General features: G+C 63.1%; 416 protein-coding genes, 3 tRNA genes, 10 pseudogenes and 2 riboswitches (2 of these 431 only partly in view). Of the genes and pseudogenes, 201 read left to right on the top strand and 228 right to left on the bottom strand.

Annotated features, from left to right (window positions below):
* The 11 genes from ACYU03_RS11095 to ACYU03_RS11045 all read left to right on the top strand — a co-directional run.
* A protein-coding gene (locus ACYU03_RS11095) for a flavin reductase family protein (protein ID WP_461890638.1) crosses the window boundary here: on the top strand, nucleotides 1-54 show its 3' portion. It extends 432 nt beyond the left edge of the window; the window shows 54 of its 486 coding nt (coding positions 433-486); its start codon lies beyond the left edge, outside the window; its stop codon occupies nucleotides 52-54.
* Nucleotides 55-145: 91 nt separating this feature from the next.
* Nucleotides 146-1189 (top strand): LLM class flavin-dependent oxidoreductase, encoded by a 1044-nt coding sequence (locus ACYU03_RS11090; RefSeq protein ID WP_461890636.1) that lies wholly within the window; start codon nucleotides 146-148, stop codon nucleotides 1187-1189.
* Nucleotides 1190-1372: 183 nt separating this feature from the next.
* Nucleotides 1373-1963, top strand: a complete 591-nt coding sequence (locus ACYU03_RS11085) for an amino acid synthesis family protein (RefSeq protein ID WP_461890635.1) — start codon at nucleotides 1373-1375, stop codon at nucleotides 1961-1963.
* A gap of 70 nt (nucleotides 1964-2033) precedes the next feature.
* The gene (locus ACYU03_RS11080; RefSeq protein WP_461890633.1) at nucleotides 2034-2867 is read left to right on the top strand and encodes an alpha/beta fold hydrolase; all 834 of its coding nucleotides are present in this window, start codon (nucleotides 2034-2036) and stop codon (nucleotides 2865-2867) included.
* Nucleotides 2864-4345, top strand: coding sequence for an aldehyde dehydrogenase (locus ACYU03_RS11075; RefSeq protein ID WP_461890631.1), 1482 nt, complete (start codon nucleotides 2864-2866; stop codon nucleotides 4343-4345). The genes ACYU03_RS11080 and ACYU03_RS11075 overlap by 4 nt, the downstream gene beginning before the upstream one ends.
* Before the next feature lie 13 nt (nucleotides 4346-4358).
* The gene (locus ACYU03_RS11070) at nucleotides 4359-4844 is read left to right on the top strand and encodes a flavin reductase family protein (protein ID WP_461890629.1); all 486 of its coding nucleotides are present in this window, start codon (nucleotides 4359-4361) and stop codon (nucleotides 4842-4844) included.
* Between the two features lie 125 nt (nucleotides 4845-4969).
* Nucleotides 4970-5359 (top strand): carboxymuconolactone decarboxylase family protein, encoded by a 390-nt coding sequence (locus tag ACYU03_RS11065; RefSeq protein WP_461890628.1) that lies wholly within the window; start codon nucleotides 4970-4972, stop codon nucleotides 5357-5359.
* Nucleotides 5360-5449: 90 nt separating this feature from the next.
* The gene (locus ACYU03_RS11060) at nucleotides 5450-6202 is read left to right on the top strand and encodes a GntR family transcriptional regulator (protein WP_461890626.1); all 753 of its coding nucleotides are present in this window, start codon (nucleotides 5450-5452) and stop codon (nucleotides 6200-6202) included.
* Nucleotides 6203-6204: 2 nt separating this feature from the next.
* Complete coding sequence (locus ACYU03_RS11055; RefSeq protein WP_461890624.1) at nucleotides 6205-6768, top strand: NUDIX hydrolase; 564 nt, start codon at nucleotides 6205-6207, stop codon at nucleotides 6766-6768.
* Nucleotides 6769-6889: 121 nt separating this feature from the next.
* On the top strand, nucleotides 6890-7867 hold the full coding sequence (locus ACYU03_RS11050; RefSeq protein ID WP_461890622.1) for a threonine/serine dehydratase: 978 nt from the start codon (nucleotides 6890-6892) through the stop codon (nucleotides 7865-7867).
* Nucleotides 7864-8808 carry an ornithine cyclodeaminase family protein gene (locus ACYU03_RS11045; RefSeq protein WP_461890620.1) on the top strand — a complete coding sequence of 315 codons (945 nt, stop codon included), beginning with the start codon at nucleotides 7864-7866 and terminating at the stop codon, nucleotides 8806-8808. The genes ACYU03_RS11050 and ACYU03_RS11045 overlap by 4 nt, the downstream gene beginning before the upstream one ends.
* Here the strand turns inward: ACYU03_RS11045 and ACYU03_RS11040 are convergent.
* Nucleotides 8805-9686 (bottom strand): LysR substrate-binding domain-containing protein, encoded by an 882-nt coding sequence (locus ACYU03_RS11040; protein ID WP_461890618.1) that lies wholly within the window; start codon nucleotides 9684-9686, stop codon nucleotides 8805-8807. The genes ACYU03_RS11045 and ACYU03_RS11040 overlap by 4 nt on opposite strands.
* 177 nt (nucleotides 9687-9863) lie before the next feature.
* On the opposite strand from ACYU03_RS11040, the gene ACYU03_RS11035 reads away from it, so the two are divergent.
* Nucleotides 9864-10520: an ankyrin repeat domain-containing protein gene (locus ACYU03_RS11035; RefSeq protein ID WP_461890616.1), complete on the top strand. Its 657-nt coding sequence runs from the start codon at nucleotides 9864-9866 to the stop codon at nucleotides 10518-10520.
* Between the two features lie 6 nt (nucleotides 10521-10526).
* On the opposite strand, the gene pobA is transcribed toward ACYU03_RS11035, so the two are convergent.
* The gene (gene pobA / locus ACYU03_RS11030) at nucleotides 10527-11714 is read right to left on the bottom strand and encodes a 4-hydroxybenzoate 3-monooxygenase (protein WP_461890614.1); all 1188 of its coding nucleotides are present in this window, start codon (nucleotides 11712-11714) and stop codon (nucleotides 10527-10529) included.
* Between the two features lie 171 nt (nucleotides 11715-11885).
* Here pobA and ACYU03_RS11025 point away from each other — a divergent pair, with 171 nt between their 5' ends.
* The 3 genes from ACYU03_RS11025 to ACYU03_RS11015 all read left to right on the top strand — a co-directional run bounded on the left by ACYU03_RS11025 (nucleotide 11886) and on the right by ACYU03_RS11015 (nucleotide 14205).
* Entirely contained in the window at nucleotides 11886-12767 is an 882-nt protein-coding gene (locus ACYU03_RS11025; protein ID WP_461890612.1) for a helix-turn-helix domain-containing protein, read from the top strand.
* 116 nt (nucleotides 12768-12883) lie between these two features.
* Nucleotides 12884-13285, top strand: a complete 402-nt coding sequence (locus ACYU03_RS11020) for a MerR family transcriptional regulator (protein ID WP_461890610.1) — start codon at nucleotides 12884-12886, stop codon at nucleotides 13283-13285.
* Nucleotides 13286-13305: 20 nt separating this feature from the next.
* The gene (locus ACYU03_RS11015) at nucleotides 13306-14205 is read left to right on the top strand and encodes a hydroxymethylglutaryl-CoA lyase (RefSeq protein WP_461890608.1); all 900 of its coding nucleotides are present in this window, start codon (nucleotides 13306-13308) and stop codon (nucleotides 14203-14205) included.
* Nucleotides 14206-14735: 530 nt separating this feature from the next.
* On the opposite strand, the gene ACYU03_RS11010 is transcribed toward ACYU03_RS11015, so the two are convergent.
* Nucleotides 14736-15263, bottom strand: coding sequence for an MgtC/SapB family protein (locus ACYU03_RS11010; protein WP_461890606.1), 528 nt, complete (start codon nucleotides 15261-15263; stop codon nucleotides 14736-14738).
* A 145-nt stretch (nucleotides 15264-15408) separates the two neighbouring features.
* Here ACYU03_RS11010 and ACYU03_RS11005 point away from each other — a divergent pair, with 145 nt between their 5' ends.
* From ACYU03_RS11005 to mapR, 3 genes are all read left to right on the top strand, one after another.
* Complete coding sequence (locus ACYU03_RS11005; protein WP_461890605.1) at nucleotides 15409-15648, top strand: DUF3203 family protein; 240 nt, start codon at nucleotides 15409-15411, stop codon at nucleotides 15646-15648.
* Between the two features lie 121 nt (nucleotides 15649-15769).
* Nucleotides 15770-16039 (top strand): hypothetical protein, encoded by a 270-nt coding sequence (locus tag ACYU03_RS11000; protein WP_461890603.1) that lies wholly within the window; start codon nucleotides 15770-15772, stop codon nucleotides 16037-16039.
* The gene (mapR, locus tag ACYU03_RS10995; protein ID WP_461890601.1) at nucleotides 16039-17448 is read left to right on the top strand and encodes a GntR family transcriptional regulator MpaR; all 1410 of its coding nucleotides are present in this window, start codon (nucleotides 16039-16041) and stop codon (nucleotides 17446-17448) included. The genes ACYU03_RS11000 and mapR overlap by 1 nt, the downstream gene beginning before the upstream one ends.
* Nucleotides 17449-17460: 12 nt before the next feature.
* Here the strand turns inward: mapR and ACYU03_RS10990 are convergent, their stop codons facing one another.
* The 4 genes from ACYU03_RS10990 to ACYU03_RS10975 are packed head-to-tail and all read right to left on the bottom strand — an operon-like array spanning nucleotide 17461 to nucleotide 21491.
* On the bottom strand, nucleotides 17461-18207 hold the full coding sequence (locus ACYU03_RS10990; RefSeq protein WP_461890599.1) for an SDR family oxidoreductase: 747 nt from the start codon (nucleotides 18205-18207) through the stop codon (nucleotides 17461-17463).
* 57 nt (nucleotides 18208-18264) lie between these two features.
* Nucleotides 18265-19794 carry a DHA2 family efflux MFS transporter permease subunit gene (locus tag ACYU03_RS10985; protein WP_461890597.1) on the bottom strand — a complete coding sequence of 510 codons (1530 nt, stop codon included), beginning with the start codon at nucleotides 19792-19794 and terminating at the stop codon, nucleotides 18265-18267.
* On the bottom strand, nucleotides 19791-20987 hold the full coding sequence (locus tag ACYU03_RS10980; RefSeq protein ID WP_461890595.1) for an HlyD family secretion protein: 1197 nt from the start codon (nucleotides 20985-20987) through the stop codon (nucleotides 19791-19793). Before ACYU03_RS10980 ends, ACYU03_RS10985 begins: the two co-directional genes overlap by 4 nt.
* Nucleotides 20988-21017: 30 nt before the next feature.
* Nucleotides 21018-21491, bottom strand: coding sequence for a MarR family winged helix-turn-helix transcriptional regulator (locus ACYU03_RS10975; protein ID WP_461890593.1), 474 nt, complete (start codon nucleotides 21489-21491; stop codon nucleotides 21018-21020).
* A gap of 271 nt (nucleotides 21492-21762) precedes the next feature.
* Between ACYU03_RS10975 and ACYU03_RS10970 the strand changes: the two genes are divergently transcribed.
* Nucleotides 21763-23082, top strand: coding sequence for a glycosyltransferase (locus ACYU03_RS10970; RefSeq protein ID WP_461890591.1), 1320 nt, complete (start codon nucleotides 21763-21765; stop codon nucleotides 23080-23082).
* On the opposite strand, the gene cobF is transcribed toward ACYU03_RS10970, so the two are convergent.
* Entirely contained in the window at nucleotides 23048-23797 is a 750-nt protein-coding gene (cobF, locus tag ACYU03_RS10965) for a precorrin-6A synthase (deacetylating) (RefSeq protein ID WP_461890589.1), read from the bottom strand. The two genes, ACYU03_RS10970 and cobF, sit on opposite strands and share 35 nt — an antisense overlap.
* 68 nt (nucleotides 23798-23865) lie before the next feature.
* A complete protein-coding gene (locus ACYU03_RS10960; RefSeq protein WP_461890587.1) occupies nucleotides 23866-25155 on the bottom strand; it encodes an OprD family porin in 1290 nt (429 codons plus the stop codon).
* Nucleotides 25156-25507: 352 nt separating this feature from the next.
* On the opposite strand from ACYU03_RS10960, the gene ACYU03_RS10955 reads away from it, so the two are divergent.
* The 3 genes from ACYU03_RS10955 (at nucleotide 25508) to ACYU03_RS10945 (ending at nucleotide 26958) form a co-directional block, all read left to right on the top strand.
* Entirely contained in the window at nucleotides 25508-25867 is a 360-nt protein-coding gene (locus ACYU03_RS10955; protein WP_461891443.1) for a histone-like nucleoid-structuring protein, MvaT/MvaU family, read from the top strand.
* A 220-nt stretch (nucleotides 25868-26087) separates the two neighbouring features.
* Nucleotides 26088-26609, top strand: coding sequence for a lactoylglutathione lyase (gene gloA, locus ACYU03_RS10950; protein WP_461890585.1), 522 nt, complete (start codon nucleotides 26088-26090; stop codon nucleotides 26607-26609).
* 100 nt (nucleotides 26610-26709) lie between these two features.
* On the top strand, nucleotides 26710-26958 hold the full coding sequence (locus tag ACYU03_RS10945; RefSeq protein ID WP_461890583.1) for a hypothetical protein: 249 nt from the start codon (nucleotides 26710-26712) through the stop codon (nucleotides 26956-26958).
* A 96-nt stretch (nucleotides 26959-27054) separates the two neighbouring features.
* On the opposite strand, the gene ACYU03_RS10940 is transcribed toward ACYU03_RS10945, so the two are convergent.
* Nucleotides 27055-27873 carry a shikimate 5-dehydrogenase gene (locus ACYU03_RS10940; RefSeq protein WP_461890581.1) on the bottom strand — a complete coding sequence of 273 codons (819 nt, stop codon included), beginning with the start codon at nucleotides 27871-27873 and terminating at the stop codon, nucleotides 27055-27057.
* A 172-nt stretch (nucleotides 27874-28045) separates the two neighbouring features.
* Here ACYU03_RS10940 and ACYU03_RS10935 point away from each other — a divergent pair, with 172 nt between their 5' ends.
* Together ACYU03_RS10935 and pbpG are read left to right on the top strand one after the other, a co-directional pair.
* The gene (locus tag ACYU03_RS10935) at nucleotides 28046-28228 is read left to right on the top strand and encodes a hypothetical protein (RefSeq protein WP_461890579.1); all 183 of its coding nucleotides are present in this window, start codon (nucleotides 28046-28048) and stop codon (nucleotides 28226-28228) included.
* Between the two features lie 362 nt (nucleotides 28229-28590).
* Nucleotides 28591-29517 (top strand): D-alanyl-D-alanine endopeptidase, encoded by a 927-nt coding sequence (pbpG, locus tag ACYU03_RS10930; protein ID WP_461890578.1) that lies wholly within the window; start codon nucleotides 28591-28593, stop codon nucleotides 29515-29517.
* Nucleotides 29518-29551: 34 nt separating this feature from the next.
* Here pbpG and ACYU03_RS10925 read toward each other — a convergent pair whose 3' ends face one another.
* On the bottom strand, nucleotides 29552-29980 hold the full coding sequence (locus ACYU03_RS10925) for a hypothetical protein (RefSeq protein WP_461890577.1): 429 nt from the start codon (nucleotides 29978-29980) through the stop codon (nucleotides 29552-29554).
* A gap of 421 nt (nucleotides 29981-30401) precedes the next feature.
* On the opposite strand from ACYU03_RS10925, the gene ACYU03_RS10920 reads away from it, so the two are divergent.
* From ACYU03_RS10920 to ACYU03_RS10880, 9 genes are all read left to right on the top strand, one after another.
* On the top strand, nucleotides 30402-31736 hold the full coding sequence (locus ACYU03_RS10920; protein ID WP_461890575.1) for a lysine N(6)-hydroxylase/L-ornithine N(5)-oxygenase family protein: 1335 nt from the start codon (nucleotides 30402-30404) through the stop codon (nucleotides 31734-31736).
* A gap of 183 nt (nucleotides 31737-31919) precedes the next feature.
* Nucleotides 31920-33119: a PepSY-associated TM helix domain-containing protein gene (locus ACYU03_RS10915; protein ID WP_461890573.1), complete on the top strand. Its 1200-nt coding sequence runs from the start codon at nucleotides 31920-31922 to the stop codon at nucleotides 33117-33119.
* Nucleotides 33116-33655 (top strand): thiamine pyrophosphate-binding protein, encoded by a 540-nt coding sequence (locus ACYU03_RS10910; RefSeq protein ID WP_461890571.1) that lies wholly within the window; start codon nucleotides 33116-33118, stop codon nucleotides 33653-33655. The genes ACYU03_RS10915 and ACYU03_RS10910 overlap by 4 nt, the downstream gene beginning before the upstream one ends.
* Nucleotides 33652-33972 (top strand): hypothetical protein, encoded by a 321-nt coding sequence (locus tag ACYU03_RS10905; protein WP_461890569.1) that lies wholly within the window; start codon nucleotides 33652-33654, stop codon nucleotides 33970-33972. Before ACYU03_RS10910 ends, ACYU03_RS10905 begins: the two co-directional genes overlap by 4 nt.
* A complete protein-coding gene (locus ACYU03_RS10900) occupies nucleotides 33969-34538 on the top strand; it encodes a DUF6162 family protein (RefSeq protein WP_461890567.1) in 570 nt (189 codons plus the stop codon). The genes ACYU03_RS10905 and ACYU03_RS10900 overlap by 4 nt, the downstream gene beginning before the upstream one ends.
* A 12-nt stretch (nucleotides 34539-34550) precedes the next feature.
* Nucleotides 34551-35468: a metal ABC transporter substrate-binding protein gene (locus ACYU03_RS10895; RefSeq protein WP_461890565.1), complete on the top strand. Its 918-nt coding sequence runs from the start codon at nucleotides 34551-34553 to the stop codon at nucleotides 35466-35468.
* Nucleotides 35465-36211: a metal ABC transporter ATP-binding protein gene (locus ACYU03_RS10890; protein ID WP_461890563.1), complete on the top strand. Its 747-nt coding sequence runs from the start codon at nucleotides 35465-35467 to the stop codon at nucleotides 36209-36211. The genes ACYU03_RS10895 and ACYU03_RS10890 overlap by 4 nt, the downstream gene beginning before the upstream one ends.
* Nucleotides 36211-37110 (top strand): metal ABC transporter permease, encoded by a 900-nt coding sequence (locus ACYU03_RS10885; RefSeq protein ID WP_461890562.1) that lies wholly within the window; start codon nucleotides 36211-36213, stop codon nucleotides 37108-37110. The genes ACYU03_RS10890 and ACYU03_RS10885 overlap by 1 nt, the downstream gene beginning before the upstream one ends.
* 2 nt (nucleotides 37111-37112) lie before the next feature.
* The gene (locus ACYU03_RS10880) at nucleotides 37113-38018 is read left to right on the top strand and encodes a metal ABC transporter substrate-binding protein (protein ID WP_461891442.1); all 906 of its coding nucleotides are present in this window, start codon (nucleotides 37113-37115) and stop codon (nucleotides 38016-38018) included.
* A 21-nt stretch (nucleotides 38019-38039) separates the two neighbouring features.
* Here ACYU03_RS10880 and ACYU03_RS10875 read toward each other — a convergent pair whose 3' ends face one another.
* The 4 genes from ACYU03_RS10875 to ACYU03_RS10860 form a co-directional block, all read right to left on the bottom strand.
* Nucleotides 38040-39119: a DUF1615 domain-containing protein gene (locus ACYU03_RS10875; RefSeq protein ID WP_461890560.1), complete on the bottom strand. Its 1080-nt coding sequence runs from the start codon at nucleotides 39117-39119 to the stop codon at nucleotides 38040-38042.
* An 89-nt stretch (nucleotides 39120-39208) separates the two neighbouring features.
* On the bottom strand, nucleotides 39209-39760 hold the full coding sequence (locus tag ACYU03_RS10870) for a hydrolase (protein WP_461890558.1): 552 nt from the start codon (nucleotides 39758-39760) through the stop codon (nucleotides 39209-39211).
* A 57-nt stretch (nucleotides 39761-39817) separates the two neighbouring features.
* Nucleotides 39818-40537 carry a thioesterase II family protein gene (locus ACYU03_RS10865; RefSeq protein ID WP_461890556.1) on the bottom strand — a complete coding sequence of 240 codons (720 nt, stop codon included), beginning with the start codon at nucleotides 40535-40537 and terminating at the stop codon, nucleotides 39818-39820.
* Between the two features lie 10 nt (nucleotides 40538-40547).
* The gene (locus ACYU03_RS10860; RefSeq protein ID WP_158458391.1) at nucleotides 40548-40772 is read right to left on the bottom strand and encodes an MbtH family protein; all 225 of its coding nucleotides are present in this window, start codon (nucleotides 40770-40772) and stop codon (nucleotides 40548-40550) included.
* A 181-nt stretch (nucleotides 40773-40953) separates the two neighbouring features.
* Here ACYU03_RS10860 and ACYU03_RS10855 point away from each other — a divergent pair, with 181 nt between their 5' ends.
* The gene (locus ACYU03_RS10855; RefSeq protein WP_461890554.1) at nucleotides 40954-41571 is read left to right on the top strand and encodes a LysE family translocator; all 618 of its coding nucleotides are present in this window, start codon (nucleotides 40954-40956) and stop codon (nucleotides 41569-41571) included.
* Here the strand turns inward: ACYU03_RS10855 and ACYU03_RS10850 are convergent.
* Together ACYU03_RS10850 and ACYU03_RS10845 are read right to left on the bottom strand one after the other, a co-directional pair.
* Nucleotides 41568-41969: a hypothetical protein gene (locus tag ACYU03_RS10850; protein ID WP_461890552.1), complete on the bottom strand. Its 402-nt coding sequence runs from the start codon at nucleotides 41967-41969 to the stop codon at nucleotides 41568-41570. The two genes, ACYU03_RS10855 and ACYU03_RS10850, sit on opposite strands and share 4 nt — an antisense overlap.
* 70 nt (nucleotides 41970-42039) lie before the next feature.
* Nucleotides 42040-42747, bottom strand: a complete 708-nt coding sequence (locus ACYU03_RS10845; RefSeq protein WP_461890550.1) for an NrtR DNA-binding winged helix domain-containing protein — start codon at nucleotides 42745-42747, stop codon at nucleotides 42040-42042.
* Nucleotides 42748-42890: 143 nt separating this feature from the next.
* On the opposite strand from ACYU03_RS10845, the gene ACYU03_RS10840 reads away from it, so the two are divergent.
* Both ACYU03_RS10840 and pncB read left to right on the top strand, forming a co-directional pair.
* Nucleotides 42891-43532, top strand: a complete 642-nt coding sequence (locus ACYU03_RS10840; RefSeq protein ID WP_461890548.1) for a nicotinamidase — start codon at nucleotides 42891-42893, stop codon at nucleotides 43530-43532.
* Complete coding sequence (gene pncB / locus ACYU03_RS10835) at nucleotides 43529-44731, top strand: nicotinate phosphoribosyltransferase (RefSeq protein WP_461890546.1); 1203 nt, start codon at nucleotides 43529-43531, stop codon at nucleotides 44729-44731. Before ACYU03_RS10840 ends, pncB begins: the two co-directional genes overlap by 4 nt.
* A gap of 106 nt (nucleotides 44732-44837) precedes the next feature.
* Here the strand turns inward: pncB and ACYU03_RS10830 are convergent, their stop codons facing one another.
* The 5 genes from ACYU03_RS10830 to ACYU03_RS10810 all read right to left on the bottom strand — a co-directional run bounded on the left by ACYU03_RS10830 (nucleotide 44838) and on the right by ACYU03_RS10810 (nucleotide 50999).
* On the bottom strand, nucleotides 44838-46253 hold the full coding sequence (locus tag ACYU03_RS10830; RefSeq protein ID WP_461890544.1) for a DOPA decarboxylase: 1416 nt from the start codon (nucleotides 46251-46253) through the stop codon (nucleotides 44838-44840).
* 81 nt (nucleotides 46254-46334) lie between these two features.
* Entirely contained in the window at nucleotides 46335-47279 is a 945-nt protein-coding gene (locus ACYU03_RS10825; RefSeq protein ID WP_461890542.1) for a LysR family transcriptional regulator, read from the bottom strand.
* 191 nt (nucleotides 47280-47470) lie between these two features.
* Nucleotides 47471-48184, bottom strand: a complete 714-nt coding sequence (locus ACYU03_RS10820; RefSeq protein ID WP_461890540.1) for a YebC/PmpR family DNA-binding transcriptional regulator — start codon at nucleotides 48182-48184, stop codon at nucleotides 47471-47473.
* Between the two features lie 96 nt (nucleotides 48185-48280).
* Nucleotides 48281-49672, bottom strand: a complete 1392-nt coding sequence (locus tag ACYU03_RS10815) for an FAD-dependent oxidoreductase (RefSeq protein ID WP_461890538.1) — start codon at nucleotides 49670-49672, stop codon at nucleotides 48281-48283.
* 10 nt (nucleotides 49673-49682) lie between these two features.
* Nucleotides 49683-50999 carry an MFS transporter gene (locus tag ACYU03_RS10810; RefSeq protein WP_461890536.1) on the bottom strand — a complete coding sequence of 439 codons (1317 nt, stop codon included), beginning with the start codon at nucleotides 50997-50999 and terminating at the stop codon, nucleotides 49683-49685.
* Between the two features lie 264 nt (nucleotides 51000-51263).
* Here ACYU03_RS10810 and ACYU03_RS10805 point away from each other — a divergent pair, with 264 nt between their 5' ends.
* Both ACYU03_RS10805 and ACYU03_RS10800 read left to right on the top strand, forming a co-directional pair.
* On the top strand, nucleotides 51264-52133 hold the full coding sequence (locus tag ACYU03_RS10805) for a LysR substrate-binding domain-containing protein (protein WP_461890534.1): 870 nt from the start codon (nucleotides 51264-51266) through the stop codon (nucleotides 52131-52133).
* Between the two features lie 47 nt (nucleotides 52134-52180).
* Complete coding sequence (locus ACYU03_RS10800; RefSeq protein ID WP_461890532.1) at nucleotides 52181-52543, top strand: DUF2784 domain-containing protein; 363 nt, start codon at nucleotides 52181-52183, stop codon at nucleotides 52541-52543.
* On the opposite strand, the gene tam is transcribed toward ACYU03_RS10800, so the two are convergent.
* Together tam and ACYU03_RS10790 are read right to left on the bottom strand one after the other, a co-directional pair.
* A complete protein-coding gene (gene tam / locus ACYU03_RS10795) occupies nucleotides 52540-53304 on the bottom strand; it encodes a trans-aconitate 2-methyltransferase (protein WP_461890530.1) in 765 nt (254 codons plus the stop codon). The two genes, ACYU03_RS10800 and tam, sit on opposite strands and share 4 nt — an antisense overlap.
* A gap of 111 nt (nucleotides 53305-53415) precedes the next feature.
* Nucleotides 53416-54609 carry a sugar transporter gene (locus ACYU03_RS10790; protein ID WP_461890528.1) on the bottom strand — a complete coding sequence of 398 codons (1194 nt, stop codon included), beginning with the start codon at nucleotides 54607-54609 and terminating at the stop codon, nucleotides 53416-53418.
* A gap of 201 nt (nucleotides 54610-54810) precedes the next feature.
* On the opposite strand from ACYU03_RS10790, the gene ACYU03_RS10785 reads away from it, so the two are divergent.
* Nucleotides 54811-56127, top strand: coding sequence for a hypothetical protein (locus ACYU03_RS10785; RefSeq protein WP_461891441.1), 1317 nt, complete (start codon nucleotides 54811-54813; stop codon nucleotides 56125-56127).
* Nucleotides 56128-56188: 61 nt separating this feature from the next.
* Here ACYU03_RS10785 and ACYU03_RS10780 read toward each other — a convergent pair whose 3' ends face one another.
* Complete coding sequence (locus ACYU03_RS10780; RefSeq protein ID WP_461890526.1) at nucleotides 56189-57241, bottom strand: NAD(P)-dependent alcohol dehydrogenase; 1053 nt, start codon at nucleotides 57239-57241, stop codon at nucleotides 56189-56191.
* A gap of 178 nt (nucleotides 57242-57419) precedes the next feature.
* On the opposite strand from ACYU03_RS10780, the gene ACYU03_RS10775 reads away from it, so the two are divergent.
* Nucleotides 57420-58325, top strand: a complete 906-nt coding sequence (locus ACYU03_RS10775) for an AraC family transcriptional regulator (RefSeq protein ID WP_461890524.1) — start codon at nucleotides 57420-57422, stop codon at nucleotides 58323-58325.
* Nucleotides 58326-58421: 96 nt separating this feature from the next.
* Here ACYU03_RS10775 and ACYU03_RS10770 read toward each other — a convergent pair whose 3' ends face one another.
* On the bottom strand, nucleotides 58422-59018 hold the full coding sequence (locus ACYU03_RS10770; protein ID WP_461890523.1) for a TetR/AcrR family transcriptional regulator: 597 nt from the start codon (nucleotides 59016-59018) through the stop codon (nucleotides 58422-58424).
* An 84-nt stretch (nucleotides 59019-59102) separates the two neighbouring features.
* On the opposite strand from ACYU03_RS10770, the gene ACYU03_RS10765 reads away from it, so the two are divergent.
* Entirely contained in the window at nucleotides 59103-59750 is a 648-nt protein-coding gene (locus tag ACYU03_RS10765) for an NAD(P)H-dependent oxidoreductase (RefSeq protein ID WP_461890521.1), read from the top strand.
* On the opposite strand, the gene thpR is transcribed toward ACYU03_RS10765, so the two are convergent.
* The gene (gene thpR, locus ACYU03_RS10760; RefSeq protein WP_461890519.1) at nucleotides 59686-60231 is read right to left on the bottom strand and encodes an RNA 2',3'-cyclic phosphodiesterase; all 546 of its coding nucleotides are present in this window, start codon (nucleotides 60229-60231) and stop codon (nucleotides 59686-59688) included. The genes ACYU03_RS10765 and thpR overlap by 65 nt on opposite strands.
* 209 nt (nucleotides 60232-60440) lie before the next feature.
* Here thpR and lpxO point away from each other — a divergent pair, with 209 nt between their 5' ends.
* Nucleotides 60441-61340, top strand: coding sequence for a lipid A hydroxylase LpxO (lpxO, locus tag ACYU03_RS10755; RefSeq protein ID WP_461890517.1), 900 nt, complete (start codon nucleotides 60441-60443; stop codon nucleotides 61338-61340).
* A gap of 135 nt (nucleotides 61341-61475) precedes the next feature.
* Nucleotides 61476-61814: a carboxymuconolactone decarboxylase family protein gene (locus ACYU03_RS10750; RefSeq protein WP_461890515.1), complete on the top strand. Its 339-nt coding sequence runs from the start codon at nucleotides 61476-61478 to the stop codon at nucleotides 61812-61814.
* 30 nt (nucleotides 61815-61844) lie between these two features.
* Here the strand turns inward: ACYU03_RS10750 and ureG are convergent, their stop codons facing one another.
* The 8 genes from ureG to ACYU03_RS10710 are packed head-to-tail and all read right to left on the bottom strand — an operon-like array spanning nucleotide 61845 to nucleotide 67408.
* Nucleotides 61845-62468, bottom strand: coding sequence for an urease accessory protein UreG (gene ureG, locus ACYU03_RS10745; protein WP_461890513.1), 624 nt, complete (start codon nucleotides 62466-62468; stop codon nucleotides 61845-61847).
* 11 nt (nucleotides 62469-62479) lie between these two features.
* Nucleotides 62480-63154 carry an urease accessory protein UreF gene (locus ACYU03_RS10740; protein WP_461890511.1) on the bottom strand — a complete coding sequence of 225 codons (675 nt, stop codon included), beginning with the start codon at nucleotides 63152-63154 and terminating at the stop codon, nucleotides 62480-62482.
* Nucleotides 63154-63699 carry a HupE/UreJ family protein gene (locus ACYU03_RS10735; protein ID WP_461890509.1) on the bottom strand — a complete coding sequence of 182 codons (546 nt, stop codon included), beginning with the start codon at nucleotides 63697-63699 and terminating at the stop codon, nucleotides 63154-63156. Before ACYU03_RS10735 ends, ACYU03_RS10740 begins: the two co-directional genes overlap by 1 nt.
* Nucleotides 63700-63717: 18 nt before the next feature.
* Entirely contained in the window at nucleotides 63718-64215 is a 498-nt protein-coding gene (gene ureE / locus ACYU03_RS10730) for an urease accessory protein UreE (RefSeq protein ID WP_461890507.1), read from the bottom strand.
* A gap of 10 nt (nucleotides 64216-64225) precedes the next feature.
* The gene (ureC, locus tag ACYU03_RS10725; RefSeq protein WP_461890505.1) at nucleotides 64226-65929 is read right to left on the bottom strand and encodes an urease subunit alpha; all 1704 of its coding nucleotides are present in this window, start codon (nucleotides 65927-65929) and stop codon (nucleotides 64226-64228) included.
* Nucleotides 65926-66243 (bottom strand): urease subunit beta, encoded by a 318-nt coding sequence (locus ACYU03_RS10720; RefSeq protein WP_461890503.1) that lies wholly within the window; start codon nucleotides 66241-66243, stop codon nucleotides 65926-65928. The genes ureC and ACYU03_RS10720 overlap by 4 nt, the downstream gene beginning before the upstream one ends.
* Before the next feature lie 18 nt (nucleotides 66244-66261).
* Nucleotides 66262-66564, bottom strand: a complete 303-nt coding sequence (locus ACYU03_RS10715; RefSeq protein ID WP_461890501.1) for an urease subunit gamma — start codon at nucleotides 66562-66564, stop codon at nucleotides 66262-66264.
* Nucleotides 66565-66574: 10 nt separating this feature from the next.
* Nucleotides 66575-67408: an urease accessory protein UreD gene (locus ACYU03_RS10710; RefSeq protein WP_461890500.1), complete on the bottom strand. Its 834-nt coding sequence runs from the start codon at nucleotides 67406-67408 to the stop codon at nucleotides 66575-66577.
* Nucleotides 67409-67718: 310 nt separating this feature from the next.
* Between ACYU03_RS10710 and ACYU03_RS10705 the strand changes: the two genes are divergently transcribed.
* The 8 genes from ACYU03_RS10705 (at nucleotide 67719) to ACYU03_RS10670 (ending at nucleotide 77682) form a co-directional block, all read left to right on the top strand.
* Nucleotides 67719-68738, top strand: a complete 1020-nt coding sequence (locus ACYU03_RS10705) for a branched-chain amino acid aminotransferase (RefSeq protein ID WP_461890498.1) — start codon at nucleotides 67719-67721, stop codon at nucleotides 68736-68738.
* A 149-nt stretch (nucleotides 68739-68887) separates the two neighbouring features.
* Nucleotides 68888-69146, top strand: a riboswitch (cobalamin riboswitch).
* A gap of 110 nt (nucleotides 69147-69256) precedes the next feature.
* The gene (locus ACYU03_RS10700; protein WP_461890497.1) at nucleotides 69257-71383 is read left to right on the top strand and encodes a TonB-dependent receptor; all 2127 of its coding nucleotides are present in this window, start codon (nucleotides 69257-69259) and stop codon (nucleotides 71381-71383) included.
* A gap of 172 nt (nucleotides 71384-71555) precedes the next feature.
* Nucleotides 71556-72722, top strand: a complete 1167-nt coding sequence (locus tag ACYU03_RS10695) for a DUF1624 domain-containing protein (RefSeq protein WP_461890495.1) — start codon at nucleotides 71556-71558, stop codon at nucleotides 72720-72722.
* Nucleotides 72723-72754: 32 nt separating this feature from the next.
* Nucleotides 72755-72951: riboswitch (cobalamin riboswitch) on the top strand.
* 112 nt (nucleotides 72952-73063) lie between these two features.
* A complete protein-coding gene (locus ACYU03_RS10690) occupies nucleotides 73064-74077 on the top strand; it encodes an ABC transporter substrate-binding protein (RefSeq protein ID WP_461890493.1) in 1014 nt (337 codons plus the stop codon).
* Complete coding sequence (locus ACYU03_RS10685) at nucleotides 74074-75090, top strand: FecCD family ABC transporter permease (RefSeq protein WP_461890492.1); 1017 nt, start codon at nucleotides 74074-74076, stop codon at nucleotides 75088-75090. The genes ACYU03_RS10690 and ACYU03_RS10685 overlap by 4 nt, the downstream gene beginning before the upstream one ends.
* The gene (locus ACYU03_RS10680; RefSeq protein WP_461890490.1) at nucleotides 75087-75878 is read left to right on the top strand and encodes an ABC transporter ATP-binding protein; all 792 of its coding nucleotides are present in this window, start codon (nucleotides 75087-75089) and stop codon (nucleotides 75876-75878) included. The genes ACYU03_RS10685 and ACYU03_RS10680 overlap by 4 nt, the downstream gene beginning before the upstream one ends.
* A 17-nt stretch (nucleotides 75879-75895) precedes the next feature.
* A complete protein-coding gene (locus ACYU03_RS10675) occupies nucleotides 75896-76336 on the top strand; it encodes a pseudoazurin (RefSeq protein WP_461890488.1) in 441 nt (146 codons plus the stop codon).
* A complete protein-coding gene (locus ACYU03_RS10670; protein WP_461890486.1) occupies nucleotides 76333-77682 on the top strand; it encodes an OprD family porin in 1350 nt (449 codons plus the stop codon). Before ACYU03_RS10675 ends, ACYU03_RS10670 begins: the two co-directional genes overlap by 4 nt.
* On the opposite strand, the gene ACYU03_RS10665 is transcribed toward ACYU03_RS10670, so the two are convergent.
* From ACYU03_RS10665 to ACYU03_RS10640, 6 genes are all read right to left on the bottom strand, one after another.
* Nucleotides 77679-78182 carry a GNAT family N-acetyltransferase gene (locus ACYU03_RS10665; protein ID WP_461890484.1) on the bottom strand — a complete coding sequence of 168 codons (504 nt, stop codon included), beginning with the start codon at nucleotides 78180-78182 and terminating at the stop codon, nucleotides 77679-77681. The genes ACYU03_RS10670 and ACYU03_RS10665 overlap by 4 nt on opposite strands.
* Nucleotides 78183-78308: 126 nt before the next feature.
* A complete protein-coding gene (locus ACYU03_RS10660; protein ID WP_461890482.1) occupies nucleotides 78309-79076 on the bottom strand; it encodes a PAS domain-containing protein in 768 nt (255 codons plus the stop codon).
* 6 nt (nucleotides 79077-79082) lie between these two features.
* Nucleotides 79083-80345, bottom strand: coding sequence for an FAD-dependent oxidoreductase (locus tag ACYU03_RS10655; protein WP_461890481.1), 1263 nt, complete (start codon nucleotides 80343-80345; stop codon nucleotides 79083-79085).
* Nucleotides 80342-80575: a (2Fe-2S)-binding protein gene (locus ACYU03_RS10650; RefSeq protein WP_461890479.1), complete on the bottom strand. Its 234-nt coding sequence runs from the start codon at nucleotides 80573-80575 to the stop codon at nucleotides 80342-80344. Before ACYU03_RS10650 ends, ACYU03_RS10655 begins: the two co-directional genes overlap by 4 nt.
* Complete coding sequence (locus ACYU03_RS10645) at nucleotides 80572-81675, bottom strand: NAD(P)/FAD-dependent oxidoreductase (RefSeq protein ID WP_461890477.1); 1104 nt, start codon at nucleotides 81673-81675, stop codon at nucleotides 80572-80574. The genes ACYU03_RS10650 and ACYU03_RS10645 overlap by 4 nt, the downstream gene beginning before the upstream one ends.
* A complete protein-coding gene (locus tag ACYU03_RS10640) occupies nucleotides 81672-82604 on the bottom strand; it encodes a 4-hydroxyproline epimerase (RefSeq protein ID WP_461890475.1) in 933 nt (310 codons plus the stop codon). Before ACYU03_RS10640 ends, ACYU03_RS10645 begins: the two co-directional genes overlap by 4 nt.
* Before the next feature lie 307 nt (nucleotides 82605-82911).
* Between ACYU03_RS10640 and ACYU03_RS10635 the strand changes: the two genes are divergently transcribed.
* From ACYU03_RS10635 to ACYU03_RS10620, 4 genes are all read left to right on the top strand, one after another.
* The gene (locus ACYU03_RS10635; RefSeq protein ID WP_461890473.1) at nucleotides 82912-83832 is read left to right on the top strand and encodes a dihydrodipicolinate synthase family protein; all 921 of its coding nucleotides are present in this window, start codon (nucleotides 82912-82914) and stop codon (nucleotides 83830-83832) included.
* A 177-nt stretch (nucleotides 83833-84009) separates the two neighbouring features.
* Nucleotides 84010-85635, top strand: a complete 1626-nt coding sequence (locus ACYU03_RS10630; protein WP_461890471.1) for an APC family permease — start codon at nucleotides 84010-84012, stop codon at nucleotides 85633-85635.
* A gap of 11 nt (nucleotides 85636-85646) precedes the next feature.
* Complete coding sequence (locus ACYU03_RS10625) at nucleotides 85647-87221, top strand: aldehyde dehydrogenase (NADP(+)) (protein WP_461890469.1); 1575 nt, start codon at nucleotides 85647-85649, stop codon at nucleotides 87219-87221.
* Nucleotides 87218-88231, top strand: a complete 1014-nt coding sequence (locus ACYU03_RS10620) for an Ldh family oxidoreductase (protein WP_461890467.1) — start codon at nucleotides 87218-87220, stop codon at nucleotides 88229-88231. The genes ACYU03_RS10625 and ACYU03_RS10620 overlap by 4 nt, the downstream gene beginning before the upstream one ends.
* Nucleotides 88232-88298: 67 nt before the next feature.
* Here the strand turns inward: ACYU03_RS10620 and ACYU03_RS10615 are convergent, their stop codons facing one another.
* On the bottom strand, nucleotides 88299-89108 hold the full coding sequence (locus tag ACYU03_RS10615; RefSeq protein WP_461891440.1) for an alpha/beta fold hydrolase: 810 nt from the start codon (nucleotides 89106-89108) through the stop codon (nucleotides 88299-88301).
* 236 nt (nucleotides 89109-89344) lie between these two features.
* On the opposite strand from ACYU03_RS10615, the gene ACYU03_RS10610 reads away from it, so the two are divergent.
* Both ACYU03_RS10610 and ACYU03_RS10605 read left to right on the top strand, forming a co-directional pair.
* Nucleotides 89345-89845 (top strand): GNAT family N-acetyltransferase, encoded by a 501-nt coding sequence (locus ACYU03_RS10610; protein ID WP_461890465.1) that lies wholly within the window; start codon nucleotides 89345-89347, stop codon nucleotides 89843-89845.
* An 86-nt stretch (nucleotides 89846-89931) separates the two neighbouring features.
* Nucleotides 89932-90411, top strand: a complete 480-nt coding sequence (locus ACYU03_RS10605) for a hypothetical protein (RefSeq protein WP_461890463.1) — start codon at nucleotides 89932-89934, stop codon at nucleotides 90409-90411.
* A gap of 94 nt (nucleotides 90412-90505) precedes the next feature.
* Here ACYU03_RS10605 and ACYU03_RS10600 read toward each other — a convergent pair whose 3' ends face one another.
* From ACYU03_RS10600 to ACYU03_RS10590, 3 genes are all read right to left on the bottom strand, one after another.
* A complete protein-coding gene (locus ACYU03_RS10600; RefSeq protein WP_461890461.1) occupies nucleotides 90506-90895 on the bottom strand; it encodes a formylglycine-generating enzyme family protein in 390 nt (129 codons plus the stop codon).
* A complete protein-coding gene (locus ACYU03_RS10595; protein ID WP_461891555.1) occupies nucleotides 90867-91085 on the bottom strand; it encodes a hypothetical protein in 219 nt (72 codons plus the stop codon). Before ACYU03_RS10595 ends, ACYU03_RS10600 begins: the two co-directional genes overlap by 29 nt.
* 444 nt (nucleotides 91086-91529) lie before the next feature.
* Entirely contained in the window at nucleotides 91530-92417 is an 888-nt protein-coding gene (locus ACYU03_RS10590; protein WP_461890459.1) for a LysR family transcriptional regulator, read from the bottom strand.
* 92 nt (nucleotides 92418-92509) lie between these two features.
* On the opposite strand from ACYU03_RS10590, the gene ACYU03_RS10585 reads away from it, so the two are divergent.
* From ACYU03_RS10585 to ACYU03_RS10560, 6 genes are read left to right on the top strand one after another with little or no spacing between them, the layout of a single operon-like run.
* On the top strand, nucleotides 92510-93952 hold the full coding sequence (locus ACYU03_RS10585; RefSeq protein WP_461890457.1) for an aldehyde dehydrogenase family protein: 1443 nt from the start codon (nucleotides 92510-92512) through the stop codon (nucleotides 93950-93952).
* 13 nt (nucleotides 93953-93965) lie between these two features.
* Nucleotides 93966-94952 (top strand): dipeptidase, encoded by a 987-nt coding sequence (locus ACYU03_RS10580; RefSeq protein ID WP_461890455.1) that lies wholly within the window; start codon nucleotides 93966-93968, stop codon nucleotides 94950-94952.
* Between the two features lie 58 nt (nucleotides 94953-95010).
* Nucleotides 95011-96561 (top strand): BCCT family transporter, encoded by a 1551-nt coding sequence (locus ACYU03_RS10575; RefSeq protein ID WP_461890453.1) that lies wholly within the window; start codon nucleotides 95011-95013, stop codon nucleotides 96559-96561.
* 26 nt (nucleotides 96562-96587) lie between these two features.
* Nucleotides 96588-98282 carry a hypothetical protein gene (locus tag ACYU03_RS10570; protein WP_461890451.1) on the top strand — a complete coding sequence of 565 codons (1695 nt, stop codon included), beginning with the start codon at nucleotides 96588-96590 and terminating at the stop codon, nucleotides 98280-98282.
* Nucleotides 98283-98284: 2 nt separating this feature from the next.
* The gene (locus ACYU03_RS10565) at nucleotides 98285-98980 is read left to right on the top strand and encodes a DUF3726 domain-containing protein (RefSeq protein ID WP_461890449.1); all 696 of its coding nucleotides are present in this window, start codon (nucleotides 98285-98287) and stop codon (nucleotides 98978-98980) included.
* A 33-nt stretch (nucleotides 98981-99013) separates the two neighbouring features.
* Entirely contained in the window at nucleotides 99014-99397 is a 384-nt protein-coding gene (locus ACYU03_RS10560) for a RidA family protein (RefSeq protein ID WP_461890447.1), read from the top strand.
* A gap of 98 nt (nucleotides 99398-99495) precedes the next feature.
* Here the strand turns inward: ACYU03_RS10560 and ACYU03_RS10555 are convergent, their stop codons facing one another.
* From ACYU03_RS10555 to ACYU03_RS10545, 3 genes are read right to left on the bottom strand one after another with little or no spacing between them, the layout of a single operon-like run.
* Nucleotides 99496-100614: a CaiB/BaiF CoA transferase family protein gene (locus ACYU03_RS10555; RefSeq protein WP_461890445.1), complete on the bottom strand. Its 1119-nt coding sequence runs from the start codon at nucleotides 100612-100614 to the stop codon at nucleotides 99496-99498.
* Nucleotides 100615-100651: 37 nt separating this feature from the next.
* Complete coding sequence (locus tag ACYU03_RS10550; protein ID WP_461890443.1) at nucleotides 100652-100963, bottom strand: DUF202 domain-containing protein; 312 nt, start codon at nucleotides 100961-100963, stop codon at nucleotides 100652-100654.
* Nucleotides 100960-101340 (bottom strand): YidH family protein, encoded by a 381-nt coding sequence (locus ACYU03_RS10545; protein ID WP_461890441.1) that lies wholly within the window; start codon nucleotides 101338-101340, stop codon nucleotides 100960-100962. The genes ACYU03_RS10550 and ACYU03_RS10545 overlap by 4 nt, the downstream gene beginning before the upstream one ends.
* 178 nt (nucleotides 101341-101518) lie before the next feature.
* Here ACYU03_RS10545 and ACYU03_RS10540 point away from each other — a divergent pair, with 178 nt between their 5' ends.
* Nucleotides 101519-102460, top strand: a complete 942-nt coding sequence (locus ACYU03_RS10540; RefSeq protein WP_461890439.1) for a LysR family transcriptional regulator — start codon at nucleotides 101519-101521, stop codon at nucleotides 102458-102460.
* A 5-nt stretch (nucleotides 102461-102465) separates the two neighbouring features.
* Here ACYU03_RS10540 and ACYU03_RS10535 read toward each other — a convergent pair whose 3' ends face one another.
* From ACYU03_RS10535 to ACYU03_RS10520, 4 genes are all read right to left on the bottom strand, one after another.
* Nucleotides 102466-103767 carry an MFS transporter gene (locus tag ACYU03_RS10535; protein ID WP_461890438.1) on the bottom strand — a complete coding sequence of 434 codons (1302 nt, stop codon included), beginning with the start codon at nucleotides 103765-103767 and terminating at the stop codon, nucleotides 102466-102468.
* A 67-nt stretch (nucleotides 103768-103834) separates the two neighbouring features.
* Nucleotides 103835-104998 (bottom strand): acyl-CoA dehydrogenase family protein, encoded by a 1164-nt coding sequence (locus ACYU03_RS10530; RefSeq protein WP_461890436.1) that lies wholly within the window; start codon nucleotides 104996-104998, stop codon nucleotides 103835-103837.
* A gap of 20 nt (nucleotides 104999-105018) precedes the next feature.
* Entirely contained in the window at nucleotides 105019-106566 is a 1548-nt protein-coding gene (locus ACYU03_RS10525; RefSeq protein WP_461890434.1) for an AMP-binding protein, read from the bottom strand.
* Nucleotides 106567-106675: 109 nt separating this feature from the next.
* The gene (locus ACYU03_RS10520; protein ID WP_461890432.1) at nucleotides 106676-107587 is read right to left on the bottom strand and encodes a LysR family transcriptional regulator; all 912 of its coding nucleotides are present in this window, start codon (nucleotides 107585-107587) and stop codon (nucleotides 106676-106678) included.
* Between the two features lie 151 nt (nucleotides 107588-107738).
* On the opposite strand from ACYU03_RS10520, the gene ACYU03_RS10515 reads away from it, so the two are divergent.
* The 6 genes from ACYU03_RS10515 to ACYU03_RS10490 all read left to right on the top strand — a co-directional run bounded on the left by ACYU03_RS10515 (nucleotide 107739) and on the right by ACYU03_RS10490 (nucleotide 117048).
* Nucleotides 107739-109079, top strand: coding sequence for a serine hydrolase domain-containing protein (locus tag ACYU03_RS10515; protein ID WP_461890430.1), 1341 nt, complete (start codon nucleotides 107739-107741; stop codon nucleotides 109077-109079).
* A 124-nt stretch (nucleotides 109080-109203) separates the two neighbouring features.
* Nucleotides 109204-111075 (top strand): DUF1302 domain-containing protein, encoded by a 1872-nt coding sequence (locus tag ACYU03_RS10510; RefSeq protein WP_461890428.1) that lies wholly within the window; start codon nucleotides 109204-109206, stop codon nucleotides 111073-111075.
* 14 nt (nucleotides 111076-111089) lie between these two features.
* Nucleotides 111090-112439: a DUF1329 domain-containing protein gene (locus ACYU03_RS10505; protein WP_461890426.1), complete on the top strand. Its 1350-nt coding sequence runs from the start codon at nucleotides 111090-111092 to the stop codon at nucleotides 112437-112439.
* 62 nt (nucleotides 112440-112501) lie between these two features.
* Nucleotides 112502-113611 (top strand): WD40/YVTN/BNR-like repeat-containing protein, encoded by a 1110-nt coding sequence (locus tag ACYU03_RS10500; protein ID WP_461890424.1) that lies wholly within the window; start codon nucleotides 112502-112504, stop codon nucleotides 113609-113611.
* Nucleotides 113608-115989, top strand: a complete 2382-nt coding sequence (locus ACYU03_RS10495) for an efflux RND transporter permease subunit (RefSeq protein WP_461890422.1) — start codon at nucleotides 113608-113610, stop codon at nucleotides 115987-115989. Before ACYU03_RS10500 ends, ACYU03_RS10495 begins: the two co-directional genes overlap by 4 nt.
* Nucleotides 115990-116193: 204 nt before the next feature.
* Nucleotides 116194-117048, top strand: coding sequence for an AraC family transcriptional regulator (locus tag ACYU03_RS10490; protein WP_461890420.1), 855 nt, complete (start codon nucleotides 116194-116196; stop codon nucleotides 117046-117048).
* A gap of 3 nt (nucleotides 117049-117051) precedes the next feature.
* Here ACYU03_RS10490 and ACYU03_RS10485 read toward each other — a convergent pair whose 3' ends face one another.
* Nucleotides 117052-117531, bottom strand: coding sequence for a VOC family protein (locus ACYU03_RS10485; RefSeq protein WP_461890418.1), 480 nt, complete (start codon nucleotides 117529-117531; stop codon nucleotides 117052-117054).
* Nucleotides 117532-117655: 124 nt separating this feature from the next.
* Nucleotides 117656-120079, bottom strand: a complete 2424-nt coding sequence (locus ACYU03_RS10480; RefSeq protein WP_461890416.1) for a TonB-dependent siderophore receptor — start codon at nucleotides 120077-120079, stop codon at nucleotides 117656-117658.
* Nucleotides 120080-120352: 273 nt separating this feature from the next.
* Between ACYU03_RS10480 and ACYU03_RS10475 the strand changes: the two genes are divergently transcribed.
* Entirely contained in the window at nucleotides 120353-120811 is a 459-nt protein-coding gene (locus tag ACYU03_RS10475) for a metallophosphoesterase family protein (protein WP_461890414.1), read from the top strand.
* Nucleotides 120812-120883: 72 nt separating this feature from the next.
* Here the strand turns inward: ACYU03_RS10475 and ACYU03_RS10470 are convergent, their stop codons facing one another.
* From ACYU03_RS10470 to nac, 12 genes are all read right to left on the bottom strand, one after another.
* On the bottom strand, nucleotides 120884-121717 hold the full coding sequence (locus ACYU03_RS10470) for an ABC transporter substrate-binding protein (protein WP_461890412.1): 834 nt from the start codon (nucleotides 121715-121717) through the stop codon (nucleotides 120884-120886).
* 47 nt (nucleotides 121718-121764) lie between these two features.
* Complete coding sequence (locus ACYU03_RS10465; RefSeq protein ID WP_461891439.1) at nucleotides 121765-122493, bottom strand: amino acid ABC transporter ATP-binding protein; 729 nt, start codon at nucleotides 122491-122493, stop codon at nucleotides 121765-121767.
* A gap of 19 nt (nucleotides 122494-122512) precedes the next feature.
* A complete protein-coding gene (locus ACYU03_RS10460; protein ID WP_461890410.1) occupies nucleotides 122513-123256 on the bottom strand; it encodes an amino acid ABC transporter permease in 744 nt (247 codons plus the stop codon).
* Between the two features lie 6 nt (nucleotides 123257-123262).
* Nucleotides 123263-123964 (bottom strand): amino acid ABC transporter permease, encoded by a 702-nt coding sequence (locus tag ACYU03_RS10455; RefSeq protein WP_461890408.1) that lies wholly within the window; start codon nucleotides 123962-123964, stop codon nucleotides 123263-123265.
* Between the two features lie 117 nt (nucleotides 123965-124081).
* Nucleotides 124082-124828, bottom strand: a complete 747-nt coding sequence (locus ACYU03_RS10450; protein ID WP_461890406.1) for an SDR family oxidoreductase — start codon at nucleotides 124826-124828, stop codon at nucleotides 124082-124084.
* Nucleotides 124829-124952: 124 nt separating this feature from the next.
* Complete coding sequence (locus ACYU03_RS10445; protein WP_461890404.1) at nucleotides 124953-125723, bottom strand: LamB/YcsF family protein; 771 nt, start codon at nucleotides 125721-125723, stop codon at nucleotides 124953-124955.
* Complete coding sequence (locus ACYU03_RS10440; RefSeq protein WP_461890402.1) at nucleotides 125713-126138, bottom strand: acetyl-CoA carboxylase biotin carboxyl carrier protein; 426 nt, start codon at nucleotides 126136-126138, stop codon at nucleotides 125713-125715. The genes ACYU03_RS10445 and ACYU03_RS10440 overlap by 11 nt, the downstream gene beginning before the upstream one ends.
* An 11-nt stretch (nucleotides 126139-126149) precedes the next feature.
* Nucleotides 126150-127106 (bottom strand): 5-oxoprolinase subunit C family protein, encoded by a 957-nt coding sequence (locus ACYU03_RS10435; RefSeq protein ID WP_461890400.1) that lies wholly within the window; start codon nucleotides 127104-127106, stop codon nucleotides 126150-126152.
* A complete protein-coding gene (gene pxpB, locus ACYU03_RS10430; protein WP_461890398.1) occupies nucleotides 127103-127753 on the bottom strand; it encodes a 5-oxoprolinase subunit PxpB in 651 nt (216 codons plus the stop codon). Before pxpB ends, ACYU03_RS10435 begins: the two co-directional genes overlap by 4 nt.
* Nucleotides 127750-129102 (bottom strand): acetyl-CoA carboxylase biotin carboxylase subunit, encoded by a 1353-nt coding sequence (gene accC, locus ACYU03_RS10425; RefSeq protein WP_461890396.1) that lies wholly within the window; start codon nucleotides 129100-129102, stop codon nucleotides 127750-127752. Before accC ends, pxpB begins: the two co-directional genes overlap by 4 nt.
* 42 nt (nucleotides 129103-129144) lie before the next feature.
* Complete coding sequence (locus ACYU03_RS10420) at nucleotides 129145-129576, bottom strand: acetyl-CoA carboxylase biotin carboxyl carrier protein (RefSeq protein ID WP_461890394.1); 432 nt, start codon at nucleotides 129574-129576, stop codon at nucleotides 129145-129147.
* Between the two features lie 99 nt (nucleotides 129577-129675).
* Nucleotides 129676-130602 (bottom strand): nitrogen assimilation transcriptional regulator NAC, encoded by a 927-nt coding sequence (gene nac, locus ACYU03_RS10415; RefSeq protein WP_461890392.1) that lies wholly within the window; start codon nucleotides 130600-130602, stop codon nucleotides 129676-129678.
* Between the two features lie 285 nt (nucleotides 130603-130887).
* Here nac and ACYU03_RS10410 point away from each other — a divergent pair, with 285 nt between their 5' ends.
* From ACYU03_RS10410 to ACYU03_RS10380, 7 genes are all read left to right on the top strand, one after another.
* Entirely contained in the window at nucleotides 130888-132096 is a 1209-nt protein-coding gene (locus ACYU03_RS10410; protein WP_461890390.1) for an aspartate transaminase, read from the top strand.
* A gap of 16 nt (nucleotides 132097-132112) precedes the next feature.
* The gene (locus ACYU03_RS10405) at nucleotides 132113-133654 is read left to right on the top strand and encodes an MFS transporter (protein ID WP_461890388.1); all 1542 of its coding nucleotides are present in this window, start codon (nucleotides 132113-132115) and stop codon (nucleotides 133652-133654) included.
* A 52-nt stretch (nucleotides 133655-133706) separates the two neighbouring features.
* Complete coding sequence (locus ACYU03_RS10400; RefSeq protein WP_461890386.1) at nucleotides 133707-135038, top strand: OprD family porin; 1332 nt, start codon at nucleotides 133707-133709, stop codon at nucleotides 135036-135038.
* A gap of 391 nt (nucleotides 135039-135429) precedes the next feature.
* Nucleotides 135430-135942 (top strand): formaldehyde-activating enzyme, encoded by a 513-nt coding sequence (gene fae / locus ACYU03_RS10395; protein ID WP_461890384.1) that lies wholly within the window; start codon nucleotides 135430-135432, stop codon nucleotides 135940-135942.
* A gap of 10 nt (nucleotides 135943-135952) precedes the next feature.
* Nucleotides 135953-136987, top strand: coding sequence for an aldo/keto reductase (locus ACYU03_RS10390; RefSeq protein WP_461890382.1), 1035 nt, complete (start codon nucleotides 135953-135955; stop codon nucleotides 136985-136987).
* Nucleotides 136984-138423, top strand: coding sequence for an NAD-dependent succinate-semialdehyde dehydrogenase (locus ACYU03_RS10385; protein ID WP_461890380.1), 1440 nt, complete (start codon nucleotides 136984-136986; stop codon nucleotides 138421-138423). The genes ACYU03_RS10390 and ACYU03_RS10385 overlap by 4 nt, the downstream gene beginning before the upstream one ends.
* 88 nt (nucleotides 138424-138511) lie before the next feature.
* Complete coding sequence (locus ACYU03_RS10380; RefSeq protein WP_461890378.1) at nucleotides 138512-139870, top strand: MFS transporter; 1359 nt, start codon at nucleotides 138512-138514, stop codon at nucleotides 139868-139870.
* A gap of 40 nt (nucleotides 139871-139910) precedes the next feature.
* Here ACYU03_RS10380 and ACYU03_RS10375 read toward each other — a convergent pair whose 3' ends face one another.
* Entirely contained in the window at nucleotides 139911-140786 is an 876-nt protein-coding gene (locus ACYU03_RS10375) for a LysR substrate-binding domain-containing protein (RefSeq protein WP_461890376.1), read from the bottom strand.
* A 219-nt stretch (nucleotides 140787-141005) separates the two neighbouring features.
* Here ACYU03_RS10375 and ACYU03_RS10370 point away from each other — a divergent pair, with 219 nt between their 5' ends.
* The 9 genes from ACYU03_RS10370 to ACYU03_RS10330 all read left to right on the top strand — a co-directional run bounded on the left by ACYU03_RS10370 (nucleotide 141006) and on the right by ACYU03_RS10330 (nucleotide 153666).
* Entirely contained in the window at nucleotides 141006-142181 is a 1176-nt protein-coding gene (locus tag ACYU03_RS10370) for a porin family protein (protein ID WP_461890374.1), read from the top strand.
* Between the two features lie 37 nt (nucleotides 142182-142218).
* Nucleotides 142219-143157, top strand: coding sequence for a LysR substrate-binding domain-containing protein (locus ACYU03_RS10365; RefSeq protein WP_461890372.1), 939 nt, complete (start codon nucleotides 142219-142221; stop codon nucleotides 143155-143157).
* A gap of 188 nt (nucleotides 143158-143345) precedes the next feature.
* Entirely contained in the window at nucleotides 143346-144770 is a 1425-nt protein-coding gene (aldA, locus tag ACYU03_RS10360; RefSeq protein WP_461890370.1) for an aldehyde dehydrogenase, read from the top strand.
* Between the two features lie 69 nt (nucleotides 144771-144839).
* On the top strand, nucleotides 144840-146138 hold the full coding sequence (locus ACYU03_RS10355; RefSeq protein ID WP_461890368.1) for an MFS transporter: 1299 nt from the start codon (nucleotides 144840-144842) through the stop codon (nucleotides 146136-146138).
* Nucleotides 146135-147352 carry a mandelate racemase/muconate lactonizing enzyme family protein gene (locus tag ACYU03_RS10350; RefSeq protein WP_461890366.1) on the top strand — a complete coding sequence of 406 codons (1218 nt, stop codon included), beginning with the start codon at nucleotides 146135-146137 and terminating at the stop codon, nucleotides 147350-147352. Before ACYU03_RS10355 ends, ACYU03_RS10350 begins: the two co-directional genes overlap by 4 nt.
* 54 nt (nucleotides 147353-147406) lie before the next feature.
* Nucleotides 147407-149077, top strand: a complete 1671-nt coding sequence (locus tag ACYU03_RS10345; RefSeq protein ID WP_461890365.1) for a GMC family oxidoreductase — start codon at nucleotides 147407-147409, stop codon at nucleotides 149075-149077.
* A 236-nt stretch (nucleotides 149078-149313) separates the two neighbouring features.
* Nucleotides 149314-150867, top strand: a complete 1554-nt coding sequence (locus tag ACYU03_RS10340) for a CHASE2 domain-containing protein (protein WP_461890363.1) — start codon at nucleotides 149314-149316, stop codon at nucleotides 150865-150867.
* A gap of 22 nt (nucleotides 150868-150889) precedes the next feature.
* Nucleotides 150890-151822 carry a hypothetical protein gene (locus tag ACYU03_RS10335; RefSeq protein ID WP_461890361.1) on the top strand — a complete coding sequence of 311 codons (933 nt, stop codon included), beginning with the start codon at nucleotides 150890-150892 and terminating at the stop codon, nucleotides 151820-151822.
* A 113-nt stretch (nucleotides 151823-151935) separates the two neighbouring features.
* Nucleotides 151936-153666 (top strand): caspase family protein, encoded by a 1731-nt coding sequence (locus tag ACYU03_RS10330; RefSeq protein ID WP_461890359.1) that lies wholly within the window; start codon nucleotides 151936-151938, stop codon nucleotides 153664-153666.
* 330 nt (nucleotides 153667-153996) lie between these two features.
* On the opposite strand, the gene katG is transcribed toward ACYU03_RS10330, so the two are convergent.
* Nucleotides 153997-156249 (bottom strand): catalase/peroxidase HPI, encoded by a 2253-nt coding sequence (katG, locus tag ACYU03_RS10325; protein ID WP_461890357.1) that lies wholly within the window; start codon nucleotides 156247-156249, stop codon nucleotides 153997-153999.
* Between the two features lie 555 nt (nucleotides 156250-156804).
* Between katG and ACYU03_RS10320 the strand changes: the two genes are divergently transcribed.
* The 3 genes from ACYU03_RS10320 (at nucleotide 156805) to ACYU03_RS10310 (ending at nucleotide 160004) form a co-directional block, all read left to right on the top strand.
* The gene (locus tag ACYU03_RS10320; protein ID WP_461890355.1) at nucleotides 156805-158238 is read left to right on the top strand and encodes a catalase; all 1434 of its coding nucleotides are present in this window, start codon (nucleotides 156805-156807) and stop codon (nucleotides 158236-158238) included.
* A gap of 28 nt (nucleotides 158239-158266) precedes the next feature.
* Complete coding sequence (locus ACYU03_RS10315; protein ID WP_461890353.1) at nucleotides 158267-158794, top strand: hypothetical protein; 528 nt, start codon at nucleotides 158267-158269, stop codon at nucleotides 158792-158794.
* A gap of 142 nt (nucleotides 158795-158936) precedes the next feature.
* Complete coding sequence (locus tag ACYU03_RS10310; RefSeq protein WP_461890351.1) at nucleotides 158937-160004, top strand: GlxA family transcriptional regulator; 1068 nt, start codon at nucleotides 158937-158939, stop codon at nucleotides 160002-160004.
* On the opposite strand, the gene ACYU03_RS10305 is transcribed toward ACYU03_RS10310, so the two are convergent.
* Nucleotides 159964-161406 carry a mechanosensitive ion channel domain-containing protein gene (locus ACYU03_RS10305; protein ID WP_461890349.1) on the bottom strand — a complete coding sequence of 481 codons (1443 nt, stop codon included), beginning with the start codon at nucleotides 161404-161406 and terminating at the stop codon, nucleotides 159964-159966. The two genes, ACYU03_RS10310 and ACYU03_RS10305, sit on opposite strands and share 41 nt — an antisense overlap.
* 532 nt (nucleotides 161407-161938) lie before the next feature.
* On the opposite strand from ACYU03_RS10305, the gene ACYU03_RS10300 reads away from it, so the two are divergent.
* From ACYU03_RS10300 to ACYU03_RS10285, 4 genes are all read left to right on the top strand, one after another.
* Nucleotides 161939-163480, top strand: coding sequence for a sensor histidine kinase (locus tag ACYU03_RS10300; RefSeq protein ID WP_461890347.1), 1542 nt, complete (start codon nucleotides 161939-161941; stop codon nucleotides 163478-163480).
* 64 nt (nucleotides 163481-163544) lie between these two features.
* Nucleotides 163545-164189, top strand: a complete 645-nt coding sequence (locus ACYU03_RS10295) for a response regulator transcription factor (protein WP_461890346.1) — start codon at nucleotides 163545-163547, stop codon at nucleotides 164187-164189.
* A gap of 90 nt (nucleotides 164190-164279) precedes the next feature.
* Nucleotides 164280-164678, top strand: coding sequence for a response regulator (locus ACYU03_RS10290; RefSeq protein WP_461890344.1), 399 nt, complete (start codon nucleotides 164280-164282; stop codon nucleotides 164676-164678).
* A 242-nt stretch (nucleotides 164679-164920) separates the two neighbouring features.
* Complete coding sequence (locus ACYU03_RS10285; RefSeq protein ID WP_461890342.1) at nucleotides 164921-166123, top strand: NAD(P)/FAD-dependent oxidoreductase; 1203 nt, start codon at nucleotides 164921-164923, stop codon at nucleotides 166121-166123.
* Between the two features lie 576 nt (nucleotides 166124-166699).
* On the opposite strand, the gene betT is transcribed toward ACYU03_RS10285, so the two are convergent.
* Nucleotides 166700-168670: a choline BCCT transporter BetT gene (gene betT / locus ACYU03_RS10280; RefSeq protein ID WP_461890340.1), complete on the bottom strand. Its 1971-nt coding sequence runs from the start codon at nucleotides 168668-168670 to the stop codon at nucleotides 166700-166702.
* 231 nt (nucleotides 168671-168901) lie between these two features.
* Between betT and nspC the strand changes: the two genes are divergently transcribed.
* The 3 genes from nspC (at nucleotide 168902) to ACYU03_RS10265 (ending at nucleotide 173292) form a co-directional block, all read left to right on the top strand.
* Complete coding sequence (gene nspC / locus ACYU03_RS10275) at nucleotides 168902-169999, top strand: carboxynorspermidine decarboxylase (RefSeq protein ID WP_461890338.1); 1098 nt, start codon at nucleotides 168902-168904, stop codon at nucleotides 169997-169999.
* A gap of 27 nt (nucleotides 170000-170026) precedes the next feature.
* A complete protein-coding gene (locus ACYU03_RS10270) occupies nucleotides 170027-171271 on the top strand; it encodes a saccharopine dehydrogenase family protein (protein ID WP_461890336.1) in 1245 nt (414 codons plus the stop codon).
* A 311-nt stretch (nucleotides 171272-171582) separates the two neighbouring features.
* Complete coding sequence (locus ACYU03_RS10265; protein WP_461890334.1) at nucleotides 171583-173292, top strand: amidase; 1710 nt, start codon at nucleotides 171583-171585, stop codon at nucleotides 173290-173292.
* 74 nt (nucleotides 173293-173366) lie between these two features.
* Here the strand turns inward: ACYU03_RS10265 and ACYU03_RS10260 are convergent, their stop codons facing one another.
* The 6 genes from ACYU03_RS10260 to ACYU03_RS10235 all read right to left on the bottom strand — a co-directional run bounded on the left by ACYU03_RS10260 (nucleotide 173367) and on the right by ACYU03_RS10235 (nucleotide 179283).
* Nucleotides 173367-174176 carry a LuxR C-terminal-related transcriptional regulator gene (locus ACYU03_RS10260; protein WP_461890332.1) on the bottom strand — a complete coding sequence of 270 codons (810 nt, stop codon included), beginning with the start codon at nucleotides 174174-174176 and terminating at the stop codon, nucleotides 173367-173369.
* A gap of 45 nt (nucleotides 174177-174221) precedes the next feature.
* The gene (locus tag ACYU03_RS10255) at nucleotides 174222-175568 is read right to left on the bottom strand and encodes an MFS transporter (RefSeq protein ID WP_461890330.1); all 1347 of its coding nucleotides are present in this window, start codon (nucleotides 175566-175568) and stop codon (nucleotides 174222-174224) included.
* A gap of 89 nt (nucleotides 175569-175657) precedes the next feature.
* A complete protein-coding gene (locus ACYU03_RS10250; protein WP_461890329.1) occupies nucleotides 175658-175843 on the bottom strand; it encodes a DUF2783 domain-containing protein in 186 nt (61 codons plus the stop codon).
* A gap of 10 nt (nucleotides 175844-175853) precedes the next feature.
* Nucleotides 175854-177551 carry an FAD-dependent monooxygenase gene (locus ACYU03_RS10245; protein WP_461890327.1) on the bottom strand — a complete coding sequence of 566 codons (1698 nt, stop codon included), beginning with the start codon at nucleotides 177549-177551 and terminating at the stop codon, nucleotides 175854-175856.
* Between the two features lie 108 nt (nucleotides 177552-177659).
* A complete protein-coding gene (locus ACYU03_RS10240) occupies nucleotides 177660-178409 on the bottom strand; it encodes a cache domain-containing protein (protein WP_461890324.1) in 750 nt (249 codons plus the stop codon).
* 121 nt (nucleotides 178410-178530) lie between these two features.
* Complete coding sequence (locus ACYU03_RS10235) at nucleotides 178531-179283, bottom strand: FadR/GntR family transcriptional regulator (RefSeq protein ID WP_461890322.1); 753 nt, start codon at nucleotides 179281-179283, stop codon at nucleotides 178531-178533.
* A gap of 263 nt (nucleotides 179284-179546) precedes the next feature.
* Between ACYU03_RS10235 and ACYU03_RS10230 the strand changes: the two genes are divergently transcribed.
* The 5 genes from ACYU03_RS10230 to ACYU03_RS10210 all read left to right on the top strand — a co-directional run bounded on the left by ACYU03_RS10230 (nucleotide 179547) and on the right by ACYU03_RS10210 (nucleotide 185113).
* Nucleotides 179547-180971, top strand: a complete 1425-nt coding sequence (locus ACYU03_RS10230; protein ID WP_461890320.1) for a gamma-aminobutyraldehyde dehydrogenase — start codon at nucleotides 179547-179549, stop codon at nucleotides 180969-180971.
* A gap of 234 nt (nucleotides 180972-181205) precedes the next feature.
* Nucleotides 181206-181811 carry a dimethylamine monooxygenase subunit DmmA family protein gene (locus tag ACYU03_RS10225; protein WP_461890318.1) on the top strand — a complete coding sequence of 202 codons (606 nt, stop codon included), beginning with the start codon at nucleotides 181206-181208 and terminating at the stop codon, nucleotides 181809-181811.
* Nucleotides 181808-182776 carry a PDR/VanB family oxidoreductase gene (locus ACYU03_RS10220; protein ID WP_461890316.1) on the top strand — a complete coding sequence of 323 codons (969 nt, stop codon included), beginning with the start codon at nucleotides 181808-181810 and terminating at the stop codon, nucleotides 182774-182776. Before ACYU03_RS10225 ends, ACYU03_RS10220 begins: the two co-directional genes overlap by 4 nt.
* 17 nt (nucleotides 182777-182793) lie before the next feature.
* Complete coding sequence (locus ACYU03_RS10215) at nucleotides 182794-183840, top strand: heme-dependent oxidative N-demethylase family protein (protein ID WP_461890314.1); 1047 nt, start codon at nucleotides 182794-182796, stop codon at nucleotides 183838-183840.
* A gap of 70 nt (nucleotides 183841-183910) precedes the next feature.
* Nucleotides 183911-185113, top strand: coding sequence for an MFS transporter (locus tag ACYU03_RS10210; RefSeq protein WP_461890312.1), 1203 nt, complete (start codon nucleotides 183911-183913; stop codon nucleotides 185111-185113).
* 275 nt (nucleotides 185114-185388) lie between these two features.
* Here ACYU03_RS10210 and ACYU03_RS10205 read toward each other — a convergent pair whose 3' ends face one another.
* Nucleotides 185389-185661 carry a hypothetical protein gene (locus tag ACYU03_RS10205; protein WP_461890310.1) on the bottom strand — a complete coding sequence of 91 codons (273 nt, stop codon included), beginning with the start codon at nucleotides 185659-185661 and terminating at the stop codon, nucleotides 185389-185391.
* 462 nt (nucleotides 185662-186123) lie between these two features.
* On the opposite strand from ACYU03_RS10205, the gene ACYU03_RS10200 reads away from it, so the two are divergent.
* The gene (locus ACYU03_RS10200) at nucleotides 186124-187356 is read left to right on the top strand and encodes a M20/M25/M40 family metallo-hydrolase (protein WP_461890308.1); all 1233 of its coding nucleotides are present in this window, start codon (nucleotides 186124-186126) and stop codon (nucleotides 187354-187356) included.
* Nucleotides 187357-187577: 221 nt separating this feature from the next.
* Here the strand turns inward: ACYU03_RS10200 and ACYU03_RS10195 are convergent, their stop codons facing one another.
* From ACYU03_RS10195 to ACYU03_RS10175, 5 genes and pseudogenes are all read right to left on the bottom strand, one after another.
* Nucleotides 187578-188123 (bottom strand): arsinothricin resistance N-acetyltransferase ArsN1 family B, encoded by a 546-nt coding sequence (locus ACYU03_RS10195; protein ID WP_461890306.1) that lies wholly within the window; start codon nucleotides 188121-188123, stop codon nucleotides 187578-187580.
* A 7-nt stretch (nucleotides 188124-188130) separates the two neighbouring features.
* A pseudogene (locus ACYU03_RS10190) lies at nucleotides 188131-188396 on the bottom strand (arsenical resistance protein ArsH); the annotation flags it as partial.
* A gap of 178 nt (nucleotides 188397-188574) precedes the next feature.
* Entirely contained in the window at nucleotides 188575-188925 is a 351-nt protein-coding gene (locus ACYU03_RS10185; protein WP_461890304.1) for an antibiotic biosynthesis monooxygenase family protein, read from the bottom strand.
* 29 nt (nucleotides 188926-188954) lie between these two features.
* A complete protein-coding gene (locus tag ACYU03_RS10180) occupies nucleotides 188955-189944 on the bottom strand; it encodes a zinc-dependent alcohol dehydrogenase family protein (RefSeq protein ID WP_461890302.1) in 990 nt (329 codons plus the stop codon).
* 154 nt (nucleotides 189945-190098) lie between these two features.
* Entirely contained in the window at nucleotides 190099-190401 is a 303-nt protein-coding gene (locus tag ACYU03_RS10175) for an ArsR/SmtB family transcription factor (RefSeq protein WP_461891438.1), read from the bottom strand.
* Nucleotides 190402-190999: 598 nt separating this feature from the next.
* Between ACYU03_RS10175 and ACYU03_RS10170 the strand changes: the two genes are divergently transcribed.
* Nucleotides 191000-192226 carry an MFS transporter gene (locus ACYU03_RS10170; RefSeq protein ID WP_461890301.1) on the top strand — a complete coding sequence of 409 codons (1227 nt, stop codon included), beginning with the start codon at nucleotides 191000-191002 and terminating at the stop codon, nucleotides 192224-192226.
* Nucleotides 192227-192320: 94 nt separating this feature from the next.
* On the opposite strand, the gene ACYU03_RS10165 is transcribed toward ACYU03_RS10170, so the two are convergent.
* The 3 genes from ACYU03_RS10165 to ACYU03_RS10155 all read right to left on the bottom strand — a co-directional run bounded on the left by ACYU03_RS10165 (nucleotide 192321) and on the right by ACYU03_RS10155 (nucleotide 196347).
* Nucleotides 192321-194732 carry a TonB-dependent siderophore receptor gene (locus ACYU03_RS10165; protein WP_461890299.1) on the bottom strand — a complete coding sequence of 804 codons (2412 nt, stop codon included), beginning with the start codon at nucleotides 194730-194732 and terminating at the stop codon, nucleotides 192321-192323.
* 182 nt (nucleotides 194733-194914) lie between these two features.
* Complete coding sequence (locus ACYU03_RS10160) at nucleotides 194915-195835, bottom strand: FecR domain-containing protein (protein ID WP_461890297.1); 921 nt, start codon at nucleotides 195833-195835, stop codon at nucleotides 194915-194917.
* The gene (locus ACYU03_RS10155) at nucleotides 195832-196347 is read right to left on the bottom strand and encodes a sigma-70 family RNA polymerase sigma factor (RefSeq protein WP_461890295.1); all 516 of its coding nucleotides are present in this window, start codon (nucleotides 196345-196347) and stop codon (nucleotides 195832-195834) included. Before ACYU03_RS10155 ends, ACYU03_RS10160 begins: the two co-directional genes overlap by 4 nt.
* 230 nt (nucleotides 196348-196577) lie before the next feature.
* Between ACYU03_RS10155 and ACYU03_RS10150 the strand changes: the two genes are divergently transcribed.
* Nucleotides 196578-197075 carry an HIT family protein gene (locus tag ACYU03_RS10150; protein ID WP_461890293.1) on the top strand — a complete coding sequence of 166 codons (498 nt, stop codon included), beginning with the start codon at nucleotides 196578-196580 and terminating at the stop codon, nucleotides 197073-197075.
* Between the two features lie 138 nt (nucleotides 197076-197213).
* A complete protein-coding gene (locus ACYU03_RS10145) occupies nucleotides 197214-198194 on the top strand; it encodes a GlxA family transcriptional regulator (protein ID WP_461890291.1) in 981 nt (326 codons plus the stop codon).
* 13 nt (nucleotides 198195-198207) lie between these two features.
* On the opposite strand, the gene ACYU03_RS10140 is transcribed toward ACYU03_RS10145, so the two are convergent.
* Both ACYU03_RS10140 and ACYU03_RS10135 read right to left on the bottom strand, forming a co-directional pair.
* Nucleotides 198208-199680: a catalase gene (locus ACYU03_RS10140; RefSeq protein ID WP_461890290.1), complete on the bottom strand. Its 1473-nt coding sequence runs from the start codon at nucleotides 199678-199680 to the stop codon at nucleotides 198208-198210.
* Between the two features lie 42 nt (nucleotides 199681-199722).
* A complete protein-coding gene (locus ACYU03_RS10135; protein WP_461890288.1) occupies nucleotides 199723-200364 on the bottom strand; it encodes an HD domain-containing protein in 642 nt (213 codons plus the stop codon).
* A gap of 280 nt (nucleotides 200365-200644) precedes the next feature.
* Here ACYU03_RS10135 and ACYU03_RS10130 point away from each other — a divergent pair, with 280 nt between their 5' ends.
* Complete coding sequence (locus ACYU03_RS10130; protein WP_461890286.1) at nucleotides 200645-201475, top strand: LysR family transcriptional regulator; 831 nt, start codon at nucleotides 200645-200647, stop codon at nucleotides 201473-201475.
* Nucleotides 201476-201518: 43 nt separating this feature from the next.
* On the opposite strand, the pseudogene ACYU03_RS10125 reads toward ACYU03_RS10130, so the two are convergent.
* The 3 genes and pseudogenes from ACYU03_RS10125 to ACYU03_RS10115 form a co-directional block, all read right to left on the bottom strand.
* Nucleotides 201519-201665, bottom strand: a pseudogene (locus ACYU03_RS10125) (IS5/IS1182 family transposase); the annotation flags it as partial.
* Between the two features lie 104 nt (nucleotides 201666-201769).
* Nucleotides 201770-202687 (bottom strand): CDF family Co(II)/Ni(II) efflux transporter DmeF, encoded by a 918-nt coding sequence (dmeF, locus tag ACYU03_RS10120; RefSeq protein ID WP_461890284.1) that lies wholly within the window; start codon nucleotides 202685-202687, stop codon nucleotides 201770-201772.
* A gap of 20 nt (nucleotides 202688-202707) precedes the next feature.
* Nucleotides 202708-202983 (bottom strand): metal/formaldehyde-sensitive transcriptional repressor, encoded by a 276-nt coding sequence (locus ACYU03_RS10115; protein WP_004575538.1) that lies wholly within the window; start codon nucleotides 202981-202983, stop codon nucleotides 202708-202710.
* Between the two features lie 255 nt (nucleotides 202984-203238).
* On the opposite strand from ACYU03_RS10115, the pseudogene ACYU03_RS10110 reads away from it, so the two are divergent.
* The 6 genes and pseudogenes from ACYU03_RS10110 (at nucleotide 203239) to ACYU03_RS10085 (ending at nucleotide 210457) form a co-directional block, all read left to right on the top strand.
* Nucleotides 203239-204674, top strand: a pseudogene (locus ACYU03_RS10110) (IS1182 family transposase).
* 995 nt (nucleotides 204675-205669) lie between these two features.
* Nucleotides 205670-206899 carry an MFS transporter gene (locus tag ACYU03_RS10105; protein ID WP_461890282.1) on the top strand — a complete coding sequence of 410 codons (1230 nt, stop codon included), beginning with the start codon at nucleotides 205670-205672 and terminating at the stop codon, nucleotides 206897-206899.
* Nucleotides 206900-206903: 4 nt separating this feature from the next.
* Nucleotides 206904-208541, top strand: coding sequence for a ThiF family adenylyltransferase (locus tag ACYU03_RS10100; RefSeq protein WP_461890280.1), 1638 nt, complete (start codon nucleotides 206904-206906; stop codon nucleotides 208539-208541).
* 9 nt (nucleotides 208542-208550) lie between these two features.
* Nucleotides 208551-209282, top strand: coding sequence for a methyltransferase (locus tag ACYU03_RS10095; protein WP_461890278.1), 732 nt, complete (start codon nucleotides 208551-208553; stop codon nucleotides 209280-209282).
* Nucleotides 209275-209835, top strand: a complete 561-nt coding sequence (locus ACYU03_RS10090; RefSeq protein WP_461890276.1) for a GNAT family N-acetyltransferase — start codon at nucleotides 209275-209277, stop codon at nucleotides 209833-209835. Before ACYU03_RS10095 ends, ACYU03_RS10090 begins: the two co-directional genes overlap by 8 nt.
* The gene (locus tag ACYU03_RS10085) at nucleotides 209822-210457 is read left to right on the top strand and encodes a YqcI/YcgG family protein (RefSeq protein ID WP_461890274.1); all 636 of its coding nucleotides are present in this window, start codon (nucleotides 209822-209824) and stop codon (nucleotides 210455-210457) included. Before ACYU03_RS10090 ends, ACYU03_RS10085 begins: the two co-directional genes overlap by 14 nt.
* Before the next feature lie 518 nt (nucleotides 210458-210975).
* On the opposite strand, the gene ACYU03_RS10080 is transcribed toward ACYU03_RS10085, so the two are convergent.
* The 4 genes and pseudogenes from ACYU03_RS10080 to ACYU03_RS10065 form a co-directional block, all read right to left on the bottom strand.
* A complete protein-coding gene (locus ACYU03_RS10080) occupies nucleotides 210976-211266 on the bottom strand; it encodes a histidine phosphatase family protein (protein WP_461890272.1) in 291 nt (96 codons plus the stop codon).
* 368 nt (nucleotides 211267-211634) lie between these two features.
* Nucleotides 211635-213070: pseudogene (locus ACYU03_RS10075) on the bottom strand (IS1182 family transposase).
* A 110-nt stretch (nucleotides 213071-213180) separates the two neighbouring features.
* Nucleotides 213181-214359: a cystathionine gamma-synthase gene (locus ACYU03_RS10070; protein ID WP_461890270.1), complete on the bottom strand. Its 1179-nt coding sequence runs from the start codon at nucleotides 214357-214359 to the stop codon at nucleotides 213181-213183.
* On the bottom strand, nucleotides 214356-215732 hold the full coding sequence (locus tag ACYU03_RS10065) for a pyridoxal-phosphate dependent enzyme (protein WP_461890268.1): 1377 nt from the start codon (nucleotides 215730-215732) through the stop codon (nucleotides 214356-214358). The genes ACYU03_RS10070 and ACYU03_RS10065 overlap by 4 nt, the downstream gene beginning before the upstream one ends.
* 234 nt (nucleotides 215733-215966) lie before the next feature.
* Between ACYU03_RS10065 and ACYU03_RS10060 the strand changes: the two genes are divergently transcribed.
* From ACYU03_RS10060 to ACYU03_RS10040, 5 genes are all read left to right on the top strand, one after another.
* Nucleotides 215967-216773 carry a reprolysin-like metallopeptidase gene (locus ACYU03_RS10060; protein WP_461890266.1) on the top strand — a complete coding sequence of 269 codons (807 nt, stop codon included), beginning with the start codon at nucleotides 215967-215969 and terminating at the stop codon, nucleotides 216771-216773.
* 458 nt (nucleotides 216774-217231) lie between these two features.
* Nucleotides 217232-219274 carry a TonB-dependent receptor plug domain-containing protein gene (locus ACYU03_RS10055; RefSeq protein WP_461890264.1) on the top strand — a complete coding sequence of 681 codons (2043 nt, stop codon included), beginning with the start codon at nucleotides 217232-217234 and terminating at the stop codon, nucleotides 219272-219274.
* Nucleotides 219261-220559, top strand: coding sequence for an ABC transporter substrate-binding protein (locus ACYU03_RS10050; RefSeq protein WP_461890262.1), 1299 nt, complete (start codon nucleotides 219261-219263; stop codon nucleotides 220557-220559). The genes ACYU03_RS10055 and ACYU03_RS10050 overlap by 14 nt, the downstream gene beginning before the upstream one ends.
* Nucleotides 220556-221887, top strand: coding sequence for a di-heme oxidoreductase family protein (locus ACYU03_RS10045; protein WP_461890260.1), 1332 nt, complete (start codon nucleotides 220556-220558; stop codon nucleotides 221885-221887). Before ACYU03_RS10050 ends, ACYU03_RS10045 begins: the two co-directional genes overlap by 4 nt.
* A gap of 182 nt (nucleotides 221888-222069) precedes the next feature.
* On the top strand, nucleotides 222070-222504 hold the full coding sequence (locus ACYU03_RS10040; protein ID WP_461890258.1) for a hypothetical protein: 435 nt from the start codon (nucleotides 222070-222072) through the stop codon (nucleotides 222502-222504).
* A 141-nt stretch (nucleotides 222505-222645) separates the two neighbouring features.
* Here the strand turns inward: ACYU03_RS10040 and ACYU03_RS10035 are convergent, their stop codons facing one another.
* From ACYU03_RS10035 to ACYU03_RS10000, 8 genes are all read right to left on the bottom strand, one after another.
* Complete coding sequence (locus tag ACYU03_RS10035) at nucleotides 222646-223281, bottom strand: RraA family protein (protein WP_461890256.1); 636 nt, start codon at nucleotides 223279-223281, stop codon at nucleotides 222646-222648.
* On the bottom strand, nucleotides 223281-223667 hold the full coding sequence (locus ACYU03_RS10030) for a RidA family protein (RefSeq protein WP_461890254.1): 387 nt from the start codon (nucleotides 223665-223667) through the stop codon (nucleotides 223281-223283). Before ACYU03_RS10030 ends, ACYU03_RS10035 begins: the two co-directional genes overlap by 1 nt.
* A 63-nt stretch (nucleotides 223668-223730) precedes the next feature.
* A complete protein-coding gene (locus ACYU03_RS10025) occupies nucleotides 223731-225056 on the bottom strand; it encodes an OprD family porin (protein WP_461890252.1) in 1326 nt (441 codons plus the stop codon).
* A gap of 70 nt (nucleotides 225057-225126) precedes the next feature.
* Nucleotides 225127-226470, bottom strand: a complete 1344-nt coding sequence (locus ACYU03_RS10020) for an MFS transporter (RefSeq protein ID WP_461890250.1) — start codon at nucleotides 226468-226470, stop codon at nucleotides 225127-225129.
* A gap of 153 nt (nucleotides 226471-226623) precedes the next feature.
* On the bottom strand, nucleotides 226624-227850 hold the full coding sequence (locus ACYU03_RS10015) for a Zn-dependent hydrolase (protein ID WP_461890248.1): 1227 nt from the start codon (nucleotides 227848-227850) through the stop codon (nucleotides 226624-226626).
* A gap of 26 nt (nucleotides 227851-227876) precedes the next feature.
* Nucleotides 227877-228806 carry a 2-hydroxyacid dehydrogenase gene (locus ACYU03_RS10010; protein WP_461890246.1) on the bottom strand — a complete coding sequence of 310 codons (930 nt, stop codon included), beginning with the start codon at nucleotides 228804-228806 and terminating at the stop codon, nucleotides 227877-227879.
* Nucleotides 228803-229558, bottom strand: coding sequence for a class II aldolase/adducin family protein (locus ACYU03_RS10005; protein WP_461890245.1), 756 nt, complete (start codon nucleotides 229556-229558; stop codon nucleotides 228803-228805). Before ACYU03_RS10005 ends, ACYU03_RS10010 begins: the two co-directional genes overlap by 4 nt.
* Before the next feature lie 12 nt (nucleotides 229559-229570).
* Nucleotides 229571-230863, bottom strand: a complete 1293-nt coding sequence (locus ACYU03_RS10000; protein WP_461890243.1) for an MFS transporter — start codon at nucleotides 230861-230863, stop codon at nucleotides 229571-229573.
* Between the two features lie 161 nt (nucleotides 230864-231024).
* Between ACYU03_RS10000 and ACYU03_RS09995 the strand changes: the two genes are divergently transcribed.
* Entirely contained in the window at nucleotides 231025-231999 is a 975-nt protein-coding gene (locus ACYU03_RS09995; protein WP_461890241.1) for a LysR family transcriptional regulator, read from the top strand.
* Between the two features lie 145 nt (nucleotides 232000-232144).
* On the opposite strand, the gene ACYU03_RS09990 is transcribed toward ACYU03_RS09995, so the two are convergent.
* A complete protein-coding gene (locus tag ACYU03_RS09990) occupies nucleotides 232145-232597 on the bottom strand; it encodes an Lrp/AsnC family transcriptional regulator (RefSeq protein ID WP_461890239.1) in 453 nt (150 codons plus the stop codon).
* A 117-nt stretch (nucleotides 232598-232714) separates the two neighbouring features.
* On the opposite strand from ACYU03_RS09990, the gene ACYU03_RS09985 reads away from it, so the two are divergent.
* Together ACYU03_RS09985 and ACYU03_RS09980 are read left to right on the top strand one after the other, a co-directional pair.
* The gene (locus tag ACYU03_RS09985) at nucleotides 232715-233332 is read left to right on the top strand and encodes a LysE family translocator (protein ID WP_461890237.1); all 618 of its coding nucleotides are present in this window, start codon (nucleotides 232715-232717) and stop codon (nucleotides 233330-233332) included.
* 30 nt (nucleotides 233333-233362) lie between these two features.
* Nucleotides 233363-233854 (top strand): MaoC family dehydratase, encoded by a 492-nt coding sequence (locus tag ACYU03_RS09980; protein ID WP_461890235.1) that lies wholly within the window; start codon nucleotides 233363-233365, stop codon nucleotides 233852-233854.
* 28 nt (nucleotides 233855-233882) lie between these two features.
* Here the strand turns inward: ACYU03_RS09980 and ACYU03_RS09975 are convergent, their stop codons facing one another.
* Nucleotides 233883-234761: a LysR substrate-binding domain-containing protein gene (locus ACYU03_RS09975; protein ID WP_461891437.1), complete on the bottom strand. Its 879-nt coding sequence runs from the start codon at nucleotides 234759-234761 to the stop codon at nucleotides 233883-233885.
* Here ACYU03_RS09975 and ACYU03_RS09970 point away from each other — a divergent pair.
* Both ACYU03_RS09970 and ACYU03_RS09965 read left to right on the top strand, forming a co-directional pair.
* Nucleotides 234705-234989, top strand: a pseudogene (locus tag ACYU03_RS09970) (FAD-dependent oxidoreductase); the annotation flags it as partial. The gene ACYU03_RS09975 and the pseudogene ACYU03_RS09970 sit on opposite strands and share 57 nt — an antisense overlap.
* Nucleotide 234990: 1 nt before the next feature.
* Nucleotides 234991-235116, top strand: a pseudogene (locus ACYU03_RS09965) (spermidine/putrescine ABC transporter substrate-binding protein PotF); the annotation flags it as partial.
* A gap of 227 nt (nucleotides 235117-235343) precedes the next feature.
* Here the strand turns inward: ACYU03_RS09965 and ACYU03_RS09960 are convergent.
* Entirely contained in the window at nucleotides 235344-236312 is a 969-nt protein-coding gene (locus ACYU03_RS09960; protein WP_461890233.1) for a bile acid:sodium symporter, read from the bottom strand.
* Between the two features lie 180 nt (nucleotides 236313-236492).
* Between ACYU03_RS09960 and ACYU03_RS09955 the strand changes: the two genes are divergently transcribed.
* On the top strand, nucleotides 236493-236657 hold the full coding sequence (locus ACYU03_RS09955) for a hypothetical protein (protein ID WP_461890231.1): 165 nt from the start codon (nucleotides 236493-236495) through the stop codon (nucleotides 236655-236657).
* A 4-nt stretch (nucleotides 236658-236661) separates the two neighbouring features.
* Entirely contained in the window at nucleotides 236662-237306 is a 645-nt protein-coding gene (locus ACYU03_RS09950; RefSeq protein ID WP_461890229.1) for a helix-turn-helix domain-containing protein, read from the top strand.
* An 18-nt stretch (nucleotides 237307-237324) separates the two neighbouring features.
* On the opposite strand, the gene ACYU03_RS09945 is transcribed toward ACYU03_RS09950, so the two are convergent.
* The 3 genes and pseudogenes from ACYU03_RS09945 to ACYU03_RS09935 all read right to left on the bottom strand — a co-directional run.
* Nucleotides 237325-237834, bottom strand: a complete 510-nt coding sequence (locus tag ACYU03_RS09945; RefSeq protein WP_461890227.1) for a hypothetical protein — start codon at nucleotides 237832-237834, stop codon at nucleotides 237325-237327.
* A 319-nt stretch (nucleotides 237835-238153) separates the two neighbouring features.
* Nucleotides 238154-239059, bottom strand: coding sequence for a DMT family transporter (locus ACYU03_RS09940; protein WP_461890225.1), 906 nt, complete (start codon nucleotides 239057-239059; stop codon nucleotides 238154-238156).
* A gap of 143 nt (nucleotides 239060-239202) precedes the next feature.
* Nucleotides 239203-239403, bottom strand: a pseudogene (locus ACYU03_RS09935) (aldehyde dehydrogenase family protein); the annotation flags it as partial.
* 495 nt (nucleotides 239404-239898) lie between these two features.
* Between ACYU03_RS09935 and ACYU03_RS09930 the strand changes: the two are divergent.
* The 4 genes from ACYU03_RS09930 (at nucleotide 239899) to nfsB (ending at nucleotide 243677) form a co-directional block, all read left to right on the top strand.
* Complete coding sequence (locus ACYU03_RS09930; protein ID WP_461890223.1) at nucleotides 239899-240687, top strand: DUF6216 family protein; 789 nt, start codon at nucleotides 239899-239901, stop codon at nucleotides 240685-240687.
* A 218-nt stretch (nucleotides 240688-240905) separates the two neighbouring features.
* Nucleotides 240906-241748 carry a glutathione-dependent disulfide-bond oxidoreductase gene (yghU, locus tag ACYU03_RS09925; RefSeq protein WP_461890221.1) on the top strand — a complete coding sequence of 281 codons (843 nt, stop codon included), beginning with the start codon at nucleotides 240906-240908 and terminating at the stop codon, nucleotides 241746-241748.
* Between the two features lie 221 nt (nucleotides 241749-241969).
* On the top strand, nucleotides 241970-242980 hold the full coding sequence (locus tag ACYU03_RS09920) for a zinc-binding alcohol dehydrogenase family protein (protein WP_461890219.1): 1011 nt from the start codon (nucleotides 241970-241972) through the stop codon (nucleotides 242978-242980).
* Nucleotides 242981-243023: 43 nt separating this feature from the next.
* Nucleotides 243024-243677 (top strand): oxygen-insensitive NAD(P)H nitroreductase, encoded by a 654-nt coding sequence (nfsB, locus tag ACYU03_RS09915; RefSeq protein ID WP_461890217.1) that lies wholly within the window; start codon nucleotides 243024-243026, stop codon nucleotides 243675-243677.
* A gap of 25 nt (nucleotides 243678-243702) precedes the next feature.
* On the opposite strand, the gene ACYU03_RS09910 is transcribed toward nfsB, so the two are convergent.
* The gene (locus ACYU03_RS09910) at nucleotides 243703-244608 is read right to left on the bottom strand and encodes a LysR family transcriptional regulator (protein ID WP_461891436.1); all 906 of its coding nucleotides are present in this window, start codon (nucleotides 244606-244608) and stop codon (nucleotides 243703-243705) included.
* A gap of 169 nt (nucleotides 244609-244777) precedes the next feature.
* On the opposite strand from ACYU03_RS09910, the gene aroQ reads away from it, so the two are divergent.
* Both aroQ and ACYU03_RS09900 read left to right on the top strand, forming a co-directional pair.
* A complete protein-coding gene (gene aroQ / locus ACYU03_RS09905; protein ID WP_461890215.1) occupies nucleotides 244778-245227 on the top strand; it encodes a type II 3-dehydroquinate dehydratase in 450 nt (149 codons plus the stop codon).
* The gene (locus ACYU03_RS09900) at nucleotides 245224-246078 is read left to right on the top strand and encodes a shikimate dehydrogenase (RefSeq protein WP_461890213.1); all 855 of its coding nucleotides are present in this window, start codon (nucleotides 245224-245226) and stop codon (nucleotides 246076-246078) included. Before aroQ ends, ACYU03_RS09900 begins: the two co-directional genes overlap by 4 nt.
* Before the next feature lie 114 nt (nucleotides 246079-246192).
* Here ACYU03_RS09900 and ACYU03_RS09895 read toward each other — a convergent pair whose 3' ends face one another.
* Both ACYU03_RS09895 and quiC read right to left on the bottom strand, forming a co-directional pair.
* A complete protein-coding gene (locus ACYU03_RS09895; RefSeq protein ID WP_461890211.1) occupies nucleotides 246193-246864 on the bottom strand; it encodes a TetR/AcrR family transcriptional regulator in 672 nt (223 codons plus the stop codon).
* Between the two features lie 82 nt (nucleotides 246865-246946).
* Nucleotides 246947-248854, bottom strand: a complete 1908-nt coding sequence (quiC, locus tag ACYU03_RS09890; RefSeq protein ID WP_461890209.1) for a 3-dehydroshikimate dehydratase QuiC — start codon at nucleotides 248852-248854, stop codon at nucleotides 246947-246949.
* Between the two features lie 517 nt (nucleotides 248855-249371).
* On the opposite strand from quiC, the gene ACYU03_RS09885 reads away from it, so the two are divergent.
* Nucleotides 249372-250745 carry an MFS transporter gene (locus ACYU03_RS09885; RefSeq protein ID WP_461890207.1) on the top strand — a complete coding sequence of 458 codons (1374 nt, stop codon included), beginning with the start codon at nucleotides 249372-249374 and terminating at the stop codon, nucleotides 250743-250745.
* Between the two features lie 168 nt (nucleotides 250746-250913).
* Here the strand turns inward: ACYU03_RS09885 and ACYU03_RS09880 are convergent, their stop codons facing one another.
* The 3 genes from ACYU03_RS09880 to ACYU03_RS09870 form a co-directional block, all read right to left on the bottom strand.
* Nucleotides 250914-251792 (bottom strand): DMT family transporter, encoded by an 879-nt coding sequence (locus ACYU03_RS09880; RefSeq protein ID WP_461890205.1) that lies wholly within the window; start codon nucleotides 251790-251792, stop codon nucleotides 250914-250916.
* Between the two features lie 48 nt (nucleotides 251793-251840).
* A complete protein-coding gene (locus ACYU03_RS09875; RefSeq protein ID WP_461890203.1) occupies nucleotides 251841-252656 on the bottom strand; it encodes a sugar phosphate isomerase/epimerase family protein in 816 nt (271 codons plus the stop codon).
* An 89-nt stretch (nucleotides 252657-252745) separates the two neighbouring features.
* Nucleotides 252746-253522 (bottom strand): IclR family transcriptional regulator, encoded by a 777-nt coding sequence (locus ACYU03_RS09870; RefSeq protein ID WP_461890201.1) that lies wholly within the window; start codon nucleotides 253520-253522, stop codon nucleotides 252746-252748.
* 183 nt (nucleotides 253523-253705) lie between these two features.
* Here ACYU03_RS09870 and ACYU03_RS09865 point away from each other — a divergent pair, with 183 nt between their 5' ends.
* Together ACYU03_RS09865 and ACYU03_RS09860 are read left to right on the top strand one after the other, a co-directional pair.
* Nucleotides 253706-255436, top strand: a complete 1731-nt coding sequence (locus ACYU03_RS09865; protein WP_461890199.1) for an FAD-dependent oxidoreductase — start codon at nucleotides 253706-253708, stop codon at nucleotides 255434-255436.
* Entirely contained in the window at nucleotides 255429-256253 is an 825-nt protein-coding gene (locus tag ACYU03_RS09860) for an aldo/keto reductase (RefSeq protein WP_461890197.1), read from the top strand. Before ACYU03_RS09865 ends, ACYU03_RS09860 begins: the two co-directional genes overlap by 8 nt.
* Nucleotides 256254-256265: 12 nt before the next feature.
* Here the strand turns inward: ACYU03_RS09860 and ACYU03_RS09855 are convergent, their stop codons facing one another.
* The 3 genes from ACYU03_RS09855 to ACYU03_RS09845 all read right to left on the bottom strand — a co-directional run bounded on the left by ACYU03_RS09855 (nucleotide 256266) and on the right by ACYU03_RS09845 (nucleotide 257566).
* Entirely contained in the window at nucleotides 256266-256769 is a 504-nt protein-coding gene (locus ACYU03_RS09855; RefSeq protein ID WP_461890195.1) for a GNAT family N-acetyltransferase, read from the bottom strand.
* Between the two features lie 40 nt (nucleotides 256770-256809).
* Nucleotides 256810-257256 carry a RidA family protein gene (locus tag ACYU03_RS09850; protein ID WP_461890193.1) on the bottom strand — a complete coding sequence of 149 codons (447 nt, stop codon included), beginning with the start codon at nucleotides 257254-257256 and terminating at the stop codon, nucleotides 256810-256812.
* Between the two features lie 97 nt (nucleotides 257257-257353).
* Nucleotides 257354-257566, bottom strand: coding sequence for a PLD nuclease N-terminal domain-containing protein (locus ACYU03_RS09845; protein ID WP_461890192.1), 213 nt, complete (start codon nucleotides 257564-257566; stop codon nucleotides 257354-257356).
* A 167-nt stretch (nucleotides 257567-257733) separates the two neighbouring features.
* On the opposite strand from ACYU03_RS09845, the gene ACYU03_RS09840 reads away from it, so the two are divergent.
* The gene (locus ACYU03_RS09840) at nucleotides 257734-258741 is read left to right on the top strand and encodes a GlxA family transcriptional regulator (protein ID WP_461890190.1); all 1008 of its coding nucleotides are present in this window, start codon (nucleotides 257734-257736) and stop codon (nucleotides 258739-258741) included.
* Between the two features lie 99 nt (nucleotides 258742-258840).
* On the opposite strand, the gene ACYU03_RS09835 is transcribed toward ACYU03_RS09840, so the two are convergent.
* Together ACYU03_RS09835 and ACYU03_RS09830 are read right to left on the bottom strand one after the other, a co-directional pair.
* Nucleotides 258841-259425, bottom strand: coding sequence for a thioredoxin family protein (locus ACYU03_RS09835; protein WP_461890188.1), 585 nt, complete (start codon nucleotides 259423-259425; stop codon nucleotides 258841-258843).
* Between the two features lie 26 nt (nucleotides 259426-259451).
* On the bottom strand, nucleotides 259452-259715 hold the full coding sequence (locus ACYU03_RS09830; protein ID WP_461890186.1) for a DUF2790 domain-containing protein: 264 nt from the start codon (nucleotides 259713-259715) through the stop codon (nucleotides 259452-259454).
* Nucleotides 259716-259935: 220 nt separating this feature from the next.
* Here ACYU03_RS09830 and ACYU03_RS09825 point away from each other — a divergent pair, with 220 nt between their 5' ends.
* The 3 genes from ACYU03_RS09825 (at nucleotide 259936) to ACYU03_RS09815 (ending at nucleotide 262746) form a co-directional block, all read left to right on the top strand.
* Nucleotides 259936-260676 carry a response regulator gene (locus ACYU03_RS09825; protein WP_461890184.1) on the top strand — a complete coding sequence of 247 codons (741 nt, stop codon included), beginning with the start codon at nucleotides 259936-259938 and terminating at the stop codon, nucleotides 260674-260676.
* Nucleotides 260677-260684: 8 nt separating this feature from the next.
* Nucleotides 260685-261974, top strand: coding sequence for a sensor histidine kinase (locus ACYU03_RS09820; protein ID WP_461891435.1), 1290 nt, complete (start codon nucleotides 260685-260687; stop codon nucleotides 261972-261974).
* A 289-nt stretch (nucleotides 261975-262263) separates the two neighbouring features.
* Nucleotides 262264-262746: an HvfX family Cu-binding RiPP maturation protein gene (locus tag ACYU03_RS09815; protein ID WP_461890182.1), complete on the top strand. Its 483-nt coding sequence runs from the start codon at nucleotides 262264-262266 to the stop codon at nucleotides 262744-262746.
* 386 nt (nucleotides 262747-263132) lie between these two features.
* Here ACYU03_RS09815 and ACYU03_RS09810 read toward each other — a convergent pair whose 3' ends face one another.
* The 9 genes from ACYU03_RS09810 to ACYU03_RS09770 form a co-directional block, all read right to left on the bottom strand.
* Nucleotides 263133-263843, bottom strand: coding sequence for an HvfC family RiPP maturation protein (locus tag ACYU03_RS09810; protein ID WP_461890180.1), 711 nt, complete (start codon nucleotides 263841-263843; stop codon nucleotides 263133-263135).
* Entirely contained in the window at nucleotides 263836-264669 is an 834-nt protein-coding gene (locus ACYU03_RS09805; RefSeq protein WP_461891434.1) for an HvfB family MNIO-type RiPP peptide maturase, read from the bottom strand. The genes ACYU03_RS09810 and ACYU03_RS09805 overlap by 8 nt, the downstream gene beginning before the upstream one ends.
* Before the next feature lie 71 nt (nucleotides 264670-264740).
* Nucleotides 264741-265235 (bottom strand): HvfA family oxazolone/thioamide-modified RiPP metallophore, encoded by a 495-nt coding sequence (locus ACYU03_RS09800; RefSeq protein WP_461890178.1) that lies wholly within the window; start codon nucleotides 265233-265235, stop codon nucleotides 264741-264743.
* A gap of 173 nt (nucleotides 265236-265408) precedes the next feature.
* A complete protein-coding gene (locus tag ACYU03_RS09795) occupies nucleotides 265409-267805 on the bottom strand; it encodes a TonB-dependent siderophore receptor (RefSeq protein ID WP_461890176.1) in 2397 nt (798 codons plus the stop codon).
* 94 nt (nucleotides 267806-267899) lie between these two features.
* Nucleotides 267900-268862 carry a FecR domain-containing protein gene (locus ACYU03_RS09790; protein WP_461890174.1) on the bottom strand — a complete coding sequence of 321 codons (963 nt, stop codon included), beginning with the start codon at nucleotides 268860-268862 and terminating at the stop codon, nucleotides 267900-267902.
* Nucleotides 268859-269395: a sigma-70 family RNA polymerase sigma factor gene (locus tag ACYU03_RS09785; RefSeq protein WP_461890172.1), complete on the bottom strand. Its 537-nt coding sequence runs from the start codon at nucleotides 269393-269395 to the stop codon at nucleotides 268859-268861. The genes ACYU03_RS09790 and ACYU03_RS09785 overlap by 4 nt, the downstream gene beginning before the upstream one ends.
* Before the next feature lie 158 nt (nucleotides 269396-269553).
* A complete protein-coding gene (locus ACYU03_RS09780; RefSeq protein WP_461890171.1) occupies nucleotides 269554-270099 on the bottom strand; it encodes a DUF4174 domain-containing protein in 546 nt (181 codons plus the stop codon).
* Between the two features lie 287 nt (nucleotides 270100-270386).
* Nucleotides 270387-272747 (bottom strand): DNA polymerase II, encoded by a 2361-nt coding sequence (locus ACYU03_RS09775; RefSeq protein ID WP_461890169.1) that lies wholly within the window; start codon nucleotides 272745-272747, stop codon nucleotides 270387-270389.
* 131 nt (nucleotides 272748-272878) lie between these two features.
* On the bottom strand, nucleotides 272879-273799 hold the full coding sequence (locus ACYU03_RS09770) for a LysR substrate-binding domain-containing protein (protein WP_461890167.1): 921 nt from the start codon (nucleotides 273797-273799) through the stop codon (nucleotides 272879-272881).
* A gap of 156 nt (nucleotides 273800-273955) precedes the next feature.
* Between ACYU03_RS09770 and ACYU03_RS09765 the strand changes: the two genes are divergently transcribed.
* The 8 genes from ACYU03_RS09765 to ACYU03_RS09730 all read left to right on the top strand — a co-directional run bounded on the left by ACYU03_RS09765 (nucleotide 273956) and on the right by ACYU03_RS09730 (nucleotide 279682).
* Nucleotides 273956-274720, top strand: coding sequence for a YqcI/YcgG family protein (locus ACYU03_RS09765; RefSeq protein ID WP_461890165.1), 765 nt, complete (start codon nucleotides 273956-273958; stop codon nucleotides 274718-274720).
* A gap of 13 nt (nucleotides 274721-274733) precedes the next feature.
* On the top strand, nucleotides 274734-275363 hold the full coding sequence (locus tag ACYU03_RS09760) for a LysE family translocator (RefSeq protein ID WP_461890163.1): 630 nt from the start codon (nucleotides 274734-274736) through the stop codon (nucleotides 275361-275363).
* A 53-nt stretch (nucleotides 275364-275416) separates the two neighbouring features.
* On the top strand, nucleotides 275417-276517 hold the full coding sequence (locus ACYU03_RS09755; RefSeq protein ID WP_461890161.1) for a hypothetical protein: 1101 nt from the start codon (nucleotides 275417-275419) through the stop codon (nucleotides 276515-276517).
* Between the two features lie 193 nt (nucleotides 276518-276710).
* On the top strand, nucleotides 276711-277367 hold the full coding sequence (locus tag ACYU03_RS09750) for a sel1 repeat family protein (RefSeq protein WP_461891433.1): 657 nt from the start codon (nucleotides 276711-276713) through the stop codon (nucleotides 277365-277367).
* An 87-nt stretch (nucleotides 277368-277454) separates the two neighbouring features.
* Nucleotides 277455-278153 carry an AzlC family ABC transporter permease gene (locus tag ACYU03_RS09745; RefSeq protein WP_461890159.1) on the top strand — a complete coding sequence of 233 codons (699 nt, stop codon included), beginning with the start codon at nucleotides 277455-277457 and terminating at the stop codon, nucleotides 278151-278153.
* Nucleotides 278150-278473, top strand: coding sequence for an AzlD domain-containing protein (locus ACYU03_RS09740; protein ID WP_461890157.1), 324 nt, complete (start codon nucleotides 278150-278152; stop codon nucleotides 278471-278473). The genes ACYU03_RS09745 and ACYU03_RS09740 overlap by 4 nt, the downstream gene beginning before the upstream one ends.
* Nucleotides 278470-279312: an AraC family transcriptional regulator gene (locus tag ACYU03_RS09735; RefSeq protein WP_461890156.1), complete on the top strand. Its 843-nt coding sequence runs from the start codon at nucleotides 278470-278472 to the stop codon at nucleotides 279310-279312. Before ACYU03_RS09740 ends, ACYU03_RS09735 begins: the two co-directional genes overlap by 4 nt.
* Nucleotides 279313-279457: 145 nt before the next feature.
* Nucleotides 279458-279682, top strand: coding sequence for a hypothetical protein (locus tag ACYU03_RS09730; protein WP_461890154.1), 225 nt, complete (start codon nucleotides 279458-279460; stop codon nucleotides 279680-279682).
* 131 nt (nucleotides 279683-279813) lie between these two features.
* Here ACYU03_RS09730 and ACYU03_RS09725 read toward each other — a convergent pair whose 3' ends face one another.
* Both ACYU03_RS09725 and ACYU03_RS09720 read right to left on the bottom strand, forming a co-directional pair.
* The gene (locus ACYU03_RS09725; RefSeq protein WP_461890152.1) at nucleotides 279814-280293 is read right to left on the bottom strand and encodes a copper chaperone PCu(A)C; all 480 of its coding nucleotides are present in this window, start codon (nucleotides 280291-280293) and stop codon (nucleotides 279814-279816) included.
* Nucleotides 280293-280898 carry an SCO family protein gene (locus ACYU03_RS09720; RefSeq protein ID WP_461890150.1) on the bottom strand — a complete coding sequence of 202 codons (606 nt, stop codon included), beginning with the start codon at nucleotides 280896-280898 and terminating at the stop codon, nucleotides 280293-280295. Before ACYU03_RS09720 ends, ACYU03_RS09725 begins: the two co-directional genes overlap by 1 nt.
* Nucleotides 280899-281164: 266 nt before the next feature.
* Between ACYU03_RS09720 and ACYU03_RS09715 the strand changes: the two genes are divergently transcribed.
* Nucleotides 281165-283108, top strand: a complete 1944-nt coding sequence (locus ACYU03_RS09715) for an autotransporter outer membrane beta-barrel domain-containing protein (protein WP_461890149.1) — start codon at nucleotides 281165-281167, stop codon at nucleotides 283106-283108.
* Nucleotides 283109-283189: 81 nt separating this feature from the next.
* Here the strand turns inward: ACYU03_RS09715 and nfuA are convergent, their stop codons facing one another.
* The 3 genes from nfuA to ACYU03_RS09700 form a co-directional block, all read right to left on the bottom strand.
* Nucleotides 283190-283774 carry a Fe-S biogenesis protein NfuA gene (nfuA, locus tag ACYU03_RS09710; protein WP_461890148.1) on the bottom strand — a complete coding sequence of 195 codons (585 nt, stop codon included), beginning with the start codon at nucleotides 283772-283774 and terminating at the stop codon, nucleotides 283190-283192.
* Between the two features lie 58 nt (nucleotides 283775-283832).
* Complete coding sequence (locus ACYU03_RS09705; protein WP_461890146.1) at nucleotides 283833-284867, bottom strand: acyltransferase family protein; 1035 nt, start codon at nucleotides 284865-284867, stop codon at nucleotides 283833-283835.
* A 249-nt stretch (nucleotides 284868-285116) separates the two neighbouring features.
* Nucleotides 285117-287417: a fatty acid cis/trans isomerase gene (locus ACYU03_RS09700; RefSeq protein ID WP_461890144.1), complete on the bottom strand. Its 2301-nt coding sequence runs from the start codon at nucleotides 287415-287417 to the stop codon at nucleotides 285117-285119.
* A gap of 161 nt (nucleotides 287418-287578) precedes the next feature.
* Here ACYU03_RS09700 and metH point away from each other — a divergent pair, with 161 nt between their 5' ends.
* Both metH and ACYU03_RS09690 read left to right on the top strand, forming a co-directional pair.
* Nucleotides 287579-291286 carry a methionine synthase gene (gene metH / locus ACYU03_RS09695; RefSeq protein ID WP_461890142.1) on the top strand — a complete coding sequence of 1236 codons (3708 nt, stop codon included), beginning with the start codon at nucleotides 287579-287581 and terminating at the stop codon, nucleotides 291284-291286.
* A gap of 91 nt (nucleotides 291287-291377) precedes the next feature.
* Entirely contained in the window at nucleotides 291378-291596 is a 219-nt protein-coding gene (locus tag ACYU03_RS09690) for a DUF2970 domain-containing protein (protein WP_461890140.1), read from the top strand.
* A 268-nt stretch (nucleotides 291597-291864) separates the two neighbouring features.
* Here ACYU03_RS09690 and ACYU03_RS09685 read toward each other — a convergent pair whose 3' ends face one another.
* Entirely contained in the window at nucleotides 291865-292941 is a 1077-nt protein-coding gene (locus ACYU03_RS09685) for an ABC transporter substrate-binding protein (protein WP_461890138.1), read from the bottom strand.
* Nucleotides 292942-293157: 216 nt separating this feature from the next.
* Between ACYU03_RS09685 and ACYU03_RS09680 the strand changes: the two genes are divergently transcribed.
* Both ACYU03_RS09680 and ACYU03_RS09675 read left to right on the top strand, forming a co-directional pair.
* Entirely contained in the window at nucleotides 293158-294810 is a 1653-nt protein-coding gene (locus ACYU03_RS09680; protein WP_461890136.1) for a nitrite/sulfite reductase, read from the top strand.
* Nucleotides 294794-295288, top strand: coding sequence for a DUF934 domain-containing protein (locus ACYU03_RS09675; protein WP_461890134.1), 495 nt, complete (start codon nucleotides 294794-294796; stop codon nucleotides 295286-295288). The genes ACYU03_RS09680 and ACYU03_RS09675 overlap by 17 nt, the downstream gene beginning before the upstream one ends.
* Nucleotides 295289-295348: 60 nt before the next feature.
* Here ACYU03_RS09675 and ACYU03_RS09670 read toward each other — a convergent pair whose 3' ends face one another.
* The 8 genes from ACYU03_RS09670 to ACYU03_RS09635 form a co-directional block, all read right to left on the bottom strand.
* The gene (locus ACYU03_RS09670) at nucleotides 295349-295741 is read right to left on the bottom strand and encodes a GFA family protein (RefSeq protein ID WP_461890132.1); all 393 of its coding nucleotides are present in this window, start codon (nucleotides 295739-295741) and stop codon (nucleotides 295349-295351) included.
* 183 nt (nucleotides 295742-295924) lie between these two features.
* Nucleotides 295925-296989: a lipocalin-like domain-containing protein gene (locus ACYU03_RS09665; protein WP_461890130.1), complete on the bottom strand. Its 1065-nt coding sequence runs from the start codon at nucleotides 296987-296989 to the stop codon at nucleotides 295925-295927.
* Nucleotides 296979-299441: an FtsX-like permease family protein gene (locus ACYU03_RS09660; protein ID WP_461890128.1), complete on the bottom strand. Its 2463-nt coding sequence runs from the start codon at nucleotides 299439-299441 to the stop codon at nucleotides 296979-296981. Before ACYU03_RS09660 ends, ACYU03_RS09665 begins: the two co-directional genes overlap by 11 nt.
* Nucleotides 299441-300106 (bottom strand): ABC transporter ATP-binding protein, encoded by a 666-nt coding sequence (locus tag ACYU03_RS09655; protein WP_461890126.1) that lies wholly within the window; start codon nucleotides 300104-300106, stop codon nucleotides 299441-299443. The genes ACYU03_RS09660 and ACYU03_RS09655 overlap by 1 nt, the downstream gene beginning before the upstream one ends.
* A gap of 440 nt (nucleotides 300107-300546) precedes the next feature.
* On the bottom strand, nucleotides 300547-302751 hold the full coding sequence (locus ACYU03_RS09650; protein WP_461890124.1) for an OsmC domain/YcaO domain-containing protein: 2205 nt from the start codon (nucleotides 302749-302751) through the stop codon (nucleotides 300547-300549).
* A gap of 333 nt (nucleotides 302752-303084) precedes the next feature.
* Nucleotides 303085-306162 (bottom strand): efflux RND transporter permease subunit, encoded by a 3078-nt coding sequence (locus ACYU03_RS09645; protein ID WP_461890122.1) that lies wholly within the window; start codon nucleotides 306160-306162, stop codon nucleotides 303085-303087.
* The gene (locus ACYU03_RS09640; RefSeq protein WP_461890120.1) at nucleotides 306159-307250 is read right to left on the bottom strand and encodes an efflux RND transporter periplasmic adaptor subunit; all 1092 of its coding nucleotides are present in this window, start codon (nucleotides 307248-307250) and stop codon (nucleotides 306159-306161) included. Before ACYU03_RS09640 ends, ACYU03_RS09645 begins: the two co-directional genes overlap by 4 nt.
* Before the next feature lie 66 nt (nucleotides 307251-307316).
* Nucleotides 307317-307955 (bottom strand): TetR/AcrR family transcriptional regulator, encoded by a 639-nt coding sequence (locus ACYU03_RS09635; RefSeq protein WP_461890117.1) that lies wholly within the window; start codon nucleotides 307953-307955, stop codon nucleotides 307317-307319.
* Nucleotides 307956-308032: 77 nt separating this feature from the next.
* On the opposite strand from ACYU03_RS09635, the gene ACYU03_RS09630 reads away from it, so the two are divergent.
* Both ACYU03_RS09630 and fabF read left to right on the top strand, forming a co-directional pair.
* On the top strand, nucleotides 308033-309508 hold the full coding sequence (locus tag ACYU03_RS09630) for an efflux transporter outer membrane subunit (protein WP_461890115.1): 1476 nt from the start codon (nucleotides 308033-308035) through the stop codon (nucleotides 309506-309508).
* A 69-nt stretch (nucleotides 309509-309577) separates the two neighbouring features.
* Nucleotides 309578-310867 carry a beta-ketoacyl-ACP synthase II gene (fabF, locus tag ACYU03_RS09625; RefSeq protein ID WP_461890113.1) on the top strand — a complete coding sequence of 430 codons (1290 nt, stop codon included), beginning with the start codon at nucleotides 309578-309580 and terminating at the stop codon, nucleotides 310865-310867.
* A 45-nt stretch (nucleotides 310868-310912) separates the two neighbouring features.
* Here the strand turns inward: fabF and ACYU03_RS09620 are convergent, their stop codons facing one another.
* Nucleotides 310913-311812, bottom strand: coding sequence for a LysR substrate-binding domain-containing protein (locus ACYU03_RS09620; protein ID WP_461890111.1), 900 nt, complete (start codon nucleotides 311810-311812; stop codon nucleotides 310913-310915).
* Nucleotides 311813-311927: 115 nt separating this feature from the next.
* Between ACYU03_RS09620 and ACYU03_RS09615 the strand changes: the two genes are divergently transcribed.
* Nucleotides 311928-312626 (top strand): FMN-dependent NADH-azoreductase, encoded by a 699-nt coding sequence (locus ACYU03_RS09615; RefSeq protein ID WP_461890109.1) that lies wholly within the window; start codon nucleotides 311928-311930, stop codon nucleotides 312624-312626.
* A gap of 293 nt (nucleotides 312627-312919) precedes the next feature.
* Entirely contained in the window at nucleotides 312920-313594 is a 675-nt protein-coding gene (locus ACYU03_RS09610; protein ID WP_461890107.1) for an NADPH-dependent F420 reductase, read from the top strand.
* Nucleotides 313595-313689: 95 nt separating this feature from the next.
* Here ACYU03_RS09610 and ACYU03_RS09605 read toward each other — a convergent pair whose 3' ends face one another.
* Both ACYU03_RS09605 and ACYU03_RS09600 read right to left on the bottom strand, forming a co-directional pair.
* Nucleotides 313690-314652: an aliphatic sulfonate ABC transporter substrate-binding protein gene (locus ACYU03_RS09605; protein WP_461890105.1), complete on the bottom strand. Its 963-nt coding sequence runs from the start codon at nucleotides 314650-314652 to the stop codon at nucleotides 313690-313692.
* A gap of 15 nt (nucleotides 314653-314667) precedes the next feature.
* A complete protein-coding gene (locus ACYU03_RS09600) occupies nucleotides 314668-315633 on the bottom strand; it encodes an ABC transporter substrate-binding protein (RefSeq protein ID WP_461890103.1) in 966 nt (321 codons plus the stop codon).
* Nucleotides 315634-316125: 492 nt separating this feature from the next.
* Between ACYU03_RS09600 and zapE the strand changes: the two genes are divergently transcribed.
* Entirely contained in the window at nucleotides 316126-317214 is a 1089-nt protein-coding gene (gene zapE, locus ACYU03_RS09595; protein WP_461890101.1) for a cell division protein ZapE, read from the top strand.
* Between the two features lie 39 nt (nucleotides 317215-317253).
* Here zapE and ACYU03_RS09590 read toward each other — a convergent pair whose 3' ends face one another.
* The gene (locus ACYU03_RS09590; RefSeq protein ID WP_461890099.1) at nucleotides 317254-319143 is read right to left on the bottom strand and encodes a propionyl-CoA synthetase; all 1890 of its coding nucleotides are present in this window, start codon (nucleotides 319141-319143) and stop codon (nucleotides 317254-317256) included.
* Nucleotides 319144-319349: 206 nt separating this feature from the next.
* Here ACYU03_RS09590 and ACYU03_RS09585 point away from each other — a divergent pair, with 206 nt between their 5' ends.
* The gene (locus tag ACYU03_RS09585) at nucleotides 319350-320216 is read left to right on the top strand and encodes a LysR family transcriptional regulator (RefSeq protein ID WP_461890097.1); all 867 of its coding nucleotides are present in this window, start codon (nucleotides 319350-319352) and stop codon (nucleotides 320214-320216) included.
* Here ACYU03_RS09585 and ACYU03_RS09580 read toward each other — a convergent pair.
* From ACYU03_RS09580 to ACYU03_RS09560, 5 genes are all read right to left on the bottom strand, one after another.
* Nucleotides 320190-321344 (bottom strand): HPP family protein, encoded by a 1155-nt coding sequence (locus ACYU03_RS09580; protein ID WP_461890095.1) that lies wholly within the window; start codon nucleotides 321342-321344, stop codon nucleotides 320190-320192. The two genes, ACYU03_RS09585 and ACYU03_RS09580, sit on opposite strands and share 27 nt — an antisense overlap.
* Before the next feature lie 205 nt (nucleotides 321345-321549).
* The gene (locus ACYU03_RS09575; protein WP_461890093.1) at nucleotides 321550-322869 is read right to left on the bottom strand and encodes a sensor histidine kinase; all 1320 of its coding nucleotides are present in this window, start codon (nucleotides 322867-322869) and stop codon (nucleotides 321550-321552) included.
* Nucleotides 322866-323534: a response regulator transcription factor gene (locus ACYU03_RS09570; RefSeq protein WP_461890091.1), complete on the bottom strand. Its 669-nt coding sequence runs from the start codon at nucleotides 323532-323534 to the stop codon at nucleotides 322866-322868. The genes ACYU03_RS09575 and ACYU03_RS09570 overlap by 4 nt, the downstream gene beginning before the upstream one ends.
* Nucleotides 323535-323849 (bottom strand): PepSY domain-containing protein, encoded by a 315-nt coding sequence (locus ACYU03_RS09565; RefSeq protein ID WP_461890089.1) that lies wholly within the window; start codon nucleotides 323847-323849, stop codon nucleotides 323535-323537. It abuts the gene before it with no gap.
* Entirely contained in the window at nucleotides 323849-324157 is a 309-nt protein-coding gene (locus ACYU03_RS09560; protein ID WP_461890087.1) for a PepSY domain-containing protein, read from the bottom strand. The genes ACYU03_RS09565 and ACYU03_RS09560 overlap by 1 nt, the downstream gene beginning before the upstream one ends.
* Nucleotides 324158-324308: 151 nt before the next feature.
* On the opposite strand from ACYU03_RS09560, the gene ACYU03_RS09555 reads away from it, so the two are divergent.
* Nucleotides 324309-325388, top strand: coding sequence for a patatin-like phospholipase domain-containing protein (locus ACYU03_RS09555; protein WP_461890085.1), 1080 nt, complete (start codon nucleotides 324309-324311; stop codon nucleotides 325386-325388).
* Nucleotides 325389-325431: 43 nt separating this feature from the next.
* On the opposite strand, the gene ACYU03_RS09550 is transcribed toward ACYU03_RS09555, so the two are convergent.
* The 3 genes from ACYU03_RS09550 to ACYU03_RS09540 all read right to left on the bottom strand — a co-directional run bounded on the left by ACYU03_RS09550 (nucleotide 325432) and on the right by ACYU03_RS09540 (nucleotide 327612).
* Nucleotides 325432-326103 carry an NrsF family protein gene (locus ACYU03_RS09550; RefSeq protein ID WP_461890083.1) on the bottom strand — a complete coding sequence of 224 codons (672 nt, stop codon included), beginning with the start codon at nucleotides 326101-326103 and terminating at the stop codon, nucleotides 325432-325434.
* Between the two features lie 5 nt (nucleotides 326104-326108).
* On the bottom strand, nucleotides 326109-326669 hold the full coding sequence (locus ACYU03_RS09545) for a sigma-70 family RNA polymerase sigma factor (RefSeq protein WP_461890081.1): 561 nt from the start codon (nucleotides 326667-326669) through the stop codon (nucleotides 326109-326111).
* Nucleotides 326670-326835: 166 nt separating this feature from the next.
* Nucleotides 326836-327612, bottom strand: a complete 777-nt coding sequence (locus ACYU03_RS09540) for an alpha/beta fold hydrolase (RefSeq protein WP_461890079.1) — start codon at nucleotides 327610-327612, stop codon at nucleotides 326836-326838.
* 128 nt (nucleotides 327613-327740) lie between these two features.
* On the opposite strand from ACYU03_RS09540, the gene ACYU03_RS09535 reads away from it, so the two are divergent.
* The 3 genes from ACYU03_RS09535 (at nucleotide 327741) to queD (ending at nucleotide 328625) form a co-directional block, all read left to right on the top strand.
* Complete coding sequence (locus tag ACYU03_RS09535; RefSeq protein ID WP_461890077.1) at nucleotides 327741-327959, top strand: hypothetical protein; 219 nt, start codon at nucleotides 327741-327743, stop codon at nucleotides 327957-327959.
* Nucleotides 327960-328020: 61 nt separating this feature from the next.
* Nucleotides 328021-328383 carry a helix-turn-helix transcriptional regulator gene (locus ACYU03_RS09530; RefSeq protein ID WP_461891432.1) on the top strand — a complete coding sequence of 121 codons (363 nt, stop codon included), beginning with the start codon at nucleotides 328021-328023 and terminating at the stop codon, nucleotides 328381-328383.
* Nucleotides 328269-328625 carry a 6-carboxytetrahydropterin synthase QueD gene (queD, locus tag ACYU03_RS09525; protein WP_213660417.1) on the top strand — a complete coding sequence of 119 codons (357 nt, stop codon included), beginning with the start codon at nucleotides 328269-328271 and terminating at the stop codon, nucleotides 328623-328625. Before ACYU03_RS09530 ends, queD begins: the two co-directional genes overlap by 115 nt.
* A gap of 44 nt (nucleotides 328626-328669) precedes the next feature.
* Here the strand turns inward: queD and ACYU03_RS09520 are convergent, their stop codons facing one another.
* Both ACYU03_RS09520 and ACYU03_RS09515 read right to left on the bottom strand, forming a co-directional pair.
* The gene (locus ACYU03_RS09520) at nucleotides 328670-329449 is read right to left on the bottom strand and encodes a hypothetical protein (protein WP_461890074.1); all 780 of its coding nucleotides are present in this window, start codon (nucleotides 329447-329449) and stop codon (nucleotides 328670-328672) included.
* A 72-nt stretch (nucleotides 329450-329521) separates the two neighbouring features.
* Nucleotides 329522-329989: a DUF1289 domain-containing protein gene (locus tag ACYU03_RS09515; protein ID WP_461890072.1), complete on the bottom strand. Its 468-nt coding sequence runs from the start codon at nucleotides 329987-329989 to the stop codon at nucleotides 329522-329524.
* A gap of 405 nt (nucleotides 329990-330394) precedes the next feature.
* Between ACYU03_RS09515 and acnB the strand changes: the two genes are divergently transcribed.
* Nucleotides 330395-333004 carry a bifunctional aconitate hydratase 2/2-methylisocitrate dehydratase gene (gene acnB / locus ACYU03_RS09510; protein WP_461891431.1) on the top strand — a complete coding sequence of 870 codons (2610 nt, stop codon included), beginning with the start codon at nucleotides 330395-330397 and terminating at the stop codon, nucleotides 333002-333004.
* A gap of 99 nt (nucleotides 333005-333103) precedes the next feature.
* On the opposite strand, the gene prpD is transcribed toward acnB, so the two are convergent.
* The 6 genes from prpD to ACYU03_RS09480 form a co-directional block, all read right to left on the bottom strand.
* Nucleotides 333104-334588, bottom strand: a complete 1485-nt coding sequence (gene prpD / locus ACYU03_RS09505) for a 2-methylcitrate dehydratase (protein WP_461890070.1) — start codon at nucleotides 334586-334588, stop codon at nucleotides 333104-333106.
* A gap of 52 nt (nucleotides 334589-334640) precedes the next feature.
* Nucleotides 334641-335831, bottom strand: a complete 1191-nt coding sequence (gene prpF / locus ACYU03_RS09500; protein ID WP_461890068.1) for a 2-methylaconitate cis-trans isomerase PrpF — start codon at nucleotides 335829-335831, stop codon at nucleotides 334641-334643.
* A gap of 132 nt (nucleotides 335832-335963) precedes the next feature.
* Nucleotides 335964-338549, bottom strand: a complete 2586-nt coding sequence (acnD, locus tag ACYU03_RS09495; RefSeq protein WP_461890066.1) for a Fe/S-dependent 2-methylisocitrate dehydratase AcnD — start codon at nucleotides 338547-338549, stop codon at nucleotides 335964-335966.
* Between the two features lie 155 nt (nucleotides 338550-338704).
* Entirely contained in the window at nucleotides 338705-339832 is a 1128-nt protein-coding gene (prpC, locus tag ACYU03_RS09490; protein ID WP_461890064.1) for a bifunctional 2-methylcitrate synthase/citrate synthase, read from the bottom strand.
* A 63-nt stretch (nucleotides 339833-339895) separates the two neighbouring features.
* Nucleotides 339896-340786 carry a methylisocitrate lyase gene (gene prpB / locus ACYU03_RS09485; protein WP_461890062.1) on the bottom strand — a complete coding sequence of 297 codons (891 nt, stop codon included), beginning with the start codon at nucleotides 340784-340786 and terminating at the stop codon, nucleotides 339896-339898.
* Nucleotides 340783-341499, bottom strand: coding sequence for a GntR family transcriptional regulator (locus tag ACYU03_RS09480; protein WP_461890060.1), 717 nt, complete (start codon nucleotides 341497-341499; stop codon nucleotides 340783-340785). Before ACYU03_RS09480 ends, prpB begins: the two co-directional genes overlap by 4 nt.
* A 295-nt stretch (nucleotides 341500-341794) precedes the next feature.
* Between ACYU03_RS09480 and rloA the strand changes: the two genes are divergently transcribed.
* From rloA to ACYU03_RS09455, 5 genes are all read left to right on the top strand, one after another.
* Complete coding sequence (rloA, locus tag ACYU03_RS09475) at nucleotides 341795-342331, top strand: retropepsin-like aspartic peptidase RloA (protein ID WP_461890058.1); 537 nt, start codon at nucleotides 341795-341797, stop codon at nucleotides 342329-342331.
* Nucleotides 342332-342336: 5 nt separating this feature from the next.
* Nucleotides 342337-343869: an osmotic stress tolerance membrane protein RloB gene (gene rloB / locus ACYU03_RS09470; protein ID WP_461890056.1), complete on the top strand. Its 1533-nt coding sequence runs from the start codon at nucleotides 342337-342339 to the stop codon at nucleotides 343867-343869.
* Entirely contained in the window at nucleotides 343869-344849 is a 981-nt protein-coding gene (locus ACYU03_RS09465; protein WP_461890054.1) for an alpha-L-glutamate ligase-like protein, read from the top strand. Before rloB ends, ACYU03_RS09465 begins: the two co-directional genes overlap by 1 nt.
* A gap of 129 nt (nucleotides 344850-344978) precedes the next feature.
* On the top strand, nucleotides 344979-346322 hold the full coding sequence (pabB, locus tag ACYU03_RS09460) for an aminodeoxychorismate synthase component I (protein WP_461890052.1): 1344 nt from the start codon (nucleotides 344979-344981) through the stop codon (nucleotides 346320-346322).
* A 138-nt stretch (nucleotides 346323-346460) separates the two neighbouring features.
* Nucleotides 346461-347195, top strand: a complete 735-nt coding sequence (locus ACYU03_RS09455; protein WP_461890050.1) for a phosphoadenylyl-sulfate reductase — start codon at nucleotides 346461-346463, stop codon at nucleotides 347193-347195.
* Between the two features lie 81 nt (nucleotides 347196-347276).
* On the opposite strand, the gene cysB is transcribed toward ACYU03_RS09455, so the two are convergent.
* The 3 genes from cysB to ACYU03_RS09440 form a co-directional block, all read right to left on the bottom strand.
* Entirely contained in the window at nucleotides 347277-348251 is a 975-nt protein-coding gene (gene cysB, locus ACYU03_RS09450; RefSeq protein ID WP_461890048.1) for an HTH-type transcriptional regulator CysB, read from the bottom strand.
* A 122-nt stretch (nucleotides 348252-348373) separates the two neighbouring features.
* A complete protein-coding gene (locus ACYU03_RS09445) occupies nucleotides 348374-348871 on the bottom strand; it encodes a universal stress protein (protein WP_461890046.1) in 498 nt (165 codons plus the stop codon).
* 106 nt (nucleotides 348872-348977) lie between these two features.
* Nucleotides 348978-349925 (bottom strand): putative 2-dehydropantoate 2-reductase, encoded by a 948-nt coding sequence (locus ACYU03_RS09440; protein ID WP_461890044.1) that lies wholly within the window; start codon nucleotides 349923-349925, stop codon nucleotides 348978-348980.
* A 118-nt stretch (nucleotides 349926-350043) separates the two neighbouring features.
* On the opposite strand from ACYU03_RS09440, the gene ACYU03_RS09435 reads away from it, so the two are divergent.
* Together ACYU03_RS09435 and ACYU03_RS09430 are read left to right on the top strand one after the other, a co-directional pair.
* Complete coding sequence (locus ACYU03_RS09435; protein ID WP_461890042.1) at nucleotides 350044-350475, top strand: PilZ domain-containing protein; 432 nt, start codon at nucleotides 350044-350046, stop codon at nucleotides 350473-350475.
* 163 nt (nucleotides 350476-350638) lie between these two features.
* On the top strand, nucleotides 350639-351715 hold the full coding sequence (locus ACYU03_RS09430; RefSeq protein ID WP_461890040.1) for a 3-deoxy-7-phosphoheptulonate synthase: 1077 nt from the start codon (nucleotides 350639-350641) through the stop codon (nucleotides 351713-351715).
* Between the two features lie 86 nt (nucleotides 351716-351801).
* Here ACYU03_RS09430 and ACYU03_RS09425 read toward each other — a convergent pair whose 3' ends face one another.
* Nucleotides 351802-352083 carry a GNAT family N-acetyltransferase gene (locus ACYU03_RS09425; RefSeq protein WP_461890038.1) on the bottom strand — a complete coding sequence of 94 codons (282 nt, stop codon included), beginning with the start codon at nucleotides 352081-352083 and terminating at the stop codon, nucleotides 351802-351804.
* Nucleotides 352084-352582: 499 nt separating this feature from the next.
* Here ACYU03_RS09425 and oprI point away from each other — a divergent pair, with 499 nt between their 5' ends.
* On the top strand, nucleotides 352583-352834 hold the full coding sequence (gene oprI / locus ACYU03_RS09420; protein ID WP_003259780.1) for an outer membrane lipoprotei OprI: 252 nt from the start codon (nucleotides 352583-352585) through the stop codon (nucleotides 352832-352834).
* Between the two features lie 126 nt (nucleotides 352835-352960).
* On the opposite strand, the gene ACYU03_RS09415 is transcribed toward oprI, so the two are convergent.
* The 3 genes from ACYU03_RS09415 to ACYU03_RS09405 form a co-directional block, all read right to left on the bottom strand.
* Nucleotides 352961-353938, bottom strand: coding sequence for a L,D-transpeptidase family protein (locus ACYU03_RS09415; protein WP_461890035.1), 978 nt, complete (start codon nucleotides 353936-353938; stop codon nucleotides 352961-352963).
* Nucleotides 353939-354049: 111 nt separating this feature from the next.
* The gene (locus ACYU03_RS09410) at nucleotides 354050-354331 is read right to left on the bottom strand and encodes a hypothetical protein (RefSeq protein ID WP_461890033.1); all 282 of its coding nucleotides are present in this window, start codon (nucleotides 354329-354331) and stop codon (nucleotides 354050-354052) included.
* A 56-nt stretch (nucleotides 354332-354387) separates the two neighbouring features.
* Nucleotides 354388-354993: an arylesterase gene (locus tag ACYU03_RS09405; protein ID WP_461890031.1), complete on the bottom strand. Its 606-nt coding sequence runs from the start codon at nucleotides 354991-354993 to the stop codon at nucleotides 354388-354390.
* A 10-nt stretch (nucleotides 354994-355003) separates the two neighbouring features.
* On the opposite strand from ACYU03_RS09405, the gene ACYU03_RS09400 reads away from it, so the two are divergent.
* Nucleotides 355004-355687: an ABC transporter ATP-binding protein gene (locus ACYU03_RS09400; protein ID WP_461890029.1), complete on the top strand. Its 684-nt coding sequence runs from the start codon at nucleotides 355004-355006 to the stop codon at nucleotides 355685-355687.
* Complete coding sequence (locus ACYU03_RS09395; protein ID WP_461890027.1) at nucleotides 355687-358194, top strand: ABC transporter permease; 2508 nt, start codon at nucleotides 355687-355689, stop codon at nucleotides 358192-358194. Before ACYU03_RS09400 ends, ACYU03_RS09395 begins: the two co-directional genes overlap by 1 nt.
* A 58-nt stretch (nucleotides 358195-358252) precedes the next feature.
* Here the strand turns inward: ACYU03_RS09395 and greB are convergent, their stop codons facing one another.
* The 3 genes from greB to ACYU03_RS09380 all read right to left on the bottom strand — a co-directional run bounded on the left by greB (nucleotide 358253) and on the right by ACYU03_RS09380 (nucleotide 360776).
* The gene (greB, locus tag ACYU03_RS09390; RefSeq protein ID WP_461890025.1) at nucleotides 358253-358726 is read right to left on the bottom strand and encodes a transcription elongation factor GreB; all 474 of its coding nucleotides are present in this window, start codon (nucleotides 358724-358726) and stop codon (nucleotides 358253-358255) included.
* An 86-nt stretch (nucleotides 358727-358812) separates the two neighbouring features.
* Nucleotides 358813-359121 (bottom strand): hypothetical protein, encoded by a 309-nt coding sequence (locus ACYU03_RS09385; protein WP_461890023.1) that lies wholly within the window; start codon nucleotides 359119-359121, stop codon nucleotides 358813-358815.
* Nucleotides 359122-359330: 209 nt separating this feature from the next.
* Complete coding sequence (locus tag ACYU03_RS09380) at nucleotides 359331-360776, bottom strand: MltF family protein (RefSeq protein ID WP_461890021.1); 1446 nt, start codon at nucleotides 360774-360776, stop codon at nucleotides 359331-359333.
* A gap of 120 nt (nucleotides 360777-360896) precedes the next feature.
* Here ACYU03_RS09380 and ACYU03_RS09375 point away from each other — a divergent pair, with 120 nt between their 5' ends.
* The 3 genes from ACYU03_RS09375 (at nucleotide 360897) to ACYU03_RS09365 (ending at nucleotide 363713) form a co-directional block, all read left to right on the top strand.
* Nucleotides 360897-361703, top strand: coding sequence for a TatD family hydrolase (locus tag ACYU03_RS09375; protein ID WP_461890019.1), 807 nt, complete (start codon nucleotides 360897-360899; stop codon nucleotides 361701-361703).
* An 87-nt stretch (nucleotides 361704-361790) separates the two neighbouring features.
* Nucleotides 361791-363269, top strand: a complete 1479-nt coding sequence (locus ACYU03_RS09370) for a methyl-accepting chemotaxis protein (RefSeq protein WP_461890017.1) — start codon at nucleotides 361791-361793, stop codon at nucleotides 363267-363269.
* Nucleotides 363270-363344: 75 nt separating this feature from the next.
* Nucleotides 363345-363713 carry an Mpo1-like protein gene (locus ACYU03_RS09365; protein WP_461890015.1) on the top strand — a complete coding sequence of 123 codons (369 nt, stop codon included), beginning with the start codon at nucleotides 363345-363347 and terminating at the stop codon, nucleotides 363711-363713.
* Here the strand turns inward: ACYU03_RS09365 and ACYU03_RS09360 are convergent.
* The 3 genes from ACYU03_RS09360 to ACYU03_RS09350 form a co-directional block, all read right to left on the bottom strand.
* Nucleotides 363710-364507, bottom strand: coding sequence for an acyl-CoA thioesterase (locus ACYU03_RS09360; RefSeq protein ID WP_461890013.1), 798 nt, complete (start codon nucleotides 364505-364507; stop codon nucleotides 363710-363712). The two genes, ACYU03_RS09365 and ACYU03_RS09360, sit on opposite strands and share 4 nt — an antisense overlap.
* An 84-nt stretch (nucleotides 364508-364591) precedes the next feature.
* Nucleotides 364592-365359 carry a CHAD domain-containing protein gene (locus tag ACYU03_RS09355; RefSeq protein ID WP_461890011.1) on the bottom strand — a complete coding sequence of 256 codons (768 nt, stop codon included), beginning with the start codon at nucleotides 365357-365359 and terminating at the stop codon, nucleotides 364592-364594.
* A gap of 14 nt (nucleotides 365360-365373) precedes the next feature.
* Complete coding sequence (locus tag ACYU03_RS09350; protein ID WP_461890009.1) at nucleotides 365374-365652, bottom strand: hypothetical protein; 279 nt, start codon at nucleotides 365650-365652, stop codon at nucleotides 365374-365376.
* A gap of 153 nt (nucleotides 365653-365805) precedes the next feature.
* Between ACYU03_RS09350 and ACYU03_RS09345 the strand changes: the two genes are divergently transcribed.
* The gene (locus tag ACYU03_RS09345) at nucleotides 365806-366852 is read left to right on the top strand and encodes a patatin-like phospholipase family protein (RefSeq protein ID WP_461890007.1); all 1047 of its coding nucleotides are present in this window, start codon (nucleotides 365806-365808) and stop codon (nucleotides 366850-366852) included.
* A 54-nt stretch (nucleotides 366853-366906) separates the two neighbouring features.
* Here ACYU03_RS09345 and ACYU03_RS09340 read toward each other — a convergent pair whose 3' ends face one another.
* The 7 genes from ACYU03_RS09340 to ACYU03_RS09310 all read right to left on the bottom strand — a co-directional run bounded on the left by ACYU03_RS09340 (nucleotide 366907) and on the right by ACYU03_RS09310 (nucleotide 375983).
* Nucleotides 366907-368778, bottom strand: a complete 1872-nt coding sequence (locus ACYU03_RS09340) for a SurA N-terminal domain-containing protein (protein WP_461890005.1) — start codon at nucleotides 368776-368778, stop codon at nucleotides 366907-366909.
* 184 nt (nucleotides 368779-368962) lie between these two features.
* Complete coding sequence (gene hupB, locus ACYU03_RS09335) at nucleotides 368963-369235, bottom strand: nucleoid-associated protein HU-beta (RefSeq protein WP_011533117.1); 273 nt, start codon at nucleotides 369233-369235, stop codon at nucleotides 368963-368965.
* A gap of 151 nt (nucleotides 369236-369386) precedes the next feature.
* Nucleotides 369387-371783 carry an endopeptidase La gene (lon, locus tag ACYU03_RS09330; protein WP_461890002.1) on the bottom strand — a complete coding sequence of 799 codons (2397 nt, stop codon included), beginning with the start codon at nucleotides 371781-371783 and terminating at the stop codon, nucleotides 369387-369389.
* A gap of 191 nt (nucleotides 371784-371974) precedes the next feature.
* A complete protein-coding gene (gene clpX, locus ACYU03_RS09325; protein ID WP_461890000.1) occupies nucleotides 371975-373258 on the bottom strand; it encodes an ATP-dependent Clp protease ATP-binding subunit ClpX in 1284 nt (427 codons plus the stop codon).
* A gap of 108 nt (nucleotides 373259-373366) precedes the next feature.
* Entirely contained in the window at nucleotides 373367-374008 is a 642-nt protein-coding gene (gene clpP, locus ACYU03_RS09320) for an ATP-dependent Clp endopeptidase proteolytic subunit ClpP (RefSeq protein ID WP_461889998.1), read from the bottom strand.
* 91 nt (nucleotides 374009-374099) lie between these two features.
* Nucleotides 374100-375410 carry a trigger factor gene (gene tig / locus ACYU03_RS09315; protein ID WP_461889997.1) on the bottom strand — a complete coding sequence of 437 codons (1311 nt, stop codon included), beginning with the start codon at nucleotides 375408-375410 and terminating at the stop codon, nucleotides 374100-374102.
* Between the two features lie 267 nt (nucleotides 375411-375677).
* Nucleotides 375678-375983, bottom strand: a complete 306-nt coding sequence (locus tag ACYU03_RS09310; protein ID WP_461889995.1) for a DUF6388 family protein — start codon at nucleotides 375981-375983, stop codon at nucleotides 375678-375680.
* A gap of 245 nt (nucleotides 375984-376228) precedes the next feature.
* Between ACYU03_RS09310 and ACYU03_RS09305 the strand changes: the two genes are divergently transcribed.
* Both ACYU03_RS09305 and ACYU03_RS09300 read left to right on the top strand, forming a co-directional pair.
* On the top strand, nucleotides 376229-376741 hold the full coding sequence (locus ACYU03_RS09305) for a sigma-70 family RNA polymerase sigma factor (protein WP_461889993.1): 513 nt from the start codon (nucleotides 376229-376231) through the stop codon (nucleotides 376739-376741).
* The gene (locus tag ACYU03_RS09300; RefSeq protein ID WP_461889991.1) at nucleotides 376738-377694 is read left to right on the top strand and encodes a FecR domain-containing protein; all 957 of its coding nucleotides are present in this window, start codon (nucleotides 376738-376740) and stop codon (nucleotides 377692-377694) included. The genes ACYU03_RS09305 and ACYU03_RS09300 overlap by 4 nt, the downstream gene beginning before the upstream one ends.
* Here ACYU03_RS09300 and ACYU03_RS09295 read toward each other — a convergent pair.
* The 7 genes from ACYU03_RS09295 to ACYU03_RS09265 all read right to left on the bottom strand — a co-directional run bounded on the left by ACYU03_RS09295 (nucleotide 377691) and on the right by ACYU03_RS09265 (nucleotide 385637).
* Complete coding sequence (locus ACYU03_RS09295; RefSeq protein ID WP_461889989.1) at nucleotides 377691-378458, bottom strand: ATP-binding cassette domain-containing protein; 768 nt, start codon at nucleotides 378456-378458, stop codon at nucleotides 377691-377693. The genes ACYU03_RS09300 and ACYU03_RS09295 overlap by 4 nt on opposite strands.
* A gap of 1 nt (nucleotide 378459) precedes the next feature.
* Nucleotides 378460-379470: a FecCD family ABC transporter permease gene (locus tag ACYU03_RS09290; protein WP_461889986.1), complete on the bottom strand. Its 1011-nt coding sequence runs from the start codon at nucleotides 379468-379470 to the stop codon at nucleotides 378460-378462.
* Nucleotides 379467-380306, bottom strand: coding sequence for a heme/hemin ABC transporter substrate-binding protein (locus ACYU03_RS09285; RefSeq protein WP_461889985.1), 840 nt, complete (start codon nucleotides 380304-380306; stop codon nucleotides 379467-379469). The genes ACYU03_RS09290 and ACYU03_RS09285 overlap by 4 nt, the downstream gene beginning before the upstream one ends.
* Nucleotides 380303-381235: a ChuX/HutX family heme-like substrate-binding protein gene (locus ACYU03_RS09280; RefSeq protein WP_461889983.1), complete on the bottom strand. Its 933-nt coding sequence runs from the start codon at nucleotides 381233-381235 to the stop codon at nucleotides 380303-380305. Before ACYU03_RS09280 ends, ACYU03_RS09285 begins: the two co-directional genes overlap by 4 nt.
* Nucleotides 381236-381261: 26 nt before the next feature.
* Complete coding sequence (locus tag ACYU03_RS09275) at nucleotides 381262-382182, bottom strand: ChaN family lipoprotein (protein WP_461889981.1); 921 nt, start codon at nucleotides 382180-382182, stop codon at nucleotides 381262-381264.
* 13 nt (nucleotides 382183-382195) lie between these two features.
* Nucleotides 382196-384604 (bottom strand): TonB-dependent receptor, encoded by a 2409-nt coding sequence (locus ACYU03_RS09270; protein ID WP_461889979.1) that lies wholly within the window; start codon nucleotides 384602-384604, stop codon nucleotides 382196-382198.
* 97 nt (nucleotides 384605-384701) lie between these two features.
* Nucleotides 384702-385637 (bottom strand): AraC family transcriptional regulator, encoded by a 936-nt coding sequence (locus tag ACYU03_RS09265; RefSeq protein ID WP_461889977.1) that lies wholly within the window; start codon nucleotides 385635-385637, stop codon nucleotides 384702-384704.
* 128 nt (nucleotides 385638-385765) lie between these two features.
* On the opposite strand from ACYU03_RS09265, the gene ACYU03_RS09260 reads away from it, so the two are divergent.
* Entirely contained in the window at nucleotides 385766-386788 is a 1023-nt protein-coding gene (locus ACYU03_RS09260) for an aldo/keto reductase (RefSeq protein ID WP_461889975.1), read from the top strand.
* A gap of 339 nt (nucleotides 386789-387127) precedes the next feature.
* Here ACYU03_RS09260 and ACYU03_RS09255 read toward each other — a convergent pair.
* From ACYU03_RS09255 to ACYU03_RS09245, 3 genes are all read right to left on the bottom strand, one after another.
* Nucleotides 387128-387212, bottom strand: a tRNA-Leu gene (locus ACYU03_RS09255).
* Nucleotides 387213-387268: 56 nt separating this feature from the next.
* Nucleotides 387269-387344 (bottom strand) — tRNA-His (locus tag ACYU03_RS09250).
* Nucleotides 387345-387384: 40 nt separating this feature from the next.
* Nucleotides 387385-387461, bottom strand: a tRNA-Arg gene (locus ACYU03_RS09245).
* Between the two features lie 287 nt (nucleotides 387462-387748).
* On the opposite strand from ACYU03_RS09245, the gene folD reads away from it, so the two are divergent.
* The gene (gene folD, locus ACYU03_RS09240) at nucleotides 387749-388603 is read left to right on the top strand and encodes a bifunctional methylenetetrahydrofolate dehydrogenase/methenyltetrahydrofolate cyclohydrolase FolD (RefSeq protein WP_461889973.1); all 855 of its coding nucleotides are present in this window, start codon (nucleotides 387749-387751) and stop codon (nucleotides 388601-388603) included.
* Between the two features lie 124 nt (nucleotides 388604-388727).
* Here the strand turns inward: folD and ACYU03_RS09235 are convergent, their stop codons facing one another.
* Genes ACYU03_RS09235 through ACYU03_RS09210 form a run of 6 tightly spaced genes read right to left on the bottom strand, consistent with a single transcriptional unit; the run spans nucleotide 388728 to nucleotide 394662 of the window.
* Nucleotides 388728-390470 (bottom strand): ABC transporter substrate-binding protein, encoded by a 1743-nt coding sequence (locus ACYU03_RS09235; RefSeq protein WP_461889971.1) that lies wholly within the window; start codon nucleotides 390468-390470, stop codon nucleotides 388728-388730.
* 50 nt (nucleotides 390471-390520) lie between these two features.
* Nucleotides 390521-390793 (bottom strand): DUF2160 domain-containing protein, encoded by a 273-nt coding sequence (locus tag ACYU03_RS09230; protein WP_461889969.1) that lies wholly within the window; start codon nucleotides 390791-390793, stop codon nucleotides 390521-390523.
* A 13-nt stretch (nucleotides 390794-390806) separates the two neighbouring features.
* Nucleotides 390807-391607: a carbohydrate ABC transporter permease gene (locus ACYU03_RS09225; protein ID WP_461889967.1), complete on the bottom strand. Its 801-nt coding sequence runs from the start codon at nucleotides 391605-391607 to the stop codon at nucleotides 390807-390809.
* 3 nt (nucleotides 391608-391610) lie between these two features.
* Entirely contained in the window at nucleotides 391611-392474 is an 864-nt protein-coding gene (locus tag ACYU03_RS09220; RefSeq protein ID WP_461889965.1) for a carbohydrate ABC transporter permease, read from the bottom strand.
* A complete protein-coding gene (locus ACYU03_RS09215; RefSeq protein ID WP_461889963.1) occupies nucleotides 392471-393568 on the bottom strand; it encodes an ABC transporter ATP-binding protein in 1098 nt (365 codons plus the stop codon). The genes ACYU03_RS09220 and ACYU03_RS09215 overlap by 4 nt, the downstream gene beginning before the upstream one ends.
* Nucleotides 393568-394662 carry an ABC transporter ATP-binding protein gene (locus tag ACYU03_RS09210; RefSeq protein ID WP_461889961.1) on the bottom strand — a complete coding sequence of 365 codons (1095 nt, stop codon included), beginning with the start codon at nucleotides 394660-394662 and terminating at the stop codon, nucleotides 393568-393570. Before ACYU03_RS09210 ends, ACYU03_RS09215 begins: the two co-directional genes overlap by 1 nt.
* A gap of 270 nt (nucleotides 394663-394932) precedes the next feature.
* On the opposite strand from ACYU03_RS09210, the gene ACYU03_RS09205 reads away from it, so the two are divergent.
* The 5 genes from ACYU03_RS09205 to ACYU03_RS09185 all read left to right on the top strand — a co-directional run bounded on the left by ACYU03_RS09205 (nucleotide 394933) and on the right by ACYU03_RS09185 (nucleotide 401245).
* On the top strand, nucleotides 394933-396744 hold the full coding sequence (locus ACYU03_RS09205) for a sigma-54-dependent Fis family transcriptional regulator (protein ID WP_461889959.1): 1812 nt from the start codon (nucleotides 394933-394935) through the stop codon (nucleotides 396742-396744).
* Nucleotides 396745-397259: 515 nt separating this feature from the next.
* Entirely contained in the window at nucleotides 397260-398573 is a 1314-nt protein-coding gene (locus ACYU03_RS09200) for a C4-dicarboxylate transporter DctA (RefSeq protein WP_461889957.1), read from the top strand.
* A 70-nt stretch (nucleotides 398574-398643) separates the two neighbouring features.
* The gene (locus ACYU03_RS09195; protein ID WP_461889955.1) at nucleotides 398644-399351 is read left to right on the top strand and encodes a FadR/GntR family transcriptional regulator; all 708 of its coding nucleotides are present in this window, start codon (nucleotides 398644-398646) and stop codon (nucleotides 399349-399351) included.
* A gap of 16 nt (nucleotides 399352-399367) precedes the next feature.
* A complete protein-coding gene (locus ACYU03_RS09190) occupies nucleotides 399368-400063 on the top strand; it encodes a GntR family transcriptional regulator (RefSeq protein ID WP_461889953.1) in 696 nt (231 codons plus the stop codon).
* Nucleotides 400064-400201: 138 nt separating this feature from the next.
* Nucleotides 400202-401245: a hypothetical protein gene (locus ACYU03_RS09185; protein ID WP_461889951.1), complete on the top strand. Its 1044-nt coding sequence runs from the start codon at nucleotides 400202-400204 to the stop codon at nucleotides 401243-401245.
* Between the two features lie 6 nt (nucleotides 401246-401251).
* Here the strand turns inward: ACYU03_RS09185 and ACYU03_RS09180 are convergent, their stop codons facing one another.
* Nucleotides 401252-401680 carry a PACE efflux transporter gene (locus tag ACYU03_RS09180; protein ID WP_461889949.1) on the bottom strand — a complete coding sequence of 143 codons (429 nt, stop codon included), beginning with the start codon at nucleotides 401678-401680 and terminating at the stop codon, nucleotides 401252-401254.
* Between the two features lie 102 nt (nucleotides 401681-401782).
* On the opposite strand from ACYU03_RS09180, the gene ACYU03_RS09175 reads away from it, so the two are divergent.
* The 3 genes and pseudogenes from ACYU03_RS09175 (at nucleotide 401783) to ACYU03_RS09165 (ending at nucleotide 404694) form a co-directional block, all read left to right on the top strand.
* On the top strand, nucleotides 401783-402661 hold the full coding sequence (locus tag ACYU03_RS09175; RefSeq protein WP_461889947.1) for a LysR family transcriptional regulator: 879 nt from the start codon (nucleotides 401783-401785) through the stop codon (nucleotides 402659-402661).
* Between the two features lie 146 nt (nucleotides 402662-402807).
* A pseudogene (locus ACYU03_RS09170) lies at nucleotides 402808-403839 on the top strand (HAMP domain-containing protein); the annotation flags it as partial.
* Nucleotides 403840-403908: 69 nt separating this feature from the next.
* Nucleotides 403909-404694, top strand: a complete 786-nt coding sequence (locus ACYU03_RS09165) for a methyl-accepting chemotaxis protein (protein ID WP_461891430.1) — start codon at nucleotides 403909-403911, stop codon at nucleotides 404692-404694.
* Between the two features lie 41 nt (nucleotides 404695-404735).
* Here the strand turns inward: ACYU03_RS09165 and ACYU03_RS09160 are convergent, their stop codons facing one another.
* The 3 genes from ACYU03_RS09160 to ACYU03_RS09150 form a co-directional block, all read right to left on the bottom strand.
* Nucleotides 404736-405800 carry a YkvI family membrane protein gene (locus tag ACYU03_RS09160; RefSeq protein ID WP_461889945.1) on the bottom strand — a complete coding sequence of 355 codons (1065 nt, stop codon included), beginning with the start codon at nucleotides 405798-405800 and terminating at the stop codon, nucleotides 404736-404738.
* 76 nt (nucleotides 405801-405876) lie between these two features.
* Nucleotides 405877-406254: a RidA family protein gene (locus ACYU03_RS09155; protein WP_461889943.1), complete on the bottom strand. Its 378-nt coding sequence runs from the start codon at nucleotides 406252-406254 to the stop codon at nucleotides 405877-405879.
* A 12-nt stretch (nucleotides 406255-406266) separates the two neighbouring features.
* Entirely contained in the window at nucleotides 406267-407403 is a 1137-nt protein-coding gene (locus ACYU03_RS09150) for an NAD(P)/FAD-dependent oxidoreductase (protein WP_461889941.1), read from the bottom strand.
* Nucleotides 407404-407518: 115 nt separating this feature from the next.
* Here ACYU03_RS09150 and ACYU03_RS09145 point away from each other — a divergent pair, with 115 nt between their 5' ends.
* Nucleotides 407519-408142 (top strand): helix-turn-helix domain-containing protein, encoded by a 624-nt coding sequence (locus tag ACYU03_RS09145; RefSeq protein ID WP_461889940.1) that lies wholly within the window; start codon nucleotides 407519-407521, stop codon nucleotides 408140-408142.
* Nucleotides 408143-408274: 132 nt separating this feature from the next.
* Entirely contained in the window at nucleotides 408275-409060 is a 786-nt protein-coding gene (locus ACYU03_RS09140) for a sulfite exporter TauE/SafE family protein (RefSeq protein WP_461889938.1), read from the top strand.
* A gap of 53 nt (nucleotides 409061-409113) precedes the next feature.
* Here the strand turns inward: ACYU03_RS09140 and ACYU03_RS09135 are convergent, their stop codons facing one another.
* From ACYU03_RS09135 to ACYU03_RS09080, 12 genes are all read right to left on the bottom strand, one after another.
* On the bottom strand, nucleotides 409114-409650 hold the full coding sequence (locus ACYU03_RS09135; protein WP_461889936.1) for a histidine phosphatase family protein: 537 nt from the start codon (nucleotides 409648-409650) through the stop codon (nucleotides 409114-409116).
* A gap of 134 nt (nucleotides 409651-409784) precedes the next feature.
* Nucleotides 409785-410114, bottom strand: a complete 330-nt coding sequence (locus ACYU03_RS09130; protein WP_461889934.1) for a DUF3325 domain-containing protein — start codon at nucleotides 410112-410114, stop codon at nucleotides 409785-409787.
* A complete protein-coding gene (locus tag ACYU03_RS09125) occupies nucleotides 410114-411643 on the bottom strand; it encodes a PepSY-associated TM helix domain-containing protein (protein WP_461889932.1) in 1530 nt (509 codons plus the stop codon). The genes ACYU03_RS09130 and ACYU03_RS09125 overlap by 1 nt, the downstream gene beginning before the upstream one ends.
* A gap of 1 nt (nucleotide 411644) precedes the next feature.
* A complete protein-coding gene (locus tag ACYU03_RS09120) occupies nucleotides 411645-411929 on the bottom strand; it encodes an iron transporter (RefSeq protein WP_461889930.1) in 285 nt (94 codons plus the stop codon).
* 20 nt (nucleotides 411930-411949) lie between these two features.
* A complete protein-coding gene (locus tag ACYU03_RS09115) occupies nucleotides 411950-413290 on the bottom strand; it encodes a histidine kinase sensor domain-containing protein (protein WP_461889928.1) in 1341 nt (446 codons plus the stop codon).
* Nucleotides 413287-413997 (bottom strand): response regulator transcription factor, encoded by a 711-nt coding sequence (locus ACYU03_RS09110; RefSeq protein WP_461889926.1) that lies wholly within the window; start codon nucleotides 413995-413997, stop codon nucleotides 413287-413289. Before ACYU03_RS09110 ends, ACYU03_RS09115 begins: the two co-directional genes overlap by 4 nt.
* Nucleotides 413998-414143: 146 nt before the next feature.
* Nucleotides 414144-416384, bottom strand: coding sequence for a TonB-dependent siderophore receptor (locus tag ACYU03_RS09105; protein ID WP_461889924.1), 2241 nt, complete (start codon nucleotides 416382-416384; stop codon nucleotides 414144-414146).
* Between the two features lie 288 nt (nucleotides 416385-416672).
* Complete coding sequence (chrA, locus tag ACYU03_RS09100) at nucleotides 416673-417881, bottom strand: chromate efflux transporter (protein ID WP_461889922.1); 1209 nt, start codon at nucleotides 417879-417881, stop codon at nucleotides 416673-416675.
* 72 nt (nucleotides 417882-417953) lie between these two features.
* The gene (locus tag ACYU03_RS09095) at nucleotides 417954-418862 is read right to left on the bottom strand and encodes a 2-hydroxyacid dehydrogenase (RefSeq protein ID WP_461889920.1); all 909 of its coding nucleotides are present in this window, start codon (nucleotides 418860-418862) and stop codon (nucleotides 417954-417956) included.
* Between the two features lie 39 nt (nucleotides 418863-418901).
* Nucleotides 418902-420266: an MFS transporter gene (locus ACYU03_RS09090; protein WP_461889918.1), complete on the bottom strand. Its 1365-nt coding sequence runs from the start codon at nucleotides 420264-420266 to the stop codon at nucleotides 418902-418904.
* An 84-nt stretch (nucleotides 420267-420350) separates the two neighbouring features.
* The gene (locus tag ACYU03_RS09085) at nucleotides 420351-421934 is read right to left on the bottom strand and encodes an aldehyde dehydrogenase (NADP(+)) (RefSeq protein ID WP_461889916.1); all 1584 of its coding nucleotides are present in this window, start codon (nucleotides 421932-421934) and stop codon (nucleotides 420351-420353) included.
* A gap of 96 nt (nucleotides 421935-422030) precedes the next feature.
* Complete coding sequence (locus ACYU03_RS09080) at nucleotides 422031-422990, bottom strand: LysR family transcriptional regulator (RefSeq protein WP_461889914.1); 960 nt, start codon at nucleotides 422988-422990, stop codon at nucleotides 422031-422033.
* 114 nt (nucleotides 422991-423104) lie between these two features.
* Between ACYU03_RS09080 and ACYU03_RS09075 the strand changes: the two genes are divergently transcribed.
* Genes ACYU03_RS09075 through ACYU03_RS09065 form a run of 3 tightly spaced genes read left to right on the top strand, consistent with a single transcriptional unit; the run spans nucleotide 423105 to nucleotide 427555 of the window.
* Nucleotides 423105-424286 carry a fumarylacetoacetate hydrolase family protein gene (locus tag ACYU03_RS09075; RefSeq protein WP_461889912.1) on the top strand — a complete coding sequence of 394 codons (1182 nt, stop codon included), beginning with the start codon at nucleotides 423105-423107 and terminating at the stop codon, nucleotides 424284-424286.
* A gap of 53 nt (nucleotides 424287-424339) precedes the next feature.
* Entirely contained in the window at nucleotides 424340-425725 is a 1386-nt protein-coding gene (locus ACYU03_RS09070) for an MFS transporter (protein ID WP_461889910.1), read from the top strand.
* Nucleotides 425726-425767: 42 nt separating this feature from the next.
* Entirely contained in the window at nucleotides 425768-427555 is a 1788-nt protein-coding gene (locus ACYU03_RS09065) for an IlvD/Edd family dehydratase (RefSeq protein ID WP_461889908.1), read from the top strand.
* 114 nt (nucleotides 427556-427669) lie between these two features.
* On the opposite strand, the gene ACYU03_RS09060 is transcribed toward ACYU03_RS09065, so the two are convergent.
* The 7 genes and pseudogenes from ACYU03_RS09060 to ACYU03_RS09030 all read right to left on the bottom strand — a co-directional run bounded on the left by ACYU03_RS09060 (nucleotide 427670) and on the right by ACYU03_RS09030 (nucleotide 437388).
* The gene (locus ACYU03_RS09060; RefSeq protein WP_461889906.1) at nucleotides 427670-429346 is read right to left on the bottom strand and encodes an MFS transporter; all 1677 of its coding nucleotides are present in this window, start codon (nucleotides 429344-429346) and stop codon (nucleotides 427670-427672) included.
* A gap of 320 nt (nucleotides 429347-429666) precedes the next feature.
* A complete protein-coding gene (locus tag ACYU03_RS09055; RefSeq protein WP_461889904.1) occupies nucleotides 429667-432819 on the bottom strand; it encodes an efflux RND transporter permease subunit in 3153 nt (1050 codons plus the stop codon).
* On the bottom strand, nucleotides 432816-434009 hold the full coding sequence (locus tag ACYU03_RS09050) for an efflux RND transporter periplasmic adaptor subunit (protein WP_461889902.1): 1194 nt from the start codon (nucleotides 434007-434009) through the stop codon (nucleotides 432816-432818). Before ACYU03_RS09050 ends, ACYU03_RS09055 begins: the two co-directional genes overlap by 4 nt.
* Before the next feature lie 49 nt (nucleotides 434010-434058).
* A complete protein-coding gene (locus ACYU03_RS09045) occupies nucleotides 434059-434337 on the bottom strand; it encodes a DUF2790 domain-containing protein (RefSeq protein ID WP_461889900.1) in 279 nt (92 codons plus the stop codon).
* Nucleotides 434338-434564: 227 nt separating this feature from the next.
* Nucleotides 434565-435818, bottom strand: coding sequence for a Na+/H+ antiporter NhaA (nhaA, locus tag ACYU03_RS09040; RefSeq protein ID WP_461889898.1), 1254 nt, complete (start codon nucleotides 435816-435818; stop codon nucleotides 434565-434567).
* A gap of 476 nt (nucleotides 435819-436294) precedes the next feature.
* Nucleotides 436295-436924: pseudogene (locus ACYU03_RS09035) on the bottom strand (LLM class flavin-dependent oxidoreductase); the annotation flags it as partial.
* 234 nt (nucleotides 436925-437158) lie between these two features.
* A pseudogene (locus ACYU03_RS09030) lies at nucleotides 437159-437388 on the bottom strand (DUF3077 domain-containing protein).
* A 300-nt stretch (nucleotides 437389-437688) separates the two neighbouring features.
* On the opposite strand from ACYU03_RS09030, the gene ACYU03_RS09025 reads away from it, so the two are divergent.
* The 4 genes from ACYU03_RS09025 (at nucleotide 437689) to tal (ending at nucleotide 442957) form a co-directional block, all read left to right on the top strand.
* Complete coding sequence (locus ACYU03_RS09025; RefSeq protein ID WP_461891429.1) at nucleotides 437689-439968, top strand: TonB-dependent receptor; 2280 nt, start codon at nucleotides 437689-437691, stop codon at nucleotides 439966-439968.
* Nucleotides 439968-440648: a Fe2+-dependent dioxygenase gene (locus ACYU03_RS09020; protein ID WP_461889896.1), complete on the top strand. Its 681-nt coding sequence runs from the start codon at nucleotides 439968-439970 to the stop codon at nucleotides 440646-440648. The genes ACYU03_RS09025 and ACYU03_RS09020 overlap by 1 nt, the downstream gene beginning before the upstream one ends.
* Before the next feature lie 246 nt (nucleotides 440649-440894).
* Entirely contained in the window at nucleotides 440895-441905 is a 1011-nt protein-coding gene (gene dusA / locus ACYU03_RS09015) for a tRNA dihydrouridine(20/20a) synthase DusA (RefSeq protein ID WP_461889894.1), read from the top strand.
* 125 nt (nucleotides 441906-442030) lie between these two features.
* Nucleotides 442031-442957, top strand: coding sequence for a transaldolase (tal, locus tag ACYU03_RS09010; RefSeq protein ID WP_461889893.1), 927 nt, complete (start codon nucleotides 442031-442033; stop codon nucleotides 442955-442957).
* Between the two features lie 119 nt (nucleotides 442958-443076).
* Here tal and rssC read toward each other — a convergent pair whose 3' ends face one another.
* The 3 genes from rssC to ACYU03_RS08995 all read right to left on the bottom strand — a co-directional run bounded on the left by rssC (nucleotide 443077) and on the right by ACYU03_RS08995 (nucleotide 446047).
* On the bottom strand, nucleotides 443077-443559 hold the full coding sequence (gene rssC / locus ACYU03_RS09005; RefSeq protein ID WP_461889891.1) for an anti-sigma factor antagonist RssC: 483 nt from the start codon (nucleotides 443557-443559) through the stop codon (nucleotides 443077-443079).
* Entirely contained in the window at nucleotides 443556-444740 is a 1185-nt protein-coding gene (rssB, locus tag ACYU03_RS09000) for a two-component system response regulator RssB (protein ID WP_461889889.1), read from the bottom strand. The genes rssC and rssB overlap by 4 nt, the downstream gene beginning before the upstream one ends.
* Nucleotides 444741-445339: 599 nt before the next feature.
* Nucleotides 445340-446047, bottom strand: coding sequence for an MlaA family lipoprotein (locus ACYU03_RS08995; RefSeq protein ID WP_461889887.1), 708 nt, complete (start codon nucleotides 446045-446047; stop codon nucleotides 445340-445342).
* A 193-nt stretch (nucleotides 446048-446240) separates the two neighbouring features.
* Here ACYU03_RS08995 and ACYU03_RS08990 point away from each other — a divergent pair, with 193 nt between their 5' ends.
* Nucleotides 446241-446804, top strand: a complete 564-nt coding sequence (locus ACYU03_RS08990) for a phosphonoacetaldehyde phosphonohydrolase-related protein (protein WP_461889885.1) — start codon at nucleotides 446241-446243, stop codon at nucleotides 446802-446804.
* A 123-nt stretch (nucleotides 446805-446927) separates the two neighbouring features.
* Complete coding sequence (locus ACYU03_RS08985; RefSeq protein ID WP_461889883.1) at nucleotides 446928-447191, top strand: DUF4404 family protein; 264 nt, start codon at nucleotides 446928-446930, stop codon at nucleotides 447189-447191.
* Nucleotides 447192-447239: 48 nt separating this feature from the next.
* On the opposite strand, the gene queF is transcribed toward ACYU03_RS08985, so the two are convergent.
* Nucleotides 447240-448070 (bottom strand): NADPH-dependent 7-cyano-7-deazaguanine reductase QueF, encoded by an 831-nt coding sequence (queF, locus tag ACYU03_RS08980; RefSeq protein WP_461889881.1) that lies wholly within the window; start codon nucleotides 448068-448070, stop codon nucleotides 447240-447242.
* Nucleotides 448071-448136: 66 nt separating this feature from the next.
* A complete protein-coding gene (locus ACYU03_RS08975; protein WP_461889879.1) occupies nucleotides 448137-448619 on the bottom strand; it encodes a cupredoxin domain-containing protein in 483 nt (160 codons plus the stop codon).
* A 210-nt stretch (nucleotides 448620-448829) separates the two neighbouring features.
* On the opposite strand from ACYU03_RS08975, the gene ACYU03_RS08970 reads away from it, so the two are divergent.
* Together ACYU03_RS08970 and ACYU03_RS08965 are read left to right on the top strand one after the other, a co-directional pair.
* Nucleotides 448830-449510 carry a heavy metal response regulator transcription factor gene (locus tag ACYU03_RS08970; RefSeq protein WP_461889878.1) on the top strand — a complete coding sequence of 227 codons (681 nt, stop codon included), beginning with the start codon at nucleotides 448830-448832 and terminating at the stop codon, nucleotides 449508-449510.
* Complete coding sequence (locus ACYU03_RS08965) at nucleotides 449510-450865, top strand: heavy metal sensor histidine kinase (RefSeq protein ID WP_461889876.1); 1356 nt, start codon at nucleotides 449510-449512, stop codon at nucleotides 450863-450865. Before ACYU03_RS08970 ends, ACYU03_RS08965 begins: the two co-directional genes overlap by 1 nt.
* Before the next feature lie 29 nt (nucleotides 450866-450894).
* On the opposite strand, the gene ACYU03_RS08960 is transcribed toward ACYU03_RS08965, so the two are convergent.
* Nucleotides 450895-452139 (bottom strand): lipoprotein-releasing ABC transporter permease subunit, encoded by a 1245-nt coding sequence (locus tag ACYU03_RS08960; protein ID WP_461889874.1) that lies wholly within the window; start codon nucleotides 452137-452139, stop codon nucleotides 450895-450897.
* Between the two features lie 61 nt (nucleotides 452140-452200).
* A protein-coding gene (lolD, locus tag ACYU03_RS08955; protein ID WP_461889872.1) for a lipoprotein-releasing ABC transporter ATP-binding protein LolD crosses the window boundary here: on the bottom strand, nucleotides 452201-452422 show its final stretch. It continues 462 nt past the right edge of the window; the window shows 222 of its 684 coding nt (coding positions 463-684); its start codon lies off the right edge, out of view — the gene reads right to left on this strand; it ends in the stop codon at nucleotides 452201-452203.

The following is a 452422-nucleotide window of genomic DNA, read 5'->3' as shown; positions in this document are numbered from 1 at the left end:
CGGCCGATGGTGTACTGCCGCGGCAAGATGGCCAGCCTACCGGCCTTCGCCTGAGCCCCTATTCTTATGACGGGTGCCGGGCGCCCGTCGAGACTCCTGGCGCCTGTTCCGACAGGCGACACCCATCAGATCCGAGGAATGCCCCATGAAATTTTCGTTGTTCGTACACATGGAACGTTGGGATGAACAGGTCAGCCACCGCCAGCTGTTCGAAGACCTGACCGAACTGACCCTGATGGCCGAAGACGGCGGTTTCAGCACGGTGTGGATCGGCGAACACCACGCCATGGAATACACCATCTCGCCCAGCCCAATGCCACTGCTGGCCTACCTGGCCGCGCGCACCGAGAAGATCCACCTGGGTGCCGGCACCATCATCGCGCCGTTCTGGAACCCCATCCGGGTCGCCGGTGAATGCGCCCTGCTCGATGTGATCAGCAACGGTCGCATGGAAGTGGGCCTGGCCCGTGGCGCCTACCAATTCGAATTCGACCGCATGGCCGGCGGCATGCCCGCCACCGACGGCGGTAAGGCCCTGCGCGAGATGGTCCCGGTGGTGCGCAAGCTGTGGCAAGGCGACTATGCCTTCGAAGGCGAAGTCTACAAGTTCCCGACCTCCACCAGCGTGCCCAAGCCAGTGCAGAAAGAGCTACCACCGATGTGGATCGCCGCCCGCGATCCGGACTCGCACAACTTCGCGGTGAAAAATGGCTGCAACGTCATGGTCACCCCGCTGATGAAGGGCGACGAGGAAGTCCTGGACCTGAAGAACAAATTCCAGGCCGCGCTGGACAACAACCCAGACGTGCCGCGCCCGCAACTGATGGTGCTGCGCCACACCCACGTACACAGCCCCTCCGAGCCTGAAGGCTGGAAGATCGGCGCCCAGGCCATCTCACGCTTCTACCGCACCTTCGATGCCTGGTTCGGCAACAAGCAGGTGCCGGTCAACGGCTTCCTCGCGCCCAGCCCCGAGGAGAAGTTCAAGGAGCGTCCGGAATTCGAGCTGGAGAACATCCGCAAGAACACCATGATCGGCACCCCCGAGGAAATCATCGCGCGCATCAGGTACTACCAGGAACTGGGCGTCGACGAGTTCAGCTTCTGGTGCGACAACAGCCTGCCGCATGCCGAAAAGAAGAAATCGCTGGAGCTGTTCATCAAGGAAGTGGTGCCGGCGTTCGCCTGACCGCTGTACAACCTTCATCTCACCTGTAGGAGCGCCGAACCGTCGCTCCTACAGTCGTTTGCGCCGCCTTTTATCGCGCCTTTCGCCCCCCCTCCAGTAGATTTTTTCGGCAGCCTCTTGCGCAACTAATATTATGGTATACCATCAGACAACAAAGCTTAATTCCCTCCACAGGAGCCGCTCATGAGTTTCGAAATCCGCAAGATCGTCACCTACTCCGAAGAGACCCGCATCGAAGGCGGCAAGGCCACCGACAAGCCGGTGACCATGGTCGGCCTGGCCGTGGTGATCAAGAACCCGTGGGCCGGTCGCGGTTTCGTCGAGGACCTCAAGCCCGAGATCCGCGCCAACTGCTCCGAACTGGGCGCGTTGATGGTCGAGCGCCTGTGCGCCGCGATCGGCGGTGCCGACAAGATCGAAGCCTATGGCAAGGCCGCCGTGGTCGGCGCCGACGGCGAGATCGAGCACGCCTCCGCGGTGATCCACACCCTGCGTTTCGGCAACCACTACCGTGAAGCGGTCCAGGCCAAGAGCTACCTGAGCTTCACCAACAAGCGCGGCGGCCCGGGTACCTCGATCCAGATCCCGATGATGCAGAAGGACGACGAAGGCCTGCGTTCGCACTACATCACCCTGGAAATGCAGATCGAAGACGCGCCGCGTGCCGACGAGATCGTCGTGGTCCTGGGCGCTGCCGACGGCGGCCGCCTGCACCCACGCATCGGCAACCGCTACATCGATCTGGAAGAACTGGCAGCCGAAAACGCTCGATAACAACAACGTAAAACGGGCCGGGGCGTGCCGTGTGAATAGCGCCACGCCCGACCTTCAAGGAGCGCCCTCCATGATTCAGCCTGTCGCTGAACGTACACCCGCCGGGACCAGCTACCTAGCGCTCGGCCAGGGCCAGCCCGTGGTGCTGATCCACGGCGTGGGCCTGAACAAGGAAATGTGGGGCGGGCAGTTCGTGGGCCTTGCCAGCGACTACCGTGTCATCGCCTACGACATGCTCGGCCACGGCCAGAGCCCGCGCCCCGATGCCGGCACCGACCTGCAAGGCTATGCCGCGCAGTTGGCCGAACTGCTCGACCACCTGCAAATCCAGCAAGCCAGTGTGATCGGCTTCTCCATGGGCGGCCTGGTCGCCCGCGCCTTCGCCCTGCACTACCCGCAGCGCCTGTCCGCCCTGGCGGTACTCAACAGCGTGTTCAATCGCAGCCCCGAGCAGAGCGCCGGCGTCGTCGCCCGCGCCGCCCAGGCCGCCGAACACGGCCCCGACGCCAATGCCGAAGCGGCCCTGGCGCGCTGGTTCAGCCGTGAGTACCAGGCAGCCAACCCCGCCCAGGTGGCGGCCATTCGCCAGACCTTGGCCGGCAACGACCCGCAGGGCTACCTGACCACCTACAAGCTGTTCGCCACCCAGGACATGTACCGCGCCGACGACCTGGGCAACATCCAGGTCCCGACGCTGATCGCCACCGGCGAGCACGACCTCGGCTCGACCCCGGAAATGACCCGCCAGCTCGCCGCGCGCATCCCCGGCGCACGCTGCGTGGTCCTCGCCGAACAACGGCATATGATGCCGGTGGAAGCGCCGCGCGAAGTCAACAGGATGCTCCTGGACTTCCTCGGCCACGCCCGAACCCTCTCCGACTCCGCCAAGGAGATTGTTGCATGACCCTCGTTCGTTTCCAGATGTGCATCGACGGCCAATGGCGCGATGCGCAAAACGGCAAGACCTTCGACAGCCTCGACCCGGCCACCGCACGAGCCTGGGCGCAATTGCCCGACGCCGATGAGGCCGACGTCGAGCTAGCCGTGCAGGCCGCGCAACGTGCCTTCGACAACCCGGCCTGGCGTGGCCTGACCGCTACTGTCCGGGGCAAGCTGCTGCGCCGCCTGGGCGACCTGATCGCCGAGAACAAGGAGCGTCTGGCCCAGCTGGAGAGCCGCGACAACGGCAAACTGATCCGCGAGACCCGCGGCCAGGTCGGCTACCTGCCAGAGTTCTTCCACTACACCGCGGGCCTTGCCGACAAGCTTGAAGGCGGCACCCTGCCGCTGGACAAGCCGGACCTGTTCGCCTACACCGTGCACGAGCCAATCGGCGTGGTGGCCGGGATCATCCCCTGGAACAGCCCGCTGTACCTGACCGCGATCAAACTCGCCCCGGCGCTGGCAGCGGGTAACACCATCGTCCTCAAGCCCTCCGAGCATGCCTCGGCGACCATCCTCGAACTGGCCCGCCTGGCCCTGGAGGCCGGTTTCCCGGCCGGAGTGGTCAACGTGGTCACAGGTTACGGCCCAAGCACCGGCGCGGCGCTGACCCGCCACCCGCTGGTGCGCAAGATCGCCTTCACCGGCGGCGCCGCCACGGCCCGCCATGTGGTGCGCAGCAGCGCCGAGAACTTTGCCAAGCTGTCGCTGGAGTTGGGCGGCAAGTCGCCGAACATCATCTTTGCCGATGCTGACCTGGACAGCGCCATCAATGGCGCGGTGGCCGGCATCTACGCCGCCTCAGGGCAAAGTTGCGTGGCAGGTTCACGCTTGCTGGTGCAGGACGAGATCTTCGACGAGTTCGTCGCCCGTCTGGTCGAGCGCGCCAAACGCATCCGCATCGGCAACCCGCAGGACGAGCAGAGCGAGATGGGCCCAATGGCCACCGCCCAGCAACTGGCCGTGGTCGAAAACCTGGTCGCCGCCGCCAAGGCCGAAGGCGCCAAGCTGCACCTGGGCGGCCAACGTGCCCAGGTCGAGGGCGACGGTTGGTACTACGAGCCGACGCTGTTCGAGTGCGACAGCAACTCGATGACCATCATGCAGGAAGAAGTATTCGGCCCGGTCGCTTCGGTCATCCGCTTCAAGACCGAACAAGAAGCCCTGGCCATCGCCAACGACTCGCAGTTCGGCCTGGCCGCCGGAATCTGGACCCGCGACCTGGGCCGCGCCCACCGCCTGGCCCGCGACGTACGCTCGGGGATCATCTGGGTCAACACCTACCGGGCCGTGTCGGCCATGGCGCCGATCGGCGGCTTCAAGAACAGCGGCTACGGCCGTGAAAGCGGCATCGACTCGGTGCTGGCCTATACGGAGCTGAAAACGGTGTGGATCAACCTCTCCACCGCGCCCATGCCCGATCCCTTCGTGATGCGTTGAGAGGTGCACTGACATGATCGAACCCGGCATCTACAAAGACGTGATGGGCTCCTTCCCGTCCGGCGTCACCGTGGTCACCACGCTCGACGCCGAGGGTGGCATCGTCGGCATCACCGCCAGCGCATTCAGTGCCCTGTCGATCGACCCGGTGCTGGTGCTGTTCTGCCCCAACTATGCCTCCGACACCTATCCGATCCTGCGCGACAGCAAGCAGTTCGCCATCCACCTGCTGGCCGCCGAACAGACCGCCGAAGCCTATGCCTTCGCGGGCAAAGGCAAGGACAAGGCCAGAGGCATCGACTGGCACCTGAGCGAGCTGGGCAACCCGCTGTTGCCCAAGGCCACGGCGATCATCGAGTGCGAACTGTGGCGCGAATACGATGGCGGCGACCACGCGATCATCGTCGGCGCGGTGAAGAACCTGGTGCTGCCGGCCGATCCGGTGACGCCGATGGTCTATCACAAGGGCAAGCTGGGCGCCCTGCCGCCTTTGCCTTGAGGTTTGTTGAAGATCGGCCCGGCCCGCGCATGGGCCGCCAAGAACAACGCTGTTTTCCGGGGGCCGCGCTGTCCCCTCACCTTCGGTTGCGGCCCCCATTTTTCATCACTGCAGGAACCCAGCCCATGAGTAACGAGAAGTACGAAAAAGGTCTCGCCATCCGTACCCAGGTACTGGGCGAGGACTACGTCAACCGCTCGATCCAGAATGCCGATGAATTCACCAAACCGCTGCAAGAGCTGGTCACCGAATACTGCTGGGGCCACGTCTGGAGCCGCGACGGCTTGTCGCTCAAAGAGCGCAGCATGATAAACTTGGCCATGATTTCCGCGCTCAACAGGCCCCACGAGCTCAAGCTGCACATCCGCGGCGCCTTGCGCAACGGCCTGAGCCGTGAACAGATTCGCGAAATCCTGCTCCAGGTCGGCATCTATTGCGGCGTACCCGCGGCGGTGGACAGCTTCCGCCAGGCACGCGAGGCGTTCGCCGAAGCCGACGCGGAGTCTACCCGTTAACAGCGGGCTGTTCGGACCCCTGCATGGAGCACCCCAGGTTCGCGGTGCCCTTGCGGGAATGGCGCAACAGCCTCATTCAGAGCGCACACGATGAAACGCCAGCCACTCGACGACAGCTTCAAGGTCAACCGCAATCCCGTAACCCTGCGTGAAATCGTGCTCGACAAACTGCGCGGCGCGATCATGAACTTCCACCTGCTGCCTGGCGACCGCCTGGTCGAGCGCGACCTCTGCGACCGTCTCGGGGTCAGCCGTACTTCGGTCCGCGAAGCCTTGCGCCATCTGGAGTCCGAAGGCCTGGTGGAGTTCGCCGACGCCAAGGGCCCACGGGTGGCGATCATCACCCTGGAAGACGCTCGTGACATCTACGAGCTGCGCTGCGTGCTGGAGGGGTTGATCGTCCAACTGTTCACCCTCAACGCCAAGGCCAAGGACATCCGTGCCCTAGAGCGTGCCCTCGAAGAAAACCGCGAGGCCCTCGAGGAAGGCGAACTGCAACAGGTGATCGACTCGGTGCAAGGCTTCTACGACGTGCTGCTCGAAGGCTCCGGCAACCGAATCGCCGCGACCCAGCTGCGCCAGCTGCAAGCCCGTATCAGCTACCTGCGGGCCACCTCGGTGTCCCAGGAAAACCGCCGCAGCGCCAGCAACCGCGAGATGGAGAAGATCGTCGAGGCGATCAAGAGCGGCGACCCCCTCGCCGCACACCAGGCCTCGGTCGACCACGTCCGCGCCGCCGCCAAGGTGGCCTTGGACTACCTGCGCCAGAAGCAGGACGACAACAGCAAGGTGCGCGGCATTGCCGAGCCCATTGCCCTCAAAGAGCCCCGCATAGGTCGCTGATCATGCCCGCCGCCCCGCGCTACTGCCCGCATTGCACTGCCGAGCTCGCCCGGGGCACACCAGCCGGGGACACCCATGAACGCCTGTTCTGCCCTGGCTGCGGCTACGTCCATTACCTCAACCCAAAGATCATCACCGGCTGCATCATCGAGCGCGATGGCAAGTACCTGTTGTGCCAACGCGCCATCCCCCCACGCCCGGGTACCTGGACCTTGCCGGCAGGTTTCATGGAAAGCGGCGAGACCACCGAAGACGCGGCCCTGCGCGAAGTCTGGGAAGAAACCGGCGTACGTGCCGACATCGTCTCGCCCTACTCGATCTTCAGCGTGCCGAAGATCAGCGAGGTGTACATCATCTTCCGCGCCATCGCCACGCAGGAGACCGGCCAGTACGGCCCGGAAACCCTCGACTACCGCTTCTTCGCCCCGCAGGACATCCCCTGGGACGAAATCTACTACCCGGCCATCCGGCAGATCCTGGAACGCTACATCGAAGAGCGCCAGGCCGGGGTCTACGGTATCTACATGGGCAATGACGACACCGGCAAGGTGCACTTCATTCGCTGACCAGGCTCTAGCGGCCCTTTCCTGCCCCTGATCGCTCCCCAGGGAAAAATACTCATTGCCACGAGTGGAATTTTTATCTACGGTAGATTTTTATTCTACAAACCCTTCCAGGATTCCTCGCATGGCCAACCCGGACGACTCCCTCGCTGCACTGTTCACCGATATCCAGCAAGCCCACGAAGCCCTGCGCCCGCAGGTTGCAGTCACGCCCCTGAGCCACAGCCACGGGCTTTCCACGCTCGCCGGCTGCGAGCTGTATCTCAAGTGCGAACACCTGCAACACACCGGTTCGTTCAAGTTCCGTGGCGCCAGCAACAAGGTGCGCCTACTCGATGCCCAGCAGCGCCAGCAGGGCTTGATCACGGCCTCCTCGGGCAACCACGGCCAGGGTGTAGCACTGGCCGGACGCCGCGCCGGCGTGCCGGTCACGGTCTACGCCAGCAGCACCGCCTCGCCCCTGAAGCTCGAGGCCATCCGTGCCCTGGGGGCGGAGGTGGTCACTCGCGAGCTCGACCCGCTCAGCGTCGAGCTCGAAGCCGCGCGCCAGGCCCAGTTGCAGGGCAAGTTGTTCGTCTCGCCCTACAACGACCGGCAGATCATCGCCGGCCAAGGCACCATCGGCATGGAGTTGGCACAGCAGCAGCCGCAGCTGGATGCGGTGTTCGTGGCCGTCGGCGGTGGCGGGATGATCTCCGGAATCGGCACCGCCCTGCGCCACCTCAATCCTGGGTGCCAGGTGATCGGCTGTTGGCCAGCCAACGCCCCGACCCTGCAGCGTTCACTGGAGGCCGGGCGCATTATTGAAATGGAGGAGCTGGATACCCTGTCCGACGGCACCGCCGGGGGCGTCGAGCCTGACAGCATCACCTTCCCGATCTGCCAGCAAGTCATCGACCGCACCGTGCTGGTCAGCGAAGACGAGATCCGCAGCGCCATGAAGCAGCTCGCGCAGCACGAACGCTGGATCATCGAGGGGGCCGCTGGCGTCGCCCTGGCCGGCGCGCTGCAGATGGCCGCCCAGTACCAAGGCAAGCGCATCGCCGTGGTCCTGTGCGGGCGCAACATCATGCTGGAGAAATTCCTCGGGGCGGTGCAATGAAGCGCTACAACCGTGAGCAGATCGAACGGGCCGTGGATGTCGAGCAGGCCGTGCAACTGCTCGAAGCCGGCTTCATCGCTTTCTCCCGTGGCCAGGTCCAGGTGCCGCCGGTGCAAGCCTTCGACTTCGCCCAGGCCAACGGCGACTGTTGTATCAAGTCCGCCTACGTCAGCGGCGACGACTGTTTTACGGTGAAGATCTCCACCGGCTTCTATAGCAACCCTGACAAGGGTCTCCCCAGCAACGACGGGCTAGTGCTGGTGCTTTCGGCGCAGACCGGGCAGCCACTGGCCCTGCTCGAAGACCAGGGCTGGCTGACCTGCCTGCGCACCGCCCTCGCCGGCCGCATTGTCGCCAGCCGGCTGGCACCTGCCCAGGTACAGGCCATCGGTATCCTCGGCACTGGCATGCAGGCTCGAATGCAACTGGAGCACCTGCTGCCGGTCACCGCCTGCCGCCAGGTCGTGGTCTGGGGGCGTCGCCCGGCGGAGCTGGATCGCTACCGCGCCTTTGCCGAACGACTGGGGTACCGCGTGGAAACCACCCTCGATGCCGAAGAGGTGGCACACCGGGCCAACCTGATCGTCAGCACCACACCTTCACGCCAACCTCTGCTGCGCAGCGAGTGGATACGCCCCGGCACGCACATCACCGCCGTCGGCGCCGACGCACCGGGCAAGCAGGAGCTGGATGCCACGCTGCTGGCCAGGGCCGACCGCGTGGTCGTCGACGCCATCGACCAGTGCAGCCGCTACGGCGAGAGCGCCCACGCCCTTGCCGCCGGGCTGATCGAGAAGGACAGGCTGCTTGAGCTGGGCCGCTTGCTGGCGGGTGAAGTCGAGGGCCGCCGCGATGACCGGCAGATCACCATCGCCGACCTCACCGGCGTGGCAGTGCAGGACGCCCAGATCGCGCGCTGCGTCCTGGCTGGCGGCCACTAGAGCTGGTGCGCCGCCAGCAACCCGGTCAGTACTTCGGCCAGCGCCTTGACCATCACGTCCGCCGTCGGTCGGTGGACGATGACGATCTCATAGCTATCAACCACCGGCAGCCCCTGCTCCATGCCGAGCACCCGGTGTTCGCGGGTCGCTGCACGTGGTGGCAGCAAGCTGATGCCCATACCGTCGGCCACGGCCGCCTGGATGCCGCTGAGGCTGGAACTGGTGAAGCTGATGCGCCAGCGGCGGCCCATGCCCTCGATGGCGGTGATCATGTCATCGCGGTACAGACCGCGCGGCGGGAACGTCACCAACGGGATGGGATCGAGCTCGAAGGCCGGGGTTTTCGCACTGTCGATCCACTGCAACTGCTCCGGCCAGCAGGCCACGCCTTCGCGGCTGTTGCGCCGCTGCTTGAGCAGCACAAGGTCCAGTTCGCCGTTGTCGTAGCTCTGGCTCAGGTCCCGGCACAAGCCGCTGGTGACTTCCAGCTTGACCTGCGGATGCTCGCGGCTGAAGGCCGACAAAGCATTGGTGGTCCGCCCACCGACGAAGTCCTCGGGCACGCCGAGACGCACCGTCATGCCGACCATCGCTCCGGCCAGGGCTTCGAGCATCTGGTCGTTCAGCGCCAGCATGTGCCGGGCATAACCGAGCAGCGTCTGCCCGGCATCGGTCGGTAACACATCGCGGTTGCCGCGCACCAGCAGGCGGTGCCCAACCATATCCTCCAGCCGCCGCACCTTCTGGCTGACAGTGGACTGGGTCGAGTGCAGGCGCGCTGCCGCCGTAGTGAAGCTGCCACAATCGGCCACCACGACAATGGCGCGGAGCAGGTCGAGGTCGAACAGGGCTCTATTCGATTTCACGCTGATAGACATCTGGGTATTCAACTTCTGAATGATCAGCCTGCGTTCTAGCACGCGCGCCGATACCGGGCAACACAGGCAACCGCCTATTCAGATTGGCACTGGATGCCATCCGGATTTTTCACTTCAAGTGCCTTGCCGTGCTTCCTATGATGGGCCTACCTCTTTTCTGTGCCAGGAACCCGCCGCATGCGCTTGCCTTTGTACGCTTTCCTGCTTGCCCTGCTCACCAGCCTCACCGCCCACGCCGAGACGACCACCATGGATACCCGCCTGCTCGACGCCGCCCAACATGGCGACGCCTCCGCCATCCGCCAGTTGCTGACCCAGGGTGCCGCGCTCGAAGCCCGTGACAGCCAGGGCCGCACTGCCCTGCTGGTGGCCACCCATGGCGATCACGTCGAGGCGGCGCGGGCGCTCATCGAAGCCGGAGCCGACGTCAATGCCAAGGACAACATCCACGACAGCCCCTACCTCTATGCCGGCGCCCGTGGCCTGAACGACATCCTGCGCCTGACCCTGACCCATGGCGCCGACCTGAAGAGCACTAACCGCTACGGTGGTACCGCCCTGATCCCCGCAGCGGAACGCGGCCATGTGGAGACGGTGCAATTGCTGATCGAGGCCGGCGTCGACGTGAATCACCTGAACAAGCTGCACTGGACCGCCCTGCTCGAGGCTGTGATCCTCGGCGATGGCGGCCCGCGCCATGTGGAAATCGTCAAACGCCTGCTGGCGGCCGGCGCGGACCCGGGCATCGCCGACAAAGATGGCGTGACCGCGCTAGAGCACGCCCGGGCCCGGGGTTACCGAGAGATGCAGCAGCTCCTGGACGATGCGCGCTGAAGCCGATTATTCAATGGCCTCGAACGGCAAGCCCACGTAGTTCTCGGCGATGTTCACCAGGCCGGCCTGCGAGGTGAAGAAGTACTCGCGGTCGGCCTCCTGCATCTTCTGGTCCCAGGCATCCTTGTGCTCGCCGAAGTCATGCAGCAAGTTGGTCATGAACCAACTGAAGCGCTCGCCCTTCCAAACCCGCCGCAACGCCAGCGACGAGTACTTCTCGAGCAGGTCGGTGCGCGCCTCCCGGTAGACCTTGAGCAGGATGCGGTACAGGTAGTTGACATCGGAGGCCGCCAGGTTGAGGCCCTTGGCGCCCGTGGGCGGGACGATGTGCGCGGCATCGCCGACCAGGAACAGGCGGCCGTACTGCATCGGCTCGACCACCTGGCTGCGCAGCGGAGCGATGCTCTTCTCCAGCGCGCTGCCGGTGACCAGCCGGCTGGCTACCTCCTGCGGCAGACGCGCCTTTAGCTCGTCCCAGAAACGTTCGTCGGACCAGTCCTCGACACGCTCGCTCAAGGGCACCTGCAGATAGTAACGGCTGCGTGTTTGCGAACGCTGGCTGCACAGTACGAACCCACGCTCATGATGGGCATAGATCAGCTCATGGTTGACCGGCGGCGTATCAGCCAGCAGGCCCAGCCAACCAAAGGGATAGACGCGCTCGTAGCAGGTCAGGACATCGTCCGGAATGCTCTGGCGCGACACGCCATGGAAGCCATCGCAGCCGGCGATGTAATCGCAGTCGATTCGCTGCGCCTGGCCATCCTGCTCGTAGGTCAGGTACGGCTGCTCGCCTTTCACGTCATGGGGCTGGACATTGGTGGCGCAATAGATAGTCGGCGCGCCGCAGGCCTGACGCGCCTGCATCAGGTCCCGGGTGACTTCGGTCTGACCATAGACCATGACTGTCTTGCCGCCGGTCAGGGCCTTGAGGTCCAGGCGCAAGCGCCGGCCACCGACCAGCAGTTCCACGCCTTCGTGCACCAGGCCTTCGGCGTCCATGCGCTCGGCCACCCCGGCCTCGCGCAGCAGATCGACAGTGCCCTGCTCGAGCACCCCGGCGCGGATACGGCCGAGCACATAGTCGGGAGCCTGGCGCTCGACAATGACGGTGTCGATGCCGGCATTGTGCAGCAACTGACCAAGCAACAGCCCCGACGGGCCGGCGCCGATAATAGCAACCTGAGTCTTCATTGTTTTTATCTCGCATGGGGATGCCGGTCAGTCACTGGCAGTGGCCCGGCATCTGCTGTTAGGGTTTGCACCTGCATTTTTACTGGCAAAAACCCGCAAAAAGTGTGATTCCTCTTTCCTTTATTGCACTTTTGCAAATACCGTTCGATTAACGAACAGGTGAGCCCGACCATGAAAACCAGCCTCCCCGGTATCCCGTTGTTCCAGCTCTATGGCGAAAACCAGGCCTGGCCCGGCACCGACCTGCTGCACTGCGAATCGATCCCGGCGCGCAGCCGCCTGCACCATTGGGAAATCAAGCCGCACCGCCATGCCGAATTGTTTCAACTGCTGTATGTGCAACGTGGCCAGGCCCGCGTGGAGATCGAGGGGCAACGCAGCGAAATACAGGAGGCCACGATCCAGGTGGTGCCGCCCCTGACCGTGCATGGCTTTCGCTTCAGCGCCGACATTCAGGGCTATGTGCTGACCTTTGGCACTGCCCTGGTCGCCAACTTGGAAGCCCAGTTAGGTGCGCCCCTGAGTGTGCTGGCCTCGGCCGACGCCTATCCGCTGGGCCAGGACCGCCGCGCCCTGAATAGCCTGATCGACACCCTGCACCGTGAGTACCAGGGCCATGCTCCGGCGCGCGGGCTCATGTTGCAGTCGCTGGTCACCGCGCTGATGGTCTGGATCAGCCGCCGCCAGCAACTGGGCAGGCCACCACGCAACCGCGATGAACGCGACCAGCAGTTGCTCGGCCAGTACCTGCGCCTGGTCGAGCGGCACTACCGAGAACACCTGTCGGTGGAAGACTTCGCCACGCGCCTGGGCATCTCCAGCCTGCAACTCAACACGCTGTGCCGCCAACTGAGCGGGCAGACTGCGCTGCAGGTCATTCATCAACGCTTGATGCTGGAGGCCCGGCGCAACCTGATCTACACCCGCATGAGCATCAGTCAGTTGTCCGACAGCCTCGGCTTCAGCGACCCGACCTATTTCTCGCGCTTCTTCCGCCGCTTGAGTGGGCAGACGCCCAATGCGTATCGTCAGGCGGCCAAGACCCAGGGCTGACTTGGAATATGCCGAGGTCGCCGTTTTCGAGTTAGGGGTGGCTGAGTCGAGGTACTGCTTGACGTATACGTCAACCTGCCTTTAGGTTACTCCCATACCTCCTTCCGAGCTTGAGCATGAGCAGCCAGACCTACAGCATCTCCGACCTGTCCCGCGAGCTGGACATCACCACCCGGGCCATTCGCTTTTATGAGGAACAGGGCCTGCTGCGTCCCGAACGCCGGGGCCTGGAGCGCGTCTACTCGGCGCGTGACAAGGTCAGCCTGAAGCTGATCCTGCGGGGCAAGCGCATCGGCTTTTCCCTGGCCGAATGCCGCGAACTGATCGAGCTCTACGACCCGAGCAGCGGCAACCTCAAACAGTTGCACAGCATGCTGGCCAAGATCGCCGATCGCCGCGCCCAGTTGGAGCAGCAGTTGCTCGATATCCATCAGATGCAGTTGGAGCTGGACACCGCCCAGGAGCGCTGCGAGCAAGCCTTGGCCGCCACCTTGAATAACCAGAAGAACAACCGTTGAGCCTGCACAGGAACCCCGCCATGTCATTGCCTGGAAAAGTCCGCCTGGTCGAAGTCGGCCCGCGCGACGGTCTGCAGAACGAAGCCCAGCCCATCAGTGTCGCCGACAAGGTGCGATTGGTGAACGACCTCAGCGAGGCCGGGCTGTCCTATATCGAGGTCGGCAGTTTCGTATCACCCAAATGGGTGCCACAGATGGCAGGCTCGGCCGAGGTGTTCGCCGGCATCGAGCAGCGCCCCGGCGTTACCTATGCCGCCCTGGCCCCCAACCTGCGTGGTTTCGAGGATGCCCTGGCGGCCGGGGTCAGGGAGGTGGCGGTGTTCGCCGCGGCGTCCGAGGCGTTCTCCCAGCGCAACATCAACTGCTCGATCAGCGACAGCCTCAAGCGCTTCGAGCCGATCATGGAGGCGGCACGCGAGCACGGTGTGCGCGTGCGCGGCTATGTGTCCTGCGTGCTGGGCTGCCCCTATGAAGGCGCGGTCAGCGCCGAGCAGGTCGCGCCGGTGGCCCGGGCCCTGCACGACATGGGCTGCTATGAAGTGTCCCTGGGCGACACCATCGGCACCGGTACGCCAGGCGCTACCCGGCGCCTGTTCGAGGTGGTGTCGACGCAGGTACCCCGCGAGTTGCTCGCCGGCCACTTCCACGACACCTATGGCCAGGCCCTGGCCAATGTCTACGCCGGGCTGCTCGAAGGTATCAGTGTGTTCGACAGTTCGGTCGCCGGCCTTGGTGGCTGCCCCTACGCCAAGGGCGCCACCGGCAATGTCGCCAGCGAGGATGTTCTGTACCTGCTGCAAGGCCTGGGCATCGACACCGGGGTCGACCTGGACCGCCTGATTGCCGCCGGCCAGCGCATCAGCCAGGTACTAGGACGTCCCAACGGTTCGCGGGTAGCACGCGCACGCGCCACGCAGTGAACGCACAGTTGTCACATATTTGTGGGTGGGAGTGTTACCCCACCCACACCCGCCAGCGAAAAATCGGGTAACACGGAAACAATTCGACAGAATCTCACGCAGGGTGTTTTCATCGAAAACACACAAACCATTGATTTTAAAGGAATTTAAAAAGTTGGCACGGCAACTGCTTTATCTCTGGTACAACAACAACAAAAAATGTGACACCCAATAAAAACAACACGTAACGGCTCTGACATAACAAAAACAACACGGCAGAGGCGAAGCTAACAGATTTTTTTGGAGTGGATATGCTTTTCCGGGGCGTGCCCCGCAACCTGACAAAGAACAATAAAACTACCTGAAGGTAGCTGCGGTCAGGGTTGGATCAGTAATGATGAAGGCAGATCAGCGCTCAAAAAAATACGTTTGCTCTTGGCCCCGGATGGGGGCCGCTTGCGACACAGGCCAGGTTGCCAATAAAAACAAAAGACCGGCCTCAATAATAAAAAGAGCATGCAACGTCACTTTGAGGGGAGCTTCGGCTCCCCTCAGTGCTTCCCGCCCTCCTCGTTTTTCTTCTCGTTGTCCTCGCCTTCTACCTTGCCCACGAACCAAGGCATGCTGTTAAGCACCATGAGTGCCAGCACCGTGCTGATCAAGGCCGTGGCCTCCCGGCCCATGCCAGCGGCGACACCTATGGCGGCGGTCATCCAAAGCCCAGCGGCGGTGGTCAGCCCCTTGACGTGGCCGGAGTCCTTGCCATTGCCCTTAAGGATGGTGCCGGCTCCGAGGAAGCCGATCCCGGCGACAATGCCCTGGACCACCCGGCTCAACGCATCTTCCTGCGCGCCAGCCATGCTCGGAGCCAGCACGAACAGCGCCGCCCCCATGGCCACCAGCATGTGGGTGCGCACACCGGCGGCCTTGCCCTTGTGCTCGCGCTCGAAGCCAAGCACTGCCCCCAGCAGCGCCGCCACCAATAGGCGCACGGTGATCTGCGTCAGTTGCCGCTCATCAGTGATGTCGGCGAACTCAGCCTGTACGGTCACCCAGACTTGCTGCCACCAAGGCTCCATGGCCATCTCCTGGACGGATCGGGATAAAGGATGGACCGCTGGCCGCTCTGCGAGTGCGGCCGACTCCGCCGAGCGGACCAATGCAGCAACCCCCGCGCAACTGCGGTCACAACTCCATAGGCCCCTTCATCCAGAGGACACCACCATGCCTGTTGAAGTCGACGAAACCACTCAACGCTGCATCCTGACCGGCGATGGAGCGCCTGTCGAAGGCGCAGGCCCCGACATCGAGATCTTCACCGATGAAGACTTGCGCATGTCTGTCGCTGTCCTGGACGACCATCGGATACCAATCACCGAGGCCGAGGCCGACGCACTCACCGTGGTCGGTGCGGTGGATAGCCGCAAACACCTCAAGACCAGCGAGCCAGGCTCGGTGATCTGAAGGCTGCACGGCAATCCAGATTGATCTGATACGGTTTTTATCGCCACACCTGAGTCTGTGCTGAAAACAGATGGAGGGCCATAGTGCCCTGGCCTGACCGAGGCCTGATGAGCGACGAACCATGAGCGATAGAGTCCCCGTCCAGACAGTCGAGATTGCCGCCCCCTCCTTGCTCTCGAAGAAGGCCAGGAGCAAGGTTGCCAACAGCGATAGACAGATCCATACCCGCAGCTTCACCGGCCTGTTCCGCAACCTTCGCATCGGCGGGGGCGGCCTGCTGTTCGTCATTCAGGACAGCGACACGCCAACGATCCGCAACACGGCCCACAGTCGCTCCGTCGCGCCGCTGATCCCGTACACTGCCCCTACAACGTGCCTACGCGAGCCTTGATGAAACGCTACGAACGATTCGCCGACGACATTGCCGAACTGATCCGCTCCGGGGTGCTCGGCCCCGGCCAACGTGTGCCGTCGGTGCGCTACGCCAGCCAGACCCATGGGATCAGCCCATCGACGGTGTTCCAGGCCTACTACCTGCTCGAACGCCGTGGCCTGATCCGCGCTCGCCCTCGCTCAGGCTATTTCGTCAACGCCCATGCGCCCCGGCAGTTCAGTGAACCGCAGATCAGCGAACAGGCCTGCGAATCCACCGAAGTGGACGTCAGCGCCCTGGTGTTCTCCATCCTCGACTCGATCAAAGACCCGCAAACCGTCGCCTTCGGTTCAGCCTTCCCCAGCCCGCTCCTGTTCCCCCTGCAGCGTCTGGCTCGTTCCCTGGCCAGCGCCAGCCGCGCCATGGACCCACGCATGGTGGTCACCGACCTGTCGCCGGGCAACCCGCAGTTGCGCCGGCAAATCGCCCTGCGCTACATGGTCGGCGGGCTGATGCTGCCCATGGAGGAGTTGCTGATCACCAATGGCGCCCTGGAGGCCTTGAACCTGTGCCTGCAGGCAGTCACCCAGCCGGGCGACCTGGTGGCTATCGAGGCTCCGGCCTTCTATGCCTGCCTGCAGGTCCTGGAGCGACTCAAGCTCAAGGCCGTGGAGATTCCGGTCCATCCGCGCGAAGGCATGGACCTCGGGGTGTTGGCCCAGACCCTGGAGAAGCACCCGGTCAAGGCCGTGTGGTGCATGACCAATTTCCAGAACCCGGTGGGCGCGAGCATGCCCGAGGCGAAGAAGCAGGAACTGGTCGAACTGCTGCGCCGCCATCAGGTGCCGTTGATCGAAGACGACGTCTATGCCGAGCTCTACTATTCGCAACAGGCGCCCAAGCCGGCCAAGGCTTTCGACACCGATGGACTGGTGATGCACTGCGGCTCCTTCGCCAAGAGCCTGGCCCCCGGCTACCGCATTGGCTGGGTCGCCGCCGGGCGCTTCGCGCAGAAGATCGAGCGGCTCAAGCTGATGACCTCACTGTGCGCCTCGATGCCAGCCCAGGCAGCGATTGCCGACTACCTGCAGCACGGCGGCTACGACCGCCACCTGCGCAAACTGCGCTACGCCCTGGAGGGCCAGCAGGCGGCGATGCTCGCGGCCATCGCCCGCCACTTCCCGGCGCAGACCCGCGTCAGCCAACCGGCCGGTGGTTACTTCCTGTGGCTGGAACTGCCAGAGCAGATGGACTCGCTCAAGCTGTTCCAGATGGCCCTGGCCCAGGGCATCAGCATCGCCCCGGGGCCAATCTTTTCGCCGACCCGGCGCTTCGGTAACTGCATCCGTCTGAACTACGGCAGCCCCTGGAGTGATACGGCAGAAAACGCCATGGAGACACTGGGGCGGATCGCCCGCTCGTTCTAGTGACAGGCGCGTTCAGCGCCCACCGCCCAGGTCGATGAAGGTCCCGGTGGAATAGGACGCCTTGTCCGACAGTAGCCAGATGATCGCCTCGGCCACTTCCTCGGCCTCACCACCCCGGCCCATGGGGATGCCCGGCGCGAGCTTGGCGACCCGGTCCGGATCGCCGCTCAGGGCATGGAAGCCGGTGAGGATATAACCCGGGCGCACGGCATTGACCCGCACGCCATCCCCAGCCACTTCCTTGGCCAGGCCCAGGGTGAAGGTGTCCAGCGCGCCCTTGGAGGCGGCATAGTCGACATACTCGTTGGGCGAGCCCAAGCGCGCCGCCACCGACGACACGTTGACGATGCTGCCGCCCTGCCCGCCATGGCGGTGCGACATGCGCAGCAAGGCGTGCTTGGCGCAGAGCATGGGGCCGACCACGTTGGTCTTCATCACCTTGAGCAGGCGGAACTCGGACATCTCCTCGACCCGGCTCTGGTGGCCGATGGTGCCGGCATTGTTGACCAGCGCGGTGACCGGCCCGAGCTCTTGGTCGACCCGTTGGAACAGCTGCGCCACCTCGTCCTCGACACTGGCGTCAGCACGCACGGCAATGGCCTCGGCACCCAATTCGCGGACCTGGGCCAGCACCTGCTGGGCCGCGCTGTCGTCGGCGTGATAGTTGATGCAGATGCGGTAGCCCTGGCGCGCCGCCAGCAGCGCGGTGGCGGCGCCGATGCCACGGCTGGCGCCCGTGATGATGATGACCTTGTCCATGGAGCCCCCTTGGAAAGTGATCCCCCAAGGCTAACGCCAGCCCTACCCGCTTTACAACTAATGCCCCGCCGACGCGGGAGCGGCCTTGGCCGTGAACGGCGGCTTGGCGAACCACACCAACAGGATCAGCCCGGCGAATATCCAGGTCATCAAGGTGAAGTAGTCCACCGTCGACATCATGTAGGCCTGGCCGTTGAGAATCTGCTCCAACTGCGCATAGCTCTGCGGATTGGCGCCACCGAGCTGTTCCAGGGTGTGCTGAGTGGCCGGGTCGTATTGACTGATGTGCTCGCTCAAGTAGGCATGGTGCTGGTCCGCACGGCGGATCCAGATCCAGGTGGTTAGCGACGCGGCGAAGCTGCCGCCCAGGGTCCGCAGGAAGGTGGCCAGACCCGAACCGTCGGCGATCTGGTGCGGCGGCAGGTCCGAGAGCAGGATGCTCAGGGTGGGCATGAAGAACAACGCTACGCCGATGCCCATGAACAACTGCACCAGCGCGATGTGCTGGAAGTCCACCTCGTTGGTGAAGCCCGCGCGCATGTAGCAACTGGCACCGATCGCCAGGAAGGCCAGGCCGGCCAGCAAGCGCAGGTCGAAGCGCTGGGCGTACTTGCCGACGAAGGGCGACATCAACACCGGCAACAGGCCGATCGGCGCCACCGCCAGGCCGGCCCATGTGGCGGTATAGCCCATTTGCGTCTGCAACCACTGGGGCAGGATCAGGTTGATACCGAAGAACCCGGCATAGCCCCCCACCAGCACCAGGGTGCCGATGCGGAAGTTGCGATGTACGAACAGACGCAGGTTGACCACCGGGTGGCGGTCGGTCAGTTCCCAAATCACGAAGATGGCCAGGAACACCACCGAGATCAGGCTGCCGATGATGATGAACGACGACTCGAACCAGTCTAGGTCGTTGCCTTTGTCGAGGACGATCTGCAGCGCACCGACACCGATGATCAGGGTCAGCAAGCCGATATAGTCCATCGGCTGGCGGCTGGTAGTGACCGGCCGCGAACGCATCTGCTGACGCACCACAACGGCGGCGAACAGGCCGATGGGCACGTTGATGAAGAAGATCCACGGCCAGCTGTAGCTGTCGGTGATCCAGCCGCCGAGGATCGGCCCGGCAATGGGCGCCACCACCGTGACCATCGCCAGCAGCGCCAGGGCCATTCCCCGCTTGGCCGGCGGGTAGACGGCGATCAGCAAGGTCTGGGTCATCGGGTACAACGGCCCGGCCATCACCCCTTGCAGGACTCGGAAACCCACCAGCTCCGGCATCGACTGGGCAATGCCACAGAGGAACGAGGCCAACACGAACAGCAGCGTGGCCCAGATGAACAGCTTCACCTCGCCAAAGCGCCGGCTGAGCCAACCGGTCAGCGGCAAGGCAATGGCGTTGCTCACGGCGAACGAGGTGATGACCCAGGTGCCCTGCTCGGTACTGACCCCGAGGTTGCCGGAGATGGTCGGCAACGCGACGTTGGCGATGGTGGTGTCGAGCACCTGCATGAAGGTCGCCAGCGACAGGCCGATGGTGGTCAGCAGCAGGCTCGGCGGTGTGAACTGGGCATTGTTGCTCATCGCTGTGCCGTCTTGCCGGAGCCTACGCTGTTGTCATGGATCAGCCGGGCGATCCTGTCGTCGGCCTCGACCAACTGGCGGTCATAGACCTTGGTGGTGAAGGACGCCTGCTGCGGCGGCTGCTGGGCCAGGGCCGGGCCGCTCTGATCGTGCAGGTCGACATCGACCTGGGTCGAAAGACCGATTCGCAACGGGTGTTCGGCAAGTTGTTCGGGGTTGAGGTGGATACGCACCGGCACGCGTTGGACGATCTTGATCCAGTTGCCCGTAGCGTTCTGCGCTGGCAACAGGGCGAATGCGCTGCCGGTACCGGCGCCCAAGCTGTCGACGGTGCCGCTGTACTTGACCTCGCTGCCGTACAAGTCAGCGACCACGTCCACTGGCTGGCCGATGCGCATATCACGCAGTTGGGTCTCCTTGAAGTTGGCATCGATCCACACCTGGTCCAGCGGAATCACCGCCATGGTTGCCGTGCCCGGTTGCAGGCGCTGGCCCAACTGCACCGTGCGCTTGGCCACATAACCGGTGACTGGTGCCACCAGGGTGGTGCGGGCATGGTCGAGGTAGGCCTGGCGCAGGTCGGCGGCGGCAGCCATGACTTCGGGATGCGACGACACTACCGTGTCGTCCACCAGCGCGGTGCTGGTGTCGAGCTGGTGGCGGGCATTGTCCAGGGCGCTCTGCGCCGCGGTCAGGTCATCCCGCGAGTGGGACAACTCCTCAGCAGCGATCGCCCCACTGTCGGCCAGCACCTTGCGCCGGTTGTAGTTCTCCCGAGCCTTCTGCAATTCGGCCTGGCGAGTCTGCACCTGAGCCTTGAGCGCATCGACATTGCTGTACAACCCTCGTACCTGACGCACAGTGCGCGCCAGACGCGCCTCGGACGCCTGCAAGGCGACCAAGCTGTCGCTGGGGTCGAACTCGAGCAGCGTCTGGCCCTCATGGACCAGGTCACCGTCGTCTGCGCCGATGCTGACCACCGTGCCGGTCACCAGCGGGGTGATCTCGACGACATTGCCATTGACATAAGCATCGTCGGTGCCTTGGTACCAGCGGCCATACAGCGCATACCAGGCCCAAGTGACGGCGCCGGCCAGAACCAGCACCAGCAACAGGCCGAGCAACCAAGCCTTGCGCTTGGGCGAGGGATCGGGCACCGAAGTGGTGGTGGACGTGTCCGAAGAAGTGGCCATGACAGTACCTTGAAATAAACGGAATAAGGGTCAACGGTCGCCGAAACGGCGCACCGTCAGGGGGTCGCCCGCATTGAGCAGGACCTTGGCCAGGAGCTTTTCCAGGGTCTGCAGTTCTTCAGGTTGCAGCACGCCAACCAGCTCGTTCATCGCCGAAGCGCCGATCTCGGGCAAACGATCGGCCAGTGCCTGGCCATCCCCGGTCAAGGCCAGGCGCACCTGGCGGCGATCGTCTGGACAGCGGTTGCGCACGATCAGCTCCTTCTGCTCCAAGCGGTCGAGCATGCGGGTCATCGAACCGCTGTCCAGACCCAGGTAGCGGCACAGCTCGGCCGGGGTATCGACCTGGAACTGAGTGACGATGATCAGCACCTTGAACTGCGCAGCGGTGACGCCATACGCCTCCAGGTGCCAGTCGAGAATGCGGTCCTTGAGAACCGACGCGCGGCCCAGCAGCATGCCGATCGCGCAGGTCTGGAAGTTTTCCGGGGTGAAGTGGGACATCGCCTGGGGGCCTGCTCAGGGGTAGTTGTGTGAAAATATTACTGCCTAGGCAGTTAATGTCAAACCTTTGATTAGCAAGCTATGGTTTCGGGAATATTTGGTGATGGGGGCTTCGAATTATTGTTGCCGAGGCCATGCCAGAGGTAGGAGCCGGCTTACGCTGGCTCCTACCTCAACCGGCAACGCCATAAAGGCCTGCGTAAAGGTGACTAAAGGCCCAAAGCCAGCCCTATGGTTTAATAACCCCCTTTTAAACCAAGGCCCCCACCCCATGCCCGCCACACCGCTCCACGTCCTGGTCATCGGCTACGTCTGGCCCGAACCCCGATCCTCCGCCGCCGGCGGGCACATGATGCAGATCCTCGAAAGCTTCCTGCAGCGCGGCTGGCGCATCACCTTCAGCAGCCCCGCCAGCATCGGCGAGCATAAGGCCGACCTGGCCGCCCTGGGCATCGCCGAGCACGCCATCGCCCTGAACGACAGCAGCTTCGACCGCTTCGTCAGCGAACTGGCCCCCGACGTGGTGCTGTTCGACCGTTTCATGATGGAGGAGCAGTTCGGCTGGCGCGTGGAGAAGCACTGCCCCAACGCCCTGCGCGTGCTAGAGACCTCCGACCTGCAGAGCCTGCGCGACGCCCGCCATCAACTGCTGCGTCGACGCCTGGTGGAAGGCCTGGACCCCAATGACTTCCGCGCCCTGTTCGCCACCTCCGGCCCCGACCTGTACCGGCAGATGGCCGGCGCCGATCTGACCCAGCGGGAGCTGGCCGCCATTTACCGCAGTGACCTGAGCCTGATCATCTCCGACGTGGAGATCGACCTGCTGGTCAACGGCTTCGGCATGCCGGACTACCTGCTGCACTGGTGCCCACTAATGGTCGACCCAGCCGAGCAGACGCTGCGCCCCTTCGCCGAGCGCGCGCACTTCCTGAGCATCGGCAACTTCCGCCATGCACCGAACTGGGATGCCGTGTTGTGGATGAAACACAACCTGTGGCCGATGATCCGCCGTCGCCTGCCAGAGGCCGAGTTGCACATCTATGGCGCCTACACGCCACCGAAGGCCACGGCGTTGCACAATCCGCGGGAAGGCTTCCATGTCTTGAACTGGGCCGAGGACGCCCTGGCAGTGATGAGCGCGGCACGCGTATGCCTGGCGCCCTTGCGCTTCGGCGCCGGGATCAAAGGCAAGCTGACCGACGCGATGCTCTGCGGCACGCCCAGTGTAACCACGCCGATCGGCGCCGAGGCCATGCAGGGCGCCCTGCCCTGGCCTGGCGCCGTGGCCGCCACCGGCGAAGGCCTGGCCGAAGCCGCCGTCAGGCTCTATAGCGATGAACAGGCCTGGCAGCAGGCCCAAGATGCCGCGCGACCACTGCTCGCCGCACGCTATGACCGCCAGCGCCATGGCCCGGCCTTGGTCGAGCGCATCGAGCAGAGCCTGGAGCACTTGCAGGAACAACGCCTGTACAACTTCACCGGGGCCATGCTGCGGCACCACCAACACAAGAGCACCCAGTACATGGCCCAGTGGATCGAGGCGAAAAACCGCTTGGCTACAGTGGCCGGCGCAGCAGATAAGTGTCCATGATCCAGCCTTTGCGTCGGCGGGCCTGTTCGCGCTGATCGAGGATCTGTTGCTTCACGGTCTGCAGCGGCCCGGCGATGAGGATCTCGTCGGCGGTGCCGAGGTAGGCGCCCCAGTAGATCAGCAGGTCCGGATCGTCCAGCTCGGCGAAGGCGCACTGGCCGTCGAGCATCACCACCAGGTTGTCGATCCGCACCTGTTCAGCCAGGCGCCGCCCGGGCAGGACTGTAAGCGGCTCGCCAATGCGATTGAGCGGAACCTGGTGGCGTGCGGCCAGGGCCTGCACGCTGCTGATGCCGGGGATGACCTCCAGTTGCAACGCCACGCCACGCCGGCGGACCAAGTCGAGGATGCGCAAGGTGCTGTCGTACAGGCTCGGCTCGCCCCAGAGCAGGAAGGCGCCCACATCCCCTGGGCCCAGCTCGTCCTGCAGCAACCGGGCATACAAGGCGGCGCGTTGTTCATGCCAGTCCTGCACCGCCCCCAGGTAATCAGCGGCCGTGGCGTCGCGACGTGGATCTTCGACCTGCACCAGGCGGTAACGGGCGCTATCGACGTAACGTTCGAGGATGGCCTTGCGCAGTTGCACCAACTCATCCTTGACCGTGCCTTTGTCCAGCACGAAAAACACCGTGGCACGCCTGAGCGCATCGACGGCTTCGTAGGTTACCTGGCGCGGATCACCCGGCCCGATACCGATCAACAAGAGTTGCTTCATCACCCTGCCCTGTGCTGGAACCGGCGGACATTGTCGGCCCGCCACCGGCATTTGGCAAAGCGCGCGGCTCACCAGAGCGAGAAGTTGTAGCTGACGATCACCCGCGTCTCGTCCATGTCCCGTGCCCAGGTCTCGTAGTTGCTGCGGTAGGTCGAGTTGCGCAGGCGCACGCTGACATCCTTGAAGGTGCCGCTCTGCACCTGGTACTTGAGCTCGGTGTCACGCTCCCACTCCTTGCCCTCGGCAGTGCTGCCCGGGACCTTGATGTGGTCACCGTTGATGTAGCGGGTAAAGAAGGTCAGGCCCGGCACGCCGAGCGCCTTGAAATCATAGTCGTAACGCAGTTGCCAGGAGCGCTCCTGGGCGGCGGCGAAGTCGTTGACCTGGGCGTAGTTGACCAGGTACGGGTTGCTGCCATCCAGGTAGGGCATGGCGCTTTCGCCATACATGCGCTGCCAGCCGGCGCTGATCTTGTGCCCACCGAGGCTGTAGCCAAGCATGCCGCTGAAGGCGCGGTGGTCAATCTCGCCAGCGCGGGCGCGGCCGATGTCATCGCTCTTGATCAGGCGCAGGTCGGCCGACAGGCTACCGACCGCCAGGGGCTGGCTGGCGACCAGACCGAGGAAGTGCTGGCGGTAGATGTTTTCCAGCCTGGCCACTTGGTACTGGGCGCTGAGCCGTTCGTTGAAGCGATAGTCGACGCCGGCCAAGTCGAAATGGTCAGCCGTGGTGTCGCAGGCGTAACGTTTGTTCTTGCAATGGACGCGAATGTCCTGGCGGTCGGTGGAGTCCCGCGCGGTGTACTTGTCCAGGCGCGCGAGGCTGAACTTCCAGTCACGAAACTCTTCGGAGGTGAGCATGGCGCCATGGAACAGCGTCGGCAGCAAACGGCCATCGTTGTACTTGAGCAATGGCACGTCCGGCATCATCGACCCGTACTTGAGTACCGTCCGGGAAATACGCATTTTTCCCGCTACGCCCATCTTGGCGTACTGATCGGCGGAGTGCCGTGGATCATGCCCACTGGACGGCAACAGTCCACTGTTACTGTCCGCCGGGCTGGAGTCGAGCTTGAAACCCAACATGCCCAAGGCATCCACACCAAAGCCTAGCGGGCCCTGGGTATAACCGGATTGCACATTGAGAATGAACCCTTGCGCCCATTCTTCACGCTTGGACGCCCCTTGGCTGGAACTGCTGTGACCGTCACGGAAATCCCGGTTGAAGTAGACATTGCGCGCCTCGATCTTGGCACTACTGTCTTCGAGAAAACCGCCTGCCTGCACGGAGAATGCGGCACACATGGCAAACAGCCCGGCAGCATTGCGGCCGGGCAAGAGAGGAAAGGGGGCAAACATGGAAACATCCGAAAGAAGGGCGTAAAAACAAGTCGATGCGTGCGAGGCATCGCTAATGCGGGTGCGTCGAGTGCTTCTCGACGACGCCCCGCGATCATCACGCAAGCGCTCTACGGCAAGCCATTGGACCATGGTCTAAACAGCTGCGACAGCACCAGGCCGAGAACTTTTCGATGTCACGGTAAAACCCGGTAAAGTTCCCGGACTATCGATAAAAAGTTTGTTGTTTACCGTCATCCCGGGGACTACTACACTGATTATCAGTAACAGGCTGTATCCACCCCGTGGCCGGCGTTATTCCATTTTCTTGTTTATAGTGCCAGCCCGCCGCAGACTTACAGGAGTGATGACAGTGTCCAGACTTGCAGAGTTTCGTGCTGCCGAAAAAGCCCTTCGGGAACAGATGGCGCAACTGGAGGCGCTGAAAAAGGATGCCGGCCTGAAACGCGAAATCGAATTCGAGCAGAAACTTGTCGGCCTTATGAAAACCTATGACAAGAGCCTGCGCGACATTATCGCTATCCTCGACCCGAAGGCCATTTCCAGGCAGCCCGCCACCGCGCCGAAACAGCGGCGCCCACGGGTGGTGAAAGTCTATGAGAACCCGCACACCGGTGAACGGATCGAGACCAAAGGCGGAAACCATCGCGGCCTCAAGGCCTGGAAGGAACAATATGGCGCCGAGACCGTCGACAGTTGGGTACGCACATGAATAATCGACACTAACTTCACACTTTTTTCACATCGATTCTTCCAGGATAAAGGCTGCTAAAGGATTAGCGCCCCATCATGCGCCCGCCTCGGCGGGCTTCTAATTTCCACGCCCTGCCCTGCAGGGCGTGTTTCATTTGCGCAATCGCTTCAGTTCCGTATCATGGCCCCCTGTCTGTCCCGCTGGCGCCGCCTGGCCCAGCCCTGTCTCTGGAGTGCCCATGAGCCTGCACGATCTTCAAAGCCTGCCCGGCGTCACCGCGCAGCCGGATGCCGCCACCCACAACTTCGTCTTCAACCACACCATGCTGCGGGTCAAGGACGTCGCCAAGTCACTGGACTTCTACACCCGCGTGCTGGGCTTCAGCCTGGTGGAAAAGCGCGACTTCCCGGAGGCCGAATTCAGCCTTTACTTCCTGGCCCTGGTCGACAAGGCGCAGATCCCTGCCGATGATGCCCAGCGCACCGAATGGATGAAGTCGATCCCCGGCATCCTCGAGCTGACCCACAACTACGGCACCGAGAACAACGCGGATTTCGCCTACCACAACGGCAACACGGACCCGCGCGGCTTCGGCCACATCTGCATTTCCGTGCCGGACATCCGTGCCGCCTGCGAGCGCTTCGAAGCCCTAGGCGTGCCCTTCCAGAAGCGCCTGAGCGATGGCCGCATGAAGCACTTGGCCTTCATCAAGGACCCGGACGACTACTGGGTGGAAATCATCCAGCCGACCGAGCTCTGATCGACCGCCCGACAGGGCACGCTCGTCGGGCCGGGAACTTCCGGCGCCTCGCTGTGGTATACGGAAGTAATACCTTCCAAGCCACAGCGAGGTAAGGACGATGCAAACCCTTCACTGTGAATACCGCAACCACACCATCACTGCCGCCGTCATGACCCACCCCGGGTCGCCCCTGCCTTTTGCCGGCGGATGCCTGATCACCGACCCCGAAGGCCACACCAGTCGGCGCCAGCCGTTGCCGGTGAAGATGGCATTTCTTTCCGATCTCGATAATGCCCAGCATGCCTCGCTGGCCCATGGACGCTGGCTGGTTGACCAGCAACTGGACAAGCAGCAGAAGCGTTTCTGACCTACTGTCGGGTGCAAGACGCGGGCACGCCAGCGCGGGATGAACGCAGGAGCCAGCTGACGCTGGCCCCTGCCGGTATTGCTATTGCCCTCGCCTTCAGCTCCGGGCGTATTCGACCGCCGCCGCCACCTGCTGCGCCGTCGGCCGTACACCGGTGTACAGCACGAACTGCTCCAGTGCCTGCAAGGCAATGACCTCCAAGCCAGTGATCACTGGCTTGCCCAGCGCCTCGGCCCGCTGGATCAGTGGCGTGCGCGCGGGCATGGCGACTACGTCGAATACCCGCTCCGCGACCGCAATCGCCGTCTCGGGAAAAGCCAGCTCACCGGCCTCTGGCCCGCCGGCCATGCCGATCGGGGTGACGTTCACCAGCATCGGCGGGCATAGGTCGTCCAGCTCGGCCTGCCAGCGATAACCGCAGACATCCGCCAGTTGCCGTCCAGCCTGTTCGTTGCGGGCAACGATGATGCCTTCCCGGAACCCGGCGTCGCGTAACGCGCAGGCCACAGCCTTGGCCATGCCACCGCTGCCGCGCAAGGCGAAGGCGGTGCCCGGATTGACACGATGCTGCGCCAGCAGTTGGCGCACCGCCAGGTAGTCGGTGTTGTAGGCCTTGAGGTGGCCAGCGGTATTGACCAGGGTGTTCACCGACTCGATCGCCGCGGCCGAGGGATCGATTTCGTCGACCAGGGCCATGCAGGCTTCCTTGTAGGGCATCGATACCCCGCAGCCGCGGATCCCCAATGCACGAATACCCGCCACCGCGGCCGGCAGGTCCTGGGTGGTCATGGCCTTGTAGTAGTAGTCCAGGCCCAACTGCTGGTACAGGTGGTTGTGAAAACGCACCCCGAAGGTACCGGGGCGACCGGCCAGGGAAATGCACAGGATGGTGTCTCTACTGGGTGCTGCGGCCATTGCCCACTCCTTCGATCTAACTGACCGTTTTCACGGTCATAGTGGCACCCCGGACCGGACACGCGGATGAGGCCAACTGTTGATGAAACTAATGAGCACTATTGAGACTGTCGATTTCAAAGCGCGAGGGCTGTTGCGTAAGGTAGCACCATGTTCCACAGGAGACTTGGCCATGGCCACCATCAACATCATGTCCGTCATCGGCAGCGCTGTCCCCGCCCCCCTGCGTGAGCAAGGACTGCTGGCGTGTTGGTACCTGGTGCATAACGGTGAAGCCGTCAGCGGTCCGCTGACCTCGCTGTCGGCCGCCGAAGCCCTGGCCAATCAGATGCAGGCCAACACCCTGCTCGCCTGACCCTTTTCACCCTGCGTTGCTCCTTACGCTCTATTGCCCGCCTCTTTGGCGGGCTTTTTTATGGCTCGCGGGAGCATGCCTTGTGTTCTTTAGACCCCGCGCGCCGCCCGCGGGGCGGGGTCTAAAGAGCGCCATAGGACTCCAGGCATGCACCCGGTTGCCCACGGACTCCCCCAGCAATCCGTGAAGAACCTTTTTTGCCTATCCAACAAGAAGAATCGATCCAGCATTAAGTTTTCTTCATTTGGCCGACAAGCGTCACAGGGCAATCGACAGCACTTGGGCCATACTCCAAAATGCATCGCTTTACAGGGGAAACCCTTGCACAGCCAACGACATACCACCCATTAGTGAGCCTCAACGTGAAAACTTCCCTGTCCATACTCAGCCTGCTGCTGTTGCTCACAGGAACCGCGACCCTTCCGTCGACCGCTGCTGCGCATTCCCCGGCCCTGGTGCAACGTGACCCGTCCAAGCTGCACCTGGCTTCCGGCAGCGCCTTGCTGATCGACTTGACGACCAACAAGGAACTCTATGCCAGCCATGCCGACCGCGTGGCGCCCATCGCTTCGGTGACCAAGCTGATGACGGCCATGGTCGTGCTCGATGCCAAGCAGCCGATGGATGAGATGCTCACCATGACCATCGCCCAGAACAAAGAAATGAAGGGTGTGTACTCCCGAGTGCGCCTGGGCAGCCAGCTCAACCGCCGAGACACGCTGCTGATCACCCTGATGTCCTCGGAAAACCGCGCGGCCTCGACTCTCGCCCACCATTACCCCGGCGGCTATGACGCGTTCATCAAAGCGATGAACGCCAAGGCCCGCAGCCTGGGCATGACGCACACCCGCTACGTCGAGCCCACCGGGCTGTCGACCCAGAACGTATCCACCGCCCGCGACCTGGCCAAACTGTTGCTGGCAGCACGCCACTACCCCTTACTGAGCGAACTGAGTACCACCCGCGAAAAGACCGTGGCTTTCCGCAAGCCCAACTACACGCTGGGCTTCCGCAATACCGACCACCTGGTCAATAGGAACAACTGGGACATCAAGCTGACCAAGACCGGCTTCACCAACGATGCCGGGCACTGCCTGGTGCTGCTGACAAAGATGGACAACCGCCCGGTGGCTATGGTGATCCTCGACGCCTTCGGCAAGTACACCCACTTCGCCGATGCCAGCCGTATGCGCCAATGGCTGGAAACCGGCAGCGCCAAGCCAGCACCGGCGGTGGCCATGCAGTACAAGGCTGCGCGCCAGAACAGCGGCAACCTGGCCGTCGACTGATAAACCTGGCCGCCCGCCTGACCCGTGGCGGCTACTAGGCCTGGGTGCTGAGCATACCGCCGGCACTGCTGCCGCCGCTCTTGGTCAGGGCCTCCAGCAACAGGGCGGTGGCTGACTGGAGCTCGCCGCTGAGGGTCGCGATGCTCGCCTGCAGCGCCGTGACCGCTGCCAGCTTGGCGGTTTCCTCCATGTTGCTGCGCATCAGATCGGCCAGTTGCTTTTGTTGCTCCACCAGTTGCTTCTGCAATTGCCTGATCTGCTCGCGCAGTTGCTTGATGTGCTCAGGCTCGCCACTCTCCTCGGCCGCGCCGGTCTTGCTGGCACCCTGCCCTCCAGCGCTCGCGCGCAGCCGCGAGAAGTCGACCGTGCGGGACGCCGGTTCTGCCTCGTCCACCGCGCTTTGCTCCGAGTTCGCCAGCACATTCGCCGCGCTGCTAAGGGTCACGCTGTTGATTCCTGTCATTCGATCACCTGCCTTTCGCTGGGTCCTTGCATCGCCCAGCCTATCGGCCGCCCAGCGCACTTCTTGATGCCAGTGCTGCCGATAGATTTGTCTGCACGTCGTTCGTCCACCTGATACCCGCGCCTTGCCCGCGCGCACGCGCGTCGGTCAAGCCGATCCGATCAGCCCTGCAACGAGATGGCAGTGTGTTTCGCGCCAAGCCTGCTCAACGATGAACAACAGATCGAGGCGGGCCATGCAGGTCCCGGCCACGCAGTTGTAGTAACAGCCCATGGCGCCTCTCGCCTGGGCGCCATTTCCGCCTGCCCGCCCCTTGAATCGGTAAATTCCAGCGCACCAGGCTCGTTTTCATGGGTGTACTTGCGCAAGAGCCCGGCGCCGCGACAGGCGCCCATTCTCGATTACCCACGGAACCGCAGCCATGAGCCAGACCCCAACCCCGGAAACAATCAACGACCTGATCGGCGTGGGTTTCGGCCCTTCCAACCTGGCCTTGGCCATCGCCCTGGAAGAGCTTGCCCAAACCCATGGCCACGCGTTGGACGCCCTGTTCATCGACAAACAGAGTGATTACCGCTGGCACGGCAATACCCTGGCCACCCAGAGCGAACTGCAGATTTCCTTCCTCAAGGACCTGGTCTCCCTGCGCAACCCGACCAGCCCCTACAGCTTCGTCAACTACCTGCACCAGAAGCAGCGCCTGGCCGACTTCATCAACCTGGGCACCTTCTACCCCTGCCGCCTGGAGTACAACGACTATCTGCGCTGGGCGGCTGAACACTTCGCGACCCAGGCCGTCTATGGCGAAGAGGTGATCCGCATCGAGCCGGAAGTACACAACGGCCGCGTCGAGCATCTGCGCCTGATCTCACGCGACCAGCACGGCCGCGAGCACAGCCGCCGAACCCGTTCGGTGGTGGTCGGCAGCGGCGGCACGCCGAAGATTCCGGAAGCGTTCAGCGCATTCAAGAACGATCCTCGGGTCTTCCACCACTCCCAGTACCTGAACAGCCTGGCCCAACTGCCGTGCACCGAGGGCAAGCCAATGCGCATCGCGGTGATCGGCTCCGGGCAAAGCGCCGCCGAAGCCTTCATCGACCTGAACGACAGCTATCCATCGGTCAAGGTTGACATGATCCTTCGCGCCTCGGCGCTCAAACCGGCCGATGACAGCCCCTTCGTCAATGAGATCTTCACACCCGACTACACCGACCTGGTGTTCAACCAGCCAGCCGCCGAACGCAGCAAGCTGATCGAGGAATACCACAACACCAACTACTCGGTGGTCGACGTCGATCTGATCGAGCGCATCTACGGCATCCTCTATCGCCAGAAAGTGGCGCATCAGTTCCGCCACAACGTGCTCTGCCGACGCCAGGTGGAAGCTGTCGTTGCGACCACCGAAGGTATCGAGCTGACCCTGCGTGACCTGGCCACCAACCAGCACCAGGCCCACCGTTATGACGCGGTGATCCTCGCCACCGGCTATGAGCGCCGCTCGCACCGAGAGCTGCTGGCCCCATTGCAAGGCTACCTGGATGACTTCAGCGTGGACCGCGACTACCGCGTGCTGGCCAGTCCGGACCTGCAAGCCTCGGTTTATCTGCAAGGTTTCTGCGAAGCGTCCCACGGTCTGAGCGACACTCTGCTGTCGGTACTGCCGGTGCGTGCAGCGGAAATCGGCCAAGCGTTGTACCGTGACCTGTCCCAGAACCATAATCAGGCCCGCCCAGCGATCGCGCTCAGCCGCGCCTGACAGGCTCGCCGACGCCCTTTCGGGCGTGAACCCGACACGATGTCTGTGTCGGGTTTTGTCGTTTCTGAAATATTTGCTTTCATTTTAACTGACAGGTTTTGGATTCTCATTCGTCTTTACTAGTGCAGCCCTCAGGTTGAGCCGTGACTCGACCTCAATTTTCCCCAAATTTAGAACAGTCCGATGGCCCAACAATCGAAAAAGTCCAAATCCAGGTTGTGGTTCCTGGTCCACAGCTGGCTCGCTCTGCCGATCTGGTTCTTCGTCCTGATCGTCTGCTTCACCGGCATGCTCGCCGTGGTCAGCCAGGAGATCGTCTGGCTGGCCAACCCTGATGTGCGCGCCGCCAAGCCTGACGACGCGGCCGAGCGCCTGGACTTTCAGCAGGTGCTAAATGCCCTGCACAAGGCCGAACCGGACATGACCGTGCGTTTCATCAGCCAGCCCGACGGCTCGCACTTCGCCCTCAACGCCGGTGTCACCTTCCCCGACGGCAGCTCGCCGACCCTTTACGTCAACCCCTACACCGGGGCGATCCAGGGCAAGAGCCCGGACTTCAACTTCCAGGCCTTCACCCGTGCCCTGCACGGTTGGTGGCTGGTGCCATTCACCAACGGCTACAGCTGGGGCTGGTACCTGGTCTCGCTGCTCGGCCTGCCGATGCTGGCCTCGCTGGTCACAGGGCTGGTGGTCTACAAGAAGTTCTGGAAGGGCTTTTTCAAGCTGCCGCGCCGCAACCATGGCCCACGGATTTTCTGGGGCGACCTGCATCGCTTGGCCGGAGTCTGGTCGATCTGGTTCATTGCGGTGATCTCCATCACCGGCACCTGGTTCCTGATCCAGGCGATCCTCGCTGACAATCACATCACCATTTCCACCGAACCGGTCGTGCCGGTCATCGCCCGCGAGGACGTGCCCCGTACCGAGGACGGCAGCCCGGCGCCCCGCATCAAACTGGACGACGCCCAGCGCATCGCCACCAGCGCCATCCCCGGCCTGGATGTCAGCTTCGTCTCCTTGCCGGCCACCGCCTACAGTCACATCAGCATGGGCGGCCGCGGCTGGTATCCACTGATGTTCCAGAGCGCCAGTGTCAACCCCTACACCAGCAAGGTCGACAGCCAGTTCCTGCTGTCGGACCGCTCGACCCTGGAGTTCGTCACCGAATCCATGCGCCCGCTGCACACCGGTGACTTCGGCGGCCTGGCGATCAAGCTGATCTGGGCATTCTTCGGCCTGATCCTCACCCTCATGGTGTTCAGCGGCCTGCTGATCTGGACCAAGCGCACCGCCCAGGCCACCGCCGCAGCGCTCAAGCGCAGCGAGCGCCAGCCACGCCAACGCCAACCCCGCCCCGAGACCGCCACGGAGGTCCAGCCATGAGCCAGGCCCAGTCCCTGCCCGCCAGCCCATTGAAACAGTTCTGGCTGAAGTGGCGCTTCCACCTGAACATCCTGCTGATCCTCGTTCCCCTGGGCTTCATGCCCAAGTATTTCGCCGACGCCAAGCTGTTTCGCGGCGAAGCCGGCCTGGGCGTGAACCAGGTCAGCGGCATCCAGGTCGGCCCATACAGTCTGGACCTCGCCGAACTGCGCGCCGAAGCGCCGCAACCCAATGGCCCGGCAGGCTATTTCAAGCAATTCAATGCCGCGCTGTGCAAGGACTGTGTCGACGGCGCCAAAGCCATTTACCTGCGTATCGGCAAGCCACGCAGCCTGCGTGCCGCAGGCACGTTGTTCTTCGGCTCACCGTACCGTATGGGTACCTCTCTCCCGATCCCGCCGCGCACCCGTCCGGACGCCGATATCTGGATTACCATCGAGGGCTGGGACGGCAGCATGCACCAGGCATCGGTGCCATTGACCAAAGCATCGCCGGCCACCGTCGCCTGGCTGAACAAACAAGGAGGCAAGAAATGAAACTCTCTCTCTGCAAGTGGACCTTGCCCCTGCTGATGCTGGCCGCCGGCCCCGCTCTGGCGCACAACCCCATGTGCGAGTGCGAAGCGATCGGCACCGACCAGGTCAAATGTACCGGCGGCTTCTCCGATGGCAGCGGTGCCGCCGGCGTGACCCTCGATGTGATCGGCTATGACGAGCAGGTCCTGGTGCCTGGCAAGCTCGGCGAGGACTCGAGCATGACTTTCAAGCGCCCTGACGGCGAGTTCTATGTACTGTTCGATGCCGGCCCCGGCCACGTGGTGGAAATCGACTACGCCGACATCGGTGAGCCATGAGCCGCGCCCAGGTAGTGCGCCCGGCCGGTGCCGGGCATGAAACCCTCTATGTGCTGCTGGCCAGCCTGTTGATCGTCGCCCTGGCCGCCACCGTGGTGACGCTGCGCGGAGAACGCCAGGACGAAGTAGCCATCGCCGCCCACCAGCTCGACGCCCGCCGAGACCTCAACGCGGCCGAACAGGGCATCTACACCGACCTGCGGGTGGCCTTCGACGAGATCCAGATGCTGCGGGAGGAAAACGCCGCGACACCCAGCGTCGAGACCCTGGCCGATGAAGGCCTGCCGCCCTTCATCGAGGACGCCAGCAGTGCCAGCCGTGGCCGTCATCACTGGCAATGGCTGAACGTCGGTGCCTACCTGGGGCAGAGCCAGGACAACCAGGTGGCCGGTAGCTTCCTGCTGGTCTTGCCCGCGGCAGCCGAAGGCGAGGCCGATGTCTGGTTGCGCCGCGACACCGCCGCGACGGTACCGCAGGTGCTGGACCACGACGCGCTGATCACCGCCGGCTGGCAACAGATCGCCACTCACTACGACGCCGGGGTCACCCGTCAACACCGTCACTGATAAGGACGCCTCATGTTCCGCTCCGCCCTCGCCCGCCGTGTCCTGAGCCTGTTCATCGCCTGCGTCCTGCCGGCCATCGCCCTGGCCGACAACGGCAAACCGCTGCGCATCGGCATCACCCTGCACCCATACTACAGCTACGTGAGCAACATCGTCGGCGACAAGGCCGAAGTGGTGCCGCTGATTCCCGCCGGCTTCAACCCGCACGCCTATGAGCCGCGCGCCGAAGACATCAAGCGCATCGGCACCCTGGACGTCATCGTGCTCAACGGTGTCGGCCACGACGACTTCGCCGACCGCATGATCGCTGCCAGCGAGAAGCCCGACATCAAGACCATCGAGTCCAATGCCAACGTGCCCCTGCTGGCCGCCACCGGCATTGCCGCCCGTGGTGCTGGCAAGGTGGTCAACCCGCACACCTTCCTGTCGATCAGCGCCAGCATCGCTCAGATCAACAACATCGCCCGCGAACTGGGCAAGCTGGACCCGGACAACGCCAAGTACTACACCCAGAACGCCCGCGCCTATGCCAAGCGCCTGCGTGCCCTGCGCGCCGAAGCACTGGCCAAGGTCACCGAGGCCCCTGGCGCCGAGTTCCGCGTGGCGACCATCCACGCTGCCTACGACTACCTGGTGCGCGAGTTCGGCCTGGAAGTCACCGCCGTGGTCGAGCCTGCCCACGGCATCGAGCCCAGCCCTGCCCAATTGAAGAAGACCATCGACCAACTCAAGGCCCTGGACGTCAAAGTGATCTTTTCGGAAATGGACTTCCCCTCCGCCTATGTCGATACCATCCAGCGCGAGTCCGGGGTGAGGATCTACCCGCTCACCCACATCTCCTACGGCGGCTACACCAAGGAGAAGTACGAAGTGGAGATGAAGCGCAACCTCGACACCGTGGTCAAAGCCATCCAGGAGTCGCGCGCATGACCGCGGCGGCCAATGTCATCGCCGCCTGCGGGCCGCGCATCGAATTCGCCGGCATCGACCTGACCCTGGGCCGCACGCGCATCCTGGAGCAGATCAGCTTCAGCGTCGCCCCCGGCAGCGTGCATGCCATCGTCGGCCCCAACGGCGGCGGCAAGAGCTCGCTGATCAAGACGCTGCTCGGGCAGATGCCGCACCAGGGCCAACTGACCCTGCATTGGCCGGGCGACGCCCAGGTGATCGGCTATGTGCCCCAAGCCCTGGAGTTCGACCGTGGCTTGCCCATGACAGTGGATGACTTCATGGCCGCCATGTGCCAGAAGCGCCCGGCCTTCCTCGGCTTGTCCCGGCGCGTGAGCCCGGCTATCGACGCCGCGCTGGAACGGGTCGGCATGCTCGACAAACGCAAGCGGCGCATGGGGGCATTGTCCGGTGGCGAGCGCCAGCGCGTGCTGCTCGCCCAGGGGTTGATCCCAGCCCCGCAACTGTTGGTGCTGGACGAACCCATGTCGGCGCTGGACGAAGCCGGCATCCAAGTGTTCGAGCAACTGCTGCACGGTTGGCGCCAGGCCGGCACCACGGTGCTGTGGATCGAGCACGACCTGGAAGCAGTGCTACGCCTGGCCGACCGGGTCACCGGGCTGAGCCGCAGGGTACTGTTCGACGCCCCGCCGGCCCAGGCCCTGACCCCGGAGCGTCTGCTCGGTTTGTTCTCCATCCACCCTCGCAGCGAGAGCCTCGCCTGATGAACTACGAAGCATTCCGCCTGCTGGTCCAGGAGTGGGCCAGCGCTGGCTATCTGCCCGAGGCCCTGGCCTACGGGTTCGTGGTCAACGCCCTGCTCGCCGGCCTGATGATCGGCCCGGTGCTCGGCGGCCTCGGCACCCTGGTGGTGGTCAAGCGTTTCGCCTTCTTCTCCGAAGCGGTCGGCCATGCCGCGCTGACCGGCGTGGCCATCGGCATCCTACTCGGCGAACCCTACACAGGCCCCTATGGCAGCCTGTTCGGCTACTGCCTGCTGTTCGGCATCCTGCTCAACTTCCTGCGCAACCGCACCGGGTTGTCGCCGGACACCCTGATCGGCGTATTCCTCTCGGTGTCCCTGGCCCTGGGTGCCAGCCTGCTGCTGATGCTCGCCGGCAAAATCAACGTGCACATCCTCGAGAACGTGCTATTCGGTTCGGTGCTGACCGTTAGCGCCCAGGACCTGCTGGTGCTGGGCATTGTCGCCTTGATGGTGCTGTGCCTGGCCCTGCCGCTGTACAACCGCATCATGCTGGCCAGTTTCAACCCACAGCTGGCGGCGGTGCGCGGCGTGGCAGTGAAGACCCTGGACTACCTCTTCGTGGTGCTGGTGACCCTGGTCACCGTGGCCGCGGTCAAGGTCATCGGCGCCATCCTGGTCGGCGCTTTGCTGGTGATCCCGGCCGCCGCCGCGCGTCTGGTCAGCCAATCGCTGAAAGGCTTTTTCTGGGCCTCGGTACTGATCGCTACCCTGAGCACCCTGCTCGGCATCCTCCTGCCCATCGTCTTCGACCTGCCGGTGCCATCCGGCGCTGCGATCATCCTGGTCGCCGGCGTCTGCTTCGCCCTCGCCGCCCTGGCCCGCGCCCTCGTCCCCCGCCTGCAAGGAAACCCGGCATGACCCTGACCTTCAAGCACCTGACCCTGGCCCTGGCATTGGCCGGACTGCCCGCCCTGGGCCTGGCGGCCGAACCGGCCAGCGCCTCCGTTGCCCAGTCCGCGCCCGTGGTCCTGACCACCCTGCCGGTGACCCACAGCCTGGCCAGCGTGCTGCTCGACGGCACCTCCATACAGCTCAAGCGCGCCGCCCCCGCCAACCTCCCAGCCACGCGTCAACCGTCCTACTTCAGCGGCCGTGGCGGCGCCAGCCTGCAGAAGGTCGCGCAACAGGCCGACGCGGTGATCGCCCTGCGCTCGATCTGGCGTGACGACCCGCTCTATCCCATGGCCCGGCGCAGCAATATCCGCATCGTCGAGATCGATGCCGCGCGCCCGGTCGACGGTGCCCTGCCCGGCATCGCGGTCCAGGGCGAGAACGCCTTCGCCGGCTATCCCTGGCTGAACCCGACCAACCTGGGGCGCATGGCCGATGTGCTGGCCAACGACCTTGAGCGCCTGGCACCACCGGACAAGGCGAAAATCCAAGCCAACCTCGCCAACCTCAAGCGCCAGTTGCTGGAACTGACCTCCAGCAGCGAAACCCGCCTGGCCGAGGCCGACAACCTGAGCGTGGTCAGCCTCTCGGAGCGGCTCGGCTACCTGGTCAGCGGTCTCAACCTGGATGCCGTCGAACAGCCGCTGCCGGCTGAAGACAAGTGGGACGCCGCCGCGCTCAAGGCCCTCGGTGAAAACCTCGAGCAGCAAGATGTAGCGCTAGTGCTGCACCACCGCCAGCCCGACCCGGCCGTAGCACAAGTGATCACCGCATCCGGTGCCAAGCTGCTGGTGATCGACAGCGACCCGCAGGACACCCTGGCCGGCCTGAAGGCCAGTGTCGAACAGGTGGTCGGAGTGTTGAGCCAGGGTTGAGGCGACGACACACCAGCCCCCTCAGCGCTTCATGCAGCGCTGATAGCGCTCCTCCACCCTGCCGGCGAACCAGGCTGTGGTCAGTTTGCGGGTGATTTTGGGGCTTTTCAGTTCGATACCCGGCAGCACGGCACGCGGCAGGCGCTTGCCGGCAGCCGCATCAGCCAGGGCGAACACCCCCTTGTAAAGCCTGGTCTGCTCGAGCTCCAGGTTGTCGCCCTGCTCCAGGTGGTCGCGAATCACTGGGTTGCGCAGCCCCAGCTTGGGGCCCAGGCGCCGGGCGGCTTTCTCCGTGCTGCCTGGCAGGATCGCCCCAGGCGCGATCAGGTCGCCATCGAGCGCCAGGTCCACCCCGCTAACGCGGCTCAGGGCCGCCTGGAACGCCGCATTGCGGCTGGCATACCAGCCAGCATTGAAATCAGCGAAACGGTAGATCTGGCGGTCGTAGTGGGCGGGGTAACCCAGCAGGTGCGCGATGCCAAAGTACATGCCGCCGCGCCGGGTGAAGACCTCCTGGCGAAGCGTGCCGCTGTAGGCATAGGGATAATCCTTCGCATGACGCTGGGCGAAGTCGATGCTGACCTGCATCGGCCCACCGGTACGCACGGGGTTCAGGCCACCCAACAGGGTTCGCCCCAGCGGCAAGCTGCCGATCAAGTCGTCGAACAAGGCGCTGAGCTGCCGCTCGCTACGCACCGCGGCCAGCCGCTGCTGATAGGTGCGGCCATCGCTCGAAGGCGCCTGCAGGACGCCCTCCACCAGCACGCCAGGGATATGCAAGCGCGCAGCGCGACGATCGATCTCTTCACGGGCGATGCGGCCAAGCCCAGGGACCTGGGGATCGGCCTGGAAGGTGGATTCCTGCTCGGTCACCGCCAGCACCGCGCACAGGTTGCTCTTGCTCGGCTCGATACGCTGGGCGCTGAAAGCGGTCTCGATATCCTTCGCCCAACCGGCGCGGTCATGGACAGTGGTTGGTAACAGACGCATCAGTTCGGCCCGCACCTTGGCCGGATCGGCCACCGGTTCGCTGCGCTGGCTGGCGCAGCCTTGTAGCAACGCCAGTATCACTGCTCCTGCCAGCGCTGAACGCCAGACCATGATCACCTCCCACCTCTATCAGTGGATGCACCATAGCGGCAGCTGTCGGGCGCTGGCAATCGACCGGCGGGGTCAGGACAGGTTTTTGTTCAAGGCTGCTCGCCCACCAAGTAGGTCTTGCTGATATGCCGGAACAGGGGGTGGCTGGCACTGCCCAGTAGCTCGAACAACACCATCTCCCGGGTGACGATCTGCGCGCCCGCATCGCGCATGCGGGCGATACCGGCAGCCTTGCTCAGTGGGTCACGGCTATCGCAGGCATCTTCCACCACGAACACCTGCTTGCCCAGTTCACGCAGGCCGAGCACGGTCTGCAGCACGCAGACATGGGTTTCCATGCCACAGACGATGACCTGTTCGCGGGCCATCAGGCCGGCCGGCAGGCAGTCGGCCGCCACGCAGGAAAAATGCACCTTCTCCACCACCTCGGCCGCCGGCGACGCGGCTTTGAGCTCGGCCACGGTCGGCCCCAGGCCCTTGGGGTACTGTTCGGAGATGACGGTGGGCAACTCCAGCTCGGCCGTGGCCGCCAGCAGCCAGCGCGCACGCGCCAAGGTACCGGTCGGGTCGCTGACCGCACCGATGAGTTTTTCCTGGATATCGATGACCAGCAGCGTGGCCTGTTGTGGATCGATCAGCATTGCCTGCCCCTTGCCTGGGAAAAGGCCTAGCCTCCCCCAGGCAAAGGATGACGTCAATCAGGCAGACAGCCGATGGGGTTCCAGGGACGCCGCCAGCACGCCCAGGACCCGGTCTTCATGCTCGTGAATGAAGAAGTGCCCCCCAGGAAAGACATCAAGGGAGAACTCCCCGACACTCTCCTGGCGCCAGGCCAGCAACTGATCCTCGGTGGCCCGGTCATCCTCGCCAGCCAGCACATGCAACGGGCAGCGCAACGGCGGACGCTGGCGATAGCCGTACCCCCCGCACAGCAGGAAGTCGGCACGCAGCACTGGCAGGGTCAGGCTCATCAACTCTTCGTTGGCGAGCACTTCCTCCGGCGTGCCTTGCAGCTCGCGCAGCTCGGCAATCAGCTCGGCGTCGCTCTTAGGCTCGCGCCACTTCTTGCCGTCGTAGTCCTCGCGCCGGGTCGGCGCCGCCGTGCCACAGGCGAACAGCGCCACTGGTGCCGGGCAACCCAGGGCCTGCAGCTCGTGGGCCAGCTCGAAGGCCAGCAACGCCCCCAAGCTATGGCCGAGCAAGGCATAGGGCGCGTTGGCGGCCAGACGCTGTTCACTGGCCAGTTGCCGGGCCAGGGCCTGCATGTCGGTTTGCAGCGGCTCGCCCAGCCGCGCGCCACGCCCGGGCAACTCGAGCGGACGCACCTGCACCCAGGCTGGCAATTTGCGCCGCCAGCGGCTGTAGACCATGGCACTGGAGCCGGAGTACGGCAGGCAGAGCAGGTTCAATGCGGACACCGGCCGCCCCTCACTGTGCCGCAGCGGTTTCAGCCATCTTCTGGCGCAGGCTCAACGGACGCATATCGGTCCAGACTTCATCGATATAGGCCAGGCAGTCCTTCTTCAGGCCGCTTTTGCCCACGGCGCGCCAGCCCGCCGGAATGGCCTTGTAGTCGGGCCAGATGGAATACTGTTCTTCGTGGTTGACCACTACCTGGAACACGATGTCGTCGCGGTCGAATACGGAAGTCATTGCCTGTCTCCTTGAATGTTGAGAACGCGCGAGGCCTAAGGGCGTTCGGCGGCTACTGGAGAGACGAAGGGCCTGTGGAAAAAATTAGTGTCCGCCCAGACAGGTATTTAACTTTCCACGATCAGCAGATGATGGCATAACCTTTCTTTCCCTTGGCAATCCCCCCTCAGGAGACAGACACATGCTAGGCGTGACCGACTATGGCGCATTCGTGATCGCTTTCATCGTCCTGCTGGCCATTCCCGGGCCGGGCAACTTCGCCTTGATCACTGCCACCGGCAAGGGCGGTATCAAAGGCGGCCTGGCGGCGACCTGCGGCGTGATTCTTGGCGACCAGGTGCTGATGTGGCTGGCCGTGGCGGGCGTGGCCGCTCTGCTCGCCGCCTATCCTACGGCCTTTCACCTGGTGCAGTGGGTGGGCGCCGCCTACCTGGCCTGGCTGGGGCTGCGCATGGTCATGAGCAAACCTGGCACGGCACCACGGCAGAGCAGCATGGACAGCGGCCACTACCTGCGCCAGACCATGATGATCACCCTGCTCAATCCCAAGGCGATCATGTTCTACATGGCCTTCTTTCCGTTGTTCGTCGACCCGGTGCGCCACCAGGGGCTGCTGACCTTCGCCTTCATGGCCGTGACCGTGGCCGCGCTGACGTTCCTCTATGGCCTGGTGGCGGTATTGCTGACGCATCACCTGGCTGAGCGCATGCGGGGCAGCCCGCGCCTGTCGAACCTGTTCGAGCGCTTGGCTGGCGTGTGCCTGGTGGGGTTCGGGATCAAGCTGGCGGTGATGCGCTAAGCGTCGCGCAACAGGTCATGGGCATTGAGCAGACCGTAGGCCACTTCAGGATTGCGCTCCAGCCCCCGGCGGATGGCGGCTGGAATCGCCTGGCGGGTCTTGCGGCACAGCCCTGGTTGCTCTTCCAGCTCGATGACTATGCCACGCATGGTGCGCACCTCATTGAAACCTGGGGCGATGTGCACGCGGATGCCCAGTTGTTCGTACAGCCGCCGCTGTAAGAGGGCCAGGTCCTCCAGGCTCTTGAGGTTTTCCAGGCGCTCGAGCAGACGCTTCTCTTCCTGACGGGTCAACAGCAGGATGCGCTGGGCCGCCGCCGCGCATTCATGCAGCCGCTCGCGCCCGCAATTGCAGGCACCGGGTGGGCAGGGTTGACGGATGAGCGGGCTGGCGTTCATGAGCGCAAGCATAGCCTGTGGCCAATGCCCATGGGAGATCCCAGGCCATAGCGCCCGCCGGCAGCCGTCACTACCCCGCCCCCTCCGGCAACAGGCTGCGGTCGAACATGAAGGGTTTGTCGCTTTGCGGCGTGTGCTGGAACAGTTGCTGGGGCCGGCCCAGTTTCGGGAAGTTCTTCTCGCCGGTATCGCGGATCCAGCCCTCGGCCTTCATGCGCTCCAGGCGCTTGCGCAACGAGGTGTTGTTGACCGGCTGACCCAGACAGGCCTGGACGGCGTTGAGGGCATCGAGCACGGTGAACTTCTCTGGCGCCAGGTACAACGGCAGGTTGCTGTACACCGTCTTGGCCGCCAGGCGCTCGCAGGCCCGCTGCACCAGCAACTGGTGATCGAAGGGCAGCAGGACCTTGCGCCCCTTCACGCTGTCCAGATCGACAAAACGCAGTTGCGAATCATCGGCCTGCTGCTCCGGCCCCAGCAATGCCAGGTAATAGGTGCTCAACGACCAGCCCCGAGGATCGCGGAAGGCATTGCCCTCGGTACCGACCTGCTCCAGATGCCTCGGCACGACCCGCGCCTTCTCGTGCAAGGCGCGATGAGCCGCGGCGTCTAGGTTGTTGTCCGGGGTGCGGCCATTGACGATCACTCCGGGCAAGGCCCACTCTCCGGCATGAGGTTCGCGCTCACGCTGGTACAGCAGCACCTGCAATCGCGGGTCCTCGGGCGCCAGGCGCAAGGCGACGATGTCGACGCTGGCCAGGACTTCAACGGTACTCACATCAAGTCTCCACCGGCTGCTGAAACGCCATATTCCACCAGAAAAACTAAATCAATCAAGCCGTAACCCATAAAAAAATAAGCACTTGACACACTTATTACACCAAGTGAATTATATGACCATTCCAGCAGAGGAGTCTTCCGATGAAGATCGCCAGCTTCGATGTCGACGCCCAGAACGGTTTCACTCTCCATGCCCCGCAGGAACTGCCAGTGCCCGGCGGCCATGAGATTGCTCCAGCGCTGAATGCCATGGCCCGCCGCGCCGACCTGCGCCTGGGCAGCAAGGACGCGCCCCCGGCCAATGCCGCCTGGGTAGTCACCGACGCCAGCCAAATGCTCAAGCCCCTGCCTCTGGCCAATGCCGACCTGACCTGGGTCAGCCACTGCGTGCCCGGCACACCCGGCTTCGAGCTGCTGGCTGGCTTGCCCGCCCCCATCGACTACGACTATTTCGTCTGGAAAGGCGTCGAGCCCGACCTACACCCCTACGGCGCCTGCTATCACGACCTGGCCGAGCGCCGTTCCACCGGCGTGATCGAATACCTCAAGGTACAGGAAGTCGACGTGGTGATCGTCGGAGGCCTGGCCCTGGACTACTGCGTCAAGACCACCGCCCTGCAACTGCGTGCCGCCGGCTTCCAGGTGTTGCTTTACCTCCCGGCCTGCCGCGCCTTGAGCGAAGCCGGAGCCAGCGCCGCCTGCGCCGAAATGACCAGCGCCGGGGTGATCCTCTGCGCGGATGAAGAGCAACTCGACAAGCAGATCAAGGAAGCCCGCCCATGAGCGACAGTGTCTTCGGCCCCCGCATCATCCAGAACCTGCTGGACACCGACTTCTACAAGATCACCATGATGCAGGCAGTGCTGCACAACTATCCCAACGCCGAGGTGGAGTGGGAGTTCCGCTGCCGCAACGGCGAGGACCTGGCGCCTTACCTGGCGGAGATACGCTACCAGGTCGAGCAACTGGCCGAGGTGTCGGTGACCCAGGACCAACTGGCCTACCTAGAGAAAATCCCCTTCATCAAGCCGGACTTCATCCGCTTCCTCAGCCTGTTCCGCTTCAACCTGCGCTATGTCCAGATCGGCCTGGACGACGCCGGGCAACTGGCGATCCGCCTACGTGGCCCTTGGCTGCACGTGATCCTCTATGAAATCCCGCTGCTGGCCATCGTCTCGGAAGTGCGCAACCGCTATCGCTACCGCGAGGTGGTAATGGAGCAGGTGGGTGAACGCCTCTACGAGAAGCTCGACTGGCTCAAGGCCGAGGCCTCCACGACGGAGCTGGCCGGCCTGCAACTGGCCGACTTCGGTACCCGCCGACGATTCTCCTATCGGGTCCAGGAGCATGTCGTGCACACCCTCAAACGGGATTTTCCCGGCCGGTTCGTCGGCACCAGCAACGTGCACCTGGCCCGTGAGTTCGAGCTCAAGCCGATCGGCACCATGGCCCATGAATGGTTCATGGCCCACCAGCAACTGGGCCCGCGCCTGGTCGACAGCCAGGCTGCCGCGCTGGAGTGCTGGGTCCGCGAATATCGTGGCCTGCTCGGCATCGCCCTGACCGACTGCATCGGCATGGACGCGTTCATGAGTGACTTCGACCTGTATTTCGCCAAGCTCTTCGACGGCCTGCGCCACGACTCCGGCGACCCGCTGGCCTGGGCGGAAAAGGCCATTGCCCACTATGAACGCCTGGGAGTAGACCCGAAGAGCAAGACCCTGATCTTCTCCGACGGCCTGGACTTCCCCAAGGCCCTGTCGCTGTACCGCGCCCTGCATGAACGGATCAACGTCAGCTTCGGTATCGGCACCTCCCTGACCTGCGACATTCCGGGCGTGGACCCGATGAACATCGTTATCAAGATGACCGCCTGCAATGGCGCGCCCGTGGCCAAGATCTCCGACAGTCCGGGCAAGACCCAGTGCCGGGATGAGAACTTCGTGGCCTATCTGAAACATGTGTTCGGGGTGGCGGCCTGAGCCAGGTCAGGTTCGATAAGCCAACCTCCGGCTGCGTTTCACGGGCCAGCGCTCGCTGACGCGGTGTGCACTGATACGGCAAACCGCGCAACAGCGCCGACGAACCTCAGCCCTCCCCAACCACCTCCTGCAACCGTGTCCACAATCGCTCCACGTGCTCGCGCTCGGTGGGCAAGGCCCCCACCGACACCCGCACCATCCAGCGCCCCTCCAGCATGGCTGGGGTCACGTAGGCCGTGCCGGAGGCATTGAGGCGCTCGGCCCAGGCGCGGGTATGGGCATCCAGCGCCTCAGCGGTGAGCCCATCGCCATGGTGACGAATACACAGGGTCTGCAGTTGCACCGGCGCCAGCAGCTCCCAGCCTGGCGCGGCCTCGATCTGCTCGGCCAGCCAGCGGGCGTTGTCCAGGTCGCGACGCAGGCGCTGCTGCAGCGCCTCCACACCTTCGCTGCGGAGCATGAACCACAGTTTCAGGGCGCGAAAGCGCCGCCCCAGGGGAATGCCCCAATCGCGCAGGTTCTTCACCTCACCATCGACCGCCGACTGCAAGTAGCTGGGGTTGGTGCTCATCACCCGGATCAGGTGCTGCGGGTCGCGCACGTAGTACAACGAACAATCGAAGGCCACACCCAACCACTTGTGCGCGTTGACCACCACCGAGTCAGCCTGCTCGATGCCGTCCCACATCCAGCGGCATTCGGGGAGGATCATCGCCGAACCGGCCATGGCCGAGTCCACGTGCAACCACAGGCCATGGGCACGGGCGATGGTACCGATCGGCTGCAAGGGGTCAAGGGCGGTGGTGGCCGTGGTGCCGGTGGTGGCGACCACGGCGCAGGGCTGCCGGCCGGCCGCCAGGTCTGCTTCGATGGCCGCCTGCAGCGCTTCGGGGCACATGGCGAAACGCTCATCGGTCGCGATCAGGCGGATATTGTCGCGGCCGAAACCGGCCAGCAGCGCGGCTTTGTCTACCGAGCTATGGGCATGGGCGCTGGCGTAGACGATCAACGCCTTGGCCTCGGCCTGCAGGCCGCCACGGGCCAGAGCATAGCCGCTGGCACGCTCGCGGGCGCAGATCAGCGCCACCAGGGTACTGGTCGAGGCGGTGTCCTGGATCACCCCGCTCCATTGCTCCGACAAACCGAGCAACTGGCGCATCCAGTCCAGGGTGGTTTCCTCCAGCTCACTGAGCGCCGGGCTGGATTGCCAGGACAGACCGAGCACTCCGAGCCCTGTACTGAGGAAGTCGCCCAGCACCGACGGCAAAGTGCCGTTGGACGGAAAGTAGCCGTAGAAGTCCGGATGCTGCCAATGGGACAGCCCCGGCATCACCCACTGCGAGACATCCTCGAGGATCCGCGCGAACGGTTCGCCCTGCCCAGGTGCCGACCGGGGCAAGGCAGCCTTGAGATAGCCAGGCTCGACCTGGGCCATCACCGGGCGCTCGGCAATGGTCTGGCGGTAATCGGCGATCAGGTCGATCAGTTGGTGGCCATACTGGCGGAATTCTTCCGGGTTCACGGTGTGCCTCCTCGGTTGGATGGGGTCAACCGAGTCTAGGCGTTGTGCCGCGTGGGAAACACGCCGCTTCGCGCATAGCTCCTATGGCGAAGGCGCATGCCCGCCCTGCACGCCGAACTGCGACTGCCGCCACAGTTCGAACACCCGGTTGCGCAACCAACGATGCTCGACCGAGGCCTGCAAGCGCTGATGCCAGACCACCCAGTAGCGCTGGCTATGCTCGACGAAACCCAGCGGCCGCCAGGCCAAGGGGTGCAAGCGGCTGAGTTGGCGAGCGATGTGCTCGGGTACGGTGGCCAGCGATTGGCTGCTGCCGACCACCTGCACCGCTGCCGAGAAAAACGGTACCTGCAAGCCGATCCGCCGCTGCAGCCCTTGGGCGCGCAAGTGGCGGTCGATGAAACTGTCCTTGTCGCCGCCACCGGAGATGCGCACATGCTTGAAGGCCAGGTAGTCATCCTGGCTCAACGCTTCGCTGCGCGCCAATGGATGGTCCCGGCGCATCAGGCACACCGCCCGGTCCTCACCCAGCAGGCGACCGTGCAGGTTGGGTGGGGACTCATCGAACAAGGTGGTGGCCAGGTCGATCTCGCCGCTGGCCAGCAACGCGTACTGGCCTGCTTGCCAAGTTCGGTACTCCAGCGACACGCCTGGCGCTTCCTGCTCTAGAACCGCCACCAGCAACGGCAGCATGTGCTCGGCGACATAGTCTGAAGCGGCCAGGCAGAAACGCCGCTCACAACGCGCCGGGTCGAAGGCCGCCGGTTGGCGCAGGGCCTGCAGCTGCTCCAGCACCTGGCGCAAGGGCTCCACTAGCCCTTCGGCATGTTCGCTCAGTACATAGCCGCGGCCCTGGCGCACCAGCAGGGGGTCGTCGAAGGCCTCGCGCAGATGCGCCAGTTGCCGGCTCAGCGCCGACTGGCTGCAGCCCAGGCGTTCGGCGGCATGGCTGAGGTTCTTCAACTGCAGCAGGCAGTCGAGGGTGCGCAGGTGGGCAAGGCTGAGGGCGGCGAAAACGGGGTTCATGGGATATAGCCTCAACCTCAGAAATTGAGGCATGCCGGATGAGGCAGAAGCCAGCGTCAGTTGGCGATGGCCCGGTGACGCACACATCTGCGCAGCGCCCCCACCTTTGGCAAGGCTGCGCCTTGCATCGCCAGCTAACGCTGACTCCTACAGGTACAGCCTCGGCCGTAAAAGCTGAGATATGCCAGAAATCAGTCAGTCAGCCCGACGTAGACGTTCTGCACGTCATCATGACCGTCGATCTTTTCCAGGAACTCTTCCACCTCGGCCAGTTCTTCAGCGCTCAGACTTGCAGCGCTGACTGGGTTCTTCGGGGTGTAGCCGATCTTCGCCGAGGTCACGGTGAAGCCGTGCTGCGGCAAGGCCTTCTGCACGGCGTCCAGGTCGGTGGTGTCGGTGATGAACAGGGTCGAGCCCTCTTCCTCGCCCGGCTCGAAGTCCTGGGCACCGGCTTCGATGGCGGCCATCTCAGGATCGGCCTCGGCGTTGTCCGGGGTCGCTTCGATCAGGCCGACGTGGTTGAAGTCCCAGGCGACCGAACCGCTGGCGCCCAGTTGGCCCTTGCGGAACGCCACGCGAATCTCGGCGACGGTGCGGTTGACGTTGTCGGTCAGGCACTCGACGATCAGCGGCACCCGGTGTGGAGCGAAGCCTTCGTAGGTCACGGCGGCGTACTGCACCGCGTCGCCGTCCAGGCCGGCGCCTTTGCGGATCGCGCGCTCCAGGGTCTCGCGGGTCATCGAGGCCTTCTTGGCTTGTTCCACGGCCAGGCGCAGGCGTGGGTTCATGTCCGGGTCCGCGCCGGATTTCGCGGCAATCTGGATCTCTTTGGCCAGCTTGCCCATGATCTTGCCTTTGGCATTGGCTGCGGCTTCTTTATGTTTGGCTTTCCACTGTGCGCCCATGTCGACTCTCTTTGTTTCAGGTGCCGGTTCAGGAAGCGACCGGCAAAAGTGGGTGCAGTTTATACGCCCTCCAGCACCCAATCGACAAGAAATCGCTTAACCCTTGTCCGCTTTACCTGCTGCCGCGGCAAAACGTGCCAGGCGTACATCCAAACGGCGTGGCCGGCGGTTCTGGTCCTCGGCCTGCTCCTTGCGGCGGATGGCGTTGCGTACCATCAGCGAGCCCAAGTAGCGGATCGGCTCCGGCGGAAACTGCCCCAGCGGCCCCTTGACCAGCGGCGAACGGGTCCAGGCGTTGTCCAGGCCCAGGGCCAGCGACGAGAGGATCTGCCCTCCCATATGGCACGGCCCGACGCCGCTGCCCGAATAGCCAAAGCCATAGAACACGTTGCCCTGCCCATCCAGGCGGCCGAAAAACGGCAAGCCGGTGACGGACCGATCCGATGGCCCGTTCCAACTGGCCGCCAGCGGCACCTCGGCCAATGCCGGAAAGAAGTCCGCCAGGCTGTCGCGCAACAAACGCTCGTAGGGCGACGGCTGGTCGAATACCGGCAGCATGCGCCCGCCGTAGGCAAAGGTATTGCCACCCTTGCCCAGCATCAGCCGGCCATCGCTGGTGTTGTGGTAGTAGTGAACGAAGATTCGCGAGTCCAGCACGCTGATACCGTTGGCCAGGCCGATCTGCTGCAACAGCTGCGGGCAGGGCTCGGTGATGACCATGTCGCTGGAGACGATGGCCACGCTGCGCTCGAACTGCGGGAAGGCCCGCGCCATCCAGGCATTGAGGCCGAGCACCACACGGTCGGCGCGGACCACGCCCTGGGCGGTGCGCACCTGCACCGGCGCACCGTGCTGCAGCCCCGTCATGGCAGTCCCTTCATGGATGCGCACGCCGCGCTGCAAAGCCACTCGGCGCAGGCCGCGCACCAGTCGGCCAGGCTGCACCGTGGCGGCGGCCGGCGAGAACCAGCCCTCCAGGTGCCGATCAGAACCAGCCAAGCGCTGCGCCTGCTCCAGCGGCAGACGCTCGAAGGAGTTGATCCCCTGGCGCTCCAAGGCCGCGATCACCGCGTCGGTGCTGCCGACCTGGGCACGGTTGGTGGCGGTGTACAGGGTGCCGTCCTGGCGATAGTCACACTCGATGCCGTTGGCCCGGCAGAAGTCGCCGATGGCGCGGATGCTCTGCTCGGACTCGCGCACCAGCCGTACCGCCTCGGCCACCCCGAACAGACGCTCGAGGGTGAAATACTTGGCCGACCAGCTCAGCGCGCAACCGCCGTTGCGCCCACTGGCCCCGGCGCCGCAAATGTCTGCCTCGATCAGCAGCACATCCAGGGCCGGGTTATGTGCCTTGATCATCAGAGCCGTCCACAGCCCGGTGTAGCCGCCACCGACAATGCAGATGTCACAACGCGCATCGCCTCGCAAGGGTGGGCACAGTGCCTCGTCTTCCTGATCAAGTGCCTGTTGCAGCCAAAACGGTCTCATCGGTTTTTCCTCAAGTGCGTGCCGGCTTGATGACCATGCCGGTGTTGGGTGCCACGTCGTTGGCCTGCTCGGCGGTGGCCGGGCGGCTGTTCCAGTGCGGTAGCAGGACCAGGGCGGAGAACAGCGCGCAGCCGGCGAAGACGATGAACACCGTCACGCTGTCGAAGTACCCCGGCAGCAGGCCGCCCAGCACCGCGCCGATCGAGCCGCAGCCGTTGACGAAGCCAGCGGCGGTGGCGCCAGCCTTGGCGGTGCCGAAGTCGATGGCCGCCGCGCCGCTGATCATCGAGTCCGGCCCGTACAGGGTCAGGCCCATGACGAACAGCAAGGCCACCACCAGAATCACGCTGCCGCTGTGCATCGCCGCCATGAACAGCGCCAGCACCACCGTTAGCAGCATCAGGCTGATCACGCAGGCCGGCATCCGACGGGCGCCGAACAGCTTGTCCGAGGCCAGGCCGATGATGATTGGCCCGAGCAGCCCAGCCAGTTCGAAGGCGGTGGGGATGATCGCCGCGCCGACCTTGCCGACCGAGGGCATCTGTTCGAAGACGATCACTGGTCCCCAGAGCAGGATGGCGTAGCGCGCCGGTTTCAACAGGAAGTAGGCAAGGCCCAGCGTCAGTACCGTCCGGTTGTGCAGGATCTCGCGCAAAGGCGCCCAGACACTGCACAGGTTCGAGCCCGGCGACATGCTCTGTGGCTCGGGCTCCACCGCCGGCAGGCCGACATCCTCGGGCTTGTTGCGCTGGAAGATGAAAAACAGCACCGCTACCCCGGCCACCACGGCCGCGCTGGAGAAGAACGCCGCGTGCCAAGTGCCGATCAGGGTGTAGGCCCACCAGCCGGCGAAGGGCGAGGCCACCAGGCCGCCGAAGGCATAGCACGAGCTCCACAAGCCCAGTACCCGGCCACGCTGGGCGGAAGGGAAGAAACTGCCGATGTTCTTGCACAACCCCGCCCAGCCGGTCGATTGCGCCAGGCCCTGGATCAACATGCAGGTGGCGAAGATCGGGAAGGTTGCATAACTGCCCATCACCACCGCCGCCGCAGCAGAAATGAGCAGGCCGCCGAGCACCACCACACGCGGACCGAAGCGGTCGGCGAGCATGCCCCAGGTGAACTGGCCGACGGCGTAGGCCGCCAGGTAGATCGCATCGAGGTTGGCCATCGCGGCCTTGTCGAGGAGGAAGTCCGGGTCTTCTCCGATGCCCAGCTTGGCCACCGAAAATGCTTTGCGGGTGAAGTAGAACGCGGCATAGGCCAGCCAGGTAATAGCGAAAATCTGGACACGCCAGCGTTTGAACGCTGCTAGGGATTGATTCATGGTGACTCTGACCTCGAGAACTGAAGTGTGCCGGCAGAATGTGAAGAAACGCCTGTCTTGTTTTTGTGTTGCGCACTGCATGACGGAGGACCGTCATCTGGTCAGATGGCCCGGCGATCTGGCGTGATCGTTCGGGACCATGGCCGCTCACCGCGTCTTGTGGAAGCGCCGCTCGGCTGATAAGGATGGAACCAATTACTGACTGATAAATAAAATCGATTTATTGTATTTCACACATAAGCTCAGCTTTTAACAGGAATGGTGATGTCGGTCTCCCACGCTCAACTCAAGGCTTTTCACGCTGTCGCTGTGCACGGCAGCTTCACCCGGGCCGCCGAGCGCCTGTTCCTCACCCAGCCGGCGATTTCCGACCAGGTGCGCAAGCTCGAAGAGCGCTTCGGTGTGCTGCTGTTCCACCGCAACAAACGTTCAGTGCAGCTCACCGACCTGGGCGAGCGCCTGCTCGGCATCACCCAGCGCCTGTTCGCCTGCGAGGCCGAAGCCCACGAGCTGCTGCAGGACTCCCGCGCCTTGCACACTGGCACCCTGGTGCTGGCCGTGGACGCGCCGGTGCACGTGCTGCCGCAGATCGCCCGCTTCTGCCAGCGCTACCCCGGCATCCAGGTCAAGATCGAGACCGGCAACACCGACGAGTCCTTATTGCGGCTGTTCAACTACCAGGCCGACCTGGCCCTGCTCGGCCGTGACGTGGACGACGCACGCCTGTTCTGCGTGCCGATGCGCAGCGACCCCATGGTTGCCTTCGTCTCCCATAACCATCCTTGGGCCAGCCGTGGCTCGATCAGCCTGGCCGACCTGGACGACACCCCGATCGTCCTGCGCGAACCTGGCTCGGTCACCCGCCAGACGCTGGAGGAAGAAATGCACCGCGCCGGCCTGCGCATCCGTGCGGCGATCCAGGTCGAAGGCCGCGAGGCCGCGCGCGAGGCGGTGGTGGTGGGGATTGGCGTGGGCGTGGTGTCGGCTGCCGAGTTCGGTGCCGATGCACGGGTCTGCGCGCTGCCGATCGTCGATTGCCAGCGGCACCTGACCGAGACCCTGGTATGCCTGCGCGAGCAGCGCACGCGGCGGGTGGTGGCGACCTTCCTGCAGATGGTTCAGGAAGACCTCTGAAGCGCCCTGCCCTATGCTGATGGGCACCCCTGCCACGAGCGCTGACCATGCTCTACCGGACCGCTGCCGACGCCTTGCTCCTCCTGCACCTGGCCTTCATCCTGCTGGTGCTGTTCGGCGGCCTGCTGGTGCTGAAATGGCGGGCAGCGCTGTTCATCCATTTGCCGGCATTGGTCTGGGGCCTGGCGGTTGAATGTCTGCATCTGGACTGCCCGCTGACCGCCTGGGAAAACCAGATGCTCGCCGCCGCCGGCCAGGCCGGCTACCAGGGCGGCTTCATCGAGCACTACATCTGGCCGCTGATCTACCCCGCCGGGCTGACAGCTCAGGTGCAGGTGCTGCTGGGGGCGTTCGTGTTGCTGTTCAACCTTGGCATCTACGCTTACGTGTTCCGGCGCAGGCGCCGTTAGCGGGTGGCAATGACGAACAACCGCGGGAAAGGCAACAGCACCCTGCCATCGCACGCCAGCGGATAGGCCTGCTGCATAGCCTGCAGATAGCACTGCAGGAAGTCCGCCTGTTCCTGCTCATCCAGCAATGCCAGGTACGGCCGCAACGCCGAGCCCTTGAACCACTCCACCACCGCCTCGGCGCCACCGGCCAAGGGGTGATGGTAGGTGGTGCGCCATACGTCCACCCGGGCGCACAGCGGGCTGAGCAGATCGTAGTAGAAGGCGGCGTTGTGCCGGGGTGGGAGCTGCAGATGGCCGAGCTTGGCGGCCCAAGGGCCTTGGCTGGCGATCTCGCGCAACTGGCGGTGGGCAGGCTCATCGAGGTTGTCGGGGGTCTGGACGGCCAGGCTACCACCCTCCGCCAATTGCCGCACAAGGTGCGGATAGAGCGAGGCGTGGTCCGGCACCCATTGCAGCGAGGCATTGGCCAGGATCAGGTCCTGGGGTTCGCTGGCCGACCATCGGGCGATGTCCGCCACCTCGCAGCGTACCTGCGGCAGGCGTTGACGGGCCTTGTCGATCATGTCCTGGTCGCTGTCCAAGGCCTGGACCCGGGCCTCGGGAAAGCGCTGCAGCAACACCTCCGTGGAGTTGCCCGGGCCACAGCCCAGGTCAGTCGCCTGCCGTACCGGCCGTGGCGGCAGCGCCGCCAGCAGGTCGCGTACCGCGCGCGTGCGCTCGTTTTCGAACAGGGAGTATTGGGTAGCGGACCAGGACATTGCAGGCTCCTTCGAGGGACATGCGGCTTAGCATAAGCCAAACCTCGGCAACGGAGCTGTCATCGATGACGGTATTGTTGTGACGCCGAAGACCTAGGCCGCTCTGCGCTCCTAGGCCCCCTGGCTCCCCTGCGCAGCCGCTGCAAAGCGTCGGCTGGCACTCAGGCACAACACCAGACCCAGCACCGCCAGCCCACCGCCGACCAGGCCGATGTGGGCCACACCCAGTTGGCTGCTGACGATACTGCCAAGCAACGCGCCGCCGCCGATGCCGATATTGTAGATGCCAGAGAACAGCGCCATGGCCACGTCGGTGGCGTCGGTCGCCAGCTTCAGGGTCCTGGATTGCAGGGCCAGGCTGAAACTGAGGATAGCGATGCCCCAGAACACGCTGAGAACGGCGAAGCTGTAGAAGTTCGCCGACAACGGCAACAGCAGCAACAGGCAGGCCGCTAGGCCAGCGATAGCGCCGACCAGGAAGCCCTGCGGGAAGCGCTCGCTGTAGCGGCTGAACAGCACCGAGCCGAACACCCCGGCTCCGCCGAACAGCAACAGCAGCAGCGTGGTGCGCTCGCCGCCGATCTGCGCAACATTGAGAGCGAACGGCTCGATGTAGCTGTAGGCGGTGAATTGCGCGGTGATCACCAGGGCCACCAATACATAGACGGTGACCAGCGCCGGCCGCTTGAACAGCATCGGCAGGCTGCGCAGGGAGCCGGAATTCTGGCTTGGCAGCAACGGCAACGACTTGACCAGGCAGAGCAAGGTGGCCAGGGCCACGCCCGCGATGCAGAGGAAGGTCACCCGCCAGCCCAAAGCCTCGCCCACCACCCGTCCCAGGGGGATGCCCAAGACCATGGCCAGGGTGGTGCCGGTGGCCAGCAGGCCCAGGGCCTTGGCCTGTTGGCCCGGCGGCGCCACGCGTACGGCCAGGGAGGCGGTGATGGCCCAGAACACCGCATGGGCCAGGGCGATGCCGATACGGCTGAGCAGCAGCATGGCGAAGCTCTGCGCCAGCCAGGACAGCAAGTGGCTGAGGATGAACACGGCGAACACCACGATCAGCAACCGACGCCTCTCGATGTTGCGGGTCAACAGCATCATCGGCAGCGACGCCAAGGCCACCACCCAGGCATAGATGGTCAACATCAGGCCGACCTGGGCCGTGCTCATGTCGAAGCTGCGGCCAATGTCGCTGAGCAGCGCCACCGGCACGAACTCGGTGGTGTTGAAGATGAACGCGGCCAGGGCCAAGGCGATGACGCTCAGCCAGCTGCCGCTGGTTGCGGATGCGGGGGTGTTCATAGGTGTGGACGAAGTCTCCGGGAACAAGGCGGCCAGACGCCCACCGCCGCCTCGATACAGGGGGCAGGTGCGCGCAAGGTTGTTATTGGAAGGATGCCGCGCATAGTACGCCTCACACCCGAGGCTCACAACGGGGGACGCACAAGGAGTACCATGCGCGGTCGCCCTACCCTATCGCGGAACAAGGAGTCCGATCCGCTCATGGACAACCAGAACGCCCAGCAACAGTGGCAGCAGGCGGTGACCGCCTATGCCCAGGCCATCAACCGCTATGTCGCGCAAGGTCGCGCCGAGGGCTGGGATCACCTCGAGGAGCCGCAGGCTCCCGCCACCGAACATCTGCTACCGGCCTGGCAAGCCGCCCTGCTGGCCATCAACCAGCCGGGCCAGGCCGAGGCCAGGCGCCAGGCCTTCCGCGACGCCTGGCCACCGGCGCACCTGCCGCTGCTGCCACTGCTCGACGAGCACGGCCAAGGTATCGCCAATGTCCTGCTGCTAGACGACGGCTCGGTCCTGGCCCGCGTCGGTACGCCCCACGAGAAAGGCCAAGTGGTACAGATCGACGGCTACAGCGTGACCCCAGTCATCGGCATCGATCACTTTGGCCGTTGCCCGCAACGTCGCTACTTCGCCTTGGCCAACGCCGAGGGCATCCGTATCACCGACGGCTGGGGAGGCCCGCAAGTGACCCGCCTGGCCTGGCCCCATGGCCTTGAAGGACTGCCGCCCGGCTATCCGTTCGACCCCTTCGACCTGCCGCCAACGCCCACCTCGCTGATCCCCTTCCCCGATGGCAGGCGGGTTCTGCTGGTCAGCGACGATGGCATCTTCCTGCTCGCCCCCGAGGGCGCCACGCGCCTGTTGCGCCAGGAAGAGGACATTCTCGAAGACCTGGCCGACGGCACCGACCCGGACGACATCAGCCTGGGCCTGGCGATGGAGCACGGCGCGGTGTCGCCGGACGGCAGCCTGATCGCCATCGGCGAACAATGCGGCAAACACCTGGTGCTCAACGACAACCTGGAGCGCCTGGCCGAGGTCGGCCCGGCCAGCGAGTATCCCCACTTTGCCCTGTTCAACCGGCGCGGCGACCAGCTCATCCTCAACGCCTGCCACTTCTACCATGGCGGCACGCTCGGAGTGCGGGTGGCTGACCTGCCGGGACTGGACACCGACTTCTACAGCGACGATCCCCGCACCCCGGTGCTGCAGGATGGCGCACGGGTCTATGCCGGCGTGGCCCGGGATGGTGAGTACATCATCGGCGATGCCCACGGCTACCTGCGCGCTTTCGGCGAAGACGGCGAAGAGCGCTGGCAGCACTACCTCGGCTCGACCATCAGCGCCATGGACATCAGCGCCGATGGCCAGACCCTGGTGGCGGCCAGCTATGCCGGCTTCATCTCGTTGATCGCCCTGGACGGCGGCCGGCCTGCGTGGCAGATCGGCACGGGCGAGCATGGCGAGGTGCGGCGGTGGTTGTTCTGGAAGGGATTGGAAAGGCCGCTGGCCTGGTGATGCACAGCGGCCAAGCGAAGGCTCTGCTGGAGCGGGCATGCCCGCTCCCGTCAGCGCGGCATCAGGCCTTCAACGTCGCCATGTCGATCACGAAGCGGTACTTCACATCCCCAGCGATCATCCGGCTGTAGGCCTCGTTGATATCGCGGATGTCGAGCATCTCGATATCGCAAGTGATCCCATGCTCGGCGCAGAAATCCAGCACTTCCTGGGTCTCGGCGATGCCGCCGATCAGCGAGCCGGCCAGCACCCGGCGCTTCATCACCAGGTTGGCGGCGTGCAGCGCCGGGTCCACTGGCTCGATCAAACCGACAAGAATGTGCACACCGTCGAAACGGAGGGTTTCCAGGTATGGGTTGAGGTCGTGTTGCACCGGGATGGTGTCGAGCAGGAAGTCGAAACGCCCGGCCGCCGCACGCATCTGCGCCTCATCGGTGGAGACGATCACATGGTCCGCGCCCTGACGCTGGGCCTCTTCGGCCTTGGCCTGGGAGCGGGTGAACAGGGTCACTTCGGCTCCCAGAGCCTTGGCGAACTTGATGCCCATGTGGCCCAGGCCGCCCATGCCAAGGATGCCAACCTTGTGCCCAGGCTTGACGCCATAGTGCTTGAGCGGCGAATAGGTGGTGATGCCGGCACATAGGATCGGCGCTGCACTCGGCAGGTCGAGGCCGGCCGGGATGCGCACGACAAAGTGCTCGCTGACCACGATGCTGCTGGAGTAGCCGCCCATGGTGTTGCTGCCGTCGACACGGTCAGGGGTGGCGTAGGTCAGGGTCGGGCCTTCCAGGCAGTACTGCTCCAGGTCGGCGCGGCAGGCTTGGCAATGGCGGCAGGAGTCGACCATGCAGCCGACGCCGACCAGGTCTCCGACCTGGTACTTACCGACGTTGGCGCCAACCGCCGTGACCCGGCCGACGATCTCGTGGCCCGGCATCAGCGGGTAGACGGCGATGCCCCACTCGTCGCGGGCCTGGTGGATATCGGAGTGGCAGACGCCGCAATAAAGGATGTCGATGGCCACATCGTCAGGGCGCGGGCTGCGGCGCGTGAAGGTCATGGGGGCCAGGGGGCTGGTGGACGATTGGGCGGCATAACCGATGGCTGTGTACATGCAGAACCTCGCAAGACAAGAACAGGTGAGGCTGCGAATTCTGCTCGCCGCGCCCCTGCCCGCCCACAGCGGATTCTCCGGCAGTCATGCCTGATTCTCCGGACTTGGCCCAAGCGCCCTGGCATTGGACGGCTGATCTGCGATGATGCCAGTGTCTGATTCTCTGCCCCGAGCGACCATGCAACTGACCCACCACCTCGATGCCAATGCCACTCTGTGCGCCCTGATCAAGCCGCTGGCCTTGCGCCCCGGCTTCGTCGAAACCGCCTTGCCCCAGGTCCAGGTCATGTCCTGGGGCCACTATGTGGCAAGCAGCCCGCAGATCTACGAACCCAGCCTGATAATCCTGGCCCAGGGCAGCAAGCTCGCACGCCTGGGGCCGCGCACCCTGGAGTACAGCGCCGGCCATTATCTGGTGCAGGCGCTGTCGGTGCCCTTCATGTGCGAGACATTCGCCACCGTCGACGTACCGTTGCTGGGGGTGGCGGTGGACATTGACCGCAGCGTGCTCAGCGAGCTGGTGCAGAGCATGGGCCTGCCTCCCGACCCGGCGGTACAAGCGCAGACCCCGCAGTCCATGACCTCGGCAGTACTGGATGAAGCGATGCGCGACAGCGTCGAACGCCTGCTGCGTTGTCTGCAAGATCCGCTGGATGCCCAGGTGCTCGGACCGTCGCGGGTGCGCGAAGTGCTCTACACCGCCCTGCGCGGACCCCAGTCCGGTGTGCTGCGGGCGCTGGTGGAGCAACAGGGGCACTTTGCTCGCATCGCCTCTGCCCTGGCCTATCTGCGCGAGCACTATGCCGAGCCCTTGGGCGTCGACGAACTGGCCAGCCGCGCCAACATGAGCGTGTCGACCTTCCACGAACACTTCAAGCGCTGCACCGACCTGGCGCCGATGCAGTACCTCAAGCGCCTGCGCCTGCTCAAGGCCCAGCAGATGCTGATCGGCGAAGGCCTGGGCGTGGCCCAGGCGGCGCACCGGGTAGGCTACCAGAGCAGCTCGCAGTTCAGCCGCGAGTACAAACGCCAGTTCGCCCGCAGTCCTGGCGAAGAGCAGCCATACCAGAGCCTGCCCGTCTAGTGTCCTGCCTCGGAAATAAGCTGTTCACTTTTGCCGGCGCCATGGCCGAACAGCCAAGTCAGTCGCCAAAAGAGAATGCATTTCCGAGACAGGACGCTAGCTGCGCTCCACCATGGCCACGATGGTGGCCTGCAGCTCGGCCTTGGCCTCATCAGCGCCCAGCTCATCGGCCGCCGCGGCCTGGGACAAGGCCTCGGCCGCGCCTACCAACACCCGCAAGCCGGCCACGCCGATATCCCCCTTGGATGCGAACGGCGCCAGGGTGCGGCGGCACTTTTCGAGGAACGGCCCCTCGTACACCCGTTTGAGCGCTTCCAACTCCGGCGAGCCGGACAGGGCCGCGACAACACCGGGAATTTCCCGCCCCTGGCTGAGCACACAGTCGACATAGGCCTGGGCAATGACCCAGGCACGGCAGGCCAAGGTCGCTTCGCCCTCTGCCAGCGCCGCATCGAGCAGGGCCGTCTGGCGCGCGTCGTATTCCTGGAAGAGCGCCGTGAGCAGCCCGGCACGGGTCTCGAAGTGGTCGTACACCACCGGCTTGGTCACCCCCGCCTGCTCGGCCAAGCGCCCCAGGCTCAGGGCATCGGTGCCCTCATCACGCACCAGTTGCCAGGCCACATCCAGCAACTGGCGGCGGCGTTCATCGCGGGTCAGCCGCTTGCGCGGCGGCGTTTTTTCGTCGCTTGACATTGAGTACCTACCAAAAGTAACTTACTAAACGTAACTTACCTTGAGTATATAGCGCTCAACTTTCACCGCAAGAGGACAACCGCCATGCATGCCTTGATCGTCATCGGACACCATGACTCCCAGTCCCTCACCCATGCCCTCGCCGCCCAGGTGGCCCAGGGCCTGGCCGCCGCCGGCCACACCAGCGAACTCGCCGACCTGGCCGGCGAAGGCTTCGATCCCCGCTTCAACCTGGCCGACCACGCCGTGCACCGCCGCCTGGCCTCGCCCCCGGCCGACGTACTGGCCGAACAAGCCCGTATCGACCGTGCCGATACACTGATACTGGTCTATCCGGTCTACTGGTGGTCGCTGCCAGCGCTGCTCAAAGGCTGGATCGACCGGGTGTTCAGCAATGGCTGGGCCTTCGACTACCAGGCCGACGGCACGCTGAGCAAAAAGCTCGGCGGCCTGCCCGTGCACCTGGTCAGCCTCGCCGGCGCCGATGCCGGGACCTTCGAGCGCCATGGCTATGGCCAGGCCATGCGTGTACAGATCGAGCATGGGATCTTCGATTACTGTGGCGCACGGGTGATGAGCCATACCTTGCTGACCGAAAGCGAGCATCAGGATCCGGCGCCACACCTCGAGGCCATCCGTGGCCTGGGCATGCAGTTGTTCGCCGATCTCAGTCCGGCAAGGTCCATTGCGCCAGTGGCCAGTAGCGCCCCTTGCGCGATTCAAACAGGGTGAAGTGCCGCGCGGCGAGGAAAAAGTCCGGTGCCGTGCTGGCCTCCGGGACGTCGCCTCGGAAGTCACGGGACAGGGTCAGGTGCGGGCGGAACACCCGCGCTTGCTCTTCGAAGCCCAATGGCAGCAGCACCTGCTGCAGGGCGTAGACCAGCTGGCGCAGGCTCGGCGGCGTCTGCTGCGGCGCCAGCACCAACACGTTGGCGCGCTGCCAGGCCTGCAACTGGTCGAGCACCAGACGTAACGGCCCGGATGGCAGGCTGAGCGTGTCGACGGCCGCACAGATGCCCGCCACCCGTGCAGCGTCGACATCGCCGAGGAACAGCAAGGTCAGGTGGAAGTTCTCCGCCGGCACCGGCTTGCCGCTGCGCAGCCCCAGGTCGCGCCGCCACTGGGTGATGCTCTGGCGCTGGGCCGGAGTGCAGTCCAGGGCGAAGAACAGGCGTTTGAAGGGGGAGCCCCGGGGGCGTGTGTCCTGAGCCATGGTCAGTCCTTGTCATTAGAGTCGGTAGCCCGAGTGTACCGCTGAGGGGCTGCTTTGCAGCCATCGCGGCAAAACGTTTGCGCAGCACCCTGACCATTGCACTTAAGTCGCCCCAGGGCCATGTAACATTTTGTACAAACAGCCGGCATGATTGTTTATGCTGGCGGGCTTATCCATGGCGTATAGCCACACCGACCCAGTATCCGCCCATGAAAATCGCACTTGTACTTCTTTTCGTGTTCTCGATCGCCTATGTCCACCTGCGCGGTCGGGTACGCCACAAACTGACCCGTCAGTTGGGCGACCATTCCAGCTTCCTGGCACCGGTCAACACCTTCCTCTACCTGTTCTCGAAACTGCCGGCCAAGCCCTACCTGCCGGTCGAGTCCTTCCCGGAGCTGCAACCGCTCAAGGACAACTGGCAGGAGATCCGCGCCGAGGCCCAGGCCCTGCTGCATGTGGGCGAGATCAAGAAATCCGACAACTACGACGACGTCGGCTTCAACTCGTTCTTCAAGAGTGGCTGGAAGCGTTTCTACTTGAAGTGGTATGGCGAAAGCCACCCTTCGGCGATGAAGCTGTGCCCACGCACCACCGAGCTGCTGCAGAGCATCGGTTCGGTCAAGGCAGCGATGTTCGCCACCCTTCCACCGGGTGCCAAGCTGGTGCGCCACCGCGATCCCTATGCCGGCTCCTACCGCTATCACCTGGGCCTGGACACGCCGAACGACGACGCCTGCTATATCGATGTGGATGGAGAGAAATACGCTTGGCGCGACGGCGAGGCGGTGATGTTCGACGAGACCTACATCCACTACGCCGCCAACCAGACCGAGCACAACCGCATCATCCTGTTCTGCGATATCGAGCGCCCGCTCAAGTACCGCTGGGCTAGCGCCTTCAACCGCTGGTTCAGCCGTCGCGTCATGGCCGCCGCTGCCGCGCCCAACGATGCCAGCGACAAGACCGGCGGCATCAACCGCCTGTTCACCCGTATCTACAAAATCCGCGCTCGCGGCAAAGCCCTGAAAAAGCGCAACCGCACCCGCTACTACCTGGAGAAGTGGGCGGTGGTGGCGGCATTGGTGCTGGTGTTCATCTACATCTGAAGCCGGATCCGTTGCGAGGGCGCCGCCCTCGCAGGCCACCTACCAAAGTCGCCCCCGCCCCCTCCCATCGTCCCGCTGCGCCCCTGTCAGATTCGACTAGCCTGAAGGTTCCTGTTTACCCATAAGGTGAAGACGATGAGCATGATGGACTGGGACGCCTACCGTAAGCAGTTGATGGCCGGCATCGGCGATCTCAAGCAACTGTCCCCCGACACGGTCGCTGGCTACATGACCGCCAGCGGCGCGGGAGCCAAGACCAATCACCTGGATGCCAAGACACGCGAGCTGATCTCCCTGGCTGTAGCCGTGACCACCCGCTGCGACGGCTGCATTGCCGTGCACTCGGCGCAAGCGGTCAAGCACGGCGCCAGCCGTGAGGAAATCGCCGAGGCCCTGGGCGTCGCCGTGGCGATGAACGCCGGTGCCGCCCTGGTCTACTCGGCCCGCGCCCTGGACGCGGTGGACAAGGCCTAAGGCCTTTCATTGCCAATAGGCGTGGCATGCTCAGCTACGCACACCGAGCATGCCACGCTCGACGATGAAGTCGATCACCGCCTGCAGCCCCTGTCCGGTCTTGAGGTTGGTGAAGGCCCAGGGCCGTTCCGGGCGCATGCGCTGCGTATCCTTCTCCATCACCTCCAGCGAAGCACCGACATAGGGCGCCAGGTCGATCTTGTTGATCACCAGGAAGTCCGACTTGGTGATGCCCGGCCCCCCCTTGCGCGGGATCTTCTCGCCTTCGGCGACGTCGATGACGTACACCGTCAGGTCAGCGAGCTCCGGGCTGAACGTGGCACTGAGGTTGTCGCCGCCGCTCTCGACGAAGATCACTTCGAGGTTGCCGAACTTGCGCGCCAGGTCTTCCACGGCAGCCAGGTTCATCGAGGCGTCCTCGCGAATGGCCGTGTGCGGGCAGCCGCCGGTTTCCACGCCGACGATGCGTTCGGGCGCCAGAGCGCCGGCTTCGGTGAGGATGCGCTGGTCTTCCTTGGTGTAGATGTCGTTGGTCACCACGGCGATTTCATAGTGGTCGCGCATGGCTTTGCACAGGGCTTCGAGCAGCGCGGTCTTGCCGGAGCCGACCGGGCCGCCGACACCGACGCGCAAGGGTTGTTGGTAGCTTTGCATGGAGGCAGTCCTCAAGAACGGAACAATCGTGTGTATTGGGTTTCGTGACGGGCCGAGGCAATGGCCAGCAGCGGCAGGCTGCCGCCCAGCTGGTCATCGTCCAGCGCGAGCGCATGGTCGAGCACGCCGGGCAGCTCTTCGCCCAGGTCACGCAGCAGGGTTTGCGCAGCCTGTTGGCCAAAAGGCACCAACTTGACTCCGGCCATCACTGCGCCTTCCAGCCAGGTAAAACCGTGGCCCAGGGCCAGGTCGCGCAACGGAATGGCCCAGTGCGCGCCGAGCCAGGCCATGCCGCCCAACTGGCTCAGGGCCAGGCTGTCGCGCCAGGCCGGGGTCTGGGCCAACTGCCAACCGTCGAGCAGACGCGTCAAGGCAGTGCCGCGCTGACGCTCCTCCAGGCGCAACTCAGCGGTTTCGCGGTTGGCCAGCAAGAAGCGGCTCCAGTGGGCGAACACCTCGGCATCCGCGGCCTGGCAGGCACGGTACAGGCGCGCCAGCACGGGCCAGTCGAGGCAACCGAGGGTGTCGTGCAACTGCTCGCGCTGCCAGGCGCAGAAGCTCGCAGCATCACGCACCCAACCGGCCTCGACCGCCCACTCCAGGCCTTGCGAATAGGTGAAGCCACCCACCGGCAGGTTCGGGCTGGCCAGTTGCAAAAGGCGCAGCAGCGCCAAGTCCGGGCTCATCAGCCGGCCAGGACCAACGCGGCGCCGGCCAGCAAGCCGCCACCGAACGCCTTCTGCAGACCGGCATGGCGGCGCAGCAGGCAACCACCGGCAAAGCCGGCGGCCAGCAGCAGCCCGCTGACGGCGACGAAACCGGCGCTGAACACCCAGAACGCCCCTGGGCTGGCCTCGACCCCATGGGCCCAGCCATGGAACAGGGCGAACAGCGGCATCGCCAGGGCCAGCAGCATCTGGCGGCCAGGCAGCAGCATGGCGGCTGCGGCCACCAGCAAGGAACCGACGATCATCTGCTCCATGCCGATCACACCGCCGAACAGATGGCCAAGCACGGCGCCGCCGAACATCGCGCCAAGGGTGGCCAGAGGCAGCGCCAGGGTGCGCCCGGTCAAGGCCGCCAGGACACCGGTGCCGAGCAGCATCAGCAGGTGATCGAGGCCAGTCAGCGGGTGCAGCAGGCCATCCTGCAGCGGGTTGCTGTCATGACCGGGATGGGCGAAGGCCGGGACGGCCACCAGCAGCAGGACAAGGGCAAGGGTCTTCTTCATCGGATACTCCAAGGCAGGTCAAGAATGAGCATGGCCGGGCAGGCGCACGAAAGGATGGTCATGGCTATGGTCATGGCTGTGGCTATGAGGCGCACTTTGGTAAGCACCGGCCTCTGGCTCGAAGGGCGCCTGCTCGGCCTGCACCTCCAGCCCCAGGCCCCGCAGCATGTCGTCCAGGACATGGTCATGCTGGTAGCGCAGCAGGCCCGGCTCGATCTGTAGCGGCACATGGCGGTTGCCCAGGTGGTAGGCGGCGCGGGCCAGCAGCAGCGGGTCGGCGCAACGCACCGTGGACACCGCCTCGGGTGCCGCCACCACGCGGATCACGTGCTCGCCCTGCTCGTCGCCCAGCAGTTCGCCGCCACGCAGCAGATGGCCGCGTTCGAGCATCAGGCCGGCGTCGCGGCCATCGTCGAGACGGACGCGCAGGCGGCTCTTGATCCGGGCATCCACGCTCAAGGTGACACTACCGGTAGGCATGGCGCCCTCGGTGACTCGGCGGGTCAGGACAATCATGTTGACTCCTTCAAAACAGGAAATAACGCTGGGCCAGCGGCAGTTCGCTGGCAGGCTCGCAAACCAGCAGTTCGCCATCGGCACGCACCTGGTAGGTCTGCGCATCGACCTCGATCAGCGGCTGCAGGCCGTTGTGAACCATGTCGGCCTTGCGCACCCGGCGGCAGCCATGGGCCACGCCGATCAGGCTGCGCAAGCCCAGCTCCTCGGCCAGACCACGGCCGATCGCGGCCTGGGACAGGAAGGTCATCCGCGTGGCATGGCGGGCGGCGCCCAAGGCGCCGAACATGGGCCGGTAGTGCACCGGTTGCGGGGTCGGGATCGAGCCATTGATATCGCCCATGGGTGCGGTGGCGATCATCCCGCCCTTGATCACCAGTGCCGGCTTGACGGCGAAAAAGGCCGGTGCCCAAAGCACCAGGTCGGCCAGCTTGCCCACTTCCACCGAGCCCACTTCATGGGCGATGCCATGGGTCAGTGCCGGGTTGAGGGTGTACTTGGCGATGTAGCGTTTGACCCGGAAGTTGTCGCTGTAGTCGGTGTCGGGCGCCAGCGGTCCACGGCGCAGTTTCATCTGGTGCGCCACCTGCCAGGTACGCAGCACCACTTCGCCGACCCGGCCCATGGCCTGGGAGTCGGACGAGGTCATGGCGAAGGCGCCCATGTCGTGCAGGATGTCCTCGGCGGCGATGGTCTCGCGGCGGATGCGCGACTCGGCGAAGGCCACGTCCTCGGGGATGCTCGGGTCCAGGTGGTGGCAGACCATGAGCATGTCCAGGTGCTCGTCGACGGTGTTGACCGTGTATGGCAGGGTCGGGTTGGTCGAGGACGGCAACACATTGGCCTGGCCGGCGGCGCGGATGATGTCCGGCGCATGGCCGCCACCCGCCCCTTCGGTATGGAAGGTATGGATGGTGCGGTCGCCGATGGCCGCCAGGGTGTCTTCGATGCAGCCGGACTCGTTGAGGGTATCGGAGTGGATGGCCACCTGAATGTCCATTTCCTCGGCCACGCCCAGGCAGCAGTCGATGGCCGCCGGGGTCGAGCCCCAGTCCTCGTGCAGCTTCAAGCCCACGGCGCCGGCCTCGATCTGCTCGCGCAGGGCCTCAGGGCGCGAGGCGTTGCCCTTGCCCAGCAGGCCGATGTTGATCGGCAGGCTGTCGGCCGCCTGGAGCATACGCGCCAGGTACCAGGGCCCTGGCGTGCAGGTGGTGGCATTGGTGCCAGTGGCAGGCCCCGTGCCGCCGCCGATGAAGGTGGTGACGCCGCTGGTCAGCGCTTCTTCCACCTGCTGCGGGCAGATGAAGTGGATATGCGAGTCGATGCCACCGGCGGTGACGATCTTGCCTTCGGCGGCGATCACTTCGGTGCCCGGCCCCACCGGTACGGTCACGCCCGGCTGCACATCGGGGTTGCCGGCCTTGCCGATGGCGGCGATGCGCCCGTGCTTCACGCCGATATCGGCCTTGACGATGCCCCAATGGTCGATGATCAGCGCATTGGTCAACACCAGGTCCATGGCGTCGGCCGAGAGCATCTGGCCCTGGCCCATGCCGTCGCGGATCACCTTGCCGCCGCCGAACTTGACCTCCTCGCCGTAGACCGTGAAGTCCTTCTCCACCTCCACCCACAGGGCGGTGTCGGCCAGACGCACGCGGTCGCCGACAGTGGGGCCGAACATATCGGCATAGGCCTGGCGGGAAATACGGCTCATGCCTGGTCCTCCAGTGCGCCCATGACCTTGCCCTGGAAGCCGTAGACCTCGCGCTTGCCAGCGTAGGCCACCAGTTGCACGGTACGCGCCTGGCCCGGCTCGAAGCGCACGGCGGTGCCGGCGGCGATGTCCAGGCGGTAGCCCCGAGTAGGGTCCCGGTCGAAAACCAGAGCGTCGTTGACTTCAAAGAAGTGGTAATGCGAGCCGACCTGCACCGGTCGGTCGCCATGGTTGGCCACGCTGACGCTCAGGGTCGGGCGGCCGGCGTTGAGTTCGATGTCGCCCTCGGCGACCTGGACTTCTCCGGGAATCATGCTGCGCTCCTGTGGCGGTCAAACGATGGGGTCATGCACGGTCACCAGTTTGGTGCCGTCGGGAAAGGTCGCCTCGACCTGGACGTCGTGGAGCATCTCGGCCACGCCCTCCATAACCTGGTCGCGGCTGAGTACTTCGCGGCCCAGGCTCATCAGCTCGGCGACGGTACGGCCGTCACGGGCGCCTTCGAGCACCGCCGCGCTGATCAGCGCCACCGCTTCCGGGTAGTTGAGCTTCAGGCCGCGGTCGCGACGGCGCTCGGCCAGCAATGCCGCGGTGAACAGCAGCAGCTTGTCTTTCTCTCTCGGGGTCAGCTCCATGGTGCTTCTCTCAGGTAGCCCAGATGCGCGGGGGGCATGGCGCCAAGCCGATCACGGCGGGGCGCAGCACATGCCACAGGCGCTGCAGGGTGTGTTGCAGATGTTGGTTGTCGTGATCGAGCAGACGAATCACCAGCAGTTGGCCAAGCAAAGTGGCGCCTGCCGGCGTCGCCAGCGTCTCCAGCTCGGCACGGACCAGGTCGAGGGCCGCGGCGTCGGCCGGTGCGGCGCAGAAGGTCGCCAGCAGCGGATGGCCGGCGAGCTTGTCCAGGTTCCCGCCGTCCAGGCGCAAGCGCTCGTGCAGGCCGGGATCTTCAGGCATGTCGATGATCAGGCGGCTGTCCAGGGCGCCGTGGCTGAACGTCTCGTTCATCACCGGACGGCCCAGGCACAAGGTCTCCCAGGCCAGCAGGCGGGCACCGGGGGCGAGGCTGAAGCGGCTGTGCAGCGCGGCGCGCGCGCCGGCGAAGAAGATGCTGTCCTGGGGCAACCATTCCAGCGTGCTGCCCTCCTCCAGCACGAAGCGCTGTTCGAGCTGCGCGGTCGGCCCGGCGCTGCGGTAGAACTTGCTCGCCCCCGGCATCGTCAGCAAAGCGTGGCTGCCCGGCTCAAGGTGGATGTCCAGGGCCAGGCGGTCGCCTCCGACGATGCCTCCCGGAGGATGCAGCACATAAACGTGGCACGGCGCCCCTTCGGGATAGAACGGGCGCTGCACCAAAAGAGGTCCGAAATGTTTACGCGCACCAATGCAGGTCATGCGCTCGCGTCGGATGAAGCGCAGCTTCAGCTCCGCGCTCCAGCCCGCCTGCGCCTCAAGGTTCGCGATGTTTTCCGGCATGGACATGCCCAAAGCCCCGGTACATGCGGCACAACGGCCGCCTCGGTTGAACAACCTGCATCCGCCCGAAGGCGCATGCCTGACCAATCGATCAGTAATCGATGGGCAGGCCGTTGCAGGTTGCGGGCCAACCTGAGGGGTGCGCTGTTTTGAGGCAGACGGGAATGGAGGCGATGGCCTGGTGGCCACACCACTTAAGGTACGCACCAATTCGTGACTGGCCGTTTCCGATCTGCGGCGGATGTATTATCGTGGCGAGGTGCGCAATTAACAGCGGCCTGAGCGATCAGGCATCTGCAAGACAATAGAGGGTGTCATGAGCAACGAAAGCATTAACTGGGACAAGCTGGGCTTCGACTACATCAAGACTGACAAGCGCTACCTGTCCTTCTGGCGCAATGGCGAGTGGGACCAGGGCACCCTGACCGAAGACAACCAGCTGCACATCAGCGAGGGCTCGACCGCCCTGCACTACGGCCAGCAATGCTTCGAAGGCCTGAAGGCCTACCGCTGCAAGGATGGTTCGATCAACCTGTTCCGCCCGGACCAGAACGCCGCTCGCATGCAGCGCAGCTGCGCTCGCCTGCTGATGCCGCAGGTGCCGACCGATGTGTTCATCGAGGCGTGCAAGCAGGTGGTCAAGGCCAACGAGCGCTTCGTTCCACCGTATGGCAAAGGCGCCCTGTACCTGCGTCCTTTCGTCATCGGCGTGGGTGACAACATCGGCGTGCGCACCGCCCCCGAGTTCATTTTCTCGGTCTTCGCCATCCCGGTCGGCTCGTACTTCAAGGGCGGCATGACCCCACATAACTTCCTGATTTCCAGCTACGACCGTGCTGCCCCACAGGGCACCGGCGCGGCCAAGGTCGGCGGCAACTACGCAGCCAGCCTGATGCCGGGGGCCGAAGCCAAGAAAGCCCACTTCGCCGACTGCATCTACCTGGACCCACTGACCCACTCGAAGATCGAGGAAGTCGGTTCGGCCAACTTCTTCGGCATCACCTCCAACAAGGAGTTCGTGACACCGAAGTCGGCCTCGGTGCTGCCTGGCATCACCCGCCTGTCGCTGATGGAACTGGCAGAATCGCGCCTGGGCCTGAAGGTGATCGAAGGCGACGTGCTGATCGACCAGCTCGACCGCTTCATCGAAGCCGGCGCCTGCGGCACCGCTGCTGTGATCACCCCGATCGGCGGCATCGAGTACCAAGGCAAGCTGCACGTCTTCTACAGCGAAAGCGAAGTCGGCCCGGTCACCCAGAAGCTCTACAGCGAGCTGACCGGCATCCAGAGCGGTGACGTCGAGGCACCGGCAGGCTGGATCGTCAAGGTCGCCTGATCGCCCTTCCCTCTCTCGCCGCCGTGTCCAACGGCGGCGTGTTGTGCAGCCGGACATCGCAGCCGTCGGTGTCCGGCCCGCCGCACAAGCTGGCATCGCCGCACACCAACGCCCCTCCAAACGATTGACTGAATATCCATTCGATGGTCAGATGCGCGCCAGTTTCAGGTGTCCTGCGCCGCCGTGCGCAGGGTGAAACGGGAAGCCGGTGCGTCATGTCCCCATGACTAGTCCGGCGCTGCCCCCGCAACGGTAAGCGAGCGAATCCTTCGACATACCACTGTGTGCAAGGGCTGCTCCCGCTTCATTCGCGACCGCGAATGAAACAGGAACAGACCTAGAGCATGGGAAGGTGAAGGCGTCATGACCCTCGCAAGCCCGGAGACCGGCCTGAAGCTTCGTTTGGCAACCCGCGGTGGGCGGGCGCAGGCCGGTTTTCGCGTGCGCGCCTGCGTGCGTGGTTCCTTCATGCGTTGTTTCCACCGGGATTCATTCATTCCTGTTCGCAGTGGAACGACATGTCCCGCATCAATAAGCTTCACACCCTGGCGGCCTGCCTGGCCGTCTCCCTTCCGGCCCTGGCCGATGAGCAAGACAGCAAGGTCCTGGCCCTGCCCTCCACGGCTATCACCGATACCCGCGACGCCCAGACCATCGACCTGGCCACGCCTGTGCCAGCCGGCTCGCGCCTGAACCTCAGTGCCCTGGAGACCCCGGCCAGCACCAGCAGCATCACGGCCGAGCAGATCCAGCAGCGCGCCAACCTGACCGTACAGGACGCCGTCACCCGCTCGCCGGGCATCACCTCGGCCGGGACTCCGGGTAACGGCGGCACCGCCCTCTCGGCGCGCGGCTTCACCGGCCATGGCTCGGTGATGACCCTGTTCGACGGTGCGCGCCTGTACACCGGTGCCGGCACCCAGACCTTCCCGGTCGACCCCTGGATGGTCGAGCGCATCGACGTGATCCGTGGCCCGGCCTCGGTGCTGTACGGCGAAGGCGCCACCGGCGCGGTGGTCAACGTAATCCCGAAAAAACCCTTCGCCGGCGAGATCCGCAACCATCTGCGCCTGGGCTATGGCTCCTGGGACCGCCAGCAGCTTGGCCTGGACAGCGGCGGTAGCCTCAGCGAGCGCCTGAGCTACCGCGTGACCCTCAACCGCCAGGAAGGCAACGGCTGGGTCGACCGCGGCGATTCGCGCAACCTGGCCTTGAGCGCCGCCCTGCGCTTCGACGCCACCGACGACCTGAGCTTCACCCTGGCCCACGAGCGCGGCGACGCCGAGCCGATGAACTACTTCGGCACCCCGCTGATCGACGGCCACTACCGCGACAGCTTGCGCAAGAAGAACTACAACATCCGCAACGACGTGCAGCGCTACCACGACGAGTGGACCCGCTTCAACACTGACTGGACCATCAGCGACACCGTCAGTGCCAGCAACCAGCTGTACTACATCAAAAGCCGCCGACATTGGCGCAACGCCGAGGACTACACCTGGGATGCAGACCGCGAGCAACTGCTGCGTGAAAGCTTCCTGGAAATCAAGCACAACCAGGAACAGATCGGCGACCGCCAGAGCTTCACCTTCGACCACTCGCTGTTTGGCCTGGCCAGCAAGACCGTGGTCGGTGCCGAGTACAACAAGATCCGCTTCAATGTCGACAGCAACTCGCCATACAACGACATCGGCGGCGATTACATCGACCCGTGGAGCCCAGCGCCAGGCTGGTTCCACAGCGACTCGCCGCTGCGCCCGCAGACCTTGAGCACGACCCACACCTTCGCCCTGTTCGCCGAGAACCGCACCCAACTGACCGAGCGCCTGTCGCTGGTCACCGGCGTGCGCCGCGACCAGAACCACATCGACCGCGACAACCTGGTCGATGGCAGCCGCAGCGACCGCAGCCTGCAAGGCGGCAACTGGCGCGCCGGCCTGGTCTTTGCCGTGACCGACGACCTGTCGCTGTACGGCCAGTACTCCACCAGCGAAGACGGCGTGAGCAACCTGATCAGCCTCAGCCCGACGCAAATGAACTACGACCTGACCGAGTCGAAGCAGACCGAGTTCGGCCTCAAGCAGCGGTTCTGGGAAGGCCGTGGCGAGTGGACCCTGGCGGCCTATCACATCGTCAAGAAGAAGCTGCTGGTCGCCGACCCCATCAGCCATACCAGCCAGCAGGCTGGGCAGCAAACCTCCGACGGTTTGGAAGCGTCCCTTGAACTGGCCCTGGCCAACCAGTGGCAGGTTTCGGCCAACGCCTCGGTCGTACGCGCCAAGTACGACGACTTCTTCGAGATGGTCAGTGGCACTCCAGTGGACCGTGCTGGCAACCGCCCAGCCAACGTACCACGGCGCACCGCCAACCTCTGGGTGAACAAAGGCTTCGCCCACGGCGTGGACGCTGGCATCGGTCTGCGCTACGTCGACCAACGCTACGCCAACACCGCCAACAGCCAGAACGTGCCCGGCTACACCGTGGTCGACGCCAACCTCGGCTGGCAGGTACTGCCGGACGTGCGCCTGGGCTTGCAGTTGAACAACCTGTTCAACCGCGACTACGTGGTCTCGGCACACAGTGGCGAACAGTGGCTGCTCGGCGCGCCACGGTCGTACTTCGCGACGGTCGACTACAGTTTCTGATCGGGCAATGTGAATTGGGGGTAGGAGCCAGCGGCCGGTGCTGCATACGTCTACGTACCGGTCCTGTCTCTGGCGAAGCCCAACACGCAGAAAAGGCTCGCGGCGGCAAATGAAATAGTTATAAGATAACGTTTCATTTGACATCCAACCCTTGCCTGCGACTTCCCCCTTCATGACAAGCACCTGCGCCACGCCCACCCTCATCGCCCAGCGCCTGCAGAGCATCGACGCCCTGCGTGGCCTGGTGATCCTGTTCATGCTGCTGGACCATGTCCGCGAAACCTTCTTCTTGCATCGCCAGGTCAGCGACCCGATGACCATCGATGCCACCGAGCCTGCGCTGTTCTTCAGCCGCACCCTGGCGCACCTGTGCGCGCCGGTGTTCGTATTGCTGACTGGCCTGTCGGCCTTTCTCTACGGCGAGAAGCACCAAGGCCGCCGTGATGTCTCGGCGTTCCTGTTCAAGCGCGGTCTGTTCCTGGTGGTGCTGGAGTTCACCTTGGTCAACTTCGCCTGGACCTTCCAGTTGCCGCCGAGCGTGATCTACATGCAGGTGATCTGGGCCATCGGCATCAGCATGATCGCCCTCGCCGGGTTGGTCTGGCTGCCACGCCCAGGGCTGGTGGCCGTGGGCCTGCTGATCGTCGCCGGGCACAACCTGCTCGATGGCCTGCACTTCGACGCTGGCTCTGCCCTGCACGTGCCATGGGCGATCCTGCATGACCGTGGTTGGCTGGCAGTCTCCGAGAGCCTGCGCCTGCGCACGTCCTACCCGGTACTGCCATGGATCGGCGTGATCGCCCTCGGTTATGCCCTGGGCCCCTGGTTCGCCCGCACCAGCCAGGCCGGCGAACGCCAGCACCGCCTGCTGCTCGCTGGGGTCATCGCCCTGCTCGGCTTCGTCGTGCTGCGCCTGTTCAACGGTTACGGCGAAGCCCCTTGGTCGAGCTACCCCACCGCCAGCCAGACACTGATGAGCTTCTTCAACATCACCAAGTATCCGCCATCACTGCTGTTCCTCACCCTGACCCTGGGCATCGGCCTGCTCCTGCTGCGCGGCTTCGAGCGCGCCGGGCAAGCCCGCTGGATCAGCGCCCTGGCAGTGTTCGGCGCGGCGCCGATGTTCTTCTACCTGCTGCACCTGTATGTGCTCAAGCTGCTGTACCTGGCCAGCGTGGCGCTGTTCGGCCTGAACCAGGGCGATTACTTCGGCTTCGACGGCATTGGCGCCGTCTGGCTGACCGCAGTGCTGCTGAGCCTGGCGTTGTACCTGCCGGTGCGCGGGTTCGCCCGGCTCAAGGCGCGCCGCCGCGACATCGCCTGGCTGAAGTACTTCTGACCTGAAAACCGTTCCGTCCATTGGTCTGATGGTCTACCATGCCGCCCGCCGGTTTCCATATGGAACGAACAGGGAATCCCCGGCCCGCCACACGCGGGCCAAAAGGAACTGCCCCCGCAACTGTAAGTGCCGAGCCTGCTCCATCGATGCCACTGGGACCAACCCCGGGAAGGCTGGAGCCGGGCCTTGACGCACCAGTCAGGAGACCTGCCGGCACACATTCACCAACCGGCGGGGTGCCCGGGATGGCTATCACGCCCCAGCGCAACCTGCTTGCACGGGGCCTGCGATGCCTGTCCGCGCGTACCGTCCGTGTACTGTCCGATAGGAGATCACCCCACATGCTGCCCCGTTTCGTCACCCTGCTCGCGGGCCTCGGCCTGACCGGCCTGGCCCAGGCCGCCGCCACCCACTACCCGCTGACGATCGAGAACTGCGGCATGGCGCAAACCTTCCAGCACGCCCCCGAACGTGCCGTGACCATTGGCCAGGCCGGCACCGAGGTGCTCTACGCCCTGGGCCTGGGCGACAAGCTGGTGGGCACCTCGCTGTGGTTCAACGACGTGCTGCCTGAGTACAAGGAGCTGAACGCCAAGATCGAGCGCCTGGCCGACAACGACCCGAGCTTCGAAGCGGTGGTCGGCAAGCGCCCGCAACTGCTTGCCGTGCAGTTCGAATGGATGGTCGGCGCCCAGGGCGTAGTCGCGACCCGCGAGCAGTTCCACGAGCTGAAGATCCCCACCTATGTGCTGCCGTCGGATTGCGAAGGCAAGGACAACCTGGTCGGTGCCGATGGCACCCGCCTACAGCCGTTCCAGATCGACAGCATCTACAAGAGCGTTGCCCAGTTGGCCGAGATCTTCGACACCCAAGACCGCGGCGCGGCCCTCAACGCCGACCTCAAGGGCCGCCTGGACAGTGCCAAGGCGCGCCTGTCCGACAAAGACCTGGGCGGCACTTCGGCGCTGTTCTGGTTCTCCAGCGCCGACCTGGACATCGACCCTTACGTCGCCGGACGCAAGGGCGTGGCCGACTTCATGTTGCAGACCCTGGGCGTACGCAATGTGGTCGAGTCCAACGAAGAATGGCCAACCGTGGGCTGGGAAACCCTGGCCAAGGCCAACCCGACGTGGCTGATCATCGCTCGCATGGACCGCCGTCGCTTCCCCGCCGATGACTACCAGAAGAAGCTGGAGTTCCTCCGTAGCGACCCAGTGACCCAGAACATGGACGCGGTAAAGCACAACCGCATCATCGTTCTCGATGCCGACGCCATGCAGGCCGGCATCCGCCTGTTCCGTGGCCTCGAGACCCTGTCCGAAGCCTTCGCTTCCGGTAAAGCACCACAACCATGATCCGCCTGCTATCCCTCGGTGCCCTGGCCCTGGCTGCCCTGATGGCGGCCTTGCTGGCGGGCATCGCCATCGGCGAGACCAATCTTTCGTCCAAGGTGATCTACCAAGTGCTGGCCAACCAGTTGTGGCATGCCGGGCATCTGCTCGACCCCATCGACCAAGGCATCGTCTGGAACTACCGCCTGCCCCGCAGCTTGGTAGCCGCTGCCTGCGGTGCGGGACTGGCGACCTGCGGGGTGATCCTCCAGGCACTGCTGCGCAACCCACTGGCCGAGCCCTACCTGCTGGGCCTATCGGCCGGCGCCTCGACCGGCGCGGTGCTGGTCGCCCTGCTGGGCATCGGTGTCGGCACCCTGTCGCTGTCTGGCGGCGCCTTCATCGGCGCCTTGGCGGCCTTCGCCCTGGTTCTGCTGCTGGCCCGCGCCAACGGCTCCACCCACAATAACGCCCAAGTGATCCTCGCCGGCCTCGCCGGCTCACAGCTGTTCAATGCGCTGACCGCCTTCCTCATCACCAAGTCGGCCAGCGCCGAACAGGCACGCGGCATCCTCTTCTGGCTGCTGGGCAACCTCAGTGGCGTGCGCTGGCCATCGGTATGGCTGGCAGTGCCGGTGGCCATGGCCGGTCTGACCGTGTGCCTGTGGCACCGGCGGGCGCTGGATGCCTTCACCTTCGGTGCCGACTCGGCGGCCTCGCTGGGTATTGCGGTACGCCGCGTGCAACTGTTGCTGATCACCTGCACCGCATTGGTCACCGCCGTGATGGTGTCGATCGTCGGTGCTATCGGCTTCGTCGGCCTGGTCATCCCCCACGCCCTGCGCCTGCTGCTTGGCGGTAGCCACAGCCGCCTGCTGCCAGCCAGCGCCCTGGGTGGCGCACTGTTCCTGATCGCAGCCGACATCCTTTCGCGCACCTTGATCCCCGGCCAGGTGATCCCGGTAGGCGTGGTCACGGCCCTGATCGGCGCACCGATGTTCGCCTTGATCCTCATCAGCCGCAGGCAACAACGATGACCGCCATGACACCGCCCCAGCAGACCGCCCTGCTGACCTGCCAAAATCTGGGCTTCCACGTGCGCGACTGCCAGTTGCTGCACAACATCAACCTCGCCGTGGCCCCTGGCGAAACCCTGGGCATCGTCGGCCCCAACGGCTCGGGCAAGTCGACCTTGCTCAAGCTGCTGGCCGGCCTGCGCCCGCCCAGCAGCGGCAGCGTGCACCTGCTCGGCCAGCCCTTGGCGCGCCAGCCGCGCCGCCAGGTCGCCCAGGCCATGGCGCTGGTGGAACAACAGGCCGACACCCATGACGCCATCAGCGTGTTCGACGCCGTGGCCCTGGGCCGCACTCCCTGGCTGTCGGCCCTGGCGCCCTTCTCTGTCGAAGACACCGCCATCGTCGACCAGGCCCTGGCCGACGTCGATGCCCTGCACCTGCGCCAGCGGACCTGGAGCAGCCTGTCCGGCGGCGAGCGCCAGCGCGTGCACATCGCCCGTGCCCTGGCCCAACGTCCGCAACTGCTGTTGCTCGATGAACCGACCAACCACCTCGACATCCAGCACCAACTGAGCCTGCTGCAACGGGTGCAAGCCCTGCCGGTGACCAGCCTGATCGCCCTGCACGACCTCAACCAGGCGCTGACCTGCGACCGCCTGGCCGTGCTCGACCATGGCCGCCTGGTGGCCCTGGGCAAGCCGCTGGAAGTGCTGACACCCGAACGCCTGCTGAGCACCTTCGGCGTGCACGCCCACTACCTGACCGACCTATTCGACGGCGCGCGCATCCTGCGTTTTCGCGCCCCTTGAAGCTGGAAGCCTGAACCATGTTGTTGCGCCCCCTTGCCCCGCTGTTGTCCGCCGCCCTGCTCGCACCCGCCGCGCTGGCCGAAGTCCATGAAGTGAAGATGCTCAACCGTGGTGCCGACGGCGCCATGATCTATGAGCCAGACCACCTGCGCATCGCACCGGGCGACACCGTGCGCTTCCTGCCGACCCAGAGCGGGCACAACGCTGCCAGCCTGCCCTCCCTGCTGCCAGCTGGCGCCGAAGCCTTCAAGAGCAAGATCAACCAACTCCATGAGCAGACCTTCACAGTGCCGGGCCTGTACGGCATCCAATGCATTCCGCACCTGGCCATGGGTATGGTCATGCTGATCCAAGTCGGCGAATCGGCCACCGAGACACCCGCCCTGCCAGACAGCCTCCCCGCGCGCGCCAAGCAGCGCTTCGTCGCCCAACTGGAACAGCTGGAGGCCGGCCAGTGATCGCTTCGTCCCCACGCTCGGCCCTACTGCTTGCTCTGCTCGGCAGCAGCCCCCTGGCCCTGGCCGACTCTGCCCAGTCCCAGTCCAACGGTTTTGTCGAAGACAGCAGTTGGAGCCTGCTCAACCGCACCGTGTTCGACCAGCGCGACTATCGCCACGGCGCCAGCAACAGCGGCGCCCGCAATGCCTATAAAGCGCGCAGCGAGCGCAACGGCAAGGCCGAGGAATGGGCCTATGGCCTGATGGGTACGTTCCAGTCCGGCTTCACCCAAGGCCTGATCGGCGTGGGCGTCGATGCCCACGCCTACCTCGGCGTGCAGCTCGACAGCGGCGGTGGCCGTGCCGGTAAAGCGCGCTTGCTCGGCGTGGACAATGAGGGCCACCCGAAGAACGCCTACAGCCGTGGCGGCGCGGCGCTGAAGCTGCGGCTGTCCAATACGGTGCTGTCCTATGGCGAGCAGCGGGTCAAGACCCCGGTATTCAGCTCCTCCGACAGCCGCCTGCTGCCCGAAACCGCCACTGGCTTCTTCCTCGACAGCAACGAGATCGACACCCTCAGGCTGGTGGCGGGCCACTTCAATGAAAGCACCGACCGCAACGCCAGCAGCCATGACCAAGGCTTCGTGGTCAACTACTCCAGCGGCCGCCAGGGCAACAGCTTCGACCTGGCCGGCGCGGTGTACAACCCCAGCGCCGACTTCAGCGCCAGCCTCTACACCTCGCGCTATGAAGACACCTGGAACCAGCACTACCTGGGCAGCACCTTCAGCCACGCCATCGATGACCGACGCAGCCTGAGCCTGGACCTCAACCTGTACCGCACCACCGACACCGGCAAGGCCCTGTCCGGGCGCATCGACAACACCACCTGGAGCCTGGTCTCGCGCTACAACCAAGGCCCGCACACCTTCAGCCTCGGCTACCAGGAAGTGGACGGCAACACCCCGTTCGACTACGTCACCCGCGGTGCCATCTTCATCGGCAACGCCGTACAGCTGTCGGATTTCAACGCCCCGAATGAAAAGTCCTGGCAGGCGCGATACGACCTGAACATGGGCGCTTTCGGCGTACCCGGCCTGAACCTCACCGCCCTGTACGTGCGCGGCTTCGATATCGACGGTAGCCATGCCGACGCCAATGGCGGCTATGCCTACCTGGGCTACGGCAAGGGCGGCAAGCACTGGGAGCGTGACCTCGAAGCCCGCTACGTGGTGCAGAGCGGCAAAGCCAAGGGCACCGCCTTCTCACTACGACACAACGTGCACCGGGGTAATACCGCGCAAGCGGAACTGGATGCGGACCAGATTCGCCTGGCGATCGAGTACCCTCTTACCGGCGGGTTCTAGGCCAGCATCAGCTGCATATGGGTGGTCCGCCAAAGCGGATCATCCTCTACATCCACCACCTCGAAACCCTGCTTCTGCCAGAAGGCGACCGCCCCCGGCAGGAACGGGTGGGTGTGCAGGTACAGGCACTCGATCCCCTGCCGCTTCGCCTGCTCGCGCAAGGCCGTGAACAGCGCCGCCGCCAGCCCACCGCGACGGTACCTGGGCAGCACGAACAAGCGGACCACCTCCACCACCCGCCTGTCGCGGTAGTCTAGTTGGGCGAAGCGATGGTCATAGGGCAGGTAGCCGATCGCGGCGATCAGTTGGCCTTGGTCGCGGGCGACCAGAAAGCAACCGCCGCCCTCCACGTACACCTCGCGAAAGCGCGCCAAGTCATCGGGCATGGGGGCGTTGGCGAGCATGGGAAAGAGCTCACGGCGGGCATCGTTGACGAAGGCGACGACCTCGTCGATCGCACCGGCGGCAACGGGTTCCAGGGTACAGGTCTGATGGAGCATGCGGCCTCAGCAATGGTCAGGACAGTCCGGGCCCACACGCTCTGCAGGAGCGGCGATTCGGCGCACCGACTTGTCCGCGATCGGGACTTCCAGTTCAGCACATCCTCCAGCCCTTTGCACGCCGGCTCAGTCCCCGCCCACCATCGCCTGCCGGTACGCCCTCGGCGACACCCCGGTCAGCGTCTTGAACTGCCGGCTGAACGCGCTGTGGTCGGTATACCCACACTGCAAGGCGATATCGGTGATCGGCAGTTCTGTCTGCAACAACCGGTGCGCATGCTCCAACCGCACCTTGTGGATCATCTGCCGGGGCGTGAGGTGGAAAATGCGCTTGCAGTAACGCTCCAGTTGCGCCACCGACAGGCCGGCGATGCGCGTCAGGTCCTGCAGGGTCACCGGCCTGTTGTAGCGCTCGCGGATATAGCTGTCCACCGCGGCCAGGCGCTGGTAGGCGGGGTGGCTGTCGCGGGCTGCCTGAAGGTCCACGGAGATGCCGGCCATGCCGATGACCTGCCCCTCGCGCCCGAGCAGCGGACGCTTGTGGGTCAGGCACCAGCCGGGCTCGCGGCTGCCGTAGAGGTGCAATTCCAACTGATCCTGCAGGACCATGCCCTGCGCCAGCACGCGTTGGTCCTGCTCGGTGTAGCGCGGCCCGAGCTGCGAGGGGAACACTTGGGCACTGGTCTTGCCCAGCAGCGGCTCGATGCTCTTGAAACCGCAGCGCTGGGCCAAGGTCAGGTTGGCAGCCAGGTAGCGCGCCTGCAGGTCCTTGATGAAGAACACCGTGTTGGGGATGTCGTCCAGCAACGGCAGGATAGGCGCGATGCCTTCGAGCAGGCGGTCGATGCTGTCGGCACGCTGGCAGGCCAGGCTGGTGAGGGCCGCGTGGCTCATGGGGTGTCAGGGCTCCTGGGAGGTCGCGTCGAGCAGCAGTGTAGCGATTCGCGCCGGCACCAGGGGCGAGCGTGGCGTACCCGGCCCCCAGCCGAACAAGGCCTGCGCCGCCGTGCCGCACACCCGCCCCTGGCAGGCGCCCATGCCGCAACGGCTTTGCAGCTTGGCAGCCGTCCAGCCTGGCTGCTCGCGCACGGCACTGACAGGGATGTCTTCGCAGCGGCACAGCAGCGTGTCTGGCTGGGCCAGCCCATACACCGGTGGCGTCAGGGCAAAGCTGTGCGCCAACTGGTCGGCGAAGCGCTGCCAACGGGCCTTGCGCGCCAGCAGTTGGCGGGCACGGGCCTCTTCGCCAATCACGGTCCATCCGGCGATCTCGCCTTCGACCAGAGCCAGCTCACTGCCGCCAAAACCGGTGCACTCTCCCGCGGCCAAGTGACCGTCGCGACTGGTGCGTTGCAGCGCATCGACCGCTACCGCCTCGCCCTCCAGACGGCAGCCGAGGTAACTGGCCAACTGGGTATTGGGCACCAGACCGAAACCGCAGGCCAGGCGATCGCATTCGAGCTCTTCGACGCGCTCGCCCTGCTGGATCCGCACCGCCTCCAGGCGCTTCCCACCCAAGGCCTCCAGTACCACCGCACCCATACGGTAGCCCGGGGTCATCAGTTGCGCCGCCTGTACGACCTTGCCCGGCCAGCGCCACAGCTGCGCGGCAAAGCCCAGCACCTGTGCCATCGGCGCCTGCTCAAGCACGCGCAACACCTGCGCCCCGGCCTGCCGCGCCGTAGCGGCGCTGGCCAGCAGCAAAGGACCGGAGCCGGCGATCACCACCCGCTCGCCCTTGAGCGGCAAACCATTCTTGGCCAAGGCCTGCAAAGCGCCGGCACCGGTGACGCCGGGCAAGGTCCAGCCTGGGAATGGCAACAGCCGTTCACGGGCGCCGCAGCAGAGGATCATCCGCTCATAACGCAGCAACATGCCACGCTCGGCATCCTCCAGCAGCAGGCAGCCCGGCTCAGGGGCGGCGACGATGCGCGTGCCAGGCAAATGGCGCACGTTCGCCTTCGCCAATACAACCAAGCGCGCCTGGGCTGCCGGCAGCGGGTCGAAGCCAGGCCCGTGGCGCCAAATCTGTCCACCAGGGCGTGGGTTGTCGTCAAGGATCAGCACATCGGTGCCACGACTGGCGGCCGCGGCGGCCGCCGCCAACCCGGCTGGGCCGGCGCCGACGATCAACACTTCACAGCGCAAGGTTTGTTGCTTCATGGCGTGCGCTCCACCTGCATGCCGGCGCGGCACAGGGTCTGGCAGGCCAACTGGCGCTGGCCGTCGATGGTCACGCGGCACTCCTGGCAGATGCCCATGCCGCAGAACGGCGCCCGTGGCTGGCCAGCGCAGGAGCGCCGGGTCAGGCCGTTGCCGCTGAACGCCAGGGCGGCCGCCACGGTGACGCCTTCCGGCACCTCCAGGGTCCGCTGTTCGAGGTAGATGATCATGCTGCTTCTCCCATCGACAGGCGCCCAGGGGCATAAGCCGCTGCGTCGATTGGCGCGGCCTCGTTGAAGATCTGCGCAGCCAGCAGCCGCGCGCTGCCCGGCGCGGTGGTCACGCCCAGGCCCTCGTGGCCCACGGCGAGCCATAGCCCCGGCTGGCGCGGATGCTCGCCGAGGATGGGCAAGCCATCTGGAGTGGCGACGCGAAAACCGGTCCAGGCACGAATGGCATTGAGCCTGGCCAGCCCCGGCAGATAGTCGGTCGCCCGACGCAGCATACGCGCCAGCAACGGCTGCTCCAGCGCCGGGTCGAGGGTGTCGAACTGCCGCGACGAGCCGATCAGCAATTGTCCCGTGGGGCGCGGCTGCACATTGAAGGCCACCGAGGTGCCGTCGCTGCTGTGCGCGCTGGCCGCATAACCCAGCTCCACCAACTGGTGATGGACCTGCTGCGGATAACGGTCGCTGATCAGCAGATGGCCCTTCTTCGGTCTCAAGGGCAGCTCCGGTAGCAATGCCTTGGCGCCCAGACCATTGGCGACGATCACCAACGGGGCCTGCAGGCACTGCCCTCCCTCCAGCAGCACGCGGGTGCCCTCCAGCGCGTGGACCGTGGCGTGTTGCCGCTGGATATTCGGCTGCTCCTGCAACAGCCACTGGGCGGTGGCCGGTGCATAGAGGATGCCGTCCCCCGGCACCTTGAGCGCTCCGCCCAGGCCCTTGCGCAACATGGGCTCCAGCGCCGCCAGGGCCGCGCCATCGAGTAGCTCGCTGTCGACCCCCTGCCCGTCCAGGCCACGCTGCTTGGCGCGGGCCATGTCCAGCTCGGCAGCGTCCCTGGCCAGCCACAGGGTCCCGCAGTTGCGATAGGCGCAACGCTCCGGCAGGCGCGGTGCCAAGTCACGCCACAACCCGATGGAGTAACGGCTCAGGGCCAGCTCGGCAGCGTTGTCGTCCATCGCCACCAGGTGCCCCATGCCCGCCCCCGTCGCCCCGCCGCGGGCATCGTCCAGCACCCGTACTCGCAGGCCCCGCCCGGCCAGCTCATGGGCGCAGGCGGCGCCGACGATGCCGGCGCCGATCACGATGGCATCAGCAATCACGCGCCGATCCCCCAAGCGAAGGGGTCGGTCTCGTCGATCAGCAAGGTGGCCTCGGCACTGACCCAGGCACTGCCACGCAGGGTCGGGACCACCTGGCCATCGACAAGCTCATAACTGGCGCTGAAGCGGCTGCCGATCACACTGGCCTGGCACCACACTTGCCCTGGCGCCAGCTTGCCGTCCGCCGCCAGGCAGGCCAGCTTGGCGCTGGTGCCCGTGCCGCAGGGCGAGCGGTCATAGGCCTTGCCCGGGCAAAGCACGAAGTTGCGGCTGTCGGCCTGGTCGTCGTCGGCGAACAGCTCGATATGGTCGATCTCCCCCCCTTCGGCACCAGTGATGCCCGCGGCCTCCAGGCCCTGACGCACCGCCCAGGTGTACTGGGTCAGTGCCTCGACATTGTCCCCAGCGATGCGCTGGCCGTGCTCGCTGACCAGGAAAAACCAGTTGCCGCCCCAGGCGATATCGCCGACCACAGTACCGTGCCCCGGCACTTGCACTTCCACGGCCTGGCGATAGCGGTAGGCCGGTACGTTGCGCACACTCACCGACAGGTCCTCGTGCAACGTCGCCTGCACCTCGCCCACCGGTGTTTCGATCACATGCACGCCCGGCTCGATACGGCCCAGGTGATAAAGCGAACGCACCAGGCCGATGGTGCCGTGGCCACACATGCCGAGGTAACCGCTGTTGTTGAAGAAGATCACCCCGGCACAGGCATGCGCACGGGAGGGTGCGCAGAGCAAGGCACCGACCAACACGTCGTTGCCACGAGGTTCGAGCATGCAGGCTCGGCGCCAGTGGTCATGCTCGCGGCGCAAGATGGCCAAGCGCTCGGCCATGCTGCCGTGGCCCAGGTCAGGGAAACCGGTGGTGACCAGGCGGGTCGGTTCACCGCCGGTGTGGGAGTCGAGGATGCGGATCTGCTTCATGGAAGTCCCCTGTTGTCGTTGCACACAGGGTGGCGCGTCGGCGTGGCCGTGGCTTGTGGGTTTTCACCTGCACGGATGACGAAATCGGCACAGTTCGTACCGGTCGCAGCCTTCAGGCTGGTGCTACCCCTCTAGGAGCGGGCTTGCCCGCGATAACACCGGCACTGACGAAACCGGCCTAACGGCAAATAAGGAAGGCCCGCCGGACTATGCCGATTTCGTCTCCCACTGGATGCAAAACCTTCAAGCGCCAGCGGCGGCCCCGGGTCCAACCTATCCCCACCACAACCCAACAAGGACAATCAACGTGAGCCGCAAAGCCATTTCCTGGACCGGTGTGTTCCCGGCCGTAACCACCCAGTTCAACGCCGACCATTCCCTCGACCTGGACGCCACCCACAAGGTCATCAGCAACCTGGTCAACGACGGTGTGTCGGGCCTCGTGGTGTGCGGCACGGTCGGTGAGAACACCTCGCTGACCACCCACGAGAAACTCGCCGTGATCGAAACTGCCAAGGACGCCGCCGGCGGCCGCGTGCCGGTGATCGCCGGGGTCGCCGAGTTCACCACCGAGTTCGCCCGCAACACCGTACGCGAGGCCGCCCGTGCCGGCGTCGACGGCGTCATGGTCATGCCGGCCCTGGTCTACTCCGCCAAGGCCCATGAGACCGCCGCGCATTTTCGCGCCGTGGCCACCGGCACCGATCTGCCGGTGATGGTCTACAACAACCCGCCGATCTACAAGAACGACGTTACCCCTGACGTGCTGATCGCCCTGCAGGACTGCGAGAACATCGTCTGCTTCAAGGACTCCTCCGGCGACACCCGGCGCTTCATCGACCTGCGCAATGCCGTAGGAGACCGCTTCGTGCTGTTCGCCGGCCTGGATGACGTGGTGGTCGAGTCGGTCGCCGTCGGTGCAGAAGGCTGGGTCTCGGGCATGTCCAACGCCTTCCCGAAAGAAGGCGAGACCCTGTTCCGCCTGGCCAAGCAGAAGCGCTTCGATGAAGCCCTGGCCCTGTACCGCTGGTTCATGCCCCTGCTGCACCTGGACGCCCGCCCGGACCTGGTGCAGTGCATCAAGCTCTGCGAAGAGCTGGTCGGTCGCGGCTCGTCCATCACCCGCCCGCCACGCCTGGCCCTGCAGGGCGAAACCCTGGAGGAGGTCAAGGCGCTGGTCACCAAGGCCCTGGCCACGCGCCCCGAACTGCCCGATGTAGGCCTCTGAGATCCCGCGGGGCAAGCCCGCTCCCACGGCACCCAACCCGAGCGGGCGGTGCACGAGGGGCGGGCTTGCGTGGGCACCGGCCCATCCCTGCACTCCCCCCCAACAACCGAACAATAAGACCCTCGAAGACAACCCGAACTGCCGACTCCAATAACAACCCACAAGAAGGCAAGCGCTATGTCAGGCCAAGGCAAATTCAAGAAACAGCTGTCGCTGACCGACCTCACATTCATCGGACTGGGGGCCATATTCGGCTCCGGCTGGCTGTTCGCCGCCAGCCACGTCTCGTCCATCGCCGGCCCCGCCGGGATCTTTTCCTGGCTGCTCGGCGGTTTCGCCGTATTGCTGCTGGGCATCGTCTATTGCGAGCTGGGCGCCGCCCTGCCCCGCGCTGGCGGCGTGATCCGCTACCCGGTGTATTCCCACGGCCCACTGCTGGGCTACCTGATGGGCTTCATCACCCTGATCGCCTTCTCCAGCCTGGTGGCCATCGAGGTGGTCGCCGCCCGCCAGTACGCTGCGGCCTGGTTCCCCTCGCTGACCCACGCGGGCAGCAGCAACCCCACCGCCCTCGGCTGGCTGCTGCAGTTCGCCCTGCTGTGCCTGTTCTTCGTGTTGAACTACTACAGCGTCAAGACCTTCGCCAAGGCCAACAACTTCATCAGCCTGTTCAAGTTCATCGTGCCGCTGTTGGTGATCGGCGTGCTGTTCACCTTCTTCAAGCCCGAGAACCTCAGCGTTCAGGGCTTCGCGCCGTTTGGCATGTCTGGCATCGAGATGGCCGTCTCGGCCGGCGGCATCATCTTCGCCTACCTGGGCCTGACGCCGATCATTTCCGTGGCCAGCGAAGTGCGCAACCCACAGCGCACCATCCCCATCGCCCTGATTCTCTCGGTACTGCTTTCCACCGCCATCTACGTGCTGCTGCAACTGGCCTTCCTCGGCGGCGTGCCGACCGAAATGCTCGCAGGCGGCTGGGAGCACATCAGCAAAGCGTTCTCCCTGCCCTACCGCGACATCGCCCTGACCCTCGGCGTCGGCTGGCTGGCCTACCTGGTGGTGGCCGACGCGGTGATCTCGCCCAGCGGCTGCGGCAACATCTACATGAACGCCACGCCACGGGTGATCTATGGCTGGGCGCGCACCGGCACGTTCTTCAAGCTCTTCACCCGCATCGACGAAAAGTCCGGCATCCCGCGCCCGGCGCTGTGGCTGACCTTCGCCATGTCGGTGTTCTGGACCCTGCCGTTCCCGTCCTGGGAGGCGCTGATCAACGTGGTCTCCGCCGCCCTGGTGCTGAGCTACGCCATCGCCCCGATCTCGGTCGCGGCCCTGCGCCGCAGCGCGCCTGACCTGCCACGCCCATTCCGGGTCAAGGGCTTTGGCCTGCTGGGGCCGGTATCGTTCATCGTCGCCGCGCTGATCGTCTACTGGTCCGGCTGGAACACTGTGTCCTGGCTGCTCGGCCTGCAGATCCTGATGTTCGTGGTCTACCTGCTGTGCAAGCGCCTGGTGCCCACCGACCACCTCAGCCTCAGCCAGCAGGTGCGCAGCTCGGCATGGCTGATCGGCTTCTATGCCACCACCATCATTCTTTCGGGACTGGGCAGCTTCGGCGGGCTCGGTGTACTCAGCCACCCGTTCGACACCCTGGTGGTCGCCGCCAACGCCCTGGCCATCTACTACTGGGGCGCGCGCACGGGTGTGCCTGCGCACCTGGTGCGCCTGGACGGTGACGAAGAGTCCGAGGCCCCGGACCTGGCCGGCCAACCCCTGGGCCGTCCACAACCCCACAACGCATAAGGAGGGCGCACATGCCCATTCATGGTGAACTGCTGATCGGCCAGAGCGCCCGCCGCGGCCGCAACGGCACTGTCCAGGCCATTGCCGCCGCCAGCGGCGAAGTGCTGGCACCGGCCTTCGGAGGCGCCAGCCCGGACGATCTCGAGCAGGCCTGCGCCCTGGCCGAACAAGCCTTCGACCACTACCGCGCCGTTGACCCGGCACGGCGCGCCAGCTTCCTCGACACCATCGGCGCCAACATCCTCGCCCTGGGCGATGAACTGATCGAGCGTTGCATGGCCGAAACCGGACTGCCCCGCGCCCGTCTCGAAGGCGAGCGCGGCCGCACCGTCGGCCAGCTCGGCCTGTTCGCCAAGGTGTTGCGTGCAGGCCGCTACCTCGACTGCCGCATCGATCCCGCGCAACCCACCCGCTCCCCCCTGCCACGGCCTGACCTGCGTCTGCGCCATATCCCACTGGGCCCGGTAGCGGTGTTCGGCGCCAGCAACTTCCCCCTGGCCTTCTCCGTGGCCGGCGGCGATACCGCCTCGGCCCTCGCCGCCGGCTGCCCAGTGATCGTCAAGGCACACTCCGCCCATCCTGGTACCAGCGAACTGGTTGGCCGTGCCATCCAGCAAGCCGTGCGCGACTGCGGCCTGCCGGAGGGCGTGTTCAGTCTGCTGTTCGACAGCGGCCGAGAGATTGGCCAGAGCCTGGTGGCTGATCCGCGGATCAAGGCTGTTGGCTTCACCGGCTCGCGCAGCGGTGGGACGGCCCTCATGCACATCGCCGCCAACCGGCCCGAGCCGATTGCGGTGTATGCCGAAATGAGCGCGATAAACCCTGTGCTGCTGTTGCCCGGGGCCTTGGCCGAGCGAGGCGCCATGATCGCCGACGGCTTCGTGGGTTCGTTGACCCTCGGTGCTGGCCAGTTCTGCACCAACCCCGGCCTGATCCTGGCGATTGACGGCCCGCCCCTACGCCAGTTCGAGCAAGCAGCCGCCGAGCGTCTGCGCACTGTCCCAGCACAGACCATGCTCACACCTGGCATCTGCCACAGCTACAAGGCCGGGGTCGACGCGCTGCGGCAACGACCTGGCGTCGAGAACCTTGCCAGCGGCCTGGCCGGCACCGACCTGCAAGCCACTGCCGCGCTGTTCGCCACCCATGCCGAGGTGTTCCTGAATCAGCCGCTGCTACGCGAAGAAGTCTTCGGCGCCTGCTCCCTGATCGTCCGCTGCCCCGACTCCGTCAGCCTGCACAAGGTGCTGGCCTGCCTCGAAGGCCAGTTGACCATCGCCCTGCACCTCGGCCACGACGACCATGCCATTGCCGCACCGCTGCTGCCTCTGCTCGAACGCAAGGCCGGGCGCATCCTGGTCAACGGCTTTGGCACCGGCGTCGAAGTCGCCCATGCCATGGTCCATGGCGGCCCCTTCCCTGCCACCTCCGACGCCCGCAGCACCTCCGTCGGCAGCCTCGCCATCGCCCGCTTCCTGCGCCCGGTGAGCTACCAGGACTTGCCCGACGACCTGCTGCCACCAGAGTTGCAGCAGGCCAATCCACTCGCCTTGCCGCGCCTTGTCGACGGGGAATACAGCGCATGACCGACACCGTCCACCTCACCCTCGACGAAGTCCACGACCTCGCCGTCCGCGCCCTGACCCACAATGGCATGTCCGACGCCCATGCCCAGGCCATCGCCCGCGTCATCAGCCAATGCCAACGCGACGAGTGCCACTCCCACGGCCTGTACCGCGTGCTCGTCTGCGTCCGTTCCCTGCGCAGCGGCAAGGTCGACCCCGCCGCTTTGCCCAGCGTCAGCGAACTGAGCCCGGCGATTGTCAGTGTCGATGCGCATCACGGGTACTCGTTGCTCGCCTTCGAGACCGGCTTGCCGCTATTGGTGGAGAAGGCGCGGACCTTTGGCTTGGCGGCGTTGGTGATTCGCCACTGCTTCCACTTCTCGGCGTTGTGGCCGGAAGTCGAGGCCATTGCCGCCCAAGGACTCGTCGGCATGGCCATGACGCCAAGCCACAGTTGGGTCGCGCCGCACGGCGGAAACAAAGGCGTGTTCGGCACCAATCCGCTGGCCTTTGCTTGGCCACAGCCTGGGGGTGAACCCTTTGTCTTCGACTTCGCGACCAGTGCCATTGCACGGGGTGATATCGAACTGCATGCACGGCAAGGAAAACCCATACCGCTGGGCTGGGCGGTAGATGCCGACGGCCAGCCGACCACCGATGCGCGGGCCGCGCTGGCAGGTGCCATGCAGACATTCGGCGGGCACAAGGGCTCGGCCCTGGCGGCGATGATCGAGCTGATGGCAGGGGCGTTGATCGGGGATATGACGAGCGTGGAGTCGATGGCCTACGACGATGGCGCCGGAGCTACGCCCTGTCACGGCGAACTGTTGCTGGCATTTGACCCGGGCGTGTTCATGGGCGAGCGGATCGAGGCGGGTACACGCAGCGCAGAGGATTTGTTTGCCAACATCACCGCACAAGGCGCCCGACGGCCTTCCCAACGGCGCTTTGAAGCCCGGCTGCGCTCCATTGCGAACGGGGTCGAAGTCGACCGGCATATATACGATGAGATACGGCGGTTAATGGACTGAGGCGAACCGGCAACGACCCGGCATGCCGACGCTGCCAAACGCTCGCCGTGCCGGGACGCTACCTGCCTCACCGATGGCCAGCCCCACGCAAGAAACCCTGCACCGCCTCCAGCACGACCTCCGGCGCCTCCCGATGCGGCACATGGTGACAGCCCGCCAGAATCCGATACTCGCCCAACTGCGGTGACAGTCGCGCAATACGCGCCGGATGCAAGCTCGAACCGTACTCATCCTGATCCCCATGCAACGCCAACAACGGGCACTCGACCCGCTCGACCTGCTCCTCGAGCGTCCAGCCACTGAACGACTCCGACAACCAACTATCCGTCCACGCCGACAACACCCACGGGGCCTTGTCGCCATGGTATTTCTCCAGCCGCTGCAAATGGCCAGGCTGTTGGAAGTACACCTGGGCCTGCCGAATCCCGTCCACCGTCCTGTCCTCCACGAAGGCCTGTGCCGCGATGGTGATCAAGCCGATGCAGTCTTGGGGATGCAGGAAGGCCACGTTGGCCGCCATCGCCCCGCCGACGCTGTGACCCAGCGCGATGAAACGATCGACCCGCAGCTCCTGCTTGAGCAATGCAAAGAAACGCACGGCTTCGTCACGGATGAAGTCGGGCGGCAGCGCCCCCGGGTATCGATCGGACTGGCCGAACCCGAGCCGGTCATAGGCGATCACCTCATGCCCGGTGGCCTGGCAAAGGAGATCGGGAAAATTCCGCCAAAGTTCGATACAGCCCAGCGAGTCATGGAAAAGGATGATCGGCGGCTTCTGCGCCCTGCCCCCTCCGTCAGTGGTCACCCAGCGACGGGCGAACAGCCGCCCCAGTGGGGTCTCGATCCAATGGCTCTGCACATCGATGAATCCAGTCATCGCGGTCACCGACACCTCCTTTACGCGAGCAAGAGAAGCGCAGTGTAGCGCCCACGCGAATAGCCATCAGCAAGAGCGGGAACTGACTATGATTTCGTAGAGTCACCTGAAGGCGTTGCCGGTTCAGCGTCCTCTGCGCGAACCGCGTAGTTACATGGTACACATGTAGTATGTAACACGAACTCTATCCCTATCCTGTAAACCAGCACCTCAGCGCAATCTTGGGGTACAGACAGATGACGAATCATGCCCAGGTTGTCACCCAAGCCAACGAGAAGGACCTGGACGGCATACTGGACTTGCAGGCCCGCAACCAGGTTGAGCGTGGCGGCTTGCTCGCTGCCAGCCTACCGCCCGAGCGCATCCTGGCGATGATGCGGGAAATGCCGCTGATCGTGGCGCGCCGGGGCACGCGGGTGACAGGGTTCCTGCTCACGGCGACACGCCAGATGAATGCCGACTTCCCCTTGGTCAAGGCTATGCTGGAGGCCTACCCCGGGCCCCCCGATGCTTATATCTATGGTCCGATCTGTGTCAGCGAGGAAGAACGGGGCCAGGGGCTGGCGCAAAGGATGTTCGCCCATCTGTGCCAGTTGGAGCCGGGGCGAGAAGGCATCCTGTTCATCCGCAAGGACAATGAAGCGTCAATGCACGCGCACCTGAAGATGGGCATGCAAGAAGTCGCCACATTCCTGTTCGACGACCACGAGTTCGCGGTGTTCTCCTACCGTGGATAGGCGCCGCCGATTCACACCCGACAGCGCCTGACTGTAGACTCGCCGTATTGCACCCTCCCCCAGCCCCTCTGCCCAAGGCCTTCTCCATGCCACGCTTTAGTCAATTGCTGTTGCCCCTGTTGCTGATCGCTGCCCTGGCCGCATGCGATCAGCAGGACAGCCGCGAAGAGAAGATCCTGGCCAACCTACCGATCCAGGAAGCGTACGAAAACAACATCGACAAGATCGCCACCCTGCTGCAACAGCGCCATGCCGACGTGCCGAAGGAAAAGATCAAGGAAGTGCTGCGCCGACACCTGACGGTCGAAGACCAGCACAGAGACCTGCTCAAGCTGTACAGCGAAAAGAACTTCACCGACGCCGAATTCGACACCATCGTCGAAGCCACCCACGATCCGGTGAAGGCCCGCGACCTGAGCAGCACCGAGGAAGGCAAGCGATTGGGCAAGAAGCTGACCGAACTGATGATCGAAAGCGCTCAGGACGAAAAGACCCAGACGCTGGCGACGGAGCGGATGCAGCAAGTCGAGAAGGAACTCGCGGAACTGGAAAAAGCGGGACGCTGAGTCATTTAGCTTCGTTCTTTTGGAGGGGCGTATGCCAAGATAGTGTTAGCATTTATAGCCAACTGCTATCGCCCTTCAATCAAGTACATGACTACTACTTATTAATGCGCTCCGGATAATCTACCACGCAGCGAGCCGTACTCAAATTGGGGTAACCAAGAAAATCGTCGACACCATCAGGGCTCACAAATTTTCGCAGAACATTAACCCCCCCCCACAAAGGGTTTGCGGTAACCTGTCCACGCAAAACTTTTGTGTACTTACCGTAATAGTTTTTACGGCTAGGCTCGTCCGGCCCCTGCGGGTCATGAAAAGGGGAATTTGCGTAATAATGCGGGTCATACCAATCCTCCACCCACTCCAAGCCATTGTCCGACATGTCATGAAGCCCCAAGGGGTTAGGGGGAAATCTATCAACTGTAACGGGGTAAACGAGTCGGTCTTCCACCCAATTTCTATGGCTTGCTGCCCTTTTCACTATCATATGGCAGTTCTTCTTTCCCAAACTTCGAGCCGAAGTCCCCCATCAAAAACTCACCCCCGTCGACAAACACAAGCTGTTGCTTCACGACATCAGCAAACTCCCTTATATAATCCAACTTCACGTGCGATACCGCTTGCGCAGCAACCTTCTCGTCACATCCCGCAACCAAACCCAAAACCAAGCCAAACACCCAGACTCTTCTGTTCATAACACCCAAACAAATTCAAAGATTAAATACCCATCTCTACACACAGACCGAAACTACCACGCCGGCAATAGTGCACAGATGCGGCAGAAGTCGGTAAACTCTCCAGTCGACTTCAATGAAGCTGGCCTTCCAGCAAGACCGACGCGCCGATAAAACCCTTCAATTGCGGATTGATATGGGCACGCAACATGCCCATGTCGGGGTGTAGCCGTGCCCATCGATCACTCCTCGCACCACGCTGCCACCCAGTCTCCGGAGAAGCGGAAGGAATGCCGGCGGGAAGAGTGGGCGACGGGAGACAACGATTCCACCGGTAAACGGCGAACAGGAAACGTCATAGGCAGGTCTCAGAAACAGCCTACAAAATCATCGATTTGGATAAGGCGTGCGGGCGGCCGGCAAGATACCGGCCGATGACAAGCGCTTTTACACCCCTTGCGGCAACTGCGCCGTCAAGAACCCCATCAACGCCTGCGCCGCCGGCGACAGGCTGCGCCCCTTGCGCGTCAACATGCCGATCTGCCGCTCGACCTTCGGCTCGGCCAGGGGCAAGAACGTGAGTTTTTCGTTCTCCAGCGGGAACGCCAGGTAAGGCAAGGTGCTGATCCCCACGCCTTCTTCCAGCATCGCGATCAGCGAGATCATGTTGGAGACGAACAATCGGCTGTGCTCCAGCAGGCACTCGGCGTCAGTGCCTTCCAGCAACCGTGAAGTGCCGTTGCGGATCATCGGCAAGCCCTGCAGTTGCGACCAGTGCAAGGCACCATCGGCATGCACCAGGGGGTGGTCGGCACGGCACACCACGCCCATCTGGTCATGGAGGATCGGGACAAATTCGATCTGCTCGTCGGCCATCCACATGCTGCTGATGCCGAAATCCACCTGCCCCTGGGCCAGCAACTGCTGGACGCTGTCGGCGGTGCCGTCCTGGATGCTGACCTGTACGTTCGGATGGTCGGCCACGAAACGCCCCAGCGGGCCAGGCAACAGCCGGCTGGCCACCGAGGGCACGGTGGCGATGCTGACTTGGCCAATCTCATGCTGGGCCAACAGGGTGGCCTCACGGGCGATGCGGTCGTGGTGCTCGATCAGGCCACGGAACAACGGCAGGCAGTGTTCGCCAAAAGGCGTCAGTTCAACCCGCCCGCCGCCCTTTTCGATCAGTGCCTGGCCCAGCTTCTGCTCCAGCTCGCGCACCGCCAGGCTTATCGCCGGCTGAGTGCGGTACGCCTGGCGGGCGGCGCCATGGAAGCTCTTCAGGTCGGCGACCAACACGAAATAGCGCAACTGGGCGATTTTCAGCTCGGGCAACATGGTTAGCATTCCTTATCGAATCATTTTTTTTATTAATTTTTATTTGCGCCATATTGCTCGCAAGATGAGAGCCAGGCAAACGGAGGCTTCTCATGTCACTCAATACCTACAAGAACTACATCGATGGCCACTGGTGCGAAGGCCACGGCACTCTCAGCAACCACAGCCCCTCTGACACCCGCGACCTGATCGGCGAATACCACCAGGCCAGCGCCGAACACACCCTGCAAGCCATCCAGGCCGCCCGTGCCGCGCAACCGCTGTGGGCCGCCACTGGCCTGGAAGCACGCCAGCAGGTGCTGATGGCCATCGGCGACGAGCTGATCGCCCGCAAGGAAGAGCTTGGCCAGTTGCTCTCGCGTGAAGAAGGCAAGCCGCTGGCCGAGGGCATCGGCGAAGTCAACCGCAGCGGCCAGTTCTTCCACTACTATGCCGCCGAAGTGCTACGCCAGATGGGCGAGACCGCCGCTTCCGTGCGTCCCGGCATCGACATCGAAGTGCACCGCGAACCGGTCGGCGTGGTGGGCATCATCACCCCGTGGAACTTCCCCATGGCCACCGCCGCGTGGAAGATCGCCCCGGCCCTGGCCTTCGGCAACGCCGTGGTCTTCAAGCCAGCCAACCTAGTGCCGGCCAGCGCCTGGGCGCTGACCGAGATCATCAGCCGCCAGGGCTTGCCCGCAGGCACCTTCAACCTGGTCATGGGCAGCGGCGCCAGCGTCGGTGAAACCCTGGCGCACTCAGCCGACATCGACGCGCTGACCTTCACTGGCTCGCTGGCCACCGGCCGGCGTGTCGCGGTCGCCACCGCGGGCAACCTGGTGCGTTGCCAACTGGAGATGGGTAGCAAGAACGCCCTGGTGGTCATGGACGATGCCGACCTCGACGTCGCGGTGGAATGCGCCCTCAACGGTGCGTTTTTCGGCACCGGGCAGAAGTGCACGGCGTCCTCGCGCCTGATCGTCTGCGATGGCATCCACGACCGCTTTGTCGAGGCCCTGCGCGCGCGCATGCGCCAGCTCAAGGTCGGCCCGGCCCTGGAATCCGGCGTGCACATCGGCCCCGTGGCCGAAGCCCGCCAGCTGGAGCAGAACCTGGAGTACCTGCGCCTGGCCCAGGCCGAAGGCGCCACACTGATCGAGGGTGGCGAACGCCTGCAACTGCAGACCGACGGCTACTACATGCGCCCGGCGTTGTTCATCGACAGCCGCAATGACATGCGCATCAACCGCGAGGAAGTGTTCGGCCCGATCGCCTGCGTGATCCGCGTGGCTGATTTCGAGGAAGCCCTGGCGACGCTCAACGACACCGAATACGGCCTCACCGCCGGAATCATCACCCAGTCGCTGCGCCATGCCAGTGAGTTCAAGCGCCGTGCCCAAACCGGTTGCGTGATGGTCAACCTGCCCACCGCCGGCACCGACTACCACGTGCCGTTCGGCGGCCGCAAAGCCTCCAGCTTCGGCCCCCGCGAACAGGGGCAGTACGCCCGCGACTTCTACACCGTGGTCAAGACCACCTACCTGCGGCCTTGAAGGAGTACGCGCCATGCACGACCTACTGATGATCGACGGCCTGCAGTACTCCAACTGGAGCTCGGAGATATTCCAGCAGATGCAGGCCGGCGGCCTGAGTGCGGTACACGCCACCATCGCCTACCACGAGAACGCACGCGAAACCCTCTCGCGGATCGGCGAATGGAACCGTCGCTTCGAAACCTGGCCCGAGCTGATCCGCCCGGTGCGCTCGGCCAGCGATATCCGCCTGGCCCATGAGGAAGGCCGGGTGGGCATCTTCTTCGGCTTCCAGAACTGCTCGCCAATCGAAGACGACATCGCCCTGGTGGAAGTCTTCCGCCAGTTAGGCGTGTTCGTCATGCAGCTCACCTACAACAACCAGAGCCTGCTGGCCAGCGGCTGCTACGAACGTGAAGACAACGGGATCAGTCGCTTTGGCCGCCAGGTCATCGCCGAGATGAACCGCGTCGGCATGCTGATCGACATGTCCCACAGTGCCGAGCGCAGCACCTTGGAAGCGATCGAGCTGTCGAGCCGGCCAGTGATCGTCTCCCACGCCAACCCGTCGAGCTTCCACGCGGCCAAGCGCAACAAGTCCGATGCGGTGCTGCGCGGCATCGCCGAATCCGGCGGGCTGCTGGGTTTCAGCACTTACCCCTTCCACCTCAAGGGTGCCTCGGACTGCAGCCTGGAGAGCTTCTGCGACATGATCGCCAGCACCGCCGACCTGATGGGCGTCGAGCACATCGGCATTGGCACCGACCTGTGCCAGTCACAACCGTTGACAGTGCTCGAATGGATGCGCAACGGGCGCTGGAGCAAGGAGAAGGACTACGGCGAAGGCTCGAAGGACAACGCCAACTGGCCCGCTGCGCTGCAATGGTTCCGTGACAGCCGCGACTTCCCCAATATCGCCCGAGGCCTGCGTGCCCGAGGGTTTGCCGAAGATGAGGTGCGCAACATCATGGGGCTCAACTGGCTGCGCCTGCTGGAAACCGCCACCACGGCGCAGACCTGAGCCGTCCCCGCATGGACAGCATGAACAATAAAAACAATCGCTGGTCTCTGGAGGCTTCATGAAAAACCCAACCACCCTGCAAGCCGACGGCCAGGCCATGAGCCTGCCGGTCGCCCGGGATATCGACTGGCCGCTGTTCCTGATCAGCGGTGGCTTCCTGGCGGCGTTCCTGGTCGCGGCCCTGGTCGACATCGACGCGGTGTCGGCGCTGGTCAATACCCTGTTCGCCTGGTCGACCAAGGCCTTCGGCCTGTACTGGCAGGTACTGATGCTGGCGACCTTCGCTGTCAGCGTCGGCATCTGCTTCTCAAAATGCGGGCGCGTGCGCCTGGGCGGCATCGAGCAACGCCCGGACATCAGCACCTTCAACTGGATCGCCGTGATCATGTGCGCGTTGCTTGCCGGCGGTGGCGCGTTCTGGGCCGCGGCCGAGCCACTGATGCACTTCGCCAGCCCGCCACCGTTCTTCGCCGGCGTGCAGCCACACAGTGAAGCAGCGGCCACCGCGGCGCTGGCGCAATCCTTCGTGCACTGGGGCTTCCTGGCCTGGGCGGTACTCGGCAGCTTGTTGGCCATCGTGCTGATGCACCTGCATTACGACAAGGGCCTGCCGCTGGCCCCACGCACCCTGCTCTACCCGCTGTTTGGCGAGCGCGCCCTCAAGGGACCGATCGGCACCCTGGCCGACGCGGCCTCGATCATCGCCGTGGTCGCTGGCACCATTGGCCCAATCGGCTTCCTGGGGCTGCAAATCAGCAGCGCCCTGCACGCAGTCTGGGGCGTGCCCAACGACATCCTCACCCAATCGATCACCATCATCCTGGTGACGCTGATGTACACCGTCTCCTGCCTGGTGGGCCTCAAGGGCATTCGTTTCGTCAGCGAGATCAACGTCTGGCTGATGATCGGGCTGGCGCTGTTCATGGTGGTGTTCGGGCCGACGCTGTTCATTCTCAGCAGCTTCCCCTCGGCCCTCGCCCTGCATGTCGAGCACTTCATCCCGCTGGCGATGTTCCGTGCCGACCCCGAGTGGCTGGACTGGTGGACGGTGTTCTTCTGGGGCTGGTTCATCGGCTATGCACCCATGGTCGCACTGTACGTCGCACGGATCTCGCGGGGCCGCACCATCCGCGAGATCATCATGACGCTGTCGTTCATCGCCCCGGTGGTGACCATGTTCTGGTTCACCGTGGTCGGCGGCACCGGCATCGGCCTGGAACTGCAGACGCCGGGCATCGTCACGGCCCACGGCAGCGAACCTGAAGCCCTGCTGCTGGGGGTGACCCAGAACCTGCCGCTGGGCGGCCTGATCAGCGCGCTGTTCCTGTTCCTGAGCTTCATCTCGGTAGCCACCAATGGCGACGCCATGTCCTTCACCGTGGCGCTGGCCATGTCCAGCACCGACAAGCCGAAGAAGTGGCTGCGTGGCTTCTGGGCCATCGGCATGGGCCTCGCGGCCGTGGTGCTGATCACCATCGGCGCAGGTGGCGTCACCGCCCTGCAATCCTTCATCGTCATCACCGCGGTGCCGGTGTCGCTGGTGATCCTGCCGGCGCTCTGGGATGCCGTGCGGATCGCCCGGCACATGGCCCGCGAGCAAGGTCTCTGAACATGATGCGCCCAGGAACAACAATAATGTCCAACAAAGCCTTTGAAGCACTCCCGCTGCGCCCCGCCAGCCAGGTCATGGACCTGGCCCGGCTGGGCAGCCACTTCCAGAGCCCCTTGAGCTTCGTGCGCGGCAGCATGCGCCGGATGATGAAGCAACACTGGCGCATCCAGCGCAGCTGTTTCGAACTGGATGCCGAGGGCTATGGCACGGCCATCTACCGCATCGACACGCCCACGGCGCATTACCACTGCGTGATCTTTTCGGCCTACCTGCCGCCAGAAAAGCGCAGCGACCGGGTGATCGCCGACCAATGGGACGTGAGCTTCGTCCTGGTTGCAGGGGATGTGGATGAGCAGCAACTGGCCGACCTGCGGCGCAACGCGCCCTTGCAAGAGGCCGGCCGCTTCGACGCCCGGGTGCTGGTGCTGTCCCGCGCCAACCGCAGCCTGCGCAATTTCGAGCGGTTCATCACGGCGCTGGCCGAAGGCAACCAGCCTGACCCGCGCCAACTGGCCGAAGTCGGCTACCTCTACCGCACCACCGCCGTGTACGGCAACGGCAAGTTCGGCATCGCCGATTTTGGCTGCCTGCAAGACAACCCGGATTTCAGCCAGCCCTTCAGCGCGCAGATGTTCACCGTGTACCTGTTGCGTCACTTCAGTGTCGAGCAGATCGAACACATGGCGCGGGCACGCAATCCGCAGCGCGCGGTGAAACTGGACGTGGCACTGCAACGCTACCTTGGCGTCGGCAACTCCACCGGGCTCGGTATGGCGCCGTTCCTGCTCAACCATCCGCAGTTGGTCAACCAGTGGATCTGGGCGCGGGAAACCGCCCTTGCCCGGGTACTGGCGCAACCGGCCGCCCCTGCGCAGTTGCAACGCCTGCACCACTTGCTCGAACGGGCACGCCAGCACCTGCAACAGACCCTGACCGAAGACCCGCGCCAACACGCGCAAGACCAACAAACCCTGGCGGACCTCTCGGCCCTGGCCGACTGGCTCGCCCGCCAGCCCAGCAGCGGCGATCTCTGGCCACGCCTGCAAGCCTGGAGCGAAAGCCATGCGGGCGTCGGCTGCCAGGAGCTGCTGGTAAGCCTGTTGCTGGAGCTGTACCCCGACCTGGTGACCCCTCTGGCCGAGCAGATGGGCGTTGTCGAAGGCTGGCGCCTGGATGCCCAGATGCCCCTGACGCAGTTGCGCGAACTGATCGAGACTCGGTATGGATGGGCTTTGGCCTATGACTTCAGCACTGCCGACGCCGAGCATTTCTTCTGGTACCGCTCTGCGGAAAAAGAAGAGCCACGCCTGGGCATGCGCGCCGAGGAGCCAGGTGCCGAAAAGGAGATGCAACTGGGCATCGCGCGCAATATCCAGCGCTGCCGCGCCGCGCTGCTCGACCATCTGCACGCTCATCCGAACGACCTCACCGCGCACTTCCTGATCGCCCAGCCGGCGTTCAAGGGCACGGTCCGCCGCCTGCAGGGCATGGCCCAATGCGCCTACGGTGAAATCCGCGCCAACCTGCTGGCCCACGACATGCTGCCGATCCATCTCTTGCGCTGCAAACTGGCGTTTTTCGGCGCGGGCAAGTTCGACCCCAAATCCAGCCGCTGGGTCCGTATCACCCTGTTCCAGGGCGCGCCGCTGGTGAGCGAGATTGGCCAGCCGTTCGATGACGACTGGAACTTTGCGGTCATGCCAGGCGGAGGTCAGTGAACATGCGCGTATCCCTCAACGAAATCCAGGTGATGTGCCGCAAGGCCTTCGAAGGCATGGGCTTTGCCAGCGGCGATTGCGAAGATGCGGCCGACATGGTCGGTTGGCTGCAAATGCAAGGACTGGACGGCGTCGGCGCGCTGGAAAAGGCACTGGACTACCTACGCAGCGAAGCCGACCAACTCTTTGCCCTGTGCTATGAAGACAGCGCCTTGCTGGTCATCGATGCCAAGGGCCAGAGCGTGCTGCGCTGCGCCGCGACCGCCGTGGAGCTGACCCTCGCCAAGGCGCTGCGCACCGGCCAGGCTATCTTGCGGATCCGTCATTGCCATAACCGCCTGCTGTTGCTCGGTTACCTGTGCCGGGCGGCCGAGCTGGGGCTAGAGGTGCACGCGCGCTGGCGCGATGCCCGCCAGGTACGCATCGCAACCTTCAGTGCCGGCAACAGCCGCCCAGACGTGCACATCGAAGACCTGCCCTCTCCCGGCCAAGGGGGCGAGCAGAGCATCACCGTCACATTCAACCGCCCGACCACCCATGCGCCTGCTGCCGCCGCCATGCACCTGGCGCTCGGGCAGGGTTTCGACGTCAGCGAGCAAACCTGGCAGCGGCTCAAACAATTGGCCGACCATGTGCTGGTCGAAAGCAGCGAAGCCTCGCGTCAGCGTGGCGCTGGCGGCGGCAGCGATGCCGACTGACATTCACCGTCCTGTTCAACCTGGAATCCCGCCATGAAATACGCCATCAAAACCAACCTGTTCGCCGCCAAAGCGCCCCTGGAATGGGCCGTCGTCGGCAATGGCACGCTCTACACCGCGCAAATCCCCATCGACGCCGAGGGCCAGGTGGTCGAAGGCGGTATCGAAGCCCAGGCCCGGCAGACCCTGGACAACCTGCGTCACACCCTGGAAGCCGCAGGCAGCTCGCTGGACGCCGTCACCCAAGTGCTGATCTACGTCACCGACCGCAGCTACCTGGCCACGGTCAATGCCGTGTATGCCGAATACTTCCAGGCGCCCTTCCCCAACCGCGCAGCGGTCGTGGTGGCCGGGCTGGCCCGCGAAGAAATGCTGGTGGAACTGGTGGTGTATGCCTGCATGCCGCTGGTGGCGTGACCGCTACCTCTCAAGGTCGGAGCAAACCGTGTAGGAGATCACCGGCCCATCGCCAGCTGACGCTGGCGCCTACACGGCCTGCGTCGACCGCCAGCATTTCAGATACCGGCCTTGAACGCCTCGATGCCATATTCGCCGAGCGCCGGAACCGCAGCATCGCTGTCCGGCAAGCCGCGGGAGAACTTCACCGGGAAGCCCACGCTGATCGCCCGCTCCGCCGGTAACGGGCGCACCGTGCCGCGCGCCTGGACATGCGGGTCGTCGAACAGTTCGGTGGCAGTGAGCAGCGGCGAGAATGGCAGGTCGACCCCGGCCAACGCCTGGCTCCACTGTGCCAGGGTACGGCTGAGGAAGATGTCCTTGAGCAAAGCATTGACCTCCTGCTTGTGGCCAAAGCGCGCCATGCGGTTGGCGAAGCGTTCGTCCCTCAGTTGCGGGAACTCATCGCCCAGCACCTCGCACAGGGTCACCCAGAACTTATTCTCCAGAATGCCCATGGCCAGGTAGCGGCCATCGCGGGTCTGGAAGATGTCGTTCTCGGGCATCACGGTCGGCGCGGCCACGGGGCTGTCCTCAAAGCCACGGGACAGCCAGGCCATGTGGGCAGTCCAGGAGAGGATGGCATCGTGCACCGACACATCCAGGTGCTGGCCGACACCCTGCTGGCGGGCACTCATGATTGCCACCGACAACGACAAGGCGGCATAGGCGGAAGCCGCGTAATCGGAAAGGCGAACCTTGGGTCGGGCGACCTTGTCTTCGACCTGCACCGGGACCGACCAGTAACCGGCCATGGCCAGGTAGTTGAGGTCGTGACCGGCATAGGCCGCATAGGGACCCGTCTGGCCGAACCCTGAAATCGAACACAGGACAATGGCCGGATTGACCCTGGCCAGTTCCTCGTAACCCAGGCCCAGACGCTGCATGACACCAGGCCGGAAGCCCTCCACTACCGCATCGCAGTGACGTACCAGCTCAAGGAAGTCGGCCTTGCCGGCTGGGTCCTTGAGGTTCAGGGCAATCGAGCGCTTGCCCCGGTTGAACTGGGCGAACACTGCATTGCCGAGCAGGCGCGAAGTATCGCCCGTCCCAGGTTGCTCGACCTTGATAACGTCCGCCCCCAGCTGCAACAGCAGCGAGGTGGCATGAGGGCCGGGCAACAGCTGACTGACATCGATGATCTTTACGTCTTTGAGGCAGGACCAATCCGGTTTCATGCTGCTGCTCCTTATCGAAAAAACACACCAGGGGAGTTCACGCTTGCGCCACTACGCCAGACAGGACCAGCATCGCCAGCGATGCCGTGCATAGGGCCAGAGACAACAGCGGTAGCGGATTGCAGGCCGAGCCCTGACCGGCAAGCCCCTGGTGCGCGCGCCGGTAACAGCGGCGCTGCTCGACCAGGGCCGCCAGCGCCAGCAGCGTTGCCAGGGCGATGCCAGTACCAATCAGCAGCGGGTGCAGGCGCAGGCAACGCAGGGCCAGGCACGCCACCAGCACCAGCAGAATCAGCGTGCGGCGCCAGGCCAGGGTGGTGCGCTCTGGCTGCAGCCCGGCGTCTCTCACCAGAGCCCCCAGAGGGCGGCCATCACACCGCCGACCAGCAATGTGCAACCCAACGACAGCAACGGCGTCAACAACGACACCGGCAGTACGGCTTGCTGGCGCAGCGCCCGCTCCACGCTCAACCAACGCCAGAAGGCGTTGAGGCTGACGATCAGGCTCAAGCCCAGCAAGCCGACCACCAGCCTGCGCTTGGCGCCGGGGCTGAAAAGCTCCAAGGTGAAAGCCTCGACGGCAATGCCGCTGGCCAGAAGGGCCAGCGCCGTGCGTATCCAGGCCAGAAAAGTACGCTCATTGGCCAGGGTAAAACGTGGATCAGGCTCCTGCCCTTGCCCCAGTAACAACCGGCTCAAGGCAGATGAAGAAGCAGTGGGCTTCATGCGGCGGGCTCCGGTGGCCTGGAAGCAACGCATTGAAAATCAACACGCTAGCGTTGCAACACAGGCAATAAACAGGTCATATGAAAGCAATGGCGCCATCCTAGTAAGCCGCTGCGCACGGCACCAATATCGTCTTCGAATACAGCCCATAACGCTCCGGCATGGCCGCGGAAACTCCATGACACTCAAACAACTGCGTTATCTGATTGCCATTGCCGAAGCGGGAAGCTTCTCGTCGGCGGCCCGCCGCGCCTACATCGCGCAACCTGCGTTAAGCCGCCAGATCAACCTGCTGGAAAGCGAACTGGAGATGCAGTTGCTGGAGCGGCTGCACGATGGCATCAACCTCACCGATGCCGGGCGGCGCTTGTACGAGATCGCCCGTTCGGTGGTGCAGACCGTCGATTCGGTCAAGGATGAGCTGGAGTCGACCAAGGGCAATCCCAAGGGCCGGGTGGCCATCGCCATCCCGGTCACCGCGTCGGCCCTGCTGCTGCCGCTGATCATTACCCGCGCCAGCGAAAAGTTTCCTGGCATCGAGCTGACCGTACGCGACGGCCTCAGCCAGGAAGGGGGGGAAGCGATCGAACTGGGCAAGGTCGACTTTGGCGTGGTGCCCAATGCCGAAGAGCTTGACCATGTGCATGCCGAACCGGTCTTCACCGAGGAGCTCTACTGGCTGAGCCTGCAGGCGCCGGCCAGCCCGGGGAGCACCATCACCCTGGCCAAGGCCGTCAGCAGTCAACTGGTGATGGCGCCACGGGCAAGCTCGCACCTGCGCCGGCGGGTGGAGCAGGCCGCCATCGAGGCTGGACTGGAGCTCAATGTCCATTACGAGCAACAGACCGCCCAAGGCGTGAGCAGCCTGGTACGCAGCGGGTTGGCCGCGACCATCGGCAACTGGCCGGCGGTGGAAGAGAACCCACAGCAAGTGGCCCGGCGCATTGTCGAGCCGAGCGTGCGACGGACCGTGTCCATCGCCTACTCGACCCACAGGCCGCTGACCTTTGCCGCCTCGTGCATGCGCGACCTGGTCCGCGCCCTGCTGATCGAAGTGGTGCAGACAGGACGCTGGAAAGGCGAACTGATCGAGCCGGCGCAGGCTCGCCAGGACGCCTGACCCGGTCAGCCACGCACAGCGATGGCGGGCCCCTGCGCCTTGAGTTGGTTGTGTGAGCGCTGCGGGTTCATGGTCAACAGCCCCACCAGGCCGGCCACGACCAGGATCGCGCCGCACACCGCAAAGCCATGGGCATAGCCCTGGCCGCTGAGGCCGTCGGCACTCTGCACCAGGAACCCAGTGACCACCGGTGCCGCAAGACCGGCCAACGAGCCGCAGGCATTGCCGATCGCCAGCATGCTGCCCCGCTGGCCACTGGGCACGACTTCAGCCAGCATCGCTGGGCCGATCGAATACATCACCAGGGCCAGGCCGCCACTGAGGGTCAGGCAGATCATGCGCTCGATGGTCGACAGCCCCGGCAGCACCAGCGACGCGGCGAGGATGCCGCTGCAGATCAGGCAGACCGAGACGAACACGCCACGCGACACCCGTGACGGCAGGCCACGGCGCAACAGGCGCTGCGACCACCAGGCCATGAACAGGCTCAGCGGTGTAGTCACCAGCACGAACACCACGAACATCCGCCCGGCGCTCAGCGAACTCATGCCCAAGCCCTTCTCCAGATAGGACGGCACCCAGGTCAGGGTCAGCGCCAGGGACCAGTTCGCGGCAAAATGGCCGAAGTAGTTGCCCAGGACCGTGGGATCGCTCAGCAGCCGCCGGTAAGGCATGCGCGCCGGGTCCACGGGACCCGCGGCCTTGACCGGCAGGACGCTGTCCAGCTGGCCCTCCTTGCCGAGGCGGTGCCAGGCCACGCACCACACCAGGCCGATGGCCGCCAGCACGGCAAAGTTGGTGCGCCATCCATAGTGCAGGCTCACCCAGGGAATCAGCATGCCGGCCACCAGCAGGCCCATGGCACTGCCTGAATGCAGCAAGGCCACCGGCAAGCTGCGCTTGTCGTCGGGGAACCACTTGTACAGGGCGTGGGTGGCTACCGGCGATGCCGGCCCTTCGCCGATGCCTAACAACACCCGGCAGGCCACGATGGTCCAGAGCGAGGTGGCAAACAGCATGGGCAACTGCACCAAGGCCCAGAACAGGCCCATGCCAAGCAACAGGGTACGCGTAGGCTTGCGGTTGGCCATGAAGCCGCCGACCACTGCCGAAATGGAAAACAGCCAGTGCAAGGCACCGCCGATCAGGCCGAACTGCGCGGGAGTCAGGTCCAGGTCATGCATCATGGGCACGGCGACCAGGCCGATAACGACCTTGTCGAGGAAGTTCACCATCATCATCACCGCCAACAGCGCCGCAATGGTCCAGGCGGCTCTAGGGCGATAGGTGGGTTCGATGCCGGGCATGGAATACCTCTGATTATTGTTATAGGTAGAAGGCACCCGCCGCTCAGGCGGGCGCAAACGCAAGGGCTCAGCCAGGCATGAGGATGCCCTTGGCGATGGTGTTGCGCTGGATCTCACTGGTGCCGGTGAGGATACGCATCATACGTGTGGCGCGGAACATCCACTCGACCGGATTGCCGCGGATCAGACCAGCACCACCATGCACCTGCACGGCACGGTCGACGATGCGGAACGCCGCCTCCGAGGCGTATAGCTTGCACATCGGCGCCTGGGTGCGGATATCGCCGCCAGCATCGTTCAACGCCGCCGTGGCGTACATCATGCTGCGTGCCGCCAGCAGCTCGGTGGCCATGTCGGCGATCATGTGGTTGACCGCCTGGAACATGGCGATCGGCTTGCCGAACTGGGTGCGCGTGCGGGCATGGTCGATCGACAGGTTCAGGGCCAGGCCGGCCATGCCGAGCATGGTCGGGCAATGCAGCAAGCGGTTGAGGGTGATACGCCCCATGGCCAGTTTGAAGCCCGCGCCCTCGTCGCCGATGCGGTTCTCCAGCGGTACGCGCACCTCTTTCAGCTCGATGTTGCCATGGCTGCCCGCACCGGACATCACCTGGTAGTCCGCATCAATCTGCACGCCCGGGCCCTTGAGGTCGACGAAGAAAGCCGAGATGCCAGCCGCGCCCTGCCCCGGCCCAGTCACCGCCAGCAACACGGCAAAGTCGGCATAAGGCGCGCCCGAGATGTAGCGTTTGGCGCCATTGAGGACATAGTGGTCACCGTCACGCTGGGCGCTGGTCTTGATCGCCGTGGCATCGGAGCCGGCCTCGGCTTCGGTCAAGGCAAAACACACCGCTTTTTCCGCCCGGCACACCGGCTGCAAAAACTTCTCCACCTGCACCTGGCTGGCCACCTTGAACAGGTGGCCGATCCGTGGCGGGCCACTCAACTCGCCCAGTACGTGAGGCGCGAGCATCGAGCCGGTAAGAATCGCCGCCTCCTTGACCGCGCACAGGTCCACCACGCTCAAACCGGCGCCGCCAAGTTCCTCGGGCAGCATGACGTTGTAGAAGCCCAGCTCGCAGGAGCGCTTCCAGACATCGGCAAGAACCGACCTGGGGTGCGCCTCTCCCCACTGCAACTGCGCTTTCTTTTCCAGCGGGATGACTTCATCGCGGACAAAGGCTTGCATGTCACTGATGATGCGTTTGGCTTTTTCGCTTGGCTCAATCATTGGGTTCTGCTCCTGCGGCGTCAGATCTTGCGCTGACTGTTTTTCCAGTAACCATCGCGAACCAGGCGGCGCACGACCTTACCGTTAGGGTTCTTCGGCAGTTCATCGATGAAGTCGACGCTGCGCGGCTTCTTGAAGCCCGCCAGGTGCTCAGCGCAGTACGCCATGACCTGAGCCTCATCGAGGCCGGCGCCCGGCTTGAGCACCACCACCGCTTTCACCGCTTCCCCCCACTGCTCGTCCGGCACGCCGACCACGGCAGCCTCGAACACCTCGGGCAGGCGGTAGAGCACCTGTTCGACTTCGCTGGGGTAGATGTTGAAGCCGCCGGAAATGATCATTTCCTTCTTGCGGTCGACGATGAACACGTAGCCCAGCTCATCGACCGTGGCCAGGTCGCCGGTGAGGTAGTAACCGTCCCTCATGACTTCGGCAGTCAGCTCTGGCGCCTGCCAGTAGCCCTTCATGATGTCGTCGCCCTTGACCACGATTTCGCCGATCTCACCGGGGCGGATGTCCTCGAACTGCTCGTCGACCACCCGCAGGTCCGTCTCGAAATAACAGCGTCCGCAGGACGACAGCAGGCGGGCATCGCCGTCCTTGACCAAGTGATCCTGCTCGGTCAGCACTGTCACCAGCGAACAGGTCTCGCCCGCGCCATAGCCCTGCGCCAGGATCGGCCCGAACACCTGGATAGCGCGCTCTACCAGCGCCGGAGCCATTGGCGCGGCGCCGTACATCACCAAGCGCAGGCTGCTGAGGTCGAAGCGTTCGACGCCCTCGACATTGACCAGGCGGTTGACCATCGCCGGCACCAGGAACAAGCGCGTCACCCGCTCCTGCTCGATGGTGCGCAACAGCAGTTCATCGTCGTAGCGTTCGATCAACAGGTTGCAGGCGCCCACGGCCAGCAGCGGCATGATCTGCATGCCGCTGGCATGGGTGATGGGGCCGACATGGGCCATGACATCGTCGGGCCCCGCGCCACGCACCGGGCTGGCCAGGCTCTTGCGCACCAGCGCCTTGCGGTTGCCGAAGGTCAGCATCGCCGCCTTCAGCACCCCGGAGCTGCCCGAGGTGTAGTGCAGCACTGCCAGTTGATCGTCATGGGGATCGCTGTGCAGTGCTCGCTCATCACCCATGTCGAGGACTTCACGATAGGGGATGTCGCCCCCCTCCTCTGCCAGCACGATGATCCATTCAAGGTACGGCAGCGCTTCGCGGTTGGCGGCCAGGGCCGTGGCGTGCGCACTACCGGTGATCACTGCGACGCTGCGCGAGTCGTTGAGCACACGCACGACTTCCTCTGCCGACAAGCGCGCATTGATCGGCACCTTGACCATGGCGGCCTTGTAGAAGGCCACCTCAGCCTCGACCAGCTCGACACGGTTCGCCGCCAGGACCGCCACATGGGCGCCAGGCTCGAGCCCAAGTTTCAGCAAGCCCGAGGCCAGGCGATTGGTCCGCGCTTCGAGTTGCGTGTAGGTCAGGCGCTGGCGGCTGTCGACGACCGCCTCGTTATGCGGCCAGTAACGCGCACTTCGGCTCAGTATCTTTCCGAGGTTCACTTTTTATTCTCCGAAGTAAGACGGGGTGCGCCGATCTTACAAGTGGAGAAAAAAAGCCCGCCAATACAACTCTTGCGGGGTCCCCCATAACAAAATGGGATGGGCCCGCCTACAACCACTCTTGGATATTGCGCTCGCAAGCCTCGTCCTTGAACAGTTCGATCAGGCGCTTGCAGACCGGCGACAAGTAACCGCCCGCCCGGGTGATCAAACCGATACGGCGACGCAGGTCGAGGCCGCCAAGATCCAGGTTCAAGGGGGCAAGCCCTGCGGCCTGGGTCATTCGCCCACAGCGCGACAGTGTCAGCGTGGGAGTGCCGACGATCAGGCCGAACAAGGCTTCGCTGCTGAAGTCCGCTTCGATCCGCAGGGTCGGTGGCGGCAGGCCTTGCTGGATAAAGGCATTGTCCAGGGCCTGGCGGATGCTGATGTGTCCCTCCGGCAACAGCCATTGCTGATCCTGCAAATCACTGAGCTGTACATGCGCCCTGGCGACCAAGGGGTGCCGGGCATCGGCCACTACGGCCAGGCAATCCTCATACAGCGTCTGCGTGTCGAAGCCCTCGGTGGCCGCCGAGATCGGCATGACCGCCACATCGATCTCACCGTTGCGCAACAGCTCGAGCAGTTCACTGGCCAGGCGCCTGCGCATGCGCAGGCGGGCCGCCGGACGCTCGCGCAACAGCCGCCGGCAACTGGCGACCACCAGGGCATCGGGCAGCGAGGGCGAATAGCCCAGGCGCACACCACCCTGCTCGCCGCTGCGAATTCCGCGCATCTCGGCCAGGGCATCGTCGAAGTCGCGGCTCAAGCGCTTGGCCCGCTCGAGAAAGAGTTCTCCAGCCTGGGTCAGGCGCATGCCGGTGGAGGTGCGTTCGAACAACATGACGCCCAGCTGGGTCTCGACACGGCGCACCGCCTTGGTCAGCGAAGGCTGGGTAATGCCGAGCTGCTCAGCGGCCTTGCCCACCGTCCCGCACTGCTGAACCGCGATGATGTACTCCAGGTCACGCACGTCCATGACATTCCTCTTGGCTATGTATCTATAGCTGTTGATGCATTGCGAACAGGTATATCGCGCTCTCAGACTGAGTTCAACGTCAGCTCGCCATTGGGCTGCAACGCAGGGGATAGGCGCTCCCCTCAGGCTGTACCTCCAGGAGATAACAAGAATGAGTGGCAAAAACCCTGAAGCTTCACCCGCCTTCACCGCCTGCACACGACTGCTGCCTGCCCTGCTGCTGGCCATTGCCAGTAGCCAGGCCCATGCCACCACGGACACCAGCGACCCGGTAAGGCTGGGTGTGATGCAGGGCTTTCCACCCGCCATGGACAAGCGCGTGACCCAACACAATGCCTTCGAAATGCCCAACCTGCGCTGGGCCCTGCGCAACGCCCGGGCGATGACGCCCACCACCGGCATCCGCCGCGCGCCCAGCCCCCTGGCGCTGCCAGAGGGTGAGGCCGCCGCGCTGGACCAGCTTGAATTCAACGTCGGGGACCAATCTCTGTCACTGCCCGAATACCTGCGCGCCACCTTCACCGACGGCTTTATCGTCCTACATCGCGGCAAGCGGGTGTACGAGCGCTACCTCGATTCGTTCAGCCCCGAACAACCGCATATCTGGGCCTCCATGACCAAGTCGGTGACCGGCCTGCTCGCCGCCGGCCTGATCGCCGAAGGCAAGCTGTCGCCAGACGCCAAGCTGTCCAGCTATGTGCCGGAACTGGCCGGTACGCCCTTCGGCGAAGCCACGCTGCAGCAGAACCTGGACATGCAGGTAGACGCCGTCTACCCCACCAACGTGCCACCGGATATTGGCCTGTTCGCCGCAGCTGGCATCGTGCCGCGCCAACCGGGCATGCCTGACAGCATCTACAGCTTTCTGCAGGTCACCACATTGCCCGAGAAGGCCAGTGACGGCCCCCTCTGGTACTACCAGAACGGCTCGCCAGAGGCCGTGGCCTGGGCCATGCGCCGGGTCACCGGGAAGAGCTGGACGGCACTGGTGTCGGAACGCATCTGGTCGCAGTTTGCCGAAGACGACGCCTACAGCCAGGTCGATGCCCAGGGTACGGAGATGGCCAGCGGCGGCATGAGCAGCACCCTGCGCGATGCTGCGCGCTTTGCCGAAGCTATTCGCCAGGCCTGGGCCAAGCCCGCTGACAGCTCCGCGTTTGCCCAAGCGGTGCAACTGGCCCTGCAACCCAATGACAACCAGGCATTGATTGCCCAGAGCCCCAGGGCCAAGGACCGCGCTGGCTATGCCTACCGGGACTACTGGTACCAGAAGAACGATGGCGACGGCTCGATCGAAGCGGCCGGGCGCTTTGGCCAGCGGATCTACATCAACCCCAAGCGCGAGCTGGTAATCGTCAAGATGTCCTCGGCGCCCGACATGGCGCCCCGCTCCACCAGCGCTGGCGCGGCGCCGGTCGCGACGGGCCAGGCGGCGGACACCACCACCGCCTTCAACAACATGATCAGCGCCCTGTTGCCCGTCTTGCTGTAGCGCGCCACCCCGTGGCCGGCCCAACAGACCGGCCACCTACACCTCTGTCGATTCAACAGCACCTGGCCGATGCTGCGCCGCGTGCTGCCGGTCCTCCTATAACAATAATCAAGAGGCAGCCACCATGAGCTCCCAACGAGCCCGCCACAAGCCATCACTCCACTGCCACCCTCTGGCACGCTTGCTATTGACGCCTCTGGCCTGCGCCTTGTGCAGCCAGGCCAGCGCTGGCGAATTCAACTGGGGCGAGGTCAGCGGCCGCTACAACGCCAGCCTGAGTATCGGCGGCATATGGAGCGCGGAAAAACCCAGCGCCGACAGTATTTACCAAGGTAACGCCAATGCCATCGGCTATGGCTCGCCGGGTGACTTCAACGCCAATAGCGGCCGTACCGGCGATGACGGGCGCCTGAACTTCCGCAAACGCAACCTGGTGTCCTCCCCCATCACCTTGCTCGGTGAGATGGAATTGAACTGGCGCAACTATGGCGCGTTCGTGCGTGCCAAGGCCTGGTACGACTACACCCTGAGCAACCGTGAAGTGGACTTCGGTCATTCGTCCAACGGCTACAAGGCCAACAGCAAACTGGACGACAGCCACTTCGACGAAATGGCCAAGTTCCAAGGCCTGGCCTTGCTCGACGCCTACGTGTTCGGTGACTTCACCATCGCCGACCACCCGCTCAATGCAAGGGTCGGCAACCAGGTGGTCAACTGGGGCGAAGGCCTGTACTTCCAGAACGGCATCAACGCCATCAACCCCATCGATGTCGCGGCCCTGCGCCGGCCAGGTTCCCAGGTCAAGGAAGCGCTGCTGCCGGTGCCCATGCTCTACGGTAATTTCGGCCTGACCGACAACCTCAACCTGGAAGCCTTCTACCAACTGCAATGGCGTCGTACCGTCCTGGAGGGGTGTGGCACCTACTTCTCGACCAACGATTTCATTCCCCAAGGCTGCTTCGGCGTGCCACGCGGTGGCGCCAACGACCCCGAGAGCTTCGCCAACGACCTGATCATCCAGCGTGCCGGCGACAACGAGCCCTCCAATGCCGGTCAGTTCGGCGTGGCCCTGCGCTACTTTGCCGACAGCATCGGCACTGAGTTCGGTGCCTACGCCATGAACATCCACTCGCGCACGCCCTACTCCAGCCTGATCACCGACCTGCGCCCGGGCCCCGGGGCCGGCTGGCTGCCCGGACAGCAGGACACCAATGGCCGCTACTTCGCCGACTTCCCCGAGGACATCCGCATCTTTGGCCTGAGCTTCTCCACCAACCTGTGGGGCACCTCGGTGTTCGGCGAGTACAGTTTCCGTCCCAACCAGCCCGTGCAACTGGCCACCGGCGACCTGATTCCGGCCTTCGCCGGCAACCCCGGCCAGCTCGGCGAGTTGATCGGCCAGGACATCACCCTCGGCCAGGATGCGCTCAACGCAGAGCCGGGCTCGGCCTACAACGGCTATGACCGGCGCAAGGTCTCGCAATTGTCGCTGGGCGCGATCAAGTCCATCTCCCAGGTGCTGGGCGCCGACAGCCTGAACTTGATCGGCGAAGTGGGCATGAAGTACATGCACGACCTGCCTGGCCTGGACCAGCGCCGTTACGCCAAGGCCGATACCTACGGCTCCGATCTGGCCAGCGGCAGCGCACGAGGCTGTGCGCTCGGGGTCAGCCAAGACAAGTACCGCAAGCTCGGCTGCTCCAGCGACGGCTACACCAGCCGGTTCTCCTGGGGCTACCGCCTGCGCGCGCAGCTGAACTACCCGGGTCTGTTGGCCGGGGTCAACGTCGCGCCCTTCATCGCCTTCGGCCAGGACATCAAAGGCTGGTCATACGACGGTGTGTTCTCCGAAGACCGCCTGCTGGGTTCGGTCGGCGCCAAATTCGATTACCTGCAGAAATACTCTGCAGAACTGTCCTGGTCCGGCAGCGGCAACACCCCCTTCGCCGCCACCGACAGGGATTTTGTCTCCCTCAGCCTGCGCATGGGTTTCTGAACGTGAGGTCTACCATGAACACCACTCTGCTTCATGCTGCCGCCTTGGGCAGCCTCCTCAGCCTGACCAGCAGCATGGCCCTGGCCCAACTGGACAGCGCCGAGATCGCCCGCCTGGGCCAGGACCTGACCCCCACTGGCGCCGAGAAAGCCGGCAACGCCGACGGCAGCATTCCGGCCTGGAGCGGCGGCCTGACCCAGGCACCTGCCGGCTTCACCGCCGGCAAGGGCTATGTCGACCCCTTTGCCAGCGAACAGCCCCTGTACACCGTCAACGCCGGCAATCTCGATCAATATGCCGTCCACCTCACCCCGGGCTACCAGGCCATGCTGCAGAAGTACCCGGACTTCAGCATGCCGGTATACCCCAGCCACCGCACGGCGGCCCTGCCGCAAAGCGAGTACGCGCAGATCCGCAAGGAAGCAGCCGAAGTCAGCCTCGCCGATGGCGGCAATGGGCTGCTCGGCTATGAAAAGAGCAGCGTGCCCTTCCCCATTCCCAAGACCGGCGTGGAAGTCTTGTTCAATCATTTTGTCCGCTACCGCACAGGTGGCTACCAGTACTACCCCACCGAGATGGTGGTGCAAAGCAATGGCAGCTTCACGCCGATCCGCCGTGAGGTCAGAGCCATCATGGCCTCGGCCATGGGCAATCCGGAACCCAACCGCCTCTACTACTACCTGGGCAAGGTGACCTCACCGGAAAGCGTGGCCGGCGGCCAGACGCTGATCCACGAACCCATCGACCAAACCCGGGAAGCCCGCCTGGCCTGGACCTACAACCCTGGGCAACGGCGGGTGCTGCGCGCGCCGGAGGCGGCCTATGATTCGCCGCTGAGCACCTCGGACGGCCTGCGCACCTACGACACCATCGACGTGTACAACGGCGCGACCGACAAGTACGACTGGAAGCTGCTGGGCAAGAAGGAAATGCTGGTGCCCTACAACACCTACAAGCTGGCCAGCCGCGACCTCAAGTACAAGGACATCATCCAGGCCAACCACCTCAACCAGGATTTGCTGCGTTACGAAATGCACCGTGTCTGGGTCGTGGAAGCCACGCTCAAGCCAGGCGAACGCCATATCTATGCCAAGCGGGTGTTCTACATCGACGAGGACAGCTGGAGCATCCTCGGTGCCGACCTCTACGACGGTCGTGGCGAGTTGTGGCGGGTTCAGGAAGCCCACAGTCTGCAGCGCTACGACGTGCTGTCGGCGATCCATATCAGCGAAGTGGTCTACGACCTGCAGGCGCGCCGCTATGCGGTCTACGGGCTGGAAAACGAAGAGCGCGGCGCCAACTTCGGCCTCACCGCCAAGCTGACCGACTTCAGCCCTTCGGCCCTGCGCCGCTCGGGTCGCTGAACCTACTACCGAGCCCCGGGATGGCCTTGCGGCCATCCTCCCCCGCTATTGAGATCTGTGCGATGAATACCCCTACCCTTGTCTGCCGTGGCCTGGCCTTGAGCCTGGGCGCCTGCCTGCTGTCGACCACGGCCTTGGCCACACCGCTGGCCGACCGCCTCGAACGCCCTTCACGACTGACAGCCAAGGCCCAGCACGCTCCGCTTATCGATGTGCAGGCCGTGGCTGATCGGTTGGTCATGGTCGGGGCCGATGGCCATATCCTGACACGCAAGGCCGACGGCAAGGTCGACCAGGCCAAGGTCCCTGTGGACCTGCTGCTGACCGCCGTGCACTTCGTCGACGACCAGCACGGCTGGGCGGTCGGCCATGACGGCGTGGTGCTTCACAGCGACGACGGGGGGGCTTCCTGGGCCAAGCAACTCGATGGCAAGACCATCAATGCACTGATGCTCGAATGGGCACAACGTGAAGTCGAGCGCCTGCAAGCAACCCCTGGGGCGAGCGAGCAAGCAGTGGAAGACGCCCACTTTGCCCTGGACGACATCAGCGCCGGCGCCGAAGCCGGGCCGTCACGCCCCTTGCTCGATGTCTGGTTTCGCACCGCCCGCGAAGGCTGGGTGGTCGGCGCCTATGGCATCGTCCTGCATACCACCGATGGTGGTACCACCTGGGCCTATGCCCCAGGCCTGGACAACCCCGACCGCCTGCACCTGAACACCGTACTGGGCCTGGCCAACGGCGACCTGCTGATCGCTGGCGAAGGCGGACGGCTCTACCGGCAACACGCCGGCCGCTGGCAGTCGGCACAAGCACTGAGCACGGCGTCACTGTACAAGCTGGTGCAACTGCGCGACGGCCAGGTGCTGGCCATGGGATTCGGTGGTGCGCTGTTCAGCAGCAAGGACCAGGGCCAACACTGGCAAGCGCTGGACCTGCCGAGCACGACCAGCCTCTATGGCGCCGAACAACTGGCGGACAACAGCGTGCTGCTCACCGGCCAGGCAGGCCTGCTCCATAGCGAGGACCTGCGGCGCTTCCGTGTACTACAACCACGCGACAAAGCTGCTTGGCTGGAGGCGGCGGCGTTGCCTGACGGCTCGCTCGCCCTGGTGGGCAACCGTGGGTTGCGAATGCTTGAGCGGGACGAGATCAAGGAGTACCTGCAATGAATGCCCCGGCCAAACACCGCCCCCAGCCTGAAGCCCGCTCGAACAGCAACGCAACGCGATTGATGAACGCCCTTGAGCGTGTCTTGTTCCACAATCGTGTGGCCGTACTGAGCCTGTTCCTGTTGGCCTCCGTGCTGCTGGGCTACAAAGCCCTGTCGCTGCGTGCGGACGCCAGCTTCACGCGGATGATTCCAACCAGCCACCCGTACATCCAGAATTACCTGCGTTTCGAGGACGTACTGCGCCCACAAAGCAACGTATTGCGCATCATCGTCGAAAACCCCGAGGGTGACATCTTTACCCCGGTGTTTCTGGAAACCCTGCGCCAGGTCAGTGACCGGATCTTCTACATCCCCGGGGTTGACCGCGGCAAACTCAAATCGTTGTGGACGCCCAACGCCGTGTGGTCCGAAGTCACCACCGAGGGGGTGCGCAGCGGCCGGGTGATTCCCGACGACTACGATGGCGGCCCGCAGGCCCTGACCCAGGTACGGCAGAACATCCTACGGGCCAACATGCTCGGCAGCCTGGTCGCCAATGACTTGCGCTCCACCATCATCCGCGTACCGCTGCTCGACAGTGACCCACAAAGCGGTCAGCCACTCGACTACGGCGCGTTCAGCCAGGCCGTCGAACAGCAAGTGCGCGAGCATTTCGCCGCCCAGGGCGTGACCATCCGCGTGATAGGTTTCGCGCAGATCATCGGCGACCTGCTGGCGGCGGCAGCGAACATTGCCCTGTTCTTCGCCCTCACCGTGGTCCTGACCAGCCTGCTGCTCTACCTCTACTGCCGTTGCTGGCGCAGCACAGTCGTCACCGTGGCCACCTGCTTGCTTACCGTGGTTTGCCAGCTGGGTATCCTCAGCCTGCTGGGCTACGGCCTGGACCCGTACTCGATCCTGGTGCCGTTTCTGATCTTCGCCATCGGCATCAGCCATGCCGTGCAGAACATCAACCTGATGGTCAGCGAAGCCGCCCAAGGCCATGGGCCGATCGAAGCCTCACGGCGCACCTTCCGCGCCCTGTTCATCCCAGGGACCACTGCGTTATTGGCCGACGCCGTGGGCTTCGTCACCCTGCTGGTGATCGACATCGGGGTGATTCGGCAACTGGCGATCACCGCCAGCATCGGCGTGTTCGTCGCCATCTTCACCAAGATGTTCCTGCTGCCGGTGCTGATGTCCTATGTCGGTGTCAGCCCGCGCGCCACGGCCCGCCAACACGTCCGGGCCGAGGCCTCCTGGCCGGTGTTCCGGCGCCTTGCCACAGTGGTTGAACCGCGCCTTGCCGTACCACTGGTGCTGGCTAGCCTGGTGCTTCTGGTTATTGGCTACCAGGCGCGCCAAGACCTGCAGATCGGCGACCTCGACGGTGGCGCTCCAGAGTTCCGCCCCGAAGCCCGCTACAACCAGGACAACGCCTACCTGCTCGCCCACTACACCACCAGCACCGATGTCTATGTGATCATGTTCAAGACCCCGGCGCAGCAGTGCTCGCGCTTTGCCGCCGCCGACCTGGCCAATCAACTCGGGCAGCGGCTGCGCGACGTCGAGGGAGTGGAGTCCGTGCAATCGCTGTACGACACCATGCGCTTCAATATCGTCGCGCGTAACGAAGGCAACCCAAAATGGGCTGAACTGTCCCGCGACCCATACGTGATGAACAATGCACGCTCCGGCGCGCCCACCGAACAGGTCGACAGCGACTGCAGCCTGGTGCCCATCAGCCTGTACCTGCGCGATCACAAGGCCCAGACCCTCAACCGAGTCAGCGATGCCGTTGAACAGTTCAGCCAGCACTACGCCGGCGGCCAGTTCGAAGTCCTTCAGGCTGCCGGCAACGCGGGCATAGAAGCCGCTACCAACAGCGTCATCAAGCATTCCGAAAAACTGATGCTGGTGCTGGTCTTCGCGATCATCTCCCTGGTGGTGCAGTGGGAGTTCAAGTCCGTGAAAGTCACCTTTGCCCTGATGGCTCCGCTCTACCTTTCCACGGTGCTCTGCGAAGCGGTGATGGCGAAGATGGGCCTGGGCGTGAAAATCGCCACCCTGCCGGTCATCGCCCTGGGTGTGGGCATCGGTGTCGACTACGGCATCTACCTCTACAGCCGCATGGAGCACTTTCTGCGCCAAGGCCTGGAACTGCGCGATGCCTACTTCCAGGCGCTGAAGACCACGGGAACATCCGTGGCATTCACCGGCCTGACCCTGGCCCTGGGCGTCAGTACCTGGGCGTTCTCATCGCTGAAGTTCCAGGCGGACATGGGCTTGTTGCTGGTACTGCTGTTTGTCTGGAACATGGTTGGCGCCTTGCTGCTGATGCCAGCGCTGATTTCGCTACTGGGCGCCAGGACGCCACCAAGCCTGAAACACCGGTAACTCAAGGCAGGCGCCAGATTCGAGGGCAAGCAAGGATCCTGCAGGAGCGGGCTTGCCCGCGATTAGGCCAGTGCCGACACTCTCGGCTTACGGCATTGTTTGCGGCTACAGTCTCGACGCAGGAAGCACCCTCGACCGCAAGAACGATCAAATCCTCACGGCGTTCATTTGCTAAGGTCGCCACTGCTTTCGAGGAGCGTCGTGATGCGCAACATTGAAAAAATCCTGTGGTACATCGAGTCGCAATTGGGATCGGACCTGGATCTCGGGCGTGTAGCCGACCATTTCAATCTGTCGCCCTTTGCATTGGCCCGCTTCTTTACCCTGACCACAGGCTGGCCTGTGATGCGCTACATCCGCGCCCGGCGCTTGACTCAGGCGGCCCGGGCCTTGCGCAGCGGCAAGCCGGATATCCTGCAAGTGGCGCTGGATGCCGGCTATAGCTCCCACGAAGCGTTCACGCGTGCATTCTGCGACCTGTTCGGGGTTTCGCCGAAGCAGGTTCGTGAACAGGAGCATGAAAACCTTCCCTTGGTAGAGCCTTTACGCATGAAAGAAATGAAGTTCACCGCACTGTCCGAGCCCCGCTTCGAAAGCCGGGCCGAGTTCATGATCGCGGGCATGGGCGGGCGTTTTACCTTCGACAGGAACGAAGGCATCGTGGGCTTGTGGCAAGCGTTCGATCCTTACATGGGACACGTGCCTGGCCAGGTCGGCGACTGGACCTATGGGCTATGCTGCAATCCCGCACAAGATGGTAGTTTCGAGTACATTGCCGGCATCGAGGTGTCCCGCATCGATGACCTTCCTCCAGCGTTCCGGCAATTCAGGGTTCCCAGGCGGGACTATGCCGTATTCCAGCACCAGGGCCATATCTCGATGATCCATCAGACGATCTTCACCATTTTCAATCAATGGTTGCCCGAGTCGGACTACAGGTTCGCCGACGCCCCTGAATTCGAACGCTACAGCCCTGACTTCGACCCATCACGGGAAATGGGCTACGTGGAGGTGTGGATACCGATTACGCGCCGCCAGTCCCCTGGCCTTGGACAGTGAGGGTCAACCCGCCAGCGCAGCTTCGATCGCCGCGATGTCGATCTTCCTCATGCCCATCATGGCGTCGAACGCACGCTTGGCCGCCGCTGGGTCGGGATGGGTTATCGCGGCCGTCAAAACGCGTGGCGTGATCTGCCACGATATCCCCCACTTGTCCTTGCACCAGCCGCATGCGCTTTCCTCGCCGCCGTTTCCGACAATCGCGTCCCACAAACGATCCGTTTCAGCCTGATCGTCCGTCGCGACCTGGAACGAGAATGCCTCGTTGTGCTTGAACAGCGGCCCGCCGTTCAGGCCGAGGCAAGGGATGCCCATCACCGTGAACTCGACAGTCAGGACATCGCCCTGCTTGCCTGAAGGAAAGTCGCCCGGCGCATGATGGACAGCCACCACCGCGCTGTCCGGGAACGTCTGGGCATAGAAAGTCGCCGCCTCCAACGCACTGCCGTCATACCAAAGACAAATCGTATTTTTACTGATCATCCGCTGGCTCTCCACAATTGGAACGGGTCCGTGAAGTGTAGCCGTGCAGATATCGCCAGCAGGCTGATTGCCCAATCCCCATAGGCAACAGCCTCGGACCCGCCAGGCCTGAGGCCTACCCCTGTCAAAAGCCCACGGTCGCCGAAAGCAGGTAGGTCCTGGGGGTGGACAGCGTCAGCCCTGGTTCGCTGTCATCCGAGGCACCTGCCGAGGCCCAGTAGCGCTCATCCAGCACGTTTTCGACGCTGGCGCGCAGGGTGAGGTCCTTGCCGTCGACCTTGAAGGCATAGCGGGCGCCGAGGTCGAAGCGCTCCCAGCCATCGATCTGCTTGCTGTTGGCCTGGTCCAGGTATTGCGAGCTGGAATGGATGCCGCGTGCGGTCAGGGTCAGCCCTGACACGGCCGGGACGTCCCACTCGGCGCCGAGATTGACGTTGTACTCGGGCGTTGCCGGAGCCCGGTTGCCGTCGAAGGTGCCACCGACGGTCCCGGTCAGTTCACTGTCGATGTACATCACCCCACCAAGCAGACGAAAGCCCTTGAGCGGCTCGCCGAACACACTCAGCTCGACGCCCTTGTTCTCCCGCTTGCCGTTCGGCCCGAACACCCGCGAGGTGGCGTTGGTCTCATAGGCCGGCTGCTTGATGCGGAAGGCGCTGGCAGTGAGGGCGAACGTGCCCAAGTCATACTTGGCGCCGACCTCGACCTGGCGACTGGTGAACGGTGGGAAGATCTGGTCCTCGTTGACCGAGGTCGACGGGGCGATCTTGCCTTGGCTCAGGCCTTCCATGTAGTTGGCATAGATCGACAACTGGTCGCTGACCTTGAACAGGATGCCACCCGATGGCGAGACCTTCTCCTCGTCGTAGGCCGTGTCGCCCTTGACGCCGTCGGTCCAGTCGTCGACCTTGACCCGCTGCCAGCGCGCCCCCAGGGTCAGGAGCAGGCGGTCATCGAAGAAGCCGAGGGTGTCGGACAGCGCCACGCCGGTGAAACGGTTCTCGGTATAGACCTTCGAATCCAGGCGCGTCGGCGTACCCGGCGTGGGCGTCGGCAACGGGTCGTAGAGGTTGCTGGGCGCCGCGGCATAGCGGGCGCCGCCGTTCTCGAAATCCATGTAGAAGTAACTGGCGGCCAGGTTCAGCTCATGGCTCACGGCGCCAGTGTCGAACCAGTTGCGCAGCCCTGCTGTGGCTGTCCTGACCGTCTCATCGCGGGTGAAGTCACGCGGCTGGACGCTGAAGTCGCCGGCGTCGTTGGTGATGGGCACATTATGCCGGAGGAAGTCGTGGTTGCTCTTGCGGGCACCGACCGCACCGTAAACCATGAGCGAATCGCTGACATCGAACTCGCCGTTCAACGCACCGAAGGTATCCCGGGTGCGGGCCTTGCTCCAGGCCTGGGCGTAGTTGCGACGGACATCGTCGGCATCCGGCACCTTGGCATCGGCACCCACCAGCACCCGCTCCTGCGGGGCATCGGTATCACGTTCGGTATGCCCGACATCCGCCGACAGCCGCACCCGCTCACCGCGAAAGTCCAGGCCCAGCACGGCCATCTCGCGGTCGACGCTCTGGTGGTCCCACTCAGTGTCGCCGGACTGCTTCACGCCGTTGAAGCGCAGGCCGAACTGGTTCTGCTCACCGAAACGACGACCGATATCCACGGCACCGCCAACCTGGCTGTCCGACGCGTAGCTGCCGGTGAACTCGGTGAGCGGCTTGTCGCCCGCACGTTTGGGCACCACGTTGATGCCACCGCCCACGCTGCCCCGCGGCGAGATGCCATTGATCAACTGGCCTGGGCCCTTGAGGATGTCCACGCGGTCGGCCATTTCCATGTCGATGGAATAGGTCGGCAGGATGCCGTAGAGGCCGTTATAGGACACATCGCTGTTGAACAGGCTGAGCCCGCGAATGGTGAACTGCTCGAAGCGCCCGCCGGCCGGGTTGGTCGCACGTACCGAAGGGTCGCTGGAAATCAGGTCGCCCAGGGTCCTCGCCTGCTGGTTCTTGACCGCCTCGCTGGTATAGGTGGTCATGCTGAACGGGGTTTCCATGAAGTCCCGCGAGCCAAGCAACCCTTGCGAGCCCCGGCGGGCGACCTGGCCACCGGCATAGCGCTCGCCGTCGGCGTTACTCCCGGCATGGGCGCCCAGGATGTTGGTCGGGGCAATTTCCAGCGCCTGCGAACCTTGTGGCACCGGGACCAGGGTGTAACTCCCCTCCCCAACCGGCTGCAGTTGCAGGCCGCTGCCCTGCAGCAAGCGCGCGAAGCCTTCCGCGACACTGTAGCTGCCAGACAGCCCGGCACTGCGCCGACCGCTGACCAGGGCCGGGTCCACCGAGACACTCACACCCGCCTGGCCGGCGAAGCGAGTCAGTGCCAAGCCCAGGTCACCGGCAGGCACCTCGTAGGTGCGTTGCTCTGTCTCGGCGACGGCCATCTGAGGCGACAACGGACCCAGGCCGAGCAGCAGGCTCAGGCACAGGGTCGGGCAGGAAATCGAAGACGCCAGGCGGGTCCGGTGGCGTGTCAGTGCGGGCATTGTCGGGCTCTCTCTAGGGTTCATTTGCCCTTCATGACAACCGAGCGGAGAAAAGGGGACAGGCTTTATGCAATTCTTTTCGCGTCATGGCCAGCCCCCTCTTGGCCCCTTCCGCTCGAAGCCTGTCGCTACGCCTGACGCCGTGCGCACAGCCACGCTCGAATAAGGGTCCTGCATATCTCAATGCTTGAGATCGACACGTACCACGTCGGCCGGCCCCGGGCACCTCAGGGTAGACTATCCTCCTCTTTTCCCGTCCTCCGGTGCCCCCCCATGAAAGTCGGCGTCATCTCCGATACCCACGGCCTGCTCCGCCCTGAAGCCCTGGCGGCCCTGGAGGGTTGCGAGCGGATCATCCACGCCGGCGACATCGGCAAAGCCGAGATACTCGATCAGTTGGCCGCCATCGCCCCGCTGCATGTGGTCCGCGGCAACAACGACCTGACCGCGCCTTGGGCCGAGGCCATCGCAGACCATCTTCGCTTCGACCTCGACGGCTGGCAGGCCCTGCTCGTGCATGACATCGCCGACGCTCCGGCGTTGCTCGATGAAAGCGTAAGGCTGGTGATCAGCGGGCACTCGCACAAGCCCCTGATCGAGTGGCGCGGCGAGCGCCTGTACCTGAATCCAGGCAGTGCCGGGCCACGCCGTTTCAAGCTGCCGGTGACGCTGGCGTTGCTGGAGGTCCGCCCCTCCCTGGTCGAGCCACGTCTTGTCTCTTTGCTGGAGTGAGCCCCTGCGAGTGAGCGGCAAAAAAAAGCCCCAAGTAGGTCATGGGGCGTTTTCAAACCCTGCAGGTTCGGACTATGGCAGCGGCTCGAACTTGAGCTCGCTCAGGTTCTGCACCTTGTCTTCGCGCACCATTTTGTATTCGGTGTCCGGGCCGATCCAGCGCTCCCAGATAGCGTCGATCTCCCCGGCTGCCTCCATGGCATAGAGGACCTCGTTGACCTTGGCCAGGAATGCCGGCTCGCCCTTGCGCATGCCCGCGCCGACGGGCTCCAGAGCCATAGGCTCCTTGGCGATGGCAAGCTCGACGCCACTGGCTTGGGCCTGCCCGACCAGTTTGATTGCAGTCATGGTGTTGGTGACCAAGCCGATGACCTTGTTCTGTTGCAGGGCCATGTAGGCCGAGCCGGTGTCCTGGAAGGTCACGGGCGTGGCCTCGGCCAGGCGGATGGACTGCTCGGAGGTGGAGCCCTTGGTCGAGCTGATGCGCTTGCCCTTGAAGAACGCTTTGGGCTGGTCGGCATTGGCAGCGCGCACCACCAGAGTTTCCTTGGCGATATAGTACGGGTCGCTGAACTGGATCTGGTCGGCGCGGCTCTTGGTGTAGGCCAGGTTGGCGAAGATCACGTCCACGCGGCCCATCTTCACTTCCGGGATTCGCGCCTCGACAGACAACGGTTTGAGCTCCAACGCCACGCCCATGTGCTTGGCCAGTGCAGTGCACAGATCGACGTCCATGCCAACCAGCTCCCGTGTCTTGGGGTCCGGTGCCGAGAACGGGGGCACGTCGGCATATACCCCGCAGCTCAGGCTTTGCCTGCTCATCACATCACTCAACTGATCAGCCTGGGCCAGCGGAACCGCCAGCGGGGAGAGCGCGAATACAGCCAACATACGTTTCAAGTTCATGGGATTGCTCCTGGATTCGTAGTGATTGAATCAATGACCGCGCGGCCTCAATGGCTGCGCAGGTCGGAAATGAAACGCTGGGCACGCGGATGTTCCGGTTGCTGGAAGAACGCCTCGGGCCGGGATTTCTCCAGGATCTGGCCAGCATCCATGAACCAGATGGTGTCGGCCACTTCCCGGGCGAAGTTCATCTCGTGGGTCACGCACATCATGGTCATGCCCTCCTTCGCCAGGCCCTTCATGACGTTGAGCACCTCCCCGACCATCTCCGGATCCAGGGCGCTGGTCGGCTCGTCGAACAACATCACCGGCGGCTCCATCGCCAAAGCCCGGGCAATGGCGACGCGCTGCTGCTGCCCACCCGACAGTTGGGCGGGATAAGCCCCAGCCTTGTGCGCCAGGCCGACGCGGTCCAGCAGTGCCATGGCCTGGGACTTGGCATCGGTGGACTTCAGGCCCCGCACCTTGGTCGGCGTCAGGATGATGTTGTCCAGCACCGACAGATGCGGAAACAGGTTGAAGCTCTGGAAGACGAACCCCACCCGGCTGCGCAAGCGGTTGACATTGGCATCCGTGCCGTTGACATCGTGGCCGTCGAAAAGAATCTGGCCTTCCTGGATATCCTCCAGTCGGTTGACCGTGCGGATCAGCGTGGACTTGCCGGAACCCGAAGGTCCGCACAGCACGACGACCTCGCCCCGCTTCACGTCGGCACTGATGTTGGTCAGCGCGTGGTAATCGCCATACCACTTGTTGACCTGGGAAAACATGATCATTGGATGCATGGGCGCGCCCTCAATTATCGGTTGTCAGAACAGGGCTCTTGCTCGCCGCGGGCAACGTACCGCCCAGGCGCTTGCGGGCAATACGGCGCTCGAGCGCGTTGGCCAGCCGGGTCAGGCCGTAGCACAGCACGTAGTAGGTGACCGCCAGGATGAAGAACACTTGAAAGGGCTTGGTCAGCAGTTGGTTGTTGACCTGGTTGGCGGCGAAGGTGATTTCCTGGACGTTGATCACATAGCCCAGAGACGTCTCCTTGATGATCGAGATGAACTGGCTGACCAGGCTCGGCAGCGAGTTGTAGAGCGCCTGCGGCAGGATCACCCAGAGGGTGGTGCGCACATAGCCCATGCCCAAAGCCCGCGATGCTTCGTACTGCCCAGGTGGCAGCGCCTGGATGCCGCCACGGATGATTTCGCACAGGTAGGCGCTCTGATAGAGCACCAGGGTGCAGAGCATGGTGGTGAAACCGGTGATGTTGTGGCCGATGACCAGAGGTACCAGGAAATAGGTCCAGAAGATCACCATCAGCAGCGGGATGCCACGCATCACATAGACCCAGACCGTGGCCGGATAACGCAGCCAGCGCCAAGGAGACACTCGGGCCAGCGACATCAACAGCCCCAGTGGGAACGCCAGCAGCAGGGCCAGGGCCGCGAGGATCAGGGTGGTCGCCAAACCGCCCAGGGGGCCATGGGGATACTGGCCGACCAGGAACAGCGTCCAGTTGTCACGCAGGATCGTGAAGATATCGAACATCGCCGCTTACCTCGCCATCGCTTTGTTGAAATGACGAGCCAGCAACGCGCCGAGCCCCATGAGCCCCAGTGAGAACCCCAGGTACACCACGGTGGCGACCAGGTAGGCCTCGAAGGTGCGGAAGGTGTAGTTCTCCACTTCCCGCGTGGCGTAGGTCAGCTCGACCACGCCAATGGCCATGACCAGGCTGGTGTTCTTGAACAGCAACACGCTGTGGTTGATCAGCGATGGCAGGCAGTTGCGCACCCCCTGGGGCAGGATCACGTAGCGCATCGAACGGATGTAGCCCAGGCCCAGCGCCCGCGAGGCCTCGGTCTGCCCTGCCGGGATCGCCCGCAGGCCACCGCGGATGTCTTCGCTGAAGTACGCGGCCTGGCACAACCCCAAGGCAATCAGGGAAAACAAAAACTCCGTACTGTAGTTGGCGAGCCAAAGCTGGGTGGACTCGGACAGCAGGGTCGGGATGCCGAAGTACCACAGCATCAGCTGCACCAGGGTCGGCACGTTACGGTGGTAAGACACATACGCAGCCACCGCATGCTCGGCATAGCGGTTGCCGGTCAAGCGAACCGACACCAGCACGAAGGCCAGCGCCATGGCCAGGCACCAGGCGAAGAACGCCAGTTGCAGCGTCATTCCAATGCCCTTCAGGATCAGCTCGGCATACTCGCCTTGCAGGATCGCGGAAAGATCGAAGTCAATCGTCATGGTCAGGTTCCAGTGACATTCGGCCAAGGGCAGGAGCAAGGCGCCAGGCTGGCTAGCGCAGGTAACACGTGACGGCTTGGGCCGTTCTGCTAATAGGGGACGGCTGCGGCCGTGCCTTCAGTGTTCGCCTGGACGTGCCGTGGACAGTCCGCCTGGAACCTGCAAGGTCGGGGTGATTTCCATATGGCCGACATTCACTGCCACCGGCGCGGCGATCGCAAAAGCGATAGCGTCGGCGATATCCCTGGCTTGCGGCAGTTCGAATCCATCGAGGAAGCGCTTGCGCACCGCTTCGGAGTCCCCGTGCACATGGGCGAAGATATCGGTGGCCACACGGCCCGGGCAGATCTCGGTAACGCGCACGCGCTTGCCGAAAGCGTCCACGCGCAATTGCTTGGAGAGCATGCTCACGGCGGCCTTGGTAGCGTGATAGGTTGCGTTGCCGCCAAAGTTATAGGCGCCGGCGATGGAGCTGATGTTGACGATATGCCCGCGATCACGCTCGACCATGCCCGGCAAGGCCAGGCGGGCAATGTGCAGCACCGCCCGCAGGTTCACATCGACCAGCAGGTCGATGCCTTCGGCATCAGCCTTGAGCAACGAGCCTGGGCGGTCGACACCTGCGTTGTTGACGACCACGTCGAAAGGTTGCGACTGGAACAATGCGCTCAGCCCGGCCAGGTCGGTCACGTCGATGGCATGGGCGATGCAGCCGGTGCGTTCGGCCAGCTCGGCCAGTTTGTCGGCGCTGCGCGCCAGTGCGTGAACCTCCAGGCCCTCGGCACACAAACGCTCGACGACGGCGGCACCAATACCGGAGGAGGCACCGGTGACCAGTGCGGTTTTGTAATCGGAAAAGGGCATGACGTGTTCCTCTGATTCAACTTCGATCGCCTGCCGCAGCCGGCGAAAATGGCCTTTCACTGGACTGTAACCAGTGAGGTCCCAGGCGACAAAGACGCAATGGTTGTGTCGCAATAAGGTTCGCTTATGACCTCAACAGCCGGGATATCGGAGTAATCACCCCACCCTGGCGTTCGATGCTTTCGCGGATGCCCCGGGCAAAGTCGACCGCGCCCGGTGTGTCGCCATGCAGCAGGATCGAGCGCGCGTTGACCGCCACCCGCCTGCCGGTGATGGTGGTCACCGTGCCGTCCTGGAGCAATTGAGCGATACGCGCCATCACCTGCTGGTGATCCTTGATCACCGCGCCCGGCGTACCGCGTGGCACCAGCAGGCAATCATCGTCATAGGCGCGGTCGGCCAGGAAGGTGGTGGCGACACGCAGGCCGCACTTGTCGGCTGCGCGCTCGATGGCCTGGCTGGTCGACGAGCTGATGATGATGCCGGGGTCGAAACGGGCCACGGCCCGCACCAGCGGGCCAGCCAGCTGCTCATCGGCCGCGACCATGTTGCCCAGGGCGCCATGAAAGCTCATGTGGCTGACCCAGTGGCCGGCCGCCGCCGCGATGCCGCTGAGGGCGCCCAGCTGGTAGATCACCATGCAGCACAATTCGTCGATGTCGATGTTCATCCTCCGCCGGCCGAACCCCTGCAGGTCAGGGAAGCCGACATGCGCGCCGACATCGACCCCCCGGGCCCCGGCATTGCGCACGGTGGCATCCATGATCCGTGGATCGCCAGCATGGAAACCACAGGCCACGTTGGCCGAGGAAACCAGCGTCATCAACGCTTCGTCCTCTCCCATTTTCCAGGGGCCGAAGCCCTCGCCCAAGTCGGCGTTCAAATCAATCTTCACAGTGAAACTCCTCAAGCTCGATCAATGCCTGGCCATAACCAACGGCTTGCCCATCGGCCACCAGCACCTGACGCACCCTGCCTGCCAGGTTGCTGCGCACCGGCAGGAACAGCATGCCGACCCGCAGCACTCCGACCAGTTGCCCCTGGCTCAGCACATCGCCGCCTTGCACATAGGGCGCTGCCTCATCTGGATGAGTAGCGAAGAACAGCCCTGGGCCGCTGGCTGTCACGCTGGCCCGTGAAGGTTCGCTGGCGCCTTCGTGCGCTGGCGCGACCACAGGCGAGCTGCTACCCCGCGCCACTTGGACAGCACGCCTGAGCAGCAACGTCTCGTCGCCGCGCTTCAACTCCAGGGCGCTCAACCCGGCCGCGCCGAGCCAGACCGCCAACTGGCGGACCTCGTCAATCTTCATCACGGATGTCCTCAACTGCGCAGCGCCAGCTGCTGGCGGGTGCGTTCGATGAATGCCTGGTTGGCCTGCAGTGCTTCCAGTGCCTCGGCATAAGTGCAGGCAACAAAGCGTACCTTGCTGCCGATGGCCGCCTGGCCCAGTCGCCAGAGATCCGCCTCGATCACCGTCGCGAACTTCGGATAGCCGCCGCTGGGCTGCGCGTCACGCATCTGCACGATGGGCTGGCCACCGTGGGGCACCTGGATCACACCGGGCACGATGCCGTGGGAACGGACCTCAAACGGCTGCTCCGGCAACAGCGGCGTGCCTTCCATGCGATAGCCGTAGCGGTTGCTCTGCGTGGTGATCTTCCATTCGCCGGCGAAGAACCTGTCCCTCGCCTGGGCGCTGAAGCACTCGAACTCCGCCGCGGGCAGTACCCGGATCGCCGGTAGCTCATCCAGCGTCAGCGGTAAAGCACTCAGGGCCGACTCGGCCCCCATGTCGGCCGCCTGGCCATGGCCCAGCCGCCCAGCGGGAATGATGTCGCCACACACCAGGGTGCGCCCCTGCCAACCACCGAAGCCGCCGCGCAACTGTGTACTGCGCGACCCCAGCACCAGCGGCACATCGACGCCACCGGCGAGGCACAAGTAGGCACGGCTGCCCCTGCTGGGATAGTTCAATGCCAGCACTTGCCCCTTGCGTGCGTGGGTGGCCCAGTTGGGTGGCAGGCGCTGCCCATCGAGACGCGCGCCGCACTCGGCCCCGGTGATCGCGAAGGTACAGTCCTCGACAAAGCGCACCTCGAACGGGAACAACGGAATCTCGATAGCCGCCGCGCCAAGGTCGTTGCCCAACAGCAGGTTGCCCAACTGCAGGGACAACGTGTCCATCGCGCCGGAAGTGCCCACGCCATAACCCAGGCTGCCATGGCGCCCCAGATCCTGCACGGTGGCCAGCGCGGCAGCGTTGATGATCTCGATCATCGGATGATCCTCTCGATACGCAAACGCAGTTGGTCGCCCGGCTGCAGGACTGCCGGCGGGTTGCGCTCGGCGTCGAAGAACACCATCGAAGTCCGGCCGATGGTGTTCCAGCCGCTGGGGCCGGCCGATGCGGAGATGCCGGTCTGCACACCGCCGATGGACACGGCGCCGGCGCCGATGTCGAGCACCGGCACCTTGCGCCGTGGCGTAGCCAGGCGCGGGTCCATGCCACCGAGGTAGCAGTAGCCCGGATGGCTGCCCAGGGCGTAGACCGGGTAAAGCGGCTCGCAATGCAGGTTGGCGATGGTTTCGATATCCAGGCCGGTGTGAGCGACGACATCGGCCATATGCGGACCGGCGTCGCCACCATAGACCACCGGCAACTCGACGATCCGCCCTTCCAGCGGCAGCGGCTGGCAGTGCTCCCAGCCCTCGAGCAATTGGCTGCTCAGTCCGGCGATGTCGCGCGGTGGCGTGCGGAATGTCAGCATGAGGTTGTTCATCCCCGGTACCGCTTCGTGCACCGCCGGCCAGTTCTGCGCCAAGCGGGCCAACTCCCAGATGCGCTGCTGCGTGGCCAGCGCCAAAGCCCCGGGCGCCTCGAACAGCAGCGCGGTGGTGCCCAACAGGCTGATATGCGGTGTCATTGGCAAGCCCTCTGTTGCAACCAGCGTTCAAGATGGTGAATGTCCACGCCGCCCTCGCGGAATGCCGGGTCGTCAAGAATCTCGCGGTGCAAGGCGATGTTGGTGGAGATACCGCCGACGGCCATCTCGCCCAAGGCCAGGCGCATGCGCGCCAGGGCCTCGTCGCGGGTCGCCCCCAGGGTGATGACCTTGGCGATCATCGAGTCGTAGTACGGCGGCACCCGGTAGCCCTGGCTGACATGGGAGTCGACGCGCACACCAAAGCCGCCAGGCAACTGCCAGTCCGTGACCAGGCCGGGCGTCGGCATGAAGGTCAGAGGGTCCTCCGCATTGATCCGGCACTCCAGCGCATGCCCAGCCGTACGTATGTCGGCCTGGGTCAGGCCAAGGCGCTCGCCAAGGGCCATGCGGATCTGCTGCTGGACGATATCGATGCCCGTGGTCATTTCCGTCACCGGGTGCTCGACCTGCAGGCGGGTGTTCATTTCGATGAAGAAAAAGGCATCGTCCTCGAACAGGAACTCGAAGGTGCCAACACCGCGATAGCCGATCTGCTGGCACGCCTCGGCGCAGCGCTCACCGACCTGGGCGATCAATCCCGGATCGATGCCAGGCGCTGGCGCCTCCTCGAGCACCTTCTGGTGCCGGCGCTGCATCGAACAATCCCTCGCACCCAGCCACACGGCGTTGCCATAGGCATCGCAAAGCACCTGGATCTCCACATGGCGCGGCTTGCCAAGGAACTTCTCGATGTACAGTTCAGGGTTGCCGAACGCCCGGCGTGCTTCCTCACGGGTCATGGCGATGGCGTCGGGCAACTGCGCGGCATCCTGCACCACGCGCATGCCGCGCCCACCACCGCCGCCGGCGGCCTTGACGATCACCGGGTAACCAATGTCCTCGGCAATCGCCAGAACCGCCCGCGGGTCTGCCGGCAGACCCGCATCCGGGCCAGGCACACAGGGCACTCCGGCCAGGCGCATGGCCCGCTTGGCGGCGACCTTGTCGCCCATGGTGCGGATGCACTCGGCACTGGGACCGATGAAAGTCATTCCGGCATTCTCGATGCGCTCGGCGAATGCGGCGTTCTCGGAGAGAAATCCATAGCCGGGATGAATGGCCTGCGCCCCGCTCACCCGCGCGGCGTCCAGCACCGCCACCTGGTTCAGGTAACTCTGCCCAGGCGTCTCCGGGCCAATGCACAGCGCTTGATCGGCCAATTGCACATACCGGGCGTCACGGTCCGCCTCGGAGTAGACCGCGACGGTCTTGAGCCCAAGGCCCTTGCAAGCTCGCTGAATACGCAAGGCGATCTCGCCACGGTTGGCGATCAGTACTTTGTCGAACATGGAAATCCCCTGACCTGAGACTGGATGAACGTCATGGCGCGCTCACCCCACGCGTACCAACACCTGGCCAACCTCGACCTCGGTGCCACCGGCCACCAAGATCGCCTCGACCACGCCATCGGCCTGAGCCTTGAGCGGATGAAACATCTTCATCGCCTCGATCACTGCCAAGGTCTGCCCCTGGGTGACCTGCGCGCCGACTTCGATGAACGCCGGCTGATCCGGAGCGGGGGTAAAGTGCACGATGCCGTGCAATGGCGCCTTGGACTCGTAGCCGCTCGTGGCAGCAACCGGCTGCGACGCGGCAACGGCAGCGGCCGGCTTGGCGACCGGCAGGCTTTCAGCCGGTACGGCCACGGCTTCGCCGTGCTCGCGCAGCAGACGCAATTGCGTGCCCTCTTCGTTCAAGCTCAGTTCGGCCAGGTCGGACTCGGCCATCAGGTCGATCAATGCTTTGATGCGTTCAAGTTTCATGCACAGGCCCTTGCCGGTAATAACGATTGGCTGTGGGCAATGTAACGAGCGGTTTTCGGGGCGGCCAAGACGGTTTGGCTGTGGGGTAATAAGGTGTCCTTATGACCCCTCGCCCCCCTCTGCGGGGCGGTCCGAGCGCATTTGTGCGACCAGCTCCAGCAGGATCGCCTTGACCGCCTGGGCGGGCACCGACAATGGCAGGTGGCCCGACAAGCACAACGCCAGCGGAGCCTCGATGTCCGGCTCGACAATGCGGCTCAGGTACAGGCCATGCGCCTGGGCCAACACGCGGGCCGCTGACTCCGGGAGGATCGTCGAGCCGAAATGGTCGGCCACCGCGGCAGCCAAGGTGGTGGAGGACTCGATTTCCGCCAGTACCTGGGCGCTCGCTTCGATCCGCAGGAAGGCGTCATCGACCAACCGACGCATGGTGTTGTATGGACGCGGCAAGAGCAGTGCATACGACGCCACCTCCTCCAGGGCAATCTGCTCACGCCCATGCAGCGACGCTTCGGCGCTGACCAGGTAGAGCGGCTCGCGCATCAGGTGCACGAAGCTCAGGCCGTGGACCTCTCGGCCGCCATAGAGCACCGCCATGTCCATGCGACCGCTCATGATCAGTTCGCTAAGGGTGGTGCCGAAATTCTCGTTGAGGTACAGCAGAATGCCTGGATGCTTCTCCCGCACACGCTTGAGCAATGGCAACGACAGCGTCGAGGCCGCCGTGCCAGGTGCCAGGCCTACCGAAACCGGCCCGCACAGCGCATGCCCGCTGGCATTGACATCGCTCTGCGCCTGCTCGCATTGGCGCAGGATCACTTGGGCGTGCCCGTACAACACCTTGCCGGCTTCGGTCGGCGTCACGCCGCGCTTGGTACGGATCAGCAGTTGCTGCTGCATCTCGGATTCCAGGGTACTCAGTTGCTGGCTCAACGCGGGCTGGGCGATGTGCAGCACATCGGCAGCCTGGGTCAGGCTGCCAATGTCGACGATCTTGACGAAATACTTGAGGCGGCGAAGGTTCACGATGGGAGCTCTGCACAGATGGACACCTTCACCTCAGCAATACGCGGGCCAATCCGGCGGAGGCCTCCCTGCGCCAGCCATAAGCAACGCGTATGGCCCCTGCCCGACTTGGCCAGGGCCCTGCCTTGAAGACCAGGCAGGCAAGGCCGCACCAAGCTGGTGCAAAGCACGATCCGGGCCAGCCATAAGCACTTCCTATCAAACCAGAACGAACTTGTCTTATGGCCCCTCTGCGCCCGCGCCGTAACGTAGCCCTCGTCAAGGCCATAACCGAGGACTTCTCCCGTGACCGCATCCCGCATCGCTGCCCGCGTGCTCCGCATCAAACCCTCTCCCAGCAGCGCAGCCGCCGACCGCGCCAACGAGTTGCGCCGCGCCGGCCAGTCGATCATCAACCTGGTCGTCGGCGAGCCGGACTTCGATACCCCGGCGCACATTCGCCAGGCCGCCTGCCAAGCCATCGAGAACGGTGAGACGCGCTACACGCTCAATGCCGGTACGGCAGCCTTGCGCGATGCCATCGTGGCCAAGCTCGAACGTGAGAACGGCCTGCGCTATCCAGCCAACCAAGTGGTGGTGACCAGCGGCGCCAAGGCGGCGATCTTCAACGCCCTGGCCGCGACCCTGGGTGTCGATGACGAGGTCTTGATCCCGGCACCGTACTGGGTCTCCTACCCCGACATGGTGCTGGCCTGCGACGGCCGCCCGGTGACCCTGCCCTGCCCGGAAGAGCAGCAGTTCAAGCTGACCGCCGAGCAATTGCGCGCCGCGATCACCCCACGCACCCGCTGGCTGCTGCTCAACTCACCGAGCAACCCGACCGGTGCCACCTACAGCGCCGCTGAGTGGCGGGCACTGGCCGATGTGCTGCTGGAGCATCCCGAGGTGCTGGTGATGACCGACGATATCTACGAGCACATCCGCTACGACGAACGCCCGCTCAGCCACCTGCTGACGGTCGAGCCTGCACTGCGCGACCGGGTACTGGTCATCAACGGCGTGTCCAAGACCTACGCCATGACCGGCTGGCGCATAGGCTATGCCGCAGGCCCCGCCGACATCATCAAGGCCATGGCCACCTTGCAGTCGCAGTCCACCAGCAATGCCTGCTCGGTCAGCCAGGCCGCCGCCGTGGCTGCGCTGGAAGGCGACCAGAGCTTCGTCGCCCAAAGCGTCAAGGTCTATCAGCAGCGCCGGGACCGTTGCCTTGAGCTGATCAACGCCATCGACGGGCTGAGCTGCCTCAAGCCTGACGGCGCCTTCTACCTGTACGTCAACTGCGCCGCCCTGTTGGGCAAGCGCACGCCACAGGGCAAGCTGCTGGAGGCCGACACCGATGTGGTGCTGTACCTGCTCGAAAGCCAGGGCGTCGCCGTGGTGGCCGGCACCGCCTATGGCTTGGCGCCGTTCTTCCGGATGTCCACCGCCACCACCATCGAAACCCTCGAAAGCGGTTGCGCACGGATCGCCGCGGCCGTGGCCGAACTGCGCTGAGGGCCCGGATGTGACGATGTCGATCCAGCCTTCGATGACCTTCAGGCAGGCGCTGCTGGCGATGCTCGGTGTATCGCTGGTACTGATGCTGTCGGCGCTCGACCAGACCGTAATCGGCAACGCCTTGCCGAGCATCGTCAGCGAACTGCAGGGTTTCGACCTGTATGCCTGGGTCGCCACCGGCTACCTGCTCGCCTCCATCGTCACCATCCCGATCTTCGGCCGCCTGGGCGACTACTATGGGCGCAAGCCGTTCGTCCTGGCCGCTACCGTGGTCTTTACCCTGGCCTCGCTGGTCTGCGCCCTGACCGACAGCATGCTGGTGCTGGTCATTGGCCGCATCCTGCAGGGTGTCGGCGGCGGCATGCTGATCGGCACGGCCTTCGCCTGTGTGCCCGAACTCTTTCCCGATACGCGCCAGCGCCTGCGCTGGCAGGTTCTGCTCAGCGCCATGTTCAGCGTGGTCAATGCCATCGGCCCAGGCCTGGGTGGCTACCTCACCGGCGAATTCGGCTGGCGTTCGGTGTTCTGGCTGAACATCCCCCTGGGGGCGCTGGCACTGTTCTTCGCCTGGCGCTTCCTGCCCTGGTACCGGCCGTCATCGGCCGGTGCAATCAACCTGGACTGGGTCGGTGCGGTACTGATCGTCTTGGTGTTGGGTAGCCTGCAACTGTTGGTCGAGCGGCTGGAGCAGGCCGACCTGATGCTGTGCTCGGTTCTCGGCGCCCTGTTCTGCACCGCCCTCACCGTCCTCTGGCGCTGGGAGCGCCGCTGCCATCATGCCCTGCTGCCACGGGTGCTGTTCACCGACACGCGCATCAGGTTGCTGTTCGTCCTGTCGCTGCTGGCTGGTGCCATCCTGTTCACGTTGCTGTTCTACCTGCCCCTACTGCTGCAGGGCAGCTACGGCTACTCGCCCCAGGATGCCGGGCTGTTGATCACACCGCTGGCCTTGAGCATCACCCTGGGTGCGATCATCAATGGCCGCATCGTCACCCGCATGGCCAACCCCAACCTGTTGCCGTTCGCCGGTTTCTGCACGCTGCTGCTGGCGTGCCTGGGGCTCGCCTGGGTCGGCCTGTCGGCCAGCTTCGCGGTGCTGCTGGGGTTGATCCTCCTGGCCGGCCTTGGGCTCGGCTTCATCCTGCTCAACCTCACGGTATTTACCCAGACCCTGGCCGCGCACCAGTTCCTCGGCATCGCCACCGCTCTCACCCAATCCTTGCGCCTGGTCGGCGGGCTCCTCGGCACCGCTGTCATGGCGGTGTTGGTCAAGCTGCTCTATGCCACCCATCTGCGCAGCAGCCTGGCCGCCGCTGGCGAGAGCGAGGCATTCGCCCGCCTTTGCGATCCCCAAGTGCTGCTGCAACACGGGCCTGGCGCTGCCCAGGACCCTCTGTTCCTGCTGGCCCGAACGGCCCTCGCGCAATCGATCGGGGCCGGGCTGCTTGCCTGCGCCGCTCTCGGCGTGCTGGCGCTGTTCGTCCTGTACCGCCTGCCGCCGGTGACGCTGCCGCGGGTCCGGCCCACCGCTGCTCCTGAAAAACAAGAATCTTGACTGCCGCCCTTTCACTGCCTCTCACAACACTTAACGACAGAGGATAAACACGATGGAGCGTTTTGATCGCGCCCCCATGCTGGCAACGGGCCTTTGCGGACTGCTCATCGCACAGCAGGGCCATGCTGCAGGCTTCCTGGAGGACACCGAGGCCAACATACTTGCCCGTAACTTCTTCAGTAACGCCGACAACCGCAGTGGCAGCGAGGCCCCGAACTACACCCAGGAATGGGGCCAGGGTTTCATGCTCAATGTGCAATCGGGCTTTACCCAGGGCACGGTCGGCTTCGGTGTGGACCTGCTCGGTCAGTGGGGCATCCGCCTGGATTCGGGCAAAGGCCGCCACTACAACCCGCAAAGCACCGCGTTCAACGGCAACGTGTTCCCTACCGACAGCGATGGCCGCGCGGTCGATGAGTTCTCCAGCCTGGGGGGCACGCTGAAGGCACGTTTCGCCAAGACAGAACTACGCTATGGCACCCTGGTACCAGCATTGCCCGTGGTGATGTCGACCGACCGCATGCTGCAACAGACCTTCCGCGGCGGTCAGATCCAATCGAAGGACCTGGACGGTTTTACCTTCACTGCCGGCCAGTTGGAACACGTCATGGGCCGCGGCTCGACCAACCAGATGGGCATGTCGATCCCGGGTGCCAACAATCCACTGACCGGCAAGTTCGTCAATAAATTCTATTACGCCGGCGTCGACTACCAAGCGACCGACAACCTGACCCTGCAGTACTACTACGGCAACCTCCAGGACTTCTACAAACAGCACTTCCTAGGCCTGAAGCACGATATGAAGCTGGGGGCCGGTACCCTGCGTACCGATCTGCGCCACTTCGACAACCACTCCGACGGCGCCAACGGCCACGACAGCGACTACTACACCGTGGGTTACTACGGCAACGGCGTGACCAAAGGCAAGGTCGACAGCCGTCTCTCCAGCGCCCAGTTCACCTACCAGCTCTACGGCCATACCTTCGCCGCAGGCTACCAGGTCGTCAGCGGCGACAGCGATGCCGTGTGGCTGAACCAGGGCGACGGCTCCACCGCCTACTTCATGACCGAGTCGATGATCGGCAAATTCCAACGTGCCGGCGAACGCACCTGGCAAGTACGCTACGGCTACAACTTCGCCAGTGTTGGGATACCAGGCTTGACCTTGCTCGGCATGTACGAAAGTGGTTCCAACATCAAGGCGGTCGAAGGTGACAAGAAGGAGTGGGAACGCAACGTCACGCTCGGCTATACCGTGCAATCGGGCCCGGCGAAGGACCTGAACATACAACTTCGCCACGCACAGTTGCGGTCGACCGTCGGCAATCAGCGCGACGCAGACGAGCACCGGATCCTGATCAACTACCCGATCAACCTCCTGTAGCGCCACCATGGCAGCGGCTGGACAGGCCGCTGCGCCTCCCCAGTCGCTGCCCCCCTGTGCCTCCCCTCGCCTGCGCCATGTCCTGGCGCCTCGAACCTATGACCTGCCGTCATACCCCCTTGAAATCTTCTCCCTACTGCCCGCTTTCACCCCGGTGATACAACTCTTCGCGACTGGCCCCGGCCAGCAGGCTCGCCCAACAACAACAAAGAGCGTCGCGCCATGTCCGCACTTCCCTTGTCCGCCTCTGTTCCTTGCATGACACCCGCCAACCGCCTTGCCGCGCGGTCGCGACGGGTTGCCACGTTGTTGCGCTGAGCACCTGATTCCTGCCGTGGGTAGCCTGTGCTGCCCAGGGTTCGTTCATCTCGTCTATCGCTTGAGGTTTTCCATGAAGCAGCTCGCTCTGTACATCGGTGAAGGTTTCGAAGGGCCCGGTGTGAACGCCGCGCATATCAACATCATGATGGGGCCGCGCAACGGCCCTGCCGGGCAGGCGTTCGCCAACAGCCTGGCGTCGCCCAGCCAAGGCCATTGCCCATTCATGGTGATCGCCCAGCCGAACGTGCCGGTCAAACCCATGACCCTGTACGTGAACAAGGCCGAGATCAACGGCGACCTGCACGCCAACGCCACCTGGGGCGCGTCCCAGGCCGGCATCGCCAAGGCGGTGACCGAGGCGCTGCTGGATGGCACCCTGCCGGCCGAGGCGGAGGATGAGTGGGCCATCGTCACCGCGAACTGGGTCAACCCGGGCTGCGATGACCTCGATGCGGTCTACCTGAACAACTACAACGCCTGCCGCACAGCGATCCGCGCCGCGCTGCTGGGCTTGCCGGAACGCGCCCAACTGGCCGATGCACTCAACCAGATCGGCAACCCCTTCTACACCCCGAAAGCCTGAGGAGAGCGCCATGCAATACATCCGTCTGGGTAACTCCGGCCTGCAGGTGTCCAAGCTCTGCCTCGGCACCATGAACATGGGCACCCCCGAGTGGAAACCATGGATCTTCGACGAGGCGGCCAGCGAACCGATCGTGCGCCATGCGCTGGACAAGGGGGTGAACTTCATCGACCTGGCCGACTTCTATTCCGCCGGGGTCGGCGAGGAAGTGGTCGGGCGCATCCTCAAGCGCCTGGTGCGCCGCGAAGACATCGTGGTCACCACCAAGGTGGGCTACGGCACGCGTGCCGGCATCAACGCCAGCGGTCACTCGCGCAAGCACATCCTCGACAGTATCGATGCCTCGCTCAAGCGCCTGGGCATGGAGTACGTCGACCTCTACATGCTGCATTTCTACGACATCAACACCCCAGTGGAAGAAGTGATGGGGGCGCTGAACGATATCGTGCGTGCTGGCAAGGCACGCTACATCGGCGTCTCGACCATGCTCACCGGGCAGTTGGCGAAGATCCTCCTGGCTTGTGAACGCAATGGCTGGGTCAAGCCGATCAACATGCAGCTGCAGCTCAACTGCGCGTACCGGGAAGAAGAGCGCGAGATGATCCCGTTCTGCCGCGACCAGGGCCTGGGCGTCTCGGTGTTCAGCCCCCTGGCCCGAGGCCTGCTGACCGGCGACGCGCAATCCACACGCAACCAGACCGACTTCTTCACCCAGCAGATGTACGGCGACGAAGTCTCGTTCGAGATCGCCCGCTCGGTGCAGCGCGTTGCCCGCCGTCATGGCGTGTCCAACGCCCAGGTCGCCCAGGCCTGGGTGCTGAATCACCCAGGCGTGGACTGCATGCTGGTGGGAGCCGACACGACCGAGCAGTTCGACAGCGCCTTGGCCGCGTTGCAGATGCGCCTGGACGAGGAGGACCTGTACGAACTGGAACGCAACTACACACCTTGCGACCTGATCAACGACTACACCGCCGGCAAGCGCATCCTGCGCGTGGCGCGCCCACTGCACGAGACATTCGCGATCAAGGAGGCCGTGGCATGAACGCACTGTTGAAAGCAGGCCACTACATCGATGGCCAGTGGCTCACCGCCGGCGCCACCTACAGCGTGCTCAACCCGGCCACTGGCGAGTCGATCGCCCAGGTGCCACGCGCCGGGGCCGAAGAAACCAACGCCGCCATCGCCGCCGCCGAACGAGCGCTGCCGGCCTGGCGTGGCAAGCTGGCCAAGGAGCGCGCCGTCATCCTGCGGCGCTGGGCCGAGCTGATGCTCGCCCGCCAGGACGAACTGGCCACCCTGCTCAGCAGCGAGCAAGGCAAGCCGCTCGCCGAAGCCAAGGGTGAAGTCGCCTATGCCGCCAGCTTCCTCGAATGGTTCGCCGAGGAAGCCCGGCGGGTCTACGGCGATGTCATCCCCTCGCCCAAGGCCGATGCCCGGGTGCTGGTGACCAAGGAACCGGTGGGCGTGGTGGCGGCGATCACGCCGTGGAACTTCCCCCTGGCGATGGTCACGCGCAAGGTCGGCCCGGCCCTGGCCGCCGGCTGCACGTTGATTCTCAAGCCCTCGGAAGAAACCCCGCTCTCGGCCTTCGCCCTGGCGCTGCTGGCCGAGCAGGCTGGCGTGCCAGCCGGCGTGTTCAACATCGTCTCCGGCGACGCCGTGGCTATCGGCGGCGCGCTACAGGCATCGCCCGTGGTGCGCAAACTGTCCTTCACTGGCTCCACCCGTACCGGCAAGTTGCTGATGCGCCAGGCCGCCGACACGCTGAAGAAGGTGTCGCTGGAGCTCGGTGGCAATGCCCCTTTCATCGTCTTCGACGACGCTGACCTGGATGCCGCCGTGCGTGGGGCCATGGCCTCCAAGTTCCGCAACACCGGCCAAACCTGCGTCTGCGTGAACCGTTTCTACGTCCAGGACAGTGTCTACGACGCCTTCACCCACAAGCTGGCCGAGGCCGTACGCGCCCTGCGCGTGGGCAATGCCCTGCAAGGCGAAACCGAACAGGGGCCGCTGATCAACGAAGCGGCGCTGGCCAAGGTCGAGCAGCATGTCGGCGATGCCCTGGAGCAAGACGCCCACCTGCTCTGCGGCGGCCGACGCCACGCCCTGGGCGGAACCTTCTACGAGCCGACTGTGCTCACCGAAGCGCAGCCCGGGATGCTGATCGCCAGCGAAGAAACCTTTGGCCCGGTGGCCGCCTGTTTTCGCTTCAAGGACGAAGCCGAAGTGCTGCGCCTGGCCAACGACACGCCGTATGGGCTGTCGGCGTACTTCTACAGCCGCGACATCGGCCGTATCTGGCGGGTGGCCGAGGGCCTGGAAGCCGGCATCGTCGGCATCAACGAGGGGATCATCTCCACCGAGGTGGCGCCCTTCGGCGGTATCAAGGCCTCGGGCATGGGCCGCGAAGGCTCGCGCTACGGTCTGGATGACTACCTCGAAATCAAGTACGTGCTGATGGGCGGCCTGTCGGCCTGACCCGCACCCGGCAGTACCCCGCCGCGTCCCGTTCAAGGGCGCGGCGGGCCCGCAATGCTCAGACCAACAAGAACAACGAGGAGTCAACATGACGGGACAGACAGTCAAGATCGATGACCTGCCGATCGGCCGGTTCCATATCAAGATCGCCGGCCTCACCTTCGGCGCTCACTTCACCGATGGCTACATCCTTGGCCTGATCGGCATCGCCTTCACCCTGATCAATCCGCAGATGCAACTGACCCCCTTCTGGCAGGGCCTGATCGGCGCCTCGGCGTTGCTTGGGTTGTTTGTCGGCAGCCTGTTCTTCGGCTGGATTTCCGACCGCCTGGGGCGGCAGAAGATCTTCCTGATCAGCTTCGTGCTCATCACCCTGGCCTCGGTCATGCAGTTCTTCGTCGAGAGCGCCCTGCAATTGTTTCTCTGCCGGGTCTTGATCGGCATCGGCCTGGGCGGTGACTTCAGCGTCGGCCACGCCATGCTCGCCGAGTTCTCGCCGCGCAAGCAGCGTGGCGTGCTGCTCGGCTCGTTCAGCGTGATCTGGACTTTCGGCTACGTGGCCGCGACGTTCGTCGGCACAGCCCTGCTGCCCCTGGGCGATGACGCCTGGCGCTGGATGCTGGCCTCGTCGGCGATACCGGCGGCGCTGATCCTGATCGCCCGCATCGGCACGCCAGAATCACCGCGCTGGCTGGTGCACCAGGGCCGCGTCGAGGAAGCCCGCGCCATCGTACGCAAGCACCTGGGCGCTCACGTGGTGCTCGACGACGAGATCGCCAGGCCTGGGCAGGCTGGCTTCAGTGCGCTGTTCAGCCGCGAATACCGCAAGCGCACGGCGTTCAACTGCCTGTTCTTCATCTGCATCGTCATGCCTTACTTCGCCATCTACACCTTTCTGCCGGCGATCCTGCAGAAGATGGGCCTGGCCGAGGGCTTCGGCACCGAGATGATGCTCAACGCCCTGCTGATCGTCGGGGCCTTGCTGGGCATCTGGTGCACGGTGCGCTTCAGCCGCAGGGGCTTTCTCATCAACAGCTTCCTGATCCTGTCGGCGGCGCTGTTCCTGCTGGTCCTGGTGCCCGGCAGCATGGCCTGGGCGATGGTCGCGCTGTTCGGCCTGTTCACCCTGGTGCTATCGGCGGTGAGCAACCTGGTGGGGGTCTACCCGGCGGAGAGCTTCCCGACCGAGGTCCGCGCCAGTGGCATCGGCCTGGCCACGGCCGCCAGCCGCCTCGGCTCGGCGGTGAGTACCTTTCTGCTTCCGGTCAGTGTGGCCGACATCGGCTTGAACCCGACCATGGCGATCCTCGCCGGGATCCTGCTGTTCGGCGCGTTGGTGTCGATGGCCTGGGCTCCAGAAACCAAGAGCCTGTCGCTGGCCGATGCGTGCCGGGGAGATGGCAGTACGCCGCAAGATAAAGAGCTGAGCAAGGTGGCGGCGGCCTGATTATTGGGGCCGCTTTGCCAGAGACAGGGCCGACTCGGGCCTAAGGGTTGCTCACCAGCGCCAGCCATTCCTGAAAGCGCTGCACCTTCGACAGGCCGCGCTTGTCCGGCGGGATGTCCAGCCAGTAGCCATAAGGGCCGATCACTTCCACCGGGGTGATCGGCAGCAGGCTGCCGCTGGCCAGTTCGCGCTCGATCATCTGCCGGTCGATCACCGCCAGGCCGCCGCCGGCAAGTGCAGTGTGGATCACCTGGTCAAGGGTGCTGAATTCGATGCCGCTGTCGGCATCGACGTCGGCGCGCCCGGTCGCGGCCAGCCAGTTCTCCCACACCCGCAGGCGCCGTCCTTCGTGGAGGATGTGCAACAGCGGGTGAGCGTTCAGGCAGGGCTCGCGGCCATTCTCGAACAACTCCGGGCTGGCTACGGCGATGTGCCGCTCCATGACCAGCAACTGGCGGCTGCCTGAAGGCTCGCCTTCGCGGCTGAACAGGATGCGGCAGTCCAGTTCACCAGGGTGTTCGTCGTCACGCTGGCTGGTGACGCTGAGGCTGATGTCTGGGTAGCGTTGCATGAAGGTGCGCAGGCGCGGCGACAGCCAGCGGGTGGCCCAGGTCGGTGGCGCGAGGATACGCAGGCGCTGGCGCAGGTTGGGCACGCGCACCGCTTGCAGGGCGCGCTCGATCTGGTCGAAGGCCTCCCCCAAATGCGGCGCCAGGGCGTTGCCCGCCTCGGTCAGCGCCAACCCACGCGGGCCGCGCACGAACAGGATGACACCCAGGTAATCCTCCAACTGCTTGATCTGCCGGCTGACCGCGCCCTGGGTGACGCTCAGGGCATCGGCGGCGCGGTTGAAGCTGCGGTGGCGGGCGACTTCTTCGAAAACCTTGAGCATGTTCAGCGGCGGCAGGGTACGCATGGCATGGAGTCATAGTTCGTTGTTTTTGTAGGACGATTCTACAGCGTGACCGCTCCCAACAAACATGCGTTTTTCTCGGGTTACTGCTGCGTATTGGTCGTTTGTGCCCTGGTGCGATCGTTGGATAGGGTCGCCCGGCAGCCGCGAGGCAAATGGGCCCGCTACGCGCCCCTGCTCCCGCCGGCTCCCGATAACGACAAGAAAACACCCGAGGTCACTGTGCCCCCACTCAACCTACGCCCCACCTACGTCCTGCTCCCTGCCCTGCTGGCCCTGAGCGCCAACAGCCTGGCCGTTCCGGTCACCGACAACCTGGACATCGGCGGCGCGATACGCGCCCGCCTGGACCATGATCCGGACCGTGACATCGACAAGGCCGGCCTCGACACCATCATGCTGCGCGCCACCTACGACTCCGACACCTGGATCGGCGCCGTGCGCTACCGTTTCTACGGCAAGGCCTACCCCTACCAGTACACCGACCAGGTCGGCGATGTGTCCTTCGCCGAGTACGCCTGGATCGGCTACAAGTTCGATGAGGACCGTCAGGTACAAGTCGGCCTGAACCAGATTCCGTTCGGCCTGCAGCCCTATTTCGGCAGCACCTTCTACGAAACCCTCGGCAACGTCATCGGCCTGGAGGACGTCGAAGCGGTGGGTGCCAAGTACATCCACCAACAAGGCGACTGGAACCTGCAGTTCGGCCTGTATGGCCGCACCGCTTGGCCTGGTCGCGGCACCAGCAACGGCAGCACCTACTCCAGCGTGGTCACCCCGGCGGACGACTATGTCACCGACGGCAACCGCAACCAGGAGCGGCAGATCGTCGTGGCACGAGCGGCACGCTCGCTGCAATTGGGCGACTGGCAATCGGAAGTGGGCATCTCAGGGCTCACCTCGCGCCTGGAAAACCGCGACACCCATGACGATGGAAGGCGCAACGCGGTCGCCGTGCACTATCTGGGCAAGAACGGCCCCTGGGGCATCCAACTGCTGGCGGCGCGACAACAGATGTCGCCACGCAACCCCGACGACGGCGAGCGGGTGACCTTTGGCGGCTACGACGGCACCTACAACGTCGCCAGCCGCGGTAACCTGTATGTCGGCGACCTGAGCTACAGCTTTCCCGGCACCTTCCTCGGTGACTGGGTCAGCGGGCTGACGGTGTACGGCAACTACAGCCGCTTCGCCAAATCGGCCCAGGGTTTCGATACATCGGAGCGCTTCATCCTCGGCACGTCATTTTCGGTGCGCAAGTTCTACATCGCGGTGGAATGGCTCAACGGCCGCAACGACCCGTACATCGGCGGCAGCAGCTACACCGACAGCCTGGCCCAGGGTGGCACCGACCACTGGGAGAACCAGCTGTATGCCAACATTGGCTATTACTTCTAGACCCGGCAGCTGATGCCGCAGCAGGAGACCCCGGCGAGTGAAACGCAAGATACCGGCACTCAATGCCCTGAAAGCCTTCGAAGTGGCCGGCAGCACCGGCAGTTTCACCCGCGCCGCGCAGGTGCTCAACGTGACCCAGAGCGCCGTCAGCCGCCAGGTGCGGCAACTGGAGGAGCAACTGGGCGAACCGCTGCTGCAGCGCCGTCATCATCACTTGCAGCTGACCGACGCAGGGCGCACCTTGCTGCGCGCCTTGCAGCAGTCGTTCGACCGCATCGAGCTGACGGTGCGCGGCATCCAGCAGCGCCAGCACCCCACCCGCATCCGCCTCAATGCCCCGCCCACCTTCGCCAGCCGCTGGCTGTTGCCCCGCCTGGGGCGCTTGCGCGAAGCCCTTCCCGGGCTGGAGGTGACCCTCACCACCCACCTGCAAGACAACCTGGCGGAGGTCGCCACCCTGGACTGCGCCATCCGCTTCGGCAATGGCGAATGGGACGGCCTGGACAGCTCGCTGCTGATGCACGAGCGGCACATCGCCGTGTGTTCGCCGACGCTGCTGGCCCAGCAGGATGAACGCCAGGTCGACCTGCGCAACATGACCCTGCTGCATGTGCTGGCCCGTGAGGACCAGCGCTTCCTCACCTGGCGCCACTGGCTGGACGCCGCGCGGATCCAAGGCATCGACCTGCAAGGTGGCTATGAGTTCGACCTGCTGGACCTGGCCATCCGCGCCGCCATCGATGGCCTGGGCATCACCATCGCCGACCGCCAGATGGTCGCCCGGGAACTGGCGGCCGGCCAGTTGGTACAGGTACTCGACGTGCAGGTCGATGGCCACCAGTCCTACTGGTGGGTCTCCCGCCCGGAACAGGAACTGCCGCCGCACGTGGAGCATTTCCGCGAATGGCTGATGCAGGAGGTCTGGCTGGCCGAACGCAACCTGGGTGGCCAGACCGAGGTGGCCGACTGCGAGTGAGCCGGCCAGCCCCTACCGGTAACATGCGTTTTTTGAAGGTTACCCGCTCGCATTAATCGTTTGTTCCAGGTGCCTGGCTGCGACAAATTGTCGGCCATAACCCACAAGAAAAAACCTATACGCCTACCGGACGATAAGGCCGGAGGCCGGGCCTTGTGGGGCCGTTCAACCCGCAACCGGAACCTTCCATGCGTACAGAGCAGAACTTCATCGACGGTCGCTTCGTCGACCGGACCTCCAGCGACAGCCTGCGCGTGCTCAACCCCGCCACCGGCGAGCTGGCTGGCACTGTTGCTGCAGCCAGCCATGAACAGGCCAGCCAGGCCGCCGACGCTGCCGCCCGCGCCCAGCGCGAATGGGCCGCCCTGCCCGCCATCGAACGTGGCCGCCACCTGCAGCGCTTGGCCGATGCCCTGGTCGCCTGCGCCGACGACATCGGCGACGCATTGGCCGCGGAGTCCGGCAAGGCCCGCGAAGAAGCCCGCAACGAAGCTGTCTACGCCGCCGAGATCACCCGTTACCACGCCGAATGGGCACGCCGCATCGAAGGCGAAGTGATCCCCAGCGACAGTCGCGACGAAACCATCCTGTTGCAGCGCGAGCCGATCGGCGTGGTGGCCTGCCTGATCCCGTTCAACTACCCGGTCTACACCCTGCTGCGCAAGGTCGCCCCGGCGCTGATCAGCGGCAACACGGTGGTGGTGCGACCAAGCAACAACACGCCGATGTCGGCCTTCGCCATTGCCCGGGCGGTGCAACAGGCGCAGTTGCCGGCCGGCGTGGTGAACATCCTGGCCATGCAGCACGAGGTGGCCGCCACCCTGTGCAACCATCCAGCGATCGGCATGATCACCCTGACCGGCAGCGTGCGCGCTGGCCGCACGGTGCTCGAATACTGCAAGGCCAACATCGCCAAGCCCTCCCTGGAACTGGGCGGCAAGACCCCGGCGATCATCGAGGCTGATGCCGATCTGGAAGCCGCCGCAGCGGCCATCGTCGCGTCCAAGACCACCCATTGCGGCCAGCTGTGCACCGCCATCGAACGGGTCTACGTGCAGGCCAGCGTCCACGACCGCTTCCTGGCCTTGCTGCGCGAGCGATTCGCCGCCGTGCGCATTGGCGACCGCGCCGTCGACCCGACGTGGATGGGACCGCTGATCAGCGCCGGCGCCCGCGAAGAGATCCACGCCAAGGTCCAGCGCGCGCTCGCCGAAGGCGCGCGCCTGGAGGCCGGAGGCCAATGGCCGGACGGCGCGGGCAACTTCTACCCGGCCACCCTGCTCAGCCACTGCCGCCAGGACATGGAGATCGTCCAGGAGGAGATCTTCGGTCCGGTGCTGCCAGTGCTGGCCTACGACACCCTGGACGACGCCCTGGCCATGGCCAACGACCACCAGTTCGGCCTGTCCTCGGTGCTCTACAGCGAGAACTACCGCACCGCCATGAAAGTGGCCAATGCCATCGAAGCGGGCGAGCTGTACGTCAACCGCACCCCAGCCGACCCGTACCAGGGCTATCACGCCGGCTGGAAACGCTCGGGGCTGGGTGGCGACGACGGCAAGCACGGCATGCTCGAGTTCACCCAGACGCGACTGGTGGTGCTCAAGTACTGACTGACGGCGGCGCGCCTGCCTGCGCGCCATTTTCAACCTTGGGCGACAGCACCGCCCGCGAGAACAACAATGAAAAAAACAATAAATGCCGAGGCGATTTCCGTGGCCGCACCCGCCGCTGCCAACCTGACCCGCTACCTGCAACTGGCCCTCCTGGTGCTGGCGGCTGGCGCTATCTACCCGATGCTGTACCTGCGCCAGGTGTACCAGAGCACCATGCTTGAAGCCTTGGCGATCAACAACAGCCAGCTGGGCTACCTGTACTCGATCCTCGGCACCGCGTTCCTGGTCAGCTACCTGCCCAGCGGCTGGCTGGCGGACCGCCTGTCACCGCGCTTTTTGATCAGCTTCTCGCTGGTCGGCACCGGGCTGCTCGGCGTCTGGTACGCGCAGTTGCCCGGCTTCGAGGCGCTGCTGGCGATCTTCTGCGGCTTCGGTATCACCACGGGGCTGACCTTTTGGGCGTCCTTGATCAAGCGGGTGAAGATGATTGCCGGCGACGCCGAGCAAGGCCGCTTCTTCGGCGTACTCGATGGCGGCCGTGGCTTGGTCGAGGCCTTGCTGGCCACTGTCGCCATCGGCCTGTTCGCCTACGTCGCCGACAGCAACAATGGCAGCAATGCCGTCGGCCTGACCCGGGTCATCCACTTCTATGCCGCCTGCTGCATGGTGCTGGGCCTATTGCTGATGCTGGTGCGCGACCCGCAGGTCAAGGCCGACGACAGCGCCCCACGGGAAAAGGCCAACCTGCTGCAAGACCTGCGCACCCTGCTGGCCATTCCTGAGCTGTGGCTGGTCACCGCCATCGTGTTCTGCGGCTACCACTTCTTCTGGGCCACCTACAGCTTCTCGGCCTACCTGCAGGAAGGTGGTTTTGGCCTGAGCGCCACCGCCGCCGGCCTGATCACCACCGTCAAACTGTGGATGCGCCCGCTGGGCGGCATCGGCGGTGGCTGGCTGGGCGACCGCTACTCGAAGGTCGGCGTGCTGGCCTGGGCCATGGTTCTGGCAGCCGTGGGCCTGCTCGGCCTGATCGTGTTGCCGAGCCTGCGGGTGCTGGGCGTGCTGGTGTTCCTGGTGATCTTCATCGGCCTGATGACCTACGCCATCCGCGGCCTGTACTGGGCCATCCTCGATGACTGCCAGGTGCCGCTGCGGGTCACCGGCCTTGCCATCGGCATCATCTCCCTGGTGGGCTATTCGCCGGACGTGTTCCTGCCGTTGCTCAACGGCTGGATCATCGACAGCTTCCCCGGCTTCATCGGCTACCAGATCTATTTCTCCTACGTCGTGGTGATGGGCCTGCTGGGCGTCGTCGCCACCTTCTTCCTGAACAAACGCATTCGAGAAAAGGCGGGCAAAGCATGAAAATCGTCTCCCTGCAGACTCACGTCGTCGCGGTGCCGCCACCGCACATCGGTGGCATGTACTGGCTGTTCGTAACCCTCAAGACCGACTGCGGCATCGAGGGTGTCGGCGAAATCTACGCGGCCACCTTCCACCCCCGCGCCATGGTGCCGGTGATCGAAGACGTGTTCACACGCTACCTGCTCGACCAGGACCCGCACCACATCGAACGCTTCTTCCGCCGCGCCTACTCCAGCGGTTTCACCCAGCGCCCCGACCTGACCATGATGGGCGTAGTCAGCGGGCTGGAAATGGCCTGCTGGGACATCATCGGCAAGGCCGCGGGCAAACCGGTGTACGAGCTCTTGGGCGGCAAGGTGCATGAGCGCCTGCGCTCCTATACCTACCTGTACCCGGTGAACGCCCAAGGCGAGTACGACTACAGCGACCCGGACCTGGCCGCCGAATGTGCGGTGCAGAACATGGACCTGGGCTTTACCGCGCTGAAGTTCGACCCCGCCGGCCCCTACACTGCGTTCTCCGGGCACCAGCTGTCGCTGGAGGTGCTGGAGCGTTGCGAGACCTTCTGCCGGCGCATCCGCGAAGCCGTGGGCAACCGCTGCGACCTGCTGTTCGGCACCCACGGGCAGATGGTGCCTTCCTCCGCCATCCGCCTGGCCAAGCGCCTGGAAAAGTACGATCCGCTGTGGTTCGAGGAGCCGATTCCACCGGGCCAGGAAGACGCCATGGCCCAGGTCGCGGCGAAGACCAGCATCCCCATCGCCACCGGCGAACGGCTGACCACCAAATACGAGTTCTTCAAGCTGCTGCAGGCCGGTGGCGCCTCGATCCTGCAGATGAACGTGGGCCGCTGCGGCGGCCTGCTCGAAGGCAAGAAGATCGCCAGCATGGCCGAGGCCTACTACGCGCAGATCGCCCCGCACCTGTACAACGGCCCCATCGGCGCCGCCGCCAGCTTCCAGCTGGCCACCTGCACGCCAAACTTCCTGATCCAGGAAAGCATCGGCACCTGGGATGGCTTTCACGCGCAGATCCTCAAGAAGCCACTGCAGTGGGAAGACGGCTACATCATCCCGTCCAGCGAGCCAGGCTTGGGCGTGGAGCTGGACATGGACGTGGTGCGCCAGCATGCGGGCTACGAGGGCGAGCGCCTGCACCTGCAAATGGCGCCACACCCGGTCGACGTCAAGGACGCCTCGCCGGCCAGGGGCTGAGCGTCACGCCGCCCCACTGCCGGGGCGGCCTTCCATACACAGGGTAAGCGACACATGAAGAATTTTGACTACATCATCGTCGGCGCCGGGTCGGCCGGGTGCATCCTGGCCGCGCGCCTCAGCGAGTCGGGGCGCCACAGCGTGCTGCTGCTCGAAGCCGGCGGCAAGGACAGCTCGCCATGGTTCAAGCTGCCGGTCGGCTTTGCCAAGCTCTACTACAACCCGACCTACAACTGGATGTACTACAGCCAGCCACAGCCGCACCTGGCCGGGCGCAGCCTGTACGCGCCACGGGGCAAGGTCCAGGGTGGCTCCGGCTCGATCAACGCGATGATCTATGTGCGCGGCCAGGCCCATGACTTCGATGACTGGGCGGCCAACGGCGCCGAAGGCTGGTCGTTCAAGGACGTGCTGCCGTACTTCCGCAAGCTGGAGAGCCACCCCCTCGGCGACAGCGAGTACCACGGCGGCAGCGGGCCCGTCGGCATCACCCCGATGAAGGGCCATGCGCACCCGATCTGCGACGTCTTCCTCCAGGGCTGCGACGAGCTCGGCTACCCACGCAGCGAGGACTTCAACGGCAAGCACTTCGAAGGCGCCGGCATCTACGATGTGAACATCCGCGACGGTCGCCGCTGCTCCAGCAGCTTCGCCTACCTGCACCCGGCGCTGGGCCGGCCCAACCTGACCCTGGAGCACCACGCCTTGGTCGAGCGTGTGCTGTTCGACGGCAATCGCGCCAGCGGCGTGCGCATCTCCCAGAATGGCGTACAGCGGGAATTCCACGCCAACCGCGAAGTGATTCTCGCCGCCGGTGCGGTGGACACGCCGAAGATCCTCCAGCTGTCCGGCGTCGGCGACCGCGACCTGCTGCAAGCGCATGGCATCGAGACCTTGCATCACCTGCCAGCGGTGGGCAAGAACCTGCAGGACCACCTGTGCGTCAGCTATTACTACAAGGCCAGCATGCCAACCCTGAACGATGAGTTCGGCTCGTTGCTCGGCAAGCTCAAGCTCGGCCTGCAGTACCTGCTGACCCGCAAGGGCCCACTGGCGATGAGCGTGAACCAGTCCGGCGGCTTCTTTCGCAGCGACGAGCAGCAAGCGCACCCCAACCTGCAGCTGTACTTCAACCCGCTGTCGTACCAAATCCCGAAAAGCAACAAGGCCAGCCTCAAGCCCGAGCCCTACTCTGGCTTCCTGCTGTGCTTCAACCCCTGTCGGCCGACCAGTCGCGGCGAAATCCGCATTGCCTCCAGCGACCCGGCTGCGCCTGCGCTGATCGACCCGAACTACCTGAGCACGCAGAAGGACATCGACGAAGCCATCCAGGGCAGCCACCTGATGCGCAAAATCATGCAGGCCCCGGCCCTCAAGGCAATCACCCTGGAAGAAGTACTGCCCGGCCCAACGGTCGACGATGACCAGTCAATGCTGCAGTACTTTCGTGAGAACTGCGGTTCGATCTATCACCTGTGCGGCAGCTGCGCGATGGGCAGCGACACCCGTACCACCGTGGTGGACAGCCGCCTGGCCGTCCATGGTCTGCAAGGACTGCGCATCGTCGACGCCTCCGTATTCCCCAACGTGACCTCGGGCAACACCAATGCGGCAGTGATGATGGTGGCAGAGAAAGGCGCCGACCTGATATTGGAGGATGCCGAAGGTCCGGTGCAGGATGCGCTGGGAAAGCACACGGCCGTGCCTGAGCGGAAAATCGCCTGAAGCAGCCACTCACCTGCCCCTGTCGTGGGGTGGGTGGGATTGCAGGAGGCTTGCGAAGGCATGCCTTGGGAGCCGGGGGTGCCCCCCCGATCATGAAACGTACAAGAACCCGATCACGGATCCAACTTCCCCGCCCGTCGAAAAAATTACTGGCACACAGCCATGCGCCATACTCAGATCGGCAGGAAGCCGCTTGCAGGATGGACACCGACCTCTAACCCCATCAGGGCACTACGATGGACAGGCCAAGCCACCCCAGCCCGCCTCCAGCACTCGTGCGCCTGCTGCCACTGTGGCTACGCCAGGCGCTGGTCAAGACACTGGCCGGGCTGGTCCTGGGGTTGGTCACAGCGATCGTCCTGGTTTGGCTTAGTCACCGTGTGTTTCCCGGCTTGCAGGCCTATGGCGAAGACCTGGGGTTGCGGGTCAGCCTGTATTTCGAACGGGTAGCCAGCAGCGTCCGAGGTGCCGTGCCTGCCAGAAGCGACAGCGATCAATTCGGTTATGTCTTCCTTGATGTCGATCCCGAACTGCCCGCTGCCAGCCCCGCTGTGCCAGCGCTGCCCTCTCCCTCGGAGCAGGCCTGCGCGGCCTACGCCGAGGCGGTAAGCACCGGACAGTCGGCAAGCACACCATACGCTCGCCAGCTCGACTGCAGTTCGGCACGGCCACTCAACCGCTACCTGTTGGCCGCCCTCCTCGGCGAGCTGCAAAGGCGCCAGGCGAAACTGGTGATCCTGGATCTGGTACTGGCCCGCGAATCAGGGATCGTCGCCCAGGCCGAAGACCAGGCGCTGCGCCAAGCCCTGGACCAGGCCGATGCCGCCCGGATGCCTGTGCTGTTCGCCGGCCCCTATGAGATGTATCCATCGGCAACGCCAGGCCAGCCTGGGCCAGTCCGCCTGGTCATGCCCCTGTTGCTGGAGGACAAGCCTGCGGTAGCGCAACGCGCGGCGGTGGCCCTCCCGCTGCCTGGCCAGCCGTTGCGCCGTTACCCCAAATGCCTGCCTCAGGCCACCCAGGGGCCATGGCTGCCGAGCCTTCCATACCTGGCAGCGTTGACCCTGGGCTCTAGCGGCTACAACTGCGCGGAGCTCACAGCCGGCGCCCCCGCGGACAACGCCCCACGCATCGTCTTCAGCCTGCCTTCGCAATACACCCACTTGGACGAAGGTGTCGCCCCCGAGCGGGCACGCTGGGCTGTCTACCGAGGACGCTACGAGCGTTGCCTGGCCGCACACTTCTGGGACAGCGAGACCGCACAGTGCGGCCAAGTCGCGACCTATCGCGACAAAGTAGTGGTTATTGGTGTGTCCAACCCGTTGCGCCGAGACCGACACTACACCCCGCTGGGCGACATGGCCGGTCCCGAGGTGGTGATCAATGCCGTGCGCAGCTTCCTAGCCTACCCGCACCAACAGGACAAGAGTCTCGGTCAACTGATCGCCAAGAAGTGCCTCATCGTGCTCTGGTGCGGCCTGCCCTGGCTAGGCTATTTCGCCGTACGCTGCTACTGCTTCCCGACCCCGGCGGCACCCTCCCGGCCATTGCTCGCCAATGCCTGGCGCATGGTTATGGTCGGCCTGACCTTCTCCTTCGCAATGCTAGGGGTCGTAGGGTTGGCACTGGCCCTGTCATTCGCCCCTGAAGCACCGACTCCCTCGCTAGACGTGCTAGTCCCTGTCATCGCCATTGCCATCGATGAATACATCGAGCAGATGCATCGCCTGGTTCACGCGGTCGAGGAGCACCTGGGAAAGCTGTTCGGCCTCTCGCCCCAGCATCACTGACACTCACCTCAGGAGGCCCGCCATGATTCGATCGATGCCCGCGACAGCCTTGGCCCTGGCGTGCACACTGGGCACTCCCCAGGTCCTGGCGCAGCAGCCTCCGTCACCCTGTCCAGACGGCTGGCTGAGCATACGGGCGCGGGTCAACCAATTGACGCCGACTAACGCCCGCTTGAGTATCGACCGGGCGTCCTCTCAGACCCACGCGCCTGTAACCGTTGGCAGCGTACTGTGCGAGGGTGACACGCTGTTGTTCGAGCCTGGCCAGGAAAACACCCAAGTGGAGCTGTTCGAAGCGGGCAGGCTGTTCATCTGGGAAGGCCAACGTGGCCCCTACAGCGTGCCCTCAGGGACAAAGGCGCGCCTGAACGCCGTGGCAGCCTACCTCAACGCCGCTTTTGCTGGCGCCAACGACCTAGGCCCCACCCTACAACGTGCCAATCCGACCCACGGCCGTGGCGGTGGCGCCAGTAACAACGAGGTCATGCGGGCCATAACGCCTCTGCGTGACCTGCCACGCCAGGCCCTGGTCATCGGTACCCGCACAGTGACCGGCTGGCACAACGGCAGCGGCCCCTGGCGCTGCAATTGGCTGGATTCCGACAGCCAGGTACTGCTGCGCGGTGAAGCTATCCATGCCGCGCACTGCAGGACATCCCCCGCGCCCGCCAACGTGGCGGCCCTGGAAACCGAGGACGCGCAAGGCGCAACGCTGATCTGGCCGGTCGAAGAGGTATCAGCGACCGCACTGCCACGCCCGGAGTGGGTGCCCCCGGGCACCCCGGTGCTGGACGCCGAGACCCGGGCGGCCTGGGCCGTCTGGCTATGGCGCGAGGGAGGCGCGGCCTGGCGCCTGCAAGCGGTGGCCATGCTCAACGAAACCCGCGATGTCTGGCTTGCCGGTTGGCTGCTAGCGGGCATCCTCGCCGAAAACCCACAGGTAGTGCCGAAATGACACACACGATGCCACGTATTACCACCTTCGCCACATCCCTTGCCCTCCTCGCTCTCTGCGCGGCATCAACGGCACAGTCCCAAGTCGAAGCCACAGTAGTAACCAATAAACGCGTGGCGCTCATCGTCGCCAATGCCAATTACGCCAACCCCGCCGACCGCCTCACCGGTCCCTTGCGCGACGCCGAAACCCTGCGCCAGACCCTGACGCAACTGGGCTTCACTGTCGAAACCGAGGAAAACGCCGACCTCGAAGGCCTCAAACAAGCACGCAAGCGATTCCAGGACCTGCTCCAGAACGCCGGGCCGAACGCCATCGGACTGTTCTACTACGCTGGCCACGGCGGTGCCCCTAGCAACGCCAACGACAACTACCTGATCCCGATTGAAGTGGAGTCCATCGCCACCTTGGACTTCGCGCAACAGGCCCTGAGCCTGGGCGACCTGCTCAAGCCACTGCGCATCAATCAGCCGGACGGAGCTACTGTGCTCGTGGTCATCGACGCCTGTCGCACACTGGAACAGCCCCGCAGCCGTGGGGCCACCAGCACGCCGACGCTGGAGCAAACAACGCCTGCCCTGCAAGCGGTACCACTGCGCGAACCCGAGCGTGGTTTTCTGGTGGCACTGTCCACCAGCCAGGGACTGCCCGCTTCCGACGACGGCACCTACGCCAGAACCTTGGCCACCAAACTGGCGACCCCGGGCCTGAGCCTGTCGCAAGTATTCGATGAGGTGCGCTACAGCCTTCAGGCGAACAGCAATCAGTTACCAGTGGCGGTCTCCAAGCTGGAAAAGATCTGCCTGGTCAGTTGCGAAGGTGCGGTCAAGACAGACAGCCTCAAGGTACTTCTGGAAGCCTCGCGCACGTTCTCCCGAGGCGATATCGGCCAAAGCGAGGCGCTGGCCGCGCTGATCCAGGAAGGACGGACTTTCGAGAGGGCCGAGCTGTTCCAGGGCATTTCCTTGCGCAACGGCACACAGTTGGCGAACCTGAAAGCCGCCGGCGCCAACTTCAAGACCACCGACCTGTCCGGCAGCAATTTGTCCGGCTCCGACTTGAGCGACGCCCGCCTGCAGGCGGTCACCGCAAAAGACAGTAACTTCAGCGACAGCCTGCTCGATGGCGCACTCTTGCCACTCGCCGACGCCCCCGGCGCTCACTTCGACAATGCCAGCCTCAAACGCACTGCCTGGCTGGGCGCCGACCTGCGTCGCGCATCCTTTCGCAACGCTGACCTGCGCGGTGCCAGCTTCCGCCTGGCCGATCTGCGGGACGCAGACTTTTCCGGCGCCAACCTGAGCGAGGTTTCGTTCAATGCCGCCGATTTGCGTGGCAGCCGATTCGACGGCGCCACGTTCGCCAACACCAACCTCGACGCCGCACTGATCGGCCACGACAGCCTGACTCCAGCACAACGCCAGAAGGCCTGTGCCACGGTCGATGGCTATGGCGGCCTGCAGTTGACCATGGTGGTGAAGAGCCCCGGCGAATACGGCCGGAAGTATCAAACCCTCCATTACGAGCGTCCCGGCATCGGCTGGACAATCCCCAGCCAGCCCCTGCCCCCTTGCGAGAGCATCGACCCGCAGAACCTGCCCGATGGGTTCGAGAGCCGCACCGACAGGTCATCGCTATTCGGTATCAACCTTCCAGAAGATCTGCTGGAGCAGTCCGGAAACAAAAGCGAACTATACAAACGGCTCAGGCAGCAGATGCGTATCAGCCTCATCGAACGCATGCGCGCCGCCCATGAAATGGGATGGGCACTGCGCTGTCCGTTTGCCTACGACTCTGCCGGAGATTGCAAGAAACTCAGACATGAAGGGCTGAAAGTCGAATGACAACGCCTGCCGGGCCGGAGGGGATGAGGAGCGACTTCGACCATGGCGTGCTGATCTCCATTCCGTCACTACATGACCTGGGCCGCTGGGAGCCCTACGAGACCAGGCGGCAGGTCATATGTTCGGCCAACTTTCCAATCAGCAGTTGGCACCGCGTTATGGCGCCCGGTCATCCTGATGCATCGAGAGCACGTGCGTTGAGCCCAAGGCGACATCGACAGGAGGTGTCAGCGCAGGGGCATGCCAGGGAACAAGCAAGGCGGGAATGAAACGACCGCGGGGCCAGCCGCCCCCACGCTGGGTGGGAGCGGGCTGGCCCCGCGTTTCAGCTCACTTCAGGTCGAAACGGTCGAGCTCCATGACTTTGACCCAGGCGGCGACAAAGTCCTTGACGAACTTGTCCTTGGCGTCGGCACTGCCATACACCTCGGCCAATGCCCGCAACTGGGCATTGGAGCCGAACACCAGGTCGACCCGGGTGCCGGTCCACTTCGGCTGGCCGGTCTTGCGGTCATGGGCCTCGTAGACGTCCTTGTCCTGCTCCGTCGGCTTCCACTCCACGCCCATGTCCAGCAGGTTGGTGAAGAAGTCGTTGGTCAGGGCGCCGGGCTTGTCGGTGAACACCCCATGCTTGCTGCCGCCGGTGTTGGCGCCAAGCACACGCAAGCCGCCAACCAGCACGGTCATCTCTGGCGCGGTCAGGGTCAGCAACTGCGCCTTGTCGACCAACAAGGCCTCGGCGGACACGGTGTACTTGCCCTTGGCATAGTTGCGGAAGCCATCGGCAATGGGTTCGAGGAAGCCGAAGGAGTCGACGTCGGTCTGCTCCTGGGAAGCGTCCGTGCGGCCTGGCCTGAACGGCACGGTGATGCTGTGCCCGGCATTCTTGGCAGCCTGCTCGACACCCGCGCTGCCAGCCAGGACGATCAGGTCGGCCAGGGAGATCTTCTTGCCACCGCCCTGGGCGCCGTTGAACTCGCCCTGGATCTGCTCCAGGGTCCCGAGCACTTTGTCCAGTTGCTCAGGCTGGTTGGCTTCCCAGAACTTCTGCGGAGCCAGGCGCAGGCGGCCGCCATTGGCGCCACCGCGCTTATCGGAGCCACGGAAGCTCGAGGCGGCGGCCCAGGCAGTGGACACCAGCTCCGGCACGCTCAGGCCAGAGGCCAGGACCTTGGCCTTGAGGTCGGCGACGTCCTGGTCATCCACCAAGGGGTGGTCGACATCCGGGATCGGGTCTTGCCAGAGCAGCTCCTCCTGGGGCAGCTCAGGGCCGAGGTAGCGCGACAGCGGCCCCATGTCCCGGTGGATCAGCTTGTACCAGGCGCGGGCGAAGGCATCGGCCAACTGGTCGGGGTTGTCCTTGAAGCGCCGAGCGATCGGCTCGTAGATCGGGTCGAAGCGCAATGCCAGGTCGGAGGTGAGCATGGCCGGGGCGTGGCGCTTGCCCGGGTCGTGGGCATCGGGGATCTGGCCAGCACCGTCACCGTTCTTCGGCTGCCACTGGTGGGCGCCTGCGGGGCTCTTGGTCAGCTCCCACTCGAACTTGAAGAGGTTCTCCAGGTACTCGTTGCTCCACTGGGTCGGCGTGGAGGTCCAGATCACCTCCAAGCCGCTGGTGATGGCGTCGCCGCCCTTACCGGTGCCATAACTGCTGCGCCAGCCCAGGCCCTGCTCTTCCAGACCGGCAGCTTCAGGCTCAGGGCCTACGGCGGTGGCCGGGCCGGCGCCGTGAGTCTTGCCGAAGGCGTGGCCACCGGCGATCAGGGCCACGGTTTCCTCATCGTCCATGGCCATGCGGCCGAAGGTTTCCCGGATGTCCTTACCCGAGGCAATCGGGTCGGGGTTGCCTTCCGGACCTTCCGGGTTCACGTAGATCAGGCCCATCTGCACCGCCGCCAGAGGGTCTTCCAGGTCACGCCCTGGGGCCTCGTTACGGCTCTCTTGGGTGCCGTGGGTCTGGGGTTCGGCAACCAGTGGCCCATCACCGCTCTTGGCGTAACGCACGTCGCCGCCAAGCCAGGTCTTTTCCGAGCCCCAGTAGACGTCTTCATCCGGCTCCCACACGTCGGCACGGCCGCCAGAGAAGCCGAAGGTCTTGAAGCCCATGGACTCCAGGGCGACGTTGCCAGTGAGGACGATCAGGTCGGCCCAAGAGATGTTGCGGCCATATTTTTGCTTGATCGGCCAGAGCAGCCGGCGGGCCTTGTCCAGGCTGACGTTGTCCGGCCAACTGTTGAGCGGTGCGAACCGTTGCTGGCCAGAGCCAGCGCCCCCTCGGCCGTCGCCGGTGCGGTAGGTGCCTGCGCTGTGCCAGGCCATGCGGATGAACAGCGGGCCATAGTGGCCGAAGTCGGCGGGCCACCAGTCTTGGGAGTCGGTCATCAGCGCCCGCAGGTCCGCCTTCAGCGCCTGGAAGTCCAGGCTCTTGAACGCCTTGGCATAGTCAAAGTCCGGGTCCATCGGGTCGGACTTGGGTGTGTGTTGATTCAATATCTTCAGGTTCAGCTGGTTGGGCCACCAATCACGGTTGGTGGTACCGCCGCCAGCGGCTTGATGGAACGGGCATTTCGATTCGTTCGACATCTGCTTGTACCTTTGGGTCGGGTTCTTCCAGATTTCCCAGCAATGCCGGGTGTTCGATCGGCAGAGCCTCATGGCTCACGCCTACCCCTCATCAGGTTTTTGGAACGTCGGTCTTCGCCGGCGCGGGTTTGCGGGCTGACGCAGCCTCCGGCTGCGGTTTTTCACCGATTTGCTGGCATACACCGCCCCGCGCTTTTCGTAACGCCGTGAAAAAGATTAGTCGACCTTGGGCAGAGTTCTAATAGAGGGGGTATTGGGGGCTGATAGGCTGACTCTGTCAGGCCACCCCATCTTCGCCGACTGATGCTGGCACCTACAGGATCCGGGCCATTACATGACCGCAGGATGACGCTTGAAACGCGCCGACCAGACCAAGGTATCGAAGCCCCCCACGAACATATGACCCAGCCGCCTCCAGGTAGAAGTGTTCGGCACCGCCCTGCCGATTACCCTCGTCCATGGATCGGATGCGACAACCCATGGGCAGACCGCCCCTCCTGTCCAGTACTGTCGCAGCCCCGCCACGGCACCCTCACAAGACCCAAGGACAACCTGATGAAGAAGCTGACCACGGCCTCTGGCGCCCCCGTCGTCGACAACACCACCGTCCAGACTGCCGGCCCGCGCGGGCCGGCCCTGTTGCAGGACATCTGGCTGCTGGAGAAACTCGCCCACTTCGACCGCGAGGTCATCCCGGAGCGGCGCATGCACGCCAAGGGTTCCGGCGCCTACGGGACCTTCACGGTGACCCAGGACATCACCCGCTACACCAAGGCCAGCCTGTTCGCCCAGGTGGGCAAGCAGACTGAGCTGTTCGTGCGTTTCTCCACGGTAGCCGGCGAGCGTGGGGCCGCGGACGCGGAACGGGACATCCGGGGGTTCGCCATCAAGTTCTACACCGAACAGGGCAACTGGGACCTGGTGGGCAACAACACGCCGGTGTTCTTCATCCGCGACCCGCTGAAATTTCCCGACCTCAACCACGCGGTCAAGCGCGATCCCCGCACCGGCCTGCGTAGCGCCCAGAACAACTGGGATTTCTGGACCCTGCTGCCCGAGGCCCTGCACCAAGTCACCGTAGTGATGAGCGACCGAGGCATCCCCGCCAGCTACCGCCATATGCACGGTTTCGGCAGCCACACGTTCAGCTTCATCAACGCGGCCAATGAGCGGCATTGGGTCAAGTTCACTCTCAAGACCCAGCAGGGCATTCGCAACCTTACCGATGCCGAGGCCAGCGCACAGATCGGCACGGACCGCGAAACCCACCAGCGCGACCTGTACTGCAGCATCGAAAAAGGCGACTTCCCGCGCTGGACCCTGTACGTCCAGCTCATGCCAGAACAGGACGCCCAGGACTATCACATCAACCCCTTCGACCTGACCAAGGTCTGGCCCCATGCCGACTACCCACTGCATGAAGTGGGCGTGCTAGAGCTCAACCGCAACCCGGACAACTGCTTCGCCGAGGTAGAGCAGGTGGCGTTCAATCCAGCCAACGTGGTGCCGGGCATCGGTTTTTCGCCAGACCGGATGCTCCAGGGCCGGCTGTTTTCCTATGGTGATGCCCAGCGTTACCGTCTCGGCGTCAACCATGCGGCGATCCCGGTGAACGCGCCACGCTGCCCGGTGCACAGCTACCACCGCGATGGCCAGATGCGCGTCGACGGCAACTACGGCAGCACCCTGGCCTATACGCCGAACAGCACCGGCCAGTGGCATGAACAACCGGACTTCTCCGAACCACCGCTGCCGCTCCAGGGCGCTGCCGGCCATTGGAGCATGGAGGCCGAGGACGACCACTTCTCCCAGCCCGGCGCCCTGTTCCGCCTGATGACGCCGCTCCAGCAGCAGGCGTTGTTCGACAACACCGCACGCGCCATCCAAGGGGCTTCCCGAGAAGTCATCGAGCGCCATATCCGCCACTGCAGCCTGGCCGATGCCGCCTATGGCGCCGGAGTCCGGGCAGCGATCGAACGGCTGGCTTGAGCCCGGCGGCCAGCGAGGGACGGGACCCATGAGCAACCTGCAGCTACCACCGATACCTGCCCACAGCGACGCCAATGGGTTGTCGCTGTGCAGCAGGCTGGAACTGATCGAACAATTGCAACGGCAACGCTGGCGCACCGGCGAGCTGCAGGCACACCTGCAACTGGCGCAGTGGCGGCTGCGCCGGGTCAGCTTCAAGGCCTTGCGCAGGTTGTTGCAGAACATCGTACTGATGACCCGCTCCCAACAGCACATGCTCTGTCGCCAAATCACGGCGCTGGGCGGCTTCTCGCCGCTGCCGGAACTCGACGCCTGCGCCCTGGCGCTGCAGTGCCCGGAAGCCCTGTCCTTCTGCGACTGCCTGCGTCTGATCAGCAGGGATGTCGAGGACCTGGCTAGCGCGGCCCGCGAACTCCAGGCCCTGCTGGCGGCCGCCCACGAGCGGGGTGAGCGGGTGCAGGCGGCACTGTTGGCCGAGGTGCTGGACTTCAACCATTACCTGGTCGGACGGATCCGCCATGTGCTGGTGCCGGAGGCCCGGCTGTCCGCCAGCTAGCCAGGCTCCGAACACACCGCCCGCAGGCCCTGACATCGTCCTTATCATCCCCTCGGGGTTGTACTACCATGGAGCGAGGTCAGGGCCGACCGCACGCTCTCGAACGACCTTCTCCGACCCTCGAGCCATCAACAACGCCCCCATGAACAACATTCCCCCTGTTTCCGAGCCCATCACCCTGCCCCTGGAACAACCCCGTACCCTCGTTTTCCTCGCCTACCCGCAAATGGGCCTGCTCGACCTGACCGGCGCCCAGACGGTGTTCTGGGCCGCCACCAAGGCCATGGCCGAACGCGGCCTGCCCGGTTACCAGATGCACACCGCCAGCCTGGACGGCGGCCTGATGCCGACCGCCGAAGGCCTGGCAGTGGGCACCGAGCGCCTGGAACCCCTGCTGGAAGGACCGTTGGATACCCTGATCGTGCCAGGCGCCCCCGAGATGATCCGTACCCTTTGCGAGCACCAGCAACTGGTGGCCTGGCTGCGTATCGCCGCAGCCCGGGCCAAGCGCACAGCCTCGGTTTGCAGCGGCACCTTCCTCCTGGCCAGCGCAGGGCTGCTCGACGGCCGACGCGCGGCCACCCACTGGGCCATGTGCGATGTGCTGCGCCGCGACTTCCCCGATATCGAAGTAGACAACGAATCGATCTTCGTCCAGCAAGGCTCGGTCTGGACCTCGGCGGGCGTCAGCGCCGGCATCGACTTGGCCCTGGCCTTGGTGGAGGCCGACTGTGGCCGCGACGTGGCCATGCAGGTGGCCCGCGAACTGGTGGTGTTCCTCAAGCGCCCCGGCGGGCAGGCGCAGTTCAGTGAACTGCTCAAGTCCCAGGGCGAAGACAGTGCCGAATTCGACGATCTGCACCTGTGGCTGACGCAAAACCTGGAAGACCCCCACCTGACGGTGGAGCGCCTGGCCCAGCAAGTGCGGATGAGCCCACGCAACTTCTCGCGGGTCTACAAGCTCAAGACCGGCCGCACACCGGCCAAGGCCATCGAGGTGTTCCGCCTGGAAGCCGCACGGCGCTTGCTGGAGAACTCGGCCTGCAACATCGACCAGATCGCCCGCCTGTGCGGGTTCGGCAGCGAGGAGCGGATGCGCCACGCGTTCCAGCGCCATCTGGCGGTCTCGCCCCGGGATTACCGCAACCGCTTCGCCCGCCCGGCCGCCTTCACCGCCAGCGCAACCAGCGCAGCAGCCCACCCTTCCTGACCTGCTCGGGCTTCTTCATCACTACCAGGCTGCGGATGCCCTCGCGCTGGTGCTGGAGCTTGTTCAAGGCCACCTTCAGTTCGCTCTGGTGATCGAGCTGGGCCCCCAGCAACGAGCGGTCGATGCGGTACAACCGGCCGCTGGTGATACTTCGGAATTCGGCACGGGAGCGGCCCTCGGCGAGAATGCCCTCCTCGCCCATCACCTCGCCAGGGCCCAGGCGCACCGCCTCAATCAACTGCTCGCCATCGTGGATGGACGCCGATATCACCCCGGTGCTGATGATCATCAGGCAGTTGGCCACTTCATTGAGGGCCAGGATCACCTCGTCGGCCTGGTACTCCACCGCCACCATGGCGTTGGCCAGTTGTTCCCGCGCGTCCTTGCTGAGGGAGCGGAAGATCCGCGCCTCCTCCAGCAGGCGTCGCTGGCGGCTCCAGGGCTGGACCTCCTTGCCTGCCCCGGCCGTGGTCCACCAGGTAATGCCGGAAGCCTCCAGGTGTCGGTGAGCGAGATCGAACATCAGGTTGCACACCTCGTTCTTCTGCCCCATGGTACCGACATAGCCCTTGAGCTCGTATTCGTTGTATTCCAGGTGCGAGCTCTTGAGCGACACCTTGGTCGAGAAGCCCGGCAACAGGTCGCGAGTCCCCTGCAATGCCCGCTCCAGTGCCTCGATGGCCTGGCGGGGGCGCACGCCGCTGGGAATGGCCATCACCACGCTGACCGCGTAGGCGTTGCCGGGACGGCTGTAGTTGAGAATCCGGGTCTTGGCGATCAGCGAGTTGGGCAGGATCGCCAGGCTGCCCTGCCCCGTCATCAGGTGCGTGCTGCGCCAGTCGATTTCCATCACCTTGCCTTCGATACCGTCGATGGCGATCCAGTCGTCGAGCTGGTAGGGCTTGGTGGTGTTCAGGACAATGCCCGAGAGCACGTCGCCCAGTGTGGTACGCAGCGCCAGGCCGACACCAATCGCCACGAACCCCGAGGTCGCCAGCAAGCCCTTGACCGGCAACTGCAGCACATAAGCTGTCGCGGCGACGATGGCCACCAGGAAGATCGCCGCCCCCATCAGGTCATACAGTAGCCGCGCGCTATGCCCATCCCGACCCATCAGGCCATTGCCCAGCAGCACCGTGAGTGTCCGCGCGGCGAACAGCCACCAGCCGATGCCCAGCGCGGTGGCGACGAGGTTCAGGAAGGCATCGTCCGGCCAAGGCGCCGGTTGCAGGGGGCTGATCCCGGCCATCGTCATGCTCCCGCTGAAGGCGGCGAAGATGAGCAGGCGTACTGCGATCCGCAGGGTACGGTACTGGCTGTCGATGAAATGCCAGAGCGCCAGGTCGAGCAGTATCAGCAGCGCGCCGATGGCCAAGGGGTGGGTCTGCAGGAACAGGGGCACGGAACTTCTCCGCGGGCCGGCATGGGCCCGGCTTTGGGTGACGGAAGGCCCGGCGTGCAATGGCAAGCAGCCGCGCGCGGATGATGATGACCGCAGGTTAAGCGCGGGAGGACGGTGCGGTCAGTTGTACATCGGGTTGGCCTATCGATACCTGGGTATGCCTCGGAGCTCCGGCCTACCTCTGTTGCCGCGCTCGGCGGCGTCTACCCAGGCTGTCTTGCCCTCCCACAATGCACTGTATCGCGCCTCGCAGAAGGCCTGGCCGCTGGCAGAAAGTCTGGGTTTTTTGGCCTAGGTGGCGCACACCTTTGCTCTTACGATGAATTACGGTTTCTTCCATCGAGAAGCGCATGACCGACATGAACAACAACAGGTCTGCCAGAGCGCCTGCAGCGCGCTCATTCTTGAACATCACCTGGCGCCCCATCCCACGAGAGGCCGCCGGGCTTTTCGTTGCCGGTCTTCCATCACTGCCTGCTTTCAAACTTTCGTTACCGCCCGGATGTCACGCCGATGAGGAGCGCATGACCGCATGAACATCACCAGGCCAGCCAGTGCACTACGACGCTTCAACTGCTTCAGGAGCAACGAAGCCAAACGCTACAGCCCGGGGTATCACCTGAGTGCGCGTCCGCTGATCGGCATCAGCCCCAAGCCCCTGGAAAACGCCCTTGGATGGATCGTCGGCCTGATCGTCGCCTTCGGCATCGTCATCATCAACGCCGAAACCCACAGCGACCTGGCCCCCACCATCCTCTACATCACCCTGCTGCTGATGGCGGCCAACCTGTTCTCGATCAACGTGGTGATCGCCGTCGCCCTGATGTGCATGAGCCTGCTGGTGGTGCTGTTCCTGGCCAATGGTGGCTACCACAGCTGGAGCACCTCCACGGGCTTCTTCCGTTGTCTGACTGCGTTGTCGGCCATCACCTTCCTCGCCCTGCGCAGCAAGTACGCCGCCGACAGCTTGCGACACAACGAGATCTACCTGATCGGCGCACAGCGCTTGAGCCAGACCGGCAGCATCGGCTTTCGCGCCGGACGCGAGGAGGTGACCTGGTCGGACGAGTCGGCGAGGATCTTCGAGTACCCGCTGGCCGAACAACCCACCTTGTCGATGATCGTGCAGCGCACCCACCCCGAAGACCGCTCGCTGCTGCTGACAGTGCTGGACAAGGCCGCGCGCGAGGAGAGCCTGCTCGAGGTCAAGCATCGCCTGCTGATGCCCGACGGTAGGATCAAGCATGTGCACATGATCGCCAGCCCGCTGTCGACCCAACACGGGCGCCTGGAGTACCTCGGTGCGCTGATGGACATCACCGCCAGCAAGCAGGCCGAGGAAGCCCTCTACCGCACGCAGATGCAACTGGCCCATGTCACCCGGGTGACCTCCCTGGGCGAACTGGCGGCCTCCATCGCCCATGAGGTGAACCAGCCCCTGGCCGCGATCACCAGCAGCGGCGAGGCCTGCCGGCGTTGGCTCGACCGGCCCGAACCCGACCTTGAGGAAGCGCGCCAGTCATTGGAGCGCATCATCGCCAGCGCCAACCGCGCCAGCGAGATCATCAGCCGGGTCCGGACGCTGTCGCGCAAAGGCGATCCGCTGCGCCAGACCGAATCCCTCAACGAGGTGGTCAGAGAGACCCTCAGCCTGCTGCAACACGAACTGGCCCACCACAAGATCACCGCCAAGGTCGAGCTCGATGCCCTGGACGACCAGGTCAACGCCGACCGGGTGCAACTACAGCAAGTCATCATCAACCTGGTCATCAACGCCTGCCAGGCCATGGCGACGGTCAAGGCCGACCGCCGGCTCCTGCACTTGCGCTCCTGGGTCGAGGAAGGCGAGGTGTTGCTGGAGATCACCGACCAGGGGCGCGGCATTCCGGCCGAGGTGCTGCCTAGCCTGTTCAACCCTTTCTTCACCACCAAGGAAAACGGCCTGGGCATGGGCTTGTCGATCTGCCGCTCCATCGTCGACTTCCATGGTGGACGGATAAGCGCCAGCAGCCATGGCGAGCAGGGCGCCAGCTTCCTGCTGGCACTGCCCCAGGTGGCTGGCGAAGCCGGCTGACCCGAGGGCGGGCTGCGCGCCCAGCCCTGTGCAGCCGCATATCCTCTTGCTCAAGGAGCCTGTCATGAACGAGTCACATCCCTTGAACCTCGCCGCCAACGGCGACCCCTATGTCTTCATCGTCGACGACGACACGGCCTTGCGTGAGTCCCTCGGCAGCCTGTTACGCTCCATCGGCCTGCGGGTTGGCTTGTTCGGCTCGGCCAACGACTTCCTCGCCCACAAACGTCCGGACACGCCCAGCTGCCTGGTGCTGGATGTGCGCCTGCAAGGCGTCAGCGGCCTGGATTTCCAGCGCTACTTGAGCACGACCGATATTGATCTGCCCATTGTCTTCATGACGGGCTATGGCGACATTGCCATGACCGTGAGGGCGATGAAAGCCGGTGCGGTGGACTTCCTGACCAAGCCCTTGCGCGAGCAGGACCTGATCGACGCCGTCACCGCCGCCCTGGCCAAGGACCACCAGCGGCGCGATGCTCAGCGCAAGCTGGAAAGCGTGCGCCAACGCTACGCCACCCTCACCCCACGTGAGCAGACTGTCATGGCCCTGGCAGTTTCGGGCCTGATGAACAAGCAGATCGCTGGCGAGATCGGCCTGAGCGAGATCACCGTCAAGACCCATCGTGGCCAGGCCATGCGCAAGATGGGTGCCCGTTCGTTCGCCGACCTGGTGCGTATGGCCGAGGTGTTGGATGTCAATCACTGAATAGCGGCCAACTATACGCAGGTATACTAACTTCGCCGGCCAGGACGGCGTACCTTGCGATTATCACGGCGCCATCATGAGCCAGCCGACATGACGCAAGATTACAATATGCCCGCACCTGCCAATATTTCAGTGGTCGATGACGACGAAGCCATGCGAATCGCCCTGAACAGTTTATTGCGCTCCCATGGTTATAGCGTAAAGACCTATGACAGCGCCCAGGACTTCCTCTGTTCCGATGGTCCCGGCCAGACCCATTGCCTTGTTTCGGATATCCAAATGCCGGGTATGCGTGGCATCGAGATGTACGAAGCCCTGGCGGCGATGGGCTACACCATCCCGGTGATCTTCATCACCGCCTATGCCAGGGGGGTTCCGCCCTTGCGCAGCGGCACGCCGGAGCCCATCGCCTGCCTGCCGAAGCCCTTCCGCTCGGAACAACTTATCGACTATATCGAAGTTGCCCTGAGTGGCTCCGCGGGTCATTAGGAAACTTCTCAGCATCGATACTTTTGTATAACTAGCCGATGCCTTGGCGCCTGTCGCTTAACCGCATGTTGCAGTGCCACCGTCACGCTGAGGGCGTATTATTTTTCCAAGGCACGGCAACGAGTTCTACGCTCTTAGATATATAGAGTGAGTGTATAAACTCGAAGTGCAATATCCACCGTCGCGCCCACGCCAACAATCAAATTAACCCAGTGATATCCAGACACTCTCAGGAGCACAACATGAAACAACAGATTCTGATCATAGGCGCAGGATTCGCTGGCTTGTGGAGCGCCTTGAGCGCCAGCCGTCTGCTGGACCAGCAGGGCCGTGACGACGTGGAAATCACCCTCCTCGCCCCCCAGGCGGAACTGCGCATCCGTCCGCGCTTCTACGAACCGGATGTGCACAACATGGCCGCGCCGTTGCAACCCTTGTTCGACGCGGTGAACGTGCGCTTCGTGCAAGGCACGGCCCAGCAAATCGATGAAGCCGCCAAGACCGTCACCTACCGCGATGCGTCCGGCCAGGATGCCAGCCTGGGCTACGACCGCCTGGTGCTCGCCTGTGGCAGCCAGCTCAACCGCCCCAACCTGGAAGGCATTCACCAGTACGCGTTCGATGTGGACAAGATCGAACAGGCCATACGCCTTGAGCAGCACCTCAAGTCCCTCGCCGACCTGCCGGACAGCGAAGCACGCAACACCGTGGTGGTCGCCGGCGGTGGCTTCACTGGCATCGAGACCGCGACGGAATTGCCCGCGCGCCTGCGCGCGATCCTGGGCGATCAGGCTCGGCCCCGGGTCATCGTCGTCGACCGTGGAGCGAAGATCGCCGCGGCCATGGGCGATGGCATTCGTCCGTCCATCGAAGAGGCCTCCAAGGAACTGGGCATCGAATGGATCTGCGGCGCCAGCGTCGCCTCCGTCGATGAGAGCGGCGTAACCCTCGACGACGGCCGGCGCATCGAATCCAAGACCGTGATCTGGACCGTGGGCTTCCGTGCCAACCCGCTCACCGAACAGATCCAGGGTGAACGCGACCACCAGGGCCGCTTGCACGTGGACGGCCACCTTAAGGTCAAGGGCAGCCAGGACGTGTACGCGGCCGGCGATGTCGCCTACGCCGCCTGCGACGACATTGGCAATTTCGCCCTGATGTCCTGCCAGCACGCCATCCCCCTGGGCCGCTACGCGGGCAACAACGTCGTGGCCGACCTGCTGGGCCTGCAACCGATGACTTACCGCCAGCCCAAGTACGTGACCTGTCTCGACCTGGGCGCCTGGGGCGCGGTGTACACCGAAGGCTGGGAGCGTGAGGTGAAGCTGCTCAAGGATGACGCCAAGAACCTCAAGACCCAGATCAACAGCCTCTGGATCTACCCACCAGCCGCCGACCGCGCCACAGCCCTGGCTGCGGCTGACCCGTTGATCCCGGTGGCGTGAAGCGAGTAGCGCGGGGAGCGGCGGCGTCGCCCTCCCCGGATTGACCCTTGGTTTTGAATGACGTCCCGGGCGTGCCTCCCCCCTCCTCCGACTTCGGGACTTGCGTTGCGCCTGCCATGGATTGGCAGGCGTTTTTTTATGGCGGGTGCCTGCCTTAGGTTCTTTGGTGTCCTTTAGATCCCGCGCCGCCCGCGCGGCGCATCGCTGTGCATGCCGGCAGTTCTTCGGTGCCTCCAAGATCCCGCGCCGCCCGCGCGGCGCATCGCGACACAAGGCCGCTCCCACATCGATTGCAACGTGCCATGGCCTGATAGACCGAAGTCTTAGACTTTGTTTGTACGACAGAGATATCGAGGTGGGCGCAACAGGCTCCCACACAATCTTTCGCCCAGCACCAAGGCTACTGTGGGAGCGGCCTTGTGTCGCGATGCGCCGCATGGGCGGCGCGGGATCGTAAGGGCGCGAAAAGACTTAAGGCATGCGCCTGATGACCATCGCGCTACCCCACTGACTCCCCCAAGCAATCCGTGAAGAACCTTTTTTATGAGGCACTTAGCGCCATGACCATCAGTTGCCTCAACCCACCAGATGCAAGAAGTGCATATGCCGCTCGAAGTGGTCGAGGATGTCGCCGATCACTTCATCCTTGGACCAGCCCATCACGTCATGATCCTGCCCGCCTTCACGCAAGTGCACTTCGGCGCGGAAGTACTTGCGCTCTTCGCTGGGTGAGTCAGTCATCACGAAGCTCGGCATCGCATAGGCATGGGGCCTGATCTCGTAGACGAACGGATTGTCAGCCGGGCCGACCTTCAGGCTGACGCTGCCCTCCTCGCCGTCCTCGACGCTGCATTCATAACCCTGGCGGCGCCATTCTTCGGCCACCGACAAACACGCCGGCCTGGCGACTTCACTGATGAAACGCAGCACATGGGTACGCCGGGGGAACATGGCCAGGGTTCGCAGACGCCGCTGCCAGCTCCCCGTGGCCCGCGATGCGGTCGGCGAGATGCTCAGCGCCTGATGGCGCAAGCCACGCTTGGTGGCATCGAGCTTGAGCGCCTTGAGCAGACCGCGCATGCTGAACAACAAGGCCAGGGTAAACGGCAAGGCGCTGGCGATGGTCGCCGTCTGCAAGGCCTTGAGCCCGTCGGCCAGCAACAGGGCAATGGCCACCAGGCCCATGCTCGAAGCCCAGAAGATGCGCTGGCGCACAGGCGTGTGTTCTTCGCCACCAGAGGCCAGCATGTCCACCACCATGGCGCCGGAGTCGGCCGAGGTGACGAAGAACACCACTACCATCACCACCGCCAGCACGCTGATCGCGCTGGCGAACGGGAAGTGCTGGAGGAAGGCGAACAGCGCCAGCGAGGTGTCCTTGTCGACCGACATCGCCAGGTCGCTCAAGCCCTCGTCGAGGATCATGTGGATGGCGGTATTGCCGAACACGGTCATCCACAGCAAGGTGAACGCGGTCGGCACCAGCAGCACGCCGGTGACGAATTCACGGATGGTGCGCCCGCGCGAGATGCGTGCGATGAACAGCCCCACGAACGGCGACCAGGCCAGCCACCAGCCCCAGTAGAACAGGGTCCAGCCGCCGATCCAGTCGGTTGGCTGGTAGGCGTAGAGGTTCAGGGTGCGGCTGACGATCTCGCTCAGGTAGCCACCAGTGTTCTGCACGAACGTCTGCAGGATCAGCACGGTCGGCCCGAGCAGGACCACCATCAGCATCAACAGCACCGCCAGGCTCAGGTTCAGCTCCGACAGCCGCCGTATACCCTTGTCCAGGCCGGACACCACCGACAACGTGGCCAGGGCGGTGGTCACGATGATCAGGACGATCTGGACGGGGATGGACACCGGCAGCCCGAACAAGGCGTTCAACCCGGTATTGATCTGGGCCACGCCGAACCCCAGCGAGGTGGCCACGCCCAGCACCGTGCCGATGATCGCGAAGATGTCGACCGCATGGCCGATCGGCCCATGGATGCGCTCGCCGATCAGCGGATACAACGCCGAGCGCAGGGTCAGCGGCAAGCCGTGGCGGTAGCTGAAATACGCCAGGATCAGCGCCACGATGGCATAGATGGACCAGGCGTGCAGGCCCCAGTGGAAGAAGGTGATCTTCATCGCCTCTCCGGCGGCAGCGACCGTGTTGCCGTCGCCCACCGGCGGTTTGAGAAAATGCATGACCGGCTCGGCCACGCCGAAGAACATCAAGCCAATGCCCATACCCGCTGAAAAGAGCATGGCGAACCAGGTCGTGCTGCTGTAGTCCGGGCTGCTATGGTCAGGGCCCAGCTTGATGTCGCCGTAGCGGCTGATGCCGAGGAACACCACCGTGCCGAGGATGATCGCCACGGCCAGGATGTAGAACCAGCTGACATTGGTGATGATCCAATGCTGGACCAGGGCGAACAGCGCCTGGGCATGGTCATGGAACACACTGGCATAGAGCACCAGCAACAGCAGCAAGACCGCCGATGTCCAGAATACCGGCGGGTTGAGGGTGGGCGTAGTGGCGGGTTCGTTCTTCGAAGCCATGTACGTGACTCTCCAGGGTGACGCGCGGGCTGGCGCTTGCAGAGGTGAAGGATAGACTCTGACCGCCAGCCACCGCCGGAGTTTGCCTGGGATTGCGTCACGCCCGGCAGTCCCCTGTAACCAAACTGAAACACCAGCTCAGACGAAATGCGCATTGCGCTCTTTCGATATGTATCGAGTGAAGGCACAATGCGTGTCCTTTTTTTGGCCGGCCTGGCCGGGGGCCTCTAAATGATCAAAACGCCGTACTACCTCATCGATAAACAGAAGCTGCTGCGCAACATGGAGAAGATCGCCTACGTGCGCGAGCAGTCCGGGGCCAAGGCGCTGCTGGCGCTCAAGTGCTTCGCCACCTGGTCGGTGTTCGACCTGATGCAGCAGTACATGGATGGCACCACCTCCTCGTCGCTGTACGAGCTCAAGCTCGGCCGCCAGAAGTTCGCGGGCGAGACCCACGCCTACAGCGTGGCCTGGGCCGACGACGAGATCGAGGAGATGCTCGATAACTGCGACAAGATCATCTTCAACTCCATTGGCCAGTTGCAGCGCTTCGCCGAGGCGTCCGAGGGCAAGGTGCGCGGCCTGCGCGTCAACCCCCAGGTGAGCAGCTCGGACTACCTGCTGGCCGACCCGGCGCGCCCCTTCAGCCGCCTGGGCGAGTGGGACCCGGAAAAGATCGAAGCTGTCATCGGCCAGATCTCCGGCTTCATGTTCCATAACAACTGCGAGAACGGCGACTTCGACCTGTTCGACCAGATGCTGAACGTGATCGAGGAACGCTTCGGCCACCTGCTGCACAAGGTCGAGTGGGTCAGCCTCGGCGGCGGCATTCACTTCACCGGCGAAGGCTATGCGCTGGACGCATTCTGCGCGCGCCTGAAGGCCTTCTCCGAGAAGTACGGCGTGCAGGTCTACCTGGAGCCGGGCGAAGCAGCCATCACCCAGAGCGCCTCGCTGGAAGTGACCGTGCTCGACACTCTGTACAACGGCAAGCACCTGGCCGTGGTCGACAGCTCCATCGAAGCGCACATGCTCGACCTGCTGATCTACCGCCTCAACGCCAAGCTGGCGCCCAGCGAGGGCGAACACACCTACATGGTGTGCGGCAAGTCCTGCCTGGCCGGAGACATCTTCGGCGAATACCAATTCGATCGTCCGCTGGCCATCGGCGATCGGCTGTCGTTCATCGACGCAGCGGGCTACACCATGGTCAAGAAAAACTGGTTCAACGGCCTGAAAATGCCGGCCATCGTAGTGAAACAACTCGACGGTACCGTCGAGGTGGTTCGTGAGTTTGGTTTCCAAGACTACCTGTCCAGCCTTTCCTGAGCTGGCAGATAAGGAGAGATAGCTAAATTGAAGAAGAACGTTCTTATCATTGGTGCAGGAGGTGTCGCCAAGGTGGTGGCCCACAAGTGCGCGCAGCATAACGACGAACTCGGTCGTATTGCGATTGCGTCGCGGAACATCTCCAAATGCCAGGCCATCATCGACAGCGTCAAGGCCAAGGGCAGCCTCAAGCAGCCCGCCGACATCCAGGCTTTCTCGCTGAACGCCATGGATGTCGAGGCGACCAAGGCGCTGATCCGCGAAACCGAATCGCAAATTGTCATCAACGTCGGTTCCGCCTTCCTCAACATGTCGGTGCTGCGTGCCTGCATCGATACCGGCGCTGCCTACCTGGACACCGCCATTCACGAAGAACCGGGCAAAATCTGCGAAACCCCGCCCTGGTATGGCAACTACGAGTGGAAACACCTCGAGGAATGCCAGCAGAAGAACATCACCGCCATTCTCGGCGTAGGCTTCGACCCAGGTGTGGTCAACGCCTATGCAGCCCTGGCGCAGCAACAGTATTTCGACAGCATTGATTCGATCGACATCCTCGACGTCAATGCTGGCTCCCATGGCAAGTACTTCGCCACCAATTTCGACCCGGAAATCAACTTCCGCGAATTCACCGGACAGGTGTGGAGCTGGCAGAACAGCCAGTGGACCAGCAACACCATGTTCGAAGTCAAGCGTACCGATGACCTGCCGGTCGTAGGCTCGCAGAACCTGTACCTGACCGGCCACGATGAAGTGCACTCGCTGTCCAAGAACCTGAACGTGCCCAATGTGCGGTTCTGGATGAGCTTCGGCGAGCACTACATCAACGTGTTCACTGTACTGAAGAACCTCGGCCTGCTCTCCGAGCAACCGGTCAAGACCGCCGAAGGCCTCGAAGTCGTGCCGCTGAAAGTGGTCAAGGCCGTGCTGCCTGATCCTGCCTCGCTGGCGCCGGGCTACACCGGCAAGACCTGCATTGGCGACCTGGTCAAGGGCAGCAAGGATGGCCAGCCGCGCGAGGTGTTCATCTACAACGTGGCCGACCACGAGGAAGCCTACGCCGAGACCGACAGCCAGGGCATCTCCTACACCGCTGGTGTGCCGCCCGTGGCTGCCGCCCTGCTGGTCGCCCGTGGCCAGTGGGATGTGCAGCGCATGGTCAACGTCGAGGAACTGCCGGCCGAGCCGTTCCTCAAGGCGCTGGACGTGATGGGCCTGCCGACCCGCGTCAAGGACGAGCGTGGCGACCGCGCTTGGGACGCCACGGCCTGAGTCGTACTGAGACAGGGTGCGCCGCAAGGGCGCGCCTTGTCCGACTCTGCTTCCGAGGCGTCGGCCTGACGCCTCGGAACCTGGCAGGCATGCCTGCTTGATCCTCTCCCTCTCCGGCTCGTCTTGCCTCCAACCATAGAATCTCCCTCAGAGTCCCTGCCAGCAGCGCTGGATTGACCACCACTTGCGATAAAGCCTCAAGCCATTTGCAGCGATGCAAAACCGCAACTGTTGCAAAATGGAACGCTAAAGTTGTTAATCCAGCACCTGTCGCGTAACACCGCGCAACGAAAACAGACATGAGAAGCAGCATGATCGAAGTCACCGAGGTTTCCATCGCCGAACTGCGTGCCGCGCTCGAATCCGGCCAGACGACAGCAGTCGAGTTGGTCAAGGCCTACCTCGCCCGGATCGACGCCTACGACACACCCGCCACCGCCACCGCGCTGAACGCGGTCGTGGTCCGCAACCCCGAGGCGCTCAAGGAGGCCGAGGCTTCCGACGCCCGCCGCGCCCGGGGCGAGACCCTTGGCCCGCTGGACGGCATCCCCTATACCGCCAAGGACAGCTACCTGGTCAAGGGCCTGACGGCCGCCTCGGGCAGCCCGGCCTTCGCCAAGCTGGTCGCCTACCGCGACGCCTTCACCATCGAGCGCCTGCGCGCCGCCGGCGCCATCTGCCTGGGCAAGACCAACATGCCGCCCATGGCCAATGGGGGCATGCAGCGCGGCGTGTATGGCCGTGCGGAAAGCCCGTACAACGCGGGCTACCTCACCGCCCCGTTCGCCTCGGGCTCCTCGAATGGCGCAGGTACCGCCACTGCCGCCAGCTTCTCGGCCTTCGGCCTGGCCGAAGAGACCTGGTCGAGCGGCCGCGGCCCGGCCTCGAACAACGGCCTGTGCGCCTACACCCCATCACGCGGTGTGATCTCGGTGCGCGGCAACTGGCCACTGACCCCGACCATGGACGTGGTGGTGCCTTATGCCCGAACCATGGCCGACCTGCTCGAAGTGCTGGACGTGATCGTCGCCGATGACCCGGACACCCGCGGCGACCTGTGGCGCCTGCAACCCTGGGTGCCGATCCCCAGCGCCGCCTCGGTGCGCCCGGCGTCCTACCTGGACCTGGCGGCGAAGGCCGAGGCCCTGGCGGGCAAGCGCTTCGGCGTGCCACGCATGTACATCAACAAGGACCCGGACGCGGGCACCAGCGAGGCGCCGGGCATCGGCGGACCGACCGGACAGCGCATCAATACCCGGACGACCCTGATCGACCTCTGGGAACAAGCGCGCCAGGCACTCGAAGCGGCTGGCGCCGAAGTGGTCGAGGTCGACTTCCCGCTGGTGTCCAATTGCGAGGGCGACCGTCCGGGCGCGCCGACGGTGTTCAACCGCGGCCTGGTCTCCAAGGAGTTCCTGCACCACGAACTGTGGGACCTGACAGCCTGGGCGTTCGACGACTTCCTGCAAGCCAACGGCGACCCCAAGCTGAACCGTCTGGTCGATGTCGACGGACCGCAGATATTCCCCCACGACCCGGGTACTCTGCCCAACCGCGAAGGCGACCTGGCCGCCGGCATGGACGAGTACGTGCGCATGGCCGAGCGCGGCATCACCCCGTGGAACGAAATCAGCACCCTGCCGGATGGCCTGCGAGGCCTGGAGCAGACGCGCAAGATCGACCTCGAGGACTGGATGGCGCAGTTGGGACTGGACGCGGTGATCTTCCCGACGGTCGCCGACGTGGCGCCAGCGGATGCCGATGTGAACCCGCAGTCCGCGGACATCGCCTGGAGCAATGGTGTCTGGGTCGCCAATGGCAACCTGGCCATCCGTCACCTGGGCGTGCCCACGGTCACCGTGCCGATGGGCGTCATGGCCGACATCGGTATGCCCGCCGGCTTGACCTTCGCTGGCCGCGCCTACGACGACTCGGCCCTGCTACGCTTTGCCGCAGCGTTCGAGTCGACCGGCTCGCGACGCATGATCCCGCCACGTACCCCACCGCTGCAATCCAAGTAGGAAGCAGCGTCAGCTGGCGATAGCTGCCCAGATCGCTCTACCTCAGACAAGGCTTCGCCAGCTGACGCTGGCACCTAGAGGTATTGCGCCTGGGTAGCGACTCCGAACAGCTCGCGCAACCCGCCCACGCCGAGCTTGCGGTACAACCGCTTGATATAGGTCGCGGCGCTCACCGGTCGTACTCCGAGCCGCTCGGCGATTTCCTCGACCGCGCTGCCACCGAGCAATAGGCGCAACAGCTCTTGCTCGCGCAGGGTCAGCTCGACAGGTTGCAGCTTCATCACCCGCTCGGCCAGCAGCAACGGCATTTCATTGGCCTGCAAATAAGCGTGATAGTGCAGGCGCCCCGCCTGGACCAGCAGCGGAGCCAGGGCCTCCAGATGGCCCATCTCCCGGTCCGAGAAGTGCCCATGCTCACGGCCGCGGTAGAAATTGATCGACAACCAACGGTTGCCTTCGCAAGGGGTCAGCAAGGCCAGGCGTTCGGCGATCTGCGGCTGTTCGTAGCAGATACGCCGGTACTCGCCCCGGGCAATGTCGTCGATGGTCTGGCGCTGGACGAGGCTCTTGCCACGGGCACTGCCACCGCTCATGGCCTGCTGGTTGCCATCCTGGCTGTAGAAGCGCTGCACGTAGGTGCTGGAGATGGTGGGCAACGACACTTCCCGAGCGCGGTCGGCAATCGACACCACATGCGGATTGCGCCGCTGGGGATAGGCGAAGATGGTGCACTGGGCCAGAGGCACGCCCGGGCCGATGACCTGCAGCAGATCGGCGGCCAGGCATTTGCTGGGGTTGCCGCCTACCTTGGCCAGCAAACCGACGATAGGGGCGATGTTGACGCCAGGGTCGCTCTGCCCGGAACGCAAGGGCCAGTACTGCATGGCGGATTTCCTCGGAGAAAGGCCAGCCATGACTCTACCACCCTCTCATCGCCGCTGTACCCCGCCCTGCCCGCCAATCGGCAGGCAGAACACCAGCAAGGCCCCCAGCAGCATCAGCAGCGCCGCATAGACGAAGCCTGCCGCAAAACCCAGGGTCACGTCCTTGAGCCAGCCGACCACCAGCGGATTGAGCGCCGAGCCAATGTTGCCCACGGCGTTGATCACGGCAATGCCCACAGCGCAGGCGCGCATGCTCAGGGCCTGGTCCGGGGTGGTCCAGAAGATCGACATGGCGCTGTAGGAGCCACTGGCGGCCATGCAGATGCCGACCAGTTGCAGCAGCGCATGGTCCGACAGCGCCGTCAGCACCCAGCCCGCAGCCGCCAGCAACATCGGCAACACCAGATGCCAACGGCGCTCGCCGGTGCGGTCCGAATGCAGGCCCCAGACGATCATCAGCACGACGGTGCACACCTGCGGGATGGCCGCCAGCAAACCGATCTGCTGGTTGCTGCCGCCAGTGTTGAAGCTTTTGACGATCAGCGGCGTCCACACCGCGATCATCGCCAGGGTGTTGACCAGGCAAAAGTAGACGATGCAGAACAGCGCGATGCGCGGCGAAAACAACTCGGTCCACAGGCTGCCGGCGGGCGCGCTGGCAGGCGCTTTGGCGTTGTCACGGTCGGCCTGCAGCGCCTGCTGCAACAACTGCTGCTCCTTGGCATCCAACCAGCGTGCCTGGGATGGGCGGTCATCCAGGTAGCCGAACACCACGAACCCCATCAGCACCGAAGGCAAGCCCTCGAGCAGGAACAGCCACTGCCAGCCCTTGAGCCCCCATGCCCCATCAAGGCCGAGAATCAACCCCGAAAGCGCGGAGCTGAAGCCAGCGGTAAAGGGCATGGCGATCATGAACAAAGCATTGGCCCTGGCCCGATACAGCGCCGGAAACCATAGGGTCAGGTACAGCAACACGCCCGGCAGGAACCCCGCCTCGGTGATGCCCACCAACATGCGCAATAGGTACAGCGAAGTGGCGTCCCAGGCGAACAGCGTGCAAGTCGAGGCCAGCCCCCAGGCGATCATCAGGCTGCCGATCCAGCGCCGTGCGCCGATGCGCGCCAGGGCGATATTGCTGGGGATGCCACAGGCGATGTAGGCGATGTAGAACACCGTCGAAGCCAGCCCGAACTGGGTGCTGCTCAACCCCAGGTCGTCCATCATGGTCAGGCCGACGAAGCCGATGTTGATGCGGTCCAGGAAGGACAGCACGAAGCAGACGAACAGGAAGGCGATAAGCCGCCGAGAGACCTTGTCGCACACCGGCTGGTAACGGTCGCGCGGGCAGCCGGCCGCCCTGCTCGGCGCCGGGGCATTGAGGCTTGGATTCACGTGGTGGGCTTCCTGGTTCTTGTTATTGGAAGGTGCGCCGGCCTGCCTTGGCAGACCAGCGGCGTGCTGCACGCAGGTAACGGACGGCGCTAGAGGTCCTGCTGGGCAATACGGACCAGCAGGCCGAACTGCTCGGCATCGCCTAGCGCCTCGGCACAGAGCAAGGCCAGTTTCACCAGCATCAGTTGCTGCTTGCCTTCTGGGGAGCCGTCGAGGGCATCGGCGAGTTGGTCGTAGAGGTTTTCAAGGTCGGTGGTGGTCAGTTGCGAGGTCATGACAAAGCTCTCATCCATTGCCCAAGGCGGTTTCGACAGCGCAGCGCAAAGCCTGACCACCGAGCTGGCGCCAGCGGGCGCAAACGTGCTGATCAGGACGCGCCAGGTAGGCACTGCCGGGGCTGGCGCCGTACTTGTCACGCATATGTCCTTCGCGGTCATCGACCAGGCTGTCGGCACCGCGCACAGCGGCGTGTCGGCTACTGGCGACAACAATTACCTGCAGGGCGATACCCCGCTCACGTAGGGCCTGTACCTCGGTCTGAACGTCCTCGGGCAACGCCTCGGCATCGGTGAAATACAGCAGTTGGAAGGCCGCGCCCATCCGGTCGAACAGGAACTGATCATCTCCCAGGCGGATATTGAGCAGCGGCGCGCCCTTGCGGGGACCGCAGCTAAAGCAGCTGTCATCGTCGAGCTGGGCGTTGAGGCAAGAGTCGACATAATCGTGCGGGCGCGAGGTGCGCCAGTGGTAGAGCGGACGCACGAAGGCCTGGCTCAACGACAACGACAGCACCGCATCGCGTAATAGGCGTTGGCCGGCAGTGGGCGGGCTCATGAAGCGTGTGCTCTTGCCCGCCTCGGCGATGATTTCGCGAGCCGCGCCTACGCGCTCGGCGCTGTAGGAGGCGAGCAACCGCGGGCCGGCCAGGCCTTTGAGGGTCATGGCCAACTTCCAACCCAGGGCATGGCAGTCCTGGAAACCGGTATTGGCCCCGCGCACTCCAAAGATCGGCAGCAAGTGCGCGGCATCGCCAGTGAAGATCACCCGCCCGTGGAGGTAGTCCGGCAGGGTCAATGCGCGTGCCGAATACACCGAGCACCAGTCCAACTCCCACTGCGGGTCCTGCACCCCGAGCATGGCCAGTTGCGCATCGATGCGCTCGCGCAGCGATTGCGGCGACAGGGCCTGTTCGGGCGTTTCATCGGCCGGCAGTTGGTAGTCGATACGCCAGATATTGCCTGGCTCGCGGTGCATCAGCACGGTGTTGCCGGGGTTCCAGGCGGGGTCGAAATAGGCCAGGCGTTCGGTAGGCAGATCGAGGTCGATGCGAATGTCGGCGATCACGAAGCGGCCTTCGTAGGATGCGCCTTCGAGCTTCAGCCCGAGCAGGCTGCGCAAGGTCGAGCGGGCACCGTCGGCCGCCACCACCCAATCGGCCTGCAAGGCATAGGGCCCTGCCGGGGTGTCCACCTCCAGGGTGGCGTGGTCCTCGGCCTGGGTCAGTTGGGTCAGCTTGTTGCCCCAGCGCAACTCCACCAGCGGGCTGGCTTGGCAGGCCTCGACCAGAAACTGCTCAAGGCACGGCTGCTGCAGATTGGTCATGGGGGCGAAGCGGTCGTCCGGATCGTGCGGGGCTTCCATGCGGAACACCCGCTGGTTGCGGTAGTAGGAATTACCGAAGCGCCAACCCAGTCCGGTAGCGGTGACGCGCCCGGCCACGCCGACCTGCTGCAGGATCTCCAGCGAGCGGCGGGTGAACACAATGGCACGGCTCCCCTCGCTGACCTGGCGCTCGGCGCTGAGTACCACCGAGGGGATGCCGTGACGGGCCAGGTCCAGGGCCATGGTCAGGCCGATGGGGCCGGCACCGACGATGACCACGCGGTGACGCCCGGCCTCGCCGCCGACGCCGGCGGTATGGGCAGGGAACACCTGGTAATCGAAATATAGGGAGCGACGAGGCTCTGCGAGCGGTGCATGCATCGAACTGCGTCTCCGATTCTTGTGGTTATTACGGATTCGCAGATGACTTTAAGGGCAGCGAAGGCAAAAGATGTCCCCTTGAGGGGACAACTTGAAGGACAGGGCTTCTCAGGCCACCTTGCGCAACGCTGGCAGGCGCACCAGCGACCAGCCGGCTTCCGACTCGGCCAGGGCCAGGCGGATCCCGTCCAGGGGCATGGTGTTCAACAGGGTCTGGGCCAAGTCGCCGACCATCCAATTGGCAGTGTTGGAGGCGATGACCCGGCCGTCGGCGGAGATCAGCACGGCCTCGTGTTCCAGGCGCATCAGGCTGCGCACCAGCAGGCGCTCGACGTTGTGCAGGGACAGGTCCAGCCCGGCGACGCCGATGAAGCGGCCCTGCACCAGGATCGGCATGGTGAAGGTCAGCACGTACATGTTGGTGCCGTAGAGGTCCACGTAGGGGCCTTCTACCACGCTCTTGCCGCTGTCGCGGGGCCGGCGGTACCAAGGCATCTCGGTATAGTCGTAGTAGTTTTCCCGGCGCCGGTCGAAGTTGGGGCGCAGGGGGAGAGTCTTGCCGGCATCGGCCAGGTACCACCATTCCAGATGCATCTCCCGGTCGGCCAGGCAGCCAGGTTCGACGATGACGCCGCCACCGCAACCGAATGCCCCGGTGACCAGCAACTGCCGGTCGATCGCCGGACGCAGCAAGGCCAGGTCCTTGGCGGTAGGCTCGCGCCCCTCGGCCAGGACCCGCTCCCAAAGCCCTCGGGTTTCTTCCACCAACTGGCGGACCTGGCTGAAGATAGTCCCTAGTGTGCTGTCCAACTGCTGGGCGCAGGCCGACAGGGGATCGTTATCGCTCAGGGCAAACATGGCATTACCTCACGCAGGTTCGGCTTTCTTGTTATGGGTTGCTATGGCCTCGCGGGCCTGTCAAAACAATGTGACGCAATTACCACGCCAACCCTGGCGCGTTTCATCCTGAACCGCAGCTTCAATCCTCATCCGATTCGGCCAGCAACTCCAGGCGCAGGCTGATCAGGCGCTTGATGCCGCGACTGACATGAGCCTCGGCCAGTGCCCCGGCCAACACCGCATCGCCTGCGACCAGCGCCTGGAGTATGGCCCGATGCTCCTGCTCGACCACCGTCACATCACCACCACCGGCCGCCTCCATCCAGAGCAGTTCGCCCACTTCCGACTGCAGGCGCATCTCGGCGTTGGTCAAGCGCAGCGACTGGGCGGCAGCCGCCACCTCGATATGAAAGCGGGCATCGGCTCGGTGCCGGGCCAGGCGCGAGCCGGCCTGCTTGAGCGTTTCGATGTGCTGGGCGATGCGCGCTTGCTGCTCAGGCGAGCTGCGCTTGGCCGCAAGACGCGCGGCAGTGCCTGAAATGGCTGTCTGTTCATCGCCCAGGTCGCGCAGATCCGGGCCGCTCATGTCGCGCAGGCGCTGCAGCAGCAACGCCTCGGGCAACTCCACCGGCGCGCAGACGAAACTGCCGCCATTGCGGCCACGGCGGGTTTCGATCAGGCCACGCTGACGCAGCACCACCAGCGCCTCGCGCAGGGTGACGGTGGCGACCCCCAGTTGCAGGGCCAATTCCGACTCGCTGGGCAGTTGCTGCCCTTCGGCAAACAGTCCCAGTTCAATGGCTTCCACCAACCTCCGCGCCACCTCATCGGTACGCCCTTCCTGGCGCAACCGGATGAATGCGGTGTTACGAGCAGTATTCAGGGCAGTCATTGCCTCTCCCTATAGAGCATTGCAAGGCGGGCGCACGGGCCTCGGCTAAAAGGTTCAGTTTCGTATCTTATAGCGAAGCGCCGAACGCACGATACCGATTAATTGCCCATTCTAGTGCTTTGACGCCCCTTTTCGGGACTGTTGGCAAATAACAAACTTTAAGATATGGTTTCATAGGTTTAAGATTTTAAGCAGGCCCGGGGCACACCGCGGCGCCTGCGCTCAGCGACTTTCCACCAACAAGACTGACCAAGGAATACGCCATGCAAACCAAACTCCTGATCAACGGCCAGTTGGTCGACGGGCAAGGCAGCCCATACGCGGTGTACAACCCCTCCGAGGGTTCGGTGCTGGTGAACATCGCCGAAGCCAGCAGCGCGCAGGTCGATGCCGCCGTGCAGGCCGCCGACCAGGCCTTCGACAGCTGGTCGCAGACGCCCCCGAAAGAACGCGCGCAACTGCTGCTCAAGCTGGCCGACCGTATCGAAGCCGAAGCACCGACCCTGGCCCGCCTGGAGTCGCAGAACTGCGGCAAGCCTTATCAGGCAGCCCTGAATGACGAAATCCCGGCCATTGCCGACGTCTTCCGCTTCTTCGCCGGCGCCAGTCGCTGCCTGTCGGGCTCCGCCGGCGGCGAGTACCTGCCGGGGCACACCTCGATGATCCGCCGCGACCCACTTGGCGTGGTCGCCTCCATCGCGCCGTGGAACTACCCGCTGATGATGGTCGCGTGGAAGCTCGCCCCCGCCCTGGCCGCCGGCAACTGCGTGGTCCTCAAGCCATCCGAGCAAACCCCGCTCACCGCCCTGGAACTGGCGCGCATCATGGTCGACCTGTTCCCGGCTGGGGTCGTCAACATCCTCTTCGGCCGCGGCCCTAGCGTGGGCGAGCCACTGGTCAACCACCCCAAGGTGCGCCTGGTGTCGCTGACAGGCTCCGTGGCCACCGGCTCGCGCATCATCTCCAGCACCGCCAGCAGCGTGAAACGCACCCACATGGAACTGGGCGGCAAGGCGCCGGTACTGATCTTCGATGACGCCGATATCGACGCTGCCGTCGAAGGTATCCGCGCTTTCGGCTTCTACAACGCCGGCCAGGACTGCACCGCCGCCTGCCGCCTATATGTGCAGCAAGGCGTCTACGAGACCTTCGTGGGCAAGCTCGGCGAGGCGGTGGCCAGCCTGCGCATGGGCCTGCAAGACGACCCACAGACCGAGCTGGGGCCGCTGATCACCCGCGACCACCTGGAACGCGTCGAAGGCTTCGTCAAACGCGCCAAGGCTCAGCCACACATCCGCGTGATCACCGGCGGCAAGCGTGCCGACGGCCCAGGCTTCTTCTTCGAGCCGACGGTGCTGGCCGACGCCCGCCAGGATGACGAGATCGTCCAGCGTGAAGTCTTCGGCCCGGTGGTCAGCATCACGCCGTTCAGCGACGAAGCGCAGGCCCTGTCCTATGCCAACGACTCCGACTACGGCCTGGCCTCCTCCGTCTGGACCCGCGACGTCGGCCGCGCCAACCGCCTGGCCGCACGCCTGCAGTACGGCTGCACCTGGGTCAACACGCATTTCATGCTGGTCAGCGAAATGCCCCACGGCGGCATGAAACAGTCGGGCTACGGCAAGGATATGTCCATGTACGGGCTGGAAGACTACACCTGCGTGCGCCACGTCATGTTCAAGCATTGAGGACCGGCACGGCGCACCTGACCGGGGCGCCGCGCACCACGCCGAGGCACCGGCAAACGCAACACCCGCTCATCAACCTTGATAAAACCGCCCGGAATGGGCCCTCGACATAAAACATATAAAACCATAGGCAATATGGCATGGGTCCTGCTTTCTCCCCTGCACGAGCCTGAAACCAGCCGTCATTGTTACCTCCCGGCACAGCCGCGGTAACGGCTTACGAGGTGTGTCACCATGCTTATCACCGGCATCAAGAGCCGTCCGGTCTACGACCGGCTGCAACCCATGACAGGTGGGCTACGCCACCTGATCGCGGGCCAGGGCAGCGGCGGAGAGGCCATGCTGCGATTGATCGCAGACATGTCCCCTTCACAGCGCCACAACAGCACCCTGCTCTACTCCACCGAGTCCTTTTCCGGCCACAACCACTTGCAAGCGCTGCAAGAGGCCGACGCGGCCGGGCTTGAAGTGTTCGCCAGCAACCAGGCCTTGATCGACGCCCTGCGCGATAGGCTAAGCGACGCCCACATGGGCACGCGCCTGTACCTGAGCGGCTCGGAAAGCTTCATCGGCACCGCCATGCAAGCCGCCAACGCCGTCGACCTGAACCGCGACGAAGTGCTTCGCGAACACAGCGGCACCTTGGTGCGCCGTGTCTGGTGCGCGCATTGCGACACCTACACCGAGAACGTCACCCAGCGCGTGTTCACCTGCCCCGGTTGCCAGCTCAACCTCGTGGTGCGCGATCACTATTCCCGCCGCCTGGCCGCCTTCCAGGGCATCAAGGCTGACGGCGAAGTCCCGGGCGAACTGCCACCTGCCGAGGAGCTCGACACATGAACACCCATAACGGCACCCTGAGCGTACGCGTTGCCCGGATCGAGCAACTGACGCCGGAAATCAAACGCTTCACCCTGGTCGACCCCGACGGCAAGCACCTGCCCGCCTTCTCTGGCGGCAGCCATGTGGTCGTGCTGCTGGAGGACGGCGACAAGATCCACCGCAACGCCTACTCGCTGATGAGCTCGCCCTACGACTCCAGCGCCTACCAGATCGCGGTGCGCCGGGTCAGCGACGGCCGCGGCGGCTCGCGCCACCTGCACGACAAGGTCAGCGAAGGCGACCTGCTGCAGATCCTGCAGCCAGCCAACCTGTTCCCGCTAGCCAAGCATGCCCGCCAACACCTGTTCATTGCCGGCGGCGTCGGCATCACCCCGGTGTATTCGCAACTGGAAGAACTGCAGCTGAAACAGTCCACCTTCGAGCTGCACCTGGCTGTCCGCGGGCCGGAGCACACCGCCCTGGGCCTGGAACTGCAGGCTAAGTACGGCGAACAAGTGCGCCTCTACGTGCAAGGCCAAGGCCCGCGCATGGACATCCGGCATATCCTCAGCGCCCGCCCGCTGGGCAGCCATGTCTACGTCTGCGGCCCGGACAGCATGATCGACGACACCCTCGACAGCGCCCATGCCCTGGGCTGGACCGACAGCCATATCCACTACGAGCGCTTCGTCGAGCAAGGCTCCACGGGCCAGCCGTTCAGCGTCACCCTGGCGCGCCAGGGCGTGACCATTGAAGTGCCGGCCGAACAGTCGCTGCTCGAAGCCGCCGAACAAGCCGGCTACAAGGTGCCCTATCTGTGCCGAGGCGGCGCCTGTGGCTACTGCGAAACCGAAGTACTGGAAGTCGATGGCGAACTCGACCATCGCGATGACTGGCTCAGCGAGGAAGACAAGCTGAGCAAACGCAAATTCATGCCTTGCGTATCACGTGCCAACTGCAGCCGCCTGGTCGTAGACCTCTGAAACAGGAAAACAACAAAATGACCGTATTCAAGCCAATCGAAACCTACGCCGACGTCGGCGGCGAGCACACCTACAGCAACAGCCGCGACGCAGTGCTGCGGCTGCCCTTCCCCTATCCGGAAGACCAGTACATGTACTCGATGAACGTCGAGCCTCATGTGCCCTTCGGCAACGGCGCGCTGCGGGCGCAGTTCGACATCGACGAGCACTACATCTCCGAGTGCCACCACCGCGCGCAGACCCTCGACAGCCAGCCGGGCGTGCACTACGCCGCCCTGCCGCACATGATGGAAGCCCAGTGGGACTTGCTCGAACTGCTGATGGAGTCCTACTCCCGCGACTTCCCCGAGCATTTCACCCTGGAGAAAAAGGGCAGCCAGTGGCACTGGATCAACCGCCCGCTGCAGATCGACGACACCTTCACCTTCGGCGACGCCAGCACTTTGCCGATGGACCCGATGGAGTACATCACCCGTCAGGCCCAGGGCGAGTTCATCTTGCTCGAAGAGCGTGACGAAACCCTGGTGATGGGCGCCGGCATGGCCACCCAGCGCGCCGACTACTCACTGCGCTTCAACCTCGGCATGAGTTTCATGGAGTTCCACGGGCCGGTGCCCAAGCTGCACGAAATGGGCATCCTGCAGCGGGCCCTGAAATTCCTCCTGCGCCTGCGCCCGGGCCACCCGGTGCGCCGCACCAACTGGTCGATCACCGTCAACCCGCGCCTGGAAACCTCCGCCGAGACCCTGCCGGACTGGGCCCCCGACCGCACCATCGTCACCCCGGAAAACGCCGGCGACCTGGTCAACCTGCGCATCGAGCTGCAACCCCTGCACCGCCTGCCGCGCAGCAACGCAGTGCTGTTCCCGGTACGGACCTACCTGGTCAGCCTCAAGCAACTGGCCGAGTTCGCGCCCCAGTGGGCCAAACGCATGCACCGGGTGATCCGCGATCTGGACCAGGAGCTGGTGGACTACAAGGGCTTCACCCGCTACCGCGATGCCATGGTTGCCTGGCTGTCGCAATACGACGACGGCACGCCGGTCGACGAGAGCCAGCAGTAACCCCAAGCCTGCGAGCGCGCCATAGCGGCGCGCTTCTACCACCGATGTGCTTGCCATCCAGGGACCACCCATGAAAACAATACGCAACTTCTTGCCCGAGAGCTGGAGTCTGGTGTTCTCCGCCGCAGGTTCGGCCTACGGCGTCGGCTTGCTCGGCCTGTGGGCCTTGCCCTTTCTGATCAGCGCCATCATCCACGACCTCAACCTCAACGAAGCCCAGGCCGGTCTACTGATGTCGGCGGAGTTCGGCTTCACCATGCTGGCTTCGCTGCTGATCGCCCCCTTCATGGGCCGCGCGCCACGGCGCACCCTGGCCCTGGCCGGGACCCTGCTGGCCATCGCCGCCAACCTGGCGAGCGCCAACATCGAGAGCATCTATGCGCTGGCCGCGGTCCGCTGCCTTGCTGGCCTGGGCGCCGGCCTGGCACTGGCCTGCGGCAACGCCGCCGTTTCCAGCGCCAAGCATCCGGACCGTGTTGCCGGGCACATGAACGTGTTGTCGGTGTTGCTGATGATCGTGGTGATGCTGGGTTACGCCAAGGTCATGGCACAGTTCGGCCTGCCGGGCCTGTACTACGCGATGGCCGCGACCATGGCGGTGATGCTCCTGGCCATTCCCGCGATGGCGCAACACGCACCGGCAGCGGAGCCCTCCCCCTTGACGCACACTGCCAAAGGCTCTGGCAACATCCTGCTGAGCCTGCCGGCGATCTGCATGATGCTGGCGATGTTCGTGTTCCAAGCCCGCGACACCATGGGCTGGGCCTTCGTCGAACGCATCGGCACCATGGTCGGCTACAGCGGCGACGAGCTGGGCGTGCTGCTGTCGTTCCAGTCCTTCGTCGGCCTGATCGGCCCGCTGATCGCGGCGATGGTCGGCAAGCGCTTCGGCATGAGCACCCCGGTGATCCTGGCCATCCTCCTGACCGGCGCCACCAGCCTGAGCTACGTGCTGGGCGAGCACTCCAAGACCCTGTACACCGCCGGCGTGATGACCATCTGCGTCACCTACTTCTATGCCTTGAGCTACCTGACCGGCCTGGCGGCAGCCTTGGACCGCGAAGGCCGGGTGGTCGCGGCGGCCAGCAGCTTCCTGAGCCTTGGCCTGGCCGTGGGCCCGGCGATCTCCGGCGGCCTGATTTCCCTCGGCGGCTTCACCCTGGCCGCCTGGGGCATTGGTGTGACCGTCGTGTTGACCTTGTTGCTGGTGACCGTCCCGCTGGCCAGCATCCGGCGCGGACATGCGCCCCTGACGCCGGCTACGGTGCTCTAACCGACCTTCGGGGCCAGGTCGCGCAAGGCGGCCAGCGCCCCCCTGCACCCTGGCCTCGACCGTCAGGTCTCCCTCCAGAAACAGCACCGGGCACCGGCGCTCGCTGAGCCAAGCCCGGTGCCCCTCCAGGGAGCGCCCCCCGTCGTTCCCGCATCATAACTGGGTAGCTCAGGCCAGGAATGCTAGGCCGGCCAACGTGGACATGCCGGAGCCAGCAGCTCCGGTAATCAGGGTTTTCATTGCCTTGCGAGTCCGTTCCGGATGGTGCTGCCGGATCAACCCAGATGCCTGGCTTCGTTGACCCGAGCATGAATGCCGTCGAGGTACTGGGACCTGAGTTCCTCGGCCAAAGGCCCGAGGACCGGGTTGGCCTTGAAGGGCCCCAGGAGCCTGTCGATCACGCGGTAGACCTTGGCGATGGCAGCCTCGACGCTCGATGGCACGAGCGGATCGAACCGAATGCTTTCCATCTCCTCATCCAACCGCATGAGCACCGGCCCGGCGCTCTGCATCTGGATGCGGAGCATCTCAACAGACGATTCCATCATCAACCTCCTTGTGTCGGCAGCCCTTGTGATTGGAACGCCAGGTTCTCGGGCACTGCTGTCTTCAAACTGAAACCTGATCGTCATCTTGGCGACACTACTCTTGGAATATTGCACTTATGTGACAGCCCACAGAGAGGTGAGCCTGCAGCCCTTGAGCGAGCAGGATAGAGCGGTTTCATGACAATCCGGGGTTCTGGTTAATGCCTGTCAGTTAAGGCGTAGTGTGCCGCCCAGAGTCAAAACCGGTCAGGGAGAAGGAAAAGCTGAAGATTCCCAGGATTTTCTGTGGGCTGTGGGAGGTTGGCTTTAGACCGTTTTATGGCTAGCAGGCGCATGCCTTGCAATCCTCCACCAAAACTCGCAATGCCCGGACACCGGTCTAAGCTAGACAGCTGTCGGCCCGTCCCCCTTCCACGGTTGCGGCCACCGACGGTTTACCTTTCATGGATCGAGGCCCACCTTATGCAGTTGTCACGCCCACCTTTCGCCCTGGCCCTTGCCCTGTGCATCGCCTGCTCCACGGCCCACGCCGCCGACCTCAGCCCCAATGATCTGCTCCAACAGGCGCAAGCCGAGCGCAGCGGCTATCTGGATACCTTGAAAGCCCTGGTCTCGGTAGACACCGGCACCGGTACCCAGGAGGGCCTGGCCGAAGTCGGCGCCCTGTTGGTCAAACGGCTGGAGGCGCTAGGTGCAAAAGTCGAGACCAGCCCAGCCACGCCGTCGGTAGGCGACAACATTGTCGGTACCTTCACGGGCACCGGCAGCAAGGACTTTCTGCTGATGGTCCACTACGACACCGTCTTCGGCCCCGGCACTGTTGCCAAGCGCCCGTTCCGCACCGAAGGCGAACGCGCCTACGGCCCTGGCGTTGCCGATGCCAAGGGTGGCGTGGCCATGATCCTGCACGCGATCAAGCTGCTCCAGGACCAGGAGTTCAAGGGCTATCGCACGCTCACCGTGCTGTTCAACCCGGATGAAGAAATGGGCTCGGCGGGCTCGCAAAAAATCATCGCCGAACTGGCCCGCAAGCATGACTACGTGTTCTCCTACGAGCCACCGGACAAAGACGCTGTCACCGTCGCCACCAACGGTATCAACCGCGTACACCTGGAGGTCAAGGGCCGCTCCTCCCACGCCGGCTCCGCCCCCGAAGACGGCCGCAATGCCCTGACCGAACTGGCGCACCAAATCGTGCAACTCAAGGACCTCGGCGACACCGCCAAGGGCACCACAGTGAACTGGACCCTGGCCAAGGCTGGCGAGAAGGCCAATATCATCCCGGACCTGGCGACTGCCGATGCCGACATGCGCTACTCAGACCTGAGCGAAGCCGACCGCGTGCTGGCCGACGCCAAGCGCATCGCCCAGAACAGGCTGATACCCGACACCGAAACCACCGTCACACTGCAAAAAGGCCGGCCGCCGTTGGCCAGGAATGAAGGCTCCGAGCAATTGGCCAAAACGGCCCAGCAACTGTATGGCGAAATCGGTCAGAAGATCGAACCCATTGCCATGCGGTTCGGCACTGACGCCGGGTATGCCTATGTGCCGGGCAGCGCAAAACCCGCGGTACTCGAAACCATGGGCATCGTCGGGGCCGGGCTGCATGCCGAAGATGAGTACATCGAACTGGCCAGTGTGGCGCCGCGCTTGTATCTGACGGTGGCGATGATCAGGAAGCTGTCGGAGTAGCGTCCGGCCGGTTCAAAAGATGCTTGCTCGTAGCATTCCTGATTGAGTCAGGGTTGAGAGGTCGATGGCGCAACGCCGGCCTGCTCCCTGACCCACTCGATGAAGTGGCTGGTCGTTTGTGCCCTGCGCGGGGTGGCTAATGCAGACTCTGCAGCGAACATTCGCTAATGGGCGGAGGCGGCCTGCCATGAGCGGCCACGCTCTCCCCATATCACGGACAATTAGCCAGCGATGTCCGAGTACGGGCGAGGTTCGCTTGGCGGACATGTCTGTGGCCCCAGCTCCACGCGCCAATACCCGACGTCATGCCATTGGCCAAGCTTGTAGCCAACCTCCGGAAATGTGCCGATATGACGGAAACCCAGCCGCTCATGCAGTACGACACTGCCAGCGTTGGGCAGTGCGATGCCGGCATAGGCCGCACGGAACCCCAGTCGAGAAAGGATCGGTAGCAACACCGCATAGAGGTTGCGAGCAACGCCAGTGCGACGCGCATGCTGCGCGATATAGACCGTGACATCCACGGACCACCGATAAGCAGCCCGAGCCCGATGTTGGCTAGCGTAGGCAAAGCCGACCACACGACCGTCGCACACGGCCACCAGATATGGGTAGCTGTGCAAGGTTGTGGTGATCCGCTGCCGCATCTCTTCGACTGTCGGCGGCACCTCTTCGAAAGAGATGGCCGAACCGGCCACCACAGGCGCGTAGATGGCCTGAACTTCCGGGGCGTCTCCAGGGTGTGCGTCTCTGATCTCGATAGGCATGGCAATCTCAGATCGAACGTTGATTGACTCGCGCACAGAGCTGCTCGGTACTCTCCTTGCGCTCCGAGTAACGATCCACCAGGAACACCTGACGGTCGCGCAGCAGCAGGGTGAACTTCACCAGCTCCTCCATCACATCGACCACTCGATCATAGTACGCCGACGGCTTCATGCGTCCCGCGTCGTCGAACTTCATTGCGAGCCACCACATACTTGCAGGACCGCTAAGGTCTTGCCTTGGGTGAGACAGACGGCGCCAAGCGTCAGGGGAATCTGCTGCTCATATCTTGACTCCGAACAGTTGAATAACTGCTTGGGTGTCTCCGAGGGGAGGCAAGGTGCCAACTAATCTTCGGAGCAAGCGACATGGGGACAATAGCTTTCCTGAAGTTTAGCGACATCAAGCCTGTATATTTCCCACAACGACAAATTCCTTAAAGCCCCAAAAACCCTAAGATACCGGCAATACCATGTCAAAGGTGCTGCTCTGGTCATTGTGTTTTCCAGCAGTAAAAGGTTCTCCCTCAATATGGTAGACCTTCGGCTCTTCCGAAAAATACTCCTCTAAACCCATCATGAACACCCGATGATCTTCACTCGCCTCGAAGCCTGGCGTGTGATCCTCAAGGGATTGCCAGCGCACTATCAGGTTGAATAGCTGGGGGGTTTCGATACCTTGCGCGAGCATGTGACCGCCGTATCCCTTTGCGCGACTGAGCAAAGGCGAAACTTCGGTAAATGCACGTCTGAACTGTTCAATGCGTTCTTTGTGAACGGGCAGCAGAGCGATTTCATAAATCATGGGGCATTCCCTCAAATTGAGTTCAACAATTAAACATTCGCGCTGTCGAGATGAGCCTGCGGCTCGACTGCAATGGCGATTTTTCCCTGGAGGCCGTTGTTGGGGGTCTCCAGTAGGGCATGGGCGAGTGGAATGTCGGCAAGGGAGTACACCGCACCCACATGTGGCCGCAGCTGTCCACGAGCTATCAATGCGCTCAACTCATCCAACTTGCCGCGGTTTTGTCTGGTGAAAACGAAGTGATAACTGGCGTTCTTGCCCCAGGCCTGCACGAGGTTTTGTGGCTGGGCAATGTCCACAATCGAGACCACGCGGCCAAGTTGTGCGAGCGCGTCGGGGCTACGCGACAATGTATTGCCGCCGATGGTGTCGAACACCACATCGACGCCGTGGCCACCGGTTTCCCGCAGGATAGCGTCGACGTAATCCTCTTTCTCGTAGTCGATGACCACGTCGGCACCCAAACTCCGTGCGAACTCAAAGTTTGCGTCGCGCACGGTGGTGAACACCCTGGCACCTATGGCTTTTGCCAGCTGTATCGCCACATGACCGACGCCTCCCGCGCCGCCGTGCACGAGGATGCTCTCCCCCACTCTGAGCGCCGCACGCACGACCAATGCTTCCCACGCTGTCCCGCCAACCAGGGTCAGGCTGGCCGCCTCGAGATGGCTCAGCGCCGGGGGCTTCTTCCCGATAATGCTTTCGGCAGCAACGTGGTACTCGGCATAACTTCCAGGGCCATCAAAAATTTGCGGGGTGTACCAGACTTCGTCGCCTGGCACGAAGCTCGTCACACCCGGCCCAACCGCTTCGATGACACCAGATACGTCATGCCCGGTAATGGTCGGCAGTGGCACCAGGTCGGAATAGTCGCCACGTCGGACCTGGAAATCCAACGGATTGATGGAGGTTGCGTGCACCCGCACCAGCACTTGTCCCGCGTGCGGCACTGGCTTGGGCACGTCGCACAGCTCGAACGATTCCGGGCCGCCAAATGATTTAAGTATCAGCGCTTTCATTGTAGATCCTCGTTTCGGTAAAAAGGGATATCGGGATTTTTCGATATATAAAGGCAAAGAAATTTACGGGTTTTCCCTATGATCTCAGTTCATTGTGAACCCTCGCTTCGATAAAACGGGATATCGGGATTTTCCGATATTAAGGAGTAAAAAATTACAGCTCCTTGCCTATGATCTCGGCAAGAGCACTGATGTTTGCTTCATTACGCTTGTAGTAAGTCCACTGCCCGATGCGACGGACTTCGACCAAGCCCACTCGTTGCAGCGTCGCAAGATAATCGGACACCGTCGACTGCGACAGGCCGACACCTTCTTGAATACTGCTGACGCAGACGCCCACCGTATGAACGTCCCCTTCATCCTGTGGAGGGAAGTTCTTCACCGGATCCTTCAACCCCTTGAGGATTTCAAGGCGCGTACGGTTTGAGAGGGCTTTGAATATTTCGAGCAATTCCATAAGCCCGATAATATCGAGATTTACCGATATGTCAATGTGAGAATCAACCGCCGGTCGGACATGCAATCCGAGGGTTGCTGCCTGAAGGGTCAGCCAGACTCCGCCGCAACTCTCAAATTTGCTAGCCTCCCGAAAGGGAGGATTTGTACTCAATTCGCACTCGCCTTTTGACAGTCCGCTCGCCTTCAAAGTAATCACTAAGCACGTGCGAATGAGGCTGACAGTCCGCGCCTGCGAGTCCCCCCACTCCGCTGGCGAGATGCCCTTGAACAGCTCAAGTTCGCTCCGGTACTTCAACACCACCTGCGACAACATGGATCGAAAACAGCCCTTCACCCGTGCAGCTTGCCCCCCATGGCCAACGTCACGCCAATCCTTAGCACCTTCAGGACCTCCCCTAAGGCGTTCCATTTCGTCCATGGAGCCGAAAACCAGGACGACAGCGGGCGTTCTCCTCAGGACGTCTCATCGATCGCACTGATGATTACTATCGAAGGGCCCGCCTGTTTGGCTTCCCAAACCGACTCATATAATGGCCTCCAATTTTTCCTCGCTCCCCGCCTGCTTCAGGCCACATTCCCTCCTGGAACCCCGCACCATGCCAAGCGCTAGCCAGGCCCCTCTCGGCCTCCCTGAACATAGTCAACAGAGCATCAAACAGCAGTGGCTGGCGATCCTCTCGGTCGCCGTGGGTGCCTTCGCCTTGGTTACCAGTGAGTTTCTACCGGTGGGCGTACTCAACGATGTCGCCAGCGACCTCGGCATCAGTGCAGGCCACGCCGGTCTGATGGTTACCCTGCCCGGCATAATGGCCGCCCTCGCCGCGCCCTTGCTGTCGGTGGGCATTGGCGCCTTGGACCGTCGCTATCTGCTTATCGGCCTGACGCTGATAATGATCATTGCCAACTCGGTCGTGGCCTACGCCAGCGACTTCAGCCTGCTGCTGTTCGGCCGTGTGCTACTGGGCGTCAGTATCGGCGGTTTCTGGGCTACTGCCATTGCCCTCAGCGGCCGCCTAGCCCCCAAGGGAGTGGGCGTAGCCCAGGCCACCTCGATCATCATGGTCGGTGTGACCTTGGCCACCGTGCTGGGCGTGCCCGTAGGCACCTGGCTGAGTGGCCTGATGGGCTGGCGCATGACCTTCCTGGTAACCGCCCTGGTGGGCGTACCGGTGCTACTGGCGCAGGTCTTCCTGCTGCCGCGGCTCACCCCAGACAAGGCCATTCGCATCAGTGACCTGCCGGCCTTGTTTATCAATCCACAAGCTAGGGTTGGATTGATCGCAGTATTGCTGATTGGCCTGGCGCATTTTGCCGCATACACCTATGTCGCCCCCTTCTTCAAACAAAGTGCTGACTTCGATGGGCCGACTATTGGCTCACTGCTACTGCTGTATGGCGTGGCCGGGGTAGTGGGGAATATTTTCGCCGGTTTCGCCGCCAACCGAAGCGTGCGTCACACCCTGTTGCTGGTCGCGCTAATGATCGGCATCAGCACCGCCCTGTTCCCGTACTTCGCCACCGGCATGACCGGCGCAGCAGTACTGATCGCGCTCTGGGGCTTCGCATTCGGCGCCTTTCCGGCCTGTGCCAGTATTTGGATGTTCATCGTGGCGCCCAAGGATGTCGAACGCGGGATGCCACTATTCGTCGCCATGTTCCAGGTGATTATTGCGTTGGGCTCGTTCTTCGGCGGGCAGATCGTCGACCAACTAGGCAGCTCGGTGCTGTTGATTTTAGCCACAGCCTTGGTGGGCTGCGGTTTTGTTACGGTGCTTGTACTGGGGCGTAACGTCAGTAATAGCTTGGCGGCCCAACCCTGCTAGAACCAGCAGACGGAAGCGCGGATCAACCCCGCTCGACCATACAGGTGGTTGGTGGCTCCCACGCATGGGAACCACCAGACATAATACATGTGCGTTAAAACGCGTAGACCAATGTGGCCGTGGCGCTACGCGGGGTGCCATACCACCCACGTGAACCGATCGCTGTGTAGTACTTCTCGTCAAACACATTATTGAGGTTCAAGGAGACGCTGGTTTGCGGCGTGAACGCGTATTGCGCCATCAGGTCGACTATGCTGTAGGCGCCCTGAGTGAACGTCTCGTCGTTAGGTCCGGCGTCTTTGTAGTACTCCGAACCTTGCCAGCGCACGCCACCACCCACTTTCAACTGCGGCAAGGACTGCAGTCGATAGCTCGTGAACAGTTTGAAGGTATCCCGCGGCACTTCAGTGAGCAGGCGCTCGTCATCCGAATCCTTGATTTCGGCATAGGTGTAACTGGCGGATACTTGCCAATCAGGCAGGATCTCTCCCGCCATTTCTATCTCGAAACCTCGGGTTTTCGTGCCGGACTCGGCACGGTAGGCCCGGTTGCCGTCCGGTGCCAGGTTACTGCCGTCAGCCACGGCGAGGTTGTCCTGTCGCACTTCGAAGACACTGAACGCGGCGGTCAGGCGTTTGTCCCAGAACTCGCTCTTGATCCCCAGCTCGTAGTTCACGCCTTCTTCCGGGTCAAGGTAGCTGCCGCTGACATCCTTGTTGCTTTGTGGCTTGAATATGGTGGTGTAGCTGGCATAGGCCGACCAGTTTTCGGCGAAGTCATAAACAAGCCCCACGTAGGGGGTGACGACCCCGGTTTCGCTTCGCGAGGTGCGGCGGATCTCGCCGCTTGACAGCGTTGTAGAGGCTTCGTCACGTTGCCAGTCAATCAACCGCGCTCCGGTAATCAGCGACAGGTCATCGGCCAGGCTCCAGCGAACCGATGCCACCAGGCCGTCCTGGGTTTCATCCAGCGCATCTTCCGAAGACTTGGTGTGGATGGCATCAGGGATCGCCAGCGAGCCGTCCCATGTGTAGATGTTGTCAATGGTCTGGAACGACCAAAGCGGGTAACCGTCGTTACGGTAGTAGGCTTTGTAGTGACTGGCCCCGAGGTAGAGCTGGTGCTCGCGGGACAGCAGTTCGAAAGGGCCGGAGGCTGACAGGTCGAACGAGGTCTGTCGGGGCTCGCCCGCCCAACGGCCAGTCCAGGTACTGATACCGCTGCCGTCGGGGTTGACAGTGCCGTTGGCAGCGGTGGCAAAGGCATCGTCATAGCTGCGGCGGCTGTGTTCGGCATTGAGTTTCAGCAACCAGCCGTTATCCAGCTGGTGATCCAGGGTGGTGAACAACGTTTTCGTGCGACGCTTGTGGTAGCTCCAGTCCGAAGCCGAGTTGAACGAGCGGGAAGGGCTGAAGTGACTGCCATCGGAGTTGAACATCGGGAAGCCGTGGTTGCCTGCCCCGTTGTTGTCCATCTCCTGATATTCAGCCCCTACCGTCAGCATCGTGCGCTCAGTGAGGTCCCATTCCACCACCCCGTACGCCACCTGCTTTTCCAGGGACTGGCGATCGATATGGCTCTGGCTATCAGTGTTCGACGCGACAAAGCGTCCGCGGACATTGCCGCTCTCTGTCAACTTTCCGGACACGTCCAGTTCGGTCCGGTAGTTGTCCCACGATCCGGCCTTGAGTGTCAGCGTGCGTTGTGTTTCGAGCGTCGGCTTCTTGCGAATCAGGTTGATGGTCGCGCCGGGGTCCCCGGTCCCCGACATCAGGCCCGTGGCCCCGCGTACCACCTCCACCCGGTCATACGTCACCATATCGGCAAGGTCGTCGCGAAAGCCGTAGGTATCGGGCCGGTTGACGCCGTCGACCTGGATGCTACCGACCTCGAAACCACGTACATAGATATGATTGGAGTCGCTACCGGCCGGCCCCATGCTGTCAACGACCACACCCGGAGTCTGTTCAAGCACCTGGGCAACATCCGTCAGATTCTGATCTTCGATCTGCTGGCGGGTTACCACGCTGATGGACTGCGGCGTCTCGCGTGCGGAGAGGCGCAGACCGGTCGCGGTGTTGGCCGAGCCGGTGGTGTAGCTGCCTGTGCCTTCGGTTGTACTACCCAGGCCTGTGTCATTGATGCTGGTCGCACCCAGTTCAACGGCACCGCTGGTTTGCGCCTTGCTCAGCACATACCGCTTTTCTCCCGCCTGCAGCACCCGCAACCCGGTCCCCTGCAGCAACGTGGCAAAACCTTGCTCCAGCTCGAAACTGCCCTGCAGCCCAGATGACTGCAACCCGCTGGTTTCTTCGTTGCTGAAGCTGATGGTCACACCGCTGGCGGCGGCGAACTGGCTGATCGCAGCGGCCAGGCTGCCGGCCGGGATATCGTAGCGCTGCGGGGCGGCCCAGGCGGTCGAGGTCGCCAGTGCGGCACCGCAAAGGCTCAGCGCGAGGGTCGCCTGGCGAATACTGCAGGCTAGCGAGGTACGGCTTACGGACATGAATGGGGGCTCCTGGTCTGGTTGGCTTGGGCGCACCTGATGCGCTCGCCCTCAAGAGCCGAAGCAGCGAAAGAAATGTGTTACCCCCAAATGAAAAAAAATTGCGGGGGTTTGAGGCCGGATGAGTGTGCAGACAGCGCCTGGCGCATAGGTGCTGGTGCATGACGCCGTCCCCCCCCGCCTCACCCCCTCCCCCATGGCTCGAGACGCACCCAATAGCGGGTCATGCGCCGTGCGCGGATCGGCAAGGCGTCTTCCAGGCTGGCCAGGGCGATGTCGGTATCGTCGAGGTTGAATGCGCCGGACAGGCGCAACTCAGCGACCTGCCCAGAGCACCCAAGATAACCGGGGCGATAGCGCGCCAGCTCGTGGACCACATCGCCCAGACGCCAATCGACGCTGACCAGCATGCCGTGGACCCAAGCCTGGGCGTCGGGGTCCAGAGCACGCAGCAGCCCCACGTTGTCGGCACTGAAGCTCAGGCTGTACCCAGTATCTATGCGAACCACCTGAGGCGTTCGGCTTGGTCGCACTTCCACGGCATGGGCGGCTACCGCCACATGGCTCACGCCAGCGTCTTGGCGCACGCTGAAACGGGTGCCGAGGGCAAGGATGTCGCCTTCAACGGTGCGCACAGTCAGTGGGCGCGGGTCCTTGGCGGTTTCCACCAGGATCTCGCCTTGGCGCAGATGGATCAGGCGCCGGCCAGCGTCGAAGATAATATCCACACGGCTGTCGGTATTGAGGTCCAGCCGCGTGCCATCGGCAAGAGTCAGCTGTCTCCGCTCGCCGATCCGTGTCGAGTAATCGGCACTCCACGGCGAGACGCGATAGCCCTGCCAGCCAACCACCCCGACACCGAGCAACAGAACCAATGTCTTCACTGCATTACGTCGATCCCGCCGTGCGATTTCCAGAGTCTGCGCAGCACCGCTGGGTGCGTTACCCAGGCGGTACTGCAACTGCTCCAGGCGCGCCCAGGCTTCGGCATGACGACAATCGGCGGCGCACCAAGCTTGCCACGCGGCGCGGGTAGAATCATCGACGCTGCTCTCATGCAAGCGCACGTACCAGTCCACTGCCTCGCTGAGAATGGCCTTCATGCGCCCTCGATCAGCAAGCAATGCATCAGTGCACGAGCTAGGTGCTTGCGCACGGTGCTCATCGAAACGCCGAGCCGTTCGGCAGCCTTCTCGTAGCTCAGGCCGTCAAGTTGCACGGCGAGAAAGATCGCTCGCGTGCGTGGGCCGAGGCCATCGAGCATGCGATCAATAGCCATCAGGGTATCGAGGATTGCAGCACGGGTTTCGGCAGATGGCGCATAGCACTCCGGCTGCCGCGCCAGGGCCTCGAGGTAAGCGTTTTCCAGGCTGCGGCGACGATACAGGTCAATGACCAGACCGCGAGCGATAGTCGCCAGGTAGTGACGCGGCTCGTTGAGCGTGCCCGCAGTGCGCGCCAGTAACACCCGGATGAAGGTGTCCTGGGCCAAGTCTGCGGCATCGGCGGAACTGTTCAGGCGCTGACGCAACCAGCCGTGCAGCCAGCCGCTGTGCTCGCGGTACAGCGTTTCCAAGCCCATGTGCGCAGCTCCGCTGGGAACAACGGTAGACATCACTCCCCCCTAAAAAGATCACTAGGTGCAAATAAGAATTTGTCTCAAGTGTACTCAGTGAGGCCGGGATTGGGAATGGAGAGATGTGAAAGGTGTTTCTATGGATTGGAATCTATCAGAGGTTTTCGCTGGGACTTGGACATCCCTAGGAGGTCGCCCATGGAGCGGGTGATACTAATCGTCACTGACCGCTTTGATACCCTGCACCGGACCTCACTCAAGGCAGACACATGGACATACCGCCCCGCTTCATCATTCATGAATCCAAGTACTGGCTTATCAACCACCGCATGGACAGTGCGTTGCCAGGCTATTTGATGCTGGGTGCAAAGCAGATGACGAACTCCCTGGCAGCGCTATCGACCGAAGCGCTGGCTGAGCTAGGTGTATTGCAGGCGCGAATCCAGAAAGCCATTGAAGACGACCTGCAACCCAAACGGCTGTATATCGGCCGCTTTGGGCACGATGCGGGTCACTCCATTCACTTCCATTTCATACCGGTTTACCCCTGGGTAGAAGCATTGTTCTGGAGAGACGACAGGTATAGGTTGCTGCAAACCTTCAGCTCGATCGACAGTGCTGCCCAACAGACCGATGGTGCTGAACTGATGCTATTTGTATGGCGAGAGTTCTGTGAGCATCCTGATCCCCCACAGATACAAGGCCCATCGGTTGATCGGGTCATTGCGGCGTTGCGTGAGAAATTTGCTTTTCAGCGTCCTGGTTGAGCTAGACAATCGGACTTCAGTTGCTGGGGGCTACGGGGTAAGACTGGTTCTTGATCATCAGGCCCATTGGACTGGCAACAATCCAGTCACTGAACGCTCGCACGGCATTGGGGCCGAACAAGTAGAAGGGAATACCTGATGACGGTACGAACAGTGGCGATTGCCATCCACAATGGCGTTCAAGCATTGGATGTCGCTGGCCCCATGGACGTGTTCCATGAGGCCAACACCTACCTGGCAAGCGAAGACCAGTACGAAACAGTGCTGGTCGCCACCGACTACAGCCCTCTTCGGGCGTCGAACAGAATGCAGTTGAGAGCAGACCTTACGTTCGCTGAAGCAACCGGGACCTTCGATATTCTGCTGGTCGCCGGGGGCCCCACCTTACCTGACGCGACACCGGACCCGAGTCTCATCGAATGGGTCAGCAAAGCCCCGAATCAGGCGGATATATACGGCTCCATCTGTACTGGTGTGTTTGCGTTGGGATACGCCGGCCTCATCGATCAGCGCCGCGTGACGACTCATTGGCAAAACATACCAAAGCTGGCTACTCGGTTTCCGAAGGCCTGCGTCGAACCAGACGCGATTTATGTGCGCGACGACAGGCTGGTGACCTCCGCTGGCGTCACTGCGGGCATCGACCTGGCCTTGGCCCTGGTCGGCCAGTGCCATGGACAAGACATCGCCCTGACCGTGGCCAAACGGCTGGTGGTCGTGGCCCAACGTCAGGGTGGCCAGTCGCAGTTCAGCCCATACCTCACCGCTCCGGCCAACCCCGTATCGCCGGTAGCGCGTATCCAGGCGCATGTCATGACGCACATCGGCGAGCGGCACAGCCTGGAGTCGCTCGCTGCCGAAGTCGGCATGAGCGCACGTAACCTGGCGCGCTATTTCGTGCAGGAAACCGGAATCACCCCGTACGAATTCGTGCAACGCGCGCGCATCGATGCCGCACGCATGATGCTGGAAGCCAGCGACCGCCCCCTGAAAACCATCGCCTATGACTGTGGCTTCGGCACGGTCGACCGCATGCGCATCATCTTCGGCGAACGGCTTGGCATCACCCCCGCCCAGTACCGGGCCAGCTTCCGCCGCCCGGCACCAACCACACCATAGGCATGCCAACCTCTCAGGCAGGCGGCAGGCCCAGGGCCTTGGCAACACCGGCACCGTACGCAGGGTCGGCCTTGGTGCAGTTGGCAATATGGCGCTGCTTCACCTCCAAGCGTGCATCCCCCATGGCCCGTGCCGTGTTGTCGAATAGCGCCTGTTGCTGCGCGGGCGTCATCAGGCGGAACAGGTTGCCGGGCTGCTCGTAATGGTCCTCATCGATGCGATGGTCCCAATGGTCGGCCGCGCCATCGAGCTCCAGCGGCGGCTCCTTCAGCGACGGATCATCGCCAATCCAAGTGTCTTTGCTGTTGGGCCAATAGCTCGCCGTCCCTCCCAGGTTACCGTCAGTGCGCATGGCACCGTCGCGGTGATAGCTATGGAAGGGGCAACGCGGCGCATTGACCGGGATGTGATTGAAATTCACCCCCAACCGGTAGCGCTGCGCATCACCATAGGAGAACAGCCGCCCCTGCAACATGCGATCCGGTGAAAAACCGATACCGGGCACCACGTTGGCCGGCGAGAACGCCACCTGCTCCACTTCCGCGAAATAATTCTCCGGATAGCGGTTGAGCTCCATCACACCCACCTCGATCAGCGGGTACTCGGCCTTCGGCCACACCTTGGTCAGATCGAACGGATTGTGCTTGTGCGCACGGGCCTGCTCTTGCGTCATAACCTGGATGAACAGTGTCCAGCGAGGGAAATCACCTTGCTCGATGGCATCGAGCAAATCACGGCCATGACTTTCACGATCACCGGCGATCAACGCCGAGGCTTCTTGGTCAGTCAGGTTCTCGATGCCCTGCTGACTACGGAAATGGAACTTGACCCACACACGCTCGTTCGCCTCATTGATCAGCGAAAATGTATGGCTGCCAAAACCGTGCATGTGCCGCAGGCTGCGGGGAATACCTCGGTCCGACATGACGATGGTCACCTGGTGCAGCGCCTCGGGCAGCAGCGTCCAAAAGTCCCAGTTACTGTCGGCCGAACGCAGCCCGGTGCGCGGGTCGCGCTTGATAGCGTGATTCAAATCGGGAAAACGCATCGGGTCACGGAAAAAGAACACCGGTGTGTTATTGCCCACCACGTCCCAGTTGCCCTCCTCGCTGTAGAACTTCACCGCAAAGCCGCGAATATCGCGTTCGGCGTCGGCGGCGCCACGCTCGCCGGCCACGGTGGAAAAGCGCGCGAACAGCGGAGTCTGCTTGCCGACCGCGGCGAATAACTTGGCCTTGGTATAACGGGAAATGTCCTGGGTGACCGTAAAGGTGCCATGGGCACCCCAGCCCTTGGCATGCATGCGCCGCTCCGGGATCACTTCACGGTCGAAGTGGGCCAGTTTCTCGATCAGCCAGATATCCTGCAGTAACGCTGGGCCGCGAGGGCCGGCGGTCATGGTATTGAGGTTGTCCGCTACCGGGGCCCCTGTGGCATGAGTCAGGGTAGGCAGCGCGCCGTTGTCGGGGGAACGTGTGTCGGTCATCTCGATGGCTCCAGGTTCAGGTAGTGATCACGGACACTCGCCTCAGCTCGGCCACGCCGAATTGAGAATGAGCGAGCAGAAGTTCATACGCGTGTAACCCGGAACCTTCAGCGCCAGTACATCGGCCTTCACGTTACCGAACGTGGTCAGCGGCTTGTGTTTTATGCCGTCGGCGAAGTGCTCGATGATGCCTTCCTTGAAGTTCGCCTCGCGTGGATGGTGGTCACATACCTGGCAACGCTGCTCATGGCTGAAGTCATGGTAGGCAATGCCCAGTACATCCATCTCGACCCCTGCCGTCACCAGGGCGATGGTGGGCCGCATGTGCTCGGGGATGCCGGGCGTAGTGTGCAGTGCGATGGCCGCCCAGACATCTTCGATGTCGCGATCCGAGACCCCGTAGCCCTTCATGAAATCCCGAGCCGCGTTGGCACCATCGACCTCGAAGCGCAGTTCGGGGCTGGAGTAGCGCGCCGTCAGCCCCATGTCATGGAACATGGCGCCCAGGTAAAGCAGCTCGGGGTCGAAGTCCAGACCGCGGCGCTCGCCAGTCAATGCCCCCCAGCAGAAAACCCGGCGGCTATGGTTGAACAGCAGGTCGTCCTCGGTATCGCGAACGAGTTCGGTAGCAGCGCGGGCAATCGCGCTATCGGGGATTCTGATACCAGCAACGATTTCGGTCATCGGCATACTCTCCTGATTGGGCAGCGCGGTGAAGCACAGTGCGCAAATGCCAAGGTTGAACTACCGCGACAGCACCGCCCTGGTGGGCGATTGAGCTATCGCGGCGCCTGGAGAAATTCCAACACCGGGCCCGGAACGGAACAAGAAATAGACAACCCCGGATCAGGACAGACAGGCGTCGTTTCACGCCAAGCGCCCCTCCCCCCCAGGTAGAACCAGGCACCCGCCAGGTACCCTGGCAACACACCCCATCCGCCACGCTAAAACCCGGAGGAGCACCATGAGCGACGCCCTGGACAAACGCTCATGGGATGATCTGCGCATCATCAAGGCCATAGGCGAATGCAGCAGCCAGGGAGGTGCCGCCGACGCGCTCGGCGTCAACCACTCGACGGTTTCGCGCAGGCTGTCGGCGATGGAGCACACCCTCGGCGTGGCGCGATGCGTGTCGGAACAGGCCCAGAGCTACAAGGGCGATCTGCTCACCACCACCAGCGCTGCGTTGTTGCTGGACTTCCTCACCCCCATCATCGCCGAGTTTCAGGCTCGGCATCCTGGCAGACGCATCGAGGTCATCGTCAGTAACCAACCATTGAACCTCGCCCGTGATGACTCCGATATTGCCTTGCGTGCGACCTTGGTCCCCCCGGAAAACCTGTTCGGACGCAAGGTAGCCATCGTCGCCTGGGCAATGTACGGGCGCCTGGGTGAGTACACCGGCGGCATACACGCCCTCGACACACTGCGCCAGCGCACTTGGGTTTCCTACGGCAAGGGGTTGTCCAGCTTGAAGGCTTACCAGTTCATCGATGAACACGTGCCACGTGAAAACATCATCTACTGCAGCGACTCGGTCTATGGCGTAGCGGCTACCATCGCTGCAGACATCGGCATCGACCTGCTGCCCTGTATGCATGGTGACCTGGTGCCAGGCCTTGTCCGCATCGGCCCTGTCGAGCCCGAGGTCTATGACGAGCTGTGGCTGCTGACCCACCCCGACATCCGCAAATCAGAGCGTATCGGTGCCTTCATGTCCCATTGCGGCAACACCATCTCCCGCCAGCGCGCCTTCATCGAAGGCCACGGCGCCCCGGGCACAGGCGACCTGTAGGCCGCGCAAGACATTCGCATTCTTGCGCAATCCTTTGCCCCGGAGTGAAGCTGCGGTCGTGGTTATTCACGGCTTTGAACCTGGCACCGTCGATGGCAATGATCGATTGGGGAAAAAGATTGAAGTTGTGGCAAAGCTCTACGAATTGCCAGCAGGCGCTACGAAGGGTTTTACCGTTGTCTTTGCGATAGACAATCGCAGGTGCTTTCATACAGCCGGTATCCAAAGCAGCCATCCAGATGGTGAGTATAAGGATGAACAATGGGGCTCAATGAAAGCCCTTTGCCCTGAAAATCAGGCAGACCGAAACTCCACAGTCAGATGGCTGATTTCGTGAACAGGCGTCAGACGTTCACGAACACTTTCAGCGCTTGCAGTAGCTCCACCAATGACGCTGACGATAGCGGCATGCGCTTCTGGTCCAACTCGCCAAACGTGCAAGTCAGTGATAGCTAAATCGCCTGGCCTCTCAACCAGATCTCGGATTTCCTCTGCAATGTGCTCATCCGTTTGATCCAGAAGTACACCCGAAGTGACGGCCACCAAGCTCCAAGCCCAGCGCGCAATGACAATGGCGCCCACAATGCCCATTACAGGATCCAGCCATACCCACCCGAGATATCGGCCAGCGAGCAATGCCACGATGGCCAGAACAGAAGTAAGTGCGTCTGCTAGAACGTGCATGTAGGCCGATTTCAGGTTGTTATCGTTTCCGTGATGAACATGGCCATGATCATCATGGTCGTGTCTATGGTCGTGCCCGTGACCCAGCAGCAGAGCGCTCACGATATTGACGATCAAACCGACAATCGCGATGACCGTAGCGGTACCGAATTGAACCTCCGTTGGCTGCAAGAGGCGTATGACAGACTCAACGCCAATTCCCAGGGAGACCATACCGAGAATCAGCGCCGAGGCGAACCCGCCCAAGTCCCCAACCTTTCCAGTACCGAAACTGTAGCGCTGGCTGCAAGCGTGGCGTTTTGCGTAGCAATAAGCGAGCGCCGCGATACCCAATGCGCCGGCATGGGTTGCCATGTGAAAGCCATCGGCCAATAACGCCATCGAGCCCGTGATATAGCCGGCGGTGATCTCGCCAACCATCATCACAACGGTCAGTGCCACAACCCAAAGTGTACGCTTGGCATTTTCATCGTGCGCTGAGCCAAGGAACACGTGGTCGTGTGTGTGGTTGATGTTGGTGCTGTTCATAAGTGTGGACCTGGAAGCGTTCACTTGGAGTAACGGCGAATGGCTTCAAGAAGCTCCTCGACGCCCTTGTTTCGCTCTTCTTCGCTGAGCGCAGGGTTCGCGACATGCTCCCGCGCGTGGTCCTCGATGATCTCCTCCATCAAGCCGTTAATGGCACCGCGAGTGGCGGCAACAAGGTGCAGTGTTTTGGCGCAGTCGAGGTCCGACTCCAATGCCCGTTCGACGGCTTGGATTTGTCCAGCGATACGCTTCACACGTTTGAGAAGATCGTCTTTGTTTGCTGCGATATGGCCCACGGGATATCCCCTATCGATGTGTCACTGCATGATAGGTATACCCCCTATACCTATACAAGCTCGACGTACAGGAAGAGATCGTGCAACCCCCGGCAGGAAAGAAAGGCTCCAATTGAGGGGCGGAGCGAGAGAGCCTGGGATGTCCGCTCATGGCCCGTAGCGGCCCGTCACGACTGACCGCTCTCGACCCAAGCTGTGTGAAAACGCCTGCGATTGTCTAACCTTCTGATCGTCGAGATCGTGGCGGGGACGATCATGAAGCGATTCATAGAAGGTGAGTCTCGGACGCAAGTCACGTTGCTGCCGGAGTGCCTGGACGACTACATCGCCGAAGAAAACCCAGTTCGGGTAGTCGATGTTTTTGTCGATGAACTTGACCTTGGGACACTCGGTTTCGAGGGTGTCGATCCTGCGGCAACGGGTCGTCCGGCGTACCATCCAGCAGTGCTGCTGAAAATCTACATCTACGGCTATCTCAACCGGGTTCAGTCCAGCCGCCGGCTTGAGCGCGAGGCAGAGCGCAATGTCGAGCTGATGTGGTTAACGGGCCGGTTGGCTCCTGACTTCAAAACGATTGCCGACTTTCGTAGAGACAATGGTAAAGCCATTCGCAGCGTCTGCCGGCAGTTCGTTGTGCTTTGCCGCAACCTCAATCTCTTCTCCCAATCGATCATCGCCATCGACGGCAGCAAATTCAAAGCCGTGAATAACCGCGATCGCAACTTCACCCAGGGCAAGATCAAGGCGCGCATGCAGCAGATCGAGCAGAGCATTGACCGCTATCTTGCGGCGATGGATTCGGCGGATCGGGCAGCGCCCGAGGTCGCCGAGGCCAAGGCTGAACGGCTGAGCGAAAAAATAGAAAAGCTGAAACAGCAGATGACGAAGCTCAAGGACATTGAAGCGCAGCTTCACGCCAGCTCAGATCAGCAAATCTCTCTTACCGATCCTGATGCACGCTCAATGGCCACGAGCGGCCGAGGTACTGGCACGGTTGGCTACAACGTACAAACCGCAGTCGATGACAAGCACCATCTGATCATTGCCCATGAGGTCACCAATGTTGGCAATGACCGAACGCAGCTAAGCAATATGGCGAACCAGGCACGCGAAGAGATCGGCGCTGAGTCGCTGACAGTGGTAGCCGACCGAGGCTATTACAAAGGTCCGGAGATCCTTGCTTGCGAGCAGGCCGGAATCACCACTTTTGTCCCGAAGCCGCTGACATCAAGCAGCAAAGCGGAAGGCCGATTCGGCAAGCAGGACTTCATCTACATCGCTGCATCGGATGAATGCCGATGCCCTACGGATCAAATACTGACCCGCAGGCATTCTTCGGTGGAAGACGGCATGTTGCTGCACTCCTACTGGTTCTCTGGCTGCCAAAGTTGCTCCATGCAGAAGCAGTGTACGACGGGTAAGGAACGCCGGTTGAAGCGATGGGAGCATGAAACGGTAGTCGAAGCCGTGCAGATCCGATTGGAGCATGACCCAGGAAAGATGAAGGTTCGCCGGCAGACGGTGGAGCATCCCTTCGGAACGCTCAAATACTGGATGGGAAGCCCCCACTTCCTGACCAAAACCCTACCGAGGGTAAGCACCGAGATGAGCCTTCACGTGCTTGCTACAATCTCAAACGAATGATGAGTATCTTTGGCATCGCTGGTCTGATTGAAGCGATCAGGACATGAGTCCAACCGTTTTTTGCGTCCGTATACGGCTATCTGGGCCGCTGCCGCGGCCCAGATAGCACAGGCAGCGCCTTGGTGCCCGACTCAGGTAGATCTGCACTTACATCAGTTGAATTTACAGGCTGCCCCAGCTTCTTTTGCTACTCGACGTACTTACTTGCGTTTTCACACAGCCTGGGTCGATAGCGGTCATTTGCGACTGGCTTCATCCGATCCAAAGCGCATCTCCAGTTCGATCAGCAACTCAATATCGTTAGGGCCTCCTTGTTGAGCAAGCATGACTAGTTGAGTACCACTAGCATGCTCACACCCACATCGTCGAACACGGTTGCCCCCAAGGTGGCGAGTCCGAACACCGTGGTGATTTCAGCTCTGGTACTCCCCTCTATTGGAGGTTAGCTTCAAGCATCGAGCCTCAGACCACTTGAACTCCCCCCGCGAACCCTACAGTCCAAACTACTGTCACCTGTAACAACGAACATCACTGGCATGGCCCTATTCGTTGAACGCCCGCCCTTTATCTGCAAGTGAGCAAAATCGATGCCAGGGCAACAGACAGCAACTCCATGGTTCGCTCGGCAAAAAGCATTAAACCGCTCTGGGGTATCTTGGCTGAAGTGAGGTGAGGAAGTCATCACGAAACAAGCAGGAGTTCAGATTGCTCAGTGTTTAGGTGCTGTTGATTTACTGTTGCCAGAGAAACAGTAAGAGGATTATGCAATTTCGGTCAACATACCTCATAAAAAAGTATAAAAACGCTTTTGCCTAACATCAAGTAAGCGACTAGTTTTCTTTTCGGCACTATCGCCACAGTCAAGAGGCAATGAAATGCAGACAAATAATCGCAAGCACCCAGAGCAAAAAGTCCAACCGCACAATATTATCGTACACAAACGCAAAGCACATGAGTCTGATCGTCAACGTCTTATGCATTTGCCCGGAATGAACTAACGACCTCAGGGCCCTCTGCTTCGGCAGAGGGCTTATGGAATCATATGAATTCATACGACAAGCCTGTTTCACAAGTAATTACGACATTAGCGTGTTTCAGCGGCGCCCGGATGGCTATAGGTGCCATCCATACGTCATTCCTAATTTCAAAAGGGCTATCGCTTCCAGATTTCGCGCTGCTACAGGCGATTTTCTCAGGAACAGTGCTCCTTGCAGAGGTACCGACCGGACTACTATCCGATAGAATAGGCCCGAAGAGGAGCCTGCAAATATGTAGCATTCTTCTTTTGATCTACTTTGTGCTGGGATTACAAGCACCGGAATGGATTCCCTTGCTGGCTAGCTCAATTGTATATGGGGTATGCTTATGCCTAATCTCAGGCAGTGACTCCTCTCTCCTTAAACTTGCCATAGGAAACAGAGAACACAGCGTCTCAGAGTTCAGAGACGCATATCACAAGCTAAACCAAAACTCGTCACTTGCCAACTGCTTATTTGGGGTCGCAGGAGGTGTGTCAGTTTACATCTTCGAGAGCTTTAGCGCTCCGTATTATCTAGGAATAACTTTAGCCATACTCTGCTGCCTGAATGCTAACTTTATACCTAACTCTGCGCCCGGCCCTAAAGCAACGGCATCGTCAACCTACACCCAAGCTGTAATGGCTGTTAAATCCGACGTCGGCGTTACCTACGGTGTATTTCTGATAATATTTACTGCAGCAATGCAGCCAGTGCTATATTTTTGGCAACCTTTCATTATTGAGGCATTTTCAGCCGACAAATTTTCAGACCCTAGGCTTGCGGGACTGGTACTTCCTGCTACATTCGGACTGTACACATTATCAAAATATACATCCAGCAAATATTTACGCCCACTGCTAATGTCTGAAGGAAACGCGTTAGCAATAAATGTTACATGCTGTTTTTTGTCCGCGTTTTTTTTGCTACTGACAATCCTGAGTATCCATAAACAATTTGCTTTAGCCGGCATATTTCTATTTTCCGCATTTCACGCTTTTGTCTCACTACCCGAGTTTGCGATGAAGGGAGAGTTCTCTCGACTTACTGACCAGTCTTGCTGCGCCACTGCAATCTCAATATTGGCAGTATTTGCCAGAATCTCTGGATTAGGCTTCATGTTATTTATAGCAAAAAGCGAAAAAATAGAACTAACTGAGCTATTTTCAATATCCGCACTACTAATAATCCTGTTAGCACCACTGACATATCGGACATTTAAAAACAAGGAAACCCCCTATGTACTCAACAAATAGAAGCATGCACTTCTACCGTGAGAACGGTCGACTTCTCACAACCTTGCCTCACTTTCACGATAGCCTGGAAATTGACGATGTGAGAGGCGACCTGTCAGAAATGCTCAGGTTCTGCACGACAGAGCGATCCCTTGCCGACTTACATGAAAAATTTTCCGACCAAGTGAAAAATCTGGAAAATTTGCTTCATCACAATATTTTAGTGAGCGATTGGCCGGAAGATAGATATGATCGTCATAGGTTGTATTACTCATTGAAAGGGTTAGACCCTATAGCTGTTCAAGCTACTCTCCAACAAGCCACGGTTGGCGTAATCGGAGTAGGCGGGATCGGGTCTAATGTAGCGACGCTTCTTGTTGCAGCTGGTGTGAAATCTATCCGAATTAGCGACGGAGACGCGGTTGAAGAATCTAATCTCACCCGGAGTATAAAATACAATTGTGACCACCTTGGGTGGCCTAAGGTCAATGCCTTAGCATCGGAGTTGATAAAAATAGATCCTTATGTGAATATCAGCTCGCTGCAACTGCCGTTATCGGAAGAACATGCAGCATCCTTCAGAAAGCATTTTTCGGGATGTGACATTATCATATTGTCTGCGGACTCACTTGATAATTTTGATACCCTGAACACAATTATAAGTAGCATTGACTGCCCCATATTGGCAGCCGGCTATATCGACCGAGTTGGTGCTATTGGACCATTCTTTGAGCCAGATAAAGTTGGAGACTATGCAAAGAGCCTACGACAACTGAATGAAGTAGGACGAAAGTCTATTCCGCAGGAATATTACCAGGCTCCGTCTTTTGGCCCATTAAATATGCTGGTCAGCGCTTACTGTGCCAATGAAGCAATTCGCTACCTTGTTGAAGGTCAATCAGTTCTTGGGGCTGCTCGCTTGATAGTATGCCCGGACACCTACCGAACCGAGATATTAGTACATAGCTCTCAAGATCACGACAAAAATTTTGCTGATATAAGCAAAATTTACGCAGTGGAAAGGGAGTCAAACAGTTTGAATCACCGTATAGTCGATCCACTGTTTCGCAGCAAGTCTGAATCGCTCTCCTATAAGGCAGTGCTAGATCTGGGATGTGGAATAGGCACCTATGCAAGAATGTTCTCAAGACGAGCAGAGAATGTTACCGCCGTCGACTTCTCAGATAACATGTTGGAGACCTTTAGGGAACGCGGAGTTCCTGATAATACTAAATTAGTAAAAAGTGACATCTCAGAATTTATTACTCATACAGATCAAAAATATGATATAGCCATCCTTGCACTTGTATTAGACCACATTGATGACATTGCGACTTTTTTGGCCGCTTTAAGATCAAAACTCAAACCCGGTGCAAAAATATTAGTGGTGATCCCAAATAATGTAAGGGACTCATGTGCGCTGTCCGACAATCAGCTATCGCTAAAAGACTACTTCGCGGAGGGAAAAATCGAAAAATCGCGCACTTCAACAGAGGCTCAGGTGGCCACAAAAATCATATCCAACAAGCGAACACTTGCAACTTATCTCAATATTTTTTTGAGTGAGAACTACGTATTGGACGAATACCAAACACCGAAGCTGGAAAAGGACGTGATTGGCAGTGTAGTCCCCTACTTTGATTACCTGGAATTCCACGTCTAAGGAGATATTATGAAAGTTGCTCGAGACCGTATCTTCGATGCAGGCCCGCTAGCAACGGGATCTTTTAAGTTTGATGACAGCGTTTCGGCTGTTTTTGATGATATGGTAGGCAGAAGTGTACCGTGTTACTCCCACTTGCAGAGATGCATTGCGGATCTTTTTGCGGTTTTTTCTCTAAGCAAGGTAGCATTGGATATAGGATGCTCTACCGGCAGTACGCTCAAAGCGATTGCTGAGTCACGGTCTGAAGTGAAGGCGCTTCATGGTATCGATATTTCAGATTCGATGGTGGAGCGAGCCCAGATTAAGCTCGCACCCTACCGAGACAAGGTCACTCTCTCGAATAAAGATTTAGCTATTGGGCCCATCGAAGGGCTCGGAGAGGTAGATTTTGTGATTCTAACTCTGGTGCTTCAGTTTGTGAGACCTATTGATAGGGAGAAACTATTAGCCAATATGGTTGCAAGCTGCCCATCAGTTCGCGCCGTTATTTTAGTAGAAAAAATAGTTTTCCCTCACCCATATATTAATCAGCGCTTTATTGATGCTTACTACGCAATGAAATCAAGGAATGGCTATTCTGACGACGAGATATATAGGAAAAGGCTTGCCCTAGAGAACTTACTCATACCCTATACACATGAAGAGAATATTGAACTCATGCGTACAGCAGGATTTTTTAAAAATGAAATATTTTTTTCGTATTTGAATTTTCGAGGATATATATTTTATCGTGATTGACATCCTAGCTCTACCCGACGAGATTGAGGGCGATGATCTGCGCCTGCTCCGCCCTCAACTGGAGTTTGCCCCATTGCTGCATACAGCCTTGAAGCGCAGCTACAAACTTCATAAGGAATTCCTCAGTTGGCCAAACGCTAATTTATCACTTAAAGAGGTAGAGAAGAGCCTTCAACGCTCAGTTACCGCATTTGATTCCTCGACTGCGGAGACAGAAAAAAAATACTACATCTTCGCAAACGAGCTAGACATCCTAGTTGGCTGCATTGGAGTTCGGTACTTGCCGGAGCATAAATGCAACTCCCTGGGTTACTGGGTAAATTCTGACTGTGCCGGCCATGGTTATATGACCAAGGCGTTGCAGCTTGTTATTCCCTTTCTAAAAAATCTCCCAATAGTACTTTTTATTTCTGAGCACAACCAGCCCAGTAAAAGCTTGGCAGTACGTGCAGGCTTTAAGCTGTCTGGAGCAGTCGTGGGTGACAGGGAAGACGCTCGATACGGCTCTCACGATACGTTAATCTATCGGATTGAAAACCATGACAATCGATAATGACTTTAAGACTCTAACAAACGCCACGCATTGCCCTTTTGCATTGAATGCAAAGCTTATCTTCGCGGAGGGAATTGCGGGACATAATATCTCTCAATACGTAACTTCAAACATAGTACGATTCCTGAAGTTCTGTGAGCATAGTAAGATCAGCGGCTCAGACGGGTTTGTCTTCACTTTTGAGGGGAAGGTACACGGAAAAAACATTGAACAACTATGTAACGTACTGTATTTAACACTGTCTACGATTGCTAGATACGATGACTTTGCGCGAATGTCCATGGCCACGGATTTTCTTGCAGACCATTGGCGATTTATGGCATGCGACAATATATTCACGGTTTTGGCGTTTTCCCCTTGCTACCCAGAACATAATTCTAGATATTCATTTGGAGTAGACCGTGTATTTCTCTTATTTCAACCTTCATCGACTTTTGCAAAATTTAGTGACCCACATACCTCTCGGCTGCCGGCAGGCCTGAAAGAATCTATTCGTGAGCGATTCTCCACTGCCAACCGCAGATACGACCCATCGATATCTTCCCCTGATCGCTCACATGCATTACGTTTTATTCGACCTATGAATTTGAATGATTCACCTGTGGAATGGTGGAATTCCTAGAAAATTTCTGCCGAAAATGTTGATGCCATTCAACTATACGCCCCCACATACCTAATTTTAATTATCGGGCTCCCAGGCAACCGGACCTCAGCCTCAAATGTGCTTTGCGATGGTCGGCAATTTCCACGACCCGGCCATGCAAGCTGTATTCTACAAGGCTGTTTCCATGAAGGTACGGTACCCTGACGACCCTCGACGACAACATTGATGCCGTACGGCAAGGCATAGCGGAGCTGGTAGTGGCGAGCGTAAAGCCTTAAGCGGGCTCCTGTCCGAATAATCGATGCAGTGCTGAGACATCATTAGAAAGTCGAAATCGTATTCGGTGAAAGTGCCGATGCATACCAGCAGCCCCTTTGAGAAGCCTGAAGGACGCGCCAATGTCGTGCCAAATAGGATAAGGACTAATCTGCAGGCTGGGAAGTTATTTGAAATTATGGCTCAGCAATAATCATACCCCAGCGATAGTTTTTCTAAACAGCAGGTTCCTGTTCCACTGAGTACCGAGGTGGCCGTCATTATCGCTCTCTTGCGTCTGCCTGGATCAACCCCTCGCCCCCCACATCACGCTCTCGAAAGCAGTCCATCGTCTGGGTCGGGAGATTGAGCTTCTCGTTAAGAATACTGGCAGTTTCCGTTGCTCTTAGACGAGGAGATACGACAAGCGTGTCCAGATCATGAGGTAAATTCCCTCCTAGCGCTTGAGCTTGCTCACGCCCACGTTCTGTGAGCGATGGGTCGAGCGATCCCAAGTAACGATGCTCGGCATTCGCCCAGGTTTCGGCATGCCGCACGACATACAAATCCATGAAATCCATCTCATCAGGTTAGAGGCAAGGATTGTATCAACCTTGAAGGATCTAGCTCGGATGGTCTCGAATGACCGCTTCATGGCCTGAGAAAGTCAGTGGTGGATGGCTGCTTTCGATCCCTTGCAGAGTCTCAGATGGACGTCCCAATCTCGTGCTGAAACCAGCGCCTCGAACGTCCACTATGGGTCCAGGCTGTGTGAAAACGCAAGTAAGTACGTCGAGTAGCAAAAGAAGCTGGGGCAGCCTGTAAATTCAACTGATGTAAGTGCAGATCTACCTGAGTCGGGCACCAAGGCGCTGCCTGTGCTATCTGGGCCGCGGCAGCGGCCCAGATAGCCGTATACGGACGCAAAAAACGGTTGGACTCATGTCCTGATCGCTTCAATCAGACCAGCGATGCCAAAGATACTCATCATTCGTTTGAGATTGTAGCAAGCACGTGAAGGCTCATCTCGGTGCTTACCCTCGGTAGGGTTTTGGTCAGGAAGTGGGGGCTTCCCATCCAGTATTTGAGCGTTCCGAAGGGATGCTCCACCGTCTGCCGGCGAACCTTCATCTTTCCTGGGTCATGCTCCAATCGGATCTGCACGGCTTCGACTACCGTTTCATGCTCCCATCGCTTCAACCGGCGTTCCTTACCCGTCGTACACTGCTTCTGCATGGAGCAACTTTGGCAGCCAGAGAACCAGTAGGAGTGCAGCAACATGCCGTCTTCCACCGAAGAATGCCTGCGGGTCAGTATTTGATCCGTAGGGCATCGGCATTCATCCGATGCAGCGATGTAGATGAAGTCCTGCTTGCCGAATCGGCCTTCCGCTTTGCTGCTTGATGTCAGCGGCTTCGGGACAAAAGTGGTGATTCCGGCCTGCTCGCAAGCAAGGATCTCCGGACCTTTGTAATAGCCTCGGTCGGCTACCACTGTCAGCGACTCAGCGCCGATCTCTTCGCGTGCCTGGTTCGCCATATTGCTTAGCTGCGTTCGGTCATTGCCAACATTGGTGACCTCATGGGCAATGATCAGATGGTGCTTGTCATCGACTGCGGTTTGTACGTTGTAGCCAACCGTGCCAGTACCTCGGCCGCTCGTGGCCATTGAGCGTGCATCAGGATCGGTAAGAGAGATTTGCTGATCTGAGCTGGCGTGAAGCTGCGCTTCAATGTCCTTGAGCTTCGTCATCTGCTGTTTCAGCTTTTCTATTTTTTCGCTCAGCCGTTCAGCCTTGGCCTCGGCGACCTCGGGCGCTGCCCGATCCGCCGAATCCATCGCCGCAAGATAGCGGTCAATGCTCTGCTCGATCTGCTGCATGCGCGCCTTGATCTTGCCCTGGGTGAAGTTGCGATCGCGGTTATTCACGGCTTTGAATTTGCTGCCGTCGATGGCGATGATCGATTGGGAGAAGAGATTGAGGTTGCGGCAAAGCACTACGAATTGCCGGCAGACGCTGCGAATGGCTTTACCGTTGTCTCGGCGAAAGTCGGCAATCGTTTTGAAGTCAGGAGCCAACCGGCCCGTTAACCACATCAGCTCGACATTGCGCTCTGCCTCGTGCTCAAGCCGGCGGCTGGACTGAACCCGGTTGAGATAGCCGTAGATGTAGATTTTCAGCAGCACTGCTGGATGGTACGCCGGACGACCCGTTGCCGCAGGATCGACACCCTCGAAACCGAGTGTCCCAAGGTCAAGTTCATCGACAAAAACATCGACTACCCGAACTGGGTTTTCTTCGGCGATGTAGTCGTCCAGGCACTCCGGCAGCAACGTGACTTGCGTCCGAGACTCACCTTCTATGAATCGCTTCATGATCGTCCCCGCCACGATCTCGACGATCAGAAGGTTAGACAATCGCAGGCGTTTTCACACAGCCTGGGTCGAAAGCTGCCGTTCGCGACAGACCGCTCCCGACCCGCTGCTTAAATGCGCGCCAGCGCCTGGGCCAGGTCGGCGCGTAGGTCTTCGACATCTTCTACACCCACTGACAAACGCACCAGCGCATCACCGATGCCAAGTTGCGCGCGGGTGTGTGCTGGGATGCTGGCGTGGGTCATGATCGCCGGGTGTTCGATCAGGCTTTCCACCCCGCCCAGGCTCTCGGCCAAGGCGAAGATCTGCACCGCTTCGAGGAAGCGCTTGGCACCGTCCAGGTCGCTGTTCAGGTCAAGGGAAATCATCCCGCCGAATCCGCGCATCTGCCGCCGTGCCAGTTCGTGCTGCGGGTGCGACGGCAGGCCCGGATAATGAACGCGCGCGACCTGCGGCTGACGCTCAAGCCATTGCGCCAGTTCCAGCGCATTGTTGCAGTGACGCTCCATGCGCAGCGCCAAGGTCTTCACGCCGCGCAGGGTGAGGAACGCGTCGAACGGCCCGGCGATGGCACCCACGCCGTTCTGCAGGAAGCCCAGGCGCTCGCCCAGTTCTGCGTTCTGCCCGACCACCGCGATGCCGCCGATAACGTCGGAGTGGCCGTTCAGGTATTTGGTCGTCGAGTGCAGCACGATATCGAAGCCCAGCTCCAGCGGGCGCTGGATCCACGGGCTGGCAAAGGTATTGTCGGCCACACAGAGGATGCCGCGCTCGCGGCAGATGCGTGCGATAGCGGCGAGGTCGGTGAGGCGTAGCAAAGGATTGCTCGGTGTCTCGACCATGACCATCCGCGTGTCGTCCTGCAGCGCCGCTTCGAACGCCGTCAGGTCAGCCAGGTCGACGAAGCTGAAGCGATGCCCGGCGCTATGCCGACGCACCTTGTCGAACAGGCGGAAAGTGCCGCCGTACAGGTCATTGCCGGAGACGATATGCGCGCCAGCGTCGAGCAGTTCGAGTACGGTGGAGATCGCCGCCAACCCGGAGGCGAAGGCGAAGGCCTGGGTACCACCCTCAAGGTCTGCCACGCAACGCTCCAGCGCCCAGCGCGTGGGGTTGTGCGAACGCCCGTAGTCGAGGCCCTTGTGCACACCGGGGCTCTGCTGCGCATAGGTGGAGTTGGCGTAGATCGGTGACATCAGTGCCCCGGTGGAAGGGTCTGGCGCCTGTCCGGCATGGATCACGCGGGTGGCGAAGGCACGTGGCGCGCCGGTTTCATCGTGCTGGCTCATGGTAAGGACCTGCGTAAGTGATTGAGCATGTCGACGCGGGTAATCATGCCGTGGAAGCCCGAAGCGTCTTCGATGATCGCCACCAGCCCACGGTCGAGCTCTGCCTGCAGTTCAGCCAGGCTGGCGTTGGGAGACAGGGTTTCCAGTTTGTCGGTCATCGCGCTGGCCACGCTCATATGGAAGTGCGAAGCGTCTTGGTGCACGCCAAGCAGAATGTCGGACTCGTCGATCACGCCGACCAGGCGCTGGCCATTCTCCAGCACCGGCAGTTGCGACACATCCGCCAGGCGCATGCGCTGAAAGGCGGTGAGCAGCGTGTCGTCCGGGCCTACGCTGATCACCCGGCCATCCTCGAAGCGCCGCGCAATCAGGTCGCGCAGGTCGCCATAACGCTTGCGTGCCAGCAAGCCTTGATCGGTCATCCACTGGTCGTTGTAGACCTTCGACAGGTAGCGGGTACCGGTGTCGCAGACGAAGCTGACTACCCGCTTCGGCTCAGTTTGCTCGCGGCAGTAGCGCAGCGCTGCCGCCAGCAAGGTGCCGGTCGAGGAGCCGCCGAGAATGCCTTCGGCGCGTAGCAATTGGCGGGCATGATCGAAGCTTTCTTCGTCACTGATGGAGTAGGCCTGGCGCACACTGGAAAGGTCCGCGATAGACGGAATGAAGTCTTCGCCGATACCCTCCACCGCCCAGGAGCCAGGCGTACCGAGGGTGCCGCTACGGCTATATTCGGCGACCACCGACCCAACCGGGTCAGCCAGCACCATGGCCAGGTTCGGCTGCAGGCGGCGAAAGAAGCGAGTCAGCCCGGTAAGCGTGCCGGCCGAGCCGACGCCAACGACGATGGCATCTACGTCATGCTGGGTCTGCGCCCAGATCTCCGGAGCGGTGCTGCACTCGTGGGCCAACGGGTTGGCTGGGTTGTTGAACTGATCGGCGAAGAAGGCGTCGGGAATCTCCTGCGCCAGCCGCGCAGCCACATCCTGGTAGTAGTCGGGATGACCCTTGCCGACATCGGAGCGGGTGATATGCACTTCGGCGCCCATCGCCTTGAGGTGCAGGACCTTCTCGGTGGACATCTTGTCCGGCACCACCAACACCACCCGATACCCCTTGGCGCGGCCGACCAGGGCCAGGCCGAGGCCGGTGTTGCCGGCGGTGGCCTCGACGATGGTGCCGCCGGGGCGCAGGCGGCCATCGCGCTCGGCGGCGTCGATCATCGCCAGGCCGATGCGATCCTTGATCGAACCTCCGGGATTTTGCGATTCGAGCTTGAGGAACAGCGTACATGGGCCGGTATCGAAGCGGCTGACACGCACCAGCGGCGTATTGCCGATCAGTTCGAGCACGGCGGGGCGGGAGTCGTTCGGCATGTCGTCACCTCATGGCGGAAGTTCGCACTGGATAGACGGAAACCTGCGGCACAGCGTTGCGCGTCGGCCGCAGCAACAGCTTCGCATGGAACATAGGCCGGGATTGCACCACCCGCAACCGTCCACAGCCAGCCGGTCGAGTGGCTGATCAGCGTGTTCATGGCTTCCCGCTTGCGACCGGCACGCTGTCAGCTAGCGTTTATGCAGTAAATTCCAGTGCAAAAGGGGAAGACCATGGTGGCCCGAACTCGACGGACCCAACCCGGTAACAAGGACGTGCCCGCAGACCCGTTTCGTTTGAAACCTGCCGGGACGCCGCCTGATGACAAGGATTCGAAGGTCCATATCTACGGCGAGCACCAGAACATCATCTGCGACACGGAGTCCCGGGGTTGTGTGCGCAATATCGCCGAGCTGCAATTGGACGCCACCCAGGGCTTCATTCCGCTCTGGCGCGAAGGCGCCATCCTCCGCTGGCGCTTTCAGGAGCAGTCGCTCTCCAGATTCGAGGCGCCTGATGAGGTCAAAGCGAAGATCGAGGAGCTCTTTTGCCTGGCTTTGCAGGCATGGGGGGACGCGGTACCGGTAGCCTTCGCCAAGGATGAGGATGCCTGGGACTTCCAGATCGTGATCCAGGAGGTCGAGCGATGCAATGCGGTGGGCGCTTGCGTGCTGGCCAGTGCGTTTTTTCCCGACCCTGGCCGGCATGACTTGGTGATTTATCCAACCTTGTTCAAGCAGGAGCACGACGAGCAGGTCGAAACCATCGCCCATGAGCTTGGCCATGTGTTTGGCCTGCGCCATTGGTTTGCACCTCAGCAGGAAGCCGACTTTCCGGCCAGGCCTTACGGCTCGCAAAAACGGGTGTCGATCATGAACTATGGCCCGGACAGCCAGCTCACAGAGGATGACAGGAAGGATTTGATCGCACTGTATGCAGACGCCCGAAGCGGAAAGCTCACCCACATCAACGGCACGCCGATCCGCCTGGTGGCGCCATTCCATACGTTAAGAGAGCAGTTTCAACGCCTGCCTGCATGAGTTGGGTCCGCTGCGCGGCCCACTCTGGGTCGACCGCAAGAACCGAGGTATGCAGGCACCCTGTGGGGGTGCAGCCTGCGATGGGGCCACGCAGCGGACCCATTGGCCTTGACTACTGGCATTGGGCCCTGGGCTGCCTTCCTGCGCTAAGCCTTTGATTCGGCTTCTTCAGCCACTACCCCAGTGTCCCTTCTGCCTGCCTGCGCGCGCAATGCTTGCGCCATTTCGCGACAGCGTTTCGCTATGTAGTTTTGTATACAGCGTTGTCACCACTGCCCACCAGCGCTAGGATGCGCAGCGGCCTGGCGTTCTGCCAGCCTGTGTTTTCCTTGCGTGCGACCTGGCTCGCCGACGCCCTGGGGAGGGTCGTCGTCGGGCGTTTCAGGCCTTGCGCTGTATATAAAAATATATAACGAGGCCAGGTGCCGCCCATGGCGATGGCCGACAAAGGAGTTGTCATGATGCCCTTCGTACCCCGTACGTTGATGGCCGCCCTCGCGGCTGTCTCTGCGCAGGCTGCGCTCGCCGAGACGGACAAAGCGTTCACGCTGGGGGAAATCCAGATTTCCGCGCCGCAGGACGAGACGTTGTCCACCGGCAGCAGTGTGATCGAACAGCAAGACATGCGCCTGCATGACCGCGAAACGGTGGGCCGGGCGCTGGAACTGGCGCCAGGCGTGAACCTGGGCTACATGGGAGGCCGCGCTGAGCAGGTGGTCTTCGTGCGGGGGTTCGACCGGCTGCAGGTGCCGGTATACATCGATGGCATCCCGACCTATGTGCCCTACGACGGCAATATCGACCTGGGGCGCTTCACCACCTACGACCTGTCGCGGATCGAGGTGGCCAAGGGCTTTGCCTCGCTGCTCTATGGGCCCAATACCCTGGGTGGCGCGATCAACCTGGTGACGCGCCGGCCCACGGAGGCGTTCGAGGGCGAGGTAGGCGGCGGCCTGGAACTCACCGATCACGGCAACGTCAACGCCTACCGCAGCTACGCCAACGTCGGTTCCAACCAGGGCAACTGGTGGATGCAGGGCGGTGTGTCCTATGTCAACTACGACTACACCCTGCTGCCCGATGACTTCAAGCCGACCAATGACCAGCAGGGCAAGGGGCGCCGGGAAAACAGCAAGAAGCGTGATGGCAAGTTCAGCTTCAAGCTCGGCTTCACGCCCAACGAGACCGACGAATACGTGCTCGGCTATGTCCAGCAGGAAGGGCGCAAGGGCCAGCCGACCTACGCCGGCGACCTGCCCGCCACCGGCCAGCGCAAGCGCTGGTGGGAGTGGCCGCAATGGGACAAGACCAGCCTGTTCATCGCCACCAACACACGCTTTGGTGAGCATGGCCTGAAGACCCGTGTCTATCACGACACCTTCAAGAACTCGCTGGAGAGCTTCGTCTACAACAACGGTATCGTCGGGCCGATGCAGCCGGGCTTCCCGAGCAAATACGACGACGAGTCCACAGGATTTTCGGTCGAAGGCGACCTGGCCCTGAGCGAAGGGAATCGCCTGGGCATCGCCTACCACTTCAAGGAAGACGTGCACCGCTCCCGCGATGGCAGCGACCCGCAAACCCACTTCCGCGACCAGACCCAGTCCATCGCCCTGGAAGACACCCTGCGCCTGAATGAGGTGTTCAGCCTGGTCGGTGGCGTTTCCTACAACTACCGCAAGAGTCTGGACGCCGAGAACTTTGGCACCAACGACGCCTCACCGACGGTCAAGACGCTGTACGACGAACCCACTGGCAGCGATGACGCGGTCAATGCCCAACTCGGCCTGTTCGTCAACACCGGCCCCTTGCTGGACATCGATCACGATGGCCAGGTGCGCCTGACCGTGGCGCGCAAGAGCCGCTTCGCCACCATCAAGGACCGCTACTCGACCCGTTTCGGCACGGTGATCCCCAGCCCGGACCTGAAGTCCGAGCGCGCCACCCACTACGAGCTGGGCTATACCGGGTCATTGGCGGCCTTGTGGTCGCTGGATGCGGCGCTGTTTGTCAGCAATATCGAAGACTCGATCCAGCAAGTGACGGTGGCCCCGCAGCCGAACTGCGCGGCACCATGCGGGCAGTATCAGAACATCGCCAAGGCCCGTAATCAGGGCCTGGAGCTGGGGCTCAAGGGCGACCTGGGCGAGTGGCAGTTGGGCGCCAGCTACACCTGGCTCGACCGCGAGAACCGCAGCAACCCGGAGCTGCGCCCCATCGACACGCCGCGCCACAACCTGTTCGCTTCGGCCACCTGGAACCGTGGCGCCTGGCGCCATACCGGCAGCGTGGAGGCAGCGTCGCGGCGCTACAGTATGTCCGATGGCAGCCAGATGGCGGCCGGCTATGCGGTGTACAACCTCAAGACAGGCTACAGCTTCAGCAACGACGTGAGGGTCGAGGCTGGCGTGCGCAACCTGTTCGACCGTCTCTATGAATACAGCGAGGGTTATCCGGAAATGGGCCGCAACTACTTCGTGCAGTTCAATGTTCCGCTGTAAAGCATGGCTGCTGGCCCTGGCACTGTGCTCGGCCAGCGCGCAGGCCGCTCCGCAGCCGGTGGTGGTGCTGACCAGCTACCCGGAAGAGATGATGACGCGGTTCGAAGACGCCTTCTCCCGCGAGCACCCGCAGTACCGGTTGCAGATCCTCTGGCGCCAGGGCTTCGATGCCCTGCCCTACCTACTGCAGACGGACCAGGGTGGCGTGGATGTCTACTGGGCGCCCTCGCCCGGTAACTTCACCCGCCTGGCCAAGGCCGGTGGCTGGCAGCCGCTGGGGGTCGACCTGGAGGGGTTGCCGGCCCGTATCGGGGGCACAGCCCTGCGTGATCGCCACGCACGCTACCAGGCCACCGAGCTGGCAGGTTATGGCTTCGCCACCCACCCGCCGTCCCTTTTAGCCCTGGGGCTGGCAGCACCAAAGGACTGGCCCGATCTGCTCGATGCGCGCCTGCGCGGACGCATCGCCCTGCCAGACCCGGCCAGGGTTGGTTTCGCCCCGGTGATGCTGGATATCGTGCTCAACGCCTACGGTTGGGAACAGGGCTGGGCGCTGTGGAGCGAGATCGCCGGGCAATCGCGCCTGGTCAGCCGCGGTGGCACCCTGGTCAGCGACGAGGTGGCCAGCGGACGCTCTGCGGTAGGCGTGTCCATCGACTTCTTCGTCGCCTCGGCCATCGCCAATGGCGAGCACGTGGGTTTCGTCTATCCGGCCCATGGAGGCCTGAACCCGGCGCATATCGCCATTACCACCCAGGCGAAGCATGTCGAGGGCGCGCGAGCCTTTGTCGAGTTCGTGCTGTCTGCCCAAGGGCAGAAGCTGTTGGCCGACCCGGACATCCGCAAGTTGCCGGTGCGCCCCAGCGTCTATGTCGACCTACCACGCAGCTACCATGACCCGTTCGCGGCGGCGCGCGAAGGCGCCTATGCCTATGGCGACAACGTGTCTCGGGAGCGCCTGGCCCTGGTGACTTCGTTGTTCACGCAATGGCTCGGCCAGCCCCATCAGCGGTTGACGCAACTGTGGGCGCGGGGGCACGCCGGCGAAGCGGCAGGACGTGACTTGCGAGCTGTGCGCGAGTGCCTGAGTGAGCCACCGATCAGCGCTGCCCAAGCACAGTCCCCGGCGTTGCTGGCGCTGTTCGCCGAACGCCAGGATCGCGGCCTGGAGCGTCAGCCGAGCAGCGAAGCGAACGCTCTGGGGCGCGAGGAAATCGCCTGGCAGTTCCACAGCGCCGCACGCCACGCCGAGGCCGCGCGATTGCTCGAGGCCATGGGCCTGTGAAACGGCATGCGCTATTGCTCGGCATCTTCGCGAGCCTGTGCACCAGCGCAGGTTCGGCTTGGGCCGGGAACAACCGTGAGGCCTTCGCCCGGCCGCTGCCGAGCCTGGTGGGTGAGACACAACTGGAGCGTTTCTATCGCGGCCGCAGCCTGTTTCGCCAGGCCTGGGTGATCGCGCCCTCACGGGACGAGGCCTTCGACGGGCTGGGGCCGCTGTACAACCGCATCACCTGTATAGCCTGTCACCCCAAGAACGGCCGGGGCCAGGCACCCGCCTCGCCTGCTGAGCCGATGCGTAGCATGCTGGTGCGCTTGTCGGTCGCCGGCCACGATGCCCATGGCGGGCCAGCGCCCCATCCGGCCTATGGTGACCAGCTCAACGAGCTGGGTATTCCCGGCGTGCCCGGTGAAGGGCGCGCCCATGTCGTCTGGCAGGAGCGCTTGGTGACCCTGGCCGATGGCGAGTCCGTTAGCCTGCGCAGCCCACAGCTGCGCTTCAGCGAACTGGCCTATGGTCCGCTGGGAGACGTGCAAACCTCGGCGCGAATCGCCCCACCGGTGTTCGGGCTCGGGCTGCTCGAAGCGATCGAGGCCAATACCCTGCAGGGGCTGGCAGACGAAGCTAAGCCAGATGGCGTCAAGGGCCGGGTCAACCTGGTCTGGAGTGTCGAACGCCAGCGCACGGAAGCCGGACGCTTCGGACTCAAGGCCAATCAGCCAGACCTACGCCAGCAGATCGCCAGTGCCATGCATGGCGACCTGGGCATCACCTCGCCGCTGTACCCCGAACAAAACTGCAGCCCGGTACAGCTTGCCTGCCGCCAGGCAGTCAGTGGCGGGGAGCCGGAGCTCGATGCGCTGCAGCTCGGCGACCTGTACTTCTATCTGGCCCACCTGGCGCCGCCGCCACGGCGCGACCGTGGCAAGGCCGAGATCATGCAGGGCGAGCGGCTGTTCAGCGAGATCGGCTGTGCTGTTTGCCACCGCCCTCGCTTGACCACTGGCCACCACTCTGGTTTTCCGGCGTTGTCCCAACAGCAAGTCGAACCCTACAGCGACCTGTTGCTGCATGACATGGGCGAAGGCCTGGCCGATGGCCGCGGGGACTTTCTCGCCAACGGTCGGCAATGGCGCACGCCGCCGTTGTGGGGGTTGGGGTTGAACGAGCGGATCAATCCCGGGAGCGGCTACCTGCATGATGGGCGGGCCAGGACATTGGACGAGGCCGTTCTGTGGCACGGCGGCGAAGCAGCGGCGGCACGGGGCCGCTTTGCTGGTTTGTCCGCTGATGAACGCAGCGCGCTGCGGGCCTTTCTACGGTCGTTGTGATGCGCGAGTGATCGGTCTGCATGACCAGCATTCCTGGCAAGGCTGCGCCGTGCATCGCCAGCTGACGCCGGCTCCTACCGGTACGGTGCCGATCCTACTGCTAACCGCTGGTCGCCTAGCGGGCACCCGCCTCCTGTCCGTGCGGCCGAATGAACAATGGTCAACCGAACAGGAGCTTCGCCATGAACCGAATCCGCCCCCTCCATCTCGCCCTCGCCTTATGCCTGGGTATCGCCGCGCCAGTCAGCTTTGCAGCGACCAACATGGACGGCAGCGGCAACAGCAACAGCCCTCAGGACAGCCAGATACCCGGCAACGCGACCAGCCCCCTGAGCGGTGCGGACACTGGAGGCGACGGCAGCGGTAGCGACTCTGTCGGCACCGCTGGCAATACCGATAGCAGCGACAACAATGGTGCCAGCAGCACCGGCGGAAATGACACCACCGGCACCGGCGGCGATGGCACGGATCGCTCAAGTGGCACGGGAAGCCCAGAAGCCAGCGGCAGTTCAGGTGGCTCCGGCGGCAGCTCGGGTGGAGTAGGCGGCAGCGGCGCCAGTGGTACGGGCGGCACTGGCGGCGGCGCTGGGGGCGCAGGTGGTGGTGGCGGCAGTTAATGACTTGGGGCCCATTCGCTGGCAAGCCCCCCAAGAGCCCTGCAGGCCTCGGTTCTTGGTCGACGCAGAACCTTGTGGGAGCCGGGTTGCCAGCGAATCGAGGTCAGAGCCCTCGCAAAATGACCAGCATTACGCCTTGGCTCAATGACTGGCGGACACCATGCTCAGCACTGTCTCCACCGGCTCTCCGTTCTTCAGCCGGGCCAGCAGTGACGGCTCGTTGCGGTCGGATGTCAGCGCTTGCTCGATAACGCTGGCGACTGTATCGGCGGACAGGACCAGAACGCCGTTATCGTCGGCCATCACCAGATCGCCAGGGCTCACCGTTACACCACCGCAATTGACAGGCACATTCAGGGCGCTGCCCGGCACGCCAAGGAGCTTAGTGGTTAGCTGGGTGGTCCCGCGGGCGAAAACCGGCAGGCCAGCGGCACGCAGTTCGGCAACGTCGGTTACCACGCCATCCACGACTATCCCCACTGCGCCAGCGCATTGCGCGGCGCATTGGGTGACCGCCCCTACGCAGGCGTGAGCGTCGTCGCCAGACATGTCGATCACCAGCACATCACCTGCCTGCAACGCAGCCAGCGCGCGGTTCACCGCCACGGCATCGGCGTGGGCGACACGCAGGGTCAAGGCGCGGCCGATGAATCTGACATTGGGCACCATGGCCCGGATGCCATGGCTGACGAATCCTTCCTCAAGGAAGTGCCCGAGCGTAGCGAAACTCACCTCGCCCAGTTGCCCGATCAGGTGTTGGAACACGGCGTTGTCCATTAGCGTTCCCCCGCATCGATCAGTTGAGCGACACAATCGATTTCCAGCGATACGCCCCAGAGTTGCACGCAGACCGTGGTGCGGGCAGGTGGCGCGTGCCCGAGTATTTCCCGGTAGACCTCGTTGAACGCCTCCAACTGGGTTGGGTCGGTGAGGTAGGCATTGACCTTGATGATATGGTCCAGGCTGGAACCCGCTGCTTCGAGAATCGCCGCCAGGTTGGCGAAGGTCTGCCTGACCTGCTCGGCAAAGCTGGCAGGTTGTTCATCCAGGCTGCCCAAAGCGGGTATCTGTCCCGCCGTGAAGACCAGGTGGCCGCTGACCACCGCCTGAGAATAAGGACCTACCGGGCCAATGGTGCCAGGCGCTGCATTGATGCGTTTCATGCTGGGTATCTCCTGTTCGGATCAGGTCGCCGCCGGGTTGGCCGGCGGCAATATGGAAGGTGCTCAGAAGAGCGGCAGGCTGTAGCTCAGGATCAGGCGGTTCTGTACCTGGTTCGGCTCCAGTTGCGAATGCAGGAGGCCATTTCTCCAGGCAATCCCCAGCCCCTTGAACGCTCCGTCCTGGATCGCGTAATCGAGCCCGATGTCGCGCTCCCATTCGGACCTTGCGCTGCTGGAGGCGCTCTGGATGTGGTTGCCCTTGAGGTACATCAGCGACGCCTTCAGGCCAGGTATCCCCAGCGCAGCGAAGTCATAGCTGTACTGGGCGAAGCCGGTGCGCTCTCCTGCCCGGTTGAAGCTGGCAAGCATGCGGTCGGTGTGCAGATAGATGCTCGCACCGCCCGCGCCTTTGTCCACCAATGAGCCCTGGTTGAGCTGCACGAAGTTGCTACCGTCGGACACCGCCTGGTAACCGGCCATCAATGCGTGGCCGCCGATGCTGTAGGTAAAAGCGGCGCTCCAGGTGTGGTTATCGATCTCGCCTGTGCCGTCTTCGGTGAAACCACCGACACGGTAGCCCGAAGCACGCCCTGCGGCGGTGCTGTTGGCACCATCGGAGGTGGTGCGGAAGTAGCGCAGGTCAGTCTTGAACGACTGTCCCTCGGCGATCGCGAAGCTGTGCGTCAGGCCAAGAAAATGCTGGTTGTAGTAATCCTCCAGATTGGCGAAATAGTATTGCGCCAGCAGCTCCTTGCCGAAGCTGTAGTCGCCGCCGGCAAACAGAAACTGGTTGCTCTCCTGGGTACCGCCACTCACGGCAAGGCCGGTCCGGTCGCTGGAGCCACGGCCAGTGGCATGCTCCAGGCGGCCGGCAGTGAGGGTCAGGCCATCGATTTCATTCGAGGTGATCTGTCCGCCTACGAAGGTCTGCGGCAGCAACCGACCATCGTTGTAGGTCACCACCGGCAACTTGGGCATCAAGGTGCCATAGCGGGCCTCGGTCTTGGACAACCTCAGCTTGGGGGTCACGCCCAGGCGGCTCCATTCACTGGCAGCACCGTCGCCATCATTGGCAATCATCGAACTGCCGCGATGGCGTCCGGCGCCGCTGTCCAGAGTCAGGCCAAGCAGGCCGATGGCGTCCAGTCCGACCCCCACCTGGCCCTCGGTGTAGCCGGAGGTGAAGGTGAACATGAAGCCCTGGGCCCACTCTTGGGTCTTGCTTTGCCCGGCAGGGCCGGGTTGGTCGCGAAAGTCGTTATCGAAGTAAAAGTTACGCAGGTTGAGGCTGGCCTGGCTGTCGGCCAACAGGTCCGCCAGGGCTGCGGGGCTGAACGGAAGCGCAAGCGCACCTGTGGCGAAGCCGAGGTTTTTGACGATCTTTTTCATTGCTTGACTCTGTATTCGGGCGCAGGGAACCCGCCCGGCTCGGGGCGGGCACTCGTGAAAGGATCGGGAATCAGGCGGCGCTGGGAGAGTTGCCCGACACCACATTGAGGTCCTTCTTGAAGGTCTCGGTGAGCAGCAACAGGGCAATCAGCGAAACCAGCGCCGAACCCACCATGTACCAGGCCACCGAAGAGCCCTTGCCCGTCATCGACAGCAGCGCCGTGGTCACCAACGGCGTGGCGGCGCTACCCAACAGCCCCGAGAGCATGTAGCTGATGGACAAACCCGAGTAGCGGACCTTGGTGCCGAACAACTCGGCGAGGAAGGTCGCGATGGGGCCGTAGTTGGCGGCGAAGGCCGTCATCATCAGCAGGTAGCCAGCGAACACCAGCGGCAGCGCCTTGGTGTCCATCAACCAGAACATGGGGAACGCCACCAGGGCCTCGGCGAGGATGCCCGCGACGATGATCGGCTTGCGCCCGATACGGTCAGACAGCGCGCCAAAAAACGGCAACATGAAAATGCACGCGGCACAGGAAACCAGCACCACGACCAGCATCTCGCCCCGCGAAAAGCCCAGGGTCTGGGTGCCATAGGTAAGGCCAAAGGCGACGATCAGGTTGTAGGAGGTACCGGTGGACATGGTCGCAATACCGCCCAGCAGCACCTGCTTCCAGTACTTTCTGAACACCTCGAACAATGGCACCTTGACCTGCGCGCCGGTCTTCTCCACCGCCTTGAACGACGGCGTCTCATGGATGTTCAGGCGGATATACAGGCCGAGGGCGATCAGCAGGATGCTGGCCAGGAAGGGCACGCGCCAACCCCAGGAGAGCAGGTCCTCAGTGGACATGGAAGTGGCGATCAGCAAGAAGACCAGGTTGGCCAGCATAGTGCCCGCCGGCACGCCGATCTGCACCCAAGAACCATAGAGGCCCCGCTGGTGCTTTGGCGCGTGCTCCACGGCCATCAGCACGGCGCCGCCCCACTCCCCGCCCAAGGCCAGGCCCTGGATGATCCGCAGCGTCAGCAGCAACACCGGCGCCCAGATACCGATAGCGTCGTAGTCCGGCAACAGGCCGATACCGAAGGTCGCCGCGCCCATCGTCAGCAGTGAGATCAGCAGCATCGACTTGCGTCCCAGGCGGTCACCGAAGTGACCGAACAGGGCAGCGCCCAGGATGCGCGCACCATAGGCCGAGGCGAAAGTGCCAAAGGCCAACAGCGTACCCACCAGGGGGTCGAAGCCAGGAAAGAAGATTTTGTTGAACACCAGGGCCGAGGCCGTGGCAAAGAGGAACAAGTCGTACCACTCGACCGTCGTGCCTATGACGCTGGCAATTGCGACTTTCTTCATGTCGGTCGTGGGTTCGGATTGCCCACTGGCAACCTCGGTGAACGCAGGGCTGGTCATGCCATTTCTCCCGGTTTGTGCCCTTAGGGCATGGGGTATCGTTGTTTTTGGCAGTTCAATAGGTTGCGGCTGTTTCTTGTTTTTCAGGCAAAGCCTGCCCATGGCGCCCGGCAGCGAGAATGGCGTCCGGGCAACCTGGGTGCTTCGGATAGGTCAGTTTCTGTTGGCTCGGCTCAGGACCGCGTTGAGCAGCACGTCGCAGCCCTGGGTGACGTCATCCGGCAGAGCATCTTCAGCCTCGTTGTGGCTGAGGCCTCCAACGCAAGGGATGAACACCATGGTGGTCGGGCAATGCCGCGCCAGGTGAATAGCGTCGTGGCCGGCACCGCTGACGATGTCCTGGTGCGGGTAACCCAGCGCTTGCACCGCGCGCCGCACGGCATCGACGCAAGCCGGGTCGAAGGGCGTGGCCGGGCTCAGCCAGTGCCGCTCGACCGCCACCGACAGCCCGCGGTGATCGGCAATAGCGGCCATGCGCTCCCGGGCCGCCTCCTCCATGGCGCGAATCTCGGCATCCTCGTGGTGGCGCAAGTCCAGGGTGAAGGCGACGCAGCCGGGAATGGTGTTACGCGAGGAGCGGGCGATGTTCAGTTGGCCCACGGTCACCAACCCCTTGGGCGCGAAGTCGCGGGAGAGTTGCTCAAGCGCGGTAATCATCTCCGACACCCCGAACAGCGCATCCCGACGCAACGGCATCGGCGTGGTGCCGGCATGGGCGGGGACGCCCGTTACCTCGATATCCAGCCAGCAGATGGCCTGGCCGCCGGTAACCACACCCACTGGCAGCCCGGCATCCTCAAGGATTGGCCCCTGTTCGATATGGGCCTCGAAGTAGGCGTCGAACTCACGCCCGAGCGGCAGGTTGCCGGCCTGTTCGGAGTGCGCCAAGGCCTCGGCCACGCTCACGCCCTCGGCATCGCACGAGGCCAGGGCGCGCTCCAGTGGAAGGTCGCCGGTGAACACCGCCGAGCCGAGCATGGCCGGCGTAAAACGTGCTCCTTCCTCATTGGTCCAAACGGCGATTTCCAACGCCCGCTCGGTCTCGATGCCCTGCTCTGCCAGGCGGCGCACAACCTCCAGGCCGGCCAGCACACCATAGATACCGTCGAAGCGCCCACCCTTGGGCTGGGTGTCCAGGTGACTGCCCATCACTACCGGCGGCAACGCCGGGTTGCGCCCGGCCTTGCGGGTGAAGAGGTTGCCGATCGAGTCGGTCCCTGTTTCCATGCCCAGGTCACGGCACCAGCCGCTGAACAACTCGCGCCCGGCCCGGTCCTCGGCGGAAAGCGCCAGTCGGCAATTACCGCCCTTCTCGGTCGGCCCCACCTTGGCCATCTGCATCAGGCTGTCCCACAGCCGCTCGCCATTGCATTTCAACATGCTGGTTTCCTCTTCTGGTCAGAGCTTCAATAGCCCAGGCGCATATCCACAAGGTTCATCAAAGGCTGCCCCGCCTCCAGACGCCGCGCGTTATCCGCGACCTGCAGGGCGATGCAATCATGGGAAGCGGCCGAGGCCATGTGCGGCGTAACGGTGATGCCGGGGGTGGTCCAGAGCCGGCTGTCCGGCGGCAATGGTTCGCGCTCGAAGACATCCAACAGCGCACCACGCAGGCGGCCGCTCTCCACCGCCTCGATCAACTCGTCCACCACCACGTGCTGGCCTCGTCCGCAGTTGACCACCGCCGCGCCAGGCGCCAGGGCCTCGAAAGTGCGATGGCAGAATATGCCGCGTGTCGCCTCAGTCAGCGGCAGCAGGTTCACCAGCACATCGAGGCCATCGAGGAAGCCAGCCAGGCCCTTTTCTCCGGCATGGGTCGTCACACCCTCGATGCACTTGGCCGTACGTGCCCAACCCCGCACGGCGTACCCGGCGGCGGCCAGCTCGGCAGCGATGGACCCACCTAGAGCGCCCAGCCCCATGATGCCGACGCGCAGGTCCGAGGCGCGCTTCTGCGGATGACGCCGCCATAGTTTCGATTGTTGCTGGGCCAGTACCCGGTCGAAGTCACGGTGATAGTGGATCACCGCCCAGCGCACGTACTCGGCCATGCCCTGGCGGTGCGCCGGATCGACCACGCGACAGACCGGTACCTCGGCGTGTTCAGGGTCGGTGGCAAGGTGATCGACCCCGGCGGCAACCGAATGGATCAACCTGAGGTTTGGCAAGGCGCCCAGGCTGCCGGCCGGTGGGAACCAACAGGCGGCGACCACCGCTTCACGGGCCGCCGGTTCGTCAGCGAGCACCACCTGCAGCTCCGGCGCCCGGCGGGCAAAGGCATCCTTGAGCTGACCGAGCAGCACGCTGTCGGCGGACAAGAGTACTAACGGTTTCATGAGCAGTAGGACTCGCGCTGGGATTCGATCAGGGTCAAGGCGGCGTTCCAACTGAGCGTGATGATTTCGGCGGAGTCGTCGCGCTCGAACTGCTCGGCGGTGTGGCGACACACGTCCTCGGCCGGGTAGATCAGCTTGGAACCGCCGGCCAGCGCCTGGACCTGTGCCTGGCAGGCCCGCTCCAGGAAGTGGATCTCATGGAAGGCCTCAGCCACGCTTCTGCCGCCGGCCAGCAAGCCGTGGTTGCGCAGGATCATCGCCTTGTGCGGCCCGAGGTCCGCGACCAGCCGCTCACGCTCATCGAGCGACAGGGCAATGCCTTCGTACTGGTGGTAGGCCAACTTGCCGTAGAACTTCAGCGCGTGCTGGCTGATGGGCAAAAGGCCCTGTTCCTGGGCGGACACCGCGATCCCGGCGGCGGTATGGGTATGCACCACACAGGCCAGGTCCGGGCGAGCCATATGGATGGCCGAGTGGATGACGAACCCGGCGGCGTTGACCCGGCGCTCGCCGAAAGCTTCATCGACCACCTTGCCGTCCTGGTCGATACGCACCAGGTCCGAGGCGCGCATGCGGTCGAAGAGGACGCCGTAGCGATTGATCAGGAAGTGATGCTCGGGACCTGGGACACGCAGCGTGATGTGGGTGTCGATCAGATCGGTCATCCGGAAGTACGCAGTCAACCGGTACAGGGCGGCCAGCTCGCAGCGGGCCTGCCATTCAACGTCACTGACAGTGTGAGGCTTGCTCATAAAAACTCCTGGTTAGCGAGCGTAGGCCGGGGTGTGCTGCACTTGGCCACGCAGGCGGGCAAGGCCGCAGACCCCGATCAGGGAAAGCGCGGAAAGGAACGTGAAGAAGAAGGCCAACGGCATCCATTGGCCGGCGAACTGATTGGCGATCAGCGTGCCGATGATCGGCGTGCTGCCCCCAGCGATGGCGCAGATCAGCTGGTAGGCGATGGAGATCCCGGAGTAGCGCAAGTGCGTCGGGAAGGCCTGGGCCATGTAGCCAGCGATCACCGCGTAGAGCGCCGAAAGGGTAATGACCGCAAGCGCGATGCCGAGGGTCATCAGCACCAGGTTCTGGGTGCCCACCAGAATGAACATCGGGTACGGCACGGCCATGCACAGCAACGCCACCAGTTTCAGGAAGCGCCCTTCGCCGATGCGCTCGGCCAGCAGCGCCGAGAGCGGCTGGGAAAGAAACTGCAGGACGGTCACCAGGAACAGACAGTCGAGGATGGTGGCACGGTCGATGCCTTGGTACTGGGTGACGTAGGTGATCATGAAGGTGTTGGTGAAAAAGAAGCCGGCCGAACCGATGGTGACAGCCAATGCGGCGAAGAGGATCTGCCGCCAGCAGGTGCGCATCACTTCCAGCACTGGGTATTTCGCGGTCTCGTCGCTCTCACGCACGGCCTTGAACTCCGGAGACTCATCCACGCCAAAACGGATGGCCAGCCCAACCAGCATCAACAGGCCACTGATCAGGAACGGGATGCGCCAACCCCAGTCGAGAAACTCCTCCGGCTCAAGCGAAGTCACCACCCGGAACGCGATCAGCGACAGCAGCAAACCGGCCGGGCTGCCCAACTGGGCGAAGGAGGCATAGAAGGTCTTGCGCTTGGCCGGTGCGTGTTCACTGGCCATCAGCACCGCCCCTCCCCACTCGCCGCCCACCGAAATGCCTTGGATGATGCGCAGTACGATCAGACCGATCGGCGCCCAGATACCGATGCTGGCATAACTCGGCAGCAGACCAATGCCGGTGGTGGCCAGGCCCATCAGCGCCATGGTCACCAGTAGCATCTTCTTGCGGCCCAGTCGGTCGCCCAGGTGGCCGAAGACCATGCCGGCCATTGGCCGTGCGATGAATCCCACTGCAAAGGTGCCGAACGCCGCCAGGGTGCTGAGAAACGGATCGGAGCTGGGGAAGAACACCTGGCCAAGCACAAGCGCCGCTGCAGTAGCGTAAATGTAGAAGTCGTAGAACTCGATCGTGGTGCCGACAAAGGCGGCCGCCGCCGCGCGGCGGTGCTGGCTGGACTGGTGCATGCAAGGCCCTTTTTTTGGACTATTTATCAAGGCAGGTGTGGAAACTGGCTAAGCCGGTCGCGCTCTGTTGGCGCTTTCGTGTTTTATCGCGTCGCAGCTATAATTAGTCAATTTGCTAATTCTTATTCACCGCATTAGCAGTGCTACTAATAGGAGTCGAGATGACCGTTCCTACGCCGCAATCTGACGCTTTGGTCAACAAGTGGGAGGGCCGTCGCTTCCTCAATGATCGACTGGATTGGAATCTGCTACGCACCTACCTCGTGATCGGCCAGGAAGGCAGCATCAGCCGTGCGGCGGCACGGCTGCACATCACCCAGTCAGCGGTGAGCCAGGCGCTGAAACGGCTGGAAGAACAGCTGGAATGTGCGCTGATCCTGCGGCGTGGCCCGCGCTTCGACCTCACCGCCGCCGGGGAGGAAGTCCTGAGTATCGCCACCGACATCTATGGCGATGTCTCGCGCATCAGCACGGCGGTGGAGCAGCGCAACGATGCAGTGGCGGGCAAGGTGCGGCTGTTGAGCATCAGCCGTGTGCAGTCGGCGCTTTACGACGATATTCTCGCCGAGTTCCACCAGGCGCACCCACGCGTGGAGCTGGAGATCGATGTGATGCGCAGCTCCGACATCATCAGCTCCCTGTTGCAGAAGACCGCTACGGCGGGCCTGGGCTTGTGTCGCATTGCCCAGCCGAAGCTGGAACAGCGCCAACTGCTGCGTCAGCGCTACGCTTTTTTCTGTGGCCGGCGCCACCGCCTCTTCGGCCGCCACGACGTGTCTCTGGAAGAGCTCCAGGGCGAGAACTTCGTGAGCTTTGTCAGCGATCAACTCGGCGGAAATCTCTCGCCCTTGGCGATCTTTCGCGACCAGCAGGGGTTCACTGGGCGCATCGTCGCCTCCTCCTCCAGCTTCGAGGAAATACACCGCCTGGTCTGCGCCGGATTCGGCATCGGCTGCCTACCGGAACACCTCTTGAGCCAGGACATCGAGCAGGGCCAGTTGTGGCGCCTGCCACCAACCGAGGGCATCGTCGACGTCGATATCTACCTGCTCTGGAACCGAGAGCAGAAGATGACCATCGCCGAAAACATGTTCCTGGAGTACTTCCAGCACAGGCTCGCGACCGCCGAGGGGTGATTGGCCACCCTGACCTTCAAGCGCGCTTGGCATGCCGTTCCAGCTCCCGCACATAGCGCCCCGGGGATTGCCCTACGTACCGCCGGAATGCGCTGCTGAAGGTACTGGCCGAGCCATAGCCGCCGCACTATACGTTGCCAGGCCCTCAGATCGGCAAGGATCGATCCTGAATGACCCGTTTCATCACCAGGGTGGACGTCAGGCGCTGCACATTCGGCAAACTGGACAACCGATTGTCGTAGAGCTGCTGGAAAGCGGGCAGGTCCCGTGTGATTACTTGCAGGAGATAGTCCGGATCACCGAAAAGGCGCTGCGCCTCGACGATCTGGGGGATCTCCAGCAAGGCCGTCTCAAAATCTCCAACCGCCTGCCGATGCCCTTCGCGCAGGGTGACAAAAACGATGGCCGAGAAGTTCAGGCCCAGCTCGCTGGGTGAGAGGCAAGCGCGGTACCCGGTGATAACCCCGGACTCTTCAAGCGCACGAACCCTTCGGTGGCAGGGAGAAAGACTCAAGCCCACACGTTCCGCCAGTTCAGTCAACGAGAGCCGACCGTCGACATGCAGCTCGGCAATAATCTTTCGATCGATGCGGTCCATAGTAGAAGAAGCTTTCCTTCTGCATCTAGAAAAGAGGGATATTCAAAAGATAATCCTATCAGTAATTCCTTAATCTTCTCAGGACATGAATCACAACCTTGAGAAGGCAAAACCGAAGTGACCCTCAATATCTTGGCTGCGTTCTGGGCCGTATCGTTCCTGTTTGTCATCACGCCCGGCGTGGACTGGGCCTATGCGATTTGCGCCGGCATGCGAAGACGCATGGTCGTGCCTGCTGTCGCTGGCCTGCTTTGCGGACACCTGGTGGCGACCATCGTAGTTGCAGCCGGAGTCGGTAGCCTGGTGGGCAGGCATCCCGTGGCGCTCACTGTGCTGACGGTGGCAGGCTCGGCCTATCTGCTCTGGCTAGGCATCGGCATGGTGCTGCGCCCCTCCCTCCTTCAAGCCGCCGAAGCCCAGGCGAACGAGTCATGGTCCCGGTGGGCGGTCAAGGGCGTCTGTGTCAGTGGCCTCAACCCAAAGGTGTTCCTGCTGTTCCTGGCGTTGCTGCCACAATTCACCAACCCGATGGCGGACTGGCCAGTCCCTGTGCAGATCATCGCGCTGGGCCTGGTGCATGCTGTCAGCTGCGGCGTGATCTACCTGCTGGTTGGCTTCAGCGCACGGGCGGTGCTGCAGACCCGGCCATTGGCCGCGAAATTCGTCAGCCGACTCTCCGGGACGGCGATGATCGTCATTGCGCTAATCTTGCTCGCCGAACAGTGCTTGGCATGATCCGCCTTCCCAAGGAGACGAGGAGTTTCGATGAAGAGTTTCAGGCAACGGGCCGCCGAAGGGCTGCGCACGGGTGATTCGTTTACCCTCAGTCGGTGTATTTCAGCCCGGGATATCCAGTGTTTTGCCCGGGTTTCCCGCGATTACAACCCCGTACATGTCGACAGCCCCTCTGCGCACATACGCAACTTCAAGGCACCGATCGCCCATGGACTGCTCACGGCGAGCCTGCTCACCGAGATAGGCGGACAGATCGGTTGGCTGGCATCAGGCATGAGTTTTCGGTTCAAACAGCCGGTCTATGCAGGCGATACGATCACCTGTCATTGGGTGATCGTTGACGTTGACGAGCGCGGCAGAGCCAAGGCAACGGTCACGATATCCAACGCCGAGGGCGTCACCGTACTGGAGGCCGAAACCACTGGCATCATCCCAGGCACCAAAGAACGGGCCCGCCTGATGGAGATGATCGCAGAGGGCGATCCCAGCAATGGTGCTGCGACCCGCCGGAGCAATGCCTGACGTGATAGCGGGTCCCCATACGCCACCGTCAACCCGAGCCCTGCCCGGCCTGCTGGGCGAACCATTGCCTGACCGGCGTCCATGCCGGATGGGTGGCGGCCGAGGGTTGCGGGCATAGCGAATAGACGCCTCCGGTCTTCAAGGGGGCGCCGAACGGGATGATAAGCACGCCGCGTTCGATGGACTCCTCGGCCAGTGTCATGTCGGTCATGGCGACACCCAGGCCTCGTGCCGCCGCATCGAGCGCCAGTGCGTCGAGGTTGAAGGGGATGTGCCGATAGTCCTCCAGCGACTTGCCGCCATTGGCGGCTAACCAGTCGATCCACGCTTGCTTGTCCGTCGAACGGTGCAGTAGTGCGAAATGCACCAGGTCATCCATCGACGCCAATGGCTGCTCCGGGCTGCCCAGGCCTGGGGCGCATACCGGCACCAACGCCTCCTCGACCAGGGTCAGGCAGGCTGGGTCGGAGGAAGGTTCGGGCAAATAGAGGATATAGGCGTCACTGTCGCTGGCCGGTTCGACGACCTCGGTTGCAACGGTCTCGATCGACAGGGAGATGTCCGGATGGCGCAGGTAGAAGTCACTCAGCTTGGGCAGCAACCAGCGAACCGCCAACGACACGTGCATGCGTATGCGCAAGGGCCGCTTGTGCGGGGCAATCCTGCCCTCGAGTACCTTCAACTGCTCCAGGATGTTCCGGGCACTGGCCAGCACCTGTTCGCCCTCGGCCGTCAAGCGGATGTTCCGACTGTTGCGCACGAACATCGGCACGCCGAAATGCCCCTCCAATTGCTGGATTTTCCGGCTTACCGCACTTTGCGTCAGGCAGAGGGACTGTGCGGCCTGGGTGAAACTGCCTATATCACAGGCTTGCAGCGCCTGGACAAAGGGCGCCTGCGCGCCCAGGGCAGCGACGGCAGCATTGAAGCGCAGCAGGTCCTGGTCTGCCTGAATGCCTTCGTTCCCCGTGTGGGGGTACAAGGCAGCGGCACCTTCCCCATGGAGCTCAGCGCCAGCCTTACCCGCCCACTGAGCGACGAGGAGTTCCGCGCGATCGGTGCCGTGAAGCCTTGGGGCGTGCTGTCCACCCGGCCGCTCGGCGCCACGGTGCGGCTGCCACCCGACCGCCGGGTGAGGCGCTATCCAGAAGCTCGATAAAAGCCAACTGCCCAACTGGCACAATCTTGACTCGGTGCTGATGAAGAAACTCGAAGTCAACGACCCAGGCAACCAGTATGGCTACCCATACATGTGGGGAACCGCTCATTACGCCAACCCCAACAGCGCAGCAGATGAATACTTGGTTCCGTCCGTGAAGCAAGACCTGGCGATCTACCCACCGAAGAACGTCATGGAAAAACTGTTCACCGTAGAGGAACTCCCCGCTGCAATCGCGCGGCTGACGACCCGCCTGTGGACCAAGCTGAAGACCAATACCTAAGCAGGATGGCCTGTGGCGTAATGCTTGCGGCCGACGCTCGCTCCTACCTACGGCGCTCCGCGGCCTTTTACCCATGCAGGCACCGCCCTCAGGTAGACCAGTTCACCGACCAGTTCTACCAAGGTCTGGGTGATCACGGCCGCGGCGGCCAACCCTCTGATAGGCTCGGGAAGCGCCATTGCCAATGGCAGGACCACCAGCGAGTTACGCGTGGAGGCACTGAACACCACCGCCCGCGCAGCGGGCGTGTCCAGGCGGAACGCCTTCGCACTGAGCACACCCAGCACAGGCGCCAGTACCAGGAAGGCGACGTAAACCGGTAGCAACGGCGCCAATACCGCCAGTTGCTGCACGACCACCGCGATCTGCGAACCGATCACCGCCACCAGCACGGCCGCCATCGCTGGCACCGGCAGCCAGGCCCAGGCTGCGCTCCAACGGCGCACCGCCGCTGAGCGTGCCCCGCCCAGCTCGGTTGCGACCGCCAGGACCAAGGGCACGACGATCAACAGCAGAAAGGCTTCGGCAAATGGCCAGACAGCAATCACCGTCCCAGCCTCTGCCCCGAGCATGAGCTGCAGATAGACCGGCAACAGCAGCAACTGGAGCAAAAGCAAGAGTGGCGTGGCGGCCAGTATCAGTCGCGAATCGCCTTTACCCAGGTGGGTGAACACCACGACGTAGTCGATGCAAGGGGTCAACAGCACCAGCAGGGCGCCGGCCAGCAAGGCTTTGTTTGCGGAAAGCGGCAAAGTCAGCAAGCAGACCAGCAACGGCACCAACACGAAGTTGGCCATGAGCAACGCCCCGACGAAGCGCCGATTGGCGAATGCCTTGCGCAGCTCGAGAAATGGAATCTGCAGGAACATGGCGTACATCAGCACGGCGATCGCTGGGGTGATGATCCCGCTCATCAACTCGGCAACGCCCCCAGATGCCAAGCCTGAGATAGCCGCGATGATCACCACGGCGAAATACAGCGCTATCTGATTCTGTTCCAGCCAGTCCCGCGACATCCGCTCTCCCCCACCTGAAATCGCGCATTGTCGCATAGCGGCCAGGGTTGCAGCGTGTCCGGCCTGCATCGCTCACTCATTCCAGATAAGCATTACACAATGAAAATTCAGTATTTCTAGATCTAAGAAAGACACCGTAGTCTCAGCCCAGGCCCCACAGTGCAAACAAGGATCCTTTCCATGAGCCACGCTGAAAACGTTGTCGACTTCGTCCAGTTCCGCAAGCGCAAGCAAGCACAGCAGTTAGGGCGGCTGATGTGGGCAATGTATGCGCAACAGGCGGGGCTCGCAGCACAGCAATGGCGTGAGGCCCTGGCCTCGGCGAAAGCACCTCGCCAGGCGTGACGGCATGACCACGCCGAGCCGTTTCCTGGCGACAACGAATGATCCGAGCTTGACCCTGATGCAAGAAACCGAGCCGAACGACGACGATGCCATTGGCTACCGCGTCGCGCAAAACCTGCAGCGCCTGCGCAGCAAACGTCACTTGTCGCTGGACGCCCTGGCCCGGTTGAGTGGCGTCAGCCGGGCGATGCTGGCGCAGATCGAGTCCGGGCGCAGCGTGCCGTCGATCAAGGTGCTGTGCAAAATCGCAAAAGGTGTGAGGGTATCGGTCGCTGCCTTTCTGGAGCACCGCGAATGCGATGGCGTGACATTGATGCCTGCGCGCGACAGTAAACGACTGGTCAGCGCCAGCGGTGCATTCGTCAGCCGGGCGCTCTACCCGTACGACACATCGCGCCAAGTGGAATTCTACGAGCTACGGGTGGGCCCACTGGGCGAGGAGTACTCGCAGGGGCATGGGCCGGGCGTCCAGGAGAACCTGGTCGTCGCCCAAGGGGCGCTGGAGATCAGTGTGAACGAGGAACGCTTCCTGCTCTCCACCGGGGATTCGATCGTGTTCTATGCCGACCAGCCCCACCGCTACCGCAACCCGGTAGACAGCGAGGCCGTGGCTTATCTGGTGGTCACCCACCCCGAGCGCCGCGACTGAAGAACGCGGCGACCCGATTCAGCAGGTGCAGCACATCATCGGCATGCCGTTGCAGCTCATCATCATTGGCATGCTGCAATCGTTCATCATCTTGGTCATGAGCATGCAGCAGTTGCTCATCATGTCCATGCTCATGCCCGCCATCGGCATCAACTTGCAGGTCATGCCATCGGCCATCATGGTGCACTCCATCATGCACTTCATCATTGGCATGGACATACCGTTCATTGCCATCGGCATGTTCATCATCGGCATGTTCATGCTCATGGCCATGGCGGCCTGGGACATGCAGAGCATGGACAGGTTGGCGCACTGCATCATCATCGGCATGCCGCAGTTCATCATCATCTGCATGGTTTCGGCGCTGTTCTTGAACATGGCCATGTCCATGCCGGCCGCCGGCTTCATGGTGCACATCATGCCGTCTTCGACCATCTTGCAGGTCATGGTCGCCATCATCATCGGCATGCCCATCATTGGCATCATCGGCATGTTGGCGCTCATCGGCATCTGCATTGCGTTCATCATGGTGAAATCCTCTTCAAATTCGACGATAGGGTGTGAAGTTGATGAGGCCGATTCTAGGCGTGCGCGCTGGCGCAACAAGATGCCGGCGCAGCAGCCCCAGGCGCTGCCAGAGCAAGCGAAGCAGCACTGATCGCTGTCGCCATGAGCGTCATGACAGCGACTTCGACGCAATCACAGCCAAGCTGTTGCTCTTCACAGCCATAACGCCGCAATGGATATCCCAAATAGATCTATGCTCATAACCCAAATGCATATTTGATCTAAACAGCATCAAATAAACGCGGCCATCGGCGCCTGGCTTGAGGTTGATCGCGGGGCCTCAACGATCAACCCCTACCTTCCCCCAGGCCGAAAGCACCGTGGCCAGGATGATCACCCCAGCCCCTACTCCCATCCGCACCGACGGCTGCTCCCCGAACAACCACCACGCACAAGCAATCGCATACACCGGCTCCAGGGCAATGATCATCCCGGCACTGCGCGCCTCGAGCCCTTCCAGGCTCTTTACGAACAGGTACTGCGACAAGCCGGTGCAGAACACGCCCAACAGCGCCAGATAGACCCAGTCGCTCATCTGCAGCCCCTGCCCCAGCAGGCTATCCAAGGCAAACGGTGTCACCAGCACGGCCACGGTCACGTTCTGCCAGAAAGCCACCTGCAGCGCATCCATACCCTTGGCCGCACGGCGGTTGGTGATGGCGAGCAGCGCGAACGACAGGCCCGAGGCCAAGCCCCAGAGCAAGCCGACCGTGCCCTGGTCGAGCAGGTCGAACGAAGGTACGACCAGGACCAGGCCGATGCTCACCAGAAGCAACAGCATGCACTCGCTGGCACCGATGCGGTCGCGGAAGACCAGCAGGTCCAGCAAGGCGATGAAAGCCGGGAAGCTGGCGAAACCGAGGGTCGCCACAGCGACACCGCCGACCTTGATGGCGATGAAGAAGGTCACCCAGTGGGCCGCCAACAGCGCGCCGCTGAACACCATGACGCCGAGCTTGCGCCAGTCCAGCCCCTTGAACAGGGCGCGGCGCTGCAGCTGCGCGACCACGCCGAGGGCGAGTACGGCAAAGGCAGCACGGCCATAGGTGATGAGGCTCGCGTCCGCATGAATGAGGGCGCCGAGGATGCCGGTCAAGCCGAACAGCACAGCGGCGATGTGGGCAACGACCAGGGCATTGCGGTGGCTCGTCCCCTGGACGACGCCGGTTGCATCTGAAGCGATCATGGGCAGTCAAATCTTAAAGTATGCGCACGCAGCCACTCCCCAGTGGACCTGTGCACGGGTTCATTCGAAATTGGGGATTGTGTGGCCACCGGTGACCCGGGGCCCGCAGCGCCGCAGCGCCGCAGCATTGGTCTAGCCCTTTGCAGTTCGGCGTGCCAGCGGATGGTGTGAATGGTTTCCGGCACGTCGACGTTCTGGCACTCGCTGACCGGCTTGCCGCTGTCCAGGCTTTCCAGCACAGCCAGCTCGTGGACGTTGTCTTCCAGCAGTTGGGCGAACTTCAGCAGGATGTGCTTGCGCTCGCCTGGCTGCAGCTTCGACCACGAGCCGTCCTCGAAGACGCCGCCCATGACTGAGGCACACAAGGCCATGGAACGGGCTTGCCTGCGATGCGCTGGCAATGCATCCTCAAGGAGCGGTTTCACTCTCGATCTCAGCGCTCCGGGCCCCAGCTGTGCCAACCATATGGCCCAGCCTGCCTCAATTTTTGCGGCCGAAACGGGACCTACAGGAGCGGGCCTGCATACCGTACGCCGCGATCGAGGACGAAGTCCTTGCCTTACTACAGTGCTGCCAGTGCCAACGCATCGCGGGCAAGCCCGCTCCTACAGCTCCCGAGTCGGCTGTAATAATCGAGAAATGCAGTGAGCCAGTGGGCGTTAGCAGAGTTCGCGATGGGCCGCTAAAGCCGCTCCACTTACCGAGCGCTTGCTCCTGACCATCTAACCCCCTGCAGGCTCACATCAAGGTGTAGTCCAAACGACTGCCAGAGGACGCTGGAAGCCTGCATGGGAACAATGTCGGTCAGCATAGGAAGCGCTGATATACCAAGGAATCACATGGCCACCCAACACGCTTTTTCAATCGCCAATGCAATCATCTCGCTGGTCAACGACTCTCAACCAATCTTGTACGCCCTTGGCATCCTTATTCTCGTACTGTTTTCCTGGAAAAGAGCAGGATCTGCGCATTTTCTGTTTGGTCGAATCTGGAGACTCTTGGGAGGAGACAAGGAGTTCACCGACAGCTACCTGAATACGCAGTGGAAACAGCTACGAGATGTCGAGTCAATGCGTTTCTATACAGGTATCCGTTTTCCTAGCAAGTCCAGCGCCACCAAGACATTAAACTGGATGGACATTCACGATATTGCGTTAGGTGACCTGATCAGAGCCAAACGCTTTTTCGACCCGGAAGCCGTCAAGATGAAGAACCCCCACTACATCATGCGCAAGACTTCAGCTGGGTTCATAATGCTTGTGCTGTTGCTATTGATTGGGTTACTGGGCACCTTCAACCAATTTGATGAAGCCTTCCTGACAATTAAAAAGACGCGTACTGCATTTTGGACAAACGGGCAAGTAGCAATGTCCTGGAGTCGCAACGGCTGGGAGCTAAACAAGAGCGACTGTGAAGCCGGCAAGGTCGTGTTAACTCCAGAGGATAACGAAGTGATCTGCGAGTTACTCAAAACCCCACCACAGGACTTTATTGAACAGTCCATCCAAGAGCAGCGCTTGATCAATGCAGTCATCATATCCATGGTCATTCTGCTCATTGCCTTTATCACCAAGGGGCTGATCTCAGCCGAGATCGCCAACAAGCTTTACCGTAAGCTAAATGCCTAGCCTCAACAGGCCCAGATGCCAATACCAAGTAGCGCCATCTGTAAAGATGCTCAGGGGCGGCCAACCACCCCTGACTGGCTAGGCTCCTCAGCCATATCAAGCCCGAGTATTGCCCCATTGTCCCATTGCATGGCATAGAAGTACCCCCACGTGGCCACAGCGATCGGCTCTCATCCCGACCCGACTCCCAGCCTCGAGCAATCCAGGAGGTTCGTCCCATGAGCAAGACACCCTATGTTCCGCCCCAGGTCTGGCAGCATGACGCACCATCGGGTGGCGAGTTCGCCAGCATCAACCGGCCTGTCGCCGGGCCGACCCATGAGAAGACGTTGCCGCTAGGCAAGCATCCACTGCAGCTTTATTCCCTGGCCACGCCCAATGGGGTCAAGGTCACCATCCTCCTCGAAGAGCTGCTGGCGCTGGGGCACAGCGGTGCCGAGTACGATGCCTGGCTCATCCGTATTACCGAGGGCGAGCAGTTCTCCAGTGGCTTCGTCGAGATCAACCCCAACTCGAAGATCCCTGCCCTGCTCGACCGCAGCACAGAGCCGCCGATCCGTGTGTTCGAATCAGGCTCGATCCTGCTGTACCTGGCCGAGAAGTTCGGCTGCTTCCTGCCCACCGACCCGGCCGGGCGTGCAGAAACCCTGAACTGGCTGTTCTGGCAGATGGGCTCGGCGCCTTACCTGGGTGGTGGCTTCGGGCATTTCTATGCCTATGCGCCGGAGAAGTTCGAGTATCCGATCAACCGCTTCACCATGGAGGCCAAGCGTCAGTTGGATGTGCTGGATCGCCGGCTCGCCGAGAGCCAGTACCTGGCGGGCGACAGTTACACCATCGCCGATATCGCCGTCTGGCCCTGGTATGGCCAACTGGCGCGGGGCAACCTGTACTCGGCAGGTGAGTTCCTCGCGGTGCAGGAGTACAGCCATGTACAGCGCTGGGCCGAAAAAATAGCCAGCCGGCCAGCGGTCATCCGCGGGCAGCGGGTCAACCGCACGTGGGGAGACGAGGAAAGCCAGGTGCCGGAACGGCATGCGGCACAAGACTTGGACCGGTAGTAGCCATCACAGGCAATACAGCTGCCACACAAGAATCGAGGCCTGCTGTCTTTAGTAGGCGCCGTCGGCGCCTGCAAGAGCGGAGTCATGCAGGTCCCGATGCCCAATCATTTTCATCAAAACAACGAAAGTGTTCCCGGGATCCAGCGGTTTTTCCCCAGCAACCGCCAGGCTAGTCTTCCCCCATCTTTTCCACGCCCTCGAACTCCGGGATGAACCTGATGAAAGCCATTGTCTTCACCCAGCACGGCCTGCCCATTGATGACCCCCTCGCGCTGTTCGACAGCGAACTGCCCAAGCCCGCACCGGGACCGCGTGACCTGCTGGTAGAAGTGCGGGCCCTATCGGTGAACCCAGTCGATACCAAGATCCGCGCCGGCAGCGGCGCCACCCCGGAACCCCGCGTAATAGGCTGGGATGCGGTCGGCGTAGTGCGGGAGACCGGCAGCGAGGTGACACTGTTCCAACCCGGCGACGAGGTATTCTATGCCGGCGCCATCGACCGCCCCGGCAGCTACAGCGAATTCCACCTGGTGGACGAACGCATCGTCGGGCACAAGCCCAAGTCCCTGGACGACGCCAGCGCCGCGGCCCTGCCGCTGACGTCGATCACCGCTTGGGAGCTGCTGTTCGACCGCCTGGGCATTCCGGAAAACGGCGGCGCAGGCCAGAGCCTGCTAATCGTGGGCGCCGGCGGCGGCGTAGGGTCTATCCTGACCCAGCTGGCGCGCCAGCTCACCGGCCTGACCGTGATCGGCACCGCCTCGCGGCCAGAGACCCAGCAGTGGGTCAAGGACCTGGGCGCGCACCATGTGATCGACCACAGTCAGTCCATTCCCGAGCAGTTAAAGCAGATCGGCATCGGCGAAGTAGACCATGTGATCAGCCTGACCCACACCGACAACCACTTCGCCCAACTGGTCAAGGCTCTGCGCCCGCAAGGCCAACTGGCGCTGATCGACGACCCGGCCCAGCTCGACGTCGTGCCGATGAAGCGCAAGTCGCTGTCGCTGCACTGGGAGCTGATGTTCACCCGCTCGCTGTACCAGACGGCCGACATGATCAAGCAGCATGAACTGCTCGAACGCATCGCCGGACTGATCGACCAGGGCGTGCTGAAAACCACCCTGGGCGAACATTTCGGTACCATCAACGCCCACAACCTGCGGCGCGCCCATGCTGTCATCGAAAGCGGCAAGGCCAGGGGCAAGATCGTCCTCGAAGGTTTCTGACCCCCTCGCAGCGCCCACACCCAAGCCATCCACCGGAGCCCCTATGGAACTCGCAAGCCTCGCCAAACGCCGCTACACCACCAAAGCCTTCGACGGCACCCGCAAGATCCCGCAGGAAACCATCGACACCCTGCTCGACCAACTGCGCCACAGCCCGTCTTCAGTCAACTCGCAGCCCTGGCACTTCGTGGTCGCCTCCACCGAGGAAGGCAAGGCGCGCATCGCCAAGGGCACCGAAGGCAGCTTCGCCTACAACGAGCCCAAGGTCCTCAATGCCTCCCACGTGATCGTGCTGTGCACTCGCACCGACATGACCGAAGAACACTTGCAAGCCGTGCTCGCCCAGGAAGCCCGCGACGGCCGCTTCAAGAACGACGAAGCCAAGGCCGGCCAGGACAAAACCCGCCGCAGCTACGTGACGCTGCACCGCCATGACCTGAAGGATCTGCAGCACTGGATGGAGAAACAGACCTACCTGGCCTTGGGCACCCTGCTGCTGGGCGCCGCTTCGCTGGGCCTGGATGCCACCCCTATGGAAGGCTTCGACTTCAAAAAGCTCGACGAAGAACTGGGCCTGCGCGCCCAGGGCTACACCAGCCTGGTCCTGGTCAGCCTCGGCTACCGCAGCGACAGCGACTTCAACGCCGAACTGCCCAAATCGCGCCTGAGCGCCGAGCAAGTGTTCACCTACCTCTGAGCCGGGCTCTCACTGGGCCCGCCGATTACGGCGCGCCCAGCAACCGCTCGCAGCGTTCGGCCAGGAAGGTGCGTAACTGCTGGATAGCCGGCGTCAGCGAGTGGCGGTGCGCGCACACCAGTTGCAGAGGCGCCGGCTGGCCCACATCGTCAGGGAACAGCTCCACCAGCCTCCCCGCCCGCAGGTCGTCGATCACGTCGATCTTCGACTTGTAGATAATCCCCAATCCCGCCAAGGCCCAACGCCGCACGATATCGGCATCGTCGCAGGTCCGATCGCCTGTCACCACGATGGTCCTCACCCCTTCCACTCCGTGGAAGCTCCAGCGCTCATGAGTATGCTCACCCATGACATAGCGCAGGCAGTTGTGCCGGCTGAGTTCTTCAGGGGAACGCGGCGCGCCATGCTGGGCTATGTATTCGGGCGACGCGCAGGCCGTGCGGCGGTTGAAAGGTGCCAACGGCAGCGAGACCAGCCCCGAGTCCGCCAACTGTCCATAACGGATGCCCGCATCCAGGTGATCGCTGAAGAAATCCGCGACCTGGTCGCTGATGCGCAGTTGCAACTGCACCCGCGGATGTTCGGCCTGGAAATCATTGAGCCAGGGCAGCAGCACATTGCGTCCCAGGTCTGACGGCATGGACAGCCGGATGACCCCGGCGATGTCGGCCCGAGCCTCCTCCAACGCCATCTCTCCACTGACCAAGGCCTCCAGGGCCGCCTTGGCATGGGGCAAATAGCGCTCACCATCATCCGACAGGCGAAGACGGCGCGTGGAACGCACGAACAGGCGGATACCCAGGTTGCGCTCAAGGCGCTGGATGGCGCCGCTGGCCAGCGCAGGGGAAATGTCGAGCTGACGCGCCGCAGCAGAAAAACTGCCGGCCGCGACGGTGGAGACGAAGACTTGCAGGTCATCGATGCGGACTATTTTCTTCATCGAGGCGAAATTGCTCCTGGATCCGGCGTGTTTTTCATTGTTGCTAAGAATGCTGGCCGATAATCGCCCAATTTCTGGTCAAGGTCCATTCCCTTCAATTGACGAAACTAACCGGATAGTACAAATATCAAGGCATCCAATAACAACAATGAGATGCCCCATGAAACCCCGCATCCTCGTGCTAAACGGCCCCAACCTGAACCTGTTGGGCACCCGCGAACCGGCCACCTATGGCCACGAAACCCTCGCCGACCTCGCTCGCTTCTGCGCCGACAGCGCCCATGAATGTGGGCTGGAGATCGAGTTCCGCCAAACCAACCATGAAGGTGAGCTGCTGGACTGGATTCACGGCGCCCGCGGACGCTGCGCAGGGATCCTGATCAACCCCGCGGCCTGGACCCACACCTCGGTCGCCATCCGCGATGCCTTGGTCGCCAGCGAACTGCCAGTGATCGAAGTGCATCTGTCCAACGTGCACAAGCGCGAACCCTTCCGCCACCTGTCCTTCGTCTCGGCGATTGCCGTCGGGGTGATTTGTGGGCTCGGCAGCCAAGGTTATAGCTTGGGCTTGCAGTACTTCGCCCAGTCGCTCAAGGAGGCAGGCGCATGAGTGCTTCTCCCCAGGGCATCCTCGCCGGCCTGATCGGGCGCGGCATCCAGGCATCCCGTACCCCTGCCCTGCATGAGCGCGAAGGCGACGCCCAGTCCTTGCGCTACCTCTATCGGCTGATCGATGCGGACCAGCTCGGCCTGGCTGACGATGCTCTGCCCCAGTTGCTCGATGCGGCGCAGCACACAGGCTTCACCGGGTTGAATGTGACGTATCCGTTCAAGCAGGCGATCCTGCCGTTGCTCGACGAACTGTCCGATGAGGCAAGCGGGATCGGCGCGGTCAATACGGTGGTGCTGAAGGATGGCAAACGGGTTGGCCACAACACTGATTGCCTGGGTTTTGCCGAAGGCTTTCGCCGGGGCCTACCGGATGCGGCGCGGCGCCAGGTGGTGCAGCTGGGCGCGGGCGGCGCAGGCTCGGCGGTGGCCCATGCGTTGCTTAGCGAAGGGGTCGAACAGTTGCTGCTGTTCGAGGTGGACGCCGATCGCGCCCAGGCGCTGGTGGACAACCTGAACGGACGCTTTGGCGAAGGCCGGGCGGTACTCGGCGGTGACCTCGCGGCTGCCGTGGCCGCTGCCGATGGCCTGGTCAACACCACACCGGTGGGCATGGCCAAGCTGCCCGGTACACCGTTGCCGGTGGAACTGCTGCACCCGAGGCTGTGGGTGGCGGAGATCATCTACTTCCCGCTGGAAACCGAACTGCTGCGCCATGCCCGGGCACTGGGCTGTCGCACCCTGGATGGCGGTACCATGGCGGTGTTCCAGGCGGTCAAGGCATTCGAGCTGTTCAGCGGGCGGCAAGCGGATGCGCAGAGGATGCAGGCGCACTTCGCCAGCTTCAGCTGATCAGAAATCGCGGGGCGTCAGTGACGCCCCATGCGCTGGCAAGCCTGCCCAACTTTCGGGGCCGCGTCGTGCAAAAGGAGCCTGCCCCTCATCCCTCACCTGCCGCGTCAGCGGTCACGCCCGGATATAGCGCAGCACCGCCTCGCAGATCATTTCTTTGTGCCGCTGCTTGATCGCTTCGTCAGACAGGTCGATCTGGAAGATCTCGCTGAAGGTATGGCGGTTCGACACGCGGTAGAAGCAGAACGAACTCATCAGCATGTGCAAGTCGATGACTTCGATTCCCGGGCGGAATATGCCCTCTTCTTCCCCGCGGCGCAGGGTCTTGCCCAACGCGTCCAAGACCATACTGCTCATCTCACGGATCACCGGAGACTGCTTGACGTACTCGCCGTAATGGATGTTCTCGGTGCTGACGATGCGCACGAAGTCGACGTTGCGGTCATGGTGGTCGAAGGTGAACTCCACCAGGCGGCGGATGGCCTGCTCGGCCGGCAGCGACTCCATGTCCAGGCTGCGCTCGGTCTTGCGGATATCGCCGTAGAGCTTGACCAGTACCTCGACGTAAAGCTGCTCCTTGCTGCCGAAGTAGTAGTAAATCATGCGCTTGGAGGTGGCAGTGCGCTCGGCGATGGCATCGACCCGCGCGCCAGCCAGCCCCTGCTGGACGAATTCGGTGATGGCGGCCTGGAGGATGTCCTCGCGCGTTTTTTCGGGGTTGTTCTTGCGCGACTTGCGCACCCCGTCGACTTCAGGCAGGCCGAGGCTGACTACGGAATCACTCATACCGACTCACAGACTGTTGTAGGAATGAGGGGATTATCCGTGACCGAGCGGGCACAGGGAAGCCTGCACCCGCCCATGGGGCTCAGAGCACCGGTTTGCGGGCCGCGCCGCTGCGGGCCTTGGCCATGGCGGCCAGGCGTACGGCGACATTGGCCGCGCCATACCCGAGGTAACCGTTCTTGCGCTGGATGATCTCGAAGAAGAAACGCTCCTCGAACGGCTCGGTGTAGACGTGGAACAGCTCGCCGCCCTGGGCGTCGCGGTCATAGAGCACGTTGTAGTAAGCCAGTTCGCTGAGGAACTCGTCGTCGAAATCGAAGCGCGCGGCCAGGTCGTCGTAGTAGTTCAGCGGGATCTCCAGCAAGGGCACGCCCGCCTCCTTGGCCCGTGCCACTTCGCGGAAGATGTCATCACAGGAGAAGGCGATGTGGTGCACGCCCGAACCACGGTAGCTGGACAGCGCGTGGGCAATGGCGGTGTTGCGGTTCTCCGAGATGTTCAGCGGCAGGCGCACCGAGCTGCACTGGCTGCGCAAGGCTCGGCTCTTTACCAAGCCATAGGGGTCGGGAAGCACCACTTCATCGTCGGCTTCGAAATCGAACAGGCTCTTGTAGAACAGCACCCAGCTGTCCAGCGACTCGGCCGGCAGTGCCAGGGCCATGTGGTCGATACGCTGCAGGCCACCCTCGGCCTTGGCGCCACTGTCGAGATTGAAGTCGGTGTCGTAGATGGTCTGGCCGTCGTCGGCCTGCTCCACCAGGTAGATCAGGCTACCGTCCGGGGCGCGCACCGAGGGGACCTCACGCTCGTTGGGGCCGACCAGGCCACGGTACGGCTGGCCACGGTAGCCACAAGCACGCTGCAGCGCCGCCTGCCCGTCCTGGACCCGCAGCGCCGTGGCGCACAATGAAGGGCCATGGGACTCGAAGAAGTTGTGGCCAAAGGAATAGGGTTCGGCGTTGAGCACGATGTTGATATCGCCCTGACGCAACAGGCTGACCGCCTTGGTGCGATGCTGGCCGGCCTGGGCAAAACCCAGGCGCTTGAGCCAGCCGCCCAGGCGCGCGCCCACGGCTTCGTCGACCGCGAATTCGAGGAACTCCACGCCGTCGTAGCGACTGGCCGCCGGTGGCGTGAACAGCACGCCGGGCTCGACCGCCTGCCCCGCCTGCTCCAAGCGCAGGCGAGTCTTTTCTTCCAGGTAAAGCAGCGAGCGCAGGCCATCGGCAGCGTTCTGTCGTGGCGGCGCGGCGCGAAAGCCATCGTTGAAGATCTCCAGCGACAGCGGCCCACGGTAACCAGTACTGAGGATCGGCGCGAGGAAACCGGCCAGGTCCATTTCGCCCTGCCCCGGGAAGCAGCGGAAATGACGGCTCCATTCCAGCACATCCATGGCCAGGATCGGCGCGTCGGCCATCTGCACGAAGAAGATCTTCTCACCGGGGATGTCGCGGATGGCGCTGGGGTCGCCCTTGAGCGACAGGGTATGGAAGCTGTCGAGGATCACGCCCAAGGCCGGATGATCGGCCTGGCGTACCAGGTTCCAGACCTGCTGGTAGGTGTTGACATGCCGGCCCCAGGCCAGCGCCTCGTAACCGATACGCAGGCCGCGCGCACCGGCGTGCTCGGCCAACAGGCGCAAGTCATCGACCAGCACCTGCTCATCTCCGAGGGCATCGGGCTGGACGTTGCTGCACACCAGCACCAGGTCGGTGCCCAACTCCTGCATCAGGTCGAACTTGCGCTCGGCACGATCCAGGTTCTTCTGCAGACGGTCGCGGCGACAACCTTCGAAATCGCGGAACGGCTGGAACAGGGTGATGGCAATGCCCAGGTCGGCGCACATCTGGCGGATTTCCCGCGGGCTGCCGGCGTAGTAGAGCAGGTCGTTCTCGAAGATCTCGACGCCGTCGAAACCGGCGGCAGCAATGGCTTCGAGCTTTTCCGGCAGGGTACCGCTCAAGGACACGGTGGCAATCGAACGCTGCATGCTGGAGTTCCTTGTTATAGGCGCAGGCGCGGTGCCTGCAGCGGAAAAATGAGGCCCAAAAACCTTTCGGGTTCCTGGCACGATGAATTATTGGCAGGTAAAGTCGCCTCAGCAATTCATTTTGTACGGAACGGTTAGTTTTCTGTTCGATTATCGAACAAAAGCGGATTCAGCGAATTGACCCCTTTTCGACCCATGCGCAAACATTCATCCCAGTTGCAGGCCCCCGACCGGAACCTTGTTGCCCCGGTCATTCGGCAGGTCCTGCGATGGCAAACCCAGCGTCACGACATAATAAGTTCAATAAATCGGGTACCGACTCATGCTCACTTCCATCGCCTCGCAGACCGCACCTGCTCATCCGTTCCCGCTTTGCAGTCCGCCTACACGGCGGCTATCGCTTGCCACCTTGCGCTGACCCCACTTGCGAACCTAACCGGACAGCGGCACCCCGGTTGCCCTCGGGCAAGCGCAGAGCGCGCACCATCCGGGACTAACAAAAACAACGGAGACAACGATGGCTACCTCCAGCTCCCAAGCCAAGAAAGCAACTGCCAGCGGATGGATAGGCTCGGCACTCGAGTACTACGACTTCTTCATCTATGCCCAGGCGGCGGCGCTGATCTTCCCGCAGATCTTCTTCCCCTCCACCGACCCGAAAATGGCCATCGTCGCCTCGCTGGCGACCTACGGCGTCGGCTACCTGGCGCGTCCGGTGGGCGCCTTCGTGCTTGGCCACTGGGGTGACACCCGTGGCCGCAAGAACGTGCTGCTGCTGTGCATGTTCCTGATGGGCATCTCGACCATGGCCGTGGGCCTGCTGCCGACCTACCACGACATCGGCTTCCTCGCCCCGGCCCTGCTGGTGCTTTTGCGCCTGGTCCAGGGCTTCGCCGTGGCCGGAGAAATCTCCGGGGCCAGCTCGATGATCCTGGAGCACGCCCCCTTCGGCCGGCGTGGCTATTACGCCAGCTACACCCTGCAAGGCGTGCAGGCCGGCCAGGTCATGGCCGCCGCGGTCTTCCTGCCACTGGCCTACTTCATGCCCAGCGAGGCCTTCAATGAGTGGGGCTGGCGCATTCCGTTCCTGATGAGCGCCGTGGTACTGATCGCCGGCTTCATCATCCGTCGCGAAGTCCACGAGACCCCGGCCTTCGTCCAGGAAGAGAGCCAGCACAAGGTCGCCAAGTCGCCGATCACCGAAGCCTTCCGCCACAGCTGGAAGTGCATGGTGTTGGTGATGTTCATGGCCCTGATGAACGTGATCCCGGTGGTCGCCACCATCTTCGGCGCGGCCTACGCAGTGCAGCCGGCCTATGGCATCGGCTTCGACAAGAGCGTGTACCTGTGGATTCCGGTGGTGGGCAACATTGTCGCGGTGCTGGTGATTCCCTTCGTCGGCAACCTCTCGGACAAGATCGGCCGCCGCCCGACCATGATCGCCGGCTGCCTGGGCTCGGGATTGCTCGCCTTCGCCTACCTCTACGCCATCAGCATCCAGAACGTGCCGTTGGCCTTCGCCACCTCGATCCTGATGTGGGGCATGGTCTACCAGGGCTACAACGCGGTGTTCCCCAGCTTCTACCCTGAGCTGTTCCAGACCCGCTACCGCGTCTCGGCCATGTCCATCGCACAGAACATCGGCACCATGCTCACGGCCATGCTGCCAGCCCTGTTCGCCACCATCGCCCCGCCCGGCTCGGACAACATCCCGCTGGTAATCGGCAGCCTGGCTTTCTTCATCACCTGCCTGTGCGCTCTCGCCGCCTACCTGGCGCCAGAAACCCACCGCCTGGCCATGGAGGACCTGGGCACCCCAAATGCCCGTCCAATGGAAAAGGACGCGTACGAAGCCAGCCGCAAGAACAGTATGCGGGCGCTGAGTAACTGACCGGACAAGCGTTGCAAGGAAGGCCCCGTGAGGGGCCTTTCGTCTTTCTGGCAGGCAGCCTGTCGCAGGCTCTGCCGGGGTTGCAGTGTCAAGGTAGGAGCCAGCGTCAGCTGGCGATGGGCCGGGGATGCGCACGCTTCGCGCCGCCCACAAGCGATAAAGGCCTGTTTACTTGCCCCGCTGCATCCAGGCCGCGCCCAGCCCGCTCAAGCAGATGATGGCGATGCCAAGCAAGCTGGTGTTGTCTGGCATCTGGCTGAAGAGCAGCAGCCCCAGCAGCCCGGCGAAGACGATCTGGCAATACCCGAACGGCGCCAGCAACGCCGGGGCCGCATGGCGGAACGCCTGGGTCAGCAACAAGTGCGCGGTCATCCCGCAACCACCCAGGGCCAGCATCAACAGGCCATGTCCCAGGCTCGGCAGTTGCCAGAAGAACGGCACCAGAGCGGTCATCACCAAGGTGTTGCACAGCCCGGCGAGGAAGTTGCTGGTGGTCGGGCTGTCATGGGCGGCCAGCTTGCGGGTCAGCAGTTGATAGAAGCAGAACCCCAGGGCCGAGCCGAAGGGAAACAGGATCGCCGGGGTGAACAGCTCCCCGCCCGGATGCACCACCACCAACACGCCGACAAAACCCATCACCACCGCTGCCCACTGGCCCCGGGTGACATGTTCCTTGAGCAACGGCACCGACAACGCCGTGACCAGCACCGGGGCCAGGAAGTTGACCGCCGTGGCCTCGGCCAGCGGCAGGTACTGCAGGCCAGCGGTGAACAGCAGGCTGGTGCTGAGCAGGCTCAAGGCCCTCAGCAACTGCAGGAACGGTCTCCGGGTGCGTAGCACGCGCAAGCCGGCCTGGGGCAGGAAGATCCCGGCCATGAGCAAGGTGTGCACCAGGTACCGCGCCCAGACCACCATGATGATCGGGTACAAGCCACCGAGGAACTTGGACAGGGCATCGTGGCTGGCGAACAGGAAGGTAGCGCCCACCACCAGCAAGATGCCTCGCAGCGGTTGGTTGACTCCGGACAGCGGCGTACTGGAACTCATGGCGATCTCGAGAAGAAGCGCGGCCCTATGCCGCGCCAGGGTCTGACCTCAAAGGTGTTGCAACAGCGTCCGTGCCTTGTCCAAGGCCAGGCGTGCACGCGTTTCGGCGTCGACGCCCTGCTCCAGCAGGTGCCGCGTCGGGATTTCCAGGCTCAAGGCAATGGCAGGCGGCAAGGTGTGCAGCAGCCCGCGCAGGTCGCAGTCACCTTCGCCGGGAAAGCGCCGCTCGTTGCGTGCCTGGCGGAGGATTTCCGCCATGTCCTGCGGGCGAGGGCCCGCCACGTCGCACAGCTGAGCGTAGCGCAGGCGCTCAGGCCCAACCCGCGCCAAATCCTCGAGACGAGAGGCCGAACGGTCGAAATGGAAGGCGTCCACCAGCACGGCGCCATTGGCGCGGCCGGCATTATCGACGATGCGCAGCGCCTGCGACAGGTCGCGGGCGTCGGTCCAAGGCATGAACTCCAGGCTCGGGTGCAAGCCGTAGGCAGCAGCCAGATCGCACAGCTCGGCGAAGCGCTCGGTCTGCCGCGCTTCGTCAGGGTCATTGCCGGCCACCAACACCTCGCTGGCACCGAACTCGGCGCCGACGGCCAGGATGGGTTCGAAGTCAGATACGCAGGTGTCCGGCTTGAGTCGCAGAATCTCGATGTCCAACACCCGGATGCCGCTGTCACGCAGACGCGCCAGAGTCTGGCGACGCAGCCCGGCATCGGCCACCAGGGGAAAATGATGCTCCTCGGCAGTCGCAGGCACCAGACGCAAGCCGACATGGCTATAGCCGGTGCGGGCTGCTACGTCGATCATTTCGGGGGGCGAGAGCTCCAGAACGGTCAAGGCGGCAAGGGAAAAGACCCGTTGATTCATATTTCCAGAACTCCGTTCCATAATTGGCGTTCGCATTATTTAGAACAGGATCGCCGTTCGGCGCAAGGGTTTGAGTCTTTTCCGTTTGCTCAACCGAACAGCTTGGACGCCTGACTGGCCGCCGACAGCTCGGCCGCAGCGTCCAACAACCGCGGCGCTAATTCATGAATGCGCGCTTCCGGCAGCCGGGCGCTGGGGCCGGCGACACTGAGCACACCACAGGCCTTGCCTGTGCGAGGGTCTCGCACCACCGCCGCCAGGGCCGAGGTGCCGACGGCAGAGCTTTCGATCACCCAGGCATAGCCGTGCTCGCGGGCTAGGCGCAGGCGTTCGAGCAGTTCGATATTGTTGCGTGGCGCGTTCGGCCCGAGGTCCAGCGGTGCCTCGCCAGCCTGGCGCTCCACCAGCACCAGCGCCTCGGCATCGCTGAGGCTGGCCAGCCAAGCATGCCCGGAGGCGGTGTAGAACAGCGGCGCGTCACGGCCCATGTCGGGGTCGTAACGCAAACCGGAACGGGCCCCCTGGGATTTGGCGATCCAGGTCAAGCGGTCCCCCTCGATCACGCCCAGGCGCACCAGTTCGCCAGTGTCGCTGGCCAGCCGGTCAAGGATGGGCTCGACGATATCGACACCGCTGCTGCCCAGGTAGCGAAAGGCCAGGGCCACTAGGCGGGTGGACAGTTGATAGCGGCTGTTCTCCTGGTTCTGGCGCACATAGCCCAGGCGGATCAACTCGCCGAGCATGCGGTGAGCGGCGCTCTTGGGGATCTGCAACTCATCGGCCAAGGCCTGCAAGGGCAGGCCCCTGGCGTCGGCGGTGAGCTGTTCAAGGAGGTTGAAGGCACGTTCGATCTGGCTGCCGGCCATGGTTTTCGGAATCCTGATGAAAGTTAAGCGATTCTAGAAGACAGCGCCCAATGAGTAAAAGCCGGAACGGCATTGCATCACTTTCTGTTCGATGATCGACCACTTTCGCCCAATCAGTCTGGAAAGCAGGCTTGCACATGGGGAAATATGAAACTCCGTTCCAATATCTGAGGCCGTACCTGGATGACTGCACCTCCCGCTTCCCTAACCTGTGACCTGCTGGTGATCGGCTCCGGCGCGGCCGGCCTTGCCGCTGCCGTCACTGCGGCCCATCACGGGCAAAAGGTCGTACTGGTGGAGAAGGCCCCGGTATTCGGCGGTGCCACCGCCTGGTCCGGCGGCTGGATGTGGGTGCCACGCAACCCGCTGGCCCGCCGCGCGGGTATCGAAGAAGAGATCGAGCAGCCGCGCACTTATCTACGCCATGAGCTCGGCGTGCATTACCGCGCCGAGCTGGTGGATGCTTTTCTCGAAGCGGGCCCGGCGATGGTCGACTTCTTCGAGCGTCATACCACCTTGCAGTTCGTCGACGGCAACGGTATTCCCGACATGCATGGCGACACCCCTGGCGCTGCCACCGGCGGCCACCAACTGATCGCCGCGCCCTACGATGCCCGCCAGGTCCTCGATCTGTTGCCGCGCCTGCGCAAGACCCTGCGCGAAACCTCGTTCATCGGCATGCCAATCATGGCCGGCGCGGACCTTGCCGCGTTCCTAGGCATGACCCGCTCCCTGCGTGCCCTGGCCCATGTCAACCGCCGCGTACTCACACACCTCTATCATCTGGCTCGCCATGGCCGGGCCATGCACTTGGTCAATGGCGTGGCGCTTGTGGCGCGGCTGGCGCGTTCGGCACAGGACCTCGGGGTGCATCTGATGGCATCGACACCCGCCTTGAGCCTGATCATCGAGCAGGGTCAGGTACGGGGAGCGCGGGTCGAGCACCAGGGCAGCGAGCTGGCGATCCACGCCAACGCCGTGGTGCTCGCCGCTGGCGGTTTTCCCAACGATCCGCAACGGCGCAAGGCGTTGTTCCCGCGTGATACCAGTGGCCACGACAACCTGGCCTTGCCACCTCTGTCCTGCTCCGGCGATGGCCTGCGCCTGGGGGAGTCGGCAGGTGGCCAGGTCGCCGACGACCTGCGCTCGCCGGTGGCCTGGGCCCCCGTTTCCAAAGTGCCCTACAGCGACGGCAGCGTTGGCCACTTCCCGCATATCATCGACCGCGGCAAGCCCGGCATCATCGGTGTGCTGCGCAATGGCCGGCGCTTCGTCAACGAGGCCGGCGGCTACTACGATTACGTGGATGCGATGCTCAAGGCTGTGCCAGAGGACGAAGAGGCGTGCTCCTGGCTGATCTGCGACCACCGCTTCCAACGCCGCTACGGCCTGGGCATCGCCCGCCCTGCTCCGCTGCCGTTACGAGCACACCTGCGCAGCGGCTACCTCAAGCGTGGCTCTACCCTCGAAGCACTGGCCCAAGCCTGCGGCATCGACCCCGCCGGGCTGGTGGAAACAGTCAGTCAGTTCAACCAGCATGCTCGCTTGGGCCAGGACCCGGCCTTTGGTCGCGGCACCACGGCATTCAACCGGCGCAGCGGCGATGCCCTGCACCAGGGGCCCAACCCCTGTGTCGCGCCGATCGAACAGGGCCCGTTCTACGCAGTCAAGGTACAACCCGGCTGCTTCGGCACCTTCGCCGGGCTGCGCACCGACGGCCAGGCGCGGGTGCTGGACGCCGCTGACCAGCCGGTCCCCGGGCTCTATGCGGCAGGCAGCGACATGGCCAGCGTGCTCGGCGGGCACTACCCATCTGGCGGCATCAACCTCGGTCCGGCCATGACCTTCGGCTACATCGCCGGTTGCCATGCAGCCGGCCTCACTCACCCTGAACAAGGAGTCCCCCATGCATAGGCTCACCAACCGCCAAGGCCTGGACATGCCCTGCCTCGGCCTCGGCACCTGGCCGATGACCGGCGACGACTGCACCCGCGCCGTACGCCAGGCGCTGGAGCTGGGTTACCGGCATATCGACACCGCCACCGCCTACGACAATGAAGCGGCAGTCGGCCAGGCCCTGCGTGAAAGCGAGGTGCCACGCGAGAACATCCACCTGACCACCAAGGTCTGGTGGGACCGCTTGCAGCCCCAGGCCATGCGCCAGTCCCTGGAAGACAGCCTCCGCGCCCTGGGTACCGAGCAGGTCGACCTGTTCATGATCCACTGGCCGGCCAAGGACTGGGACCTGGCGCGCAGCATCGACGCCCTGGTGGCCCTGCGCGACGAAGGCAAGGCCCGTTGCATCGGCGTGGCCAACTTCCCATTGCCGCTGCTGCGCAAGGTCGTGGAGGAACTGGGCGCACCGTTGTCTGCCATCCAGGTGGAATACCATGTGCTGCTCGACCAGCAGCCCCTGCTCAGCTATGCCCGCCAGCACGACCTCGCCCTGATCGCCTACACCCCCTTGGCCCGTGGCCTGGCGGCGGAGCAGCGAGCGATCCGCGACATGGCCGCCAGACACGGCGTACTGCCCAGCCAGGTGGCCCTGAAATGGCTGCTGGACCAGGACGGCGTCGCGGTGATCCCCAAGGCCAGCAGCCGGGCGAACCAACAGGCCAATCTGGATGCCTTGAAGGTGCAGCTCGATGACCAGGATCGCGCCCTGATCGCCGGGTTACCCAAGCACCACCGTGTGGTCAACCCGGAGTTCGCACCGCAGTGGGATAGCTGAGCAGACGCGGGCTCAATGGCTGACGGGCGAGACCAGCATGTTCAGCAAGTCCGGCCCGTCATCCAGTTCGATCATCCGCGCCGGCCGTGGCAAGTCACTCATCACTGCCTGCCAGAACGCCACCGAGACTTCGTCCTGGCGGTAGTAGCGCACCAGCCAGGCGTCCTGACCGCCACATAGCAGCTGGCCGGCCACGGCGCGACCGATACCCTGGCGGCGGTACTTCTTCAAGATGAACAGGTCCGCCAGCTCCAACGCATCCAGGCCTGGAAGCTCGCTTTTTTCGACCAGCACGAAACCGCCAATGAAGCCATCGACCAGCAACAGGTTGGCGCTCCACCCCGGAGCCTGCCAGTAGCGCTCCATGTGCGCGTCATGGATGTAGAAGCGGCCGTCCACCTCGACGTCTTCCTGCTCCCAGTCCGAGGACTCGTAAGCGTAGAACTGGTACAGGTTGCGGATCAGCCCGGCCTGCTCGGGGACGGTCTGGATCAGTTCGAGGGTCGGGCCGGACATGGCGGTGCTCGCTGGCTGCAAAGAATGGCGGGGGGCAATTCTATCGGGGGCCGGAGGATTTGCCAGCCTCTTCGCCGGGCAACGCCGCCACGGCCTCGACTTCGATCAGCATGCCATCGAGCGCCAGGCGTGGCACCGGGATCAAGGTACAGGCCGGCTTCATATGCTCGCCCCAGGCCCGGTCGGCCTCAGCGACCCACTGGCGCAAGCGGCCTTCGGAGTGGTCGACGATCAGCAGGGTCAGCTTGAATACCCGCGCCAGCGTGGCGCCTTTGGAGGCCAGCGCCGTCTCCAGATTGGCCAGCGCTTGCCGGGCCTGCTCGGCGAACAACGGCGACAGGTCGCCCTGGCTGTCTTCCCCGCCCTGCCCGGCGATATACAGCAAACGCATGCCCGCACGGACCTCGGCGACATGGGAATAGCCGTTGCCGCTCGGGTCATACAGGCCCTCGGGGTTGGACAGGACGAAGGGGCTTGGCTGGCTCATGGTGCTGCTCCTTGGAAAGGGCCCAGGAATAGGCCTTGGCATGAGAAGTACCGGAGTATCGAACCTCGAGCTAACTAGAGGTCAAGCGGCTCGAGCGTCACTTTTCCTCAAGTACCGCCTTGCCCTTGACCGCCCTGGGTCCCAGCCACGCCCAAGCGATCAGGCCGATGACCGGGGCGCACACGACGAAGACGATCCACAGCATCTTGCGCTCGGCCCGGTGGTCACTGCCGATGATGTGCCAGATAGCCCAGACTTCCAGAAGGACCAGCAGCGCGGCGAGGATGATCCAGATTGTTCCAATTTCCATAAGTGCTCTCCCGTCAGTAGGTACTGCGTTTGGCGGACACACCGGCCAAGGGTTCAGTCGGATCTTGTCCGCGCCTGGCCACACTGGCACGGCAGCTGCCGTCTGGTTGTGTTTCCCACGTCCGCGAAGCACACTCATCGCCGCCCAGCAGCGTAACGGAGTCACACGTGTCCATCCCTCGCCAATTCAGCAAGAAAAGCAGCACCTCGAACATGCTGCGCCTCAAGTCCGCCGCCGGTGAGGCGCAGTCGGCCTACCGGGTCGGTTTCGTCTTGCTCGAACATTTCTCCATGGCCAGCTTCACCGTGGCCATGGACGTACTGGTGACGGCCAACCTGCTGCGCAGCCAGAGCTTCGAGTTCGCCCCCCTGTCGCTGGCTGGCGATCGTGTGCTCAGCGACCTCGGCCTGGAACTCGTCACCACCGAGCTCGACCCGCGCGAGTTGAAGACACTCGACCTGCTGGTGATCTGCGGCGGCCTGCGCACCCCGCTCAAGTACCCCGAACTCGACCGCCTGCTCAGCGACTGCGCCGCCCACGAGGTCGCTCTGGGCGGCTTGTGGAACGGCGCCTACTTCCTCGCCCGTGCCGGCGTGCTGGCCGACTACGATTGCAGCATCCACCCCGAACAACGGGCCAGCCTCGCCGAGCGCAGCCCACAGAGCCGCCTCACCCCGGCCAGCTTCACCCTCGACCGCGACCGCCTCACCGCCGCCAGCCCCAATGGCGCCATGGAACTGATGCTCGGCCTGCTGCGTAGCCTGCATGGCGATGGCCTGGCCGAAGGTGTCGAAGAGATCCTGTCGTTCTCCGGTGCACGCTATCGGCAGGTGGGGCCTGGGGCGAAGAAGTCCATGAGCCTGCACCTGCGCACCATCGTCGAGCTGATGGAGAACAACCTGGAGGAAACCCTCAGCCTCGACCAGCTCGCCGCCTACAGCGGCCGCTCACGACGGCAGATCGACCGACTGTTCCAAGCCCAGCTCGGCACCTCGCCACGGCGCTACTACATGGAACTGCGCATCACCAAGAGCCGCCGTCTGCTGCAGTACTCCGACCTGTCGGTGATGGAAGTGGCAGTAGCCTGCGGATTCGTCTCGGTGTCGCACTTCAGCAAGTGCTATGCGGCGTATTTCGGCTATCCACCCTCGCGGGAGCAGCGCCTCGGCGAGTGAGGCCTGCCACGCAGCCCATCGCCTACAGGTCCTGTGCCAGCCGCGAAAATGGACACCTGCAGGTGTCTTGCACTATCGCTCAAGCACCCTTGCGCAGGCTTACCGTCCCTCATCGAGCAACTGCTGGATCACCCGCTCCTGCCCGTCATAGTCACCCTCACCAAAATGCACATGGCGCACCTGCCCCTGGCGGTCGACGAAGTAATGCGCCGGCCAGAACTGATTGTTGAAGGCATTCCAGATGGCATAACGGTTGTCCACCGCCACCGGGTAGTCGATGCCTAGCGCCTTGATCTGCCCGCGCAGGTTGTCGATATCGTGTTCGTAGTCGTACTCCGGGGTATGCACGCCGACAACCACCAGGCCTTGGTCGGCATAGCGCCGGGCCCACTCGTTGACGTAGGGCAGGCTGCGCCGGCAGTTGATGCAGTCGTAGGTCCAGAAGTCCACCAGCACCACCTTGCCCGCGAGGGCCTGGCGGTCCAGTGGTGGCGAGTTGAGCCATTGCACCGCACCATCGAGCGAGGGCATCGGGCCGAGGCTGACCGGCGACACTGAAGTGCCAGCCAGCAACCGGCCACCAATTCCCAGGCAAGCCAAGGTGGCTGCCAGCGCCAGGGCGATGAGGCCGTTGCGCCGCGAAGGGCGCAGGCGACGCAGAGCGCCGCCGAGCGTAGTGATCATCAGCAGGGTTTCCTTATGCTCGCGACTCAGCTTTCGTGGCAGCCGCCAGTGGCGTAGGTGCGGTACTGCACGCTCTGTTGCTGGCCTTGGGAGTCGAGGTAGTCCATACGGGTGTTGACCACGCCGCAGGCATTGCGTTGGTCGTCCTGCACGGCCAACACCTTCTTCACATCCAGATGGTCACCGTAGCTGTACTGCATCGCACTGGCACGGTCATTGGCTTGCGCAGCGAGGGCACCGAAGCTGAGCAGGGCGAAGAGGCTGGCGCTGGCGAGAGTCTTGAAGTTCATGGTGGATCTCCTGTACGAGGTTCTCGGGTAGGAAGGTTCGGCCTTCCGGTCGAGAGCCATTTCAAGCCAGGGAGGTATCCCGGATGTGTCGGCCCACACCTTGTCGTGCTTCGCCCTGTATCTGCCGCCACGCCAGATACACTGCAATACAAACCCCAGCAGGCAAGCGCCCGCGCGCTCGGTAAACTGCACTCACTCCCACTGAAACAGGACACGCCACATGGAGCATGTCGATCACATTCTTATCGTCGACGACGACCGCGAGATCCGCGAGCTGGTCGGCAACTACCTGAAAAAGAGCGGCCTGCGCACGAGCATCGTCGCCGATGGCCGGCAGATGCGTGCCTTCCTCGAAGCCAACACGGTCGACCTGATCGTCCTCGACATCATGATGCCGGGCGACGACGGCCTGCTCCTGTGCCGCGAACTGCGGGCCGGCAAGCACAGGAACACGCCGGTGCTAATGCTTACCGCACGCAACGACGAGACCGACCGCATCATCGGCCTGGAGATGGGCGCAGACGACTACCTGACCAAACCCTTCTCGGCCCGCGAGCTGCTGGCGCGGATCAATGCAGTGCTGCGCCGCACGCGCATGCTGCCGCCGAACCTGACCATCAGCGAAAGCAGCCGGCTGATCGGCTTTGGCCAATGGCGCCTGGACACCACCGCCCGTCATTTGCTCGACCGCGAAGGCACCCTGGTGGCCTTGAGCGGCGCCGAGTACCGCCTGCTGCGGGTATTCCTCGACCACCCACAGCGGGTGCTCAGCCGCGAACAACTGCTCAACCTCACCCAGGGCCGCGAGGCAGATATCTTCGACCGCTCCATCGACCTGCTGGTCAGCCGCCTGCGCCAGCGCCTGCAGGACGATGCCCGGGAGCCTGCCTGCATCAAGACGGTACGTAGCGAGGGCTATGTGTTCGCCCTGCCTGTTCAGTTGCTCGAGTCGCCAGCATGAAGCGCCTGCTGCGCTGGCCGCGCACCCTCGCCTCGCGCCTGGCGCTGATCTTCCTCACCGGGCTGGTGTTGGCCTACGGGCTGTCGTTCGGGTTGCAGTTCTATGAGCGCTATATCAGTGCCCGCTCGATGATGCTGAACAACCTGGAGCTGGACGTAGCCACCTCGGTCGCGATCCTCGACCGTCTACCCGCCGCCGAGCGCGAGGCCTGGCTGCCGCTGCTGGAGCGGCACAACTATCGCTATCGCCTGGATGACGGCGAGGCGGGCCAGGTCATGCCCAGCGAGGCCCCGCCCATGGCCGCCGAGTCGATCGCCAAGGCCATCGGCCGGGACTACCACCTGACCTTCCAGGAAATCCCCGGGCCGCGCCCGCACTTCCAGGGCCACCTGCGCCTGGCCGACGGCGCGCCGCTGACCATCGACGTTACCCCCGCCCCCGTGCCGCTGGCCAGCTGGCTGCCAGTGGTGCTGTTGATCCAACTGGCTGTGTTGCTGGTGTGCACCTGGCTGGCGGTGCGCACCGCCATCCGCCCGTTGACCCGCCTGGCCCAGGCAGTGGACAACCTCGATCCCAATACGCCCGGGCCGCGCCTGGACGAAAGTGGGCCGCGCGAGGTGAAGTACGCTGCCGTGGCCTTCAATGCCCTGCAGGCGCGGATCGCCGCCTACCTGAAGGAGCGCATGCAGTTGCTGGCCGCCATTTCCCACGACCTGCAGACCCCCATCACACGCATGAAGCTGCGGGTCGAGGTAATGGATGACAGCGTCGAAAAGGACAAACTTTGGCACGACCTGAACGCCATGGAGCACTTGGTGCGCGAAGGTGTGGCCTATGCCCGTAGCATGGATAGCAGCACCGAGGCCAGTTGCCGAATCGACCTCGACGCCTTCCTCGACAGCCTGGTGTTTGACTACCAGGACAGCGGTGCCCAAGTACAACGCTGCGGCACCACCGACACCCTGATCGAGACACGGCCCCATGCCTTGCGTCGAGTACTGGTGAACCTGCTGGACAACGCTCTGAAGTTCGCTGGCGCCGCGCAGTTGGAAGTACAACGCGACAGCGATGGCACCACATTGATCCGGGTGCTGGACGAAGGACCGGGAATCCCCGCCGAAGAACTGGACGAAGTGCTCAAGCCCTTCTACCGGGTGGAAAGTTCACGCAACCGCAGCACCGGCGGCACCGGCCTTGGCCTGGCGATTGCCCAGCAACTGACCCAGGTGATCGGCGGGACGCTGACCTTGAGCAACCGCAGCGGTGGCGGGCTTTGCGCGCAGATCGAATTGCGCTGATACGGTCGCCGTTGTTAGCGCCCTTACTGACGTAATCGAGGTCAAGTCGGGGAGCCGCACCAGCGCTTTCGCTACACAGCGATACACAAGCGCCTCTCCCCGACACACTGCAGATAATCCCGCTTGCCAGACTCCCCAACACCGCAGCGACAGCATCCCGCCGTCGCCGGTCTCCCCGGGAGCTCTCACATGAAAGCCATCGCCCTACCCTCGGGCTGGAAACTGTTCACGGCCCCCGTCAGCGCGCCCGGGGCCGCCACCATTCTCCCCTGATCCGAGGAAACCGACCATGATCACCCTTGCACGCCCTTTCTCCGCCCTTGACCGTCTCGGCACCTGGAGCGCCGACCTGCCGTTGCGGCTATTCCTGGCTTGGGAGTTTTTCGAATCCGGCTGGGAGAAGTTCAACGGCGAGAACTGGTTCGAGCAACTGCAATCGAACTTTCCCTTCCCCTTCGACCTGTTGCCGGCAGGCCTGAACTGGCAGTTGTCGATGTGGGCCGAACTGATCTGCCCCCTGCTCCTGCTGCTGGGACTGGGCACGCGCCTGGCGGCGCTGGTGCTGATGGTGGTGACCCTGGTGGCGATCGCTGCCGTGCATTGGCCGGCGCATTGGTCGAGCTTGGCGGAGTTGGCCCAGGGGTATGCGATCACCGACCAGGGCCACGGCAACTTCAAGCTACCGCTGATCTACCTGGTGGCCCTGCTGCCACTGCTGCTCAAAGGTTCGGGCCGGTTGAGCCTGGACCACTGGCTGCGGCGCGGGCAATAAAAAGGTTCTTTACGGATTGCTGGGGGAATCAGCGGGCAACCGGGTGCATACCCTGAGCCCTATGGCGCTCTTGAGATACCGCGCCGCCCACGCGGCGCATCGCGACACAAGGCCGCTCCCACAGTAGCCTTGGTGCAGGGCGAAAGATTGTGTGGGGCTTGTTGCGGCCACCTCGATATCTCTGTCGTACAAACCAAGGCTAAAACTTCGGTCCATCACGATGTGGGAGCGGCCTTGTGTCGCGATGCGCCGCATGGGCGGCGTGGGGTCTAGAAGGCACCGAAGAACCGCCGGCATGCACGGGCGATGCGCCGCGTAGGCGGCGCTCGATCTCGAAGACACTGAAGACCTTTCGGCATGCACAGAGGGCTGCCTAAAGACAACGCTCAGCCCCTCATAGTCCCGACAATGATGCCCTGCTCTCGCAACGCCTGGAGCAACTGCAATCCTTGCGCTTCAATCTCCTCCCCACCAAGTGCCTGTAAACGCTCCCGCCCCGTCCCCGACAATCCCGCCAGCAGTTGGTAGGCCAATACGGTCAAGCGGGCGAAGCGCACCTCGAAACCTGCATCCCGGTACACCAGCAACAAGGTCGGGGCCTCCGGGAGCTCCTGTGGCTGGTAATCCGGGCCGATCTGCTCCACCGGCCAGCGATAGGCCAAGGGCCGGGCCAGGCACGAGAGCAACGGCACACCCTCGAGCAGGTCGCCATCGGGATCATGCGGTGGGTCCTCGGCATCGCTGAGGTAGAGCTGCGCTTCGATCCATTCGTAATGCGCCAGCTCCACTTGCCAGGGAGCGTCGGGCTCGACCTGCTGCAGGTAGGCGACGAACTCCTCGGCAATCTCGGTGAACAAGGGCGTCTGGCAACGATGGTGAGCGTAGAAGTCACGCACACGGGCGTGCCAGCGTGCCTCACCGAGGGTCCGGCGTATGACCGGAAAGCTGCCGGCCAGCAGGCCTTCGATGGCGCCGTAGAACAGTTCGCGGTAAACCTGAAGGCGACGGTTTTCGATACCCGGTGGCGGCGCATGACCGGCTGGGTCACGCAGGTGGCGGGCCAAGGTGAATTGCTGTTCGCGCAGGCGCTCAGACATGATGGTTACTCCTTGCCGCCTGCTGCACGGCGCAGATACGTGCGGTCTCATCCAGCAGCTCGGCCAGCGGTGGGTAGTTGAAGTCACGCTCGAGTACCGTCGGATGCACGCCAAAGCGTTGGTAGGCCGCCGCCAGCAAATCCCAGACACCCTCCTTCACCGCAGCACCGTGGGTGTCGACCTTTAGGTCCGGCGCTTCGTCGTAGTGGCCGGCCACGTGCAGCCCGGCCACGCAGCCGGCAGGCAAGCCATGGAGGAACGCCTGGGCGTCGTAGCGGTGGTTGCAGGCGTTGACGAACAGGTTGTTGACGTCCAGCAGCAGGTCGCAGTCGGCCTCGGCCAGCACGGCGCAGATGAATTGCAGCTCGCTCATGGCCTGGTACGGCGCGGCGTAGTAGCTGACGTTCTCCACGGCGATGCGCCGGCCCAGGCGGTCCTGGGTTTCACGGATGCGCGCGGCGACATGCCGGACGGCTTCGTCAGTGAAGGGGATCGGCATCAGGTCGTAGAGGTGACCATCGTCGCTGCAGTAGCTCAGGTGCTCACTGTACAAGCGCACCTGGTAGCGTTCGAGGAACTGTCGGGTCCGGTCGAGGAAGGCCAAGTCCAACGGCGCGCTGCCGCCCAGGGACAAGGACAAGCCATGGCAAGCGATGGGGAAGCGTTCGGCCAGGCGTGCCAGGCCCTGCCCGTAGGCGCCGCCGACACCGATCCAGTTCTCCGGGGCACACTCGAGAAAGTCCACGGCACCGTCATCCATTGCCAGCAGCGCCGGCAACAGGCCGCGGCGCAGGCCGAGCCCCGTGTGCAAGGTGTTGTCGTTCATGTTCATGCGATCTCCAGAATGCAAGACGCCCCGCCTGACCAGCAGGAGGGGCGCATTGTCCAAGGGTGGGGTCAGGATTTGCCGTTCAGGTGGCTGAACAGGCCGTCGGGCATCTGCTTGCCATTGGCGGCGTAGATGGACTTCAAGTACTCGTAGGCCTCTTCTTCAGAGATGAAACCATCGTGGTTGGTGTCGATCTTGTCGAATTCGCCCGCACGGTCCTTGGCTACCGCGAGGAACTCTTCGCGAGAGACCTTGCCATCGTGGTTGGTATCGGTCTTGGCGAACGACGCATCACCACACTTGCCCTCGCCGCACTTACCTTCGGCCTGGCTGGCCTTGCCGCTGGCACCGCATTTGCCTTCGCCGCACTTGCCTTCGTTCTGGCTGGCCTTGGCGCTGCCGCCGCATTTGCCTTCGCCGCACTTGCCCTCTCCAGGCGTCTTGGCCGAGGCCAACTGATAGCCATTGGACAGGGGTTCGACGGCGAAAGCGGTGTTACCCAAAACCAAGCTGCTGACCAGGGCGGCGCCGAGCAGGCCGAGGGTGCTATGAGTACGTGACATGGTGATGCTCCACTGTTGTTGAAGGTGGAGCCATTTCGCCGTGTCCATGTATCGTCGGTGTATCCCGCAGTGCAAGCTTTTGTATGGCAATGGCACGCCAGGGTGGCGAGATACACTGTGATACGAAGCGACCACGGGATGATGGGGCAAACCGTGAGCCCACCCTGCCCGCCTCAGAAATCCCAGCGCGTGGTCAGCATCAGGTTGCGCGGTTCGCCATAGACCGAGGAGTTGTAGAAACCGACGTTGGTGAAATAGCGCTTGTCGAACAGGTTGTTGACGTTCAAGGTCGCCGACAGGTTGTCGGTCACCTGGTAGCGCGCCATCACATCCACCAGCCAGAACGGTGCCTGGGAGAACTCCTGATTGCGGTCCTTGGGCCGGTTGTACAGCACTTGCCAGCCCTTGCTCTGCCAGCGTGCCCCGCCACCGACGGTCAGCTTCTCCAGCGCCCCACCGAGGCGATAGCTGGTGTAGAGGCTGAGCTGGTCCTCGGGCTCCCAGGTCGAGACCTTCTTGCCATCATCATCACGGATCACCTTGTGGGTGTAGCCGCCCTGCAACTGCCAGCCAGGCGCCAGCTCACCAGAGATCTCCGCCTCGATACCCTTGGTGGTCGCACGAATGCCCATCCAGGCGAACTCCACCGCCGGGTTGGTCGGGTTGCCGTTGTACTGGGTGTCCTCCTCGGTGCGGTTGCTCTGGTGAATCTCGAAGTACGCCAGGCTGGCGTTCAGACGCCCCTCATAGAACTCGCCCTTGATGCCCAGTTCGTAGTTCTGCCCTTCATCCGGATCGAGCAGGCGGTCGTTGCGGTCGCGGAACCAGGCATCCTGGGGCATGAAGATGTCGGTGTAGCTGGCGTACAGGGAGAAATGCTCGTTGAGGTCATAAACCGCGCCTACATAAGGGATCAGGCGGTCGTTCTCCTTGTTGCGGGTGCCTATGCCGTCGAGCTTGTAGTTGACCAGGCGCCCGCCGAGCAGAAAGGTCAGGTCATCCATGGGCTTGAGCCGCAGGGTCAGGTAGGTGCCACTCTGGCGCACTTTGTCGTCGGTACGCTGGGACACCGGGCCCCAGTCCGGATCACCGATATCACCGTTCCAGTTGGGCAGGTCCTCGATGCTGTTGCCCGGGATGGTGACGTTCCAGTAGTCCTTGCCCTTCCAGCGCGAGGCGGTGTAGGAGGTGCCGAGCACCAGTTCATGCTCGCGGCCGAACAGTTCGAAAGGCCCGCTCAGATAGAGGTCCAGCGAGTCGCTGACGGTTTCGCCGGTGTACTTCTGCGCGTAAACGCTGGCGGTGCCGTCAACCCGGGGTTGGTAACCCTGCACTGACCCCAGGGGCGCATGGTAGCCATTGATCTTGTGGTCGAACTGGGCCTTGGCCACCCAGCCATTGGCCATGTGGTGCTCCAGGCTGGCGAACAAGGTGCGTGTGTATTGCTCCCAGGTGCTCCACTTGGCAGCGTTGTTGAAATGGTGGGACAGATCGTTGCTGTTGCCATGCCCGTCGAACAAGGGCGCAGTGCCCGACCAACTGGACCCTTGTGGGTTGTTGTCCTGATAGTCGCCACCGAACGTGAGCAATGTGTCTGGGCTCAGGTCGACTTCGAGGATGCCGTAGTAGACGCTGGTCTTGCGCTGGTAGTGGTCGAGGAACGAGCGCTTGTCCTGGTAGGCCGCCACAGCGCGGCCACGCACGCTGCCCTCGTCATTGAGCGGGCCGCCGATGTCCAGCTCGCTGCGGTAGTTGTCCCAGCTCCCGGCGCCAAGGCTGAAGTGGCCTTTGAACCCGGCCGTGGGCTTTTTGCGCACCAGGTTGATGGTCGCGCCCAGGGACCCGGCCCCGGTCAGCAGGCCGGTCGCCCCCTTCAACACTTCGACGCGGTCATAGATGGCCATGTCGCTCAGGCTGTTACCGGCCGAGTAGCCGACATTGCGGGAGGTCGATGGGATGCCATCGTACTGGAAGTTGTTGATGGCAAAGCCACGGGCGTAATAGCTGGTGCGCTCGGTGTCGTAGGCCGCCACGGTGATGCCTGGGGTATGGCGCATGACGTCGTCGATATTGTTGAGGCCGAAGTCGTCCATGTGCTGGCGGGTCATCACGCTGATCGACTGCGGTGTTTCCCGCGGGGTCAGCACCAACCGCGTGGCGGTGGCGATGGTGCCCGGGGTGTAGGATCGGCTGTCCTCGGTGATGGTGCCCAGTTGGTTGCTGATCACCTGGGTAGCCTCCAGGTTCAAGGCGCCGCCCGGCTCCACTTCGCGGACCAGGCTGTAGCGGCCATCGGCCTCACGGATCACACCGATCCCCTTGCTGCCGAGCAAGGTACGCAAGCCCTCCTCGACGCCATAGGCGCCGTGCAAGCCTTCGCTGGTCTGGCCACGGGTCAGCGCCGGATCGAACGACAGCACCACTCCAGCCTGGTCAGCGAAACGGGTCAGCACCCGGCCCAAGTCGTCACGGGTCAGGTCATAGTCACGCACGGCAGGGTCGGCCACGGCCGACAACGGCAGGAGCAAGGCACAACAGCGCAGGGCATGATGGATACGGCGGGTGTTCATCGATACGTTCTCTTCTGGTTGGCGATCAGGTACGAGGCCTGTTTCGCCTAAGTCGAACGAGAAGATGAATTGATATCATTCGCGGTCGATTTTTTTATCGTGCCGCCACCGTCACCCAGTACGGCGTGCGTTGGACGATCCGCACCGGCAGCGCACTGGCGAGGGCCGCGAGCACCTGGTCGGTGTCGTCGAGGCGGAAGGTGCCGCTGATGCGCAAGCCTGCTACCTCGGGTGCACAGCGCAACCACCCCTTACGGTAGCGCGCCAGTTCCGCGACGAAGCTGTCCAGGCGCTGGTCGTTGGCGATCAACACGCCCCGGGTCCAGGCGTCCTGTTCGGCCTGCAGGGGCGCGTCGAGCACCTCAGCGGCGCTGATGAAGCGGCATTGTTCACCTGCCTTGAGCAGCGCCCCCGGCCCCTGTCGGTCGGCCTGCACCCGGACCTGGCTTTCGAACACCGCCAGGTGCGTGAAACCCGACTCGCTGCGCACCAGAAAACGCGTGCCCAGCGCCTGTAACGTCCCCTGCCCGGTCCGCACCAGGAAAGGACGCCCGGCTGGGTCCTTGGCGGTGTCGATCAACACTTCGCCCGTACGCAACTGCAACAAACGCTGGGAGGCATCGAAGCGTACGTCCAGCGCCGTGGCGGTGTTGAGTTGCACTTGGCTGCCATCTGCCAGGCGCACTGTACGGCGCTCACCGACCGCCGTGTGGTAGTCCGCCAGCCAGGCCCCTTCGTGCAGTTGCCGATAGCCAACCCAGCCCAACCCGCCGCTGCCGGCCAGCAGCAACAACCCTTTGAGCACACCACGGCGGCCCATGACCGGCCGCTGGGCAGCCAAGGCCAGGGTACGGCCAGCCAGGCGGCCGGGCACTTGCTGCCAGCGCTGGTGCACTCGCTCGACCTGCTGCCAGGCCCACTGATGCTGCTCATCGGCTTGCAACCAGACTTGCCAGGCTTGTACCTCTGCGGGGCCTGCCGCTTCATCGCCCAGAGTGGCGCGCCACTGCGCGGCTTGCTCCAGTGCCGCCAACTGGCGGGGATCGAACCTGCTCATTGTGGCCAGTCAGCCTGCAGGCTGTACAAGGTGCAGTGGTGCAAGGCCTTGGCAATGTCGCGATTGACCGTAATCACCGACACTCCCACGGCCTGGGCGATGGCCCGGTAGGTCATGCCTTCTAGCTGAGCCAGGAGAAAGACCTTGCGCACCCGGCTGCCAAGGCCAGCGAGCATCGCATCCAACTCGCAAAGGGTCTCCAGCAGGACGGCGCGGGTCTCTGGCGAAATGTCCACTGCCTCGGACTGTTCGGCCAGCACCTGCAACCAGGCGCGTTCGAGCCGGACGCGCCGGAAGTAGTCAATCATCAAGCGACGGGCAATGGTCGCCAGGTACCCCCGTGGTTCACGCACCGCTTCCAGCCGCTCGCTGGCATTGTCGGCACTGAGCACCCGGACGAAAACATCCTGCACCAGATCGGCGGCCAGCTCCCGCGAGTCTACGCGCGGGCGCAACCAACCGGCCAACCATTGATGGTGGGCTAGATAAAGGTTGCCGACTTGCTCGCGCAGCAGGGGCTTGGACTGGGGCATGAAAGTCTTCGCACTAAATGAGAATCCATATCATTCTATGCGAAGGGTGGGAACAGATGATACTGGGAGCAGGAAATATCCTATCGCCCTGTAAGGCAGGCTTGGCTGTGCGGGAGCACGGCTCTTGCCCAAGAACGTCGCGCCCCCACGTGCCAGGGTCAATCTTCCAGCGGTTTGGGAGGCTTGGCCGGCGCTGCCGGCTTGGCAGGCTTGCCTTGCTTGGTGTCGCTCGTGGCCGCCACCGGTGCCGGAGCCGTGATGGCCTTCTCGCTGGCCGGCAGTTCATCCACGGCCTTGAAGATGGCCTGAGGGTCGACTCCCTCACCCGTATCGTCGTCCTTGAGCATGTGCCGCTCGCCGTCCTTACCCACCAGGATGACCTTGGTCCCTTTGCTGGCACCCAGCTTCAGCTCGCGGATCAGCGCCATGGTGGTCTGTTGCTCGAGGTTCTTGTCTTCGCGTTTGCCGATCATACCGGCAACGCTGAAGAGCACCAGGTTGCGCTCCTTGAAGGCGGCCTGGGTAGCCGGGTCCTTCAGCGCTTCGTTCAGCCCTCGCAAGGTCGGGTCGGCAGTACTGGGCGCGATAATGACCAATGGCCGTGACTTGCCCAGCTCCTGGGCCAGGGGCGCGTCGCTGTCGGCAGCGAGAACGGGGCCAGCGACAATGAACAAGGCAGCGAGGGTCAGTGACCGGACGAGCATGCGCATCTCCTTAAATGTTTCCGAAACTCAGTGACTACAGATCCTGGCGAAAGATCCGACACGGAGCCTAAACCACTCGCACCGTCGAGTGGCTCAGGCAAAGGTAACTTTCGGTTACCAGGCCCCATGGGTAAAGGAAATCGCCACGACCTGTTTCTGAGCATAGCCCACCCCCTTCGACACGAAGCCGGCTCCATCAGGCCGGGTCACCGAGCAGTGCTTCACGCGCCAACCTCGGGGCCAGACGCTCGCGCCCCACAGCCAGCCCGGCAAGGCGGCCCACGGACTCAGAACAACAGCAACTGACGGTCGATCAGGGCGCTGAAATCGTCCTGCACGAACGGCAGGATGGCATCGGCCACCGGCTGCAACTGGCGGCTCAGGTAATGCTCGTAGTCGATCGGCGACTGACGGTTTTCCAGCGGTTCGGGGCCGGCCACGGTGATCACGTAGCTGATCCAGCCGCCATTCTGATACTGCCGCGGGCGCCCCTGGCGGGTGTTGTATTCATCGGCCAGGCGAGCGGCGCGCACATGCGGTGGCACGTTGCGCTGGTAGTCCGCCAGCGGCCTGCGCAGACGCTTGCGGTAGATCAGCAGTTCGTCCTGCTCGCCGGCCAGGGTGCTGCGCACGTACTCGCGAAGAAAGTCCTGATAGGGCTCGCGCCGGAAGATCCGCGAATACAGCTCCTGCTGGAACTGCCGGGCCAGCGGCGACCAGTCGGTACGCACCGACTCCAGGCCCTTGAACACCATGTCTTCCTGGCCGTCTTCCCGCGCCACCAGCCCAGCGTAGCGCTTCTTGCTGCCCTCTTCGGTGCCCCGGATGGTCGGCATCAGGAAGCGCTTGTAGTGGATCTCGAACTGCAACTCCAGGGCACTGTCCAGGCCCAGGGTGTCACGCAGGTGGCTGCGCCACCACTCATTGACATGTGCCACCAGCGTACGCCCGATACCCGCGGCCTCGGCCTCGTCATGGCCACGCTTGAGCCAGACAAAGGTGGAGTCGGTATCGCCGTAGATCACATCGAAGCCCTGGGCCTCGATCAACTCGCGGGTACGGCGCATGATCTGGTGCCCACGCATGGTGATCGACGACGCCAGGCGCGGATCGAAGAAGCGGCAACCACTAGAGCCGAGCACGCCGTAGAAGGCGTTCATGATGATCTTCAAGGCCTGGGACAAGGGAGCGTTGCCGTCGCGCTTGGCCGCTTCACGGCCCTGCCAAACCCGCTCGACGATAGCCGGCAGGCAATGCCGGGTGCGCGAGAAGAAGGCACCACGAAACCCCTCGACCGCATGGGCCGGATCCGGCTGGCGCAAGCCTTCGACCAGGCCCACCGGGTCGATCAGAAAGGTACGGATTATCGAGGGATACAGGCTCTTGTAGTCCAGCACCAGCACCGACTCGTACAGACCAGGCCGCGAGTCCATGACGAAGCCACCGGGGCTCGCCTCATCCGGACGCGTGCCCAGGTTCGGCGCCACGAACCCCTGGCGGTGCATCAGCGGCATGTACAGGTGGCAGAACGCAGCCACCGAGCCGCCGCTGCGGTCCACCGGCAAGCCAGTGACCGTGGCCCGCTCGAGGAGGAAGTCGAGTAACCGGGTGTGGGCGAAAATGCGCGTGACCAGTTCGCAGTCCTTGAGGTTGTAGCGGGCCAGGGCCGGCTTGTCCTCGGCGAACATGCGGTTGATCTCGTCCATGCGCTGGTATGGCGTGTCGATGGCCTTGCCTTCACCGAGCAGGGTCTGGGCGACGTTCTCCAGGCTGAACGAGGGGAAGCTCCAGGTCGCCGAGCGCAAAGCTTCGATCCCATCGATCAACAGGCGTCCGGCAGCACCGGCGAAGAAGTGCGTGCGACTGCCATGCTCGCGCAACGCCATGGGCGAGCCGTCGCGCCCCAGGCACAGAGGCACCTGCAGGCGCTCAGCGTGTTCGTGGAGGATACGCAGATCGAACTGCACCAGGTTCCAGCCGATGATCACGTCCGGGTCATGGCGAGCCAACCACTGGTTCAGGCATTCGAGCAACTGGCCTCGGCTGTCGCAGTAGTGCAGGTCGAAGTCCAGCGCCGGGGCCTCGTTGGCAGCCGTGCCGAGCATGTAGACCTGGCGCTGGCCACAACCTTCAAGGGCGATGCTGTAGAGTTCGCCGCGCTCGCTGGTCTCGATGTCCAGCGACACCAACCGCAGGGGTGGGCGGTAGTCCGTGGCCGGCTTGAGCTGAACATCGCAGAGCACGCCATGAGCGTCCGGGGTGCCGCTGAAGTGCACGGGCGCGGTGATGAAACGCTCCATCAGGTAGCGCTCCGGCGGGCGGATATCGGCCTCGAACACCTCGATGCCTGCCGTGCGCAAGCGCTTCTCCAGTTGCATCAATTGGCGGTGCTGCTGGCAGTACAGGCCCACAACCGGCCGCAGCTCGAAGTCACGCAGTTGCAACGGGCGCAACGCCGCTCCCGGCTCGTCCGCCAGCAAGGCCCGGGCTTGGTCGGCCTGGCCGGCCGGAATGAATGCCACCGAAGTCTGCGGTGCAAGGCGCACGCGCCGGGGCCCCTGGTCGGTGGCCAGCCAGAACTCCACGCAAGTCCCCTCGGCCGTGTCGTGCCAATGCCGGGTCAGGACAAAGCCCTGCTGTAACTCCACCGCCTCAACCTCGAATCGTTTTGCTCATGAACGCGATTCTACCCGGCGCCGCGCCCTCGCGCTGGGCTTATCCCTGCCACCAGGCACAGCACCTGGCCGGGTGCACGCAATGGCCAAGGTGCGGCGAAACATCACCCGTACAAATAGTGAATGTCTTTGTGGGCCAGGGGCGGCACCTGGCCCAGCAGGTAATCGCGCAGCTTGTGCATCTGCCGGGCCTTGGGGCTGGCCTTGAGCCAGGTCATGTAATAGCCGTCGCCGGTTGCCACGGCGTGCTTGAAGGGCGTGACCAGGCGCCCGGCGGCCAGGTCGGCGCTGGCCAGCACCAGGTCGACCACGGAAATACCCAGCCCCTGCTGGGCGGCGGAAATACCCTGATCGAGGGTATCGAACACTTGGCCATGGTCGATGCTGATGTCCAGCGCATCCATGCGGGCCAGCCAGCGCCGCCAGTCACGCCGGTCCGGCGAAGGGTGGAGGAATTCGCAGTGCCGCAGTATCGACAGCTCCGGTTCCTGGTTGTCCAGGTACTCCGGGTGGCACACGGGAATCAGCCACTCGTCGAACAGCTTGAAGCTCTCGACCTCGGCGGGGAAACGGCCGTTGGCTAGTAAGATGGCGCAGTCATAGGGCTCGGAGTAGAAGTCCACCGAATCGATGTCCATCCACACGCTGGACAGTTGCACCGTGCAACTGTTGTCGACTTTCTTGAAGCCATCCAGGGCCTTGAGCAGCCAGCGCACGGTGAGGGTCGATGGCGCCTTGAGGCGAAGACCATAACGGTCCTGGCGCAACAACGCACAGGCGTTCTCGATGATCTTGAAGCCGACCTTCAACTCCTGGGCCAGCAGGCGGCCATGCTCGGTCAGATGCAACTTGGGGCCGCGGCGCTCGAACAGATCGCAACCGAACAGGTTCTCGAGGGTCTTGATGTGGTGGCTGACAGCACCCTGGGTCAGTGCCAACTCCTTCGCCGCACGGGTGAAGGAGCCATAGCGTGACGCCACCTCGAAGGCGCGCAAGGCATGCAGTGCTTGAATCCGTTCAGACATCGCCCGCTCCGAGCATGAGTGGAACTAATAGTAGGTCATAGTTCCAGGCGTTTTACAACGGATCCTGATTTTCCGAAAATGCAACTGAATAACAAATACATATATTCAGGCTGAATACAGCCATGCGAAAACTTAATTCAACTTGCTGGGGCAACCATGTTTACGGGTTATGGGAACTGCTATCGCCTGGATGCGCTAGAGCTGGCCGCTGAACATATAGCACACAAGCAACATTGGACCTATCGAACAATCGAACACTTCAAGCACCTTCTCGCCAACCCCGACTTTCCCTGCCTTTTCGGCCGCAAGGCCGTAACCGCCAAGACCTGCCATATCGTTTTCGCCCGTGCCAGCCAACTGGCCGAGGATATTGCCCGTGGCCTCGACGGCTATGTCCGCACCATCGAGCCCATCCCGGTGAAACAACGTATCGGCAGCCCACTGCTGGCATTCCTGGAAACCACTGGCGACAGCACTCTGGCCGAACAACAGGCCCTGGCCTGGTCGGTGCTCCAGCAGGTCCATGAACAGGACCGCCAGCCCTGGCCGCAAACGGTGCCGACCGACCCGCACGACCCCCAGTGGTCGTTCTGCTTTGCCGGCATGCCCTTGTTCATCAACATGAGTTTCCCCGCCCACCAGTTGATGAAGAGCCGCAACCTGGGCGATGCCATCGTATTCGTGATCAACCCGCGGGAGAGCTTCGATGAAGTGGCCAGCGCGGATACGGAAAGCGGCAAGCGCATCCGCGAACGTATTCGTGAGCGGGTACGCCATTACAACGACGGCATCATGCCCGACACCCTCGGCTTCTTTGGCCAGGACGACAACTTCGAATGGCAACAGTACCAACTGCAGGAGCCGGGTTCATCGGTTCCGCCACGCTGCCCATTCCACGCCCACGCAACGCCTGACACCTGATCGAGAACTGAACGTGAATACCGCACTGACTGCCACCTATGCCCTCACCGTCCTGCTGCTGATCGCCACACCCGGCCCCGTGGTCGCGCTGATCGTCAATACCGCCGCCGCGTCCGGCTCGCGCAAGGCCCTGTTCACCGCCGTGGGTACCAACTGGGCTTCGCTGGTCCTGATCGCCGCTGCGGCCTGGATCATCATGACCAGCGCCTCGGTCGACAAGGCCTGGCTCAGCGGCATGAGCCTGCTGGGTTGCCTGTTCATCGGCTACATCGCCGTGGGCACGCTCAAGGAGGCGCTGCACGCCCCGACCGGCGACGCCGACGCAGCAGAAACAGCGCCTCCCGCACGCGGCGGCCTGTGGCACGGTTTCATGGTGGGCATCTCCAACCCCAAGGACATCATCTTCTTCATCTCGTTCTTCCCGCAATTCATCCAGATCACCGAGTCCTTCGAGAAGAGCATGGTGGTGCTGTCACTGCTGTGGATCGCCATCGACTTCGCCGTGCTCAGCCTCTACATCTTCGCCATCGGCAAGATCGCCTCGCAACGCAACAACCGCCTTATCACCCTGGCCTCCGGTGTCGCCCTGCTGCTGATCGCAGGCGTGGGCCTGGCCTACAACCTCCAGGAACTGACGAACTGAGCCGAACGCGGCCCCGGCCGTCCGACAGCAGGTTTTGACTTAAAGGAACTCCCATGAGACCGATCGACAAGTCAGCAGCGGACGCCTTCAGCGATACCATCCCCCTGCCGAGGGAGTACCAGCGCTTCCTCCTGCTCGGCGGCCGGCGCGCACCGCAGACCCTGTATGCCCACGAGCGAGGCTACCGCTCCGGGACCATCAACACCGATGCCCTGGGCTTTCGCTACAGCCACTTGGCGGGCAAGCGGTTCTCGGTGGCCGAATGCGGCGGAGCGGCCCGGGTCAACCTGCTGGTAGGAGGCTCCACCGCCCTGGGCATCGGTGCCAGTTCCGACGAGCATACAGTCGCTTCCTACCTGTCGATGCTCACCGGCGAAGTCTGGCTGAGCCTGGCCAGCTGCGGGCACAATGCCACCCAGGAGCTGATGATGTTCCTAGTCCATCAGCACCGCTTCGGCCAGATTGGCCACGTGGTGGTGCTCAGTGGTCTCAACACCCTTGCCCAGGAAACCCTGGGCGAAGCCCTGTCCGGAGAACACAATCACCCGCGCGCCAGGGCCTACCTGGACTTTCTCGACACCTTCAACGAAGGGGTGCAGCCAGTCGCTGACGAACGTCCTGACCCACTCTGGAAGCGCCTACGCCAGGCGCTGGCCCCCACACCTCCCAGCCCAGCCCTGGCAGTCGACCAACTGCCGGCGCCGGACAAGCGCCTGATCCGCGCCGCCGATAGTATCGGTCGCACCCTGCGGCAATGGGAATGCCTGCTGGCCGATAGCCATGCCACCCTCACCTTCATTCTTCAACCCTTGCTGCCCTGGTGCCGAGAAACACCGCCCGCAGGCGAGCAGGCCATGCTGGACGCCCTGGCACGGCAACAGGGTAATTTCGACCGCTTGCTGAGTGGGGTGCTCGAAAGCTCGCTGCACATGGCGTTCTTTCGCCGGATCAAGAGCCAGGCCGAGCCAGTGCCCTGCTACGACATGAACACCATGCTCAGCAGTTCGCCGGTGTTTGGCGAAAACCTGTTCGTCGACCGCCAGCATTTCAACGACCTGGGCAACAACGCCCTGGCCAAGGTGATCACCGCCAAGCTGGGATTGGCGCAGGAAAAATACGCCAATCGCAAGGTCACACCCATCAAGCTCGTCTGACATTGCAGGAAGTGGCTTTCGGCATACGGCCGAGCATGGCTAGAATAACGCCTCAGAGCTCCTGCTATGCCTGAGACACACGACCACCAGCCATGAACATCGAAGTGACCTGCCAGTGCCCGATCGCCAACCGCATTCCGCACATACAAAAGGCCGTTCCGTGAGCCGTAGCCAGGTACTGCCCGCCGTACTCATGGCCCTGGTACCGCTCACCGGGCAGGCGCTGGACGTGCGCATCGACCCCCACGCCGACCTCCTTTACCGTCAGGCACTGCCCTTGCTGGAGAAGGTCGACGCCCAAGATGAAACAAACCTGCTGCGCACGGCCGAGGACGACCCGGAGTTGAGCCGCCAGGGCCAGGCCATGTCTCGCACCCTGCCCACAGCCGTGGCGCTGCTGAAAAAGTCGGTCGCCCTCGGCCACCCGGTGGCCCAGTACCGCCTGGCGCTCTACTACATGACCTACTTGCCGGCCAGTCAGATTCCCGATGCCGCCTGCCCCCTGCTCGAGGCCAGTCTCAAACAGGGCTTTGCTCCGCCGGCGCCAGCCATTGCCACCTGGTGCCCCCCCTACAGCGCCAGCCAGGCCTACCGCGACGCACTGGAATCCATCCCGGGCATGGCCACCCTCTACGCGCCCTACTACCCACAGCCGGCCGTACGCCTGGCGTGCAGCCGCACCCGTCCACAAGGCCTGGAACTGCAGTGGGGTCGCCAGCGCGACTACCAGGCCGAGGTCTATCGGCTGCTTGGCGACCTGGTTCCGCAACAACGTCAGGCCCTGCTGCAAAAAGCCGTGGAAATCAACGGCTGCGCGGCGGCACAGCAACGTTTGCTGAGCAATCACTGACTTGCCCCTGGCTTGAGCAAGATCGTTCAAGCCAGCCACTGTTGCCTCTGGCATGCTGGCCTTCCTTCTCCACTTGCCGTTGTCGCCATGTCCAGTCCCCCCTTCGCCCGCCAAGCCTTCGTCCATGGCGCCATCGCCATTCTGCCGCTGTCCCTGGCCGTCGCCCCCTGGGGCTTGCTGGCGGGCTCCATGGCCATCGAGGCCAACCTCAGCCCCTGGGAAGGCCAGGGCCTGTCTGCCATTGTCTTTGCCGGCGCCGCACAACTGGTGGCCATTGGCATGCTCAAGGGTGGCGCCAACCTGTTCTCTATCCTCCTGACCACCCTGCTGCTGACCTCCCAGCACTTGCTCTACGGCCTGTCCATGCGCCCGGTGCTATCCAGCCAACCCTTGCGTTGGCGGCTGGGCCTGGGCTTCCTGTTGACCGACGAGTTCTTCGCCCTGACCAGCCGTTATGACCAGCAGCAGTTCAACCGCTGGTACGCCTTGGGTGTCGGCCTGACCTTCTACGTGGCCTGGAACCTGTTCACCTTGGCCGGCATCCTGCTCGGCCAGAACATTCCGCACTTGGACCAACTGGGCCTGGACTTCTCCATCGTCGCGACCTTCGTCGCACTGATCGCCCCCCTGGTGCGCAACCTGGCAACCGTGGTGTGCGTGGCGGTCTCATTGTTCTGCTCGGTGCTGTTCAGTTACTGGCATTGGGAAATCGCCCTGGTACTGGCCGGCCTGCTGGGCATGAGCGCGGGGTTTCTCTGTCAGAAGCTCTGCGGAGGGCGGCCATGATCTTCCTGCTGATCCTCGGCATGGGCCTGGTGGTCTTCCTCAACCGCTACGCCTTTCTCGAACCACGCCTGCCCCTGCGCCTGAGCTCCAATGCCCGGCAGTTCCTCGGCTTCGCAGTGCCCGGCATGCTCACAGCGATCTGCGGGCCGATCATCTTCCTGCCTGGACAGCAGCTCGACCTCAGACTAGGCAACCCCTATCTGCTCGGTTCGCTGGTGGCCATCGCACTGGTGCTGTTGACCCGCAGCGTCCTGCTGAGCATGCTGGTGAGCATGGTGATCTTCTTTCTCTTGCGCAGTTGGATGAGCGGCACCCCATGACCGCGTCCCTGCGTGAACAGACCCGCCTCTGGCAGGCCCCAGCCCTGGGCGATATCGAGTTGCTGCATGCACGCTACGTGCAGCAGCGCTTCGCCCCACACGTGCACGAAGGCTATGTGTTCACCATCATCGAATCCGGGGCCCAGCGTTTCTGGCACCGAGGCAGCGAGCACCTGGCGCCGGTCGGCAGCATGGTACTGATCAACCCCGATGAACCGCACACCGGCGCCAAGGCCCATGAACAAGGCTGGCGCTACCGGGGCTTCTATCCGGAGCAGGAAAGAGTCACCGGCGTACTCGACGAACTTGAACTCAAGCGCACCGGACTGCCCCGCTTCCAGGCCAGCGTATTGCACGACCCATCGCTGGCCGCGGCTTTCAGCCACCTGCACCAATTGGCCGAATCCGGCGCCAGCGCCTTGGAACAGCAAACCGCCTGGCGCGAAGCCGTGCTAGCCCTGGTGCAACGCCACGCTCACGCTGGCGAAGCCCGCGCGCCAGGCCATGAACCGCTGGCGGTGGCTCGGGCGCGGGAACTGCTCGACAGCCAACTGGCCGCCCCACCCTCTCTGGAGGCCCTGGCGGCAGCCGTCAACCTCTCGCCCTTCCACTTCGCCCGGGTATTCCGCCAAGCCACCGGCCTGCCACCCCATGCCTGGCTCAAGCAGCGCCGCCTGGGCCGGGCCCGCGAGTTGCTGAAAAGCGGCCGACCGGCCGCCGAAGTGGCCTTCACCCTGGGCTTTGCCGACCAGAGCCACCTCAACCGACAGTTCAAACAGGCCTATGGCGTGACCCCAGGAGCGTATCGGCAGGCCTGCTTTGGTGAGATCGCCGGCTAGCGGTGCTGGGTTCTTCAGCACCCTCAAGATCCCCCCCGGCAACCCGTGAAGCACCAAATAAATGGGCCTTGAAGTCATGAATGGACTCAGCAGGTGACAACCCCAAAGACTGCTACACTGACAGGGCTGAACGGAGGATCCTGCCATGTCCGCAAAAGAGCTCACCACCCTCCTGTCGCTGATCAACCAGCGCCAAGCCCGCCTGACCAGCGCCTGCAAAGAGATTGCCGACTGGATCGACCGGCAGGGCGATGTGCCTGCTGCCGGCAAGATCCGTGACAGCCTCAAGGCCGTCGAGGCCGATGAGGCACAAGTCAGGAAGACCTTGACCTCGCTGAATACAGACCGGCCGTTGCCGCGTTTTCGCTGAACGGCACGCACACTCCACTATCGGCGCCTATTTGGCGCCGATAGTGCATTTGGTTGCATGAAGAGGTGTGAGGCGGGACTTGCTCCAATGCCAATCAGCGCAAGTCGGGGTAGGCGCGTTGACGGCCAGGATCAGTGCATATGTGCGTGATCGTGGCCGGCTCCAGCGGTCAGCGGGCGCACTGGCGCCAGGACTTCAAGTGTCTGCTTTTCGCCCTTGGCGTCTTCGATGGTCAAGGTCAACGGCACCTGCTCGCCTTCCTTCACCTGATTGACCAGGCCCATCAGCATCACGTGGTAACCGTTGGGGTCCAGGCTCACCGGTTTGCCGGCCGGCAGGTCGACGCTGGCCACCTCCTTCATGCCCATCACGTCACCGTTCATGGTCATCGCATGGATCTGCACGGTCTTGGCGACCGGCGAAGCGACACTGAGCAGTTTGCTGTCGCTGCTGGCAGTCAGGGTCATGAAGGCACCGGTGGCCTGCTGGTGCGGTACGCTGGCCCGTACCCAGGCATCGCTGACGGTGGTCTCGGCCAGAGCCGGCAGGGCCAGGCCCAGCAGGGCCAGAGCCGCCAGACCACGCTTGAAGGGTTGGATCGAGAAAGCCATTAACAGATCTCCATGAGGGTAAGCAGGTCTTCGGTGCACTCCTTGGCGTTCAGGGAATGCCCCAGGCTCAAGCGCAACGTGCCCCGGGAATCGTAGACATAGCTGGTGGACGAATGGGAGATGGTGTAGGTGTCTCCCGCCGGAACCTTCTCGTAGAACACCTTGAACTCCTTGGCCACGGCGTCGATCTCTTCCGGCGTGCCAGTCAGCGCGGTGAAGGACGGATCGAAGGCCTTGACATAGGCATCGAGCACTTCAGGAGTGTCGCGTTCAGGGTCGAGGGTGATGAACACCACTTGCAGGAAACCGGCGTCACGCCCCATCAGCTTCTTGATCTGCGCGGCCCGCGCCAGGGTGGTCGGGCAAACAGCCGGGCACTGGGTGAAACCGAAGAAGATCATTGGCATCGAGCCATAGAAGCTCGACAGGGTGCGGACGTTGCCTTTGGAGTCCTTGAGCTTGAAAGAGCGGCCGAGGATCTCGTTGCTCATGTTCTTGCCGTACTTGAACTCCAGGCCACGGGCCGGGCTGCAGCCGGCCAACAGCCCAAGCCCCAGGACACCCATCCCGGCGACGACCGCGCGCCGGGTCAGTAAATCGGTCATGTAACCATCCTTTGAAGGGAAGGCGCCGGCCCTTGGGCAGGGCCGGACGAAAATCCGGGGCATTCTGGCATGACACCCCCTGCTCATCCAGCGCAGGACGGCCCATACGTCTGCAAGCCCTGGATTTCGGGCTGCGTCTTGTTGTCGCAGGGGTTGAACAAGTAACGTTTTGTTGCTCCACGTCACAATACGGCACGTATCCTGCTTCCTGCGCGGGACCGCAGCCTATGCTGCGCCTTTTGTAACATCACACAAGGAATCGTGCCGTGTTCAAACCTCTTGCCCTCGCGGCTTGCCTGGGCTGCGCTCTGCTCCCCCTGCCGGTCAGCGCCTACGAATATGGCGAGTACGCCAGTCCTACCCTGGAGCGCCTGATCACCGACTACCCCGGCCGCTACCGCGGCACCGCCAATTTTGCCGGTGCCAGCGACCTGATGGAGTCGCGCCTGGGCTTCGGCTACCAGACACGACGCCAGGACTTCACCTGGGCTGGCGACCGCAGTTCGCAGAACGTCATCGCTTCAGCCGCCGGCAGCCAAAGCACCTATGTGGTGCTCGGCGCTCACTTCGACACCTACTACGGTCGCCCCACCCTGCAAGGTCTGGACGACAATGCCTCGGGCGCAGCGGTGCTCACCGAGGTAGCGCGCAACCTTGGCGGCCTGGCCTTGGAAAACGGCCTGGAAGTGGTCGCCTTCGGCGCCGAGGAAGAGGGCCTGCGCGGCTCGCGCGCCTATGTCGAGTCGCTCGACGACAGCCAACGGGCCAACTTACTGGGGATGATCAACCTGGACAGCTTGGTCACTGGCGACAAGATGTACGCCCACGCCGGCAGCGACAGCGTGGCTAACCCTGCCCTGGTCGCCTACCGTGACCAACTCATGCGCATCGCCCGCGAGCTCGACATCCCACTGTTCAGCAACCCCGGCCTGAACCCCCACTACCCGGCCGGCACAGGCTGCTGCAGCGATGGCGAGAGCTTCGAGGGGCTGAATGTGCCGGTGTTGTTCATCGAGGCGACCAACTGGGAACTGGGCGACCTGGACGGCTACCAGCAGACCGACAACCCAGCGATTCCCGGCGGTTCGACCTGGCACGACCCGGCCTTGGACAACCAGGAGGTACTCACCGATGCCCTGGGTCAGGCGCGTATCGACCAGCGTATGCGTGACTTCTCACGGCTGCTGACCCGCCTGGTGCTGGAGCTGACCAACGCCGACCTGCTCGCCTCGACCGCCTCCGGTGGCGCGCTGGCACGGCAGATGGAAGACCAGTTGCAGCGCCAGCACCTGGCCCTGACCCGCCTGCACGACCGCCGCTGGCTGAGCCTGCTCGGTAGTACACGCAGCGTCGGCAGCTTCGACGGCGAGCTCGGCGCCGAGGGCGAGTACACGCCCGACAGTGGCTTCGATGCCCCCGGTAACCCGGAGTCCAAGCGCCTGGGCGTATTCGGGGTTGGCGATTACCGCCTCAACGATGCTTTGACCCTCGGCGCCAGCCTGAGCCTGCAGCGCAACCGCGACTCGCTCGACCATGGCGGGCGTATCGAGGGCGATACCTGGCAACTGGGCTTGTTCGCCCTGTTCAACGATGGCGGGCCACAATGGCTGGCCACAGAGCTGAGTGCCGGGCATACCCGCTTCGACAGCAAGCGCTCGGTGTTCATCCAAGCCGACGGCGGCCCGGTGCTGCTTGATCAGCGCCTGTCCGGCGACACTTCGGCCTGGTCCTGGGGTGCCCGCCTGGAAGGTGGCTACGATTTCGACCTAGGCGCAGTGAAGACCGGCCCCCTGGCGGGCCTGGACTACCAGCACTATCGCATCGACGGCTTCCATGAAGACCAAGACCTGCGCACCGCGCTGGACTTCGAGAAACAGAACTACGACGCTCTGGAAGCCAGCCTTGGCTGGCGCCTGCACGGCAGCCTGGCCCTGGGCTCGGGCATGGCCCTGCGGCCTTACGCCAGCGTGCGCTGGGTACGCGAACTGGCCGATGGCCGCCTGGACGACATCGCCCTGCGCAGCCATGCCGACGGGCGTGTGCGGGTAGCGCAGATGGGCGCGGTAGACAAGAGCTTCGGCCGGGCGCAGTTGGGGGTGCAGTGGGCCTTTGGCGAACAGTTGGGCGTCTATGCGGAGGCGAACAGTCGCTTCGCGCACAGCGAGGGCAATCAGGCGGGGTATACGCTTGGGGTGCAGTGGTTGTTCTGAGGTGGCGCAGGCAGGGCCGCTATACGCGGCCCATCGCCAGCTGCCGCTGGCTCCTACACCCAGACTGGGGAAGACGCCGACTTAGTAGTAGGCGTTTTCCTTCTGCGAATGGTCGGTCACGTCACGCACGCCCTTGAGCTCGGGGATACGCTCGAGCAGGGTACGTTCGATACCCTCCTTCAAGGTCACGTCGGCCTGGCCGCAGCCCTGGCAACCACCCCCGAACTGCAGCACGGCGATGCCGTCCTCGACCACGTCGATCAGGCTGACCTGGCCGCCGTGGCTAGCCAGGCCCGGGTTGATCTCGGTCTGCAGGTAGTAGTTGATGCGCTCGTTGATCGGGCTGTCGGCGTTGACCATCGGCACTTTGGCGTTCGGCGCCTTGATGGTCAGCTGGCCACCCATGCGGTCGGTGGCGTAGTCAACCAGCGCGTCCTCCAGGAAGGGCTCGCTGACCGAGTCGATGTAGGCGGTGAAGCTCTTCAGGCCCAGAGCGACGTCCTCGGGCTTCTCCTCGCCCGGCTTGCAGTAGGCGATGCAAGTCTCGGCGTACTGGGTGCCCGGCTGGGTAATGAAAATGCGGATGCCGATACCCGGGGTGTTCTGCTTGGAGAGCAGATCAGCCAGGTAATCATGGGCGGCGTCAGTAATGGTTATAGCGCTCATGGAAGTTCCTCTCAGACATGCCGGCAAGTTTACGCCAACCTGGCCCTTGAACAAAGTCCTAGTATTTGACTCGGGAAAGCGCCAGCTCAGCCCGCTGTACCAGCCGCGCCTCGTACCAGGCACTAAGGCGTCGGTACATTCCACGCTCCAACCACAGGTAGCTGAACCAGGACGCCACGCCGATCAGTGGTACGCAAAGCGCGAACACCGCATAGGGGTTGAGCTTCAGGCGCTGGCTGGCCAACCAGGCGCTCCACAGCACTAGAACGTGGATCAGGTACACCGAGTAGGAGCAGTCGCCCAGGGCCTTGAGCGCCCGATTGCCCTTGAAGTACGGCTCCAGGGAAACGCAGGCCAGCACGATCATCGCGCTCGGCAGGCCCCAGTGCAGCAAGCGTGCCGAGGCATCGAGGTGATAGATGGCATAGCTAGCGGCGGCCAGCACGGCCAGCGGCAGCCAAAGACCTTCGATGATCAAGCCACGGCGGTACAACACACCGATGACGATGCCCAGGAGGAATTCGTAGATGATGTTATTGCCGTAGAAATGGCTGAGCAGCCCGAAACGGCTGAGCACTTCGCTGGCGAGCAACAAGGCCGCGGTCACCAACCACAGGTGATGCCGCTGGCGGACCAGGAACACCAGGGAAAACAGCAGATAGAAGAACATCTCGAAGTTCAGTGTCCAGCCGACGTTGAGGGTCGGATACATGCCATAGCCGCCCGGGTTCTGCGCCGGAATGAACAGCAGTGAGAACAGGAAATGCTGCCATTCGATGGTCTGGTGCGGCATCCATTGGCTGGCGCTGAGTAGCAACAAGCCCATCAAGGCGGTGTAGAACCAGTACGCGGGAACGATGCGCAGCACTCGGTTGAGCAGGAAACGTTGCGGCGCGATGTTTTTGTCGCGGCTCGAAAGGTAGATCACCAGCCCGCTGATGACGAAGAAGATGTCGACACCGACGGCGCCTCGATCAGAGAGAAATTGCCCAATAGGGTCGGTTGCATGGAAGTCGAAGAAGATCTGCATGAAGTGGTGGCAGACCACCACCCAGGCGGCGAGCGCCCGCAGTGCCTGAAGCGAATACAACATTGGTTTTCCCGCGTGTCTTGGTGCATTCAGGCCCCGTTGTCGCACTGTTGCGAGTGCTTCGCACCCGGTCGCGACGCTAGGCCGCCCCCACCAGCCCCAACAGATTCAGTGAACCCGCGCTGGACTGTGGGAGCGATCTTGCGTCGCTATGGGCTGCAACGCAGCCCCAAGTGGCAATGACAGGACCGCCCGTGCACTGGGACCGCAGGATGCCGGGAAAGGTCAGGCGATTTTCCCGGCGCTCGTCACTCAGAGGTTTTCGTAGCGGTTCATGTCCAGCACACCGGCCTCCACCGGCTCGGTTTCCTTGATGTAGGTGTTCAGGTCATGGAAGTACTGCCAGAACTGCGGATGGCTGCGGCGCACCCCCCACCGCTGGACGATGCGTTCGAACTTCGCGGTGTCGTCACGGGCCGCCTCCATGTCCTCGACGAACTCCGGCACATCGTCCGTCGGGATGTTGAACATGAAGTTCGGATAGCTGCTCAGCACCCCGGGGTACAGGGTCAGGGTGTCCAGGCCTGGCTGGTAGCGATAGGCCTCGCCGAGCATGAAGGCCACGTTGCTGTGGGCGCGGTTGCGCAGCAGGCTGTAGACCTGGCGCTGGCCGCCCTGCCCTTCGATGCGCAGCATGGTCGCCTCGGGCAACTGGTTGATCACCCTCAGCCCCGCGGCCGGGCGCGACACCAGTCGGCTCAGTGACTGCTCGGCGTCACGGAATTCAGCACTCATTTCCGGACGCGAGCAATAGGCACCGACGCAACGGTTGATCGGGTCTGGAGCAGCGTTCAGGCTGCCAGTGCGCTTGAGCAGCTTGAGGCCGAAGTCGCGCTTGGGGTTGCGCTCGTCGAGCGTCAACGCACTTGGCGTGCTGGTGTCGATGTCCTCGTAGTCCAGCCACATCTTCACCTTGCCGCTGTTCTGGTACCAATCGCTGAGGATCGCGCCGCGCTTGTCGGCCGGCATCAGGCGCAGGAAGTTGACCTCGGCACCATTGCGGATCAGGTCGAAGTACAGACGGGTCTGGGCTTGGTGCGAAACGTTGCCGAACACATCGAAGTTGACCGCCAGTTGGTAGTAGGTGCGCTCGAACAGCGGGTAGTCGAACAGCCACATCGTCAGCGGCACATCACCGATCAGGCCCTTGCTCACCGAAGCACTGTCGAAGTGACGGAAGATGGTCAGCAGCGCATTGTCGTTGCCGGCCCAAAGGGTCGACCAGCTTGGCGCTGGCATGTCGGCATAGGCTTCGCGGCGCAGTTTCTCGTACTCGTTGCGCTTGTCGCGGTAGGCATGCCACAGGGTCAGAATGCTGCCGACGTTATCGATCTGCCCCGGCATGGCCAGCAACGGCGTGGCTTGACCACGGTACTGGGCGTCCGTGATGTAGCGGTCGTGGGCCGGCTCCTGGAACAGCGCCCAGAAGTTGTCGCGAATCACGTCGGTGGCGATCTGGCCACGGCACACCGGGCCACGGATGAAGGTGCGCACGAAGTATTCGGCGTTGTCCAGCATGAACTGGTAGCGAGCCACCGCCGGGATCGCCTCGAAGGTCTCGAAGGGGTTGGCGCGATGGTTCGGGCCATAGCCCGGCAAGGAGGTGGCGTGCCAGTCGCCGCTGTAGAACAACTGCTTCACGCGCTTGAGCTTCTGCGGCCCCATCGGGTAGGTGATGTGGGTCTTGTGCACGATCACACCCTGCACCGGCATCAGGCGATAGTAAAAGTCGGTGCCCGGCGGGTCGTTCGGGCGGCGCGTGGCGATCAGGTCGATCGGTTGCCCGCTCGGCGTACGTGAACGCACCCACTGGAAGAAGTGGCCCTGCTCACCGCCGACGAAATAGATATGGGCCAGGAACAGGTGCTCGTACAACCAGCGACCGACCAAGGCCTCGGTGGAGCCCGGCCGGTTGAGCAGCGCCTCCCATTCGGCGATCTGCTTCGCCTCGCTGGCACTCGGCTGGATCGGCTCGTGCTCGACCGGCGCGCCAGCGGCCAGCCAGCGCTGCAAGGTCTGGTACTGGGCGTCGGTCAGGCCAGTGACGGCCAGCGGCATGCCTTCCTTCGGGTGGGCGCCGGCGTAGGCGTCGAACTCGTGGGGCTGCGGGCACATGTTGTCGCGGTTCAGGCCCAGGACGATCTCCTCGGGCAGCTTGGCGTTGGCTTCGAGCGGCGTCTTGTGACCCAGCTCGAGCATACGAGCCATGAGCGCCGCCTGGCTGCCCTGGTTGTCGAGCACCGAGTAGAAGCCCTTCTTGCGCCAGGCCTCTTCGCCCTGGGCGTCATAGAACAGGCGCGTGGTAGGCACCGCCTGGCTGCGGTCGCCCTGGTACACCGGGACCTTGGAAGCACCGCGCTCGACACCTTCGGCACTGCCCAGGTTGAGCTGGCAGGCCGCGTCGTTGCAGGCGTGGCAGGCCACGCATTTCTCGGTGAAGATCGGTTGGATGTCCCGGGTGTAAGAAATCGCCGAGCTGGATTGGGGGGCTTGCCCCAACGCCGCGCCACTGATGAGCAGGGCGAAGGCGCCGGCAAGTAAACGATGCACCATGTGCAGAATGTCCTGATTCTTGAAGGCTATCACGATTGCTACCTGTCCTTGGCGGGTGCGTCAACATGAATGAAATTCATGTAAATTAGCCGCGTGCCTAAAAAGCGCGCAGCTTTGTTATCATTCCGCACCTTCTGTTTTTTGCCCGACCAGGTAGTCCTATGTCTGACCGCAGCGCTCGTTACCAAGCACTTCAGCAAGCACTCAAGGAGCGCATACTGATCCTCGATGGCGGCATGGGTACTATGATCCAGAGCTACCGCCTGGAGGAACACGACTATCGTGGCACGCGCTTCGCCGATTGGCCAAGCGATGTGAAAGGCAACAACGACCTGCTGCTGCTCAGCCGCCCGGACGTCATCGCCGCCATCGAGAAGGCCTACCTGGACGCTGGCGCCGATATCCTCGAGACCAACACCTTCAACGCCACGCAGATTTCCCAGGCCGACTACGGCATGGAATCGCTGGTCTACGAGCTGAACGTCGAGGGCGCGCGCATCGCCCGCCAGGTGGCCGACGCCAAGACCCTCGAGACCCCCGACCGGCCGCGCTTCGTCGCCGGCGTGCTCGGCCCCACCAGCCGCACCTGCTCGATCTCCCCGGACGTCAACGACCCCGGCTATCGTAACGTCACCTTCGACGAACTGGTGGAGAACTACATCGAGGCCACTCGTGGCCTGATCGAAGGCGGCGCGGACCTGATCCTGATCGAAACCATCTTCGACACCCTCAACGCCAAGGCGGCGATCTTCGCCGTACAGCAGGTGTTCGAAGACGACGGTGTCGAGCTGCCGATCATGATCTCCGGGACCATCACCGACGCCTCCGGTCGTACCCTGTCGGGGCAGACCACCGAAGCCTTCTGGAACTCGGTACGCCACGCCAAGCCGATTTCGGTAGGCCTGAACTGCGCCCTCGGCGCCAAGGACCTGCGTCCCTACCTGGAAGAACTGTCGACCAAGGCCGACACCCATGTCTCGGCCCACCCCAACGCCGGCCTGCCGAACGCCTTCGGCGAATACGACGAAACCCCGGCGGAGATGGCCGAAGTAGTCGAGGAATTCGCCGCCAGCGGGTTCCTCAACATCATCGGCGGCTGCTGCGGTACCACGCCGGCGCACATCCAGGCCATCGCCGAAGCCGTGGCCAAGTACAAGCCACGGGTCATCCCGGACATTCCCAAGGCCTGCCGCCTGTCGGGCCTGGAACCCTTCACCATCGACCGCAACTCGCTGTTCGTCAACGTCGGCGAGCGCACCAACATCACCGGCTCCGCCAAGTTCGCCCGGCTGATCCGTGAAGAGAACTACACCGAAGCCCTGGAAGTGGCCCTGCAGCAGGTCGAGGCCGGTGCCCAGGTGATCGACATCAACATGGACGAAGGGATGCTCGACTCCCAGGCTGCCATGGTCCGCTTCCTCAACCTGATCGCCGGCGAGCCAGACATCTCCCGCGTGCCGATCATGATCGACTCCTCCAAGTGGGAAGTGATCGAAGCCGGCCTCAAGTGCATCCAGGGCAAGGGCATCGTCAACTCGATTTCCATGAAGGAAGGCGTCGAAGCCTTCAAGCACCACGCCCGCCTGTGCAAGCGCTACGGCGCCGCGGTGGTGGTGATGGCCTTCGACGAAGTCGGCCAGGCCGATACCGCCGCGCGCAAGCGCGAGATCTGCCAGCGCAGCTATGACATCCTGGTCAACGAAGTCGGCTTCCCGCCGGAAGACATCATCTTCGACCCGAACATCTTCGCCGTCGCCACCGGCATCGAAGAGCACAACAACTATGCCGTGGACTTCATCGAAGCCTGCGCCTACATCCGCGACCACCTGCCCTACGCGCTGACCTCGGGCGGCGTGTCCAACGTGTCGTTCTCCTTCCGTGGCAACAACCCGGTGCGCGAGGCGATCCACTCGGTGTTCCTGTTCCACGCCATCCGCAACGGCCTGACCATGGGCATCGTCAACGCCGGCCAGCTGGAAATCTACGACGAGATCCCGCCGACACTGCGTGACAGGGTCGAAGACGTAGTGCTCAACCGCACGCCTGAAGGCACCGATGCCCTACTGGCCATCGCCGACGACTACAAGGGCGGCGGCGCCACCAAGGAAGTCGAGAACGAGGCCTGGCGTGCCATGCCGGTCGACAAGCGCCTGGAGCACGCCCTGGTCAAAGGCATCACCGCGCACATCGTCGAAGACACCGAAGAGTGCCGCCAGCAATGCGCGCGCCCGATCGAGGTCATCGAAGGCCCGCTGATGAGCGGCATGAACGTGGTCGGCGACCTGTTCGGCGCGGGCAAGATGTTCCTGCCCCAGGTGGTCAAGTCGGCCCGGGTGATGAAGCAGGCCGTGGCCCACCTGATCCCTTTCATCGAGGCCGAGAAAGGCGACAAGCCCGAGGCCAAGGGCAAGATCCTCATGGCCACGGTCAAGGGTGACGTGCATGACATCGGCAAGAACATCGTCGGCGTGGTGCTCGGTTGCAACGGCTACGACATCGTCGACCTGGGCGTGATGGTCCCGGCCGAGAAGATCCTGCAAACCGCCCGCGACGAGAAGTGCGACATCATCGGCCTGTCCGGCCTGATCACCCCGTCGCTGGACGAGATGGTCCACGTCGCCCGCGAGATGCAGCGCCAGGACTTCCACCTGCCACTGATGATCGGCGGCGCCACCACCTCCAAGGCGCACACGGCGGTGAAGATCGAGCCCAAGTACAACAACGACGCCGTGGTCTACGTCACCGACGCCTCGCGCGCGGTGGGCGTGGCCACCCAGTTACTGTCCAAGGAGCTCAAGCCCGGCTTCGTCGAGAAAACACGCCAGGAATACGAACAAGTGCGCGAGCGCACGGCCAACCGCAGCGCCCGCACCGAGCGCCTGAGCTACGCCCAGGCCATCGCCGCCAAGCCGCAGTACGACTGGGCCGGCTACACCCCGGCCGTGCCCAGCTTCACCGGCATCAAGGTGCTCGAAGACATCGACCTGCGCGTACTGGCCGAGTACATCGACTGGACGCCGTTCTTCATCTCCTGGGACCTGGCCGGTAAGTTCCCGCGCATCCTCACCGACGAAGTGGTCGGTGAAGCGGCCACCGCCCTGTACAAGGACGCCCGCGAGATGCTCGACAAGCTGATCGGCGAAAAACTGATCAGCGCCCGCGCTGTGTTCGGCTTCTGGCCAGCCAACCAAGTCAACCACGACGACATCGAGGTCTATGACGAGGATGGCCAGCCACTGGCCACCCTGCACCACCTGCGCCAGCAGACCATCAAGCCGGACAACAAGCCCAACTTCTCCCTGGCCGACTTCGTCGCGCCCAAGGACAGTGGCCTGACCGACTATGTCGGCGGCTTCATCACCACCGCTGGCATCGGCGCAGAGGAAGTGGCCAAGGCCTACCAGGACAAGGGGGACGACTACAACTCGATCATGGTCAAAGCCTTGGCCGACCGCCTGGCCGAAGCCTGCGCCGAGTGGCTGCACGAACGGGTGCGCAAAGAGTACTGGGGCTATGCTCGGGACGAACACTTGGACAACGAAGCGCTGATCAAGGAGCAGTACAGCGGCATCCGCCCTGCCCCGGGCTACCCGGCCTGCCCGGACCATACCGAGAAAGAGACCCTGTTCCGCCTGCTCGACGGCACCGAGATCGGTGAACAAGGGCCCAGCGGCGTGTTCCTCACCGAACACTTCGCCATGTTCCCCACGGCGGCGGTCAGTGGCTGGTACTTCGCCCACCCACAGGCGCAGTACTTCGCCGTGGGCAAGGTCGACAAGGACCAGATCGACAGCTACAGCGCGCGCAAGGAGCAGGATGTGAGCGTGAGCGAGCGCTGGCTGGCGCCGAACCTGGGCTACGAGCAATAAGCTGCAAGCCACAAGCTGCAAGTAGAAGCGAGTGCTAGGCTTTTACTTGCAGCTTATCGCTTGAAACTTGCAGCTTATGAGGGAGGTTTACATGGACGACAGCGACCAGGGCAAACCGCCCACTTTCTGGCAGATGTTGCACAGCATCCTGGCCGCTGCCTTCGGCGTGCAGAGTGGCAAAAACCGCGCTCGCGACTTCACCCACGGCAAGGCCAGCCACTTCATCGCCCTAGGCACGATCTGCACCCTGTTGTTCATCCTCGCCCTGATTGGCCTGGTGCAACTGGCCATGCACCTCACCGCCCGCTGAAAAGCAATCCGCCCGCAGAAGTCCCTTCTGCGGGCGGCTCAGGTTTCAATCACGGTCTTGGAAAGCGTTACTGATGGCTGACCCAATACACCGCAGCCACGACAACCAGGATGATCAGGCAAAGGATGGCCCAGGCATCGACGCTGCTGTCAGGCTTGCCCGCTTTGGTTGAGTTTCCCATTGCATCGCCTCTTGTAGTGGTTTTATGGGAATGCACGTCACCCTGAGCAGTTAAGCCCAGCAATGCCCTTCTCTCAAGCAGGGTTTTTCAATATTCGACAGGCGCTTCGAAGAAAGGGTAGCGATAGCCGGCGGCCCGACCTTCGGCACTGAAGCGCTGGAAGGCAACGCCGAAGTCGCTCTTTGCGTGCAATTTCAGCCAACGCCGCGCCTTGTGCTCATCGATCAGTTGCAGCACCGGCAAGGTATGGCGTTCCAACCCATCCTGGTCGATAGGTAGCCCCAGGGCATGGTCGTGCAGAAGCACCATCGCCCAGCCACCCAGGGAGAAGTGCCCACCCATGAGCACGCTCAGGCGCCCGTCGATGCGCGCGCGCAAGGCTTCGGGAGAGCTGTTGACGGCGCTGAACAGCACGTCACGACCCGGTACGCGCCCGGCCGCCTCAAAAGCTTGCATGGCACCGAAGGCCATTTCATCGTTGGCCGACCAGACCAACTGCGTGCCAGGGTAGCGCTCCAGCAGCAACTGGGCCTGTTCGAATGCGCGTTGCCGGCTCCAGCCGCCATACACCATCTGCCGTAGGCGTACCTGCGGATGCTCGGCCAAAGCGCGGCGCATGCCCTGCTCACGCAATTGCGAGGCCGGGGTGGTCTTGATCCCGGCAAAGGCCAGCAGATCGACCGGCTCGTCAGTGCTGGGCAACTGCGCCAACAGAGCCTTGAGCATCTGGTAGCCCGCCTGTTCATCGTTGCTCGTCAGGGTGCCGAGCACCGGCGGATACTTGCCGGGTTGCTCGCGGACACTGCGCGCCTGGGCCTCGGTCAGGCCGTTGTTGACCAGGAACAACTGCACACCACTACCCCGAGACAGGCGGATGATCTCCGGGGCGATGTACTTTTCATTGACCAGCACCAGGTAGTCCGGCCGCTCGCGCCCCCGCAGAACATCCCGTGCCTGGCTCAGGGCCAGCTCCGGCTGACGCTCGCTGTACTGGATGCGCAACTCCATGCCCAGGTCCTCGGCGGCAGCCTGCATGAACCGTGAATAGGCGACCCAGAAGGTCTCGTCGGAATAACCCGGGTTGAGAAACACCACGGAAGCGGCCTGTGCGCTCGCCGCCAGTAGCAGGCTCAAGCAAAGGCTCTGGCACAAGGCCTTGAGCATGCGGTTATATCCCTGCGGAGCAAATGCCGGATTATAAACGGCAAGTTCCCCTCGCCGGACAAATGCCAGTCAGTCTCACTTAGTCCGATTGGTTCTTTTCATATGCAAAAACATCACTTTAGCGCATAAACACAACCTGATATCGTTCCACGGCTCCGCTACGGAGTGCGCGGCCGTGCGCGCGATTAGCTGCATGCAGCCTGAGACAGGACCCTTATGTACGTATACGACGAGTACGATCAGCGGATCATCGAGGACCGCGTCAAGCAGTTCCGGGATCAGACCCGCCGCTACCTGGCCGGTGAGCTGAGCGAAGAAGAATTCCGCCCTCTGCGCCTGCAGAATGGCCTCTATATCCAACGTTTTGCCCCGATGCTGCGGGTTGCCGTGCCTTATGGGCAACTGAGCGCACGCCAGGTCCGCATGCTGGCGAAGATCGCTCGCGATTATGACAAGGGCTACGCCCACATCAGTACTCGGCAGAACGTGCAGTACAACTGGCCGGCGCTGGAAGACGTGCCGGAGATCCTCGCCGAGCTGGCCACCGTGCAGATGCACGCCATCCAGACCAGCGGCAACTGCCTGCGCAACGTCACCACCGACCAGTTCGCCGGCGTCGCCGCCGATGAAGTGATCGACCCGCGCCCATGGTGCGAGATCGTCCGCCAGTGGACCACCTTCCACCCCGAGTTCGCCTACCTGCCGCGCAAGTTCAAGATTGCCGTCAACGGCTCGAAGGACGACCGCGCCGCCATCGAAGTGCACGATATCGGCCTGGAGCCCGTGCACAACGAGGCTGGCGAGCTGGGCTTCCGCGTCCTGGTCGGTGGCGGCCTGGGCCGTACCCCGGTGGTCGGCGCCTTCATCAACGAATTCCTGCCGTGGCAAGACCTGCTCAGCTACCTGGACGCCATCCTGCGCGTGTACAACCGTTACGGTCGCCGTGACAACAAGTACAAGGCGCGGATCAAGATCCTGGTCAAGGCGCTGACGCCGGAAGTCTTCGCCGAGAAGGTCGAGGCCGAGATGGTCCACCTGCGCGGCGGCAGCAGCACCCTGACCGAGGCCGAAGTGCAGCGCGTGGCGCGTCACTTCGTCGACCCCGAGTACCAGGCACTGGACAACGTCGACTACAGCGCACTGGACCAGGAACACCCGGGCTTCGCCCGCTGGCGCTCGCGCAACGTGCGTGCGCACAAGCGTCCAGGCTATGTGGCCGTGACTCTGTCGCTCAAGCCCACCGGCGTCGCCCCAGGCGACCTGACCGACAAGCAGCTGGATGCCGTCGCCGACTTGGCCGACCGCTACAGCTTCGGCTTCCTGCGCACCTCCCACGAGCAAAACATCATCCTCGCCGACGTCGAGCAGCGCCAACTGCACGCCCTCTGGCTGGAACTGCGCGAACTGGGCTTCGCCACGCCGAACATCGGCCTGCTGACCGACATCATCTGCTGCCCGGGCGGCGACTTCTGCTCCCTGGCCAACGCCAAGTCGATCCCGATCGCCGAATCCATCCAGCGCCGTTTCGACGACCTGGACTACCTGTTCGACATCGGCGAACTGGACCTGAACATCTCCGGCTGCATGAACGCTTGCGGCCACCACCACGTCGGCCACATTGGCATCCTCGGCGTGGACAAGAAGGGCGAGGAGTTCTACCAGGTGTCCCTCGGTGGCAATGCCGCCCGTGACGCCAGCCTGGGCAAGATCCTGGGCCCGTCCTTCGCCCAGGACGAAATGGCCGATGTGATCGAGAAGCTGATCAACGTCTACGTTGAAAAACGTACCGAAGACGAGCGCTTCATCGACACTTACCAGCGTATTGGCATCGACCCTTTCAAGGAACGCGTCTATGCAGCGAATCATTAAGAACAACCAGATCGTCGACGAAACCTGGCACCTGCTGCCCAAGGACACCACCCTGGACCAGTTAAGCAACTGCGACGACTACATCGTCCCGTTGCAGCTATGGCGTGAACACGCCCATGCCCTCAAGGCCCGCGACGGCGGCCTGGGCGTGTGGCTGGACAGCGACGAGGAAGCCGAGGAAATCGGCGAGGACGTCGAGCACTTCCAGGTCATCGCCCTGAACTTCCCCGCTTTCACCGACGGGCGCAACTACTCCAATGCGCGCCTGCTGCGTGACCGCTACAAGTACACCGGCGAACTGCGCGCCATTGGCGACGTCCTGCGCGACCAGCTGTTCTACATGGCCCGCTGCGGCTTCGACGCCTTCGCCGTCCGGCCCGACAAGGATCCGGAAGACGCGCTGCAAGGGCTCAAGGACTTCTCGGTGACCTACCAGGCCGCCACCGACGAGCCGCTGCCGCTGTTCCGCCGCCGCTGACCGTCGCCTCCCCTACCGGCCCGCCACTTGGCGGGTCGGTTCGTTTTGCCCCACCGCCCCCTATTTCTCGAAGCGCCCTGTGTTGTCACGGTCTCGCGGATACCGCCTTGTGATCGGAAACGCCGGCAACCAGGCCTCGCGGCGCACAGTCCAGCTTTCGTAGGTGGGTATCAGCTGGTCAGGGGTGTCCAGGGAGCCCAGGTTCACTTCGATTTCGTCTGCGGTGCGCGAAAAAACCGACGAGCCGCAGCACGGGCAGAAAAACCGACCGGCGTAGTTACGTGTTTCGCCATCGATAGCCACCGCATCCTGAGGAAAGATGGCGGAGGCGTGAAACAGCGCCCCATGATGCTTGCGGCAGTCGAGACAATGGCAAATGCCGACCCGGTATGGGAGCCCCGACGCCACAATCCGCACCTTGCCGCAAAGGCAACCACCCGTGAACCGGCTCATGCTGCACCTCCTCCAGGATCAAACGCTCATCGATGGTTGAGAAAATAGCAGCCATAAGCGTCGGCTTCGGCAATTGAGACAGACAGCGACCCTGGAGCTGCGGTTCGGCGCCCCGGCTTGTCCGTGATGGGCCGGTACCAGGCAGTGCATCACTAGCCCCGACCATAGAATCCCCTGTTCGCGCTAATACCCCGTCATTTCAAGGTAGCCACGGCCCTTCACACTCCCATGCAAACTCACTGGCCCTTCCCAATATGGGAAGCTGGTGTGCATCCAGGCCTTGAGTTCCAACGCGTCAACCTGCACATCCACACCGTGCGCCGGCACCTGCACGCGCCAGCGGGTCGGTACGTCCTGGCCGTGTTCCTGCTTTGTCCAGGCCAACGTCTGGAGCTGGATCTGCTCGCCTTGCAGCGCCTGCGCCTGCCCTTGCGCATTGATCCATGTACCCGCGCGATAAGGCACGCCTTGGGTCTCGCGCACCTGAAACAGCATCAGCTTCGCGCCGCTGTCCAGATGCAGGGAAAACCAGTCCCATCCCGATTGCCCGGCCGCCAAGGGCTGGCTGCTCCATTCGCGGTCGAGCCAGGCCTGGCCCGTGACCGCAACGCGCTGCCCCTCGCGCTCGACCTCACCGCTGACCCGGTAAAAGGGTTGGCTGTAATAGTAAGAAGCTTGCCCTTTGCCGGACTTTTCGCTGTAGCCCCGCGCGCCATGAAGCACCAGCGGTCGATCGCTGATCAGGTTCAAGTCATAGCGAAAGCCCTTGCCGCTGGCGGTCATACGCAACTGCGCGATGCTGTCGCTGCCCTGCAGCGACCAGTCATTGATCCAGGCACGGAACGGCTGAGCCTCGACGCCTGCCTGGCCGATGCCACCCCGCGCCAGGGTTTCGCTGGATTGATGGCTACCCGGCCCGGTCAATGCCGCATGGCCCATCCACAGGTTCGGGCTGTTCCAGCCCGCTGTTTCCGGGCCGGGGCGCAAGGCCGAACGGAACAAGGTCCACTGCGCGCCCCATTCACGCCCCTGGGCGTCCTGGAGATTGGCCGTGACATACCACCACTCGATGCGAAAACCATCATGGGCACCATGATCGCGGGGAAAGCCCATTACATGATTGGGCGTCACCTGCTTGAATGCGCCAGCGTCCTGAGCCAGCCCTGCAAAGCCCTTGGGGGCTGGCGCAGGCTGATCGCAACCGCCGAGCAGCAGCATGGAAATCAACAGCCAGGCTTCAGGCTTCATCGGCAAATTGCCTCAACAACTCACTCGGCTGGCACCGCGCCAGTTGCCACAGCGGCCAGGCGCTGGCCAGCATACTGGTCAACAGCCCAAGCAAGGCCAACTGCAGCAGTTGCCCCGGGAATAGGTACAACGGTAGGCGCCAGCCAAATGCCTGTACATTGACCACGGCCACCAGACACCAGGCAAGCAGCAAACCCAGGGGTATCGCCAGCAACACGGTGAAGCTGCTCAGCATCAAGGTCTGGCCGAGCGACAACCAGACCAGTTGCCGACGCCCCACGCCCAGCGTCCAGAGTGGCGCCAACTGGCCGAGGCGGCTCTGGCCCAAGGTCAGCAGGCTGATGAACAACGCCACGCCAGCAACGCCGAGCGTCAGGCTATTGAGGGCGGCGGTGGCGGCAAAGGTGCGGCTGAAGACCTCGGTCGACCAGCGTTTCAAGCTGGCTTGCTCGACCACACGGCTGTCGTCCAGCGCAAAGCGTTGTTGCACTGCGGCCTTGAGTGCCTGGACACGCTCAGGCACCAGGCTCAGGCTCAGACTGGCCAAGCTCGCCTGCGGCCAGTGCCTGCGTAGCCAGTCGGCGTTGACCAGCAGGTGCCCCTTGGGGTTGCCATAGTCGGCGTACACGCCCACCACGGTCATGCTTTGGTCTGATTCGGCAGGCAACCGCAGGCTGTCGCCCAAGCGCAGGCCCAAGCGCCGGGCCAACTGCTCACTGAGCATGATCGCGCGACCGCTCGCCAGTCGCTCCCAGGCCTGCGGGCCTTGCTCCAGCAAAGGCCAGCGCGTGCGGTAGCTGGGATGATCGATGATGCCTTGGACTTGCACCGGCCACTGCTGCAGGCTCAGCTCCAGGCGCCAACTTGGCAGCAGCGTGGTGATTGCCGGCTGCTGCGCGAGCCAATCGCTGATCTGCAAAGCCTGCTCGGTATCCCGGGGGGTGATGTAGAGATCGGCAGCCAGACGCTGGTCAAGCCAACTGACGAACGTTTTACGAAACCCCTCGGTCATGCTGCCCACGCCGACACTCGCGGCCAGGGCGAGCAGCAAAGCCATCAGCGCCAGGCTCAATGCAGGCAATTGTTGGCGACTGTCGGCGACGAACCACTGCGTCAATGGCCGACGGCACAGACGCGTCAACCAGGCCAGCCCAGCATCGAGCAAAGCAGGCAACAGCAGTGCGCAGGCCAGCAGCAGCGCCGCGAGCAAGATCAATGCACTGAGCAGGCTGCTGCCGAACTGCCAGCAGGCAAGCGCTACCAGCGCCAAAAGCCCTGCCGCGAACGCCTGGCGCCTCAACCAGGATCCTTGTGCCAGCCGCCAGGCCTGGGGTTGCGCCAGGGCCAGCAACGGCAGGCGGGCCGCGCGTAGCACGCTGCCCACGCCCGCCAGCAGGGCACCGAACACACTCACCAGCACCCCGGCCAACCACCACCAGGCCGGCAGACTCAACTGCCCCGCGACCTGGGCACCATACAAGCCACGCAAGCTGGCGGCGAAATCGGGCAGTAGCAAGCCGGCCAATACGTAGCCACTGGCGACCCCAGCCAAACCGCCCAGCACTGCGAACACGCCCAGCTCCAGCGCCAGGCCGGTCAATACGGTTTTCAAGCTGATGCCACAGGCACGCAGGGTGCGGATCAGACCACGCCGCTGCTCGAGCGCCAGGCCGATGGCGGCATGCGCGATGAATAGCCCGACGACGAAGGCCAGCAGGCCGAGCGCCGTGAGGTTGAGATGGAAGCTGTCGGTCAGGCGCTGCAGGCCGCCGTCGTCGCTAGGCGGTTGCAGCCTGAGACGGCTGGCAATCTCAGCGGGCAACGGTGCCACGTTATCCGCCAGCAACAAGCGCGACAGCTCCCCAGGGGCTTGCAGCAGCGCCTGGGCATGACCGATATCCACGACGATGACGCCCGGGGCCAATTGCGGTTTGAGGACGAAGGGTGGCAAGACCCGACCGTCACCGCTGACGGCTTGATCCGTGGCCTTGAGGCCCAGTTGCCGCAATGTGTCCGGGCCAACCCAGGCTTGCCCTGGCGCACCGAGGAAAGCCTCCAGATCGAAGTCCTGCGCCTGGGTGCCGGCGATGGCCGTTGTCGGCGGCAGGCTCAGCGGTTCGATGCCGATCAGCCGCACAGTCAGCGGCGTCTCCCCGGCAAGACGCAAACGCCCCTCCAGCACGGGGCTTACCGACCAGCCAAGCTGACGCAGTTGCAGGTAGAGCGACTGCTCGAAGCGCTCTGCGTCCCGTGCCACCCACTGCGCTTGCAGCGGCCCCGCCAACACTGCGCTGGCCCGAGCGTAGTCGCTGCGCGCCTGGCTGTTCAACGCCTGCACGCCGGTCCACAACGCCGTGGCCAGCCACAATCCGGTAAAAATGCTGAAAAACTGCAAGCGATGGCGCTGCCAGTGGCTCAACAGCGCCTGCAAGGTGATCAGCAAGGGGCTCATCAGGCCTTCTCGACCTGCACACGACCAGCATGCAGAAAACAGCGCCGCTCCAGTCGCGCCGCCAAACGGTGGCTGTGGGTCACTATCAGCACGCTGCTGCCGGCCTCGCCGACGAGCTGCAGCATCAGCCCCAGCACTTCATCGCTGCTGGCCTCGTCCAGGCTGCCAGTGGGTTCATCGGCCAGCACCAGAGCAGGCCGCCCTGCCAGCGCCCGGCCGATGGCGACCCGCTGCTGCTGGCCCCCGGACAGTTGCTCCGGGTAACGCTGCAACAAGGCCGCCAACCCCAGGCGCTCGGCCAGATAATCCGCCCATTGCGCATCATGCCGACCGGCCAGCCTTGCCTGAAACGCCAGGTTGGCCGCGACATCCAAGCTGCTGATCAGGTTGTACTGCTGGAATACCAGCCCGATACCCTCCCGACGCCAACGCGCCAGAGCAGGCTCCGAACGGCCGTCGAGAGGCTCGCCGTCGATCAGGATGCGCCCACCGTCAGCACGATCTAGGCCCGCGACCAGGTGCAGCAAAGTACTTTTGCCGCTGCCCGACTCTCCCATCAGCGCCAGGCTGCTGCCCCGCGCCAGGTACAAGTCAACGCCCTGTAACACCGGCAGGGTGCCTTGGGCGGTAATGAACGACTTGCGTAACTGTTCGACGACCAGCATCACTGGCTATCCCATCCAGGCCTCATTCGGGCATCCCAAAGGCTGGCAGGCTGCCCCATGGCGTGCCCACAGCCGTGCGCTCTGAGGTTCGAGGGTGAAGCGCCGTCGGCTTGAACGAGCCGGGTTATGGTGGCGTTGCGGGTTTTCGCGGCGATGGTCCAGTGAATGATAACGAGCATCTGCCACCTTTCAGCAGGGGTCGGCAACTGTCCAGCACGCGCCTATTCACTCGCCATGCCTGAAACGAATGCATCACCCAATAGGAATAGCAGCGTTCTCGGACTTTGCACGCTTGTAGCAGATGAACCAAGGCGACTGGCTGGGCCGCTAAAAACCCAAAAAGCACCATAATGCTAGGTGGGGCTGCTACGCAGCCCCAAACCATACGACAGACGTCTTAAGTGAACAGCATTACACCAGAGGTGCTTTTGGTCAGGCCGTCAACTGGACAAAGCCGCCACATTGGCCCGTGCCCTGTGCAGTTTCTTGTAGCTGTCGATCAGCCGCAGGTGCCTGTCGAGCCCCTCCAGCTTCATGCTGGTAGGTGTCAGGCCGAAGAAGCGCACGCTGCCGTCCACTGAGCCCATCACCGCATCCATCCGTGGGTTGCCGAACATCCGGCGGAAGTTGACCTCGTAATCGTCCAACTCCAGGTCGTCGTCCAGCAGCACCTCCAGCACCACATTCAAGGCCTGATAAAACAAGCCGCGCTCGACCGTGTTGTCGTTGAACTGGAGGAAGGTTTCTACCAATTCCTTCGCCTCTTCGAACTGCTGCAAAGCGAGATAAATCAGCAGTTTCAGCTCTAGAATCGTTAACTGGCCCCAGGCCGTATTGTCATCGAATTCGATACCGATCAACGTGGTTATGTCGGTGTAATCATCCAACTCACTGTCTTCCAAACGCTCGACCAGCGCTTCCAGGGCAGCATCGTCCAAGCGGTGCAAGTTCAAGATATCGGCGCGGAACAGCAGCGCTTTGTTGGTGTTATCCCAGACCAGGTCATCCACTGGATAAATTTCCGAGTAACCCGGCACCAGAATACGGCAGGCCGTTGCACCTAAATGCTCGTACACCGCCATGTACACTTCCTTGCCCATGTCTTCGAGAATGCCGAACAAGGTCGCGGCTTCTTCGGCATTGGAGTCTTCGCCCTCACCAGAGAAATCCCACTCAACAAAATCGAAGTCCGCCTTGGCACTGAAGAAACGCCACGACACTACACCGCTGGAGTCGATAAAGTGCTCAACAAAGTTATTCGGCTCCGTCACCGCATTACTTTCAAAGGTGGGCTGAGGCAGATCGTTCAGGCCTTCGAAACTGCGGCCCTGCAACAACTCCGTAAGGCTGCGCTCCAGCGCCACCTCGAAGCTTGGGTGCGCCCCGAACGAGGCAAACACACCGCCGGTACGCGGGTTCATCAAGGTCACGCACATCACCGGGAATTCCCCGCCCAGCGATGCATCCTTCACCAGCACCGGAAAGCCCTGCTCTTCCAACCCCTGGATACCGGCCAGAATGGCGGGGTACTTCGCCAACACTTCCTGTGGCACATCAGGCAGGGCGATTTCACCCTCCAGGATTTCGCGCTTCACCGCACGCTCGAAAATTTCCGACAGGCATTGCACCTGCGCTTCGGCCAGCGTATTACCGGCGCTCATGCCATTGCTCAGGTACAGGTTTTCGATCAGGTTGGACGGGAAATACACCACCTCGCCGTCCGACTGGCGCACATACGGCAGCGAACAGATGCCACGCTGCACATTGCCGGAGTTGGTGTCGTACAGGTGCGAGCCAAGCAACTCACCATCGGGGTTGTAGACCTGCAGGCAATACTCGTCGAGAATTTCAGCCGGCAGCGCATCTTTAGGGCCAGGCTTGAACCAGCGCTCATTCGGGTAATGCACAAACTCGGCGTTGGCGATCTCCTCTCCCCAGAACTGGTCGTTATAGAAGAAATTACAATTCAGCCGCTCGATGAACTCGCCCAACGCCGACGCCAACGCGCCTTCTTTGGTCGCGCCCTTGCCATTGGTGAAGCACATCGGCGAGTGCGCATCGCGGATATGCAGCGACCACACATTGGGCACGATATTGCGCCACGAGGCGATTTCAATCTTCATGCCCAGGTCCGCCAGGATCCCCGACATGTTGGCGATGGTTTGCTCCAGCGGCAGGTCCTTACCCGCAATATAGGTGCTCGCGTCTGAGTCCGGATTCAGCATGAGCAGCGCCTGGGCATTGGCGTCCAGGTTTTCCACCTCTTCAATCACAAACTCGGGCCCGGTTTGCACCACCTTTTTCACGGTACACCGGTCGATGGAACGCAAAATGCCCTGGCGGTCTTTGGCAGAGATATCCGCTGGTAACTCGACCTGGATCTTGAAGATCTGGTTGTAGCGGTTTTCCGGGTCAACAATATTGTTCTGCGACAGGCGAATATTATCGGTGGGGATATTGCGAGTTTCGCAGTATAACTTTACGAAGTACGCCGCACACAACGCCGACGAAGCCAGAAAATAATCGAATGGACCCGGTGCCGAGCCATCGCCCTTATAGCGGATCGGTTGATCGGCCACCACCGTGAAATCATCGAATTTGGCTTCAAGCCGAAGGTTGTCGAGAAAGTTGACCTTGATTTCCATGCGGGAATACCATAATAACTAGCAAAACAAATTGGTCGCCATTATCCGTTTTTTTCTGCTGGAAGTCTTGCGCTTTCAGCCCGGGTCGCTGCCCCATCGCGGCACAAGCCTGTCCCACCGGCCCTGAGGGGGCGACCTTGTGCCTCGATGGGCTGTCCAGCAGCCACGGTGCGGGCACCCGGCCTTAAGGACTGCATTACTCTCATAGAACGAGCATTACACTTTGCTCTTGGGGCCGGCCACCACATGAAGTTCGGCGAATACGTTCTGTTTAAGTTACCCCCTGGTGACTCACGGCAACACAGGGGGCAACCAGATTCCCAGAATACAGCATTAGTTCACAGCAACTTCCTGCTCAACTGCCTGGGGTTTTATTTTGAACCAGATCGCATACAAGGCTGGAAGGAACACAAGCGTCAGAACAGTACCGCCTAACGTTCCACCGATCAGCGTGTAGGCGAGCGTCCCCCAGAATACCGATTGAGTCAGAGGAATAAACGCAAGCACTGCAGCCAACGCCGTCAGCAAGACCGGGCGTGCCCGCTGGATCGCTGCCTCGACTACGGCATTGTACGGCGACAACCCCTCCTGCTCATTTGTATGGATCTGGCCAATCAGAATCAGTGTGTTACGCATCAAAATCCCCGCCAAACCGATTAGACCGATCAAGGCGTTGAAACCAAACGGTTGCTGGAATACGAGTAACGTTGGAACAACGCCAACCAACCCAAGCGGCGCTGTCGCCAACACCATGGCCATTGCCGATATTGAGCGCACCTGGAAGATGATTACGATCATGGTCAAGATCGCCATGATGGGGAACCAAGGTGCAAGTGCCGCATCCGCCTTGCCTGCTTCCTCGATGGCTCCTGCCATTTCGATGCGATAGCCAGAAGGCAAATGTGCGACCGTCAGTTGCAGATCCTTCCACAGCGCAACCGAAACATCCGGTGGCTGCAAGCCCTGCGCGATATCCCCACGCACCGTGATCGTCGGCTCACGGTCACGCCGGCGCAAGATAGGATCTTCCGGACGTATCTCGATATCCGCTACTTGCGACAGCGCTACTCGCCGACCATCCTTCGCGATCAAGCTGAAATCGCCGATCCTTCCAGGATCGAGCCGCGTATCACCCGCGGAGCGGGCCACTACCTCTACTTTGCGAATATCCTCACGAACTTGAGTGACCGACACACCTTTCAGGAGAAACTGCAACTGCTCACTGGCATCCGCCGAGGTCAAACCGAAAGCCTGCAGACGATCCTGGTCCAGCGCCAGGTGCACCGTCGGTACACGCTCCATCCAATCCGTATTGACCGTTCGCATATTCGGGTTGGCTTGCATCACCGAACGGACCTCCTCGGAGATGCGCCTCACTTTATCCAGGTCGGGGCCCATTACGCGGAATGCAACCGGATAGGGCGAGTAAGGGCCAAATACCAGTTGAGTCACACGAACCCGGGCCTGCGGCGCCAAACCATTGCTGACGGCTTCTCGAAGATTGAGTTTTAGCTCGTCACGTTCGCGCTCACTGCCTGTCAGTACGACGATCTTGGCAAATGAAGGATCCGGCAACTCCGGGGCCATCGCGAGGTAAAAGCGCGGCGCTCCCTGGCCAATGTAGGCTGTGACGATTTGGCTCTGCGGCTGTGTCGCAAGCCACTTTTCGACTTCTTCGGAAGCTGCGCTTGTCTGTTCGATGGAGGAACCTTGAGGCATCTGTATTTCCACCAGGACCTCAGGCCGGTCAGACGACGGAAAAAATTGCTTTTTGACAACCCCCATCCCCAGCACCGCGACAACGAAGCTGGCCACCACGACAGTCGCAACGACCCACTTGCGTTTAATGACCAGAGCGAGCAGCCCTCGAAAGCGGTTGTAGTTTTTCGTGTTGTAGATTGCCTCATGCCCGCCCTGCACTTTCTGGATATCAGGCAGCATTTTCACCCCAAGGTAGGGTGTGAAAATAACGGCGACCAGCCATGAGGCGATAAGTGCGAATGCGACAATCCAAAAAATGTTGCCCGCATACTCTCCTGCCGTGCTCATTGCGAAGCCAACAGGCAGAAAACCAATGACCGTGACCAACGTCCCCGACAACATCGGAGCAGCGGTATGGCTCCAGGCATAAGCCGAGGCTCGGATACGGTCGTACCCCTCCTCCATTCTCACGACCATCGTTTCAATCGCGATGATCGCATCGTCTACCAGCAAGCCGAGCGCCAGGATCAGAGAGCCTAGCGTGATGCGGTCAAAATCCCGGCCTGTGGCCAACATGATGACGAAAACCGCCGACAAGGTAAGCGGAACCGCAGCCGCTACCACCAGGCCGACTCGCCATCCCAGGCTGAGCAAGCACACGACCATCACGACGGCCAACGCCACAAAGAACTTCAGCATGAACTCACCGACAGCCTCGTCGATGTTCACCGATTGATCCGTTACCTTGGTGAACGTCATGCCCAGCGGTAGCGTAGCGCTGATTGCGGAGCGTTCTTTATCCAACGCCTTGCCAAGGTCCAAGCCGTTCCACCCTTCACGCATCATGACCCCGAGGAGCAGGGCCTGCTCCCCATTGTTCCTGACAAAGAATGATGATGGGTCTTCATACCCTCGCTTGACCTCGGCGACATCAGCGAGCTTCAGCGTTCGGCCATTGGCCTGAACGGGAGTGTCCCTGACCTTCTCCAGATCGTTCAACGCACCGTCGAGACGCACCTGTACCTGGGGGCCATGGGTTTCAATCGACCCCGCCGGAGTCACGGCATTTTGCTGGTGCAGGGCATTGAAAATATCGTTCGGGGAAATGCCGAGCGTAGCCAACCTGTCATAGGAAAGGTCTACATAGATCCGTTCAGGCTGCTCGCCAATGATATTCACCTTTTTCACACCGGGCACATGCAGCAACTGTTGACGCAAAACCTCAGCCTGCCTCGCCATTACACGTTGCGGTTCTCCGTTGGCCTTCAAGGCGAACAAGGCAAAGGTGACATCGGAGTATTCATCGTTGACCAGTGTCTGGGATACGCCCGCGGGACGGCTCTGCTCTTGATCGTAGATTTTTTTCCGCGCTTGATAGAACTCCTTCTGCACCTCGCCCGGCGGCGTGCTGTCACGCAGAACCAGTGTGGTAAAGGCCAACCCTGGACGGGTGAAGGTTTCAGTCCGGTCGTACCAACGCAGCTCCTGCATTCGCTTCTCGAGCGGCTCGGCGACCAGTTCTTGCATTTCCTGGGCAGTGGCGCCGGGCCAAGCCGTCACCATCGTCATTTGTTTTACGGTGAACGCTGGATCCTCGGCTCGGCCCAGTTTTAAAAATGCGAGCGTGCCAGAGGCAAAAATCGCGATCAGCAGGAACAACGTAATGGCACGCTCTCTGACGGCCAACTCGGAAAGGTTAAAGCCCTTCATTGCGCTTTCCCTTCCATAGGACGGACCTCTTGCCCTTCGTGGAGCTGATGCGCCCCCAGCGCGACAAGCCTCTCTCCTGGACTGACGCCACCGCTTACCACGGCGTCCTCATCGTCAATACGCGCGATCTTGACCGACCTGTAATGCACCTTGTTGTCACTGGAGACGATCCATACGCCAGGCCCTTGGCCACGATCGTAAACGCCTGCAAGGGGGACTTTCCGCTCAGTGGCGGCACCATTAGCAGCGATGCTGATAACGACGGTAGAACCCAGCGGGATGTTCCCAGGCGCACCCTCCAGCACATACCTTGCTCGATAGGTTCTGGTGACGCGATCAGCGGAGCCAGACAGTTCGCGCAATCGAACGGTGAAAACTTGATCCTGCTTGGCATATAGGCGCGCAGTCGCTTGGCTGCCTATGGCTGGCCTAAGTGTCTCGGGGAGATCGACCAAGGCTTCCCGGGCGCCATCCTGCGCAAGCACAACGACTGGCTGGCCAGCGGCGACGACCTGCCCGCTATCCGCGAATCGTTCAACGACGATGCCATCAGCGTCTGCACGCAGGTCGGCATAGCGATAGGCATTCTTTGCCAGGCCTAACTTGGCTTTCTCCGCTTCCCAGCGAGCTTGAGCAGACCTCCGCGCTTCCTGCGCTTCATCAAATGTCTTCGCGGATATCGCGCCGATATCCACCAAGCCCTGCATGCGCTCAAGGTCTGCGTTGGCTTTCAGCAAAACGGCATGAGCGGCATCCACGGCGGCCTGCTGATTCTGGACATCCAGGTCGAAATCACTCAGGTCCAGACGCATCAAGGGCTGACCGCGCTTTACGTGCTGGCCGACGTCTACAAACCGCTCCGAGATTTTACCGGCAACACGGAATCCGATTGAGCTCTCGACACGTGCGGCAACCACCCCAGTAAATCGCCGCTCCCAATGCGCAGGGTCGGTATTCACCACCGCGGTGCTTACCAAGGGCGGGCGATCTACTCTGGGGTCTGCAGCACTGTGATCACCACAGGCTGAAAGCGATACGCACAAAGCGACAGTTGTCAGGGTAAAGCACAGGCGGTCATAGGTTGACATGGAGGCCTCCTCAGATCAGGGAGGCATTTTTGTTTACAGGTTATGAATATGTCAACTTGAATACTTTTAAGGGGCAAGGCTTCGCAGAATCATGCTCGTCACCGCAGCCATTCCCTCCTCCAGCTCGGCCAAGCTTCGACGCACCATTGCCGAGGCATGGGTGTAGGGAATGAGGGCCTCCTGAATGCCCAGCACGACCTCATCCAAAGGCGTTTTGCGCTCGAATTCGCCAGCTGCGCGGCCGTCCTCCACGATTGAGCGGATCATCTCGGCCAGTGCGTCGTAATGGCCTGCTGTGGTGCACCAGCGCTCTTCTCCAGCAACCACCACCAGTTCGAACAGCTTGTTCTCGTTGATGAAAAGGGCATGGCTCAGGACCAGCGCCTGCCGCGTGAAAGCCCTGATCTTGCGGGTCGCCGAGGTCTCATTGGCAATGAATTTACGCAGGTCGTTATCCATTTCCCCCAGCACCATCGCCACGATCGCCTCTCCTATCGCCTGCTTGGACTCGAAGAACCGATAGATATAGGCAGTGGTGATGCCGATCGCCTTGGACAGGTCTGCGACGGTCGTCTTGCGGTAACCAAACTGGCGGAAGTGCTCATTGGCTACGCGGAGAATCTCGAGCCTGCGGTCATGCTCCGCAGGGCCTCGCTGCCCGGAGGACGGGAGCTCGATATCGCCTGGACTCAACTGCTGGTTCATAGGATCAAGGCTCCATTGACAAAAAGGTTACGATTTACAAATACTGTAAACAGAAAGTGATTCCCGAGGAAATCGTATTGAATCAGCACCTGGTTAGAGGCGCGTACAGTTTACTCGCGCTCGCGGTCGTAGCGGGGTTGACCGGCTGCATGGTTGGCCCTACCTATCAGAGGCCCGCGGTAGAAGCTGGGGGTCAGTTTAAAGGAGGACAAGCCCTGAGCCAGCGCTCGGCAGTACAAGCATCGGTCGCTCTTGAGCGCTGGTGGGAGGGTTTCAATGATCCGCTCCTGAATCACTTGGTCGATACGGCGCTGCATCAAAACCTGAGCCTGGAACAAGCGATGGCCCGTAGCGCTCAGTCTGCAGTTGTTGCTCAGAGCGCGCGCGCTCAACTGTTCCCATCCGGTCAAGCGACGGCGGATGCAATGCGAGCCAGGCAATCACTCGAAGACCCGCTGGTCGCCACGCAAAATGCCGTGCTGCCCGGGTTTGATCGTACCGGAAGCCTCTACGGAGCCGGCATATCGAGCTCATGGGAAATCGACCTGTCCGGTGGCCTTCGGCGAAGCGCACACGCCGCGCTGGCCGAATACCAAGCTGCGCAGGCCGATGTGGCAGCGGCACGGATACAGGTGGCTGCGAGCGTCGTCGATAACTACCTGCTGGTCAGGCTATTGCAGTCGCGCCTGAAGCTCGCTGAAGAACAGGTGTCGACACAGACCGATATCGAGCGACTGGTCGAGGTTTTGAAATCCCGCGGACTCGCTCCAGATCAAGAGCTGCAGCAGACAAAGTCCGAGCGTGCCGTCATCCAGGCCTCAGTCCCGGCGCTGCAAGCACGCTTAACGGCTGCCCGGAACAGTCTTGACGTGCTGCTCGGAAGACAGCCTGGAGCCGCCGCCCCTGAACTGGATAGCGTGCAGCCAATTCCCTCCGCCCCATCGATCGAGGCCGCCGGCGGCACCGCAGCGCTACTGCGTCGGCGGCCAGACCTCATCGTTGCTGAGCGCCGCCTCGCGGCATCCAATGAGCGCATCGGTCAAGCACTCGCCGAGTACTACCCCAAGGTATCGCTATCAGCATTGCTCGGAACGGTCACCCCACACAGTGGCAATCTCTTTGACGGCGATGCCAACCAAGCCGTCGCCGCCTTGGGCCTACGCTGGCGGTTGTTTGACTTTGGCCGGGTAGATGCCCAGGTCAAGGCGGCCAAAGGCGCTTACTCCGAGCGACTAGCAAACTACCGACACAGCGTCCTGCAGGCGACTGCCGAAGTTGAAGACTCAATCGCCTTCCTGCTGGGCGGTGAGTCCAGAGCCAAACGCCTGCTGGAGGGAGAGAACGCCAGGGTGAGCGCGCGTGATGCCGTCCTGGCCAGCTACAAAAAGGGCAACAGCAGCCATATCGAACTCCTGGAAACGCAATCAAGGCTTCAGCGAATCCAGGCAGAACGACTGGACGCAACTTATGCGTCGTCTTCTTCAGCTGTCGCCCTCTACAAAGCACTCGGTGGCGGGTGGAACGAGCAGCCTGTTCCTGGAGACGGCGCTTGAGCCAATAAGCGGCAAGCAAGCTGTCGGCGCCGATTGAGAGGCGCCGGCCTAACGAGCGAAGGTATGACTATGAGCGCAAAACACGCAGTCCGTATCGTGGTGACGGGGGCGGGCATTGTAAGCCCCTTGGGATGTGGTATCGAAGCAGTCTGGTCTCGCCTGCTGGCGGGGAAGTCAGGCATTCGGACGTTGCCTGCCGAGCTAACCGAAGGCACCGGCGTCACTGTAGGGGGATACGTCCCGACTCTGGAGGAAGACAATCAAGCCGGTTACGACCCGGAGCGAAGCATCGCCGCCAAGGAACGCAAGAAGATGGATCGCTTCATCGAGTTTGCACTCGTGGCCGCACAGCAAGCCCTGGCACAAGCGGACTGGCAGCCGACACAAGAAGAACAGCGGCAGCGGACAGCCACCGTTATTGCGTCTGGCGTAGGAGGATTCGGCGCTATCGCAGACGCGGTGCGCATCACCGACCAACGCGGAGCACGCCGGCTTTCACCGTTCACCGCACCTTCGTTTCTCGCCAATATGGCGGCCGGGCATATTTCTATACGGCACGGTTTCAAGGGACCGCTCGGCGCCCCGGTGACCGCCTGTGCAGCCGGGGCGCAAGCCATCGGCGACGCCGCGCGGCTAATCCGCTGCGCAGAAGCGGACATCGCAATATGCGGTGGGACCGAGGCAGCGATTCACCCCGTGACACTCGGGAGCTTCGCAGCGGCACGCGCACTATCGACAGGCTTCAACGACCGTCCCCAGGCAGCGTCACGTCCGTTTGATCGGGACCGGGACGGATTCGTCATGGCCGAGGGCGCCGGCCTACTGGTGATCGAGTCGCTGGAGCATGCACTGGCTCGGGGTGCCCGGCCGTTGGCGGAGTTGGTTGGCTATGGCACGAGTGCCGATGCCTATCACCTAACCGCCGGCCCGGAAGATGGCGGAGGCCCCCGGCGTGCTATGGAGCAGGCGCTGCGGCAGGCCGGCATTAAGCCAAGCCAGGTGCAGCACATCAACGCACATGCCACCTCCACCCAGGTTGGAGACCGTGGTGAGCTCGCCGCTATTCGGTCGCTCTTCGGAAGCGGATCGAACGTGGCCATTGCAGCGACAAAATCCAGCACCGGTCACTTACTGGGAGCCGCTGGCGGACTCGAGGCCATCTTCAGCGTCCTGGCGCTGCGTGATCAAATTGTTCCGCCCACGCTCAACCTCCTCAACCCCGACGAAATGGCCGACGGACTCGATCTTGTGGCCCTGACCGCGCGGCAAATGCCGATCGAGTACGCGCTGTCGAACGGGTTTGGATTTGGTGGCGTAAATGCCAGCCTGCTGTTTCGCCGCTGGGAGCCTTCTCAATGAACCAAACTGTGAACGTCGCTACGCGATTCTGGTGACCGCACAGGTTCAGCCTGGAGTCGTGGAGACCGGTTGGGCGACTCGTATCAACCACGCCTCCACGACCGAAACCGCCTCCGGCACAGGGCGTTGAACGGGTTTGAGCAGGTGATACGACATACCCTTGAGCGCCGGCTCGGCCACGATCCGCAACAGCCCCATTCGCAACTCCTCCTCGACCAGCAGCACACTCAGCAGGGCCACGCCCTGCCCTGCGACAGCCGCCTGGATGGCGTGGCTTTCCTCTGAATAGCGGATGCCGTCGGACAGTTTGATGGGCTGACGGCCGCTCGCGTGCACCCAGGCCTCCCAGGTCAGGTCCACGGGCTGTGGGCGATGCCAGTCGAAATGGATCAGCGGCCATTGCGACGCATCCTTGCCGACTGTCGCCAGGAGCAGCGGGCTGGCGACAGGTGCAAAGCGATCCTCCAACAACAAGGTGGCGGTAACGCCCTGGTAATGCCCATGGCCGTAGCGGATCGCCAAATCCGCCATGCCGGCGTTCAGATCGACAGGTGCGTTGGAAGCATGCACGTGCAGATCGATATCGGGGTGTGCGGCCTGAAATGCGGCCAGCTTCGGCACCAGCCATTTGCTGGCGAAGGCTGGCGTTGCCGACAGCGTCACCGACGCCCGGCGAGGACGACGCACCTGCTCGATAGCCCCTGCAATGGTCTGGAAACCGCTGCTGACCGCCGTGAGTAGGATCTGACCGTCCGCTGTCAACTCGACCGCGCGCACCTTGCGCAGAAACAAGGGGCGTTCGAGGTACTCCTCCAGCACACGGATGCGGTGGCTGATCGCTGTCGCCGTGACAGCCAGTTCCTCTGCGGCCATCTTGAAGCTACGCAAGCGCGCCGCCGCTTCAAAGGCACGCAAAGCGCTTAGGGAAGGGAGTCGAATCGCCATGGATAGATGACTTCATATCAGCTATTGATTGACCAATCATCGTTTGTACACGACATATTTTCCAGCGAAGCTCCTTACCAATGATTCATATTCATCTGTAAGGAGCCATTCGACCATGACCACACTCTTGCACATCGACGCCAGCGCCCGCTCTGGCGGTTCCGACACCACCCCTCACGGATCGCACACTCGCCGGCTGACGGAGCGCTTCGTCCGGCAATGGACAGCACGTCATCCCGAGACGAACGTGGTCTACCGTGACGTCGGCGTGGAACCTCCACCGCCTGTCACCGGCCGCTGGATACATGCCGCGTTCACCCCCGAACAATCACGCGAGGACTGGATGCGTGAAGAACTGCGCATCAGCGATGCGCTGGTCGACGAGCTGCTGCAGGCCGACCTGATCGTTGCCGGCGTGCCGATGTACAACTTCGGACCACCCGCACAGTTCAAGGCCTACATCGATAACATCGTGCGCGTGGGCCGCACCTTCGGCTTCGACCGAAGCCGGCACGGCGAGCCCTATTGGCCACTGCTGGCGGATGCCGGCAAGCGCCTGGTGATCCTCTCCTCACGGGGTGACTACGGATACCAGCCCGACGGACGCCTGGCCGACCGCAACCACGTAGAAGCCTCGGTCAGCACGGCATTCGCCTATATCGGCGTGACCGATGTGCACAGTGCGTTCATCGAGTACGACGAGTTCGCCGATCAGCGACTGGCCGACTCGATCAGGCAGGCAGAAGTGGCCGTGGATGGGCTGGTGTCGAAGCTCGAAGGCGGTTTTGCTTCACCTGCGCGTCAAGCTGGATGAGCCAAGAACGCTAAATCGCCAATACCAGTCGCCGGGTCTTCGAGCGAGAGCAACATGGAGTGAGTTGGGCGTTCAACGCCCGACATGGACATGCGGGTGGTCACCGACGATACGTGGGAGCCACGCTTCGAGGAAAGCGACACGGCTCACCTGACCACCGCCGTGCCGGCCTGGCCAGCGCCTAGCCGTCCATTAGGATGACCTGACAGCCCTGCGACTAACGCGCCTTTCGTTTATACGCCAGCTCTACTAGGGTGATTACACATCCGCTTTCCACCCCAGGAGTGCAGCGCATGTCCAGAATCCTCTCTCTGATGTTCGCCGGGCTGGTCCTGTGCGCCAGCCAGGCGATGGCCGACACCCTCAAGATCAGCGTGATAGGCGCCGGCAACGTCGGCGGTACGCTTGGCACGCTATGGGCGAAGGCTGGGCACTCGGTGATGTTTTCGTCACGCCACCCCGAGGCGTTGACGGACCTGGTCAAGAGCGCCGGCCCCAATGCCCAGGCGGGTTCGGTGAGCGAGGCCGCGGCATGGGGCGATGTGATCGTGTTGAGTGTTCCCTACGGCGCAATGCCGGTGCTGTCGGAGCAGTTGAAGGGCAAGCTGGACGGCAGGGTGGTATTCAGCACCAGCAACCCCTTCAGCGGCCGTGATGGAGAAGTCGGGCGCAAGGCGCTGGATCAGGGCGTCGCCTTGGCAGACCAGGAGTATCTACCCGGCGCGCACCTGGTACGGGCGTTCAACGCCATAGGCTACGCCTCCATGAAAGACCAATCTGGCCAGAGCAAGGCGATTCCTACGTTCGCTGACGATGCCCAGGCTCGGGACCTGGGGGCGCGCTTGGTGCGCGACGCCGGATTCATCCCGGTATTTTTCCCGCTGGCGCGGGCTAACGACGGGTTGCCCGGCGGCCCGCTCAGTGGCGTTTGGAGTGAGGCCGAACTCAAGGACAAGCAGGGCCTTTAGCGCAACGTGACCAATCGCTATGGCACCTGCCCCGCTTTTCCCAACTCGCCGATCGTCTCCAGCCGCGCGCGCACGATGTTGCGGCTGACGAGGACTCAAGGCGTGGTGCGAGGTTCGAACAACTCGACGTCACGGGCGTCGACTTTCTTTGGCAACAGCCCCTGGCCGAAGAAGGCATCGGCGATCTGTTGCTGCTCGGCCAGGTTGTCCAGCTTCACAGCCTGCACATCGTAGCTACGGCGGGCGTTGGCCTGTTCCACGGTCTGGCCGTCGAGGTTGCCCCAGAGTGGCCCGAGCACCCTGGCTGCAGCCACGGGGTTGGCCTTGGTCCAGGCGCCGATCTCACGCAATGCCAGGTAGACCTGCTGCAGTACTTCGGGGTGGGCCTTGGCATAGTCGCTGCCAGCCAGGTAGTAACGCTGGTAGCTGGCAAGGCCGCTGCCATCGGCGAGGACCCGCGCCTGCTGCTGGCGCTGGGCACTGGCGACGTAGGGGTCCCAGGTGACCCAGGCGTCGACCTTGCCGTTCTCGAAAGCCGCACGGCCGTCGGCCGGTATCAGGTAGGCCGGGGTGATGTCCTTGAAGCTCAGGCCAGCCTTGGCCAGGGCCTGGATCAGCAGGTAATGGCTGCCGGCGGCCTTGGTCACCGCCACGCGCTTGCCCTTGAGGTCAGCCAGTGTGTGCAACGGCGAATCGGCTGGCACCAGGATGGCCTGGGCCGAAGGCGACGGGGCCTCGCGGGCGAAATAAGTCAACCGCGCCCCGGCCGCCTGGGTAAACACCGGCACGGTGTCGGCCACATCTGCCGACAGATCGACGTTGCCCAGGTTCAGCGCTTCGAGCAGGGGTAAACCACTGGGGAACTCATGCCAACTGACACGGATGCCCTGGCCGCCAAGGCGTTGTTCGAGGGTGCCGCGGGCCTTGAGCAGCGTCAGCAAGGTCGAGGACTTCTGATAGCCGATACGCAAGGTTTCTTCGGCCGAGGCAGTACCCGGCAGCACGCTGCCGATCAGGGTGACGAGCGCCAGCTGGCGCAGGCGGTGCAACAGGTTCATGGACAGGACTCCGGGTCAGGGTTGGGCGGCAAGCTTTTCATTGGCAGGAACGGTGAATCCGTTGGCGAAGGTCGGCGCCACGTCGAGGCGCTTACCGATCAGCCCGTGGGATTGGTAGAAGTCCGCCGTTTCCTGCTGTTCGACGACAGTCTTCGGATCGATCGCCTGCCAGCGCAATTGCCGACGCTCGAACTGCAACCGCGCCGCCTCTACCGGGAAACCGATGATGGACGCCAGGGTCTTCGAGTAACTGTCCAGATGCTGGTTGGCCCAGACCTGGGCATCGGCCAGGCGCACCAGGTAGTCCTGCAAGGCGGCACGCCGGGCGGGATCGGCGAGGGCTTTGTCGGTCGCGGCGAGGAAGCTGTTGCCAGTGGACAGGCCACGGCCATTGACCAGCACTCTGCCCTGGCCGCTCAACTCGGCCAGCGCGGTATAGGGTTCCCAAGTTGCCCAGGCGTCCACCGAGCCATTGGCCAAGGCCACCTTGGCATCCACCGGACCAAGAAAGCGCAACTCCACGTCCTTTTCGCTCAAGCCCGCCTGAGCCAGGGCCTTGAGCGCCAGATGGTGACCGATCGAGCCCTTGCCGGTAGCGATGCGCTTGCCCTTGAGGTCGCTGGCGTTGTGCAACGGCGCCTCCGGCCTGACCAGCAACGCCGTGCCGTAAGGGTCGGACTTGTCCACGGCGATCGCTTTGACTTGCGCGCCCGACGCCAGGACGAACAGCAACGGCGCATCGCCAATGATCCCCGCGTCGATGGCCCCGGCATTGAGCGCCTCGGCCAAGGGTGCCGCAGCGGGAAATTCCGCCCAGTGAATGTCGTAGGGCAAGTCACGCAGGGCATCGGCAGCCTCGAGCTGGGCGCGCATGTTGCCCTTCTGATCGCCGATGCGCAGCTCCAGGCGTTCGCTGGCCAGGGCCTGGCCGGTCAGCATCAGGGCGACACCCAGCGCCAGGATGCGAGTGAATGGGGGCATGTCGTGCTCCTCAAGGCCGTCCGTCATGGGGGCAGCCTGTTGTCTGGTGGGGACTATCCGTTGCGCCGCCATCGGCGCAGAGACGAAACAGGCCGGATACGCCATGGCGTTCCGGCCTGTTTCAGGAGACTCTATCGATTGCTCGTTAATTAATGAAATGCATTTTAGAAATATCCTAATATGCATTAATTATCTTATCCGGACTGAGCCTCCCCAAGGCCCTGCCAGTAGGGCACAGGTGATAACTCTCTTGCAGGTCCGCGGTCTTGCGGCGCCAGCAGCGACGAAATGCTTGGCAACCGTCCATCGAGTTCAAGAGAGGTGCCCTCATCCCCTCGGTCAGCAACCTGCCTGGCGGTACTTATGACTGGCATATGAGGGAGCCGCCCGGACCTATCGCATTTCGCGATCATTGCCCGCCACATTATCTATTGGTCAAAATAGCCACCCTCGCGCAAGCTGCGCTTGCCCTGCCATCCAAGGAGCCCCGCTTTGCCCCCAGCCTGGATTCCTGCGCCCTTGCGCCAATTGCGTGACCGCTTGCGCGGCGCAGCAACTGCTGACGATGAACTGTTGAAGTCCTTCCAGGCACGTGCGCAAGCTCGGGGCTATACCTTGAGTGCAGGCCAGTTGCAGGTGATCCGCTGCATGGCCGAGCAGCTCGCCGTGCTCAGCCAGGGCCGGGCGCGCAGCCTGTACCTCTACGGGGCGGTCGGGCGAGGCAAGAGCTGGTTGCTCGATGGTTTCTTCCAGGCGGTGCCGACCGCCGCCAAACGCCGCCTGCATTTCCATGACTTCTTTGCGCGCCTGCACCAAGGCATGTTCCGCCACCGTGCCGAGGACGATGCCATGGCCACGACTCTCGACGAGCTGCTCGCCGATTGCCGGGTACTGTGTTTCGACGAGTTCCATGTGCATGACATTGGCGACGCCACGCTGCTCACACGCCTGTTCGAAGCGCTGTTCGCCCGCGATATCTTTCTGCTGGTGACGTCCAACTACGCCCCGGAAGGGCTGCTGCCCAACCCGCTCTACCATGAACGCTTCCTGCCGGTGATCCGCCTGATCAACAGCCGCATGCAGGTGCTGGAGGTAAGTGGCGACACGGATTTTCGCAGCCTGCCGGGCAACAGCCCGCACCAGCGTTTCACCCACGGCCATTACCTCTGGCCGGGCGATCCTGTCCAGCGCACGGCCCTACAGGTGCCGGCGGAGCAACCCGTGCCCCTGCAGGTCGGCAAGCGCATCTTACAGTCCCGCTCAAGCCAGGGACGCGAGGTGATGTTCAGTTTCAGCGACCTCTGCGAGCAGCCCACCGCCGTGATCGACTACCTGGAACTGGCCAGGCGCTACGACCGCTGGATCATCGACGGACTGCCCGACCTGGCCGACTGCACCCTGGCTGCGCAGCAGCGCTTCGTCAACCTGGTGGACGTGCTGTATGACCAGGACAAGCAGTTGCTGGTGATCGCCGAGCAACCGCTGGAGGACGCCTTGGGCGGCGCGATCAGCGACCTGATGCGCACCCGCAGCCGCCTGGGCCAGTTGAAACGACTGGGCCCCGAGGCCTGCCCGGTCTGAAAGCCAATAGCAGGCCCCTGTGCTTAACGCCTCTGCCGCTCAGCCCGTGCGCGGTAGGTCCGCCAGCACTGCCTCGATCTCGCCCAGCACCGCCGGGTCATCCAAGGTCGAAGGCGCGACATAATCCTGCCGGTCGGCAATCTTGCGCAACACCGCGCGCAGGATCTTTCCCGAGCGGGTCTTGGGCAGGCGCTTGACCAGGCGCACACGGTTGAAACAGGCCAACGCACCGATCTGCTCGCGTACACGGGCCACCAACTCGGCCTGCAGCTGCTGCTCGCTGATGCCCTCGCCATCCTTGAGCACCACCAGGGCCAATGGCACCTGGCCCTTGATCTCGTCATGCACGCCGATCACCGCGCACTCTGCCACTGCCGGGTGGCAGGCCACCAAGTCCTCCATCTCGCCGGTGGACAGGCGATGGCCGGAGACGTTGATGACGTCATCGGTGCGCCCCATGATGTAGACGAAACCGTCGTCATCCAGGTACCCCCCGTCTCCGGTGTGGTAGTAACCCGGGTAGGTCCGCAGGTAGGCCTGCAGGTAGCGCTCGTGGTCGCCCCACAAGGTCTGGCTGCACCCCGGCGGCAATGGCAGGGCAATGACGATGGCGCCCTGCTGGTTCGGCCCCAGTGGCCGCCCTTCCTCGTCCAGCACCTGGACGTCGTAGCCCGGCACCGCCCGGTTGCTCGAACCCGGCCGCGCCGCGCTGCCCGCCAGGCCCACACAGGGCGCGGTGACTGGCCAGCCCGTCTCGGTCTGCCACCAATGATCGTGGACAGTCTTGCCGCTGGTGCTTTCCAGCCACTGGTGAGTGCTGGAGTCCAGCTTCTCGCCAGCGAGGAACAACTGGCGCAACGAACTGAGGTCATGGCCGCGCAGCAGTTCGCCGTCCGGGTCTTCCTTGCGGATAGCGCGCATGGCGGTCGGCGCGCAGAACAGGCCATTGACCCGGTACTGCTCGACCACCCGCCAGTAGGCGCCGGCGTCGGGCGTGCGGATCGGCTTGCCCTCGTAGAACACCGTGGTGCAACCGTTCATCAGCGGGCCATAGACTATCAGCGAATGGCCGACCACCCAGCCGACATCGGAAATCCCCCACCACACGTCCCCGGCCTGCATGCCATACACATGCTGCATGGCAAAGCGCAGGGCGACTGCGTTGCCGCCATTCTCGCGCACGATGCCCTTGGGTTTGCCGGTGGTGCCGGAGGTGTACATGATGTACAGCGGATCGCTCGCCAACAATTCGACCGGTTCGACCGCTTCGGCACCCGTCAGCGCCTGCTGCCAGTCCAGGTCGCGCCCGGCCTGCAGCGGGGCTTGGGCTTGGGGCCTCTGCAGTACCAACACATGGCGCGGCTGATGGAGGGCCAGTTGCAGCGCACGGTCGACCAGGGGCTTGTATTCGATCACCCGGTCGAACTCCAGGCCGCAGGAAGCGGTGAGCAACAACGTCGGGCGAGCGTCGTCGATGCGCAAGGCCAACTCGTTGGCGGCAAAGCCACCGAACACCACCGAATGCACCGCACCAATCCGCGCACAGGCCAGCATGGCCATAGCCGCTTGCGGCACCATGGGCATGTAGATGATCACCCCATCGCCTTTGCGTACCCCCAGTTGCCGGAGCAAACCGGCAAGGCGGGCCACCTCCTCGCGCAGTTGGTTGAAGGTGAAGCGCTGCTGGACACCGGTCACCGGCGAATCGTAGATCAAGGCGGTCTGCTCACCCCTGCCCTGTTCGATCTGGTGATCCAGGGCCAGGTAGCAGCTGTTGAGCCGCCCGTCGGCGAACCACTGGTGGGTGCCATCGGGATTGTTCTCGAGGATACGGGAAGGCTTGCGGTACCAGGCCAGGCCCTCGGCCTGCTCGGCCCAGAAGGCCGCGGGGTCGGCAATGGAGCGGGCGTAGCTGTGCTGATAGCTCATCGATCGGAACCCTGTCCTTGTTGTTATTGATAAAGGGCGAGCTTTGAGTATGGATCGCACGGGCCTTCCTGCCATGTGACTTAAGTCGCATGCCAGTGGTCGTTTGCCGGAACGCTTCGACATGGGCGTCGGCTGCGTGGAGCAAACACGCCCTCTTTCGGTGCAAAGTCTCTAGAATGGGCCACCTTCAGCCATAGAGCGTGCCCATGGATATCGATCAGGCCCGTACCTTTCTGGAAATCGTCCGCTGCGGCAGCCTGGTCGCGGCGGCTGAACGCCTGCATGTCTCGCAGACCGCCATCACCGCGCGGGTGCAGCGTCTTGAGCAGCAACTGGGTTGCCTGCTGTTCATCCGCAGCCGCAACGGCGCCAGCCTGACCAGCGATGGCGAGGCCTTCGTCATCTACGCCAACCAACTGGTACAGACCTGGGAAGCGGCTCGCCGCGACCTGCCGTTGCCGGAAGGCTGCCAGCAAGTGCTGCACATCGGCGGCGAAGTGAGCCTGGGCAATCCGATGGTGCTCGACTGGGTCAGCGCCTTGCACCATGAACTGCCCAGCCACGCTATCCGCAGCGAGGTGAGCGACGGCGAGTCGCTGTTGCGCAAGGTGGAAATGGGCCTACTCGATGCCGCACTGGTCTACCAGCCGACCTATGGCCCAGGCCTGCAGGTGGAGCAGTTGATGGAGGAGAAGCTGATCCGCGTGCGCCGGGTCGATCTACCCGAACCCTATATCTACATCGACTGGGGCGAAGCCTTCCGCCGCCAACATGACGCCGCCCTGCCCGACTGCGCGCGCCCGGCGCTGAGCTTCAACCTCGGGCCGCTGGCGCTGCAATTCATTCTCGATCATGGCGGCAGCGGCTACTTCCGTACCCGAGTGGTGCAGGCCTACCTCGATAGTGGTGTGTTCGAGCGCGTGCCACAGGCGCCGGAGTTCACCTACCCGACCTTCCTGGTCTACGCCCGCAAGCGCGACAGCGAAGCCTTGCAGCAAGCCTTCAGCGTGTTGCGCCGGCTGGTGGAGGCCGGCGCCAGTGATTGGTCACAACGCTGGGACCCGCTGATCTGACCGTGCGACAGCATTGAGCAGGTGACGCTTGAGGCCGGCGATCAGGTCGGTCTGGGTGACCACACCGACCAGACGGTCGCCCTCGAGCACCGGCAGGCAATGCAGGCCCTGCTCGCAGAGCAGCGGCAGCAGGCGCTCCAGCGGATGTTGGCTGCTGACACTGACCACCCGCCGGCTCATCACCTGCTCCATGTAGACCTTGTTGCGCCGGAACAACCCACGCCAACTGAAGCGCCCCCGCGCCATGGCCGGGCCGACCAGGTCGCTGAGGCTGACGATCCCCACCAGGCGCCCGCTGTCGAGCACCGGTAAGGTCTTGAGGTGATGGCCGGCGAGCATCTTCCAGGCCTGTTCCAAAGTCGTGCGCCTTGATGCGAACTGCACATCACGGGACATCACCGACGCCGCCGTGATCCCGCCGAGGCTGCGTTGCAGGGCATGCTGCTCGGTGGCCAGGATGATCCGTTCCAGTTCCTCGCGGGTGACGTCGACGAACTCGCCGATCTCCTCCAGGGCCTGGTCCAGGTCTTCGCTGTTCACCCCGACCCGCTCGCTGGGCAAGGGGTCGTGCGTATGGTGCAAGTCCTTGCGCGGTGCCGCCCCCTTGGGATAGCGCACCCCGGTCAGGCGGTTGTAGACCACCGCGACCGTTACCAGGATCAAGGCATTGAGCAAAACGGGCTGAAGCACATGATCACCCAGCGCCACCAGGCCGGAGTCAGCCAGCACCACGCTCACCGCCACACCGCCACCCGGGGGGTGCAGGCAACGCAACAGGCACATAACCAGGATCGACAACCCCAGCGCAGCAGCCGCGACCCACAGTTCGGCCCCAAAGCCGTGGCGCATGGCCAGGCCGATGACACCGGCGCAGGCGTAGCTGCCCAGGACCGGCCAGGGCTGCGCCAGCGGTCCGGAATGGACCGCGAACACCAGCACCGCCGAGGCGGCCAGCGGCCCAAGCAGGTGCAGAGCCACCGAGCTGCCAAAGGCCATGGCGCACAGCCAACCGGCCAGGAACAGACCGAGCAAGGCACCAACACCAGCACGCAACCATTCTTTCGGAGGGATATTCAGGGACGCCGGCAACAGACGCTGCAAACGGCTTTCGGAACGAGGGGATGACATCGGGCGATCGACTTACCTGGTGAAAAAGAAAGCCCAGCCGAACCGGCCTGGGCCTTGTATTGCCATAGGCAATAGCGCAAGGGGCTCCGTCCGTGGAGATGGAAACCGGAAGGGTTCGTGGGAGCGATTGTGCCGGGCCCGGTGGCACTGCCGCCAATTCAAAAAAATGCGCCTGGGCTGCAATTTTTTTGCAGCCTGGCCGCTGTCAGCCACCTTTGCGTGGCAGCTCCAGGCTGACCCGCAGGCCGCCCAACGGGCTTTGCAGTAAGGACAGGCGCCCGCCCCAGGCGTCGACGATATCGCGCACGATGCCCAGCCCGAGGCCATGGCCATCGACCTGCTCGTCAAGTCGCGTGCCGCGCTCGAGCACTTGCTGGCGGGCGTCTTCGGGTATGCCTGGGCCGTCGTCGTCGACCCATAGGTGATAGCCCTCCGGCGTCGGCGCGATCCCTAGGCGCACCTCGCTGTCGGCCCATTTACACGCGTTGTCCAGCAGGTTGCCGAGCAGTTCCAGCAGGTCTTCACGGTCCCAGGGCAGGAACAGCCCAGGCGGCACCTCCTGCACCAGCAGCAGACCCTCGCCGTGGATCATGCCCAGGGTCTCCAGCAGCCCCGGCAGTTCGGCATCACAGTCGAACTGCGCGCCGGGCAGCGCGTCGCCGGCCAGGCGCGCGCGATTGAGCTCGCGCTCCAGGCGCTGCTGGATCTGCTCCAGTTGCTCACGCAGTTGCGCACGCACCTCGGGCAGGTCCTTGAGGCGCTCGCTGGAAGCCAGGCTGAGCAGGACCGCCAGCGGCGTTTTGAGGGCATGCCCAAGGTTGCCCAGGGCGTTGCGCGAGCGGCGCAGGCTGTCCTCGGTATGCGCCAGCAGATGGTTGATCTGCGCCACCAGCGGTTCCAGCTCACTGGGCACCTGGGTGTCCAGTTGCGAGCGCTGGCCCTGCTGCAACTGGGCGATCTGCTGGCGTGCCCGCTCCAGCGGGCGTAGAGAGCGGGTCACGGTGATGCGCTGCAGCACCAGGATCAACACTAACGCGACCAGGCCCAGGCCGAGGCCGATTTGCTGCACGCGCCGGAACCCCTCGCGCACCGGCGAGTAATCCTGGGCCACGCTGATGGAAATGGCCTGGCCCAGGCGTCGATAGTCGGCCCGCAGCACCAGCAGTTGCTGGCCCTCGGGCCCCAGCTCTAGGCCATCTTCCAGCCCGGGCTCGGCCGGGCGCGGCATGTCCAGATCCCACAACGAACGCGAGCGCCAACTGCCATTATCGAAGTCTATCCGGAAGTAGTAGCCGGAGAACGGCCGCTGGTAGGCCGAGGACAATCGCCGCTCATCCAGCTGGATGCCTGACGGGCCGCGCACCAGGGCCACCAGCAGGTTCTCGCTTTCCTTGCGCAGGCCCGCCTCCAGGTAACGCTGCAGGCCGACTTCGAACAACCACAGGCTCAGTTGTGCCAGGGCCAGGCCCACGACCACCAGTACCGCGATCAGGCCAAGACTCAAGCGTGCCTGGATCGACTTCACCCGGCGCTCCCGGCGTAGCGATAGCCCTGCCCGCGGCGGGTCTCGATGACACTGCGACCCAGCTTGCGCCGCAAGTGATTGACGTGGACTTCGAGCACATTGGAATCGCGCTCGGTCTCACCGTCATAGAGGTGTTCGGCCAGGTGACTCTTGGACAGGATCTGCTGCGGGTGGAGCATGAAGTAGCGCAGCAGGCGAAACTCGGCGGCGGTCAGCTGGATATCGACGCCATCGCGGGTTACGCATTGGCGGCCTTCGTCCAGGTGCAGGCCGGCGGCCTCGAGGGTCGGCTGGTTGGCCAGGCCACGCGCACGGCGCAGCAACGCCTGGATACGCAGTTGCAGTTCTTCAGGGTGAAAGGGTTTGCTCAGGTAGTCATCGGCACCGGCCTTGAGCCCTTCGATGCGCTCGGCCCAAGAACCGCGTGCGGTGAGGATCAAGACCGGCGTGACCAGGCCAGCGGCGCGCCACTGCCCCAGCACCTCCAGCCCCGGCAAGCCAGGCAGGCCCAGGTCGAGGATGATCAGGTCATAGGGCTCGCTCTGGCCCTGGTACACCGCGTCGCGGCCATCGGCCAGCCAGTCCACGGCATAGCCTTGGCGTTGCAGGCTGGCAGTCAGTTCGTCGGCCAGGGGAACATTGTCCTCGACCAGTAGCAAGCGCATTCAGTCGTCTTCCTCGTCTTTGAGCAAGGCCCCGGTGCTGGCGTCGAGCTTGATCTCGCGCACCACGCCGGCGGGGGTCAGCAGTTCGACCTCGTACTCATAGCGGTCATCGTCCTCTTCCAGCTCCGCCTCCAGCAACCGCGCCCCGGGATAACGGCCCAGGGCGGATTCCAGCAATTGTTCGAGCGGCAGGATGATGCCCTGGCGCCGCAGCTCAAGGGCTTCATCCTGGTCGAGGTCACGGGCCATTGCCAGTGCAGAGCAGGCCAACAGCGCAAGAAGCAAGTATCGCGCTGTTCGCGGGAAATGGCCCATCAGTTATCCCGTTCGTCCTTGAGGACTTCACCGGTCTTGGCGTCCAGGTCCACGTCCCACTCGACGTTCTGGGCGTCGCGCAGCTCGACCTTGTAGATGTAGCGGCCGTATTCGTTTTCCAGTTCGGTATCGGTGACGGTGGAGCCCGGGTGCTTGGCCACGGCGGCGGCCTTGAGCTCTTCCAGCGACTTGATGGTCTTTTCGTTGACCAGCTTGATCGCTTCATCAAGCTGGACATCCTTGGCCAGGGCGATATTGGCGCCGAAGGCCAGGGTGGCGGCGGTGAACAGGGCAGTCAAAGTCTTCATGGGTTCTCTCCATCGAGATGGTCAAGTTGTCTACGGGGTTAAGATTACCCCCTGGTTCTTAACTCAAGCTGAAAACAATTGGCACCATGATAGCCCAGCCGCGACGGCCAAGGTCCTCTATAATCAGGCGCTTGTCGTCAGCGAGGCCCGCATGAGCGCCATCCATATCAAGTACCCTGCCCTAACCCTGAAAGCCGGCAAGCGCGCCTTCGAACAGATCCGCGAACGCGGTCTACAGGCCGCCGATGTCGGCGTGTTGCCGGGCGCCGCGGGTGGCCCGAAACCCTTGGGCATCCAGGGCCTGGACCTGGCGCTGTTCGGCGAGTGGCTACCGTTCGCGCCGCGCCAGCGCGCGCTGATCGGCGCCTCGATCGGCTCCTGGCGCTTCGCCAGCGCCTGCCTGGAAGACCCCACCGCCGGCATCTGCCGCCTCGGTGAACTGTACACCGAACAGGACTTCGCCAAAGGCGTGACCCCGGCCGAAGTCAGCCGCAGTTGCCAGCGCATGCTCGACGACCTGCTGCAGGGCCGTGACGGGCAAATCCTCGCCAACCCGTTCTATCGCTTGAACATCATGGTGGTGAAGAGCCGTGGCCTGCTCGCCCACGACCACCGTGGCCGCCTGGGCATGGGATTGTCCTCGGTGATCGCCAGCAACCTGCTCGGCCGCCCACGCCTGGCGCGGCACTTCGAGCGGATCATCCTGCACGACGCACGCTCGGCGCCGCCACTGGACGCACTGACCGATTTCCCGTCACGCTGCCTGCCCCTTGACCTGGCCAACCTGCGCCAGGCCCTGCTCGCCTCCGGCTCCATCCCCATGGTGATGGAGGGCGTGCGCGACATCCCCGGCGCGGGTGCCGGCACCTATCGCGATGGCGGCTTGCTCGACTACCACCTGGACTTGCCCTACAGCGGCGATGACCTGGTGCTCTACCCGCACTTCACCGACAAGGTGGTGCCCGGCTGGTTCGACAAAGCCCTGCCGTGGCGCCGGGGCGACGCCACGCGCCTGCAGAACGTGCTGCTGATGACGCCGTCGCCGCAATACCTGGCCACGCTGCCCTATGGCAAGCTGCCGGACCGCAATGACTTCAAGCGCTTCATGGGCGATGCCGCCACACGTAAACGCTACTGGTACAAGGCAATCGCAGAAAGCCAGCGCCTGGGCGACGAGCTGCTGGAGCTGATCGCCACCGGGCGGCTGCACGAGCATCTGCAACCGCTGTAGCGGCCTGCTGGTAGGACAGTTGGCGGAACTCAAACATGGGGCCTTACCAGGCCAATGCGTACCGGCCTGCGACTGCTCCTACTCCAGCTGAAATTGAGATTGCGGCTACGTACCAGATGGCGACAAACAAAGGTCCATCATTCACGCATGCGATGGTATATACCATCGCTGCGAGCGAGCCGGACAGAATGCCAGAGATCGCTCCGGCGGAAGAAAGCCGTGTCGGAATGCCCCTACGTAGCCCCGCCAGGATGAATATGAGGCCAGGCAGGGCTGCAGCGACGATGACTCCGACACAGAGCGGAGCGGAAAATTGTCGCTCTCCCAGCAGCGGGAAACCCGAACGGTCAAAGATTACGCCAGCGAGAAGGAATAGAACGCCTGGGAGCAAAGCTCGGACCGGCCTTACTGCAACCCCCGGGATTCCACATGCACGAACGAGAATGATACCTCCCCAGACGAGCAGGGCCATCGCCACAACCTTGAATTGAAACACCCATGTCGTCAGCATTGCGAATAGGTCAGGACGCACCCCCGATAGGCCGATGACCACGAGCAAGGCTCCAACCAGAGACAGCATCAGGCTCAATCCTAAGGCTCGGTCAAAAGGCATGACTGCATGATTCTTTATGGCAGTCTGACCAGCCTGAGCAGATAACTGATGGATAAGCTCATCCGTCCGCATGATCTCTTTCTCCTTATTCACACGCGCCATTTTCGTTATCCCTTTGCCGTTGCCATCAATCTCTTCAATGCTCGATGGAAAGCGACTCTTACTGCGCCCTCCTTCATGCCCAGTTGGGTAGCAGCTTCGCGCGGAGACGCCCCATCAACGCCAATCGCTCGGGCAACCGACTGCTGTGCCGGGGGCAGTTCGGAGAGCAGACCTTCTACATCAACACTGGATGTAGCGAGGGAATTTTGGTCGAAGGCTTGCAGGGAAGACCATTGCTCGTCGTCAATGTCCACTCTGCCACGCGCCTCCTTTCGGAGGCGCCTCGCAGCATCAATGATCTTGTAGCGTGCAATGGCGTTTAACCATGGCAAGAGAGGCCGCTCGGGATCCCATTGATTGCGCCTTGTGTGAATAGCGATCAATACGTCCTGCACCACGTCCTCGGCTTCAGCAGAGTTCAGTCCGAAGGTGCTCAACCGATACCTGACAGTTCGCCGCAGGTGTACCGACAGCTCCCGAAGGAAATGCTCGTACGCAGAACGATCACCTGACCGCTCTTTGCGCATGGCCATCGCCCAAGCGCTCTCTTGCTCTTGCGATTCCACACCCAATGCTCCGCCCTCACGCTCGCATCATATAAACTTGGTTCCACATCGTGGGTGACTTCTGATCAAACCCCGCCGCGGCTTCAAGGAGATCAGGTTAACCTTGCTCCATGGAATCCAATAATGTGCACGAATTCGCACCCTGCCATCACCGATGTGTCTCCGCTCAGCGCGGTTGCTTCCCTGCGGCCGCTAGAATCAAATCAGCGATCTCTTTCGGATGCGAAACCAGAGAAAGATGACCTGATTCAATTTCAACTGTCGTTGCATTCATGCGCTTGGCGAGGAATCGCTGCAGATCAGGTGAAGTCGTATTGTCGTTCTTTGAGACTGCGTACCAGGATGGCTTGCTGCGCCAGGCAGCGGTAGTGGTTCTGTCGGAAAACAGAGTTGCTGCGATTGGCTGTTGTACAGCGAAGAGCGTTTTCGCTTTCTCAGCAGGTACGCCATCTGCGAAAAAGCTCAGAAAAGCATCCTCGCCAACAGTCAAGAAGCCGTCGTGTTCCTCAACCCCAGCGCGAACCGGCATCGTCGGAAACTTGCCGGCAAGAGCCGTGAAGTCCTCGCCAGCATCAGGTGCACGTGCTGCAACATAGACCAGGCCTGTTACCCTCGAGTCACCGCCCACTTCAGTGATGACGTTCCCCGCATAGGAATGCCCCACGAGAACCGTGGGTCCGTCCAGCGATGAAAGAGCCCGCTTGGCCGCGGCGGCGTCGTCAGAGAGCGAAGTCAAGGGATTCTGGACCGATATGACCTTCAACCCGGCCGCCCTGAGGTAGGGGATGACATCCGCCCAACTGGAGCCATCAGCCCAGGCCCCGTGGACAAGAACAACACTCTTTGCCTCAATGGGTGCCACATCCTGTGCGAAGGCAGTCCCTGTAAAGATAGAGAGCATCAACCCAAAGGCCAATGCAATGGCGGAAATTAGTGTTTTCATGCAAGTCCTCCCGAATGGAACAAAGCAAAGCGCTTCACCATGTCTATTCGGCAAACGGACCGATTTGTTACACCCGTAGGAACTTTATTACTGCCTGCTATCCTGTCCAGACTTTGGAGGGGCATACCATGGTCACGGACAAACTCACTCTATCGCTACTCTCCCGGCTGGCTGATGCTCAGCTGGCATTGGCCACGTCGATGAAGGGGGTCACTGCTGGCACGGGATATCCAGCACAATCGCTCAACAGGATTTCTGAAGCATTGGAGGTAATCGAAGCAGCCCTGGTCGAAATCGGCCGTTTCAGCTCCGGCAGCAATTCGGACAGCCACGCCAAGCTACACTGATCTGGTCGAGCTCTCTCCCCTTCTTTGCGCTCGGCATTAGCCCGCTTCGGCGGGCTTTTTAATACATGGGCGCCTGGTTATTCCTTTCGCGGCAGCGCCTGACCGGACGACCGTCTATCGCAGAATCAGGGAGGGCACTTTCCCAAAACAGGTTAAGATAGGGCCAAACTCCGTCGTCTGGCGCCAGTCGGACATCACACAGTGGATGACCTCTTTTCCCCCAACGACGGCCAATCAGTACATTGAGCAGTACACTGAAACACCAGATTCCGCTCAAGCCCTTACCTCATCAGCATTACAGGTCCACTTGTGGAAATCTTCAAAGAGTTTACTTTCGAGTCAGCCCACCGCCTGCCCAACGTCCCCGCCGGACACAAGTGCGGGCGCCTGCATGGCCATTCATTCAAGGTCGCCTTGCACCTGACCGGCCCGCTCGACCCGCACACCGGCTGGATCCGTGACTTCGCCGAAATCAAGGCAGTGTTCAAACCAATCTACGAGCAGTTGGACCACAACTACCTGAACGACATCCCCGGCCTGGAAAACCCCACCAGCGAAGTCATCGCCAAGTGGATCTGGGACCAGGTCAAACCGCTATTGCCGGAGTTGTCCAAGGTGCGTATCCACGAGACCTGCACCAGTGGTTGCGAGTACAGCGGCGACTGAGCACCGCTGACGCCTGCCCTCTCGGCTGGGCAGGCGCTTTTCGATCAGCGCACGCTGGACGGTGCCTTCAGCCCCGGGTGCGGCGGAACCACCGCATTGACGATCTGCAACGTCAGCTTGCCGCGTTTGCCTTTCTGGTCATTCAAATAGGCGCGACCTTTCTCAAGCTGGCGTCGGACCGTCCGCCCGGATGGGCTGACGAGTACCAGGTCGGTATGCAGGTCTCCCTCGCTCAAACCCTCGGGTTCAAGCCCTTCGATACCCCATAATGACGTACCGGAGCCTGCAGGGTAGTAGCTGAGGGGCGCTGTTTCGATCTCAGGAAGCGGGTTATCTGGCACTATCACTCCGACATCCGGAATCGGATCAGGCAAATGCAAGACGAGTCGAGACGGGACCGAAAGCGGAGAGGTTCCTGCCGGCAGATTCGTTGCGTACATGCCAAGATAGCCGCCATTGCTCATGCCCATCTGATACTCCAGTTCCGGCCAGCGGTCACTGTTTTCGCCCACATAGGCCGGCCTGATCTCATACGCATAGGCATCGCCGAAGCGAAACACACCAAACCAGAAGTGCTCGCAGTAGATCCTCGGACGCTGGCCCGGAAAGAGACGGTAGATATGCGATTGCACCTCGTCGGGATGGTAGTCCCGACCTGACATGATCCATCCATCGTCGCCATTCCAGTCATTGAACTCGACCCAAAGCGGCTTGACCAGGTCGCCTGAATACTTCCACTCCCGCCCCCCGATGTTGGCGTCAGTGAACTGCCAGTAACACTTGGCATTGAAGGACAGAAGGGGTTGGAACACAAACTCGCTCATGGGACGCTCCCGCATCATTGATGGAGGAGAGACCCTAGTGTGGCAGTGCCACGACCAGCAGCAGGAAACGCCCTACCCCAAGGCGTCCTTCAGAAAGCCTGGGGCAATGTAGCGCTGATAATGCGCCTCGGAAAGCAGGAAGAATTCGCGGTCGATGGCATCGCGCAGTTGCGGCAGCTCCCAGTCGCGGAACTCCGGCAGCAAGACCATGCCGTAGGCTTCCAGGTCGCGGATCACCCGCGCACCACGGGCGATCAGCTGGTAGGCCCAGCAATATTCGGACTGATGGGGCAGGAAGCGGATCGCCCGCTGCTCCAACTGCTGGCGTAGGCACGCCGGGTCGAAGACCTCCAGCTTGGCCTCCATCACTTGCACCAGCAATGTCTCCAGGCGCAGCCAGACAGCGCGTTTTTCCTCTTCGCTGTAACCGTTCCAGCGGATCACTTCGTGGTGGAAGCGCTTGCAGCCGCGACACACCAGATCCCCGTAGACAGTGGAACAGAGGCCGACACAAGGGGTTTTGATTGACTGATTGGACATGGAAAAACAACGGCTTGGCGGTGGTACAGGTGCCCATGTTAGCCCTTTGTCTAACGGGGGTCACTCGTTAAAGTCATCACGTGTGCCTTACCTTTATCCTCGTTTTACCGTAGAATCATCCCGCCTTTTCGAAGGCAGCAATGTCCGTTAGAAGCTGTTTTCAAAGCGTCACGAGCACAGTTCATCCGGTAGAACGGCGTTGGCTCGAAACAAACGCAGCGTTTGTTTCGAGCCAGCCCTCATCAGCCCTCCGTTCTACAGGCGTAAAACTTTGAAAGCAGCTTCTGTAAGGATTTCCTGCAACCCTGGCTGGGCGGCCCAAGAAGCCGTATTGCGCATGGGTGCTGGAATTTCTGGATGAGCGTCCCGGACACCCATTTGGGACCACTGATGAGGGTAATAACTGTGCTTGAAGCCTACCGCAAACACATCGAAGAGCGTGCCGCCCAGGGTATCGTGCCCCAGCCGCTTAACGCCGAACAAACCGCAGGCCTGGTCGAGCTGCTGAAGACCCCCCCAGCTGGCGAAGAAGCCGTCCTCGTCGACCTGATCACCAATCGCGTTCCACCAGGAGTGGACGAAGCCGCCTACGTCAAGGCCGGTTTCCTCTCCGCCGTCGCCAAGGGCGAAGCCTCCTCCCCGCTGATCGACAAGAAGCGCGCCGTCGAGCTGCTGGGCACCATGCAGGGCGGCTACAACATCGCCACCCTGGTCGAGCTGCTGGATGACGCCGAACTGGGCACTGTCGCCGCCGAACAGCTCAAGCATACCCTGCTGATGTTCGATGCCTTCCACGACGTGGCCGAGAAGGCCAAGGCCGGCAACGCCAACGCCAAGGCCGTCCTCGAGTCCTGGGCTGCCGGTGAATGGTTCACCAGCCGACCAGCCATCGCCGACAAGTACAGCCTGACCGTGTTCAAGGTGCCGGGCGAAACCAACACCGACGACCTGTCCCCTGCCCCGGACGCCTGGTCGCGCCCTGACATCCCGCTGCACGCCCTGGCCATGCTGAAGATGGCTCGTGATGGCATCGTACCTGAGCAGCAAGGCGCCATCGGCCCACTCAAGCAGATCGAAGAAGTGAAGGCCAAGGGCTTCCCGGTCGCCTACGTCGGCGACGTGGTCGGCACCGGCTCCTCGCGTAAATCCGCCACTAACTCGGTGCTGTGGTTCTTTGGTGACGACATCCCTTACGTCCCGAACAAGCGCGCCGGTGGCTTCTGCTTCGGCTCCAAGATCGCCCCAATCTTCTACAACACCATGGAAGACGCCGGCGCCCTGCCGATCGAGTTCGACGTATCGAACCTGAACATGGGCGACGTGATCGACGTCTACCCGCACGCTGGCAAAGTCTGCAAGCACGGCACCGACGAAGTCATCACCACCTTCGAACTGAAGACCCCGGTGCTGCTCGACGAAGTCCGCGCTGGCGGCCGTATCCCGCTGATCGTCGGCCGTGGCCTGACCGAGAAGGCGCGTGCCGAACTGGGCCTTGGCGCGACCGATCTGTTCAAGCTGCCTGAAGCTCCGGTCGACACTGGCAAGGGCTACACCCTGGCACAGAAGATGGTCGGCAAGGCCTGCGGCCTGCCGGAAGGCAAAGGCGTGCGTCCAGGCACCTACTGCGAACCGAAGATGACCACCGTCGGCTCCCAGGACACCACTGGCCCGATGACCCGCGACGAGCTGAAAGACCTGGCCTGCCTGGGCTTCTCCGCCGACTTGGTCATGCAGTCGTTCTGCCACACCGCGGCCTATCCAAAGCCGATCGACGTCACCACCCACCACACCCTGCCGGATTTCATCCGCACCCGTGGCGGCGTGTCCCTGCGTCCAGGCGACGGCATCATCCACAGCTGGCTGAACCGCATGCTGCTGCCTGACACCGTCGGCACCGGCGGCGACTCGCACACCCGCTTCCCAATCGGCATCTCCTTCCCGGCCGGTTCCGGCCTGGTCGCCTTCGCCGCTGCCACCGGCGTCATGCCGCTGGACATGCCGGAGTCGGTACTGGTGCGTTTCAAGGGCAAACTGCAACCAGGCATCACCCTGCGCGACCTGGTCCATGCCATCCCTTACTACGCCATCCAGAAGGGCCTGCTGACCGTCGAGAAGAAAGGCAAGAAGAACATCTTCTCTGGCCGCATCCTCGAGATCGAAGGCCTGGACGAGCTGACTGTCGAGCAGGCGTTCGAGCTGTCCGACGCCTCGGCCGAGCGTTCCGCTGCCGGCTGCACCATCAAGCTGCCGGAAGCTGCCATCGCCGAGTACCTGAAGTCCAACATCACCCTGCTGCGCTGGATGATCAGCGAAGGCTACGGCGATGCCCGTACCATGGAGCGCCGCGCGCAAGCCATGGAAGCCTGGCTGGCCAACCCTGTGCTGCTGGCCGCCGACAAGGACGCCGAGTACGCCGAAATCATCGAGATCGACCTGGCCGAGGTCAAGGAGCCTGTGCTCTGCGCACCGAATGACCCGGACGACGCCCGCCTGCTGTCCTCGGTACAGGGCGAGAAGATCGACGAAGTGTTCATCGGTTCGTGCATGACCAACATCGGTCACTTCCGCGCTGCCGGCAAGCTACTGGACAAGGTCAAGGGCTCGATCCCGACCCGTCTGTGGCTGTCGCCTCCCACCAAGATGGACGCTCACCAGCTGACCGAAGAAGGCTACTACGGCATCTACGGCAAGGCTGGCGCGCGCATGGAAATGCCGGGCTGCTCGCTGTGCATGGGTAACCAGGCACGTGTAGCGGCGAACTCGACCGTCGTGTCGACTTCGACCCGTAACTTCCCGAACCGCCTGGGCGATGGCGCCAACGTCTACCTGGCCTCCGCCGAACTGGCTGCAGTCGCGTCCATTATGGGCAAACTGCCGACCGTCGAGGAGTACATGGAGTACGCCAAGAACATCGACAGCATGGCTGCCGACGTTTACCGCTACCTGAGCTTTGACCAGATCGCCGAGTTCCGCGAAGCGGCTGCGAACGCTCAGATCCCTGTGGTCCAGGCGTAAGCGCGTGAGCTGCAAGCCTTAAGCGGCAGTAGCAAGAAAAAGCCCCGGCAGAGATGCCGGGGCTTTTTCTTATGGCGCTGGAGATCCCGCGCCGCAGCGTCAGATCACGAACAAATCCACGAACCTATGCACTGGCGTCGCTTCGAGCCGTGCCTGCTCCTTGCATAACGCGAAGATCTCGGCGCAGCGTTGCCCAGCGAAACGCGTCGCCAGGTTGGCCTTGAATTTCTCTTCCAGCAGCGGGATGCCCTCTGCCCGCCGGCGTCGATGGCCAATGGGGTACTCCACCGTCACCTGTCCGGTGCTCGTACCGTCGTTGAAGAACACCTGCACGGCATTGGCGATGGAGCGCTTGTCAGCCTCCAGGTACTCACGGGTGAAGCGGGGGTCTTCGACGATTTCCATCTTTTCACGCAGGCGGTCGATGACCGGGTGAGCAGCATGGAAGTCGTCTTCATAGTGCTCCGCGACCAGAGTGCCGAACACCAGCGGCACGGCGGTCATGTACTGGAGGCAATGGTCCCGGTCGGCAGCATTGGCCAGTGGGCCGACCTTGGAGATGATGCGGATCGCCGACTCATGGGTGGTGATAACGATGCGCTCGATCTCATGGAGTCGGTTGCGCACCTGCGGATGCAATGTCACCGCTGCCTCGCAAGCCGTCTGGGCATGAAACTCGGCCGGGAAGCTGATCTTGAACAGCACGTTCTCCATGACATAGCTGGCAAACGGTTGCGGCAGGCTGAACGCCCGCTGCCCAGCGGGTTTGAGCGCCAGGTCCTTGTTGGTATGGCTGAACAACACATCGTAGAAGCCCCACTGGGGCGCAGTGAGTACACCGGGGATGCCCATCTCGCCACGCAGGGCGATATCGGCCAGGCGCACGCCGCGGCTGGAAGCGTCGCCTGCCGCCCAGGACTTGCGCGAGCCAGCATTGGGTGCGTGACGATAGGTGCGCAGAGCCTGGCCATCGACGAAAGCGTGAGACAACGCTGAGAGCAGTTGCTCACGGTTGGCGCCCATCAGCTTGGCGCAGACCGCCGTGGAGGCGACCTTGACCAGCAGCACATGGTCCAGGCCAACGCGGTTGAAGGCGTTTTCCAGGGCCAACACGCCCTGGATCTCGTGCGCCATGACCATAGCCTCGAGCACGCTGCGCATGCTCAGGGGAGCGTCGCCGTTGGCCACCTGTTTCTGCGACAGGTGATCGGCGACCGCAAGGATGCCGCCAAGGTTGTCCGAAGGATGGCCCCACTCCGCCGCCAGCCAGGTGTCGTTGTAGTCCAGCCAGCGCACGATACAACCGATATCCCAAGCCGCCTTGACCGGATCGAGGCGGTAGCTGGTGCCCGGCACCCGCGCCCCATGAGGCACCACGGTGCCCTCCACCAGCGGCCCCAGGTGCTTGCTGCACTCAGGGAAACGCAACGCCAGCAGGCCGCAGCCCAGGGTGTCCATCAGACAGTTGCGCGCCGTGTCCAGCGCCTCGGCCGACTCGACCCGGTATTCGAGCACATAGTCGGCGATGGTCTGCAGTACCCGGTCGTAGTCCGGGCGTTCATTCAGATCAACGTTGGCACTCATCTCACATCTCCCTGTTGCCGTGGTTAACAACAGAACCGAGCACCGCTAGCGACTAGAAGGCATCACCGGGCACACGTACCCAGCCCTCCATCAGTACGCGAGCGCTGCGGCTCATGATCGCTTTGGTTACTGTCCATTCACCGCCTACCTGGCGTGCCTCGGCGCCGACCCGCAACGTCCCGGAGGGATGGCCAAAACGCACGGCACTGCGCCCTCCCCCACCGGCGGCGAGGTTTACCAGAGTGCCGGGGATGGCGGCAGCGGTGCCGATGGCCACGGCGGCAGTGCCCATCATGGCATGGTGCAATTTGCCCATGGACAAGGCGCGTACCAACAGGTCGATGTCGCTGGCTTGCACAGCCTTGCCGCTGGAGGCGACATAGCTGGCCGGCGCCGCGACAAAGGCGACCTTGGGCGTGTGCTGGCGCTTGGCGGCTTCATCAATGTGCTCGATCAACCCCATGCGCACCGCACCATGGGCGCGGATGGTCTCGAAGCGGGCCAGGGCCTCGGGGTCGCTGTTGATCGCATCCTGCAGCTCGGTGCCGCTGTAGCCGAGGTCGGCGGCATTGATGAAGATAGTCGGGATGCCGGCATTGATCAGGGTCGCCTTGAGAGTGCCGACACCCGGCACCACCAGGTCATCAACCAGGTTGCCGGTGGGGAACATCGCCCCGCCAGCACCATCCTCATCGGCAGCCGGATCGAGGAACTCCAGTTGCACCTCGGCCGCCGGGAAGGTCACGCCATCCAGCTCGAAGTCACCGGTTTCCTGCACCTCACCGTTGCTGATCGGCACATGGGCGATGATGGTCTTGCCGATGTTGGCCTGCCAGATGCGCACAGTGGCAATGCCGTCCCGGGGAATACGATCGGCGTCGACCAGGCCGGCGCTGATGGCAAAGGAACCGACCGCCGCCGAGAGATTGCCGCAGTTGCCGCTCCAGTCGACGAAGGCCTTGTCGATGGAGACTTGGCCGAACAAGTAGTCGACGTCATGCCCCGGCTTGATACTGCGCGACAGGATCACGGTCTTGCTGGTGCTGGACGTGGCGCCGCCCATGCCATCGATCTGCTTGCCGTAGGGATCGGGGCTGCCGATCACCCGCAACAGCAGGGCATCACGGGCCGCGCCGGGGAGTTGGGCGCGTTCGGGCAGGTCTTGCAGGCGGAAGAACACGCCTTTGCTGGTGCCACCGCGGATGTAGGTCGCGGGGATCTTTACTTGCGGTACATGTGCCATGGTTTTGTCCTGTTATCCAACGCCCCCTATAGGAGCGGTCTTACCCGCGATTGCGTCAGCAGGGTCGAAATCGTTGCCGAGTCCGACGCCTCGCTGGCAAGCCCTTACCCACAAGGTGGTGCGCTATCGCATTTAAGCAGTCGCCTCGAGGAAATCCTGGGCAAAGCGTTGCAACACCCCGCCCGCCTCGTAGATCGACACTTCCTCGGCGGTGTCCAGACGGCAGGTCACCGGCACATCGAGCCGCTCGCCATTCTTGCGGGTGATCACCAGGGTCAGGGTCGCCCGCGGCGTGCGCTCGCCGAGCACATCGAAGGTCTCGCTGCCGTCGATGCCCAGGGTCTTGCGGTTGACACCCGGTTTGAATTCCAGCGGCAGCACACCCATGCCCACCAGGTTGGTGCGGTGGATACGCTCGAAGCCTTCGGCGACGATTGCCTCGACCCCGGCCAGGCGCACACCCTTGGCCGCCCAGTCACGGGACGAGCCCTGGCCGTAGTCGGCGCCGGCAACGATGATCAGCGGCTGCTTGCGCTCCATGTAGGTCTCGATAGCCTCCCACATGCGGGTGACCTTGCCTTCCGGCTCGATCCGCGCCAGCGATCCCTGCTTGACCTTGCCATCTTCCACGACCATTTCGTTGAACAGCTTGGGGTTGGCGAAAGTGGCGCGTTGCGCGGTCAGGTGGTCGCCCCTGTGGGTCGCGTAGGAGTTGAAGTCCTCCTCCGGCAAGCCCATCTTCGCCAAGTACTCGCCCGCCGCGCTGCTGGCCAGGATGGCGTTGGACGGCGACAGGTGGTCGGTGGTGATGTTATCCGGCAACACCGCCAACGGGCGCATGCCTTTGAGGCTACGCTCGCCAGCCAGCGCGCCTTCCCAGTACGGTGGGCGCCGGATGTAGGTGCTCATCGGACGCCATTCGTACAGTGGCGCGACCTTCGGCCCGGTGTCTTCCTGCACGGCGAACATCGGAATGTAGACCTTGCGGAACTGCTCGGGCTTGACGGCCGCCTTGACCACGGCGTCGATCTCTTCGTCGCTCGGCCAGATGTCCTTGAGGCGGATCTCCTTGCCATCGACCACGCCCAGCACGTCCTTCTCGATGTCGAAACGGATGGTCCCGGCAATGGCGTAGGCCACCACCAGCGGCGGCGAGGCCAGAAAGGCCTGCTTGGCGTAGGGGTGGATGCGCCCGTCAAAGTTGCGGTTACCCGAAAGCACGGCAGTGGCATACAGGTCGCGGTCGATGATCTCCTGCTGGATCACCGGGTCGAGCGCACCGGACATACCGTTGCAGGTGGTGCAGGCGAAGGCGACGATGCCAAAGCCCATCTGCTCCAGCTCGCGGGTCAGGCCGGCTTCATCCAGGTACAGGGCCACAGCCTTGGAGCCGGGCGCCAGGGACGACTTGACCCAGGGTTTGCGGGCCAGGCCAAGCTTGTTGGCATTGCGCGCCAGCAAGCCAGCGGCGATCACGTTGCGCGGGTTGCTGGTGTTGGTACAGCTGGTGATGGCAGCGATGATCACCGCGCCGTCGGGCATCTGCCCCGGCACCTCCTCCCAGGCCCCGGCGATGCCCTTGGCCGCCAGGTCGCTGGTGGCCACGCGGGCATGTGGGTTCGACGGGCCGGCCATGTTACGCACCACGCCAGACAGGTCGAAACGCAGCACCCGCTCGTAGTCGGCATTGGCCAGGCTGTCGGCCCAGAGGCCGGCGACCTTGGCGTAGGTCTCGACCAGCTTGACCTGCTGGTCTTCGCGACCGGTCAGCTTGAGGTAATCGATGGTCTGCTGGTCGATGGCGAACATGGCGGCCGTGGCGCCGTATTCGGGAGCCATGTTGGAAATGGTCGCGCGGTCGCCCAGAGTCAGGGCACGAGCGCCTTCACCATGGAACTCCAGGTAGGCGCCGACCACCCGCTCCTTGCGCAGGAACTCGGTCAGGGCCAGCACCAGGTCGGTGGCGGTGATACCGGGCTGGAGCTTGCCGGTCAGCTCGACGCCGACAATCTCCGGCAGGCGCATCCAGGACGCGCGGCCGAGCATGACGTTCTCCGCCTCCAAGCCACCGACGCCGATGGCAATCACGCCCAGGGCATCCACATGCGGGGTGTGGCTGTCGGTGCCGACGCAAGTGTCGGGATAGGCCACGCCACGGTCGCTGTGGATCACCGGCGACATCTTCTCCAGGTTGATCTGGTGCATGATGCCGTTGCCCGGCTGGATCACATCGACGTTCTTGAACGCCTTCTTGGTCCAGTTGATGAAATGGAAGCGGTCTTCGTTGCGGCGATCTTCGATGGCGCGGTTCTTCTCGAAAGCCTGCGGATCGAAACCACCGCACTCCACAGCCAGCGAATGGTCGACGATCAGTTGCACCGGCACCACCGGGTTGACCTGGGCCGGGTCGCCACCCTTGTCGGCGATGGCGTCACGCAGGCCGGCCAGGTCGACCAAAGCGGTCTGGCCGAGGATGTCGTGGCAGACCACGCGGGCCGGAAACCAGGGGAAGTCCAGGTCGCGCTTGCGTTCGATCAATTGCTCCAGCGAGGCCGTGAGGGTCGCCGGGTCGCAACGGCGCACCAAATTCTCGGCCAATACGCGCGAGGTGTAGGGCAACCGCTCATAAGCGCCGGGCTCGATCGCCTCGACGGCCGCGCGGGCGTCGAAGTAGTCCAGGTCGGTGCCTGGCAGGTTCTTGCGGAATTCTGTGTTCATAGTGGAATCAGGCTCGGTCACAGTAATCGGAAGGCTTGCGCCTCCCTTGTAGGAGCAGGCTTGCCCGCGAAAGCGTCAGCCCCAACAACAGAGGCGCTCCTGTGGACGCAATCGAGAACCGGCCCGCCCCTACAGGGGTGGCATACCTCTCTGGATCAGCGCTGCTCGATTGGTACGAACTTGCGCTGTTCGACGCCGGTGTACTCGGCGCTCGGTCGGATGATGCGGTTGTTGGCACGTTGCTCGAAGACATGCGCTGCCCATCCGGTCAGGCGCGAGCAGACGAAGATTGGGGTGAACAGCTTGGTCGGGATACCCATGAAGTGATAGGCCGAGGCATGGTAGAAGTCGGCATTGGGGAACAGCTTCTTCTGCTCCCACATGGTCTTGTCGATCGCCTCGGAAACCGGGTACAGCACGGTGTCGCCCACTTCGTCGGCCAGCTTCTTCGACCAGCCCTTGATGACTTCGTTGCGCGGGTCGGACTCCTTGTAGATGGCATGGCCGAAGCCCATGATCTTGTCCTTGCGCTCGAGCATGCCCAGGGTGCCACTGACGGCTTCCTGCGGGGTCTTGAAGCGCTCGATCATCTCCATCGCCGCTTCGTTGGCACCGCCATGCAGCGGGCCACGCAGCGAACCGATGGCGGCGGTGACGCAGGAATACAGGTCCGACAGGGTCGAGGCACAGACCCGGGCAGTGAAGGTCGAGGCGTTGAACTCATGCTCGGCGTACAGGATCAGCGAGACGTTCATCACCTTGACGTGCAGCGCGCTCGGCTTCTTGCCATGCAACAGGTGCAGGAAGTGTCCGCCCAGGGTGTCCTCGTCGCTGGTGCAGTTGATCCGCACACCATGGTGGCTGAAGCGGTACCAGTAGCACATGATCGCCGGGAACACAGCCAGCAGGCGGTCGGTCTTCTCGTGCTGCAGGTCGAAGCTGTGCTCCGGCTCCAGGGTGCCGAGCACCGAGCAACCGGTACGCATCACGTCCATCGGATGGGCGGTGACCGGAATTCGCTCCAGCACTTCCTTCAACGCCTGAGGCAGGTCGCGTAACGCCTTGAGCTTGGTCTTGTATTCAGTCAGTTGCGCCTGGCTCGGCAGCTCACCGTACAGCAGCAGATAGGCCACTTCCTCGAATTCGGCATGCTCCGCCAGCTCGCGCACGTCATAACCACGGTAGGTCAGGCCAGCGCCGGCCTGGCCGACGGTCGACAGTGCGGTCTGCCCGGCCACCTGGCCCCGCAGGCCGGCACCACTGAGTACTTTTGCTTCGGCCATTGTTCTTCTCCAACTTGTTGAATTTGTTATGGGAACGTCAGCTAAAAACGGTGTGTTGCGATCTCAGCCCTTCTTCTGGGCGAACAGCGCGTCGAGGCTCTGCTCGAAGGCGTGATAGTTGATGGCATCGTAGAGCTCCATGCGAGTCTGCATGGTGTCGATGACATTCTTCTGCGTGCCATCGCGGCGCAGCGCGGTGTAGACATTCTCCGCAGCCTTGTTCATGGCGCGGAACGCCGAGAGCGGGTACAGCGCCAGGGACACGTCGACCGAGGCCAGTTCCTCGGTGGTGTACAGCGGCGTGGCGCCGAACTCGGTGATGTTGGCCAGGATCGGCGCCTTCACCCGGTCGGCGAAGGTCTTGTACATCTGCAACTCGGTGATCGCTTCAGGGAAGATCATGTCGGCGCCAGCCTCGATGCAGGCGGCGGCGCGGTCCAGAGCCGCGTTCAGACCTTCGACAGCCAGGGCGTCGGTGCGGGCCATGATCACGAAACTGTCATCGGTGCGAGCGTCCACCGCCGCTTTGATGCGGTCGACCATCTCCTGCTGGGAGACGATTTCCTTGTTCGGCCGGTGGCCGCAGCGCTTGGCGCCGACCTGGTCCTCGATATGGATAGCAGCGGCACCGAACTTGATCATCGAGCGAACGGTACGGGCCACATTGAACGCCGAGGCGCCGAAGCCGGTGTCGACATCCACCAGCAAGGGCAGGTCGCAGACATCGGTGATGCGGCGCACGTCAGTCAGCACATCGTCCAGGCCACTGATGCCCAGGTCCGGCAGCCCCAGGGAACCAGCGGCGACACCGCCACCGGACAGGTAGATGGCCTTGAAACCGGCGCGCTTGGCCAGCAGGGCATGGTTGGCGTTGATCGCGCCGACCACCTGCAATGGATGTTCGGCGGCGACCGCCTCGCGAAAACGCTGGCCGGGACTGCTTTTCTGGGTCATGACTCACCTCGTGGGCTGTTGTTGTTCGCGTCCAGGTAGTGACGCTCGATATTGCGCTTGGAAGCGCCTATATGACGGCGCATCAGTAATTCGGCCAATTCGCCGTCACGGTCGGCGATGGCGTCGAGAATCCGGTGGTGCTCGGCGAATGCCTGGCGCGGACGGTTGGGCGTGGCGGAAAACTGGATACGGTACATGCGCACCAGTTGGTACAGCTCACCACAGAGCATTTGCACCAAAGTGCGGTTACCACTGCCCTGGATGATCCGATAGTGGAAGTCGAAGTCGCCTTCCTGCTGGTAGTAGCCCAGGCCAGCCTGGAACGCGGCATCGCACTCATGGGTATCGAGTACCCGGCGAAGTTCGTCGATCTCGGCTACGCTCATGCGTTCGGCGGCCAGGCGGCAGGCCATGCCTTCGAGGGACTCGCGGATTTCGTAGAGTTCGATCAATTCGGCATGGTTGAGCGACACCACTCGGGCGCCCACATGCGGTACGCGCACCAGCAGTCGCTGGCCCTCCAGGCGGTGGATGGCCTCGCGCAGCGGGCCCCGGCTGATGCCATAGGTGCGGGCCAGCTCAGGCTCGGAAATCTTGCTGCCCGGAGCGATCTCGCCCTTGACGATGGCCGCCTGGATACGCCGGAAGACGTTCTCGGACAAGGTTTCCGACTCTTCCGGTGCGGCTATGGATGCCTGGGTTGTATCCAGCATATTGTCGACACCTCGTTAATCTTCAGGGCCAAAACTAGCTAAATAGAAGAAAGGAGTCAAAGACAAAATCAGTATTGTCGACAATCGTCTAAGAACGAACTTACCCGCCCAGTGCACTGTCTGATTGCGACGCGCTGGCATCAATACCTCAGCGTGATAGAATGCCGCGCCTCCTACGGAGTATGGATAGTGTGTCTGTCGACGATTTTCATACTGTTGACAGATGAACGAGGAAGCTTGCGCAGTACTTGCCAGTCGCCTTGCCCCGAACACCGCACAGCACCGCGCCAGGATTATGAGACTCACACCCCTTCCACTGCTGTTCTGCCTTTCCCTGTTGCCGGCCCTTGGCCAGGCGACAGAAAAGACCGTCTACGGTCTCAACGAATACGCCCGTCTGGCCGATCTCGACCTCGAGGTCGCCGCCAAGCTCGACACCGGCGCCAAGACCGCCTCGCTCAGCGCCCGCGATATCAAGCGCTTCAAGCGCAATGGCGAGAGCTGGGTGCGCTTCTACCTGGCGATTGACGCCGCCCACTCGCATCCGATAGAACGACCGCTGGCACGCGTGAGCAAGATCAAGCGGCGCGCCGGCGATTACGATCCCGACGAAGGCAAGGCCTATACTGCCCGCCCGGTGATTGAACTGAACATCTGCATGGGCCGCAGCCAACGCACCATCGAAGTCAACCTCACTGACCGCAGCGCTTTCCAGTTCCCGCTGCTGATCGGTTCCGAGGCGCTCAAGCACTTCGATGCCCTGGTCGACCCAAGCCTAAAATACGCGGCCGGCAAACCTGCCTGTGCCACTGACGCTCACACCGCAGGGTAATTCCGATGCGCTCTCTTAACCTCCACCTGAAAGTCCTGATCACCATCCTGGTGTTACTGGGCGTGCTGGTCACGGCCTATCAGATCTTCTTCCTCGGCATTCCGGTGACCGAAGACGAGACCGATGATCTGTGGAACATCGACGCCAAGGTCGAATTCATCGCTAACCCGAAGGACCCGATCAAGATACAGATGTTCGTGCCACCGCTGAGCCGTGACTACGTCAGCCTCAATGAGAGCTTCATCTCCAACAACTACGGGGTCAGCGTCAACCGTGTCGACGGCAACCGCAAGGTGACCTGGTCCGCGCGCCGCGCCAGCGGCAACCAGACCCTCTACTACCGCCTGGTGCTGACCAAGCGCTACAGCAACGAAAAAACCGTCGAGAAGGGCCCGACCTTCCGTGACAGCCTGGCTGTCGAAGGCCCGGAGAAGATCGCCGCCGAGGCCCTGATGGCGCCGATCCGCCAGCATTCGGCCGATGTCGAGACCTTCGTCAGCGAGACCATCAAGCGGGTCAACAATCTCAACGACGACAACGTCAAGTTGCTGCTGGGCGGCGATACCTCGACCCTGAACAAGGCCAAGGTCATCGACCTGCTGCTGTCCATCGCCCACGTGCCGATGGAGAAGGTGCACACCATCCGCCTGGTCGCCGACGTGCCGCAAACGCCTGAGCTCTGGCTGCGCAGCTTCAACGGCAACGACTGGCTGTACTTCAATCCCGACACAGGCGAACAGGGCCTGCCCAGTGACCGGCTGTTGTGGTGGACCGGTGACGACAACCTGATCACCGTCGACGGCGGCAGGAGGGCCAACGTCAGCTTCAGCCTCAACAACAGCGAGATGAATGCCATCCGTCTGGCCAAGCTGACTGACGAGAACACCGACGCCGGCTTCCTCGAATACTCCCTGTACGGCTTACCGCTGCAGACCCAGCAGACCTTCATGATCATGGTGATGATCCCGATCGGCGTACTGGTGATCCTGATCCTGCGCAACCTGATCGGCATCCAGACCCTGGGCACCTTCACCCCGGTGCTGATCGCCCTGGCCTTCCGCGAGACCCAACTGGGCTTCGGCATCGTGCTGTTTACCGTGATCACCGCCTTGGGCCTGTCGCTGCGCTCCTACCTCGAGCACCTGAAGCTGCAGATGCTGCCGCGCTTGTCGGTGGTCTTGACCTTCGTCGTGGTGCTGATCGCCGCCATCAGCCTGTTCAGCCACAAGCTGGGCCTTGAGCGTGGCCTGTCGGTGGCGCTGTTCCCGATGGTGATCCTGACCATGACCATCGAGCGCCTGTCGATCACCTGGGAAGAACGCGGCGGCGGCCATGCCATGAAAGTCGCCATCGGCACCCTCTTCGCCGCCTCCCTGGCGCACCTGCTGATGATGGTGCCGGAGCTGGTGTACTTCGTCTTCACCTTCCCAGCGGTACTGCTGATCCTGGTGGGCTTCATGCTGGCAATGGGTCGCTACCGCGGCTACCGCCTGACCGAGCTCGTTCGTTTCAAGGCTTTCGTGAAGGCTGACACCTGATGTTTGGTCTGATCAAAACGTGGAAGGCCCTGGAAGCCCGGGGCATCATGGGTATCAACCGGCGCAACGCGGACTACGTCCTCAAGTACAACAAGCGCAACCTGTACCCGATCGTCGACGACAAGATCATCACCAAGGAGCGCGCGCTCAAGGCCGGCATCCATGTGCCGGAGATGTACGGGATCATCGAGACCGAGAAGGAAATCGAAAAGCTTGGCCAGATCCTCGACGGGCGCGACGACTTCGTCATCAAGCCCGCCCAGGGTGCCGGCGGTGACGGCATCATGGTGATCGCCGACCGCTTCGAGGACCGCTTCCGCACGGTATCGGGCAAGATCATCAGCTTTGAGGAGATCGAGCACCAGATCTCCAGCATCCTCACTGGCCTCTACTCCCTGGGTGGCCACCGTGACCGCGCGCTGATCGAGTACCGGGTAACGCCGGACCAGATCTTCAAGAGCATCAGCTATGAAGGCGTTCCGGACATCCGCATCATCGTGCTGATGGGCTACCCGGTGATGGCCATGCTGCGCCTGCCGACCCGCCAGTCCGGCGGCAAGGCCAACCTGCACCAGGGTGCCATCGGTGTCGGGGTCGACCTGGCCACCGGCGTCACCCTGCGTGGCACTTGGCTGAACAACATCATCAGCAAGCACCCGGACACCACCAACGCGGTGGACGGCGTGCAACTGCCGAACTGGGACGGCTTCATGAAGCTCGCAGCCGGCTGCTACGAGCTTTGCGGCCTGGGCTACATCGGCGTCGACATGGTCCTGGACCAGGACAAGGGGCCACTGATCCTCGAGCTCAATGCCCGCCCCGGCCTGAACATCCAGATCGCCAACGACTGCGGCCTGACCCAGCGCACCCACGCCATCGAGGCGCACCTGGAAGCACTGGCCAAAGACGGCGTGAAGGAAGATGCCGAGCAGCGCGTGAAGGTCGCCCAAGGCCTGTTCGGCCACGTGCCCGGACACTGATCCAAGCGTTCGTCTCCGCCAGCCGGCTTCCGGCTGGCGGAGGTCGAAGGCTCAATGTCGTGTCAATGCTAGGAGCATCGGCTGCAGCAGACTACAATCGCCTCCTCGCTTCTATCACCGTCAATTCGCATGCCGACCTGTACGCTTCACCCCCTGCCCTACCAGCATGACCCCGCCCCCTACTTCGCCCGCCTGCGCCATGCTCCGGGTGCCGTGCTGCTCGACAGTGCCCGTCCGGGCGCCGAGCGGGGCCGCCATGACCTGATCAGTGCCTGGCCGCGGCAACAGTTGCAAGCAATCGCAGGTGAAAGCGGCCAAGCTTACCTGCAACGCCTGCGCGACAGCCTCGCGCAACTGGGTGAAGCGCAGTTGCCTGACGGCGTGGAACTACCCTTTGCCGGCGGCCTGATCGGCTACCTCAGCTACGACTTCGGCCGCCGTCTTGAGCAACTGCCCAGCCTGGCGGTGGACGACCTGGGCCTGGCGGATGCCCAGCTGGGGCTGTATGCCTGGGCTTTGGTCAGCGACCACCTGCTGGGCACCACTCAGTTGGTGTTCCACCCCAGCCTGGACAATACCGAGCGGCAGCGCCTGATCGCGCTGTTCGAGGCCCCGGCGCCCCAACTCGAAAGCCACTTCCACCTGCTCGCGCCGATGCGTGGCGACCTCAGTGCCGAACAGTACCAGCATGCTTTCGACAAGGTGCAGGCCTATATCCAGGCAGGCGACTGCTACCAGATCAACCTCACCCAGCGCTTCCGCGCCCCCTGCCAGGGCGACCCTTGGCAAGCCTACCAAGCACTGCGCCGTGCCTGCCCGACGCCCTTCTCGGGCTTCCAGCAACTGGCCGATGGCAGCGCCCTGCTGAGCTTCTCGCCAGAACGTTTCATCCGCGTCAGCCAGGGCCTGGTGGAAACACGGCCAATCAAAGGCACCCGGCCACGCGCCAGCGACCCTGTCGAAGATGCGCGCAATGCCGCCGAGCTTCAGGACAGTCGCAAAGACCGCGCGGAAAACCTGATGATCGTCGACCTGCTGCGCAATGACCTGGGACGCACCTGTGAAATCGGCTCGGTGAAAGTGCCGGAGCTGTTCAGCCTGGAGAGTTACCCCAACGTGCATCATCTGGTCAGCAGCGTCACCGGCCGCCTCGCTGCCGGCAAGGACGCCCTGGACCTGATCGCAGGCAGCTTTCCCGGCGGCTCCATCACCGGCGCCCCCAAAATCCGCGCCATGCAGATCATCGATGAACTGGAGCCCAGCCGCCGGGCACTGTATTGCGGCTCGCTGCTGTATGTGGACGTGCGCGGCGAGATGGACAGCTCCATCGCCATCCGCAGCTTGCTGATCAAGGATGGTCAGGCCAGTTGCTGGGGCGGCGGCGCGGTGGTGGCCGATTCGGACTGGGAGGCAGAGTACGAGGAGTCCATCGCCAAGGTGCGGGTATTGATGCAGACACTGCAGGGGTTGTAGGGGGTGTAGGGGTAACGGTTCGGCGCTCCTGCAGGTACAGCTGCCGCGCAGCATCGCAAAGCGTCTGGCACGCCATTTTTTGTTAAGATCTGAGCATTACGAGCGCCCAGCGCCATACAAATGTACGGAAGCCGCCTGATGAGCCAACCCTTCGACGTCGCCGCCCTGGCCGCGACCTATGCCAGCAAGTCCCCGCAGGACATCCTCAAGCTCGCCTTCGAGCACTTCGGCGATGACCTGTGGATCTCCTTCAGCGGTGCCGAGGACGTGGTGCTGGTGGACATGGCCTGGAAGCTGAACAAGCAGGTCAAGGTGTTCAGCCTCGACACCGGCCGCCTGCACCCCGAGACCTACCGCTTCATCGACCAGGTCCGCGAACAGTACAACCTGCCGATCGAAATCCTCAGCCCCGACCAGAGCAAGCTGGAACCCTTCGTCAAGGAAAAGGGCCTGTTCAGCTTCTATAAGGATGGTCATGGCGAATGCTGCGGCATTCGCAAGATCGAGCCACTGCGCCGCAAGCTCTCCAACGTCCGCGCCTGGGCCACCGGCCAGCGCCGCGACCAGAGCCCGGGCACCCGCAGCCATGTGGCCGCACTGGAAATCGACACCGCGTTCTCCACGCCCGAGCGCACCCTGTACAAGTTCAACCCCTTAGCGCAGATGACCAGCGAGGAAGTCTGGGGCTATATCCGCATGCTCGAGCTGCCTTACAACAGCCTGCACGAACGCGGCTTCATCAGCATTGGCTGTGAACCCTGCACCCGCCCGGTCCTGCCCAACCAGCATGAGCGCGAAGGCCGTTGGTGGTGGGAGGAGTCCACCCAGAAGGAATGCGGTCTGCATGCCGGTAACCTGATCAGCAAGGGCTGAATCAGCTTCAAAGCAAAAGCCGCAAGAAAGAGCAGGCCGTACGGGCTGCCTTCTCTTGCGGCTTAAAGCTTGCTGTTGCGCTTAATGCACCGGCAGTTCGACACCGTCGAACAGCTCTTCGAGTTCCTGCTTGTTGTGGCACTGGATGGCCTTGGCCATCACTTCGCGGGTCAGGTGCGGGGCGAACTTCTCGATGAAGTCGCACATGAAGCCGCGCAGGAAGGTTCCACGGCGGAAGCCGATCTTGGTCACGCTGGCTTCGAACAGTTCGCTGGCATCCAGCACTACAAGGTCGCTGTCGAGCTTGGCGTCGACCGCCATCTTGGCCACGATACCCACGCCCAGGCCCAGGCGCACATAGGTCTTGATCACGTCGGCGTCGGCAGCGGTGAACACCACCTTGGGTGTCAGGCCACGGTGGTTGAAGGCCTCGTCCAGCTTGGAGCGGCCGGTGAAACCGAACACATAAGTGACGATCGGATACTCGGCCACCGCTTCAAGCGTCAGCTTCGGCAGCTTGGTCAGTGGGTGCCCCTGGGGCACCACCACGCAACGGTTCCACTTGTAGCACGGCATCATCACCAGGTCGCCGAACAGCTCCAGGGCCTCGGTGGCGATGGCGAAATCAACGGTGCCGTCAGCGGCCATCTCGGCGATCTGCATGGGTGAGCCCTGGTGCATGTGCAGGGCCACCTCCGGGTATTGCTTGATGAAGCTGCTGATCACCGGAGGCAAGGCATAGCGCGCTTGAGTGTGGGTGGTGGCAATCGACAGGGTGCCCTTCTTCTCGTTGGAGAATTCCTGAGCGATCTGCTTGATGCTCTCAACCTTGCGCAGGATCTCGCCGGCAGTGTTGATGATGCGCTCGCCAGCCGGGGTCACGCGGGTCAGGTGCTTGCCGCTGCGGGCAAAGACTTCGACGCCCAACTCGTCCTCGAGCAGGCGGATCTGCTTGCTGATCCCTGGCTGGGAGGTATAAAGGCTCTGCGCTGTCGCGGAGACGTTGAGGTCATGGTGCGCCACTTCCCAGATGTAGCGCAGTTGTTGAAGCTTCATAGGTATCCCTCAAATCAGCTGGGCGTCACCGGCAGCAGCGACGATTTATAACTATATTAGTGGTTTGAAGAATAAATCTAGAACTATTTTGCTACTCCTTCGGAAACCACCTACAGCCGGCCTCAATTTTTCCTACGCCCCAGGTGTTGAGCCAACGGCACCATGTACACCGGCACCGGTGACAGTTGCAGCAGCCGCACGGCCGTGCGCCCAAGCGGCACATCCACACCCGCTCCCTGGCTATGGCTGCCGAAGATCAGCAGGTCGACACTCAAGCGCTGCGCCTGCTCGAGGATCACCTGGGCCGGGTCGCCCTGGCGCACCCTGACTGCCTTGATCAGCGCCAGATCGGCCTCTTCGCCCAGTTCATCGCGAAAGTTTTCCAGCACCCGCTGCTCGATGTTGGCCATGACCGTGTTGACGCCCTGACTGTGCAACTGGTCCAGCGTCTGTTCGTCAAGGTAGCTCTGCAGGAGGGATTCGGCGAACTGGCCCATGGGCTCCACCGCGTGAATCACATACAGCTCTGCGCAGAAGGTGCGTGCCAGTGCCAGCGCGTGCTGCATGACGAAAGGCGCATATATACCGAGGTCAGTGGCATACAGCATGGAATGGATCATTCGACCTCCTCGACTGCCGCTGCGGCAGAGCAAGCTTCAGCTTAGCAGCGCCTTGAACCGCCGCCTTGCCGTCCGGCGAGCTGCCGCAGCGTGCCGCCAGGCCAGTTCAAGCCCCCAGGTTGCGCCGGTCGAGGAAAGCCAGGGCCTGGTAAAGCGCCTCCATTCGAGGCAGGCTGCAGCCGGCCTTGCGCGCCCGGTCCAGAGGTTCGGCATAGATGGCTTCCAGTTCCAGCGGCCGCTGCTGGGCGTGGTCGTGGTACATGCTGGGCCAATAGTCGGGCATCTGCTCGGTAACCCGGAACAGGTGTTCGGCGTAACCTTCAGGCAACTCATGCCCACACGCCCGGGCGCCTTGCACCACTTCGGCCATCAACGCCTGGATCAGACTGCGGCTGGCAGGGTCGGCCATCAGCGGCGTAGTGCTGGCCTGGAGCAGCACCGAAAGGCCGTTGTACGGCACGTTCCAGACCAACTTCTGCCAACGGGCCTGGCCCAGGTTGCCCATGGCCTGGGAGTCGACGCCCGCCGCACGGAACAGGTTGGCCCCCTGCTCGACGATCGCCGCCGCCCCCCCCTCATCCGGGCCACTGTGATAACCAAGGTTGACCGCCCCCAGCGCCTGGTGACGGATGAGCCCCGGCGCCTGGCGATTGACGCAGATGAAGCACAGGCCGCCCAGCAAGTGCAGGTCGGGACGCAGCAAAGGGCGCAGCTGCTCTTCGACGCCCAGGCCATTCTGCAACAGGACGACCTTTGCGCCAGACTCGGCCGTCTGGTTAATCAGGGGGGCCAGTTGGCCATTGCTGGTGGCCTTGGCGCCAACCAGCAGCCAGTCGCAAGGCGGCATGTCGACGGCATCGGCGTAAGCCTGCACCTTCATCTGCAACCGGCCATGGACCGCGCTTTCCACCAGCAACCCATGCTCGCGCACGACGTCGAACTCGCTGCGCAGTAAGAAATGGACGTCAAAGCCGGCACGCGCCAGCATCACCCCGTAGAAACCACCAATGGCACCTGTACCTATGATGCCGATGCGCACATTGCGTGAATCCATGCTGCACTCCCTGGAACGGACATTTTTTCGTCCGGTTTTTTTACACGTAAATCAGCCGGTTTACGATCCTTCACTATACTGGGGCAAAGAAGGTCAAATAATCGACACGGAGTCGATGATGTGCGGATTCCTGCCACACCCGGATGACGTCCCGGTCGAATTGGCCCTGCGCCAATCGCCCAGCCTTTTTCGCCAGCACCTGCATACGTTGAGCCTGGGCGGTATCGCGTGCAACCACCCACGCGCCTACCGACGCGGCATGGCAGTGGAGATGCTGATTCCATCCCTGGGCGCCGACGCCCGCTACCCCGGCTATATCGCCTGGTGCCAGAAGCAGGCCGACGGCTATCGGGTCGGGGTGGCGTTCATCGACGCACAGGCCCTGTTCGGCGCCCGAATGGGCGAGCAGGTCTGCCAGATCCAGCATTTCTGCCTGCTGCATGATCAAGCCGACCTCGGCGATCCCGAGGCCCAGGCACTGGCCCAAGAGTGGATCAATCTGCATGCTGGAGAGTTTTCCGAGGCCAGCCTGGAAGCCCCACGCCCCTGAAAAACCCTGCCCCAATGGCAAAAACCCCGTCCCACCGGGGGTTTGCCCATTGTCGAGCCCCGGTGTAACGCGCTAAGGTTCGGCTCCCCGCTGCGTACATTCTTGCTGCTGGGCCGCACGGGGAACGCTGGCGGCCGGCACCCGTGACCTGACGAGTAACACGATGGCTGATTTACCGATCGATGACCTTAACGTTGCCTCCAACGAGACCTTGATCACCCCTGATCAGCTCAAGAAGGAAATCCCCCTCAGCGCCAAGGCCCTGCAGACCGTGACTGCCGGCCGCGAAGTGGTGCGCAATATCCTCGACGGCAAGGATCATCGCCTGTTCGTCGTGGTCGGCCCTTGCTCGATCCATGACCTCAAGGCTGCCCATGAATATGCCGAGCGCCTGAAGGCGCTGGCCGCCGAAGTGTCAGACACCCTGTACCTGGTGATGCGCGTGTACTTCGAGAAGCCACGCACCACGGTCGGCTGGAAAGGCCTGATCAACGACCCTTACCTGGACGACTCCTTCAAAATCCAGGACGGTCTGCACATCGGCCGCCAGCTGCTGCTGGACCTGGCCGAGATGGGCCTGCCGACCGCCACCGAGGCACTCGACCCCATCTCCCCGCAGTATCTGCAGGACCTGATCAGCTGGTCGGCGATCGGCGCCCGCACCACCGAATCCCAGACCCATCGCGAAATGGCCTCGGGCCTGTCCTCGGCAGTGGGTTTCAAGAACGGCACCGATGGCGGCCTGACCGTGGCGATCAATGCCCTGCAGTCGGTTTCCAGTCCTCACCGCTTCCTGGGCATCAACCAGGAAGGTGGCGTGTCGATCGTCACCACGAAGGGCAACGCCTACGGCCACGTGGTGCTACGCGGCGGCAACGGCAAGCCGAACTATGACTCGGTCAGCGTCGCCCTGTGCGAACAGGCCCTGGCCAAGGCGAAGATCAAACCGAACATCATGGTCGACTGCAGCCACGCCAACTCCAACAAGGACCCGGCCCTGCAGCCGCTAGTCATGGAGAACGTCGCCAACCAGATCCTCGAAGGCAACCAGTCGATCATCGGCCTGATGGTCGAAAGTCATCTGAACTGGGGCTGCCAAGCCATTCCGAAAGACCTGAACGAACTGCAGTACGGTGTATCCATCACCGACGCCTGCATCGACTGGGCTGCCACCGAGAAGACCCTGCGCAGCATGCGCGCCAAGCTCAAGGACGTGCTGCCACAACGCAAGCGGGGCTGAGGACCACAAACGAAAACGCCGGGCAATTGCCCGGCGTTTTCGTTTGTGGCGATGCGTGGCAGTGGCAATGCACTGCCACGCGCAGTTCAGGCCTTGCTCGACTGACGCTGCTGGCGCTCCATATAGCGCTCGACGTAAGAGCAAGACGGGATGACCGTGTACCCCATCTCCTCAGCGTACTCCAGGGCCTTTTCGGTCAGGGCCGCGGCAATGCCACGACCACGCAGCGCGTTGGGCACGAACGTGCGATAGATATCCAGAGTCTGCTTGCCCAGGTCCATGTAGGTCAGGTAGGCACGGTGACCGTCCACATTGGTCTCGAACTGATGACTTTCCCGGTCATGGTGGATGGTCAGCGCTTCGCTCATCACTTCTCCTCGCAGGCCTCGTCTGGAGACCTTTACCTTTGTTTATCCGACGGAGGAACCTCTACGCCACCTCATGCCCCTTGGACACAATGATGAACCGAATCGTTCTCCGTCTTCGGGCACCTAGGAATAGTAGGCGCCTGAAGAGGGATTGCTCAAGGTGGCAGCTTGCAAAAAATGCCGAAATGCCACTAACCTCCACCCTCAGGGCAACGCCACAACCAGTTGCCGGATGTTGTAGGGCTTAAGACGCCAGCAGACACTAAAAGTCACCTTTAGTTCAACAAAAAGTACTCTTCCTACAATCGCTTGCGAATCCCGGCTGGCGTTTCAGTGTTTTGATACAAACCCCGTCATACTCCCGCTGCAGCGACATTTTTTTTGCAGTTCTTGCGCTCAGTCAGTTTACTTACTACAAGTAATGGGTACTATGTACGCCGGCCAGTTTCTCTTTCCCGAGAGATGGCTATTTAATAGAAAGTCCTTGAAGGGGAACACGATGAACAACGTTCTGAAATTCTCTGCTCTGGCTCTGGCCGCCGTCCTGGCTACCGGTTGCAGCAGCGTATCCAAAGAAACCGAAGCTCGCCTGACTGCTACCGAAGACGCAGCAGCTCGTGCACAAGCTCGTGCTGATGAAGCCTATCGCAAGGCTGACGACGCTCTGGCTGCCGCTCAGAAGGCTCAGCAGACTGCTGACGAAGCCAACGAGCGCGCTCTGCGTATGCTGGACAAAGCCAGCCGCAAGTAATAATCCTCACGGATTGTTATGGAGCCGACCCACTAGTGGGTCGGCTTTTTTATTGCCGCGAACAAAGCGCACTACAGAAGCGACGAGGCCTGCACTAAGGCAGGCCCCGGTTACAAACAACATGGGTTACTGCAGTTCGGGTGGAATACTCGAAACCATCGGGGCTGAGCCTCCGGCATTCGTCGGAACGGCAATTTCGACGGGCAACCCATCTTCGGCGGCCACCACATCACGCACCATGTCCCAGTTCATGCGTAGGTTGTTGGTCAGGTCCTCGCGCTTGAGCAGTGCGTTGATGACGGCGGTGTGTTTGTCCACCACCGACGGGTCGCCATGGTCGTCCAGCGGAGTGTGGGCCTCGAGGTAGACCTTGCCAGCACTGATGCCGAACTTGTAGGGCTCATTGATGATCCGCACCGGCGTACCCACCGGCACCATCTTGGAGAGTTCCAGCACGTTGTTGTTCAGCATGCGGAAGCAGCCGTGGCTGGTACGCATGCCGATGCCGAACTTCTTGTTCGAACCATGGATCAGGTAACCCGGTAGGCCCAGGGTGAACTTGAACGGCCCCAGTGGGTTGTCCGGGCCTGCCGGCACCACCGCTGGCAGGATGTCGCCGTCGGCAGCATGCTCGGCGCGGATCGAAGCTGGCGGTGTCCAGGTCGGATTGGGGGTCTTGGCGGTGATCTTCGTATTGGCGATCGGCGATCCCCAGCCCTCACGGCCAATACCCAGCGGGTAGGTATGCACGACATCCTGCCCTTTCGGGAAGTAGTACATGCGGTACTCGGCCAGGTTGATGACGATGCCCTCGCGCGGACCTGGCGGCAGGATGAAGCGGGTCGGCAGGATGATCTCAGTGCCGGCACCAGGCAGCCAAGGGTCGACGCCCGGGTTGGCGGCGATCATCTCCAGGTAGCCAAGGTCATTGGCCGTGCCGATGTCGGCGAAGGTGTCTTCGTACTTGGCCTTGATCACCTGGACCTGGCCAATGATGTCTTCACCGGGCGGCGGCAGGGGGAATTCCAGCGCAGTGGCGGGGCCTGCCGCTAGCAGGGCGGCCAGGGACAGGCAACGGGTGACGGCGGGAAAACGCGACAACATCCGGGAGATCCTTCGCAAGTTCAGGTAGGTCAAGACAAACGATTGTACACCCGGCCCACGCCAAGCGGGAGACATAGGACCCGTGCAAGCATTTCAGATGATGAAAGGCGTTCAGAGTTCCGGCCACACCGGACGGGTGCCACGCCGCTGGGCGTCGAGAATGGCCCGGCACAGCGAGCACAGGCGGCCGTCGCGATAGACCGTGCGCTCCACCACCGACCAACGGGGCTGCGCCGGCAGCAGGCTGCCACAGAGGGTGCGGTCGGCGGCACCGCCCAGTTCCAGCTGGCGGGCCACCAGGTGGACGCGGCTTTCCTGGCAAGCGAACAGGTCGAGCTGCTCATCGGGCTCGATCAGTTGATAGGCATACAGGGACCAGGCGGGACGCGGCATCGGGGGCTCCAAATCGGGGGCGCCACATTAGCCGAAAGCCGGCCCCGATAAAAGCGTCACAGCAAGGGTTTTATCGCCGGCCAGGCATTTTCCAGCAAGTGCCCCTGGGCACCCTGGGCCGGATGGACGCCATCAGCCTGCATCATCTGCTCAACCCCGCCCACGCCCTCCAGGAAGAAGGGCACCAACGCCACCTGTTTTTCCTTCGCCAGGTTTTCATAGACCTGGGCGAACGCCGTGGTGTAGCGCACCCCGTAGTTGGGCGGCAGGCGCATTCCCAGCAACACCACCTTGGCACCGGCTTCCCGTGAGCGGTCGATCATCGACGCAAGATTTTGTTGCAATTGCTGGGGCGGCTGCCCGCGCAGGCCATCGTTGCCACCCAACTCGAGCACCACCAGCGCCGGCTTGTGCTCTGCAAGCAGCGCAGGCAGGCGCGCCAAGCCTCCCGCGCTGGTGTCGCCACTGATCGAGGCATTGACCACCTTGTCAGCGAAACCCTCGTCGCGCAGGCGCTGCTCCAGCAGGGATACCCACCCCTGGCGGGTATCCAGGCCAAAACCGGCGCTGATACTATCGCCAACAATCAGCAACGTACCCGCCGCCGCGCTCTGGGCCAGGCAATACAAGGCCAGACCGGCACTCAACCACCACACTCGCATCGGATTCTCCATGAGCCCCAGCATTCTCGTTGCGCAGAACCTTAGCAAAGTGGTCCCCAGCGCGGAAGGCGACCTCACCATCCTCCATTCGCTTTCCCTCTCCCTGGACCAAGGTGACAGCCTGGCCATCGTCGGGGCCTCTGGCTCCGGTAAGTCGACCCTGCTCGGCCTGCTTGCCGGGCTCGACCGGCCCAGCGCCGGCAGCGTCACCCTCGCCGGCCACGACCTCGGCCCACTGGATGAAGACCAACGCGCCCGGGTACGTGCCGAGCACGTGGGTTTCGTGTTCCAGTCGTTCCAACTGCTCGACAGCCTGAATGCTCTGGAGAACGTCATGCTGCCCCTGGAGCTCGACGGCCGCCGCGACGCCCGCGAGCATGCCCGCAGCCTGCTCGAACGGGTCGGCCTCGGCCAACGCCTGAGCCACTCGCCACGTCAGCTTTCCGGCGGCGAACAACAGCGCGTGGCCATCGCCCGTGCATTTGCCGCACAACCGGCGGTGCTGTTCGCCGACGAGCCGACCGGCAACCTCGACAGCCACACCGGCGAACGCATCAGCGACCTGCTGTTCGAACTGAACAAGGAACGTGGCACTACCCTGGTATTGGTCACCCATGACGAACGCCTCGCCCACCGCTGCCACCGCCAGATCCGACTGGACGCCGGCCGCCTGGTCGCCCCCCTGGAGCCCTGATGACGCGCCTGCCGTTTACCCGCCTGTGCAGCCTGGCCGTGCGCCAGTTGCTGCGCGACACCCGCGCCAGCGAACTGCGCGTGCTGTTCTTCGCCCTGTTGGTGGCGGTCGCGGCCAGCACTGCCATCGGCTATTTCGGTGCCCGCCTCAACGGCGCCATGCAGTTGCGCGCCAGCGAGTTCCTTGGCGCCGACCTGGTGCTGCAAGGCAGCTCGGCGGCCCGTGACGAACAGATCAGCGCCGGCACCGCCCTCGGCCTGCGCCATGCGCGGGTCGTGGAATTCTCCAGCGTGGTGGCCACCGACTCGGGCATCCAGCTCTCGAGCATCAAGGCCGCGGACAGCGCCTATCCCCTGCGCGGACAACTGCGCAGCGCTGCCGCCCCCTACGCCAGCGAGACGCCCGGCGGCGGCCCCGCGTCCGGCGAGGCCTGGGTAGAACCCCGCTTACTGGCTGCCCTGGGCCTGAAGATCGGCGACAGCATCGATGTCGGCATGAAGCCCCTGCGCATGAGCCGGGTGCTGACGTACGAACCCGACCGCGCCGGCAACTTCTACAGCCTTACACCGCGCGTGTTGATCAACCTGAGCGACCTGGATGCCACCGGCGTGGTCCAGCCAGGCAGCCGGGTCACCTACCGGGACCTCTGGCGCGGTGACAGCGAAGTAGTGGCGCAGTATCGCCAGGCCATCAGCAAGGAACTGTCGGCTAACCAGCGCCTGCTCGACACCCGCGACGGTAACCGCCAGGTCGGCGGAGCCCTGGGCAAGGCCGAGCGCTACCTGAACATGGCCAGCCTGGTGGCGGTGCTGCTAGCCGGCGTGGCGGTGGCCCTATCGGCCAGCCGCTACGCCACCCGCCGCCTCGACGCCAGCGCCCTGCTGCGTTGCCTAGGCCTGTCGCGGCGAGAAGCCCTGGGGTTGTTCTGCCTGCAACTGGCGATGCTCGGCGCAGTGGCCGCCCTGGCCGGTGCCATGCTTGGCTGGCTGGCACAACTGGGCCTGTTCAAGCTGCTACAGGGCCTGATGCCGAGCCAAGTGCCGCCGGGCGGCATCGCACCGGCATTGGCCGGTATCGGCACCGGCCTTGTGGCCCTCGCCGGATTCGCCCTACCGCCGCTGGCCGCCCTTGGGCGCGTTCCGCCGTTGCGCGTGCTGCGCCGCGATCTGCTGCCGGTCCCCCCAAGCAGTTGGCTGGTGTACGGTGCCGCCCTACTCGCCCTGGGCCTGATCATGTGGCGCTTGAGCCTCGACCTTTTGCTGACTTTTGCCCTACTCGGCGGCGGTCTGGTCGCGGCATTGCTGCTGGGCGGCCTGCTCCTGCTCGGCTTGCGCAGCCTGCGCAAACTCCTGGTGGATGCCCCCTTGGCCTGGCGCCTGGGGCTCGGCCAGTTGCTGCGCCATCCGCTGGCCGCTGCCGGCCAGGCCCTTGCCTTCGGCCTGATCCTGCTGGCCATGGCCCTGGTCGCCCTGCTCCGCGCCGAGTTACTCGATACCTGGCAGGACCAACTGCCTAAGGACGCACCGAACCACTTCGCCCTGAACATCCTGCCCGACGACCGCGCGACCTTCACTCAACGCCTGAGCGAGGTCCATGCCACCTCGGCGCCGCTGTACCCGGTGATTCCCGGCCGGCTGACCCATATCAACGACCAACCGGTGCGGCAGCTGGTCAGCAAGGAGTCCACCGGCGACCGTGCCGTGCAACGCGACCTGAGCCTGACCTGGGCCGCCGAACTGCCCCAGGGCAACGCCCTGAGCGCCGGCAACTGGTGGCAGGCCGTGCCGCCCGCAGATGAAATGCCCGGCGTCTCCGTGGAAGCCGAACTGGCCGAGAGCCTCAAGCTGAACCTGGGCGACACCCTGACCTTCGACATCGGCGGCCAGGAGCGCCAGGCGCGGGTCAGCAGCCTGCGCACGGTGCACTGGGACAGCTTCCAGCCGAACTTCTACATGATCTTCCAACCCGGGACCCTGCAAGGCCTGCCGACCACTTACCTGACAAGCTTCTACCTGGCGCCAGGGCACGACCAGGAGGTGGTGGCGTTGTCGCGAGCCTTCCCGGCGGTGACCATCCTCCAAGTCGATGCCCTACTGGCCCAACTGCGCAGCATCCTGGCCCAGGTCACGCTGGCGGTGGAGTACGTGCTGTTGTTCGTGCTCGCGGCGGGTCTGGCAGTGCTGTTCGCCGGGCTGCAAGCGACTCTGGACGAACGTATCCGCCAAGGCGCTCTGCTGCGCGCCCTGGGGGCAGGACGAGCGCTGCTGGTCAAAGCTCGGCGTATCGAGTTCGGGCTGCTCGGCGCGGCCAGCGGCCTGCTGGCTGCCCTGGGCTGCGAGCTGATCACCCTGACGCTGTACCGCTATGCCTTCGATCTGCACTGGAACCCACACCCCTGGTTGCTGGTGCTGCCAGTGGTGGGCGCGGTGCTGGTGGGTGGAGCCGGCGTCTACGGAACGCGGCGAGCGCTCAACACCAGTCCGCTGACAGTGTTGCGCGAGGGCTGAGGAAACAGCGAGGGCGGATCACCTGCAACGCGACCGGGAATGCAAGGCCAGCAGCCCCCTAAGTGTTGTAGGTGATCCGGTTGATCCACCACAGGCACTCGCCGGTAGGCGTCTGCACCACGGCTTCATCCCCTTCTTCCTTCTTCAGCAGGGCACGCGCCATCGGCGAGTCGATGGAAATGTAGTCGTTGCGCCCATAGATTTCGTCATGCCCCACGATCCTGAAGGTGCGGGTCTCGCCGGCCTCGTTCTCGATCTCCACCCAGGCCCCGAAGAACACCCGCCCCTCCTGTTCGGGGGCGTAGTGCACTACCCGCACATCTTCCAGACGCTTGCGCAAGTAGCGGACCCGACGATCGATCTCGCGCAGCAGCTTCTTGTTGTACTGGTAATCGGCGTTCTCGCTGCGATCCCCAAGCGATGCTGCCCAAGTCACCTTCCGAGTGACGTCCGGACGCTTTTCACGCCACAGGTAGTCGAGTTCCTTCTTCAAGGCCTCGTGGCCTTCCGTGGTGATGATGTTGGTGCTCAACCTGCCGTCTCCTCACTGCAGTCTCGGTGTTCAAGCGCGCAAGCTTACCGAAGAATGCCCCTGACCCATCCCGGAGATTGGGCCGTTCAGCGACGGGTGATCAGCCCTTGGCGCGCCACTCGGGTCAGTTGGCCAATCACCTCGGCAGCGTCCTGAACGGAAGGCGACTGGATCACCGCCAGGTCGAAGCGGTCATTGGCATATTGGCCAAGGCTGGCAGAGTTCTCAATGAACTGGACGAGGAAGGCCCTGGCCTGGCCCTTGCGCCGTTGCCAACCATCGAGGTGGCGCAACAAGGTAGGCTGGTGCTGACCACCGAGCAGAATGCGCGGCGTGCGGGAAGCCTGGCTGGCAGGCAGGGGGCTTAGACAGACACTGGTACGTGGACAACTCATGGAGTGCATTCTCCGCCTCGCAAATCCCGCTGGGCAGCGGTGGGAGGCGTCACCGAACCAGCGCTTTAGCGGTATTCGGATAAGCCGTCGAGGCGTCTCGCGCGCCCCGCAAGTAGCTGTTTAAATCGGCGCAAGGCAGCATCCTAGAGAAGCTGCGGGCACACTGTCAACATCGTCCGCGCGCGTACCTGTAAAAAACCGCGATCGATTCATTTGCGCCCGGCCACCCGCTCCAGCGATGCCCGCTCGCGGTTGAATGCCAGGAAGTACTTGTTGACGCTGTTGACGAAATTGACCGGCCCCATGCCAACCCGCTCCATGGCGATGCGTTCGGTCTGGAAGAACCATTGGTTGCCATTCAAACCACGCCGCCGCGCTTCGGCACGCATGGCCTGGACCCGTTCCGGCCCAACATTGTAGGCCGCCAGGATGAAAGCCATACGCTCACGCTCGTTGAGCTGTGGGCTGGCGAAAAACTTGCGCCGGATCAATGCCAGGTAACGAGCGCCGGCCTGGACATTGCCATCGACATTGGCGGTATCGCTCACCCCTACCCGCTGCGCTGCCGCCGGCGTGATCTGCATCAGTCCATGGGCGCCTCCGGCCCCGCGTGCCGCCGGGTTGAGCGTTGACTCCTTGAAGGCCAGCGCGGCCAGGTTGAGCCAATCCATCTGTTGGGCCGCGGCATGTTTCTGCAGTACTGGGCGCAGCGACTCCAGGCGCTTGCGCTCGCGGCGGGCCAAAGGGTTGTACACCTTATAGTGGTTCCGGTAGATACGCTCGAAGGCAGCATCCTGGTTTTTCGGCGCATGGTAGCCCAGCAGGAATCGGTCGACGGTGGCCAGCAATAGGGTCGCATCACGCCGCACATACCAGCGCATGGCGTCGGGCTGGGTAAGCCGCAAGCGGTTGTTCAGGCGCAGGCGCGGCATCACCCGGGCCCAACGCTGGGCGATCGGTCGCTCGACCACGGTCAGGTGATAGATGCCAGCCTGGACCAGCTCCAGCACATCCTCGACAGCCAGGCTCGGGTCCACCCATTCCACCTTGATCGGCGCCAGCTTGCGCAAGGCCAGCCTCTGGTTGATTTCATTCAGGGCAGCACCTGCGGCACTGGCGCTAGGCAGGGCAATGGTACGCCCGGAAAGCTGCTCCACCCGGCCGAAGTTGCGTTCGCCCTTGCGCCCTACCAGCACTAGCGCCACCTTGTCGAGAACGGGAGCGCTGGCGCTGAGGCCACGGATAGAACGGGGTTCAAGCAACTCTCCCGGCGCGGCCAGATCGCCCTCGCCACGCTGCAAAGCGCCGAGCAGTTGCGCCTTGCCTCGGGGAATGACTTTTACACGGATCTGCTGACCCTCAGGGACACCGGCGTTCAGGTAACGCTCCAAGGCACGCAGCCGGTGGTACTCGATACCCACCGGCTCACCCTTGACCTCGCCAGAGCTGTTGCGGCTCTGGTTGACCAGCACACGCAGGACCTTGCTGCTGCGGATCTGCGCCAGGTCGCGGGTCTGGCTGCTCGGCACGTTCAGTTGCGGGCCAGGCAGGCTCGCCTCGGCCGGCGTGGACACCAGCCCCCCCACGCCTAGCACGAATGCCAGCAACAGTTGCAGCGTGCGAGAAGCTATGTGCGGGATGAGGGTTGGCATCATGATCGGGTCAGTCCATGACAGTTGACCGCAAAAGACCGCGACAACAGATTGAAGTTCTTGGTTTTTTTGAAAATCCCCAGGTTTTGCTATGCTGGCCGGCCCGCGGCACGAGGTAACACCATGCAACTCATCGACATCGGCGTCAACCTGACCAACGCCAGCTTCAACGACCAGCACCAGGCAATCGTCGAGCGTGCCGCCGCCGCAGGCGTGGTGCAGATGCTGCTCACCGGCACCAGCCTCAAGGGCAGCGAGCAGGCACTGGAACTCTGTCAACGCCTGGACGAACCCGCGCAGAATTTGTTCAGCACCGCAGGCGTGCACCCGCACGATGCCAGCACCTGGACTGGCGACAGCAGCCGTCAGCTTCGCCATCTGCTGGAGCATTCCCGGGTCAAGGCCGTCGGTGAATGCGGCCTGGACTTCAATCGCGATTTCTCCCCACGCCCGCAGCAGGAGAAAGCCCTGGAAGAACAACTGGCGCTTGCCGTCGAACTGCAGATGCCGGTATTCCTTCACGAGCGCGACGCCAGCACGCGCCTACTGGCGATCTTGAAGGACTACCGCGACCAACTGCCCGCTGCCGTAGTGCATTGCTTCACCGGTGAGCGCGAGGCGCTGTTCGCCTACCTGGATCTGGACCTGCATATCGGCATCACCGGCTGGATCTGCGACGAGCGCCGCGGCACGCACCTGCAGCCGCTGGTCGGCAACATTCCAGCCGGCCGCCTGATGCTGGAAAGCGATGCCCCCTACTTGCTGCCGCGCAGCCTGCGCCCCCGACCGAAGAACGGGCGCAACGAACCGGCCTACCTTCCCGAGGTCTTGCGGGAGGTGGCATTGCACCGCAGGGAAACGCCGGAACGAACAGCCGCCCACACCACCGCCTGCGCACGCGCCTTCTTTCATCTGCCTGAGGTTTCTTGACGCATATCAAGACCTGAGATTTCCAGGCCGGACACAATGATGGCACCTTGCCAACAATGTATCCGCTCAACTCAGAGAAGACCTACCATGGGTGCCTGGATTAGCAATATTTCCCTGAAGTACAAGTTCTGGGCCGTCAATGCGGTGGCCTTCGTCACAACCCTCCTCCTCGTGCTCTACGCCGTATACCTGGAACAGCAGGCCCGGGTCGAGGCCTCGCGCTTCCAGGCCCAGGCCCAAGCCCAACTTCTGGCCGCCTGGCCAGCCGGGCAACCCCTGCCCAACGGCATCCCTCTCCTGAGTTGGCAAGACGGCCAGACGCCGACCTATGCCGGCGTCCCCCTCGATACCCTGCGTGATGGCCAGGGCTGGGTAGACCTGCCCGGTGCCTGGCTGATGGGTGAGAACCCTCTGCACGGTGCCCAGGTGATCCGCCAGGGCGAGCAGCGGTTGGCGGTACTCGCCCAATCGCCCAGCCTGCTTGAAGTCTTCACCGACCGTTTCAGCCGTTATGCCGTGTGCGTGATGATCCTCATGCTCGCCATGCTCGGTGCCTCGCAGTTACTGATCCGCTTTCTGCTTAGCCAACTCAACACACTCAAGGACGTGATGCTGCACGTCGAAAAGACCGGCGATCTCTCGGCGCGCGTACCTTTGGCCTGCGGCGACGAGGTGGGCCAGATGGCCAGCGCCTTCAATGCCATGCAAGCCACCTATCACCGCGTGGTCAACACCGTGGCACGCACCGCCGCGCAACTGGACTCCGGTGCCGCCCGCCTGGCCGCGAGCATGGACGAAGTGCGCCACGGCATGCTCGGCCAACAGAGCGAAACCGATCAGGCTGCCACCGCGATCAACGAGATGTCTGCCACCGTTTACCATATCGCCCAGCACGCGGGAGCTACCCGTGACTTGTCGCAGACCGCAGACAACTTGGCCGGCAGCGGGCAGGCCGTGGTCAGCCGGGTGCAGGACTCCATTGCCGGCCTGTCCAGTGGCGTCCAGCAGACCGCCGAGATGATTCGCCAATTGGCCGATGACAGCCACAAGATCAATGGTGTGGTCGGGGTCATCCACAGCATCGCCGAGCAGACCAACCTGCTGGCACTGAACGCCGCCATCGAGGCCGCCCGCGCTGGTGACCTAGGCCGCGGCTTCGCCGTGGTCGCTGATGAAGTGCGCAACTTGGCCAAGCGCGTGCAGGCGTCCACCGACGAGATCACTACCATGGTCGCCGCACTGCAGTCCGGGACCCGCGACGCCGTGGAGTTCATGCAAGAGAGCTCGTACAAGGCCGATGATTGTGTCAGGCAAGCCCGGGAAGCGGGTGATGCCCTGGCGGAAATCACCAGCGCAGTGGCGCAGATGCGCGAAAGCAACACGCAGATCGCCGTGGCGGCCGAACAGCAGAGCCAGGTGGCCGAGGAAATGAACCGGGCAGTGGTGAGCATCCGCGATGTCACCGAGGAAACCGTGCAGCAGACCGTAGGCTCGGCCACCACCAGCAGCGAGCTAGCGACCCTGGCCGGTGAGCTGAACAAGGCCATTGGTCAGCTCAAGCTATAAATACTATAGGCAGCATCGATTGGCCCCCTTCCGGGGGCCAAACTAAGCTTTTGGCATGACCCAGAGGAAATGCCCATGAGCAAACGCCTGCCCAACCTGGCCGCCTGGCAATGGCGCGGCTACCCGCAAAATCACCGCCATCCGACCAATCTGGTACTGCATCTGATCGCCGTTCCGCTGTTCATCCTCGGCGTGCTGCTGGTGCTGTCCGGGCTGTTCGGCCTGGACCTGGGGCAAATCGCGGTCGGCATCATTTCCCTGATCGCCAGCCTTGGCCTACAGCGCCAGGGTCATCGCCTTGAAGCTGAACAACCGGAGCCTTTCGCCAACCGCAAGGATGCCGTGAAACGGCTGCTCACCGAGCAGTTCATCACCTTTCCGCGCTTCGTCCTCAGCGGCGCCTGGTGGCGCGCCTGGCGCGAGCGCCACAAGCATCGGCGCTAGGCGAACACTGTCACCGTCTGCCGGCTCAGCGCCAGCAGCGCTCCTTCGGCCGTCCACAGGGCGGCTGACGCATGCCCATAACCATCGCGGGCATGCTCGGTTTCGGCACAGTACTGGCACCATTCCAAGGTCGACAGCCGAGGCATCGGCTGAACGAACTCGATGGTCCAAGTCAGGGTACTGCCAGCCGCCGGTTGCTTCAGATGCGACAACAGGGTCAACGGCCAGGCATCCACCAACACGAGCAAGTGAGCTTCGCTGAGAGGTTCTTCGTCCACCTCGCGCAAACGCACCCAACCACCCATCTGCCGCGACGTATCCTGGGTGAAGGGCAAGCCACCGATAGCCCAGCGCAACGCTACATGGCGAATGAACTCGGGGGTCACCCCCTTGATGTAGGGAAGCTCAGGCGTGGCCTGCTCCAGCGGTTTCATCAACGTCGGTGGCAAGGCGGGCACCTCGACGCTGGACTCGCGGCCTGCGCCAAAACTGCCTTGCATCAGGGTGACCACCTGGCCGCCCTGCACCGCCCGCCCCTGCAGCGAGCTGACCGCCTTGCCTTCCCGCAGCACTTCAATCTCGAAGCTGATCGGGACTTCCGGCTCGGCCGGGCCAACGAAAGTGATTGCCAGGGAGCGTACCGGACGGGCGTCATGCACCTTGCCGCGCATGGCTTCGAATAGCAAAGCGGCCATCAGGCCACCGAAGCTGGCACGGCCCTGGGCCCAACTGGCAGGCACGCTGACAGCCTCGGGCTGCATGCGCACCGCTGCCAGCAACTGTGTAAAGTTCATAGCCACCTCGTCCCTTGCAGGAAAAGTCCGATCTTAACCAGCAAGCCATGGATCGGCAGCCCGCATAATGGCCATTTCAAGAGGTTATCGGCGCACCAAGGCAGCCTGCAAACGCTCCAGGGTGGCATCAGCCTTCTGCTCGGCCTCATGCAATTCTTCCTTCCAGGCTGCCACGCAAGGCGCCAGGTCGGCTTGCTGCTCAGCCTGCAACAGCCATTGCAAACGGTCGTGCCAATCACCCAAATCGCCCTGTGCCCGCTTGAGCAGGCGCTGCACCTTCTTGCCCGCATGATCCAGTTGCGGATACACCGCATCACCATAACGCACCCGCTTGATCAGTAACCGCAAGCGGTGGCGGTCATGGGCCGGGTCTTCAAGCGCCTTTTCAAGCTTCCGCCATTGTTTACACAAACGCTTGTCGATGCGCTTGCCCAAGCGGCGAGCCAGCCCCTCACGCTGCGAAGCACGCAGAAACAGCGGAAAGGCGTCGATGATCACCAAAACGCGCTTGAGCTGCGCGCTCGCCGCAACACCGGCGAAGGTCTGCGCCCTCCCCACCAAACGCCCCTGCCCAGCCTCGCTCTGGCCCCGCGCAAGCAACTCCGCCGCCAGCACCTCACGGTCACGCAATGGGGTGGTCAGGGTACCCAGGGACCTTGCGGCATCCTCCAACTGATCGACGCCGGGCAGGTCGCGCAATGGCCGCAACAGGCTGCGCAGGCGCCTCAGGGTGGTACGCAAATCATGCAAGGCCTCGCTGTCGGTATTAGCGGCAAGACGCTCTTGGCAGGCCAGCAGGCGTACCTGCAGGGCCAGCACCTGGATCACCACATGGTCGAGCATGGCGGACATGGGATTCTCCTCGGTCAGCGCCCGGCGCGGGATTCACGGATGTAGAAGCGCGCCTTCTCAGACTTGTTGGTGCAGCCTTCAAAGGCCTCGAACTGCTGCTGGGTCTTGGCGCCGGTCAACAGCGACAGCGCCTTGGAATAACTGACGGTACCGGCAAAACCTTCGGCCTTGGCCAGGTCAAGTTCCTTCCACGCCGCATCCAGCTGGTTGGCACAGCTGTCACGGTAGGCCGTCTTGCCCGCACAGCCAGCAAGAGCCAGGGCGATCAGGGGAAGGCAGATCCAGGCTTTCATTACTAATACCTCAAAGGTGGGAATCTTGGTGGCTGTTCGACGGCAATCCAGGCGGAAAGTGCCCTGCTCAGCGTAGCCCAGCGCGCAAGGCGATTGAAGCACGGATACGAATGGGTGCATTGTTAGACCAATAGACCCTTGCGGGGAGGCATCATGAGTAAACGCGTGGCACTGGTTCTGGGCTCGGGAGGTGCGCGGGGCTATGCGCACATCGGGGTGATCGAGGAAATCGAGCGCCGTGGCTACGAGATCGCCTGCGTGGCAGGCTGCTCCATGGGTGCAGTGATCGGGGGCATCTATGCTGCGGGCAAACTCGACGAATACCGCCGCTGGATCGAAAGCCTGGACTACCTTGATGTACTGCGCTTGGTGGATGTCAGCTTTCGCCTCGGCGCAATCCGTGGCGAAAAGGTCTTCGGGCAGATCCGCAAGATCGTTGGCGAGGTCAACATCGAGGACCTGCGCATACCCTACACCGCCGTGGCCGCCGACCTCACCAACCAGCAGGAGATCTGGTTCCAGGAGGGTTGCCTGCATCAGGCCATGCGGGCCTCGGCAGCGATACCCAGCCTGTTTACCCCGGTCGTGCAAGGCAACCGCATGCTGGTCGACGGCGGCATCCTCAACCCCCTGCCAATCATTCCCGTAGTGTCCAGCCATTGCGACCTGATCATCGCGGTCAACCTTAACGCCACCAACCAGAAGCAATACCAGTTGCCGGTCATCGAACGCCCAGCGGCCTTCAAGATGCGCTTCGACAGCCTGATCAGCTCGCTGGGGTCACGCCTGCCCTTTCGGCGCAAACCGGCCGAGCAACTGATCCGCCTGGAGCAGGAAATGGCCGCAGAGGCCTTGCAACCTCCCACCGCCAACCCCTGGCTCAACGAAACGGCCGACCCGGAAGCCCAGCAACCCGCCGCCGCTCCGGAAAGCGACGGCGCCCCCAAGTCGGCTACCGGCTCGTTCATCATCGACAACGTCGGCCCCGCCTCCTTGCTCGACCTTATCAACCAGAGCTTCGAGGTGATGCAAACGTCCCTGGCGCAGTACAAGATCGCCGGCTATCCACCGGATGTACTGATCAACGTGCCCAAGCGTGTGTGCCGGTTCTTCGAATTCTACAAAGCGCCGGAACTGATCGCCCTGGGTCGGGAAATCGCCCGCGACACGCTGGACAACTACGAGAACGAACGACGCTGAGCGCAGAAACGAAACAGGCCGCATAAGCGGCCTGTTTCGTCATGGGACATGCACTCAGTAGCGGGTGATGTCCGCGCTGGCCTCCAACTGCTTGCGGTAGGCCGCGAAGTCCTGCTGCCCAGCACGCGAAGCGAGGAAGCGACGGTAGGCCGCCTTCTCTTCGTCGGTGGCGGCAGCACCTTCGTTGACCCCCTTGAGCTGCAGAACGACCAGGCTGCCATCAGCCAGGACCACGGTGCCGTACACCGGTTTGTCGTTGGTTTCAGGCTTGCCCATGCGGAACAGCGCCTGCAGTTCGGCCGGGTCGATGCCCTCCTCGCCGCGGCTCACCGCTTCCTGGACCTTCCACTGCTGGCCATCCAAGGCTGCGTCCGCGGCGATGGAGCCATCACGCAGGCCAGCGATGAGCTTCTCGGCCTTGGCCTTGAGTTCGGCAGTAGCCTTCTCCTTGACCAGATGGGCACGGATGCTTTCGGCAACCGATTCCAGAGGCAACTGTGCAGGCTTGCGGTGCTCTTTGGCACGCAGCACGACCACGGTCTCCGGGTCCAGCTCGATGGCATTGCTGTTGGAGCCTTCGTCCAGCACTTCCTCGCTGAAAGCCGCCTGGATCACCGCTCGGTTGGCCGTGATGCCCTCGCCGCCTTCACGACCGAATGGCTCGGAGGTCTGTACCGTCAGGCCCAGCTCCTGGGCCGGCTGGGCCAGGTCCGAGGCCTCGAACGCCGAGTCTTCCAACTGTTTGGTCACTTCGACGAAACGCTGTTCAACCTGCTGGGTCTTCAGCTCGCGGGTCAGTTTGTCCTTCAGGCTGGCGAAAGTCGGGACTTCCGGCGCCTCGACGCCCAACAGCTTGATCAGGTGGTAGCCGTACTCGGTGCGCACCGGCGCCGAGACCTGGTCTTTGTTCAGCGCATACAGCGCCTCTTCGAAAGCCGGGTCGTAGACGCCCTGGCCAGCATAGCCGAGGTCACCGCCATTGCTGGCCGAACCTGGATCCTGGGAGAACTCCTTGGCCAGGGCGGCGAAATCCTCGCCCTTGTCCAGGCGTTGCTGGATCTCCTCGATGCGCGCCTTGGCCTGGGCATCGCTGACCTGGTCGTTGACTTCGATGAGGATGTGAGCGGCATGACGCTGCTCGGCCAGGTTGGCGATTTCCTTCTCATACAGCGACTTGAGCGCGTCTTCGCTGACGCTGACCTGGTCGAAGAAGGAAGACTTCTTCAGCTCGATGTATTCGATGACCACCTGGTCAGGGCTCATGAACTCCTTGGCGTGCTCGTCATAATGCGCCTTGACCTCATCATCGCCGACCTGGACGGAGGCCGTGTCAGGCTTGAAGGTCAGGGAAGCGAAGTCGCGAGTCTGCTTCTCCAGGCGGGCGAACGCCTCGACCTGCTTGTCGGTGACGAAGCTGCTGCCGGCCAGACCGGTGCGCAATTGGCCAATCAGCATTTCCTGGGCCAGCATCTCGCGGAATTGCATACGCCCGTAACCCATCTGGCGGATGACCTGGTCGAAACGCGCAGCACTGAACTTGCCGTCTTCCTGAAACTCCGGCGTCTGCAGGATCAGTTGGTCCAGCGCAGCTTCGGAGAAGGCGAACTTGGCATCCTCAGCGCCCTGCAAGAGCAACTTGCGTTCGATAAGGCCCTTGAGCGCCGCTTCACGCAGCATCTTCTCGTCGAGCAGCGCAGGGTCGAAGTCCTTGCCCAACTGTTGCATCAGCTGGCGGCGCTGCATGTCGACGGCCTGGCTCAGCTCGTTCTGGCTGATGGTCTGGCCGTTCACCTTGGCGGCGTCCTGGCTATGGCTGGTGGCCTGGAAGATGGCATCGAAGCCGGTCAACGCCATCAGCACGACGATGAGGCCAATGATGGTCTTGGCAATCCAACCTTGTGAATTGTCCCTGATATTCTGCAGCATGCGTCCCCCAGAAACGGTTGTACCACTGCATCGACAACCGCGGAGAGTGGGTAGAATCCTGATAAAAGAAAGGCGCATCCGAGGATGCGCCTTTTCTTAAGCAAACGTGTCAGGCGGGAACGTTTGCGGCCCCCGCCGCACGTGCTCGGACCTGGGCACGCCGGGTCCGGCTGAAAGAGACGACTTAGTTGACGGCGTCTTTCAGGCCTTTGCCAGCCTTGAAGCCTGGAACCTTGGCAGCAGCGATCTTGATCGCCTTGCCGGTTTGCGGGTTACGACCAGTGCGCTCGGCGCGCTCCTTGACGGAGAAAGTACCGAAGCCAACCAGTACGACATCATCACCTTGCTTCAGGGCGCCAGTGACGGATTCGATCACTGCGTCCAGCGCACGGCCGGCTACAGCTTTCGGGATGTCAGCGGATGCGGCAATAGCGTCAATCAGTTCCGACTTGTTCACTCTAAGTCCCCTTATATCTCTATTGAGTTTGTTTCTAAGTATGTAATGAAAAGCTTGTAATCGAGCGCTGGGTGGCCTGGTGACACTTGGGTGCCGCTTTATAACAAGGGCCCGAAAATACTGTCAAGAAAGCCCCCCAGCGAAATACGTACTAGTGCGTGCTGATTCTTTCCTTGGCATCGCTGTCGCGCTTTTCATCCTTTGCGACAATCTCCGGAGCCACATCTGGCAAGGGCTCCGGGGCGTATTGCAGCGCAATTTGCAGGACTTCGTCAATCCATTTGACCGGTTTGATTTGCAGATCCTGTTTGATATTTTCAGGAATCTCCTTCAAATCGCGAACATTCTCCTCCGGAATGATCACCGTCTTGATCCCACCGCGGTGTGCTGCCAGCAGTTTTTCCTTCAATCCACCGATGGCCAGGACCTGACCGCGCAGGGTGATCTCGCCGGTCATTGCCACATCGGCACGCACCGGAATCTGCGTCAACGCCGAGACCAATGCGGTGCACATGCCGATACCCGCGCTCGGACCATCCTTGGGTGTCGCCCCCTCCGGCATGTGGATGTGCACGTCGTGCTTCTCGTGGAAGTCGGCGGCAATGCCCAGGCTGCGCGCACGGCTGCGCACCACGGTCTGCGCGGCGGTGATCGACTCGACCATCACGTCGCCCAGCGAACCGGTCTTGATCAATTGGCCCTTGCCGGGAATGACCACGGCTTCGATGGTCAACAGCTCACCACCCACCTGGGTCCAGGCCAGGCCGGTTACCTGACCGATCTGATCCTGCTGCTCGGCCAGGCCGTAGCGGAACTTGCGCACACCCAGCAAGTGTTCGAGCTGCTCGCTGCTGACTTTGACCAGCACCTGCTTCTGCCCGGTATGCTCCTTGACCACCTTGCGGCAGACCTTGGCGATCTGGCGCTCCAGGCCACGCACACCGGCTTCACGGGTGTAGTAGCGGATGATGTCGCGGATCGCCGAGACCTCGATCTCCAGTTCGCCCTTCTTCAAGCCATTGGCCTTGATCTGCTTGGGCGTCAGGTACTTGACCGCGATGTTGATCTTCTCGTCCTCGGTGTAGCCCGGCAGGCGGATGATTTCCATGCGGTCAAGCAGCGCCGGTGGAATGTTCATCGAGTTCGAGGTGCAGAGGAACATCACGTCGGAGAGGTCGTAGTCGACTTCCAAGTAGTGATCGTTGAAATTGTGATTCTGCTCCGGGTCGAGCACTTCCAGCAGCGCCGAGGCCGGATCGCCACGCATGTCGCTGCCCATCTTGTCGATCTCGTCGAGCAGGAACAGCGGGTTGCGCACACCCACCTTGGTCATCTTCTGGATCAGACGCCCCGGCATCGAACCGATGTAGGTGCGCCTGTGGCCACGAATCTCAGCCTCGTCACGTACGCCCCCCAAGGCCATGCGCACGAACTTGCGGTTGGTGGCGCTGGCGATGGACTCGGCCAGGGAGGTCTTGCCGACGCCAGGAGGACCGACCAGGCACAGTACCGGCCCGCGGATCTTCTTGACGCGCTTCTGCACCGCGAGGTACTCGAGGATGCGCTCCTTCACCTCGTCCAAACCGTAATGGTCGGCGTCGAGAATTTCCTCGGCCTTGGTCAGGTCCAGACGCACCTTGCTCTGGGCCTTCCACGGCACCTGTACGAGCCAGTCGAGGTAAGAACGGACCACCGTGGCTTCCGCCGACATCGGCGACATCTGCTTGAGCTTGTTCAGCTCGGCCTGGGCCTTGGCGTAGGCATCCTTGGGCAGGCCGGCAGCGTCGATACGCTTTTTGAGCTCCTCGACCTCGTTGTGACCTTCATCGCCGTCGCCGAGCTCTTTCTGAATGGCCTTCATCTGCTCATTCAGATAGTACTCGCGCTGGCTACGCTCCATCTGCTTCTTGACCCGGCCACGGATGCGCTTCTCGACCTGTAGCAGGTCGATTTCGGCATCCAGCAACGCCAGCACGTGCTCGACACGGGTCGGCAGGTCGATGATCTCGAGGATTTCCTGCTTCTGCTCGATCTTCAGGGCCATGTGCGCGGCCATGGTGTCGACCAGCCGCCCAGGCTCCTCGATGCTGTTGAGCGAGGACAGCACTTCGGCCGGGACCTTCTTGCCCAACTGCACGTACTGCTCGAACTGTGACAAAAGGCTGCGTACGAAGACTTCCGACTCGCGGTCCGGAGCCTCGGCTTCGTCGATCAGAGTGACTTCGGCACGGACGTGCCCTTCGACTTCGGTGAACTGCTCGACCGCACCACGCTGCTCACCCTCGACCAGCACCTTAACGGTGCCATCGGGTAGTTTCAGCAGTTGCAGCACAGTGGCAATGGTGCCGACGCGGTACAGGGCGTCCTCACCCGGATCATCATCGGCAGGATTCTTCTGGGCCAGCAGGAGGATCTGCTTCTCGCCCGTCATCGCGGCTTCAAGGGCCTCGATGGATTTCTCGCGCCCCACGAACAGCGGGATAACCATGTGCGGGTAAACAACGACATCGCGCAATGGCAAAAGAGGCAAGTCGAGGGTGGTCTTCATGATTTCGCCTCTACAGCGGCCTTATGGCCGGAAACCGGTGGAAATTGTGCATGGAGCTAATGTGGGGGCAGGCCCGCAAAAAAACAAGCTCTAGGGCCTGTTACGCCTCATTTACGCCTGTGCGGTCCAGGTCGGAAAAAGCAGAAAGGGGCCAAAAGGCCCCTTTCTGCTGGTTGCGACCACAAAACGACTCAGGCGTCTGGCGCAGCCTTGGCTTGCGGCTCGCTGTTCTCGTAGATCAGCAGGGGCTGCGAAGTACCGTCGATGACGCTCTCATCGATCACCACCTTACTGACCTCCTTCTGCGAAGGAATCTCGTACATGGTGTCGAGCAGCACGCCTTCGAGGATCGAGCGCAAGCCACGGGCGCCAGTCTTGCGCTCCAAGGCTTTGCGTGCGACAGCCTTGAGCGCATCGCTGCGGAACTCCAGGTCGACGCTCTCCATCTCGAACAGCTTGGCATACTGTTTGGTCAGGGCGTTCTTCGGCTCGGTGAGAATCTGCATCAGCGCCGCCTCGTCCAGCTCATCGAGGGTCGCCAGTACTGGCAGACGGCCCACGAACTCGGGGATCAGGCCAAACTTGACCAGATCGTCCGGCTCGACTTCACGCAGCGACTCGCCCACCTTCTTGCCTTCCTGCTTGCTGCGGACCTCGGCACTGAAGCCGATACCGCCGCGGGTGGAGCGGTTCTGGATGACCTTTTCCAGGCCAGAGAACGCACCGCCGCAGATGAACAGGATGTTGCGCGTATCGACCTGCAGGAATTCCTGCTGCGGGTGCTTTCGGCCGCCCTGGGGAGGTACCGAGGCTACCGTGCCTTCGATCAGCTTGAGCAACGCCTGCTGCACGCCCTCACCCGATACATCGCGGGTGATCGATGGGTTGTCCGACTTGCGCGAGATCTTGTCGATCTCGTCGATGTAGACGATACCCATCTGGGCCTTCTCTACGTCGTAGTCGCACTTCTGCAGCAGCTTCTGAATGATGTTCTCGACGTCCTCACCCACGTAACCAGCTTCGGTCAGGGTGGTGGCGTCGGCGATGGTGAAGGGTACGTTCAACAGGCGCGCAAGGGTTTCGGCGAGCAAGGTCTTGCCCGAACCGGTAGGCCCGATGAGCAGGATGTTGCTCTTGCCGAGTTCGACTTCGTCGCCCTTCTTGTCGCGCTGGTTCAGGCGCTTGTAGTGGTTGTACACCGCTACGGCCAGGACCTTTTTCGCGCGCTCCTGACCAATGACGTACTGGTCCAGGATGGCGCTGATTTCTTTCGGCGAAGGCAATTTATGCGCGCTGCTCTCGGCCTGGGCTTCCTGCACCTCCTCACGGATGATGTCATTGCACAGGTCGACGCACTCGTCGCAGATAAATACCGAGGGGCCGGCAATCAATTTGCGCACTTCATGCTGGCTTTTGCCGCAGAAGGAGCAATAGAGCAATTTGCCGTTGTCCTCGCCGTTACGGGTGTCAGTCATTCGATCGATCCAATCCGGTAGGCTTGCAACACAAGATGAAGGCAATTGCGGGCTTTTTCAAGTCCACAGGTAGGCGGAATACCCGCCTACCTGCCCTGGCACCTGGTTTCAGGAAGCCAGTTGCCGCTTGTCGTAGACCGAGTCGATCAGGCCGTACTCGGCTGCGCGCTGTGCGCTCATGAAATTGTCGCGTTCAGTATCGCGCTTGATGGTTTCCAAGTCCTGGCCGGTGTGATGGGCCAGCAGTTCGTTCAGGCGCGCCTTGATGGAGAGGATCTCCTTGGCGTGGATCTCGATATCCGTGGCCTGGCCCTGGAAGCCGCCCAGCGGCTGGTGGATCATCACCCGCGAGTTAGGCAGGCAGTGACGCTTGCCCTTGGCGCCGGCAGCCAGCAGGAACGCGCCCATGCTGCAGGCCTGGCCGATGCAGATGGTCGAGACGTCCGGCTTGATGAACTGCATGGTGTCGTAGATCGACATGCCAGCAGTGACCGAACCACCCGGCGAGTTGATGTACAGATGGATATCCTTGTCCGGGTTTTCCGCTTCAAGGAACAGCAGTTGCGCTGCTACCAGATTGGCCATGTAGTCCTCTACCGGGCCGATCAGGAAGATCACCCGCTCCTTCAACAGGCGCGAGTAGATGTCATAGGCGCGCTCGCCACGAGCGGATTGCTCGATAACCATCGGGACCAGACCGCCTGCGGCCTGGATGTCAGAGCTCTGCTGATAATAAGAATTGCGGGACATGTCCTGCACTCACTCCCAAATAGTCATGTCTTGAATACGCACAAGCCAGCGCGAAGGCTGGCTTGTGGGGTTTTCCTACGAGAGAAGGAAATCAGTCAGCGGCAGGTGCCTGTGCTGGCTTGACAGCTTCTTCGTACGAGACCGACTTGTCGGTCACAGTCGCTTTCTGCAGGACAGTATCTACAACTTGCTCTTCCAGCACAACCGAACGGACCTCGTTCAGTTGCTGGTCGTTCTTGTAGTACCAAGCGACAACCTGCTCAGGCTCCTGATAGGCCGAGGCCATTTCCTGGATCATTTCGCGAACACGCTCTTCGTCCGGCTTCAGCTCGTTCTGCTTGACCACTTCAGCGACGATCAGGCCCAGCACGACGCGGCGCTTGGCCTGCTCTTCGAACAGCTCGGCCGGCAGTTGCTCAGGCTTGATGTTGCCGCCGAACTGCTGCACAGCTTGCACGCGCAGACGGTTGACTTCGTTTTCCAGCAGCGCCTTCGGCACCTCGATCGGGTTGGCGGCCAGCAGACCGTCCATGACCTGGTTCTTGACCTTGGCCTTGATCGCCTGGCGCAGTTCACGCTCCATGTTCTTGCGAACTTCGGTGCGGAAGCCTTCCAGGGTGGTTTCCTTGATGCCGAACTGGGCGAAGAAGGCTTCGTTCAGCTCAGGCAGCTTAGGCTCGGAAACAGTGTTGACGGTGACGGTGAACTCAGCAGCCTTGCCGGCCAGGTCCAGGTTCTGGTAGTCCTCGGGGAAGGTCAGGGTCAGGACGCGCTCTTCACCCGCCTTGGCGCCGACCAGGCCGTCTTCGAAGCCAGGGATCATGCGGCCGGAGCCCAGGACCAGTTGGGTACCCTTGGCAGAGCCACCAGCGAAAGCTTCGCCGTCGACCTTGCCGACGAAGTCGATGGTCAGTTGGTCTTCGTTTTGCGCGGCGCGCTCGACGGCTTCGAAACGGACGTTCTGCTTGCGCAGCACTTCCAGCATGTTGTCCAGGTCGGCATCAGCGACTTCAGCGCTCAGGCGCTCGACGCTGATCGAGTCGAAGCCGGCAACGGTGAACTCAGGGAAGACTTCGAAAATGGCGACGAATTCCAGGTCCTTGCCCTTCTCGAAGGATTTCGGTTCTACGGCAGGGGCGCCAGCCGGGTTCAGCTTCTGCTCGACCACGGCTTCGTAGAAGGAAGCCTGGACCAGGTCACCGAAGGCTTCCTGACGGGCTGCGTCTTCGTAACGCTGACGGATCACGCTCATAGGCACTTTGCCAGGACGGAAGCCTGGAACCTTGGCGCGACGGGCAGTCTGTTGCAGACGCTTGTTGACTTCGGTCTCGACGCGCTCGGCCGGAACGGCGATGGTCATGCGGCGCTCAAGAGCGGAAGTGTTTTCAACAGAAACTTGCATGGATATTCCTCGTTGCACAGACGTTAGCCGGCGATAGCCCGACTCCAGAATCAAGGGCGAACATTCTAGTGACTCATACACCAGAAGTCACCCCGTTCAAGATGACGAGCAGCAACGCCGGTCGATTTCGTTCAGTGGCCCGGCGAGAACTTCGCCGGAGCCTATTCAATAGAGGTTGAGCGGCACCTGCAGGCGGTAAACCCAAAGCATGGCCACACAACTGAAAAACCTTGTCAAACAACTGCCATTACGGAGCTTCGAGCCCCGTCACGGAGCCGACTCATCGATCCCATTGCACTGGCAGTACTCTTCCCAGCCCATGCCCAGCGCTTCGGCGACCTCGCGATGCACCTCCAAGCGCATGGCATGCAACTCCTGCGCGGAGCCGGCGACCAGTTGCAGCGTCAGCTCCCAGGGCTCTAGCCCCTGCTCCTGTGCCGCATCCTCGAACGCCCACTGGATCTGCTGGGCCTGCTCATGGGCATCCAGCGTTCGGATTTCCTCGAGCAACTGCGGATTGGCCTCGGTGAAACGTTGCAAGGCCAGGGCCTGGCGAGCTTCTTTTGCAATCATGCGATTATTCCTTTTCTGGCAGCTTGGGCCAGTCTTCCAACCGGCTGAAATCTATCAGCTTTTACCTGCATGCCACCAGTACCCCGGCACGCTCGCACGGCCGGCAATTCCCAGCCTCCATCAACACGCCCCGCAAGCACCAGGCACGTGGCGACGATAACGCAAACACAAACCATTACTAATTGATAATCAATCTCGATATACTGCACACCCGTTTATTGTGCCAAGCCGGTATCCCAGCATCGATGGACACACCACACGCCCCTGCCGCCAATGCCTATCTGGCAACGCTCTACCATGACCACCACCCCTGGCTGAAGCGCTGGCTGCGCAGCCGCATCGGTTGCTCGGAGCACGCCGCAGACCTGGCCCAGGACACCTTCCTCAGCATTCTTGGCTCCAAGGACCTGTTCGGCATCCGCGAGCCTCGCTCGTTCCTTTCTACCGTGGCCCGGCGCCTGATGGCCAATGCCTACCGTCGTCGCTTGGTCGAAGAGGCCTACCTGCAAGCCCTGGCCATCCTGCCCGAGGCCGTGGAGCCGGACCCGGTGGTGCGCCTGCAGGCATTGCAGGCCCTGACCGAGCTGGACCGCCTGCTCGACCAGCTACCGGGCAAGGTCCGCGAAGCCTTTCTGTTGTCGCACCTGCAAGGCCTGAAGATCGCCGAGATCGCCGAACGCCTGGAGGTCAGCACCCGCTCGGTGAAGCTCTATCTGGTGCGGGCCAACCAACATTGCTTCTTCGCCGACCTGGCATGAATGACAACCCTACTACCTTCAGCCCGCGCACCACGCGTGAAGCGGCGCAATGGCTGACGCGGGTCATGGACGGCGAGCTCACCCCCGCCCAAGAGCAAGCGCTTCGCCAATGGCGGGCCGCCGATGCGGAAAACGAGCGGGCCTGGCAGCACATCCAAAACCGACGCCGGCGCCTAGCGGGGCTCGACCCGCAGGCCGGCTATCAAAGCCTGAAGCAGGTGGATGTCGGACGCCGCCGAATCGTGCGTAACCTGCTGACGCTGGCAGTGATCGGTGGCGGAGCCCCGCTTGCCTACCGTCAATGGCGCGCTGACGATACATCGCTCCTCAGCCAGGGCGCCACAGCGCCCCGCACCTTCGTGCTCGACGATGGCAGCCAGCTCACCCTGGATGCACAGAGTGAGGTGGCCGTGCAGTTCGACACCCATCAACGCACCTTGCACTTGCGCAGTGGCCGCCTGCTGCTCACCACCGGCAAGGATCAAGGCCGGTCGCACAGGCCGCTGCAGGTTGCCACGCCACAAGGCCGCGTGCTGGCACTGGGCACACGGTTCAGCGTCGAACTGCAGGCCAGCGTGAGCCACGTATCCCTGTTTGACGGCATGGTCGAGCTGTACCCGCTGAACACCGACCACCCGCCCCTGCGCCTGACGCCCGGCCAGCGCGGCGAGCTGCGCGAACAGAGCGCCGAGAGCGATCGTCAGCCCGCGCTTGAACCGGCATGGAGCCAGGGCCTGCTGATTGCCGATGCCATGCGCCTGGACGCCTTCATCGCCCGGCTCGGCCGCTACCGCCCCGGACTGCTGCGATGCGGCAAGACAGTGGCCGGGCTGCACATTTCCGGGGTCTACCCTGTGGCTGACACGGACAAGGTGCTCGATGCCCTGACCCATGCCCTGCCCTTGCGCATCGTGCGCCGCACACGCTATTGGGTCACGGTCGAAGCGCGCTAGCGGATGAGTTCGATGCGCAACGCCCGATCCTCATCCACTCGCACCTTCGCCTGGGCGCCGAACACCTGGGCGATACGCCCGGCAGTGAGCACCTGCGACGGCGGCCCGTCGGCCTGCAGGTGGCCACCTTCGAGCAACCAGAGGCGATCGCAATAGCGCGCAGCCAGGTTGAGATCATGCAGCACGCAGACCACAGCGGTGCCGGGGCGGCATGCCAGACGCCGCAACAGACGCATCAGGCTTTGCTGCTGGCCGATGTCCAGGGCGCTGGTGGGCTCGTCGAGCAGCAGCATGCGCGGCAGCTCATCTCCCGCCGGTGCCGGGTCGGGGCTAATGGCCAACTGGTTCAATGCCCGAGCGATAGTCACTCGCTGCAACTCCCCTCCCGACAACGACTGCACGCCACGTTCGAGTAGGTGGAGGATATCCAGCGCCTCGAGAATCCCCGGCAGCGGCGCGCCAGCATGGGCCTGGCCCAGCCGGATGAAGTCCCGGACCCGCCAGTCGAAGGCATTCTCGGCCTGCTGGGTGACCAACGCACGGTGTCGCGCCAACTGCTGCGCCGGGTAGTCCTCAAGCTGCCGACCAAGCAGACGCACCTCGCCAGAGTGCGGCGGACGGTAACCAGATATCAGCGACAACAGTGTGCTTTTGCCGGCGCCATTGGGGCCGATCAGGCCCAGTAACTGTCCCCCTTCGACTCGTGCGCTGATCGGCGCCAGCGGGAACGGTTGGTCGAGACGGGTTTCGAACAATTCGAGCATGTCACAACTCCCGGGCCTTGCGCCCCAGCAGCAACCAGAGAAAGTACGGCCCACCGATCACGCTGGTGACCAGGCCAACAGGGATTTCCGCCGGGCTGGTCAAGCTGCGCGCCAGAGTATCGGCCGCCAGCAGGAGGATCGCCCCACATAGCATCGACGCCGGGATCAACAGGCGATGCCCGGGGCCGAAGTACAGCCGCAGGCAATGTGGCACCAGCAGACCGATGAAACCGATGATGCCGCTCAGTGCCACGCACAGCCCCACGCCCAGGGATGATGCGAGCAGGACACGGTTCTTCAGGCGCTCACCATCCAGCCCGGCGGCATGGGCGGCCACATCACCGAGCTGGAACAGGTCGAGCCCAGCGGCAGAACGTACCAGCACCCACAACGCCGGGGGCAGCAGCACACCAGCAGCGGCCAGGGTCGACCATTCGGCGCTGCCCAGGCTGCCCATACCCCACAGGCTCAACTGGCGCAGTTGCTCCTCGCTGGCCAGATAGGTGAGGATGCCGCCCAGCGCACCGGTCAAGGTGTTGATCACCAGCCCGGCGAGCAGCAAAGTCACGGTTGCTTCGCGGCCCTGGTAGCGGCGGCCAATGCGAAACACCACCCAGGTCACCAGCAGCGCCCCGGCAAAGCCGGCCACAAACTGCCCGTACAGCTCCAGGCCCGCCAGGCGGCCATTGAACAGCACGACCCAGATCGACACTGCCAAACCCGCGCCGCTGGCTTGCCCGAGCAAGGTCGGGTCAGCCAGCGGGTTGCGGAACAAACCCTGCATCGCCGTGCCGCCCACAGCCAGGGTCGAGCCCACCAGTACGGCCAGTAACAAGCGCGGCAGGCGAACCTCGGTCCAGACCTGCCAGGCCAGGGCATCCGGCCAGACACCCAGGAAGATCCGCGGTGACAGGCCGATACTGCCGACCAGCGAACACAGCAGCAGCAAGGCGACCAAAGCGACGGACATCAGCATCAGGGGTGACAGGACCACAGGACACAACACCTTCATGGGAACAGTGCTCCAACATCCTGGCGCAGCCGCAGCAAGGCCCCGGCGGTGCGGGGCCCGAGGTTGAGCAAAGCCTGGTCATCCACCTGAACCAGGCGCCGGGCACGTCCGGCTGGGGTTAAGGACAACCCGCCAAGGCGCCAGAGGTTGTCCTCGCCACCCAAGGCTTGCAGCCCGGCCTTGCTGATGATGACGAGGTCCGGGGCCAGGGCAACCATGGACTCCCCCGCCACCTGCTTGTAGGCATTGAAGGTCGCCGCATTGCGGATGCCGGCCTGCTCCAGGACGCTGTTGGCTTCAGTGCCACGCCCCATCACCAGGGGCGTCATGCCACTGCGGTTGAAGATGAACAACGCCCGCGCGCCCTGCAGCGGCGGCATAGCCGCTAGCTGGGCAGCCAAGTCACGCTGTTCGTCCACCAATGCCGGCGCGTCTTGTTCACGCGCCATCGCCATCGCCACTTGCTCGACCTTGCCTGGGATGTCCGCCAAGGACTTGCCGCGCGGGATTCGGATCACCTCGACGCCGACGGCCTCCAGCTGCCGCAGCACGATAGCTGGGCGGGCGGCATCGCTGATCAGCACCCGGCGCGGCTGCAGACCAAGCAGCGACTCGGCGGAGAGTTGCCGTAGGTAGCCTACCGACGGCAGGCTGGCGACCGCCTGCGGATACTGACTTGAATCGTCACGCCCCAGCAGGCGTGGCGTGGCGCCCAGTCGGTCGACGATTTCCGCCAGGTCGGCACCGACAACCAGAGTGTCGGCCGGTTCGGCCTGCACAACGGACAACCAGCAACCAGCCAGCAACATCAGGCCCAACGAGACACGCTGCATCATGCCTCCTCCAGAGTGTCCAGCCAGGTGCGCCAAGCAGGCTGCTCCGGCTGCCCACGGGAACGGCGGGCGAAGGCCTGGACCACCAGGCGGCGCTCGGCATCGAAAACCTCCAGGCTGGTCACGCCCCCTACCTCATTGGGCTTGCGTATCCGCCAGGTCTCGCTCCCGACCGCATCCTCGATGCAGATCCGCGTCGCTGGCGTGCCCTCTTCTGCCGGCATGTCGAAGACCAAGGCCGCTCCCTCCTTGCGCATACCGCTCAACCTGCCCGTGAAGATCTGCACGCTGCCAGGGGTATAAAAGAACAGCATCAGTTCCAGGCCGCTGGCAGCCAGCCGCTCGAACAGGCCGACAGGGCTGGCGAGCGACAGGTGCTTGGCGAACTGCGGTACGACACACTCATTGGCCTCGTAGCGGCTCAGGCCATGGCGTTTGAGCAAGGCGAAATGATCATGCACGTTGCCCATCGCGGCCCAGTCTTCCAACAGTCCCGGCGCCTCGACCTGGCGGCGGGCCACGGCCACGGGCGGATCGAACACTGGCGCTTCCGCCGTGCAGCAGTCATGCAATGCGGCCCATCCGTCCAACGAGGACGCCGCCGTGCTCGACAGTTGCAGTAACACACGGCCTTGGTGGTCGAACACTGTCAGCGCATAGGCACCGCTCACGCTGTCGTGCGCCATGCCCACATGCCGCCAGGCTGGCAGGGCAAGGCGCAGGTCCAGGCCGTCCTCGCCAATCACCAGGCCGGCCTCTGTGAGGTCCTCCGAGTCTGGGTAGCGGCCCAGTTGCTCGATGCTGGCCTGGCTGGCCGCCGTCCGGCTCAGCACCTGGCCCAGGCTATGCAGACGCGCAGCCAGTTCGGCCGGTGTCAGCGCCAGCCAACGCTCAACGGGTGCCTTGATCGAGGTGGAAGGGTTGAGTGTCATGGGAAAATTCCTTGTTGTGGAGCGTTTCAATGGGCCATCGCCGGATCACAAGCCACCACCCGGCCGCCCAGGGGCGCACCGGCAGCATCCTCGGTCGGCAGCAACCACAGGTAGTCGGCATCAGCGGCACTGACAGTCTGGCCTTGCTCGCCCAGCACCAGCACTTTCAGCCCAGGGTCGGCGGGGCCATTCTTCAGGTATTGAGGCACGCCGAGTCCCTTCAGGGCATGCAGGGTGCCGGCAAACAGCAAGCGCGGCGAAGCAGCCCGGTCAAGCACATTGGCCATGCGCTGGTCACGGGCATGCTGGACGGCCAGGGTGGCATCCAGTCGCGGCTGTTCGACTTGCCCGCAATGCATCTCGACGATCTGACGACGCTGCCGGTCGGCCACTCCCTGGCTAGGAAACAATGCCTCGGCGGACGGCGGCGGCACTGCCATCAAGGCACGCCGCTCAGTGGCGGAGAGGTTGCCAGCCAGCAGCGGCGCCGAACCCTGCATCAACGACTCGACCAGAGCGCCGTACTGCGTCCAATCCCAGTTCGCATTCCATTGCATGACCTGCCCGAGACGCTTGCGCCGCAACTGGTTGCCCTGGCGCAGCCAGGCCTGAACCTCGCTGACCGAACGCTGCTGGCCGCTATCGAGCATTTCCAGCACCACCGCACCCTGCGGGCGCCGCTCGCGCAAGCCCGTCGCCAGCCATTGCTCGATTAGGTGGTGCGCCGGGTTGTCGTGCAGTTCGCCCACCAACACGGTGTCGGCAGCAGCCAAGGTGTCGAGTAATTGCGCCGCTTCGACCTGGGCTCCGCTGCGCAAGTCGACGATCGCCCCCCACTGAGCGATATTGCCTGCCAGTCGCTGGTAGTCGTCGTGCTGCGGGGCATTGACCCGGGCGCAGCCAGCCCCAGCCAGCAAGCACAGGCCCAGGAAGATCCACTTGTTCATATAAAGGTACCTGTCAGTACTCGACGGTGAAGCCGAACGAGGTGGTGCGTCCGCGTCCGTTGCCACGGTCCATCGAGGCAGACATCAGGTAGTCCACCGAGGCACTGTTGTCGTAGACCTTGTTCGCCACGTTCTCGACGTTGACGAACAGGCTGAGGTTGTCCAGCAGGCGATAGCTGCCATACAGGTCCCAGACCACCCCGGTGGGCTTGGATTTTTTCGTTTCGTACCAGTCCCAGCTGGTCTCGGAAGGACCGGCATACTCGCCACGGGCACCGATCACCAGGCGCTCATCGAGCCAGCGTGTGCCAAGGTCCAAGGTCCAGTAGCGGTCCGGCTGGCTATTGATGTCCTCGAGCTCGATGCCGGAGGTGGTCGGCGACCGCGTAGTGGCGCGGGTCCACGACAGACTGGCGTAGGCGAAGCCGGTGTCGTAGCGGCCCTCGACCTCATAGCCGCTCATGCGCACCTGCTCCGGCCAGTTGACCCAGTTCATCTTGGCGGCGTACTCGCCCTGGTCATCGACGATGTCGAAGGACTGCGGCGTGATGTAGCCATCGATCTTGCTAATGAAGCGGTTGATCTTCAGTTGGCCATCGTCGTCTGCGGTGAGCAGCCCGCTGCGGCTGAAGTTGACCCCGAACTCGTAGTTGGTCGAACGCTCCTGGCGCAGGAACGGGTTGGCGCCCACGCCGTCGGCATCACTGGCATCGGCCTCCAGCGGCACCTTTTCGAAGAACATTTCCTGCACCCGAGGCGCCCGCGAGGTACGCGACCAACTGGCGTACAACTGCATCCACTCATAGGGACGCACAGCGAAGCCGATGCGTGGATTGAAGCTGTGCTCGCGGCGGGTCACGTCGATATCGCCACCCCCGATCGCCAGGCACTGGCCGACGATCGAGCACTTGGGCACATGGCCGCTGACCTTGTAGCCATCGTAGTGGCCGGCCAAGGTCAGGGCATAGATGTCGTAGGTCAGTTCCAGGGTACTGAACAGGCTATGGCTCTGCTGCTCGCCTTCGGGGTTGGCGCCACGCTTCTCCGGTGTCTTGGCAACGAAATCGTCGGTGTAGTAGCGCGCGCCGTTGCTCCAGCTCGCCTCGACCGGCCCCAAATTGAAGCGACTGACGTTGGTGAAGTCGAAACCATGGGCATCGTCCCGGGTGCGCCGACCGATGTAATGGGAATCCTCCACGGGCGGGTACTCCAGTTCGGTCTTGTTCTGGTAGGCATTGACCGTCAGGTCCAGCCATTCGCTGTAGGGCGTGTAGGCATATTTGGCACGGTAGGTCTCGTTGCGCAGCTGCCACGGATAGTTGTGGTAGAACTCGTTGCGGTACTGCACACCAGTTAGGTCGAGGCGGTGTAGGTCGTTGGGCTGCAGGCGCACCTTGAGCAGGCCCGAGCGCGGGTTCTGCCGGGTGGTATCGTACTCGTTGCGCTGGCCGTTGCTGGTCTTGTACTCCCCGGTCTGGGTGCTGCTGACCGCCGCTACCACGCCGTACACACCTTCGCCGTCCTGGGGCAAGGTCCTTGCGCCAGCCACGAAGACGCGCGAATTGCCATAACCGTTGTTGCCGGTACGGTAAGTGCTGCGCAGTCCAACCCGGCGATCGGGCTTGACGATGTCATCGATGTCGAAGGTACGGAAGTTGGCGGCGCCCCCCAGGGTGTTGGCGCCCTCTGCCCCATCCACCGAACCACGCTGGATATCCACCCCCGCCAGCAGGTTGGGGTCGACATAGGCCATCGGCCCGCCGGAACCATGCCCGGCGTTGTTGCGGAACGTCTGGGTGACCCCGTCGATCATGGTATTGACCCGGCCATAGCCGGCCAGGCCACGGATGTTCACCGCCACCCCAGGTTGGCTGCGCGAATGCAAGGTGTAGGTCCCTGGCATCGAACGCACCAGGCTGTTCATATCCTGGCGTTCGACATGCATGTCGCGGCTACTGCGAATCGCCCCCGGCCGCTGCGCAAGCGCATTGACCATGGTCGCACCGACTTCCAGGGCTCGGTCGTCGCTGAACTTGGCCCGCAGCACCAAGCTGTTGTCGGCCATGCGTTCAACCCGCAGCCCGGTGCCATTGAGCAACAGGTCGAACGCCTCCTTCAACGAGTACTCGCCCTCCAAGCCCTGGGTAGTGCGCCCTTGCACCAGCTCAGGGGCGTAGGTGAGGATCACGCCTGTGCGCGAGGCCAGCGCGTTCAATGCCGGCCCCAGCGGCCCGGAGGCAATGTGATAAGTCAGGCGCTGTGGAACCTGGCGGTGCGCGCCCTGGGCGGCACTGTCCGCCCACACCCATTGTCCGTGACCAGCCAGCAGCATGATCGCCAGCGTGCTGCACGCCAGGCCCTTGGCCGCGTATGAGTGGGTGGCATGCGTACTACGGCCGAAGGCCCGCTGCTTGCTGTTCACGTGAAGCTCCCTGGACAGTGAAAGTCGGTGTCATAGAGGAGGTCACGCGAAGCAGGCAAAAGGGGAAATGAAAATTGGTTTTATTTGAAAATATTGATCAGGGCTGCCCCATGCCAGCCAAGTGCCCTACCGATGGCACTCTCTCATTCGCCCAATAGCGCTTGGGCGAACAGCCGAACATCCGCTTGAACGCATTGCCGAAGGCGCTCTCCGACGAGTAGCCCAACGACCGTGCGACGACAGCGACCGACGCCCCCTCCTGCCGCAGCGCATGCCGGGCCAGGTGCATGCGCCAGCGGATTAGGTAATCCAGCGGCGGCAGCCCCACACGCTGCCTGAATTTTCGCGCGAAGTCCGAGCGCGACATGCCGGCTGCGGACGCAAGGTCCTCGACCTTCCAGCTACGCGCCACCTCGCCATGCATCAGCCGCAGGGCGGCACCGATCCTGGGATGCCCCAACGCGCCAAGCCATCCGCTGGGGGCGCCACTGGACACATGGGCACGGAGTGCCTGCACCAGCAACACGTCGCCGAGCCGACTGGTGACGACGGTAGCGCCCATGCGTTGTGCCTGCAGCTCGTCATCCAGAAGCTGGAGCGTGGTTCTCAGCACTGCGGATACCGGATCGCTGCCGGGGATCTGGATGATTGCCGGTAATACCCCCATCAGCAGGCCAGCATTGCGCTGGTCGAACACGAAACTGCCTCCCAGCACCAGCGTGTCCTCGCCGCCATGGCGCACGCGGTTGCCCCGCGCCGCCGCATAGAGCGCGCTGCCATCCACCGCCGGCAATGCGGGATCGCTGGCAATGACATAACCCGGGCAGTTACTCAGCAGGTAAGTGTCCCCAGGCTCGATAAGCCTGGGGCTGTCACCATCGAGGGTGAGCCAGTAGCGACCGCGCATCGCCGCACCGAACTTGATGTGCGGTTGCGCCGGAAACCGCACGGCCCACTCTCCCCCAGCCTCGAAGCGAGCGGAAACGAGCGCTTCGACCTGAAGCAGCGAGAACACATCTGTGAGCGGATCCATGATGAATTGGACGGTTGCGACGAAAACAGGGACTTTATTGCATAGATCACACCAACGTCCACCGCTAGCCTTGCAATGGCGGTTTCGGAGCAACCGGACAAGCCGTAACTGTCTTTTGGGAGATCAACATGCAATACACATTACTTGGCAACACCGGCGTCTTCGTCTCGCGCATCTGCCTGGGTGCCATGACATTCGGCGGACGCAACCTCCCGCCCTACAATGAAGTCGGAGGCCTGGACCAGAAGCAGACCCAAGGCATCGTAGACGCGGCGCTGGATGCAGGCGTCAACTTCATTGACACCGCGGACGTCTACGCAGGCGGCGAGTCCGAACTGCTCCTCGGCGAAGCGATCAAGTCGCGCCGTGACGACATCGTGCTGGCGACCAAATTCCATGCGCCAATGGGAACCGGGCCGAATCGCAGCGGCCAGTCACGGCTGTACATGATGAGGTCGCTGGAGGACAGCTTGAAGCGGCTGCAGACCGACCGCATCGATCTCTACCAGATCCATAACTTCGACCCACTGACACCTTTCGATGAAGTACTGCGCGCCCTGGACGACGCCGTGCGCCAAGGCAAGGTGCGCTACATCGGCTGCTCGAACCTGGCCGCCTGGCAGATCATGAAGGCACTGGGTATCTCCGAACGCCGCAACCTCGCCCCATTCGCATCGGTCCAGGCCTACTACTCGCTGGCCGGCCGCGACTTGGAGCACGAACTGCTGCCGATGATCGAGGATCAGAAGCTCGGGCTCATGGCCTGGAGCCCGCTGGCCGCCGGCTTCCTGTCCGGCAAGTACGACCGGAACACCAGGGAGGGCGAATCGAGGCGGGACAAATTCGAGTTCCCACCCGTGAATCGCGAGAAAGCGTTCGACATCATCGACGTACTGAAGCGCATCGCAGAACAGCACGACGTTAGCCCGGCCCAGGTTGCGCTGGCCTGGCTATTGGCCAAGCCCGCCGTAAGCAGCGTGATCATCGGCGCCAAGCGCGTCGATCAACTGCAGGACAACCTGGCAGCGGTCGACTTGAAGCTTTCGCCACAGGATATCGAAATGCTCGATAAGGTCAGTGACAGCGGACCACATTACCCCAACTGGATCCAGGCCGGCGCGGTCGCGGTACGCACGCCGGTTGCAGGTTGAGGGTAGTTGCGCGGCGCATCGCGGGCTGACGCTCGCTCCTACGTTTTTTGCAACGTGTCATGGCCTTTATCAGTCTTGGCGCGGGGCAAAAGATTGCATGAGGGCTGTTAGGCCACCTCGATATCTTTGTCGTACAAACAAGGGCTAAAACTTCGGCCTGTCAGGCCATGGCACGTTGCAGCAAATGTAGGAGCGGCCTTGTGTCGCGATGCGCCACGCGGGGTCTCAAGTGCAGCAAAGAACCCAAGGCATGCACCCGCTAGCCATAAAAAAAAGCCGCTCTAGGCGGCTTCTTTAGGGGGTTTCGCACAACTCAGTGAAAGCCAGCGAAACTACAGATGGTGCGGACGAAGAGACTCGAACTCTTACAGCTTGCGCCGCTGGAACCTAAATCCAGTGTGTCTACCAATTTCACCACGTCCGCATGGAGCACTTAAAGCAAAGGCGCCAGATTATACAATCAGGCGCCTTTGTGGAATATGGGGTGGACGATGGGAATCGAACCCACGACAACTGGAATCACAATCCAGCGCTCTACCAACTGAGCTACGCCCACCATATTGCGGTACTGCGTTACTTGTGCCAAAGCTGCCTTATGGCGCACCCGGCAGGACTCGAACCTGCGACCATCCGCTTAGAAGGCGGATGCTCTATCCAGCTGAGCTACGGGCGCATATTTAATCTGCTTTCAGTTACGATTACAAATTAACGTTTAGCCGTACCGAACAAGCTAGCAAATCCGCTTATTCTGCCTGACCTTGCTAACCAGTGCTAGGCTCTGCCCGACAAGTGCGACGAATGTTATAGACGAGCCGAAAGGTCGTCAACACTTTTTTCAAAAAAATTCATTTTATTTAAGGGGTTAGGGGAATTGCCGGACCAACCGCCTTTGCCCTCGGGCCGTGTCGTGCGAGAATGCGCGCCTCTTTTGTTCCCTTCTCGATGGTTAATCACGCGTCTATGACTGCACACCTTATCGACGGCAAGGCGATCGCCGCCAACCTGCGCCAGCAGATTGCTCAACGTGTCGTGGAGCGTCGCCAGCAGGGCCTGCGTACGCCGGGCCTGGCTGTGATCCTGGTCGGCACCGACCCTGCCTCTCAAGTCTATGTCTCGCACAAGCGCAAGGACTGCGAAGAGGTCGGTTTCATCTCCCAGGCTTTCGACCTGCCCAGCGATACCACGCAGCAAGCCCTGACCGACCTGATCGACCGCCTCAATGATGATCCGGCTGTCGACGGCATCCTCCTGCAGTTGCCGCTGCCAGAACACCTGGACGCTTCGCTGCTGCTTGAGCGCATCCGTCCAGACAAGGACGTCGACGGTTTCCATCCTTATAACGTCGGCCGCCTGGCCCAGCGCATCCCACTGCTGCGCCCCTGCACCCCGAAAGGCATCATGACCTTGCTGCACAGCACCGGTCAGGACCTGTACGGCATGAACGCAGTCGTAGTCGGCGCGTCGAACATCGTCGGCCGTCCGATGGCCATGGAACTGCTGCTGGCCGGCTGCACCGTGACCGTCACCCACCGCTTCACCAAGGACTTGGCCGAGCATGTCGGCCGTGCCGACCTGGTGGTGGTGGCCGCCGGCAAGCCGGGCCTGGTCAAGGGTGAGTGGATCCAGGAAGGTGCCATCGTCATCGACGTCGGCATCAACCGCCAGGAAGACGGCAAGCTGGTCGGCGACGTGGTCTACGAGACCGCCCTACCCCGCGCCGGCTGGATCACGCCGGTGCCAGGCGGCGTCGGGCCGATGACCCGCGCCTGCCTGCTGGAGAACACCTTGTATGCGGCTGAAGAGCTGCACAAGTAAGCACACTGGATTTAGCTTCCAGCGGCGCAAGCAGAACGGCACCTGAGAAGGTGCCGTTTTTTATGGCCAGCGGGTGCCCGTCTTAGACTCTTAGCCCTTGCGCAAAAGGCTGAGCGATCACCTATCAATCCTTGCGCGCCGCCTCCCATGACTTGAGCAGCTCGCTATAGCTCACGGTCTCGCCCTTGGGCTTCTCGTTGGCAAGCTTGGGCTTCGGCGCACCGGGCTGGTCGAACCAGTATTGGGCGTCGCGTTCCGGGTTCAGCTTGGGCGCGCAGGTGGCCTGGGCCTTGGAGCGCTCGAGGCGTTCAAGGATGCGGTCCTGGTCGCGGGCCAGGCCATCCAGGGCCTGTTGCGGGGTCTTCTCGCCACTGGCCACCTCGGCGATATGGCTCCACCACAGCTGCGCCAGACGCGGATAGTCCGGCACGTTGGTGCCGGTCGGGGTCCACTGCACCCGGGCCGGGCTGCGGTAGAACTCGACCAGCCCGCCGAGCTTGGGCGCCAGCTCCGTCATGGCCTGGGAGTTGATGTCCGACTCGCGGATCGGCGTCAGGCCGACGATGGTCTTCTTCAGCGAAACCGTCTTGGAGGTGACGAATTGGGCATAGAGCCAGGCGGCCAGGCGTTGCTTCTCCGGGGTGGACTTGAGGAAGGTCCATGAACCAGCGTCCTGGTAGCCCAGCTTCATGCCCTCCTCCCAGTACGGCCCCTTGGGCGACGGCGCCATGCGCCACTTGGGCGTGCCATCGGCGTTCATCACCGGCAGGCCTGGCTTGGTCATGTCGGCGGTGAAAGCGGTGTACCAGAAGATCTGCTGGGCGATATTGCCCTGGGCCGGCACCGGGCCCGCCTCGGAGAAGGTCATGCCCTGAGCTTCCTTGGGTGCATAGGCACGCAGCCAGTCGACGTACTTTTGCGTCGCGTACACCGCGGCCGGGCCGTTGGTGTCACCGCCACGGGTGACGCTGGAGCCGACCGGATGGCAGTCCTCCACCCGGATGCCCCACTCGTCCACCGGCAACCCGTTGGGCAGCCCCTTGTCGCCGCCGCCGGCCATGGAAAACCAGGCATCGGTGAAGCGCCAGCCTAGCGACGGGTCCTTCTTGCCATAGTCCATATGGCCATACACCCGCTTGCCGTCGATCTCCTTGACGTCCTCGGTGAAGAACTGGGCGATGTCTTCATAGGCCGACCAGTTGACCGGCACACCCAGCTCATAGCCGTACTTCTCCTTGAACCTGGCCTTGAGGTCCGGCCGCTCGAACCAGTCGGCGCGGAACCAGTACAGGTTGGCGAACTGTTGGTCCGGCAACTGGTAGACCTTGCCATCGGGCGCGGTGGTGAAGGAGATGCCGATGAAGTCCTGCAGGTCCAGGGTCGGCGAGGTGTAGTCCTTGCCCTCGTTGGCCATCAGGTCAGTGATCGACTGGGTCTTGCCGTAGCGGAAGTGGGTGCCGATCAGGTCCGAGTCATTGACCCAGCCGTCATAGATGTTCTTGTCGGACTGCATCTGAGTCTGCAGCTTTTCCACGACATCACCTTCCTGCAACAGGTCGTGGGTCAGGCGAATCCCGGTGATCTCGCTAAAGGCCTTGGCCAACACCTTGGCTTCATACTCATGGGTGGCGATGGTTTCCGACACCACGTTTATCTTCATCCCGCGAAACGGCTCTGCCGCCTTGATGAACCACTTGAGCTCATCCAACTGCTGTTCGGGGGTCAGGGTCGACGGCTTGAACTCGCTGTCGATCCATTTCTTCGCCGCATCCTCATAGGCGTCGGCCCAGGCAGTGCCCTGCAGGCCGGCGAGCACCAGCAGCGCGGCCAGGGTCAAATGTCGCCGGTTCTTGTTGTTGTCGAACATTGTGATCTCCCGATTGAGTTATTCCATGAGGCCGTGCCGAACCCACCCGGCTAACCCCAGCGCATCACCACCAAGAGCCAAGCCAGCGACAGCAGCGAGGCTACCCACAACGGCCAGTCGCTGATCCCGACCACCAGCAGGTGCAGGTAGGCGCTGACCAGCAGACCGATGAACAGCCGGTCGCCACGACTGGTGGCGATCGGCAAAAAGCCGCGGCGCGCCACACAGGGCCGGCGCAGCTCGTACAAGGTCATGCCCAGCAACAACAGGCCGATGGCGGCGAAGAACAACGCCGTCGGCAGGGTCCAGGCCATCCAATCCATCGTCGGACCTCCTTCACACCCGGCCCAGGGCAAAGCCCTTGGCCACGTGGTTGCGAACGAACCAGATCACCAGCATTCCCGGCAGGATGGTCAACACCCCGGCAGCCGCCAGCACACCCCAGTCGATCCCCGAGGCGGACACGGTGCGGGTCATCACCGCCGCGATCGGCTTGGCGTTGACCGAGGTGAGCGTGCGCGCCAGGAGCAGTTCGACCCAAGAGAACATGAAGCAGAAGAACGCCGTGACACCGATGCCGGAGCCGATCAGCGGGATAAAGATCTTCACGAAGAAGCGCGGGAAGCTGTAGCCATCGATGTAGGCGGTCTCGTCGATTTCCTTGGGTACCCCGGACATGAACCCCTCCAGGATCCACACCGCCAGCGGCACATTGAACAGGCAGTGGGCCAGGGCCACGGCAATATGGGTGTCGAACAGGCCAATGGACGAATACAGCTGGAAGAACGGCAGCAGGAACACCGCCGGCGGCGCCATGCGGTTGGTCAGCAGCCAGAAGAACAGGTGCTTGTCGCCCAGGAAGCGGTAGCGCGAGAAGGCATAGGCCGCTGGCAGCGCCACGCACAGGGAGATCGCCGTGTTCAGGCAGACGTAGTACAGCGAATTGATGTAGCCGCTGTACCAGCTGGGGTCGGTGAAGATCACCCGATAGTTGTCGAGGGTGAAGTCCTGGGGCCACAGGGTCAGGCCGCCGAGGATCTCGGTATTACTCTTGAACGACATGTTCAGCAGCCAGTAGATCGGCACCAGCAGGAAGAAGAAGTACAGCAGCAAGGGCAAGGTCTTGCGCAGGTTCATGGCCTAGTCCTTATCGGTGTGGGTCATGGCCGTATAGAACAGCCACGACACCAGCAGGATGATCAGGAAGTACACCAGCGAGAACGCCGCCGCCGGGCCCAGGTCGAACTGCCCCACCGCCATCTGCGTCAGGGTCTGGCTGAGGAAGGTGGTGGCGTTGCCAGGGCCGCCACCGGTGAGCACGAAGGGCTCGGTGTAGATCATGAAGCTGTCCATGAAACGCAGCATCACGGCAATCAGCAGCACGTTCTTGAGCTTGGGCAGTTGGATATGCCGGAACACCGCCCAGGCCGAGGCACGGTCGATGCGCGCAGCCTGATAGTAGACATCGGGGATCGCCCGCAGCCCGGAGTAGCAGAGCAGCGCCACTAGCGAGGTCCAGTGCCAGACGTCCATCACCAGCACCGTGACCCAGGCATCCAGGGTGTTGCCGGCATAGTTGTAGCTGATCCCCAACTGGCTGAGGGTCGCCCCCAGTAGGCCGATGTCGGCGCGGCCGAAGATCTGCCAGATGGTGCCGACCACGTTCCAGGGGATCAGCAGCGGAATGGCCATGACGATCAGGCACAGCGACGACCAGCGCCCCTTGCCCGGCATGGTCAGGGCGATGCCGATGCCCAGCGGGATTTCGATCAGCAGCACGCAGCCCGAATAGATGAACTGGCGCAACAACGAGTCGTGCAGACGTGGGTCCTGCAGCACCTGGCGGTACCAATCGGCACCGACGAAGTAGCGGCTGGACTGGTCGAAGATGTCCTGCACCGAGTAGTTGACCACGGTCATCATCGGCACCACCGCGCTGAACGCCACCAGCAGGAACACCGGCAACACCAGCCACCAAGCCTTGTTGTTCGGCACCTTGTTCATGGCCCCGCCTCCAGCAGCACGTCATCGGCATAGAGCATCAGCCACTGCGCCGGGAAACTGACCCAGGCCTGCGCCTCGGGCACCATCCGGTCCTCCCCGAGGCGCGCCTTGAACGTCGCGCCGCCAAGCTCCAGGGTGAGGATCTTGTAGGTGCCCAGGTCTTCCACATCCACGACCCGAGCGCTGAAGGCATCGTCGAACGGGCCGTCCCAGACCTGCACGAACTCCGGGCGGATGCCCACTTGCAAGCGGCTGCCCGGCCGCTCTGCCAGGCACTGCTCCAAGGCCTCGGGCAAGGCCAGGTGGATACCGCCGAAACCCACCCCGCCCGCCTCGGCCCGCACCTCGATCAGGTTCATGCCGGGGCTGCCGATGAAGTAGCCGACGAAGGTGTGCCGTGGCCGCTCGAACAGCTCGCGCGGAGTACCGAACTGAACGATCTGGCCGCCGTACATCACCGCGATCTTGTCGGCGAAGGTCGAGGCCTCCAACTGATCGTGGGTGACGTAGATCATGGTGATGTTGAACTGCTCGTGGATCTGCTTGAGCTTGCGTCGCAGCTTCCACTTCAGGTGCGGATCGATCACCGTCAGCGGCTCGTCGAAGAGGATCGCCGACACATCGTCGCGCACCAGGCCCCGGCCCATGGAAACCTTCTGCTTCTCGTCGGCGCTGAGGTTGCGTGCCTTGCGCAGCAACACATTGCCCAGATCGAGCACCTCGGCGATCTCCTGCACCTTGGCGCGTACCCGCGCCTCGCCCAGGCCTTGATTGCGCAAGGGAAAGGCCAGGTTGTCGAACACGCTCATGGTGTCGTACACCACCGGGAACTGAAACACCTGGGCGATGTTGCGGTCCTGGGGCGACAACGCATTGACCACCTTGCCGTCGAACAGCACCTGCCCCTGGGAGGGGCTAAGCAACCCGGAAATGATGTTGAGCAAGGTCGACTTGCCGCAGCCCGACGGTCCGAGCAAGGCATAGGCACCGCCCTGCTCCCAGACATGCTCCAGTTCGCGCAAGGCATAGTCGTCATCCGCAGCGGGATGGCGGCTGTAGCTGTGGGCCAGGCGCTGCAGGCGGATCTCGGCCATCAGGCGCTCCTCGCTTCGCGCAGCCCCGGCGCCTGTACTAATTGCCCCGCGCTGTCGAAGACGAACAGTTTGTGGGTCGGGATGTACACCCGGATCGGCGTGTCGACCGGGTACTCGTGCACGCCAGGCAGGTGCAGGATCATCCGCCAGTGCTCGTTGCGTACATGCAAGAAGGTCTCCGAACCGCTGATCTCGGCCAACTCCACCAGCACCGCCAGTTCCAGGTCATCGTCGTTGGACGGCACCAGGCTGATATGGCTGGGGCGCACGCCAAAGCGGTACTCGCCATCACCAATGCGCCGCAGGTCGGCATTCATGGCGAAGTGCACGGCGCCGGCAAGGCTCACCTCGTTACCGGTGACATGGCCCTGGATCAGGTTGATCGGGGGTTCGGAGAACAGCTCGGCGGCCAGCACGTTGCGAGGCTGGTGGTAGACCTGGGCGGTAGGCCCGCTCTGAATGATGCGTCCTTCATGAAGGACAGTCGTGGTGCCGCCCAAGGCCAGGGCCTCGTTCGGCTCGGTGGTGGCGTACACGGCAATGCAATGGCGCGCGGCGAACAGCTTGCGCATCTCCTGACGCAGTTCCTCGCGCAGCTTGTAGTCGAGGTTGACCAGCGGCTCGTCGAACAGAATCAGCTCGGCATCCTTGACCAGCGCCCGGGCCATCGCCGTGCGCTGTTGCTGGCCGCCAGACAGCTCCAGCGGCAGGCGCTCCAGGAAGGCCTCGATGCGCAGCATGCGCGCGGTTTCAACGACCCGACGCCGGACCTCCGCCTCGGCCATGCGCGCCTGACGCAGCGGCGAAGCGATGTTCTCGAACACGCTCAGGGTCGGGTAATTGATGAACTGCTGGTAGACCATCGACACATTGCGCTGACGCACCGGGCGCCCAGTCACGTCCTCGCCGTTCATCAGCACCCGCCCCCGGTCCGGGCGGTCGAGCCCGGCCATCAGGCGCATCAGGCTGGTCTTGCCAGCCAGGGTGCGGCCCAGCAGCACATTGAACGAACCGGGCTCGAAGCGCAGGCAGGCGTCCTCGATCCACACCTGGTTGTCGACGCTGCGACTGACATGTTCCAGCACAAGGGACATGGCATGGCCTTCTTGTTGTTATCGGGCAGGCGCCAGAACAGCGCCGCCTGCCGATGCAAGAGCCAGATCCGTGCCAGGCCAGCTTCTGTAACGCAAGCTACTGAAACCGTTTGTTTTTCCATCCTGCCGCCGACGCACGCCGTTCAACTGCGAACAGAAGTGAACAGTTTTCACTGAACAACTGAACACTGCCGACATTGACAATGAACAGTGCTGGACGACACTGAACAGCGGTCGGCAGAAAACAACAACATCACACAGGACAGGCCCATGGCCGCATCCGCTTCGACCCATGCCCAGTTGATCCAGGCATCCTGGTCGCGTTGTCGCGACTACGGCCTGGATCACCAGAGCGCGCCGGACTTCGACAGCCTGACCGGCAGCGAACTGAGCGCTCTGCTCGAACGCCAGCAAACGCTACTGCACGTCACCCGCGACGAGGTGATGCCGCAGTACACGCACCTGCTGGGTAACTCCAGCTACCTGATCATGCTCAGCGATACCCAAGGCTGCCTGCTCAATGCCTGGGGCACCCGGCGCTTCATCGGTCCACGCCAGGAGCACGGCTTCGTGGCCGGGGCGCACTGGCGCGAACAAGGCGTGGGCACCAATGCCATCGGCACCGCGCTGGCTTGTGGCGGGCCGGTGCATGTCGGCCAGGACGAGCACTTCCTCAAGCAGAACCGCTTCATGGCCAGCGCCGCGGCACCGCTGTTCGATGCCGAGCGCCGGTTGGTGGGCGTGCTGGATGTGTCCAGCGACAGCTACCTGCCGGCCTCGCAAACCCTGGGCCTGGTGCGCATGATGAGCCAGAGCCTGGAGAACCGTCTGATCCTGGCGCAGTTCGCCGGGCGCTATCGGCAACTGCTGTTCAATACTGGGCCGAACAACCTCGACAGCCCCTGGGCTGGGCTGTTGGTATTCGACGAGCGCGGCCAGGTGCTGGCCGCCAACCACCGCGCCGACAGCCTGCTGGGGCAAAACCCCTTACAGCGCAACCTCGAACAGCTGTTCCAGACCCCGCTGCACCACCTCCTCGAACAGGCCGAGACCCGCCCTTTCGCCTTGCAGGCCACCGGCCGCAACCGCTTCCATTGCCAATGGCACGCGCCCCTCGCCACCTCGCCCAGGGCAGCGGCCAGCGAGCCACGCCAGGGTGGCGATCCACGCCTGGACAAAGCCTTGGCCCAGGCAAGCCTATTGCTGGAAAAGGACATCCCCTTGCTGATCCAGGGCGAGACCGGCGTCGGCAAGGAGTTCTTCGTCACAGCCCTGCACCGTGCCAGCAGCCGAGCCCAGCGGCCACTGGTGGCGGTCAACTGCGCAGCGATTCCCGCCGAACTGGTCGAGTCGGAGCTGTTCGGCTACGAGAAAGGCGCTTTTACCGGCGCCCACCACAAAGGCAACCCCGGGCTGATCCGCAAGGCGGACCAGGGCATCCTGTTCCTCGACGAGATCGGCGACATGCCCCTGCCGACCCAGGCCCGCCTGCTGCGCGTTCTGCAGTCACGGAGCATTCAGCCCCTGGGCAGCGGCGAGCCGATCGCCGTGGACATCCGCGTGGTCTCGGCGAGCAATCGCGACCTGGTCGCCGAAGTGAGCGCCGGGCGCTTCCGCCAGGACCTGTACTACCGTATCGCCGGCCTCAGCCTGGCCTTGCCGCCACTGCGCGAGCGCAGCGACCGCCGTGCCCTCATCGAACAGCTTCACCAGCAGTACCGCGAACCCAGCCAGCCCAGCCAATTGCGCCCTGAAATACTCGACCTGTTGCTGCGCCATCCCTGGCCAGGCAACCTGCGCCAACTGGCCAGCGTGCTGCAGGTGGCGCTGGCCCTGGCAGGACCACGTCCCATTGGGGTCGAGCACCTGCCTGACAACTTCCTGGCCGAATTGCCGGACAGGGAAGATGCTCCGCCGCAAGCCCCCAACGGAGCGCTCGACAGCGACCTCGCCGCCCTGCTGCGCTCAGCCAATGGCAACGTATCGTCAGTGGCCAGGCGCCTCGGCATCAGCCGCACCACCTTGTACAAGCGGCTACGTGAGCAGGGCTTGATCGTGCCAGCACTGCTGGATGAACGTTGAGCCCTACGCCTAGGATCAGTAATGCTCGGCCACAGCCCCCGGCCAGCCCCTGCAACCCACGGCCCCCCACTTGCAAGCCCTCTGTCGGAGCGTAATGCTGTTCACTTAAGCTGGAGTACCTTCAGGTGGGGCTGCTACGCAGCCCATCGCGACACAAGGCCGCTCCCACAGAGAACTTGCAAGCCACGCATTTACGTATCGGCAAGCCTCTTGTGGGAGCGGCCTTGTGTCGCGATGGGGCGCGCAGCGGCCCCAAACCATACGACAGATGTCTTAAGTGAACAGCATTACACTTGCACCGAGATAGAGCGCCTTCGTGGCACCGCGCACCTTAACTGGTCAGACCGGTAAAGCCAAAAGTCACACCTTTCGTCCTTTCACCTCTTGCAAACCCGCAAAACTCCCGCCTACACTGCCCACGCACTGGACAAACCGGTAAGACCACAATAATTAAGTCCTCCGCTCTTTCGCCCTCCCCGGCATCGAAGCAAGGACACCGATCAGAGATCCCCCTCATGCTCAAGTGGTGCTCGCGTTCGATCTTCCTCCAAGTAGTGCTAGGCCTGATCCTCGGCATTGTCTGCGGCCTTGCGCTTCCCGACCTTTCCCTGCAGCTCAAGCCCTTGGGCGACGGCTTCATCAAGCTGATCAAGATGCTCATCGGCCTGATCGTGTTCTGCGTGGTGGTCAGTGGCATCTCCGGCGCCGGTGACCTGAAGAAGGTCGGACGCATCGGCCTGAAGTCAGTGATCTACTTCGAGGTCCTCACCACCATTGCCCTGATCATCGGTCTGGTGCTCGCCTTCAGCACCGGTATCGGCAGCGGCGCCAACATCCATCTGGACCAGTTGTCCAGCGCCGATGCCAGCAGCCTGGCCGAGCGTGGCCAGCACCTCCACGGTGCTGCTGCCTTCTTCATGGACCTGATCCCGACCTCGGTGATCGGCGCCTTCGCTGACAACAACATCCTCCAGGTCCTGTTGTTCGCCGTGCTGTTCGGCAGCGCCCTGAACCTGGTCGGCGAGTCGGCCTCGGGCATCTCGCGGCTGATCAACGAGCTCAGCCATGTGATCTTCCGCATCATGGGCATGATCGTGCGCCTGGCGCCCATCGGCGTGTTCGGTGCCATTGCCTTCACCACCAGCAAGTACGGCCTGGAATCGCTGCAGCACCTGGGCGGCCTGGTGGCACTGTTCTACCTGACCTGCGCCGGCTTCGTCCTGGTCATCCTCGGCACGGTGATGCGCCTGTCGGGCCTGAAGCTGCTGCCCTTCATCAAGTACCTGCGTGAAGAGCTGACCATCGTCCTCGGTACCGCCTCGTCCGACGCCGTGCTGCCACAGATCATGCGCAAGCTGGAGCACCTGGGCATAGGCAGCTCCACCGTCGGCCTAGTGGTGCCGACCGGCTATTCGTTCAACCTCGATGGCTTCTCTATTTACCTGACCCTGGCTATCGTGTTCATCGCCAACGCCACCGGCACGCCACTGGCCATGACCGACCTGATGACCATCCTGCTGGTGTCGCTGGTCACCTCCAAGGGCGCCCATGGTATCCCCGGCTCGGCCCTGGTGATCCTCGCCGCGACCCTGACAGCGGTGCCGGCGATCCCAGTGGTCGGCCTGGTGTTGGTGCTGGCGGTGGACTGGTTCATGGGCATCGGCCGCGCGCTGACCAACCTGATCGGCAACTGCGTCGCCACCGTGGCCATTGCCCGCTGGGAGCGTGATATCGACCTGGACCGTGCGCAGAACGTGCTCGACGGCAAGCCCGGGTTCGCCATGCAGCCGCGCAAGCAGCCCCACGGCCACCAGCAACAAGAGTTCTGATTGACCCCTGGCCGGTGCAAGGCACCGGCCAGGATCATGGAGCAAAGAAGCAACCTCTATGGAGCGAACCGTGATCAGCTCATCTACCGTCGTCAACTCAGTGGTGGAAAAACTCCGCCAGGCCCTGGCCCGTGGCCAGTGGCGCTCGGGCGACATGCTACCCGGCCAGCGCGAGCTGGCCGAACAGCTGGGCATCAGCCGCCCCAGCCTACGCGAAGCGGTGACCGTGCTGGAAACCCTCGGCCTGGTGCGCTCGATGCCCGGCAAAGGCGTGCTGGTGCTCGACGCCGACGATGCCATGGAGCCCGCCCGCAGCCAGGACGCCGTCGCCCAGGCCAGCCTCGCCGACGTGCTGCAACTGCGCTACACCCTCGAACCCTTCATCGTCGGCCTGGTCGCCCAGTCGGCCAGCAGCAAGGACATCGGTCAACTGCGCCTGACCCTGATGGACATGCGCGAGGCCCTCGACGCCGAGGACAGCGAGGCCGGCATGAGCGCCTACATCGCCTTCCACGAAGAACTGTTCGCACTGACTGCCAACCCGATCTTCCAGAGCGTGGTACAGCAGACCAGCAATGCCCTCAAGCAGAGCGCCGAGGTGCTGCGCAACTCGCCGGAGCACCTGGCCGCGCGCCTGGCGGAAAATGAAGCGGTGGTGCGCGCCATCCGTGACAAGAACAGTGCCCAGGCCAGCGCCCAGATGCGCCGGCACATCTTGCAGGAAGGCCTGCGCATGGGCATCGAACTGAACATCCCGGACGATCATCCGGGCCAATGACCCCAGGAGAGCGACCATGAACGCCTGCGCCCAAGCCGCCCCTTGCCTGCCCCCTTTGCTCGCCGTTGGCGAGACCCGGCTCTCGGCCGAGCAGATCTACCCCCGCCTGTTCGACGCCATCCTCGAACAGCGCCTGCCACCAGGCAGCGCCCTGCCCGAACAGGCCCTGGGCGACGCCTTCGGGGTCAGCCGCACAGTGATCCGCCGGGTCCTGGGGCGGCTGTCGGACCAGCAGGTGGTGGTCCAACGCCCCAGCCACACCGCCCACCTCGCCGCGCCCGATCCAGAACAGGCGAAACAGATCCTCAGCGCCCGCCGCCTGGCCGAGACCACCCTGATCAGCCTGGCCACCCAACGCTCGCGCCCGGCGCAGATCCGTCAACTGCGCCAACTGGTCGAACGTGAGCGCCAACACCATGAGCTGGGCGAACGCTGCACAGCGATCCGCCTCGGTGGCGAGTTCCACCTCAAGCTGGCGCAGATAGCCAACAATGCGCCACTGGCACGCTTTCTCAACGGCCTGGTGCCGATGACCTCGCTGATCATCGCCCGCTACGAATCCCACACCTGCGACCACTGCGCCTGGCAGGAGCACGCAGCGATCATCGATGCGGTCGAGGAAGGCGACGGCGAGACCGCGCTGGCGCTGATGCACCAGCACCTGGACCACCTCGAGGCCAAGCTCGACCTGGATCAGGGCGGCCGAGCCTAGCGAAAGCCTGTACCTAGCACAGTACACGCCGGTGTACCGGGCCAACTGAGCCCGCGCAAGTGAAAGCCCACGGCCTCGGTCGTGGGCAGCCCCCTATACTCAAGTAACCGCCCCAACCTCTGCACAGGGGGCCTGCTCTTGAACCCTCGTCTCGTGCTCCTTCTCTCTTGCCTGCTCCTGGCCCTGGCCGGCTGCGCCAGCAAACAGCGCGCCGCCGAACCACCTCCCGTGCTCCTGCCTCCTGCCGCCTGGCAACAGATCGACCGCGAGCTGGTAGGCGCCTCCCTGGGCGCCACCGGCTCGGCACACGACTATGCCCGGCGCTCCATGCGGGTGTGGAGGGAGCGCGTACAGCAACGGACAGAGAGTGACTTCATCCCGTGGTTCACCGGTTACTGGACCCAGCAGTGGCTGACCCTCAAGGTCGCCTGGTACAAGATGAACAGCGGTGAAGGCCGTGAACCAGCGGAAAAGCGCCTGGCCCTGTACCTGCAGGAGCAATACCACCAGCGAGTCATCGACCCGGTAGCCAAGGAGATCAACCCCGAAGGCATCCGCGACCGCGCTACCGAGCTGTACCTGCAACTGTTCGGGCAGCAGTTGCCGGCGATCATCAAGCGCTACCGCGCCCCACCCGAGCAGTTCAGCCAACGCCTCAACCGTATCCCGGCCATCGCCCTGGGCCCGCCCGACGCCCGCAATGCCAGCCTTTACCAACTCTTGCGGGCCCAGCCACTGGAGCGGCTGCCCGCCTATACGGCGTTGCGCCAGCACCTGCGCGACCAAGCCAGCAAAGCGCCCGGGCAGACCCAGGTCGGCCTGTCATCGGTGGCCGCACGTGCCAGCGAGAAGCTCGGCGCCACCCTCGCCCCTCGCGGTGCCGCCAGCGCCGTGGCGGCAGCGGTGGGCAAGGCCGCCGGGGCGATGATCTCGGTGGCGGTGGCCGGCGTCGGCATGATGAGCCATGACCGCGAACAGCCGCAGATGGTCGAGCAACTGCGGGTGATCCTCAACGTGGCCTTGAACGAAGAATGGCAAGGGCTGATGGAAAACCGCCAGAGCGGCGCAATGTCTGGGGTCTATTACCTGTCCGGGCAGATCGAGGACGCCCTCCTGGCCAGCTCGGCGCCCCCCGCCAACCGCGAGCCCCTGTTGATCCGCCTGCCGGCCCAGGCGCCCTGAGCCGGCTCAGGCCGTGGCCATAGCCGAGCTGGGCAGGCCGAAGATGCGGTCGAACAGCCAGTTGTAGACGAAGGTGTAACAGGGCACCAGGATGATGAAAGCCAGGTCAACCAGGAACGCCTCGACCAAACCCATATCCAGCCACCAGGCGATCAGCGGGATCAGGTAGACCACCAAGGTCAGTTGGAAGCCGATCGCATGCGCCACCCGCCGCGCCACACTGCGTCCACGCTTGGCCTGGCGGCTCTCCCAGCGCTCGAACAGGCTGTTGTAGATGAAGTTCCAGGCCATGGCGATGGTGGTGATCAGCACGGCAAGCGGCCCAGTGTTGCTGGGCGCGCTGTCCGACAGGTAGGCCAGCCCCAGGGTCGACATGCACAGGCCGATCAGTTCATAGGCGGTCACGTAGACCAGCTTGCGTTTGAGTCCCTGCACCTTGTTTACCTCGGTTGTACGACGAAGAAAGCGCGCAAGGATGCATCAATCTCCTTGACAGAAAAAGTCAGCAGCTTTCAGATTTACTGATAGGAGATTGCCATGAACTTTTCCAGCGACAACATCCAGCTGTTCCTCGCCGTACTCGACCACAGTTCCTTCTCCGCCGCCGCCCGTGCCTTGGGTCGGGTGCCTTCAGCCGTGAGCATGGCCATCGCCAACCTCGAAGCGGAGCTGGGCTACCCGCTGTTCGAGCGCAGCCACCGGGAAACCCGGCCGACCACCCAGGCCCGCGCCCTGGAGCCGCACGCACGGCTGATCGCCGAACAGCTGGGGCAACTGCAAGTGCACGCCGTTGAGCTGTCCCAAGGGCTGGAAAGCACCTTGTCGATCAGCGTGGTGCCGGACATCGACCACACCCCGCTGCTGGCCGCGATCGGCACCCTCAGCGAGCGTCATCCGCTGCTCGACATCGAAGTCCTCAGCGCGCCCCAGGAAGACGCCCTGCAACTGCTGGACAGCGGCCGCGTCGACCTGTGCCTGGCTTTCGCCGGCCTGCAGGTCGACGCCCGGCGCAGCTTCCAGAACATCGGCACGGAATCGCTGGTGGCCACCCTCTCGCCACAGCACCCGGCACTGCAGGGTAGCCGGATCCGCTACCTGGAAGACCTGATCAACGTGCGCCAGATCCTGGTGCGTAGCCGTGACTTGCCACTGAGCGACACCCGCTCGCTGATCGGCACGGCCCACTGGCGCACCGACAGCCTGGGCATGGCCATGGAAATGGTCGAAGCGGGCCTTGGCTGGGGCGACTTCCCCTTGTCGCGGGTCGCCCCGCTGCTGGCCGCCGGTCGCCTGGTGCGCCTGGACTTTCGCAATACGCGCAATGAATTGCAGTTGCCGGTGCATGCCTTCTGGCTCAAGCAACAACCGCTGCAGCAGGCGGCGCGGGCCCTGGTGGGTCTGCTGGCGGCGAAATAGCGGGTTACATTCCCACGCCATAGTGGCCAACGGATACGGCAATTAGTCTTTCAATATTTTGCAGCCGCAGCCGATACCCGTATCGACAGGCACGCAATCGCCACAAGCGCCTTGCGTTCCCCCCCTAATGGCAAAGGTCTCGAAACATGAACCTGAAATTTCGCCACAAGATCCTGATCAGCGCCTGCGGCGTTGTGGTCCTGGCATTCGCCCTGTTCACCCTCTACAACGATTACCTGCAACGCAACACCATCAGCCAGAACATCGAGTCCTCGGTACGCCAGGCCGGCTCCCTGACCGCCAGCAGCGTCGAGAACTGGATGAGCGGGCGCATCCTGGTTCTGGAGAACCTCGCCCAGGATATTGCCCAACAAGGCGCAGGCGACCACCTGCCGGCCCTGGTCGACCAGCCCTCCTACACCAACAACTTCCAGTTCACCTACGTCGGCGAGACCAACGGTGTGTTCACCCAGCGCCCGGACGCGAAGATGCCCGACGGCTACGATCCCCGCCAGCGCCCCTGGTACAGCGCCGCCGTGACCGCCAACCAGACCATGCTCACCCCGCCCTACCAGGCCGCCGTCGGTGGCCTGGTGGTGACCATCGCCATGCCGGTCAAGAGCAAGGCCAGCGGCGAGTTGCTCGGTGTAGTCGGCGGCGACCTGAGCCTGGACACCCTGGTGGACATCATCAATGCCGTGGACTTCGGCGGGATCGGCCATGCCTTCCTCACCGACCGCAACGGCCAGGTGATCGTCAGTCCGGACAAGGACCAGGTGATGAAAAACCTCAAGGACATCTACCCCGGTACTCCCCTGCGCGTGGAGCCGGGCATGCAGGATGTGACCTTGAATGGCCAGGAACGGATCATTTCCTTCACCCCGGTCAACGGCCTGCCTTCAGCCCAGTGGTACATCGGCCTGTCCATCGACAAGGACAAGGCCTACGCCGCCCTCAGCCAGTTCCGTACCTCGGCCATCATTGCCATGCTCATCGCCGTGGCCGCCATCATCGGCCTGTTGGGCCTGTTGATCCCGGTGCTGATGCGTCCGCTGACCACCATGGGCCGCGCCATGCAGGATATCGCCGAAGGCGAAGGCGACCTGACCCGCCGTCTGGCCGTCCAAAACAAGGACGAATTCGGCGAACTGGCCACTGCCTTCAACCGCTTCGTCGAACGCATCCATGCCTCGATCACCGAAGTGTCCTCGGCCACGCGCTTGGTACACGACCTGTCCGAGCGCGTGATGAGCGCGTCCAACGCCTCGATCATCGGCTCCGAAGAGCAGAGCCTGCGCACCAACAGCGTCGCGGCGGCGATCAATGAACTGGGGGCGGCCACCCAGGAAATCGCCCGCAACGCCGCCGACGCCTCGCAGCACGCCAGCGGTGCCAGCGAGCAGGCCAATGATGGCCGTCAGGTGGTCGAGGAAACCATCGCCTCGATGACCTCGCTGTCACAGAAGATCAGCGAATCCTGCGAGCAGATCGAAGCGCTCAACGCCAGCACCGACGACATCGGCCAGATCCTCGATGTGATCAAGGGCATTTCCCAGCAGACCAACCTGCTGGCGCTCAACGCCGCCATCGAAGCGGCACGCGCCGGTGAAGCCGGGCGCGGCTTCGCCGTGGTCGCTGACGAGGTGCGCAACCTGGCCCACCGCACCCAGGAGTCGGCCGAAGAGATCCACAAGATGATCACCACCCTGCAAGTCGGTTCGCGCGAGGCGGTGCACAACATGAACGCCAGCCAGGTCTCCAGCGAAGAAAGCGTGCAGGTGGCCAACCAGGCCGGCGAACGCCTCACCAGCGTGACCCAGCGTATTGGCGAAATCGACGGCATGAACCAGTCGGTGGCCGCCGCCACCGAAGAACAAAGCGCCGTGGTCGAGAGCCTGAACCTGGACATCACCCAGATCAACGTGCTCAACCAGCAAGGGGTGGAAAACCTCAACGAAACCCTGCGCCACTGCGACGCCCTGAGCCAGCAGGCCGGGCGCCTCAAGCAACTGGTGGGCAGCTTCAGGATCTGAGGCGGTGCGGCGGCGCAGCCCCCGCGCCGCCGCTTTGCCCCCTACAGCGCAACCGCACGGCGGGCCCGACTACTGCGCAGCCAGCCCAGCAACACCGCCAGCATCAGCACGAAGCCCAAATAGCCAAAGAACGGATACACCTCGCCTACCAGGCTGATGAACCCCACCAGGCTGCAACCGAACGCCACCACACCGGTCAGCACCGAGCCCCAGCGAAAGCGCGCTGTACCCGCCGGCAGCAGGCGGGCGAGAAAGGAAAACAAGGTGCCCACTGCCGTGTTGACGATCATGGCGAAGATGATCACGCACATGAACACGCCCAGCAGGGGCGAGACCTCATTGGCGATGGACAGCATCGGCATGGGCAGGTCGGCCACCGTGTCCAGGCGCGACAACAAGCCGGCACTCATCACCAGCATCAGGCCGCCCAGGGCCGCGCCGCCAAGCAGACCACCCCAGACCGCGGTCTTCTCGCCCCGTGCGGCACCACCGAGGATCGCCAGGATAGGCGCTCCGGCGACCACGTTGTAGGACACATAGAGAAACGCGCCCAGCAACCAATGCCGGGTACCGGCCTCCTGCTGCTGGGCAATCTGGTCGAGGGCGGCGAAGCTCTGGCCACGGGTGGCGACGGCATACAGGGCGATGGCGGTGGCGACCAGGATCAGGAAGGGGGTGACCGCGCCGATGGCCAGGATGACCTTCTGCACGTCCAGGCATACGATCCCCACCACCAGCAGGGTCACCAGCACGCTGCCGGCCAGGGCCGGCACGCCGAACTGCTGCTCGAGCAAGGCGCCGCCACCGGCGAGCATGACCACCGTGACGGCGAACATGAAGAAGGTGATCAACCAATCGACGAAAAACCCCAGTTGGCGCCCGCAGATCGCCTGGATCACATCCTTGTGCGAGGTCGCCCGCTGGCGGTTACCCAACCCCGCCAGGGCCATGCCCAGAAAGGTGAACAAGGCCGCGCTGACCAGCGCCCCGACCAGGCCCCAGATGCCGAAGTTGACGAAAAACAGCAACAATTCCCGGCCGGACGCAAAGCCCGCCCCCACGATCACGCCGATGAAGGCACCGGCGATCTTCAGTTGCTCTTGCATGTCGAATCCTCTGGCTTGTGGCCCTGTGGTGGGCCTTCTTGTTGTTGTCACCCGGCCGAGCGGCGCTCGTCGGTGCTCAGTTTTCGCCGACGAAGGCCTGCACTTCGATCTCTACGTCCACGCCCAGGGCCAGCGCGGAGGCGACGGTGGAGCGAACCGGCAGCGCGTCACCGAAATACGCCTTGTAGACCTCGTTGAAACCGGCGAAATGCTCCATGCTCGAGAGCCAGACCGTGGCCTTCACCACTTGGTCGAAACGCGCGCCACAGGCGGCCAGGCTCTCGCCGATACGTTCGAACACGGCATGGGTCTGGGCCTGGATATCACCGCGCACCACCTCCCCCTCAGCGCTCATCGGCACCTGGCCGGAGAGGAACAGGAAGCCGCCGGCCTTGACCGCGCGGGAGAAGGGAAACGGCAGGCTGCTGGGGAAACGCTCGATGGAAGCTGTCATGGGAAGGTCCTTTCAGGGTTGATGAAAACGTGCCGGGGACAGGCGCTGCGGCTCGACCCCTTGGGCGATGAGATGTGGAGACAGCGGTTGCTCGAGCAACAGGTCGCAAGCCAGCTGCGAAGCCCCGGCTGCCGACTGGATGCCGTAGCCACCCTGGGCCGCCAGCCAGAAGAAGGCCGGCTGCTGCGGATCGAAGCCGATCACCAGGTCACCGTCGGCGACGAACGAGCGCAGCCCGGCCCAAGTGTGGCTGGGACGGCGGATCTGCAGATGGGTGATGGCTTCGATGTTGTAGATGCCCAGCGCCACATCCAGCTCTTCAGGGGCGGCGTCCTGGGGCTCGACCGGGTCCGCGTTGGCCGGTGAGCCAAGCAACTGGCCAGCATCGGGCTTGAAGTAGAAGCTCTCGTCCACGCCGATCACCGCCGGCCATTGGTTGAAGGCTTGGTCCTGAGGGCCGGGAAAGGTGAACGCGCTGCGCCGACAAGGTTGCAGGCCAACCGGTGCGACCCCGCAGAGTCCGGCGACCTGGTCGGCCCAGGCGCCAGCAGCGTTGACCAGTTGCCGGGCCTGGACCTGGCTGCCATCGGCCAGGGTCAACTGCCAGCCCCCCTCGGCATGCTGCCCTTGCACCAGCTGCGCGTTGCAACGCAGCTCGCCGCCGGCCTGGCGATAGCCGCGCAGAAACCCCTGGTGCAGGGCGTGCACGTCCAGATCCATGGCCCCGGGCTCATGCACCGCGCCGGCCAGTACCTCGCCACGCAGGCTCGGCACCAACGCCAGGGCCGCCTCGGCATCGAGCAGGCTGACCTCGGTGCCGTTGGCCAGGTTCTGTGCATAGGTGTTGTCGAGCAGGTCTTGCTGCTCCTGGGTGGCGACATAGAGGCAACCCCGCGGCTCGAGCAGCGCATGATCACAGAAGCCGGACGGTGGTTGCTCGTAGAAGGCCCGGCTGGCACGGGTCAACGCCTGGATCTGCGGTGTGCCGTAGGCTTCCATGAACATGGCCGCCGAGCGTCCGGTGGAGTGATACCCAGGTTGCTCTTCACGCTCGAGCAATAGTACCCGGCGCTGGCCGGCCAGCCGATAGCCCAGCGAGGCGCCGGCAATGCCAGCGCCAATAATCACGATGTCGTAAGTTTCTGCCATGCGCGCACCTGCCGCAGAGAAATTATCATTTGTGAGAATTCTAATATATGAGAATTTCTAAATAAGCAAGCGCCCACGGTAAGATGCGCGACCGAACCTGCCGATGAGACCCCCGATGCCCGCCGACCGCTCCCCCGCCGCCGACCGCCCAGGCACCCTGCCCTTGCTCGACCGGGGCGAGGTCGGTGCACGTCTGCGCCAGGTGCGCAAGGCCCGACAATTGACGCTCAAGCAACTGTCCGAAATCAGTGGCGTACCGGTTTCGACCCTGTCGAAGATGGAGCTGGCGCAAGTCGCGGTGAGCTACGAGAAGCTGGCTGCCGCAGCCCGCGCGCTGAACCTGGACATCGCCCAGCTGTTCCGCGCCAGCGGCCCAGCCGGCGCACCAGCACCGACGACGGTGGTGGTCGACTCACTCCCGGCAGCGCCCGGCTACAGCACCGGTACCTATGACTACCACCCCATCGCTGGCGCCTTTCCCGAACGCCGGATGACCCCGGCCTACGCCCGCATCATCGCCCGCGAGCGTGGCCAGTTCGACGACTACATCCGCCATCCCGGCCAGGAGTTCGCCCTAGTCCTCGGCGGTCGCGTGCGCATCCTCTTCGAGACGGGAGAGGCCGTGAGCATCGGCCCCCAGGAGACGGCCTACTTCGACAGCAGTGTCGGCCATATCTATTTGTCGGAGAGCGAGGATGGCGGGGATGCCTATGTGATGGTGGTGATGAGCGATCGCTGAACGCGGCGTCTCGTTTCCCATGCCCACTTGAAATCTGGTTATAACCTAATAACGAACAAGTCTATTTCGATATAAAAAAACCTTTATGCTGGCTGCCATCCGATAACGGGCATGTTGGGCGTCGAGTAGCGTATGGATGTAGGTTCTTTCGGTTTCACCATTGCGGGGCTGGTTGTAGGTTTCATTGTCGGTATGACCGGCGTCGGCGGTGGTTCGCTGATGACCCCCATCTTGCTCTGGTTCGGCATCAACCCGGCTACCGCCGTCGGCACCGACCTGCTCTACGCCGCCATCACCAAGGCCAGTGGCGTCTGGGTCCACGGCCGCAACAACAACATCGACTGGAAGATCACCGGCCTGCTCACCGTGGGTAGCGTCCCGGCGGCGGCCCTGACCTTGTGGTTCCTCAGCACCCTGCACGCCGACACCCAGGCGCTGAACGCCGTCATCAAGCACGGTCTGGCCGTGGTACTGATGCTCACCGCGCTGGCCATCCTGTTCAAGTCGCGCCTGCAGGCCTTCGCCAACAAGCATGCCGGCGATCATTACCACCTCAGCGACCGCACCCTGAACATCCTCACCGTACTCACCGGCGTCGTGCTCGGCGTGATGGTTTCACTGACCTCGATCGGCGCGGGCGCCCTGGGCACCGTTGCGCTGTTTCTGCTCTATCCCTTCTTGGTCACCCGTCGCCTGATCGGTACCGAGATCGCCCACGCCGTGCCCCTGACCCTGGTCGCCGGCCTGGGCCACGCCAGCATGGGCAACATGGACTGGTCGCTGCTCGGCTACCTGCTGCTCGGCTCGCTGCCCGGCATCTACCTGGGCAGCCACCTGACCGGACGCATTTCCGACAACGTGCTGCGCCCATGCTTGGCAGGGATGCTGCTGATGATCGGCTACAAGCTGGCGTTCTGAAAAACGGCGCGCCCGCCCCTACTGGTCTCGACGCAGCCTTGCCTTGAAGTGGGCTATGCGAGCCTGACCCGCCACTGGCCGCTGAAGGTCAGTTCGAGCCTTGAGAGCGGCAGCACATCGATGCGATGAAAAGCGGCCAGCGGGCAACCAAGCACCTCGATCATCGCAGCGCGGATGACCCAAGGATGGGTCACGGCAAACCAGTCGCCCGGCGTGCGTTGCGCCGCCAACCAAGTACCGATGCGCTGGCACAGCTCAGTGATGGACTCGCCGCCATGGGGCGCGGCAGCCGGGTCGGCCAGCCACAACGACAGGCCCTCCGAATCATTGGCCTGCAATTGCTTCAACGCCACGCCGCGCCAACGGCCCAGGTTGCAATCGGCCAGCCGCTCATCGACCTGCGCAACCTGGCCCAACAACTCTGCAGTCGCACGCGCACGGGCTTCCGGTGCGGTCACCAGCATCACGCCCGGCTCTACCGGCACAAGTACCTGCTCCGGCAGGATGCTGTCGTCAGGGCAGTGAAACCTTCCGGTTTTCTGCGCCTGGGTCCGGGCATGACTGACAAGGGTCAAGCGAATAGCCTTCACCGCGATACCACTCCTTCTGTGGCCGTTGAACAACCAGCGTGTGGTGTAACACGCCCGCGACTGTTTGTGCCAGCCGGCCCCCAGATGCCAGGCACCGGCTTGGTTCCTGCTTGCCTCGACGCGTGTACCTGGGACTAGATAAACAACAGCATCACCCACACCGGCGCCGCCGCGCCCAACCAAACCGCTAGCCGCGGCAGGTAAGGCAGCAGCATGACCAGCACCAGCCCGGCGAGGGAGATCACGCCGAACCAGCCGACTGGCCCCATGGCCCAGCCCCAGGCCGCCACGCACAACAGGAAGCTGACCACCAGCGCGCCCCACCCCAGCGCCCGCAAACCCCGGCGCTGCCAAAGGGCGCAGGGTTTGCCCCAGACCTGCTTGTAATGCCGCTCCAGGCCCTGGCAGAGCCCCAGCATCCCGCTATAGGCAAACAGCAGCCCACCAACGAACATCATCACCATTACTTGGCCTCCATCATCTTGGCGCGCGAGCGCAGCTTTACCGGCTCGTCTTCAGAGACCGCGCAGCGCCAGGCTGCCGCTGCCAGCAAAACGCCCAACACCAGGCTGCTCAGCTCCAGGACGATGCGCGTGCGGTCAGCGATCTCGGTGAACGCCCCCAGCACTCCTAGCCCGCCACACAGCACCGCTGCCAGCCCGAGCTGTTCAGCCCAGGCGCGCCGCGCCGGGCGTACCCAGGCATGCAGGAACGACAACAGCCATGCCCCGAAGAACAGCCGCACCTCCCAGGCCTCGCGCTGGGCCAGCTCCACCGGCAGCAGGCGACTGGCCCAGAGCAGGCCGATGCAGGCCACCAACAGGCCAGCGATAAAGGCGACGTTGAATACTTCCGCCAGTCGGTACCAGCGCCGTGCCGAGGCTTCGGCCGTGGCGCTGGCGTACTTGCGGCCACGCTTGACGCAGAACAGCACCAGGCCGCTGGCGATCATCACGCAACTGACCACGCCACAGAGGAAGTACAACCAACGCATGAAATAGCCCCCGAACTGGGCGAAGTGCAGGCCGACCATCACCCGCTGGGTCAGTGGCGCCGGTTGCAGTTCGGGCACGTCGCTGAGCAGTTGGCCGCTGATACCGTCGAAGACCATCGCCTGGCCCTTGCTCAGCGCGATGCGGTTGCCCAGTTCCGGGCGGATCTCGACCCGCGCACCCGCGGTGTTCGGGTTACGGATGTTCAAGCCGCTTACCGGTCCCAGACGCGCTTCGGCCTGGGCCAGCAGGGGCGCCAGGTCCACCAGTTGACCTGGCTGCTTCGCTGCCTGGCGTGGCTGCTCGAAGCGGGCATTGCCTTGGGCCTGGAAGTAGGCACGGGTGTCGCCCTCGAACAAGGTGTCCACGGCGGCCGGGATGTAGATCAGCATGAAGATCACCAGCCCGGTGTAGGTGATCATCAAGTGGAATGGCAGCAGCAACACCGCGCTGGCATTGTGGAAGTCCAGCCAGGAGCGCTGCCCCTTGTTCGGCCTGAAGGTGAAGAACTCCTTGAAGATCTTCTTGTGAATGACGATCCCGCTGACCAACCCGGCAAGCATGACCAATGCCAACGCACCGACCACGAAGATGCCCCAGTTGCGCGGCAGGTTGAGGGTGAAGTGGAAGCGGAAGAAGAAGTTGCCGCCAACGCTTTCACGCACCTCGAGGGCTTCGCCAGTCTGTGGGTCGAGCTGCACACCGCCGCCATGGCGACGGTCGCCGGTGGACACGCGCAGGCCTGGCGAGCGCTCCGTCGGCAGGCTGATGCCCCAATTGCTGGCCGTTGGCTCGTGTTCCTGCAAGTAGGCGATGGCCCGCTCCGTGGCCTGCGCCGGGGTCACCGCCGCCGGGGGGATCTCCGGGTGCATCCAGTGGTCGATTTCCTTGTCGAACACCGCCAGGGTACCGGTGACGAAGATGGCGAACAGCAACCAGCCGAAAATCAGGCCGGCCCAGGTGTGCAGCCAGGACATGGACTGGGTGAAAGTCTTTTTCATCTCAGAAGCTCCCCACCTGCGGCCAGAACGCGGCCAGGGCCAGCGGGCCGGCCAGAACCACCGGCGCCCAGGCTCGCAGAGCATCTCGGCTGGCGAATGCCCAAAGGATCGCGGCGGTATAGAAAATGAAAGCCGGCAGCGTGGCGACGATCACCGCGTCGCTGGCCGACAGTGGCAGCACGCGCGCCAGGAAGGCGGTGGCCGCGTAGCTGAACGCATAGCCGCCGAACAGCGCCGCGCCGATGCGCGACAGGATCGACAGCCAGGCAGGTACGGTCTTGTTCATCCAAGATTCCTTGTAGGTATTCATGCCGTAGGCAGGCGCAGGTTCAGGCGCAGCCCGGGGTTGAGGTTCTCGGCCCAGAGCTCGCCGCCCTGCAGTTGCACACGGCAACGGGCAATGCTCAGGCCGAGGCCGAAGCCATCGCCACCCGGCCGTGCCGCGTCGAGCCGGGTAAAGGGTTGGAAGATGCTTTCCAGTGCTGCTTCGGCCACGCCAGGCCCCTGGTCGTCGATCCATAGGTGCCAGTGATCAGCGTGCCGCCGCCCGTCCAGGCGCACCTGGCCACCCAGCGGCGAATGCCGGATGGCATTGCGCACGATGTTCTCCAGGGCCTGGGCCAGGCCATTGAGGTGGCCACGCACCCGGCAGTCGGGGCCGAGCCCGGTGGGCAACTGCTCGAGCAGCCAGCCGGACTCGAAGCAGGCGTTCTCCCGCACCACTTCCCAGAGGGCATCCACCTCCACCGTGTCGGACGGCAGTTGAGGGCGCTCGTTGTCCAGCCAGACCAGCTCCAGGGTGTCGTCGACCAACTGGCGCATGCCCTGCACCTCGCGCAGCAAACGCTCGCGCAGAACCTCGCTGTCGGCTTCGTTCTCCGCTGCCATATGCAGGCGCGTCAGCGGCGTGCGCAACTCGTGGGACAGGTCGGCGAGCAGGCGCTGTTGCAGCACGACGGTCTTTTCCAGGCGTTCGGCCATGTGGTCGAACGCTCGGCCAAGATCGCCCAGTTCGTCGTGGCGCCGGGTAATCACCGGGTCGACCCGGGTGGCCAGGCGGTCCGCCCTCAAGGCATTGGCCTGGGCCCTCAGGTGGGCCAGCGGCCCGATCAGCACCCGGTACAGCATCACACCCGCGAGCAATGCCAGCACGCCGGGCAGCACACCATGCACCAGGATTTGCACCAGCAGCGGCAAGATCGACGGCATGAAGCGCGCTGGCAGTTGGATCACCAACTGCCCAGGGGCCGTGGGGAACGGCACGCTGATCGCTGGCAGCTCCGTCGAGCGCTTGCTCATCGGCCAGTCCAGCTCACGCATGAAGGTCACATGGCGCTGCTGGGCAGGTGTCAGGGGCTGGCTGCTCAACGATTCCAACTCAGGACCGATCACCAGTGCCCAGCCGCCTTCGCGGTGCTGGATCTCGGCAAGCCAGCGGTCGACACCTGCATGGCCCCCGCCCTGCCACGCCGCCTGTGCTTCGGCGGCATAGCCGCGCAAGGTGTGCTGCGCTTGCTGGCTCAAGTGATAACTCTGGCGCTCCAGATGCGCGCCGCTGTAACGGCTGAGCCAGATCAGCAACAGGCACAAAGCGATCAACAGGCCGCAGAGTTTCCATAACAGGGAGTGGCGTCCGGGAAACCTCATGCTGGCACCCTCGTCAGCCGATAACCCTTGCCCCAGACCGTCTCCAGCCTCCCGCCATAGCCGGCGGCGGCCAACTTGCGCCGCACATGGCTGACATGCATGTCCAGCACCCGGTCCTGTTGCGAATAGGGCCGGTGCAGCACTCGCTGGTACAGGAAGGGCTTGCTCAACACTTCGTCCGGGTGCGCCAGCAGCAGCGCCATCAAGCGGTGCTCCACCGGTGTGAAGCTGACCACCACCGCCCCTAGACGCATGTCCTGGCGGCCGGCATTGCGCGTGGGCGTGGCCTCGCCCTCCCCGCTCGCCGCAGCGGCGCGCTCGTAGGCGACCCGCCGTAGTACAGCGTCAATGCGCACGTCCATCTCGGCCAGGCTAAAGGGCTTGGGCAGATAGTCATCGGCGCCCTGGCTGAAGCCGACGATGCGGTCCTGTTCGGCACCGAGGGCGGACATGAGGATCACCGGCACCTTGTGGCGCCGGCGCAGCTCGCTCAGCAACTGCAGGCCATCACGCCCTGGCAGGAGAATGTCGAGCAGGACCAGGTCGAACCCCGTCCAATCCTGCAGGGTGTCGTGGTCGTCGATGCCCTGGCACAGGGTCACGTCGAAACCGCGCCATCGCAGGTGGCGCTCCAGGTGTACGGCAAGCAGCGGGTCATCCTCCACGGCGAGGATGCGCGCTGCCGGTTGTGCTGATTGTGAGGTCACGCTTCACCTTGGCTATCCAGGGACCGGCCACCGTGGCGGCTTGTCTGCCGCTTCTGGGTTCGGTGCGGTCCACACACGAGAAAGCTGCCCTGGCTCGGTCGATGCGCAACCGAACAAGGGCAGCCGGGTAACTCCTGGCTTGCAGGTCAGAACGAGATGTTCAGTGCGGCGAACACCGCGCGACCTGGCTGGTTATAGGTATTGGCGCCTGCACTGCTGGCATTGCCGCCACGGTAGATCTGCTTGTCGAACAGGTTGTTCACGCCCAGGCGCACGTCATAGTTCTCGTTGAACTTGTAGCCGGCGCTGACATCGACCAGGCCGTAGGCTTCGACGTCCTTTTGGGCGGCGTCGTCGTAGTTTTCCTGAGTGCGGTAGTTGTATTTCGGCGACTTCTGCTTGCCGTAGTAAGTGCCCGCCAGTTGGAACGACAGCTTCTCGGTGGCGCGCCAGTCCAGGGTGCTGTTGACGGTGTACTCAGGTACCACGCTCAGCGGCTCGCCGGTGTCGCGGTTGTCGTTGTTGAGCATCCAGGTGAGGTTGGTGTTCCAGTCCAGCGACGGCGTCAGCTCGATGAAGAAGTTGCCTTCCACGCCTTCGACCAGGGCCTTGCCAGCGTTTTCCCACTGGGTCACGCGACGGCCACCGTTGATGTCATAGATCACGTCGGTGCCACCGATGATCTTGTTCTTGTAGTCATTGCGGAAGTAGGTCGCGCTGGTACGCCAGGTGCCACGGTCGTACAGCAGGCCGATCTCCTTGTTGACGCTGATTTCCGGATCGAGGTTGGCGTTACCCTGCAGGTAACAGCCCCCGGAGTTGGTCTGCTGCGAGCTGCAACCGTTGCCACGGCTGTAGAGCAGGTAGTTGGGGTTGTACTGGTACAGGTTCGGCGTCTTGTAGGCGCGGGCGATGCCGCCCTTGACGGTCAGTTCGTCGGTCAGCTTGTGCGACAGGTTCAGGCTCGGGCTGAGGTTGTCACCGAACTCTTCGTGGTGGTCCAGGCGCAGGCCGGGAGTGATGGTGGTGTCGCCGATGACGATATTGTCTTCGGCAAACAGTGCGTAGCTTCTGGCCGACATCTTCGAATCGCTGCGGTCGAAGCCAGCGATCACATCACCACCGCCGCCCGAGGGGTCGAAGCTCTGCGGACGGAACGAGCCCTGGTCGTTGAGCATTTCATAGAGGTACTCGCCGCCCAGGGTCAGCACGTGCTCGGTGTCGCCCATGGCGAACGGCAGGTTGACCTCGCTGGCCAGACGGGTGTTACGCAGGCGCGACATGGCCGCGCCGGAATCGTTGATAGCGCCTTCCGGGCCACCAGCCAGACCTTCGTTCAAGCGCCAGTTGCGCACGTACTCGTATGACAGCGAAGTCTTGGTCGACCCCCAGGTGAAATCGCCCAGGTGGGTCAGGTCGTAGGTGCTGCGCTGCATCACGTTGGTCTCCTTGCCGTACAGGCTGGAGATCAGGTCGATGTCGCCACCGCCGTTGCTGTTCATGGTGTCGCCGGCGTAGATGTTGCCCTGGCGACTGTAGCCACTGCTCAGCTCCAGGCGGTGCTCGTCGTTGAGCTTCCAGCTCAGCAGGCCGTTGATGTCCTTGTTGCGTACCCCTTCGCGGCCTGCGGCCAGCGCGCTGCTGGCGTGGTCGGCGTTGATGTCCAGGTCGTCGGCGTCGGTCTTGGCCAGGCCGCCATAGAGGCGGAAGGCCAGGTTATCGGTCAGCCCGCCGCTGAGATTGAAGTTGGCGCGGCGGCTGGCACCTTCGGCGCTGTCTTCAGGGAGTACGGTGAACAGGCTGACATTACCCTTGAGTTCGTCGGTCGGGCGCTTGGTGATGATGTTCACCACCCCACCCATGGCGCCGGAGCCGTAGCGTGCCGCAGCCGGGCCACGGAGAATCTCGATGCGCTCGACGGCTTCGGCCGGTACCCAGTTGGTCTCGCCGCGGGTATCGCGGTCGCCGTTCCAGCCGTAGCGCACGGCGTTGCGGGCGCTGGACGGCTTGCCATCGATGAGGATCAGGGTGTTTTCCGGGCCCATGCCGCGCAGGTCGATCTGGCGGTTATTGCCGCGTGCGCCGCTGGCACTGTTGCCGGACAGGTTCACGCCCGGCTCGCGGCGGATGATGTCGGAGAGGTCATTGGCCGGCGGGCGGCGCTTGATGTCTTCGGCGGTGATGATCGACGATCCCAGCGCCTGACGCGCCTCCTGCTCGGCGGTGACCATGGTGTTCTCGATCACCAGGGCACTATCGCTGACCGGCATCTCCAGCACCTCACTGGACGTCGCTTCATCGGCCTGCGCCGAGGCCGCGACCATGGCGGGCGACGCCAGCGCGACAAAGGCCCAGGCCAGGCTGTTGGGTGAGGTTCTGGACTGCATGTTACATCTCCATAGCGATCATGAGCGTTAAGGCAAAGCCGACCCGGAGCCAGCAAGCCAACGCCCACTGGCCCTCAAGCAATACTTGGGTAGCCACTAGGGAGCGTAAATATATTGATTCTCAAATGAGTTTAAATCTTATTTACGAAATTTACACCTTGCTCAGGGAACTTGAAGACACGAGGACGTGTGAGGAGTTGCCGGCTTTGGCACAAAGCGAAACGCGAAAAGCTGCGCTTCAGCTTGAACTCGAGTGCATCGGCACACATCGAGCCGCAGGCCGCTACGTCAACCCGTGTAGAGACGCAGCAACCCACCCGCCCCGGCACTGGCAAGGACCACCAGCCAGGGCGGCAGCCTCCAAAACTGCAGCGCTATGAACGCCAGCAATGCCAAGCCGAAATCCTCGACCTGGAAAATGGCACTGGTCCATACCGGCTGATACAGCGCAGCCAGCAGCAACCCCACCACCCCCGCATTGATCCCCATCATCGCTGCCTGGGCCTTCGGATAACGGCGCAATGCTTCCCAGAAAGGCAACGCTGCCGAGACCAGGATGAACGAGGGGGCGAAGACCACGGCGAGGTAGAGCAGCCCTCCTCCCCAGCCTGACGGCCCCGTTTGCATTGACGCCCCCAGGAAGGCCACGAAGGTGAATAGCGGACCGGGCACCGCCTGGGTGGCCCCGTAGCCGGCCAAAAAAGTCTCATTGTCCACCCAGCCCGGCGTCACGACTTCAGCTTGCAGCAACGGCAATACGACATGTCCGCCACCAAAGACCAGCGATCCAGCACGGAAGAATGCGTCGATCCGGGCAAGCACAGGGTCTGATATCAGCGCCACCGAAATGGGCAAACCCAGCAGCAGAAGCAGGAACAGCCCCAGCCACACCCTACCTGCGCGCGGGCTGATGGGCATGGGCAAAGGCTCATGCGGATCGGTTGGCCCAGGCCGGAAGATCCTCATGCCCAAAGCCCCCGCCACCAGGATGATCAGCGCCTGCATCCAGGAAGCAGGCACCAACAGAGCCAAGCCGGCCGACGCGAGCATGATGCCAATGCGCGGATTGTCCGGACACAGCGTGCGCGCCATGCCCCACACCGCCTGGGCGACGACCGCGACGGCAACCACCTTCAGGCCATGCAGCACACCAGGCGGCGCCAGATCCGCGTAACCGGCAACGCCCTGTGCCAACAGGATCAACAGGACCGCCGAAGGCAGGGTGAAGCCAACCCAGGCAGCAAGCGCACCCACATAGCCAGCGCGGGACAGCCCAATTGCCATGCCCACCTGGCTGCTCGCCGGCCCCGGCAGGAACTGGCACAACGCGACCAGGTCGGCATATGTTTTTTCGCTGAACCAGCGTCGGCGGGTCACGAACTCCTGGTGGAAGTACCCCAAGTGAGCGATCGGTCCACCGAATGAAGTCGCCCCTAACCGCAGAAAGGTCAGGAATACCGTCAGCAGGGAGCGCTCACCTGAGCGTGTATTGGACATCGACTGATCCGGGAAAAGAGGCCGCCCTCACGATAGCCGATGTCGGCGAAAAAACATTGTTCGTCGTCCCGCTTACCCCGCAAGTACCGCCCGCACCACACATTCAGCCATGGCCCGGCGGGTCTGCAGGGTGGCGCTGCCCAGGTGCGGTTGCAGGACCACATTGTCCAGCGCCAGCAGCGCGTCGGGCACCTGCGGCTCGTGCTCGAACACATCCAGCGCGGCGCCAGCGAGCCGCCCGTCGACCAGGCGCGCTAGCAATTGCGCCTCATCGATCACGCTGCCACGGGCGACGTTGACGATCACCCCGGCAGGCCCCAGCGCCTCCAATACCCGGTCGTCGACCAAGTGCCGTGACGCCGGACCGCCGGCGGCAGCGACGATCAGGATGTCGCTGGCCTGCGCCAGCGCGCACAGGTCGTCATGGTAGACATAGGGGCAATCCCGACGTGGCTGGCGGTTGTGGTAGGCCAGGCTGACCCCGAACGGTTGCAGGCGCTCGGCAATCGCCCCGCCGATCTTGCCCAGCCCGAGAATCCCGACCCGCTGCCCGCGCAGGCTAGTGCCCAGCAGCGGGAAGCTGCCCTCGCGCCAACGCCCGTCACGGACGAAGCGGTCCGCCTGGCAAAGCTGACGCAGCAGCGCCAGCACCAGCCCGACAGCTAGGTCGGCCACCGCATCAGTGAGGATATCGTCGGTGGTGACGACACGGATGCCCCGGGCCTGGGCCTGCTCCATGTCGATCTTGTCGACGCCCACGCCGTTGACCGCGATCAGCGCCAGGCTCGGCAAACCGGCCATGAGCTGCGGGTCCACGCCTTCCCCGCCGTTGGTGACCAGCGCCTTGAAGCGCTGGGGATGGTCGGCCAGCAACGCCTGTTGTTCAGCTCGGCTGTGCGCGCGAACCAAGTGGAAATGCTCGGCCAACCGCGCCTCGTATTCCGGGAGCAGCGGCGCCAGCATCAGCAGATCAGCTTTCATCGGTACTCCTCGATCGGACAGGCCCCAGGATGCAAATGCTCATGCCGTCTCCAGCTTGAGGTCAGCGGCCGGCTCGCGGTCACCACGGCCAAGCATCGCCGCTGGAATCGACAGGATCAGCAAACCGCTGGCGAACAGGCACAGGCCCAGCACGTAGGTGCCGTTGTTGATGTTGCCGGTCAGGTCTTCGGCCACGGCAGTGATCATCGAACCGGTGAAGCCGGAGAGGTTGCCGATGGCGTTGATCATGCCGATCCCGGCGGCGGCGGCGACGCCAGACAGTACGGTGCCAGGCAAGGTCCAGAAGATCGGCATCAGGCTCAGGATCCCGGAGGCGGCGACACTGAGGAAGATGACCGAGAGCACCAGGTTGTCGGCGAAGAAAGCACTGAGGATCAAGCCGCAGCCACCGATGAAAGCTGGGATCGCAGCGTGCAAGCGGCGCTCGCCGGTGCGATTGGAATGGCGTGCGTTGAGCAGCATGGCCACCACCGCCACACCATAGGGGATGGCGGTCAGCAGGCCGATCTCCAGGCTGCTGGTGATGCCGGCGCTCTGGATGATCGAGGGCATCCAGAAGGCCAGGCCGTAGAAGCCCGTATTGAAGGTCAGCAGGATGAACACCAGCAGCCAGACCCGTGGGTTGAAGAACACCTCGCTCAGGCGCGAGGCCTTGCCGTGGTTGTCCTGCTGCAGGTTGGCCTTGAGCAGTTGCTTCTCTTCGCTCGACAGCCAGTGGGCCTTGTCGATGTTGTCGCACAGGCAAGTGAACACCACGACCGCCATGATCACCGAGGGGATGCCTTCGATCAGCAGCATCCACTGCCAGCCGGCCATGTCGTGCCAGCCATTGAGGCTGGTCATCAGCCAGCCGGAGAGCACGCCGCCAAGGGTCAGGCTGACCGGCATGGCGATCAGAAAGCCCGACATCACGCGGCTTTGCCGATGGGTCGGGAACCAGTAGTTCAGGTACAGGATCACACCTGGAAAGAACCCGGCTTCACAGACTCCGAGCAGAAAACGCAGCACATAGAACATGCTGCTGGCTTCGATGTGGAACAGCTTGGCCAGCGGTACAGTGAAGGCCACGGCCATCGAGATGATTGCCCAGCTGAGCATGATCCGGGCAATCCAGAAGCGTGCGCCGTAGCGGTGTAGCAGCAGGTTGCTCGGCACCTCGAACAGGAAATAGCCCCAGAAGAACACGCTGGCGCCCAGGGCGTAGACGGTGTTGCTGAACTGCAGGTCGTTGAGCATGTCCAGCTTGGCGAAACCGATGTTGACTCGGTCCAGGTAGGCGGCCATGTAACAGAGCAGCAGGATTGGCAGGATGCGCAGGATGACCTTGCGGTAGGTACGGTCTTCGAAGCCCGAATCGCGGGCCGGTGAGGCGTGGGTGTGCATTGGTATGACCCCTGGGCATGTCGAGCATGCCTGATTGTTGTTATGGATCGGACACCGGGCGCCAGGCGCCCGGTGGTGCAGCAGTCAGTGGATCGGGTCGCGGCTTGGCTGGCCGTCGACCAGGCGCAGCAGGTTCAGCGGGTTGGCATCCTGCAGGGCGGCTGGCAACAGCGCTTCAGGGAAGTTCTGGTAGCACACCGGACGCAGGAAACGGTCGATCGCCAAGGTGCCGACCGAGGTGCCACGACTGTCGGAAGTGGCCGGGTACGGGCCGCCATGGACCATCGCGTCGCAGACCTCGACACCGGTCGGATAACCATTGACCAGCAGGCGCCCGGCCTTGTGCTCCAGCAACGCCACCAGGTCGGCGGCCTGGGCGAAGTCGTCCGGCTCACCGAGCAGGCTGGCGGTCAGTTGGCCACCGAGGGCCTGGAGGGCCTGGAGCAGTTGCTCGCGGTCAGCCAGTTCGACCACCACGGTGGTCGGCCCGAAGACCTCTTCCTGTAACAGCGGATCAGCGTCGAGCAAGCATTGCGCCTCGGCCTGGAACAGCTGCGGCCAGGCCTGGTTGCCCTGTTGCTCGGCACCTGCCAACTGGCGGATGCGGGGGTGCGCCTTGAGTTCCGCCACGCCATGGGCGTAGCTGCGCAGGGTGCCGGCGTTGAGCATGGTCTGGGGCGGCTGGTCGGCGATCTGCGCCCGCAACTGCTCGACGAAAGCACTGAACTCGGGCGAACGCGTGCCCAACACCAGGCCGGGGTTGGTGCAGAACTGCCCGCAACCGAGAACCACCGAGGCCGCGAGTTCCCGGGCGATGGCCTCGCCGCGCACGGCCAAGGCCTGGGGCAGAACGATCACCGGATTGATGCTGCTCATCTCGGCAAACACCGGAATCGGTTGCGGCCGGGCAGCAGCCAGGTCACACAGGGCACGGCCGCCCTTGAGTGAACCGGTGAAGCCCACGGCCTGGATCGCCGGGTGCTTGACCAGCGCTTCACCGACCCCGGCGCCGAAGATCATGTTGAACACCCCTGCCGGCATCGCGCAGCGCTCGGCGGCGCGGAGGATGGCTTCAGCCACCCGTTCGGCGGTAGCCATGTGGCCGCTGTGGGCCTTGAACACCACTGGACAACCGGCGGCCAATGCCGCTGCGGTGTCACCGCCGGCCGTGGAGAATGCCAGAGGAAAGTTGCTGGCCCCAAACACTGCCACCGGCCCCAACCCCATGCGGCACTGGCGCAGGTCCAGGCGCGGCAACGGCTGGCGCTCAGGCTGGGCACGGTCGATGCGCGCGCCCAGGAAGTCGCCACGGCGCAGCACCTGGGCAAACAGCCGCAACTGGCCACTGGTGCGGCCTCGCTCACCCAGGATGCGGGCGGCTGGCAGCGCGGTTTCACGGCAGACGGTCTGGATGAAGTCCTCACCCAGGGCGTCAAGCTCACTAGCGATGCTGTCGAGGAACTCGGCGCGGCGCTGCGGCGCCAGTGCGCGGAACTGCGGATACGCGGCGGCTGCAGCCTGGGCAGCGGCGTCCACTTCCTCGGCGGTGGCCTGATGGAAGGCGACCGGCAGCGCCTCGCCCGTGCTGGCATCAACGCTGCGCAAGGTCAGTTGGCCGGCGGCGCTGCGGGCACCGCCAATGAAGTTATGACCAGCGTATTGAGTCATGGACGCTCCTGGAACTCATTGAAAGACTGGTCGCTAATCTAGGCAGGCAAGCGATTCTTTCCCAATGGCATTTGTGGATCGATTGATAACGCCTGGCTATCGAAAACCGTCGCCGCGCTCACGGGCCTTGCGGGCGTCGGCCATGAGGATCTGCGCGAACTCCTGGGCCGAGCCGACGAGCGGTTCGCCCTTGCGGGTGAGGATGCCGTAGTCCTGCGGCGCCAGGTGCAGCGGCGTATCGAGCATGCGCAGCAAACCGCTGCGCAGGTGCGGCTCGACCATCGCCTGCGGCAGCATGCCGATCATCGGGCCGCCTTGGAGCACCTTGAGGAAGGTCTGCGTGGAGATGGTGTCGATGGTGTTGCGCGGCACGGCCACGCCAGCCTCGGCGAAGGCGCGCTCCATACGCCCACGGATCGGCGTGCCCTTGGGGTAGAGGATCCACGGCCAATCGAGCAGTTGCTCCAAGGTCGCGGCCCCGGCATCGGCCAAGGGGTGGTGATGGTTGACCACGAAGCAGAACGGCTCCGGCGCCAGTGGCTGGAAGTCGAAGCGCTGGCGCTGGGACTCGTCGGTAAAGCGTGCCACGGCCAGGTGCAGGATCTTCTCATCGAGCATCTCCATCAGGTGGTCGCTGGTCTGCTCCACCACCTCGATCGACAGCAACGGCCAGCGCTGCTTGATTTGCACGATGGCGTCGGGCAAGGCCACGGCCGTGGCGGCGAAGATCCCGCCGACCTTCAGGTGCCCATGCCCACCCTCGCGCAGGCTGCCGATCTGGTCCACGAAGTTGCGCGCATCATTGAGCGCGACCTGGGCATAGCGCACTACCTGCTCGCCCAGGGCGGTGGGCGGCATGCTGCGCGGCTGGCGCTCGAACACGGCGAAGCCGAGCAAGTTCTCGATCTCCTTGAGCATCTTGCTGATCGCCGGCTGGCTGAGGTTCATCTGCTGCGCGGCCAAGTGCATGTTGCGGGTGCGCCCGAGGGTGTCGATCAGGACGAGATGGCGGAACTTGAGCCAGTTGCAAAAATGGGAAAACGAAAGGTCCGACATGGAATCCGCCTTGAGTGCAATAACGTGATGTTATCGAATGGTGAAAAGATGCCATTGGAGTTTATCGCCAGCCTTACCTAGCGTGCAGCTTTTACGGACCAGGAACTCCATGACATGCCGCTGACCCTCACCCCTGCCAACACCCTGCCCTCCGATGGCCTCGCTGGAACCTTGATCGGCCGCGCCTGGGTCCCGGGAAACATCGCAGGCCCCTCGCCGATCGTGCTGCGCGCCGATGGCGTGTTCGACCTGTCGCAACGCTTCGCCACCCTCAGCGAACTGCTCGAGAGCGACGATCCGCTGCAAGCGTTGCGCGGCACGCCGGGCACCTATATCGCCAGCGTCGAGGAACTGCTGGCGAACACCGGCCCCCATGCCACGGCGGACAAACCCCACCTGCTGGCGCCACTGGACCTGCAGGTGATCAAGGCCGCCGGGGTGACCTTCGCCGCCAGCATGATCGAGCGAGTGATCGAGGAACAGGCCGGTGGCGACGCTGCCAAGGCCGAAGCGGTGCGCGCCACCGTGCGCTCCGTGATCGGCGACAACCTGCGAGCGGTCAAGCCTGGGTCGGAGCAGGCCATGGCGCTCAAGGCGTTGCTGATCGAACAAGGCATGTGGTCGCAGTACCTGGAAGTGGGCATCGGCCCGGATGCCGAAGTGTTCACCAAGGCCCCGATCCTCGCGGCCGTCGGCAGCGGCAACCTGATCGGCGTGCACCCGGGGTCGCAGTGGAACAATCCCGAGCCTGAAGTGGTGCTGGCGGTCGACAGCCGCGGTCGCATCCACGGCGCGACCCTGGGCAACGACGTTAACCTGCGCGACTTCGAGGGCCGCAGCGCCTTGCTGCTGAGCAAGGCCAAGGACAACAATGCCTCTTGCGCCATCGGCCCGTTCATCCGCCTGTTCGACGAAAGCTTCGACCTGGACGCGGTCCGCCAGTGCGTGGTCGACCTCAAGGTGCAAGGCGAGGACGGCTTCGAGCTGGCCGGCACCAGCTCGATGGACCAGATCAGCCGCGACCCGCAGGACCTCGTCCGGCAGACGCTCAACGCCAACCACCAGTACCCCGATGGCTTCCTGCTGTTCCTCGGCACCCTGTTCGCCCCCACGCAAGACCGCAATCATCCCGGCGCCGGTTTCACCCACAACCCGGGCGACCTGGTAAGCATCAGCAGCCCGCTGCTGGGCGCCTTGCACAACCAGGTCACCACCAGCGACCAGGCCGCCCCCTGGCGCTTTGGCGTCGGCGCGCTGATGCGCAACCTGGCCGACCGAGGGCTGCTGCAACGCTGAGCATCCTCCCCTCATGACGAGACTCACCCATAACAATAAAAGCGAGGCTTGATATGCAAACAGAGGCCAAGGTCTCCCCCACGCCCGACCCGCGCCAACTGCGCCGGGCAATCTACACCGGCGCTATCGGCAGTGCCCTGGAGTACTACGATTTCGCTATCTATGGGCTGGCCTCGGCGCTGGTCTTCGGCCACATCTTCTTTCCGTCGCTGGGCACCACCGGCGCGCTGCTGGCGAGTTTCGCCACCTATGGCGCCGGCTTCCTGGCACGGCCGTTCGGCGGGCTGTTCTTCGGCTCCCTGGGCGACCGTAAAGGACGCAAGCTGGTGCTGCTGCTGACCATCGCGCTGATGGGGACCGCCACCACCCTGATCGGCCTGCTGCCGACGGGTGCGGTGGGTGCCGTGCTGCTGGTGCTGCTGCGCTTGCTGCAAGGATTCGGCGCCGGCGCCGAGCAGACCGGCGCGGCAACGCTGATGGCCGAGCTGGCCCCGCGCGAACGACGTGGTTTCTACGCCGCCCTGCCCTTTATCGGCGTGTTCAGCGGCCTGGCCCTGGCGACCATCACCTTCCGCGTGCTGCAGTCAACGCTGACCCAGGAGCAGTTGCTCGATTGGGGCTGGCGCTTGCCCTTCCTGGCCAGCGTGGTCTTGATCGGCATGGCGGTATGGATCCGCCTCAAGCTCAAGGAGAGCCCGGTGTTCCAACAGCTCAGCCAGAGCCAGCATGTCATCGAGTCCCCGATGCGCGCGGTCCTGCGCAACGCTCGCCGACCACTGGCGGCCACCACCCTGATGCGCATGGCCGAGACCGGTTGCTCGACGCTCTACGCCACCGTTTCGATCGCCTTCCTCGCCGGTTTCGCCAGCCGCCACCTCGGTGACAGTGGCGCCAACCTGGCCGGCATCGGTACCGATGCGGTGCTGGCAGCAAGCATCCTCAGCGTGCTGACCACGCCCCTGTTCGGCGCGCTGTCGGACCGCTTCGGTCGACTGGTGGTGTACCGCGGCGGCGCGCTGTTCTGTGCGCTGTGGGCCTATCCATCGTGGTGGATGATCGACAGCGGCGAGCCGACGCTGGTCTGCATCGCCGTCGTCGGGGGCTTCGCCATTGGCGCCAACAGCATGCTCGGCGCCCAGTGCGCGCACTTCACCGAATTGTTCGGCAACCGTTACCGCTATTCCGGTGTAGCCTTGGCGCGGGAAATCGGCGCGATGCTCTCCGGTGGCCTGGCACCGATCCTGGGAATCTTCCTGGTCGGCCTAGCCGGTGGCGCCTTCTGGGTATTGGCGCTCTACACGCTGGTGCTGGCCTGCCTGACCCTGCTCGGCACATTGCTGTCGGTCGAAACCCGCGGCCGCGACCTGACCGACCTGTCCGACGCCGTCGGCAGCGGCGCCACCACCGCCCCCCAGGCCTCCGCCAGCGCAGCGGCCTGACAACGCGGCTATCGCGCCCTTCAAATACAAGAGAGACAAGACATGAGCAACACTCCGAAACGCCCGCTGCGCAGCCAGCAATGGTTCGACGACCCGGCCCACGCCGACATGACCGCGCTGTACGTGGAGCGCTACATGAACTACGGCCTGACCCGTGACGAACTGCAATCGGGACGGCCGATCATCGGTATCGCCCAGACCGGCAGCGACCTGACGCCCTGCAACCGCCACCATCTGGAGCTAGCCCAACGGGTCAAGGCCGGGATCCGCGACGCCGGCGGCATCCCGATGGAGTTCCCAGTGCACCCGATCGCCGAACAGAGCCGCCGCCCGACCGCCGCGCTGGACCGCAACCTGGCCTACCTGGGCCTGGTGGAAATTCTCCACGGCTATCCACTGGACGGCGTGGTCCTGACCACCGGCTGCGACAAGACCACCCCCGCCTGCCTGATGGCCGCTGCCACCACCGACCTGCCGGCCATCGTGCTGTCTGGCGGGCCGATGCTCGACGGCCACCACAAGGGCCAGTTGATCGGCTCCGGCACCGTGCTGTGGCATGCCCGCAATCTGCTGGCCGCCGGCGAGATCGACTACGAAGGCTTCATGGAGATGACCACGGCCGCGTCGCCGTCGGTAGGCCACTGCAACACCATGGGCACGGCCCTGTCGATGAACGCCCTGGCCGAAGCGCTGGGCATGTCCCTGCCCGGCTGCGCCAGCATTCCCGCGCCCTACCGCGAACGTGGGCAGATGGCCTACGCCACCGGCAAACGCATCTGCGAACTGGTCCTGCAAGACGTCCGCCCGTCGCAGATCATGACCCGCGAGAGCTTCGAAAACGCCATCGCCGTGGCCTCGGCCCTGGGCGCTTCGAGCAACTGTCCGCCGCACCTGATCGCCATCGCCCGGCACATGGGCATCGACCTGTCGCTGGACGACTGGCAGCGAGTCGGCGAAGACGTGCCACTGCTGGTCAACTGCATGCCGGCCGGCAAGTACCTCGGCGAAGGTTTCCACCGCGCTGGCGGTGTGCCGGCAGTGATGCACGAACTGCAAAAGGCCGGACGCTTGCATGAACAGTGCGCCACGGTCAGTGGCAAGACAGTCGGCGAAGTGGTGCGGGACACCGTGACCAGCAACGCCGAGGTAATTCTGCCGTTCGAGGCACCACTCAAGCACCGTGCCGGCTTCATCGTGCTCAGCGGCAACTTCTTCGACAGCGCGATTATGAAGATGTCGGTGGTCGGCGAAGCGTTCCGCAAGACCTACCTGTCCGAACCAGGCGCGGAGAACAGCTTCGAGGCACGGGCCATCGTCTTCGAAGGGCCGGAGGACTACCACGCGCGGATCGACGACCCGACCCTGGACATCGACGAGCACTGCATTCTGGTGATCCGTGGCGCCGGTACCGTCGGCTATCCCGGCAGTGCCGAGGTGGTGAACATGGCCCCGCCCGCAGAACTGATCAAGCGCGGCATCGACTCGCTGCCCTGCCTGGGCGACGGTCGCCAGAGCGGCACCTCGGCCAGCCCGTCGATTCTCAACATGTCGCCGGAAGCGGCCATCGGCGGAGGCCTGGCCCTGCTGCAGACTAACGACCGCCTGCGCATCGACCTCAATGCCCGCAGCGTCAACCTGCTGGTCGATGAAGAAGAACTGGCCCGCCGCCGCGCGGCCTGGCAGCCGAACATTCCGCCATCACAGACGCCCTGGCAGGAGCTCTACCGGCAACTGGTCGGGCAGTTGTCCACCGGTGGCTGCCTGGAGCCTGCGACCCTGCACATGAAGGTGATCGCCCGCGAAGGCGGCATGCCGCGGCATTCGCACTGAGGGCCAGCCGCGATGGGCCGCTGGGCGGGCCCATCGCAACAGCTGAAGAATCTGGCTGACGGGCAGCGAGCCTTGCCCTCTCCTGCACGCAGAGGGCAAGTCGCGCACCTACCCCTAGGTGTGGCGAATATCCCTGTCCTTGGTTTCCGGCAGGAAGCAGATGCCAAGGATGGCCGTCATCACCGCGATGACGATGGGGTACCACAACCCGTAGTAGATATCCCCCGTGGCCGCCACCATGGCGAACGCCACCGTGGGTAGGAAGCCACCGAACCAACCGTTGCCGATGTGGTACGGCAACGACATCGAGGTGTAGCGGATCCGCGCCGGGAACAGCTCTACCAGCCACGCCGCAATCGGGCCGTAGACCATGGTCACGTAGATCACCAGGATGGTCAGCAGCAACAGCACCATCGGGTAGTTGGTCTTCGCCGGGTCGGCCTTTTCGGGGTAGCCGGCGTCCGTGAGCGCGGTACTGAGGGTCGCGGTGAAGGCATCGTTCTGGACCTTGAAGTCGCCAGCCGGCATCTCGGTGCCTTCGAAACTCGAGAACACCTTGTCGCCGATACGCACCTGGGCCACAGAGCCCACCTCAGCCTTCTCGTTATCGTAGGGGATGGCCTTTCTCGCCAGCAGACTCTTGGCGATGTCGCAGGAGCTGGTGAATTTGGCCTTGCCCACCGGGTCGAACTGGAATGAGCACTGGTTGGGATCAGCGATCACCGTGACAGGATTGCGCTCCTGGGCGGCGAACACGTCCGGATTGCCGTATTCAGTCAACGCTTTGAAGATCGGGAAGTAGGTCAGCGCCGCGATGATGCAGCCGGCCATGATGATGCCCTTGCGGCCGATGCGGTCGGACAGGCTGCCGAAGATGACGAAGAACGGCGTGCCAATCAGCAGTGAGCCGGCGATCAGCAGGTTGGCGGTCTGCGGGTCGATCTTGAGCGTCTGCAACAGGAAGAACAGCGCATAGAACTGCCCCGTGTACCAGACCACGGCCTGGCCAGCGGTGCCGCCGAGCAGGGACATGATCACCACCTTGAGGTTCTCCCAACGGGCGAAGGACTCGGTCAGTGGCGCCTTGGAGGACTTGCCTTCGGCCTTCATCTTCTGGAACACCGGCGACTCGTTGAGCTGCAAGCGGATGTACACCGAGATGACCAGCAGCAGGATCGACAGCAGGAACGGAATCCTCCAGCCCCACTCCTCGAACGCTTCGCTGCCCAGGATGGTGCGGCAGGCGAGGATCACCAGCAGCGACATGAACAAGCCTAGGGTCGCGGTGGTCTGGATCCACGACGTGAAGAAGCCACGCTTGCCAGGCGGCGCGTGCTCCGCCACGTAGGTCGCCGCCCCGCCGTACTCACCGCCCAGGGCCAGACCTTGCAACAGGCGCAGGGTGATCAGAATGATCGGCGCCGCCACCCCGATGGTCGCGTAACTGGGTAGCATACCCACCACGGCGGTGGAGATGCCCATGATCACGATAGTGATGAGGAAGGTGTGCTTGCGCCCGATCATATCGCCCAACCGGCCGAAGACGATGGCGCCGAAGGGGCGCACGGCGAAACCCGCGGCGAACGCGAGCAGAGCGAAGATGAAGGCTGTTGTCTCATTGACCCCCGCGAAAAAGTGCCTCGCGATGATCGCGGCGAGAGAGCCGTAGAGGTAGAAGTCGTACCACTCGAATACGGTGCCCAAGGACGAGGCAAAGATGACCTTGCGCTCCTCCTTGGTTATACCGCGTTTGGGCGCGCTGCCCGTGGATGTGCTGTCGATTGCCGCCATGGGTATTCTCCGTCTTGTTCTTATTCGTAGGCCGGAGTACCTCACTACCGTCGTCGCACCCAGGCCCTAGGGCTGATGTCATCGGATTACGGATTACGCAAAGCATGCACGCAAGTTGCCCCCTCGCATCGCTACAAGGACTCTAGAAGCATAATCACCTTCACTCAGATATCCACTCACCATCACCTTCAAACGCTGACTGATGCTGGCTCGCGTCTCATATGCCCTGCAGAGGACGCCTCCTGGACCTGGTTACACCTGGCACCTGGGAAACCCTGAAACCTTCTTCGGCAACAGGGTCGCAGTCCCCAAGCGGTCGCTCACCGTCCGTTGCGCAGCAACGGACGGTTTCCACTCAAAGCGCGCATCAGAACGTAGAACACCGGGGTCAGGAACAAACCGAAGAAGGTCACACCGAGCATTCCAGCGAACACCGTGATCCCCATGACCTGGCGAACTTCGGCCCCTGCGCCGCTGGAGTAAACCAGCGGTAATACGCCCATGATGAACGCCATGGAGGTCATCAGGATCGGCCGCAAGCGCAGCCGGCACGACTCGATGGCCGCTTGCACCGGCGTGCGGCCCTCGAACTCCAGTTCGCGGGCAAACTCGACGATGAGGATGGCGTTTTTTGCCGAAAGCCCCACCAGCACCATCAGCCCGATCTGGGTGAAGATGTTGTTGTCGCCATCGGTCAGCCACACGCCGGTGAGCGCACAGAGCAGCGCCATCGGCACGATGAGGATGATCGAAAACGGCAGCGCCAGGCTTTCATACAGGGCTGCAAGCACCAGGAACACCAGCAGTACAGCCAACGGAAACAGCCAAAGAGCCGAATTCCCCGCGAGGATCTCCTGGTAAGTCAGGTCAGTCCATTCGAAGGTGATGCCGGCAGGCAGCGTCTGCGCGGCTATCCGCTCTACGGCTTCGCGGGCCTCGCTGCTGGAGTAGCCTTGGGCCGCCGCTCCGCTGATGTCGGCACTGGGGAAGCCGTTATAGCGCATCGCCCGCTCAGGACCGTGCCCTGGCCGCAGGGTCAACAGAGCCTCCAAAGGCACCATCTCGCCACTGCCCGAACGGACATGCAGCGCCCCGACATCTTCGGCATGGGCACGGAACTCGGCGTCGGCCTGGGCCCGCACGGTGTAGGTGCGCCCTAACTGGGTGAAGTCGTTGACGTACAAGCTGCCCAGGTATATTTGCATCGTGCTGAAGACATCGCTCACGGCGACACCCAATTGCCTCGCCTTGACCCGGTCCACCTCCGCGTGAAGCTGGGGAACGTTGACCTGGAAGCTTGAGTAGATCCCCGTCAGTTCAGGCGCCTGGGACGCCGCAGCAATGAACGCTTTGGTCGCCGCGTCCAACGCCCCATAACCCAATGCGGCACGGTCCTCGAGTTGCAGGCGGAAACCGCCCGTGGTGCCCAGGCCGCGTACCGGGGGCGGCGTGAAAATGACGATCCGCGCCTCCTTGATCTCGGCGAACGCCCGATTCAGGTCGGCGGCGATGGCCCTGGCGCTGTGCGCCTCCCCTACCCGCTCGGCAAACGGCTTGAGGTTGACGAAGGCGATGCCAGCATTAGAGCTGTTGGTGAACCCGTTGACCGACATGCCGGGGAATGCCAAGGAAGCGCGCACGTCCGGGTGACGCAAGGCGATGTCACTGACCTGGCGGACGACCCTCTCGGTGCGGTCCAGGGTAGCGCCGTCGGGCAGTTGCACCACCGCCAGCAGGTAGGTGCGGTCCTGTGCCGGGACGAACCCACCTGGCACGGCCTTGAACAGCAGCACGGTCGTACCGACCAACACCAGATAGACGCCGAACATCAGACCTTTGCGCGTCAGGACTCCACTTACGCTGCGGCCATAACCTTGCGCACCACGCTCGAACAGACGGTTGAACACACGGAAGAAGCCTCCCAACACGGCATCCATGGCCCGTGTCAGACGATCCTTCGGGGCGCCATGGGGTTGCAGCAGCAACGCGGCCATGGCAGGTGACAAGGTCAATGAGTTAAAGGCCGAGAACACGGTGGAAATGGCGATGGTCAGGGCGAACTGACGATAGAACTGTCCGGTCAAGCCACTGCTGAAGGCCAGTGGCACGAAGACCGCGCACAGCACCAGGGCGATCGCGATGATCGGGCCGGACACCTCACGCATCGTCCGGTAACTGGCCTCTCGCGGAGACAGCCCGGCCGCAATGTAGCGCTCGACGTTCTCCACGACCACGATCGCGTCATCCACCACGATGCCAATGGCCAGGACCAACCCGAATAGGGTCAGGGTGTTGAGTGAAAAGCCGAAGGCCAGCATCACGGCGAAGGTCCCCACAATGGAAACCGGCACGGCCAACAGTGGAATGATCGAAGCGCGCCAAGTCTGCAGGAACAGGATCACCACCAGCACCACCAGGGCCACCGCCTCCAGCAGCGTGGTCGTCACGGCATTGATCGACGCGGTGACGAATTGGGTGGGGTCAAAGACGATGCGATAGTCCACACCATCGGGCATGTACGCCTTGAGTTCGGCCATCACCTCCCGGACTTCGTTGCCGATAGCCACGGTATTGGACCCCGGCGCCTGCAACACGAACAGCGCCGCGGCTGGCTGGTTGTCCATCAGCGCACGGCCCGCATAGTCGGCGCTGCCCAGTTCCAGGCGGGCGACATCACGCAAACGGGTCACCGCGCCGTCAGCATTGGTGCGCACGACGATATCGCCGAACTCCTCGGTGTCCCGCAGACGGCCCTGGACGTTGATCGACATCTGTGTGGTGACATCGGGCAGGCTGGGGCTGGCGCCGATGATCCCTGCGGCAGCCTGAACGTTTTCCTGACGGATCGCCGCTACCGCGTCACTGGCAGCCAGACCGCGCTCACGAAGCTTTTGCGGGTCCAGCCAGACGCGCATGGCGTACTCCCCCGCCCCGCGCACCTGGACGTTGCCCACACCCTGAATCCGCGCCAAGCGATCACGTACGTTGAGGACCGCGTAGTTGTTCAGGTAGGCCATGTCATAGCGCCCGTCCGGCGAGTACAGATGCACCACCAGTGTCAGGTCTGGCGTGGTCTTGACCGTCGTTACCCCCAAGCGCCGGACCTCTTCAGGCAGACGCGGCTCAGCCTGCGTCACCCGGTTCTGAACCAGTTGCTGGGCCAGGTTCGGGTCCATGCCGAGTTTGAAGGTGATCGTCAGGGTCAACAGGCCATCGGTGGTCGCCTGGCTGCTCATGTAGAGCATGTCCTCGACGCCATTGATGGACTCTTCCAGCGGCATGGCCACCGTTTGCGAGATGACCTCGGGGCTGGCGCCGGGAAAACGCGCCGAGACCACGACCGTAGGCGGCACCACCTCCGGATACTCGGAAACCGGCAGCAGCGGGATGGCGACCAGGCCGGCCACCAACATCAGTACCGACAGTACGCCAGCGAAGATCGGCCGGTCGATGAAGTAGTTGGAAAAATTCACGGTCGCACCTCCTCGTGCTCGACGGAGGCGATCTGGCCACCCTCTTCCGCCACCGGCAGCGGAACGACCACGGTGCCCGGCCGGATGCGCTGCAGGCCGTTGACGACAATGCGCTCACCCTCGGCCAACCCGGACGAAATGATCCTCGAGCCTGCTACCCGGGCGCCCAGCGACACTTCGCGATAGGCGACTTTGTCGCCCGCCTCCAGCACCATGACATAACGGCGGTCCTGGTCCGTGCCGATAGCCCGTTCGTCCACCAGCAGTGCTTCGCTGGCCTGGGCCTGTCCCATGTGCAAGCGAGCGAACTGTCCAGGCATCAAGCGCCCTTCGGGGTTGGGGAACACCGCTTGCACCCTTACCGTACCGGTGCGGTTGTCCACTTGGTTGTCGATCAATTGCAAACGCCCTTCAGCCACCGTCTTGCCAGCCTCCAGCAAGCGGACCGGAACCACCGACGGATCGTCCCATTGCGCCGTGTCGCCAAGGGCGCGCACCACGGCCTGCTCATCGGCATCGAACGCCACATGGATAGGATCGATCGATACCAGAGTGGTCAGCACCTGGCTGTTGGCGCCGGCTTCCACCAGGTTGCCAACCGTCACCTCCCGGCGGCCGATGCGGCCGGCAATCGGTGCGCGGATCTCGGTGTAGTCCAGCTCGAGACGGGCCATGCGCAAGCTGGCCTGGGCCGCTTTCAGGCTAGCATCGGCCTCGCGAAGCTCGCTCTCGCGCTGCTCCAACAGGTTCTGGGCTATCGCACGGGAGGGCCATAAACGCCTCGCACGCTCAGCCTCCGCGCGGGCGTAGTCCAAGCGTGTCCTTGCCGCAGCGACCTGGGCCTGGGCCTGCTCCACCACGGCGGCGAAGGGCGCCGGGTCGATGCTCAGTAGCAGGTCGCCTTGCCCGACCCGCTGCCCTTCAGTGAAGTTAATCGCCTTGATCTGCCCAGAGACCCGTGAGCGTACGGCCACGCGCTCGATGGCCTCGAAGCGTCCCGAGAACTCGTCCCAGACCTGCATTTGGCGCTTCTGCACAGTGGCGACGTTCACCTCAACCGCCGCAGCGGCGGTGGTGACCGGCGCCGCCTGTGGACGCTGGCTCCACCATACGAGCGCCAGCGCACCCGTCGCCATTAGAGCAAATAGGCCCCCAAGGCGCATCCGCGCCTGCACCGTTCGAAGATTCATGATCATGGCTCCAACAGCGGAAGTTGTCTGAGCGAAAAGATGACGGGCCTCAGTTCTGACAACCGTTACCCATGATCCTGTATCGAAGGGTGTGGCGGACCCCGTCGGAGTCCTCGTAGGTCATTTCGGCTGGCACGACCTCGCAGACATTCGGAACCTTGCTACGGGACAACACACGGGCGATATCCAGGTCCATCCCATAGCGGTAATCCACTACGTTGCCCTGCACCTTGTGTGCCGACGCCAAGGAAGCATCGGTAGCCATGACCTGGCTGCTCAGCAGAATGCCGAAGATGGCGGAAAGTCCGGTAATCAATGAAGTACGCATTTCAACTCCTCCGTTCAACGGCCCTTGCGACATGCCAGGGCTTCTCGATGAGTTGATGCCACTCTAAGATTCAATGATTCCTGTGATAATCCCATCAAAATGAGATGAGCTTGTGAGCTTGCCTCACAAATAAACCTTTCCTCAGCCCCGCGCCCGTCGGTGCCAGGCAAGGCCGTGGGCAACTGATACAACGGCGCCACCCAACGAACCTCGCCCAGGCGAATGACTCAAACGTCGCCGGAAGCCTTGCGCAGTTCGCCCTCGGCCTCGTCATCCGGCGCCTTCGGCAGCAGCCTCAGCAGGATGCAGGCGAGGATGGCGGAGACGAGCGAGCCCAGCATGATGCCGATCTTCGCCTCCTCCACCAGCGTCGGCGCTGTAGGAAACGCCAGGCCGCTGATGAACAGACTCATGGTGAAGCCGATGCCGCACAGCATCGACACCGCGTAGATCTGCAGCCAGGTCGCGCCACGGGGCTTGGCCGCCAGGCCGCTCTTGACCGCCAGCACCACGCCGGTGAACACGCCCAACTGCTTGCCCAGGAACAGACCCAGGGCGATGCCCAGCGGCAAGGGCGCAAAGATCTCGTCAAAGGACACACCGGCCAGAGAGACGCCAGCATTGGCAAAGCCGAACAGCGGCACGATCAGGAAGCCGACCCAAGGCGACAGGGCGCTTTCCAACCGATGCAGCGGCGACTCGGCCTCATGTTCAACGCCAGGCAAGGCACCATAAGGAATCAGGAATGCCCCCACCACCCCGGCGATGGTGGCGTGAACACCCGACAGCAGGGTGACGAACCAGAGGGCCACCAGGCCGATCAGGTAAGGCCAGAGCGACATGACCCGGCAACGGTTCAACAGGAAAAGCACCGCCAGGATCACCGCCGCCGCCGCCAGCGCGCCCAGGTTCAGAGCCGAGGTGTAGAAGATGGCGATAATGGCCACCGCCCCCATGTCATCGAGGATCGCCACCGCGACCAGCATCAGCTTCAGCGACAGCGGCGCATGCCGACCCAGCAGCGCCAGGGCACCAATGGCGAAAGCGATGTCGGTAGCGGCCGGGATGGCCCAACCATTGGCGAGCGTCGTATCGCCGCCGGCAATGCCCAGGTAGATCAACGCGGGGAACGCCATGCCCATCATCGCCGGCAAGGCCGGCAGGCTGCGCTGCTCCCAGGTCGACAGGCGCCCATCGACCAGCTCGCGCTTGATCTCCAGGCCCACCAGCAGGAAGAAGATGGCCATCAGGCCATCGTTGATCCATAAGTGCAGGCTCATCGGCCCGAGCTTGTCGCTGAGCGTCGGCCCGTTGGCCGTATGCAGTACATCATGATAGAGCGTCGCGAGCGGGCTGTTGGCAACCACGACCGCAGCGGCGGCCGCGAGCATCAGCAACACGCCGCCCGCCGCCTCGCTGGCCAGGAAGCGCCGCAGAGCGGAGGACTGGCCGTCCATGGAGGATGAAGTGTTGGAACTCATGCTTGATTCTCCTCGATCAAGTAACCACCCACGAACATGCCCGTGCGCGCAGCGAGCCGGGCACGGCAAGACCTTGGCGCCGACATGTGCGGGCCAATAAGGCTAGGGCGAAAGTGAGGGGGAAGGAAGCTTGGCAAGGACCGGACCGTCGCCAATGGAAAGGCCGGATACCGCCAAAAAAAGAAGGTGGCTGCTAATAACGTCATGACACATCCTACGGAAAACAAATCAATGTTCTCCGTATTCGGGGCTGGCCCCGGGCGCACGCAGCACACGCCAAGCCTCGGATTTTAGCGACGCAAGGCTGGGAGGGGAACTCTTTTCTGAGGCGAAATGTTGCACGGGGTCGCTCGGTGACCTGCCCACCTCGAATCCATGGCCGGCACCGTACAGGTAGGAGCCAGCGTAAGCTGGTGATGCAAGGTGCCAGCCTTGCCAGAGACAGGCATATAGGGGCCGTGACCGCCAGCGTAGGCCTACGCCACCGCCTTCTCCCGCCGCTGCTCGGCCTCCAGCTCACGCACCAACGGCAGCACATGCCTGCCGAAGTACTCGACCTCCTCCTGGGAGTGCAGGAAGCCCGACAGGATCAGGTCCACCCCGACCGCCTTGAGCGCGACGATACGTTCGGCGATCTGCCGCGGTGTGCCGATCAGGTTGGTCTTGAAACCTTCGTTGTACTGCACCAGGTCTTCAAAGCTGGACTTGGCCCAGTTACCCTCCTGCCCGGGGCTGGCGGCACTGGCATTATTCGCTTCGCTGCCAAAGGCATTGACCACCTCGGGGTTGGCCTTGTCGATGATCTCCTGCAGCACGGCACGGCCTTCCTCCTCACTGTCGCGGGCGATGATGAAGGCGTTCACACCGACCTTCACCGTGTGGCCATTGGCTGCAGCTTTGGCCCGGATGTCATCGACCTGGGCCTTGATTCCTTCCACGGTGTTGCCGTTGGTGAAATACCAGTCGGACACCCGCGCCGCCATGTCCCGCGCCGTCCGTGAACTGCCTCCCTGAAAGATCTCCGGGTGCGGCTGCTGCAGTGGCTTGGGCTTGAGGCTGTAGTCGCGGAAACGGTAGAAATCGCCATTGAAGGTGAAGTTGTCCTGGCAAGCGTGCCAGGAAAGGAAAGCGTTCTGGATCAGAGAGATAAGCGCAGACGGGACTAGGAGCGAGTGCCTGCTGAAAGACAGGGTGCTGAAGGGCTGTTGGCCGGGCAACAGTTGCAGCCATTCAGCCTCCGGATCTGAAAGGCCTTCAGGCGCCATCTATCGTTTGGCTTGGGGCTGCTATGCAGCCCCATACAGGTACTCGGCAGTGGGCTTTACAAGTTGGGGCCGCCTCTAGTGACCCGACCCCATCTCCACACCATCGACAAGCGCCTTGGCCATGGCGCTGAGGTAATGAGCCGCCCAGATCAGCGTGCCCCATCGTCCATGCCCCCGATGAAGGTCAACTCACGCATACAGCCCATGAGGATCGATGCCTGCTCCAGCGCATAGCCGGAGGGAATGCCGGGCTCGACGCGGAACAGGATTGAGAAATGGGGAAATTCCGAAGACTTCTCCGACAACTAGAGGCAACCATTCAAAAAGGCATTTGCAAAACAGCTTCTTTGCAGTCTCTCAGAAAGCAGAAGCAGGCCGCCCTCGTCCGACAACATGAGGCCGAGCGTGGATCGGCCAGGGCGTATGTAACGGGACGTGTTGGACGGCGATCGGCCAACAGGCCAATACATTTGCGGACACCGAAGGGGGCGGGTCCGTCATTAGAATCCCGCTGCACGAATGAGACTGATTTTCTTTAAGGAGTTCACATGCCCCCTGCATCCTCCCAACGTCTTCCGGCGACCCTGGCGCCGGCTTTTGGCCTGATGCTGGGCGCCTGCACCCTACCTGCCCAAGCCGAGGCCCAAGCACTCGACCTTCCCGCGACCGAGGTGACCGGCAAGCAGGCGGCCTACAAAGTCGACGAGGTGACGTCGAGCAAGATCACCACGCCGCTGCTGGATGCGCCACAGAGCATCAGTGTCGTCCCGCGCGCGGTGCTCGAGGAGCAAAATGCCCAGAGCCTGCAGGACGTGCTGCGCAATGTGCCGGGCATCACCTTCATGTCAGGCGAGGGCAACCTGGGCTGGGGTGATCTGTTCTCCATCCGTGGTTTCGCCGCTGAGCAGAGCCTGACGGTCGATGGCGTACGCGATGCCGGCATGTCCAGCCGCAACGACACCTTCAACCTGGAACAAGCCGAGGTATACAAGGGCACCGGCTCCGTGGAGTCTGGCGTGTCCGCGGTGGGCGGCAGCGTCAACCTGGTGAGTAAGCGCGCGCACCTGGGCGATGCCGGCAAGCTGTCGGCAGGCATCGGCACCGACAAGTACAAGCGCCTGACCGCCGACATCAACCGCCAGCTCAATGACACCACCGCCGTGCGCATCAACCTGATGAAGCACTACAACGCCGTCTCCGAACGTGACGAGGTGGACTATGACCGCTGGGGCTTTGCCAGCTCGTTCGGCTTTGGCCTTGGCACCGACACCCGCCTGTGGATCGACGCCTTCTACCAAAAGGACGACAACACTCCCGATGGCGGGGTCCCGATCCAGCGCGGCACCGACGGCAAGCGCATGCCGGGCGTGTCGCGCGACGCCTGGTACGGCGATTCGAACCTATACACCCAGCGCACCGAAACCCGCTCGCTGACCGGCCTGTTCGAGCATGACGTCAACGAAGACCTGACCCTGCGCAACCAACTGCGCTGGCAGCAGACCGACAACTGGGCGGTGCTGTCGCCAGCGCGTTTCGTCGCCGCCAACGCCGATGGCAGCCGCACCTGCACCGATGGCCGCTGTGCCAGCCTGGGCTATGTCGGCATCGGCCCACTGAGTTCGATCAACGGCATCAACGCCTACACCCAGTACGCCAACACCGATGGCAGCGGCTACGCCTACCTGCGCGGCAGTGACTTCGGCCTGTCCAAGCGCTATGAGATCGTCGATAACCAAACCGACCTGCGCTTCAACTTCGACACCGGCGGCATCCATCACGAGGCCGTGACCGGCATCGAACTGTACCGCGAGATCTACGGTGGCCTGCACAAAAGCCTCAACGTGCCAGACGGCCCAATGTTCTTCGACCTGTCCGACCCGGCGCACCGCTTCGCTTCCACTCGTGTCGACAAGGGCTACGGCGACCCGCGCAGCGTGGTCAAGGACGCCGCGCTGTACGCCTCCGACACCCTCACCCTGGACCCGCAATGGCAATTGCTGCTGGCGCTGCGCTACGACCACTGGCAAGTCGACAGCGACCGCGCCACGGGCAGTAGCAGCACCCGCGACGACGCCATCGGCGGTCGCGCTGGGGTGGTCTACAAGCCGTTACCCAACGGCAGCATCTACCTATCCTACAGCCAAGCCGCGCAACCATCGGCAATCGGTGCCAGCACCAACAACCAGATCTACGGCGCAGCCAACAGTGAGGATTACAAACCCGCCGTATCGCGCACCTACGAGCTGGGCACTAAGTGGGAACTGCTGGACGATCGCTTGAACCTGACCGCCGCCCTATTCCGCACCGAGCTGGAAGACAGCTGGGAATACGCCGAAGGCGAGGCCGCGCCGGTGCGAGCGCTGCCGGCCAAGCGGGTGGACGGCATCGAATTGGGCCTGCAGGGCCAGATCACCGATCGCTGGTCAGCTTATGCTGGTTTCGCGGCGATGAAGAGCCGCCAGACCAAGGGCATCAACAAAGGCGAGGAAGCGAAAAACGTCCCCGACCTCACCGCCAACCTGTGGACCACCTACGACCTCACCGACCAGCTCAGCGTCAGCTACGGCAGCGACTATGTGGGCCGGCGCCGCTACAGCGACAATAAGTACGTCGGCGGTCTGAACAACAACAGCAGCTACGCCGACGGCCCGTCCGGGGTCCACACGATCTACACCCGCGACCACGAGAAGGCGCCATCCTACTGGCTACACAGCCTGGCCGCACGCTACAAGGTCGACAGCCAGACCACGGTCAACCTGAACGTGTCGAACCTGTTCAACAAGTTCTACTACAGCCGTATCGGCGCCTCGTTGGATGGCTTCCAGATCTATGGTGTGCCCGGTGCCGGCCGTACCCTGACCGCCAGCCTGGACTACAGCTTCTGATGTTGGTGCAGATCGACAGGCTGTTCAGTGCCAATGAACTGGACACCATGCGCCAGCAACTGCTGGCGCGCCCCTGGGTTGATGGCAAGGCCACGGCTGGCGTGCAATCGGCCCAGGCCAAGCGTAATCGCCAGCTGGGAGAGGACGACCCGATCGCCCGCCAGCTCGGCGGGCAGATCCTGCGCAGGCTGTCGGACAACCCGCTATTCATGTCCGCCGCCCTCCCCAAACGCATCTACCCGCCGCTGTTCAACCGCTACGCCGACGGCGAGGGCTTTGGTTTTCACATCGACAACGCCATCCGCGGCATCAAGGGCGTGCGCGAGCGGGTGCGCACCGACCTATCCGCGACCCTGTTCCTGGCCGAGCCGGAAAGTTACGACGGTGGCGAACTGGTGATCCGCGACACCTTCGGCGAGCGCCAGGTCAAGCTGCCTGCCGGCCACCTGGTGCTCTACCCTGGCAGCAGCCTGCACCGGGTCGAACCGGTCACTCACGGCGAGCGCCTGGCGGCGTTCTTCTGGATCGAGAGCCTGGTGCGCGAAGACAGCCAGCGTAGCCTGCTGCTGGACATGGACGTAGCAATCCAACGCCTCACCGCCCAAGGGGCCGACTCAGGGTCGTTGCTTGAATTGACTGGGGTTTACCACAACCTGTTGCGGCGTTGGGGGGATACTTGAGCAGGACACATGGGCCGCATCCGTAGCAGGAACCACGACCACCCAGGAACATCCTACGGACGAATCCCCCTACTCTTGGTAAACTGTCGGCCCTCTGCCCTTTGTTATGACCCGAGCGCGATTGACGATTGCCGCCCGCTCCATCGACGTTTTTGCGTGCCGACCTTGCTCACCTTTACCTATGAGCTGTGCATTGCCCACCAACGCGAAAATTTACTGAATATGCTGAAAAACACGTCGTAGAAAATGCTCCCAGAATCCGCTGTAACGCCGCAATCCCCACGCCCTGAGCCGTCCCGCCGCTTCAGCGTGGCGCCGATGATGGACTGGACTGACAGGCATTGCAGGTTCTTCCTGCGCCTGCTCTCCCGCCATGCCTTGCTCTATACCGAGATGGTCACCACCGGTGCTCTACTGCACGGCGATGCCTCACGCTTTCTGCGCCATGACGTGTCGGAATACCCGCTGGCGTTGCAGCTGGGCGGTAGTGTGCCGGCAGATCTGGCGGCTTGTGCACGGCTGGCGCAGGCGGCGGGGTATGACGAGGTCAACCTGAACGTGGGCTGCCCGAGCGACCGGGTACAGAACAATTTGATCGGTGCTTGCCTGATGGGGCATCCGGCGCTGGTGGCCGATTGTGTCAAGGCGATGCTGGATGCGGTGGAGATTCCGGTGACGGTCAAGCACCGCATCGGCATCAATGGCCGCGACAGTTATGCCCAGTTGTGCGATTTCGTCGGCCAGGTGCGCGATGCGGGCTGCCGCAGCTTCACAGTGCATGCGCGTATCGCGATTCTCGAAGGGTTGTCGCCGAAGGAGAACCGCGAGGTCCCGCCACTGCGCTACGACGTGGCGGCACAGTTGAAAAAGGACTTCCCGGATCTGGAGTTCGTGCTCAACGGCGGCATCAAGACTTTGGCTGAGTGCCAGGAACACCTACAAACCTTCGATGGCGTGATGCTCGGCCGCGAGGCGTACCACAACCCGTACCTGCTAGCCGAGGTGGACCATTTGTTGTTCGCCAGTGAGGCTCCAGTGATCAGCCGCAGCGAGGCGCTGGCCAAACTGCGTCCATACATCGTCGCGCACATGGAAAGCGGCGGTGCGATGCACCATATCACCCGCCATATCCTCGGTCTGGGCCAAGGCTTCCCCGGCGCGCGGCGCTTCCGCCAGTTGCTGTCGGCGGACATCCACAAGACCAAGGACCCACTGGGCCTGCTGGACCAAGCCGCCGAGTTGCTGCAAGGCCGCTGAGGGGGAACCCCGGAGCGCGCTTTCGACTCGAATCCTTATCCTCTCGCCCGACCTGCCTCGTCAGCCCTTGAGTGGCTGACAGGGCTCGGGTAATGTCGAGTAACCGCACAGGACAGAGCACGCCCATGACCTCCAAGCTGGAACAACTCAAGCAGTTCACCACCGTGGTCGCCGACACCGGTGATCTCGACGCGATCACCCGCCTGAAACCGGTCGATGCCACCACTAACCCATCGCTGCTGCTCAAGGCGGCCGCCATCCCCGGCTACGCCGACCTGCTGCGCACGGTGAAAGCCGATGCCAAAGGCAATGTCGACCTGGCCTGCGACAAGTTCGCGGTGGCGGTGGGCGCGGGGATTCTCAAGGTTATCCCGGGGCGTATCTCCACCGAGGTGGACGCCCGCCTGTCGTTCGACGAACCAGCATTGCTGGCCAAGGCGCGTCAGTTGATCGAGCTGTACGACAAGGCCGGCGTCGGCCGTGACCGGGTGTTGATCAAACTGGCCTCCACCTGGGAAGGCATCCGCGCCGCCGAGACCCTGGAGAAGGAAGGCATCCAAACCAACCTGACGCTGCTGTTCTCCTTCGCCCAGGCCCAGGCCTGTGCCGATGCAGGAGTGTTCCTGATCTCGCCATTCGTGGGCCGCATCTACGACTGGTACAAGAAGAACACCGGCAAGGAATACGTCGGTGCCGAAGACCCGGGCGTGCAGTCGGTGACGCGCATCTACGACTATTACAAGGCCAACGGCTACGACACCGTGGTGATGGGCGCGAGCTTCCGAAATGTCGGCCAGATCGAGCAATTGGCCGGCTGCGACCGCCTAACCATCAGCCCTGAACTGCTGCAGCAGTTGAGCGATGACCAGGGTGAGCTGCCCCGCCTCCTGGCCCCGGGCCGGACAGGCGAGCCGCGCCAGCAATTGAACGAAAGCCAGTTCCGCTGGGCGATGAACGAAGACGCCATGGCCACTGAGAAACTGGCCGAGGGTATTCGCCAGTTCGCGCGAGACCAGGAGAAACTGGAAGCGCTGCTGGCTGAAAAAGCCTGATACACATCGGCTTTGCCACGCGGGTGAGAAATACCCAGTATTTTTCGCCCCAACGGCACGCCAGCCACCGAGTTTCCCCGGGGCGAACGTCGTCAGTAGCGAAAGTCAGGGATGGACGGTCAGGTACGCTCCAAGGCGTTGACCAAGTCATGAAAGGCTTCACGGTTGGAATCGTTCAGGCCCATGAGAATCTTGTGCGCCTCCAGCACCTTGGAACGCACCACGTCTTCGTTCTGGTCCTGAGATGGCAGGTCGGTGAGACATTCCGGGCAGGGGATCGGGCGGTCGACAATGTTGAACACCTGGTCGAAGCCCATGGACTGCAGCAGCCGGGAAATGTCGGGGTTGGTGGTGACCACAGTCGGCAGCAGGCCAACCTTCTGCCGCGACAGGATCGACAGCTTGGCCAGCAGGCCAAGGGTGGTGCTGTCGATGCTTTCGGTTTCGGTCAGGTCGATCACGATGGCCGAGAAGTTCAGCGCCGTGAAGATTTTCTCGATCGTCGCATCCAGCGCTGAACACAAGGTAAGGCGCACTTCACCGACGAACTTCAGAACGAAGGTGCCGTTCTGCTCGGCGAACTGGATTCTACCGGTACTCATTCAAGGTTCCTGCTCAACACCAATAGGGCGATATCATCCGGCATCTCCCCAAGCGTAGCCAATCCGAATCGTTGGCGCAGCCCATCCAGGCGGCCACCTGCTTCCTTGACGATTTCCGGCAAGGAAGCTTCTTTATCTTTGAGTGTCTCCCCGGGCAAAAGGTCCAGAACGCCATCAGACATCAGGCTCAGGCTGAACTGCGGTGGCAGCTCCAGTACATGATCCTGGTAGGCGGCCTCCTCGAACAACCCTACCGGCAAGCCACGACCTTCCAGGTAGCGGGCCTGGCCCGGGGTATAGAGCACCGGCAGCGGCAAGTGGCCACCGACACTGTAGGTCATCAGCCCGGTTTCTTCGTCGATCACCCCACCAACCATGGTGACGTGCTTGCCCAGCTTGCAGTTGATCAATCCCCGGTTGATGTGACTGAGCACCTCGGAGGGCTTGAACTCGCGCAGCTTGCCGCCGCGCTTGAATTCGAACAGCAGCCGGGTGGTCATGAACTTCAGCAGCACGGTGACAAACGCCGACGAGGCGCCGTGACCGGATACATCCGCCAGGTAGAACGCAATGCGCCGGTCATCGACGCGGAAATAATCAGCGAAATCGCCGGAGAGGTACAGCGACGGGATGATCTGGTGCTCGAACGCCAGGTCGCCGGCACTCCAGGGGCTCTCGGGCAACATGTTCATTTGCACCTGGCGCCCAGCAGTCTGGTCCTCCTGCAGCAGGTGCAGGCTGGCCTCCAGCTCGCGGTTGGCCGCTTCGAGCTTCTCCCGATAGCGCTGGTTTTCCAGCACCAGGCGCGCACGATCCAAGGCGCGGCGCACCGAATGCTCGAGCACGGCGAGGTCTTCCAGAGGCTTGATCAGGTAATCGGCGGCACCCAGGCGCAAGGCCTCGACCGCATCGCTCATGACCCCGGCCCCGGACACCACGATCACCGGCAGCTGTGGCGCACGCTCCGTGACCTGGCGGATCAACTCGAGGCCACCCATCTGCGGCATGCGTAGATCGCAGATCACGAGGTCAGGCTGGTGCTCTTCGAAGACCTGGAGGCCCTGCTGGCCATTGCTGGCCTGGAGGACGCTGAAGCCGCTGTCTTCCAGATAGGCGGCGAGGCTCGCACGGACCACGTCGTCGTCATCGATGATCAGCAGCGTTGCACTGGGTTTCTGCATGTGGGCAAACGGCGCCAGAAATAGGTTGGCGTAGCGGACTCGGCGAGACCGACGTACAGCTACTGGAATTTCTCTCTAGCCACTCTTCCTATTTGAGTTGTAGGACAAGAAAACTTGCCCGGCAAATAGTAGAGGTGCCCTGTAAGGCGCAGACGGTACTCCCATCCGCAAGGCGTTTCAAGCGTACTAGAGTACACACATAGTGCATGATTACTGGGTAAATCACCGGGAGTTATAAGAAACTCGGCTAGTGCAACCGGATGGAAGGATGCAGGCCCTCCACGAACCACGACGAAAAGCGTGATTTCATCCGCATACGCATCTTGGCCATGCACTGACACTCTTACAAAACAAAGGCGGCCCGAAGGCTAATGCTGTTCACTTAAGCTGGAGTGCCTTCAGGTGGGGCTGTTACACAGCCCATCGCGACACAAGGCCGCTCCCACAAGAGGCTTGCCGATACATAAATGCGTGGCTTGCAAGCCCTCTGTGGGAGCGGCCTTGTGTCGCGATGGACGCGCAGCGTCCCCAAACCATACGACAGATGCCTTAAGTGAACAGCATTAGCCCGAAGGCTGCCTTTTGGCATCTGCACAGGATCAGAAGTCGTCTTCAACCTCCCCGTCCTTGACCCGGAACTCGCGGTTCTGCAGATAAGCATTGCGGATGAAGATGTACTTGTCGCCGCTGATCAGCTTCTCGGCAGAGAGCAGGCTGGCACGTGTATCGACCACATCGACGGCGAAGCTGGTGTTGCGGGTCGGCACATGGTCAATGTAGCGATAGGGCTCGGTGTAGGTGTCCGGGTACTTGGCCAGCGCGTCGCGCACGGTGCTCGGGCCAAGGAACGGAATGACCACGTACGGGCCGCTGTTCAGCCCCCAATAGCCGAGGGTCTGGCCGAAGTCCTCGTCGCTGCGTTGCAGGCCCATCTTGGTGCCGACATCGAAGAAACCACCCAGCCCGAAGGTGGTGTTGACGATCAAGCGCGCTGTATCGACCCCTGCAGCATGAGGCTTGAGCTGCAACAGGTTGTTGGCTAGGTTGGTGACATCGCCCAGGTTGCGGAAGATGTTATGGATGCCATCTTCGAGAAACTGTGGAGTGACCGCCTGGTAACCCTTGGCCAGCGGCTTGAGGGCGTAGGTGTCAAGGGCGTCGTTGAACTTGAAGATCGGCCGGTTGACCGCCTCCCAAGGGTCCTCCTCGGTGGCAGCCTGACTCGCTGCCACGGGCGCCAGCAGCAGGCTGGCGCAGACACAGGCCTGGGTGATTCGCTCGATCACACCGGCACCGATCCTACGCATAGATGTCTCTCCATCGAATTTCACGGCTGCAGGCGCAGGCACGCACTGCTAATAAATAGGGCGCCAGTATAAAGGCTCCCGTGCTGATAAACAGCTTTACATTTTTTCAGCTCACATTTGTGAGCAACTGTTACGCCGTAACCCAACCGTAACAACTGCCGACTAGCCTGCGGACTATTTCAGGGACGTTGCCATGCCAGATACGCTCGCCCTCACCGCCGTGCTGTTCGGTTTGCGCAATTGCCTCGTGCAGGCGGCCGACGGCCCGCCCTCGCCCGCTCCTGGCGCCCTGGCCACCTTGAACGGACTGCGCCGCCAGCAGATACCCTGCATCTGGCTCGATGAACTGGACCCTGCGCAAGGCACGCGACTGGCAGACCCTCTGCCTGACTGGCTGCCCGGTCACAGCGAGACCAGCGCCCCTTGGCCAGCCCCCAATGCCTGCTGGCAGGCCCTGATGAACCTGGGCAGCAAGCGCCTGGAAGGCAGCGTGCTGGTCAGCGGTGAGCCTCGCCTGCTCCAGGCCGGGCTCAATGCCGGATTGTGGACCGTGGGCTTGGCCGCCTGCAGCCCGCTATGCGCCGTGCCTCCCGGGCAATGGCATGCCACGAGTCGCCAGGAGCGGGAACGGGCTCGCGGCAAGGCGACCCTGGCGCTGTTCAGCCTCGGCGTGCATTCGGTGATCGATCACCTCGAAGCGCTCGACACCTGCCTGGCCGACATCGCCCAACGCCGCCGCAAAGGTGAAAAACCCTGACACAGCAGCATTGATGCGGGTCATGCAAAGCCCCGGCAGGTGGATTACTCTAGAAGACAGGCAAGAACCTTTGCCCTAGCGCCGAGGTCCATGTCTGTGCCTATTCATAGAGGGAGAACACCCATGCCTGCCCGCGAACTGCAAGAGCAACTCAACAGCCTGCGCGAGCAACTGGAGCAAAACCCACCGCTCTCGCTGGAGGAGCGCGAACACCTGCATACCCTGATGGAGCAGATCGAGGCGCAACTGAAGTTGGAGGAAGCCACCCAGGACAACAATTTGGTCGATGGCGTCAATCTGGCAGTGGAGCGTTTCGAGGCCGCGCATCCCGACCTCACCGCCACCCTGCGCAATATTGCCAATCACCTGCACAGCATGGGCATCTGAGCCCACCCCACAGCAAAAAGCCCCGTCATCGAACGGGGCTTTAATTCGTTACTGACGGACCAGGCGCCGATTCTGCGGGCTGGCGGGCCCGGTGCTGCGGTAGGGGTTGATGTCCAGGCCGCCGCGGCGGACATAGCGGGCATAGACAGTCAGGTGCTCCGGCTTGAGCAGGCGCTTGAGGTCGAGGTAGATACGCTCGACGCACTGCTCATGGAAGTCGGCGTGCTGACGGAAGCTCACCAGGTAGCTCAGCAGGCTGGCGTGGTCCAGTGCCAGGCCACGGTATTCGACCACTACGCTGCCCCAATCCGGCTGGCCAGTCACCGGGCAGTTGGACTTGAGCAGGTGGCTGTGCAAAGTCTCTTCGACCACACGCTGGGGGTCGCAGTGCAGCAGTTCGGGCTGCGGTTGTTCGTAGTTGCTGATGCTCACATCCAGGGCATCGATGCACTGGCCCGGCAAGCCGGCCACGCCCTCCTTCTCCACCTCGCCCAGGGTACGGATGCGCACCGTTACCGGCTTGCCGGCAGCGGCCGAAAGGTCCTTCTCCAGGCATGCCTGCAGCGCCGCCGTGGATTCGAACGGCGTCTGGTTCAGGGAGTTGAGGTAGAGCTTGAACGACTTGGATTCGATGATGTTCGGCGAGTCGGCCGGGATGGCGAACTCGCCGATGGCGACCACCGGCTTGCCCGAGGGCAACAGCCAGGACAGCTCGAAGCAGTTCCAGTAGTCCACGCCCTGCCATGGCAGGGTCTGGGCGCTGACACCCAGCTCGGCCCATTTGGCTGCGCGCGGGATGGGGAACAGCAACGACGGGGTGTAGGTGGCGATGTATTCGCTGGACTTGCCCAGCGGGGAATGTTCGGCAGCAGGGTGCATGGGGTCAGACCTGAAAGAGCAGATGCGCCTATTCTAACGGTTTTGCACCCTGCCTTGGTGCCGTTGTTACTCGATGGTCAGCGGTCCGACCATACCGGCCTGGTAGTGCCCCGGCACGTTGCAGGCGAACTCGATGGGGGCAGACTTGCGAAAAGTCCAGGTCAGCTCGGCGCGCTGGCCAGGCTGGACCAGCACGGTGTTGGCAGCATCATGGCCATGGCTGCCATGCCCGCCATGCCCCATCGCGGCGTGGTCCATCTGTCCCTGCATGACCTGCATCTCTTTCTGGTGCTCGGCGTGCATGGCCTTGTCACCGAGGTTGAACTCATGGGGCAGTTGGCCTTGGTTGATAAGGACGAAGCGTACGGTCTCACCAGCCTTGACCTGCAGACTTTCGGGTTCGAAGGCAATGTCCTTGAGCAGCACCTCGACAGTCCGGGTGGCCTTATCGGCAGGCGCAGGCTCGCCGAAGGCAAAGCTGTGCGTCTGACCGGCCAGGCTTGGCAGGCTGACCAGCGCCAGGGCGCCAGCGATCAGGAAATGTTTCATGTCAGGCCCACTCCGGGTTAGCAACGAATCTGCCGGCACTCTAGGCAGGCGCGGCTGGCAGGTACCTGACAGGCAGATTACAACTTTGTCAGCTTGGGCCAAAGCGGCTCTGCTGACGTATCATTCCAGGGCTTGCGACACCAGCGCCAACCGGCTGCAGGCGCTTGCCCCGATACAGGCCGGCATCATCTGACACCCTCAAGAGCGCCCATGAAACTACTGATCGTCGAAGACCAGACCAAGACCGGCCAATACCTGTGCCAGGGCCTGAGCGAAGCAGGCTTTGCCACCGAGCTGGCCTCCGACGGTGACACCGGCCAACATTTGGCGCTGTCCGGCGACCATGACCTGCTGATCCTCGATGTGATGCTGCCCGGCCGGGATGGCTGGCAGATCCTCCAGGCCGTACGCCAGGCCGGCCTGGACGTGCCGGTGCTGTTCCTGACTGCCCGCGACGCCGTGGAAGACCGCGTGCACGGCCTGGAACTGGGCGCCGACGATTACCTGGTCAAGCCCTTCGCCTTCTCCGAGCTGCTCGCCCGTGTACGCAGCCTGCTGCGCCGGGGCGCCAGCCCGAGCCAGGACACCAGTCTGGGCCTGGCCGACCTGCGCCTGGACCTGACCCGTCGCCGAGCCGAACGCGGCGGCCAGCGTATCGACCTGACCGCCAAGGAGTTCGCCCTGCTGGAGCTGCTGCTACGCCGCCAGGGCGAGGTGCTGCCCAAGTCGCTGATCGCCTCCCAGGTCTGGGACATGAACTTCGACAGCGACACCAACGTCATCGAAGTGGCGATCCGCCGCTTGCGCCTGAAGATCGACGAGGCCCACGACAATAAGCTGATCCACACGGTACGCGGCATGGGCTATGTGCTCGAAGAGCGCCCGGCGTGATGCGCCGCCTGTCCCTCGGCAGCCGCCTGGCGTTGCTGTTCGCCGCCTGCACCGCAGTCGTCTCGCTGACCGCCGGCATTCTCTTCAGCCGCGCCAGCGAGCATCACTTCATCGAACTCGACCAACAGTTGCTCGGCGCCCGCCTTTCCCTAATGCGCAGCCAGCTCGCCGGACTCGAGGACGCCACTGGGCTGGCACTGCACCTACCGGCCTTGAGCAGCGAGCTCAGCCACCAGACCGACCTGGCCCTGCGCATCCGCGGTAGCGATGGCAGCCTGTGGTTCGACAGCCGCCCCGGCCTGCCAGAGTCACCCCGCCGCCCCGGCCTGGCGACCTTGCATGCCGACGATATCGACTACCGCAGCTTGTGCATGCTGCTGGACGAGGACAACCCACAATCACCGCAACTGACCCTTTTCCTCGACATCACCCACCATCAGCACTTCCTGCAGCGCATGCAATATCTGATCTGGCTCACCGTCGGCTTGTCGGCCCTGGCCACTGCCCTGCTCGGTGCCTGGGCCGCGCGCCGTGGCTTGCGGCCGCTGCGACAGATGGGCGACGTCGCAGCCAGTGTCTCGGCCCGCTCGCTGACCACGCGCCTGCCGGTGGCGCAGATGCCGGTGGAGCTCGCCGAACTGGGCCACCGGGTCAATGCCATGCTCGAGCGTCTGGACGATGCCTTCCAGCGCCTCTCGGCCTTTTCCGCCGATATCGCCCATGAGCTGCGCACGCCGCTGTCCAACCTGCTGACCCACACCCAGGTCACCCTCACCCGCCCGCGTAGCCTCGAAGAATACCGCGAAGCCCTGCATGGCAACCTGGAGGAGCTGCAATGGATGGCGCAGATGGTCAACGACATGCTCTACCTGGCCAAGGCCGACCATGGTTTGCTGGCGCCCAACCGTCAGCCGCTCGCCCTGCATGAGGACGTCGATGCCCTGTTGGAGTATTACGCACCTCTGGCCGAGGAGACCGGGGTGCAACTACGGCGCGAAGGGCAGGCAATGCTGGAGGGAGACAAGCACATGCTGCGTCGAGCCCTGTCCAACCTGCTGGACAATGCGTTGCGTTTCACAGCGGAAGGAGGACAGATCCAGGTCACACTGACTGCGGAGGATCGCAAGCTGAGCATTGTGGTGGCCAACACCGGAGCAGCGATCGAGGCGTCGCTGCTACCGCGCCTGTTCGACCGGTTCTACCGGGTAGATCCGGCACGCCGCGAAGGCAGTAGCGAGCATGCGGGCTTGGGGCTGGCGATCACCCGCTCCATCGTCCAGGCCCATGGCGGGCACATAAAGGCGGAGTGCAGGCAGGGCTGGACACGGTTCGTGATCGAGCTGCCCGGACTGTAACCAGCGGAGCGCTTGCCCGCGCTCGAGGGTCACTCGTAACGCAGGGCGTACGCCGGCTCCACCTGGGAAGCACGCCAGGCCGGATACAGAGTGGCCAGGAAACTCATGACCAGCCCGGCAGTGCAGATGATCGCCACATCACCCCATTGCAGCTCCGACGGCAAGCTGCTGATGAAGTACACGTCGGAGGTGAAGATGTGCTGGCCGCTGACGCGCTCCAGCCAACCGACGATCTGACTGACGTTGAACGCAGCGATCACCCCGAGCACGCCACCGACCAGGGTACCGACGATGCCGATCAGGCTGCCCTGGACCATGAAGGTACCCATGATCTGCGCAGGGGTGGCGCCAATGGTGCGCAAGATGGCGATGTCCGACCCCTTGTCGTTCACCACCATGATCAGCGTGGCGATGATGTTGAATGCCGCCACCGCGATGATCATCATCAGCAGCAGGCCAATCATGGTCTTCTCCATCTTCATGGCACTGAATAGGCTGCCCTGGGTGTGGGACCAGTCATCGGCGCGGTAGGCATCGCCCAGACCGGCGACGATCGCCTTGGACACCTGGGGCGCGGCGTACAGGTCATGCAGTTTCAGGCGCACGCCCTGTACCTGGCCTGGGGCCCAGCGCTGCATCTCGCCGGCGTCGGCCACATGGATGTAGGCCTGGGAGCCATCCAGCTCGGCGCCGACCTTGAAGATCCCGGCCACGGTCAGGCGCTGCATGCGTGGCGTGATGCCGCCGGGAGCCTTGCTGATTTCCGGGACGATCAGGGTCAGCTTGTCGCCCGTATTGAGGCGAAAGCGCCGAGCCGTCAGCTCGCCGATGACCACACCGTACTCGCCAGGCTGCAGGTCCTGCAGGCGGCCCTGGACGATGTGCTGGCCGACGATCGAGACCTTGCCTTCTTCCTGTGGGTCGATACCGCTGACCTGGATCGGCTGCATCGCGCCCTTGTACGACAGCATGCCTTCCATTTCCGTCAACGGCGCCGCAGCCATCACCGCCGGGTTCTTCAGCGCGGCATCGGCGACGCTGCGCCAGTCCTCCAGCGGCTGCACGCCCAGGATGCTGGCGTGGGGCACCAGGCCCAGGATGCGCGAGCTCATCTCGCGCTGGAAACCGTTCATCACCGAGAGCACCACGATCATCGCCAGCACGCCCAGGGACAGGCCGATCATCGAGGTCATGGAGATGAACGAGATGAAGTGGTTGCGGCGCTTGGCGCGGGTGTAGCGGGCACCGATGAACAATGGCAAGGGTCTGAACATGAACGAGAACACCCAATGAAGAATAGGGACAGGGTGCGCCAGGGCACCCCGTACAGTCGACTCAGATCGGCACCAGGTGGCCATCTTCCAGGCGCAGCACCCGGTCCATCTGCCGCGCCAGGCTCAGGTCATGGGTCACCACCAGGAAGGCGGTCTGCGAAGCGCTGGACAGCTCCTGCATCAGCTCCTGGATCCCCTGGGCGGTATGGTGGTCGAGGTTGCCAGTGGGCTCGTCGAGCATCACCAGGCCCGGGCGGTTGACCAGGGCGCGGGCAATGGCCAC

It is taken from the genome of Pseudomonas sp. X10 (assembly GCF_054889225.1).
The sequence above is the reverse complement of the archived record's forward strand: the minus strand, read 5'-3'. Positions and strand labels throughout refer to the sequence as shown.

What these genes read in the sequence shown, in the direction of transcription:
- ACYU03_RS11090 (WP_461890636.1), top strand. Translation starts at nt 146, where the DNA reads ATGAAATTTTCGTTGTTCGTACACATGGAACGTTGGGATGAACAGGTC.
- ACYU03_RS11085 (WP_461890635.1), top strand. Translation starts at nt 1,373, where the DNA reads ATGAGTTTCGAAATCCGCAAGATCGTCACCTACTCCGAAGAGACCCGC.
- ACYU03_RS11080 (WP_461890633.1), top strand. Translation starts at nt 2,034, where the DNA reads ATGATTCAGCCTGTCGCTGAACGTACACCCGCCGGGACCAGCTACCTA.
- ACYU03_RS11075 (WP_461890631.1), top strand. Translation starts at nt 2,864, where the DNA reads ATGACCCTCGTTCGTTTCCAGATGTGCATCGACGGCCAATGGCGCGAT.
- ACYU03_RS11070 (WP_461890629.1), top strand. Translation starts at nt 4,359, where the DNA reads ATGATCGAACCCGGCATCTACAAAGACGTGATGGGCTCCTTCCCGTCC.
- ACYU03_RS11065 (WP_461890628.1), top strand. Translation starts at nt 4,970, where the DNA reads ATGAGTAACGAGAAGTACGAAAAAGGTCTCGCCATCCGTACCCAGGTA.
- ACYU03_RS11060 (WP_461890626.1), top strand. Translation starts at nt 5,450, where the DNA reads ATGAAACGCCAGCCACTCGACGACAGCTTCAAGGTCAACCGCAATCCC.
- ACYU03_RS11055 (WP_461890624.1), top strand. Translation starts at nt 6,205, where the DNA reads ATGCCCGCCGCCCCGCGCTACTGCCCGCATTGCACTGCCGAGCTCGCC.
- ACYU03_RS11050 (WP_461890622.1), top strand. Translation starts at nt 6,890, where the DNA reads ATGGCCAACCCGGACGACTCCCTCGCTGCACTGTTCACCGATATCCAG.
- ACYU03_RS11045 (WP_461890620.1), top strand. Translation starts at nt 7,864, where the DNA reads ATGAAGCGCTACAACCGTGAGCAGATCGAACGGGCCGTGGATGTCGAG.
- ACYU03_RS11040 (WP_461890618.1), bottom strand. Translation starts at nt 9,686, where the DNA reads ATGTCTATCAGCGTGAAATCGAATAGAGCCCTGTTCGACCTCGACCTG.
- ACYU03_RS11035 (WP_461890616.1), top strand. Translation starts at nt 9,864, where the DNA reads ATGCGCTTGCCTTTGTACGCTTTCCTGCTTGCCCTGCTCACCAGCCTC.
- pobA (WP_461890614.1), bottom strand. Translation starts at nt 11,714, where the DNA reads ATGAAGACTCAGGTTGCTATTATCGGCGCCGGCCCGTCGGGGCTGTTG.
- ACYU03_RS11025 (WP_461890612.1), top strand. Translation starts at nt 11,886, where the DNA reads ATGAAAACCAGCCTCCCCGGTATCCCGTTGTTCCAGCTCTATGGCGAA.
- ACYU03_RS11020 (WP_461890610.1), top strand. Translation starts at nt 12,884, where the DNA reads ATGAGCAGCCAGACCTACAGCATCTCCGACCTGTCCCGCGAGCTGGAC.
- ACYU03_RS11015 (WP_461890608.1), top strand. Translation starts at nt 13,306, where the DNA reads ATGTCATTGCCTGGAAAAGTCCGCCTGGTCGAAGTCGGCCCGCGCGAC.
- ACYU03_RS11010 (WP_461890606.1), bottom strand. Translation starts at nt 15,263, where the DNA reads ATGGAGCCTTGGTGGCAGCAAGTCTGGGTGACCGTACAGGCTGAGTTC.
- ACYU03_RS11005 (WP_461890605.1), top strand. Translation starts at nt 15,409, where the DNA reads ATGCCTGTTGAAGTCGACGAAACCACTCAACGCTGCATCCTGACCGGC.
- ACYU03_RS11000 (WP_461890603.1), top strand. Translation starts at nt 15,770, where the DNA reads ATGAGCGATAGAGTCCCCGTCCAGACAGTCGAGATTGCCGCCCCCTCC.
- mapR (WP_461890601.1), top strand. Translation starts at nt 16,039, where the DNA reads ATGAAACGCTACGAACGATTCGCCGACGACATTGCCGAACTGATCCGC.
- ACYU03_RS10990 (WP_461890599.1), bottom strand. Translation starts at nt 18,207, where the DNA reads ATGGACAAGGTCATCATCATCACGGGCGCCAGCCGTGGCATCGGCGCC.
- ACYU03_RS10985 (WP_461890597.1), bottom strand. Translation starts at nt 19,794, where the DNA reads ATGAGCAACAATGCCCAGTTCACACCGCCGAGCCTGCTGCTGACCACC.
- ACYU03_RS10980 (WP_461890595.1), bottom strand. Translation starts at nt 20,987, where the DNA reads ATGGCCACTTCTTCGGACACGTCCACCACCACTTCGGTGCCCGATCCC.
- ACYU03_RS10975 (WP_461890593.1), bottom strand. Translation starts at nt 21,491, where the DNA reads ATGTCCCACTTCACCCCGGAAAACTTCCAGACCTGCGCGATCGGCATG.
- ACYU03_RS10970 (WP_461890591.1), top strand. Translation starts at nt 21,763, where the DNA reads ATGCCCGCCACACCGCTCCACGTCCTGGTCATCGGCTACGTCTGGCCC.
- cobF (WP_461890589.1), bottom strand. Translation starts at nt 23,797, where the DNA reads ATGAAGCAACTCTTGTTGATCGGTATCGGGCCGGGTGATCCGCGCCAG.
- ACYU03_RS10960 (WP_461890587.1), bottom strand. Translation starts at nt 25,155, where the DNA reads ATGTTTGCCCCCTTTCCTCTCTTGCCCGGCCGCAATGCTGCCGGGCTG.
- gloA (WP_461890585.1), top strand. Translation starts at nt 26,088, where the DNA reads ATGAGCCTGCACGATCTTCAAAGCCTGCCCGGCGTCACCGCGCAGCCG.
- ACYU03_RS10945 (WP_461890583.1), top strand. Translation starts at nt 26,710, where the DNA reads ATGCAAACCCTTCACTGTGAATACCGCAACCACACCATCACTGCCGCC.
- ACYU03_RS10940 (WP_461890581.1), bottom strand. Translation starts at nt 27,873, where the DNA reads ATGGCCGCAGCACCCAGTAGAGACACCATCCTGTGCATTTCCCTGGCC.
- ACYU03_RS10935 (WP_461890579.1), top strand. Translation starts at nt 28,046, where the DNA reads ATGGCCACCATCAACATCATGTCCGTCATCGGCAGCGCTGTCCCCGCC.
- ACYU03_RS10925 (WP_461890577.1), bottom strand. Translation starts at nt 29,980, where the DNA reads ATGACAGGAATCAACAGCGTGACCCTTAGCAGCGCGGCGAATGTGCTG.
- ACYU03_RS10920 (WP_461890575.1), top strand. Translation starts at nt 30,402, where the DNA reads ATGAGCCAGACCCCAACCCCGGAAACAATCAACGACCTGATCGGCGTG.
- ACYU03_RS10915 (WP_461890573.1), top strand. Translation starts at nt 31,920, where the DNA reads ATGGCCCAACAATCGAAAAAGTCCAAATCCAGGTTGTGGTTCCTGGTC.
- ACYU03_RS10910 (WP_461890571.1), top strand. Translation starts at nt 33,116, where the DNA reads ATGAGCCAGGCCCAGTCCCTGCCCGCCAGCCCATTGAAACAGTTCTGG.
- ACYU03_RS10905 (WP_461890569.1), top strand. Translation starts at nt 33,652, where the DNA reads ATGAAACTCTCTCTCTGCAAGTGGACCTTGCCCCTGCTGATGCTGGCC.
- ACYU03_RS10900 (WP_461890567.1), top strand. Translation starts at nt 33,969, where the DNA reads ATGAGCCGCGCCCAGGTAGTGCGCCCGGCCGGTGCCGGGCATGAAACC.
- ACYU03_RS10895 (WP_461890565.1), top strand. Translation starts at nt 34,551, where the DNA reads ATGTTCCGCTCCGCCCTCGCCCGCCGTGTCCTGAGCCTGTTCATCGCC.
- ACYU03_RS10890 (WP_461890563.1), top strand. Translation starts at nt 35,465, where the DNA reads ATGACCGCGGCGGCCAATGTCATCGCCGCCTGCGGGCCGCGCATCGAA.
- ACYU03_RS10885 (WP_461890562.1), top strand. Translation starts at nt 36,211, where the DNA reads ATGAACTACGAAGCATTCCGCCTGCTGGTCCAGGAGTGGGCCAGCGCT.
- ACYU03_RS10875 (WP_461890560.1), bottom strand. Translation starts at nt 39,119, where the DNA reads ATGGTCTGGCGTTCAGCGCTGGCAGGAGCAGTGATACTGGCGTTGCTA.
- ACYU03_RS10870 (WP_461890558.1), bottom strand. Translation starts at nt 39,760, where the DNA reads ATGCTGATCGATCCACAACAGGCCACGCTGCTGGTCATCGATATCCAG.
- ACYU03_RS10860 (WP_158458391.1), bottom strand. Translation starts at nt 40,772, where the DNA reads ATGACTTCCGTATTCGACCGCGACGACATCGTGTTCCAGGTAGTGGTC.
- ACYU03_RS10855 (WP_461890554.1), top strand. Translation starts at nt 40,954, where the DNA reads ATGCTAGGCGTGACCGACTATGGCGCATTCGTGATCGCTTTCATCGTC.
- ACYU03_RS10850 (WP_461890552.1), bottom strand. Translation starts at nt 41,969, where the DNA reads ATGAACGCCAGCCCGCTCATCCGTCAACCCTGCCCACCCGGTGCCTGC.
- ACYU03_RS10840 (WP_461890548.1), top strand. Translation starts at nt 42,891, where the DNA reads ATGAAGATCGCCAGCTTCGATGTCGACGCCCAGAACGGTTTCACTCTC.
- pncB (WP_461890546.1), top strand. Translation starts at nt 43,529, where the DNA reads ATGAGCGACAGTGTCTTCGGCCCCCGCATCATCCAGAACCTGCTGGAC.
- ACYU03_RS10825 (WP_461890542.1), bottom strand. Translation starts at nt 47,279, where the DNA reads ATGAACCCCGTTTTCGCCGCCCTCAGCCTTGCCCACCTGCGCACCCTC.
- ACYU03_RS10820 (WP_461890540.1), bottom strand. Translation starts at nt 48,184, where the DNA reads ATGGGCGCACAGTGGAAAGCCAAACATAAAGAAGCCGCAGCCAATGCC.
- ACYU03_RS10815 (WP_461890538.1), bottom strand. Translation starts at nt 49,672, where the DNA reads ATGAGACCGTTTTGGCTGCAACAGGCACTTGATCAGGAAGACGAGGCA.
- ACYU03_RS10810 (WP_461890536.1), bottom strand. Translation starts at nt 50,999, where the DNA reads ATGAATCAATCCCTAGCAGCGTTCAAACGCTGGCGTGTCCAGATTTTC.
- ACYU03_RS10805 (WP_461890534.1), top strand. Translation starts at nt 51,264, where the DNA reads ATGTCGGTCTCCCACGCTCAACTCAAGGCTTTTCACGCTGTCGCTGTG.
- ACYU03_RS10800 (WP_461890532.1), top strand. Translation starts at nt 52,181, where the DNA reads ATGCTCTACCGGACCGCTGCCGACGCCTTGCTCCTCCTGCACCTGGCC.
- tam (WP_461890530.1), bottom strand. Translation starts at nt 53,304, where the DNA reads ATGTCCTGGTCCGCTACCCAATACTCCCTGTTCGAAAACGAGCGCACG.
- ACYU03_RS10790 (WP_461890528.1), bottom strand. Translation starts at nt 54,609, where the DNA reads ATGAACACCCCCGCATCCGCAACCAGCGGCAGCTGGCTGAGCGTCATC.
- ACYU03_RS10785 (WP_461891441.1), top strand. Translation starts at nt 54,811, where the DNA reads ATGGACAACCAGAACGCCCAGCAACAGTGGCAGCAGGCGGTGACCGCC.
- ACYU03_RS10780 (WP_461890526.1), bottom strand. Translation starts at nt 57,241, where the DNA reads ATGTACACAGCCATCGGTTATGCCGCCCAATCGTCCACCAGCCCCCTG.
- ACYU03_RS10775 (WP_461890524.1), top strand. Translation starts at nt 57,420, where the DNA reads ATGCAACTGACCCACCACCTCGATGCCAATGCCACTCTGTGCGCCCTG.
- ACYU03_RS10770 (WP_461890523.1), bottom strand. Translation starts at nt 59,018, where the DNA reads ATGTCAAGCGACGAAAAAACGCCGCCGCGCAAGCGGCTGACCCGCGAT.
- ACYU03_RS10765 (WP_461890521.1), top strand. Translation starts at nt 59,103, where the DNA reads ATGCATGCCTTGATCGTCATCGGACACCATGACTCCCAGTCCCTCACC.
- thpR (WP_461890519.1), bottom strand. Translation starts at nt 60,231, where the DNA reads ATGGCTCAGGACACACGCCCCCGGGGCTCCCCCTTCAAACGCCTGTTC.
- lpxO (WP_461890517.1), top strand. Translation starts at nt 60,441, where the DNA reads ATGAAAATCGCACTTGTACTTCTTTTCGTGTTCTCGATCGCCTATGTC.
- ACYU03_RS10750 (WP_461890515.1), top strand. Translation starts at nt 61,476, where the DNA reads ATGAGCATGATGGACTGGGACGCCTACCGTAAGCAGTTGATGGCCGGC.
- ureG (WP_461890513.1), bottom strand. Translation starts at nt 62,468, where the DNA reads ATGCAAAGCTACCAACAACCCTTGCGCGTCGGTGTCGGCGGCCCGGTC.
- ACYU03_RS10740 (WP_461890511.1), bottom strand. Translation starts at nt 63,154, where the DNA reads ATGAGCCCGGACTTGGCGCTGCTGCGCCTTTTGCAACTGGCCAGCCCG.
- ACYU03_RS10735 (WP_461890509.1), bottom strand. Translation starts at nt 63,699, where the DNA reads ATGAAGAAGACCCTTGCCCTTGTCCTGCTGCTGGTGGCCGTCCCGGCC.
- ureE (WP_461890507.1), bottom strand. Translation starts at nt 64,215, where the DNA reads ATGATTGTCCTGACCCGCCGAGTCACCGAGGGCGCCATGCCTACCGGT.
- ureC (WP_461890505.1), bottom strand. Translation starts at nt 65,929, where the DNA reads ATGAGCCGTATTTCCCGCCAGGCCTATGCCGATATGTTCGGCCCCACT.
- ACYU03_RS10720 (WP_461890503.1), bottom strand. Translation starts at nt 66,243, where the DNA reads ATGATTCCCGGAGAAGTCCAGGTCGCCGAGGGCGACATCGAACTCAAC.
- ACYU03_RS10715 (WP_461890501.1), bottom strand. Translation starts at nt 66,564, where the DNA reads ATGGAGCTGACCCCGAGAGAGAAAGACAAGCTGCTGCTGTTCACCGCG.
- ACYU03_RS10710 (WP_461890500.1), bottom strand. Translation starts at nt 67,408, where the DNA reads ATGTCCATGCCGGAAAACATCGCGAACCTTGAGGCGCAGGCGGGCTGG.
- ACYU03_RS10705 (WP_461890498.1), top strand. Translation starts at nt 67,719, where the DNA reads ATGAGCAACGAAAGCATTAACTGGGACAAGCTGGGCTTCGACTACATC.
- ACYU03_RS10700 (WP_461890497.1), top strand. Translation starts at nt 69,257, where the DNA reads ATGTCCCGCATCAATAAGCTTCACACCCTGGCGGCCTGCCTGGCCGTC.
- ACYU03_RS10695 (WP_461890495.1), top strand. Translation starts at nt 71,556, where the DNA reads ATGACAAGCACCTGCGCCACGCCCACCCTCATCGCCCAGCGCCTGCAG.
- ACYU03_RS10690 (WP_461890493.1), top strand. Translation starts at nt 73,064, where the DNA reads ATGCTGCCCCGTTTCGTCACCCTGCTCGCGGGCCTCGGCCTGACCGGC.
- ACYU03_RS10685 (WP_461890492.1), top strand. Translation starts at nt 74,074, where the DNA reads ATGATCCGCCTGCTATCCCTCGGTGCCCTGGCCCTGGCTGCCCTGATG.
- ACYU03_RS10680 (WP_461890490.1), top strand. Translation starts at nt 75,087, where the DNA reads ATGACCGCCATGACACCGCCCCAGCAGACCGCCCTGCTGACCTGCCAA.
- ACYU03_RS10675 (WP_461890488.1), top strand. Translation starts at nt 75,896, where the DNA reads ATGTTGTTGCGCCCCCTTGCCCCGCTGTTGTCCGCCGCCCTGCTCGCA.
- ACYU03_RS10665 (WP_461890484.1), bottom strand. Translation starts at nt 78,182, where the DNA reads ATGCTCCATCAGACCTGTACCCTGGAACCCGTTGCCGCCGGTGCGATC.
- ACYU03_RS10660 (WP_461890482.1), bottom strand. Translation starts at nt 79,076, where the DNA reads ATGAGCCACGCGGCCCTCACCAGCCTGGCCTGCCAGCGTGCCGACAGC.
- ACYU03_RS10655 (WP_461890481.1), bottom strand. Translation starts at nt 80,345, where the DNA reads ATGAAGCAACAAACCTTGCGCTGTGAAGTGTTGATCGTCGGCGCCGGC.
- ACYU03_RS10650 (WP_461890479.1), bottom strand. Translation starts at nt 80,575, where the DNA reads ATGATCATCTACCTCGAACAGCGGACCCTGGAGGTGCCGGAAGGCGTC.
- ACYU03_RS10640 (WP_461890475.1), bottom strand. Translation starts at nt 82,604, where the DNA reads ATGAAGCAGATCCGCATCCTCGACTCCCACACCGGCGGTGAACCGACC.
- ACYU03_RS10630 (WP_461890471.1), top strand. Translation starts at nt 84,010, where the DNA reads ATGTCAGGCCAAGGCAAATTCAAGAAACAGCTGTCGCTGACCGACCTC.
- ACYU03_RS10625 (WP_461890469.1), top strand. Translation starts at nt 85,647, where the DNA reads ATGCCCATTCATGGTGAACTGCTGATCGGCCAGAGCGCCCGCCGCGGC.
- ACYU03_RS10620 (WP_461890467.1), top strand. Translation starts at nt 87,218, where the DNA reads ATGACCGACACCGTCCACCTCACCCTCGACGAAGTCCACGACCTCGCC.
- ACYU03_RS10615 (WP_461891440.1), bottom strand. Translation starts at nt 89,108, where the DNA reads ATGACTGGATTCATCGATGTGCAGAGCCATTGGATCGAGACCCCACTG.
- ACYU03_RS10610 (WP_461890465.1), top strand. Translation starts at nt 89,345, where the DNA reads ATGACGAATCATGCCCAGGTTGTCACCCAAGCCAACGAGAAGGACCTG.
- ACYU03_RS10605 (WP_461890463.1), top strand. Translation starts at nt 89,932, where the DNA reads ATGCCACGCTTTAGTCAATTGCTGTTGCCCCTGTTGCTGATCGCTGCC.
- ACYU03_RS10600 (WP_461890461.1), bottom strand. Translation starts at nt 90,895, where the DNA reads ATGATAGTGAAAAGGGCAGCAAGCCATAGAAATTGGGTGGAAGACCGA.
- ACYU03_RS10590 (WP_461890459.1), bottom strand. Translation starts at nt 92,417, where the DNA reads ATGTTGCCCGAGCTGAAAATCGCCCAGTTGCGCTATTTCGTGTTGGTC.
- ACYU03_RS10585 (WP_461890457.1), top strand. Translation starts at nt 92,510, where the DNA reads ATGTCACTCAATACCTACAAGAACTACATCGATGGCCACTGGTGCGAA.
- ACYU03_RS10580 (WP_461890455.1), top strand. Translation starts at nt 93,966, where the DNA reads ATGCACGACCTACTGATGATCGACGGCCTGCAGTACTCCAACTGGAGC.
- ACYU03_RS10575 (WP_461890453.1), top strand. Translation starts at nt 95,011, where the DNA reads ATGAAAAACCCAACCACCCTGCAAGCCGACGGCCAGGCCATGAGCCTG.
- ACYU03_RS10570 (WP_461890451.1), top strand. Translation starts at nt 96,588, where the DNA reads ATGTCCAACAAAGCCTTTGAAGCACTCCCGCTGCGCCCCGCCAGCCAG.
- ACYU03_RS10565 (WP_461890449.1), top strand. Translation starts at nt 98,285, where the DNA reads ATGCGCGTATCCCTCAACGAAATCCAGGTGATGTGCCGCAAGGCCTTC.
- ACYU03_RS10560 (WP_461890447.1), top strand. Translation starts at nt 99,014, where the DNA reads ATGAAATACGCCATCAAAACCAACCTGTTCGCCGCCAAAGCGCCCCTG.
- ACYU03_RS10555 (WP_461890445.1), bottom strand. Translation starts at nt 100,614, where the DNA reads ATGAAACCGGATTGGTCCTGCCTCAAAGACGTAAAGATCATCGATGTC.
- ACYU03_RS10545 (WP_461890441.1), bottom strand. Translation starts at nt 101,340, where the DNA reads ATGAAGCCCACTGCTTCTTCATCTGCCTTGAGCCGGTTGTTACTGGGG.
- ACYU03_RS10540 (WP_461890439.1), top strand. Translation starts at nt 101,519, where the DNA reads ATGACACTCAAACAACTGCGTTATCTGATTGCCATTGCCGAAGCGGGA.
- ACYU03_RS10535 (WP_461890438.1), bottom strand. Translation starts at nt 103,767, where the DNA reads ATGCCCGGCATCGAACCCACCTATCGCCCTAGAGCCGCCTGGACCATT.
- ACYU03_RS10530 (WP_461890436.1), bottom strand. Translation starts at nt 104,998, where the DNA reads ATGATTGAGCCAAGCGAAAAAGCCAAACGCATCATCAGTGACATGCAA.
- ACYU03_RS10520 (WP_461890432.1), bottom strand. Translation starts at nt 107,587, where the DNA reads ATGGACGTGCGTGACCTGGAGTACATCATCGCGGTTCAGCAGTGCGGG.
- ACYU03_RS10515 (WP_461890430.1), top strand. Translation starts at nt 107,739, where the DNA reads ATGAGTGGCAAAAACCCTGAAGCTTCACCCGCCTTCACCGCCTGCACA.
- ACYU03_RS10510 (WP_461890428.1), top strand. Translation starts at nt 109,204, where the DNA reads ATGAGCTCCCAACGAGCCCGCCACAAGCCATCACTCCACTGCCACCCT.
- ACYU03_RS10505 (WP_461890426.1), top strand. Translation starts at nt 111,090, where the DNA reads ATGAACACCACTCTGCTTCATGCTGCCGCCTTGGGCAGCCTCCTCAGC.
- ACYU03_RS10500 (WP_461890424.1), top strand. Translation starts at nt 112,502, where the DNA reads ATGAATACCCCTACCCTTGTCTGCCGTGGCCTGGCCTTGAGCCTGGGC.
- ACYU03_RS10495 (WP_461890422.1), top strand. Translation starts at nt 113,608, where the DNA reads ATGAATGCCCCGGCCAAACACCGCCCCCAGCCTGAAGCCCGCTCGAAC.
- ACYU03_RS10490 (WP_461890420.1), top strand. Translation starts at nt 116,194, where the DNA reads ATGCGCAACATTGAAAAAATCCTGTGGTACATCGAGTCGCAATTGGGA.
- ACYU03_RS10485 (WP_461890418.1), bottom strand. Translation starts at nt 117,531, where the DNA reads ATGATCAGTAAAAATACGATTTGTCTTTGGTATGACGGCAGTGCGTTG.
- ACYU03_RS10480 (WP_461890416.1), bottom strand. Translation starts at nt 120,079, where the DNA reads ATGCCCGCACTGACACGCCACCGGACCCGCCTGGCGTCTTCGATTTCC.
- ACYU03_RS10475 (WP_461890414.1), top strand. Translation starts at nt 120,353, where the DNA reads ATGAAAGTCGGCGTCATCTCCGATACCCACGGCCTGCTCCGCCCTGAA.
- ACYU03_RS10470 (WP_461890412.1), bottom strand. Translation starts at nt 121,717, where the DNA reads ATGAACTTGAAACGTATGTTGGCTGTATTCGCGCTCTCCCCGCTGGCG.
- ACYU03_RS10465 (WP_461891439.1), bottom strand. Translation starts at nt 122,493, where the DNA reads ATGATCATGTTTTCCCAGGTCAACAAGTGGTATGGCGATTACCACGCG.
- ACYU03_RS10460 (WP_461890410.1), bottom strand. Translation starts at nt 123,256, where the DNA reads ATGTTCGATATCTTCACGATCCTGCGTGACAACTGGACGCTGTTCCTG.
- ACYU03_RS10455 (WP_461890408.1), bottom strand. Translation starts at nt 123,964, where the DNA reads ATGACGATTGACTTCGATCTTTCCGCGATCCTGCAAGGCGAGTATGCC.
- ACYU03_RS10450 (WP_461890406.1), bottom strand. Translation starts at nt 124,828, where the DNA reads ATGCCCTTTTCCGATTACAAAACCGCACTGGTCACCGGTGCCTCCTCC.
- ACYU03_RS10440 (WP_461890402.1), bottom strand. Translation starts at nt 126,138, where the DNA reads ATGAAGATTGACGAGGTCCGCCAGTTGGCGGTCTGGCTCGGCGCGGCC.
- ACYU03_RS10435 (WP_461890400.1), bottom strand. Translation starts at nt 127,106, where the DNA reads ATGATCGAGATCATCAACGCTGCCGCGCTGGCCACCGTGCAGGATCTG.
- pxpB (WP_461890398.1), bottom strand. Translation starts at nt 127,753, where the DNA reads ATGACACCGCATATCAGCCTGTTGGGCACCACCGCGCTGCTGTTCGAG.
- accC (WP_461890396.1), bottom strand. Translation starts at nt 129,102, where the DNA reads ATGTTCGACAAAGTACTGATCGCCAACCGTGGCGAGATCGCCTTGCGT.
- ACYU03_RS10420 (WP_461890394.1), bottom strand. Translation starts at nt 129,576, where the DNA reads ATGAAACTTGAACGCATCAAAGCATTGATCGACCTGATGGCCGAGTCC.
- ACYU03_RS10405 (WP_461890388.1), top strand. Translation starts at nt 132,113, where the DNA reads ATGTCGATCCAGCCTTCGATGACCTTCAGGCAGGCGCTGCTGGCGATG.
- ACYU03_RS10400 (WP_461890386.1), top strand. Translation starts at nt 133,707, where the DNA reads ATGGAGCGTTTTGATCGCGCCCCCATGCTGGCAACGGGCCTTTGCGGA.
- fae (WP_461890384.1), top strand. Translation starts at nt 135,430, where the DNA reads ATGAAGCAGCTCGCTCTGTACATCGGTGAAGGTTTCGAAGGGCCCGGT.
- ACYU03_RS10390 (WP_461890382.1), top strand. Translation starts at nt 135,953, where the DNA reads ATGCAATACATCCGTCTGGGTAACTCCGGCCTGCAGGTGTCCAAGCTC.
- ACYU03_RS10385 (WP_461890380.1), top strand. Translation starts at nt 136,984, where the DNA reads ATGAACGCACTGTTGAAAGCAGGCCACTACATCGATGGCCAGTGGCTC.
- ACYU03_RS10380 (WP_461890378.1), top strand. Translation starts at nt 138,512, where the DNA reads ATGACGGGACAGACAGTCAAGATCGATGACCTGCCGATCGGCCGGTTC.
- ACYU03_RS10375 (WP_461890376.1), bottom strand. Translation starts at nt 140,786, where the DNA reads ATGCGTACCCTGCCGCCGCTGAACATGCTCAAGGTTTTCGAAGAAGTC.
- aldA (WP_461890370.1), top strand. Translation starts at nt 143,346, where the DNA reads ATGCGTACAGAGCAGAACTTCATCGACGGTCGCTTCGTCGACCGGACC.
- ACYU03_RS10355 (WP_461890368.1), top strand. Translation starts at nt 144,840, where the DNA reads ATGAAAAAAACAATAAATGCCGAGGCGATTTCCGTGGCCGCACCCGCC.
- ACYU03_RS10350 (WP_461890366.1), top strand. Translation starts at nt 146,135, where the DNA reads ATGAAAATCGTCTCCCTGCAGACTCACGTCGTCGCGGTGCCGCCACCG.
- ACYU03_RS10345 (WP_461890365.1), top strand. Translation starts at nt 147,407, where the DNA reads ATGAAGAATTTTGACTACATCATCGTCGGCGCCGGGTCGGCCGGGTGC.
- ACYU03_RS10340 (WP_461890363.1), top strand. Translation starts at nt 149,314, where the DNA reads ATGGACAGGCCAAGCCACCCCAGCCCGCCTCCAGCACTCGTGCGCCTG.
- ACYU03_RS10335 (WP_461890361.1), top strand. Translation starts at nt 150,890, where the DNA reads ATGATTCGATCGATGCCCGCGACAGCCTTGGCCCTGGCGTGCACACTG.
- katG (WP_461890357.1), bottom strand. Translation starts at nt 156,249, where the DNA reads ATGTCGAACGAATCGAAATGCCCGTTCCATCAAGCCGCTGGCGGCGGT.
- ACYU03_RS10320 (WP_461890355.1), top strand. Translation starts at nt 156,805, where the DNA reads ATGAAGAAGCTGACCACGGCCTCTGGCGCCCCCGTCGTCGACAACACC.
- ACYU03_RS10315 (WP_461890353.1), top strand. Translation starts at nt 158,267, where the DNA reads ATGAGCAACCTGCAGCTACCACCGATACCTGCCCACAGCGACGCCAAT.
- ACYU03_RS10310 (WP_461890351.1), top strand. Translation starts at nt 158,937, where the DNA reads ATGAACAACATTCCCCCTGTTTCCGAGCCCATCACCCTGCCCCTGGAA.
- ACYU03_RS10300 (WP_461890347.1), top strand. Translation starts at nt 161,939, where the DNA reads ATGAACATCACCAGGCCAGCCAGTGCACTACGACGCTTCAACTGCTTC.
- ACYU03_RS10295 (WP_461890346.1), top strand. Translation starts at nt 163,545, where the DNA reads ATGAACGAGTCACATCCCTTGAACCTCGCCGCCAACGGCGACCCCTAT.
- ACYU03_RS10290 (WP_461890344.1), top strand. Translation starts at nt 164,280, where the DNA reads ATGACGCAAGATTACAATATGCCCGCACCTGCCAATATTTCAGTGGTC.
- ACYU03_RS10285 (WP_461890342.1), top strand. Translation starts at nt 164,921, where the DNA reads ATGAAACAACAGATTCTGATCATAGGCGCAGGATTCGCTGGCTTGTGG.
- betT (WP_461890340.1), bottom strand. Translation starts at nt 168,670, where the DNA reads ATGGCTTCGAAGAACGAACCCGCCACTACGCCCACCCTCAACCCGCCG.
- nspC (WP_461890338.1), top strand. Translation starts at nt 168,902, where the DNA reads ATGATCAAAACGCCGTACTACCTCATCGATAAACAGAAGCTGCTGCGC.
- ACYU03_RS10265 (WP_461890334.1), top strand. Translation starts at nt 171,583, where the DNA reads ATGATCGAAGTCACCGAGGTTTCCATCGCCGAACTGCGTGCCGCGCTC.
- ACYU03_RS10260 (WP_461890332.1), bottom strand. Translation starts at nt 174,176, where the DNA reads ATGCAGTACTGGCCCTTGCGTTCCGGGCAGAGCGACCCTGGCGTCAAC.
- ACYU03_RS10250 (WP_461890329.1), bottom strand. Translation starts at nt 175,843, where the DNA reads ATGACCTCGCAACTGACCACCACCGACCTTGAAAACCTCTACGACCAA.
- ACYU03_RS10245 (WP_461890327.1), bottom strand. Translation starts at nt 177,551, where the DNA reads ATGCATGCACCGCTCGCAGAGCCTCGTCGCTCCCTATATTTCGATTAC.
- ACYU03_RS10240 (WP_461890324.1), bottom strand. Translation starts at nt 178,409, where the DNA reads ATGTTTGCCCTGAGCGATAACGATCCCCTGTCGGCCTGCGCCCAGCAG.
- ACYU03_RS10235 (WP_461890322.1), bottom strand. Translation starts at nt 179,283, where the DNA reads ATGACTGCCCTGAATACTGCTCGTAACACCGCATTCATCCGGTTGCGC.
- ACYU03_RS10230 (WP_461890320.1), top strand. Translation starts at nt 179,547, where the DNA reads ATGCAAACCAAACTCCTGATCAACGGCCAGTTGGTCGACGGGCAAGGC.
- ACYU03_RS10225 (WP_461890318.1), top strand. Translation starts at nt 181,206, where the DNA reads ATGCTTATCACCGGCATCAAGAGCCGTCCGGTCTACGACCGGCTGCAA.
- ACYU03_RS10220 (WP_461890316.1), top strand. Translation starts at nt 181,808, where the DNA reads ATGAACACCCATAACGGCACCCTGAGCGTACGCGTTGCCCGGATCGAG.
- ACYU03_RS10215 (WP_461890314.1), top strand. Translation starts at nt 182,794, where the DNA reads ATGACCGTATTCAAGCCAATCGAAACCTACGCCGACGTCGGCGGCGAG.
- ACYU03_RS10210 (WP_461890312.1), top strand. Translation starts at nt 183,911, where the DNA reads ATGAAAACAATACGCAACTTCTTGCCCGAGAGCTGGAGTCTGGTGTTC.
- ACYU03_RS10205 (WP_461890310.1), bottom strand. Translation starts at nt 185,661, where the DNA reads ATGATGGAATCGTCTGTTGAGATGCTCCGCATCCAGATGCAGAGCGCC.
- ACYU03_RS10200 (WP_461890308.1), top strand. Translation starts at nt 186,124, where the DNA reads ATGCAGTTGTCACGCCCACCTTTCGCCCTGGCCCTTGCCCTGTGCATC.
- ACYU03_RS10195 (WP_461890306.1), bottom strand. Translation starts at nt 188,123, where the DNA reads ATGCCTATCGAGATCAGAGACGCACACCCTGGAGACGCCCCGGAAGTT.
- ACYU03_RS10185 (WP_461890304.1), bottom strand. Translation starts at nt 188,925, where the DNA reads ATGATTTATGAAATCGCTCTGCTGCCCGTTCACAAAGAACGCATTGAA.
- ACYU03_RS10180 (WP_461890302.1), bottom strand. Translation starts at nt 189,944, where the DNA reads ATGAAAGCGCTGATACTTAAATCATTTGGCGGCCCGGAATCGTTCGAG.
- ACYU03_RS10175 (WP_461891438.1), bottom strand. Translation starts at nt 190,401, where the DNA reads ATGGAATTGCTCGAAATATTCAAAGCCCTCTCAAACCGTACGCGCCTT.
- ACYU03_RS10170 (WP_461890301.1), top strand. Translation starts at nt 191,000, where the DNA reads ATGCCAAGCGCTAGCCAGGCCCCTCTCGGCCTCCCTGAACATAGTCAA.
- ACYU03_RS10165 (WP_461890299.1), bottom strand. Translation starts at nt 194,732, where the DNA reads ATGTCCGTAAGCCGTACCTCGCTAGCCTGCAGTATTCGCCAGGCGACC.
- ACYU03_RS10160 (WP_461890297.1), bottom strand. Translation starts at nt 195,835, where the DNA reads ATGAAGGCCATTCTCAGCGAGGCAGTGGACTGGTACGTGCGCTTGCAT.
- ACYU03_RS10155 (WP_461890295.1), bottom strand. Translation starts at nt 196,347, where the DNA reads ATGTCTACCGTTGTTCCCAGCGGAGCTGCGCACATGGGCTTGGAAACG.
- ACYU03_RS10150 (WP_461890293.1), top strand. Translation starts at nt 196,578, where the DNA reads ATGGACATACCGCCCCGCTTCATCATTCATGAATCCAAGTACTGGCTT.
- ACYU03_RS10145 (WP_461890291.1), top strand. Translation starts at nt 197,214, where the DNA reads ATGACGGTACGAACAGTGGCGATTGCCATCCACAATGGCGTTCAAGCA.
- ACYU03_RS10140 (WP_461890290.1), bottom strand. Translation starts at nt 199,680, where the DNA reads ATGACCGACACACGTTCCCCCGACAACGGCGCGCTGCCTACCCTGACT.
- ACYU03_RS10135 (WP_461890288.1), bottom strand. Translation starts at nt 200,364, where the DNA reads ATGACCGAAATCGTTGCTGGTATCAGAATCCCCGATAGCGCGATTGCC.
- ACYU03_RS10130 (WP_461890286.1), top strand. Translation starts at nt 200,645, where the DNA reads ATGAGCGACGCCCTGGACAAACGCTCATGGGATGATCTGCGCATCATC.
- dmeF (WP_461890284.1), bottom strand. Translation starts at nt 202,687, where the DNA reads ATGAACAGCACCAACATCAACCACACACACGACCACGTGTTCCTTGGC.
- ACYU03_RS10105 (WP_461890282.1), top strand. Translation starts at nt 205,670, where the DNA reads ATGAATTCATACGACAAGCCTGTTTCACAAGTAATTACGACATTAGCG.
- ACYU03_RS10100 (WP_461890280.1), top strand. Translation starts at nt 206,904, where the DNA reads ATGCACTTCTACCGTGAGAACGGTCGACTTCTCACAACCTTGCCTCAC.
- ACYU03_RS10095 (WP_461890278.1), top strand. Translation starts at nt 208,551, where the DNA reads ATGAAAGTTGCTCGAGACCGTATCTTCGATGCAGGCCCGCTAGCAACG.
- ACYU03_RS10085 (WP_461890274.1), top strand. Translation starts at nt 209,822, where the DNA reads ATGACAATCGATAATGACTTTAAGACTCTAACAAACGCCACGCATTGC.
- ACYU03_RS10080 (WP_461890272.1), bottom strand. Translation starts at nt 211,266, where the DNA reads ATGGATTTGTATGTCGTGCGGCATGCCGAAACCTGGGCGAATGCCGAG.
- ACYU03_RS10070 (WP_461890270.1), bottom strand. Translation starts at nt 214,359, where the DNA reads ATGAGCCAGCACGATGAAACCGGCGCGCCACGTGCCTTCGCCACCCGC.
- ACYU03_RS10065 (WP_461890268.1), bottom strand. Translation starts at nt 215,732, where the DNA reads ATGCCGAACGACTCCCGCCCCGCCGTGCTCGAACTGATCGGCAATACG.
- ACYU03_RS10060 (WP_461890266.1), top strand. Translation starts at nt 215,967, where the DNA reads ATGGTGGCCCGAACTCGACGGACCCAACCCGGTAACAAGGACGTGCCC.
- ACYU03_RS10055 (WP_461890264.1), top strand. Translation starts at nt 217,232, where the DNA reads ATGATGCCCTTCGTACCCCGTACGTTGATGGCCGCCCTCGCGGCTGTC.
- ACYU03_RS10050 (WP_461890262.1), top strand. Translation starts at nt 219,261, where the DNA reads ATGTTCCGCTGTAAAGCATGGCTGCTGGCCCTGGCACTGTGCTCGGCC.
- ACYU03_RS10040 (WP_461890258.1), top strand. Translation starts at nt 222,070, where the DNA reads ATGAACCGAATCCGCCCCCTCCATCTCGCCCTCGCCTTATGCCTGGGT.
- ACYU03_RS10035 (WP_461890256.1), bottom strand. Translation starts at nt 223,281, where the DNA reads ATGGACAACGCCGTGTTCCAACACCTGATCGGGCAACTGGGCGAGGTG.
- ACYU03_RS10030 (WP_461890254.1), bottom strand. Translation starts at nt 223,667, where the DNA reads ATGAAACGCATCAATGCAGCGCCTGGCACCATTGGCCCGGTAGGTCCT.
- ACYU03_RS10025 (WP_461890252.1), bottom strand. Translation starts at nt 225,056, where the DNA reads ATGAAAAAGATCGTCAAAAACCTCGGCTTCGCCACAGGTGCGCTTGCG.
- ACYU03_RS10020 (WP_461890250.1), bottom strand. Translation starts at nt 226,470, where the DNA reads ATGACCAGCCCTGCGTTCACCGAGGTTGCCAGTGGGCAATCCGAACCC.
- ACYU03_RS10015 (WP_461890248.1), bottom strand. Translation starts at nt 227,850, where the DNA reads ATGTTGAAATGCAATGGCGAGCGGCTGTGGGACAGCCTGATGCAGATG.
- ACYU03_RS10010 (WP_461890246.1), bottom strand. Translation starts at nt 228,806, where the DNA reads ATGAAACCGTTAGTACTCTTGTCCGCCGACAGCGTGCTGCTCGGTCAG.
- ACYU03_RS10005 (WP_461890245.1), bottom strand. Translation starts at nt 229,558, where the DNA reads ATGAGCAAGCCTCACACTGTCAGTGACGTTGAATGGCAGGCCCGCTGC.
- ACYU03_RS10000 (WP_461890243.1), bottom strand. Translation starts at nt 230,863, where the DNA reads ATGCACCAGTCCAGCCAGCACCGCCGCGCGGCGGCGGCCGCCTTTGTC.
- ACYU03_RS09995 (WP_461890241.1), top strand. Translation starts at nt 231,025, where the DNA reads ATGACCGTTCCTACGCCGCAATCTGACGCTTTGGTCAACAAGTGGGAG.
- ACYU03_RS09990 (WP_461890239.1), bottom strand. Translation starts at nt 232,597, where the DNA reads ATGGACCGCATCGATCGAAAGATTATTGCCGAGCTGCATGTCGACGGT.
- ACYU03_RS09980 (WP_461890235.1), top strand. Translation starts at nt 233,363, where the DNA reads ATGAAGAGTTTCAGGCAACGGGCCGCCGAAGGGCTGCGCACGGGTGAT.
- ACYU03_RS09960 (WP_461890233.1), bottom strand. Translation starts at nt 236,312, where the DNA reads ATGTCGCGGGACTGGCTGGAACAGAATCAGATAGCGCTGTATTTCGCC.
- ACYU03_RS09955 (WP_461890231.1), top strand. Translation starts at nt 236,493, where the DNA reads ATGAGCCACGCTGAAAACGTTGTCGACTTCGTCCAGTTCCGCAAGCGC.
- ACYU03_RS09950 (WP_461890229.1), top strand. Translation starts at nt 236,662, where the DNA reads ATGACCACGCCGAGCCGTTTCCTGGCGACAACGAATGATCCGAGCTTG.
- ACYU03_RS09945 (WP_461890227.1), bottom strand. Translation starts at nt 237,834, where the DNA reads ATGATGAACGCAATGCAGATGCCGATGAGCGCCAACATGCCGATGATG.
- ACYU03_RS09940 (WP_461890225.1), bottom strand. Translation starts at nt 239,059, where the DNA reads ATGATCGCTTCAGATGCAACCGGCGTCGTCCAGGGGACGAGCCACCGC.
- ACYU03_RS09930 (WP_461890223.1), top strand. Translation starts at nt 239,899, where the DNA reads ATGGCCACCCAACACGCTTTTTCAATCGCCAATGCAATCATCTCGCTG.
- yghU (WP_461890221.1), top strand. Translation starts at nt 240,906, where the DNA reads ATGAGCAAGACACCCTATGTTCCGCCCCAGGTCTGGCAGCATGACGCA.
- ACYU03_RS09920 (WP_461890219.1), top strand. Translation starts at nt 241,970, where the DNA reads ATGAAAGCCATTGTCTTCACCCAGCACGGCCTGCCCATTGATGACCCC.
- nfsB (WP_461890217.1), top strand. Translation starts at nt 243,024, where the DNA reads ATGGAACTCGCAAGCCTCGCCAAACGCCGCTACACCACCAAAGCCTTC.
- aroQ (WP_461890215.1), top strand. Translation starts at nt 244,778, where the DNA reads ATGAAACCCCGCATCCTCGTGCTAAACGGCCCCAACCTGAACCTGTTG.
- ACYU03_RS09900 (WP_461890213.1), top strand. Translation starts at nt 245,224, where the DNA reads ATGAGTGCTTCTCCCCAGGGCATCCTCGCCGGCCTGATCGGGCGCGGC.
- ACYU03_RS09895 (WP_461890211.1), bottom strand. Translation starts at nt 246,864, where the DNA reads ATGAGTGATTCCGTAGTCAGCCTCGGCCTGCCTGAAGTCGACGGGGTG.
- quiC (WP_461890209.1), bottom strand. Translation starts at nt 248,854, where the DNA reads ATGCAGCGTTCGATTGCCACCGTGTCCTTGAGCGGTACCCTGCCGGAA.
- ACYU03_RS09885 (WP_461890207.1), top strand. Translation starts at nt 249,372, where the DNA reads ATGGCTACCTCCAGCTCCCAAGCCAAGAAAGCAACTGCCAGCGGATGG.
- ACYU03_RS09880 (WP_461890205.1), bottom strand. Translation starts at nt 251,792, where the DNA reads ATGAGTTCCAGTACGCCGCTGTCCGGAGTCAACCAACCGCTGCGAGGC.
- ACYU03_RS09875 (WP_461890203.1), bottom strand. Translation starts at nt 252,656, where the DNA reads ATGAATCAACGGGTCTTTTCCCTTGCCGCCTTGACCGTTCTGGAGCTC.
- ACYU03_RS09870 (WP_461890201.1), bottom strand. Translation starts at nt 253,522, where the DNA reads ATGGCCGGCAGCCAGATCGAACGTGCCTTCAACCTCCTTGAACAGCTC.
- ACYU03_RS09865 (WP_461890199.1), top strand. Translation starts at nt 253,706, where the DNA reads ATGACTGCACCTCCCGCTTCCCTAACCTGTGACCTGCTGGTGATCGGC.
- ACYU03_RS09860 (WP_461890197.1), top strand. Translation starts at nt 255,429, where the DNA reads ATGCATAGGCTCACCAACCGCCAAGGCCTGGACATGCCCTGCCTCGGC.
- ACYU03_RS09855 (WP_461890195.1), bottom strand. Translation starts at nt 256,769, where the DNA reads ATGTCCGGCCCGACCCTCGAACTGATCCAGACCGTCCCCGAGCAGGCC.
- ACYU03_RS09850 (WP_461890193.1), bottom strand. Translation starts at nt 257,256, where the DNA reads ATGAGCCAGCCAAGCCCCTTCGTCCTGTCCAACCCCGAGGGCCTGTAT.
- ACYU03_RS09845 (WP_461890192.1), bottom strand. Translation starts at nt 257,566, where the DNA reads ATGGAAATTGGAACAATCTGGATCATCCTCGCCGCGCTGCTGGTCCTT.
- ACYU03_RS09835 (WP_461890188.1), bottom strand. Translation starts at nt 259,425, where the DNA reads ATGATCACTACGCTCGGCGGCGCTCTGCGTCGCCTGCGCCCTTCGCGG.
- ACYU03_RS09830 (WP_461890186.1), bottom strand. Translation starts at nt 259,715, where the DNA reads ATGAACTTCAAGACTCTCGCCAGCGCCAGCCTCTTCGCCCTGCTCAGC.
- ACYU03_RS09825 (WP_461890184.1), top strand. Translation starts at nt 259,936, where the DNA reads ATGGAGCATGTCGATCACATTCTTATCGTCGACGACGACCGCGAGATC.
- ACYU03_RS09815 (WP_461890182.1), top strand. Translation starts at nt 262,264, where the DNA reads ATGATCACCCTTGCACGCCCTTTCTCCGCCCTTGACCGTCTCGGCACC.
- ACYU03_RS09810 (WP_461890180.1), bottom strand. Translation starts at nt 263,843, where the DNA reads ATGTCTGAGCGCCTGCGCGAACAGCAATTCACCTTGGCCCGCCACCTG.
- ACYU03_RS09805 (WP_461891434.1), bottom strand. Translation starts at nt 264,669, where the DNA reads ATGAACGACAACACCTTGCACACGGGGCTCGGCCTGCGCCGCGGCCTG.
- ACYU03_RS09800 (WP_461890178.1), bottom strand. Translation starts at nt 265,235, where the DNA reads ATGTCACGTACTCATAGCACCCTCGGCCTGCTCGGCGCCGCCCTGGTC.
- ACYU03_RS09795 (WP_461890176.1), bottom strand. Translation starts at nt 267,805, where the DNA reads ATGAACACCCGCCGTATCCATCATGCCCTGCGCTGTTGTGCCTTGCTC.
- ACYU03_RS09790 (WP_461890174.1), bottom strand. Translation starts at nt 268,862, where the DNA reads ATGAGCAGGTTCGATCCCCGCCAGTTGGCGGCACTGGAGCAAGCCGCG.
- ACYU03_RS09785 (WP_461890172.1), bottom strand. Translation starts at nt 269,395, where the DNA reads ATGCCCCAGTCCAAGCCCCTGCTGCGCGAGCAAGTCGGCAACCTTTAT.
- ACYU03_RS09780 (WP_461890171.1), bottom strand. Translation starts at nt 270,099, where the DNA reads ATGCTCGTCCGGTCACTGACCCTCGCTGCCTTGTTCATTGTCGCTGGC.
- ACYU03_RS09770 (WP_461890167.1), bottom strand. Translation starts at nt 273,799, where the DNA reads ATGTCTGAACGGATTCAAGCACTGCATGCCTTGCGCGCCTTCGAGGTG.
- ACYU03_RS09765 (WP_461890165.1), top strand. Translation starts at nt 273,956, where the DNA reads ATGTTTACGGGTTATGGGAACTGCTATCGCCTGGATGCGCTAGAGCTG.
- ACYU03_RS09755 (WP_461890161.1), top strand. Translation starts at nt 275,417, where the DNA reads ATGAGACCGATCGACAAGTCAGCAGCGGACGCCTTCAGCGATACCATC.
- ACYU03_RS09750 (WP_461891433.1), top strand. Translation starts at nt 276,711, where the DNA reads ATGGCCCTGGTACCGCTCACCGGGCAGGCGCTGGACGTGCGCATCGAC.
- ACYU03_RS09745 (WP_461890159.1), top strand. Translation starts at nt 277,455, where the DNA reads ATGTCCAGTCCCCCCTTCGCCCGCCAAGCCTTCGTCCATGGCGCCATC.
- ACYU03_RS09740 (WP_461890157.1), top strand. Translation starts at nt 278,150, where the DNA reads ATGATCTTCCTGCTGATCCTCGGCATGGGCCTGGTGGTCTTCCTCAAC.
- ACYU03_RS09735 (WP_461890156.1), top strand. Translation starts at nt 278,470, where the DNA reads ATGACCGCGTCCCTGCGTGAACAGACCCGCCTCTGGCAGGCCCCAGCC.
- ACYU03_RS09730 (WP_461890154.1), top strand. Translation starts at nt 279,458, where the DNA reads ATGTCCGCAAAAGAGCTCACCACCCTCCTGTCGCTGATCAACCAGCGC.
- ACYU03_RS09725 (WP_461890152.1), bottom strand. Translation starts at nt 280,293, where the DNA reads ATGGCTTTCTCGATCCAACCCTTCAAGCGTGGTCTGGCGGCTCTGGCC.
- ACYU03_RS09720 (WP_461890150.1), bottom strand. Translation starts at nt 280,898, where the DNA reads ATGACCGATTTACTGACCCGGCGCGCGGTCGTCGCCGGGATGGGTGTC.
- nfuA (WP_461890148.1), bottom strand. Translation starts at nt 283,774, where the DNA reads ATGAGCGCTATAACCATTACTGACGCCGCCCATGATTACCTGGCTGAT.
- ACYU03_RS09705 (WP_461890146.1), bottom strand. Translation starts at nt 284,867, where the DNA reads ATGTTGTATTCGCTTCAGGCACTGCGGGCGCTCGCCGCCTGGGTGGTG.
- ACYU03_RS09700 (WP_461890144.1), bottom strand. Translation starts at nt 287,417, where the DNA reads ATGGTGCATCGTTTACTTGCCGGCGCCTTCGCCCTGCTCATCAGTGGC.
- metH (WP_461890142.1), top strand. Translation starts at nt 287,579, where the DNA reads ATGTCTGACCGCAGCGCTCGTTACCAAGCACTTCAGCAAGCACTCAAG.
- ACYU03_RS09690 (WP_461890140.1), top strand. Translation starts at nt 291,378, where the DNA reads ATGGACGACAGCGACCAGGGCAAACCGCCCACTTTCTGGCAGATGTTG.
- ACYU03_RS09685 (WP_461890138.1), bottom strand. Translation starts at nt 292,941, where the DNA reads ATGCTCAAGGCCTTGTGCCAGAGCCTTTGCTTGAGCCTGCTACTGGCG.
- ACYU03_RS09680 (WP_461890136.1), top strand. Translation starts at nt 293,158, where the DNA reads ATGTACGTATACGACGAGTACGATCAGCGGATCATCGAGGACCGCGTC.
- ACYU03_RS09675 (WP_461890134.1), top strand. Translation starts at nt 294,794, where the DNA reads ATGCAGCGAATCATTAAGAACAACCAGATCGTCGACGAAACCTGGCAC.
- ACYU03_RS09670 (WP_461890132.1), bottom strand. Translation starts at nt 295,741, where the DNA reads ATGAGCCGGTTCACGGGTGGTTGCCTTTGCGGCAAGGTGCGGATTGTG.
- ACYU03_RS09665 (WP_461890130.1), bottom strand. Translation starts at nt 296,989, where the DNA reads ATGAAGCCTGAAGCCTGGCTGTTGATTTCCATGCTGCTGCTCGGCGGT.
- ACYU03_RS09660 (WP_461890128.1), bottom strand. Translation starts at nt 299,441, where the DNA reads ATGAGCCCCTTGCTGATCACCTTGCAGGCGCTGTTGAGCCACTGGCAG.
- ACYU03_RS09655 (WP_461890126.1), bottom strand. Translation starts at nt 300,106, where the DNA reads ATGCTGGTCGTCGAACAGTTACGCAAGTCGTTCATTACCGCCCAAGGC.
- ACYU03_RS09650 (WP_461890124.1), bottom strand. Translation starts at nt 302,751, where the DNA reads ATGGAAATCAAGGTCAACTTTCTCGACAACCTTCGGCTTGAAGCCAAA.
- ACYU03_RS09645 (WP_461890122.1), bottom strand. Translation starts at nt 306,162, where the DNA reads ATGAAGGGCTTTAACCTTTCCGAGTTGGCCGTCAGAGAGCGTGCCATT.
- ACYU03_RS09640 (WP_461890120.1), bottom strand. Translation starts at nt 307,250, where the DNA reads ATGTCAACCTATGACCGCCTGTGCTTTACCCTGACAACTGTCGCTTTG.
- ACYU03_RS09635 (WP_461890117.1), bottom strand. Translation starts at nt 307,955, where the DNA reads ATGAACCAGCAGTTGAGTCCAGGCGATATCGAGCTCCCGTCCTCCGGG.
- fabF (WP_461890113.1), top strand. Translation starts at nt 309,578, where the DNA reads ATGAGCGCAAAACACGCAGTCCGTATCGTGGTGACGGGGGCGGGCATT.
- ACYU03_RS09620 (WP_461890111.1), bottom strand. Translation starts at nt 311,812, where the DNA reads ATGGCGATTCGACTCCCTTCCCTAAGCGCTTTGCGTGCCTTTGAAGCG.
- ACYU03_RS09615 (WP_461890109.1), top strand. Translation starts at nt 311,928, where the DNA reads ATGACCACACTCTTGCACATCGACGCCAGCGCCCGCTCTGGCGGTTCC.
- ACYU03_RS09610 (WP_461890107.1), top strand. Translation starts at nt 312,920, where the DNA reads ATGTCCAGAATCCTCTCTCTGATGTTCGCCGGGCTGGTCCTGTGCGCC.
- ACYU03_RS09605 (WP_461890105.1), bottom strand. Translation starts at nt 314,652, where the DNA reads ATGAACCTGTTGCACCGCCTGCGCCAGCTGGCGCTCGTCACCCTGATC.
- ACYU03_RS09600 (WP_461890103.1), bottom strand. Translation starts at nt 315,633, where the DNA reads ATGCCCCCATTCACTCGCATCCTGGCGCTGGGTGTCGCCCTGATGCTG.
- ACYU03_RS09590 (WP_461890099.1), bottom strand. Translation starts at nt 319,143, where the DNA reads ATGAGCTATCAGCACAGCTACGCCCGCTCCATTGCCGACCCCGCGGCC.
- ACYU03_RS09585 (WP_461890097.1), top strand. Translation starts at nt 319,350, where the DNA reads ATGGATATCGATCAGGCCCGTACCTTTCTGGAAATCGTCCGCTGCGGC.
- ACYU03_RS09580 (WP_461890095.1), bottom strand. Translation starts at nt 321,344, where the DNA reads ATGTCATCCCCTCGTTCCGAAAGCCGTTTGCAGCGTCTGTTGCCGGCG.
- ACYU03_RS09570 (WP_461890091.1), bottom strand. Translation starts at nt 323,534, where the DNA reads ATGCGCTTGCTACTGGTCGAGGACAATGTTCCCCTGGCCGACGAACTG.
- ACYU03_RS09565 (WP_461890089.1), bottom strand. Translation starts at nt 323,849, where the DNA reads ATGGGCCATTTCCCGCGAACAGCGCGATACTTGCTTCTTGCGCTGTTG.
- ACYU03_RS09560 (WP_461890087.1), bottom strand. Translation starts at nt 324,157, where the DNA reads ATGAAGACTTTGACTGCCCTGTTCACCGCCGCCACCCTGGCCTTCGGC.
- ACYU03_RS09555 (WP_461890085.1), top strand. Translation starts at nt 324,309, where the DNA reads ATGAGCGCCATCCATATCAAGTACCCTGCCCTAACCCTGAAAGCCGGC.
- ACYU03_RS09550 (WP_461890083.1), bottom strand. Translation starts at nt 326,103, where the DNA reads ATGGCGCGTGTGAATAAGGAGAAAGAGATCATGCGGACGGATGAGCTT.
- ACYU03_RS09540 (WP_461890079.1), bottom strand. Translation starts at nt 327,612, where the DNA reads ATGAAAACACTAATTTCCGCCATTGCATTGGCCTTTGGGTTGATGCTC.
- ACYU03_RS09535 (WP_461890077.1), top strand. Translation starts at nt 327,741, where the DNA reads ATGGTCACGGACAAACTCACTCTATCGCTACTCTCCCGGCTGGCTGAT.
- ACYU03_RS09520 (WP_461890074.1), bottom strand. Translation starts at nt 329,449, where the DNA reads ATGAGCGAGTTTGTGTTCCAACCCCTTCTGTCCTTCAATGCCAAGTGT.
- ACYU03_RS09515 (WP_461890072.1), bottom strand. Translation starts at nt 329,989, where the DNA reads ATGTCCAATCAGTCAATCAAAACCCCTTGTGTCGGCCTCTGTTCCACT.
- prpD (WP_461890070.1), bottom strand. Translation starts at nt 334,588, where the DNA reads ATGAGTGCCAACGTTGATCTGAATGAACGCCCGGACTACGACCGGGTA.
- prpF (WP_461890068.1), bottom strand. Translation starts at nt 335,831, where the DNA reads ATGGCACATGTACCGCAAGTAAAGATCCCCGCGACCTACATCCGCGGT.
- acnD (WP_461890066.1), bottom strand. Translation starts at nt 338,549, where the DNA reads ATGAACACAGAATTCCGCAAGAACCTGCCAGGCACCGACCTGGACTAC.
- prpC (WP_461890064.1), bottom strand. Translation starts at nt 339,832, where the DNA reads ATGGCCGAAGCAAAAGTACTCAGTGGTGCCGGCCTGCGGGGCCAGGTG.
- prpB (WP_461890062.1), bottom strand. Translation starts at nt 340,786, where the DNA reads ATGACCCAGAAAAGCAGTCCCGGCCAGCGTTTTCGCGAGGCGGTCGCC.
- ACYU03_RS09480 (WP_461890060.1), bottom strand. Translation starts at nt 341,499, where the DNA reads ATGCTGGATACAACCCAGGCATCCATAGCCGCACCGGAAGAGTCGGAA.
- rloA (WP_461890058.1), top strand. Translation starts at nt 341,795, where the DNA reads ATGAGACTCACACCCCTTCCACTGCTGTTCTGCCTTTCCCTGTTGCCG.
- rloB (WP_461890056.1), top strand. Translation starts at nt 342,337, where the DNA reads ATGCGCTCTCTTAACCTCCACCTGAAAGTCCTGATCACCATCCTGGTG.
- ACYU03_RS09465 (WP_461890054.1), top strand. Translation starts at nt 343,869, where the DNA reads ATGTTTGGTCTGATCAAAACGTGGAAGGCCCTGGAAGCCCGGGGCATC.
- pabB (WP_461890052.1), top strand. Translation starts at nt 344,979, where the DNA reads ATGCCGACCTGTACGCTTCACCCCCTGCCCTACCAGCATGACCCCGCC.
- ACYU03_RS09455 (WP_461890050.1), top strand. Translation starts at nt 346,461, where the DNA reads ATGAGCCAACCCTTCGACGTCGCCGCCCTGGCCGCGACCTATGCCAGC.
- cysB (WP_461890048.1), bottom strand. Translation starts at nt 348,251, where the DNA reads ATGAAGCTTCAACAACTGCGCTACATCTGGGAAGTGGCGCACCATGAC.
- ACYU03_RS09445 (WP_461890046.1), bottom strand. Translation starts at nt 348,871, where the DNA reads ATGATCCATTCCATGCTGTATGCCACTGACCTCGGTATATATGCGCCT.
- ACYU03_RS09440 (WP_461890044.1), bottom strand. Translation starts at nt 349,925, where the DNA reads ATGGATTCACGCAATGTGCGCATCGGCATCATAGGTACAGGTGCCATT.
- ACYU03_RS09435 (WP_461890042.1), top strand. Translation starts at nt 350,044, where the DNA reads ATGTGCGGATTCCTGCCACACCCGGATGACGTCCCGGTCGAATTGGCC.
- ACYU03_RS09430 (WP_461890040.1), top strand. Translation starts at nt 350,639, where the DNA reads ATGGCTGATTTACCGATCGATGACCTTAACGTTGCCTCCAACGAGACC.
- ACYU03_RS09425 (WP_461890038.1), bottom strand. Translation starts at nt 352,083, where the DNA reads ATGAGCGAAGCGCTGACCATCCACCATGACCGGGAAAGTCATCAGTTC.
- oprI (WP_003259780.1), top strand. Translation starts at nt 352,583, where the DNA reads ATGAACAACGTTCTGAAATTCTCTGCTCTGGCTCTGGCCGCCGTCCTG.
- ACYU03_RS09415 (WP_461890035.1), bottom strand. Translation starts at nt 353,938, where the DNA reads ATGTTGTCGCGTTTTCCCGCCGTCACCCGTTGCCTGTCCCTGGCCGCC.
- ACYU03_RS09410 (WP_461890033.1), bottom strand. Translation starts at nt 354,331, where the DNA reads ATGCCGCGTCCCGCCTGGTCCCTGTATGCCTATCAACTGATCGAGCCC.
- ACYU03_RS09405 (WP_461890031.1), bottom strand. Translation starts at nt 354,993, where the DNA reads ATGCGAGTGTGGTGGTTGAGTGCCGGTCTGGCCTTGTATTGCCTGGCC.
- ACYU03_RS09400 (WP_461890029.1), top strand. Translation starts at nt 355,004, where the DNA reads ATGAGCCCCAGCATTCTCGTTGCGCAGAACCTTAGCAAAGTGGTCCCC.
- ACYU03_RS09395 (WP_461890027.1), top strand. Translation starts at nt 355,687, where the DNA reads ATGACGCGCCTGCCGTTTACCCGCCTGTGCAGCCTGGCCGTGCGCCAG.
- ACYU03_RS09385 (WP_461890023.1), bottom strand. Translation starts at nt 359,121, where the DNA reads ATGAGTTGTCCACGTACCAGTGTCTGTCTAAGCCCCCTGCCTGCCAGC.
- ACYU03_RS09380 (WP_461890021.1), bottom strand. Translation starts at nt 360,776, where the DNA reads ATGATGCCAACCCTCATCCCGCACATAGCTTCTCGCACGCTGCAACTG.
- ACYU03_RS09375 (WP_461890019.1), top strand. Translation starts at nt 360,897, where the DNA reads ATGCAACTCATCGACATCGGCGTCAACCTGACCAACGCCAGCTTCAAC.
- ACYU03_RS09370 (WP_461890017.1), top strand. Translation starts at nt 361,791, where the DNA reads ATGGGTGCCTGGATTAGCAATATTTCCCTGAAGTACAAGTTCTGGGCC.
- ACYU03_RS09365 (WP_461890015.1), top strand. Translation starts at nt 363,345, where the DNA reads ATGAGCAAACGCCTGCCCAACCTGGCCGCCTGGCAATGGCGCGGCTAC.
- ACYU03_RS09360 (WP_461890013.1), bottom strand. Translation starts at nt 364,507, where the DNA reads ATGAACTTTACACAGTTGCTGGCAGCGGTGCGCATGCAGCCCGAGGCT.
- ACYU03_RS09355 (WP_461890011.1), bottom strand. Translation starts at nt 365,359, where the DNA reads ATGTCCGCCATGCTCGACCATGTGGTGATCCAGGTGCTGGCCCTGCAG.
- ACYU03_RS09350 (WP_461890009.1), bottom strand. Translation starts at nt 365,652, where the DNA reads ATGAAAGCCTGGATCTGCCTTCCCCTGATCGCCCTGGCTCTTGCTGGC.
- ACYU03_RS09345 (WP_461890007.1), top strand. Translation starts at nt 365,806, where the DNA reads ATGAGTAAACGCGTGGCACTGGTTCTGGGCTCGGGAGGTGCGCGGGGC.
- ACYU03_RS09340 (WP_461890005.1), bottom strand. Translation starts at nt 368,778, where the DNA reads ATGCTGCAGAATATCAGGGACAATTCACAAGGTTGGATTGCCAAGACC.
- lon (WP_461890002.1), bottom strand. Translation starts at nt 371,783, where the DNA reads ATGAAGACCACCCTCGACTTGCCTCTTTTGCCATTGCGCGATGTCGTT.
- clpX (WP_461890000.1), bottom strand. Translation starts at nt 373,258, where the DNA reads ATGACTGACACCCGTAACGGCGAGGACAACGGCAAATTGCTCTATTGC.
- clpP (WP_461889998.1), bottom strand. Translation starts at nt 374,008, where the DNA reads ATGTCCCGCAATTCTTATTATCAGCAGAGCTCTGACATCCAGGCCGCA.
- tig (WP_461889997.1), bottom strand. Translation starts at nt 375,410, where the DNA reads ATGCAAGTTTCTGTTGAAAACACTTCCGCTCTTGAGCGCCGCATGACC.
- ACYU03_RS09310 (WP_461889995.1), bottom strand. Translation starts at nt 375,983, where the DNA reads ATGATTGCAAAAGAAGCTCGCCAGGCCCTGGCCTTGCAACGTTTCACC.
- ACYU03_RS09305 (WP_461889993.1), top strand. Translation starts at nt 376,229, where the DNA reads ATGGACACACCACACGCCCCTGCCGCCAATGCCTATCTGGCAACGCTC.
- ACYU03_RS09300 (WP_461889991.1), top strand. Translation starts at nt 376,738, where the DNA reads ATGAATGACAACCCTACTACCTTCAGCCCGCGCACCACGCGTGAAGCG.
- ACYU03_RS09295 (WP_461889989.1), bottom strand. Translation starts at nt 378,458, where the DNA reads ATGCTCGAATTGTTCGAAACCCGTCTCGACCAACCGTTCCCGCTGGCG.
- ACYU03_RS09290 (WP_461889986.1), bottom strand. Translation starts at nt 379,470, where the DNA reads ATGAAGGTGTTGTGTCCTGTGGTCCTGTCACCCCTGATGCTGATGTCC.
- ACYU03_RS09285 (WP_461889985.1), bottom strand. Translation starts at nt 380,306, where the DNA reads ATGATGCAGCGTGTCTCGTTGGGCCTGATGTTGCTGGCTGGTTGCTGG.
- ACYU03_RS09280 (WP_461889983.1), bottom strand. Translation starts at nt 381,235, where the DNA reads ATGACACTCAACCCTTCCACCTCGATCAAGGCACCCGTTGAGCGTTGG.
- ACYU03_RS09275 (WP_461889981.1), bottom strand. Translation starts at nt 382,182, where the DNA reads ATGAACAAGTGGATCTTCCTGGGCCTGTGCTTGCTGGCTGGGGCTGGC.
- ACYU03_RS09265 (WP_461889977.1), bottom strand. Translation starts at nt 385,637, where the DNA reads ATGGATCCGCTCACAGATGTGTTCTCGCTGCTTCAGGTCGAAGCGCTC.
- ACYU03_RS09260 (WP_461889975.1), top strand. Translation starts at nt 385,766, where the DNA reads ATGCAATACACATTACTTGGCAACACCGGCGTCTTCGTCTCGCGCATC.
- folD (WP_461889973.1), top strand. Translation starts at nt 387,749, where the DNA reads ATGACTGCACACCTTATCGACGGCAAGGCGATCGCCGCCAACCTGCGC.
- ACYU03_RS09235 (WP_461889971.1), bottom strand. Translation starts at nt 390,470, where the DNA reads ATGTTCGACAACAACAAGAACCGGCGACATTTGACCCTGGCCGCGCTG.
- ACYU03_RS09230 (WP_461889969.1), bottom strand. Translation starts at nt 390,793, where the DNA reads ATGGATTGGATGGCCTGGACCCTGCCGACGGCGTTGTTCTTCGCCGCC.
- ACYU03_RS09225 (WP_461889967.1), bottom strand. Translation starts at nt 391,607, where the DNA reads ATGAACCTGCGCAAGACCTTGCCCTTGCTGCTGTACTTCTTCTTCCTG.
- ACYU03_RS09220 (WP_461889965.1), bottom strand. Translation starts at nt 392,474, where the DNA reads ATGAACAAGGTGCCGAACAACAAGGCTTGGTGGCTGGTGTTGCCGGTG.
- ACYU03_RS09215 (WP_461889963.1), bottom strand. Translation starts at nt 393,568, where the DNA reads ATGGCCGAGATCCGCCTGCAGCGCCTGGCCCACAGCTACAGCCGCCAT.
- ACYU03_RS09210 (WP_461889961.1), bottom strand. Translation starts at nt 394,662, where the DNA reads ATGTCCCTTGTGCTGGAACATGTCAGTCGCAGCGTCGACAACCAGGTG.
- ACYU03_RS09205 (WP_461889959.1), top strand. Translation starts at nt 394,933, where the DNA reads ATGGCCGCATCCGCTTCGACCCATGCCCAGTTGATCCAGGCATCCTGG.
- ACYU03_RS09200 (WP_461889957.1), top strand. Translation starts at nt 397,260, where the DNA reads ATGCTCAAGTGGTGCTCGCGTTCGATCTTCCTCCAAGTAGTGCTAGGC.
- ACYU03_RS09190 (WP_461889953.1), top strand. Translation starts at nt 399,368, where the DNA reads ATGAACGCCTGCGCCCAAGCCGCCCCTTGCCTGCCCCCTTTGCTCGCC.
- ACYU03_RS09175 (WP_461889947.1), top strand. Translation starts at nt 401,783, where the DNA reads ATGAACTTTTCCAGCGACAACATCCAGCTGTTCCTCGCCGTACTCGAC.
- ACYU03_RS09165 (WP_461891430.1), top strand. Translation starts at nt 403,909, where the DNA reads ATGAGCGCGTCCAACGCCTCGATCATCGGCTCCGAAGAGCAGAGCCTG.
- ACYU03_RS09160 (WP_461889945.1), bottom strand. Translation starts at nt 405,800, where the DNA reads ATGCAAGAGCAACTGAAGATCGCCGGTGCCTTCATCGGCGTGATCGTG.
- ACYU03_RS09155 (WP_461889943.1), bottom strand. Translation starts at nt 406,254, where the DNA reads ATGACAGCTTCCATCGAGCGTTTCCCCAGCAGCCTGCCGTTTCCCTTC.
- ACYU03_RS09150 (WP_461889941.1), bottom strand. Translation starts at nt 407,403, where the DNA reads ATGGCAGAAACTTACGACATCGTGATTATTGGCGCTGGCATTGCCGGC.
- ACYU03_RS09145 (WP_461889940.1), top strand. Translation starts at nt 407,519, where the DNA reads ATGCCCGCCGACCGCTCCCCCGCCGCCGACCGCCCAGGCACCCTGCCC.
- ACYU03_RS09140 (WP_461889938.1), top strand. Translation starts at nt 408,275, where the DNA reads ATGGATGTAGGTTCTTTCGGTTTCACCATTGCGGGGCTGGTTGTAGGT.
- ACYU03_RS09130 (WP_461889934.1), bottom strand. Translation starts at nt 410,114, where the DNA reads ATGGTGATGATGTTCGTTGGTGGGCTGCTGTTTGCCTATAGCGGGATG.
- ACYU03_RS09125 (WP_461889932.1), bottom strand. Translation starts at nt 411,643, where the DNA reads ATGAAAAAGACTTTCACCCAGTCCATGTCCTGGCTGCACACCTGGGCC.
- ACYU03_RS09120 (WP_461889930.1), bottom strand. Translation starts at nt 411,929, where the DNA reads ATGAACAAGACCGTACCTGCCTGGCTGTCGATCCTGTCGCGCATCGGC.
- ACYU03_RS09115 (WP_461889928.1), bottom strand. Translation starts at nt 413,290, where the DNA reads ATGAGGTTTCCCGGACGCCACTCCCTGTTATGGAAACTCTGCGGCCTG.
- ACYU03_RS09105 (WP_461889924.1), bottom strand. Translation starts at nt 416,384, where the DNA reads ATGCAGTCCAGAACCTCACCCAACAGCCTGGCCTGGGCCTTTGTCGCG.
- chrA (WP_461889922.1), bottom strand. Translation starts at nt 417,881, where the DNA reads ATGTCCAATACACGCTCAGGTGAGCGCTCCCTGCTGACGGTATTCCTG.
- ACYU03_RS09095 (WP_461889920.1), bottom strand. Translation starts at nt 418,862, where the DNA reads ATGAAAGCTGATCTGCTGATGCTGGCGCCGCTGCTCCCGGAATACGAG.
- ACYU03_RS09090 (WP_461889918.1), bottom strand. Translation starts at nt 420,266, where the DNA reads ATGCACACCCACGCCTCACCGGCCCGCGATTCGGGCTTCGAAGACCGT.
- ACYU03_RS09085 (WP_461889916.1), bottom strand. Translation starts at nt 421,934, where the DNA reads ATGACTCAATACGCTGGTCATAACTTCATTGGCGGTGCCCGCAGCGCC.
- ACYU03_RS09080 (WP_461889914.1), bottom strand. Translation starts at nt 422,990, where the DNA reads ATGTCGGACCTTTCGTTTTCCCATTTTTGCAACTGGCTCAAGTTCCGC.
- ACYU03_RS09075 (WP_461889912.1), top strand. Translation starts at nt 423,105, where the DNA reads ATGCCGCTGACCCTCACCCCTGCCAACACCCTGCCCTCCGATGGCCTC.
- ACYU03_RS09070 (WP_461889910.1), top strand. Translation starts at nt 424,340, where the DNA reads ATGCAAACAGAGGCCAAGGTCTCCCCCACGCCCGACCCGCGCCAACTG.
- ACYU03_RS09065 (WP_461889908.1), top strand. Translation starts at nt 425,768, where the DNA reads ATGAGCAACACTCCGAAACGCCCGCTGCGCAGCCAGCAATGGTTCGAC.
- ACYU03_RS09060 (WP_461889906.1), bottom strand. Translation starts at nt 429,346, where the DNA reads ATGGCGGCAATCGACAGCACATCCACGGGCAGCGCGCCCAAACGCGGT.
- ACYU03_RS09050 (WP_461889902.1), bottom strand. Translation starts at nt 434,009, where the DNA reads ATGAATCTTCGAACGGTGCAGGCGCGGATGCGCCTTGGGGGCCTATTT.
- ACYU03_RS09045 (WP_461889900.1), bottom strand. Translation starts at nt 434,337, where the DNA reads ATGCGTACTTCATTGATTACCGGACTTTCCGCCATCTTCGGCATTCTG.
- nhaA (WP_461889898.1), bottom strand. Translation starts at nt 435,818, where the DNA reads ATGAGTTCCAACACTTCATCCTCCATGGACGGCCAGTCCTCCGCTCTG.
- ACYU03_RS09025 (WP_461891429.1), top strand. Translation starts at nt 437,689, where the DNA reads ATGCTGGGCGCCTGCACCCTACCTGCCCAAGCCGAGGCCCAAGCACTC.
- ACYU03_RS09020 (WP_461889896.1), top strand. Translation starts at nt 439,968, where the DNA reads ATGTTGGTGCAGATCGACAGGCTGTTCAGTGCCAATGAACTGGACACC.
- dusA (WP_461889894.1), top strand. Translation starts at nt 440,895, where the DNA reads ATGCTCCCAGAATCCGCTGTAACGCCGCAATCCCCACGCCCTGAGCCG.
- tal (WP_461889893.1), top strand. Translation starts at nt 442,031, where the DNA reads ATGACCTCCAAGCTGGAACAACTCAAGCAGTTCACCACCGTGGTCGCC.
- rssC (WP_461889891.1), bottom strand. Translation starts at nt 443,559, where the DNA reads ATGAGTACCGGTAGAATCCAGTTCGCCGAGCAGAACGGCACCTTCGTT.
- rssB (WP_461889889.1), bottom strand. Translation starts at nt 444,740, where the DNA reads ATGCAGAAACCCAGTGCAACGCTGCTGATCATCGATGACGACGACGTG.
- ACYU03_RS08995 (WP_461889887.1), bottom strand. Translation starts at nt 446,047, where the DNA reads ATGCGTAGGATCGGTGCCGGTGTGATCGAGCGAATCACCCAGGCCTGT.
- ACYU03_RS08990 (WP_461889885.1), top strand. Translation starts at nt 446,241, where the DNA reads ATGCCAGATACGCTCGCCCTCACCGCCGTGCTGTTCGGTTTGCGCAAT.
- ACYU03_RS08985 (WP_461889883.1), top strand. Translation starts at nt 446,928, where the DNA reads ATGCCTGCCCGCGAACTGCAAGAGCAACTCAACAGCCTGCGCGAGCAA.
- queF (WP_461889881.1), bottom strand. Translation starts at nt 448,070, where the DNA reads ATGCACCCTGCTGCCGAACATTCCCCGCTGGGCAAGTCCAGCGAATAC.
- ACYU03_RS08975 (WP_461889879.1), bottom strand. Translation starts at nt 448,619, where the DNA reads ATGAAACATTTCCTGATCGCTGGCGCCCTGGCGCTGGTCAGCCTGCCA.
- ACYU03_RS08970 (WP_461889878.1), top strand. Translation starts at nt 448,830, where the DNA reads ATGAAACTACTGATCGTCGAAGACCAGACCAAGACCGGCCAATACCTG.
- ACYU03_RS08965 (WP_461889876.1), top strand. Translation starts at nt 449,510, where the DNA reads ATGCGCCGCCTGTCCCTCGGCAGCCGCCTGGCGTTGCTGTTCGCCGCC.
- ACYU03_RS08960 (WP_461889874.1), bottom strand. Translation starts at nt 452,139, where the DNA reads ATGTTCAGACCCTTGCCATTGTTCATCGGTGCCCGCTACACCCGCGCC.